This window comes from Pirellulales bacterium (assembly GCA_019636345.1).
In the GTDB taxonomy this organism is placed as follows: Bacteria; Planctomycetota; Planctomycetia; order Pirellulales; family Lacipirellulaceae.
Genome location: JAHBXQ010000001.1, coordinates 519,043 through 980,415, shown reverse-complemented (window position 1 = coordinate 980,415; position 461,373 = coordinate 519,043). Strand labels below are relative to the sequence as shown.

General features: G+C 66.2%; 364 protein-coding genes and 4 tRNA genes (1 of these 368 only partly in view). 194 read left to right on the top strand and 174 right to left on the bottom strand.

The annotated features are described in order from the left end of the window. Positions 1–209: 209 nt before the first annotated feature. The gene (locus KF688_03780; protein MBX3424780.1) at positions 210–2,414 is read right to left on the bottom strand and encodes an FdhF/YdeP family oxidoreductase; all 2,205 of its coding nucleotides are present in this window, start codon (positions 2,412–2,414) and stop codon (positions 210–212) included. A gap of 370 nt (positions 2,415–2,784) precedes the next feature. Here KF688_03780 and aroA point away from each other — a divergent pair, with 370 nt between their 5' ends. Further along, positions 2,785–4,104, top strand: a complete 1,320-nt coding sequence (aroA, locus tag KF688_03775) for a 3-phosphoshikimate 1-carboxyvinyltransferase (GenBank protein ID MBX3424779.1) — start codon at positions 2,785–2,787, stop codon at positions 4,102–4,104. A gap of 59 nt (positions 4,105–4,163) precedes the next feature. Here aroA and KF688_03770 read toward each other — a convergent pair whose 3' ends face one another. Then, complete coding sequence (locus tag KF688_03770; protein ID MBX3424778.1) at positions 4,164–4,409, bottom strand: response regulator; 246 nt, start codon at positions 4,407–4,409, stop codon at positions 4,164–4,166. A gap of 460 nt (positions 4,410–4,869) precedes the next feature. Here KF688_03770 and KF688_03765 point away from each other — a divergent pair, with 460 nt between their 5' ends. The 4 genes from KF688_03765 to KF688_03750 all read left to right on the top strand — a co-directional run bounded on the left by KF688_03765 (position 4,870) and on the right by KF688_03750 (position 9,961). After that, a complete protein-coding gene (locus KF688_03765; GenBank protein ID MBX3424777.1) occupies positions 4,870–5,889 on the top strand; it encodes a hypothetical protein in 1,020 nt (339 codons plus the stop codon). A gap of 56 nt (positions 5,890–5,945) precedes the next feature. Next, entirely contained in the window at positions 5,946–6,704 is a 759-nt protein-coding gene (locus KF688_03760; protein MBX3424776.1) for an ABC transporter ATP-binding protein, read from the top strand. Positions 6,705–6,828: 124 nt separating this feature from the next. Continuing rightward, the gene (locus KF688_03755) at positions 6,829–8,643 is read left to right on the top strand and encodes a hypothetical protein (protein MBX3424775.1); all 1,815 of its coding nucleotides are present in this window, start codon (positions 6,829–6,831) and stop codon (positions 8,641–8,643) included. A gap of 193 nt (positions 8,644–8,836) precedes the next feature. Continuing rightward, on the top strand, positions 8,837–9,961 hold the full coding sequence (locus KF688_03750; protein ID MBX3424774.1) for a tRNA-dihydrouridine synthase: 1,125 nt from the start codon (positions 8,837–8,839) through the stop codon (positions 9,959–9,961). Here KF688_03750 and KF688_03745 read toward each other — a convergent pair. The 5 genes from KF688_03745 to KF688_03725 form a co-directional block, all read right to left on the bottom strand. Continuing rightward, entirely contained in the window at positions 9,939–13,733 is a 3,795-nt protein-coding gene (locus KF688_03745) for a hypothetical protein (protein ID MBX3424773.1), read from the bottom strand. The two genes, KF688_03750 and KF688_03745, sit on opposite strands and share 23 nt — an antisense overlap. A 395-nt stretch (positions 13,734–14,128) precedes the next feature. Next, positions 14,129–15,334 carry a hypothetical protein gene (locus tag KF688_03740; GenBank protein MBX3424772.1) on the bottom strand — a complete coding sequence of 402 codons (1,206 nt, stop codon included), beginning with the start codon at positions 15,332–15,334 and terminating at the stop codon, positions 14,129–14,131. Between the two features lie 255 nt (positions 15,335–15,589). Continuing rightward, entirely contained in the window at positions 15,590–16,393 is an 804-nt protein-coding gene (locus KF688_03735) for a WecB/TagA/CpsF family glycosyltransferase (GenBank protein MBX3424771.1), read from the bottom strand. 101 nt (positions 16,394–16,494) lie between these two features. Continuing rightward, the gene (locus KF688_03730; protein ID MBX3424770.1) at positions 16,495–17,913 is read right to left on the bottom strand and encodes an O-antigen ligase family protein; all 1,419 of its coding nucleotides are present in this window, start codon (positions 17,911–17,913) and stop codon (positions 16,495–16,497) included. A 37-nt stretch (positions 17,914–17,950) separates the two neighbouring features. Next, positions 17,951–19,825 (bottom strand): hypothetical protein, encoded by a 1,875-nt coding sequence (locus tag KF688_03725; protein ID MBX3424769.1) that lies wholly within the window; start codon positions 19,823–19,825, stop codon positions 17,951–17,953. A gap of 416 nt (positions 19,826–20,241) precedes the next feature. Between KF688_03725 and KF688_03720 the strand changes: the two genes are divergently transcribed. The 6 genes from KF688_03720 (at position 20,242) to KF688_03695 (ending at position 26,958) form a co-directional block, all read left to right on the top strand. After that, positions 20,242–21,363 carry a GNAT family N-acetyltransferase gene (locus tag KF688_03720; protein ID MBX3424768.1) on the top strand — a complete coding sequence of 374 codons (1,122 nt, stop codon included), beginning with the start codon at positions 20,242–20,244 and terminating at the stop codon, positions 21,361–21,363. A gap of 96 nt (positions 21,364–21,459) precedes the next feature. Further along, a complete protein-coding gene (locus KF688_03715; GenBank protein ID MBX3424767.1) occupies positions 21,460–22,314 on the top strand; it encodes a polysaccharide deacetylase family protein in 855 nt (284 codons plus the stop codon). A 67-nt stretch (positions 22,315–22,381) separates the two neighbouring features. Continuing rightward, positions 22,382–23,938 (top strand): lipopolysaccharide biosynthesis protein, encoded by a 1,557-nt coding sequence (locus KF688_03710; GenBank protein ID MBX3424766.1) that lies wholly within the window; start codon positions 22,382–22,384, stop codon positions 23,936–23,938. Between the two features lie 41 nt (positions 23,939–23,979). Then, positions 23,980–25,167, top strand: a complete 1,188-nt coding sequence (locus tag KF688_03705; protein MBX3424765.1) for a glycosyltransferase — start codon at positions 23,980–23,982, stop codon at positions 25,165–25,167. 220 nt (positions 25,168–25,387) lie between these two features. After that, positions 25,388–25,990, top strand: coding sequence for a 1-acyl-sn-glycerol-3-phosphate acyltransferase (locus KF688_03700; GenBank protein MBX3424764.1), 603 nt, complete (start codon positions 25,388–25,390; stop codon positions 25,988–25,990). A 2-nt stretch (positions 25,991–25,992) separates the two neighbouring features. Next, positions 25,993–26,958: a phosphatidate cytidylyltransferase gene (locus tag KF688_03695; protein MBX3424763.1), complete on the top strand. Its 966-nt coding sequence runs from the start codon at positions 25,993–25,995 to the stop codon at positions 26,956–26,958. A gap of 118 nt (positions 26,959–27,076) precedes the next feature. On the opposite strand, the gene KF688_03690 is transcribed toward KF688_03695, so the two are convergent. Together KF688_03690 and KF688_03685 are read right to left on the bottom strand one after the other, a co-directional pair. Continuing rightward, positions 27,077–28,237 (bottom strand): hypothetical protein, encoded by a 1,161-nt coding sequence (locus KF688_03690; protein MBX3424762.1) that lies wholly within the window; start codon positions 28,235–28,237, stop codon positions 27,077–27,079. Between the two features lie 337 nt (positions 28,238–28,574). Next, the gene (locus KF688_03685; protein MBX3424761.1) at positions 28,575–29,402 is read right to left on the bottom strand and encodes an enoyl-ACP reductase; all 828 of its coding nucleotides are present in this window, start codon (positions 29,400–29,402) and stop codon (positions 28,575–28,577) included. 492 nt (positions 29,403–29,894) lie between these two features. Here KF688_03685 and KF688_03680 point away from each other — a divergent pair, with 492 nt between their 5' ends. The 4 genes from KF688_03680 (at position 29,895) to KF688_03665 (ending at position 35,402) form a co-directional block, all read left to right on the top strand. Further along, positions 29,895–31,775: a sigma-54-dependent Fis family transcriptional regulator gene (locus KF688_03680; GenBank protein ID MBX3424760.1), complete on the top strand. Its 1,881-nt coding sequence runs from the start codon at positions 29,895–29,897 to the stop codon at positions 31,773–31,775. A 294-nt stretch (positions 31,776–32,069) separates the two neighbouring features. Beyond that, entirely contained in the window at positions 32,070–33,995 is a 1,926-nt protein-coding gene (locus KF688_03675) for a sodium/solute symporter (protein ID MBX3424759.1), read from the top strand. Between the two features lie 194 nt (positions 33,996–34,189). Then, positions 34,190–34,846: a DUF1559 domain-containing protein gene (locus tag KF688_03670; protein ID MBX3424758.1), complete on the top strand. Its 657-nt coding sequence runs from the start codon at positions 34,190–34,192 to the stop codon at positions 34,844–34,846. Between the two features lie 25 nt (positions 34,847–34,871). Then, complete coding sequence (locus KF688_03665; protein MBX3424757.1) at positions 34,872–35,402, top strand: hypothetical protein; 531 nt, start codon at positions 34,872–34,874, stop codon at positions 35,400–35,402. 37 nt (positions 35,403–35,439) lie between these two features. Here the strand turns inward: KF688_03665 and larE are convergent, their stop codons facing one another. Both larE and KF688_03655 read right to left on the bottom strand, forming a co-directional pair. Continuing rightward, positions 35,440–36,360, bottom strand: a complete 921-nt coding sequence (gene larE / locus KF688_03660) for an ATP-dependent sacrificial sulfur transferase LarE (GenBank protein MBX3424756.1) — start codon at positions 36,358–36,360, stop codon at positions 35,440–35,442. Positions 36,361–36,455: 95 nt separating this feature from the next. Beyond that, on the bottom strand, positions 36,456–37,541 hold the full coding sequence (locus KF688_03655) for a DUF4912 domain-containing protein (protein ID MBX3424755.1): 1,086 nt from the start codon (positions 37,539–37,541) through the stop codon (positions 36,456–36,458). 736 nt (positions 37,542–38,277) lie between these two features. On the opposite strand from KF688_03655, the gene KF688_03650 reads away from it, so the two are divergent. The 11 genes from KF688_03650 (at position 38,278) to KF688_03600 (ending at position 48,538) form a co-directional block, all read left to right on the top strand. Continuing rightward, the gene (locus tag KF688_03650; GenBank protein ID MBX3424754.1) at positions 38,278–38,604 is read left to right on the top strand and encodes a hypothetical protein; all 327 of its coding nucleotides are present in this window, start codon (positions 38,278–38,280) and stop codon (positions 38,602–38,604) included. Positions 38,605–38,668: 64 nt separating this feature from the next. Continuing rightward, a complete protein-coding gene (locus KF688_03645) occupies positions 38,669–39,094 on the top strand; it encodes a hypothetical protein (GenBank protein ID MBX3424753.1) in 426 nt (141 codons plus the stop codon). A gap of 72 nt (positions 39,095–39,166) precedes the next feature. Then, on the top strand, positions 39,167–40,537 hold the full coding sequence (gene atpB, locus KF688_03640; GenBank protein ID MBX3424752.1) for a F0F1 ATP synthase subunit A: 1,371 nt from the start codon (positions 39,167–39,169) through the stop codon (positions 40,535–40,537). Positions 40,538–40,679: 142 nt separating this feature from the next. Then, positions 40,680–40,946: an ATP synthase F0 subunit C gene (gene atpE, locus KF688_03635; GenBank protein ID MBX3424751.1), complete on the top strand. Its 267-nt coding sequence runs from the start codon at positions 40,680–40,682 to the stop codon at positions 40,944–40,946. A gap of 127 nt (positions 40,947–41,073) precedes the next feature. Next, a complete protein-coding gene (atpF, locus tag KF688_03630) occupies positions 41,074–41,724 on the top strand; it encodes a F0F1 ATP synthase subunit B (GenBank protein ID MBX3424750.1) in 651 nt (216 codons plus the stop codon). A gap of 37 nt (positions 41,725–41,761) precedes the next feature. After that, positions 41,762–42,400: an ATP synthase F1 subunit delta gene (gene atpH, locus KF688_03625; protein ID MBX3424749.1), complete on the top strand. Its 639-nt coding sequence runs from the start codon at positions 41,762–41,764 to the stop codon at positions 42,398–42,400. A 108-nt stretch (positions 42,401–42,508) separates the two neighbouring features. After that, positions 42,509–44,044 carry a F0F1 ATP synthase subunit alpha gene (gene atpA, locus KF688_03620; protein ID MBX3424748.1) on the top strand — a complete coding sequence of 512 codons (1,536 nt, stop codon included), beginning with the start codon at positions 42,509–42,511 and terminating at the stop codon, positions 44,042–44,044. A 69-nt stretch (positions 44,045–44,113) separates the two neighbouring features. Beyond that, positions 44,114–44,986 (top strand): ATP synthase F1 subunit gamma, encoded by an 873-nt coding sequence (gene atpG / locus KF688_03615; GenBank protein MBX3424747.1) that lies wholly within the window; start codon positions 44,114–44,116, stop codon positions 44,984–44,986. Positions 44,987–45,116: 130 nt separating this feature from the next. Next, the gene (gene atpD / locus KF688_03610) at positions 45,117–46,568 is read left to right on the top strand and encodes a F0F1 ATP synthase subunit beta (GenBank protein ID MBX3424746.1); all 1,452 of its coding nucleotides are present in this window, start codon (positions 45,117–45,119) and stop codon (positions 46,566–46,568) included. A gap of 96 nt (positions 46,569–46,664) precedes the next feature. Next, a complete protein-coding gene (gene atpC, locus KF688_03605; protein ID MBX3424745.1) occupies positions 46,665–47,090 on the top strand; it encodes an ATP synthase F1 subunit epsilon in 426 nt (141 codons plus the stop codon). Between the two features lie 167 nt (positions 47,091–47,257). Then, positions 47,258–48,538: a valine--pyruvate transaminase gene (locus tag KF688_03600; GenBank protein ID MBX3424744.1), complete on the top strand. Its 1,281-nt coding sequence runs from the start codon at positions 47,258–47,260 to the stop codon at positions 48,536–48,538. A gap of 108 nt (positions 48,539–48,646) precedes the next feature. Here the strand turns inward: KF688_03600 and KF688_03595 are convergent, their stop codons facing one another. From KF688_03595 to KF688_03585, 3 genes are all read right to left on the bottom strand, one after another. Beyond that, positions 48,647–48,994 (bottom strand): P-II family nitrogen regulator, encoded by a 348-nt coding sequence (locus tag KF688_03595; protein ID MBX3424743.1) that lies wholly within the window; start codon positions 48,992–48,994, stop codon positions 48,647–48,649. A 745-nt stretch (positions 48,995–49,739) separates the two neighbouring features. Then, positions 49,740–51,146: an ammonium transporter gene (gene amt / locus KF688_03590; GenBank protein ID MBX3424742.1), complete on the bottom strand. Its 1,407-nt coding sequence runs from the start codon at positions 51,144–51,146 to the stop codon at positions 49,740–49,742. Between the two features lie 468 nt (positions 51,147–51,614). Beyond that, positions 51,615–52,316 carry a hypothetical protein gene (locus KF688_03585; GenBank protein ID MBX3424741.1) on the bottom strand — a complete coding sequence of 234 codons (702 nt, stop codon included), beginning with the start codon at positions 52,314–52,316 and terminating at the stop codon, positions 51,615–51,617. A gap of 369 nt (positions 52,317–52,685) precedes the next feature. Here KF688_03585 and KF688_03580 point away from each other — a divergent pair, with 369 nt between their 5' ends. Next, positions 52,686–52,925 carry a glutaredoxin family protein gene (locus KF688_03580; protein ID MBX3424740.1) on the top strand — a complete coding sequence of 80 codons (240 nt, stop codon included), beginning with the start codon at positions 52,686–52,688 and terminating at the stop codon, positions 52,923–52,925. Here KF688_03580 and KF688_03575 read toward each other — a convergent pair. Continuing rightward, positions 52,908–53,582: a hypothetical protein gene (locus KF688_03575; protein MBX3424739.1), complete on the bottom strand. Its 675-nt coding sequence runs from the start codon at positions 53,580–53,582 to the stop codon at positions 52,908–52,910. The two genes, KF688_03580 and KF688_03575, sit on opposite strands and share 18 nt — an antisense overlap. A gap of 279 nt (positions 53,583–53,861) precedes the next feature. On the opposite strand from KF688_03575, the gene KF688_03570 reads away from it, so the two are divergent. From KF688_03570 to KF688_03555, 4 genes are all read left to right on the top strand, one after another. Continuing rightward, positions 53,862–55,124, top strand: coding sequence for a DUF2088 domain-containing protein (locus tag KF688_03570; GenBank protein ID MBX3424738.1), 1,263 nt, complete (start codon positions 53,862–53,864; stop codon positions 55,122–55,124). 995 nt (positions 55,125–56,119) lie between these two features. After that, entirely contained in the window at positions 56,120–57,205 is a 1,086-nt protein-coding gene (locus tag KF688_03565) for a serine/threonine protein kinase (GenBank protein MBX3424737.1), read from the top strand. 283 nt (positions 57,206–57,488) lie between these two features. Continuing rightward, positions 57,489–57,866, top strand: a complete 378-nt coding sequence (locus KF688_03560) for a hypothetical protein (GenBank protein MBX3424736.1) — start codon at positions 57,489–57,491, stop codon at positions 57,864–57,866. Between the two features lie 412 nt (positions 57,867–58,278). Next, positions 58,279–60,648, top strand: a complete 2,370-nt coding sequence (locus KF688_03555) for a WD40 repeat domain-containing protein (protein MBX3424735.1) — start codon at positions 58,279–58,281, stop codon at positions 60,646–60,648. A gap of 43 nt (positions 60,649–60,691) precedes the next feature. Here the strand turns inward: KF688_03555 and KF688_03550 are convergent. Further along, positions 60,692–60,765, bottom strand: a tRNA-Arg gene (locus tag KF688_03550). 378 nt (positions 60,766–61,143) lie between these two features. On the opposite strand from KF688_03550, the gene KF688_03545 reads away from it, so the two are divergent. From KF688_03545 to KF688_03535, 3 genes are all read left to right on the top strand, one after another. Continuing rightward, positions 61,144–63,051 carry an ABC transporter ATP-binding protein gene (locus KF688_03545; GenBank protein ID MBX3424734.1) on the top strand — a complete coding sequence of 636 codons (1,908 nt, stop codon included), beginning with the start codon at positions 61,144–61,146 and terminating at the stop codon, positions 63,049–63,051. Between the two features lie 473 nt (positions 63,052–63,524). Further along, positions 63,525–64,193 (top strand): lamin tail domain-containing protein, encoded by a 669-nt coding sequence (locus KF688_03540; GenBank protein ID MBX3424733.1) that lies wholly within the window; start codon positions 63,525–63,527, stop codon positions 64,191–64,193. A gap of 153 nt (positions 64,194–64,346) precedes the next feature. Then, positions 64,347–67,892 carry a chitobiase/beta-hexosaminidase C-terminal domain-containing protein gene (locus tag KF688_03535; GenBank protein MBX3424732.1) on the top strand — a complete coding sequence of 1,182 codons (3,546 nt, stop codon included), beginning with the start codon at positions 64,347–64,349 and terminating at the stop codon, positions 67,890–67,892. Here the strand turns inward: KF688_03535 and KF688_03530 are convergent. The 3 genes from KF688_03530 to KF688_03520 form a co-directional block, all read right to left on the bottom strand. After that, a complete protein-coding gene (locus tag KF688_03530) occupies positions 67,880–69,457 on the bottom strand; it encodes a hypothetical protein (protein ID MBX3424731.1) in 1,578 nt (525 codons plus the stop codon). The two genes, KF688_03535 and KF688_03530, sit on opposite strands and share 13 nt — an antisense overlap. 151 nt (positions 69,458–69,608) lie before the next feature. Further along, the gene (locus KF688_03525; GenBank protein ID MBX3424730.1) at positions 69,609–71,900 is read right to left on the bottom strand and encodes an ABC transporter permease; all 2,292 of its coding nucleotides are present in this window, start codon (positions 71,898–71,900) and stop codon (positions 69,609–69,611) included. After that, positions 71,897–73,033, bottom strand: coding sequence for an HlyD family efflux transporter periplasmic adaptor subunit (locus tag KF688_03520; GenBank protein ID MBX3424729.1), 1,137 nt, complete (start codon positions 73,031–73,033; stop codon positions 71,897–71,899). The genes KF688_03525 and KF688_03520 overlap by 4 nt, the downstream gene beginning before the upstream one ends. A 410-nt stretch (positions 73,034–73,443) precedes the next feature. Between KF688_03520 and KF688_03515 the strand changes: the two genes are divergently transcribed. The 4 genes from KF688_03515 (at position 73,444) to KF688_03500 (ending at position 79,829) form a co-directional block, all read left to right on the top strand. Continuing rightward, on the top strand, positions 73,444–73,929 hold the full coding sequence (locus KF688_03515) for a helix-turn-helix transcriptional regulator (GenBank protein ID MBX3424728.1): 486 nt from the start codon (positions 73,444–73,446) through the stop codon (positions 73,927–73,929). A gap of 185 nt (positions 73,930–74,114) precedes the next feature. Further along, positions 74,115–75,983, top strand: a complete 1,869-nt coding sequence (locus KF688_03510) for an adenylate/guanylate cyclase domain-containing protein (GenBank protein MBX3424727.1) — start codon at positions 74,115–74,117, stop codon at positions 75,981–75,983. A 67-nt stretch (positions 75,984–76,050) separates the two neighbouring features. Continuing rightward, complete coding sequence (locus tag KF688_03505; protein ID MBX3424726.1) at positions 76,051–79,596, top strand: serine/threonine protein kinase; 3,546 nt, start codon at positions 76,051–76,053, stop codon at positions 79,594–79,596. Between the two features lie 159 nt (positions 79,597–79,755). Next, positions 79,756–79,829: transfer RNA gene (locus KF688_03500), tRNA-Asp, on the top strand. Between the two features lie 137 nt (positions 79,830–79,966). Here KF688_03500 and KF688_03495 read toward each other — a convergent pair. Next, positions 79,967–80,857 (bottom strand): glycerophosphodiester phosphodiesterase, encoded by an 891-nt coding sequence (locus KF688_03495; protein MBX3424725.1) that lies wholly within the window; start codon positions 80,855–80,857, stop codon positions 79,967–79,969. A 173-nt stretch (positions 80,858–81,030) separates the two neighbouring features. Between KF688_03495 and KF688_03490 the strand changes: the two genes are divergently transcribed. Further along, entirely contained in the window at positions 81,031–82,494 is a 1,464-nt protein-coding gene (locus KF688_03490) for a glycerol-3-phosphate dehydrogenase/oxidase (GenBank protein ID MBX3424724.1), read from the top strand. 132 nt (positions 82,495–82,626) lie between these two features. Then, positions 82,627–83,613 carry a glycoside hydrolase family 43 protein gene (locus tag KF688_03485; protein MBX3424723.1) on the top strand — a complete coding sequence of 329 codons (987 nt, stop codon included), beginning with the start codon at positions 82,627–82,629 and terminating at the stop codon, positions 83,611–83,613. Positions 83,614–83,691: 78 nt separating this feature from the next. On the opposite strand, the gene KF688_03480 is transcribed toward KF688_03485, so the two are convergent. From KF688_03480 to KF688_03455, 6 genes are all read right to left on the bottom strand, one after another. Next, positions 83,692–85,191 (bottom strand): magnesium chelatase, encoded by a 1,500-nt coding sequence (locus tag KF688_03480; protein ID MBX3424722.1) that lies wholly within the window; start codon positions 85,189–85,191, stop codon positions 83,692–83,694. Positions 85,192–85,285: 94 nt separating this feature from the next. Continuing rightward, positions 85,286–85,516 carry a hypothetical protein gene (locus KF688_03475; protein ID MBX3424721.1) on the bottom strand — a complete coding sequence of 77 codons (231 nt, stop codon included), beginning with the start codon at positions 85,514–85,516 and terminating at the stop codon, positions 85,286–85,288. Between the two features lie 320 nt (positions 85,517–85,836). Next, entirely contained in the window at positions 85,837–86,109 is a 273-nt protein-coding gene (locus tag KF688_03470; protein ID MBX3424720.1) for a type II toxin-antitoxin system HicB family antitoxin, read from the bottom strand. Positions 86,110–86,115: 6 nt separating this feature from the next. After that, positions 86,116–86,304, bottom strand: coding sequence for a type II toxin-antitoxin system HicA family toxin (locus tag KF688_03465; protein MBX3424719.1), 189 nt, complete (start codon positions 86,302–86,304; stop codon positions 86,116–86,118). A gap of 16 nt (positions 86,305–86,320) precedes the next feature. Next, positions 86,321–87,448, bottom strand: a complete 1,128-nt coding sequence (locus KF688_03460; GenBank protein MBX3424718.1) for a hypothetical protein — start codon at positions 87,446–87,448, stop codon at positions 86,321–86,323. Between the two features lie 235 nt (positions 87,449–87,683). After that, positions 87,684–88,145, bottom strand: coding sequence for a hypothetical protein (locus KF688_03455; protein MBX3424717.1), 462 nt, complete (start codon positions 88,143–88,145; stop codon positions 87,684–87,686). Between the two features lie 338 nt (positions 88,146–88,483). Between KF688_03455 and KF688_03450 the strand changes: the two genes are divergently transcribed. After that, entirely contained in the window at positions 88,484–89,059 is a 576-nt protein-coding gene (locus tag KF688_03450; GenBank protein MBX3424716.1) for a hypothetical protein, read from the top strand. Next, a complete protein-coding gene (locus tag KF688_03445) occupies positions 88,953–90,812 on the top strand; it encodes a DEAD/DEAH box helicase (GenBank protein ID MBX3424715.1) in 1,860 nt (619 codons plus the stop codon). Before KF688_03450 ends, KF688_03445 begins: the two co-directional genes overlap by 107 nt. Before the next feature lie 18 nt (positions 90,813–90,830). On the opposite strand, the gene KF688_03440 is transcribed toward KF688_03445, so the two are convergent. Both KF688_03440 and KF688_03435 read right to left on the bottom strand, forming a co-directional pair. Then, the gene (locus KF688_03440) at positions 90,831–91,829 is read right to left on the bottom strand and encodes a magnesium transporter (GenBank protein ID MBX3424714.1); all 999 of its coding nucleotides are present in this window, start codon (positions 91,827–91,829) and stop codon (positions 90,831–90,833) included. A 77-nt stretch (positions 91,830–91,906) separates the two neighbouring features. Beyond that, entirely contained in the window at positions 91,907–92,857 is a 951-nt protein-coding gene (locus KF688_03435; GenBank protein MBX3424713.1) for a hypothetical protein, read from the bottom strand. Between the two features lie 216 nt (positions 92,858–93,073). On the opposite strand from KF688_03435, the gene KF688_03430 reads away from it, so the two are divergent. Then, positions 93,074–93,787, top strand: a complete 714-nt coding sequence (locus tag KF688_03430) for a hypothetical protein (protein MBX3424712.1) — start codon at positions 93,074–93,076, stop codon at positions 93,785–93,787. Between the two features lie 354 nt (positions 93,788–94,141). Here KF688_03430 and KF688_03425 read toward each other — a convergent pair whose 3' ends face one another. After that, positions 94,142–95,599, bottom strand: coding sequence for a tetratricopeptide repeat protein (locus tag KF688_03425; GenBank protein MBX3424711.1), 1,458 nt, complete (start codon positions 95,597–95,599; stop codon positions 94,142–94,144). A gap of 503 nt (positions 95,600–96,102) precedes the next feature. Between KF688_03425 and KF688_03420 the strand changes: the two genes are divergently transcribed. The 3 genes from KF688_03420 to KF688_03410 all read left to right on the top strand — a co-directional run bounded on the left by KF688_03420 (position 96,103) and on the right by KF688_03410 (position 100,328). Continuing rightward, the gene (locus tag KF688_03420) at positions 96,103–97,974 is read left to right on the top strand and encodes a hypothetical protein (GenBank protein ID MBX3424710.1); all 1,872 of its coding nucleotides are present in this window, start codon (positions 96,103–96,105) and stop codon (positions 97,972–97,974) included. A 117-nt stretch (positions 97,975–98,091) separates the two neighbouring features. Beyond that, positions 98,092–99,357 carry a DUF21 domain-containing protein gene (locus KF688_03415; protein ID MBX3424709.1) on the top strand — a complete coding sequence of 422 codons (1,266 nt, stop codon included), beginning with the start codon at positions 98,092–98,094 and terminating at the stop codon, positions 99,355–99,357. Continuing rightward, the gene (locus KF688_03410; protein ID MBX3424708.1) at positions 99,354–100,328 is read left to right on the top strand and encodes a DUF21 domain-containing protein; all 975 of its coding nucleotides are present in this window, start codon (positions 99,354–99,356) and stop codon (positions 100,326–100,328) included. The genes KF688_03415 and KF688_03410 overlap by 4 nt, the downstream gene beginning before the upstream one ends. 27 nt (positions 100,329–100,355) lie before the next feature. On the opposite strand, the gene KF688_03405 is transcribed toward KF688_03410, so the two are convergent. Then, positions 100,356–100,607 (bottom strand): hypothetical protein, encoded by a 252-nt coding sequence (locus KF688_03405; GenBank protein ID MBX3424707.1) that lies wholly within the window; start codon positions 100,605–100,607, stop codon positions 100,356–100,358. 170 nt (positions 100,608–100,777) lie between these two features. After that, a complete protein-coding gene (locus KF688_03400) occupies positions 100,778–101,683 on the bottom strand; it encodes a tetratricopeptide repeat protein (GenBank protein ID MBX3424706.1) in 906 nt (301 codons plus the stop codon). A 318-nt stretch (positions 101,684–102,001) separates the two neighbouring features. Between KF688_03400 and KF688_03395 the strand changes: the two genes are divergently transcribed. Beyond that, complete coding sequence (locus KF688_03395; GenBank protein MBX3424705.1) at positions 102,002–102,430, top strand: hypothetical protein; 429 nt, start codon at positions 102,002–102,004, stop codon at positions 102,428–102,430. Positions 102,431–102,512: 82 nt separating this feature from the next. Beyond that, a complete protein-coding gene (locus KF688_03390) occupies positions 102,513–103,589 on the top strand; it encodes a sodium:calcium antiporter (GenBank protein ID MBX3424704.1) in 1,077 nt (358 codons plus the stop codon). A 92-nt stretch (positions 103,590–103,681) separates the two neighbouring features. On the opposite strand, the gene KF688_03385 is transcribed toward KF688_03390, so the two are convergent. The 6 genes from KF688_03385 to KF688_03360 form a co-directional block, all read right to left on the bottom strand. Further along, positions 103,682–104,620, bottom strand: a complete 939-nt coding sequence (locus KF688_03385) for an SMP-30/gluconolactonase/LRE family protein (GenBank protein MBX3424703.1) — start codon at positions 104,618–104,620, stop codon at positions 103,682–103,684. Positions 104,621–104,817: 197 nt separating this feature from the next. After that, on the bottom strand, positions 104,818–105,042 hold the full coding sequence (locus KF688_03380; GenBank protein MBX3424702.1) for a BON domain-containing protein: 225 nt from the start codon (positions 105,040–105,042) through the stop codon (positions 104,818–104,820). A 315-nt stretch (positions 105,043–105,357) separates the two neighbouring features. Continuing rightward, entirely contained in the window at positions 105,358–106,989 is a 1,632-nt protein-coding gene (gene serA / locus KF688_03375) for a phosphoglycerate dehydrogenase (GenBank protein ID MBX3424701.1), read from the bottom strand. 78 nt (positions 106,990–107,067) lie between these two features. After that, positions 107,068–108,189, bottom strand: coding sequence for a 3-phosphoserine/phosphohydroxythreonine transaminase (serC, locus tag KF688_03370; GenBank protein ID MBX3424700.1), 1,122 nt, complete (start codon positions 108,187–108,189; stop codon positions 107,068–107,070). Between the two features lie 383 nt (positions 108,190–108,572). Further along, the gene (locus KF688_03365; GenBank protein MBX3424699.1) at positions 108,573–109,901 is read right to left on the bottom strand and encodes an ABC transporter permease; all 1,329 of its coding nucleotides are present in this window, start codon (positions 109,899–109,901) and stop codon (positions 108,573–108,575) included. Next, positions 109,898–110,623 carry an ABC transporter ATP-binding protein gene (locus tag KF688_03360; GenBank protein MBX3424698.1) on the bottom strand — a complete coding sequence of 242 codons (726 nt, stop codon included), beginning with the start codon at positions 110,621–110,623 and terminating at the stop codon, positions 109,898–109,900. The genes KF688_03365 and KF688_03360 overlap by 4 nt, the downstream gene beginning before the upstream one ends. A 444-nt stretch (positions 110,624–111,067) precedes the next feature. Between KF688_03360 and KF688_03355 the strand changes: the two genes are divergently transcribed. The 4 genes from KF688_03355 (at position 111,068) to KF688_03340 (ending at position 116,339) form a co-directional block, all read left to right on the top strand. Further along, on the top strand, positions 111,068–112,774 hold the full coding sequence (locus KF688_03355) for a peptidase S10 (protein ID MBX3424697.1): 1,707 nt from the start codon (positions 111,068–111,070) through the stop codon (positions 112,772–112,774). Between the two features lie 239 nt (positions 112,775–113,013). Next, on the top strand, positions 113,014–114,072 hold the full coding sequence (locus KF688_03350; GenBank protein ID MBX3424696.1) for a phosphatase PAP2 family protein: 1,059 nt from the start codon (positions 113,014–113,016) through the stop codon (positions 114,070–114,072). Between the two features lie 712 nt (positions 114,073–114,784). Further along, positions 114,785–115,300, top strand: coding sequence for a class I SAM-dependent methyltransferase (locus KF688_03345; GenBank protein MBX3424695.1), 516 nt, complete (start codon positions 114,785–114,787; stop codon positions 115,298–115,300). Positions 115,301–115,652: 352 nt separating this feature from the next. Beyond that, complete coding sequence (locus KF688_03340) at positions 115,653–116,339, top strand: hypothetical protein (protein MBX3424694.1); 687 nt, start codon at positions 115,653–115,655, stop codon at positions 116,337–116,339. Between the two features lie 22 nt (positions 116,340–116,361). Here the strand turns inward: KF688_03340 and KF688_03335 are convergent, their stop codons facing one another. Next, positions 116,362–117,600 (bottom strand): BBP7 family outer membrane beta-barrel protein, encoded by a 1,239-nt coding sequence (locus KF688_03335; protein MBX3424693.1) that lies wholly within the window; start codon positions 117,598–117,600, stop codon positions 116,362–116,364. 226 nt (positions 117,601–117,826) lie between these two features. Here KF688_03335 and KF688_03330 point away from each other — a divergent pair, with 226 nt between their 5' ends. The 13 genes from KF688_03330 (at position 117,827) to KF688_03270 (ending at position 132,936) form a co-directional block, all read left to right on the top strand. Further along, a complete protein-coding gene (locus KF688_03330) occupies positions 117,827–118,591 on the top strand; it encodes a class I SAM-dependent methyltransferase (GenBank protein ID MBX3424692.1) in 765 nt (254 codons plus the stop codon). Positions 118,592–118,686: 95 nt separating this feature from the next. Beyond that, positions 118,687–119,817, top strand: coding sequence for a glycosyltransferase (locus tag KF688_03325; GenBank protein ID MBX3424691.1), 1,131 nt, complete (start codon positions 118,687–118,689; stop codon positions 119,815–119,817). Between the two features lie 167 nt (positions 119,818–119,984). Further along, positions 119,985–121,403, top strand: coding sequence for an aldehyde dehydrogenase (locus tag KF688_03320; protein MBX3424690.1), 1,419 nt, complete (start codon positions 119,985–119,987; stop codon positions 121,401–121,403). A 75-nt stretch (positions 121,404–121,478) separates the two neighbouring features. Further along, complete coding sequence (locus tag KF688_03315) at positions 121,479–122,636, top strand: iron-containing alcohol dehydrogenase (protein ID MBX3424689.1); 1,158 nt, start codon at positions 121,479–121,481, stop codon at positions 122,634–122,636. A 318-nt stretch (positions 122,637–122,954) separates the two neighbouring features. After that, positions 122,955–124,061 (top strand): PQQ-binding-like beta-propeller repeat protein, encoded by a 1,107-nt coding sequence (locus tag KF688_03310; protein ID MBX3424688.1) that lies wholly within the window; start codon positions 122,955–122,957, stop codon positions 124,059–124,061. Positions 124,062–124,178: 117 nt separating this feature from the next. Continuing rightward, a complete protein-coding gene (locus KF688_03305) occupies positions 124,179–125,483 on the top strand; it encodes a coproporphyrinogen III oxidase family protein (GenBank protein MBX3424687.1) in 1,305 nt (434 codons plus the stop codon). Positions 125,484–125,568: 85 nt separating this feature from the next. Beyond that, positions 125,569–127,356: a PAS domain-containing protein gene (locus KF688_03300; GenBank protein MBX3424686.1), complete on the top strand. Its 1,788-nt coding sequence runs from the start codon at positions 125,569–125,571 to the stop codon at positions 127,354–127,356. Positions 127,357–127,556: 200 nt separating this feature from the next. Beyond that, positions 127,557–128,495, top strand: coding sequence for a PstS family phosphate ABC transporter substrate-binding protein (locus KF688_03295; GenBank protein ID MBX3424685.1), 939 nt, complete (start codon positions 127,557–127,559; stop codon positions 128,493–128,495). Between the two features lie 133 nt (positions 128,496–128,628). Continuing rightward, entirely contained in the window at positions 128,629–129,483 is an 855-nt protein-coding gene (pstC, locus tag KF688_03290) for a phosphate ABC transporter permease subunit PstC (protein MBX3424684.1), read from the top strand. A gap of 128 nt (positions 129,484–129,611) precedes the next feature. After that, the gene (pstA, locus tag KF688_03285) at positions 129,612–130,496 is read left to right on the top strand and encodes a phosphate ABC transporter permease PstA (protein ID MBX3424683.1); all 885 of its coding nucleotides are present in this window, start codon (positions 129,612–129,614) and stop codon (positions 130,494–130,496) included. Positions 130,497–130,644: 148 nt separating this feature from the next. Next, the gene (locus KF688_03280; GenBank protein ID MBX3424682.1) at positions 130,645–131,454 is read left to right on the top strand and encodes a phosphate ABC transporter ATP-binding protein; all 810 of its coding nucleotides are present in this window, start codon (positions 130,645–130,647) and stop codon (positions 131,452–131,454) included. 104 nt (positions 131,455–131,558) lie between these two features. Next, positions 131,559–132,227 (top strand): phosphate signaling complex protein PhoU, encoded by a 669-nt coding sequence (phoU, locus tag KF688_03275; protein ID MBX3424681.1) that lies wholly within the window; start codon positions 131,559–131,561, stop codon positions 132,225–132,227. 4 nt (positions 132,228–132,231) lie between these two features. Beyond that, positions 132,232–132,936 carry a winged helix-turn-helix domain-containing protein gene (locus KF688_03270; GenBank protein MBX3424680.1) on the top strand — a complete coding sequence of 235 codons (705 nt, stop codon included), beginning with the start codon at positions 132,232–132,234 and terminating at the stop codon, positions 132,934–132,936. Here KF688_03270 and KF688_03265 read toward each other — a convergent pair. Beyond that, positions 132,897–133,856, bottom strand: coding sequence for a hypothetical protein (locus KF688_03265; GenBank protein MBX3424679.1), 960 nt, complete (start codon positions 133,854–133,856; stop codon positions 132,897–132,899). The genes KF688_03270 and KF688_03265 overlap by 40 nt on opposite strands. 190 nt (positions 133,857–134,046) lie before the next feature. Continuing rightward, positions 134,047–135,069 (bottom strand): D-cysteine desulfhydrase family protein, encoded by a 1,023-nt coding sequence (locus KF688_03260; GenBank protein ID MBX3424678.1) that lies wholly within the window; start codon positions 135,067–135,069, stop codon positions 134,047–134,049. 149 nt (positions 135,070–135,218) lie between these two features. Between KF688_03260 and KF688_03255 the strand changes: the two genes are divergently transcribed. Further along, a complete protein-coding gene (locus KF688_03255) occupies positions 135,219–136,817 on the top strand; it encodes a PQQ-dependent sugar dehydrogenase (GenBank protein ID MBX3424677.1) in 1,599 nt (532 codons plus the stop codon). Here KF688_03255 and KF688_03250 read toward each other — a convergent pair. The 4 genes from KF688_03250 to KF688_03235 form a co-directional block, all read right to left on the bottom strand. Next, a complete protein-coding gene (locus KF688_03250; GenBank protein MBX3424676.1) occupies positions 136,814–137,326 on the bottom strand; it encodes a gamma carbonic anhydrase family protein in 513 nt (170 codons plus the stop codon). The two genes, KF688_03255 and KF688_03250, sit on opposite strands and share 4 nt — an antisense overlap. Before the next feature lie 221 nt (positions 137,327–137,547). After that, a complete protein-coding gene (locus KF688_03245; GenBank protein ID MBX3424675.1) occupies positions 137,548–138,606 on the bottom strand; it encodes an ROK family protein in 1,059 nt (352 codons plus the stop codon). Positions 138,607–138,844: 238 nt separating this feature from the next. Next, positions 138,845–139,333, bottom strand: coding sequence for a DinB family protein (locus KF688_03240; GenBank protein ID MBX3424674.1), 489 nt, complete (start codon positions 139,331–139,333; stop codon positions 138,845–138,847). A gap of 179 nt (positions 139,334–139,512) precedes the next feature. Next, a complete protein-coding gene (locus tag KF688_03235; protein MBX3424673.1) occupies positions 139,513–141,033 on the bottom strand; it encodes a hypothetical protein in 1,521 nt (506 codons plus the stop codon). A 423-nt stretch (positions 141,034–141,456) separates the two neighbouring features. Here KF688_03235 and KF688_03230 point away from each other — a divergent pair, with 423 nt between their 5' ends. Further along, entirely contained in the window at positions 141,457–141,600 is a 144-nt protein-coding gene (locus KF688_03230) for an integrase core domain-containing protein (protein ID MBX3424672.1), read from the top strand. Between the two features lie 116 nt (positions 141,601–141,716). On the opposite strand, the gene KF688_03225 is transcribed toward KF688_03230, so the two are convergent. Beyond that, positions 141,717–142,934 carry a cell surface protein gene (locus KF688_03225; GenBank protein MBX3424671.1) on the bottom strand — a complete coding sequence of 406 codons (1,218 nt, stop codon included), beginning with the start codon at positions 142,932–142,934 and terminating at the stop codon, positions 141,717–141,719. A 242-nt stretch (positions 142,935–143,176) separates the two neighbouring features. Between KF688_03225 and KF688_03220 the strand changes: the two genes are divergently transcribed. The 6 genes from KF688_03220 to KF688_03195 all read left to right on the top strand — a co-directional run bounded on the left by KF688_03220 (position 143,177) and on the right by KF688_03195 (position 150,677). Further along, on the top strand, positions 143,177–144,199 hold the full coding sequence (locus KF688_03220; GenBank protein ID MBX3424670.1) for a hypothetical protein: 1,023 nt from the start codon (positions 143,177–143,179) through the stop codon (positions 144,197–144,199). A gap of 175 nt (positions 144,200–144,374) precedes the next feature. Further along, positions 144,375–145,889: a hypothetical protein gene (locus KF688_03215; GenBank protein MBX3424669.1), complete on the top strand. Its 1,515-nt coding sequence runs from the start codon at positions 144,375–144,377 to the stop codon at positions 145,887–145,889. Positions 145,890–145,911: 22 nt separating this feature from the next. Next, a complete protein-coding gene (locus KF688_03210; protein ID MBX3424668.1) occupies positions 145,912–147,375 on the top strand; it encodes a zinc-dependent peptidase in 1,464 nt (487 codons plus the stop codon). Positions 147,376–147,614: 239 nt separating this feature from the next. Then, the gene (gene dapB / locus KF688_03205; protein MBX3424667.1) at positions 147,615–148,403 is read left to right on the top strand and encodes a 4-hydroxy-tetrahydrodipicolinate reductase; all 789 of its coding nucleotides are present in this window, start codon (positions 147,615–147,617) and stop codon (positions 148,401–148,403) included. A gap of 146 nt (positions 148,404–148,549) precedes the next feature. Then, positions 148,550–148,930 carry a hypothetical protein gene (locus KF688_03200; protein MBX3424666.1) on the top strand — a complete coding sequence of 127 codons (381 nt, stop codon included), beginning with the start codon at positions 148,550–148,552 and terminating at the stop codon, positions 148,928–148,930. A gap of 226 nt (positions 148,931–149,156) precedes the next feature. Next, a complete protein-coding gene (locus tag KF688_03195) occupies positions 149,157–150,677 on the top strand; it encodes an MFS transporter (protein ID MBX3424665.1) in 1,521 nt (506 codons plus the stop codon). A gap of 9 nt (positions 150,678–150,686) precedes the next feature. Here the strand turns inward: KF688_03195 and KF688_03190 are convergent, their stop codons facing one another. The 3 genes from KF688_03190 to thiC form a co-directional block, all read right to left on the bottom strand. Further along, positions 150,687–150,986 carry a hypothetical protein gene (locus KF688_03190; GenBank protein MBX3424664.1) on the bottom strand — a complete coding sequence of 100 codons (300 nt, stop codon included), beginning with the start codon at positions 150,984–150,986 and terminating at the stop codon, positions 150,687–150,689. 15 nt (positions 150,987–151,001) lie between these two features. Then, complete coding sequence (locus KF688_03185; protein ID MBX3424663.1) at positions 151,002–151,352, bottom strand: heavy-metal-associated domain-containing protein; 351 nt, start codon at positions 151,350–151,352, stop codon at positions 151,002–151,004. A 117-nt stretch (positions 151,353–151,469) separates the two neighbouring features. Further along, on the bottom strand, positions 151,470–152,828 hold the full coding sequence (gene thiC, locus KF688_03180) for a phosphomethylpyrimidine synthase ThiC (protein ID MBX3424662.1): 1,359 nt from the start codon (positions 152,826–152,828) through the stop codon (positions 151,470–151,472). A 292-nt stretch (positions 152,829–153,120) separates the two neighbouring features. On the opposite strand from thiC, the gene KF688_03175 reads away from it, so the two are divergent. Beyond that, positions 153,121–153,828, top strand: a complete 708-nt coding sequence (locus KF688_03175) for a serine/threonine protein phosphatase (protein MBX3424661.1) — start codon at positions 153,121–153,123, stop codon at positions 153,826–153,828. 94 nt (positions 153,829–153,922) lie between these two features. Here the strand turns inward: KF688_03175 and KF688_03170 are convergent, their stop codons facing one another. Further along, positions 153,923–154,939 carry an alpha/beta fold hydrolase gene (locus KF688_03170; protein MBX3424660.1) on the bottom strand — a complete coding sequence of 339 codons (1,017 nt, stop codon included), beginning with the start codon at positions 154,937–154,939 and terminating at the stop codon, positions 153,923–153,925. 252 nt (positions 154,940–155,191) lie between these two features. After that, entirely contained in the window at positions 155,192–156,379 is a 1,188-nt protein-coding gene (gene recA, locus KF688_03165) for a recombinase RecA (GenBank protein ID MBX3424659.1), read from the bottom strand. A gap of 418 nt (positions 156,380–156,797) precedes the next feature. On the opposite strand from recA, the gene KF688_03160 reads away from it, so the two are divergent. Together KF688_03160 and KF688_03155 are read left to right on the top strand one after the other, a co-directional pair. Beyond that, complete coding sequence (locus tag KF688_03160; GenBank protein ID MBX3424658.1) at positions 156,798–157,784, top strand: hypothetical protein; 987 nt, start codon at positions 156,798–156,800, stop codon at positions 157,782–157,784. A 172-nt stretch (positions 157,785–157,956) separates the two neighbouring features. Further along, a complete protein-coding gene (locus tag KF688_03155) occupies positions 157,957–159,669 on the top strand; it encodes an alpha-L-fucosidase (GenBank protein MBX3424657.1) in 1,713 nt (570 codons plus the stop codon). A gap of 56 nt (positions 159,670–159,725) precedes the next feature. On the opposite strand, the gene KF688_03150 is transcribed toward KF688_03155, so the two are convergent. Next, a complete protein-coding gene (locus KF688_03150) occupies positions 159,726–160,931 on the bottom strand; it encodes a 2,3-bisphosphoglycerate-independent phosphoglycerate mutase (GenBank protein ID MBX3424656.1) in 1,206 nt (401 codons plus the stop codon). A 234-nt stretch (positions 160,932–161,165) separates the two neighbouring features. Here KF688_03150 and KF688_03145 point away from each other — a divergent pair, with 234 nt between their 5' ends. The 3 genes from KF688_03145 (at position 161,166) to KF688_03135 (ending at position 164,668) form a co-directional block, all read left to right on the top strand. Continuing rightward, on the top strand, positions 161,166–162,656 hold the full coding sequence (locus KF688_03145; GenBank protein MBX3424655.1) for a glucose-6-phosphate isomerase: 1,491 nt from the start codon (positions 161,166–161,168) through the stop codon (positions 162,654–162,656). Positions 162,657–162,854: 198 nt separating this feature from the next. Next, positions 162,855–163,538, top strand: a complete 684-nt coding sequence (locus KF688_03140; GenBank protein ID MBX3424654.1) for a metal-dependent hydrolase — start codon at positions 162,855–162,857, stop codon at positions 163,536–163,538. Between the two features lie 194 nt (positions 163,539–163,732). Continuing rightward, the gene (locus tag KF688_03135) at positions 163,733–164,668 is read left to right on the top strand and encodes a hypothetical protein (GenBank protein MBX3424653.1); all 936 of its coding nucleotides are present in this window, start codon (positions 163,733–163,735) and stop codon (positions 164,666–164,668) included. A 49-nt stretch (positions 164,669–164,717) separates the two neighbouring features. Here the strand turns inward: KF688_03135 and KF688_03130 are convergent, their stop codons facing one another. Beyond that, entirely contained in the window at positions 164,718–165,047 is a 330-nt protein-coding gene (locus KF688_03130; protein ID MBX3424652.1) for a Rieske (2Fe-2S) protein, read from the bottom strand. Positions 165,048–165,273: 226 nt separating this feature from the next. Here KF688_03130 and KF688_03125 point away from each other — a divergent pair, with 226 nt between their 5' ends. From KF688_03125 to KF688_03050, 16 genes are all read left to right on the top strand, one after another. Further along, on the top strand, positions 165,274–165,591 hold the full coding sequence (locus KF688_03125; protein ID MBX3424651.1) for a nucleotide pyrophosphohydrolase: 318 nt from the start codon (positions 165,274–165,276) through the stop codon (positions 165,589–165,591). After that, a complete protein-coding gene (locus KF688_03120; protein MBX3424650.1) occupies positions 165,591–167,861 on the top strand; it encodes a hypothetical protein in 2,271 nt (756 codons plus the stop codon). Before KF688_03125 ends, KF688_03120 begins: the two co-directional genes overlap by 1 nt. Positions 167,862–167,943: 82 nt before the next feature. After that, the gene (locus tag KF688_03115; GenBank protein MBX3424649.1) at positions 167,944–168,870 is read left to right on the top strand and encodes an ABC transporter ATP-binding protein; all 927 of its coding nucleotides are present in this window, start codon (positions 167,944–167,946) and stop codon (positions 168,868–168,870) included. Positions 168,871–169,111: 241 nt separating this feature from the next. After that, entirely contained in the window at positions 169,112–170,668 is a 1,557-nt protein-coding gene (locus KF688_03110) for a prepilin-type N-terminal cleavage/methylation domain-containing protein (GenBank protein ID MBX3424648.1), read from the top strand. 85 nt (positions 170,669–170,753) lie between these two features. Continuing rightward, positions 170,754–171,089 (top strand): hypothetical protein, encoded by a 336-nt coding sequence (locus tag KF688_03105; protein ID MBX3424647.1) that lies wholly within the window; start codon positions 170,754–170,756, stop codon positions 171,087–171,089. Between the two features lie 55 nt (positions 171,090–171,144). After that, positions 171,145–172,443, top strand: a complete 1,299-nt coding sequence (locus tag KF688_03100) for a DUF1080 domain-containing protein (protein ID MBX3424646.1) — start codon at positions 171,145–171,147, stop codon at positions 172,441–172,443. Between the two features lie 141 nt (positions 172,444–172,584). After that, on the top strand, positions 172,585–173,799 hold the full coding sequence (locus KF688_03095; GenBank protein ID MBX3424645.1) for an argininosuccinate synthase: 1,215 nt from the start codon (positions 172,585–172,587) through the stop codon (positions 173,797–173,799). A 43-nt stretch (positions 173,800–173,842) separates the two neighbouring features. Continuing rightward, complete coding sequence (locus tag KF688_03090) at positions 173,843–174,208, top strand: four helix bundle protein (protein ID MBX3424644.1); 366 nt, start codon at positions 173,843–173,845, stop codon at positions 174,206–174,208. Positions 174,209–174,268: 60 nt separating this feature from the next. Continuing rightward, entirely contained in the window at positions 174,269–175,888 is a 1,620-nt protein-coding gene (locus KF688_03085; GenBank protein MBX3424643.1) for an ABC transporter permease subunit, read from the top strand. Between the two features lie 185 nt (positions 175,889–176,073). After that, positions 176,074–177,336 carry a hypothetical protein gene (locus KF688_03080; GenBank protein ID MBX3424642.1) on the top strand — a complete coding sequence of 421 codons (1,263 nt, stop codon included), beginning with the start codon at positions 176,074–176,076 and terminating at the stop codon, positions 177,334–177,336. A gap of 74 nt (positions 177,337–177,410) precedes the next feature. Then, on the top strand, positions 177,411–178,034 hold the full coding sequence (locus KF688_03075) for an NYN domain-containing protein (protein MBX3424641.1): 624 nt from the start codon (positions 177,411–177,413) through the stop codon (positions 178,032–178,034). Positions 178,035–178,321: 287 nt separating this feature from the next. After that, entirely contained in the window at positions 178,322–181,162 is a 2,841-nt protein-coding gene (locus KF688_03070; GenBank protein MBX3424640.1) for a chemotaxis protein CheW, read from the top strand. 52 nt (positions 181,163–181,214) lie between these two features. Next, positions 181,215–181,691 carry a purine-binding chemotaxis protein CheW gene (locus KF688_03065; protein MBX3424639.1) on the top strand — a complete coding sequence of 159 codons (477 nt, stop codon included), beginning with the start codon at positions 181,215–181,217 and terminating at the stop codon, positions 181,689–181,691. Positions 181,692–181,784: 93 nt separating this feature from the next. Next, the gene (locus tag KF688_03060) at positions 181,785–184,859 is read left to right on the top strand and encodes a PAS domain-containing protein (GenBank protein ID MBX3424638.1); all 3,075 of its coding nucleotides are present in this window, start codon (positions 181,785–181,787) and stop codon (positions 184,857–184,859) included. A gap of 151 nt (positions 184,860–185,010) precedes the next feature. Further along, positions 185,011–186,093, top strand: a complete 1,083-nt coding sequence (locus tag KF688_03055) for a chemotaxis response regulator protein-glutamate methylesterase (GenBank protein MBX3424637.1) — start codon at positions 185,011–185,013, stop codon at positions 186,091–186,093. Then, positions 186,090–186,968, top strand: coding sequence for a protein-glutamate O-methyltransferase CheR (locus KF688_03050; GenBank protein ID MBX3424636.1), 879 nt, complete (start codon positions 186,090–186,092; stop codon positions 186,966–186,968). Before KF688_03055 ends, KF688_03050 begins: the two co-directional genes overlap by 4 nt. A gap of 13 nt (positions 186,969–186,981) precedes the next feature. Here the strand turns inward: KF688_03050 and KF688_03045 are convergent, their stop codons facing one another. The 4 genes from KF688_03045 to mnmG form a co-directional block, all read right to left on the bottom strand. Next, the gene (locus tag KF688_03045) at positions 186,982–187,803 is read right to left on the bottom strand and encodes a hypothetical protein (protein ID MBX3424635.1); all 822 of its coding nucleotides are present in this window, start codon (positions 187,801–187,803) and stop codon (positions 186,982–186,984) included. A 114-nt stretch (positions 187,804–187,917) separates the two neighbouring features. Then, positions 187,918–188,637 (bottom strand): HAMP domain-containing histidine kinase, encoded by a 720-nt coding sequence (locus KF688_03040; GenBank protein ID MBX3424634.1) that lies wholly within the window; start codon positions 188,635–188,637, stop codon positions 187,918–187,920. A gap of 188 nt (positions 188,638–188,825) precedes the next feature. Continuing rightward, the gene (locus KF688_03035; protein ID MBX3424633.1) at positions 188,826–189,407 is read right to left on the bottom strand and encodes a response regulator; all 582 of its coding nucleotides are present in this window, start codon (positions 189,405–189,407) and stop codon (positions 188,826–188,828) included. Between the two features lie 529 nt (positions 189,408–189,936). Further along, positions 189,937–191,817 carry a tRNA uridine-5-carboxymethylaminomethyl(34) synthesis enzyme MnmG gene (gene mnmG / locus KF688_03030; protein ID MBX3424632.1) on the bottom strand — a complete coding sequence of 627 codons (1,881 nt, stop codon included), beginning with the start codon at positions 191,815–191,817 and terminating at the stop codon, positions 189,937–189,939. Between the two features lie 234 nt (positions 191,818–192,051). Here mnmG and KF688_03025 point away from each other — a divergent pair, with 234 nt between their 5' ends. Continuing rightward, entirely contained in the window at positions 192,052–193,056 is a 1,005-nt protein-coding gene (locus tag KF688_03025; GenBank protein MBX3424631.1) for a hypothetical protein, read from the top strand. Positions 193,057–193,156: 100 nt separating this feature from the next. Here the strand turns inward: KF688_03025 and KF688_03020 are convergent, their stop codons facing one another. Beyond that, complete coding sequence (locus KF688_03020) at positions 193,157–194,383, bottom strand: hypothetical protein (GenBank protein MBX3424630.1); 1,227 nt, start codon at positions 194,381–194,383, stop codon at positions 193,157–193,159. Positions 194,384–194,777: 394 nt separating this feature from the next. Here KF688_03020 and KF688_03015 point away from each other — a divergent pair, with 394 nt between their 5' ends. Further along, entirely contained in the window at positions 194,778–195,989 is a 1,212-nt protein-coding gene (locus tag KF688_03015) for a BBP7 family outer membrane beta-barrel protein (protein ID MBX3424629.1), read from the top strand. Between the two features lie 22 nt (positions 195,990–196,011). On the opposite strand, the gene KF688_03010 is transcribed toward KF688_03015, so the two are convergent. The 4 genes from KF688_03010 to hisD all read right to left on the bottom strand — a co-directional run bounded on the left by KF688_03010 (position 196,012) and on the right by hisD (position 201,739). Then, positions 196,012–198,036: a hypothetical protein gene (locus KF688_03010; protein ID MBX3424628.1), complete on the bottom strand. Its 2,025-nt coding sequence runs from the start codon at positions 198,034–198,036 to the stop codon at positions 196,012–196,014. Positions 198,037–198,095: 59 nt separating this feature from the next. Further along, complete coding sequence (locus KF688_03005; GenBank protein MBX3424627.1) at positions 198,096–198,941, bottom strand: TerC family protein; 846 nt, start codon at positions 198,939–198,941, stop codon at positions 198,096–198,098. A gap of 63 nt (positions 198,942–199,004) precedes the next feature. Continuing rightward, complete coding sequence (gene hisC / locus KF688_03000; GenBank protein MBX3424626.1) at positions 199,005–200,036, bottom strand: histidinol-phosphate transaminase; 1,032 nt, start codon at positions 200,034–200,036, stop codon at positions 199,005–199,007. Positions 200,037–200,362: 326 nt separating this feature from the next. Further along, entirely contained in the window at positions 200,363–201,739 is a 1,377-nt protein-coding gene (gene hisD / locus KF688_02995; protein MBX3424625.1) for a histidinol dehydrogenase, read from the bottom strand. 336 nt (positions 201,740–202,075) lie between these two features. On the opposite strand from hisD, the gene KF688_02990 reads away from it, so the two are divergent. After that, entirely contained in the window at positions 202,076–203,110 is a 1,035-nt protein-coding gene (locus KF688_02990; GenBank protein ID MBX3424624.1) for a low specificity L-threonine aldolase, read from the top strand. 843 nt (positions 203,111–203,953) lie between these two features. Here KF688_02990 and KF688_02985 read toward each other — a convergent pair. The 4 genes from KF688_02985 to KF688_02970 all read right to left on the bottom strand — a co-directional run bounded on the left by KF688_02985 (position 203,954) and on the right by KF688_02970 (position 213,372). Beyond that, positions 203,954–205,327: a Gfo/Idh/MocA family oxidoreductase gene (locus KF688_02985; protein MBX3424623.1), complete on the bottom strand. Its 1,374-nt coding sequence runs from the start codon at positions 205,325–205,327 to the stop codon at positions 203,954–203,956. A 667-nt stretch (positions 205,328–205,994) separates the two neighbouring features. Then, entirely contained in the window at positions 205,995–209,819 is a 3,825-nt protein-coding gene (locus tag KF688_02980) for a hypothetical protein (protein MBX3424622.1), read from the bottom strand. A 195-nt stretch (positions 209,820–210,014) separates the two neighbouring features. Beyond that, positions 210,015–211,583 (bottom strand): glycoside hydrolase 43 family protein, encoded by a 1,569-nt coding sequence (locus KF688_02975; protein ID MBX3424621.1) that lies wholly within the window; start codon positions 211,581–211,583, stop codon positions 210,015–210,017. A 556-nt stretch (positions 211,584–212,139) separates the two neighbouring features. Next, positions 212,140–213,372, bottom strand: coding sequence for a glutamate dehydrogenase (locus tag KF688_02970; GenBank protein MBX3424620.1), 1,233 nt, complete (start codon positions 213,370–213,372; stop codon positions 212,140–212,142). A 172-nt stretch (positions 213,373–213,544) separates the two neighbouring features. Here KF688_02970 and nadD point away from each other — a divergent pair, with 172 nt between their 5' ends. Next, on the top strand, positions 213,545–214,156 hold the full coding sequence (gene nadD / locus KF688_02965; protein ID MBX3424619.1) for a nicotinate-nucleotide adenylyltransferase: 612 nt from the start codon (positions 213,545–213,547) through the stop codon (positions 214,154–214,156). Positions 214,157–214,310: 154 nt separating this feature from the next. On the opposite strand, the gene KF688_02960 is transcribed toward nadD, so the two are convergent. Further along, the gene (locus KF688_02960) at positions 214,311–214,574 is read right to left on the bottom strand and encodes a hypothetical protein (GenBank protein ID MBX3424618.1); all 264 of its coding nucleotides are present in this window, start codon (positions 214,572–214,574) and stop codon (positions 214,311–214,313) included. Positions 214,575–214,835: 261 nt separating this feature from the next. Between KF688_02960 and KF688_02955 the strand changes: the two genes are divergently transcribed. Continuing rightward, complete coding sequence (locus tag KF688_02955) at positions 214,836–215,639, top strand: sensor histidine kinase (GenBank protein MBX3424617.1); 804 nt, start codon at positions 214,836–214,838, stop codon at positions 215,637–215,639. Between the two features lie 13 nt (positions 215,640–215,652). Here KF688_02955 and KF688_02950 read toward each other — a convergent pair whose 3' ends face one another. From KF688_02950 to KF688_02935, 4 genes are all read right to left on the bottom strand, one after another. Beyond that, a complete protein-coding gene (locus tag KF688_02950) occupies positions 215,653–216,345 on the bottom strand; it encodes a hypothetical protein (protein ID MBX3424616.1) in 693 nt (230 codons plus the stop codon). Between the two features lie 280 nt (positions 216,346–216,625). Next, positions 216,626–217,321 (bottom strand): hypothetical protein, encoded by a 696-nt coding sequence (locus KF688_02945; protein MBX3424615.1) that lies wholly within the window; start codon positions 217,319–217,321, stop codon positions 216,626–216,628. Between the two features lie 386 nt (positions 217,322–217,707). After that, positions 217,708–219,054: a terpene cyclase/mutase family protein gene (locus KF688_02940; GenBank protein MBX3424614.1), complete on the bottom strand. Its 1,347-nt coding sequence runs from the start codon at positions 219,052–219,054 to the stop codon at positions 217,708–217,710. A 98-nt stretch (positions 219,055–219,152) separates the two neighbouring features. Then, positions 219,153–220,892, bottom strand: a complete 1,740-nt coding sequence (locus KF688_02935) for a hypothetical protein (GenBank protein ID MBX3424613.1) — start codon at positions 220,890–220,892, stop codon at positions 219,153–219,155. A gap of 585 nt (positions 220,893–221,477) precedes the next feature. On the opposite strand from KF688_02935, the gene KF688_02930 reads away from it, so the two are divergent. The 4 genes from KF688_02930 (at position 221,478) to KF688_02915 (ending at position 226,928) form a co-directional block, all read left to right on the top strand. Continuing rightward, positions 221,478–222,020, top strand: a complete 543-nt coding sequence (locus tag KF688_02930) for a cob(I)yrinic acid a,c-diamide adenosyltransferase (protein MBX3424612.1) — start codon at positions 221,478–221,480, stop codon at positions 222,018–222,020. 300 nt (positions 222,021–222,320) lie between these two features. Further along, a complete protein-coding gene (locus KF688_02925; GenBank protein MBX3424611.1) occupies positions 222,321–223,634 on the top strand; it encodes an ammonium transporter in 1,314 nt (437 codons plus the stop codon). A gap of 156 nt (positions 223,635–223,790) precedes the next feature. Continuing rightward, complete coding sequence (locus KF688_02920; GenBank protein ID MBX3424610.1) at positions 223,791–224,129, top strand: P-II family nitrogen regulator; 339 nt, start codon at positions 223,791–223,793, stop codon at positions 224,127–224,129. A gap of 174 nt (positions 224,130–224,303) precedes the next feature. Then, positions 224,304–226,928 (top strand): HD domain-containing protein, encoded by a 2,625-nt coding sequence (locus KF688_02915; protein ID MBX3424609.1) that lies wholly within the window; start codon positions 224,304–224,306, stop codon positions 226,926–226,928. 40 nt (positions 226,929–226,968) lie between these two features. On the opposite strand, the gene KF688_02910 is transcribed toward KF688_02915, so the two are convergent. The 4 genes from KF688_02910 to KF688_02895 form a co-directional block, all read right to left on the bottom strand. Beyond that, positions 226,969–228,525, bottom strand: a complete 1,557-nt coding sequence (locus KF688_02910; protein ID MBX3424608.1) for a beta-lactamase family protein — start codon at positions 228,523–228,525, stop codon at positions 226,969–226,971. 74 nt (positions 228,526–228,599) lie between these two features. After that, positions 228,600–229,688, bottom strand: a complete 1,089-nt coding sequence (locus KF688_02905; GenBank protein ID MBX3424607.1) for a hypothetical protein — start codon at positions 229,686–229,688, stop codon at positions 228,600–228,602. A 101-nt stretch (positions 229,689–229,789) separates the two neighbouring features. Beyond that, the gene (locus tag KF688_02900) at positions 229,790–231,130 is read right to left on the bottom strand and encodes a Gfo/Idh/MocA family oxidoreductase (protein ID MBX3424606.1); all 1,341 of its coding nucleotides are present in this window, start codon (positions 231,128–231,130) and stop codon (positions 229,790–229,792) included. Between the two features lie 142 nt (positions 231,131–231,272). Then, positions 231,273–232,355 (bottom strand): DUF3500 domain-containing protein, encoded by a 1,083-nt coding sequence (locus tag KF688_02895; protein ID MBX3424605.1) that lies wholly within the window; start codon positions 232,353–232,355, stop codon positions 231,273–231,275. A gap of 374 nt (positions 232,356–232,729) precedes the next feature. Here KF688_02895 and KF688_02890 point away from each other — a divergent pair, with 374 nt between their 5' ends. Both KF688_02890 and KF688_02885 read left to right on the top strand, forming a co-directional pair. Then, complete coding sequence (locus KF688_02890) at positions 232,730–233,737, top strand: serine/threonine protein kinase (protein ID MBX3424604.1); 1,008 nt, start codon at positions 232,730–232,732, stop codon at positions 233,735–233,737. 73 nt (positions 233,738–233,810) lie between these two features. Then, the gene (locus KF688_02885; protein MBX3424603.1) at positions 233,811–236,858 is read left to right on the top strand and encodes a hypothetical protein; all 3,048 of its coding nucleotides are present in this window, start codon (positions 233,811–233,813) and stop codon (positions 236,856–236,858) included. Here the strand turns inward: KF688_02885 and mutM are convergent. Then, positions 236,855–237,694 carry a bifunctional DNA-formamidopyrimidine glycosylase/DNA-(apurinic or apyrimidinic site) lyase gene (gene mutM, locus KF688_02880; GenBank protein MBX3424602.1) on the bottom strand — a complete coding sequence of 280 codons (840 nt, stop codon included), beginning with the start codon at positions 237,692–237,694 and terminating at the stop codon, positions 236,855–236,857. The genes KF688_02885 and mutM overlap by 4 nt on opposite strands. 76 nt (positions 237,695–237,770) lie before the next feature. Further along, positions 237,771–239,387, bottom strand: coding sequence for a D-aminoacylase (locus KF688_02875; GenBank protein MBX3424601.1), 1,617 nt, complete (start codon positions 239,385–239,387; stop codon positions 237,771–237,773). 247 nt (positions 239,388–239,634) lie between these two features. Here KF688_02875 and trpB point away from each other — a divergent pair, with 247 nt between their 5' ends. From trpB to coaD, 7 genes are all read left to right on the top strand, one after another. Further along, positions 239,635–240,879 (top strand): tryptophan synthase subunit beta, encoded by a 1,245-nt coding sequence (gene trpB, locus KF688_02870; GenBank protein MBX3424600.1) that lies wholly within the window; start codon positions 239,635–239,637, stop codon positions 240,877–240,879. Between the two features lie 246 nt (positions 240,880–241,125). Continuing rightward, complete coding sequence (gene trpA / locus KF688_02865) at positions 241,126–241,920, top strand: tryptophan synthase subunit alpha (GenBank protein MBX3424599.1); 795 nt, start codon at positions 241,126–241,128, stop codon at positions 241,918–241,920. Between the two features lie 109 nt (positions 241,921–242,029). Then, complete coding sequence (locus KF688_02860; GenBank protein ID MBX3424598.1) at positions 242,030–242,845, top strand: ABC-2 family transporter protein; 816 nt, start codon at positions 242,030–242,032, stop codon at positions 242,843–242,845. Positions 242,846–242,918: 73 nt separating this feature from the next. Then, positions 242,919–243,737 (top strand): ABC-2 family transporter protein, encoded by an 819-nt coding sequence (locus KF688_02855; protein MBX3424597.1) that lies wholly within the window; start codon positions 242,919–242,921, stop codon positions 243,735–243,737. Between the two features lie 65 nt (positions 243,738–243,802). Next, positions 243,803–245,944, top strand: coding sequence for a S9 family peptidase (locus tag KF688_02850; GenBank protein MBX3424596.1), 2,142 nt, complete (start codon positions 243,803–243,805; stop codon positions 245,942–245,944). Positions 245,945–246,001: 57 nt separating this feature from the next. Beyond that, entirely contained in the window at positions 246,002–247,159 is a 1,158-nt protein-coding gene (locus KF688_02845) for an aminotransferase class V-fold PLP-dependent enzyme (GenBank protein ID MBX3424595.1), read from the top strand. Between the two features lie 31 nt (positions 247,160–247,190). Next, complete coding sequence (coaD, locus tag KF688_02840; GenBank protein ID MBX3424594.1) at positions 247,191–247,694, top strand: pantetheine-phosphate adenylyltransferase; 504 nt, start codon at positions 247,191–247,193, stop codon at positions 247,692–247,694. Between the two features lie 48 nt (positions 247,695–247,742). On the opposite strand, the gene KF688_02835 is transcribed toward coaD, so the two are convergent. The 3 genes from KF688_02835 to KF688_02825 form a co-directional block, all read right to left on the bottom strand. Continuing rightward, positions 247,743–248,747 (bottom strand): trypsin-like peptidase domain-containing protein, encoded by a 1,005-nt coding sequence (locus KF688_02835; GenBank protein MBX3424593.1) that lies wholly within the window; start codon positions 248,745–248,747, stop codon positions 247,743–247,745. 108 nt (positions 248,748–248,855) lie between these two features. Next, positions 248,856–249,092 (bottom strand): hypothetical protein, encoded by a 237-nt coding sequence (locus KF688_02830; GenBank protein ID MBX3424592.1) that lies wholly within the window; start codon positions 249,090–249,092, stop codon positions 248,856–248,858. Between the two features lie 6 nt (positions 249,093–249,098). Continuing rightward, on the bottom strand, positions 249,099–249,350 hold the full coding sequence (locus KF688_02825) for a hypothetical protein (protein ID MBX3424591.1): 252 nt from the start codon (positions 249,348–249,350) through the stop codon (positions 249,099–249,101). A 795-nt stretch (positions 249,351–250,145) separates the two neighbouring features. Between KF688_02825 and KF688_02820 the strand changes: the two genes are divergently transcribed. From KF688_02820 to KF688_02810, 3 genes are all read left to right on the top strand, one after another. After that, the gene (locus KF688_02820; GenBank protein ID MBX3424590.1) at positions 250,146–250,463 is read left to right on the top strand and encodes a hypothetical protein; all 318 of its coding nucleotides are present in this window, start codon (positions 250,146–250,148) and stop codon (positions 250,461–250,463) included. 210 nt (positions 250,464–250,673) lie between these two features. Beyond that, positions 250,674–251,117: a hypothetical protein gene (locus KF688_02815; GenBank protein ID MBX3424589.1), complete on the top strand. Its 444-nt coding sequence runs from the start codon at positions 250,674–250,676 to the stop codon at positions 251,115–251,117. Between the two features lie 781 nt (positions 251,118–251,898). Continuing rightward, positions 251,899–252,150 (top strand): hypothetical protein, encoded by a 252-nt coding sequence (locus KF688_02810; GenBank protein MBX3424588.1) that lies wholly within the window; start codon positions 251,899–251,901, stop codon positions 252,148–252,150. A 185-nt stretch (positions 252,151–252,335) separates the two neighbouring features. On the opposite strand, the gene KF688_02805 is transcribed toward KF688_02810, so the two are convergent. The 3 genes from KF688_02805 to cobA form a co-directional block, all read right to left on the bottom strand. Then, the gene (locus KF688_02805; protein ID MBX3424587.1) at positions 252,336–252,641 is read right to left on the bottom strand and encodes a helix-turn-helix transcriptional regulator; all 306 of its coding nucleotides are present in this window, start codon (positions 252,639–252,641) and stop codon (positions 252,336–252,338) included. After that, the gene (locus KF688_02800) at positions 252,628–253,023 is read right to left on the bottom strand and encodes a type II toxin-antitoxin system RelE/ParE family toxin (protein MBX3424586.1); all 396 of its coding nucleotides are present in this window, start codon (positions 253,021–253,023) and stop codon (positions 252,628–252,630) included. Before KF688_02800 ends, KF688_02805 begins: the two co-directional genes overlap by 14 nt. Positions 253,024–253,525: 502 nt before the next feature. After that, positions 253,526–255,055 carry a uroporphyrinogen-III C-methyltransferase gene (cobA, locus tag KF688_02795; GenBank protein MBX3424585.1) on the bottom strand — a complete coding sequence of 510 codons (1,530 nt, stop codon included), beginning with the start codon at positions 255,053–255,055 and terminating at the stop codon, positions 253,526–253,528. Positions 255,056–255,408: 353 nt separating this feature from the next. Between cobA and KF688_02790 the strand changes: the two genes are divergently transcribed. Further along, a complete protein-coding gene (locus KF688_02790; GenBank protein MBX3424584.1) occupies positions 255,409–256,854 on the top strand; it encodes a hypothetical protein in 1,446 nt (481 codons plus the stop codon). Between the two features lie 108 nt (positions 256,855–256,962). Next, the gene (gene rpsT / locus KF688_02785) at positions 256,963–257,232 is read left to right on the top strand and encodes a 30S ribosomal protein S20 (GenBank protein MBX3424583.1); all 270 of its coding nucleotides are present in this window, start codon (positions 256,963–256,965) and stop codon (positions 257,230–257,232) included. A 109-nt stretch (positions 257,233–257,341) separates the two neighbouring features. On the opposite strand, the gene KF688_02780 is transcribed toward rpsT, so the two are convergent. Then, positions 257,342–258,253, bottom strand: coding sequence for a dihydroorotate dehydrogenase electron transfer subunit (locus KF688_02780; GenBank protein MBX3424582.1), 912 nt, complete (start codon positions 258,251–258,253; stop codon positions 257,342–257,344). Continuing rightward, positions 258,250–259,512, bottom strand: coding sequence for an rRNA pseudouridine synthase (locus KF688_02775; protein ID MBX3424581.1), 1,263 nt, complete (start codon positions 259,510–259,512; stop codon positions 258,250–258,252). The genes KF688_02780 and KF688_02775 overlap by 4 nt, the downstream gene beginning before the upstream one ends. A 192-nt stretch (positions 259,513–259,704) precedes the next feature. Between KF688_02775 and KF688_02770 the strand changes: the two genes are divergently transcribed. The 3 genes from KF688_02770 (at position 259,705) to trmB (ending at position 262,794) form a co-directional block, all read left to right on the top strand. Continuing rightward, positions 259,705–261,033: a dihydroorotase gene (locus KF688_02770; protein ID MBX3424580.1), complete on the top strand. Its 1,329-nt coding sequence runs from the start codon at positions 259,705–259,707 to the stop codon at positions 261,031–261,033. 505 nt (positions 261,034–261,538) lie between these two features. Then, positions 261,539–262,048, top strand: coding sequence for a beta-hydroxyacyl-ACP dehydratase (locus tag KF688_02765; protein ID MBX3424579.1), 510 nt, complete (start codon positions 261,539–261,541; stop codon positions 262,046–262,048). 104 nt (positions 262,049–262,152) lie between these two features. After that, positions 262,153–262,794: a tRNA (guanosine(46)-N7)-methyltransferase TrmB gene (trmB, locus tag KF688_02760; protein MBX3424578.1), complete on the top strand. Its 642-nt coding sequence runs from the start codon at positions 262,153–262,155 to the stop codon at positions 262,792–262,794. 50 nt (positions 262,795–262,844) lie between these two features. Here trmB and KF688_02755 read toward each other — a convergent pair whose 3' ends face one another. From KF688_02755 to KF688_02715, 9 genes are all read right to left on the bottom strand, one after another. Continuing rightward, on the bottom strand, positions 262,845–263,453 hold the full coding sequence (locus tag KF688_02755; GenBank protein ID MBX3424577.1) for a hypothetical protein: 609 nt from the start codon (positions 263,451–263,453) through the stop codon (positions 262,845–262,847). Between the two features lie 97 nt (positions 263,454–263,550). Continuing rightward, entirely contained in the window at positions 263,551–265,128 is a 1,578-nt protein-coding gene (locus KF688_02750) for an amidophosphoribosyltransferase (GenBank protein MBX3424576.1), read from the bottom strand. Between the two features lie 288 nt (positions 265,129–265,416). Then, positions 265,417–268,005 carry a c-type cytochrome gene (locus KF688_02745; GenBank protein ID MBX3424575.1) on the bottom strand — a complete coding sequence of 863 codons (2,589 nt, stop codon included), beginning with the start codon at positions 268,003–268,005 and terminating at the stop codon, positions 265,417–265,419. A gap of 115 nt (positions 268,006–268,120) precedes the next feature. Continuing rightward, complete coding sequence (locus KF688_02740; GenBank protein MBX3424574.1) at positions 268,121–268,336, bottom strand: hypothetical protein; 216 nt, start codon at positions 268,334–268,336, stop codon at positions 268,121–268,123. Between the two features lie 27 nt (positions 268,337–268,363). Then, a complete protein-coding gene (locus KF688_02735) occupies positions 268,364–269,254 on the bottom strand; it encodes a serine hydrolase (GenBank protein MBX3424573.1) in 891 nt (296 codons plus the stop codon). A 71-nt stretch (positions 269,255–269,325) separates the two neighbouring features. Next, positions 269,326–270,138, bottom strand: a complete 813-nt coding sequence (locus KF688_02730; protein MBX3424572.1) for a DUF2817 domain-containing protein — start codon at positions 270,136–270,138, stop codon at positions 269,326–269,328. A 43-nt stretch (positions 270,139–270,181) separates the two neighbouring features. Beyond that, entirely contained in the window at positions 270,182–270,559 is a 378-nt protein-coding gene (locus KF688_02725; GenBank protein ID MBX3424571.1) for a DUF2237 domain-containing protein, read from the bottom strand. A 39-nt stretch (positions 270,560–270,598) separates the two neighbouring features. Continuing rightward, positions 270,599–271,411 (bottom strand): hypothetical protein, encoded by an 813-nt coding sequence (locus KF688_02720; protein ID MBX3424570.1) that lies wholly within the window; start codon positions 271,409–271,411, stop codon positions 270,599–270,601. Further along, positions 271,408–271,962: a hypothetical protein gene (locus KF688_02715; GenBank protein MBX3424569.1), complete on the bottom strand. Its 555-nt coding sequence runs from the start codon at positions 271,960–271,962 to the stop codon at positions 271,408–271,410. The genes KF688_02720 and KF688_02715 overlap by 4 nt, the downstream gene beginning before the upstream one ends. Positions 271,963–272,319: 357 nt before the next feature. On the opposite strand from KF688_02715, the gene KF688_02710 reads away from it, so the two are divergent. After that, a tRNA-Glu gene (locus tag KF688_02710) sits at positions 272,320–272,392 on the top strand. Positions 272,393–272,428: 36 nt separating this feature from the next. On the opposite strand, the gene KF688_02705 is transcribed toward KF688_02710, so the two are convergent. Further along, complete coding sequence (locus KF688_02705) at positions 272,429–273,379, bottom strand: DUF1559 domain-containing protein (protein MBX3424568.1); 951 nt, start codon at positions 273,377–273,379, stop codon at positions 272,429–272,431. A 168-nt stretch (positions 273,380–273,547) separates the two neighbouring features. Here KF688_02705 and KF688_02700 point away from each other — a divergent pair, with 168 nt between their 5' ends. The 4 genes from KF688_02700 to KF688_02685 all read left to right on the top strand — a co-directional run bounded on the left by KF688_02700 (position 273,548) and on the right by KF688_02685 (position 277,583). Then, complete coding sequence (locus KF688_02700) at positions 273,548–274,162, top strand: RNA polymerase sigma factor (protein MBX3424567.1); 615 nt, start codon at positions 273,548–273,550, stop codon at positions 274,160–274,162. Then, on the top strand, positions 274,159–274,956 hold the full coding sequence (locus tag KF688_02695) for a hypothetical protein (protein MBX3424566.1): 798 nt from the start codon (positions 274,159–274,161) through the stop codon (positions 274,954–274,956). The genes KF688_02700 and KF688_02695 overlap by 4 nt, the downstream gene beginning before the upstream one ends. Positions 274,957–275,175: 219 nt before the next feature. After that, complete coding sequence (locus KF688_02690; GenBank protein MBX3424565.1) at positions 275,176–276,657, top strand: PQQ-dependent sugar dehydrogenase; 1,482 nt, start codon at positions 275,176–275,178, stop codon at positions 276,655–276,657. Next, entirely contained in the window at positions 276,654–277,583 is a 930-nt protein-coding gene (locus tag KF688_02685) for a hypothetical protein (GenBank protein MBX3424564.1), read from the top strand. The genes KF688_02690 and KF688_02685 overlap by 4 nt, the downstream gene beginning before the upstream one ends. Positions 277,584–277,717: 134 nt before the next feature. On the opposite strand, the gene KF688_02680 is transcribed toward KF688_02685, so the two are convergent. Then, entirely contained in the window at positions 277,718–280,060 is a 2,343-nt protein-coding gene (locus KF688_02680; GenBank protein MBX3424563.1) for a M6 family metalloprotease domain-containing protein, read from the bottom strand. A 494-nt stretch (positions 280,061–280,554) separates the two neighbouring features. Beyond that, positions 280,555–281,799, bottom strand: coding sequence for a PQQ-binding-like beta-propeller repeat protein (locus tag KF688_02675; protein ID MBX3424562.1), 1,245 nt, complete (start codon positions 281,797–281,799; stop codon positions 280,555–280,557). 324 nt (positions 281,800–282,123) lie between these two features. Here KF688_02675 and KF688_02670 point away from each other — a divergent pair, with 324 nt between their 5' ends. From KF688_02670 to KF688_02655, 4 genes are all read left to right on the top strand, one after another. Further along, positions 282,124–283,419, top strand: a complete 1,296-nt coding sequence (locus tag KF688_02670) for a Gfo/Idh/MocA family oxidoreductase (GenBank protein ID MBX3424561.1) — start codon at positions 282,124–282,126, stop codon at positions 283,417–283,419. A gap of 321 nt (positions 283,420–283,740) precedes the next feature. Next, the gene (locus KF688_02665; GenBank protein ID MBX3424560.1) at positions 283,741–283,905 is read left to right on the top strand and encodes a hypothetical protein; all 165 of its coding nucleotides are present in this window, start codon (positions 283,741–283,743) and stop codon (positions 283,903–283,905) included. Between the two features lie 54 nt (positions 283,906–283,959). Further along, positions 283,960–284,892 (top strand): GGDEF domain-containing protein, encoded by a 933-nt coding sequence (locus KF688_02660; protein MBX3424559.1) that lies wholly within the window; start codon positions 283,960–283,962, stop codon positions 284,890–284,892. 309 nt (positions 284,893–285,201) lie between these two features. Next, positions 285,202–285,525, top strand: a complete 324-nt coding sequence (locus KF688_02655; GenBank protein MBX3424558.1) for a hypothetical protein — start codon at positions 285,202–285,204, stop codon at positions 285,523–285,525. 128 nt (positions 285,526–285,653) lie between these two features. Here KF688_02655 and KF688_02650 read toward each other — a convergent pair whose 3' ends face one another. The 4 genes from KF688_02650 to KF688_02635 form a co-directional block, all read right to left on the bottom strand. After that, positions 285,654–286,559 carry a hypothetical protein gene (locus KF688_02650; protein MBX3424557.1) on the bottom strand — a complete coding sequence of 302 codons (906 nt, stop codon included), beginning with the start codon at positions 286,557–286,559 and terminating at the stop codon, positions 285,654–285,656. 342 nt (positions 286,560–286,901) lie between these two features. Then, positions 286,902–287,513, bottom strand: coding sequence for a superoxide dismutase (locus KF688_02645; GenBank protein MBX3424556.1), 612 nt, complete (start codon positions 287,511–287,513; stop codon positions 286,902–286,904). Positions 287,514–287,862: 349 nt separating this feature from the next. Then, entirely contained in the window at positions 287,863–288,162 is a 300-nt protein-coding gene (locus tag KF688_02640) for a hypothetical protein (protein MBX3424555.1), read from the bottom strand. A gap of 34 nt (positions 288,163–288,196) precedes the next feature. Further along, positions 288,197–290,581, bottom strand: a complete 2,385-nt coding sequence (locus KF688_02635) for a diguanylate cyclase (protein ID MBX3424554.1) — start codon at positions 290,579–290,581, stop codon at positions 288,197–288,199. Between the two features lie 304 nt (positions 290,582–290,885). Between KF688_02635 and KF688_02630 the strand changes: the two genes are divergently transcribed. After that, positions 290,886–291,764 (top strand): fumarylacetoacetate hydrolase family protein, encoded by an 879-nt coding sequence (locus KF688_02630; protein ID MBX3424553.1) that lies wholly within the window; start codon positions 290,886–290,888, stop codon positions 291,762–291,764. Between the two features lie 81 nt (positions 291,765–291,845). On the opposite strand, the gene KF688_02625 is transcribed toward KF688_02630, so the two are convergent. Both KF688_02625 and KF688_02620 read right to left on the bottom strand, forming a co-directional pair. After that, positions 291,846–292,319, bottom strand: a complete 474-nt coding sequence (locus KF688_02625; protein MBX3424552.1) for a hypothetical protein — start codon at positions 292,317–292,319, stop codon at positions 291,846–291,848. Positions 292,320–292,534: 215 nt separating this feature from the next. After that, on the bottom strand, positions 292,535–293,080 hold the full coding sequence (locus tag KF688_02620) for a hypothetical protein (GenBank protein MBX3424551.1): 546 nt from the start codon (positions 293,078–293,080) through the stop codon (positions 292,535–292,537). Positions 293,081–293,452: 372 nt separating this feature from the next. On the opposite strand from KF688_02620, the gene KF688_02615 reads away from it, so the two are divergent. After that, on the top strand, positions 293,453–294,448 hold the full coding sequence (locus tag KF688_02615; GenBank protein MBX3424550.1) for a DUF1207 domain-containing protein: 996 nt from the start codon (positions 293,453–293,455) through the stop codon (positions 294,446–294,448). 58 nt (positions 294,449–294,506) lie between these two features. Here KF688_02615 and KF688_02610 read toward each other — a convergent pair whose 3' ends face one another. Then, the gene (locus tag KF688_02610; GenBank protein MBX3424549.1) at positions 294,507–296,918 is read right to left on the bottom strand and encodes a DUF1559 domain-containing protein; all 2,412 of its coding nucleotides are present in this window, start codon (positions 296,916–296,918) and stop codon (positions 294,507–294,509) included. A gap of 273 nt (positions 296,919–297,191) precedes the next feature. Continuing rightward, positions 297,192–297,893, bottom strand: a complete 702-nt coding sequence (locus tag KF688_02605) for a lamin tail domain-containing protein (GenBank protein ID MBX3424548.1) — start codon at positions 297,891–297,893, stop codon at positions 297,192–297,194. Positions 297,894–298,267: 374 nt separating this feature from the next. Here KF688_02605 and KF688_02600 point away from each other — a divergent pair, with 374 nt between their 5' ends. The 3 genes from KF688_02600 to KF688_02590 all read left to right on the top strand — a co-directional run bounded on the left by KF688_02600 (position 298,268) and on the right by KF688_02590 (position 302,367). Beyond that, the gene (locus KF688_02600) at positions 298,268–299,518 is read left to right on the top strand and encodes a hypothetical protein (protein MBX3424547.1); all 1,251 of its coding nucleotides are present in this window, start codon (positions 298,268–298,270) and stop codon (positions 299,516–299,518) included. Between the two features lie 66 nt (positions 299,519–299,584). Beyond that, positions 299,585–300,664 carry a DUF1559 domain-containing protein gene (locus KF688_02595; GenBank protein ID MBX3424546.1) on the top strand — a complete coding sequence of 360 codons (1,080 nt, stop codon included), beginning with the start codon at positions 299,585–299,587 and terminating at the stop codon, positions 300,662–300,664. A gap of 80 nt (positions 300,665–300,744) precedes the next feature. After that, positions 300,745–302,367 (top strand): choice-of-anchor I family protein, encoded by a 1,623-nt coding sequence (locus KF688_02590; protein MBX3424545.1) that lies wholly within the window; start codon positions 300,745–300,747, stop codon positions 302,365–302,367. A 23-nt stretch (positions 302,368–302,390) separates the two neighbouring features. Here the strand turns inward: KF688_02590 and KF688_02585 are convergent, their stop codons facing one another. The 12 genes from KF688_02585 to KF688_02530 all read right to left on the bottom strand — a co-directional run bounded on the left by KF688_02585 (position 302,391) and on the right by KF688_02530 (position 316,806). After that, positions 302,391–303,068 (bottom strand): ABC transporter ATP-binding protein, encoded by a 678-nt coding sequence (locus KF688_02585; GenBank protein ID MBX3424544.1) that lies wholly within the window; start codon positions 303,066–303,068, stop codon positions 302,391–302,393. Positions 303,069–303,086: 18 nt separating this feature from the next. Next, positions 303,087–303,518 (bottom strand): acyl-CoA thioesterase, encoded by a 432-nt coding sequence (locus KF688_02580; protein MBX3424543.1) that lies wholly within the window; start codon positions 303,516–303,518, stop codon positions 303,087–303,089. A gap of 109 nt (positions 303,519–303,627) precedes the next feature. Next, positions 303,628–303,867, bottom strand: a complete 240-nt coding sequence (rpsR, locus tag KF688_02575; GenBank protein MBX3424542.1) for a 30S ribosomal protein S18 — start codon at positions 303,865–303,867, stop codon at positions 303,628–303,630. Between the two features lie 300 nt (positions 303,868–304,167). Then, complete coding sequence (locus KF688_02570; GenBank protein MBX3424541.1) at positions 304,168–304,857, bottom strand: response regulator transcription factor; 690 nt, start codon at positions 304,855–304,857, stop codon at positions 304,168–304,170. 316 nt (positions 304,858–305,173) lie between these two features. Next, positions 305,174–305,791, bottom strand: a complete 618-nt coding sequence (locus tag KF688_02565; GenBank protein ID MBX3424540.1) for a response regulator transcription factor — start codon at positions 305,789–305,791, stop codon at positions 305,174–305,176. Further along, complete coding sequence (locus KF688_02560) at positions 305,788–307,800, bottom strand: PAS domain S-box protein (protein MBX3424539.1); 2,013 nt, start codon at positions 307,798–307,800, stop codon at positions 305,788–305,790. The genes KF688_02565 and KF688_02560 overlap by 4 nt, the downstream gene beginning before the upstream one ends. A gap of 72 nt (positions 307,801–307,872) precedes the next feature. Continuing rightward, complete coding sequence (locus tag KF688_02555) at positions 307,873–309,174, bottom strand: glycosyltransferase family 4 protein (protein MBX3424538.1); 1,302 nt, start codon at positions 309,172–309,174, stop codon at positions 307,873–307,875. Positions 309,175–309,311: 137 nt separating this feature from the next. After that, a complete protein-coding gene (locus tag KF688_02550) occupies positions 309,312–310,616 on the bottom strand; it encodes a tryptophan 7-halogenase (protein MBX3424537.1) in 1,305 nt (434 codons plus the stop codon). Next, positions 310,613–311,134, bottom strand: coding sequence for a hypothetical protein (locus KF688_02545; protein ID MBX3424536.1), 522 nt, complete (start codon positions 311,132–311,134; stop codon positions 310,613–310,615). Before KF688_02545 ends, KF688_02550 begins: the two co-directional genes overlap by 4 nt. Before the next feature lie 75 nt (positions 311,135–311,209). Then, positions 311,210–313,195, bottom strand: coding sequence for a hypothetical protein (locus KF688_02540; GenBank protein ID MBX3424535.1), 1,986 nt, complete (start codon positions 313,193–313,195; stop codon positions 311,210–311,212). Between the two features lie 299 nt (positions 313,196–313,494). Then, entirely contained in the window at positions 313,495–316,350 is a 2,856-nt protein-coding gene (locus KF688_02535) for a hypothetical protein (protein ID MBX3424534.1), read from the bottom strand. A 39-nt stretch (positions 316,351–316,389) separates the two neighbouring features. Then, the gene (locus KF688_02530; GenBank protein ID MBX3424533.1) at positions 316,390–316,806 is read right to left on the bottom strand and encodes a BlaI/MecI/CopY family transcriptional regulator; all 417 of its coding nucleotides are present in this window, start codon (positions 316,804–316,806) and stop codon (positions 316,390–316,392) included. A gap of 193 nt (positions 316,807–316,999) precedes the next feature. Here KF688_02530 and KF688_02525 point away from each other — a divergent pair, with 193 nt between their 5' ends. Then, positions 317,000–317,923, top strand: coding sequence for a cation transporter (locus tag KF688_02525; GenBank protein ID MBX3424532.1), 924 nt, complete (start codon positions 317,000–317,002; stop codon positions 317,921–317,923). Between the two features lie 16 nt (positions 317,924–317,939). Here KF688_02525 and KF688_02520 read toward each other — a convergent pair whose 3' ends face one another. After that, positions 317,940–319,133 (bottom strand): hypothetical protein, encoded by a 1,194-nt coding sequence (locus tag KF688_02520; GenBank protein MBX3424531.1) that lies wholly within the window; start codon positions 319,131–319,133, stop codon positions 317,940–317,942. A gap of 282 nt (positions 319,134–319,415) precedes the next feature. Here KF688_02520 and KF688_02515 point away from each other — a divergent pair, with 282 nt between their 5' ends. Next, on the top strand, positions 319,416–319,643 hold the full coding sequence (locus KF688_02515) for an AbrB/MazE/SpoVT family DNA-binding domain-containing protein (protein MBX3424530.1): 228 nt from the start codon (positions 319,416–319,418) through the stop codon (positions 319,641–319,643). Continuing rightward, positions 319,640–320,050 (top strand): PIN domain-containing protein, encoded by a 411-nt coding sequence (locus tag KF688_02510; protein MBX3424529.1) that lies wholly within the window; start codon positions 319,640–319,642, stop codon positions 320,048–320,050. The genes KF688_02515 and KF688_02510 overlap by 4 nt, the downstream gene beginning before the upstream one ends. 35 nt (positions 320,051–320,085) lie before the next feature. On the opposite strand, the gene KF688_02505 is transcribed toward KF688_02510, so the two are convergent. The 4 genes from KF688_02505 to KF688_02490 form a co-directional block, all read right to left on the bottom strand. Then, positions 320,086–321,879, bottom strand: a complete 1,794-nt coding sequence (locus KF688_02505; protein MBX3424528.1) for a sodium:solute symporter — start codon at positions 321,877–321,879, stop codon at positions 320,086–320,088. 76 nt (positions 321,880–321,955) lie between these two features. Then, complete coding sequence (araA, locus tag KF688_02500) at positions 321,956–323,434, bottom strand: L-arabinose isomerase (protein MBX3424527.1); 1,479 nt, start codon at positions 323,432–323,434, stop codon at positions 321,956–321,958. Positions 323,435–323,556: 122 nt separating this feature from the next. Then, positions 323,557–324,270, bottom strand: coding sequence for an L-ribulose-5-phosphate 4-epimerase AraD (gene araD / locus KF688_02495; GenBank protein ID MBX3424526.1), 714 nt, complete (start codon positions 324,268–324,270; stop codon positions 323,557–323,559). 125 nt (positions 324,271–324,395) lie between these two features. After that, positions 324,396–326,075 carry a ribulokinase gene (locus KF688_02490; protein MBX3424525.1) on the bottom strand — a complete coding sequence of 560 codons (1,680 nt, stop codon included), beginning with the start codon at positions 326,073–326,075 and terminating at the stop codon, positions 324,396–324,398. Between the two features lie 548 nt (positions 326,076–326,623). Between KF688_02490 and KF688_02485 the strand changes: the two genes are divergently transcribed. Continuing rightward, on the top strand, positions 326,624–327,619 hold the full coding sequence (locus tag KF688_02485; GenBank protein MBX3424524.1) for a PmoA family protein: 996 nt from the start codon (positions 326,624–326,626) through the stop codon (positions 327,617–327,619). A 300-nt stretch (positions 327,620–327,919) separates the two neighbouring features. Beyond that, positions 327,920–329,053, top strand: coding sequence for a peptide-methionine (S)-S-oxide reductase MsrA (gene msrA / locus KF688_02480; GenBank protein MBX3424523.1), 1,134 nt, complete (start codon positions 327,920–327,922; stop codon positions 329,051–329,053). Between the two features lie 137 nt (positions 329,054–329,190). Here the strand turns inward: msrA and KF688_02475 are convergent, their stop codons facing one another. Beyond that, the gene (locus KF688_02475; GenBank protein MBX3424522.1) at positions 329,191–329,862 is read right to left on the bottom strand and encodes a hypothetical protein; all 672 of its coding nucleotides are present in this window, start codon (positions 329,860–329,862) and stop codon (positions 329,191–329,193) included. Positions 329,863–330,159: 297 nt separating this feature from the next. Here KF688_02475 and KF688_02470 point away from each other — a divergent pair, with 297 nt between their 5' ends. Next, positions 330,160–330,960 carry a hypothetical protein gene (locus KF688_02470; GenBank protein ID MBX3424521.1) on the top strand — a complete coding sequence of 267 codons (801 nt, stop codon included), beginning with the start codon at positions 330,160–330,162 and terminating at the stop codon, positions 330,958–330,960. A gap of 186 nt (positions 330,961–331,146) precedes the next feature. On the opposite strand, the gene KF688_02465 is transcribed toward KF688_02470, so the two are convergent. The 8 genes from KF688_02465 to KF688_02430 form a co-directional block, all read right to left on the bottom strand. After that, positions 331,147–333,168 carry a hypothetical protein gene (locus tag KF688_02465; GenBank protein MBX3424520.1) on the bottom strand — a complete coding sequence of 674 codons (2,022 nt, stop codon included), beginning with the start codon at positions 333,166–333,168 and terminating at the stop codon, positions 331,147–331,149. A 291-nt stretch (positions 333,169–333,459) separates the two neighbouring features. Beyond that, the gene (gene metH / locus KF688_02460) at positions 333,460–337,179 is read right to left on the bottom strand and encodes a methionine synthase (protein ID MBX3424519.1); all 3,720 of its coding nucleotides are present in this window, start codon (positions 337,177–337,179) and stop codon (positions 333,460–333,462) included. Between the two features lie 763 nt (positions 337,180–337,942). Further along, complete coding sequence (locus tag KF688_02455; GenBank protein ID MBX3424518.1) at positions 337,943–339,046, bottom strand: hypothetical protein; 1,104 nt, start codon at positions 339,044–339,046, stop codon at positions 337,943–337,945. A gap of 467 nt (positions 339,047–339,513) precedes the next feature. Next, on the bottom strand, positions 339,514–340,287 hold the full coding sequence (locus KF688_02450; protein ID MBX3424517.1) for a hypothetical protein: 774 nt from the start codon (positions 340,285–340,287) through the stop codon (positions 339,514–339,516). Between the two features lie 82 nt (positions 340,288–340,369). Next, a complete protein-coding gene (locus tag KF688_02445) occupies positions 340,370–341,266 on the bottom strand; it encodes an aminotransferase class IV (protein ID MBX3424516.1) in 897 nt (298 codons plus the stop codon). Positions 341,267–341,388: 122 nt separating this feature from the next. Further along, positions 341,389–342,138 (bottom strand): hypothetical protein, encoded by a 750-nt coding sequence (locus tag KF688_02440; GenBank protein MBX3424515.1) that lies wholly within the window; start codon positions 342,136–342,138, stop codon positions 341,389–341,391. Between the two features lie 67 nt (positions 342,139–342,205). Continuing rightward, entirely contained in the window at positions 342,206–342,793 is a 588-nt protein-coding gene (locus tag KF688_02435) for a DUF1572 family protein (protein ID MBX3424514.1), read from the bottom strand. Next, positions 342,790–346,020 carry a family 78 glycoside hydrolase catalytic domain gene (locus KF688_02430; protein ID MBX3424513.1) on the bottom strand — a complete coding sequence of 1,077 codons (3,231 nt, stop codon included), beginning with the start codon at positions 346,018–346,020 and terminating at the stop codon, positions 342,790–342,792. Before KF688_02430 ends, KF688_02435 begins: the two co-directional genes overlap by 4 nt. Before the next feature lie 325 nt (positions 346,021–346,345). Between KF688_02430 and KF688_02425 the strand changes: the two genes are divergently transcribed. Further along, a complete protein-coding gene (locus KF688_02425; protein ID MBX3424512.1) occupies positions 346,346–347,173 on the top strand; it encodes a universal stress protein in 828 nt (275 codons plus the stop codon). Between the two features lie 195 nt (positions 347,174–347,368). Then, on the top strand, positions 347,369–348,736 hold the full coding sequence (locus tag KF688_02420; protein ID MBX3424511.1) for an MFS transporter: 1,368 nt from the start codon (positions 347,369–347,371) through the stop codon (positions 348,734–348,736). A 93-nt stretch (positions 348,737–348,829) separates the two neighbouring features. Here KF688_02420 and KF688_02415 read toward each other — a convergent pair. Further along, a tRNA-Cys gene (locus KF688_02415) sits at positions 348,830–348,901 on the bottom strand. Between the two features lie 282 nt (positions 348,902–349,183). Between KF688_02415 and KF688_02410 the strand changes: the two genes are divergently transcribed. After that, positions 349,184–349,546, top strand: a complete 363-nt coding sequence (locus KF688_02410; GenBank protein ID MBX3424510.1) for a hypothetical protein — start codon at positions 349,184–349,186, stop codon at positions 349,544–349,546. Between the two features lie 116 nt (positions 349,547–349,662). Further along, positions 349,663–350,028: a hypothetical protein gene (locus KF688_02405; protein ID MBX3424509.1), complete on the top strand. Its 366-nt coding sequence runs from the start codon at positions 349,663–349,665 to the stop codon at positions 350,026–350,028. Between the two features lie 66 nt (positions 350,029–350,094). Here KF688_02405 and KF688_02400 read toward each other — a convergent pair whose 3' ends face one another. After that, a complete protein-coding gene (locus KF688_02400; protein ID MBX3424508.1) occupies positions 350,095–350,469 on the bottom strand; it encodes a hypothetical protein in 375 nt (124 codons plus the stop codon). A gap of 393 nt (positions 350,470–350,862) precedes the next feature. Here KF688_02400 and KF688_02395 point away from each other — a divergent pair, with 393 nt between their 5' ends. Then, positions 350,863–351,105 (top strand): hypothetical protein, encoded by a 243-nt coding sequence (locus tag KF688_02395; GenBank protein MBX3424507.1) that lies wholly within the window; start codon positions 350,863–350,865, stop codon positions 351,103–351,105. A gap of 139 nt (positions 351,106–351,244) precedes the next feature. On the opposite strand, the gene KF688_02390 is transcribed toward KF688_02395, so the two are convergent. After that, on the bottom strand, positions 351,245–351,406 hold the full coding sequence (locus KF688_02390; protein ID MBX3424506.1) for a hypothetical protein: 162 nt from the start codon (positions 351,404–351,406) through the stop codon (positions 351,245–351,247). Positions 351,407–351,739: 333 nt separating this feature from the next. Between KF688_02390 and rpsU the strand changes: the two genes are divergently transcribed. Then, positions 351,740–351,940 carry a 30S ribosomal protein S21 gene (gene rpsU, locus KF688_02385; protein ID MBX3424505.1) on the top strand — a complete coding sequence of 67 codons (201 nt, stop codon included), beginning with the start codon at positions 351,740–351,742 and terminating at the stop codon, positions 351,938–351,940. 148 nt (positions 351,941–352,088) lie between these two features. On the opposite strand, the gene KF688_02380 is transcribed toward rpsU, so the two are convergent. From KF688_02380 to nadC, 3 genes are all read right to left on the bottom strand, one after another. Further along, positions 352,089–353,306, bottom strand: a complete 1,218-nt coding sequence (locus KF688_02380) for a hypothetical protein (GenBank protein MBX3424504.1) — start codon at positions 353,304–353,306, stop codon at positions 352,089–352,091. Between the two features lie 513 nt (positions 353,307–353,819). Beyond that, positions 353,820–354,656: a hypothetical protein gene (locus KF688_02375; protein MBX3424503.1), complete on the bottom strand. Its 837-nt coding sequence runs from the start codon at positions 354,654–354,656 to the stop codon at positions 353,820–353,822. A 1,105-nt stretch (positions 354,657–355,761) separates the two neighbouring features. Then, complete coding sequence (nadC, locus tag KF688_02370; protein MBX3424502.1) at positions 355,762–356,628, bottom strand: carboxylating nicotinate-nucleotide diphosphorylase; 867 nt, start codon at positions 356,626–356,628, stop codon at positions 355,762–355,764. Positions 356,629–356,818: 190 nt separating this feature from the next. Here nadC and KF688_02365 point away from each other — a divergent pair, with 190 nt between their 5' ends. From KF688_02365 to uvrB, 3 genes are read left to right on the top strand one after another with little or no spacing between them, the layout of a single operon-like run. After that, entirely contained in the window at positions 356,819–357,289 is a 471-nt protein-coding gene (locus KF688_02365) for a helix-hairpin-helix domain-containing protein (GenBank protein ID MBX3424501.1), read from the top strand. 10 nt (positions 357,290–357,299) lie between these two features. Continuing rightward, positions 357,300–357,809 (top strand): hypothetical protein, encoded by a 510-nt coding sequence (locus KF688_02360; GenBank protein MBX3424500.1) that lies wholly within the window; start codon positions 357,300–357,302, stop codon positions 357,807–357,809. Positions 357,810–357,816: 7 nt separating this feature from the next. Next, the gene (uvrB, locus tag KF688_02355; protein MBX3424499.1) at positions 357,817–359,877 is read left to right on the top strand and encodes an excinuclease ABC subunit UvrB; all 2,061 of its coding nucleotides are present in this window, start codon (positions 357,817–357,819) and stop codon (positions 359,875–359,877) included. Positions 359,878–359,960: 83 nt separating this feature from the next. Here uvrB and KF688_02350 read toward each other — a convergent pair whose 3' ends face one another. Further along, positions 359,961–361,028, bottom strand: coding sequence for a tetratricopeptide repeat protein (locus tag KF688_02350; protein ID MBX3424498.1), 1,068 nt, complete (start codon positions 361,026–361,028; stop codon positions 359,961–359,963). A gap of 165 nt (positions 361,029–361,193) precedes the next feature. Between KF688_02350 and KF688_02345 the strand changes: the two genes are divergently transcribed. Beyond that, positions 361,194–361,574 carry a UvrB/UvrC motif-containing protein gene (locus tag KF688_02345; GenBank protein ID MBX3424497.1) on the top strand — a complete coding sequence of 127 codons (381 nt, stop codon included), beginning with the start codon at positions 361,194–361,196 and terminating at the stop codon, positions 361,572–361,574. Positions 361,575–361,710: 136 nt separating this feature from the next. Here KF688_02345 and KF688_02340 read toward each other — a convergent pair whose 3' ends face one another. Both KF688_02340 and KF688_02335 read right to left on the bottom strand, forming a co-directional pair. Then, positions 361,711–361,872 carry a hypothetical protein gene (locus tag KF688_02340; GenBank protein MBX3424496.1) on the bottom strand — a complete coding sequence of 54 codons (162 nt, stop codon included), beginning with the start codon at positions 361,870–361,872 and terminating at the stop codon, positions 361,711–361,713. 249 nt (positions 361,873–362,121) lie between these two features. After that, entirely contained in the window at positions 362,122–364,002 is a 1,881-nt protein-coding gene (locus tag KF688_02335) for a peroxidase (protein ID MBX3424495.1), read from the bottom strand. 362 nt (positions 364,003–364,364) lie between these two features. Between KF688_02335 and KF688_02330 the strand changes: the two genes are divergently transcribed. Then, positions 364,365–365,135 carry a hypothetical protein gene (locus KF688_02330; GenBank protein ID MBX3424494.1) on the top strand — a complete coding sequence of 257 codons (771 nt, stop codon included), beginning with the start codon at positions 364,365–364,367 and terminating at the stop codon, positions 365,133–365,135. Positions 365,136–365,158: 23 nt separating this feature from the next. Here the strand turns inward: KF688_02330 and KF688_02325 are convergent, their stop codons facing one another. After that, on the bottom strand, positions 365,159–366,937 hold the full coding sequence (locus KF688_02325; protein MBX3424493.1) for an FHA domain-containing protein: 1,779 nt from the start codon (positions 366,935–366,937) through the stop codon (positions 365,159–365,161). Positions 366,938–367,404: 467 nt separating this feature from the next. On the opposite strand from KF688_02325, the gene KF688_02320 reads away from it, so the two are divergent. After that, the gene (locus tag KF688_02320) at positions 367,405–368,277 is read left to right on the top strand and encodes a hypothetical protein (protein ID MBX3424492.1); all 873 of its coding nucleotides are present in this window, start codon (positions 367,405–367,407) and stop codon (positions 368,275–368,277) included. Next, complete coding sequence (locus tag KF688_02315) at positions 368,274–369,257, top strand: DUF1559 domain-containing protein (protein MBX3424491.1); 984 nt, start codon at positions 368,274–368,276, stop codon at positions 369,255–369,257. Before KF688_02320 ends, KF688_02315 begins: the two co-directional genes overlap by 4 nt. 127 nt (positions 369,258–369,384) lie before the next feature. On the opposite strand, the gene KF688_02310 is transcribed toward KF688_02315, so the two are convergent. The 4 genes from KF688_02310 to bioB form a co-directional block, all read right to left on the bottom strand. Beyond that, positions 369,385–371,058, bottom strand: coding sequence for an AarF/ABC1/UbiB kinase family protein (locus KF688_02310; protein MBX3424490.1), 1,674 nt, complete (start codon positions 371,056–371,058; stop codon positions 369,385–369,387). Between the two features lie 223 nt (positions 371,059–371,281). Further along, the gene (locus KF688_02305) at positions 371,282–371,776 is read right to left on the bottom strand and encodes a HEAT repeat domain-containing protein (GenBank protein MBX3424489.1); all 495 of its coding nucleotides are present in this window, start codon (positions 371,774–371,776) and stop codon (positions 371,282–371,284) included. 42 nt (positions 371,777–371,818) lie between these two features. Then, positions 371,819–374,281 carry a hypothetical protein gene (locus KF688_02300; GenBank protein ID MBX3424488.1) on the bottom strand — a complete coding sequence of 821 codons (2,463 nt, stop codon included), beginning with the start codon at positions 374,279–374,281 and terminating at the stop codon, positions 371,819–371,821. A 377-nt stretch (positions 374,282–374,658) separates the two neighbouring features. Further along, positions 374,659–375,708, bottom strand: coding sequence for a biotin synthase BioB (gene bioB, locus KF688_02295; protein MBX3424487.1), 1,050 nt, complete (start codon positions 375,706–375,708; stop codon positions 374,659–374,661). Positions 375,709–375,977: 269 nt separating this feature from the next. On the opposite strand from bioB, the gene KF688_02290 reads away from it, so the two are divergent. Beyond that, on the top strand, positions 375,978–376,538 hold the full coding sequence (locus tag KF688_02290; GenBank protein MBX3424486.1) for a hypothetical protein: 561 nt from the start codon (positions 375,978–375,980) through the stop codon (positions 376,536–376,538). A 49-nt stretch (positions 376,539–376,587) separates the two neighbouring features. Beyond that, entirely contained in the window at positions 376,588–377,001 is a 414-nt protein-coding gene (locus KF688_02285) for a dual specificity protein phosphatase family protein (protein MBX3424485.1), read from the top strand. A gap of 73 nt (positions 377,002–377,074) precedes the next feature. On the opposite strand, the gene KF688_02280 is transcribed toward KF688_02285, so the two are convergent. The 6 genes from KF688_02280 to KF688_02255 all read right to left on the bottom strand — a co-directional run bounded on the left by KF688_02280 (position 377,075) and on the right by KF688_02255 (position 383,994). Then, positions 377,075–377,395 (bottom strand): hypothetical protein, encoded by a 321-nt coding sequence (locus tag KF688_02280; GenBank protein ID MBX3424484.1) that lies wholly within the window; start codon positions 377,393–377,395, stop codon positions 377,075–377,077. Continuing rightward, positions 377,392–378,459, bottom strand: a complete 1,068-nt coding sequence (locus KF688_02275) for a hypothetical protein (GenBank protein ID MBX3424483.1) — start codon at positions 378,457–378,459, stop codon at positions 377,392–377,394. Before KF688_02275 ends, KF688_02280 begins: the two co-directional genes overlap by 4 nt. A gap of 99 nt (positions 378,460–378,558) precedes the next feature. Further along, positions 378,559–379,149, bottom strand: a complete 591-nt coding sequence (gene leuD / locus KF688_02270; GenBank protein ID MBX3424482.1) for a 3-isopropylmalate dehydratase small subunit — start codon at positions 379,147–379,149, stop codon at positions 378,559–378,561. A 57-nt stretch (positions 379,150–379,206) separates the two neighbouring features. Continuing rightward, positions 379,207–380,616, bottom strand: a complete 1,410-nt coding sequence (leuC, locus tag KF688_02265) for a 3-isopropylmalate dehydratase large subunit (GenBank protein MBX3424481.1) — start codon at positions 380,614–380,616, stop codon at positions 379,207–379,209. Between the two features lie 170 nt (positions 380,617–380,786). Then, positions 380,787–382,541, bottom strand: a complete 1,755-nt coding sequence (locus KF688_02260; protein MBX3424480.1) for a serine/threonine protein kinase — start codon at positions 382,539–382,541, stop codon at positions 380,787–380,789. A 241-nt stretch (positions 382,542–382,782) separates the two neighbouring features. Next, on the bottom strand, positions 382,783–383,994 hold the full coding sequence (locus tag KF688_02255) for a 1-acyl-sn-glycerol-3-phosphate acyltransferase (GenBank protein ID MBX3424479.1): 1,212 nt from the start codon (positions 383,992–383,994) through the stop codon (positions 382,783–382,785). 251 nt (positions 383,995–384,245) lie between these two features. Between KF688_02255 and xerD the strand changes: the two genes are divergently transcribed. Continuing rightward, positions 384,246–385,190 carry a site-specific tyrosine recombinase XerD gene (gene xerD / locus KF688_02250; GenBank protein ID MBX3424478.1) on the top strand — a complete coding sequence of 315 codons (945 nt, stop codon included), beginning with the start codon at positions 384,246–384,248 and terminating at the stop codon, positions 385,188–385,190. Positions 385,191–385,259: 69 nt separating this feature from the next. Here the strand turns inward: xerD and KF688_02245 are convergent, their stop codons facing one another. From KF688_02245 to KF688_02225, 5 genes are all read right to left on the bottom strand, one after another. Next, positions 385,260–385,742 (bottom strand): biopolymer transporter ExbD, encoded by a 483-nt coding sequence (locus KF688_02245; protein MBX3424477.1) that lies wholly within the window; start codon positions 385,740–385,742, stop codon positions 385,260–385,262. Positions 385,743–385,887: 145 nt separating this feature from the next. Continuing rightward, complete coding sequence (locus tag KF688_02240) at positions 385,888–386,352, bottom strand: biopolymer transporter ExbD (protein ID MBX3424476.1); 465 nt, start codon at positions 386,350–386,352, stop codon at positions 385,888–385,890. Positions 386,353–386,420: 68 nt separating this feature from the next. Continuing rightward, complete coding sequence (locus KF688_02235) at positions 386,421–387,254, bottom strand: MotA/TolQ/ExbB proton channel family protein (protein ID MBX3424475.1); 834 nt, start codon at positions 387,252–387,254, stop codon at positions 386,421–386,423. A gap of 136 nt (positions 387,255–387,390) precedes the next feature. Then, a complete protein-coding gene (locus tag KF688_02230; GenBank protein MBX3424474.1) occupies positions 387,391–388,455 on the bottom strand; it encodes a hypothetical protein in 1,065 nt (354 codons plus the stop codon). A gap of 241 nt (positions 388,456–388,696) precedes the next feature. Beyond that, positions 388,697–391,747: a hypothetical protein gene (locus KF688_02225; GenBank protein ID MBX3424473.1), complete on the bottom strand. Its 3,051-nt coding sequence runs from the start codon at positions 391,745–391,747 to the stop codon at positions 388,697–388,699. A 485-nt stretch (positions 391,748–392,232) separates the two neighbouring features. On the opposite strand from KF688_02225, the gene KF688_02220 reads away from it, so the two are divergent. From KF688_02220 to KF688_02180, 9 genes are all read left to right on the top strand, one after another. Next, positions 392,233–392,646 carry a hypothetical protein gene (locus tag KF688_02220; GenBank protein MBX3424472.1) on the top strand — a complete coding sequence of 138 codons (414 nt, stop codon included), beginning with the start codon at positions 392,233–392,235 and terminating at the stop codon, positions 392,644–392,646. A gap of 178 nt (positions 392,647–392,824) precedes the next feature. After that, positions 392,825–393,553 carry a DUF1559 domain-containing protein gene (locus KF688_02215; protein MBX3424471.1) on the top strand — a complete coding sequence of 243 codons (729 nt, stop codon included), beginning with the start codon at positions 392,825–392,827 and terminating at the stop codon, positions 393,551–393,553. 215 nt (positions 393,554–393,768) lie between these two features. Further along, positions 393,769–394,656, top strand: a complete 888-nt coding sequence (locus KF688_02210) for a hypothetical protein (protein ID MBX3424470.1) — start codon at positions 393,769–393,771, stop codon at positions 394,654–394,656. Positions 394,657–394,717: 61 nt separating this feature from the next. Next, positions 394,718–395,821 carry a hypothetical protein gene (locus KF688_02205; protein MBX3424469.1) on the top strand — a complete coding sequence of 368 codons (1,104 nt, stop codon included), beginning with the start codon at positions 394,718–394,720 and terminating at the stop codon, positions 395,819–395,821. Between the two features lie 222 nt (positions 395,822–396,043). Beyond that, on the top strand, positions 396,044–396,625 hold the full coding sequence (locus KF688_02200) for a RimK/LysX family protein (GenBank protein MBX3424468.1): 582 nt from the start codon (positions 396,044–396,046) through the stop codon (positions 396,623–396,625). A 276-nt stretch (positions 396,626–396,901) separates the two neighbouring features. Next, a complete protein-coding gene (locus KF688_02195) occupies positions 396,902–397,459 on the top strand; it encodes a RimK/LysX family protein (GenBank protein MBX3424467.1) in 558 nt (185 codons plus the stop codon). Positions 397,460–397,664: 205 nt separating this feature from the next. Next, the gene (locus tag KF688_02190; protein MBX3424466.1) at positions 397,665–399,200 is read left to right on the top strand and encodes an HlyD family efflux transporter periplasmic adaptor subunit; all 1,536 of its coding nucleotides are present in this window, start codon (positions 397,665–397,667) and stop codon (positions 399,198–399,200) included. Positions 399,201–399,299: 99 nt separating this feature from the next. After that, positions 399,300–400,019 (top strand): ABC transporter ATP-binding protein, encoded by a 720-nt coding sequence (locus KF688_02185; protein MBX3424465.1) that lies wholly within the window; start codon positions 399,300–399,302, stop codon positions 400,017–400,019. Between the two features lie 90 nt (positions 400,020–400,109). Next, positions 400,110–401,420 carry an ABC transporter permease gene (locus tag KF688_02180; GenBank protein ID MBX3424464.1) on the top strand — a complete coding sequence of 437 codons (1,311 nt, stop codon included), beginning with the start codon at positions 400,110–400,112 and terminating at the stop codon, positions 401,418–401,420. A gap of 70 nt (positions 401,421–401,490) precedes the next feature. Here the strand turns inward: KF688_02180 and KF688_02175 are convergent, their stop codons facing one another. The 6 genes from KF688_02175 to KF688_02150 form a co-directional block, all read right to left on the bottom strand. Beyond that, positions 401,491–402,933 (bottom strand): hypothetical protein, encoded by a 1,443-nt coding sequence (locus tag KF688_02175; GenBank protein ID MBX3424463.1) that lies wholly within the window; start codon positions 402,931–402,933, stop codon positions 401,491–401,493. Between the two features lie 229 nt (positions 402,934–403,162). Then, positions 403,163–404,254 carry a hypothetical protein gene (locus KF688_02170; GenBank protein ID MBX3424462.1) on the bottom strand — a complete coding sequence of 364 codons (1,092 nt, stop codon included), beginning with the start codon at positions 404,252–404,254 and terminating at the stop codon, positions 403,163–403,165. 180 nt (positions 404,255–404,434) lie between these two features. Further along, positions 404,435–406,297, bottom strand: a complete 1,863-nt coding sequence (locus KF688_02165; protein MBX3424461.1) for a polysaccharide biosynthesis protein — start codon at positions 406,295–406,297, stop codon at positions 404,435–404,437. A 63-nt stretch (positions 406,298–406,360) separates the two neighbouring features. Continuing rightward, positions 406,361–409,105 carry an O-antigen ligase family protein gene (locus KF688_02160; GenBank protein MBX3424460.1) on the bottom strand — a complete coding sequence of 915 codons (2,745 nt, stop codon included), beginning with the start codon at positions 409,103–409,105 and terminating at the stop codon, positions 406,361–406,363. A gap of 27 nt (positions 409,106–409,132) precedes the next feature. Then, a complete protein-coding gene (locus tag KF688_02155) occupies positions 409,133–411,481 on the bottom strand; it encodes a polysaccharide biosynthesis tyrosine autokinase (GenBank protein MBX3424459.1) in 2,349 nt (782 codons plus the stop codon). A gap of 60 nt (positions 411,482–411,541) precedes the next feature. Next, a complete protein-coding gene (locus tag KF688_02150; GenBank protein MBX3424458.1) occupies positions 411,542–412,666 on the bottom strand; it encodes an SLBB domain-containing protein in 1,125 nt (374 codons plus the stop codon). Between the two features lie 294 nt (positions 412,667–412,960). Here KF688_02150 and KF688_02145 point away from each other — a divergent pair, with 294 nt between their 5' ends. The 9 genes from KF688_02145 (at position 412,961) to KF688_02105 (ending at position 423,123) form a co-directional block, all read left to right on the top strand. Next, a complete protein-coding gene (locus KF688_02145; protein MBX3424457.1) occupies positions 412,961–413,899 on the top strand; it encodes an SDR family oxidoreductase in 939 nt (312 codons plus the stop codon). A gap of 270 nt (positions 413,900–414,169) precedes the next feature. Beyond that, positions 414,170–415,216 carry a polysaccharide biosynthesis protein gene (locus KF688_02140; GenBank protein ID MBX3424456.1) on the top strand — a complete coding sequence of 349 codons (1,047 nt, stop codon included), beginning with the start codon at positions 414,170–414,172 and terminating at the stop codon, positions 415,214–415,216. Continuing rightward, positions 415,213–416,370 carry an NAD-dependent epimerase/dehydratase family protein gene (locus tag KF688_02135; GenBank protein MBX3424455.1) on the top strand — a complete coding sequence of 386 codons (1,158 nt, stop codon included), beginning with the start codon at positions 415,213–415,215 and terminating at the stop codon, positions 416,368–416,370. Before KF688_02140 ends, KF688_02135 begins: the two co-directional genes overlap by 4 nt. A 173-nt stretch (positions 416,371–416,543) precedes the next feature. Further along, on the top strand, positions 416,544–417,680 hold the full coding sequence (gene wecB, locus KF688_02130; GenBank protein MBX3424454.1) for a UDP-N-acetylglucosamine 2-epimerase (non-hydrolyzing): 1,137 nt from the start codon (positions 416,544–416,546) through the stop codon (positions 417,678–417,680). A 4-nt stretch (positions 417,681–417,684) separates the two neighbouring features. Beyond that, positions 417,685–418,956, top strand: coding sequence for a glycosyltransferase family 4 protein (locus KF688_02125; GenBank protein ID MBX3424453.1), 1,272 nt, complete (start codon positions 417,685–417,687; stop codon positions 418,954–418,956). A gap of 32 nt (positions 418,957–418,988) precedes the next feature. Next, entirely contained in the window at positions 418,989–420,167 is a 1,179-nt protein-coding gene (locus KF688_02120; protein MBX3424452.1) for a DegT/DnrJ/EryC1/StrS aminotransferase family protein, read from the top strand. A gap of 162 nt (positions 420,168–420,329) precedes the next feature. Next, positions 420,330–421,004, top strand: coding sequence for an RHS repeat-associated core domain-containing protein (locus KF688_02115; protein MBX3424451.1), 675 nt, complete (start codon positions 420,330–420,332; stop codon positions 421,002–421,004). Between the two features lie 1,533 nt (positions 421,005–422,537). Then, positions 422,538–422,687 carry a hypothetical protein gene (locus KF688_02110; GenBank protein ID MBX3424450.1) on the top strand — a complete coding sequence of 50 codons (150 nt, stop codon included), beginning with the start codon at positions 422,538–422,540 and terminating at the stop codon, positions 422,685–422,687. A gap of 79 nt (positions 422,688–422,766) precedes the next feature. Next, positions 422,767–423,123: a hypothetical protein gene (locus KF688_02105; protein ID MBX3424449.1), complete on the top strand. Its 357-nt coding sequence runs from the start codon at positions 422,767–422,769 to the stop codon at positions 423,121–423,123. A 1,090-nt stretch (positions 423,124–424,213) separates the two neighbouring features. Here KF688_02105 and KF688_02100 read toward each other — a convergent pair. The 3 genes from KF688_02100 to KF688_02090 form a co-directional block, all read right to left on the bottom strand. Beyond that, the gene (locus KF688_02100) at positions 424,214–425,332 is read right to left on the bottom strand and encodes a GNAT family N-acetyltransferase (GenBank protein ID MBX3424448.1); all 1,119 of its coding nucleotides are present in this window, start codon (positions 425,330–425,332) and stop codon (positions 424,214–424,216) included. Beyond that, positions 425,301–426,956 carry a sugar transferase gene (locus tag KF688_02095; protein MBX3424447.1) on the bottom strand — a complete coding sequence of 552 codons (1,656 nt, stop codon included), beginning with the start codon at positions 426,954–426,956 and terminating at the stop codon, positions 425,301–425,303. The genes KF688_02100 and KF688_02095 overlap by 32 nt, the downstream gene beginning before the upstream one ends. 105 nt (positions 426,957–427,061) lie before the next feature. Beyond that, positions 427,062–427,208, bottom strand: a complete 147-nt coding sequence (locus tag KF688_02090) for a hypothetical protein (GenBank protein MBX3424446.1) — start codon at positions 427,206–427,208, stop codon at positions 427,062–427,064. A gap of 71 nt (positions 427,209–427,279) precedes the next feature. On the opposite strand from KF688_02090, the gene KF688_02085 reads away from it, so the two are divergent. Genes KF688_02085 through KF688_02070 form a run of 4 tightly spaced genes read left to right on the top strand, consistent with a single transcriptional unit; the run spans position 427,280 to position 432,225 of the window. Next, positions 427,280–428,941: a hypothetical protein gene (locus tag KF688_02085; protein MBX3424445.1), complete on the top strand. Its 1,662-nt coding sequence runs from the start codon at positions 427,280–427,282 to the stop codon at positions 428,939–428,941. A gap of 22 nt (positions 428,942–428,963) precedes the next feature. Then, positions 428,964–429,716, top strand: coding sequence for a class I SAM-dependent methyltransferase (locus KF688_02080; GenBank protein ID MBX3424444.1), 753 nt, complete (start codon positions 428,964–428,966; stop codon positions 429,714–429,716). An 18-nt stretch (positions 429,717–429,734) separates the two neighbouring features. Then, positions 429,735–431,144, top strand: a complete 1,410-nt coding sequence (locus tag KF688_02075; GenBank protein ID MBX3424443.1) for a hypothetical protein — start codon at positions 429,735–429,737, stop codon at positions 431,142–431,144. A gap of 22 nt (positions 431,145–431,166) precedes the next feature. After that, positions 431,167–432,225 (top strand): glycosyltransferase, encoded by a 1,059-nt coding sequence (locus KF688_02070; protein ID MBX3424442.1) that lies wholly within the window; start codon positions 431,167–431,169, stop codon positions 432,223–432,225. A 19-nt stretch (positions 432,226–432,244) separates the two neighbouring features. On the opposite strand, the gene KF688_02065 is transcribed toward KF688_02070, so the two are convergent. Next, positions 432,245–435,721, bottom strand: a complete 3,477-nt coding sequence (locus KF688_02065; protein ID MBX3424441.1) for a S8 family serine peptidase — start codon at positions 435,719–435,721, stop codon at positions 432,245–432,247. A 566-nt stretch (positions 435,722–436,287) separates the two neighbouring features. Here KF688_02065 and KF688_02060 point away from each other — a divergent pair. From KF688_02060 to KF688_02050, 3 genes are all read left to right on the top strand, one after another. Beyond that, positions 436,288–436,941 (top strand): DUF2238 domain-containing protein, encoded by a 654-nt coding sequence (locus KF688_02060; GenBank protein MBX3424440.1) that lies wholly within the window; start codon positions 436,288–436,290, stop codon positions 436,939–436,941. A gap of 30 nt (positions 436,942–436,971) precedes the next feature. Further along, entirely contained in the window at positions 436,972–437,451 is a 480-nt protein-coding gene (locus KF688_02055; GenBank protein MBX3424439.1) for a tryptophan-rich sensory protein, read from the top strand. 163 nt (positions 437,452–437,614) lie between these two features. Beyond that, positions 437,615–439,306: a glutamine--tRNA ligase/YqeY domain fusion protein gene (locus KF688_02050; GenBank protein ID MBX3424438.1), complete on the top strand. Its 1,692-nt coding sequence runs from the start codon at positions 437,615–437,617 to the stop codon at positions 439,304–439,306. A gap of 62 nt (positions 439,307–439,368) precedes the next feature. Here the strand turns inward: KF688_02050 and KF688_02045 are convergent, their stop codons facing one another. The 4 genes from KF688_02045 to KF688_02030 form a co-directional block, all read right to left on the bottom strand. Next, entirely contained in the window at positions 439,369–440,202 is an 834-nt protein-coding gene (locus KF688_02045) for a 1-acyl-sn-glycerol-3-phosphate acyltransferase (GenBank protein MBX3424437.1), read from the bottom strand. 137 nt (positions 440,203–440,339) lie between these two features. Next, a complete protein-coding gene (locus KF688_02040; protein ID MBX3424436.1) occupies positions 440,340–441,707 on the bottom strand; it encodes a lipopolysaccharide biosynthesis protein in 1,368 nt (455 codons plus the stop codon). Positions 441,708–441,821: 114 nt separating this feature from the next. Next, entirely contained in the window at positions 441,822–443,666 is a 1,845-nt protein-coding gene (locus tag KF688_02035) for an AAA family ATPase (GenBank protein ID MBX3424435.1), read from the bottom strand. A 15-nt stretch (positions 443,667–443,681) separates the two neighbouring features. Beyond that, on the bottom strand, positions 443,682–444,317 hold the full coding sequence (locus KF688_02030) for a response regulator transcription factor (GenBank protein MBX3424434.1): 636 nt from the start codon (positions 444,315–444,317) through the stop codon (positions 443,682–443,684). A 381-nt stretch (positions 444,318–444,698) separates the two neighbouring features. Here KF688_02030 and KF688_02025 point away from each other — a divergent pair, with 381 nt between their 5' ends. From KF688_02025 to KF688_02005, 5 genes are all read left to right on the top strand, one after another. Further along, the gene (locus KF688_02025; protein ID MBX3424433.1) at positions 444,699–445,508 is read left to right on the top strand and encodes a sugar phosphate isomerase/epimerase; all 810 of its coding nucleotides are present in this window, start codon (positions 444,699–444,701) and stop codon (positions 445,506–445,508) included. Positions 445,509–445,592: 84 nt separating this feature from the next. Then, the gene (arfB, locus tag KF688_02020) at positions 445,593–446,024 is read left to right on the top strand and encodes an aminoacyl-tRNA hydrolase (protein ID MBX3424432.1); all 432 of its coding nucleotides are present in this window, start codon (positions 445,593–445,595) and stop codon (positions 446,022–446,024) included. A gap of 269 nt (positions 446,025–446,293) precedes the next feature. Further along, a complete protein-coding gene (locus KF688_02015) occupies positions 446,294–446,764 on the top strand; it encodes a hemerythrin domain-containing protein (GenBank protein ID MBX3424431.1) in 471 nt (156 codons plus the stop codon). A gap of 149 nt (positions 446,765–446,913) precedes the next feature. After that, positions 446,914–447,657 carry a UvrB/UvrC motif-containing protein gene (locus KF688_02010; GenBank protein MBX3424430.1) on the top strand — a complete coding sequence of 248 codons (744 nt, stop codon included), beginning with the start codon at positions 446,914–446,916 and terminating at the stop codon, positions 447,655–447,657. A gap of 252 nt (positions 447,658–447,909) precedes the next feature. Beyond that, positions 447,910–448,275 carry a carbon storage regulator gene (locus tag KF688_02005; GenBank protein MBX3424429.1) on the top strand — a complete coding sequence of 122 codons (366 nt, stop codon included), beginning with the start codon at positions 447,910–447,912 and terminating at the stop codon, positions 448,273–448,275. A 44-nt stretch (positions 448,276–448,319) separates the two neighbouring features. Here the strand turns inward: KF688_02005 and KF688_02000 are convergent, their stop codons facing one another. Continuing rightward, complete coding sequence (locus KF688_02000) at positions 448,320–450,452, bottom strand: alpha/beta fold hydrolase (protein ID MBX3424428.1); 2,133 nt, start codon at positions 450,450–450,452, stop codon at positions 448,320–448,322. Between the two features lie 347 nt (positions 450,453–450,799). Further along, positions 450,800–451,066, bottom strand: a complete 267-nt coding sequence (locus KF688_01995) for a carbon storage regulator (protein MBX3424427.1) — start codon at positions 451,064–451,066, stop codon at positions 450,800–450,802. A 443-nt stretch (positions 451,067–451,509) separates the two neighbouring features. On the opposite strand from KF688_01995, the gene KF688_01990 reads away from it, so the two are divergent. The 6 genes from KF688_01990 (at position 451,510) to KF688_01965 (ending at position 457,175) form a co-directional block, all read left to right on the top strand. After that, complete coding sequence (locus KF688_01990; protein MBX3424426.1) at positions 451,510–452,625, top strand: aminopeptidase P family protein; 1,116 nt, start codon at positions 451,510–451,512, stop codon at positions 452,623–452,625. A 187-nt stretch (positions 452,626–452,812) separates the two neighbouring features. Next, the gene (locus tag KF688_01985; protein MBX3424425.1) at positions 452,813–453,631 is read left to right on the top strand and encodes a hypothetical protein; all 819 of its coding nucleotides are present in this window, start codon (positions 452,813–452,815) and stop codon (positions 453,629–453,631) included. After that, a complete protein-coding gene (locus KF688_01980; GenBank protein ID MBX3424424.1) occupies positions 453,631–454,428 on the top strand; it encodes a hypothetical protein in 798 nt (265 codons plus the stop codon). The genes KF688_01985 and KF688_01980 overlap by 1 nt, the downstream gene beginning before the upstream one ends. 273 nt (positions 454,429–454,701) lie before the next feature. Then, positions 454,702–455,214 carry a carboxypeptidase regulatory-like domain-containing protein gene (locus tag KF688_01975; GenBank protein MBX3424423.1) on the top strand — a complete coding sequence of 171 codons (513 nt, stop codon included), beginning with the start codon at positions 454,702–454,704 and terminating at the stop codon, positions 455,212–455,214. A 258-nt stretch (positions 455,215–455,472) separates the two neighbouring features. Then, positions 455,473–456,051 carry a carboxypeptidase regulatory-like domain-containing protein gene (locus tag KF688_01970; protein MBX3424422.1) on the top strand — a complete coding sequence of 193 codons (579 nt, stop codon included), beginning with the start codon at positions 455,473–455,475 and terminating at the stop codon, positions 456,049–456,051. A 221-nt stretch (positions 456,052–456,272) separates the two neighbouring features. Beyond that, positions 456,273–457,175, top strand: a complete 903-nt coding sequence (locus KF688_01965) for a sugar kinase (protein MBX3424421.1) — start codon at positions 456,273–456,275, stop codon at positions 457,173–457,175. A 467-nt stretch (positions 457,176–457,642) separates the two neighbouring features. On the opposite strand, the gene KF688_01960 is transcribed toward KF688_01965, so the two are convergent. Both KF688_01960 and KF688_01955 read right to left on the bottom strand, forming a co-directional pair. Then, the gene (locus KF688_01960) at positions 457,643–458,029 is read right to left on the bottom strand and encodes a sulfite exporter TauE/SafE family protein (GenBank protein ID MBX3424420.1); all 387 of its coding nucleotides are present in this window, start codon (positions 458,027–458,029) and stop codon (positions 457,643–457,645) included. A gap of 189 nt (positions 458,030–458,218) precedes the next feature. Next, positions 458,219–459,082, bottom strand: a complete 864-nt coding sequence (locus KF688_01955) for a hypothetical protein (protein ID MBX3424419.1) — start codon at positions 459,080–459,082, stop codon at positions 458,219–458,221. Between the two features lie 612 nt (positions 459,083–459,694). On the opposite strand from KF688_01955, the gene thpR reads away from it, so the two are divergent. After that, positions 459,695–460,267 (top strand): RNA 2',3'-cyclic phosphodiesterase, encoded by a 573-nt coding sequence (gene thpR, locus KF688_01950; protein MBX3424418.1) that lies wholly within the window; start codon positions 459,695–459,697, stop codon positions 460,265–460,267. A gap of 25 nt (positions 460,268–460,292) precedes the next feature. Here the strand turns inward: thpR and KF688_01945 are convergent, their stop codons facing one another. Continuing rightward, on the bottom strand, positions 460,293–461,373 hold the 3' portion of the coding sequence (locus KF688_01945; GenBank protein ID MBX3424417.1) for a hypothetical protein. It continues 812 nt past the right edge of the window; the window shows 1,081 of its 1,893 coding nt (coding positions 813–1,893); its start codon lies off the right edge, out of view; its stop codon occupies positions 460,293–460,295.

Below are 461,373 nucleotides of genomic sequence, written 5' to 3'. Positions count from 1 at the left end.
CGACGGGATGTCGTATTGGCAGGGGCGCTTTGCATGACGAGGCCTTGCCAGGACTGGTGATTTTGAGGGATTGAAGCGAAGGGTTCATTCCCATTGATTGCGGGCAGCAGAGGGAGCTTACCGCAGAAGTCGGGGATTCGCGAGCGGCCGGTTGTCGACGTTACGGAGGGGCAGGACGCAGGTCGCCCCCGTTTGTCGGAGAACGTCCGCTACGTCGGTTCCCGTTCCACGCGGACCACGACGCATTTGAACGCCGGGGTTTTGCTTTGGGGGTCGACGCGACGGCTGACCAGGACGTTGGCCTCGGGGTAGTACATGGCCGCGTTGCCCGGGCGGATGTCGGGGTAGGGGACGACGCACATCCCCGGCATGCTGCCGGCCGGGCCGTGGACGGCGACGGTCGCAGCGCCGGCGAGGCCGAGCCGCGCGAGGTCGTCGGGGTGGATCAGGATGACGTCGCGGCGGTCGACGCCGCGGTAGAGGTCGTAGTCCTCGTAGACGACCGTGTTGAACTGGCCTTCGCTGCGGATCGTCATCAGCCGCAGCTCGCCCTGGCCGGCGCCGGCCAGGGGGGGGAGCTTGTGGACGTGCAGGTTGGCCCGGCCGTCGGGCGTGGGGAACCGCGGTTCGTGGAACGTGCGGCCTTCGATCTGGAACTCTTGTTTCGTGCGGTCGATCGCGGCGATTTGTTCGAACCCCGGAATGATCGCCGCGATCGCCGTGCGGATGCTGGCCGTGTCGCGCATGGCGCGCCAGTCGACGGCTTGCAGTTCGGGGGTCGGGCGGGCGGCGGCGACGCGCTGGGCAAGCGCGGCGACGACGGCCACTTCGCTGCGCGGCCCCGCGTGCCGGCGGGGACCGCCGTCGCTGAGGCGGACGAAGTTGAACATCGACTCTTGCGTGGTCGGCTGCGGCTCCTCGTCCCGGGCGAGGACCGGCAAGACGATCGTTTCGCGGGCCAGTGCGTGGGCGTGCCCCGTGTTGAGGGTCGTGCTGAGAGAGACGAGCATGTCGAGCCGCTCGAGGGCTCGTTTGGCGAACGCGGCGTCGGGGTTCGAGCCGTAGAGGTTGCCGCCGAGACAGAAGCCGAACTTGAGCGAGCCGTCGGCGGCGCCCTCGATGCAGGCCATGGTGTCGCGTCCCGGGGCGGTCGGCAGCGTGACGCCGTAGCGGGCCTGGAGCCGCTCGAGCACGGCGTCCTTGAGCTGCGGCGTGACGCCGACCGAGCCGATGCCCTGGACGTTCGAATGGCCGCGGATGGGCATGAGCCCGGCGCCCGGTTTGCCGACCATGCCGCGGAGCAGGGCCAGATTGCAGATCGCCTGCACGTTTTCGACGCCGTGGGCGTGATGGGTGATTCCCATCGTCCAACTGAACACGGCCGAGCGGCAGCGGGCATAGGCGGCGGCGAGCGCGTCGATTTGCTCGCGGGGGACGCCGCTGATCGCGACGATCTCGTCCCACGACGCGGCGGCGAGAGTCGCCTGGAGCTCGGGCCAGCCGTTGCAGGACGCGGCGAGAAAGTTCTCGTCGTGGGCGCCGATCTCGACGATGCGCTTGGCAACGCCGGTGAGCAGCGCCAGGTCGCCGCCGATGTGGGGCTGGACGTACTGCGTGGCGATCTTGGTTCCCCACAGCAGGCTGCGCCAGTCGCTGGGGACGCTAAACCGGACCAAGCCCGTTTCGCGCACGGGGTTGACGACCACGACCTCGCCGCCGCGGCGACGGAGGTTCTTGAGCGTCGTCATCAGCCGCGGGTGGTTGCTGGCCGGGTTGCCGCCGATGACGAACACGAGGTCGGCTTGGTCGAGATCTTCGAGCGTGATCGTGGCCGTGCCGCTGCCGGTGACGCTGGCCAACCCCACGCCGCTGGCCTGATGGCAGTAGTAGCTGCAGTTGTTGACGTTGTTCGTGCCGTACAGCCGGGCGAACACCTGGAGCAGGAACCCGGCTTCGTTGCTGCTGCGGCCGCTGAAGTACCAGAAGGTTTGCTCGGGCGCGAGCTCGGCGAGCTTCGCGACGATCCGCGCGAGCGCCTCGTCCCAGCCGATCGGTTGATAGCGGCGCAGGTCGGGGGTGTAGAGGAGGGGCTGGGCGAGGCGGCCGGAGGATTCGAGTTCGCGGGGGGAGAGTCGCTGCAGGTCGGCCGCGCCGTAGCGTCCCCAGAACTCGGGGGGGATGGCGCCCTGCATGTCGGCGACCATGGCTTGGAGCGACTTTTTGCAGACCTCGGGGAAGTGGCCCGCCTCGTTGACCATGCCGCCGCGCTGGCCTCCCATGCCCAGGGCGCAGGTCTTGCAGGCGTTCTTGGTGCGCATCGCCTTCCACAGCTTCCACACGCCGCCCGCCTCGCGCCCTTTTCGAAGCGTGTAGAGCAGGGCGGGCCACCCGCCGCCAGAGTTGACTTTTCGCATGGCAAGAACGGCGCAAAACGAGCAAGGGGACCGAGACGCGGACTCGCCGCGGCAGGCGAGCGCCCCATGATAGCCTGCCGCGGTCTTGCGACCGATGGCGCAGGCCCGCGCATTTCGAGGCGCGATCGGCGGCGGCGCCGGGTCATGATGCCATTGCCAAATTGATGGGCGCCTGGGGTCGCAGCGCAGCGGAGCCCCCAGGAAATCCGCTGGGGGCTCACTTCGTTCGACCCCAGGCGCCCTTGCAAGGGCGCCAGTGGGGTCACGACACGGCGCCGGGCGCCCTCGAACTCTCGCCGTCAGCAGTTACACTGGTCGGTTCCGCGTTTGCCGCGGGGATCCGCTCCCTCCGTACGCCGCTTCGCCGACCATGTTCGCTGCGATCGAAATCACGCCTGTCGCCGGACCGCTGGACGCCCGCGTTCGCCCGCCGGGGTCGAAGAGCATCACCAACCGGGCGCTGCCGTGCGCGGCGCTGGCCGCGGGGACTAGCACGCTCGTCGGGGCGCTTGACAGCGAAGACACGCGGGTGATGATCGCGGCCTTGCGGCAGTTGGGGTGCGCGATCAAGGTCGACGAGGCCGGGCGACGACTTGTCGTCCCCGGCTGGGGGGGGCCTCCGCCGGGCGGCACGCAGGCCTTTCTGAACGTCGCCAATAGCGGCACGACGATGAGGTTTCTCGCCGCCGTGGTCGCAACTGCCGCTGGGGGCGAGTTCCATCTCGACGGAATCGCGCGGATGCGCGAGCGACCCATCGGCGACTTGGTCGACGCGCTGGAACAGCTCGGGGCGAAGATCGTTTGCCGCGGCCCCGGCGGATGTCCGCCCGTGACGGTCCTTGCCGCAGGACTGCGCGGCGGGACGGCGCGGATTCGGGGCGCGATTTCGAGCCAGTTTCTCAGCGGGCTGCTGATGGCGGCGCCGGTGGCCGACGCGCCGGTGCGGATCGAAGTGGCGGGCGAACTGGTCAGCAAGCCGTATGTCGCGATGACGCTGCGGGTGATGGAGTCGTTCGGCGTGCGCGCCGCGGCGACCGGCGACTTTGCCGCGATTGATGTTCCGGCCCCGCAGAAGTACGCGGCCTGCGAGTACGCGATCGAACCGGACGCGTCGGCGGCGAGTTACTACTTCGCCGCCGCGGCCGCGGCGGGGGGGACGGTCGTCGTCGAGGGGCTGTCGCGCGACAGCCTGCAGGGAGACGTGGCCCTGTGCGACTGCCTGGAACAGATGGGCTGCCGCGTCGAGTACCGCGCGGACTCGATCGCCGTGACGCGCGCGCCGGACGCAGTCCTCCGCGGCATCGACGTCGACATGAACGCGATCAGCGACACGGTGCAAACGCTGGCGGTCATCGCGGCGTTTGCCGAGGGGCCGACGACGATCCGCAACGTCGGCCACATTCGCCACAAGGAAACCGACCGCATCGCCGCCGTGGCGTGCGAACTGCGGAAGCTGGGGGCCGCGGTCGACGAATCGGCCGACGGGCTGGTCGTCCGTCCGCGGCCGCTGCACGGGGCGACGATCGCCACGTACAACGACCACCGGATGGCGATGAGCTTCGCGGCGGCGGGCCTGCGCGTGCCCGGAGTCGTCATCAACGACCCCGGTTGCACGGCGAAGACCTACCCGGAATTTTTCGCGGATTTCGCGAAGGCGACGGGGAGCGAGTTTCGGGAATCCCGCTTGTGACCCGCGCTAAGCCGCAGGCATAGTGGGATCGCTTGAAACGCCAGGGGGCGACTCGGCGGCTAGTACCGCGAGCCGATTTGGCCGAGGCCAATGCCGCTGCGCGTGGCGGCTTCGATAAGTTGCTCGGCCCGGTCCAACAGCGACGAGCCCGACTCCATCGGCTCGAGCGCCGAGGACGGATCGCACGCGGTGAACGTGGCGTTACAGTGTTGGCAGACGACCTGCTTGCCGAGGTATTTCACGCGGACTTGCAGTTTTCGCCCGCAGGTTGGGCATTCTTGGGCATAGTACGTCGAGTGCGACATGAACGACCTCCTAGCCTTGCCCCGTTTGGAATCCGAATTTCCGCCGCTTGAACCAACAGGGTAGCCAGCCGGGCTCGATTTGACAAACAATTTCTTGCGATCGGGGCTTGATGGGCAGTTTGCAACCCTTTGTCTTTTAAGACGTTACGGAATTTGACCGACCCGGACGATTTGCCCGGAGGATTGTCGAAGGGCCGTCGTTTCGAGGACCCGCAAACCACCAATCTGGTTCGACATTTCCGCCGGCGGGCGGCAAAAATCGCGGCTTTCCGCGGGGCGGCTCCGCAAGCGCGAGAGATTCTGCCGCGAAAAACAGTCGCCGATCGCAACTTTCTCACCTAAACTGGGTTAGGCGATTGGGGGCTCGGCGCACGGCTTGCGCGAGCCGCACGCCGAGCGTCGCGAAGGGCGGGGGGACGCTCCGACCAGCTCAAGGGGGGCGAGGGAAGGAGTCACGCGGATGGGCAATCGCATCTTTGTCGCGGCGGTGATCATCCTGTGGGCCGGCAGCATGTCGTGGCTGGTGGTCGACAAGGTGCTGCCGTCGTACTACGGCGGCCCGCCGCCGGCGACCCGGGGCTTTGAGCAGGGCATCCCGGTGGGCTGGGACGTGGAATGGGGGGGCCGCCCGGTCGGGTTCGCTTGCAGCATTCGCAAACCCGGGGCCGCAGGGACCTCGGAGATTCGCAATCGGGTCGTCATGCACGACCTGCCGCTGGCCGAGTTGGCGCCGGCTTGGATGCGGACCGTGGTGGGCAACATCGGCGACCTGCGATTCGACGCGGCCACTCGGCTCGAATTCGACTCGCTGGGCAACTTCGCCTCGTTCAACAGCCACATCAAAATCAACGACATTCCCGACGTGCTTGTGATGTCGGGACGCATGGACGGGGCCTTTTTGGTTCTGAACATTCGTTCGGGCGAGCTCAAGTACCCGGCGAACATCCCCATCGAGAACAACTCGGCCCTCAGCGAGGCGCTGTTTCCTGACGCGAACTTGCCCTACATGTACGTCGGGCGCAAGTGGTACGAGGATCTCTACCACCCGTTCCGGTCTCCCAGCGAGCCGGTCGAGACGATCGAGGTCGAGGTCGTTTCCGAGGAAACGGTCAACCACCTCGACGAAATCGTACGGGTGTTTCGCGTCGAGTATCGCGGCGAAGCGAGCCCCGGCATCCCCGAGGAGGCCCGCCTGCAGGCGATCGCCTGGGTCGAGCCGCAGTCGGGCGACGTCATCCGTCAGGACGTCATCGTCGGTCGCTCGCGGCTGAAGTTTACGCGAGTCGATCAGAAGAAAGCCGAAGGGTACGCCGAGCAATTGATGGAACAGTCGCGGTACCGCTCGAGTCGCGAGCACGACGCCCCGAATGAGCCGATTCACCGGGGGTTCGTCGGCGAGGGGAGGCGGGAGGCATGGCGATACCCGCTCAAGCCGCCGACGGTCGAGGAGCTTCGCGCCGCGCGGCCGAAATACGATTGACCCCAGTCGGGCAACGAGGCGGCGACTTGCTTTCCGCGCATCGGCCCTTCCCCCCATTGAAAACTCTCGTCGGCGGTGGTCTGTTCAGCAGCATGTTGCAGTTCGACCACGTCTCTCGCAGCTACGGCGCTCGGCTGGCCGTCGACGACCTGACTCTCGATCTTGGGCGCGGGGAGTTGTTCGCCCTGCTGGGCCACAACGGCGCCGGCAAGACGACCACGATCAAAATGCTGGTCGGTCTGCTGCGGCCCAGCCGCGGTCGCATTGCCGTGGGAGGCTACGACGCGGCCGCCCATCCCCGCGAGGTCAGCCGGCTGGTCGGCTACGTCCCGGACCAGCCGTTTCTGTATGACAAGCTCTCGGGGCGCGAGTTCCTGCGGTTCGTCGCCGACATGTACGGGCTCAGTTCCGCGTCGGCGGCGGCGGCCGTCAAGCGGGAAATCGAGCGGTTCGATCTCGCGGAGTTCGCCGATCGACTCACCGAGAGCTACTCCCACGGCATGCGGCAGCGAACCGTCTTTGCGGCGGCGCTGATCCACGAGCCGGAGGTGCTGGTGGTCGACGAACCGATGGTGGGTCTCGACCCGCAAAGCATCAAGCTGGTGAAGGACCTGCTGCAAAGTTACGCCGGCGAAGGCCGCACGGTGCTGATGTCGACCCACACGCTCGACGTCGCCGAGCAGATCGCCGACCGCGTGGGGGTGATGAAGAACGGCAAGCTGGTGTTCGACGGCAACGTCGCCCAATTGCGCGAAGTGGTCCAGGGAACAAGCGGTTCGCTGGAGTCGATGTACCTGGCGCTCATGGAGACGTAGCGCGGCGGAAGCCGCGTGACCCGGAGCCAAAGCTCACGGTCCGTGAATTCGCCTGCGGCCGACGGCTCCGCCTGCATCCCGACGTCTTCCTGCCAAGACAACCTTGCACCTCGCTCCGCTTTCCATGACCGACGACGTTCAGCCGCAACCTGAAGCGAGATTTCCGGTCGTCGGCGACCTGCCGTCGCACGAGCGCGAGGGGCAAATCTTCTGGCGGCTGCGGTGGCGGTTGTGCACGTCGCATCTGCGGCGGCTGGCGGCCGAGGCCCGGTTGCGAACCTCGCTGGTGGTAGGGCTGAGCCTGTTCTTTTGGTTCGGCCTGTTCGCGCTGTTCTACGGCGGCTTCGAGTTCGTCGTAAAACAGGTCGATCCTCCCGGGGCGCCGTACCACGCCAAGACGATGGAGTTCGTCTTCTCGCTGTTTTTTTTGTCGCTGTTGGTGATGCTCGTCTTTTCGGCGGGGATCATCGTCTACGGCGGATTGTATCCGTCGAAGGAAACCGAATTTTTGCTGACGTTGCCGACGCGCGACGAGCGGCTTGTCGACTATCGCTTTCAGGAGGCGCTGTTCTTCAGCAACTGGGGTTTCTTCCTGCTCGCCAGCCCGATGATGCTGGCGTACGGGGCGGTCGTCCATGCGCCGTGGTATTACTTCGCCTATTTGCCGTTTTTGCTGGGGGCGTTCGCGTACATCCCCTGCGCCTTGGGAACGCTGTTTTGCCTGGTGCTGATCGATCGGCTGCCGCGGTTGCGGCGGATCGTGCTGGGGGCGGCGGCGCTGTTCGTGATCGCGACGGCGTACCGATCGATTTGGCGAACGCTTGAGATGACCGACCTGGAGGCGCTGGGGCGATCCTGGTTCACCGAGACCTTTCACCGGTTCCGATTCACCCGCGACCAATGGCTCCCCAGCACGTGGCTGAGCCACGCGCTGATCGACGCCGCCCGCCGGTCGAACAACAACCCGCGCGACCTCCCGTGGTTCGACAGCGGCAAATACCTGATCGTGCTGGTCTCGAACGCGCTGCTGTTGCACGTGCTGGTCGGCGCCGCGGGAAAGCGGATGTTCCGCCGCAGTTACTGGGGGCTGCAGTCCCGGCAGGCCCGGAAGCCGAAAGTCGCCTGGGGGTGGATCGATCGGCTGGCCGAGACGGTGCTGTGGGTCTTTCCGCATCCGATGCGAGTGCTGATGATCAAGGACCTGCGGCACTTCCGCCGCGACCCCGTCCAGTGGTCGCAGTTCCTGATCTTCTTCGGGCTGCTCTTGCTGTATTTCGCCAACGTCGATCGCTTCCGGCAGCATCGCTCGAACCCCGACGTTTTGACGTGGGTCAACATCGTCAGCTTCCTGAATCTGGCGGTCGTGGGCCTGATTCTGTCGACTTTCACGACGCGGTTCATCTACCCGCTGGTGAGCCTCGAAGGGCGGCGGTTCTGGATCCTCAGCCGCCTGCCGGTGAAACGCGACACGATTCTGTACAGCAAGTTTCTGTTCGCCGCGGGGGGCTCGTGGATCACCTGCAGCGGGCTGGTGCTGGTGAGCGACCTGATGCTGGCGGTCAGTTGGCTGATCGTCGGTCTGCACCAGCTTATCTGCCTGTTGCTGTGCATCGGTTTGTCCGGCATGGCCGTGGGGCTGGGGGCGATCATGCCGAACTTTCGCGAACAGTCCCCCTCGAAGATCGCCGCCGGGTTCGGCGGGACGCTCAATCTCGTCCTGAGCGCCATCTATATCCTGCTGGTCGTGCTGCTGACCGCCTTGCCGTGCCATTTCTACATGTTCGCCGAGCGGACCGATCTGCCCCCCTGGCCGATCCATCGCGGCAACATGCAATGGTGGCTCATCGCGGGGGTGGCCAGCTCGACGGCTCTGGCCGCGATCGTCACGATCGTGCCTTTGCACCACGGTCTGAAATCGTTTCGCAAGGTCGAAGTCTGACGGCAAGCAGCAGGTAGTGATACCATTTGCCAAATTGATGAGTGGCTGGGGTCGAACGAAGTGAGCCCCCAGCGAATTCCCTGGGGGCTCCGCTGCGCTGCGACCCCAGCCATCCTTCCAAGGGCGCACACGGTATCACTGCCAAGCAGCGGCGGCCGTTGACCGTTGCGGCCCGGCGACGACAATAGGAACGATGAGCCCCGCGCCGCTGAAACCTCTTGCCATCGGGCCGCTTGTGCTCGATTTTCCCGTCGTCCAGGCGGCGCTGTCGGGGTACAGCGACTTGCCGATGCGGGTGATCGCCCGGCGGCTGGGGGCGCCGTACACGCTGTGCGAGGTGATGCTCGACTACTTCGTGCTGCAGGTGCGCGAGCGCCGCAAGACGAGCCACCTGATGGTCGTCGCCGACGAGGAGCACCCGGTGGCGGGGCAGCTGATGGGCGCCGAGCCCGAGCAATTCGGTCCGGCGGCGCGGCGGCTCGTCGAGAAAGGGTTCGACGTGATTGACGTCAACTTCGGTTGCCCCGTGAAAAAGGTGCTCGGGCGCTGCCGGGGGGGCTTTCACCTCAGCCAGCCCGACGTGGCCCTGGAGATCGTCAGCCGCGTCCGCGACGCGGTCCCGCCGCACGTGCCGGTCACGGTGAAAATGCGCCGCGGCATCGACGATTCGCCGGAGAGCCGCGACAACTTCTTCCGAATTTTCGACGGCGCGTACGAGCGCGGCGCCGCGGCGATCACCGTCCACGGTCGCACCGTGCTGCAACGATACGACGGGCCGGCGCGGTGGGAGTTTCTGCGCGAGTTGAAACGCCACGCCGGCGAGCGCACCGTGCTGGGGAGCGGCGATCTGTTCGACGCTCAGGCGTGTCTCGACATGATTCGCATCACGGGGGTCGACGGCGTGACCGCCGCCCGCGGCGCGATCGGCAACCCGTGGATCTTCGCCCAAGCACGGGCCCTGGCGGCGGGGCTGCCGCTGCCCGAGCCGCCCACGCTGCACCAACAGCGGGACGTGATCGCCGAGCATTATCGCCTGTCCGAGGAGACGTACGGCGTCGAACGATGCGTGCCGACGATGCGCAAGTTCGGCATCAAGTACGCTCAGCTTCACCCGCGGCACGCCGAGGTGCGAGCCGCCTTCGCCGCGGTGAAGCGCCCCGGGGCGTGGCGCGAGGTGCTCGACGCGTGGTACGGCGTCGACGGTCCCGGAGTCCATCCGATCGTCGAAGAACCGAATCCGGCCCTCTCAGCGACCTCCCCCGCGGCCGGCGGGGCCGACGGAGCGCACGCGCTCGCTACCGCCACAGCCGAGGCGTGATCTCTTTGACCCGCTCGGCAATTTTGCGGCGGCGCGGTTCCGGGGGGGCGTTGGCGCCGTCCGCGGCGGGTTGTCCTTGGTCCGCGATGCGAACGTCGTCGGTCGGCTGCAGTGCAGCAGGCGCCGTCGCGGGGACATAAGCCAGCAGATGCCGCGGCCAATAGGAGTCGAGCATCCGCCGGCAATCGGCGATCTTTCCCTCGTCGAGCGCAAGCTTCGCGGCGAAGAACCGCTTGGCCAGATCGATCCGCTGCGAGTTGCTGAACCGTACGTCGAACAGTTCGACGTCGTCGATCCACGCCTCGCCAGGGCCGGCGAGATGAAACTGCACCCGCACCGGCGCGCGGTCGAGCGGCAAGTCGTCGACGGTCAACTCGCACGACGCCCACTCGTCGCCGGTCGATTGGACCAGCACCGGCTCGTAGCGCCGCAACCACTGGCCGGCCACCTGATACTCGAACGCGGCGTACAGCTTCGTCTGCGGATGGAAATTCAGGCTGCGGACCTGAGCGGTCAGCGACAATTGCCCTGTCTCCGGCGCAGCGAACGACGGCGACTGCGCCGCGACGCCGATCGCGTCGGCGCCGACCAAGTGGAGCGACCCCGCGCCGGTGCGAGTCCGGGAGCGATCGAGCGAAACGTTCCCCTGCTGACCGACGCGCACCTCCCAATCCGCAACCGCGCCGTCGACCGACGCCTTCTCGAACCCGCCGTTGGCGAGGACTTGGTACTGGCGCTGTTGGGCCAGTCCGCTCATCCGCGACTCAACCTCGGCCAGCCGGCGCCGCAACGTATGCTGCGCAAGCGGATCGGCCGGGATCGACAGCATGCCGACCCGCACTTGGGGCGACTCCCACCGACAGGCGACGACGCCGTACGCGGGGGCATCCACCGTCCAGGTCGAGTCCCCCGCAGGAAGAGTCCCTGCGGCTTGCGCGTCGCCGGGGCCGCTGGAGTCAATCAGGTCGAGCCGGCGCCAAGCCGTCGGCTGGGGGGCGACCACAGGGGCGCTCACGCGGGTCGACCAGGGAGAGTCGTTCACCACCAACACGGTGATCGCTCCGTCGTGCCGGTAGACGCGCATCGTGACGGGCTGCTTGCGTTCGAGCCGCACCTCGCTGCCCACGGCGGGCAAGCCGCGCACGGCGGACAAGGCCGCCGCGAGAGTCGGTTCGCTCCCCCGCGGCCAGACGCGACCGCCGCAGAACACGGCGCGGCAATCGCGCCGCGCCAAGGCGAGCGCCAGCGGGGCGCGAGCCCGAGCCCCCAGCGGAACCGCCGGCCCGTGGACGACGAGCTCGCCCTCTGCGGGCTCGCCGAGTTTCAGGCGAACCGACGGCAGCGGTTGCGATTGGGGCACGTAGACGAGCGCTTCGCCCGTGCCCGCGGCGCCGGCCAAGGCGTCCTCGATTTCGGAAGCCGCGGCCAGGAATTCGTCGAGCGACGAGGAAGGCAAATCGTTCCCCGCGGGCAAGCGTTGGGGGCGCAGCAGCACGGCGCCCTCGATCTCGGCAAGGGCGCGCAGTTCAATCCCTGCCTCGTCGGCGGCCGCGAGCAGCGAGCACTTGCCGGCCAGCGCGCTCCGCAGTCGCTGCTGCGCCGCCGGCCCCGACAGGGCGTCTTCGAGGCATAGGTACGCCCGCACCCCATGGACGCCGGGGGGCGCCTCGGCGACCAGCGATCGGTAGAACGACGCCACCTGCCGATTGCGCCAATTCGTCCAGGCGGAGCGTTGCGGCCCGAGGAGCCAAGCCGACCGGTCCTTGGCATGCGCATTCGCCGCGGCGGGAAGTTCGAGTTGCATCTCGCGCGCAAACCGCGCGACGGTCGCTTCGTCGTGCCCCCACTCCAGCCCCGGCAACACGCCGTAGCCGTCGCCGACCAGTTGCAGGGCGACGCCGCCGAACGATGCGCGTCCCGCGCCGCGGCGGGCAATTTCGCCGACGGCGTCACGCACCGCTTGCTGCACCATCGGGTCGAGCAGATTGTAGACGGGCGGCTTGCCAAGTTCGGCGACGCTTCCCGCGGGCGGCAGGCAGACGACGCTCGCCCCGGCGCCAGTCGGGTCGCGACGACGCAACTCCTCCGCCTGCGGCAGCACGCCGTCAAGTCGCACCGCGGGGATGAGGGCGAGCCCCTCGCGGTCGAAGACGCGCAGGAGCAGTTCGAGCACGTCCTTGCGAATCGGGTCGGCCCCGCCGCCGCAATCGAGCCCGGCGTCGAACGCCGTGGCCCCCCCGGAGAGTTCGACCGGCGCCAAGCTGGCGCCCTCGGCACTGATCGCAATCACTGCGGCGTTGTACCCCGCGGCGCGGATCGATTGGGCCATTCGCTGCGCCGCTTCCAGGTAGGTCGCCCAGGTCTCGCCGAGACGGCCCGACTCGGGGTCGCGTGCCCGATCGACGCCCCACGCATCGACAAACCCCGGGTCAGCAAAGTACGCGGCGACGACGCGCTCGTTGGCGGGTCCGTTTGCCCCGGACGAGGTCGGCGCCGGTTCGACGCCTCGCCTCATCAGTCGCACGGCGCCCAGTTGCAGCGGATCCTCGGGCGACTTGTTCGCCAGCAGCAAGTACGGCGACTTTGTCCGTGGCCAGAACTCGACGCGATGAGTCGTGAAGTCGGCCTCGGGAAGCCCCAGCGGTTCAGCCGTGAAGGCTCCCGAGTCGCGCCCTGTCGACGTGAGCCGTCCCGCTTCGTCGACCTCGATAATGCTGATCGCCAGCGACTGCCGAAGCGCGGAGGGCAATTCCAACTCGATCGCGTGGGGCAGGCCCGGTCGATCGACTTTCAGCGCTACGGCGAGCCACGTCGGCTCGGCGTCCGGCGCCGAGGGGGCCAGTTCCAGCAAATCGCCTGTGGCGACGGACTTCACCGAGGGGCGCCCGTGGGCGTCGAGCACGACCGCTCCGACCCGCGGCAAACCGATGCCGCGGACCCAGGTGGGAAGTCGCTGCGACCAAGTCGGGTTCGCCAGATCGATCGCCGCCTGCTCGACCCACTGATTGGTCAACCGAGGCAGGCGCGCTTGCGGATCGACGACTGCAAATTCCACGTCGCGACCGGCCAGCGGCGGCCGCTTGCGGAACGGATTGACGCGACTGGCGAGGTTCGGCGGCTGCTCGATCGAAAGCCGGACTCGGTACGCCCCTTCGTGCAACGGGGCCGGCACGGCGATCCGCAGCGGCTCGCCCCGTTTGACTTCCTGACTGGACTCCCAAATCGTCTCGCCCCCGCGGCTGGGAACGATGCGGGCGAAGAGCATGGCGCCGGCGGGAATCGTCGCCGTCCGCGGCGTGACGTCGAGTTGCAGTTCCTCGCTCGGCCACAGCACGAGCGACTCGCGCGGCGTCTCGACATGAAGCACATCGCCGGGGGCCCGTTTGACGATCAGTTCGCCCCCGCCGGGGAGCGGCTTCTTGCAGCCGGCAAGAGCCTCGCCGAGCGTGATTTCAACCGGCGCAACTGGTTCATCGGCCGAGGCGCGGAGATTGACGACCAGTTTCATCTGCTGCCCGGCTCGCACCGTCGCTTCGCAGGCGTCGCGGCGACGGGGAACGAGCGGGTCGATCGCCAAGGCGCCCGCTTCCAGCCGCACGGCCACGGCCTCGTCAGGAGCCGAGCCCAGCGGGAGCGCCGACTCGAAGGCGCCGTCCTCGATCCGCACGTCGCCGCGCCACAATTGCGGCTCGGCCCCGCTGGACCAAGCCAGCCGGAGACGAACCGTCTCGGTCGACGCGCCTGAGTCGGCAAGTGCCGTCGCCGTCGGCACGAAGACGGCTGCCGCGGCGCAGACCCAGCCCGCACCGCGGAGAACTCCGCGACGAGTTGTTCGGTGCGGCGTTGAACGAACCGGCGTCCGCATCGACTGGTTCTCGCGCGTCGGGACGACCTCTGCCGGTGCAGGGAACGGCATGAAGAGCACTAGTGCTTTGACAGAACCCCAAAAACACGAGTTGACAAAGCACTCGGGGGGCGGATTCTAGGCGCCGCCCCGGGACGTGACCAGGGCAATCGGCGTCGCTCGAAACGTTTGCCGGACTGGAAGTTAGGCCAATGCCAGCACTCATTTCGGGAGTCCGCGAAGCTCGCGAATCATCGAGAACGACCTTCCCGTCGAGGCGAGAATTCACGCAACTCGCTGGCCAGGAAACCGCCCGGCGTCGATCAGTGCGTCGCCGCAGACTCTTCGGTCAGGCCAAATTGGACCGCCCGGGCCGTGAGTTCTGCGACGACTTCGGGGCACAGAGCGGCGATTTCATTCGCTTCCCACCGATCGTCGGGTTTCAGAAACAGCTCGACCGCGGAAAGCGATTCCGCAGATTCGGCGGGGCGGGGCGCAGCGCGGAGGAGCCAGCGGGGCGTGCGGATGGCATACTCGCCTCCGGCGCCCACCGCGACGACCGCAGGCTCTCCTTCGACCGCTGGCCGAGCTGCCGTCGCGGGGCTGCCGCTCTCGGAGGCGAACCACTCCCCGAGCAGATCATGGAGCCAGTTCGGCTGGAGCAACGCGGCCCGGCGCGGCTGCGGTCCGGCGGTCCCGGCCCGACGAACCAGGCAGGGGACATGGAGCCGCTCGCCGTAGAGGGCGTCGACGGCCGTGCCGACGCGACCATGCTCGCCGAGAGCGAACCCGCGGGCGCCAACGAGTACGATCAAGAGCTCTGCCTCGCCGAGGAGCGACTCCGTCGCCGCGAGCAGCCCTCCCAGGCACTCGTCCAGCACCCCGACTTGCGCCGCATAGGCGACGCGATACCCGTGCAATTCGTCAGGATCGTCGGTCGCGACTTCCTGCGGCGGAAGAACGAACTCCGGCAACGGGGTTTCGTCCTCCTCGTCGAGCAGCGCGGCCCGTAGCGCGCGGGGGGCGTCCCAGGGGCCGGCGAGTCCCTTGGCATGAACCCACCACAGACGATTCCTCGCCGCCTGGCTGGCGTCACCCCCGGCGGCCTCGATTTCCGCGGCCACCGCTGCGATCAGCCGATACGAAGCGGTCTCCTCGACCGTCGCGGCGGACGAGTCGGCGGCAGGCCCCTCGACGAGAATCGCACTGTCGACCGCAGCCACGGGGAGGAACGATTCGCACTGCGGATCGTCGGTGAGCAGCGTGACCCCCGCTCCCGCGTCGCGCAGTTGCACCGGCAGCGGAACTGCGGCCGCGCCTTGCGCCGGCCAAGCGGCGTGGCCCCCCGACCAAACTGCACGGTAGAAGTCGGCAAGCCGCGGCGAATCGCACCACATCCAGTCGCACACGGTCGACTCGGCCGCCAGGGCGTCGATCGCCGGCGTCGGCGAGACGGTGTTGCCGTAGGTTCCCAGGGCCGACGCCCGCAATCCGTCGACGACAATGCAAAGGGCGTGCTTGGGCTTCATCGGCCCCAGTATACGCGGCCGCAGCCGACCGCTGTAGGGAACGTTTGCAGCAAGGGGGGGAGTTCCGTATCACCGCGGAGGTCGCAGCGTACGCTGAGGGGGGGCTTCCGAGGTTCAATGACCAATGACCAAGCTCCAATGACCAATGAGCGCACATTGATCCGGATTGGTTGTTGGGGCTTGAGATTCGCCTTCTCCGCGGTCGCTGCGAACTCTGCGGCGATGCGTCCCGAGCGACTGTCTCCGAGTCGGTCGCTACAGGGTGGTGCGCCAGTCGCGCCACACCAGTCGCGGAAAGATCCAGGCATCGCGGGCGTAGCGGGCGGCCAACCGGCGCGGCTCGGTCGCCAGGCGGTGGAACCATTCGAGCCCCAGTCGCTGCATCCACCGTGGAGCGCGGCGTTTCTCGCCGGCCAGGAAGTCGATCGTGGCGCCGATGCAGAGCGCGGCCTTGACCCGCAAGCGGGGGGCATGCTCGCCAATCCACAGCTCTTGCTTCGGGGCGCCGAGCCCCAGCAGCACGAGGTCCGGCGCCGCCGCGGCGACCGCGGCAAGGATCCGCTCGTTCTCGACCGAGTCGCGTTCAAACCCCAGCGGCGGCGACAACGTGCCGACCACCTCGACGCCCGGCCAGCGAGCCGTGATCCGCGCTGCGGCCCGATCGGCGACTCCCGGCGCCGCACCCAGGAGGAACACGCGCAAAGGAGGGGCGTCGGCGCCGCGAGTCGACTGCGTGGCATGTTCGAAGATCGCCGGCGCCAGGTCGCTCCCGGCAACCCGTTCCGGCAGCGGTCGCCGCAACAGCCGCGACGCCCACACGACCGGCGCCCCGTCGGCCAGCACGAGCGCGGCCCCGGCGTACGCGGTTCGCAGCGCCCCGCTCGTTTGCAGCATGACCGCATGATCGACGTTGGGGGTGACGACGTAGCGACACGCGGAGCTCGCCTCGGCGCGACACCACTGCCAAACCCGTTCGACGGCGGCCGGCATGTCGAGCGCGTCGACGTCCATTCCCAAGAGCCGCACGCGCGGCGAGGTCGGTTGCTGGAGTTCGGTCATGGCCAAACGTCTGGGGTTGTCGGCAAGGGAGGGTGAACGGTTTGACTTCGAGTCATGAACCAGGGGACATCCGGTCTTTGCGGCGGCTGTTCGAGGGGGGCTCACGTCGCCAGGGGCTCCCAGTTGTGGGAGCGCGTCGGCGAGACGCTGGGGGCCCGGTTCGTCGCCGGCGCGCGACTGGCGCTCAGCAATCCCGAGGCGACGCCGCTCGCCAGAAACAACATCCAATGCTCAGTCGGGGAGAGAGTGAGGTCGTGGAAGAGCGCCGACGCCAGATAGGCGATGATCACCCCCAGGGTGAAGACTCCGTGACGCCGCTGCCAAGCCGGGCGCGCCTCGTCGCGCCACAGATCCCATGCCGCACGCGTCCAAGCGACAAGCAGCGTCATGTACAGTCCGAAACCGACAAGCCCCGTTTCGGTCAGGATGCTGAGCAACGTGTTGTGGTGATCGAGCCCGCGAATCGAATCGAGTTCGATCTGCTGGGAACGGTCGCTGATGTAGGGGAGCTTCTTGTCATAGAACCGTCCAAAGCCGTGCCCCCACGCCGGGGCGTCGCGAAACATCCGCATCGAGACGATCACAAACGAAGCCCGTTGGTAGACGGAATGCTCGGCCGCGCCGGCCTCGGCGCCGGCGGCGTCGTGACGTCCCATGTGGGCCACGGTTCCCCCCAGCAAGAGCCCCCCCGCAACGACGGCGATTCCGCATGCCCCGGCCAAGGGGAGCCGCCACCGGCGCGGCGCCTGCAGGATCGGAAGCACGGCCAACCCGCCGGCAAGTCCCAGCCACGTCGAGCGGGTGAACGTGAGGAACACCCCCAGGGCCGTCGCTCCCAGCATCGCCAGCAGCACCGTCCGGCCCCAGCGGCTCGCCGACGGCCACGACAGCCACGCCGCCCAGAAGGCGTAGGTCAGGTACACCCCCAAGCTGGCCGACATGAGGGCCGGGCCACGGGCACGACCGAAGTGCTCGCCGAGCGTCGGATCGGCGATATACCGGGGGAAAACCGCCCACCACTGCTTGGTCACTTCAGCAACGGCCGTGAACGCCAAGTAGGCGCCCAAGGCGATCACCACGCGCACCATTCGCCGCCAATTGATTTCATCGAGCTGCGCCGAGCGCGCGAAAAAGTACAACCCCGCCGGGATCCAGAACGCCGCCAACAGCCGCCACCACGGGCCGACGCTCGATCGCACCGCATCTGGCGCCGGGGTGAGCGCCGTGCGGACCGTGAGATAGGCCAACAAGGCGATCAGTGCGAGGTCGACGCCGGTGAGGGATCGCCACCGCGCTGCGCCCGTGCGCCACTGCCAAACGAACAGCGTCGCGAGTCCGCCGATCAGCAGGCGATCGACCGTGAGCGTCACGGGGCCGACCTTGGGGCTCCACAGCGGGGGTCCCAGGACGTAGCCCAGCGCAATCATCGCGGCGCAGGCAGCCAGCATCGGCAAGCGCCGCCCGAGAGCGACGCCCCACGCGAGGGCGGCAAGCGCCAGGATGGCAAGCACGACTGGCATGGTTTCAACGAACGCGGCGCCCGTCAGGAATCGATGATCAGTGCGACTCGGTCAGAGCGTCGACGAGTTGCTCCAAGGTTTGTCCGGCGAAGGCCCTCGACGCTCCAGAGTCGAGGGTCCCAGGGGGGCTCGGCAACACGGGCGACGGGACCTCTGTCGCGGCCAGGGGCAACGTCGGCGACGGAGTCGGAGGCGGCGTCGGAGGCGCGGGCGCCACGGGACGGCTCTCGACAAACGCCGGCTTCTCGACGGCGGGAGGCGAGGGCCGAGAAGCTTCCTGCACCGCCGGAGTAGGAGAGATCTTGGGATGTTCCCACCACTCCGACTCCGATTCGACCGCGACGACCGGGGGGGCCGACGAGGAACTCGCCTTCGGCTGCTTGGCGGGAGGCTGGAGCGCGACCGCAGCGACGGCGCGCCGAGGCGCTGGACAAGTCGTTTCCTTGAGGGTCGACGCCGGTTCGGGGGGCGTCCCCGCAGGGAAGTGCGCTTGGTTGTTGTGCGAGGTTTGAGACTCGCTCGGCTGCCGCGCCGCTGTCGCGGAGGCCGTCGTGGGGGGAACGCCCAAAGTGGGGCCGATGGCGAGCATGAGCACGCCCAACCCCAGCATGAACCCGCCGATCCAGCCGGCGCCGGCGACCATCGCTCGCCCGGGGCCCTCGGGGTGCGTCCCCGTTTCCGGTTCATCGAGCGGCGTCACCAGACTGGTCGTATGGGCCGAGGCCGCCGTCGCCCGGGCGGAGTTCAGCTTCTGGCGGGCCCGGTTGAGCGTCTCGCGACTGTCGTCCACTGCGGCCACGCGGTTCGAGTAGACGGCCCGCTCCTCGGCCAGCCGGGTGAGGCGTTTCTGCAAGTCCGCCAGTTGCGTCTCGACGTCGGCCTGCCGCTGATTGGCAAGGGCTCGGTCCGCCGCCGCATTTTCAATCGCCGCGGCCAGTTCCTGGCGGAGGTCGCGACGGATGCGGGCCTCGGCCTCGATGGCCGCCTCAACCCGCGGATGATCCTCAGACCGGGTCCCCCGCAAGCGGGCCGTGGCCAACTGGGCGTCGACCAACCCGTCCTTGAGCCGCCGCAACACCGGCTGCGACCCCAGCAGCGAGCTGGGAACGGTCACGAGTTGAGCAGGATTCTGCTGGGCCGCCGTGAGCAATTCCAGAAGTTGCCCTGCGTCGCGGGCCTGGGCCTGATAGCGGCGAGCCTCCCCTTCGAGCGTGACCAGTTGCAGCCGCAAATCGCTCTGCCCGCTGGACGCCGAGTGAAGCAACCGCAGTTCTCCCAGATCGGAACCGACCGAGGTTTCAAATTCCTCGAGCGAGTTGGTCACGACCGCATGACCTTCTTCGGCCAGCAGGACCTGTTGCTCCAGTTCCGCGACGAGGCTGCGGCCGCGTTCCTCGCGCAATTCCTGCAACCGCGAGTCGAGTTGGCGACAGAGCTCGCTGACCAGCAAGACGGCCCGTCGCCGGTCGCGGTCCTTCACGTGGAAGTAAAACACCTCGGTCTTGCCGAACTCGGCGCCGCCGGGGGGGAGCATCTTGAGCCGCTCGCGGAATTCGTCGACGGCTTCGTCGGTCGGCTTCGTGACGGGGGCCTCGGGGCCCATCGCCGCGTCGACCGCGGCGAGGGTCGCCTCGACGACCTGTCGGCTCTTTGCGAGTTCGAGGATCGTTTCCTGCAGGGTGCGCATCTCGTACAGGTCGGCGAACTGCCCAGGCCGACGATCGGCCCCGCCGACCGCTTCTTGCCGTACGACGAGCCCCTGCGAGGCCTGCCAGTACCGCGGCATGACCGCCGCGTAGGCGGTCGCCAGCGCGCCGCACGCGATCGTCGGCGCGAGGACGTACCACTTAAACCGCGCGACGGCGCCTCGTGCCGCCGCGGGGGGCCAAATTGGGGCGAACTCAGCGGACATGGATTGGTCCTTCCGGGCACGAAGTGCGCACCGCCCCCGAAAGCGGGACGGATAACTCGCTACGGGAGCGTAGCTTACGCACCGCCGGGGTGCGGCTCTTCGGGGGATGAGGCGAAAAGGCCACGAGGATCCTCCGGGCGGGCGGCTTGGGCGAATTGCAGCCAGCCCGAATTCGTCGGGCTGGCCAAGCGCTCGTTTGCCGCCCCGAGGCTTCGCTTCGACCCGGGCCACCCTTCCGACCAGCGCATTCGGCGGCGATCCGAACGAACGAAGGGGTCTCGACCGTCCCCCCGCGACGCGGCTGACCTATGGTTGCCACAGAACAAACCGGGACGGACCCGGCGACCGGGGTCGTGCTGCGCACTGCGGCGCGTCGCTCCGAGCCGCCGGTTCCGCCGTCACGACCGATACGATCCATGCGAATCGACTGCTGCGACAACCTGAACGCCTGGCAACGCTGGCAGTCTCAATGGGACGGCTTGGCCGGAGACTGCACGTTCCGCACGTGGCGCTGGCTGTCGACGTGGTGGAAGCACTACGGCGAGCGCGACCCGCGACGTCGCAAGACGCTGCGCGTGCTGCTGGCGATCGACGACGACGGGGTCGGCGAACCGCAGCTCGCGGCGGCGTTGCCTTGCTACGTCGACTCCCATCCCGTCGCCGGACGCACGGTGCGATTGCTCGGCGACGGCGAGGTGTGCAGCGATCACCTCGGATTGCTCGCTCGACCGGGACGCGCACGGGCCGCGGCCGCGGAGTTGGCCTCGCAGTTGATGCATGACGGCGACTGGGATCTGTTGCAGTTCGACGCGATCGACGACGCCGACGAAGCCGTGGCGGCCCTGGCGGTCGCGCTCTCCGAGCGCGGAGCGCTGCTGGAGCGGCGCCCAGGACCGGCGTGCTGGTCGATCGATCTTCCGGGGAATTGGGATTCGTTCTTGGCGCTGCAGTCGAAGTCGCACCGTAAGCAACTCCGGCGACTGGAAACCCGCGTGCTCGATTCGCCCCAAGCCAATTGGCGACTCGTCGAATCGCCGACGGACTTCGACGAAGGGTGGCAGGTGCTGGCGCTCCTGCACCAACGCCGACGACGCTCGCTGGGCGAGCCAGGGTGCTTCTCCTGGCCGCGGTGGGCCGCGTTTCACCGCGACGTCGCCGAGCAGTTGCTCGCCGCCGGGGAGTTGCGATTGTCGTGGCTGGAACTCGCGGGGCGCCCCGCGGCGGCCGAGTACCATTTTTGTCGCGGCGGGGTCGCGTTCGCTTACCAAGGGGGGCTCGATCCTGACGCCGCAGATGCGGAGCCGGGTCGGCTCTCGATGATCGCCACGCTCAAGCGAGCCCTGGCCGAAGGGGTTCGCCGGTTCGATCTCCTCCGCGGCGACGAACCCTACAAAGCCCACTGGCGAGCCGAACCGCACGCCACGCACGAATTGTTTGCCGTGCCGCCGCGGTTTGGGGCGCAAGCGCGCTACCAAGCCCGCCGCGCCGTACGACGGGCGGCGCGCTACGCCCGGCAGGCGACGAGAAGGTTCGGTTGACGGCGACGCTTGCCGCGGGCGGGGACGCCGCGGCTCGCTTGGCCGGGGGCTCATTGTTTACGAATCACTGGTTACGACTGCCACGAGGCTCGACCGATGTTGCCGCAAGCCTGTCGCGACTCGCTCCTGGGGATGTACTACCTGGCGAGCTTGCCCATGCGCCGCCAAGCAGGCGCCCGCCGCGCCGCCGAGGGGCTCGAGCCGGTCATTGCGCTGTTCTACCACCGCGTCGCCGACGAACACCCGACCGACTGGACGATCTCGGTCGAACGATTTCAAAAGCAGATCCGCTGGATCCGCGAACGGTACGAAATCGTCTCGCTCGTCGACGCTCAACAGCGCATCGCCCGCGGCCACAGCAGCGAACCGGTGGTCTGCATCACGTTCGACGACGGCTACGCCGACAACATGCAGGCGGCGATCCCCTGGCTGATCGACCAGCAGGTTCCGTTCGCGTACTTCGTGGCGACGGAGCACGTTCTCACGGGCAAACCGTTCGAGCATGACAAGAACGTGGGGCTGAAACTCGCGCCGAACACTCCCCAGGAAATTCAAGAGCTTGCCCGCGCCGGGGTCGAAATCGGGGCTCACACCCGCTCGCACGCCGACTTGGGGGCGATCGCCGACGAGTCCCGACTCTACGACGAGATCGTCGGCTCGAAGCACGATCTGGAACTGCTGATCGAACGGCCGGTCCGATATTTCGCCTTTCCGTTCGGGCTTCGCGAGAATCTCTCCGAAGCGGCGTTTCGGATTGCGTTCCACGCCGGGTTCTGGGGGGTCTGCTCGGCCTACGGCGGTTACAACCTGCCCGGCGACGACCCCTTTCATCTCCAACGCATTCACGGCGATCCCAGTTGGTCGCAGTTCTGCAACTGGCTGACCGTCGACCCCCGCAAGCTGCGCGGCGTGCAGCGATATCGGGCAGGGGATTATCGAATCGGCTTCTAGCTCGCCCCGCCAAGCTCCCTCGCCCGCGCTCACGCCAACATCGCCGTCCCGCTTACTCGACTCCGCCATGGCGTCTCCCGCCCACAAGCCCGTGAACTCGTCCGCTCCGCACGACGGTCGGCGAACGCTCAAGGCCGACACCTTGGCCGCGAGCGTCGTCATTTTGCTTGCCGTCACCGTGATTCAGCGCTCGGTCGGCTTCGGGCGCGGGATCCTGTTCTGCCGCTGGCTCAGCCCCGAGGTCCTCGGGCAATGGGAGATGGCGTACAGCTTTCTGTTGTTCGCGGCGCCGCTGGCGGTGCTCGGCGTGCCAGGGTCGTTCGGTCGCTATGCCGAGCACTACCGGGCGCGGGGCCACCTGCGGACGTTCCTCCGGCGGGCGACGGCGTGGACGGTCGGTTGCGCGGGAATTGCCATGCTGTTGGCCGCACTGCTCCCCGGACCGCTGGCCGTGTTCGTTTTCGGCGAGGCGGACAACGCCCCCGTGGTGCGCGGCATGAGCCTGTGCTTGGGGGCGATCATCCTTCACCATACCGTCACCTCGGTGCTGACCGCCTTGCGGCTGTACCGCGTCGTTTCGGCGATGAATCTCGTCCAGAGTCTGTTGTTCGCGGTCGTCTCGCTGGCAATGCTGTGGCGCGGGCAATCGGTCAGCGACATCATCACCGCCTACGGCGCCGCGTGCCTGGCGGCCTCGCTGGGGGCGCTCGTCTGGGCTTGGCCCGGGTTTCGCGGCCTTGAGCCCGCCGTCGATGCGCTCCCCCAGCGCGAGTTCTGGCCCAAGCTGCTGCGGTTCGCCTTCTTCCTCTGGGTGACGAATCTGCTGACCCACCTGTTTGCGCTGGTGGACCGGTACATGATCATTCATTGCTCCGGCATGAGCCCCGCGGAAGCGCTGGAGCAGGTGGGCCACTACCACAGCAGCCGCATCGTGCCGCTGCTGCTGGTGTCGGTCGCCGATCTGCTGAGCGGCCTGATCATGCCGCACCTCAGTCACGACTGGGAAGCAGGCCGCCGCGAGTCGGTGTCGTTCCGCATGGCCTTGGCCGTCAAACTGACCTCGCTGGGCATGCTCGCGTGCGGCGGCGCGGTGTTGGCCGCCGGGCCGCTGTTGTTCGGCACGGTGCTGCAGGGGCGCTACGACGAAGGCCTGGCCGTGCTCCCGTGGACCTTGGCCGGGTGCATGTGGTACGCGATCTATTCGGTCTCGCAGAACTATCTGTGGTGCGCCGAACGAACCCGCTTGTCGACCGCCCCGCTGGCGTGCGGATTGGTCGTCAACGTCATCCTCAACTTCATGCTCTTGCCGATGTGGGGGCTGTTGGGAGCCGTCGTGGCCACCGCGATCTCGACCTCCGTCTGCTTGGCGTTGTCGCTCGCGCTCAGTCGCGTGCACGGCATGCAGGTCGATCGCGGCGTGTGGATCGCCGCCGCGACTCCCGCGGCGCTTGTGTTTGGAACCGCGCCGGCGCTGATCGCGACGGCGGCGCTCATCCTGCTGGCTCCCACGACCTCGCTCGTGTTTTCACGCGCCGAGCGCGACAAGCTGAAACAACTCGCCCTCGACGGCCTGGAGAAGATTCGCGCGCTGCTCCCGGCGCGTCGCCTTCCGGCCGGCGTGTGAGCGATCGCCCCCTGTCCTTCCGAATCCGCCGACGACGTGCCATGTCCCCTCGCCCCTTGAACGTGACGTTCCTCGCCACGAGCCTTCCCGTCGGGGGCGCGGAGACGCTGCTCGTGAACCTCGTGCGCGGGCTTGATCGCACGCGGTTCGCCCCGGAGATCGTCTGCCTGAAAGAGCCCGGCCCGCTCGGCGAGCTGCTCGCCGCGGAGCTGCCGGTCCATAGCCGGTTGCTCGCGTCGAAATACGACCTCCGCGTGCTGCCGCGGTTGATCCGGCTGCTCCGTTGTCGCCGAGCCGACGCGGTCGTCACCGTCGGCGCCGGGGACAAGATGTTCTGGGGCCGCATCGCCGCGCGACTTGCGGGCGTGCCGGTCGTCGCGTCGGCGCTCCATAGCACCGGCTGGCCCGACGGGGTCGGGCGGCTTAATCGCATGCTCACCCGCTGGACCGACGCCTTCATCGGGGTGGCCGACGCGCACGCCGACTTCCTGGTCGACTTCGAGGGCTTCCCCCGCGCGAAGGTCCACTGCATTTACAACGGCGTCGATACGGCCCGCTTCGCCCCGCGCGACGCGACCGCCATGCGCGCCTCGCTGGGCATCGCTCCGGAAACGCCGGTCGTGGGAATCCTCGCCGCGCTGCGGCCGGAGAAAAACCACGAGCTGTTCCTCCGCGGCGCCAAGCGGATTCTGGCCGAGCGCCCCGCCGCGCGGTTCCTCGTCGTCGGCGACGGACCTTGCCGCGCGGGGCTGGAGTCGCTGGTCGCGGAGTTGGAGATCGCCCCGTCGGTCAGCTTCCTCGGCTCGCGGAGCGACGTCCCGGAGTTGCTCGCCGCGATCGACGTGCTGGCCCTCACCTCGCACAACGAAGCGAGCCCGGTGTCGATCCTCGAGGCCCTCGCTTGCGGCAAACCGGTCGTCGCCGCGCGGGTCGGCTCGGTCGCCGAGACGGTCGTCGACGGCGCCACGGGGCTGTTGTTTCCTGCGGGGGACGAGTCGGCGTTCGTCGTCGCCACGCTCAAGCTTCTGGCCGACGACCAGTTGCGGGCCAGCCTTGGCGCCGCGGGACGCGAGCTCGTGGAATCGCGATGGTCGCTCGCCGGGATGATCGCCGGTTACCAGCGGCTGATCGAGTCGATCTACGAGTCCAAGGCGCTTCCGCGACGCGAGTCGTCGTCAAACGTCTCGACCTGGCCCTCCGCCACGCTACGAAATATGCACCGGACCTGAACTCCCCCTGGACTTTTGCATACTGAGACCAGAGCAGGACAGCTGGAGTTGAGCGCAGAGAGCCCCTGCGGCGCTCCTTGGGGTGCGCATCGCGACGATCCCAGGGGCCCGTCGTTGCACAATTGGCATGATCCGCCCGGCCGCGGCGAGCCTCCCTTCCCCCCGGCCGGGGAGTTACCATGAAGGTTTGCCCCCCTCGCGACGCGGTCCGCCCCCCTCGATGTTCACCGAAACGCTGCTAACCTGGATCGCCCGCTTCATCAGCGGGGCGAGCGTGCGGTGGGTCGATTCGCAGCCCGACGTCTGCCAACGGGTTTATTTTGCCAACCACACCAGCCATCTCGACGCGATCCTCGTCTGGTCGAGCCTCCCCAACCAGGTGCGGCGGCTCACCCGGCCGGTCGCGGCGAAAGACTACTGGGTCGGAGGGCCGATCCGGCGTAAGCTCGCCAAGGTGTTCAACGCCTTGTTGATCGACCGCACCGAGATCAAGGTTCACCAAAGTCCGGTCGACCTCATGCTCCGCGAGATCGGCCGCACCCACTCGCTGATCCTGTTCCCCGAGGGGGGCCGCGGCGAGGGGAACGAGACGGGCGAATTCAAGAGCGGCCTCTACTACATCGCCAAGAAACGGCCTGATTTGGAACTGATTCCCGTGTACATCAACAACATGAATCGGATTCTCCCGCGGGGCGAGTTTCTGCCGGTTCCGTTGTTGTCGAGCGTGACGTTCGGACCGCCGCTCTGGCTGGAAGCGGGCGAGCCGAAGAACGAGTTCCTCGACCGGGCCCGCGATGCCGTACTGCGGCTGAAGGACGCATAACCATGCTGCAAAGCTGGGGACTCTTGGCGACGATTGCGGCGCTGTTGGGAGCGGCGACCGCGGCGGGCCAATGGCTGCGCCGCAGCGACTCGCCGATGCTCGATCGCCGGGCGATCGAGTCGTTCAACTCTCGGCTGCAAGCCTGGTGGTTCTTCAGCGCCCTGATGGCGGTCTCCTTCATCGCCCCGGGGGTGACCGTGACGATGTTCGGCCTGATCTCGTTTTGGGCCCTGCGCGAGTTCGTCACCCTCACGCCGACCCGCATCGGCGATCATCGGGCGCTGTTCTGGGTCTTCTTCCTGTTCACCCCGATGCAGTTCGTGCTGGTTTACCTGGACAAGTACTTTGAGACTTACGGGTTTTTCAGCGGGCTGATTCCCGTGTACGCGTTCTTGTTCATCGCCGCCCGCAGCGCGTTTGCGGGCGACTCAGACCGATTTCTGGAGCGGATCGCCAAGGTGCAGTGCGCGCTGATGATTTGCGTCTACTGCCTCAGCTTCGCCCCGGCGCTGTTGTTTCTCGATCCGAACCCGCCGCAGGGACAGTCGGCCAACGCCCGGCTGCTGTCGTTCTTCGTGACCGTGGTGCTCGCCTCGGACCTGCTGCAGTGGTTCTGGAGCCGGGCGCTGGGACGGCACATGATCGCCCCGAACATCGACCCCGTGACGTCGTGGGAAGGGGTCGCGGCCGGGGCGGCCAGCACCGCGGTGATCGGCGCCGCGCTCGCCTGGGCGACGCCGTTCCCCCACTGGTGGCAGGGCGCCGCGATGTCGCTGCTGATCGCCGCGATGGCCGCCGCGGGGTCGATCACCATGGCCGCGATCCGCCGCGACCGCGGAGAACTGGCGACCGGCAACTTCGTCGAGGGCCACGGCGGCGTCCTGAGCCGCATCGACTCGCTCTGCTTCGCCGCCCCGGTGTTCTACCACGTCACGCGATTCATCTTGCCCGACGTGCTGTCGCGGTGACAGGGCGCGAGCCGGCGGACCGCGCCGGCGTTCCGACTTGGGCTTTGACCGAGGCGAGCGCCTTGTCAGCTCGAAGATTTCGGGCTTCCAAAGCGCTCGGCGCAAGCGTCGATCGAGATCATCGCCGCATGACGTCGCTTTGACGAATGGCCTCGTACACGCTCGCGTTCTGCGGCGAGGTCGGGGCGGGGCGTTCAGCGGGCCACTCGACGCCCGGGCCGGTCGAACCGAACAACTGCTCCGGAGTCGGCGTCACGGGCGGCTCGGGAGCGGGCTCATAGGGGGCCGTCCCCGACAACCAGGGGTCGTGGGCGTAAGCGCCTCGCGACGGCCGGGGACTGGCGCCGGCCGCGACGCGCGCCGCGGGATCCTGCCCCCGCACGATCGGCTCCTCCGCCACGGCGGAAGCCGTCGCTTCCATCGCTTGCGGCTGAGCCGGCACAGTCGTCGCGGTGGCGTCGCTCTCGGCCGAAGCGAGCAGCACGTCCCCTTGCGGCTTCACCGGCGGACAACCCACGCGGACCCACCCGAGCCAGTCCTCCTGCAGCGCCAGCAGGTTCTGGTATTGGTAATGCTTCTGAATCGCCCGCGGCCAGTGTTCGTCGCTCATGCCGTCGGCCAGAAACTGCATGAACGCCCGCTTGCCGCGCTGGGCGATCAGGTACCGGGCGAGCGAATGCCCCTGGGCGTAGAGCGGCAGCACGTCGCGCGGGTACTCGCGCATCGCAAACATGTTGCTGAACGGAATGCCGCGGCGCGAGGTGAGGAACTCGATCAGCAACTGCTCCTGCTTGTTGATCTCGCTTTCATGCTCGACCGTGGTGCACGCCCCCTCGTCGGCCCAACGGGGCAGGGGACGACGAAAATGCGACGCAAAGATCGTGTGCGTCACCTCGTGCGGGATCACCGAATCGAGCACCCGCTCACGGGAGCCTTGCACCTGCATCCGCCAGCCGAAGACCTCGCCCCCGTCGAAGATGAAACTCGTTTCGCCCCCGGCGCCGAGATGGGGCGCCACGCGCGCCTGAATCGGGCACGGCTGCGACCAGCGCGGCAGTTCCTTGCCGATCCACTCGAGGGCGAGCACGCGGCGGCAGTTCTCCGCGGCGTCGCCGATTTCTTTGGCGAGTTGAGGCGTCGCCGCGTCGACGGTGAAATTCGCCGTGCGATAAGCGGCCGCCGGGGCGCGGGAAGCGTCAGCGGCCAGCGCGAGAGCGGCCAGAGCCAGCGCGAGCCGTCGCGCCACGGGCCCGCAGGCCCGGCGAGTGAGAGCATCCATGCTCGATCCTGTGTAGGTTAGCGGACGAATCCTTGTCCGTTGGCGGCGTACCGCCGCTGGCGTCGCGCGACGCCAGACTCGCAAGTCAACTCAAGCAACCGGCGTGCCGAGGACGGCGGTCGCGACCGCCAAATCCTACGCAGCGCATTTCGACGCGGTTCGCACCGCCAGAAAAACGCCCGCCGTCCCTCGCCGCGACGACCTCCTGCCGCCCGCAAGGTTTGCAGAATTTACCAAGGTTGTCACGAAACGACCTACCCCGGTTTTTCGATCGGGACAAGAAACGAGTCCCGAGACTGGCGGCGCCAGCGGCGGCGCCGCCGCTATCGCTCGCCCCTCACGCCTCCCGAGCGCGATACTTCTCGATCATCCGTCCCGGGGAGCCCATCGCGTTGTATCCGCCGTCGAGGTGGAAGATCTCGGCGGTGACGCCGCTGGCCATGTCGCTCAGCAGGAACGCGCCGCAGTTGCCCGCCTCGTCGTGGGTGATGTTGCGTCCCAGGGGGGCCATCGCCTCGTACAGAGTCAGCATGTCGTCGACCCCGGCCCCACGGCCGGAGATCGTCTGCAACGGACCCGCGGACAGGGCGTTCACGCGAATGCCGCGGGGCCCGAGATCGAACGCCAGATACTTCACGATCGAGTCGAGAGCCGCCTTGCAGACCCCCATCACGTTGTAGCCCGGCACGCACTTCTCGCCGCCGAAGTAGGTCAAGGTCAGCACGCTCGCCCCGTCGGTCAGCACGTCCTTGGCCGCGTTGGTGATCGCCATCAGGCTGAAGGCGCTGATCTCCATGGCGAGCTTGAAGCCGGCCCGACTCGTGGCGACCGTCGGCCCGCGCAGGTCCTCCGGCGGGGCGAAGGCGATCGAGTGGAGCAAGAAATCGAGCTTGCCAAATTCTTCGCCGCACTTCGACATGAGCGCGGCGATGTGCTCGTCGTTGGTGACGTCCATCGGGAACAGGAACTTGACCCCCTCGATCCCCTCGGTGAGCTTCTCGACCCGGTTGAGATTCTTCTTCCGCTCGTCGTCGGGCCTATCCGGCATATAGGAGAAGCCGCATTCGCCCCCCTCGGACAGGATCCGCTCGGCGATGGCCCAGGCGATCGATTGCTTGTTGAAGACCCCGGTGATGAGGCCCTTCTTTCCCGAAAACATGCCCATGGCTGGCTCCTGCGGCCCAGGTGCGACGATCGAACAACCGACTCCACGCGTACCTAAGCGCAGCCGGGGCCCGAAAGATACCACTGTCTCGCATAATGACACAGGGGCCCGGCGTCCCCCCCGCAGGGGAACTGGAAACTCGGAGCAATACCTCCTGCTCTTCGGACGGGAACCGCTACGGACGCCTAACCCGCCAAGAGACAGGACCGGAGAACCGCCGCTGGACGCGGATGGCAGCGAGCTGCTCCGCGTAGTTGAGCGTTCCCTTGCGGATTCTGGCAGCCCCTGGGCAATTTGGGCGATCTTGGGGGTTCCCACGAAGGACGGTCTCTGCCGCGGTTCCTCCCGCTGGGAATAGGGAGAATTGGCGTACTAATCCGTATGATTGGGATCGCTAGTCACTTGAGCTACACTTTCCCAAGGACTGTTGTATAATTGATTCGACTATCTCGAAGTAATCGATCATTTTCGCAGCGCCTGCCCCGTCCGAACATGCCCGAAAAGACTCTCCAACTCGCTGAACTTGCGAAAATCGCCCTCGAATCGACGGCAGAGAGCGACGATTTGCTCCCGTTCCTCAACCGGCTCCTCCCCGAGATGCGGGGCGCGGCCGGGGCCAAGGTCGTCGGGGTCGTCCGGACCAATCCCCCGCAGTGGGAGGCCGTCGCAGCCAGCGGAGCCCCGGCCAAGCTGCTCCCCACCGAAGCCGCCGCCGAGGCGATCGATCTCAATCGGCAGTCCGCCGTTGGCGACTGGCTCGCCGCCCCGCTGGGAGAGGGGTACGCCCTGACCGCCGCCGGAACGACTCCGGCCGTCTTCGCAGAGTTGGCCGACGTCCTCCAACCGGCCCTTCAGACGGTCCACAGCCGGGTCCAGCGGCAACGTCGCATCCGGCGGTTGGAACGGTTGCTCGACATCACCCGTCGCTGGGGCCAGGCTGAGTGCACTGAGTCGCTCCTCAAGGCGATGGCCGAAACGGCCGCCGATCTCTTGGGCGCCGAGCGGGCGAGCATCTTCCTGTGGGACAAGACGAATCGGCAACTCATCGCCCGCCCGGCCCTGGGGGTCAAGGACGACGAGCTGCGAATCCCCGACAACACGGGCGTCGCCGGCCAAGTCGTGCAAACGCTTCAGCCGCGCCGCGTCGGCGGCGGACTGGGCGAGAACGAGATCGACCGGACCGTCGACAAGTCGACCGGCTACACCACGCGCAATCTCATTTGCGTCCCCCTGCTTACCCCCGCCGATCGCTGCCTGGGCGCCTTCGAGGTCCTCAACAAACGCGAGGGGCACTTCAGCGACGAGGACGAGCGCGGCCTCGTCGAGCTGGCCGCCTACGCCGCAGTGGCTCTGGAAAACACGCAACACTTCGAGGAGCTGCTCACCAAACACCAGAAGCTCGTCGAGCAAGCGGCCGAGGGGGTGCAACTCATCGGACACAGCCCGGCGATCGAAGCGGTCCGCTCCACGGTGCGGCGGATTGCCGACACGGACTTGGCGATCCTCATCCTCGGTGAGAACGGCACCGGCAAAGAGGTCGTCGCGCGCTCGATTCATTACCTCAGTCGTCGCCGCGACCAGCCGTTCATCGCCGTCAACTGCGCGGCAATCGCCGAGACGCTCCTCGAGAGCGAACTGTTCGGCCACGAGAAAGGGGCGTTCACCGACGCCCGCGAATCGCGCCCCGGCAAATTCGAACTCGCCTCGGGGGGGACGCTGTTTCTCGACGAGATCGGCGACATGAGCCCGGGAGGCCAAGCGAAGCTGCTGCGGGTGCTTGAGGACAAGATCGTCGTGCGGGTCGGCGGCTCGCGGCCGATCCATACCGAGGTCCGCATCCTGGCCGCCACCAACCAGGATCTCGGGGCGATGGTCCGCCAGAAGCGGTTCCGCGAGGACCTCTTCTTCCGGCTCAACGTGGTCAGCCTCGAACTTCCCGCACTTCGCGAGCGGGGAGAGGACGTGCTGCTGCTGGCCGAGTTCTTCCTGCGGTCGTTCTGCGTTCACATGGGTCGCCGCACGCCGAGCTTCTCGGCCGCGGCTCGGCGGCGCTTGGCTCAGCACGCTTGGCCGGGGAATGTGCGGGAGCTGCGCAACGTGTGCGAGCGGCTGGCGTATCTGTCGAGCGGAGAGGCCGTCGAACTGGACGACCTCGCGTTCCTCGACCCGGGTTTGCAGGAGTCGGGCCCCGCAGTCGATCTCGAAGCGACCCTCGCCGAGGCGACCCGGCAGTTTCAGGACCGGTTCATCCGCCAAACGATCGAAGCCCAACGCGGCAACATGACCACGGCCGCACAGCGCCTCGGCCTGCACCGCTCGAACCTGTATCGCAAGATGCGCCAACTCGGCATGCCGACCGGCGACGAGGAGTAGCCCCCCTCGACCGGATTCGGGCGTCCGACCGCTCCATTGACGCCAGTTCGCGCCGGGCTCTCGGCGGCTTTCTTTGCGCCTTCGCGCCATGGCGCGAGCTCCCTCCGGCGACGCCGCATCGGACTGATCCTGTCGCCCCCCGGCTCGACGGCCCAAAGGCAGTAGCACTGCGCGAAATCGACGTTTATGATGGGCCCTTTCGAGGCTCGTCTGACGGTCGCCGATCGGGCTCGCAAGGCGGTTTGAAATCCGCCGCCGGCGCCGTTTCGCAGGTTCCTTGCAAGGCGCACATTCATGGACGGTATCGACATTCTCGTGTTCGTCGGGTTCGTCGTCACGGTGATCGCCGTGGGACTTCTCAAGAGCCGCGGCGAACAGACGCACAGCGAGCATGGCGCCCAGGACTACTTCCTCGCCGGGCGCGGGCTCACGTGGTGGCTGGTCGGGTTCTCGCTGATCGCCGCCAACATCTCGACCGAGCAGTTTGTCGGAATGAGCGGCGAGGCGGCCGACTGGCTGGGGATGGCGATCGCCAGCTACGAATGGATGGCCGCGATCACGCTGGTGGTCGTCGCGTTCGTGTTCTTGCCCAAGTTCCTTAAGAGCGGCATCTACACGATCCCCGAATTCCTCGAATACCGTTACAACACGTTTGCCCGCACGGTGATGGCGATCGTGTCGATGATCATCCTCGTGGGGGTCCCCACGGCGTCGGTCATTTATTCGGGCGCCAAGGTCATCAGCGTTTTCTTCGCCGACAAAAACTGGCTGGGGCTCGACTGGGGCGACATCACCGTCGGCTGCTGGACGATCGGCATCCTGGCGGCCGCGTACGTGTTCGCGGGGGGGCTGAAGGCGTGTGCCTGGGCCGACCTTATCCAAGGCGCCGCGCTGATCGTCGGCGGCGGGGTGATCGCGTATCTGGCCCTGCAGGCGATCGGCTCGGCCGACCCGGCGGAATTGATCAAGTCGGCCCGCGACCCGAAGAACGTCACCGTCGAGCAACTTGCCGAGGCGAGCAACTTCGAGCGATTCAAGCTCCTCAACCAGGGCGATCTTCCCGAGGGGAAGCTCCACATGGTCCGCCCGCGATCCGACAAGAAGATCCCCTGGACGGCGCTGGTGGTCGGGCTGTGGATCCCCAACTTCTTCTACTGGGGCCTCAACCAGTACATCACCCAACGCACCTTGGGTTCGAAGTCGCTCGCCGAGGGGCAGAAGGGGATCGTCTTTGCAGCGTTTTTGAAGCTGCTGATCCCGTTCGTCGTCGTCATCCCCGGCATTCTGGCGTTTAATCTTTACAACTCGGAATTGCGCGACCTGGGACAGAAGAAGAACCAGAAGATCCTCGCATCAATTGTCGAAGGGCTGGACGACACGGTCGAAATCCACAGCGGCTTCGCCCAGTTCTACCCCGACGAAGTCGCCAAGGTCGTCGCCAACAACGCCCGGCTTGCGGAGACCGAGACGCCCGACCTGGGCGGGAAGTCGCCTGACGAACTAGCTGCGCTGAACGCCGACCTCGTCGCGACCGCCGCACAGAAGGGCGCCAAGGAAGGCGGCACGCTCGTCGGCTACGACTTCGACGCGGCGTTCCCGACGTTGCTGAAGAACCTGCTCAAGCCAGGCAGCGGCGTGCTGGGATTCGTCTTGGCGTCCATCTTCGGAGCGGTCGTCAGTTCGTTGGCGTCGATGCTGAACTCGGCGTCGACGATCTTCACGATGGACATCTACCACCGCCTCCGCAAAGGAGCTTCGCAGTTTGAGTTGGTGAGCGTCGGTCGCGTCGCCACGGTCGTGTTCGTGCTGATCGCGCTGCTGATCGCCCCGAACCTGGGCAAGCCCGTGTTCGGCAACATCTTCAACTACATCCAGGAGTTCCAGGGCTTCATCTCGCCGGGCGTGCTGGCGATTTTCCTGTTCGGCTTGTTGGTCCACCGCGCCCCCCGCAGCGCCGGCACGGTGGGATTGGTCATCAACCCGCTGATGTACGGCGGGCTGAAGTACGCCATGCCGGACATGGCGTTTCTCGACCGCATGGCAATTTGCTTCTTCGCCGTGATCGCGGTGCTGACGGCGATGACCGTGCTGAATCCGCTCGCGAAACCGGTCGACTTGCCGGTGAACGAGAAGATGAACGTCGAAGGCTCGCCCGGGGCGAAGGCCTGCGGCGTGGTGGTCGTCCTCCTGACGCTGGCGTTGTACGCCGTGTTCTGGTAGCCGTCGGCCGTCTCCCAAGTCTGCTTGCGGGAAAGGTTTGCGCGCACCTGAAGCGGCTGCTCGCGGTTTTCGGACTTTCTCCGATCGAGGCTTCTTGCGAAACTTGGGGAGTCCTCGCGGGTTAATGCCTATCATCGGGTCAGGACGTGCCGGACGGGGGACTTGGTGCGCAGCAAGTCCCCGGGGAGGGGGCAATGCGAATCTCGTGCAGAACTTGCTTCTTCAACCCGACGCAGCAGGCCGGCGCCTGCGGCAAGGGCAGGGCGACCGCCTTTACGCTTGTCGAGTTGATCGTCGTGATCGCGATCATCGGAGTCCTGCTGGGCCTGCTGCTGCCGGCAGTACAATCGGTGCGGCGATCCGCTCGCAGCACGCAGTGCAAGAACAACCTGCGCCAGGTGGGATTGGCGCTGACTCAGTATCTCGACCGCCAGGGGGAACGAGGCAAGTTTCCAAAAACCGCCCGGTTGCCTCGGACGGCGAATTCCGAGGGGTTGCCGTCGATCTTCGACGTGCTGGCGCCCTTCTGCGAGAACAATCGCGAGTTGTTCCATTGTCCGGGCGACTACTACACCCCGTCGGAGGCCGAAGCCGCGGACCCCGCCGCGGTGCAATACGAAACGTGGTTTGAGCGCGAGGGGTTGAGCTACGAGTACCCGTCGCTGCTGTTCGAGGGGAAGACCCGCCCGCAGGTGCTCGCCAGTCCGTTCGTCACGGGAGGAAGCGGCACGGTGTGGATCGTCTACGACTTCGCGGCATTTCACGGCCCCCCCGGCGAGGACGGGGCCCGCAATTACGCCTATCTCGACGGGCATGTCGACGCGGTCGTCGTCCCGGCGCCGGTCGAGTAGGGCAATCCGGAGGGAGCAATCGGCAATGACGCGCAAACAATCCCTGGGGAGCGGCGCCGGTGCGCTCGTCGTGGCACTGCTGCTGGCTTGGCAGCTCGGTTGGTTCTCGTCGGAAGACAAGTTCGTCGCCGAACTCAAGACCCTCGCCGCGGCCCCGCCGTCGGACGACACTCGCAACGCGATGCGCGACCTGATGCGGTCGCGGTTCGAAGGGACGACCCCCGAACAGCGGCAAGCGATGTTCGAGCAGATGGCTCCGGTGTTCATGCCGATGATGTTTCAGCGGTTCGAGTCGGAGTACGACCGCTTCATGGCGATGTCGCCGCAGGAACGGAACAAGGAACTGGATCGCCGGATCGACGAGATGGAGAAACGCAACCCGGGGGGGCGGGGCGCCCCGTTCGGCGGCAACGCCTCGCCCGCTCAGGTGGATTCCTTCCGCAAGAAAATGCTCGACTGGACCACCCCGGACCAGCGCGCCAAGTTCGAGGACGGCATGCGGATGATGAACGACCGACGCAAACAGCGCGGTCTGCAGCCGATGATGGGTCCCTAGCGACCGACCGCCGTTGAGCGGCTTGCGCAACCTCTGCTCACCGCGGGACCTCGGCGCCGTCCGCCTCGGGTACGGCGAACTTCTCCAGCACCGCCGCGGGAACGAGGGTCTTGAAGCTCCCCGTGCGGAACCCCTCGAGGTCGAGCGTGACGAAATTGAATCCCGCTTCGCGCAGGACACGAACCAACTGCTCGCGGACCTCCGGAGTCGCCAGCCGCGGCAGTTCGGCGGCGCTTACCTCGACACGTGCCAAGTCGTTCTCGTGGCACCGGACTCGCACCTGCGAAAAGCCAAGCCGCCGCAAGTGCTGCTCGGCATTGTCGATGCGCGCCAGCCGCTCGGGCGTGACGCTGACCCCGTAGGCGACGCGGCTGGACAAACACGGCGTCGCCGGCTTGTCCCACGCGGCCAACCCCCAATAGGCCGCCAGTCGGCGGACGGCCCGCTTGTCCAGGCCTAGCTCGGCCAGAGGACTGCGAATCGCGTGCTCCGCCGCCGCCTGCAGCCCTGGGCGAAACTCGTGCAAGTCGTCGGCGTTGGCGCCGTTGACGATCGTCCGCGCCGAACCGATCGCCGGCGAAGCGCGGAGCACCGTGTACAGCTCGGTCTTGCAGTGAAAGCACCGGTCGGGACCGTTGCTGAGATAGCCGTCGCGGGCGAACTCGTCGGTGGCGATCGCGACGTGGCGAATGCCGATCTCTGCGGCGAGTTGGGCGGCGGCGTCAAGCTCGCCGCTGGCGAGACTGGGGCTGACCCCCGTGGCAGCCAGGGCTTGGTCCCCAAGCGCCGCTGCGGCCGCCTTGGCCACGACCGCGCTGTCGACCCCGCCGGAATAAGCGACCACGCACGGACCGATTTCCGTCAACGCTGCGACCAGTCGCTCGGCGAGGGCTGCAAGCTCGTCGGCCAAGCCGTCGCCGGGCGACGCTAACAGCGATAGGGGCAAGGGATCCGTCATGCGCCGCTGCCTGCGATGATGGCCGCAAAGGGGGGGAAGACGCGCGGCGTCAGCTTACGATCTCCCAGCCCCGGCGACCAGCGGGATACCCGCAACTAGGCGTCGGTCAAATCGCGAACCATCGGTTCCATGACCTTCGTGTTGCGTTCCACGGCGAGGATAATCGTCCGCTGCTCGACTCCGTCCGCCGAACTGGCGACGACCGGAATCACCTGGCGGCGATCTGGCAGCGGGAGTCGCACGGCGAAGGTGCCGTCGTCGCGAAGCGGCGCCGGTTCGCCCTGCAAGGTCACGTGCGCCCCGCGCGAGGCGGCGCCGTACACGATCACCTCGGCGTCGACCGCAAACTGCAAATCGTCGCGGAATCGCCCGGCGCCATGGCCGTAGCGAGTCTTCATGGGCGACCCCAGCGGCCGCTGGAGGCGTTCCTCCATCAATTCCTGAAGCTCGCGGCTGGCGCCCTGAGGGGTGTAGCCGCCGCTCATCGCGTAAATGCGATCAGCGTTTTCAGCGACGTCGACCCAGTTGCCGTCGACCGACTCAGTCGCCGATCCGGCCGCGGGCGTCGCCACCGAGTTGCTGCGCGCGAGACAGTAAAACGACCCGTCGGCGGCCGTGTAGCCGATCTCCATGCGATATTGCGAGGGGGGATTTTGAACGTCGACGTACCAGTTGCGCACTCCGCCGTGAATCGAGATCTCTCGCTCGATCTTTCCCGCCCCGTCGTCGCCCAGTCGAATGACGCGCAGCACAGGTTTGGCCGAGTGCCAACGCTGCCCGAGGGCCGCTTGGGCGCGATCGATGCTCCGCTGGTTCAATTCCCAATAGGCGTGCAACCAATACGGATCGCGCACCATGACGACCAGTTTGTCAGTCGTTTCGGCGCCTGCCGACGGGACGACCCCAATGCCGGCGGCCAAGTTCTTGGCGTGAGCCAGATGCGAGCGCAGCTTTTCAATCTCGCGGTTGCGAGCGAGGGAGGCGGCGCCGTTGGTGCGCGATTTGCCGTTGGAGGGCGCCGATTCGGGGCGGTTGTTCGCGGAGGCGCGTCGCCGCGCGACCTGCACCAGGGCCCGAATGAGCTCTTCCTTCCTCATGGAGTGCCAGCCGGTCACCCCCCGCTCACGCGCCATCTGGGCGAGATCTTTGGCGGTGTAGGCCCGCAATGTTGCCGTCGTCATCGATCGCTGGAACCTTGCGTTAGGGACGATTCGCAACGGCCGCGCTCGCGGGGAACATTCCCTGCGGAACATCGCGGTACGTGGTCGTCGTCCCTGACGAAGGAGGCGCCAGCCGCGAACGCGACTGTACGGTCGAAGGCTGCCCGCGGCGAGAATCGCTCGTGCGGCCTAGCACGGTCTCCAGGATCGCGTCGCCGTGACGCTGGTGAAGAGACCGCACCGCCACCGATTCTCCCGCCACCATCTAGATTATACGAAAAACCGCAAGAATGCAACTCTTCGGCGAACTTAACACATTCCAATCCTTTGTTACGAAAGGACTTACGTCGTCTAATGGGCGGCTGGCGAGCGCCAGCTGAGACGTGGCGCGCAAAGTGGGACAAATTGAGGAATCACGTCATTTTTGCGCAAGGACCTCTCGCCCAACTGCCTAGCAGTAACCTATTGCAGGTTCAACACTTGCGGCATGAAAAGCGACTTTGTGAAAAAAAGCACGAATTCCAATCCGGGCCCGTTGACCTTGCCCAATGCCAGCACTAGATTGGGCCCTCGAACCGCGTGATTGAGATCGCGAACAGGCTTGAGGACCGGACCGACTGCACCGCCCGCCGCTGGATCGTGCCCCTGGTCTTTTTCGTAAGCATCTGCAGCGATTGACGTTACGCACCAGCCCGGACGCCAAACGGGGCGACCAATGCGGACCCGTTCGCATGGGGTGCTCTAGGAGCGACGACCGGTGGACGAGCGAAGCGCTCAGGCGATGGCGGTCGCCATGTCGTGGGTGGCGAAGATCTTCGCCACTGCCGTGGTCATGGCCGTGCCCGCGATCGCAGGGAGCTACCTCGATCGCTGGTGGGGAGTCGGCTTCCTCTCCCCCGCGGGAGTCGTCTTCGGCGCCGTCGCCGGGTTCGCTTACTTGATTGCGATCACGCGCACCGCGCCCGGCTCGGACGCATCGACCGTGAACGCACCGAGGACTCCCCGGTCGCAGGGTCCGCCGCAACCTGCGGCTCCCTCGCCGCCCGACGGCGTCCCGAATGACGTCCCGAACCGCGACAGTTGACCCGACCGTTCCGCTTCCCGAACCTTCCACGTACGGTCCCCGCGGCCCACGCCGCACGCCTGCCGTGTTACCAGCGCTCAAGTCGATTGGACTGTTGGGTCTGCTCCTGGCCGTTTCGGCCGGCGTTGCGGGCTCGATTGCGGCGCGCACGCTCGGGCCTCAGGCGTACGCCGCCAGCGCGCTGGCGGCCGGCGCGGTGTTTGCGACCGGCGCCGCGGCCATCGTGTTGATCCTGGTCCCGCGGACCCCGGCCGGTCGCGTCAACGGCGCCCTGGGGGCCGTATTGGCGCGGACCGGTTTGTTGCTCGCGGCGCTCGCGGTTTGCTCGCAGCGGCCCCACCCGATGGTCGACGCGGGGTTGGTCGGTTTGCTGCTTTCGCACTACCTGGTCGCCCTGGTCGCCGAAACGCTGCTGTGCGTGCGGTTGTTGCGAAGTCCCCCGTCCGCCGCCGCTTCGTCGCCCCTGGCGCCGCTTCCGCAGTCCGTTTAAGCATCGCCAAATCACGCGGTTTCGCCCCGAAAATCTCCCTCACGCGACGCGCACCGCCCTCGAAACACTCGCATGTCCGACATCCTGCACATCAAGGACGCCTACTACTTCGAGATCCCGAAGGCGTTGTGGCGTTCGCAGCGCGAGACGCGGGAAGAGTTCCCCGAGCACTACGTGCGGCTCGATCCCGACTATCAGGACTGGGAAGCGGCCCGGCAGTACGACGGGCTGGCGAAGCTGGAAGGCCTGAACAACGTCCCCCCCAAGGGCGAGTTGCTGGCCAAGTACCATGCGTGGCGCAACGCCCACGAGAACTTCGCCAAGCCGTTCGACCGGTTCCTGGAAGAAGCTCCCAGCCAGGGATGGTTCCAGCGCCAGTTGGGGCTGGGCAACTATCCGGACAAGCTCCTGGCCGAACTTGAGGCCAAGCACCTCGCTCAGGTCCCCCCTCTGAAAGCCGCCGGCAAGCTCGCCGCGAAGGAGCATGCCGAAGCCGTCAAGCAAGCCCGCGCCGACGCGCGGGCCGAATGGGCGGGGCTCATGGACAAGGCCGGGTCCTATCGCAAGGCGTGGGACGGGGTGAAGGCCCAGGCCGAGGACCTCGACGCCTACATGCTGGAAACCCCGGCGTGGCCCGCGGCGAAGATCGAACAGTACAACCAGTTCCTCGACGGCAAGATTCTCATCCCTCAGCCGTTCGGGAAGCTAAAGAACAACTACGAGGCGGAATCGGGCTTCTGCATCTCGAAGTTCATGGTGCTGCAGTTGGTCGTCGCGGGGCTGCTGCTGTTGGTCTTCCGGCGGCTGGCGGCCCGGTCGACCGGCGCCCGGCCGGTGCGCGGCAAGCTGTGGAACCTCTTCGAGATGTTCCTGATGTTCATCCGCGACCAGATCGCCCGTCCGGCGATCGGCGAGCACGACGCCGACCGCTACGTGCCGCTGTTGTGGACGATGTTCATGTTCGTCCTCACGTGCAACCTGTTCGGCATGCTGCCGTGGGTCGGGGCGCCGACGGGCAGCTTCAGCGTGACGGTGGCGCTGGCCTTGGTGACGTTCGCCACCGTCGTGATCGGCGGCTCGAAAAAGTATGGCGTGGTCGGCTTCTGGACCGGACAGGTGCCCCACATGGACTTGCCGTTCGTCCTGGCGATCTTCATCAAGCCGATGCTGTTTGTGATTGAAGTTGTCGGCCTGCTGATTAAGCACTTGGTGCTCGGCATCCGGCTTCTGGCCAACATGGTCGCGGGGCACTTGGTGCTGTTGGCGATCATGGGGATCGCCGTGAAAGCCGCGGCCACCAGCATGTGGCCAGCGGCGGCGGGGGTGTCGGTCGCCGGTTCAGCCCTGTTCAGTTTGTTGGAGTTGTTCGTCGCCTTCCTGCAGGCGTATGTGTTTACGTTCCTTTCGGCCCTGTTCATCGGCGCCTCGATTCACCAACACTAAGGTGCGGGGCGAGGCCCCGACTCGACGCCGGCCGCTTGGCCTGCACTCGGTTTCACATTCATAAGGAGCTGGATTCGTGTTGCGATTTGTCAATCTACTTGCGTTGGGATTCGTGGCCCTCTGCTTGCTGGCAAGCCCGGCTATGGCTCAGGAAGAAGGCGCCGAGGGCGATGCCGCCGCGGTTGCCGCGGCCCCCGGGTCGGCGATCAGTTTTTCGGGCGCCTTCGGCGTCGCGTTGACCGTGATCGGCGCCGCGTACGGCATCGGCAAGCTCGCCTCGGCCGCGCTGGAGAGCATGGCTCGTCAGCCGGAAGTCGCGGGCAGCATTCAGACCGCGATGATCATCGCCGCGGCCCTGATCGAAGGTTTCACCTTCTACGCATTGTTTATCTGCTCGACGAAGCCGTAGGCGTTCGGGCTGCAACAGCCCGATCGCGCATCGCCCGACGGCCGGAGCGAAGACCCGGCCCCGGGCGGGCACGGACCCGTCGTTCCCTTTGCCCGTTATGCATTCCTCGAACTTGAAGCTGTCACCGATGCTCACGCGAATGGGAATGGTGTTGCAAGCGTTCCTGGCGGCGGCCGCGCTGGTCGTCGGCGGGGCCGCGCCGGCCGTTGCGGCCTCCGATCACGGCGGACACGCCGAGGCTCATGACCCGGGGCACGGCAACGCCGGCGCTTCGCTCGAAAGCCCTGCCGAGTTCAAGACGGATCTGGCCGTTTACACCTTCGCGGTGTTCGTGCTGCTGCTGTTGATCCTCTCGGCCACCGCTTGGCCGAAGATCTCGGCGGCGATGCTCGAGCGCGAGAATCGGATCGCCGCCGACTTGGCCGCCGCGGCCGAAAAGCACGAGGAGGCCAAGCGCCTGCTCGCCGCCCACGAGGCGAAGCTGGCCAGCTCGGCCGACGAGGTTCGGGAGATGCTCGAAGAGGCCCGCCGCGACGCCGAGACGACCAAGACCCAGATCGTCGAGGAAGCCCGAGCCGCGGCCGAGCAGGAGCGCAACCGCGCGATCCGCGACATCGACGTCGCCAAGGATCAGGCTCTCAAGACGCTCGCCGAGCGGAGCGCCAATCAGGCGATCGAGTTGGCGGGCAAGGTGATCGGCCAGGCGATCACCCCCGACCGTCACGCGGCGCTGATCCGCGAAGGACTCGCTCAGTTGGGCAAGTCGAGTTCCAACTGAGCCCCGCGGCGCAAGTTCCCCCAGCAGCAAGTGCACCATGACGAAGGCCGCTTCCCAAGGCGAACCGCACCACGACACCGTGTTCGACGTCGATCTCGAGCGTCTTGCGGGCGTTTACGCCCACGCGGCGCTCGATGCGGCGGGCGATCTTGCGGGGCAGGGGGCGTTGGTCGAGGAATTGCAAAGCCTGCTGGTCGACGTGCTCGATCGGCAACCGCAGTTCGAGGAGTTGTTCCGCTCGGGGCTCGTCTCCGAGGACGAAAAGACCGCGATGATCGACCGCGTGTTCCGCGGCCGCGGATCGCAAACCCTGCTCAGCATGCTCAAGGTCATGGCGGCCCACGGGCGGCTGGGGATCCTGCGCAACGTGATCAAGGCGGCCCGGGACCTGTGGCACGTCCGCTCGGGCCGACTGCGGGTCGAACTGACGACCGCCTCGCCGGTCGAATCGAGCCTGGAATCGGAACTGTTGGGCTCGCTTCGGGCGCTGTTGGGCGCCGAGCCGGAGGTGACCCGCCGCGTGAATCCCGACCTGTTGGCCGGGTTCGTCGTGCGGGTCGGCGACCGCGTGTACGACGCCTCGGCCCGCAATCGGCTGGAACTGGCCCGTCAGGACATGATCGACCGCGCCGTCGAGGCGATCCACACCCGCCCGCAGACGTTCGTCTCGCCGTAATCGCCGAGCGACCGCCGCACACAACCGAATTCAGCCCGGCGCAGCACGCTTCCGCGTCACGCGAGCCGGGCCCCCTTTCAAAACGAATTAGCAAGCCGGAGAGCTTCGATGAAGTTCAACAGCGACGAAATCGCCTCAGTCATTCAAAAAGAGATTGAGCAGTACGCCGCGCAGATCGACGTCCGCGAAGTGGGCCGCGTCCTGGAAGTGGGCGACGGCATCGCCCAGGTCTACGGACTGTCGGGGGTCATGGCGGGCGAAATGGTCGAGTTCGCCAACGGCACGATCGGGTTGGCGTTCAACCTGGAAGAGAACTCGGTCGGCATCATCATCCTGGGCGACTACCTGCAGATCAACGAAGGGGAAGAGGTCCGCAGCACCGGCAAGCTGCTCAGCGTGCCGGTCGGCGACGCACTGCTCGGCCGGGTCGTCGATCCGCTGGGCAACCCGCTCGACGGCAAGGGGCCGATCGTCACCGCCGATCGCCGCGACGTCGAGGTGATCGCCACCGGGGTCGCCGAACGCCAACCGGTGTGCGAACCGCTGCAGACCGGCATCAAGGCGATCGACGCGATGACCCCCATCGGCCGCGGCCAGCGCGAGCTGATCATCGGCGACCGCAAGACCGGCAAGACGGCCATCGCGCTCGACGCGATCATCAATCAGAAGTCCTCGGGCGTGAAGTGCTTCTACGTCGCGGTCGGGCAGAAGGAGTCGACGGTCGCCGCGGTCGTCGAAAAGCTGCGCGAGTCGGGGGCGATGGATTACACGACCGTCATCGTCTCGGGCGCCAGCGCCCCGGCCCCGCTGCAGTACGTGGCCCCGTACGCCGGCACGGCCATGGCCGAGCACTACATGTTCAACGGCGGGCACGCCCTGATCGTGTACGACGATCTCAGCAAGCAAGCCGTGGCTTACCGGCAGTTGTCGCTGCTCATGCGTCGTCCTCCGGGTCGCGAGGCGTTCCCCGGCGACGTGTTCTACTGCCACAGCCGGTTGCTCGAGCGTTCGGCCAAGCTCAGCGACGCTCTCGGCGGCGGTTCGCTCACCTCGCTGCCGGTGATCGAGACCCTGGAAGGGGAAGTTTCGGCCTACATTCCCACGAACGTCATTTCGATCACGGACGGTCAGATTTATCTGCAGCCGGACTTGTTCTTCGCGGGCATCAAGCCGGCGATGAACGTCGGCATCTCGGTCTCGCGGGTGGGCGGCGCCGCCCAGATCAAGGCGATGAAGAAGGTCGCCGGCGGTTTGCGGCTCGACCTCGCCGCGTTCCGCGAACTCGAGGCGTTCGCCCAACTCGGAACGGAGCTTGACCCCGCGACGCAGGCTCGGCTTGACCGCGGTTATCGCATGGTCGAACTGTTGAAGCAGGGCCAGTACCGCCCGATGAACGTCATCGACCAGGTGTTGATGATCTATGCGGGAACCCGCGGGTTCCTCGACAAGGTGGCGATCGATCGGGTGCAGGAGTGGGAGGAGAAATTCCTGCAATTCATGCACGACCAGAAGTCGGAGGTCGTCAAGGAGATCGCCGACAAGAAGGATCTGAGCGACGACCTGATCGAATCGATCAAGAAGTCGATCGAGGAGTTCAACAAGCAGCACGACTTCCTTCCGCAGGAAGCCGCCGTCGGCGCGTAGCGCCGTTCCGCCGGCGAGGCAGCGGCCTCGCGGCTAGTTCACCGCCCCCTCACCTTTGACCTCTCGACCATGGCCAACCCTCGGGCGCTCGACAAGCGGCGCAAGTCCATCAAGAACATCCGCAAGATCACGCGGACGATGGAATTGATCGCCACTGCGCGGTTCAAGAAGGCGATGGACCGCGCCAGCGCGGCTACGGCGTACACGAACCGCATCACGCAGTTGGTGCGCGATTTGGCGACGACGGGGCTGGAGGTCTCGCACCCGCTGCTTGAGTCGCGCGACGAACCCAAGAACGCCACGATGCTGCTGCTCACGGCCAATCGCGGTCTGTGCGGCGGGTTCAACGGCAACCTGATCCGGGCCGGGCTGCGAGCGTGGGCTGACTTGCAGGCCGGCGTTCCCAACTGCCGGCTGGAAATCGCCGGCAAGCGGGGCATCGCCGGTTTCCGCTTCCGCGGCAACGTTCCCGACGAGGAATTCACCCACTTCCACGATCGGCCCGCGTTCGACGAGGTCGACGTCATCGCCGAGCGCTACCTGCAAAATTACGTCGCCGGCCGACTCGACAAGCTGGTCGTCGTGTACATGAAGTTCGAGTCGATCTCGCGGCAGTCGGTCGCGATCGAAACGCTGCTTCCGTTGGGGTCGCTCGCCGGGGAAACGAGCGAGTCGGCCGGCGCCTCGCAGTACGAGTTTCTGCCCTCGCCGGCGAGCATTTTGGAAGAGGTCGTGCCGACCAGCTTCAAGGTGAAGCTGTTCAAGTGCTTCCTCGATTCGGCCGTAAGCGAACAGATCGCCCGCATGACGGCGATGAAGAGCGCGACCGAAAACGCCGACGAGTTGATCAAGCACCTCAGCATGCAATACAACCGCGCCCGCCAAGGCCGGATCACGTCCGAACTGATGGACCTGATCGGCGGCGTCGAGGCGCTGAATTAGGATGTGCGACGTTTGACGCGTGATTGCCGATGCGCCGATCGCAGATCTGATCGTCGACCATCAACCGTCAAACGTCTCACATAAAACCAAAACCACCACTCATCGCAGTTCGCGAGCACGGTCTGACGCCATGTCTACTGCCACTCTCTCCGGAAACATCGGCCGCATCACCCAGGTCATCGGGTCGACGTTCGACGTCGAGTTCGACGAGGCGCATCTGCCGGCGATCTACAACGCCGTGCGGATCCAAAGCGAGCACAAGGGAGTGAAGGTCGACCTCGTCGGCGAGGTGCAGCAGCAGCTTGGCGGCGGCCGAGTGCGGTGCGTCGCCCTGGGCGCCACCGACGGCTTGATCCGCGGACAAGACTGCGTCGACACCGGCGCCCCGGTCACCGTCCCCGTAGGCGAAGCGACCCTGGGCCGGGTGTTCAACGTCCTCGGCGAGCCGGTCGACGGCCGCGGCCCGGTCAACGCCGCTGAAATGTGGCCCATCCACCGCGAGGCGCCCGGCTTCTCGGAACTGTCGACCAAGACCGAACTATTCGAGACCGGCATCAAGGTCATCGACCTGTTGACCCCGTTCGTCCGCGGCGGCAAGGCTGGGTTGTTCGGCGGGGCCGGGCTGGGCAAGACGGTCATCCTGACCGAGCTCATCGCCCGCATCGCCTCCGCCCACGGCGGTTACTCGGTGTTCGCCGGCGTCGGCGAACGGACCCGCGAGGGGACCGACCTGTGGCTCGAAATGCAGGAAGCCAAGATCGGCGACACCGGCAAGAGCGTCATCGACCAGACCTGCATGGTTTTCGGCCAGATGAACGAGCCGCCGGGGTCGCGGCTTCGCGTCGCGCTGTCGGCCCTGACCATGGCCGAGTACTTCCGCGACAAGACCGGCGCCGACACGCTGCTGTTCGTCGACAACATCTTCCGCTTCTCGCAAGCCGGTTCCGAGGTGTCCGCGTTGCTGGGCCGGATGCCCTCGGCGGTCGGTTACCAGCCCACCCTGGCCAGCGAAATGGGCGCCCTGCAGGAACGAATCGCGTCGACCACCAACGGGGCCATCACCTCGGTGCAGGCCGTGTACGTGCCGGCAGACGATCCGACCGATCCCGCCCCGGCCACGGCGTTCGGCCAGCTTGACGCGTTCATCTATCTCGAACGGTCGATTTCCGAGAAGGGCATCTACCCGGCGGTCGACCCGCTGGCCTCCTCCAGCCGTATTCTCGACCCGCAGTACGTCGGTCAGCGGCACTACAACTGTGCTCGGCGCGTTCAGACCACGCTGCAGCGGTACCGCGAACTGCAGGACATCATCGCGATCCTCGGCGTCGACGAACTAAGCGAAGAGGACAAGTTGATCGTTCACCGAGCCCGCCGCATCGAGCGGTTCCTGTCGCAGCCGTTCCTGGTGGCCGAAGTCTTCACCGGCAAACCGGGCGAGATCACCCCGCTGGCCGACACGATCCGCAGCTTCGAGGAGATCTGCGACGGCAAGTGGGATCACCTCTCCGAGAGCTCGTTCATGTACGTCGGCGGCATCGAGCAGGCCGAGGAGCAGTGGAAGAAGGAACAGAAGAAGGGCTAACCCCCGCGGCTGCCGCAGCTTGAACTTGCGGCCGCGTCCGCCGGGCGCTTCGCTCTTGCCCCCCGAACCTCGCCCCCAGCCCCCGACCTCCGTCCCATGGCCGACAACGCACCCATCACCGCCTCCGGATCGACTCTTCGGTGCATCGTCGTCACCCCCGAGGAGACGGTGGTCGACCGTGACGCCAATTTCGTGGCCCTGCCGCTGTTCGACGGCGAGTTGGGGGTGGCGCTCTACCATGCCCCGATGATCGGCCGGTTGGGCTTCGGCGAGTTGCGGGTGCGGACCGGGACGACCGAAGAGCGGTTCTACGTCGACGGCGGCTTCGTGCAGGTGGCCGACAACGTCGTGTCGGTGCTGACCAATCGATCGATCCCGGCCAAGAAACTCGATGCCGCGACGATCGACCAGCAAGTCCGCGAGGTCGGCTCCTCGGTCGTCGCCGGCGAAACGGCTCTCGCCCTCCGCGAACGGCAGCTCAAGCAATTGCGGGCCCAGTCGCGCGTGGCGGGCAAAGGCTGAGCAAGCTGGAATCGGAGCAGGCGCCCCTCCGAGCGACTCCGCGGACGCCTGCTTTCATCCTCTCTGACGCCCGCACTTCTGCGCGACCCCCTCGGCGTTTCAGAACCGTCGCGACGGCCGCCGCTCCAGTCGCGGAGCGACTCGCGCCGTGGTACGATTCGGCGACTATGGAGCACTGCATCAGCCAAATCGGCGAGGCCCTGTCCGGTCCCAGCGGCATCGTCGAGCTGATGGCCGACCTCGGCGCCGCGCTCGCCGAGGGAGACGGCGCCTCGATGCGGATGTTGGGCGGCGGCAACCCGGCCCACATCCCCGAAATGCAAGAGGTCTGGCGCCGCCGCTTGCGCGAGATCGTCGCCGACGAACCGCTCTGCGATCGGATGCTCGCAAACTACGACGGCCCGGCCGGCAACCCGCGGTTTCTCGACGCCGTGGCCGAATGCCTGCGGACCGAGTTCGGGTGGCCCGTCGGGCCGGAGAATGTCGCGGTCACCTGCGGAGGGCAGACGGCGTTCTTCTTCCTGTTCACGCTTCTGGCCGGCGAGATGGCCGACAGGACCCGTCGGCGCATCCTGCTGCCGATCGTCCCCGAGTACATCGGTTACGCCGACCAGGGACTGACGCCTGATTTGTTTCGCAGCTTCCGGCCGCGGGTCGAACTGCTGGAGGACCGGCAGTTCAAGTACCGCATCGACTTCGACGCCCTGACAATCGGCGACGACGTCGGCGCCATTTGCGTCAGTCGGCCCACTAACCCGACCGGCAACGTCCTCACCGACGACGAGATCGCCAGGCTAGCCGACCTAGCCCAAGCGCGCGGGATCCCGCTGTTGGTCGACAACGCCTACGGCGAGCCGTTTCCCGGGGCCGTGTTCGAGCCGATTCGCCCGACCTGGCGCTCGGGGATGGTGATGACCTTCAGCCTCTCGAAATTGGGGCTCCCCGGCACGCGCACCGGCATCGTGCTGGCCGACGAATCGCTCGTGCGCCGCATCCGCTCGATGACGGGAATCGTGGGGCTGGCCAACGGCAACCTGGGGCAGACGCTCGTCGAACCGCTCCTCCGCGAGGGGCAGCTCATCGAGCTCTGCCGCAACCACATTCGGCCCTTTTACGAAGCCAAGTCCCAAGCGGCCCAGCAGCTCGTCGCCGAGCACTTCGGCGACGCCTTCCCCTGGCGGGTCCATCGCAGCGAGGGGGCGTTCTTCCTGTGGCTCTGGTTCCCCGAACTGCCGATCGGGTCGCGCGACCTGTACGAGCGGCTCAAACGCCGCGGCGTGCTGGTGGTGCCCGGGGAGCACTTTTTCTTCGGTCTGCCGCCGGGGGACGACTGGGCCCATCGCCGCCAGTGCATTCGGCTCACGTTCTCGCAGTCGGAACGGACGGTTCGCGAAGGGATCGCCATCCTGGCCGACGAACTGCGGTCCGTGCATGGCGCCAGCCGCTGAGTCGAACGGGCGGGCCTTGGAAGCCGAGCTCGCGCAAAGGCGCGAATCCCCTTGCGGCTTCGAGCCTTTGCGAGTTCCCGTTCACGGCGATCAGCCGCCAGGACGCGGTCAAATCGCCTCGGCGCCCCGTTCGCCGGTACGGATGCGAATGCAATCTTCCAGCGGCAGCACGAAGATTTTGCCGTCGCCGATCTGGCCTGCCTCGCCCGTGCGGCCCCCTTTGATGATCGCGCTGATCGTCGGCTCGACGAACGCCTCGTTCACGGCGATCTGCAATTGCACCTTGCGGAGCAGGTTGACGTTCATCTCGCGACCGCGGTAGGTCTCGGTTTGGCCCTTCTGTCGGCCGAAGCCCTGGACGTCCATAATCGTCAGCCGGACGACCTCGACCTCCTGGAGGGCCGCCTTCACGTCCTCAAGCTTGTTGGGCTGAATAATCGCGATGATGAGCTTCATGGGACCGAAAAGTCGCGTCTGGCGGAAATCAAGGACGAACCGCGACGTCCCCGCCCGCGGCGAAGACGGAGTTGCCGTACCGAAACCACCATCGTAGGCGAATCAACGCAGGGAGAGAACCCTGATGACGCCGCCGGCAAACTCAGGAGAGTCGCGACGACGGGGGATTGAATAGCGACGCAACCGGCTGGTCCTTGCCGACTCCCGACATCTCCCTCTCAACAATAAGATGCCCCGGCTTGAGCGCACCTAGGCGGAGAGGCACGCCCAAGCCATTGGGGCATCCTTCTGGACGAGAGGCGGTCGCGCAGGCCGGGTCGCAGGAGAGCGAGCCGAGCGGACTGGCGCCGCGAGAGCCGCGGCCCTTGTTCCAGCCGGGCCCCGGGCGCCGAGAGGCGGCGCGGATGGCGCCCGGGGCTTGGGCTGGAAGGGTGGTTTGTTGAGCGTCTGTTCCCGACCGCCGGCGGACTCGCTGCGGAGTCCGCGAACGCCTCGCTGTTCGTGCTTATGAAAACCGACGTCCCGGCTCGGCGGCGTGTAGGCGGCGGAACGCCGCCGAGCCCTGTGGGACATCGTTCGACCCAGGCAAGAGTCGCTGCCTCAAATCTCGAAAGACTCCTGGTGAATCGCTCAGTCGCATCCACTTTGACCGGTCCCCGGCAGGTTGTCCCTGTCGAAGATCGGCCGCGGCGAAGCTCGGGGCGGCGACCGTCAGCAGGCCGCCGCCCCGTTCGCTACGCACTCATCAACCCATCGACGGGGCGCCGCCGTAGGCTTGCATGCCGTGCTCGCTGATATCGAGCCCGACCTGCTCCTCATGGGCGCCGACCCGCAAGATCCCCATCGCCTTCATCACGGCGAACAGGGCCAACATCGTGACGAACGACCACCCGATGATCGAAAACGTGCCGATCGCTTGGGTGACGAACGACGTATCGCCGTTCTTCAGATAATCGTTGGGCAGAATCCCAATCGCCATGCAGCCCCAGATTCCGCACAGGCCGTGCACCGGGAAGGCCCCGACCGGGTCGTCGATCTGCAGCTTGTCCAGCAGCAGCACCCCGGCGATGACCAACACAGCGGAAACCGGTCCAATGATCGCGGCAGCCTGGAGAGTCGACATGCAGTCGCAGCAGGCGGTGATGCCGACCAGCCCGCCGAGGATGCCGTTGAGGCCCATCGACAGGTCAGGCTTTCCGAACATAATCCAGCTCAACAGTGTGGCGACCAACCCGCCGGCGCCGGCGGCCAGGGTCGTGGTGACGGCACAGTGCATTGTGCCGTCGATATCTCCAGTCCCCTGGAAAGCCAACATGCTGCCTGGGTTGAACCCGTACCAGCCGAACCACAGGATGAAGACCCCCAAGCAGGCCAGCGGCAAGCTGTGGCCTGGCATGGGAACGCTCTTGCCGTTCACATAGCGGCCAATCCGCGGGCCAAGCAGGATGGCGCCGGCCAATCCGGCGAAACCGCCGACGCCATGCACCACGGCCGACCCGGCGAAATCTTGGAAGCCCTTCTCAGCAAGCCAGCCGCCGCCCCACTTCCACATGCCGCTGATCGGATAGACCAAACCGGTAAGAACAGCGCTGTAAATCAGATACGCGCCGACTTTCATGCGACCGGCGACGGCGCCGGAGACGATCGTCGCGGCGGTCGCCGCAAACATCGCCTGAAAAAACCAGTCGGTTCCGGGGCTGAAGGTGCGGTCGGCAGCCGACTCATAGCCTTCCAGGCCGAAGCCGCCGAACGAGATGAACTTGCTTTCATAGCCCTCCACTCCGTAGCATCCCGGGTACATGAGCCCGAACCCGAAGGCGAAGAACAACAATACGCCGACGCAGATGTCCATCGAGTTCTTGAACAGGATGTTGACCGCGTTCTTCTGCGAGTTGAAGCCCGCCTCGACCATCGCGAAGCCTGCCTGCATCAAGAACACGAGTGCAGCGCAAATGAACAACATGATGTTGTCCAGCGCGTAGCCGACGCCGAGATCCTCGGCCGCTTCTTCTTCGGCCTCGTCCGCAGTTGCTGCGGTCTCGGCCCCCTCGTCCTGGGCGTAGCAAGTCGTGGGGAGCGCCGCGGCAGCCAGGGTCGCGACGACCGCCAGCACCAGCGCGAACCATCCCCGATGTGACCATTCGGTAGTCATTCGAGAGTCCTCAGTGCGTTGTCAGAAGGATTTCAGCCGAGGCCGCCGGAGCGCTAGAAAGAATTCCGCCTTTCTGGCCTCGGAGCGACAGGGAACTGCCGCTTACGGTAGGGTGGCCGGCCAAGTTGCGATCCCTGCAACCTGACCCTGCCGACGGACTAGTCGACGATCTCGCGACGCAACCAGCGTGCCAGCAAGACCCGCAAGCGGCCGAGGGAACCTCGAAAAGAATCGTAAGAGGTTGTCCGCACAACCACTTACAACGACTCCGCTGCCGCGAATTCAGCCCCGGGGCGTGCGGCAACCGGCGTCGATGCCTAAGGATCGCCCACGACGTGATGCGCCGTTAGGCAAGTCGTGAGAGCGGCTGGGGGCTGCCCATGGCCCCCTCGCCCATGCGAAAAGTGAAGCGGCCCGACCCCAGGGCCGCCACGAACGACTCGAATCGGCAACGGGCGAAGCCGTCGGCTACTTCACATGGTGCCGGCGCTGCCGCCGGGACGGTTTGCGGCGGCTGTCGCCGCCGCCACTGGCACGGTAGCCAAACTCAATCGCGAACCACTCGGCATACCGCTCGCGGTCGAGGTAGTTCGAGTTGCGATCGTCGACCAGGTGGCCCAGTTCGTGGATCAGGATGTTGTTGAGATAGAAGTCGCGAATCGTCGCCTCGGTCCACCGCAAGCGCCACCATCCCGGCGAGGGTTCGTCCCAGCGGCCGCCGTACATGCGGGACTCGGTGTAGACCTCGGGGCGGGGCGGGGCGGAGAAATGCTCCTCCAGCGATTCCTCGATGGGGTACAAATACAGCGTGGCGCCCCACTGCATGCCGTAGCAGGGGAAGCTTTGCTTCTTGCGCGTCATGCGGCTGAGCTGCACCACCTCGAGCCCGCGCAGGAACGCTTGAGGCGCTTCGGCGAGTCGGGCCGCGACCTCGGCCGGCGTGACGACATGACGGTAGCCGGCGCCCGGATCGCGCACCACGATGCGATAGGCTCCGCCGCTCTCTTTGGGTTCGTGCCAATCCTCAGGAGGAGAGAACGGTTCATGAAGATTTCGCGTTCCCAACAGCGTTCGTCGCGCTTGTCGTGCGATGCGTCCCGCCGTGCTCGCGCGGGTCGTCTTCTTCGGCTGGCGAAGTCCCGAGTTCTGAGTCATGTGATGCTTGGACATGATGCGCAACTTTCGCGTGACTAAAGACTTGCTACGACACGACGGGGCAATTCGGCGGCAGCGGAGGCAAGCTGGGAGAGGGCGTTCGCGGGGTCCCTCGGCCGCCGTATCCATCCTAGGCTGCGGGGAAAAGGGCCGGCAAACAGATGCCCTAAGCCCTTGCCGGGGCAGGGTTTGGCAAAGCGGCCCAACCCCCTCTACAGAGGGGTTAAGCGGTAATTTGGGGACGCTGGCGCCGGGGACCGGTCGCCGCCCGACAAGACGCTTCGCACGCCTCCGTGAACTCAATCAAGCTTGTCGTGAAGGCCCGCGCCGTGCGGGCCACGCCATCCGCGCGCTCCATGACTGCAGAAGATGAGGAGAACCGCCGTGAGCCATTCCCGACACGTCGTCCTCTATACGCGCGACGGTTGCCATCTGTGCGACGAGGCGCTGGCGATTCTGCAGGCGCAGGGTCTTGAGCCGGAACTGGTCGACGTCGACGCCGACCCCGTGCTTCGCGACCAGTTCCACGAGTGCGTGCCGGTCGTCGAGATCGACGGAACGATCCGCTTTCGGGGGCGCATCGAGCCGCGGTTGCTGACGCGGCTGCTACGCGGGCGGGGTTGAGGAGGTTGTCTGCCGCTGGCGGGCGGACGCCCGCTTTCGCTCGACGTCGCGGGCATGATCCGCGTTAGCGTGCCGCCAAGCGGTGCGTGAGATGGCCGCGAAGCTGGTTCCGATCCAGGCGATCCATGCCCCGAGGACGGCCGTCGAGACGGCCCCGATGAGGACCGCCGGCAGCCCCAACCGGCCGCCCCAGGCCAGGAAGATCCCCAACGCGCCGAGGACGAACCCTGTCGCGGCCCCGACGGCCAGGGCTTGCCGGTCGCGGTAAGGGGCCTCGTGCCGCTGGGCCAGAGTCGTGGGCTGCGGAGGAGCTTCGACCCTCGATACGCCGCTCAAAAACGCCCGGCGCGGACCCTCGGGCGCCGCGCCCCCCTGGGATTCGCGCCAATGCTCGACGGCCTGCGACGTGTCACGGAGCCGGGCGCCGACGACCGTGCCGAACACGTGGGCGGCAATTAAGGCCGCCGTCGAGCCGATCACCAGCGGCCAGGCCCCGGTCGTGGCGGCCATCGCCCCGGCCAGCAGGGTGACGATCGTCGCCAGCCCGAGCAACTGCCTCAGCTTGAATCGAAACAGATGGGGCTCGGGCCGTTTCGGGTCGGCCAGACCGGCAGGCTGCCCGGCGACGGGACCAGAGGTGACAGGGGTTGATTCCACAATTGCGATTATCCGAAGGCAACTCGCAGCGGACAAGCAATCCCGCGAGTCTCTCGACCCATCGACCGCGGAACAGCGGGCTGGGGTCGAACGAAGTGAGCCCCCCAGCGGATCCCCTGGGGGCTTCGCTGCGCTGCGACCCCAGCCACTCTTCTAAGGGCGCACATGGCGTCACTGCTCGGCGGCGACGGCACGTGGCACGGCGGGCGGCAAGAGTTAGAATCACAGTGGTCGACCGACACGTACTTGCCCAGCTTGCTCTGACCCCGCTTCTCGTCCATGGCCGTTTACTTCGCCGCCGGTTCGCCGACGACCGTTTTGTCCGACGCGGATTTGCGTGCGGCTCTCGCCGACACGTTCGCTCAATTGGGGCCGCGCCGGCGGGTGGCGTTGGTTCCCCCCGACTACTCACGCTACGCCAGCCAAGCCGGCAAGCTGGCCTGCATGTGCTGCGACCTGCTTGGCGAGGCAATCCGCGACGTCATCCCCGCTGTGGGGACGCATGAGCCGATGTCGGCCAGCCAGCTTGACAAGATGATGCCCGCCGTCCCCCGCGAGCTGATCCGCACTCACAACTGGCGGACCGACGTGGCGACTCTCGGCGAAGTGCCCGCCGACGCGGTCGCCGAGTTCACCGAAGGAATCTACCGCGAGCCGTGGCCGGCCCAACTCAACAAGCGGCTCGCCGCGGGGGAGCATGATCTGATCTTCTCGCTCGGACAAGTCGTGCCGCACGAGGTGATCGGCATGGCCAACTACAACAAGAACCTGTTCGTCGGCGTCGGCGGCGTGCGGGGGATCAACGAAAGCCACTACATCGGCGCCGTGTACGGCATGGAACGGGTCATGGGGATCGCCGACAACCCGTTGCGGCGGATCCTCAACGACGCCCAGGACCGGTTTTGCCGCGACATGCCGCTGTTGTTCGCGTTGACCGTCATCGGGGCCGACGACGCAGGTCGATCGGTGGTGCGCGGGCTATACATCGGCGACGATCACGAGTGCTTCTGGCAGGCGGCCGAGCTGTCGACCGCAGTGAACATCACCCACCTGCCGCGGCGGCTCGACCGGGTGGTCGTCTACCTCCACCCCGACAAGTTCCCGAGCACTTGGCTGGGGAACAAGGCAATCTACCGCACTCGGATGGCGATCGCCGACGGCGGAGAACTGATCATCCTCGCCCCCGGGGTGCGGACCTTTGGCGAAGACCCGGCGATCGATCAACTGATCCGCAAATACGGCTACCGAACAACCCCGGAGGTGCTGGACTTCGTGGCCGAGAACGCCGATCTGCGCGAAAATCTCTCGGCCGCGGCCCACTTGATCCACGGCTCGTCGGAGAACCGGTTCCGGGTCACGTACTGCCCGGGACACTTGTCCGCCGAAGAAGTGCGGAGCGTCGGCTACGAATTCGGAGATTTGGCCAAGCACCTCGCCATGTACGACCCCGATCAGTTGTCCGTCGGGCCGAACGTCGCCCCCCAAGGGGGCGAGTTCTACTTCATCCGCGACCCGTCGCTAGGACTATGGCGCGAGGGATAATCCCGAGACCACGACGGGAATCACCGGGGCTGGGGAAGCAGGCGTGCCGAACCGATCGAGCCCGCGACCCGCCTCAGCGGCCGGAGTTGCCGGCAACGAGCCGACGACAGGAACCGCTGCATCGACCGCCAACGACATGGCGTGGACCACGCCGAAATCGACTCTAGCAGATTCGGCAGGCCAGTTGCTTTGGTCAGGAGAGAGCTTCAGCGGCGCCCCAGCGCGGTCGGCGCCGCGACGTGTCGGCGGGAGAACGCTCCCCTCCCTCCCGGCGGTCAAGGCCGCGGCGAGATGCCATTGCGTCGTGAATTCGGCAGCCTGCGCAGGCAATGACGGCCGCGACGACTTCGCGGCGACGATGATCGCCCCCGAACTGCCGGGAAACTGGACTCCCGCTGTCATTCCAAGGCTGCCGGCCAGGGTTGAGCCGGCAGCGACAGGGTTGCTGCTCAGGAAATCCCCGTCCGGAGGCGCGGAGCAAGCGAACGGCCCCGCAACAGCGATCAGGCCAAAGCAAGCGGCCCTTGCCGCATGCCTCAGCGAACCGGCGTAGGCAACCGCCAACCGTCGCCACGATCTTGCCGCACTCACGGCTGACGTCAGCCATCGCCACCCGGCGACGAGCGCCGCACCCATCCCAATCGAAACCATCTTCCCAAGCTCCTGACATCAACGCCGCCTACAACGGTCCGTTGTGAGATCGCAAATCGCAGGCCAATTGGCTGGCAACTCGGGCACGGCTCGCAATCCCCCCGTGTTCGCGGCGGCATTGCGGTTCGGATGCGGCGTCCGCCCGCTCCATGCCGGATCGCAGGCGGGCGGAAGCGGGTTCGCTGCCCACAAAATCGGCTCTCGTTGCACAATCGGTACGCTAAGCGAGCGGGGCCGCCCCCCAATCGCCAAGGGCGGAGCTGCCCGACGGATTTCGGCCGCGGCCGAGCTAGGGTTGTGAACTCGGAGGAAATTCGCCCCCTCAGCCCGGCCCGGCGAGTCCCATGCGATCCGTCTCTGTCGCCGCGCCGACCTTGCCGACGTACTGCGCCCTGGAAGCGCCGCTTCCGGCTCAGCCCTTTCCGCTCGTCGAGCGGTATCGCGATTTTCGGCTGCTCGGCTCCGGGGCGAAGGCCGAGGTTTGGGAATGCCGCGACGACTTCACCGGTCGACGGGTCGCGTCCAAGAGTCTGCACGCTCGTTTGGCGGGCGACGCCGAAGAGCAGCGGCTCTTGATTCGCGAGGCGCGCATCCTCGCCGGGCTGGACCACGCGGGGATCCCCCCGCTGCTCGACCTGGGCCGCAACGGCCGCGGGCAGCCTTTCTTTACGATGCCGATCATTCCTGGCCCGACGCTGCGCAAGATTCTCGACATGCTGCGGACCCAGCTAAGATCGACTGAGTTGACCAGCACGGATCAACGGTCACGTGCGCAAGGCCAGTGGCCGCTGGAGCGACTCCTCGGGCTAATTGTCGCTGCGGCCGACGCCTTGGCCCACGCCCATGACCGCGGGGTCGTCCACTGCGACGTCAAGCCGGAAAACCTGCTGATCGGCAGGGACGACAGCCTCCATCTCGTCGACTGGGGCATCGCCCAGGTGCCCGGGGAGGTGGAGTCGGCCAAGGATTCGCCGACCGCGTCGGCACGGACGGAGCGACCCCTTCGCCGCGGCTCGCCGCTGTACATGTCGCCCGAACAGGCATTGAACATGAAGGTCGACCCGAGGACCGACGTCTACGCCCTGGGCGCCGTGTTGTACGAATGCCTGACGCTGCGCCCCGCGGTTCGGGGGAGGTCGGTGGCGGAGATCATGAGGAACATCCTCCAGCAGGATCCCGTCCCCCCCCGCCTGGCGGCGCCCGAGCGAGGGATCTCGCGCGAGTTGGAGGCCGCCAGCTTGCGTGCGCTTGCCAGATCCCCGGCCGACCGACACCAGACGATGGACGAATTGCGGCAAGAACTGCGGGAGTGTCGTCTCGACCTGCTGGTGAACTTCGAGCGAACGGCGCCGCCTTGGGTTCGCTCGCCCCTCGAGGCCCCCCCTGCCGATTGGTGGGACCTGCAGGCGACCGACGCCGCGGCATGCTGAAGCGGCCAGGGACGGCGAGGCGTTCGCGACGTTTGCCAGCGGCGCCTGCACAACGAGGACAACCCGCGAATCAGTCATTTTCGCTGCAGTCGCTCCCTGCGTGCGGGTCGATAACGCATGAGGATGCCCGCACTGCCGTTGCCGGGCGTCGCGCGAACGCGCCAGCTTCGAGGACTTGCGAGCCCCGACCCCGCAGTCGGCAGGCGGACGCGACTCGATCTGCCCCGACGGCCCGGTCCCAGCCCCGCCGAACCCCCGACTCCCGCATTCGCAGAGGGTAGCCATGCAACTGAAAATCTACGTCCCGCGTTCGATCGAGATCCCCACGGAATACTTGCCGGCGCTCGCGAAGCGGGCGCTCGATGCGCTCGGCGCCGCCGGGGCCGAGACCCAGGCGACCCGCGGCCACTTGGTTCGTCAGGCGGTCGTCGACGGCCTGCTCCGCGAGTTGGACGAGCTGCGGCTCACCGACGGCAGCATCGACGTGTTCTGCGATCCCGAGGGCGAAGCCCCGCTGGAGATCGACAATCGTTCGCTGACCTTGCCGGAGTTGATCGAGGCGTTGCAAACGTCCAAGGTCGCCGGCGGCAAGCGGAGTGAAGTCGCCGAGCGGATGCGCGGGAAAGACGAGCGGATCCTGCCGATGCGGCGGAGCGCCTAGCCGACTCGCTCTGAGACGGCGGCGCGCCTGAGCCTCCCGCGGTCCAACCGCCCCGGCGTGCGCAAGCGTGCGCGCCGTCGCAGTCCCATGGCCCGAGAGCCCATCGCTGTGCGCGGTCGGGGCTCGACGGGCCTTCGACGCTGCGCTTGCGCGGCTTCTGACGGGGCGCTTCAAGACTGCCTGCCGGCACAAGCTCGGCAAGGTCGCCGTCCACGGTTTGCCGCGACGACCGGCCAGTCGTAGCGGACGCAACGAACGCGCCGGTTGTGCCGGCGCCACGCAATTTGGGGAGGACTCCGGCAATAACGGGCCGATCAACCCTACGAGCGCGATCGTGCCGTTTGTAGCGTGCGTCGAGCGCCGCCGTCCCCCGCTTCGACCCGTCCCACCGGGGTCCGCCATGGATTCAAGCATGTCCGGCTTGGACGAGAACTCCGCCGCAGGCGATGCGGCTGCGGTCCGGTTGGCGTCGGCGCCGTGCCCGTTATGCCGGGCGGCGATCGAAGTCGTCGAGTCGCATGAGCCGCAGGCGGTCGTTTGCTCGTCGTGCGGACTGAGTTGCACCGTGTCGGCGCCCCCCCCGCCGCCGGCGCCGATCGTCGAGGAACCGGTCGCGGAAAACCCGCTGGCTTGGTTGGAGCAGTCCCCCCGCTCCGCTCGGGCGCAACGCGCCGAAGCCTCGCTGGCACTCGCGAGCTCAGCTCCGCACAACGAAGCGCTGAGCGGGTGGACGACAGCGGTCGCCGCGGCGCTGGCCGGCGTGCTGGTCGTCGGCGGATTCGCTTGGTTCGGCGGTCGAAACGCCATACCCCCGGCCACGGCGAGCCGGCCGGCCGGAGCCGACGCGCATGACGAGCTCGAATCGCTGGCAGCCCACGCGGCGAAAGAGACAGAAGCCCGCGCCGCCGCCGAACGCGAGGTTCGACTCGTATCGGCCAAGTACATGGCGATGCAGGCTTCCGAGCTCCTGCCGTCCGAGCCGTGGCGGTCGCTCCACTTGGCAGTCGAGGCAGTCGAGGCGACGACCCGCCACGGCGAACCGGCGGTCGTGGAAGCCCACCAGAGCCTGCGCGACGCGCTGCAGCAGTGTCGCCCCGCGCGGGAATTCGACGGCTGCCTGCTCTGCGGGCATGAGGGCGCCGTGCGGGCGCTCGCCGTGAGCCCCGACAATCGCTGGCTCGCCACAGGGGGCGCCGACCGCACTGTTCGCCTGTGGGACGTCACCGGCGCGAGCCCCGGCGCGTTCTCGATCATCCTGGGGCAACATCAAGCCGAAGTGAGCGTCCTTGCCTTTAGCTGCGACGGGCGCTGGCTGGCCTCGGGGGGGCTCGACTCGTGCGTCTGCTTGTGGAGCCCCGGCAGCCCGCGCTCGGAACCGATCGTGTTGCCTGGGCTCGCCGCCGGGGTCCGCGAAGTCGTGACGAGCCCCAACGGCCGCTGGCTGGCGGCGGTCTACGCCGGAACCGGGGAGCAGCCCGACTCGGCTCGCCTGTGGGATCTGCAAGAGGGAGTCAAGAAACCGAAGTCGCTCGACCTGCGCGGCCATGGCGGGCGAATCCAGGCGGTCGCAATCAGCCCCGACAACCGCTGGCTGGCAATGTGCGTCGACGAGACGACGCGCCTGTGGGATCTCAACCAACGCGCACCGGGCAGCACTTCGCTCTCGCTGCAAAGCGGCCACGGCGCCGCGACGCACGCGCTGTTTACGGCTGACAATCGCTGGCTTATCGCCTGCGGCCAAGCGACCGCGGGAGATCGCGGCGGGGTGTGCGCGTGGGATCTGAGCTCCGCGGATCTGTCGACCCCGCTCGCGCTGGGCGAGGACCAAGCGACCGTCCGGGCCTTGGCCGCCAGCGTCGACAGCCGACGGCTCGCCGCCGCGGGGACCGACGGCCGAGTGCGGTTGTGGTCGCTCGCCGCCGGCGAACAGCCGGCAGTGCAGGGGATCCTCGCCGGCGGAACCACGGTCTCTGCAGCCGCCATGAGCGGCAACGGCGATTGGCTGGCCGTCGCCGACGCGACAGGCACGATCCGCTTGTGGGATCTGTCGACCTCGACTGAGTCGCCCGTCACCGTCAACGGGAACGAAGGCGCCGTCTCGGCGATCTGCTTCACCCCCGACGGTCGTTGGCTGACCGCCGCTGGCGCCGACGGGATCGTGCGATTGTGGAATCTCGATCTGGCCAATCTGACGACGCAAGCCAAAGCCCTCGCCCGCGGGCGGCTTCGGCCGCAGCTTGGTCAATCGCCCTGGGCGATCGTCTCGACTATCGCCGCGGGACGGCAGTATTGGCTCGACGCAGCCCGACGACAGGCGAGCGCGATGTCGGGTCCATGGACCTTGCTGGCCGAGCGGACCCGCGTTCTGCACGCCGCTGGTCCTAAACAACTTGCCGGGAGCCGCGGCGCCATCGGCGCCGCGCCGCGACCATCCAAGCAACTTGTCGACGTCGAGATGCCCTCGACGGCGCCAGACGAAGCGGCAGCCGAACCCAGCGCGCTAGCGGCCAATGCTGGCCCGACGGAGATCGATTCGGTCGTCGCAGCGGCGCCACACGGCACTCAATCCGCGTCGGCGCCCTGGGTGCGCAACCCCGCGACCCGTTCGATTCTGCTCCGCAACGCCCCCGCGCAGCCGGACTCCTCGGCAGTGAGCCAAGCGACGACTCCGACGACGCCCACCACGCCGGATCCGGCCGAGGACGTCGCCGACGCCTTGCGCGAGGGCGTCCGGGTCGCCACGCCGCCGAGGGCGAATCCGTTGCGAACGATGATACGCTAACGGCGAGCGAGCGAAGAGCGCCGGGTTGGCCGCAGCCGGCCAGCACGCCCGGGAGGACTCGAACCTCCGACCGGCGGATTAGAAATCCGCTGCTCTATCCGGCTGAGCTACGGGCGCTTGTCATTCGTCATTGCGACGCCTCGTCCTGCCCCCCTGGCTGGAACGAGGTCTTCCGGCGCAATCTCGCGCTTTGAGACAGGCTAGATTTCGGGTTGGCGACGACGCAACGTCTCTCTCCGTCAACAGGTTGCGCCTCGCCAGCCCGAAATCGTCGAGCCGACAAAGCACTAGGTTATACGCTGCCCGGGCAGGGGAGGACAGACGGCCAGCGCGGGGCGATCCTCGTCTGCGGGATCCGGGACGATTCCGGCCTGCAGGAGCTTCTCCGTCGGCGCTCTTGTCCGCGTGGTTGCGACTGCAACACTGTATCGTTGTTCCGCGGCATGCGTCGTCCGCGGGCCGCACGGCTTGGATGCTTGCTTTGGGCCCTTCGCGTTGTATCACCACCAGTCTTCCCGTCGCCGGTTCGAACGCTTTCGCCAAGCCTACCGCGAGAAGCGGACCGAGCAATTCGCCGCCGAGGAGTACGGCCCCTCCGGCGACAGCAGCGACCGGGCCGAGCGGCCCGAGCGGCGGCGCTACATGCGGCAGTACGCCGCGTGGCTGCGCCCCCATCGTCGCGACGCGGCGTTATTGACCGGTTTGGCAGTGGCGGTCGCCGTGCTCGACATGGCTCAGCCGCTGTTCATGCGGCAGATCGTCGACGGGGTGCTGACTCGCGACGACCTGCCGCGCGATGACAAATACCGCCTGCTGACCATGCTGGGGGGCGGGTTCCTGGCGTTCATCGTCCTGGCCAAAGGGGTCGAAGCGACGCGGAACATGCGCCAGCGACTGCTCAACGTACGGGTCGTTCAGTCGCTCCGCCGAGCGTTGTACGAGCGGCTGTTGCGGTTGCCGCTCGAGCAGATAACGACCATGAAGACCGGCGGCATCATCAGCCGCTTGACCGGCGACATCGACCGCACTTCGGGGCTGTTGCAGTTGGCGATCATCTCGCCCGCGGTGTCGTTGTTGCGGCTGACCGTGGCCGTGGGGATTCTGCTGGCGATCAATTGGCGGCTGGCGCTGACGGCCATCTGCATCCTGCCGCCGGCGGTGATCCTGAGCACGATCATCGCCGGACGGGTGCGGCCGATCTACCGCTCGATGCGCAAGGAAAACGCGGCGATCGACGCCCGGGTGAGCGAAACGTTCGGCGGGATCCGCGTGGTCCGGTCGTTCCAGCGGGAAGTGCGCGAGAAGGCCGGCTATCTCGCCGGTCGGCACACGATCGCCCGCAAGGAGATGTTCGCCCACCGGCGCGAGTTGGCGTTGTGGTCGTGCTGGGGGCTGCTGCTGGCGGGCATGAACGTGGTGATCGTGTGGATGGGGGGCTGGATGATGATCGCCGGCGACGCGACGATCGGCGACATCTGGGCCTTTCAGTGGTACACGATGCTGCTGCTGGAGCCGGTGTGGCAAATCGTCAACTCGTTCAGCGAAATGCAGCGCTCGCTCGCGGGGATGGAGCGGGTGTTCGAGGTCCTCGAATCGCCGGCCGAGAAGCCCGATCGCCCTGACGCGCTCCCCGCCCCGCGGCGGGTCGAAGAACTCCGCTTCGAACACGTCGATTTCGAGTACGAGCCAGGCTCGCCGGTCGTGCGCGATCTCAATCTCACGGTCCCGGGGGGAAGCGTCGTCGCCCTGGTCGGACGGAGCGGGGCCGGCAAGACGACCGTCACCGATCTCATCGCCCGGTTTCACGACCCGACCTCGGGACGAATCCTGCTCAACGGCGTCGATGTGCGCGATCTGCGACTGGCGTCGTACCGACAACTGCTAGGCGTCGTTCAGCAGGACACGTTCTTGTTCGACGGCTCGATCCGCGAGAACATCGCCTACGGTCGTCCCCGGGCGACGCTCGACGAGGTGGTCGAGGCGGCCGTACGGGCGAACGCCCACGAATTCATCGCCGAGTTGGCCGACGGATACGACGCCGTGATCGGCGAGCGGGGCGTCCGGTTGAGCGGCGGACAAGCCCAGCGGCTGTCGATCGCGCGGGCCTTGCTCGCCGATCCGCAGATCCTGATCCTCGACGAGGCGACCAGCAATCTCGACACGGCCAGCGAGCAGCTCATCCAACAGTCGCTGGACGAGTTGATGCACACCCGCACCACGTTCGTCATCGCCCATCGGCTGAGCACGGTCGCGGCGGCGGACCTCATCCTGGTGTTCGACGCGGGCCGGGTCGTCGAGCAAGGGTCCCACACGGATCTGCTGGCCCGCGGCGGGGCGTACGCCGACATGGTCGCCCGGCAGCGCGACGCGATGGCGAGCGATTTCGCAGAGCTGGGATCGTAGCGCGACGATCGGCCTCGCTCCTGAACCGCCAGAAACGCGAAGGGTGCACTGCCGCAGGGGGTTTGCGAACATCGCGGCGGAGTGAGCGAATTTGCGCGCGGGGACGATTCTTCGCGATTGACGCGGGGCTCCCTCCTGCTCTACCCGCTCGACTCCAGACGACGACCCGGCATCGCCTGATCAGACGTCCCGGTAGTGATGCCGTATGCCAAAGTGATGGATGGCTGGGGTCGAACGAAGTGAGCCCCCAGCGGATTCCCTGGGGGCTCCGCTGCGCTGCGACCCCAGCCACCCTTCCAAGGGCGCAAATGGTATTACTATCGCCGTCCCCCGCCGTTTGTGGTGCATTTGCACGGCTGCTACAATGAGAAGCGCACGGCGAGCCTTTTTTGGCTCTTTTTGCGCTGCTTGTCCACGCGACTTCATCTGTTCTTCATCTTGTGGTTTTCGTCTCGTGAACCGGAGGCTCGGCAATGATCCGTTCTTTTCTCCAGCGAACTCGTCTCGCGGCAATCGTCGCCCTTGGCATTTTCTCGGCGGCGCCCTCGGCTTCGGCGGCCATGCGAATCACCGAGTGGATGTACAACGGCCGAGCAACGGGCAGCATCGGCGAGTTTGTCGAGCTGACGAACCTCGGAGGCTCGCCGATCGACATGACCGGCTGGAGCTTTGACGACGACAGCGACAACGCCGGTACGATTTCGTTAAGCGATTTCGGCGTGGTGGCGCCGGGCGAATCAGTGATTTTGACCGACGACACGGCGGAGAACTTCGCCACGGCGTGGGGACTGCCCCCGTCGGTGAAGATCATCGGCGGCAACACGGCCAATCTGGGGCGCAACGACGAAATCAACATCTACGACGCGGCGATGACGCTCGTCGATCGGCTCACCTACGGCGACCAGGATTTTGCCGGCACGATTCGCACCAACGGCGTCAGCGGCAATCCGCTCTCGCCGGCGGCGTTGGGCGCCAACGACCCGGCCTTGTGGTCCTTGTCGGTCGTCGGCGACGCCTGGGGTTCGATTGCAAACCCGGCAGGCGACATCGGCAACCCGGGCCGCTATGTCATCCCCGAGCCATCGACCTGGGCATTGCTCGCGACCGGATGCCTCGTCGGATGGGTGCGGCGTCGTCGGTAGTACTTCTTCCTGACGCGAGAGCGCAAGAATCTGCCGAACTTGCTAAGTTCAGGCTGGGACTGCGGAGTCTCGCGTGCCTGTGCGCCCCCCTCCTCTTTTTTCTCTTTACCAGCAGCAGGCGTCGACCGCCTCGCACCCCAGGCAAGGCCCTCGATGAAGACGACTTCGCGCACTGGTCGGGACCGGCGGTTGGGCATGGAAGCTCTCGAGCCGCGGATCGCGCTGGACGCCTCGCTGCTGCGGATCACCGAGTTCGTCGCCTCGAACGACGACAGCCTCGACGACTACGACGGCGACTCGTCCGACTGGCTGGAAATCTACAACCCGGGGGTCGACTCGGTCGACCTCGGCGGGCTCCATCTCACCGACAACGCCAACAACCTCGTGAAGTGGACGTTCCCCGCGGGGACGGTCCTGCCGGGGGGCGGGTATCGGATCGTCTTCGCGTCGAACAAGAACACCGTCAAGCCGAACGGCGAAGTGCATACGAACTTCGCCCTGTCCGCGGGGGGCGAGTACTTGGCCCTTGTCGCGGCCGACGGCACGACGATCATCGACCAGTTCGCGCCGCAGTTTCCCTCCCAATTCGAGGACATTTCCTACGGCCGGGCGATGGCACTCGACGGGGCGACCACGACGGTGGTCGCCTCCGGCGCCCAGGCCAAAGTCTGGATCCCCACCAGCAACATGTTCGACGCGACCTGGAAGGGGGTCGACTTCAACGACGCGGCGTTCACGATCGTCGGCCCGACCGGCGTCGGCTATGAAGACAGCCCCGGCGACTCGGTCAACTTCGTCAACGAGATCGGCACGACAGTGCCGTCCGGAACCGCGTCGGCCTACATCCGGATTCCTTTCGAACTGACGACGCTGGGAGGAATCGGACGGCTGCAGTTGCGGATGAAGTACGACGACGGGTTCGTCGCATACGTCAACGGCGTGAAAGTGGCCGAGGCGTTTGCTCCCGAGACTGTCCAGTGGAACTCGCAGGCGTCGGGCGGCCGAGCCGACTCGGAGGCCAAGATTTTTCGCGACTTCGACGTCAGTTTCGCGATTCCGCAGTTGCGGATTGGTCAGAACGTGCTGGCGATCCACGGGCTGAATTTCCCCGCGGGGAGCGACATGTTGATCCTGCCGGAGCTCGTGGCCCAGAGCGCCTCGATCGTCGTTCCGGAGGACCTTGGCTATTTCTATCAGGCGACGCCGGGGTACGCCAACGCGGGGACGAACGTCGCGGGGTTCGCCGAGCAGGTCGCCTTCAGCGTCCCGCACGGGCTGTACGACTCGACGCAAATCGTTTCGCTGTCGACCCCCACGCCCGGAGCGATCATCGTTTACACGACGGACGGCTCGACCCCGGCGGCGAGCGCGAATCTGACCGTAACCAACGGCCAGCTCTACACGCAGCCGATCATCGTCTCGGGGACGACCACGCTGCGGGCGACGGCGTTCAAGTTGGATTACACCCCTTCGTTCGTGTCGGCCAGTACGTATCTGTTTCTCGACGACGTCATCACCCAATCGCCCAACGGCGAAACCCCGGCGGGCTGGGCGCCCGACGGACTGAACGGCCAGCGGATGGACTACGGCATCGACCCCAACATTATCAGCTTGTACGGGGCCCAGGCGGTTAAGGATTCGCTGGCGTCGATCCCGTCGCTCTCGATCACGACCGATCTGGCGAATTTGTTTCACCCGGCGACCGGCATCTACGTGAACGCGACCTACCGCGGTCGCGACTGGGAACGTGCGGCGAGCGTCGAGCTGATCAATCCCGACGGCTCCGACGGTTTCATGGTGAACGCCGGGTTGCGAATCCGCGGCGGGTACAGCCGCAACGATTTCAACCCGAAGCACGCGTTCCGACTCTACTTTCGTGGCGAGTACGGGGATTCGCGGCTTCGCTATCCGCTCTTCGGCGACGAGGGGGTCGACGTCTTCGACGTCATTGATCTCCGCACGGCGCAGAATTACTCTTGGTCGTCCGAGGGAAACCTGCAGAACACGTTCACGCGCGAGGAGTTCAGTCGCGATTTGCAGCGCGACCTGGACCAACCCTACACCCGCAGCCGGTACTATCACCTGTATCTGGACGGGGTCTATTGGGGACTGTTCGAGACGCAGGAGCGCGTCGAGAAATTCTACGGCGAGTCCTACTTCGGCGGGGACGAGTCGGACTACGACGTCGTCAAGCACGGACTGGGGGACGTCGGCGGCACCGAGTTGGCCGACGGCAACGATCTTGCCTGGCGACAACTGTTCGACTACGGCGAGCTGCTTGCCGCCAATCCCACGGCCAACGCCGACGTGTACTGGACGATGCAGGGGCTCAATCCCGACGGCACGCGCAATCCGAATTTGCCTGTGCTGCTCGACGTCGAGAATCTCATCGACTTCATGATGGTGATCATCTACACCGGGGGATACGACTCGGGCATCTCGCAGTTTTTGGGCAACAACAAGGCGAACAATTGGTTCGGCATCTACAACCGAACCGCCGCCGATCGCGGTTTCCAGTTCTTCGTGCACGACAACGAACATTCGCTGGGGGCGGCCGGCACGCTGCACGGGTCGGCGTCGATCGATCGGACCGGACCGTTCAATTTCGGCAATGAAAGCGAATACGCCCAGTTCAACCCGCAGTACCTGCACCAGGACTTGCTGGGCCACCTCGAGTACCGCCAGAAGTTCATCGACAAGACGCAAGAGTATTTCTTCAACGGCGGCCCGCTCACTGTGGCCAACAACGTCGCCCGGATGATGGAGCGGGTGGTCCAGGTCGAGCCGGCGATCATCGCCGAGGCCGCCCGCTGGGGCGACGCCCAGGTTGAACCGCCCCGCAACAAGACCACTTGGCAGAACGAGATCAACTGGCTGCTGAACACTTACTTTCCGGCCCGCGGCACGATCGTGCTCAATCAGCTTCGCGGCGACGGGTTGTTCACGACGTTCGCCGCGCCGGTGTTCAATCAGCACGGAGGGGACGTACCGGCCAATTTCGCCCTGACGATGTCGGGCATCGGCGGAACAATTTACTACACGCTCGACGGCGTCACCGATCCGCGGACAATCGGCGGCGGGGTCAATCCCTCGTCGGCGGTGCAGGTCTACACCGGGGCCGTGGCGCTCGGCTCGAACACGACCGTGAAGGCTCGACTGCGAACTTCGGGCGGGTTATGGTCGGGGCTGGTCGAAGCGAGCTTCCAAGTGCCGGCGACCCCCGGCGACTACAACGGCGATCAGACCGTCGACGGCTCCGACTTCCTCGCCTGGCAGCGGCAGTTCGGCTCCCCCGCCGTCCCCGCCGGGCACGGGGCCGACGGCAATCAAAACGGGGTCGTCGACGCGGGCGATCTGGGGCTATGGCAGGAGTACTTCGGCGCGGCGCCGACGACAGTCGCGGCCGCAGCCCTGTCGGCCGACGATCTGGTCGCTTTGGCCGCGTGGTCCGTGGCTGAACGCCCTGCCGAGGCGGACGCGAACGAGGCGCCTCTTGTCGACGAGGCGCTCGCGGTCGGTCGCTTTCCAAGTCGAGCGTTCGACCCCGACGAGGACGGAAACTGGCTGCGTCGTCGGGCCGAGGGGGATCAAGCCCCCTGGCGAAGCTCACGGCGAGCGAACGATCGCTTCGTCGCCGAATGGTCGGCCGCGGACGATGCATTTGCGCACTGGAGCCGCGGCGATCGTCACCTGCTGTAGCGTCGCGAGCGAATCGCCCGCCGGCCAAGGAGCCAGCCGATCGCCAGCAGGAATGTCGTCCCCGGTTCGGGAACGATGCTCGCGTTGGCGCTGCCGACGGGAGAGCCGAGTTGCCGCTGCCAAGCGAGGAAGTCGGCCCCGTCGACGATCCCCTCGCCCGTGGCGTCTCCCTGATAATGGGCGGCCCCGGCTGAGATTCCGAAGCCGGCCTGCCACGCCGCCAAGTCCGCCGCGTCCACTTCGCCGTCCTCGTCGAAGTCCCCGGCCAACGGTTCGCCGACCTGGACCCACGCTTGGTACATCGCCAGTCCCCAGTTCTTGCCGAGATCGTGATAGTACGACGAGGGGCGGCTGATGGCGAACTGGTTCTCGAACGTGACGTCGAGATCGGCGTAGAGGTAATTCTGGGAGAACCCGATCGTCGTGTTGCTCCCCCCGCCGGAGGTGACCTGCAACACGTTGGGCTGAAGCGTGCGGAAGTTGACCCACACCGGGTTGAGATGGTCCCCTTGGCCCGTCTTGATGTATCCCCAATCGTCGCGCCCGCTGGTCCCTTCGCCGTTCGGCCCGATGATTTCGTAGTCGGGCACCGACGAGTGAAAATCGATCGCCACGTCGAGCCGGTTGGTCGGCGAGGGCTGCAGGTCCGCCAGCATCGCCTCGCCGTGGATTCGCTGCTCGATGCGGTTCGTCCACAACGACGGGTTCCAATAGCCGTTGCTGTCGGTGTTGGGATGCTGAAGCATCGCCCGAGTGAGGCCCGCGTAGCGCCCCGAAGCGTTCAACATCGGGTAGACGAAGAACTCGGCCCGATCGCGCAAAGCCGCCGCCCGCGGGTCCTCGGAGACGAGCCAATCGACGAGGCCCTCGAGCGTCCGGATGCCGAGCGTCTCGGCCGCGTGCTGACCGGTCGCGAGCAAGGCTCGCCGCTTGGTCGTCGAGCCGTCCGTGGCGGGATTGGTGATGCGATAGGCGTACAGTTCGAGCGCAGGGATGCTCCGCCCCAGGTCGTCGACTCCTGCGGGCGACTGTCCGATAACGCCGTTCGCGTCGCCCGACAGGGTCGGCTGGGCCCAGGGGGTCGCCAGCACTTGCTGGGCGTGAGCGACGGACTGGCCGTAAGAGTAGGGGAGGGCGTAGGCGACGTAGACTTCGTTCTGCGTGAACGCCTGGGCGTTGGAGAATACGTAATTGACCGAGCCAAGGGTGTTGTTGTTGAAGTACGACCAATTGACGCCGTCGTAGGAGTAGACCATCTGGTGGTCGGTCAACTCGTGCGGCCCGGGGGTCAAGTCGCCCGCGAAATTGCGGCTAATGGAAAACGTGGGAAGGACGTTCTCCACGCCGGTAGCCTTGAAATACAACCACCGCCACTTGCCGCTGCCGAGATTGTTGCCGCTGCCGGCGAAGGTGTCGCGCCCGACGAGCGAAATCGTATTGCCGGAGACCGAGTAGCTCTTGAGCGAGCCGGAATCAAAGTTCGCGTCGAGCGTGATCGCGGCCTGGGCGAAGCAGGGGAGGGCGAGGCAGGCCCCGACGAGTCCGTGAGTCAAGCGGCGATGCATCGAGCGGCGACCTCGGCGACGAACGGGCGACTTCCGGCATTCATTCTACTAGCGGTACGCGCCGCGGGAGGATTCGTTTTGCGCAGGGAACCCTCGCAAACGCACGTCGCTTTCGCCGCGCCGCAGCGCCGACCAGGCCGTCGGCGACAGTTCACTCCAACTGCTTGCGGAACCGAGCGACGCTCAGCCCCAGCACAACCGTTCCGCAGACGATCAGCCCGACGACTGACGGAGCCAGTTCGCGCAACCCCGCGGCCCGCAGAATGATCCCGCGAAGGATCTCGATGAAGTACGTGGCGGGGATGCCGAACGTCGCCAGATAGATCGGCCAGGGCATCTGACTGCGGGGAAACACGAAGCCCGAGAGCAGCACTGAAGGAAGCATGATAATGAACGCGAACTGCACCGCCTCGACCTGCGTCTTGGCGAGAGTCGACACCAAGAGCCCCAGCCCCAGCGAACAAATCATGAACAGCATCGCCAGCGACAAGAGCAGCCCGACGTCGCCCCGAACGGGGACCCCGAAGACGTAGATCATGACGGTCAAGACGATGAGCGTCTCGACGAAGCCGACCGCCGCGTAGGGAATCAGTTTGCCAAGCAGCAGGCCCTGCCGGCCGACAGGGGTGACGAACAATTGCTCCAGCGTGCCAAGCTCTCGCTCGCGGACGATCGCGAACGAGGTGAGAAACAGCGTCACGAGTTGCAGGATGATCCCGACCAGCCCCGGGACGAAGAAGTGGGCGCTTTTCAGATCGGGATTGAACAATAACCGCGGACGCACGTCGATCGGCAGCTCGGCGCCCCCCGCGGGACCGCGCGCCGGTGCGAGTTGCGCCGCCTCGGCCTTGCGCCGCGACAGCTTGATCGACAGGTTAAGCCCCAAAAGCTGCGACGTGTTGAGCGCCGTCGTGGCGACCTGCGAGTCGCTGCCGTCGATGAGCATTTGCACGGTCGCTTGTTCGCCGCGGACGAGTTGGTCGGTGTAGTTCGGGGGGATGCGCAGCCCCGCCTTGGCGTCGCCCGCAACGAGCGCCCGCTCGAACGACTCGTCGTCGTAGACGCGCCGCACCACATCGAAGCGATTCGTGTTGACGAACGCCTCGACGAGTTCGCGGCTGTGAAGCCGACCGTCCATGTCGAACACCGCCAGCGGGATATGCTCGACCTGCGTGTCGATCGCGTAGCCGAAGATGATCGTCTGCATGACCGGCACGACGAGCATGAAGAAAATCGTCGCTGGCTGGCGGCGGATGTGGACGAACTCCTTGACGAGCACCGCCCAGAGGCCGTCGGCGGCGCGACCCGGAGTTCGCCCTCGTCGCGACGGAGCCGGGGGTTCGCCGCGGGAACCGGATTCGGCTGCTGGTCCGTTCGCGTTCATGCCCGGCTTGTCGAGGTCCCGCTCCGGCGTCGGCCCGGTGACGCCCGAGTTCGCCCGCGGCCGCCCCGAGTCGCGGGGCTGGTCGTCGGGCGGGCGGAGATCCGCTTCGCGAGTGAGGGCGACGAACACGTCCTCCAAGGTCGGCGTCGCGGGTCGAGCCGTCGCCTGGCCGGCCGGGACTCGAAGTTGAGCGATCAGTTGCTCGGGGGATACGCTCTCGTCGACCATCACGTGGACCGTCTCGCCGAACAAGGTCGCGTCGCGCACGCCGGCGAGGGCGCGCAGCTCAGGCAATCGCTCGGCGGGCCGCGGGAGCCGCAATTCGTACCGGGCCGCGCCTGGCGGGGTGACTTGGGGCAGCAGCTTCAGCTCGTCCGGCTTCCCCAGCACGAGCAGCCGCGAGAGATAGATGTACCCCACGTGCGTACAGCGTTCGGCTTCGTCCATGTAGTGGGTGGTCACGAACAGCGTGACGCCTTGGCCGGACAGCTCGAACAACAGATCCCACAACTGCCGCCGTGCCACCGGATCGATCCCCGCAGTCGGTTCGTCGAGAAAGAGGATCTCGGGCTCATGGATCAGCGCACACGCGAGTGCGAGTCGCTGCTTCCAGCCTCCCGAGAGCGTTCCGGCCAACTGCGCGGTCCGATCGCCCAACCCCGTGAGCTCGAGCACCGCGGCGCGCCGCTCCGCCAGCCGCGCGGGGCTTAGCCCGTAGATTCGGCCGTAAAAATTGAGGTTCTCGGCCACCGACAGGTCCGCATACAGACTGAACTGTTGCGACATGTAGCCGATGCGACGTTTCACGAGTTCGGCGTCGTGCCGGGCGTCGAGCCCCAAGACAGTCGCGGCGCCGGAACTGGGGGAGAGGATCCCCAGCAGCATTCGAATGATCGTACTCTTGCCGCTGCCGTTAGGCCCTAGCAGGCCGAAGATCTCGCCGCGGCGAACCTGAAATCTCACGTCGCTGACGGCGACGATCTCGCCGAATCGGCGCGTGAGCCCGCGGACGTCAATGGCCGGCGCCTCCGCACCGATGTCCGGCTGAGCGAGATTCATGGGGCTCGGCCTGCTGGCGACAACCACACGTCGGCCGGCATCCCGGGCCGCAAGCGGTCGAGCCCTTCGAGCAACGTGGCCTTAATTCGGAAGGTTTGCTTCACGCGCTCTTCGGGAGTCTGAACATTGCTAGGGGTAAACTCAGCCTGCCGGGAGATGAAAGTGATGGTTGCCGCGAAACGCTCGCCGGGAGCGCTGTCGACCCCGACCTCGACTCGCAACCCATCGACCAGATCGAGCCGCGATTCCGGCACGTAGGCCCGGACCCACAGTCGGCTGTCGTCAACCAAGGCCAGCACGGGCCCCCCCGCCACGGCCAGATCGCCCTTGCGAACGTCGAGCGACTCGACGACCCCGGCCAGCGGCGCTCGGATCGCAAGCTCCTCAAGCCGGGCTTTAATGGCCGAAACCTGGGCGGCTGCTGCGTCGCGGCTGGCTGCTGCCGCTTCGACGTCTTCCTGGCGATACCCTTTCTCCGTCAATTCGGCGGCGAACTTCGCCTCGGCGACCATTGCCTCGGCCTCGCGAATCTCCTCCTCGCGAGTTCCCGCTTCCAAGAGGCTGAGCTCTTCGAGGCGAGCTTGCAGTTCCCCCTCGGCCGCCTGGAGCACGGCCTGGGCTTGGTCGAGGTCCTGGGGCGACGCCGCGTTGGACGCCCGCGACGCCTGCACTCGCGCGAAACTGTCGGCCGCATACCGCTGCTGAGATCGGGCGACTGCCAGCCGCGCTCGAGCGACGTCGATTTCTTGCTGCCGCGGCCCGGCGCGAAGACCGTCGAGCCGGGCCTGGAGTTGGTCGTAGCGCGCGGCGGCCTGTCCGATCTCCTCGGCCCGAAAGCCCGCCTCCATTCGCCGCAGATCGGCGTCCCGCGCCGCGTAACTCGCCTCGGCCTCGGCGAGTTGATCGCGCAGGTCGAACGGTTCCAGTTCAATGAGCAACTGCCCCGCTTCGACGCGATCCCCTTCCTCGACCAGAACGTGTTGCACTCGACCGCCGACCCGCGACCCGATTCGAATCTCGTCGGCTTCGATGATGCCGGACACGCGATCCGCAATCGGACGAACCTGGCTATAGACGATTAAGCCGCCCAAGAGCCCCACGACCAGCACAATCCCCGCGGCGCGAGCAAACATGACGACGCCTTGCCTTGATCGGGCCCAGCCGCGGGCCGAAAAGTCGACCACGCGGTATCACCCCTGCTATGCGTGATCGTACCGAATTCCTCGACTGTCCGCGCGGCAAGCTGCCGACGCGGTTGTCTTCGGTATTCTACGGGGAGGAAGAATCCGAGTCGGCTGCCGTGGGTCTCACTGGATCGATCAAATCTTAGCTGCCGCATTGTTCGCAAGAAAGAGCGTTCGGTGCGCAGGAACACAAAAACTATCAATTTGATGGCATTTATATTTTCTCGCCCAACTGAAATAGTGATCAAATGCACAATCACGGGGCGCGAGAGGGCGCCCCTTGTCGAATTCGCTTCGTCGAGTAGAGTAAGGTGGATACATGTTTGCAACTATCACGCCCACTATAGAGATCCCCATCGATGCCGAACCTAGTCGTCGCCCTCAAGGATGAAATTCGCCGTCTTGCACGCAAGGAAGTCAAGTCGATGACCGGCGCGACCGCCCAGTCGGTCGCTCGGTTTCGCCGCGAGATTGCGACGCTTAAGCGCGAGATCAACGCGGCTCAGAAGAAAATCGTCTTTCTGGAAGGACAAGAGCGCAAGCGGATTTCCTCTCCGAATGCCGCCGTGGTAAGCGGCGACGGCAACGACGTCCGCTTCTCGGCGCGCTCGGTGAAAGCCCAGCGTCGCCGCACGGGGCTCTCGGCCGCCGATTACGCCAAACTTGTCGGCGTGACCCCGCTGACGATTTATAACTGGGAAAACGGCAAGTCGCGCCCGCGACTGGCTCAGTTGGAGACCCTGGTGGCGCTCCGCGGCATCGGCAAACGCGAGGCGCTCGCAAAGCTCGAGATCGTCAAGAACAGCGAAGCCCCGAAGCGGAAGACGAAGCGCACCCCCAAGTAGGGTCCTGACCGCCTCGCTGGCGAGTCATGGGAGCGCTCGGCGGTTGCCTCAGGGGCGGCACGTACGCGGTCGAGGGCCGGTTGGGCGGGGACTGCTCCGCACAGGCTCGACTTTGAGCCGGGGCCGTCGGCGGCTACCATGGACGAATCGCGTCCGCATGCCTGCCCTCGCTCGTCGTCCGGCCCATGACCTCCTCCGGAGCTGAACCCGAGTCTGTCGAAGCTCCGCCGTTCCCGGTCCTGTTCTACCACCAACGGCGGCGGGTCTTCGCGACGACGCTGGACGCCCCCCTGGAAATAGGCCGCCAGCGGGAAGGGGAGCCCGATCCCGCGGCCAGACTTGATCAGTCCAGCCGCGGGCGGGTCATCGTCGCCCCGCTGGCCGACGTCGAGGTCTCGCGCGCCCACATCGGCCTGGAGTTGGCCGAGAAAGGTCGCGTGCGGGTCGCGAATCTCAGCGCGTCGCAACCGGTCAAGATCTCGCCGCAAGAGCTCCTGGCGCCGGGCGAATCGGCGCTGTTGGAACCGCCGTTTTTGCTGCAGTTCGGCGATTACGCGGCGCGTGTCGATCCCCCCGTCGAGGACGACGACCTGCAACTCGAGGGACTCCCCGAACGGACAGTCCCGCCCGGCCATGGGCAGGTCGAGCCGGCTTCGCTGGCCCGCATGGGGCGCGAATCGTTCACCGAAGCGTCGCTCTTGCAGTGGCTGGAAACGGTGCTGCACGTCTTCGAGAGCGCCGCCAACTCGCACGATTTCCCTGAGCAAGCCGCCCGGGCGGTCGTCAAGATCGTCGGGCTCGACGCGGCAGCGATGCTCAATCGACAGCCGACGGGACGTTGGCAGGTCGAAGCGGTCCATGGGCCCGATCCGACCGCCGAAGGACAGGCGTGGGATCCCAGCTATACGCTGCTCGACGCCGTGGCGAACGAACGCCGCACGTTTCGCCACGTGCCGGTCTTCGCCGGGGTCACGCCGAAGAGCCTGCAGAACGTCGCAGCGCTCGTCGCGGCGCCCATTCTCGACGGAACCGGCGAAGTGATCGGCGCCCTGTACGGCGACCGGCGCAGCGGCGGGTCGCAAGCCGGGTCGCCGCAGATCAGCGAGTTCGAAGCGAAGCTCGTCGAGCTGTTGGCCAACGGCGTCGCCGCGGGCCTGGCGCGGGTGAAGGAGGAACAAGCCGCCGCAGCCGCGCGCGTGCAGTTCGAGCAATTCTTCACCCCGCAACTGGCGGCGCAACTGCAGCGCGATCCGCAGTTGCTCGAGGGTCGGGACGCCCGGGTGACCGTTCTCTTCGCTGACATCCGCGGGTTCAGTCACGTCAGCGAGCGACTCGGCCCCGAGGGGACGATGACCTGGATTCACGACACGATGAGCACGCTCAGCGAGTGCGTGCTGCAGCACGACGGCGTGCTGGTCGACTTCATTGGCGACGAGCTGATGGCGATGTGGGGCGCCCCGCTGGCACAAGCCGACCACGCCCGGCTCGCCTGCCTCGCCGCCGGCGACATGCTGGCGGCCCTCCCGGCGATCAACGCCCGGTGGCGCGACGTCCTGGGAAGTTCCGTGCGGCTGGGGATCGGGCTCAACTCGGGGGTGGCGCGGGTCGGCAACACGGGCTCGCGACAGAAGTTCAAGTACGGCCCGTTGGGAGACGCGGTCAACGTCGCCAGTCGCGTTCAGGGGGCGACCAAATACCTCGGCGCCGAGTGCCTCATCACCGGCGACACGCTCGCCGCCCTCCCCGCAAGCGTCGTGACGCGCCGCTTGGCCCGCGTGCGGGTGGTCAACATCGAGCAGCCGATCGACCTGTTCGAGATCGTCGTTGCGCCACCGGCGAATTGGGAACGTCGGTGCACGCGGTACAATGAAGCCCTCGAGGCGCTGGAGCGAGAAGAGATCGACCGGGCGGTCGAGTGCGCCGAACGGCTGGCGGCCGACTTCATCGACGACGCGGCCTCGGCGGCGCTCGCACGGCGCGCTCGCGACGCCCAGGCTCAACGCCAATCCGACGCCACGAGCGACACCAGCGTCTGGCGATTGCCCGGCAAGTAATCCTGCTTCCTCCGGCCGAACCGACGGCGCCTCGTCCCCCCCGCGAATTGCAAATCAAGTCGCCCGTATGTCTCCCGCCGTCGCCGACCAAAACCTGCTCTTCGGCATCCTGGCGGTGCAGATGGATTTTGCGACGCCGACGCAACTCGTCGCCGCGATGAACGCATGGGTGCTGGCCAAAGACAAGCCGCTTGGCAAGCATCTTGTCGAGGCGGGGGCGCTGAGCGACGCAACATGCGAACTGCTGACGGCGCTGGTCGCCAAGCATATCGAGCAGCACGGGGGGCGGGTCGAACAGAGCCTGGCCGCCATCAGTTCCACCGGGGGACTGCGGGACGATTTGGCCCGCGTCGCCGACCGCGATTTGCAGACGAGCCTCGCGAGAATCCCCGCGGCGGCGCCGCATTCGCCGGACCGCCACGCGACGGTTGCGACCCCCCGGCCGCGCGCCGAGGAAGAGGCCCGCTTCACGATCCTGCGACCCCATGCCAGCGGCGGCTTGGGGCGCGTGTCGGTGGCTCGCGACGGGGAGCTCAACCGCGAGGTGGCGCTCAAGGAACTGCTCGACTCGCACGCCGACGACCCCGACAGCCGCGCCCGGTTTCTCCAGGAAGCGGAGATCACCGGCGGGCTCGAGCATCCCGGGGTCGTCCCGATCTACGGCTTGGGGCAGTACTCCGACGGCCGTCCGTTTTACGCCATGCGGTTCATCCGCGGCGACAGCCTACGAGACGCCATCGAACGATTTCACCGCGACGCCGATCCCCGCTGGCGCGACGCGGCGTCGCAGATTCAGCTCCGGCGGTTGCTGGGTCGGATGATCGACGTGTGCAATGCGATCGAGTACGCCCACAGCCGCGGCGTGCTGCACCGCGACCTCAAGCCCGGCAACATCATGCTGGGGCAGTACGGCGAGACGCTGGTCGTCGATTGGGGACTCGCCAAAGCGACCGGCTCGGCGGGGGCGACGATCCGCATGCGTCCTGCTCAGCCCGAATCGACGGTCCGCGTCGTCCCCGAGCCGCTCCTCACGCCATCGGGTTCGGCGGGCAGTGCGCCGACGCAGATGGGGTCGGCCGTGGGGACCCCGGCGTTCATGAGCCCCGAGCAAGCCGCCGGGCGACTCGACGAACTCGGCCCGGCGAGCGACGTCTACAGTCTCGGCGCCACGTTGTACGTGCTGCTCACCGGTCGGGCGCCGCAGGAGGACAACGACCTGGGGGTCGTGCTGCAGCGGGTCCAACGGGGAGAGTTTCCGCCGCCGCGGAGCGTGAAACCGGTTATCCCGCGCGCGTTGGAGGCGATCTGCTTGAAGGCAATGGCCGTCCGCCCGGCGGATCGGTACTCCTCGCCGCAGGCGATGGCCGACGACCTGGAAGCGTGGCTGGCCGACGAGCCGGTGGCGGCGATGCCGGAGCCGCTGGCCACGCGCACCCGGCGGTGGATCAAAAAGCATCGGGCGCTGGTCAGCACGCTGGCCGGAGTGACGCTTGCATCGCTCGCCGCAGCCCTGCTGGGAGTGGCCGTGCTGACCGCAGCCAACCAGCGCGAACGCGAGGCCAAAGAAACGGCCGTAGCCGCCAAGGCCGAGGCCGACCATCAGGCCCAGCGAAACGCGGAACTGCTCGAACTCGCGCGCGAGTCGCTCGACAAGTACGAGTCGCTCAGCAAACGCGAAGAGCTGCAGCGCTACGGCATGGAGGAGCTGCGCGGCAGCTTGCTCGAAGCGGCGCTCGATTTCTACGAAACGTTGGCCAAGCAAGCGGGAGAATCGGAGCAAGCCCGGGCCGACCGGGGCGAGGCCCTGTATCGCGTCGGAAGCACGTACTGGATGCTGGGCCGCGTCGACGACGGGATCGCCGCGTTCGAAAAGGCGCGCGACGTGTTCGAGGGCCTCAAACGCGACTTCCCCGACAATCTGCGGTACCGCCGAGGCGCCGCCGTCAACAGCGCGGCGATCGGCGAGTTGCTGACGACCACTCAGCGGACCGCCGAGGCCGGGCCCCATTTGGCCGCTTCGCGGCAGGGGCTGCAGTCGGTGGTCGACGCCAGCCCCGAGGATCTCGACACCACGGCCGTGCTGGCCTACGGGTGGGGGCTTGAAGGGGAGCGGCTGCGGCAGGAGGGAGATTTCCCAGGAGCGAACCAGTGCCGCGGCCGCGAGGTCGACCTCCTGCGAACCGCACTTGCCAAGACAACCGACGCTGACGCCCGGCACAACTACCGCCAACGGTTGGCCCGCGCTCTGAACTGCCGCGCCAAGATCGCCTCGGAAGGGCTCTGGCAGTTCGAGCCGGCCCGTGCGGATCACGCCGAAGCCCGCGCCGTCTACGACGAGCTCTGTCGCGAGTTTCCCGAGAACGACGACATCGCGTTCAGCCGAGCGCAAACGATTCGCTATCAAGCGGAACTGCTGGGGCGGCATAATCAGGCCGCCGAGTCGCGCGCTGCATTCGTCGAAGCGGTTGAAGCGCTGACGCGACTCGACCAGCGGCAACCCAACGCGCCCCACTATCGTCAGGAGCTCGCCGAGGCGTGCTTCCTGCTCGGTTCGATGCCGCCGGCGGACGACAGCGAGGCCGCCGGCGAGGTGCAACTCGCCCTAATCCGCCGTGCGGTCGCGCTCGTCGGCGAGCTCGCGGCTCGCGCCCCGGCGCGCACGGATCTGAAACTGGCCCTCGCACGCTATCGCGGCAATCTGGGGGTCGAGTTGAGCGGACGCGGGCTGGACGACGAGGCGCAGGCCGAATTCGACGCTGCGCTGGAATTGCTCGGCGCATTGGCCGTGCATGCCGATCGCAATCTCGACAACCGCTTGGCGGTGGCGCACCTGACTTATCGGATTGCATCGCAACAGGCCGAGTCGGGACGCCCCGAGGACGCGCTCGTTCTGTACGATCAGGCGCAGGGACAATTTGAATCAATTCGCGCAATCGCCCCCGAGTTCAGCCAAGCGCTGCTGCAAATCTGCTCGCTCCATCTCGACCGGGCGTCGATTTATTTGGATCAGACCCGGCCGGCCGACGTGATGCGCGAACTCGACGCGGTGGCGAAGATCTCGGACGACCTCAAAGACAAGTCGGACGCCCTGCTGCTGCAGGCCGGGTTCCGGACGATCGTCCTCGGGGCTGCGACCATGCGGCAATTGCTGTCCGTGTCGATCGGCGAGGGAGGGCTCCGCGAGCTGGCCGACAGCGGGCGGTTCGACCATCTGGCCGAACAGGCGGTCGCCTGGGGCAAGTACGGCGGCGCGCCCCGGAACCACTTCGTCGCCGCCGACGCCCTGGCCTACGCCGCTTCCGTCGCCGCCCAGTCGCCGGACGTGGCCGAGGCCGATCGCGGGCCGCTGATCGAACGACTCGCCCAGCAAGCTGTTGCCGAACTGGAAGCCGCCCGCCAGGGAGGGTATATCCGTCGCCGTTCGAGTTTTGGCAGCCTGTTCTCGTCTCGCCCGACGGCCGACGACCTGGAGACGGACGAGCCTTGGGCCCCCTTGAAGGACCGTGAAGACTTCCAGGAGTTGCTCCGGCAAATTCGCTCCGAGGGATCGCCGCCGACTCCGCCGGCGCCGGCAGATTCGCAAGAACCGGCCGACGCCCCGGCCCCGCAGTAAGCCGCAAATTTCGCGGCCCGGCCCCCCGCTTGTCCCCCGGGACGACTCCGACTATATTTCGAGACCCGGTGAGACCGATCCAGTCGGGTACTCGCCGTCCCCAAGCAATGCCCCGCCCGCAGGCCGGCCCCACGGCCGCCTTGATGGCGATCCAGGCACGGCGCCGTAGCTCAATTGGTTAGAGTACTGGACTGTCGATCCAGTGGTTGCGGGTTCGAGTCCCGTCGGCGTCGCTCTCTTTAAGCTCCTTGGCTGACTGATGTTATGCGCCGATTGGGGCGCCAAGGCCCTCTTCCAGGGGCGCACGATCTAACCGGTCACGCGCACCTGACCGTGACGACTCTACTCGGCTTTCTCAGCCGCGAGCTTTTCAGCGGGTCGGGGTTCCGACCGAGAGCGACGTTTCAGTTGAGACCGTTTCCAGCTCGAGCGCCCGGCGCAGTTTGGCCGGCAGGTTCGTGGTGATCGAGTCGACCCCCAGCGCCTGAAGTTGCCGCGCGCGGGCCGGATCGTCGACTGTCCACGTATGCACGCTAAGTCCCGCATCGCGGCAGCGGGCGACGAACGGGGCGTCGAGCATCTCGGGGGTCGCCTGCAGGTCGACGCCGTCGGCGCCGATCCGACTGGCCGTGGCTACGACGCGATCGACGCCGGGACCCCACGCGCCGGTTTGTTCGTTCTGCTTGAACCCGACAAGCCAGTACGCCTGGTACTTCGGCAGCCGCTTCTTGACGGCCGCGATCACGTCGTCCTGAAACGAAATGACGACCGCCTGCTCGGGCGGCACGTCGAGCCGGCTCAACGTCCGCTCCAGCGCCGGGACGATCTCCGGACCGCACTTGATTTCGATGAAAATCTTCTTGTCAGTCGGCACGAGCTCGAGCACCTGCGTCAACGTGAGGATCTTCTCGCCAGCGAAGCGCGGGGACTTCCAGGCGCCGACGTCGAGCTGCTGCAACTCGGCGAGAGTCGCTTCAGCGACCGTCAGGTTGACCCCTGCTGTGCGTTCGGTCGTGCGGTCGTGCATGCACACGATCTCGCCGTCGCGGCTTAAATAGAAGTCCCCTTCGATCGCGTCGGCCCCCTGCCGCCAAGCCAACTTGAACGCCGCGCCGGTGTTCTCCGGCGCCTCGCCCGAGGCCCCGCGGTGGGCCACGATCAGTTGAGCGCTGGCCGAGGCGACGCAGCGGACGAACAGTGTTGACGAGAGTGCGACGCACAACGCGGCGCGAACGAGGATTCCGGCAGAGACGAAATGCATCATGATCTCTCCGCGGAGAACGCAAGCGGACGGTTGCGGCTGCCGAGCAGCTTGACCTTGAAAACGCCGTCCCAATATACTCGCAATTGTGAACATTTCGCGAGGAGCAAGCGACGCTCGCAGCGGCGCATTCAATCCGCTCCTTGCTTGGCGCTCATCTCAGCCGGCGCGACATGCCCGAGGCTTCCGCCGTCGACATTGCGAAACCGGCCGAGGCTCTGCAAGCCGGGCTCTGGGACCTGCTGGTTGTCGGCGGGGGAATTGTCGGCGCGGGGGTTGCCCGCGACGCGGCGCTCCGAGGCTTGCGCGTGGCGCTCGTTGAGCAGCGCGACTTCGCGTTCGGCACGAGCGGGCGCTCGAGCCGGCTGCTGCACGGCGGGATTCGCTATCTCGCCCAGGGTCGCATCGGATTGGTCCGCGAAGCCAGCCGTGAGAAGAAGGTGCTCCACCGGATCGCGCCTCACTTGGCCGAGCCGTTGGCGTTCGTCTTTCCCACGCGGCGCCGCTCGGGTTGGCCGCGCTGGAAGCTGGGACTGGGCGTCAAGCTCTACGACCTGCTCTGCGGAGGGCGAAACCTGGGCCGCAGCCGCGTGCTTGATTCACGGCGGACTTGCGAGCTGGCCCCGGGGTTGTCGCCCGCCGGCCTCACCGGTTCGGTGCGGTACTACGACGCGCTGACCAACGACGCCCGGCTGACGATCGACACGCTCCGTTCGGCACGAGCCGGCGGTGCACTGGTCGCCAACTACGCCCGGTTCGACAATGCGGAGTTCGAGTCCGGCGTTTGGCGGTGCCGACTTCGCTGCCTGCGAAGCGAGGCGACCTTCGACGTCGCGGCGCGGTGCGTCGTCAACGCGACGGGCCCCTGGTCCGATCGCCTGCCGAACTCGCTCACCGAGCTGCGGCTGACCAAGGGAGTCCACTTGGTCGTTGATCGCAGTCGGCTGCCGATCGCCGACGCCGTCGTCATGGCCGAGGGAGAGCGGATTCTGTTCGCGATTCCCTGGGGCGAACGTGTGATACTCGGGACGACCGACACCGACTATTCGGGACCGCTCGACGCCCCGACGTGCGACGACTCGGACATGCAGTACGTGCTCGACGTCGTCAACGAGTCGTTTCCCGCGGTCGGGCTCGGCGCCGGCGACGTCATCTCGACCTGGGCGGGATTGCGCCCGCTCGTGGCCGATCGACGAGGGAACCCGTCGGACATCTCGCGGCGGCACGAGGTCGCGATGAATCATCCGGGCTGGTGGGACGTGACCGGCGGCAAGCTGACGACGTACCGCCTGATGGCCCAGGAGACGCTCGACGACGTGTCGCGATATCTTGGCGATGGGCAGGGCAAGTGTCGCACGGCGGAGTTGCCGCTCGCGGGAGACGGCGCGCCGCCGCTCGCAAGCGGGATCCTGCCGCCCCCCGTCGAGCAAGAGGTCGTCGCGGATTGCTGCCGGCGCGAGTGGGCGGTCCGCTTGGACGACGTTATGATCCGCCGCACGAGTTGGCGGTACTACCACCCCGATCATCACGAGGTCGCCCGCCGGGCAGCCGGCTGGATGCAAGCGGAACTCGGCTGGAGCGACGAGCGTCGCGAACAGGAACTCGCCGATTACCTCGTTGCAACCAGCGGGACTTGATCACGTCCGCGCTGCGGGGAATCGAGGGCGAGCGGGGGATATCGGGCTCGTGGCGCGGCCCGGGCAAGCGTGTACAATCGGTGTCTTGCACGCTTTGCCGCTCTCCACGACCTATATGAAAGACTTCGACCTATGTTCTGCCGATTGACGGTTTGTCACTGTGCCGCGTTGTTTGCGACAATCGCTTGCGTCGGCAGGGCGACCGCAGACCATTCGACGCTGAACGCCGATGGCGAGTTGTTGTTCTCCTATTTCGTGGGCAACGGCGAGGACGGGCTCCACTTTCTGCACAGTTCGGACGGCTACCAGTGGGAGCCGATCGCGGGGGGGCGATCGCTGCTGACCCCGACGGCGGGCGGGGACAAACTGATGCGCGACCCCTGCATCGTCCGCGGGCCCGACGGGCGATTTCACATGGTGTGGACCGTCAGTTGGAACGAACGGGGAATCGGTTACGCCTCGTCCGACGACCTGCTGAATTGGTCGCCCCAGCGATTCCTGCCCGTCATGGAACACGAACCGACGGCCCGCAACTGCTGGGCGCCGGAGGTGTTCTACGACCCCGCCACGAGGCGATTCCTCGTCTTCTGGGCCACCACGATCCCCGGCAAATACCCCGAGACGGACGGCCAGATCAAACGCGACCAGAACGATCCTGGTTGGGACCACCGAATTTACTGCACCAGCACGGCCGACTTCGAGGCGTTCGCACCGACCGAGTCGTTCTACGAACCCGGCTTCAACGTGATCGACTCGACGCTCGTCCAGTTCGGAGATCGGTACGCCATGATCCTCAAGGACGAGACCGACCGGCCGCGACCGGCGGAAAAGAACTTGCGTGTCGCCTGGGCCGACAAGGCCGCGGGTCCCTACGGCAAGGCAAGTCCGCCAATCACCGGCAAATACTGGGCGGAGGGCCCGACCGCAGTTCGCATCGGCGACAAGTGGTTCGTCTACTTCGACAAGTATACTGAACACAAGTACGGGGTCGTCACGTCGCCGGACCTTGAGCAATGGTCCGACGAGTCGGACAAGCTGCAAATGCCCGCCGGCGTACGGCACGGCACGGCGTTTTGGGCGCCGAGGGACGTCGTCGAGAAACTCAAGCGACTTCCGTAACCTGCGACGCGCTCGAGGACTCGCGAGGCTCGACTTCTGTCATTGCGGCTCGCACTCTTGCCTCGCAAGAATCAAGTCTCAAGTGTCGTAGACGATCCGCCCGTGCTTCTGGCTGCGGCTGATGCGGTCGGTCGCGTAGAGGCCGGCAAGCACGAATTCGATGCAGCTGGCCCGAACGGCCGGATCCTGACTGGCATTGACTTCGAACGCCTTGTCCCAAATCGGCGGGACGCGCTGCACGAGCTCGGCGTAGTGACTCGAAGGCAGCATGTCGCCGACCTCGATCTTCACTCCCTCGCTGAAGATCTGCGCGATCTCCGCCAAGCCGTGCTTGTCGACGTACTCGGCGAACACGGTGGCGATCGCCTCAGCCACGACCGCGTCGAGGACCTGCCGCTCGCTCATCTGATGCGTCCCCATCAGATCAAGCTCCAGCTTGCCGAGCGACGAGGCGTACAGGTGCCCGAGGTCGCTGATCCGCGGCACGGCCGGGGTCTCGCCGAGCACGGCCGCCCGTTGCCGAGCCGAGGCGATCATCGTGCGGTAATTGGCCAGCGACAGCCGGGCGCTCACTCCCGACTCGTGATCGATGAACTTGCTGAGGCGAGCGGCACGGCTGATCTCCTCGATCAGTTCCTTCATGAAGTAGGGGACGACGACAGGCAATGACGACGGAGGACAAGCGGAAGGGGGAGGATCGGGTGCATCCGACGTCGACGATTCCTTCTCCGCCGTCCCTCTTGCCTTTTCCGCCTTCTCGTCCACTTCCTGCTCAAGAATCCGCACCCCGATCTCGCGTTCCCGCGGGTAGTGCGTGTGGATGACCGAACCGATCCGGTCCTTGAGTTGGGGGATAACCTTGCCGCTGCGGTTGTAGGTCGCCGGGTTCGCGCTGAAGAGGATCACCGCGTCAATGTCGAACTTGATCGGGTAGCCGCGGATCTGCACGTCGCGCTCTTCAAGAATGTTGAACAGCCCCACCTGGACCAACTCGTCCAACTCCGGCAGTTCGTTCATCGCGAAGATGCCGCGGTGCATTCGCGGGATGAGGCCGAAGTGGAGTGCCTCCTCCGCCCCCATGCTGACCCCCGCGGCCAGTTTGGCCGGATCGATTTCGCCGATGACGTCGGCAAACTTGGTGCCGGGGGCCAGCCGCTCAGCATACCGATCTTCGCGCGACCACCACGCGATCGGCACGTCGGCCGGCGGGGTCGTCGCGACGATCATTAGCCCGCGTCGCGTGATCGGCCGGTAAGGGTCGTCGTGAACCGGGATCTTCGGGTCGTCGATGTAGGGGGTCCACTCGTCGAGAAAGGTGGAGATCAGCCGCATGAGCCGGCTCTTCGCCTGGCCCTTCTCGCCGAGAAACAGCATGTCGTGCTGTGCAAGCAAGGCGATGTTCAACTCCGGCAGCACCGTGTCGTCGTAGCCGATAATGCCCGGGTACAGCTCTTCGCCGGCCTGCAGCTTGGCGAGGAAGTTGTCGTACAGTTCCTGCTTGACCGTGCGACTGCGCCAACCGCTGTCGCGGAGTTCGGCGAGTGTGCGCGGGCGGGGCGTCGCTAAGTCGATAGACATTTTTGAGCAGCCGCGGATCAGCGCGGTAAAAGGAATCAAAGGAACCGCGGATGGACGCGGATGAACGCAGATATGACCGCTGAGAATCCGATATTCACGTAGTAGGATTCTTCTTGCCCGACTCTTCTGAAATCCTATCTGATTTGTCTTCGCTGTTTCGGCGAGCAATCATCCAGATCGCTAGGTATTGCCACGCATTGGCGACAACGAGGACACAAGCGATGCCAAGAATCGGCGCGATAAAGTGATGGCCTGCGCGATCGAATTGCTCAGCCCCCAGCCAAATCCCGATGCTCGAACAGGCAATTGCAAATCCGACGACCATCCCCACTCCGCACGCAATGGACCATGTCACTCTGCGTTCTAGCCTGTTGCGATGAAGCCTGAGGCCAAAACTGCGATTCTATGACCAGAGCGGCAAACAATGTGTGAACGCCAGGAATACCGCTGGTAAAACGCCGGCTCGCCAACTCGCACCCCAAAGGCCATTCGCCGAGTACAGCCCGCCAAACACGGTAAGCGCCAAGCCTGCGAAGATTCTCGCATAGCACGCAGCCAGCGGTCGCCACACAGGTATTCGCCGTGGTGCGGGGCTTGTGCGATCGAGTCTAGCCATGAGAACCTGCTCTCAGACTCAGCATTGGGCTAAATGGTCGCGCTGCGCACTTCGACTTCGACCTCCACCCATGTGCACAGTTCCTCGGCCGCGTCGGCATCGATGGCGAATTGCAGGCTGGACGACGGCGTTGGAATCTCCTCCCCTGCCTGCCGCATGAGCTCGAGGTGCATCTCGATCGCCTCGGCGATCATCTGCCGCGCTTGTTCGACGTTGGTCGCCGTCGCGACGCACCCCGGCAAATCCGGCACGTCGACGCTGTAGCCAGTGCTCGTACGGCGAATGATGACCAGGAATCGCATGGATCTTCAACTGCGCAGGCCGGCCTGCTTCAGAATGGACGCGGCGGTTTTAGGGTGCAATTCGTCGCCCGGCTTGCCGGCAACAGTGACCGTTCCCGACTTGCTCTTGTGCTGAAACTGCCGATGGCTGCCGCGTTGACGCACGAGGTTCCAGCCATCGTCGGCGAGCAAACGCAGGATTTCCCGGACTTTCATCGGGCAACGTTCCCCTTCAGTATACCCCCACCGTCGTCGCGTCGGCCAGTTTGTGGAAGGGGCGCACGCCGCTCACGCCGTCCCAGGGGTAGCGGGCGTACGGGGGTTCACGTTCGCCTTCATCACGCTCCAAGAAGCCGGGTACGAAGAACTCGTGGGTGAGCGTCGTCAGCTTGACGCGGCCCGTTTGGCCGTAGTCGACCACGCGGTCGTTGTCGTCGAAATCGACGACCTCGACCATGGCGCGCGGCTGCGGGGCGTGGTAAGTGATCTTGTAACCGTTGGCCGCGGTGACCGGTTCGCTGCAGGCCAGCCCCATCAGCGTGTTGCCGTACGTGGGGGTCATGTAAATGCCGCTCGTCTCGGGGGGCCCGCCGAAGAGTTCTTCGACGCAAAACCGGGTCCACTGGGGCGTGAACTCGGTGCCGCCGGAAAAGATTCCGGTGATGCCCGTCTCGGCGAGGCTCGTGCCGCGGTTCTCCAACTCCAGGCACAGCGCCTCAATGAGCTTGGGTGTGCCGAACATGCACTTCACGTCGTGCCCGGCGCCGAGGATGGTGATCGCCTGTTCGATGCAATGAAGCTTGTACGCGTTAAGGTGCTCCATCCACCCGTTCTTGATGAGCTTGATCACCCACCGGGGGTCGAGGTCGATGCAGAAACAGATTCCGCCTCGATGTTGAGCGAGATGCTCGACCGCCAGCCGCAGTCGCCGCGGGCCGCTGGGGCCGAGCATGAGCCAGTTCGCTCCTGGGGGGAAATACTCGTCGGGCAGCGTCTCGCTGAAGTTCGAGTAGTCGGTGCGGAAGTCCTCCATCGCGATCCGGCTCTTGGGGACCCCGGTCGTGCCGCCGGTCTCGAACACGTAGACCGGTTTGTGGGCCAGCCCCTGAGGAACCCATCGCCGCACCGGCCCGCCGCGGAGCCACTCGTCCTCGAACGGAGGAAACTTCTTGAGATCGTCGTAGCACTTGACCTCGGTCAGCGGGTCGAACTTCAGCTCCCGCTTCTTTTCGAGCCAAAACGGACAGCCGGTCGAATCGTTGAAGTGCCAAGCCATCATCTCGACAGTCTGGGCGTCGAGGGCCTCCCGGGCCGCGGCGAGAGCGTCATCGGTCGGAGGGGTATGCGGAGGAGGATACATGGCAAGTGAGAATCGCGGAGGAACGTGCGTACCTGGGCGCAGCAGCAGACGGGGCCCGTCTGGTGACGATACCGCAGGAAGCTCGCGGCAACAACACGCCGGCGCAGCAGAGCAGGATCGCCAACGTGGGGCAACCTACCGATCCGCCTCGCTGGCGAACTGGCGAGCAAGAAGAAATCGCCGAACTGCTGCGTCGGGCGTCGAACGAGAACTCAATCCCGCCGGCGAATCCGCTCTAGGAATTGGCGTTCGCCTGGGCGCTGCTCAACTGAGCGAGCACTTGGATCATGCCGTTGAGATGAGCCAACCGCGGGCCGAAGCGGTCGACGAACTCGTTCATCAGAAACTCGCCGCAGACCATGTCGTCGGCCGAGTCCTGGATTTCCTCAGTGATCCGTTCGAGGTAATCGACCTGCACGCGGCTGAGAGCCTCGGCGGCGTCGCGGCACGAGGCGGCCAACTCTGGGTTGGCGTTCTTCCACTGGTGCAGTTCTTGCGAGCGCTGTTTGTGCGCCGCGGCCATCACGCTCACCAACTCTTCCAACAGCTCGTTCGTGCGATCCTGAGCCGTCAGCATCTCGCGTAGCAACTCGGTCTGCTCGCCCGCTGCGTGCACCAACAACTGCGGGTTGGTCGGAGCGGCCGTGACGTCGACTTGGGAATACATGCTCAGCGAAGGCTGATGAGTATGCGACATAGAGGGGCGGTGTCCTTTCTCGACAAGTTCGATCGGCCTCGTGCAGCCGTTGCCAAATTCGCGCGGGCCGGACAGCAAGATTCGGCGGGCCGGCGGGCTTCGGAAACGCGGTTCCGCGCCAGCACTGCTCGCATCGATCGAGACGGCATCGTTCCGACCTCGATCGATTCGTTCAGTCTAATCGAACTTGAGGTTTTTTCTAGTCGTTGGCAAAGCCCTCCATGAAGTCTGCGAGGTTAAAGTCCGGGAGGACCGTGTCCCGATTTTGGACTTGCTTCGCGGCGTCGCTTCGTCGCACCTGTTCGTCCCGCACACGCCTGATTTAGGCCGCCGAAGGCATGGACGCCGACGCGACTCAACCCCTGACCGCTTACGGGTTTCTGACTGCGGTCGAGCAGCCCGGGGGCGGATTCTACGGGGGTTACCTGGTGCTATCGCCGCAGGGCCGGCCGCTGGAATTCCGCTGTACGACCCCCGTACGGCCCAGCCGGGCTCAGGAAATCCTGTACGGGGCTTCCCTGCGGCCTTACCTGCTGGGCGAGCTCTTGGGGGGGACGCTGTTGGCCGACGCGACTTTGCCGGTTGTCGCGGTTTTGACTGATCTGCCCGACATGGCCCAAGTCGCAACAATCCGCCGCGAACCTGTGTTCGTCGTCGCGGCCGAGGGGGTCGCGGCTTGCTCGCCTCTGGCGCCGACGCCTCAAGCCGCAAGTCCCAACGAGTTGCCGCCTATTTCCACGAAGATCGAGCGCCCCGGAACGACGGCCGAGGCGTGCGTCCCGGCGGTTCTGGCCCCGTTGGCTGCACATGTGGCGCTCGCCGAACCGTTTGAGCGAATCCGCGCCGCGCTCCGCGAGGCCCACGACGTGGCCCAGGAAACGACGGAACTGCATGGCGAATCCCGCGCTGCATGAACCCGAAGCGACAAGCGTCGTTCCGCGGACTTGCGCGCCGTGGAAAGACGCCCTGCTGCGCATCGCAACAACGTCACTCGACGCGGCGGCGCTTCCGCTGACGGTCGCGTCGCAGCGGCGGTTCGACGACAAGACCATCGCGATCCCGCAGGTCGCCGGGGCGATCTTGCCCGGGTTCGAGGTCCGCTGCACCGGCCGGAAGTTCCTCGCAGCGGGAGCCGGGTGCGGGCCGCAAATCGACTGGTTCGCACGCCGACGACCCGCTGCGCAAACCGACTCCGCGTGCCCCGACTCCGCCCACGCGGTGCGGGTCCTCCCGATGCGCAGCACGCGGATTACGCCGCCGCGCAACATCGTCAAGTTCGCCGACCGGCTGCAGTACCTGCTGCAACCGCCGCTCGAACAGTTGCTCGCCTCGGCGTCGCTCCCCTTGCCGCAGACGCCGTTTCCCTATCAGTGGGAAGGGATCGCATACCTGCTGCCGCGCGACGAGGCCGTGCTGGCCGACGAGATGGGCCTGGGCAAGACCATGCAAGCGGCAGTCGCGATGCGCGCGCTCGCATTTCAGGGGCAACTTCGCCGAGCGCTGCTCGTGTCGCCCAAACCGCTGGTGACCAACTGGCTCCGGGAACTGGCCCACTGGGCGCCGGAACTGCCCGTGACGATCGTCGAGGGGGACCAAGCCGCGCGCGAGTGGCTCTGGCGACGCGCCGAGCAAGGGGTGCTGGTGGTTAATTACGAGCTGGCGGTGCGCGACCGGCAGCTCGCCGCCGCCGGAGAGTCGTTCGATTTGGTGCTGATCGACGAGGCGCAGCGGATCAAGAACCCCGGCAGCGCCACGAACCAGGCGATCTGCTCCCTGCCGCGACGCCGCAGTTGGGCTCTCACCGGGACCCCCATCGAAAACAGCGTCGACGATCTGGCCGGGATCTTCGCATTCGTTTCGCCGGGGCGCGTGAGGCAGCAAATGCGAACCGCCGACGTGCGCACGGCCGTCGAGGACCACGTGCTGCGCCGCACCAAAGACGCGGTGCTTGCCGACTTGCCGCCCAAGATGATCCGCGACGCCGAGTTGCCGCTGACCGACGAGCAATTTGCGAGCTATCGCCGAGCCGAAGAGGACGGCGTCGTGCGTCTGTCCGAGATGGGGACCGAACTGACGATCCAGCACGTGTTCGAGCTTGTGCTGCGACTCAAGCAAATCTGCAATTTCGACCCCGCGACGGGCGCCAGCGCGAAGTTCGAGCAGCTTGCCGCCGATCTCGACGAGTGCGCCGCCAGCGGTCGCAAGGCGATCGTGTTCAGCCAATGGGTCGAAACGATCGGAGAGCTTGCCAAGCGTTTGGAGCGATACAACCCGCTCGAGTTTCACGGCCGCGTCCCCTCGGCCCGCCGGGACGGGGTGATTCAGGAGTTCAAGACGAACCCCGACCGACACGTCCTGTTGATGAGCTACGGCGCGGGCAGCGTGGGGCTGAACCTGCAGTTCGCCGAGTACGTGTTCCTGTTCGACCGGTGGTGGAACCCGGCAGTCGAGGATCAAGCGATCAATCGGGCCCATCGCATCGGCGTCGCCGGGCCGGTGACCGTGACGCGATTCTTGTCGGTCGGCACGATCGAGGAGCGGATCCATCGCGTGCTCGAGGAAAAGCGCGAGCTGTTCGACGCCGTCTTCGGCGGGCCTGACGAACGCGGCAAGCGCGGGCTGAGCCGCAACGAAGTGTTCGGGCTGTTCAATTTGCCCGCGGCGTAGCGCAGTCGCGCGTCGCGCTCAACTCAGCGCCCAGCGGGCGAGCGTGAAGTAAATCAGCAACGTGGCCATGTCGGTCGCAGCGAGCGCGATCGGCCCGGCCGCGACTTGCGGTTCGCGATTGAGTCGGCGGAGGATGCTCGGCATGGCGACGCCGATCAGCGCAGCGCACGTCACCCCGCCGGCGATTCCGCCCAGCAGGCAAAGCGTCACCCTCCACTCGCGCAACCAGACAGTGGCGACAAGTCCGACGCTCAGCGCGCTGGCCGCACCCAGCATGAGGCCGGTCATCGATTCCCGACGCAGCATCGAGACGATGCTCTGCCAGGTCGGCCGCCGGCCGCGGAGCGATTGCAGCGACAAGCTGACGGATTGAATGCTGACGCTTTCCGCCAACGCCAGCACGACGGGGATGAACAGGGCCAGGGCCACCGTCTGTTGCAACTCCGCCTTGAAGACTCCCGACAAGAAAGCGGCCAGGATCCCCCCCGCGATGTTGGCCCAGAGCCACGGAAACCGGCTCTGAAACGCCGCCACCGACGACGCCTGTTGCGACTCGGTGACGTGGACGCCGATCAATTGGAACAGATCGTCGTTGCCTTCGCGGCGATCCAGGTCGGAGAGCTCGCTCGTGTAGAGTTCGACGTCGACGATCCCCAAGAGCCGCCGGTCGGAGTCGACGACGGGAAACGCCAGCAACCGGTGCAGCAGGAAGAACTCGCAAGCCTCGAGCACGGTTGCGGACGCGGGGATCGCGATCACGCTGGCGACCATGATCTCCTTGATCGAAGTGGCGTCCGCGTTGAGGAGCAATCGCCGAGTGGGGACGACGCCTTGCAGGCGGTTGTCTTCGTCGACGACGTAGAAATAGATGATCCGCCCCTCCGGCGGTCGCTCGCGGATCGCGGCTAGAGCCAGCTTCACCGTGTGATTGCTTTGAAGCCGCGCGAAGTCGGTCCGCATGTGCTTTGTCACGGGATCGTTGAGATTCGTTCCCAGGGAACCTGCTTCGACCATCATCTGACCGCTCTCCCGCTCGTTGTGCTGACTCGCCGCCCGCTGCTTGACTGGTCTCGAATGATGACAACCCCGTGCATTCATGCCAACCCGGAAACCGTGGGACGCTTTTGCTCAGGCGGTCGGCTCCGCTCAAATCGGCGGAGGAGCGTGTCGAGGGTTTCGTTCGCATCCGGCGGCGGCGCAACCGCCGGCGCGTCGGGCGAAACTGCCGACGGCGAATCCGGATCCGCCGCGACGAACCCGCGCCAGCTCAGCCTCACCGGCCAACGGGCCAGCCGCGCCGTTTCGTTCACCCGGTGCTGAATGCGCAAGCCCCACGACAACCCGAAGGCGTCGCGGAAGGCGAGCCACCGCAGTGCAGGATCGGCGTGATTGCCGTCGGACGCCGCAAAGCCGGGACCAACGACGCGGCCCCGGCGGAAGGCCGCGACGATTGCGGCGAACAGCAATCCGGCTCCCAACGCCGTCCACTGGTCGTCGCTCCAGAGGACGGCTTGTCCCCGCCGCGTCGCCGGAGCAAGCAGCGCTCCCTGGGCGGCCAGGAGCAGCGTCGCGGGGAAGGCGAATCGCGTCGGGCCGTAGTTGAGGGCCGTGCTGTACACGGCCAGCACCAGCAGAAACGCGGCCCACAGCCCCCCCAGTTCCACGCGTTCCCCGGCGCGGGTGACAATGCCCTGCAGTGCCGGGAGCGCCAGAACCAACCACAACGCGGCGACAATCCACTGCCACCCGCGGTCTTGCGGACGCTTGGCGCCTAGCACGGCCATGGGGCCGCAGAACGTCCCTGCAGCCGCCACGTAGCGGGCGACCGACGCGGCAAGCGACCGGTCCGCGAGCGCACCCGCAGCCAGAAGCGTCTCGACCGCCGCAACGGTCCCGGCTCCGACCGCTCCCCAGACGACCGGGGCGGCGAAGGTGGTCCCCCTGAACCGCCGCAGCGCGCTCCAACAAGCCAGCGCGGTCGCCGCGGCAGCAAGTGCGGCAAACCAGCGGAACAGGGCAGGGGAGGCCGCGAGGATGCCTGCCATGCTGCCCAAAGTCCTATGGGGACGGAGTGACGGAGAACGCCCCAGGCGGGGCCGGCGGCCGATCGCGCCGGACACGCCGATTGTAGCGAAGCGGGAAACTCTCGGGACGGGGGAAGTCTTGCCTATAAGGTTGCCGGGCGTGCGGTTGCGTTCCATGCTTACGCAGCGGAAAACTCCCCTCCCTGCCGGCTTCGGCGCTCCCCGCCCGCTCAGTCCATGAAACCACGCCTTGCCATCGCCGTCGCGGTGCTGCCGCTGGCTCTCGCGCCCGCGGCCAGCCACGCTCGGCTCTTCCTGCAGACCTACGGGGCGACCAGCGCCGCCGACGGGGGTTGCGTCTGGAACGCGAACCAGGACTACTTCGTGCCGCGGCACTGCGATTCGTGCCGGTACGACCTGTGGAGCACGTGCAAGAGCTCGCGGACGACCTCGGCCGCCTGCCGGAACATCCATCCGCTCTATGATGGATACTGCTCGCCCTACGGCGCCTGCCGGTACCGGTGGCGAGACCATGCGTACAAGTCGCACTGCGGTTGCTCGCCATTGCAGTTGCAGAAGGGCCAGGGTTGCCTGAAACACGGATGTCGCCACGGCGGGTGCGGCCGCGATTGCGACCACGCCGGCCCGTGGGACCAGGGGCATGGCTGCCTGACGGCCCGCTGGACAGAAGGATGTCAGGACTGCCCGGCTTGCGAATTGCCGAACGTGGAGCCCGCCGGAGGGATCGTCCTGGGGCAAATGCCGGCGACGAGCTTCGCCTCGTCGTTCATGGGGATGGCCGGCGGCGGACAAATGCCTGGTTTGGCCCCGTTCGGAGGCGGCGGGGGGATGGCGCCGGCGCCGGGAATGCCGGCCGGCATATCGCTGCCCGCGCTGCCCGCCCCGCAGGTTCAACCCCTGCCGACGACGTTGCCCGGCTACGGATTTTAGAGGCTGCGGCGACTGCAGCGACCCCAGTCGCTGACAAACCACTTGCGGCAGGGCCAACTGGGGAGTGAGGCCCTGTCGCGCTGATGGGCGGGTGGACTTCGGTTGAAGTCCACCCGCCTGATTTTATTGAGCCCGCCGCCACTGCCGAGAGAGCCCGCCCGCGCTTGTCAGGCGGGCAGAATTCCCGAAATCGCCTGGAGGCCGTCGCTCCGTGCAGCCGATACACCTACTACAACGATAACGGGAGGGCGAAGCACTTGTCGTGTTTTGCTTCAGGATAGAGGTCGTGGCAAGACGACGGATCGGCTTGCCACGACCTTTTTTTGCGCCCTTGCGATCCCTTGCCGGCGGCGATCAGCCGGCGCTCCCTTCGAGTTGCTTCAGCAGCTTCTGGGCCTCGGAACGGTACAGGAACGGCCCCGAGTTGGCCTGCTCGAGCAGTTGCTTGAGCGTGGTGAGAGCTTGCTCCTTTTGGTTTTGCTTCAGCATGATCCGGGCCACGAGATACGCCGAGTCGGCGTTAAGCTGCCCCCCCGAGGCCTGGGCGCCCTGTTGCAGGGCCTGATTCCCCTCGTTCGCCCGATCAAGCTGATACAGCACCCAGGCCAGCGTGATGTTCGCCTGCGCGTTGTTCTGGAATCGCTGGGCGTTCATCTCGGCGTAGCGCAAGGCCTTCTCGCGATCCGAGGCTTTGTCGCTCTCGATCAGCACCAAGGCCAACATGTCCGTCGCCCGCGCGTTCGAGGGGTCGATCGTCAGCACCTTGGTGAACGCTTCCTCAGCCTGCTTCGGCTGCTTGCGGAGCTTGGCGATAATGCCGTCAAGCAGCAGAGCGCCGACCGACTCGGGGTTCCCCTTGCGGAGGGCCGAGGCGACTTTTTGTGCGGTTTCCAGATCGTCCTGGGTGACGAGCCACTCGGCGTACGACGCCGCGGTGTTCGCGTTGTTGGACTCAGCCTTGTAGGCCTTCTCAAAGTTCTCGCGGGCCTGCTTGGCGTCGCCGGTTTGGTTGAACAACTGACCCAAGAAGACGTAGGGGTGATTCGCGTCGGGGTTCAAGTCACGGACCTTGGTGAACTCCTTCACGGCGTCTGCGACCCGCTCCAGCCGAAACAGCACGACCCCCAACCGCTGACGGGCCGGGGCGCTGTCGGGATCGATCTCGCTCCACTTCTGCAAGAGCGCCAGGGCCGCGTCCCACTTCTGACGACGCTCGAGCACGGCGCTCTTGCCGGCCAGCACGCGGATTTCAAAGTCGCGTTTGCGTTTTGCATTTGCGTCGAACTTGGCGACCAACGTCTCGGCCTTCTCGAACAACGCCTCAGATTCGGCCGTGCGACCAGCGCCAAACGCCTGATCCGCCAGCAACAGGTACGCTTCGGGATCGTCGGGATGGAGCATCGCGGCCAATTCGAGCGCCTGCGCGGCGAGAGCCCCGTTGCGAGCCAGCAGATGCATCTTCGAGAGGATCACCTCGGCCGGCGGCAGCTTGGGAGATTTCTCGACGGCCATCTTGAGATAGTCGTAGGCGCCCTCGCCGTCGCCGTTGCGATAGCGCTTGATCGCGCTTTCGACGTCGGGGTACTTCTGGTTCGAGAGCGACACGGCGTTGCCGACCAAATTCTCGACCGTCAGCGGGTTGTTCGGTTCGTCGCCGGCGTTGGCGATTGAAGACGGCGTCTCCGCCGTCGTAGCCCCGTCGGTGGAGGCCTGAGCGCCGGCCCGCGACGCTGCGAGCGTCCAGCCAGTCGCGCAAACCAACAACAGCAGCCGCCCGGCGGGCTGGCGAGCGATATTCCAAGAGCAGTTCATGGGAACCCCGATGTGGTAGGTCGTTGACAGATGTGCGAGTCGCCGCCGCCGCGGGAGCAGGCTCGGAACAAGCCGAAGAGGTCGCCGCGACTCAGCAGGCCTGAGATTGTTGATTGTAGTCGGGACCCCCGAATGCTGCCCAGCGGCCGCCGCCGACTTCCCGCAAACACGACGCCTGGACCCGGTCGATCGGGCCGACTTTTCGGTTCGAGACGGTTAATCGGCCGCCGCCCCGGCGACCTGGAAAGCCGCGTCCGCGGGAGGAACGCCCCCGCCAAAGGCGAGCGGGGAGCGCACGCCCTCAGCACACGACCCCGCCCATCCGTCCGACAGGCAGGTTCTCGTCCCGCGCACGCCCCGACCGGCCCTGACTGAACGCGGGGGTTTCTCGACGCCAAGGGGCGGGGCGTCTATATTTGCAGAGGTTAGCAAGAGCGCCGGGGTCGCACGGTCGCCCCCCGCGCTCGCCGCCGTTTCTTGCAGGTCGAATTGAAGGACTCATTTTGCTCGTAGGGCCGGTCTTCACCCGCGAAGTCACCACGACCCCGCGCAGCTGGCGACTCTACTTCTCGCGAGCCCTCTATGTGGCTGCGCTGTTCGGGCTGGTCCTGACGGCATGGCTGATCCTGATCGGCTCGCAGCCGGTCCGCACGCTCGACGCCCTGGCCCGGTTCGGCGCCGCCGCGTTCTCGCTCGTCGCCCCGGTGCAGTTGGCGATCGCGATGGGATTCTCGGCCCTCTTGACCGCCGCGGCCGTGGCCCAGGAAAAGGACCGAAAGACGCTCGACCTGCTGCTGATGACGAATCTGAACAACAGCGAGTTGGTGCTCGGCAAACTGCTGGCAGCCATGCTCTCGGTGATCGTCATGGCGCTCGCCGGGATCCCCCTGTTGATGCTGCTGACGATGTTGGGAGGGGTGTCCTACGCCCAAGTTGCCCGCGTGGTCGGCGTGACCGCGTGCGCCGCAATCGCCGCGGGCAGCCTCGGTTCGATGGTCGCCCTCTGGCGCGAGAAGACGTTTCAGACGCTGGCCCTCACGACGCTGGCCCTGGTGATCTGGCTGCTCGCCGGAGAGGCGATCGGAGCGGGGTTTTTCGGCGCGGCACTGCGAGGCGTGCGTTGCGAACATTGGGCCGACGCCGTGAGCCCGCTGCGAGCAATCCTGGCGGCAAGTCGTCCCACGCTGGACGGGACCGTCCCCTGGCCCCAGTGGGGCGAGTTCGGGACGGCTCCGGTCCTGTTCATGGCGCTTGCCGGCGGATTGGCGACGGCGCTCAACCTGACGGCGATCGCACTGGTGCGGGTCTGGAACCCCTCGCGCGAAGCCCGGCCCGCGACTCCCGACGAGCAGGAACATCGCGTCGGTCACCGGGACCCGCGGGCCCTGAAGGCCCCCGGCGCCGCACGGAGCGATTCTCCCGGAGAGGCCGCGGCGATCGTCGGCGTCGCGCAAGGCCAAGACGTGCGCGTCCACGCCGACCCCGCCAAGACGCGCCAGGTGTGGGACAACCCGATCCTGTGGCGCGAAATCTGCACCTGGGCCTACGGCAAAAAGATCTTGTTCGTCCGCGCAATGTATCTGGCGATCGCGCTGGCGTGCGGCGCCGCGGCGATGGGATGGCTGGGAAACGGGGGCGGCAGCGGCCGCCCCGTCGACGCCGGCGGGTTTCTCGCCGCGCTCGCCCCCTTGGGCGCCTTGGGACTGGTCCTCGTCAACGCCCTGGCGGTCACCTCGCTGACCAACGAACGAGACGGCCGAGCCCTGGATCTGCTGCTTGTCACCGATCTATCGCCCAAGGAAATCATCTACGGCAAGCTCGGCGGCGTGTTCTACAACGCGAAGGAAATGATCCTCTTGCCGCTAGGGGTCGGGGCGGCCCTGTGGTGGCGCGGGGATTTGAGCGGCGAAAACTTCGCATTCCTGTCGATCGGACTGCTTACGCTGACCGCTTTCGCCGCGATGCTCGGGATCCACTCCGGCATGATTTACGCCAATAGCCGCTCGGCGGTCGCCGTGAGTCTGGGGACGGTCCTGTTTCTGCTGTTGGGGATCGCCGTCTGCATGCGGATGATGGTCGCGTTTCAGACGTCGTTCCAGAACCAGTTCCAGGCGTTCGCGGCGTTCATGGTCGGCGGGGGGATCGGATTGTACTGCGCCCTGGGCGCTCGGCGCGAGTCGCCGGCAATCGCCTGGGCTTCGGGCCTTGCGCCGATTGCCACGTTTTTCAGCATCACCAGCGTCCTCAAGGGAGACTTTGGCGCCGCGTTCCTCGTCGCCGCCGGGACCTACGGTTTCGCCACCGCGGCGCTCTTGATTCCCGCGATCTACGAGTTCGACGTCACGACCGGCCGGACGACGGCGCACGACTTGTAGTCGCCGGCGCTTGCCGCCCCGCCGACTCGACCGATCCGGACTCCGCCGGCCGACACGCGAAGCGCGACTTCGCGTCTCGAATTCCCCCCCTCGCTCATTCGCAAAGCTGGTCCTCTGGTGACCGTCATTATCGAATTCGCGCCGATCTTCGCCGCCATGGCGGCCTTGGCCGGGGCGTCGGCGTTTTTTTCATGCGCCGAGGCGGCGTTGTTCTCGCTGCAGCCCGAGGACCGCCGCGAACTGGCCAAAGGAAACGCCGCTCAGCGCACCGCGGTCGACCTGCTCGTCCGCCCGGAGCGGCTTCTGACGGCGATCCTGTTCTTCAATCTCCTAGTCAATCTGGCGTTCTTCGCGTTGTCGTCGATCGTCAGCATCCAACTGCAACGGTCGGGGCGCTCGGCCGAGGCTGCGGGGACGGCCTTCGCCTCGCTGCTGCTGTTGATCATCGTCTCGGAGATGACCCCGAAGACCTTGGGGGTCCAGTTTCCGCGAATTCTCGCCGGGGTGCTCGCGTTGCCGCTGTCAGCGACGGTCCGGGCCAGCGACGCCGTCGTCCCGTTGCTGACGCAAATCAATCGCTTGACGCAGCGGCTTCTGGTTCCCAACTTCCGGCGCGAACCGTATCTCGAGCTGCAGGACCTGGACAAGGCCCTGGCCCTGTCGGGCGGATCGCAGCAACTGGCCGACGCCGAGCGGAGTGCGCTGCAGAACATCGTGTCGCTGTCGGAACTGCAAGCCGACGAGTTGATGCAACCGCGTCCGTTGTACGAGTGCTATCAGCCTCCGGTCCACTTGGCGGATCTGAGCCCCGAAATCGCCCGCACCGGATACGTACTCGTCTCGGAGCCCGATTCCGAGGAGGTGGCCGCGGCGATCCCGCTGAAGCTGCTCCCCACGGCCCCGAAATCGCACTTGGAGCACTACGCTCAGCCGGTCGTGTATATGCCGTGGTGCGCCACCGGCGCCGTGGTGCTGCAGGAGCTTCACCGCCAACAGCGCGAGGTGGCGGCGATCGTCAACGAATTCGGCGAGACGGTGGGCATCGTCACGCTCGAAGACCTGCTGGCGACGATCTTCGAGGAGCAGTCGTCGCGGAGCGCGCGGCTGCTGGCGACCGCGTCGATCGCCCCTCGCGGCGAGGGGTTGTGGGAAGTCACCGGCATGACGGGCCTGCGACGGCTGGAACGGCACTTTTCGATCGAACTGCAGCCGACCCACCACGCGACTGTCGCCGGCGTGTTGCACGAACAGCTTCATCGGCTGCCCGAACCGGAAGACGAGGTCGCATGGAGCGGGCTCCGCTTTCGCGTCTTGGAACGACGCGACGACGGCGCCCTGCGAGTCGAGCTCTCGCAGGAGCCCCAGGAGGGTCCGTTCGCATGATTCCGATCCTCCTGTTGTTCGCCGTGGGGTTGGCGATGAGCGCCTTCTTCAGCGGCTCGGAGACGGGCTTCTACCGGCTGACGCGGCTGCGGCTGGTCATGGACGCCCTCAGCGGCGACAAGCCGTCTCAACTGCTGTTGAAACTGGTCAATCAGCCGTCGCTGTTCGTCGCCACGGCGCTGGTGGGCAATAACGTGGCCAACTACCTAGTTTCGCTCGCCGTGGTGATGGGGGTGTACCGCCTGTTTCCCGATTCCGGCGTGACCGGCGAACTGCTCGGGCCCGTGGCGCTGGCGCCGGTGCTGTTCATCTTCGGCGAGCTGCTCCCCAAGAACTTGTTTTTCGGCGCTCCCCACCGGTTGATGCGCCGCTGGGCGCCGGTCGTGGCGACCTGCGTCGTGCTGTTCGCGCCGGTGACGTTGACGTTGTGGCTGGTGAACCAGTTGGCCCGAATCGTCACCCGGCGCACTCCGCAAGAGGCGCGGGTTTCGCTCGCCCGCCGCGAGATCGCGGAATTGCTGGACGAAGGTCACGAAGCGGGCATCCTGCTGCCCGTCCAGCGCACGCTGACGCAGCGGATGCTGGCGGCCGCCAGCCAGCCGGTGCGCAACTTCGCGTCGCCCGCCGGACGAGTGGTGCGCGTCACGACCGAGATGTCCAAGAGCGAGATGCTGCGGATCGCCCAGCGGCACGGCCGGACCTTGCTGCCGCTGGAAGACGCCCGGCAGCAGCGCAAACTCGTCGGCTACGTGCGAACCATCGACTTGGCCCTGCACGAGGGGGACGGACTGCCGCCGACGAGGCCGCTGACGACGATCCGCGACGGCGAAACGTTTCTTGCCGCGCTCAACAAGCTGGCGCAGACCGAAGACGCGCTCGGGCACGTTGTCTCGCCGGCAGGGAAGACGATCGGATTCGTCACGACGCGCGAACTGCGGATGGCGTTGTTCCGCACCGAGGCGATTGCCTGACGAACGCCCGCCGGCAATCGCCGGGGGCTATTTGCGGTAGCCCAGCCCCTTGACGACCCCCAGCAGTTCGTCGCAGTTGATGAACCGCCGGCGATGCTGCAGCTTGTAGCCGTCGATCGCCCGGGCGAGCTCCGCCCCTTCCGGCGACAAGTCGTCGTACTCGTTGGCGAATTGACGGCGCTCGATCACCGCGGCTTCGCCTCCCCGGTTCGGGGCGCGCCGATCGACGAACGGTTCGGGCTGCACAGGAACGGGATGCGGTGCGACGGCGGCGTTCATCTGTAACCTGCTGGGCGAAAGGGGGATGGCGCGGCGGCGCGTGATTCCGCCTCGAAAAGATACCTCGCAAACCCCCGAGCCGACGGGGTTTGACGCCCCCCGCGCCCCGCCCCCCGGCAAGTCGCCGAGCGGACGATGCCGGTCGTGACGGTTGCGACGATCGGAACGGGTCACCGGCGGATCACGCCGTCGCTTGCCCCCGGGCGGTCGACGAGTTCGGCCAGCAGCAACCGACATTCGGGGTGGTTGGCGTCGATCTCAAGCGCCCGTCGCACCGTGCTCGCCGCCGCGACGGGTCTTCCGGCGGCCGCCTCGGCTTTGGCCAATTGCACGAGCAGATCGGCGTTGGCGGGCCCCCGAGCCGTGGCGGCGTAAAGACTCGCCGCGGCGTCCGCAGGGCGGTCGACCGCCGCGTAGGCCAGTCCTTCGAGCCACAGCGCCCGCTGCGGCTCGTCGCCGGGGCCGTAGGAATCCAGCAAATGGTGCACTGTCGCCAGGCAGCGTTGGGGGCGACCAAGTTGGTACTGCAACTCGGCCACGGCCAGGAGCGTCGGCACGTCGTGAGGGCTGTAGCGGAGAGCCTGGTGGAAATCGGCCAAGGCTCGCTCGGGTTGCGAGTGCCGGCGATATGCCGCCCCGCGCAGGGCCCAGGCTCCGCCCAGCGACCGATCAATCGCGATCGCTGCATCGGCCCGGGCGATCGCCTCGTCGACGGCGCCCGTGTGGAGCAACATCTCCCCGGCGCGAATCTGCGTGGGGGCGTGCTCGGCGTCCATGCGGACCGCCGATTCGATCATGTTCACCGCCGCCGCGTGGTTCCCTTGACGCCACAGCGCCTCGGCCAACTGGCGACGAGCGTCGACGTCGGCCGGATTTGTCCGCACGGCGTTGTTCAGCAAGTCGCAGGCGGCGCCGCAATCCCCCCGTTCCATCGCCGCCACCCCTTCGCGCGACAAGGTGCGACAGGTGGCCAGCGCCTCGGGGGCCTCTTTGTATTTGCGCAGCGACGCACAGCCGCCCGCCGTCGCAAGGACGGAGGCGAGAATGATCGACAGCGTGAGGCCGGTCCGTGTCATTCGCTCGCAGTCGAGGTCGCTCTTCACAGGGCTTGATGTTCGCCGATGCGGGCCGAGATTGGCTTGTGCATTGTGCGAAATCGACGCCCGGGGGCCGCGGCGCTCGCGGAAAGTGGCGAGAATCGGGGCGGGATCGTAGCAGGCGCCGGCGCCGGCGGGCAACGCCGGCCGCAAGGGCTGCTAGCTGGCGGTAGGCCGCGTTCGGAAACCGTGGTAGGCTACCAGTCTCGGCTTCGGCGAAGTACGGACAATTCGGGGGAAACCGCGCTCGCCCTTGCTAGCTTGCTCCGACTCAGAACTCCAGGGAGAGCTGCCGCGATGCCAGCCGTCTGCCAACTGCGAGACGCCTTATTCGAGTACCCCGAAAACTGGGATATCGACGACGACGCGACCGGCGAAGACGGCCACGCCGTCGTAGTCAGTCCCGGCACTGGGGTTTGGCAGGTGAGCCAATATCCGGTCGACGCCGATATCGAGTCGCTCTTCGACGAGGCCCTCTCCGCCTTGAGAAAAGAGTACCGCGGCATGGAGGTCTCCCCGGCGACCGACATGATCGACGGCCGACCGCTCGACGGATTCGACGTCACCTTCATCTACCTCGACCTGATCGTGACGGTGTGGCTCCGCGGATATCGCTCGCCGCAGTCGTTGTTTCTGATCATGTGCCAAGGCGAGGATCGGGAGTTGGAACAACTCGGCCCCGTGTTCCACGCCATCTCGGCCAGCCTGATGCGTTCCGCAAAGTAACGCATTTCCTCGCCAAGATCGAGCGAACCGACGTTGCCCCGCGGCGCGTCAGGCCCGCTCTTGCCCGGAGTCGCTTGCCGCCATGATCGACGCTCTGACTTCCGTGCTTGGCGAGGAAGCCCTTCACGACTTCTATCAGGCGCGAGGCGCGGCGGCGCTGGCGGGTCTGTTGGCGGGACTGCTCTTTCTGCTGGGCAAGGCGGCCGACAAGCTGGTCGGCGAGGCCGTCGTCGTGTCCGAACGCTCCGGGCTGCCCAAGGTGGTCATCGGAGCGACGATCGTCAGTCTCGGCACCACTTCGCCCGAGGCGGCCGTGTCGGTGCTGGCCGCACTGCAGGGGGACCCCGGCTTGGCGCTGGGCAACGCCGTCGGGTCGATCATTTGCGATACGGGGCTGATCCTGGGGATCGCCTGCCTCGTGGCGCCCCCCGTGTTGCCGCGGCGGATCGTGAACCGACAAGGTTGGCTGCAGTTTGGCGCGGCGCTGCTCTTGGTGGCGCTCTGCTGGCCGATCGGCGGCAGCCCGCTGGTCGACGGCGGACGCCTGTCGCAGCGCGCCGGGTTCCTGCTCGTGGGGCTGCTCGTCGGTTACTTGTGGCTCAATGTTCGCTGGGCCCGGCAGAGCGACCCCGAGGAAATCGCGGCCAAACTTGAAGCGATCGAGCAGGAATCGGGCGATCTGGCCTCCCCGCTGCCGGCGGTCGTCGCCAAGTTGCTGGCGGCGGTCGGGATGGTCGTGCTGGCGAGCCACCTGCTGATCCCGGCGATCAGCGTCGCCGCTGAGCGGCTAGGGGTCCCCAAGGCGATCGTTGCGGCGTCGCTCGTGGCGTTCGGCACGTCGCTGCCGGAACTCGTCACCGCAATCACTGCGTCGCTGCGCGGGCACGGCGATCTGGCGGTCGGCAACGTCATCGGCGCCGACATCCTCAACGTGCTGTTCGTCGCGGGGCTGGCAGCGGCCGCGACCCCCGCGGGGCTGGTCGCGACGCCGGAATTCTTCCGCGTGCTGTTCCCCGCGATGATCGGGCTGCTGGTCGTCTTCCGCGTCGGCGTGTTGACGTCCGGAGAACGGCTCAAGCGGGGATTCGGCTTGGTGTTGCTGCTCGCGTACGTCGGGGCGATGATCGCGAGCTACGCGACAATCGCCCCCGGAGAGTAGCGCCAAGCAGAGAGTTCCCCTTGCAAGGCGCCGAAGAGCAAGCTTGGCATTGCTCGCGGTTCGCGCCGCTCGGCTCAGGCACGCGACATCGCCTATTTGGCGGCGTCCGCGTGCCGGCTCCCCCGCACTCGCATCGGCACGGCGTAGACGCTCGTGCGGGCGGTGGCGTAGAGGACGTCGCCCCGTTCGCCCCCGAAGGTGCAGTTGGCCGGCTGCTCGGGGAATTCGATCAGCCCCAACCACTCGCCCGCCGGACTGACGACCTGCACGCCCAACGAGGTGGTGACGTACAGATTGCCGCGCTCGTCGAGCGTGCAGCCGTCGCACCCGGCGATCGCCTCGCCGGTTTTCGTCCTCAGCTTGGCATGCACCCGCTCGGCGCCGATCCGACCTGGAGACTCGACCGGATAGGCGCGGATCGAATCCGATTCGGTGGGGGCGACGTACAGGGTGCGTCCGTCGATCGACAACATGATTCCGTTGGGAGCCGGCAGGTTCTCGACGACGCGCGTCACCGCGCCGTCGGCCGCCAAGTAGTAGACGCCGCGCGTCTCCTGCGGCAGCGGCCGGGGAGCGTTGTAGTGAGGATCGGTGAAGTAGAGCCCGCCGTGCGCGTCGAGCGTCAAGTCATTGGGGGCGTTCAGCCGCTTGCCGTCATGAACGGCGGCAAGGACGCGGCGCGTTTTGGTCGCCACGTCCCACTCGGCGACCGCTCCGTCGTCGGCCTCGCAAGCGACGAGCTTGCCCCCCCGCGTGAACATCAGGCCGTTGGCGCTGCGGGACTCGTCGGTGAACAAGCTGAGTTTTCCCGCGGGGTCGAGCACGTGAATCCGTTTGTTCGGAATATCCGTGAAATAGACGTTGCCGCGTCCGTCGGCGGCGGGGCCTTCGGTGAAGCCGAAGGCCGTGGCGACGCGAACGATCTCCCCCGCGGGACCAATCTCGTCCAAGCCGTCGGCGCGAGCAGCGGCGGGCACGAGCAGTCCTCCGACGATTGCCGTCGAGGCGAGTTTCCGAAGATCGACAAACATTCCGACAAACCGGGAGCACGAAGCGAACATGCGGTGAAACCCTCAGCGAGAAGACGATCGACCGCGCCGCCGACGGCGCGAGACGAGACGCTGAGTGTATCGCAGGAGGGAGAAGCCTGCCAAGAAACGACGCGAAGGCCTGCCGCGAACGCTCGTCGGCGGCACGCCGGCCAGCGGAGTGCTGCGAGAATTGACTGCTACCAGTTCACTTGCAGCAGGTTCTCAATTCGCTGGACGCCGTCGACGCGGCGAAGCATCTCCTGGGCCATCTGCTTCTGGAAAAAGCTCTTGACCGTGCCGTGCAACCGCACGGCCCCGTCGGCGGCGACGACTTCGAGGTCGCGGGGGGCCAGATGGGGGCTCTGGGTGAGCAGTCCGTGAACACGATCGACCAATGCGCAGGGGGGGACGACGGCTTCCATGGCTTGTAACGACCGGGAGGGTGGCGAGGGCGAGATGGAGAGCCGATTGCACTGGCGAGCGCCGCGACGGCCTGAGGAATTATCGGCCAAGGTTGCGCACGCGGCGTGGCCTGCGCGGCGTGCCGAATAGGAAAAATACGAGGCAGAATTCGGACCGTGCCGCCTGTACCGCCTCTGCGGGGGAATGGCCGCAACTTCGCCGCGAGGGCGCGAAGCCGACCGCTTGCCGACGGGCGCAAGAGACCGCCGTCCGTGACGCAACGTGCCGAAATCCGCCGCGATCGTGATCGCAATCGTCCTTATTCGGACGGTGCGCTACGCCCCCATCCAAGCCGGGCGCGTCCCCGGCGGGGGGAGATGGATCACCGTGGCGCCGGTGATCGCGGGAAGGGCCCGCATCGCGTCGAGCGCCTCGGCCGACGGTTCGCCGTCGAGATTGAGGATGCCCACGGCGTCCCCCCCCGGCTGATCGCCGGCGCGGCCGACCGCCATCTGACCGATGTTCACGCCGTGCTGACCGAAGATCGTCCCGACGGCGCCGATGATCCCCGGAACGTCCTTGTGCGAGAAGATCAGGATGCACCCGTCGAGATACGCTTCGAGTCGGTAGCCGTCGATCGCCACAAGCCGCGGCATCGACTGCCCGAACACGGCCCCTGTGGCCGAATGGCGCTTGCCGTCGGCTAGGTCGACGTCGACCTTCATCGACGAGCGGAACGCCCCCATGTCGCCGCAGCTTTGCACGGCGAGCTCGATCCCCCGCTCGGCGAGCAGGACGGCGGCGTTGACCAGATTGACCTCCTGATCGAGGGCGCCCTCGAGCAACCCCGAGGCGAACGCGGCGGTGAGGACCTTCGTGTCGCGGGAGGCGATCTCGCCGCGGTAGTTGAGCCGGATCGTGTTCAGCCCCCGCGACTGCAGTCCTGCGACCAGTCGGCCCAGCCGGTACGCCACGTCCAGATAACCGCCCAACGAGGCGATCGTCGCCGGGTCGAGCGGCGATACGTTGACCGCATTGCGAATCTGCCCGTGCAGCAGATAGTCGGTCAGCAGCCCGACCGCCTCGACGGCCACTTGCGTTTGGGCTTCCTCGGTGCTCGCTCCCAGATGAGGCGTACAGACCACGCCCGGCATGCCGAAAAGCGGGCTGTCGGTGCACGGCTCGCTGGCGTAGACGTCGAGAGCGACCCCTGCGATCCGCCCGCTCTTGAGCCCCTCGATCAGCGCAGCCTCATTGTAGATCCCGCCGCGAGCCGCATTCACCAGCCGCACGCCCGGCTTGATCCGCTCAAGCTGCGGCATGTCGATCAGGTTCCGCGTCTCGTCGGTCAGCGGGGTGTGGACTGTCAGATAGTCGATCTTGGGAAGCATCTCGTCAACCGTGTCGACCAGTTCGATCCCCAGATCGCGGGCCCGATCCTTGGACATGAACGGATCGAACCCGAGCACCTTCATCTCGAACGCCAGGGCGCGCTTGGCGACGGCCAGCCCGATGCGTCCCAGACCGACGACCCCCAGCGTCTTGCCTGAGACCTGGGCGCCCATGTACTTGTTGCGATCCCAGCGATGCTCGACGAGCCCCTGGTACGCCGGGGCGATATTGCGCGACAGAGCCAAGAGCAGCGCGAACGCATGCTCGGCCGTGCTGATCGTGTTCCCCGCGGGGGTGTTCATCACGACAACGCCGGCGCGGGTGGCGGCGGCGCTGTCGATGTTGTCGGTCCCGACGCCGGCCCGCACAATCGCCTTGAGCCGGCGGTTGCCTTCGAGCGACTCGGCAGTGATCTTCACCCCGCTGCGGCAGATCGCCCCGTCGAACTGGGCGAGCGCCTCGCGCAATTCAGCCCCCTTCAGTCCCGTGCGAACCTCGTAGGTGATCCCCTCGGCCGCGTCGAGCAGCGCGAGACCTTCGGGCGAGAGCGTATCCAGGACGATTACGGAGGGCATGGCAGGGGCGAAATGCGAGGGGTGAGGGAATCGACATGAGCCGCGAGTTCAAACTCGCCGGCGACGCCACGCGAATTGTCACTTCGCCGCTACGGCTTGGCGGGCCGAACCGACGTTCGCGTCGCGGAACTCGGTCATGAAGTCGCGCAACCGCTCGACTCCCTCCAGCGGCATCGCGTTGTAGATCGACGCCCGAATGCCGCCGACGCTGCGATGGCCTTTGAGATCGGTGAGCCCGCGAGACTTCGCCTCGGCGACGAACTTGTCAGTCAGTTCGTCGCTGGGGAGCCGGAAGGTGACGTTCATCTGCGAGCGAACCTCCGGCCGGGCGTGCCCCTGGTAGAACTCGGGGCTCTGGTCGAGCACGTCGTAGAGCAGCGTCGCCTTCTCGCGGTTCAGCTTTTCAATCCCCGCCAACCCGCCGCAGTCCTCGATGAGCCACTGCGTCACAAGCCCCAGCACGTAGACGGCAAAAGTGGGAGGCGTGTTCCACATCGAGTCGTTCTGCGCGTGGACGTCGTAATTGAGATACCCGGGCAGCTTGGGATCGCTTCGCTTGAGGAGATCCTTACGGATAATCACCGCAGTGACGCCTGAGACGCCGGCGTTCTTCTGAGCACAGGCGTACAGCAGGCCGTACTTGCGCAAGTCGAGAGGCCGGCTCAGGAAGTCGCTCGACGCGTCGCAGACCAGCGGCACGTCGCCGACCTGGGGCTCGCTGGCGAACTGCACCCCTTGGATCGTCTCGTTCGAGGTGTAATGGCAGTACGCCGCTTGCGGCTCGAGCTTCAGGTCGCCGCGCTCAGGGAGGCGATCGTAGCGAGTCGCTTTGCCGTCCCAGGCGACGTTGGTCTGGCCGACCTTCCTGGCCTCGTCCAAAGCGTACTTGCCCCACGACCCGGTGAGGACGTAGTCGGCGATCTGCCCCGGCCCCAACAAGTTCATGGGGATCATCGAGAACTGCAACCGGCTCCCCCCTTGGACGAACAGCACGGCGTAGTCGTCGCCGATGCCAAGCAACGTGCGGAGGTTCTTCTCCGCCTGCTCGGCGATCGCGATGAACGTGCCGCTGCGGTGGCTGATCTCCATGACCGAGGCGCCGACTCCGGGCAGGGCGAGCATCTCGCGTTGAATCTGCTCGAGCACTTTGACCGGCATGACGGCCGGCCCGGCGGAAAAATTGAAGACCCGTTGGGCCATGGCAGTCGCACTCCTAAGCGGTTCTCGGCACGTCGTCCCCGCAGGGACCAGGGGCGGGGCAGGGGAGTTCGCTCTGACTCGCCCCGTGGCAGGAAAACCGAGCATTTTAGTGGATCGCCGACGCCTTGGCGATGGGCGGTCGCGGGGGCGAATCCCGGACGGATTGCCGGCTGCGGCTCCCGATCGGCCCCGGGGCGTGACTGCACAGGGTCCTCAAAGCCTGGGATTTCGCCGCACAGTCCGCCGAAGACTCTCGGAGCATCCTGGCGGACCTCCGTAATCGCCGTGCCCCGCATGCCTCTCTGTTCAAGGCTTGCTCGCCAAGACGGAGAGCAAGACACTCCCCAGGCCGCCCCGACGCGCAAGCGGCGACGTAGCCTCGTTCAACCGCGCCGGAGCGCTTCGATCGGCTCGACTCGTGCTGCTCGCGAGGCGGGGTACAGCCCGCTGACGACGCTCACCGCCAGCGAGAACGCGAGCCCTCCCCCCAGCAGCCACCAGGGGAAGAAAAAGGCATCGACCTCCCGGTCTACGCCCTGATTGGCCAGATACGCGGTCAGCCCCCACTGCAGCCCCCAGCAAACGACCCCCGCAAGGGCCAACCCCATGAGCCCGCCGACAAGTCCGAGAACGGCCGCCTCGGACAGAAACAGAAATCGGACGTCGCCGTCGGTGGCGCCGATCGCTTTGTACAGGCCGATCTCTTCGTACCGTTCAAGCACCGTCATCAACAGCGTGTTAGCGATCCCCAGCCCGGCGATCACCATCGCCACCGAACCGACGAGCGTCAGCAGCGACTTGAGGAACAGAAACGCCGTGCGCGCGTCCTGCAGCCGGCTGACCATGGTGCGAACGCGGAACCCCTGCTCTTCGATCGCTTCGGCGATGCGCTGCACGTCGGCGGGACTTTCGGCGCGGACGACGACCTGACGGTACCCTGCGGCCGACGCGTTGCCCGAGTTCCGCATCATTTCCAACTGCGACTCGACGAGCCCCGGCAAGTGCTGCATCAGATCGACGGGAATCAGCGCCGCCCCGCCGCGGCGGTCCGCGGCGAAGGGTCCGAACCCCGTCGTTCCGAAGACGCCGATGACGCGGACCTCGACCTGCTTGCTCTCGAACTCGAACTTCCCGGCGTCCTTCTGGGCCGACAATCCTGCGGCGGAGACGACCACGGTGCGCCCGATCGCGTCGGTCGGGTCCTTAAAACCGAGGAGGCGAACCAACTCCTCGCTAAGGATGATCTGCGGCGAGTCGTCGAGCGAAAAGAACTCGCCCCTGACGAGCAGCGAACGCATCTCTTCCGAAAACCCCGCCTCGCGGGGAGCCGCGAGCGCCAACACCGACTCTTTGCGTCCTTCGTACTCGACGCCGACGCTGGTCATCCGCAAGTCCGGATAGGCGTACTTCACGCCGGGAAGTCTGCGAAAGCCCTCCAGCGCCTCCTCGTTCAGTCGACGGGACTCGGCAGCCTGCGACTCGTCGACGGCGGAGTTCGGCGATTCGCCGCGGGAGACGCTCACGCGGATCTCGTTGAGAAGCCCCAGCTTCTTGAACGGCAACTCGATCTGCTGCTGCAATCCCAACGCGAACGCCACCATCGTGACCAGGGCGCCGCAGCCGATGGCAATCCCTGCGGCCGTGAGCGTCGACCGCAGCCGTGCCCGCGTCGCGCCGATCATCGCCTGGCGGAACAGCTCCCAGACCCTCATGGCGCGTTCTCTCCGCCGGGCTCGAGGCGCCCGTCAGCCATTGCGACGGTCCGCGTGCAATAGCGCTGGGCGAGCGCCTGGTCGTGCGTGACCATCACAACGGTCGTACCGAGCCCTTCCCGAAGCTCCGCCAGCATGTCCATCAGGTGAATCGCGTTGGTCCGATCGAGATTGGCCGTCGGCTCGTCGGCAAGCAGCAGCGGAGGCCGATGCAGCAAGGCCCGCGCCACCGCGACCCGTTGCTGCTGCCCGACGCTGAGTTGTCCCGGGCGATGCTCGGCCCGATCGGCCAGCCCGACGCGCTCGAGCGCCGCCCAGGCCAGTTCGTCGCGCGACTTGCCGTAGACTCCTTGCAGCGTGAGCGCCAACTTCAAATTGCCCAGCGCCGACAACGCGGGGATCAAGTAAAACGATTGAAAGACGAACCCGACCGTATTGCGGCGATACATCGATCGCCCCTTGCGAGACATTGCCCCGAGCGCGGCTCCGGCCACGGTCACGTCGCCGGAAGTCGGCGCGTCAAGCCCGCCAATCACGTGCAACAGCGTGCTCTTGCCCGAACCGCTCACGCCGACGACTCCCAGAAACTCGCCCGGCAGGACGTCGAGATCGACGCTGCGCAGGGCGTGGACGACCGACTCGCCGACTTGGTACGAGCGGGTGAGTCCCCGGGCGCGGACGATCGCGTCTCCGAGTTCGACGGGCAGATCGACAGTTGCCATGGCGCGGGAAAGCGAACATCGAAGTGACCGAAACAGCGTTCGCGAAGCGCGGACGCACTGTTCAGCGTGCCGGACGAATTCCAGACCAGCATGATGGCATGGAGAGAACCGCGCCGACCAGCCCTGGCGTCGAACGTTTTCGCTCGGCAAGCTTTCGGCGGGGCGGCGTGCATGGAACGGGGCGCCGGTGCGATGCGACGATTCGCCTTTGTGCGGCGGCTCGCACTTCAGTCCGATTCTGGCGAGTCGCTGGCCCAGTTTTGCCCCCCGCAACGTCTCGGATCTTGACGTATAATTAGTCCTCTGCCGGATCCAGCCGAGAGTCGGCGTAAATGGGTGTTGCCTGCTTGCGCAGAGGGTGTCTGGAATCGTTGCCGCGCGCCCCCTCAGCCGCATCAAACTCGCAAACGTTGGCAGCAAAGACGAACCGACGTCGAACATCAGATGACGAGGACGACCGTGACCCAATCGATCAGCCCCGCGGCAGCGTCGCCGCTCCGCACGAATACGACTTGCTGGGCGGCAAGCTTGGCGCTCTTGCTTGGGCTCTCGGCAAGCGCCGCTCCGCCCGTGTCGGCCGCCGAACAGGCAGATCAGCCCGCAGCGAAAGCGGACAAAGCCGACGACGCCACCAAAGCCTCCAGGCAGAAATCCGCCAAAGACGACGACAAATCTGTCAAGGACGCCGGCAAACCGGCCGTGACGTCCCACACGGTCGAAATCGACGGCCAGTCGATCGCCGTCACCGCCACCGCAGGCAAGCTGCTGCTGAAATCCGAAGACGGCAAGCCCAAGGCCCGCGTCTTCTTCGTCGCGTACACGAAGGAGGGCGCCAAGCCGGGCGAGCGGCCAATCACGTTTTGCTTCAACGGCGGTCCCGGAAGTTCGTCGGTGTGGCTTCACCTGGGGATGCTCGGCCCCAAGCGGGTGAAGCTTGACAGCGACGCCAAGCCCCAGCGGCCCCCGGGCGAGTTGATCGACAATCCCTACTCGCTGCTCGACGTCACGGACCTCGTGTTCGTCGATCCGGTGAGCACGGGATTCAGCCGGCCCGCCGACGGCGAGGACAAGTCGCAGTTCCACGGCTACCGCGAGGATCTTCACAGCGTCGGCCAGTTCATTCACGACTTCACGACCAAGTACGGCCGGTGGGGCTCGCCCAAATTCGTGCTGGGCGAGAGCTACGGCGGCCTGCGGGCCGCGGGACTCGCCGGACATTTGCAGCAGCGTTATCGCATGGATCTCAACGGGGTCGTGCTCGTCTCGGCAGTCGTCGACTTCCGCACGATCGCGTTCGGCGGCGGGAACGATCTGGCGAACGTGTTGTTTTTGCCTAGCTACGCCGCGACGGCTTGGTATCACGGGGCGCTCGACGACAAGTGGCTCGACAGGCCGGTCGAAGACGTCTTCGCAGCGGCGCGCCGATTCGCCCGCGGCCCTTACCTGCGGGCGCTTGCCGCGGGCGCCGACCTGCCGGCCGAGCAGCACGAGAACGTCGTCGCCCGCATGGCCGAGCTCACAGGTCTCTCGCCCGAGTACATTGAAGGCGCCAACCTGCGGGTCGTCATGTGGCAGTTCGGCAAGGAACTGCTCCGCAAGCGCGGTCAGGTCGTCGGCCGGTTCGACGGCCGGTACCTCGGCGTCGACCCCGATCACATCGGCGAAACGACCGAGTGCGACCCGAGCGCCGACGCCGTGTTCGGCCTGTTCACCTCGGCGATCAACCAGTACCTGCGCGACGACCTGAAGGTCGAGGACGAAGGGGTGTACGAGATCCTGACCGACCGCGTGCAACCCTGGAACTACGACCGGTTCGTCAACAATTACGTCAGCAGCGAGGACGCGCTCCGCACCGCGATGGCGGCCAATCCGTACCTCAAGGTCTTCGCCGCGTGCGGATACTACGATCTCGCCACGCCGGCGTTCGCCATGGAATACACGCGCGACCACCTGAGACTCCCCGCGGAGCTGCGCGCCAATTTCACGACCGCCTACTACGAGGGGGGGCACATGATGTACGCTCACGAACCCTCGTTGGCCAAGTTGCGATCCGATCTCATTAAGTTCTACGACGACGCGCTCGGCCGAGAGCGCGAGGTCGAGACGCCTGAGGACACCCCAGCCGACGAGGCGAAGAACAAGGCTGCGTAGCGAGTGCGTCCGCAAGTCGTCGACGGCGGCTCGACTCTCTTGAGCCGCCGTTGCTGGCGCCGAGATCTTGCGACTGGACTTGCAGCCTGCGTGCGGGATGCCTATATCCCCGCGCGCCTCGGGAGCCTTCCTGCTCATCGGCGGGAAGGGATCCCGCGGAACCGTTGGCGACCCTCTGTCGCCCGGCGCCAATTCGAGCGCACGTCCGACTCCTGCAGGTCATCTTCGCGCTGTTGATGATGAATCGTTCGAATTCTTCGGAAATTCTCGGCTGCGGCGGATGGCGACGAGACCTCGTCGAAGCCCCGACGATTCGCCGCAGCAGGAGATTGGCGTGCGTTGCGACCGCGTTTGCTCTGTTGATCGCGCCTGCCGTCGCGACGACGCCCGTCGACTTTGCCGTGGCGCCGCTGCTCGAGGGCGACCCCGATTCCGAGGGCGATTTTCACCTTACATTTTCGCAAGATTGGTGTGCGGACTGCGAGTTCGACTCTTCGCCCTCCGATCGGCTGGAATCAATCGAGTTCGCGCCGTACGCGCCCGGCGATCGGCTGGAGCTTCGCGACCTGCCGACTGGTTCGCCCAGCCTGTGGGAGAGGGTCGTCGCCGATCATCGCCGGTACTATTCCGTCGACAATCTCGGCTGGCTAGCGCTCGGCGCCGGCGTCACGGCGGGGTTGGCGAATTCGCGGGCCGACGACTGGATCGGCAACGATTGGTATCAAGAGTCGATTCGGAACGCACGAACGGATGAATTCTACGAAGGCATTCACTCGATGAAGGTCTTCGGCGAAGGAACGTACGCCCTGCCAATCTACGCCGCCGCGATCGCCGGCGGGTGGTGGACCGACGGCGAAGGAGCGGCGGGCGAGATCGGGGAGTGGGGCGAGCGATCGTTTCGCGCCGTGCTCGTCGGCGCGCCGCCAATGCTGGCGATGCAGCGTCTCATCGGCGCCTCGCGCCCGCACGAGAGTTCGTCCGGATCGCATTGGCAGCCATTCCAAGACGACAACGGCGTCAGCGGCCATTCGTTCATGGGCGCCGTCCCGTTTCTCACCGCCGCGCAGCTGACCGAGAACCGATGGCTGAGGTCCGGACTCTACGCCGGCTCAACGCTCGCCGGGCTCTCGCGCGTGAACGACAACCACCATTACGCTTCGCAGGTGATCATGGGGTGGTGGATGGCGTATTTGGCGACGCGCTCGGTGGCGTTCGTCGACCTGGACTTTGCCGTTCAGCCCGTGCTCCAAACCTCCCCTGAAGGCTTCACCGGACTGTCGTTCGAGAAGCGGTGGTAGCGGTCCGCGACGGTCGTTCCTCAGCACGCCGGTGCTCTATCACGCCTGTCCATGCAGGGGACGCCGGAGCCCGTGCTGGCTGCAAGACCCGGAATCGCTTATCATGCCGATCGAAGTCGTGAAGGAGTCCGATTGTCTCCCTCGGTCAGGCTGTCGGCCCTTTCGCTGCCGCAGAGCAACTCGATTTCACAATGGAGATTTAGCCGAACGCATTGAACGGCCCTGAGTTGAAGAATACGGCGCGCTTGGGTTGAACTGGGCTTGCATACGAACCGCTTCAATCCCAGGAGCACGCCAGCCATGGCCGCGGCTGCCGCCGAGTCGATTGCATTTCCAGGCACGTCGCGGAACGCGCTGTCCGAAAGTCCTGAGCTATCGCAAATTGTCGTCGCCCAACCATGCACGACTTCGCCGAAGCCGTCGCTGGTGAGAATACCGACCGACGCGCGTAGAGTCGCCGTTCGCTCGCGGCTTGGCGAGTGTCCACAAGAAAGCAATCGACTACGCCCTCAAGCCGCGCGGCGTTCGTACCTCTTGAGCACGCCGCCGAGTTCCTCGATGCAGACGATCTGCTCGCCGGCCGCGAGCGGCTCGGCGACAGTCAAGAAGCTGGATTCATTGAAGAACCAAGCCGATGAAGATACGCGACAGCGGGATGCCAGAGGAAGCGTATTGGGAATCGCTCTTCGACGTCCCCCTGATTCTTGACCGATTGAACATCGACACGTATCGCGACGTGATCGAACTCGGATGCGGCTACGGCACGTTCTCGATTCCCGTGGCATCGGCAATCTCTGGGACTCTTCACACTTTCGACGTCGACCCCGAGATGGTTGCACGAACCGCTGAGCGGGCCGCGGGTCTGCCTATCGTGTGCAGTGTGCGCGATGTCGTCGAACTTGGATTCGGCGTCCGAGCCGACGCTGTGCTTCTTTTCAACATCCTGCATTGCGAGCAGCCCGTCGCCCTGCTTCGGCACGCTGCGGAATCGCTGAATGCCGACGGTCGCGTGCTGGCAATTCACTGGCGACACGACAAAACGCCGCGCGGACCGAACCTCGACATTCGACCGCGTCCGGAGCAAGTCGTCCTTTGGGCGGCCAAAGCGGGCCTGAGACCAGTCGGAGCTGTGATCGATCTCCCACCATGGCATTACGGGCTTGCGTTCGCGTCTGAGCAGCCTGCCAACGTCCTCGGAGCGTCGCTTCACACCGATTCGTTGGCATAGCCTCCAAATCGAGCTCCAAAGAAACGACCTTCCTTCGGCTCGCCTGAGCCTCGCCCCCCCGGGGTCGGTTGTAAGGGTGCTGCGGGGCGGGAATCTCAACACTTTTCGGCCTTTCTTCCCGCGGGGCGAGTTTCTCTTGATTCGGCCGGACGCCCAATTAGGGTGAAATTAGGGCCGGCGGCGCATGCCGACGGCTTACTCCCCTCCCCGCGCCTCCATCGGACGAGGCGCTTGACGTCCTCGGCCGGGCGACCATGGCGGTCCGCTCGCGCCGCGTCATCGCAGGCGAGCGCTCGCTCACAGGATTGCGCGCGATACGCCTGTTTCGCTTTTCGCAACAGGATCGGCAACTATGCGGCTCTCACGAGTGGCGCGCCTGTGCGCGCCGGGCAGAATTTCTGCGCTCTTGGCTTGCGTGGCGCTGGCGGCGTCGGTCGCCCGCGCGCAGAACGTCACGCTCTCGGGCTACGTCTACATCGACCGCAACAACGACGGATTGCTGGCGTTCAACGACCAGTTGCATCCCGAGCTGATTATTCCCGGGGTGACGATCCAACTGTTCGCCGGAGCGGTCGCCGGGGCGCCGCTCGACACCGCCGTCACCGACGCGATGGGGATGTACTCGTTCGCGAACCTCGCCCCGGGGACCTACTCGCTTCGGCAGGTGCAGCCGGTCGAGTACGTCAACGGCTTGGCGTCGCTCGGCCAAATTCGCGACGCGATCACGATGAATCTCGATCCCGTCGGCTCCTCGATCGGCACGACGGCCGTCGACTCGGTCGGCGACATCTTCACGAACATCCTGCTGCCGGCGAACTCGCGGGGCGATTTGTACAACTTCGGCGAGTTGGGACTCGCCCCCGCGTACGTCTCGAAGCGGCAGCTTATGGGCACGGCCAACCCGCCGAGCTTTACGCCGACGCCGACGTTCACGCCAGCCGACGTCCCCGAGCCGACCGGGGCGGCGTTGGCCGTCGCGGCGCTGGCCGGCTGGCGATCGTTGGCAGGTCGCCGAAAATCGAGCGCCAAGCGAAGCTGACGCTCGATCGCGACCATCGGGCTCAGTAATCGAACTGCAAGCCCACATCCGCCCCATGGGCGACGAACGTGTCGCCCACGATCCCCGGAAACGCCGGGTCAGGCCCGCCGCCCGCGGTGACCGGGGGCCAGTTGCGCGGATCGGTGCGCAAGCCCGGCGGCAACGCGTTGGCGCCTTGGACGACGTCGTCCCAGATGATGACGTTGTAGCCGACTCGCACGCTCAGCCGCTCCGTGAGTTGGCACCCGGCGCCCAATCGGAACCGCGGAATGACGGCGGCCTGCGAGTCGCTGTAAGCGCCGATGTTCGTCTCGGTCGACGTGAGGATGCCGCCGCTGGACGACGACGAGCCGACGTTGGGAACCGTGACGTCGGTGCTGCCGTCGACGACGACCCGGCGACGATGGCCGCCGACGGCCAGCATTGCGGCGCCGTCGATCCAGAACTCGGCCCGCTGCATGCGGCCTTGCAGGCCGATCTCGCCGCCGTGGAACTCATTCCGAGCGGCGAAGCGGTCCATGACGGCAATGTTCGTCCCCGGGATGTACGGGGTCGTCGTGTTGGTCAGCGCGGTCAGGTTCTCGTTGATCGCCAACTCGGAGTCGTGGCGGTAATAGCGATAACCGCCGAGAAAGGCGATCTCAGTCGTTCGGCAGCAATCGCCGCACGACCACAAGCAACTCTGCAAAGCGGCGCCGGCGCCGCGGAAGTCGCTGTAGTTTCGCACCGACACGGTCCCGGACACGTCGTCGGGGACGTTCACCAGCTGCGCGTCAGGCTGGTCTTCCTCGGCGTTGTAGAACGGCCGGGCGTAGATGACGCTCGTGCTCGGGCCGTACACGGCGCTGTAGCCGTCGCGGCCGGCGTCGAAGTAATCGGCCACGATCGCGGTACAACCGCAGTCGTCGAGCCAGTAACCGCCGCTGACCATGAACCCGCTGCGGTAACGATCGCCCACCTGCTCGTTGCCTACGAGAACGGCGGTCGTCGACTGGCCGAGAACGCCGGCCGTGGCGTTGGGGGTTCCGCCAGGGCTGGAGGTCACCAGCGCAGGCAAGTCTGTGCCGCTGAGCTGCCAAGCCAAGTAATCGGCCCGCAACCAGAAGCGGCTCCCCGGGCTCGACACGCAGGCGCCGCAGCCGAACTCTTCGGCGCACTCAGCGCGAGCGCAGCGATCCCCCGTGACGACAAGCGAGCAACAAATCGCGGCCGCGACGCCCGACAGGCGCCAGCAGCGCGTACGGCGATCATGCCGTTCCATGATTCCCCCCTCAAAGAAACTGGATCGGTGACGCGCGAGTTTGGCGAAACTGCGGGTTGTGCCACGTGCGTCAATCTGGCTTATCGGTCGGCGGCTGCGGTGTGCGTGAGATTTCCCGGCTCGGCGAGTCGCCTTGACGCCCCGCGAGGCGATTCCTATCCTCCCCGCCCGGCCCCGTTTCCGCGGATGGACGATGCGGGCGAGGGCTGTCCGGGGACCCAGGCTCATGGCTAGCACGACAGAAACCGCTTCCTCGTTCCGCATCGAGGCGTGCGTGACCGAGACGCTTCCGCTGTTGGCCTCTGTGGAGGGCTGGCTAAGCGATCGCGAAGCGGCGTTCTTGCTGCAAGCCGCTGCGCTGCCGACCGCCGAGGGCGAGATCCTGGAATTGGGATCCTATCAAGGCAAGTCGGCGATCGCGCTGGCCCGCGGGGCGGCGCTGTCGGACGAGGCGCGCGTGACGACCGTCGACATCGAGGGGTCCTCGGCCCTGCAAGCCAATCTGCTCCGGGCCGGCGTCGCCGGTCGGGTGCGGACGCTCACGATGCCGTCGACTCAGGCGCTTGCGGTCTGGAACGCCCCGCTGAGGCTCTTCTGGCACGACGGCGCCAACGACACGGCCACAGTTGCCGACGACGTCGCCCGGGCGCGACGCTGGCTGGCCGACGGGGCGATTGTCGCGTTTCACGACGTGCTGAATCTCTCGGGCGAGCGGGTGTTCGTGTTCACCGAAGGGATCCTTGGCGACGAGAACTTCGGCGCCTGCGGCATGGTCGGTTCGATCGGTTGGGCCCAGTTCCACAGCCACGCCGCCGACGCGCGGGTCTTCGCCGAACGCAAGCAACGCCTGCAACGCCAGCTGCGCCGTTTGCAGCAGTTCCACAGCGAGCTGCAGCCGACTTGGCTGCGAAAAATGCACTATCGGATGCTCCGGTCGATGGTTCCACATCAACGGATCGACTCGGAGACTTGGCAGCGTCAGGTCGCGTGACCACTTTGCCTGCAAGTTCCGCTCCCCTGGGCGCCGAAGATAGCAGAGCGGTTTGATTCACGCCTTGCATCCCCAGGGACGGGGACGAAACAGCTATGGCCGGCGCCCCTGAGATTGCAGTGATCGTTTCGACGTTCCAGCGCCCGGGGCATCTCCGGAGGTCGCTTGCTTCGCTCGCCGCGCAGCGCGGCGTCGAAGGACGGTTCGAGGCGATCGTCGTCGACGACGGCTCGCGCGACGAGACCCCGCAAGTCGTCGCGGAGTTCGCCGCCTCGGCGCCGTTTCGCGTTGAGTTCGCCACCCATCCGCACGCAGGTTTCCAGCTTGCCAAGTGCCGGAACGCGGGCATTCGGCTCGCGCGAGCTCCCTACTTGCTGTTCACCGACGGCGACTGCATCTTTCCCGCCGAGCACCTGCAACGGCATCTCGCCGCGGCACGCCCGGGCGTGGTCCGCGCCGGGGACTGCGTGCGGCTCGAGGAAGCCGTCAGCGCCGCGATCGGCCCCGAGCAAATCGCCGACGGTTCGTTCGTGCGTCTGAGTCGCGAGGCTGAGGATTGGTCGCGGATCCGTTCGGCCCGCTGGCGGGCGCCGTTCTATCAACTCATCCGACACCCCGTGCGGCCGAAGCTCGTCGGTTGCAATATTGCTGCGTGGAAGTCGCAACTGGAAGCGATCAACGGCTTCGACGAACGGTTCGTCGGCTGGGGCTGCGAGGACGACGACCTCGCTGCGCGGTTGCGTCGCAGCGGAGCACGGATTGCCTCGATTCTGCATCGCACGGTTGCGTATCACCTGTGGCACGCACCGCACAGCACGACCCCCGCGGTGTGGAGCGACGGCGCCAATGTGGCGTACTATCAGCGTCCCGCGCGTTTGACTCGCTGCCTGTCGGGGCTCGCCGAGCGCGATCTGGCCGACGTGCCCATGGCGGTCACTGCCGGCTCGCCGAATTTGCAGTTGCGAGCCGCGGCTCTCGCCGGCCTCTTGCCTGCGGGCGACGAACCCGAGGTCGAGTTGCTGCTGGGGTCGAGCGGCGCGTTCTGTCATCCGCGGGCCAGTCGCCTGCTCATCGCCGGCCCCGACGAGCGCATTCCAGGCCGGCTGAAGCGCGCCGCCGACGCGGTGATTCGTAGCGACCTGGACGACTTCGAGTCGATTCTCGCCGAACTCGACCGCGTCCTCACCGGCGACGCGCCTGCCGTCGAGCAGCGCCGCGCCGCTTGACTCTTGCCGGCCTCGGTGACCTGCGCTACACCCTGCGCGGCGCAGGACGACAGGCTCTGGTCGCGGTCCCTGCGCGCAAGCGCGGTTCTTGTTACAATTCGGAGCCGCCGCTCGGTTGGCTCGGACGCTTCGTCGCTGGCTTTCCTCTTGCATCCCCGCCGCTTGCCATGATCGAACTGCCCGCCATCCGTTGGGGCGAACCGTACGAATCGCTCGAAGTCGACGAGGTGAAACACTTTATGACCGGCGAGCCGGTTGCGCGCATCCACTCCGTCGGCTCCGGACTGATCAACCGCGACGCCAAGAAGGCGGTCCTCGCCCGCCGGGCGCTGCAAGCGCTCTCGCCCGCCGAACTCATCGCTCGTTGCAAAACAGCGGGCGAGGCGTTCGAATCCGGCACGTTGTCGGTGGGCAGCGCGCAGCAATCGCCCCGCGACTTCATCGAGCTGCAATCGGCGACCACCGGCATGCCGCTCGCCATGTGCGCGGCGAATGTGACGAAGAATGCGTTCGTCCTGAAGAACATCGACAGGATCCTTGATGCGCTCACGCGCGGACTCGACCTGAACATCCTCGCCCGCGGCTACGGCGAAGAAGGCCGCGGAGTGACCGTCAGTTATCAGGCACAATGCGACGCGCTCGGCGCCGTGCTGCCGTCGAACTCGCCGGGGGTTCACACGCTGTGGCTGCCGGTGATCGCGCTGCAAATCGGGCTGGTGTTGAAGCCGGGGAGCAGTGAGCCGTGGACTCCCTACCGCGTGTTTTCCGCGATGACTGAAGCGGGCATTCCACGCGAAGCGTTTTGCCTGTACCCCGGCGCCGGGGGGGACATCGGCGGGGCGATCCTGGGCGCCTGCCGTCGCAGCATGATCTTCGGCGGCCCGCAAACCGTCCGGCAGTACGCCGGCAACCCCGGCGTGCAGGTGCACGGCCCCGGATTCAGCAAGATCCTGTTCGGCGACGACTGCGTCGATCGCTGGGAAGATCATCTCGATCTGATGGTCGACAGCGTCTCCCGCAACGGCGGGCGAAGTTGCATCAACGCCAGCAGCATCTACGCGTCGCGGCACACGCGCGAAATTGCTGCAGCGCTCGCCGAGCGACTCGGTCCGATCGACGTCCTCCCTCCCGACGATCCCGACGCGGGACTCGCCGCGTTCACGATGGAAGGAGCCGCTGCCGCAATCTGGAAAGCGCTGGAACGGGATTTCGCCGACCCGCAAACGACGCATATGACCGAGACGTTCGGCCCGCGACTCGTGGAGCGACCGCCGGTGGCTTATCTGCGGCCGGTGGTGCTCCATTGCCAAAGCCCTGGGGCCCCTGCGGCGAACAAGGAATACATGTTCCCTGCGGTCAGCGTCGTCGAGTGCTCCCAGGCGAAGATGCTCGGGGCGATCGGCCCGACGCTGGTCGCCACGGCAATCACGGAGGACGAATCGTTTCGCCGCGACCTGATCGCCTCGACCGACATCGACCGCTTGAACCTGGGCCCGATCCCGACCCCGCAACTCGACTGGCTGCAGCCGCACGAAGGGAACCTCATTGAGTTTCTGTATCGGAGCCGAGCGCTGCAAACGGGGTGAGGCAAGGGAACGCAGAGAGCGGGTTGCGCGACACATCAGATCGAATTCAGAGGCGAATCGGCAAAGGCAGTCCCATTGAATTCCTTCAACTTCCACCTCCCCACGAGAATCGTCTTCGGCCCCGGCCGGTTGCCGGAGTTGGGAGAGCTTGCGCGTTCGCTGGGGGACGTATCGCGCGTGCTCGTGGTGAGCGATCCCGGGGTCGTCGCCACGGGGCATGCTCAGCGCGGGATCGACGCGCTCGAGCGGGCCGGGATGCAGACGCGGCTGTTCGAGGGCTTACGCGAGAATCCGACCACGGACCATGTCGACGCGGGGCTTGCCGTCGCGCACGACTTTCGGCCGCAAGCGATCGTCCCCGTCGGCGGCGGCAGCAGCATGGATTGCGCCAAAGGGATCAACTTTCTGTATAGCTGCGGCGGGCGGATGGAGGACTACTGGGGCGTCGGCAAAGCGACCGGGCCGATGCTGCCGATGATCGCCGTCCCCACGACCGCCGGCACGGGGAGCGAGACGCAATCGTTCGCCCTAATCTCCGACGCCGCCACGCACCGAAAGATGGCCTGCGGCGACAAACGAGCCGCGTTTCGCGTGGCGCTGCTTGACCCGGAGCTCACGCTGACTCAACCGCGGCGCGTCACGGCGCTCACGGGAATCGACGCCGTCGCGCACGCATTGGAAACGTTGGTCACGACCGCTCGAACCCCGATGTCCGCAGCGTTCACCCGCGAAGCGTGGCGGTTGCTGTCGCAGGGGTTCCCGCGGGTGTTGGCGCGGCCCGACGACCTCGCGGCCCGGTCGTGGATGCAGTTGGGGGCGTGCTACGCGGGGCTGGCGATCGAGTGCTCGATGCTGGGCGCCGCTCACGCCCTGGCCAACCCGCTGACGGCCGCCTTCGGAGTCCCCCATGGCGAAGCGGTCGGGCTGATGTTGCCCCACGTCCTCCGCAAGAACGCCGCAGCCGACGGGGCGGCGCTGGCCTATCAGGAAGCGGACGCAATGATTAGCTATCCGCGCGGCCGCGAACCGGCCGAGTCGGTTGAGCATCTGGCAGCGTTCGTGAGCGAATTGCTGTCCGAGGCGGGCCTAGCCGTGCGATTGCGTGACGTCGAGATCCCGCGCGACCAACTCTCCGCCTTGGCCGTCGACGCGACGAAGCAGTGGACCGGTACGTTCAACCCGCTGCCGCTGGCCGAATCTGATTTCCTGGAGCTGTACGAATTGGCGTTTTAGTACGACGGCGCAAAGGGAGACCTACGAATCACACGGATATCGGAAGCGATGCCGGATGCCCCAGTCGTGCGTGGCTGGGATCGAACATTGCGAGCCCTCCGCTGAAGACCTGGGGGCTTCGCTGCGCGACGAGCCCAGGCGCCCTGCCGTGACGCATGCTTTGCTTCACGATCAAGAGTCTTGCGGTTCGTGAATGCTCGGAATTCGAGCAAGCACCGACGCACGCACAGGCAGATTCTGAACCGAAACTCCTGATCAGTCCCTCGCATTTCCTGCCAAATGTGTTCCGAAATTCTCCATTGCCGTTCGCTCCGGCGAGTGCTCGCAACAACTGCTGCTGCAGCGATCGTGTGGGGGTTCGCCGGACCGTGTCAAGCTGACTGGCCGCTGGTTCGCGGCGACGCTCACGCCACGGGCGCCGTCGCCGCCGGACTCGGCGACATCGAGAATCTTGACGTGCTGTGGACCTTTTCCGTGAAGAACTCCGGCTTCGAGGCGACTGCGTCGATCGTCGACGGGGTCGTCTACGTCGGCGACATCGACGGGACGTTCTACGCGCTGAACCTGAGCGACGGTACGGAGGTCTGGAGGCAAGCCTTCCCCGACACAGGATTCGTCGCCGGTTCGGCGGTCGTCGACGGAGCGCTCCTGGTCGTCGACTACAACGGCGTCCTGCGCCGGCTCGACGCGGCGACGGGCCGGGAAGCCTGGCGATTTGAGGCCCAGAGCGAGCTGTATGCGCCACCCAACGTCCACGGGGGCCTTGTCCTTGTGACGACCGACGGAGGACGGCTGTTCGCGCTTGAGCTGGAAACGGGCAACGAACGTTGGCAGTTCAAAATCGAGGAGCCGCTCCGCTGCTGGCCGACCGTCGCCGAGGGGCGAGCCTGGATCACCGGTTGCGACAGCAAGCTCCATGCCATCGACCTCGCAACCGGAAACGAAGTCTCGGTCGTCGACTTCGGCGACCGTCCCGACTCGGTCCCGTCCTTTCTCGACGGGCGGCTCTACTTCAGCACGGCCGGCGGCTCGTTTCTGGCGATCGACGCCAAGACGCTTGAGGAACGGTGGCGCCATCGCACGCCGGGGCAAGGTCAAGAGTTGCACGCCCCCGCGATCGCGCAGGGGCTGGTCGTCTACGCCACGCACCAAAAGCAGGTGGTCGCCCTTGACGTGAAGTCAGGCGAACCGCGGTGGGAGTTCGCCGCCCGGAGTCGGGCCACGAGCTCGCCGACGATCGCCGGCGACGCGGCGCTGTTCGGCACCAATCGAGGCCGGCTCTACGCCGTGAACCTCGCCGACGGGGAGGAGCTGTGGCAATACGACGCCGGCGGCAGCTTCATCGCGTGGCCCGCCGTCAGCGACGGTCGGTTGGTCGTCGGCAACACCGATGGTACGCTGTACTGCATCGGCGTCCCTGAGTAGCGCTCGCATGACGCCGCGACGGCTCTAGCTCGTCGGTTATCTAAAAGACAGGCTAGATTTCGGGCTGACAAGGCGCTAGTTCGTTGCGATTCCCTCCAGAAAGATCGGCAAACGACCGTGCCCGAGACCTCGACCAAGACTGAAGTCGGCAGCTACTTCATCAGCAACTATCCTCCGTTTTCGCGATGGTCGGCGGACGGTACGGACGATGCTCGAGCGGCGCTCGCCGCGCCTCCGGCCGACGTACCGCTGGGTCTTTACTTGCACATTCCGTTCTGCCGCAAACGGTGCAAGTTCTGTTACTTCAAAGTCTTCACCGACAAGAACGCCCCCGAGGTCGAGCGCTACTTGGCCGCGTTGTCGCGGGAGATTGAACTGGTGAGCCGGCTTCCCGTCATGGGGGATCGGCCGTTCCGATTCGTCTACTTTGGCGGGGGGACGCCGTCCTTTCTCAGCGAGAAGCAACTGCGCCGGCTGGTCGAACGGCTCGAAGCGAACATCCGCTGGGATAAGGCCGAGGAAGTCACGTTCGAGTGCGAGCCTGGCACGCTCAGCGAGCCGAAGGTCCACGCCCTGCGGGACCTGGGCGTGACGCGGCTGAGCCTGGGGGTCGAACATTTCGACGACGAAGTGCTCCGCGACAACGGTCGGGCCCACGAGTCGGGCGAGATCGACCGCGCGTGGCCTTGGATCAAGGCCGCTGGATTTCCTAACGTGAACATCGACCTCATCTCGGGCATGGTCGGCGAGACCGAAGCCAAGTGGCGTCACACGGTCCGCCGGGCCCTGGAACTGCAGCCCGACAGCGTCACGATCTACCAGATGGAGCTGCCGTTCAACACGGTCTACTCGCAGGACATCCTGGGCAACAAGATCGAGACGCCGGTCGCCGATTGGCCGCAGAAGCGGGCCTGGGTCGACTACGCCTTCGACCAATTCGCCGCCGCGGGGTACGGCGTCTCGAGCGCATATACGATGGTCCGCGACACGCACAAAGTGAACTTCAGCTACCGCGACAACCTGTGGCGGGGGAGCGACCTGCTGGCCACCGGGATCGCCAGTTTCGGCCATGCGTCGGGGGTCCACTATCAAAACTTGCCGGAGTGGCAGCAGTACTGCGAATCGCTGGAGTCGGGCGAGCTGCCGCTGGGCCGGGCGCTGCGGATAACCCCCCATCAGGCCCTCGTCCGGGAACTGATCCTGCAACTCAAACGGGGATATCTGGAGCCGGACTATTTCCGCCAAAAATTCGGCGTCGACGTCCTTGCCGAATGGCGCGAGACATGGGACGAATATGCAGCCGCCGGCTACGCGACGATCTCGCCGGAGCGGATCGAACTGACCCGCGCCGGCCTGCTGCAAGTCGATGGCCTGCTTCCCGCGTTCTTCGAACCGGAGCATCGCGGCGTGCGGTACACCTGAACTCGCGGCGATGACTGCGAACGGCTCGTGCGGCGCGAAGCGAGGACATTGGCAGCGCCCGCCCCGCTGAAAGGACTCGACCTTCATGCCACGCATCGCCATGCTGCATCGCCTCGTGTTGCCCGCGGTGCTGCTGTCGGCGATTGCGCTGGCATTGCTGACGGGCTGGTTCGCCCAGAGGCAGGGAGAAGCGGCACGGGACGCCTGGGACGAACGGCTTGACGCGGCAGCCGACGGGGCGGCGGCGTTGCTGCTGAATTCCTGGCCCCGAGAACTCGACGCCGCGTCCCAGGATCTCGCCGTCACGATCGACAAGTTCGCCGACTTGCGGGCGACCCTGGTCGACTCCGCAGGGCGCGTCGTGGGCGAATCGCAGCTTCGGTCGCTGGAATCGGTCCGGAAGCTGGAAAACCACCGAAATCGCGTCGAATTGGTCGAGGCCCGCCGCAGCGGCGCCGCCTTTGCCACGCGAGTCAGTTCCACCTTCGGCCAGCGCTTCCGCTACCGGGCCGTGCGGATCAACCGGGGCAAGGAGATCGTCGGCTTCGTCCGCCTAGCCGCCCTGGCAGAACATATCGATGACGACGCCGACCAGCGGCGCCTCGCAGCGTGGAAGCTGGGCGGGATCGCCACAGCGGCGTTCTCTGCGGGGCTGCTGTTGATCCTCGCCCGAACCACTCGGCCCCTGCGCGACCTGGCGCAATCCGCCCGCGCCATGGCGGGGGGGGACTACGACCAGCGAATCGTCGTGTCAAATCGGGTGAACGACGACCTTGCCTCGCTCAGCCAGTCGCTGGCCGAAATCGGCAAGCGACTCGCCAAGCGCGAGTACCAACTCCACCGCAACTGGCAGACCCAAGCGACGGTGCTCGAAGGAATGGCCGAGGGGGTCGTCGCCGTCGACGCGAACGAACGGATCCTGTTCGCCAATCGCTCGGCGGGAACGGCGTTAGGCTTCAACGCTCAGGCGGTCGAGGGGCGCACGTTGCTTGAGGCGGTCCGCAGTCACGAGCTCCGCGAGGCGTGCCAACACGCGATGCGAACCGGGGAGTTCCAGGAGCGCGAACTGGTGTGGCGCGCCGGCAAGCCGCGGACGTTCGAGGCGGGAGCCTCGCCGCTGCCCGGCGACCCGTGCCCCGGCGCCGTCTTGGTGATTCGCGACATCTCGGAACTCAAACGTCTGGAAGGCCTGCGGCAACAGTTCATCGCCAACGTGTCGCACGAGTTGAAGACCCCGCTCAGCTCGATCAAAGCCTACGCCGAGACGTTGCTGGGAGGCGCGCTGCACGATCCCGACAACGCCGAGCGATTCTTGCGCCGCATCGACGAACAGAGCGATCGGCTGAATCAACTGGTGCGCGACATGTTGAGCCTCGCTCGGATCGAGTCGGGGCAGACGACGCTCGAACTCACGACGGTCTCCGTGGCTAAGGTCGCTGAGCGGTGCGTCCTGGATTACGAAACGCAGGCCAAGTCCAAATCGGTCGCCCTCGTCAACGACGCCGGGGATCGGGAACTGAATGTGCGCGCCGACGAGGAAGCGCTTTGGCAGATCCTCAGCAACCTCGTCGACAACGCAGTGAAATATTCCCCCGAGGGGGGGCGAGTCGGCATCGCCGCTCGCCGCGAGGGCGAGATGGCCGTGATCGAAGTCTCCGACACGGGTCCTGGCATACCCCCGGAACACCACGCCCGCGTGTTTGAACGCTTCTACCGGGTCGACAAGGCCCGCTCACGAGAGCTTGGGGGAACCGGACTGGGACTGGCCATTGTGAAGCACCTCAGCCAGATCATGGGGGGGAGCGTCGCCGTGACGAGCGTCCCGGGCAAAGGGGCCCTGTTTTCCGTAAAGCTGCCGCTGGTCGATGGTTAGGCCGATCGACAGGCGACGCTCCGGCCGCCGACTCCATGCCGATTCAGGCAAAATGGTCGCTCGTGCCGGTTGGACAGATGGTGGACAAGCCCCACGTTTCTTAACATTTTCTTCACAGAAGCCTGCTAGCCTCTGGGCACGGCGGCCGCAGGCGGCCGCCGACGGCCAACTGCCCCAGCATCCTATTCCAGCAGAAATTCATGTCTCCTTCCCACGCCGGTCGCGACCTTCGGGCTCTGGCTGGACTTGTGACCGTCGTCGCGACAATCGCAGGCTGCTCCGGCGGCGAGTTCAGCGGCACGATTCAGATCGCCGGTTCCAGCACCGTGGCGCCGATCACCGAGGTCGCGGGCGAAGAGTTCAGCAATGAAAACGAAGGGGTCAGCGCGTCGATCGCCATCACCGGCACCGGCGCTGGGATGAGTCGCTTTCTGCAGAAGGAAATCGACGTCTGCAATGCTTCGCGTCCGATCACAGAGGCTGAAGAACAAGAGGCTGCCGCCGCGGGCATTGAGTACGTCGAGTTCACGATCGGCTACGACGGCTTGGCGGTGACGGCGAACGTGGCGAACGACTGGTGCGATTCGCTTACAGTCGAGCAGCTCAAGGCGATCTGGCGTCCCGAGGCCGAGGGGACCGTCACGAATTGGAACCAAATTAGCGAAGGCTGGCCCGACGAACCGCTCAAGCTGTACGGCGCCGGCACCGCGTCGGGGACCTTCGACTACTTCACCGAGGTTATCAACGGCAAAGCGAAGCAGAGCCGCTCCGACTACACGATGAGCGAGAACGACAACATGCTCGTTCGCGGTGTTGTGGGCGAGAAGGGAAGCCTGGGATACTTCGGCTACGCGTACTACATCGAGTACAAGGATCAGCTCAAGCTGATCGCGATCGACAACGGCAACGGCCCCGTCAAACCCTCGACCGAGACCGTGGTCGACGGCTCCTACGCCCCGCTGTCTCGCCCGCTGTTCATCTACGTGAACAAAGAGTCGCTCAAGCGCCCCGAAGCGGCCGCCTTCGTCAAATTCTTCGTCGAGAACTGCGGCGACTTCGCCAAGGCGCGGGGCTACGTCCAGCCTCCGGACGACGTGCAACAGCAGAACTTGGCAACGCTCAAAGCGTCGCTCCCGTAACAGGCCTGTTCGAATCAAGACCTCCGCCTGCGAACCTCGCGTGTCCGCCGAGTCGCCGATCATGTCGTCCGCCGCGCCTACGCTCGAGTCTCCCGTCGCCGACGCCCCGCGCCGGCGGTGGTTCGAGTCGTTCATGCACGTCGTGCTGGCGACCTGCGCCGCAGCGTCCGTGGCGACGACCGCGGGGATCGTGCTGGTGCTGCTCAGCCAGTCGATCCCGTTCTTCCGCGAGGTCTCGCTGACGGAGTTCCTCACGGGGACCCGGTGGTCGCCGCTGTTCTCTCCGCCGCAGTACGGAATTCTCCCGTTGGTCTGCGGCACGGCGCTGGTGTCGGGAGGAGCGGCGCTGATCGCCATCCCGCTGGGCCTGGGCACGGCAATCTACCTCAGCGAGTATGCAAGCCCCGGGGTGCGGCACGTCGTCAAGCCGCTCTTGGAGATCCTGGCCGGCATCCCGTCGGTCGTATTCGGCTACGTGGCGGTCGTGTTCGTCTCGCCGCTGATTCGCCGGGCGTTCCCCGAGGCCGACTTTTTCAACGCTCTCAACGCGTCGATCGTCGTCGGGGTGATGATCCTGCCGATGATCACCTCTCTGAGCGAGGACGTGCTGCGATCGGTGCCTCGCTCGCTGCGCGAGGGAGCGTTCGCCCTGGGGGCGACCAAACTCGACGTCACGATGGGCGTGGTCGTTCCCGCGGCGTTGTCGGGAATCATGGCGTCGTTCCTGCTGGCGATCGCCCGGGCGATCGGCGAGACGATGGCCGTCACCCTTGCCGCCGGAGCCACGCCTCAGTTGACGCTCAATCCGCTCAAGAGCATCCAGACGATGACAGCCTACATCGTCGAGGTCAGCCAAGGCGACGCGGCGGCCGGCACGCCCGAACATCGCTCGATCTTCGCCGTCGGCATGGCGTTGTTCCTGATCACGCTGCTGTTGAACGTCGTGGCCCAGTGGATCCTCTCCCGAATGCGGGAAAAGTATGAATGACGCGGGAGAGGGAGAGGGCGGGCGTCAGAGGTCAAGAGCCGGAACTGACGACGCCTGAGTCCCCTCCAGCAACAACGCTCCCCCTCGCCCCTCAAGTCTCAGTCCTTACGCCTCAAGCCTTCCACCCGATGCCCCGACCTCTCGCCTACGAAGCCCCCGGCCGGCCGTACGCTCCGCTGTTGTCGCGGATGTTCGCGATTGCGTGCGGCACGTGCATGACGATTTGCCTGTTGATGCTGGCGGCGATTCTGTGGAAGACGTTCCAGTTCGGCTGGGACCGTTTGGACTGGTCGTTTCTGCAACGCAAACCTTCCTACGCGGCCGCGCGGACCGGCATCCTCGTGCCGCTGGTCGGCAGCCTCTACTTGATTGGGCTGACCGCGCTGATCGCCGTGCCGGCCGGCATCGGGGCCGCCATTTATCTTGAAGAGTATGCTCCCCCCAGCCGGATGCGGACGATCATTCAGACGAACATCGCCAACTTGGCCGGCGTGCCGTCGATCGTCTACGGCATCCTCGGCCTGGGGCTGTTCGTGCGACAACTGAACCTCGGCCGCAGCGTTCTCGCGGGGGCCCTCACGATGAGCCTCGTCGTGCTGCCGATCGTGATCCTGTCGGCCCAGGAAGCGTTGCGGGCAGTCCCCAACACCATTCGGCAGGCCTCGTACGCCTTGGGGGCGACGCGATGGCAGACCATCTGGCGGCAATTGTTGCCCGCGGCCCTGCCGGGAATGCTGACCGGGGTCATTTTGTCGCTGTCGCGAGCCCTGGGCGAGGCGGCTCCGCTGGTCGCCATCGGGGCCGCGACGATCGTCCGCAAGGTCCCCCAGAACCTCGCCAAGGACGAATTCACCGCCCTGCCGATGCAAATCTACTACTGGACCGACATGCCCGACGAGGCGTTTCACGAGGTCGCCGCCGCGGCGATCATCGTCCTGCTGACGGTGCTGATCGTGATGAACGCGCTTGCGGTCTACTTGCGTTACAAGTTCGGGAAGCGTGTCCAATGGTAGCCGCTCGTCCCGAGCCCGGATTGAACGAACCCCTATGGCGACAGTCTTTCCACCCGCCGATTCGGCGCCAGCGAGCCAGGAGTCGGCCCTCCGCGGCCGATCCGACATGAGCGAAACGATGTCGAGCCAGCCCCCGCTACGCCCGCCGATGATGCGCACCGACTCCAATGTCGCCCCGCCGACCGCGGCGGAAATCAAGAAGCTCCCCAAGAAAGTGACCGCCGAGCGGGTCAACTTCTACTACGGCGAGCATCAGGCGCTGCACGGCATCACCCTGGCGGTCCCCGAGCGACACGTCACGGCCCTCATCGGCCCCTCGGGGTGCGGCAAGAGCACCTTCCTGCGGTGTCTCAATCGCATGAACGACATGATCGAGGGGACCCGCGTCGAGGGCTCCATCCTGCTGGACGATCAGGACATCTACCGCCCGCGGACCGACGTCGTCGAGCTCCGCAAGCGCGTCGGCATGGTCTTTCAGAAGTCGAACCCCTTCCCCAAGACGATCTACGAAAACGTGGCCTATGGCCCGCGGGTGGCGGGAATTCGCCGCCGCGAGGTGCTGGACGAAATCGTCGAACGCTGCTTGCAGCAGGCAGCGCTGTTCGACGAGGTGAAGGACCGACTCGATACGTCGGCGCTGCAACTCTCCGGCGGCCAGCAGCAACGGCTGTGCATCGCCCGGGCGCTGGCCACCAGCCCCGACGTGCTGCTGATGGACGAACCCGCCTCGGCGCTCGATCCCAAAAGCACCGCTCGCGTCGAAGATCTCATTTTTGAACTCAAGGACAACTACACGATCGTCATCGTGACGCACAACATGCAGCAGGCGGCTCGGGTCTCCGACCAAACAGCCTTCTTCTACGAAGGCCGCCTCATCGAAGCCGGGCCGACCAACGAAATCTTTACGAAGCCCAAAGAGAAGCAAACCGAGGAGTATATCACGGGGCGGTTCGGTTGATCTCGCTCAGCCGGCGTTCGAGCCTCGCACTCCCCGCGTGCATCCTGGATTCCGCCTCCCCCCGAACTGTCCTCCAAGAACCGCATCGTCCCTGACTCCGCCATATGTCAAAGCACCTGCAACGCGACCTGAAAGATTTGGAGCAAAGCCTCCTCGACCAGTCGGCGGTCGTCGAGCAGATGGTTTACCGCGCATGCGAGGCGCTGCGAGAACTGAACACCGACGGGCTCCGCGAAGTGATGGCCGACGAGGAACAGGTCAATCGCCGCGAGGTGCAGATCGAGGAAGACTGCCTGAAGATCCTCGCGCTCCACCAGCCGGTCGCGGTCGACCTGCGCCGCGTCGCGATGGTGATGAAGATCAACACAGACCTGGAACGGATCGCCGACCTCGCCGTCAACATCGGCGAACGGGCCCGCAGCTTGGTGATGCACCCCGAGTTCGACCCCCCCGCCAACCTCGACCAAATGGCCGAGATCGCGATCTCGATGGTCCGAGACGCGTTGGACGCCTTCGTGCGTCTCGACGTCGAGGCGGCCCGCGAGGTCTGTCTCCGCGACGATGAAGTCGACGGGCTCAATCGGCAGGTCATTGCGGACATGTACGACCTGATCGCCGCGAACCCGTCGGAGGTCGAGCCGGCGCTCCACTTCTACTCGGCCTCACGGCACGTCGAACGGATCGGCGATCATGCCACGAACATTGCGGAGGACGTCATCTATTTGGTCGAAGGCGAAATCGCCCGCCACCGAGGCGACAACGTCGCGATTTGAAGACATGCCAAAAGCCCGCATTCTGATTATCGAGGACGACGCCTCGCTGTCCGAGGTCCTCGACTACAACCTGCGCCAAGAAGGGTACGAGACCCAGGTCGCCCGCGACGGGCAGTCGGGGCTGCGCGAAGCGCGCTTGCGCGTACCGGAGCTGGTCCTCCTGGACCTCATGTTGCCGATGATCGACGGCTTGGAGGTCTGCCGTCAGATCCGCGCCGACCTCGCCCTGCAGGACGTGTTGGTGCTCATGCTCACCGCCCGCAGCGAGGAAACCGACGAACTCGTCGGATTCTCCGTCGGCGCCGACGACTACGTCACCAAGCCGTTCAGCGTCAAGGTGCTGCTGCAGCGCATCCAGGCGCTGCTGCGTCGAAAAGAGCAGGGGAGCGGCGACCGAGACGTGCTGGTCAGCCAAGGCATCATGATCGATCGCCGCCGACACCGCGTCACGGTGGGCGACAACCCGCTGGATCTCACCCCCAGCGAATTCGGCCTGCTGGCGGCGCTGTTGCGGCAGCCGGGCCGGGTCTTCTCGCGAGCCGAGCTTATCGACGTCGCGCTGGGGGACGATGCGATCGTGCTCGAGCGGACAATCGACGTCCACATCCGCGCCCTGCGGAAGAAGCTCGACTCCCACGCCGATCTCATCCAGACGGTCCGGGGCGTCGGCTATCGCTTCCGAGACCCGGCCGACGTCGCCGCGGTGTAAACGGGGGAATCCGCTGCGGCGCGGCGCTCGTCGTCGACGGCCCCCGCCTTGTCCTGCACGGCAAGTTCGCCGGCCTCGGACGGTTCTGCTTGGTCCTCGGCGTACTCGCCGCGCCAGGCCCGAGATCCGCAGCAGCCGATGAACACGCTGTTCTGGAATCCGCACTTCATCTGCGGGCAGCGCATCGTCTCGTAATACCAGCGCATCACGTAGACGTGGTTCGAGATGCTCAGGTCGACGATCCCGCGGACGGGCGTCGTGCCGCGCACCACGAAGTTCTGCACCCCGGGGCGGCTCACATGGTCGCCGTAGCCGCTCACCCCGGGCGACCAGTAGTTCTCGACGCACCGCGCGTGTCCGGTGGCGCACAGCTTGTCGAAGATCTCCTCATGCAACTGCTTCGGAGGATCGAGCAGCGTCAACTGCGCAACTCGGGCTCCCGTGGAATGGGCGAGACAAACGGCAGCCTGGGTTGCGGCGAGCGTCCCCAAGCTGTGGGCGATGATCTGCGTGCGGCCCGGGTCGACCCCGCGACTCATCAGCGCCGCGGCCATCATCCGACCCTGCTCGCGGCCGATGCGCACCGGCTCGTTGTTCAGGGCCTTGACCCGCACGCCGTTCCAGTCCCAACTGAGAATGTTGTAGCTGTCTCCGCAGCGACAGCGGAGGGCCCGGGCGCCTGACTCGGCAAAGGTCGTATGGATTCGGTTGGGAAGCGGGTTCCACCCGTGCGTAATGACGATCGTGGGCTTGGCTGGGTCGATCGGGTCGCAGACCCCGGCGCCGCAGGAGTAGTTCAACAGCACGCCTTGGCGGCCGTTGCCCCCTTTTTGGATGACCGCCGTGTTGAGCCCGCATCCTGACGCCAAGGCGCAACAGCCGACCAACAAAAACGGCGCGTAGCGTCGGGCAGTTCCCATCCGTGGGCTCCGCGAGGGTTCATGAATGCAAGCAAGCGCATCCAGTGCGCCACATCGCCAGTATCGGGCGTCAAGCCCGTACGAGGCGCACATCGTGCAAATTGGCCCGATGACGCCAGTTAGGCAAAGTTGAACGGCTGGCCAAGCGCGGCAGGCGGCCGACAACCGGCGCCGCGTACGAAGCGGGCGATCACGCCAAGTCGGCCGCGTAGGCGTGCAGCGCCGACTCGTCCCCCGTGTGCCAGAATACCACTGCCTCGTCTTCCGCGAACGCGCCGCGGCGCGCCATGTCCAACAGCGCCCCGAACGCCCGCCCCGAATAGACCGGCCCGACGAGGACCCCTTCGCGTCGCGCCAGCAGCCGAATCGCCTTGCGTTCCAGGTCGCCGACGACGCCGTAACCGGCGCCGAGATAGTCGTAATTCGTCGCGAAATCATCGGCCGTCAGCACAGACGGAACGCCCAGCAGCGCCGCCGCTTGGTTCGCCACTGTGGCGACATGAGCCAGGAAGCGTTCCTCGGCTCGCTCGTCGGGAACATGCTCGTCGGGAATCTGGTCGACGCTGATCGCGGTGATGCGTCCCGCGAATCCCGCGAGCTTGGCCCCCAACACGATCCCCGCCTGCGTCCCGCCGGAGCTCGTCGGAAACACGAGGTGCGGCGCTCTCGACCCGCAAGCCGGAAGCTGCTCGACCAACTCGGCCATCGCGGCGACGTAACCCAGCGCCCCGCGGGCGTTGGAACCGCCGACCGGAATGACGTCGGGACAGCGCCCGACGCGGATCAACTCGGCGGCAAGCTCCTCCATTCGCGCTGTTCGTCGCTCGCGGGGAGTCCAGTGGATCGTCGCTCCCAGCAACTCGTCGAGCAGCAGATTGCCGACCCGCGGTTGCGGTTCGCCCCCGAGGACGAGATGGCACTCGAGCCCCGCGATCGCCGCCGCCGCGGCGGTTTGCCGGCAGTGGTTCGATTGCGGCCCCCCGGCGGTGATCAGACAGTCGCACCCGCGCCGGACTGCGTCGGCGACGAGAAACTCAAGTTTGCGGGTCTTGTTTCCTCCGGTCGCCAAGCCGGTCAGATCGTCCCGCTTGATCCCCAGCGGCGGCCCGCCGTATTCGGCGGCGATCCGAGGCAAATCCACTAGCGGCGTCGGCAAATTGCCGAGTCGGATTCGCGGGATCTCTGCAAGTTTATTGCGCAAATCAGCAATCATGCGTTCAGCGAGTGAATGTGAAGCGAAACGACGAGCAGAAAGGTTTGGCGCCCCGCGCGACATGGCGTTATCTTGGAGGGACCGGTCGCGACGCCGCCACGATTGCTCGCGACCTGTCGCCGCACGTTGTCACCGGAACAGAGAGAATCATGGCCGCTTGCTTTCGAATCTGCAACCTGCCGGGTTGCCGCGGACTCCTCCGCTCCTTCTGCTTTCTGATCGCCCTTGCCGCCGCCCCGCTGTTTGTCGCCGTGCCGACCGGGCAGGCCGCCATCGTCGGCGCCGAGCGAATGGCGACGGGCCTCGCGCAACCGGTCTACGTCACGCACGCCCCCGGCGATCGCGACCGATTGTTCGTCCTCACCAAGGGGGGACAGATTCGCATCATTGACGTCGCGACGAAGACGCTGTTGCCGACCCCGTTTTTGTCCATTTCGGGAACCGACGCCGTAGGCGAAGGGGGGCTCCTGGGGCTCGCCTTCCACCCTGACTTTGCCGACAACGGCAAATTCTACGTCAACGTCACGATCGACAACGGCGGAATCAACCTCGGCGGAGCCGTCTCCCCCTTTAGCAACGAGATCCGCGAGTACCAAGTCACGGCCAACCCGAATGTCGCCGGGACGAGCTTCAATCGAGTTCTCAGCTACGTCCAGCCTCAGGACAATCACAACGGCGGTTGGATCGGGTTCAGCCCGGTCAACAACTATCTCTACATCATGTCGGGCGACGGCGGGGGATCGAACGATATCGGCAACGGCCACACGTCCGGCACAGGCAACTCGCAGGACATCACCAACAATCTCTTGGGCAAAGCCCTGCGGATCGACGTGAACGGCGACGACTTTCCCGACGACGCGAATCGCAACTATGCGATTCCTGCCGACAACCCCTTCGTGGGGATCACGGGGGACGACGAGATCTTCGACTACGGCCTGCGGAACCCCTGGCGGTCCAGTTTCGACCGAGCGACCGGCGATCTCTGGATTGGCGACGTCGGTCAAACCGCCCGGGAGGAGATCAACGTTCACCCGGCCGGCGCGCCCGGGGGAATCAACTACGGCTGGCGATTGCGCGAAGGGACGATCGCCACCCCGTCCGGCGGAGTCGGCGGTTCCGCGCCCGGCGCCACCGATCCGGTCTACGAGTACCCGCGCACCGGCTCCGATTTCGCCGGCACCTCGGTCACGGGGGGGTACATCTACCGCGGCCCCGACCCGACCTTGCGCGGCAAGTACATCTTCGGCGACTACGGCTCGGGACGCTATTGGATGTTCGATCCGGCCGACCCGATCGGGACCCGACAGATCATCAGCGGCATGCTCATTCCCGACGTCGGCTCGCTGACGTCGCCCGTGTCATTCGGCGAGGACGCCGTGGGGAATCTCTACATCGTCAACTTCGGCTCCTTCAGCTCGGCCACGGGCAGCATCTATCGCATAAGGACGAATGCGCTCGTCCCGGGCGACTTCGACGCCGATGCGAGCGTCGACGACGACGATTTGGCGATCTGGCTCGCCGGCTTCGGGACCAGCGGCGGCGCCTCGGCGGGCAACGGCGACGCCAACGGAGACGGCGACGTCGATGGCCGCGACTTCCTGCTCTGGCAGCGAAACTACGGCGACAGCGCGCTCAATCTCCCCCTGACCGCCTCCTCCAATGCCGTCCCCGAGCCGACCGCAGTCGCCCTGCTCTTGGGCGGTCTTTGCGTCGCTGGTCGCCGCGCGGGCAGAACGAGAACCCGCTAAACGACCGACTCGAACTCGCCCGCCTCGAACCGCGCGCACAGGTCGACGTACCGTCGGCTGAGCCAACGCAGGTACTCGTGCTCCTTGGCATTGACGGAGCGCACGATCTTGCCCGGCACGCCGACGACCAGGGACCGGTCCGGCACGATGAGCCCCGGCGGGACGACCGCCCCGGCGGCGATCAGGCACTCCTCGCCGATCTCCGTGCGTCCCAACAAGACGGCCCCCATCCCCACCAGCGAGCCGCGCCCCACCCGCACCCCGTGGACGACCGCCCGATGGCCGATGGCGACGTCGTCCTCGATGCGATTGGGAATTCCCGTGTCGCAGTGGACCACGGCCCCGTCCTGAATGTTGACCCGCTCGCCGATGGTGACCGGCGCCACGTCGCCGCGGACGACCGCCGAGAACCAGACGCTTGCCCCGGCGCCGAGCACGACGTCCCCCAACACGGTCGCCGTGTTGGCGATGTAGGCTCCGGAAGCCGTCTTGCGAAAGAAATTGGTCATGCGATGTCGAACTGGGAAGCGACGTGACTTGTTACGCAAACAAGCGCGAGGGCACGACGGCGCTAAGCTGCAGTGGGCGTCACCGTGAATGCCCGCACTGTCATTGTAAAGCCTTCGGCAATCCCGGAATAGCAACGGCAGGCGGAACACGGCGCGGCGACTTGGCGCCTTCTGGCGCCTTTGCGTGAGAGCGTCAGCGCGAACCACGGCGCGCACGGGCGTCACACGGCCCCGCTGATCGCCCACTCCAGCGCCCCAATCACCGGCGCCTCGTCGCGGCAGACCGAGAACTCCAGCCGATCCAAATTGCGGAAGCCGTCGAGCGCATGGCGACGGTACTCTTCCTCGGCCAGCCGCTGGTAGCGCTCGCGGACCGCCGGGGCCAAGTCGCACACGCCCCCGCCGATGACCAACCGGTCGAAATCGCCGAGGTAATTCGCGGACAACATCGCAATTCCCAACGCTCGGGCCTGATCGTCGAACAACTGGCACGCCAGCGCGTCCCCCGCCGCGGCCAGTTCGCGCAACTGCTTCGCCTTCTCGCGAACCGTTCCGTCGGTCTTGTTGAGCGGATGGTCGGCCCACTCGGGCAGCGTCAGCCGATGCTCGAGTTGGTGCGCCAGCCCGCTCAGCGAAATCGCCGACTCGGCCGTCGCATAGGCGTTCCCTTTGAGCAATTGCCGATCGTGCTCGTGCCGAAACGCGTATGCCGGCAACAGGATGTGGCCGACATGCCCGGCCCGACCCTGGCTCCCCTGGATCGGCTTGCCGTCGCGAACGAAGCCGCCCCCCAGTCCCGTGCCGACGATGACCATGAACAGCGAGTGGAACGTCTCGTCGGGAAGCGACTCGGCCGGCACGCGGTCCCACTGGAGCGCGCGGCTGCGGATCGCGTACTCGCCCAAGGCCGCCGCCTGCCCGTCGCCGATGTAGCGCACGACGATCGCCGCATTGTGCCTCTTGAGGGCCTGCTCCAACATCGCGCGGATCGGGCAGTTGTCCCACAACGCGCGGTTGAGATTCGGGGTCGACAGCAGCACCCCGTCCATCGTCGCCGGACCGGGGGTGGCGAGCCCCACCGTCCGCACGTCGGCCAGCGACGAGCCGACCTCCTCCATCGCCGCAATCGCCGCGGCCTCGATCGCCGCGACCGACGACTGCGGCCCAAGATCGGGCGTGGTGGGAAACTGCTGCGAGACGTGAACCACCCGCCGCCGGCCATCGCCGACCGAAAGCGTGCTAGTGGTCCCGCCGACGTCGACGCCGATATAGTGAGGCACAGTGCAAACGGGGGGCTTGGGGCGAGGGACTTGCAGGCAAGCGACTTGAGCCGGGAGGGGCCAAGCCGGGATCGATCCGCTGCGAACGAGCGGCTTCAATCTACCCGAGCAGCGGGAATCAGGCGAGAGTCGTCCGTGGGTCCTCTGCGACCTCCGCGCCACTGCGCGAGGTCTTCTTCCCGGCCCTCCGCAGGCAATCCGTCCCTCTCGTCCTGCCAAGCGCTCGCCGCACGTCGGGTCAAGCGCCGAACACCGGCGGCACGTCGACCCCGCACAGCCGCAGGTACGTGGCGAGGATCGCCCGATGGTGGATCGTGTGGTTCATCACCCACGTCCGCAGGCACGCCCCCTTGGGCATCGTGAACAACGGTTGCCCCCCCATCAGCAGCGACCAACTCTCGGCCAGCACCGCGTCGCTCGCCCCGGCCAGCGCCTCGCGCGCCGCGGCGACATGCGCATCGAAGGCGGCCAACACCTTGGCCGGATCGCGCTCGTCGGGGGTCTCGTACCGCGGTCCGCCGACCGGAGCAACGTCGAACGAATCGCTGGCGACGATCCCGGCCGTCCAGCCGACGATCTCGGCGAGATGATTGGCGTTCCACGCCACGGACCGCATCTCCGGCTTGGCCTGCCACCCCATCTGTTCGGCGGGAATCACCGCCAGAACCTTGCGCGTGCGGACCATCTCTTCGTCAAATTCGGGAAGCAGCAGTTCGGAGAGGGTCATGTGAAACGTTCCTTATGTCGCTTCTTGTTGGTCGTTGTCCGAGAGTCGCAAGTTATCGCAGTCCCACTGGCCTGCCCCCAAAACCTGTACCACATGCTATGAGAGTACGGTTTGAGTGAATCCGCTGATCCGAATCCGCCAGATGGATCTGAACTTCCTTATTCGGACAAGTCACTGGGTCACTTCAGACGGGTTACGATCGCCAGCAGCATAGCGATCAACGCGATGGTGCTTGGCTCTGGTATGACTGCAATCGCTAATCCCTCGCGACCATCGTCAAGCCCAAACCTAAATGCAATATCACCCCCGTTGCTCAGGCCGGTGAAGCCATTGCGACGAGCCCCGACGCCGCTGTTGAAGCCTAGGTCAATTAGACGGCCACCCAAGAATTCATCGCCAAGGCGCACGACCTCGACTAGACCCTTATTATCATTGAAGAGGTAGATGCCGACAGAAACTTCGCCGCTTGAAGCATGCGTGACTTGACCGGCAAATGCGACTTGCCCAGCATCATTCAATGCAGGTTCCCCGATAAAATTGGCGAAGAGCCAGTCTCCACCAAGAATCGACTGACCGGTTCGTGCAATCTGAATCGGGGCGCCGGACCCGTCAGCACGATAAACTCCGACGCCGTCGATATGGCCGGTAGCTGTGCTACGCAACCTGCTGCGAAACGCAACTTGCCCTGCTTCGTTCAACGCCGGGTTCTCAAAATCGATGAAGTAGCTCATGCCATCCGGCGCGACTTGTTCCTCGCGAACAATCTGGACAAGCCCGATCGGCCCATCGTTTCGGAATATCCCGAGGTTCCTCGTACGAAACGCCACTTGGCCCGCGTTGTTTACGGACGGCCCGAGAATTTCCCCGATTCTGTTAACCCCATCGGGGGCCTGTTGTCCCTCGCGAACAACCAACTCTGGTCCCGACGCCGGGGAAAACAAGAAAAGCCCGTGATCGTCGAAGCTACCGCCATGTGTTCCCTGCAGGCCTGCGCTGTACAAGACTTGCCCCGAATCGTTCAGGCCAATGGCCGAAAAGCTACTGTAGGCGCCATTGCCATCGGAGGCGGGCTGGCCTTTTCGCGCAACTTGCACAAGGCTTGCCGAGCCGTCTCCAAGGTAGATTGCCGCGTCGTTCGGCGTGCCGGAAAGATCACTGGAAAATGCCACCTGCCCGGCGTTATTGAGCGTTTGCTCGTTAAACCCGAAGAACACGCCATCGCCGCCCGGCACGGTTGCGCCGGTCCTCGCGATCTGCACCGTTAGAGTCGCTCCGTCTCCTCGAAAAACCCCCAACTCGTCGCTTGACCCGCCGCTTGTGTCGTCGAGCAACGCCAGAAATGAAACCGCGCCGTTGTCATTCAGAGACGGCACAAAGAAGCTGTCGAAATTGCCATTGCCGTCAGGCGCAATGTCGCCAGACCTGACGATCTGCGCTAGTCCGTCGAGCTCATGGCCGCGAAATATCCCGAATGAAGAACGAAAACCCGGCTCGATCACACTGGCGGTGAATGCGCCATCGCCAGCATTATTGAACAAGGGATCGCGCGAATCGAAACTACTAAGGGTGCCGCTACTACCCAGCAGTGGCGCGCCCTCCAGAGCGACGACTCTAATAAGACCTCCTGCGCCGGCGGTTCGGCAGTTGCTGGCGAGTGAGAGAATCAGCAAGCTCAGTAGAGTGGCCTGTTTGAGCAACATTCACCGTGTGTCCTACTTGAACTCTTGTCGAACCGCCGGACTCGCAGTCGTCGCGCAGTCCATTACGAGGTAAGAGAAGTGATTCTCAGAGCATTGCTACACGGCTGGGAATTGTCACGATGCTAGCCAGTCGGTCCCGTCTCGTTAGTGAAGCGTTGAGTAGTAGTTACGTCGTCACAGAGAATGGAAGGGCTGCCCGTCGAAGTCACCGAACAGTCGTAGTTTAGTCAAGGGGATGGCAACCTGCAAAGAACCCCCCGCAGAATCGGATTGGCCCGATGGGCTACTCCGCGTCCCTAGCGCACAAGCAGCGGCGATCAGAGGGGACCAAGCGCGGAGCGCAGAAGCGTGACCAACCTGGGATGCACTTGAGAGCCGTGAATCTGCGTCGGTTGCATCGCTCCCCAGCCCTGAGAATCAGTCTTGAACGCAGCGATGGTCGCCACGCCGGCGGCCAGAACGCTAGCCCGCGCCTGGCGAGAGGATTACAACCACCACCGACCGCACAGATCGCTCGGGTACGTCATCCCCGCCGAGTTCGCGGCTCGCTGCCCCACCGATCCGTAAGCACGATGACTGGCAATGGCTCAGCGACAGCGTATCGCAAGTTGGCTGGAAAGTTGGTCTGTCCTGACGATATCTATTCTAGCCAATCCGTGTCTTCCGCGTCCCTCGACGTGACGCTATTCCCCCCGCGCAAACTTCTCCAGCGTCTCTTGATACCGCTTCTTCCCCGCCTCGACGACGCGGCGAATTTCCTTGGCGTTGTGTTCGCTCTCTTTGCGCAGTTCGGCGATCATCTGCAGCGACTCGACTTGGTAGTCGCTGATTGCCGTGACAAGTTTCTCGAGCGACTCGGGGCTGATCGTCGAACCGTAGCCCGCCTTGAGCGCGGCCCGTTCCAGCTCGCGCCCCAAGTCGGCGACGTCCTCGAGCGATTTGTTCACCCCCGCCTTGAGCGCCTCGGTGCTTTGGGTCGCCTCGTTGAGTCCCTGCTGCGAGGTGTAGACCGTCCCCAGGATCGTGAAGACGTGTTCGTTGGTCGTGAAGAAGGTCACCGCCCGACGATAGACTTGGTCTTTCACGTCGTGAGTCTGCTTGAGCTTCGTGACGAGCGTCTCGCCCACGTCGTAGCCGATCGACAGGTTCTCGGCGATGTCCTTGAGAAGCTGGTACGTGCGGTCTTCCTTGAGAAGCTTCGTGTTCGCCTCGTCGCGGGCCAGTTCCAGTCGCGACTGCTGGCTCGCGTCTCCCCCCTGATACTGGTCGACCGCCTGCTGGGCGTCGGCCAGGGCCTGCTTCGCCTTGTCCAGATGGGGCATCTGGGCTTCCAAGAGCTCGCGCCCCAAGATCTCCGCCTCCTTGAGCGCGAAGCGAAAGTCGATGTACGCATCCATGATCGTCTGCTCGCGCTCGAGCTGGTCCTTGGTGTCTTTGCAGACGTCCTTGTACACGTCGACGATCTTGTCGAACCGCGCCGCAGGGGACCCGCGGCGAATCCGCATCCACAGGTTGGCGATCTTCTCGGTGACGCCGATCTTGCCGTCGTCGAGCTGGTGGATGAGGTTCTTCGAGTCGTCGCGGATGGAATCGAACATCTGGCTGATCTCCAGATAGCGATTCCCCACGTTGATGTTCTCGACGTTGTCGCGCACCAACTGGTTGAAGGTGCTCATGTATTTGATCGTGTTGGCGATCGCCAGGGCGCGCGCCTCGTCGACGTGCCGCACTTCCTCCAGCAAGCGGATCAACTCCGCGGGGGGGGCCTCGGCGTCTTTCAGCCCGAACTTCTCAAGCACGTCGACCGCCTTGTCGAGATACCCCTTGGCCTTCTTGGCGTGGGTCGACTGCTGATCGTATGCGGGACGAGCGGGTTGAGACTGGACGGCTTCGGCGGCCATGGTCGGGGCTCCCGGTAGTGAGGGACTTGCCGCGCACTCCCCGCGGGACGGCGGCCGGCTGTATTGCAGAAGGGCGTGTGATAAACTGGGCGTCCGCACCACGCCGGACGCCGCGTCGAATCGCTCGACGAAGCGGCGGGCATGGGCGGAGTCACTCAGCTTACCACGCTTCGCGGCCGTGCCAACACTGGCGGTCCGGCCGCTCGTGTCGTCCGAACTCGCCCCTCTTGGCGCCAATCGCCATGTCCGCTCAGCAAATTCAAACCGCTCCGCCCGACGAGGCCGACCTGCGGACCGTCCAGGAACTGCTTGCCGAACTCCCCGAAGCGGACAAGCTGAGCCTGGAGGAGATGTCGCGGATCATGGACGTGGCGACGACGTTCCGCAAGGAACGGGCGCTGGTCGAGCAGCAACTGAACATCCACGAGATCAAGGCGAAGCTGCGCGAACGGCTGCTGGAGGCGGCCCGGGTGAGCGGCGATCCCGTCACTGAGGCCGAGGTGGACGCGGCGGTCGAACAGTATTACGACCGGCTCCATGAATTCGCCGAGCCGAAGCAGGGCTGGCGGACCTGGGTCGCCCACGTGTGGGTTCGGCGGCGGACGATCTTTCGACTTGCAGCCGCGGCGGCGATCGGGGCCGCGATTCTGTGGAGCATGTTCTGGGGCGGCCTGCTGCCGGGCGCCCGCCGCGATGCGATGATCGCCGGAGAGCGGCTGTCGGCCGTCGAGAAGGCGGTCGCCGCGGTCGACGCCGTCGCCCTCGACGCCGCGGCCAAGGAAAAGGCCGCCGCCGCGCTCGCCACGGCGAAAGCGGCGGCCGAGAGCCGCGACTTCAACCAGATCGAGAAGGTGCTGGCCGAGGTCGACGCCCTGGCGGCGACGCTCATGCAGGACTACACGCTCCGCATCGTGTCGGGCGAGGGGGAACCGTCGGCGGTCGAACGCGTCTTCACCGACGAAACCGGCAGTCGCACGTCGGGATACTACGTGTTCGTCGAGGCCCGCGACGCCCGGGGCGCCCTGGTTCGCGTGCCGGTTCTCAACCGCGAAACAGGCAAGCCCGTGCTCGCCAGCCGCTGGGCCGAGCAGGTTCCCGAAGACGTTTTCGAGCGACTTCGCCAAGACAAGCAAGCCGACGGCGTGTTGGACGAAACCCTGTTCGGGACGAAGGCGCGCGGCGCCCAGGACCTGCAAATCGAACTTCCCGGAGCGAACGGCCAGCCCATGCCGCGGATGGGACAAATCACGTCCTGGGAAAACTGACTTTGACCGCCGCTGCTTGCTGGCATCCCCCCTCGCACCGGGCTGACGAAACCGTGACCGACCATCAACCCGGGAGATCCGCCTTGACGACAAGGGTGCGCCGCCCCTTCCTGCCGTTGCGCGCTGCGGCGCGATCCGCAAGCTGCCCCGGCAAGCCCCGGCCGGAGGCGCAGCGATGAACGTCCAATCGGGCGCCGCCGTCGGGATTTCGCTGCAGCGAGCCGTCGACCAGATCCGTCGCCAGGTCGACGGCCATGTCACGAGCATGCGCGAGCTCGACGCCAAGTTGAACGAGTTCGTCGATCGCCGGGGGGAAGCCCTCGTCGACCTCGCCAAGCACTACCTGCCCGACATGTCTCTCGGGTCGATCCAAGGGACCTTTCATGACGTCCGCGACCAATTGCTCGAGGTCTTCGCCCGCAAACAACGCCGTCAGCAGGAGTTGCACGACTTGGCTGCGGGGTGTGAACGCGAGGTCGAGCACCGCGAGGCGGAACTGAAGCGCGTCACCGACGAACTCGACGAGATCGTCGCCGAGCGCGATCGGCTGGAATCCCTGCTGGCCGACCGCCTGCACGGCAGCGAGGAATTCGCGACCCTCTCGGCTCGCGCAATCGAGGCCGAAAAGGAACTGGAGCGCAACGAGGCCCGCGTCGCTGAGATCAACGCCGAAGCCGCGAAGAAGCTCCCGTCGTACGACGGCAGCAAACTGTTCAAGTACCTCTACGACGCGGGGTACGGCGCCCCGGCGTACAAGGGGGAGGGCATCGCCAAGCGAATGGACCGCTGGGTCGCCAAACTGATCGACTTCCCCGCTGCGCGCCGCAGTTATCTCTTCCTGCAGACGACCCCCAAGCTGATCGCAAAAGAGGTCGAAGGCCGCCGCGACCAGTTCAATCAACTGATGGAGCAGGTCGAAGCGATCGAGGACAAGGTCAGCGACGAGATCGGTCTGACCGAAGTGATGCGCACCGGCCAGGAACTGGGAAGCCAACGCGACGATCTCGTCAAGGCGATCGCCGACCAGCAAGATCGGTTGCTGAAGCACCAGGAAGAGCTCCTGCGGCTCGACGGAACCCAGAACGAGTTCTACGGCGAGGCGCTCCAGCGTTTGAAAGACTTTCTGTGCAACATGCACTCGTCGCGGCTCAAACGCGAGTCGATGGCCACGGTCGATCGCAAGGACGACGCGATCGTCGCGGAATTGACCTGGCTGAACGACCAATTGGACGACGTCCAGGGTCGCGGACGCACCCTGGCCCAGGAGCGACAGTTGTGGGACGCCAAGCTGACGGGGCTGCAGTCGGTGCTGCAGGAGTTTCGGCGCAACGAGTTCGACTCGCAAAGGTCGTCGTTCGACTCCCGCTTCGACGCCCCGGGGCACGTGCAGGCGTTTCTCGACGGGCGGCTTTCGGCCGAGCAACTGTGGGGCGCCATCCGCCAGCATCAGCGGTTCGCCCCCTTGTGGCACGAGCAGCCGCCGCGCAACACCGGGGGCATCGGCGACATCTTCAACAGCGACATGTCGCACGTGCTGTTCCGCGTCCTCGTGGACGTCGCGGGCGAGGCGATGCGGCAGTCGGCCCGCCGCGGCATGGAACGCCGCGAGCCGATCCGGCATCGCCAGCGCGAATCCGCCGGTCGGCCGACCTTCCGCAAGGGGGGGTTCACCAACGGCCGCGGTTTTTGACGAACCGAGGAGGCGGAGCGGCATGTTCGGCGGATGGCTGACTTCGCGACGGCGACGGCGACTGCTTGCGGCGCCCGTTCCCCAGCAATGGGAAGCGACGCTCCGCGCCATGGTGCGGCAGTACGTCCATTTGCCAAGCGAACTGCAGAAGCGCGTACGCCAGATCGCCGCGGTGTTCGTCGCCGAGAAGGACTGGGCCGGGGCCGGGATCGAGATCACCGACGACATGAAGCTCGCCGTCGCCGGACATGCAGGACTCCTCGCCTGCGGGCAGAGCGAGCCGTTCTTCTACGACCGTCTGGCGACGATCGTCGTTTACCCACGAACCATTCGCTTCTCGCCCGAGCAAACGACGCGCTATTCGGCGCTCCCCGACTTCCCGGCCGAGGGGGTCGCCTTTCAGCACGGCCCGGTGCTGCTGTCGTGGGCCACGGTTCGGCGCGAGCTCGCCGGCCGGTCGCCGGGACGCAACGTCGTTCTGCATGAACTGGCGCATCACGTCGACGGACTCGTCGACGCCATGGACGGGGCGCCGGGAGTCGGCGATCGCCCGCGTGTCGAGCGCTGGAACGAAGTCACCGAATCCGAGTTCCTGCGACTCGCCGGCAGCGCCCGTCGCAGAGAACCGACGCTGCTAGATCACTACGGCGCCTCGAACCGGGCCGAGTTCTTCGCCGTGTCGACCGAGTGCTTTTTCGAGCTGCCGCATGCGCTGCGACGCCGACATGCCGAGTTGTACGAAGTGCTGGCCGACTTCTACCGACTCGACCCTGCTGCGTGGCTCCCCTCGGTGCAGGAATCGCACGTGACTGACGAGACGCCGCGGCGGGTTCATCGCCGTCCGCACGTCTCCGGTCAGCCGCAACCGGGCGAAACGCACGACGCAGAGTTGATCGCCCAGCGTCATGCCGAGCGCCGACAGGCGATGGATCGCGCCCGGCTTCGCGCGCTTGAGTCGATGTCCAACGCAGACGCACTCTACACCTTGGCGCTCGGACACCTGCAGGCCCGACCTCCCCGGGCCGCGGACGCCGAGCGTATTCTGACCGCTCTTTTGGCCGCCGATCCGTACGATGAAGAGGCGCTCGCCCATCGGGCCTTGGCGCGACTGCTCCAGGACGACCAAAGGGGCGCCGAGGCCGATTGCGCGGCGGCGCTCGCGATCGATCCCGCCGACCCCGATGCATTGGAAGTTCGGGCGGAGCTCCATTGCCTGGCGGGCCGTTGGCACGAAGCGATCGCCGACGTTTCGGCCGCACTCGAGGAATTTGCCAGCGACGTCGGCTTGCTGACCCTGCGGGGAGACGCTTATTCAGGCGCCCGCCAGTGGTCCAAAGCGATCGCCGACTACAGCGACGCCCTGGCGATCGATCCGCTCGACGCCGACGCCCTCCTCGGCCGGGCCGATGCGTGGGAGGCGATCGGCAAATCTGCGAATGCCGACCGCGACCGGCGCCGAGCCCAGTCGCTCGGCGCCACGCGATGACGCTCGCGCCCTGATCGCCGCCCCTCGGCTGGCGAAGGGGGCGCTTTTCGCCGAGCGTCCTGCCACAGTCGCGAGTGCAAGGTCTGCCAAGCTCCGCGTTACGGGCCCGACAGAACCTTGCACGCCCGTTTCGCGGGCGAGTGTTCGACTCGCCGCGTGCGCGATAGAATGCCAAGCAGAGACATTGCCGCTGACGATCGGTTCCTCCCCCGCCGCGAAGACACAAGGAGCATGAAGCCATGAAACTCGCGATCCACGGTGCAGCAGGGCGAATGGGCCAGCGCGTCACCGCTCTGGCGGCCTTGGACGCCGAGGTGCAGATCGTCGCCGCGCTCGAATCGGCCACGCATCCGCGATTGGGACAGGACGCGGGGTTCCTCGCGGGGATCGGCGACATCGGCGTGCCGCTGTCGGTCGTCGGCGAGAGCGACGCCGACGTCGTGATCGACTTCTCGGTCCCCGACGCCGCGGTCGCGGTCGTCGCCCACTGTCTGGAGTTCAAGAAGCCGCTCATCATGGCGACGACCGGCTTCGAGCCGGACCAACGACGCTACGTCGAGCAGGCGGCTGACACGATTCCGCTGGTCTACGCCCCCAGCTTCAGCCCCGCCGTAAATCTGGTCATGAAACTGACCGAAATCGCCGGCGGGGCGCTAAAGTCGCTCCCCGCAGGGGTCGACGTCGAGATCATCGAGCGGCATCACCGCTTCAAAGAGGACGCCCCCAGCGGGACGGCCCTGAAATTCGGCGAGATCGCCGCTCAGGCGATGGGGCTGACCTCGCACGTCCACGGCCGCGAGGGTCGTCCGGGGGTCCGCTCCCGCGGCGAAATCGGCTACCACGCCGTACGCGTCGGCGACAACCCCGGCGAGCACACGATCGTATTCGGCATGCTGGGAGAGACGATCGAGCTCAAGGTCGCCGCCAGCAACCGCGACTGCTACGCCGCCGGCGCCATCCTGGCCGCCAAGTGGCTCGTCGGCAAGCCGCCCGGCATGTACGGCATGGCGGACGTGCTGGGCTTGTAACAATTCGGTCGCTCGCCGCAACTCTCGACCTCCTGTCAGCGGACGTAGCCTTTAGCAACGCACGTCATCAACCGGAGCGACGCCCGTCCGGCAAGGGCGACGCACGGCTGTTAGAAGTCAAGACAACCGACCATCACGCGCCCTCTATGGCCAAGTGCGACGAAGGCTATCTCTGCGAGGTCTGCGGCGAGGACGTCGCCGAGTTGGTCGACAGCGATCTGTACATGCGGTACGTCATCGGCCAGCTCGATCCCGAGGTGCTCCACACCACGGCCGAGCGCCACCTGCGCTGCAACCCGACGCTGGCGCAGTACGTCGTCGACCCCGACTTTGCGGCAGTCGTCGTGGAAGGTCCCTTCGACAAACGAACCCTCGACCCCGCATTCGTCCGCGACCGCGAACAGTTGGTCACCCGCGGCTGGCGCCGACTCAAAGAGCTTGCCAAGCTCGACCTTCCGATCATCGAATACCCGCTGCCTGAGGTGAGGGCCCGCTTGGCTGAAAAGGGACCAAATCCTCCCGGGTAATTCAAGGCCGGCCGGCAATCGCACAAGACCGCTCTCGTCCGCATCAACGCTCTCGTCAGCGGAACGACCAGCGCCTTGCAGCCGATCGCCTGAACTCGGTCTCAATCAGAGTTTCGCCGATCGCCGTTGCTATGCGACTTGGCGCCGCGGTTCGCGGTTTCTTCGCCTCGGCAGCCAAGGAAGATTTCTCTTGTGGACATGCCGGGCGCCGCGGATAATCCCCCGCATGAGCAGCCCCGAAATCGCCGCCGAGCCGATCGCCGATCCCCCTCCCGGCCCGGCCGACCATGCAAGATTCGCCTCGCTGCCGCCGCTTGCGCGAGACTCGGCGTTTTGGGGGATGACCGTCACCCAGTTCCTGGGCGCGTTCAACGACAACCTGTTCAAGCAGCTTGTGTTGCTGTTGTCGATCGTCCCAGTGGCCCTTGCCCATTTGGGCGAAGCGGCGCCGATGACGGCCATGTGGTTGTTGAGCGGCCCGCTCGTGCTCACCGCCGTCTCCCCCGCGGCCGCCCCGTACGCGCTGCTCTTGACCCTGGGGGCGTTCGACCCGGGCAAGCTGACCGACAAGCAGGGGCTGGCAAACGTCGTCTTTGCGCTGCCCTTTATTCTGACGACCGGTTACGCGGGCTACCTCTCCGATCGCTACGGCAAGCGCGGCATCGTCGTGTTGTGCAAAGTCGCCGAGATCGCCGTTATGGCCGCCGGCGCCGTGGGGTTTTGGCTCTACTCGCGCGACAGCAGTCTGATGTTCCTGTACGTCGTGCTGTTTTTCATGGGCGCCCAAAGCGGCTTCTTCGGTCCCGCCAAGTACGGCATTCTGCCCGAGATGCTCCGCCCCGGCGACCTGCCCCGGGCGAACGGCATCATGCTGACCACGACCTTTATGGCGATCATCCTGGGCCAGTTCCTTGCCGGCGTCCTCATCGAAGACTTCGGCGATCGGCTCTGGGTCGGCTCGACGGCATGCGTCGCGATCGCCGTCTTGGGGACGATCTCCTCGCTCTGGGTTCGCAAACTGCCGATCGCGAATCCGACGCTCAAGTTCGAACTCTCGGCCCTGACCGTGCCGACTGACATGCGTCGGTTGCTGGCTCGCGACCGGCCGCTGCTCGCCGCGGTGGTCGTGTCCAGCCTGTTCTGGATGCTCGCCGGCATGGTCCCCGCGGCCGTAAACGCCCTGGGCATCATCGAACTGTACGTCGGTCCCAAAGACACCAGTTACTTGCTGGCGGTCGTCAGCGTCGGCATCGCTTTGGGAGGAGGGCTGGGGGGAATCGTCTCCGGCGACGCAGTCAACTTCCGCGTGCTGCGCATTGGCGCCGTCGGCATGTTGGCCTGCCTGACGGTCCTGGCGATACCGTCGACCGGCGGCGGTACGGGCGAAATCACCTTCGCCGATTTCGTCACCCGACCCGGCGTCGGACAAACGCGGCAGTGGCTCGGCTACTACGGCAGCGGGAGCATGTTGATCGCCCTCGGGGTCTTCACCGGCATGTTCGCCGTGCCGTTGCAAGTCTTCATGCAGTCCCGCCCCCCGGAGAACTGCAAAGGGCGGATGATCGCCGTCATGAATCTCGCCAACTGGGTCGGCATCGTCCTGTCGGGCGTCCTCTACGCCCAACTCGCGACGCTCATCGAAGCCCGCGGCTGGCCCCGCTGCACGATGTTCGCGTTCATCGCCCTGCTGACGTTGCCGATCGCGGTGTTCTATCACCCGAAGAGCGAGGCGCTCGCGGAGCTATGACGCGGGCGATCAATCGCCCCCTCGCCGAAGCGCGAGCAGTCCAAGAGTTGTCGCCGCGCTGATCTGGAGCAATCCGGCGACGTAGAAGGGAATGACCCAGCGGATCATGCCGCCGGGATTCGACAAGAGCGTTCCGCCGTCAGGAAGCCGGACGACGTTCTCAAGGCCCAGCACCTGCTCTTCGCCGACGTAGAACATCGCCAAGCTGGCCAACTGTTCCGATTGCCAGAGGGTTGCCCCGCCCAGCGCCAGCAATAGCCCCGCCAGCACCGCCGGCAAGCGCGAGACGAAGCGATTCGACTGCAACATGCCGGCGCACCTGAGTCAGTTGGTCGGAGGCGCCAGCTTCGGCGCCGAGTCGGCGACCTTCGTCTCCTCGAACCCCTGATCAAGCAGATCCGCCACCGCGGCGTCGGCGTCAAATTGCCCCGCCTCGATCGCCACGGTCGCGGTCTTCGTTGCGAGGTCGACGCGGACCTCTTTCACGCCCGGGCGGCCGGCGAGCGACTCGCGCACCGTCGGCACGCATGACTTCTCGCACATCATCCCCGGGACGCTGATCTCGACCGTCGGCAGCCCCGCCGCGTTGAACTCGGGCGTCGACTCCTCGGCGCACCCGACCGTCGCCGCAACGACGACGATGCCGACAACAGTCCGCAACTTCTTCAACTTCATGACAAACATCTCTCGCCTCGCTATTTCTTGGCCGCGACAGACTCGAAGCACGTTTTGAATTTCCGTGTCCTCCGTGCCTCCGTGGCAATCCTCTCTCGGCACAACGGCAGGGGGGCGTTACTTGGCGCCGGCCCCGTCGAGTCGCACCAACTCGCCGCTGGCCGCCATCTCTCGGATGTCCTGGGTGATCTTCATCGAGCAGTACTTCGGACCGCACATGCTGCAAAAGTGGGCGCTCTTGAACGTATCCTGAGGCAGCGTTTCGTCGTGATACCGGCGCGCCGTCTCCGGGTCGAGCGCCAGCCGGAACTGCTCGTTCCAGTCGAACTCGAACCGCGCCTTGGACAGGGCGTCGTCCCGATCGCGGGCGCCTTTGCGCTTGCGGGCGATGTCGGCCGCGTGCGCGGCGATCTTGTAGGCGATCATCCCCTGCTTCACGTCCTCTCGCTCAGGGAGCCCAAGATGCTCCTTGGGAGTCACGTAGCACAGCATGGCCGCCCCGGCCCAGCCGGCCAGCGCCGCCCCGATGCAACTGGTGATATGGTCGTACCCCGGAGCGAAGTCGGTCACCAGCGGCCCCAAGACGTAAAACGGGGCCCCGTCGCAAACCTCGATCTGCCGCTCGACGTTCATCGCCACTTCGTTCATCGGGATGTGGCCCGGTCCCTCGACCATGACCTGCGTGCCGCGAGCCCAGCCGCGCCGAGTCAGTTCGCCCAGCACGTCGAGTTCGGCAAACTGGGCCTCGTCGCTCGCGTCAGCCAACGAGCCCGGCCGCAGTCCGTCCCCTAGCGACCACGTGACGTCGTACTGCCGCATGATGTCGCACAGATCGTCGAAGTGGTCGTAGAGCGGATTCTGCTTGCGGTGAGCCATCATCCATTTGGCGATCAACGAGCCGCCGCGGCTGACGATCCCCGTGACGCGATTGGTCGTCAGGTGCAAGTGCTCGTACTTGACCCCGCAGTGGATCGTCATGTAGTCGACCCCCTGCTTGGCCTGATGCTCGACCATGTCCAGGAAGTGCTGCGGCTGCATCTCCTCGATCTCGCCGCCCAGCTCCTCGAGCATCTGGTAGATCGGCACGGTGCCGATCGGCACCGGCGAGGCCTCGATGATCGCCTTGCGAATCGCGTCAATGTTCTTTCCGGTCGACAGGTCCATCACGGTGTCGGCGCCAAAGTGGACAGCCGTGTGGAGCTTCTCCAGTTCGCCGCCGATGTCGCTGGTGACGGCCGAGTTGCCGATGTTGGCGTTCACTTTGCAGCGAGCCGCGATGCCGATTGCCATCGGCTCGAGCCGCCCGGCCGCGTGCACCGTGTTGGCCGGGATGACCATCCGCCCGGCGGCCACCTCTTCGCGCACCGTGTCGACCGGCAGGTCCTCGCGTTTTGACACGTACTCCATCTCGGGGGTGACGTGACCGGCGCGGGCGTGCTCAAGCTGCGTGATCGGCTGGGGGGCGGAACTGGCCATCGTCGTCTGGCGACCTCCTGCAAACGGGGCGTTGCGAGATGTCCCGCCGACGCCGCCAAAGTTGTTGGAACCTCAAGCGGCCCTTGCACTTGGGTGGACGCAGGCCGCTCTGGTCGTTCATCCTATCGCCGCAGGGGGGAATGTCAATTCGCCCCCGGACGGCGACTTGCTCAACCGCGACTCGCAAGAAACAATCAACCGCCGCGGCCTCCCGTGGCGGCGACTCCCGCGATCGCCGACTCGTCGACCGTTCCGCATTCATCGCTTGTCTTCGCCCTGGCTTCAGCCCGCCGTGCCTTCCCCCGCTGCCGACTCCCCCGCACGTACGATCGCCGTCGGCGACGTTCATGGCTGCGCGACGGCGTTGGCCGCCTTGGTGGAAATGGTTCACCCCGAACCGGCCGACACGCTTGTCATGCTAGGCGACACGATCGATCGCGGCCCCGACAGCCGCGGCGTGATCGAGCAACTGCTCGCCTTGCGCAAGCGATGCCGGCTCGTGTGCATTTTGGGAAACCACGAGCAGATGTTGCTCGACGCGCTCGAAGGGCTGATGCCGGTTCAAGAATGGTTGCGATACGGCGGGGCCGAGACGCTCGACTCCTACGGCAAGGGGGCCGGCGTCAACGCCGTCAACGACGCTCACGTCGCTTTCATCCGCACCTGGAGAGACGTGCACGAAACGGAGGACGAGTTCTACTGCCACGGCAATTACGTCGAACGCATGCCGCTGAACAGTCAGTATTGGCCCGATCTGCGGTGGCAATCGCTGAAGTGGCACACGCCCGGTCGGCACCGCTCGGGCAAGATGGCCGTCGTCGGCCACACGGCCAACAAACAGGGCCGTATTCTGAACCTCGGCCATCTGGTGTGCATCGACACCTACTGCCACGGCGGAGGCTGGCTGACTGCGTTCGAGCCCCAGACAGGCCGCGTGTGGCAAACCAGCGAGGAAGGAGAACGTCGCGAGTCGATGCTTCCGGATCCCAGCCGAGCGTAGCGGCGCCGTCGCTGCGGCGGCGAGCAAGGTTCGCGAACTCACTCGAAGCTCGGAACCAGTCGACCCTTGGGAGCGGACGCCTGCGTCTCGGTCGCTACTGCACGCGCGCCAGCACCTCGCGGCGGACGCAGTCGCCGTCTTCGCACTCGCCCCCTGTGCAGGTCAGGTGGCCGAAGACGAGCACCGTGACGTCGTCGACCCCTTCCAGTCGCCCCCGTTTGACGGCCACGACGCCGTCTCCCTTGCCCTCAACCAGTTCGTCCATATCGGCAAGCAATTGTTCCAGCTTTCCCGTGGCGGTTCGCAGTCCGGGCATCCGTCCGCCGGTTTTGGAAACCGCCGTTCTGAGCCAGTCCATTTCTCCCTCGCTCACTGTGGCGGCCGTTCCCAGGAGAATCGAATAGCTCACTTGCGGGTTCCGCGGTCGGGCGTTGAGAGCGGTCAAGAACTGCGAACCGGGCACGAGATCGTCCGCCGCCTCGCCCAGGCCGTCGACGACCGAGTCGCGCCACCGTGTCCAGGCCCCGCCCGCATTGCGCCCCAACCAGTGCTCCCACACGTCGGTCGCCACGGCCGCGTGAGCCAGCAGCGTGCCGTGCGTGGGCGGAGCAATCTGAATCAGCCGCGAGACGTTGCCGGGGTCGAGCGCAGGGTCCTCGACGCAAGCCCGGGCGACAAGTCCCCCCATCGAGTGCGTCACCAGGACAACCCGCCGTTCGGCGTTCATCGCGGCGAGGTCTTTGAGCGCCCGGGAAAGCCGCGCGGCCGACTCGCCCAGCGAGTGGTCGTTCGGATAGGAAAATCCCGCGCAAGGGAAACCGGCCTCCCGGATCGGCTCAAGAACGGCGTCGTTGCGCTGCGGGGTCGAGTTGAACCCATGGACGAGCACGACGATCGGCAACGCCGAGTCGCGCTTCTGCCAACCCTCGTCCAAGGTCAGGCCGAACCGCTCGTCGTCAGCCGGTCGTAAGACCCGCTGACGCACCCAATTTCGCCAGCCGTACTCGGCCGCTTCGCGAACCAAGGACTCGCCCAGCCCGACGTGGGCGGGCTCGTCCGCCTCGTCGGCAACCGCTGCCGACGGCAGGACGCAAGCAAGTGCGATCAACATTCCCAGCAGTACCATCTGCCGAGTGCGCAGTCCGTCCCCTCGATGGCAACAAGCGTGCGGCATTGCGGACGACTCCAACGGCCCAGTAGTCCAAGACAGCTACCATGCCAAGCGCACCGGCGGCGCACATGATACGCACGTCGAGGATATTACGCACAGAGTCGACCAGCGGTTCGCAGGGGACGCCCTGGGAAATGAGGGGGCGGCGCGGCTCCGGTCCCTGACAGGGGTTGGATCAGGGACGCCGTGATCCTAAAAGTCGTCCCCTTCGGCAGCATCGTCCTCGCCGTCTTCCCCTCCGACGGGGCCTTTGACGGTCATCAAGTCGTCGAGCCCGCCCGATTCGAAGATCTTTTGCTTGATCTCCTCGGCAATCGCGGGATTCTCCTTGAGGAACAGCCGGGCCTTCTCCTTGCCTTGCCCCAGTTGCATCTCGCCGTAGCGGAACCACGCGCCGGTTCGGCCGACGACCTTTTTCTCCATTCCCAGATCCAGGACGTCCCCTTCGTAACTGATGCCGTCGGTGTGCATCATGTCGAACTCGGCGACGCGGAAGGGGGGAGCGACCTTGTTCTTGACGACCTTCGTGCGGACCCGTTGGCCGACGACTTCCTCGCCGTCTTTGAGTTGCCCGATCCGGCGGACGTCGATCCGGCAGGAACAGTAGAACTTCAGCGCTCGGCCCCCGGGGGTCGTCTCAGGGCTGCCGAACATCACGCCGATCTTCTCGCGAATCTGGTTGATGAAGATGACGCTCGTCTTGCTCTTGGCGATGGCTCCGGTCAGCTTGCGCATCGACTGGCTCATGAGCCGGGCCTGGAGCCCGACGTGGGAATCGCCGATCTCGCCGTCGAGTTCCTTCTTAGGAACCAGGGCGGCGACCGAGTCGATCACGATCACGTCGACGGCGTTCGACTTGATGAGCATCTCGGTGATGTGCATCGCCTCTTCGCCGTTGTTCGGCTGGCTCACCAGGAGCGTCTCCAAGTCGACCCCCAACTTCTTGGCCCAACTGGGATCGAGGGCGTGCTCAGCGTCGATGAACGCGGCGATTCCCCCCTCCTTCTGCGATTGGGCGATCACATGGAGCGCAAGGGTCGTCTTGCCGCTTGATTCCGGGCCGAAGATCTCGATGATCCGCCCCTTGGGGATCCCTTGCCCCCCCAGGGCGATGTCGAGCGAGAGGCTCCCCGTGGAAATCCCCTCGATCCGCCGCACCTTGTCGGCGCCAAGGGGCATGATCGACCCCTCGCCAAACTGCTTTTCGATCGCCGCGACGGTGTTTTTCAGTTCGGGGCTCGCTTCGAGCATCCTGTCGGCCGGCGTGGCGGGGCCGGCCTTTTTCCCGGCCCCCCCCTTGGCGCCCTCGGCCCCCTTGCGGCCCGTGCTCTTGTCCTTCTTTGCCATCCCGTTTCTCGCAGCGGCGGTGGAGGTAACCATCGGTGAGCCCCTGGTTGTAGCAGAAAAACAGACGGGGAAACATCGGCCGGCCCCGCGGCTCAGCCGCAGCGAATACTGTACACCTGAGTACTATATCGACGTACAGTACCAAGAGCAAGAGTGTTTCTGGCCGGACCTCCCTTTTTTTCGGAGCGAGACGTTTCCCCACGAACCTGCCCAGCGGGCCGCCAGGGATTCGTGACACGAACAGCGGCTTCGCGGAGAATACCAGCGACCCGGACGGCGGCATGCGTCGCAAAGGCCTCCGGCAGGAGTAGTCCGTGGCAAGTTCCGCGGGCTTACGCCTCGCGATTCGAGAGGGCTTGCCCTGTCAACTCGGGCGGCGCAGGCCTGGTCAGACTGGTTGTCAGCGAACTGTTCTTGCGACCGAACGTCTTGTCTGGAGGAGATATCTCCGATGCCGCCTGACGCTACCTCGACCGACGGCGAAGCCGCGACTCCCGTCGACGCGGCGGTCGGCCCCAGCGGGCGCTGGCCGGGCACGTCCGTGCTCGTGTGGGGATTCGCCTCGACCGTGGCGACGCTTGGGGCGATTCGCTGGCTGCAGGGTCGGTTCGAGGGGTTCGAACCGATGGGGTTCTACGTCAACCTCGTCATCCCCGCCGGGGCGATCGCCGTCGGCCTGCTGGCAGGGAGCGGGTACGGGATTGGCTCCTGGCGTTCCGGCGCCAAGGCGGGAAAAGCGCTCATCGCAATCATCCTCGTCATGCAAACCATGGCGTACTGGGCCGCTCAGCGTCAGGAATATCGCGCCGCGATTCGACTCGTCGAGCAGTTGCCGGCCGGGTTCATCCGGCCTCCGACCTTCTTCGAGTACTATGACCAAGCGACGCGCAGCATGGCGAGGCAGGACGGCAAAGGGGGCTTCGGCAAGCCGTTCGGGGCGTGGGGCTACGGGATCCGCGCTCTGGAGATCCTGGGCTTCGTCGGCGGGGCGATTCTCATCCCGCTCATCCTGCGGACGTTGCACTACTGCGAAAACTGCGCCGTATACACTCGGCGAAAGTCCCTGGGCGTGCTCCCCGCAGGGGTCCCGGTGCAGAAGACCAAACGCATGGCCCCCCTGGAACGGATGGAGTACGAAAAGTCGATCGAGACGGAGTTCACCAACGCACAGAAGCTCGTGGAGGAGTTGCGCACCGCCAGCGAAGCGGGGGACGGGACCCGCGCGGCAGAGTTGCTCAAGACGCACGGCACGACCGAGAAGCTGGGATACAAGCTGACGGCTCGCTGCGCGGTCACGCTCCACCGATGCCCCCGCTGCCGGGCAGGCGAGGTCGAAGTCATCCTCAGTTCCGGTCAAGCGGACCAGATGCATACCCTGGGAAAAGAAGCCTGGGCGATCACCGCGGAGACGGCGGCGGCAATGACGGGGGAAGGATAGGGGACAAGAAATTTTCAGCCGGAAGAACGCCGCCGGCCGGCCCCCCTAGCCGAACCGCCACGCGGTCCGGAAAATCCCAATGCCTTCCCTTCAGCGATCCTCGATCACGCCCTCGACACCGGCGCAAACAACCACGACGACCACCTACGACTGAAGACACTTGGAGACTCGCGTGACCATTCACTCCCTGCAACGGCAAGCCCTCGTCGTCATCTCAGCTTTTTCAGTCACTGGCCTGGCCGCATGGCAGCCGTCGCGGGCGGAGCAAGCCGACGTCGAACCGCCGCATCGCGTCTCGACGGAATCGGAACCGATGGCGTCCGGTCCGTTCAGCCCGTCCTGGTCGTCGCTGGCCGCATACGAAGCTCCCGATTGGTTTCGCGACGCCAAGTTCGGCATCTGGGCCCATTGGGGGCCGCAGTGCGCGCCCGAGGCGGGAGACTGGTACGCCCGGCACATGTATTCGCAGGGACACTGGCAGTATGAGTCGCACCTCAAGAACTACGGTCATCCCAGCGAATTCGGATTCAAGGACGTCATCCGCTCGTGGAAGGCCGAACGCTGGAACCCCGAGGAATTGGTCGCGCTCTACAAGCGGGCCGGCGCCATGTATTTCGTCGCAATGGCGAACCACCATGACAACTTCGATCTGTGGGACAGCAAGCACCAGCCGTGGAACTCGGTCGCGTTGGGGCCGAAGCAGGACCTCGTCGGCCGCTGGGCCCGGGCGGCGCGGGATCAGGGCTTGCGATTCGGGGTCACGGTCCACGCGGCCCACGCTTGGTTGTGGTACGAGACGGCGCAAGGCGCCGATGCAACCGGCTCCAAGGCGGGCGTCCCGTACGACGGCCGATTGCGCAAGTCCGACGGCCAGGGAACGTGGTGGGACGGACTCGATCCGCAAGACCTGTACGAACAAGCTCACGAACCGAGCCGCGACTTCGCCGATCTCAACAAGATTCACGGTCGCTGGAATTGGACCGGCGACGGCAGCGTCCCTGACGCCGCGTACTGCCAGCGTTTCTACAATCGCACGGTCGATCTGATCAATCAGCACGATCCCGACCTGCTGTACTTCGACGATACGGCGCTCCCCCTCTGGCCGGCGAGCGACGCGGGACTGACGATCGCCGCGCATTTCTACAATCGCAACATGGCCCGCCGCGAAGGCCGCTTGCAAGCGGTCCTGTGCGGCAAGATCCTCGATCAGCAGCAGCGGCAATGCATGATTTGGGACATCGAACGGGGCCACAGCAACCGCATCGAGCCGTTCCCGTGGCAGACTGACACCTGCATCGGCGACTGGCACTACAATCGCGACGTTTACAATCGCCGCCGCTACAAATCGGCGCATTCAGTCGTGCACATGCTGATCGACATCGTCAGCAAGAACGGCAATCTGCTGCTGAACGTCCCCGTGCGTTCCGACGGAACGATCGACGACCAGGAGCGGGCGATCGTCGAAGAAATCGCCGAGTGGACGGCCGTCAACGGCAAAGCGATTTACGGCACCCGGCCGTGGATCGTGTTCGGCGAGGGTCCCGCGATGGACGAGACCGCCGAGTTGAGCGCCCAAGGATTCAACGAAGGGAAGGGGAAGCCGCTCACGGCGGCCGATTATCGGTTCGTCGCCCGCGGCGATTCGGTCTTCGCGTTCGCGATGGGTCGTCCCGGCGAGACGGCGACGATCGCCTCGCTGGGTAACAAAGCGGGGCTCTTGCAGCGCAAAATCGTCAAGGTCCGTCTGGCGGGCGGCGACGAACCGCTCGACTGGTCGCAGGAGAACGACGCGCTCGTAATCAAGGTCCCGACCGCGTCGCTGCCTGCACGCAGCGAGTTTGCGACGTGCTTCGAGATCATCCTGACCGCCGCGACGGATCCTTGAGCCTGTCGGAGCAGCGGATCAGCGAGCTCGCCCCGCACAATCGCAGCGCGCGGTCGTTACGCTCCGTACTTCCCCAGTCGTCCGGCATTGGCCAGGGCGAGCGTCATCAGGTGCTTCGCCTCGAACTGCCCCAAGCCGCCGCGCAGGCATTCCGCCTCGCCGAAGCTCTCGCAGCGGTCGGTGCGACAGTGCTTCGCCCACAGCAAGGTCGGCACCGGGTGCCAGCTGTGGCTCGCCAGCATGCTGGGGGTGCTGTGGTCGCCGGTGGCGATGAACACGTCGGGCTTCAGCGCCATGATCCGCGGCACGGCGGCGTCGTACTCCTCGGTCCGCCGGACCTTGAGATCAAAGTTGCCGTCCTCGCCGCTGGAGTCGGTGTACTTGAAGTGGATGAAGAAGAAGTCGTACTTCGCCCAGTTCGCTTCGAGTACGTCCATCTGCTCGTCGAGCGTGTGCGCGTCGCCGACGACGTCCATTCCCACAAGCTGCGCGAGCCCCTTGTACATCGGGTACACGGCGATCGCGGCCGCTCTTAGGCCGTAGACCTCTTCGTAGCTCGGCAGGTCGGGCTTGCCGGCGACGCCCCGCAGCGTGCAGCAGTTCGCCTTGGTCTCGCCGGCCAACAGCTTGCGAGCCTGATTCATGAACTCCTTGAGTACGTCGGCGGTCTTTTGGCTGCCGGCGTCGGCGGCCACGGGGTCGAGCGGCGGGACGCCGGTCGCTTGCGGGTCGGTGTCGTGAACGTTCCCTTGCAGCCCCGGCCCTCGAAGCACGATCACAAAGCGGTGCTCCTTGACCGGCTCGACGAAGACCTCGTAGCCGGGGATCTTGACCTCGCGCAACCGGATGGCCAGCGGGGCGCTCTCTTCGCTGGGGATTCGCCCCGCGCGGCGGTCCGTGATGTTTCCCGCAGCGTCGATCGTGCAGAAATTGGCCCGGATGGCCACGTCCCCCGGCTCCAGCTTGAACCCGATGCCGGTCGCTTCGAGGGCGCCACGACCGATGAGGTACGTCACCGGATCGTAGCCAAACAGCCCCAAGTGCCCGGGCCCGCTCCCCGGGGCAATCCCCGGAGCCACGGGGATGCTGCTGCCGCAGACCCCCTCGCGGGCCAACGCGTCGAGGTTCGGCGTCTGGGCCGTCTCCAGTTCGGTGAGCCCCCCCGGCTGCTGCGGCAGCCCCCCCAGCCCGTCGCCGACGTACATGACGATCTTCGAATCGTTCTTGGTGAACAGTTGGCGAGTGAGGGAGTGAATGTCCATGGCTGCGGAAGGAAAGCGGGGAAGGGGAGGGATCGGAGAAAATTCAGGGTCGCCCCACAAGCCGCGACCTCCCAGGTCGCCGGGGCGGCGGCGCAGGGCCGCGACGGGGCCCGTCATCCTAACCCGATCTCACCCCGCTCGGCAGGGGCTGCCGCCGAACGACGCGCCCCGACGCCTGCGACATTCGCCCCTTGCGGCCCAAGCGATCTCGGGGAGGATTGAGGGCGCGGCGGAATGGGCTCGCTCCCGACGCATCGGGAGCATGGCAAGAACACTTCGCACACACGACTGAGGACCGCGACCGTGACTCACGAGCTCATTTCCTACGACCCCGCCGGGGTGTTTCTGCCTGAACACGGAATCACGCCGGCCGACATCGGCCGGATCGCCGCCCGGCTGGACGAGGCCCGCGACGAGGTCCTCGCCGACGCCCAGATCTGGGCCGACGGCGTCGAACCTCCCCCGGCCAAGCAGCCGCTCGACGCGGGGTTCCACGAACTCCCCGAACGGCTGCTGAACGACTATCGCACCAACGGCGCCGCGAGCGAGGTCGGCCGGATCAAGGCGACGGCCGATCGGCTGGCCGCGACGGTCGACCGCGCGATCGTTTTGGGGATTGGCGGCAGCTACATGGGCGCGCGGGCGCTGTTGGAAGCATGCTGCCACCCGTACTACAACGAGCTGCCGCGGGCGGCACGGGGCGGCAGACCGCGGATTTCGTTCGAGGGAAACAACGTCGACAACGACGCCCTGCAAGGGCTGCTCGACCTCGTGGGCCGCGGCGCTCAGGCGACCGGCGTCGACGACCGCTGGGGAATCGTCGTCATCAGCAAGAGCGGCGGCACGCTGGAAACGGCCGCCGCGTTTCGCGTGCTCGTGCGAACTTTGCGCGACTCGTGCGGCGGCGACGGCAAGAAGCTCGCCGAGTTGGTCGTCCCTGTGACCGGCACGAGCGGCAAGCTGTTCGATCTGGCCCAGGCGCTCGGCTGCCCGGGCGACGAGATCTACGAAGTTCCCGACGGGGTGGGGGGGCGGTTCTCCGTCCTCAGCGCGGTGGGGCTGTTGCCCGCGGCGGTCATGGGGCTCGACGTGGTGAAACTCCTCGAAGGCGCCGTGGCGATGAACGAACACTTCCGCAATTGCGGCCCCGAGTCGAACGTCGTGCTGCAGTACGTCGGGGTGTGCCATCTCATGGAGACCATGCGCGGCTGCGACGTCCGTCTGTTGTCGACCTGGGGCAAGCGGCTCGAAGCGGTCGGGCTCTGGTACGACCAACTCCTGTCCGAAAGCCTCGGCAAGCAGGAGCAAGGGGCGATGCCGCTGACCGTGGTCAACACCCGCGATCTCCACAGCCGAGGCCAGCAACACCAAGAGGGCAAACGCGACAAACTGATCACCAACGTCATCGTCAAGCGGGGAACGCGCGAGCCGTTGGCGATCGGCGCCAGCGACCTTGACCAGGACAAGCTCAACCAACTGGCCGGCAAGACGATCCCCGACGTGCTCGACGCGGCCACGAAGGGGACGAATCAGGCCTACCGCGACGACAATCGCCCGACCGCCGACCTGCACCTGCCGCGGCTTGATGAACACGCCCTCGGGCAATTGTTCCAGATGCTCATGCTCGCCACGGTGGTCGAAGGCCGCCTGATCGGCGTCAACCCCTACGGTCAACCCGGGGTCGAGGCCTACAAGAACAACATGAATGCAATCCTCCGAGCGTAGGACAAGTGGCAATCACGAAGGCGCAAAGGGCGGAAAGCGACGGTCAAGGCATGTGGTGCTGATCGAAACGTCTCGCAACTCTGGTCGATTGTCCCTTTGTCCCGCAGTCCCCTTGCCTAGCGCCCCCGCGCCGCTCGCTGCTTGAATTCCTCGCCTCAGTAATCGATCCGCTTGAAACGAATCGCCGGAGAGTCCGCTATGAAACTCACCTGGTACGGCCATTCTTGCTTCTCGTTGGAGACCGGCGAGCATGTCCTGTTGGTCGACCCGTTTCTCGACGACAACCCCGCGGCGCCGGTGAAGGCGGCGGACGTCGCGGCCGATTTCATCCTGCTCACGCACGCCCACTTCGACCACGTCGCCGACGCGGCGGCGATCGCCCGCCGGACCGGGGCGACGACGCTCGCCAACTTTGAAATCGGGCAGTGGCTCGTCAAGCAGGGGGTCTCCGACGCCAAGGTCGTCGGCATGAACATCGGCGGAGGAGTCGATCTGCCGTTCGGCCGGGCCAAAATGACGATCGCCCACCACAGCTCGAGCCTCCCCGACGGCAGTTACGGCGGCTCGGCCGGGGGCTATGTGCTGGAGACCGGCGACAAGCGGCTCTACTTCGCCGGCGATACGGCGCCGTTTCTCGAGATGAAGCTGATCGGCATGGGGGGGCTCGACCTCGCCGTGCTGCCGATCGGCGACTTGTTCACGATGGGCCCCGGCGATTCGCTCGAAGCGATCAAACTTCTGGGGGCCAAGCGCGTCGTCCCTTGCCACTACGACACCTGGCCCCCTATCGCCCAGGACGGGGCCAAATGGGCCGAGCGGGTGCGGCAGCAGACCGCCGCCGATCCGGTCGTGCTCGCCCCCGGCGAGAGCGTCGCGATCTGAGCATCCCGTCCGGCGAATGTCGCGGCCCCGCCGCCGGGCAAAGGGCCGAAAATGCCCGCGCCGGCGGCGCATACGCTTTTCCCGACCCGGGCGAAGCGCGCATAATGCAGGGCGCTGCGGCTCTGCGCACCATTCGACTCCTGCGCCCCGGGACGGGCGCACTTCCGAACATCACCGCCGTCAAGGATTCGATCATGTTCAGTTCTCGCCACTTCCGCGGCCCCGTCGCCATCTGCAGCGGAGCGACTCTCGCGGCGTGCCTCGTCCTGGTCTCGACGGCCCGCGCCGCCGAACCGCTCGTCTGGAAGTTCGCTGCGGGAGACGTGCATCACTACCAGATGCTTCAGAACATGACGATGACGATCAACATGGGCGCCGGAGATCAGGTCAGCACGATCGCGCAAGACATCGACATGACCTGGGCGGTCGATTCGCTCAAGGCCGACGGCGCCGCGGTCGTCACGCAGCGCATCAATCGCATGCAGATGAAGATCAACTCCGCGGGTCAGGAGATGAAGTTCGACTCGGCGGCCGAGACCCCGATGCCCGGCCCGCAGGGGGCGTTGTTGGAACCGATCTTCAAAGCCCTCACCTCCTCGGAATTCGAGGTGACGATGACCCCCCGTGGCGAGATCACCGACGTGGAGGTCCCCGAGGAGCTCATCCAGGCCCTGCAAACGGCGCCCGGCGCGAACAAGCTCCTCGGCGATCTCGGGACCAAAGAAGGGTTCAAGAACCTCGTGCGGCAAGGGTCGCTCGCCTTGCCGGCCAAGCTCGAGGACGGCGAAATCTGGACCACCAAAGTCGAGATGGCCAACCCCGCCATCGGCAAGCAGTCGGTCGAAACGACCTACCGCTACAAAGGCCCCCGCGAGGTCGAGGGGGACACGCTCGAAGTGTTCATCCCCTCGATGGAAATGGAATTCGGCGATGGGGGCGAGTCGGGCACGATCGAGATCGTGAAGCAAGACTCCGCAGGCGAGATCCTCTTCAACCGCAAAGCGGGCCGGATGCAGAGCTCCGTCATCAGCCAAAACCTCGACATGAAAGTCACCGAAGCCGGGCAACAGGCGTCGCTCAAGCTCAATCACAAGGTTGAGTTGAAGTGGGTCGATCCTGAGAAAAAGTAAGGACCGCGACGATTGGCGAGAGCCGTCCCGCGACAGGCGATCGGCGACTCTAGCTCTCCGATCGCGCTTGCTTTGGGCCGACCTGGATCTGGTCGTCCACGACCCGGACCTCGAAGGCGTCGATCTTGATCCGCGGGTTGTCGCACCACGTGCCGTCGGTCACCGCAAACCGCCACGCATGCCAGGGACAAACCACCGCGCCGTGCTCGTCGACGCATCCCGCCCCCAACGACGCCCCCATGTGGGGACACAGATCGTCGATCGCGTGATATTCTCCGTTCCACAGGAAGACGGCCACGAGGCGATTCCCCACTTTGAACGTCCCCCCCGTGTTCTCCGGGATCGACCCGACCTTGGCCACTGTGACGAACTCGGACATTGCTGCGAACTGGCATGGGGAGGGGGGGAATGCGCTTCTGCGGCGACGCGACTATTGGACGATAGGACGTCGGGACGAGCAACCCGTGACCCGCGTCCTCAAGAGTTGGGAAAACCCTCGACTCCCCACCGTGTTCTCCTGATCTCCGTGGTTACAATGATCGGACCCCGGCGAGTCGACCGGTCGTCGAGTTCCTCTATCGCGCCCCAGGGTGTCGTCCTCGCTGATGTCGTCCGAAGCTGATATTTCGCTCCGCGAGTTGCAGGCCCTCATCCGGGGCATGTATCACGACAAGGACGTCGCCCGCGGGGTCGACGGCACCTTCATGTGGCTGATGGAGGAAGTCGGCGAACTGGCCGCGGCCCTCCGCGAGGGGACCCCCGAAGAATTGGCCGCCGAGTTCGCCGACGTCATCGCCTGGCTCACCACAATCGCCAACGTAGCCGATGTCGACCTCGCCGCGGCTGTCTGCCGGAAATACGGCGGCGGCTGCCCAGGGTGCGGTCGGCTGGCATGCATCTGCGACGACGCCGAGAAACCGTAATGACGCCGCACCGCGCCAATCCGCAAGCGACGCGCCGTCCTCGATGGCTGTGCCAGGCGCTGGTTGGGGCGCTGCTGGGGATCGCCTGGTGCAGCGGGTCGGCGATTGCAGCGGATCCGCAGGCCCCCGAAATCGAGACGCTCGAACTGGGGATCGGCGGCGTTTTCAAGCTCGGCTGCTGGACCCAAGCGACGGTCGCGATCCGCGGCGGCGACGAAAAGCTGGTCGGCGTCGTCGAGGCGACGGTCGAGGACGCCGACGCCGTCCCGGCGGCGACGGTGACTCCCCCCAGTCGCGCGGTCGGCGTGGAGCCGGGGCAAGTGACCGTGGCTCGGGTGTTCGTTCGGCCCGGCCAATCGGGGGGCTCAGTCACGGTGCGCTTCCTGGTCGACGGGAAGGAGCGCGCCAAGACCTCGTTCCGCCCAAGTTACGAAGCCGGCCCCGGGCGGTTCCGCTACGGCCGGCCCGCGGCGAGTCGCATCGTCGTCCTGGCTGGTCCCGAGGGGGGCGTCGCCGAGTTGGTTCGATCTGACGGCGGCGGCAGCAGCGGCGACGAGTACGACGCAGCCGCGATCTCCGCCCGCATCGAGCGAATCGACCAACTGCCGATCGAGTGGTACGGCTACGAAGGAATCGACGAGCTGGTGCTGACCACCTCCCGGCCCGAATTCTACCGCCCGCTGGCCCAGAACCGCGCGCGCGTCGATGCGCTCGTCGCTTGGATCGCACGGGGGGGGCGCGCCACGGTGTTCTGCGGCGCCAGCGCCGAGGAGTTGTTCGGCGAGAAGGGACCGCTGGCGCCCCTCGCCCCTGGCAAACTCTCCGGCATGGCCCCGCTTCGCGACTCGCAGCCGCTCGAATCCTTCAGCGAGTCCGAGGACCTGCTCGACAGCCGGCTGCTCGATCTGCGCGTGCCGTTGTGGGAAGAGGTCGCGGGGCGCGTGCTCGCCTACGGCCGGCGCAACCCGCCGGGCCTGCCGCTGGTGGTCCGCAGCCGGCAGGGCTTCGGCGAGATCACGTTCGTCGGGCTCGATCCCGAGTCTCCCCCGCTGTCGAACTGGAAGGGCCGCGGCGCGTTCCTCCGCCGGGCGCTGGGCTGGCCCTCCCGTACCGCCGCCGACGAACAACTTGCCGCCAACGCGCATTCGGGCGCCGGGTACGAGGACCTTTCCAACCAATTGCGCAGCGCCCTCGATCAGAAATTCGCCGACGTCGAGACCGCCCCGTTCGGGCTCGTCGCCCTGTTGGTCGTGGCTTATATCGCGCTGATCGGCCCCGGCGACTACTTCCTGGTAAAGCACGTGCTCAAGCGGATGGAGCTGACCTGGATCACCTTCCCGCTGATTGTCGTCGGCACGTCGCTGGCCGCGTACTTTCTCGCCAACGCCTACAAGGGGGACAAACTGCGGGTCAACCAGGTCGAAATCGTCGACGTCGACGTCGCCGCCGGCGAGGCGCGGGGCACGGTGTGGACTCACTTCTTCAATCCCCGCGTGCAGCGGTACGACCTGACGTTGGCGCCTCGGTTCGCCGGGGCGCAGGTCGAGGGGGCGGACCGTCTGGCCGGCTGGCTCGGACTAGCCGGCGCGGGGATGGGGGGGATGCAGGGCTCGGGAAGCGCTCTGCCCGAGCTTCGTCCCAGTTACGCCTTCGCCGCGGGACTCGACGCGATCTCGGGCGCCCCCGTGCAGGAGTGGTCGACCAAGTCGATCACCGCCCGGTGGTACGGCGTCGTCGAGCCGGGGATCGACGCCCAGCTCGGGCTTCTCGACGAGGAGCTCCTCACCGGCTCGATCGCCAATCGCACCTCGCTCGACTGGTCCGACGTCCTGCTGATGCACGACCGCTGGGCCTATCGGCTCTCGCGAATCCCCGCCGGGGGCTCGGCCGCGATCGACGAGAACCAGAAAAACTCGACGGTGAAACTCCGCCTCACCGCGGCGACCGCCGGGGACGAAGCCGCCGCGACCGCCGCCGGCGACGGCACCGTGCCGTTTGATCCCTACGGAACCGACGTGGCCCGACTGGCGAAACTCATGATGTTTTACGACGCCGTCGGAGGGCCGGCCTACGCGACGGCCCTCAACCGGTACCAAGGCTTCGTCGACCTCAGCCGCCTGCTGGCCGGCGATCAGGCGATCCTCCTGGTCCGCGTCGCCGACGACGCCGGCAGCGGCTGGAGCCGCGGCGACAGTCCCCTGGCCAGCGACAAAGACCGCCGCTGGGTCTATTACCGCTACGTCATCCCGGTCGAAAGGACGACGGATTGAGCGGCCGGACAAGCCAGTCCCATGTCGCCGGTCCCAAGTCGCCAATCACTAATCACCAGTCACCACTTCCCCCCGTCCCGCCGTGATCGAAGTCCACGACCTGACCAAGAAATACGGCGAATTGTTCGCCATCCGCTCGATCGAATTGAAGCTCGACCGCGGGGACGTGTTCGGTTTCATCGGCCCCAACGGCGCCGGCAAGACGACCACGATGCGAATCCTCGCCACGCTGCTCAACCCCACCTGGGGCGAAGCGTACGTCGGCGGCCACTCGATCTACACCAAGCCGAAGGAGATCCGGCGGATCATCGGCTACATGCCCGACTTCTTCGGCGTGTACGACAACATGAAGGTGATCGAGTACCTCGAGTTCTTCGCCGCGGCCTACCGCATCAAAGGCGAGAAACGCCGCAAGATCTGCGACGAGGTGCTCGAGCTGGTCGACCTGGGGTACAAACGCGAGGCGCTGGTCACCAGCCTCTCGCGCGGCATGACGCAGCGACTGGGTCTCGCGCGGGTGCTCTTGCACGATCCGCAGGTGCTGCTGTTGGACGAGCCGGCCAGCGGGCTGGACCCCCGGGCGCGCATCGAGATTCGCGGGCTGCTCAAGGAACTGCGAAACATGGGCAAGACGATCATGGTCTCCAGCCACATCCTCCCCGAGCTCGCCGACATCTGCAACAAGATCGGCATCATCGAACGGGGCGAACTGATCGTCAACGCCGACGTCAACGAGGTCATGAAGCAGGTTCGCCAGCAGACGGTCATGCTGGTCGAGGTGGCGAACGACTCCGACGCAGCGGCCAAGCTGCTCGAAGGGTCGCCGATCGTCGAGTCGGTCGAGACCGGCCCCAAAGGGATTCGCCTCACCCTGACCGCCGGCGACCACGACGTCAGCCAGCTTGCCAAGCTGCTGCTGGACCACGGCCACGGCCTCAAGAAGTTCGCCGAAGAGGAAATCAACCTCGAAACGGCGTTTATGGCCCTGACGCAGGGGATCACGTCGTAGGGGGGAGAGGTCCGAAATCAGGAGTCAGAGCCGCTCGGCGCCGGTCCCTGATCTCCGACCTCCCGACCTGTCCTCTGTCGTCTCTTCCTTGACTTCCCCCGTCCGGCGCGGTGCAATAGAGGTTCACGCACGGGGGTCGCATTCAGGGGCGCGACCGCCGCCGTACTGTTCCTGGCCGCGCATGATTGTCTCGTCGCTTCGCCGCCCGCTCGCACCGTCGTCTCCGGCGACTCTCTCGCGCATGTCCTCGCGGCAACGGTTCCGCGGGCTGACGCTCGTGGAAATGCTGATCGCTCTGGCGATCACGCTGTTGATGATGGGCGCCGTGGTCAACGTCTTCGCCAACCTCAGCGGCGGGGTGCGCGACCGCCGGGCGATGATCGAGCTGGGGTCCCAGCTTCGCCAAGCCCGCGAGTTGCTCAACCGCGATCTCCGCGGCGCCACCTGCAACGGCCTCACTTGGCAGCGTCCCGACGAGGGCCGAGGCTATCTTGAAATCGTCGAGGGGGTGCGATCCGACTACGACCCGACGGACCTCTTTCCGCTCCCCCCCGATTCGCTCGTCCCGAGCAGTCAAATGGTCGTCGACGCCAGCGGCGATCCGCTCCCCACCGACGGCATGGCCCTGGGCGACTGGGACGACGTCCTGGCCCTTACCGTGCGCAGCCTCGCCGAGCCGTACCGCGGTCGCGGGCCAGGGCAGAGCACAGTCGAATCGAACCTCGCCGAGATCGTCTGGTTCGCGGTCGAGCAGGACGGCTCGAACGCGGGCGACGAGCCGGGCATGCGCCGCGTCTACCGTCGCGTCCTGGTGATCGCCCCGTGGGTCGATCTCTCGAACGTCGGCGCCATGAGCGCCCCCGACTATTACCAGCGGTACGACGTGTCGGCCCATTGGGACGCCGTCGCCGGCCGCTGGGTCCCCAACACGCTGGGGGATCTCACGAAGCGCGAGAACCGCTACTTCCACGACGCCACGAATTACCTCGCGAGCTCCAATCCGCTCGTGCCCGAACGGCGTCTGTTCCCGCACCACATGCTGCGACCGGAGCCGCTGGCGAGCTTCCCCGCCGGATCGCACGCCGTTTATCCCGACGTCGATCCCGGCAGCGTCGCCCAAGGGCAGGATCTGGTGCTGAACGACGCTCTGGCGTTCGACGTCCGCGTCTACGATCCCGGGGCGCCGCTGATTCAGGGTTCCGGCGCCACGCTGCAACCGGGCGACGCGGGGTTTTATCTGGCCGTTCACTCTAATCTTGTTCCGGTGGGTTATGGCGCTTACGTCGATCTCTATTGGAACAGTCCTTGGAACGGCTATCGGTCGGTTCCGAACAGTTTCGTCGTTTCGCAAGCCTGGAATGCTCAAGTCGGAGCCCCCAATATCCTGTTTGCCGGCGTCATCGACGCAACCAGGAACATCTCCGCCGTCATGCATCCCAAGTCGCAATTGGACTGGCTCCTGACGGTCAACCCGCGGCAAACGGCCACGCCCCTGCGCACGCCCGACGGAACCGACGTCGCCGCCCCCGCGGTCGTGTACGACACATGGTCCTTCCACTACGAACACGACGGTTTGAATCAAAACGGCAACTCCGACGTCAACGGAAATCCGCTCGTCGACGAAGGGACCAACGGCTTCGACGACGACAACCAGAACGGCGTCGACGACATGGGCGAGCGCGAAACGTCTCCCCCGTTCGACGTCCCGCTGCGCGGGATTCAGGTCCGCCTCAGGGCGTATGAACGCGACGCCCGACAGGTGCGCGAGGCGACCGCGGTTCGCAGCTTCGTCCCCTGACGCTCGTTCGCGCGGGCCGTCAGTTCCGCCAGCGACGGGCGCTCTCAGAGAGCTGCCTCGCGATCGACCGATCGGAATTCCTGCGATGCCCGTCGTCTACGCCTTCCGCCTTCGCGATCCGTGGCAGTGCGAGCCCGATCCGGAGGGAGTGCGGTGGTCGCGGCTGTTTCGCACCCCGCCGAACCTCGAGCCGGGGGAATCGCTCCAGCTTGCCGTCGTCGGGCTCCCCCCCGAGGCCCGCGTCGCCGTCAACGACGTCCCCCTTGTGCGGACCGCCGGTGAGAACGGCGCCGCGACCTTCGCGATTCCCGCGGCGCCCGCCGACCGCTCGAACCGGATCGCCGTCGACCTGCCCGCAACCGCGGCCGACGGCAGCCGACTCCCCTTCTCAGTCGAACTGCAAATTGTCACGACTGCCTGAGCGGCTTATCCTGTCTCTTCCCCCGTCCCTCGCCCTCATCAGCCGAGAATCGTCGATGCCCCGCCTCAGCAAGTATCTGGCGGTCTTCGCTCTTATCGCCACGACGACGGCGACGACCGCGCAGGCCGAGCCGGAACAATCCGCGCCCGAGTCCCCTGCGCGGCTCTCGCGTGATCAGCTTGCCGCGGGGTGGATCCAGCTCTTCGACGGCGAGACGCTGTTCGGTTGGCGCGCCACCAGCGACGCGAACTGGCGGGTCGAACACGGCGCAATCCGCGTCGACGCCGGCGAGCCGGGCTGGCTGATGACGACCGTCGACTGGGCCGACTACCAACTGCACGTCGAGTTCAAGGCCCCGCCGGAGACCAACAGCGGCGTGTTTCTCCGCTCGACCTCGAACCCGACCGACCCGGCGCGCGATTGCATCGAGGTGAACATCGCCCCCCGCGAGAATCCGTTCCCGACCGCGTCGCTGGTCGGCCGGATGCGAGTGAGTACGACGCCGCAGCCGCTGATTGACGGCTACGCCGCGATCCACGAAGGCGAAATCCGCACGATCGGCCCCCCGCCTCAAGAGATCGATGCCTGGGACGGACGGTGGCACTCGTTTGACATCGAAGCGAAAGGAGACAAACTTCGCCTCAAGCTGGACGGTCGTCCGCTCGAAACGCAATCGCTCGACGTTGTCGACGACGCGTCCGCGACACCTCGGCGCGGACGCATCGGCTTGCAGTTCCGCGAAGGCGCGGTCGCGTTCCGCAATGTTCGCCTGCGGCCGCTGCGGCTCGAACCCGTGTTCAACGGCCGCGACCTTTCGGGATGGAACACCGACCACGCCGAGGCGAGCGAGTTCTCCGTCACCCCCGAGGGCGAGTTGCACATTGTCAACGGTCGCGGGCAGATCGAGAGCGACGCCAGCTACGGCGACTTCGTTCTGCAGTTGGAGTGCTTCGTCAACGGCGAAGGGCTGAACTCGGGAGTCTTCTTCCGCAGCATCCCCCGCGAGTTCACCAACGGCTACGAGAGCCAGATCAACAACGTGGTCGTCGACGGCGATCCGACCAAGCCTGCCGACTGCGGCACCGGCGGAATCTATCGCCGCGTGAGCGCGCGGGTGGTCAACGCTCGCGACCGCGCGTGGTTCGCCAAGACGATCGTCGCCACGGGGCCGGACATCGCCGTATGGGTCGACGGCCTGCAGGCGACGGCCTGGACCGACGACCGCCCGCCGCACGACAACCCCCGAAACGGACTCCGCACCGCTCCCGGAACCTTAAGCCTGCAAGGCCACGACCCTACGACCGACATCCGGTTCCGCAATCTGCGCATCGCCGAGTTGCCGCCTGCGAAGTAATCAAACCGCACCGACGAACCGCGGCCCCTCGAATTGCGCCGCTTGCCAGCCCCCTGGCGGCGAACCACAATGGGCCGATCCGCGTCCCTGTCGCGGCGGCGGTTGGTCCTGTTGTTCCCCAGTTGCGAGCGGTTTTCTCCCATGTCCAGTTGCGTGTTGGCCTATTCCGGCGGTCTTGATACTTCGGTCATCCTCGGCTGGCTGCAGGACGAGGGGTACGACGTTCACGCCGTGTACGTCGACCTGGGCCAACCGTGCGAGGACCGCGAGGCGATCCTCCAAAAAGCCCGCGACAACGGCGCCAAATCGTCGCGACTGGTCGACGCCCGCGAGGAGTTGTGCCGCGACTTTGCGTTCCCGGTGCTGCAGTGGCAGGCAAAGTACGAGGGGATCTATCTGCTGGGGACCTCGATCGCCCGGCCGCTGATCTCGAAGGTCTGCTTGCAGGTCGCCCGCGAGGTCGGGGCCGTGGCGTACGCCCACGGGGCCACCGGCAAGGGGAACGACCAGTGTCGGTTCCAACTGGCCGCCGAGGCGCTCGACCCGAACGTCGCCATCATTGCTCCCTGGCGAATGAAGAAATTCCGCGACCTGTTCCCGGGCCGGACCGAGATGATCGAGTACTGCGCGAAGAAGAACATTCCCGTCAAGGCGTCGATCGCCAAACCGTACTCGAGCGACGAAAACTGTCTGCATATCAGCTACGAAGCGGGCGAGCTCGAAGACCCGGCGATCAACGGCGCAGCGATCGTCGACTTCGGCATGACGGTTTCGCCCCAAGAGGCCCCGGACAAGGTCGAAGAAGTCACGATCGGCTTCGAGCACGGCGTGCCGGTCTCGATCGACGGCGAGAAAAAATCGCCGCTGGCCATGGTCGAGACGATGAACCGCATCGCCGGCCGCAACGGCGTGGGACGGATCGACATCGTCGAAAACCGCTTCGTCGGCATGAAGAGCCGCGGCGTCTACGAATCGCCCGGCATGACCGCGTTGTATGCAGCTCACCTCGCCCTGGAGCAGCTTACCGTCGACCGCGAAACGATCCACCTCCGCGACCGGATCAGCCCCGAAGTGGCCGAGATGGTTTACTACGGCTTCTGGTTCGTGCCGAAGATGGACGCCCTCATGGCGTTCATCCGCGAGGTGCAGTCCCCCGTCACGGGCGAAGTCGCCCTGGGATTTTACAAAGGCAACGTCGCCGTCCACGGCCGCACGAGCCCCAACAGCCTCTACGACGCGGCGATCGCCAGCATGGAAGGGGGCGGCAGCTACGACCAAACCGACGCCGAAGGCTTCCTGCGGATTCAGGGATTGCCGAGCCGCGTGCTGGGAACGGTGAGGCCGAGGAAGTATTGAGGGAGGCGCGAGCTTTGGGCTGCGAGGCGCGAGAGGAACTGAGATGGCTGGTTACCAAAACCTGAAAGTCTGGCAGTTGAGCATCGAGCTTGTTCTGCAGACTTATCGTGTCACTCAACCATTTCCCCGCGAGGAACTGTTTGGACTGACTAGCCAGATGCGCCGCGCAGCAGTATCGATTCCCTCGAATATCGCCGAGAGGCACGCTCGTAAAACTCCTCGCGAGTTTTCACGCTTCTTGAACATTGCCAAAGGATCGCTAGCAGAACTGGAAACGCAACTCGTCATAGCGCGGGAACTGCACCTTTGCAGTGCCCGAATTGCGGATGAAATCACCGTATTGACCTCTCAGATCAGCCGCATGCTTAGCGGTCTGTTAAGGCGAATCAACGAGGCGGCTAACGACTGAATCCCGTTCCGTCCGGCGGGGCCGCTCGGGCTCGCCTCGCGCCTCGCAACTCGAAACTCGATGCTGTTCCTCGAAAACCCCGTCCTCCAGCGCGAGCTCGTCATTAACCTGCGGATGCTCCGCGGGTTTTTGTTGTTGTTCGCGTATGTGGCGCTGCTGGGGCTGATGGTGTACTCGGCGTGGCCGGCGGAGCAGAAGCTCGATCTCGTGCAGCCGGTGAAGGCCCGGGAGCTGGTGAACCTGTTCTTTCTCGGCCAGTACCTGCTGATGTCGCTCATGACGCCGTCGTTCGCGGCCGGGGCGATCACCGGCGAAAAGGAGCGAAGCAGTTTCGAGATGCTGCTGGCCAGCCCGCTGCGGCCCGCGGCGATCGTGCTGGGCAAGCTGCTGGCGTCGCTGGTCCCCTTGGGCGAGCTGATGATCTGCTCGCTGCCGATCGTCATGCTCTGCCTGCCGCTGGGGGGCGTGTCGCCGCTGGAAGTCTTCGCGGCGTACTTCGCAATGATCTGTTCGGTGATTCTGTCCGGCATGATCAGCCTGTGGTGCAGCAGCTTCTTCACCCGCACCAGCGCATCGCTGGTCGTGTCGTACCTGCTCATTTTGCCGCTCGCATTGGTCGGCGTGCTCGTGTGGCGGGCGCTCGAGCAACTTGGCGGCGCGCGGTTGGCGGTCGTCATGACGGTGGTTCCCGCGGTCTGCGGTTCGGTCGGGGCCCTGTTGTGGTACGACATCTGCCGACGACTGCTCCACCCGCCCGACCTCGGGAGCGAAGGCAAGCAAGTGATCGATCTGGAAACCGAGGCCGAGCAGGCCGTGGGGCTGTACATCAACCGCGACGAATGGCCCGACAAGCTGTTCGCCCCGCCGAAACGCACGACGTTCCTCGAAGACGACGCCAACCCGATCTACGACAAGGAGATCCGCAGCGAAATTTTCAGCCAAGGCACGCTCATGCTGCGGCTGGTGATCCAGATCAGCATGATCGTCGCGTTTTTCGTGATGGCGTACTGCCTGTTCATCGCCCCGCAACACGCGGCGTGGTACGTGGCGTACGTGCTGCTGTTCAACCTGCTGGTCGGTCCCGTCTTCTCGGCCGGCAGCGTCACCAGCGAACGCGAACGCGAAACGCTCGACCTGCTGCTGGTGACGCTGATCACCCCCTGGCAAATGCTGTGGGGCAAGCTGCTGTCGGGGTTGCGCGTCTCCAGCGTGCTGACCGCGTTTCTCGTGTGGCCCATGGTGCTGGCGTGCCTGATGCCGCTCGACTTCTGGAGCAACTTGCCGACGATGGCGGGGTACTTTCTCATCGTGGGGGTGACCGCCGTGACGACGTCGCTGGCGGCGCTGGCCTGTTCGACGTTGTTCCGCAAATCGTCGACGGCGCTGGTGGCGACCTATCTGACCGTCGGAACCGTGTTCTTCGCCCCCGTCGCCGCGTTGGCGTTCGTTCGGACGTTCGTCCCCGACTCGCCCGCCGCGGGCGCGGTGGAAGCGATCCAGGCGCTGAGCCCCTTCTCGGCAGCGTTCAGCCTGCCGCTGGAGACGAGCAAGGGCTCGAACCTCGCGACGGCCGACGCACGGGTCTTCTTCGGGTTCATGGCCTTCGGGCTGCTGTTGAACGGAACCCTGCTGGCGGCGGTCACCTGGCTGTTCAAGGCCCGGTGGCGCGTTTCCGAGTGACGCGCGTCATTCGCCGCAACGGGCGTCGCGTCAACTTGACGCCCGAAACGGCGATGTGCGATAACCAGTGCGCTCAAGGGGACAGAAGTCGTTTCGTCGCCGACGTCCGCGTCCGTCGAGAAATCGCTTCCAGGCCAGCAACGACCTCCCGTTCCCGTTTCCCGTCGCTCGCCCCGCGATCCGCCATGTCCCCCGCGTCTCTCGCCGACTCCGCCCCGACCCAGGACGAGCGCGATCTCGCTCAGTACGAGTCGCGCATCGACCGCCCCCCGCAGCTCAAGGTGGCTGAATTCAGCCGCGAAGGGCGGCTGCGGCACGTGATCTTCAGCGGGCAGTTCCCGGTCGATCTGCTCGAGGACCTCGCCGACACGGCCGACAAGATTCGGCTGTTGTCCAAGTCGCGCACCGGGCAAGACTTCCTGCTCAACCTGCTCCGTCACAAGCGGGCGATGCTGTACTTTACGCAGCCGTCGACCCGCACCTTTCTGTCGTTCATGGCGGCGTGCCAGATCCTGGGGATGACCTGCAACGAGGTCCGCGACCCGACCACCTCGTCGGAGACGAAGGGGGAGACGCGGTTCGACTCGATCCGGATGTTTTCCAGCTATTTCGATCTGGTGATCATGCGGTCCCCCATCGCCCGGTTGGCCGAGGCGTGCGCGTACCTGATGAACGATCTGGAACGCACGGCGGCCCGCAGCGTGCCGATCGTCAACGCCGGCTCGGGGGCTGACGAGCACCCCACGCAGGCGCTGTTGGACGTCTACACGCTGCAGCGCACCTTTCAGTTCGCCGCGCCCCAGGACTCGCCCGCCGCGTCGCGGCTCGACGCCTTGCGGCGAGATTATCCCGCCCTCCGGACCGGATTGACGGGAAAGGTCTACGGCTTCTGCGGCGACATCGGCCGGGGGCGAACCGTGCGATCGTTGGCGGCGCTGTTGGCGCAATACGAGGGAGTGACGCTCGCCTTCGTGGCGCCGGGGCATCCCGCCTTGTGCCTCTCCGACGACTTGCGCCGCCGGCTCGAGCAGCGCGGCGTGCGCGTCGTGGAACTTGAATCGCTCGAATCCTCGCTCGACGGCGCCCCGGCCGTCGAGCAGTTCGACGCCCTCTACATGACGCGAATCCAGAAGGAGCACAACCTCGAAACGGACGCTGCCGAGTTCGCCCGGATCGATTTTTCGCAGTACAAGCTCTCGCTCGACCAGGTCCGGCGGATGAAGCCGTACGCTCCGATTCTTCACCCGTTTCCGCGCGACCAGCACTTCGGCGAAATCCCGCCGGAAATCGACAACGACCCCCGCGCGATGTACTTCCGTCAGGCCCGCAACGGCATGTGGGTCCGGGCGGCGCTGCTGGCTCACGTGTTCAACGTCGACCATCAGGTGGCCCGGTTCTATCACGAGCAGTACGGCGACTGGACCGCAACCCGCAGGATCGAGTCCTGACGCTCCGATTCGCGGCGCGTCCACGGCGCGAGACTCGAGCGCCCCTTTCGTCCTCGCCACCCTCGAGCCGCCCGATGGCCTTGCTGATCGACGGCTACAACCTGCTGCATGCCGCGGGGATCTTCGGTCGAGGAAAGGGGGGAGCGAGCCTGCACCGCTCGCGCGAGGCGATGCTGCGATTTCTCGCCGCGACGATCGACGACGCCGAGCGCCCGCGCACGACGGTCGTCTTCGACGCCTCCGACGCCCCCCCGGGACTCCCCCGGCGAACGACGCACGCGGAGATGACCGTCCACTACGCGTCGGACTATCGTGACGCCGACGAGCTGATCGAGCAGTTGATCGCGCTCGACGACGCGCCGCGGTCGCTGGTGGTGGTGTCGAGCGACCGCCGCATCCAACGCGCCGCCCGCCGGCGTCGCTGTTCGTCGATCGACAGCGATCAATGGTACGCGATGCAAGTCCGACGACGGCTGCACGCCGGTCGATCTGCTCCCGACGTTCTCAAGCGCGTCGGCGAGCCGACCGAAGCGGAGGTCGCGTACTGGGTCCGGCGATTCGCGGCAGATCTCAACGAGCCGCCCGAAAAGTCGCCCGGGTCGGCCCCCTCTTCCCCCGCAGGCGGTCCTCCGGCCGCCAACCCGCTCGACCCGTTTCCGCCCGGATACGGCGACGACCTGTTCAATTCGCCCGAGTAGTTTCGCGCCGGGGGCGAAGCGCGGCAGGGCGCGGCTCCGATCGCACCGTCGGCGCCGGTTGTGCCGTGTGCGAAGTGCGCGAATCCGCTCGTTCTTGCCGATTCCCGTCGGCATCCAGGCCGAACGTTCTGAGCAATCTCGGCTTTTCGCCGACATTTGGCGGCCCGCCGACAAACGATTGCTCACGCGTGACCTAGTGTTTCCCGAGCATGAGAACGGCCTTGCCGGCCGAACTCAGGCGTCGACGTTCCCAAGCGTCAGCACACCGTCTGCAGGAAAACACGACGATGTCTTTTGAAGATGATCTGCTCGGCGAATTCGTCATCGAGGCCAACGAGCACCTGGCCGACGTTGAGAACCAGTTCCTCGCCATTGAGGAAATGGGCGCAAGCGTCGACGTGAATCTGGTGAACGAGGTGTTCCGCGCGATCCACTCGATCAAGGGCGCCGCCGGGTTCCTGGGCATGACCAAGATCAATGATCTGGCTCACAGCCTGGAAAACGTGCTCAACATGATGCGCAATCACGAGCTGGCTCCCAACTCGCAGATCGTCGACGTCATGCTGAAGTCCGCCGACAAGCTGCAAGGCCTGATTAACGACATTCAGAATTCCAACGACGCCGACGTCAGCGACCACGTGACGAAGCTCGACGCGATCGCCGCCGGTCAAGTCGTCGAGGCGCCGGCACCTGCGGCGAAGAAGTCGCCCGGCAAGAAGGGCGCCCCCGCGAAAAAGGCCGCCCCCGCTCCGAAGAAACCCCGCGGCGGCAAGGCCAAGGCCGCGCCGGAACCGAGCGTCGAAGACGAACTGGACTTGGACGCCCAAATCGAGGCCGCCCTCGGCGCCGCGCATGCCGCCCGCGAAGCTGCTTCCGCAGCCGAGTTGCAGGGCGTCGCTCCAGCGAGCGACCCCGCTCCGACGCCTCCTACGGCCGTCGAACCGCTCGCTTCCCCCGCGACAGCGGCTGCTCCCGCTTCCGCCGAGGGGGACAAGAAACCCGCCTCGCCGGTCGCGGAAACGAACATCCGCGTCTCGGTCGGGCTGCTCGACAAGCTCATGAATTTGGCCGGCGAGCTCGTGCTGAGCCGCAACCAGCTCATGCAGGCGATCAGCGCCGCCGACAACGGCGGACTGGAAGGGATCGCCGCCCGGCTCGACCAAGTGACCAGCGAACTGCAAGAGTCGATCATGCAGACCCGCATGCAGCAGATCGGCACCGTCTTCGGCCGCTTCCCCCGCGTCGTCCGCGACCTGGGCGCCAAGCTGAACAAAGAGTGCGAACTGACGATCGAGGGCAAGGAGGTCGAAGTCGACAAGACGATCGTCGAGGCGATCGGCGACCCGCTGACGCACCTCATCCGCAACTCGATGGACCACGGCATCGAAACGCCGGAACGGCGAATCGCGGCCGGCAAGTCGCCCCAAGGAACCCTTCACCTGCGGGCGTTCTACCAAGCCGGCAAGGTGCGGCTGGAGATTCAGGACGACGGCGCCGGGATCGACCCCCGCAAGCTCCGCGAGAAGGCCGCCGCGAAGGGAATCATCACCCCCGAACAAGCCGAGCAGATGAGCGACCGCGACGCGGTGCGGCTGATCTTCCATCCCGGCTTCTCGATGGCGGCCCAGGTGACCGACGTCAGCGGTCGCGGCGTCGGCATGGACGTCGTTCGCACGAACATCGCCAAGCTCGGCGGCACCGTCGACGTCGAATCGGTCGTCGGCAAAGGCACCAGCGTGGTCGTCACGTTGCCGCTGACGCTCGCCATCATTCCTTCGCTGATCGTCCAGTCGGGCTCCGATCGCTTCGCGATTCCGCAAGTCAACATTGCCGAACTGGTGCGCATTCGCCCCCATGAAATGAACGAGCGGCTCGGCCGAGTCAAGGACGCCGAGGTCCTTCGTTTGCGGGGCTCGTTGCTGCCGATCGTCCGGCTCGGTTCCGCGTTGGGAACGCCGCTCGCTGAGAACGAGCGCGCCGACGAACGTCACGCCGAACCCGCCGCCACGAACATCATCGTCGTCGAGTCGGGGCGACAACGCTTCGGGATCGTCGTCGACGGGCTGCACGACTCGGAAGAAATCGTGGTCAAACCGCTCGGTCGGCACATCAAGGGCTGCATCAGTCTCTCCGGGGCCACCATCCTGGGCGACGGGCATGTGGCGCTGATCCTCGACGTCGCCGGACTGGCGGTCAAGCAGGCGATCGGCTCCTGCGACGGCAAACCCGAGGACAAGGACGAAGCGACTCGCGTCCAACAGTCCGAAGACCTGCAATCGGTCCTGCTGTTCACCAACGATCCGAACGAACATTTCGCCGTCTGCATGGACGTCGTCTCGCGGATCGAACGCGTGCGAGTCGACCAAATCGACAGCGTCGGCGGCAAGGAGCTGGTCCAATACCGCAACTCGACGATGCCGCTCGTGCGGCTTGAAAACACCGTCACCGCCAAGCCGGGCCCCGCGGGGAATCAGGTGTACGTCGTCGTGTTCGAGGCGGCGGGGAAGGAAGTCGCGCTCATCGCCCCCGAACTCGAAGACATCCGCGACGTCCCCGTCGACTTCGACACCGTCACCTTCCGCGAGCCGGGGGTGCCGGGATCGATGGTCATCAACGGCCGGGCGACGCGCTTGGTCGATCTCCATGCACTGGCCGAGATCGCCTATCCCGAATGGTTCCAAGACCAACCGGTCGCCGCCAGCGACGAAGGCCTGCCGGCCTTGATCCTGCTGGCCGAGGACTCGGGCTTCTTCCGCAAGCAGGTCGCCGGGCTGTTCGTCGAGAAGGGCTACCGCGTCGTCGAGGCCGAGGACGGTCTCGAAGCGTGGCAAATCCTGCAGAGCGGCGAGCACGCGTTCGACGTCATCGTCACCGACATCGAAATGCCCAACATGAACGGGTTCGAGTTGTGCCGCAACATCAAGCAATCGGCTCAGTTCGGCCACCTGCCGGTGATCGCGCTGACCTCGCTCGGCGGGGCGGCGGACGTTCAGCACGGCCTGGAAGTCGGCATCGACGACTACCAGATCAAGATGGATCGCGACCGGCTCATGAACGCGGTCCACAACTTCGCCGGCCAGAAGACCGGCAACAACAGCCCCAAGGTCCGCCAACTGGCGCACGCCTAACGGCCAATCGCCGCTCGCCCAACACCACAATCATCACACGCCACACGCCCCCATGTCCACCGTGCAAGCCCCCTCGAAACGCGAGCGTCGCACCAGCGAAGTCCAGTTCGCCACGTTCTACGTGGGGGACATTCTGCTGGGAATCGACATTCGCTACGTCCAAGAAATCAATCGGCAGTTGGCCGTCACGCGCGTGCCGCACGCCCCGCCCGAGGTCCGCGGCGTGATCAATCTCCGCGGCGACGTCGCCACGGTGATCGACCTGCGGCGGGTCTTGGACCTGCCCCCCGCCGAGCTGACCCGCGACAGCCGCAACCTGATCGTCAATTTCGACGGCGAGTCGATCGGCCTGCTGGTCGACCGCATCTCCGACATTCTCACGATCAGCGAAGACCAGATCGAACCGCCCCCGGCCAACGTCAGCGGCCTCGACGGCCGACTGCTCGCCGGCGTCCACACGATGAAATCGTCGATCGTCGTGCTGCTGGACATTGAACAAGCCCTGTCCGATTCCCATTTGATGAGTTGACGTTCGTCCTCGACCAGCGACTCTTTCGCCCGCGTTTCACGTCAGACGACGAACCCTTACCAGCCTTCATTTTCCCTGTCTTGGAGTTCTGCAATGCGAGTACCGCGACTGTCCAACCTGAACTTTCGCACAAAGCTGATTCTGGCGTGCTGCGGCTTTGCGCTGGCGCCGTTGGCCGTGCTCACCTACATCACGTGGGGCGCGGGCAACCAAATCGCCGCGAACATCGGCTCCGAGTTTGCCGGAATTGCCGAATCGATCGCCGACCGCATCGACCGCAACCTGTTCGAGCGTTACGGCGACGTCCAAGCGTTCGGCGCCAACGACGCCGTTCGCAACCAGGACAACTGGGGCAAGTCGCCCGAAGAGAACCCGATCGTCGCGGCGATGAATCGCTACGTCGATCTGTACGACATTTACTACCTGACGATCCTCGTCGATCTCGACGGCAAGGTCATTGCCGTAAACAACGCCGACGCCGACGGCAAGCCGATCGACACGACTTGGCTGTACGATCAGAAGTTCGCTCAGGCTAACTGGTTCAAAGACGCCATCGACGGACGATTTTACCGGACTGACGACAGCCTGGCCGACGGCACCGTCGTCGAACACTTGTACGTCGACGAATTTGCGAAGCGCGCGTACAACGACGAAGCCCTTGCGCTAGGCTTCACTGCTCCTGTCTATGATTCTGAAGGAAAGGTTATCGCCGTCTGGAAGAACGTCGCGAAGTTCAGCCTCGTCGAGGAAATCTTCCTGGCCAGCTACCAAAACCTCAAAACCCGAAGCATGGCCAGCGCCGAGTTGACGTTACTTGACAAGGACGGCAACGTCATCGTCGACTACGATCCGAAAACCGCCGGCAGCGAGGACGTCAAACGCGACATGACGATCATCGGCAAGTTCAATCTTGCCGAGAAGGGGGTCGAATCCGCCCAACGGGTCGTCGCCGGCGAAGCCGGCGGGATCGCCAAATCGTTCCACGCTCGCAAGGGAATCTATCAAACGGCCGGCTTCGCTCCGCTCCGCGGCGCCCTCGGCTTTCCCGGCATGAAGTGGAACGTGATGGTCCGCGTCGCGTGCGACGAAGCCCTTGCGACCAGCAACGCCCTGAAGAACACCTGCCTGCTGACCGTGCTGGGCGCCTTGGCGATCATCCCGATCGGCGCTTGGTTCGTCGCCCAGTCGATGAGCCGCATCATTGTGCAAGCAACCGACTCGCTCAACGCCGCTACGAACCGCGATTACACGCACAAGGTGATCACGACGACCGGCGGCGACCTCGGTCAGATGGCCGGCAGCCTCAACACGCTGCTTGACGAATTGACCACCTTCACCGAAAAGGCGGCCGATTACGAAGGCAAGATCTCGGCGATCGACAAGTCGCAGGCCGCCATCGAGTTCACGCCAGACGGAACGATCGTCACGGCCAATGACAACTTCCTGAACGCTTTGGGTTACACGCTCGACGAAATCAAGGGACGGCATCACCGCATGTTCTGCGAGCCGGAATACGTCAACTCCTCGGCCTACTCCGCTTTCTGGGCGAAGCTGAGCCGCGGAGAATTTGACGCCGGGGAATACCGTCGCTTCGGCAAGGGAGGCAAAGAGATCTGGATCCAGGCGTCCTACAACCCCGTGTTTGATGCAAGCGGAAAAGTCACGAAGGTCGTCAAGTACGCCAGCGATATCACGCAGACTGTCTTCGCCAGAAACGCCGCCCTCAAGCTGCAGGCGGTCGTCGACGACTCCGATTCGGCGTACATGATGATCGACCGCGATTTCACGGTGACCTATCTCAACAAAGCGACCGAGCAATTGCTCAAGAGTCATCAGGACGTGTTCCGCTCGATCTGGTCGTGGTTCGATCCGCAAAAGGTCCTGGGCGCCAACATCGACCAGTTCCACGAGAACCCCAGCCACCAGCGCAAGCTGCTCTCCGATCCGAGCAATTTGCCCTATCGGACCGACATCCAGGTCGGCCCCTTGACCTTCGACTTGAACGTCGCCGCCCAACTCGATTCCGCCGGCAACTACGTCGGCAACACCCTGGTGTGGTCCGACGTCACTGAAGCACGGAAGCGGCAGATTCGCGAGCAGAAGGTCGGCGAGTTCCAAGCCTCCGAAGTGGTCAAGCTGTCGACCGTGCTGGGCGACATCGCCCAGGGCCGCTTGAACGTCAGCTACGACGTCACCGCTCCGGAAGACGACACTCGCGAGGTCTTCAGCACCTTCAGCAAGATCGCCGAGGCGGTCAACGCGATGGGCGCCAACCTCCGCGACGTCATGACCAAGCTCGCCGCGAACGCCGGCCGGCTGGCCAGCACGTCGACGCAACTGTCGGCCACCGCGGTGCAGCTCTCGAGCGGAGCCGACGAAACCACCACGCAGTCGGCCACCGTGGCCGCCGCGGCGGAGGAGATGTCGGCGAACATGCGGACCATGGCCGCCTCGACCGAGGAAATGTCGAGCAACGTCCGCACGGTGGCCGCCTCGACTGAGCAGATGACCGCCACCATCAACGAGATCGCCAAGAACGCCGAACAGTCGGCCGCGGTCGCCAGCGAGGCCGCTCGCCTGGCCGCCGTCAGCAACGACAAGGTCGGCGGGCTGGGCATCGCGGCGGACGAGATCGGCAAGGTCATCGAGGTGATTCAGGACATCGCCGAGCAGACGAACCTGCTGGCCCTGAACGCCACGATCGAGGCCGCGCGGGCCGGCGAAGCGGGCAAGGGCTTCGCGGTCGTCGCGACCGAGGTCAAGGAACTGGCCAAACAGACCGCCACCGCCACCGACGACATCCGCCGCCGGATCGAGGGGATTCAAGGGTCGACCAGCGAGGCCGTCTCCGCGATCCGCGAGATCACCGAGGTCATCAACAACGTCAACGAGGTCAGCCGGACGATTGCCGCCGCGGTCGAGGAGCAAAGCGCCACGACCAAGCAGATCGCCGTCAGCGTCTCGGAAACCGCCAGCGCGGCCGACACCGTGTCGCGCGGCGTCAACGAGAGCGCCTCGGCCAGCCAGGAGATCACGGTGAACATCACCGGGGTCGACCAGGGGGCCAAGCAAACCTCGGAGGCCGCCTTGCAGACCAAGGAAGCCGGAACCGTGCTCAGCACGCTCGCCGAGGAACTGCAGACCTTGGTCGGTCAGTTCCAGGTCTGAGTCGGAACGTCTCTGCGGCACGCCGGCGGAGACGTGACGTGAATCGAGCCGGCGTGCGGCGCCCAAGCGTCGCACGCCGGCTGTTTTTCATCGACGCGATCGCTTCGCCGGGGATGATCCTCTTGAATACGCCTCTCCCTGATCGACTCCCATGACGCCCCCTGAACAACCCTTGAAAGCCCTCGTCGTCGACGACTCGGCCCTGTTCCGCAAGATCGTCCGCGAGGTGCTGCAACAGATTCCCGGAGTCGAGGTCGTCGGGACCGCGGCCAACGGTCGCGCCGCATTGGAACGGATCGTCGACGATCGCCCCGATTTCATCACGCTCGACCTCGAGATGCCGGAACTCGACGGTCTCGGGCTCCTGCGCGAGCTGGCCGTTCGCGACCTGGACGTCAAAGCCGTCATGATCAGCTCGCAGACCTCGACCGGCGCTCAGGCCACCAGCGCCGCATTGCAGTTGGGGGCCTTCGACTTCGTGCTGAAACCGCATGCCGCACAACCGGCGGCCAACGCCGAACAACTGCGACGTCAATTGGAGCCGAAGGTCGCGGCGATCGCCTCGACGATCGGCCACCGCCGGGTGCGCATCGAACCGCCCCAGCCGGCGCCCCCGCCGAGACCCGCCGAGCGCGCAGGCAAGTTCGCGACTCCCAAGATCGTCGGCATCGGCGTCTCGACCGGCGGCCCTGCCGCGCTGAGCCGCATCTTGCCGCGCATCCCGGGGGATTTTCCCTGCCCGATCGTCATCGTGCAGCACATGCCCCCGATGTTCACCAAGAGCCTGGCCGAAGACCTGAATCGGTCATGCCGGCTCGAAGTGCTGGAGGCGTACGACGGCTGCGTAGCCGAGCCCGGCAAGATCTTCATCGCTCCGGGCGGGAAGCAAATGAGGGTCTCGATGCTCACCGGGCGCCCCGTCATTCAGATCACCGACGATCCGCCTGAACGTCACTGCAAGCCCTCGGTCGACTACTTGTTCCGTTCGCTCGCCTCCCACTTCGGACCCGAAGCGCTGGGAGTCATTCTGACCGGCATGGGCGACGACGGAACCATCGGCTGCCGGCACTTGCGCGAGCGCGGCGCCCGCATCATCGCCCAGGACCAGGCGACCTGCGTCGTCTACGGCATGCCCAAGAGCGTGTTCGAGGCCGGACTGGTCGACCAGGTCGAGCCCCTCGATCGCATTGTTCCTAGCCTCGTCTCCGCGGCGACCGTGGAGGCCGCAGTATGAGCAACGTGACCCCCGAGGACATCGACGCCGTTTGCGGACTGGTCGACGATTTGTGCGGAATTTACTGGGACGCCTCGAAGGCCTACCTCATCGAGTCGCGGCTGTCGCAACTGGTTCGCAAAACCTCTTGCGCCAACTACGCCGATCTGGTGCGCAAGGTCCGCGCCGCGGCGCTGCCGGGGCTGCGCGAGGAAGTGATCAACGCGGTCACGACCAACGAAACGCTCTGGTTCCGCGATACGTCCCCCTTCGAAGCCCTGCGCCATAAGGTGATCCCGCACGTCATCGACGGCAAGGCGAAGAGCCTGAATCCCCGCCGACTGCGCATCTGGTCCGCGGCCTCCAGCACCGGACAGGAGGCGTACAGCATCGCCATGGCGTTCGCCGACGTCGTGTACGATTACCAGAATTGGGACTTCAAAGTCTTCGGCACCGACATCTCTCCCGCGGCCGTCGCCCAGGCCAGTCGCGGGGTCTACAACAAGCTGGAAATCAGCCGCGGGCTCGACGTCGCCTACCGCGACAAATACTTCATCGACCAGGGGGACTCCTGGCTGGTTCGCGACTCGATTCGCTCGATGTGCTCGTTCGCGGTGCGCAACCTGCACGAACCGTTCACGGGGCTGGGGCCGTTCGACGTGGTTTTTTGCCGCAACGTGGCGATCTATTTCAATGCCGAAGACCGGGCAAAACTGTTCGAGAAACTGGCCGCGACGCTGACGCCCGAGGGCTGGCTGTTCGCCGGTTCGTCGGAGTCGCTGAGCGACCTGGGCGCCCGCTGGGCCCCGCAGCAGCACTGCCGCGCAACGTGCTACCAGCCGAACCTCGCCCAGGCCTACCAACCGGCGCGAGCGGCGACGGGGCGCGATTGGTAAACGGCGCCGGGCCCTATCGCCCGTCGCGCAGCGCCCGCAGCGTGAACTCGCCGGTCGAACGGAGTTCGAGCTCGTATTCGCCCCCCTCCTTGAGCCGGATCGACGGGGCGTCGGCGTGTGCGGCGCGGACGCCTAGCTCCGCCGCCTGCTGCGGGTCGTTCTCCAACAGGGCGAAGTCCCGCCAGATTCGCTTCTCGAACTCCGAGGCCTCCCCCCCGCGGGCGTACGACGTGGGGCTCGTCCGCGACGCCTCGATCTTGAACCCCTGCTGCGGCTCCTGATATTCGCCGAAGATCCGCTGAAACAGGCAGATCGCCGTCCCGCGATCGAGGTCTTTCTCCTCGACGTACTTGTCGTCGAACTTGGCGACGAGGCACTCGACGTACACCCGATCCCCTTCGAGGGTGAACTCTTGTCGATGCTCGTCGACCGGGGCCCCGTCGTCGTTGACCTCGAAAAACTCGATCCTCGTCCGCGGCCGCTCAGACGAGTCGTTCTGGATCTGCTCGATCACTTTGATCCGGGCGATGCGGCTCCGCATCTTCAGCAGGCGATTCGACGTCTCGAGCTTGGCGACCTGTGCGGCCTTGGCGGCGACGTCGGCTTCGAGCGTTTCGATCGCCGTGCGCTGGCTGGCCACCGTCGACTCGGCGCCGGCGAGCTTCGCTTGGATCGAGTCGAGTTCGCGCTGCTTCTCAGCCAGCTTCTCCTGCGGCTCGTTGTAGAGCGAATACCCCTTCCACCCCGCGAATCCCGCCCCGAGCAACAGCGCCGCGAACAGCAGCGTCCGTACGGCGCTGTTGACGGTGCGAATGGTTTCGTTGACTTTGCCCATGGCGGAGGAAGAGCGATTGGCGGTTAGTGATCGGCGAGGGGGGGAAAGGGGGGTACGACGAACGTCCGACGGACAGGGGCGACGTCTCGCCGGTCGCCCCCCTCAATCTGTCCCTCAGCCGCAAGGAAGCCTCAGCGTCGCCGCCACGCCGCCGGTCGGCGCCGCGGCGAGGGCGACGTCGCCGCCGTGAGCCGTCACGATACGCCAACACTTGGGCAATCCAAAGCCCAATCCGCGGCCCGCCTCGCGCCCCGAGAAAAACGGGTCGAACGCGTGCACAAGTTCCCGCGGCGAGAGTCCGCGCCCCTGGTCGGCGACCTCGATCCGCGCCACAGCCGTCCCGCAGCTTTCGCTGGCCTCCAGAGTCACGGTCGCCGTGATTCGCCCGTCGGGGCTGCTCGCCTCGAGCGCGTTTACCAGCAGGGCCCGCACCGCCTCGGCGAGTTGTTCGGGATCGCCGTCGACGACCAGCCCCTCCGCGGGAAGGTCGAGGTCGAGCCGCACCCCGCGACGCCGACACTCCCCCAGCAGTTCCCCCCCCAGCCGGCGCACCAGCGAGGCCAGACAGACCGGCTCGAGCGCCAACGCCGGCGGCCGGGCGAACAGCATGAGATCTGAAATCATCTCATGCGCCCGCAGCGCCTGCTGCTGGATTGATTCCAGCGTTCGCCGCCGCTCGGGATCCGGCTCGTCGCGCAAGAGCGCCTGCGCGCGGGCCGAGATGTTCGCCAGCGGATTGTTGATCTCGTGGCTCGCGCCGTAGGCCAACTCACGCAGCGCGGCCAACCGCTCGGCATCGACGCTCGCCGCAGCGGGAGCTACTTGGTCGCTCATGGCAGTCGCGTCGTCGAAGGAACCGCAGACAGAAGGGACTCCGCCGCCGAGGACGGGAAGAAATGCCCCGAGACGCGCCTGAGCCGAACGCACCGACGCTCGACGAGACGCCGTCGCATGAGCCTTCGGCGACTCGCGGTCCCTGTGCCCTCTGCGGTGAATGAAGCGTCAAACTCCCCGAGCCGGCGTTACTTCATCGGGGCGCTTTCCAGCTCCAAGAGCTGGCACATGCGGTCGATGAGATGATCGACGTCGAACGGCTTCTGCATGAAGTCGTTGGCCCCCGCGTCGCGCAGGGCCTGCACCTTGTCGGCCTCGACCATGCCCGAGATGCAGATGATCCGCACGTCGTCCATGGTGCTGTCGCTGCGGACCAGCGTGCAGACTTCCTTGCCGTTGATGTCCGGCAGCATGACGTCGAGCACGACCATGTCAGGCCGAAACTCCTTGATCAACATCCCGGCGCCGAAGCCGTTGTTGACGCTCCGGACGTCGAATCGCCCGTCGCGTTCCAGGGCGTCGCAGATCAACTCGACGAGATCCTCGTCGTCGTCGACGACCAGCACCTTGCGCTTGCCGCTGTCCAGGGCGTCGGTCGGGATCCCGTTGTCCCGCATGAAGGTGTACAACTGGTCGCGGGGGATGCGGCGAAACCGGCTGCCGGGGACGCGAAACCCCTTGAGTTGCCCCGAATCGAAACAGCGAATAATCGTTTGCTGGCTGACCTTGCAGATCTTCGCCGCTTCGCCGGTGGTGAATACGGTCTTCATGGTGAAACCACCTCTCTCCTTAGCCGATGGTTGGGGCGCGGGTGTGCACCGGTCTGGCGTGGGATCCGCCGGGGGGGAACGCGAACTCGCTCTCACGCCGACTGACGCCGGCACGATCCCTGCCGCGAAGGCGGACCGGCGAGCGGCGGTTGCCGCAACCAGGTCAAGAACCAACAAGTTCCGAACCCAAAAAGACAGCGGTCGTCCCTGCCGACTGCGAGAAAACGCCCCCAGGGGACCTGGGATGCGTAAACTCCGGAAATCACGCCCGACACCGCAAAGGTGCAAAGCTGTTCAGACGGCAACGTCCTCCGTGTCTTCCAGGTTTTCCTGGCTTGCCAACTGCGGGAATTATAACGGCGCCGGCAATCGAGTCAACATCGCTTGATTCGACCTAACACGTTGATCCAATTAAACTTACGCCAATTCCAGGGGAGCGAACATCGATTTTTTTGCCGCGCCGAAGCCCGTTGTCGGCGATGCCCGTTGCGGTCTTCCTCCCGCCCTGAACTGCCGAAAACGCCCTAACTCACGAACTCGCCGCCGGCGACTTGGCGTCAAGGTGGACCATCACCAGGGCGATGTCCGCGGGGGTGATCCCGCTGATGCGACTCGCTTGGGCGAGATCGACCGGGCGGACCCGCTCGAACTTCTCCCGCGCCTCGGCCCGCAACTGCGCGAGCCGCCGATAGTCGAAGCTCGCGGGAATTCGCTTGAAGGCCAGGCGACGCTGCCGCTCGACGTCGACCTCCTGCCGAACGATGTAGCCGGCGTACTTGGCGTCCCACACCGCCTGATCAATTGCGGCGGGGGAAAACTCGGCAGCACGGGGGACATAGGGCGCCACGTCCTCCCACGTCGACTCCGGACGACGCAGGATCTTGTCGAGCGTCGCCCCGTCGCGCCGCGTGGTCTGCAGCAGCGCGGCAAGCTGGTCAATCTGCTGCGTCTTCTCGCGCCACCGGACGATCCGCTCCGGCTCGGCCAGCCCCAACTCCGCCGCCAACGGGGTCAGCCGCCGATCGGCGTTGTCCTGCCGCAGCAGCAGTCGATATTCGGCCCGGCTGGTGAACATGCGGTACGGCTCGTCGACCCCTGCGGTCACGAGGTCGTCGATCAGCACGCCGATGTACGCCTGCTCGCGCGACAGCACCAGGGGATCGCGTCCCGCGACGGCCAGCGCCGCGTTGGCCCCGGCGAGCAGACCCTGGGCTCCCGCCTCCTCGTAGCCGGTCGTGCCGTTGATCTGCCCGGCGAAGAACAAGCCCTCGATGCGCTTCGATTCCAGATTGGTCCGCAACTGATCCGGCGGGGCGTAGTCGTACTCGACCGCGTAGCCGTACCGCATGATCTCGGCCCGCTCGAGCCCCGGGATCAATCGCATCATCGCATCCTGCACGTCGCGCGGCAGGCTCGTCGAGACGCCGTTGACGTACGCCTCGCGGGTGTCGCGCCCCTCGGGCTCCAGGAACAACTGATGCTGCGTCTTGTCGGCAAAGCGAACGATTTTGTCTTCGATCGACGGGCAGTAGCGCGGACCGCTCGACTTGACCTGCCCGCTGTACATCGGCGCCCGCGACAGGTTTGCGCGGATCAGTTCGTGGACCGCTTCGTTCGTGTACGTGACGTGGCAGGGAAGCTGCTCGACCTCGAGCCGATCGGTGAGAAACGAAAACGGCTGCGGGACGTCGTCCCCCGGCTGCAGCTCGGTGCGATCGTAGTCAATCGTGCGGCCGTTGAGCCGCGGCGGAGTGCCGGTCTTGAACCGTGCGAGCCGTATTCCTTCGCGGGCTAGCGCGGCGCTGATGCCGCCGGTGGTCCCCTCGCCGGCGCGGCCGCCGGGGGTCTGCGCTTCGCCCGTGTGCATCAGCGCCTGCAGGAACGTGCCGGTGGTCAGGACGACGGCCCGGGCGCGATAGCTCGCATCGCCGCGCACGCGCACCCCGACGATCCGGCGCACGCACGCTCCCGGATCGACGTCCGCGCCCTCTCGCGCAGTCGAAGCCGCCGTCGATTCGACGAGCAGGTCCTCGACGATCTCCTGCTTCAAGGTCAGCCCGGGCTGCTCCTCGACGATCCGCTTCACCTCGGCTTGATACCGCTTCTTGTCGGCCTGAGCCCGAGGGCCGTGCATCGCAGGCCCCTTGCGCCGGTTGAGCATCCGAAATTGGATGCCGGTCGCGTCGATCGCTCGCCCCATGGCGCCCCCCAGGGCGTCGATCTCGCGGACAATCTGCCCCTTGCCGACCCCGCCGATCGCGGGGTTGCAGCTCATCTGGCCGACAGTGTCGCAATTGGCGGTCAACAGGACCGTTCGGGCGCCCAGCCGCGCCGCAGCCAGCGCCGCCTCGGCCCCGGCATGGCCGGCGCCGATCACGATCACGTCGAACTCGTAAGTGCTGGCGTTCATAGTGGTTAGCGTAACTTGAGCAAGCGACCTCGCCAATCGTCGGAGCCGCTTTCCCGAGAGTCGAAGACAATATTGTCACATCTCGATAGTGCCGACGCTTCGTGCCTTTCGGGCGTCGCGCTTTGAACCGGGAAGGCCGCTTGCCCGTATCGAGGTTGCGCTGGGCCCCGGCAGCCGCTAGAATTCGAGACGGGCGCCTCCCCTCTCCGGCAAGATTTCTGCCAGAAAGCTGCCATGACTCGCTTCCGAATCGCTGCCTGGTGCTTGTGGATCGCAAGCGTCGCCGGCGCCGCTCAAGCGGCCCGGGCCGACGGCCCTCTCGCCGGGCTCCTCAAGAGCGGCGCCCCCACCGCCGGCAGCGGGTTCGTGTGGTCCACCGAGGTCGCCTTTCACGACTACCGCATCGAAAAACACGCCCTGATCGGCCACTATCGGCTGATCCAACTGACGACCGGCCGGCCGCGGATCACCTTCGGGTCGTTTGACGCCTGTCTGGCGAAGCTCGCGGAGATCAAGCGCGAGCAGAACCTCGGCCCCATGCCCGAGCATGTGGTGATCGTGCTCCACGGTCTGGGCGCCGGACCGGGCTACATGCAGGGGCTGGCCGATTACCTCGAAGAGCAGGGGGGATACCCCGTCGTCAACTTCGGCTACCCCTCGACCATGGGCAAGATCGAGGAATTCGCGGCGTCGCTCGACAGCGTCGTCCGCCATCTCGAAGGGACCAAACGGATCAGCTTCGTCGCCCACAGCATGGGCAACATCGTCGTGCGTCGGTACTTGTACGACATGTCGCGATTGACCCCGGCCATGCGTCCCGAGGTCTCGTACGAGCGGATGGTGATGATCTCGCCCCCCAACCACGGCGCCGAGATCGCCGACCGGATCGGCGACATGAAGATCGTGCAGATGGCCGCGGGAGAACCGGTCGACGAACTCGCTCCGACCAAGGGCTGGCCCGAATTGGAAAAGCGCTTGGCAACGCCCGACTTCGAGTTCGGGGTCATCGTCGGCGGCCGCGGCGACGACCAAGGCTACCTCCCCGGCGTCCCCGGCGACGACGACGGTTTGCTGACGATCGAAACCTCGAAGCTCGCCGGCGCCAGCGACTTCGTCCAAGTCGGCGGCATCCACCAGCTTATGGCCCGTTACAAGGAAGTCCGTACCGCGACGCTCAGCTTCCTTACCAACGGCTATTTCACGACGATCGACGCCCGCCAGCCGATTGCGGCGCAGTAGCTCGGTTCCGCAAAAAAAGCGGAGCCCCGGGGTCGCCGGGGCTCCGCATTCGGTTCAACTTGTCGTTAGCGATCCGACGCCCGCAATCGGCGTCAGACCACTATCGCCCGCGGCGGAACAGCCCCCCCAGCGGTCCGTCGACGCCTGCGTAGGCCTCGTCGATCGCCAGCTCGCGTCCCTCTCTGTTGCCCGCCGCGAATTCGCCGGGCATGCGAGGAACTTGGTCGTCGTCCGCCGCGTCGGCGGCCAACGGGGCTTCGCCGGCCTCTTTCTTCGCCAGGGCGCAGGCCGTGCACTCGGGGAAGGTGAAGCAGCAAAGCAGATTCACCAGCCGCCGGCTGCTGAGGTGGGGCTCGATGTAGTGGCTGCGGCCCACGTCGCGGGTCATCGTGATTTGGCACAGCTTCGATGCGTGCTCGCCAAGCAAGTTCGCGTTGATCCCCGTGACCCCGATCGCACGCCGGCCGCGGAACGACACCTTCGGCCAGTTGTCGAGCGTTTTGTCCGTGCTGTTGCGGGTGTTGAGGACCTTCTCGGCGGCGATGAACGCCTGGCCGTAGCGGCCGTCGAGATTCATCGCGTCGTTGTCGAACGCCCCCGAGATGTTGGCGATGCGGAAATTAGGATGCAGCGTCGGCGAGCCCCCGGCCAGAGTGAGCCCCCGAAGGCTGCCGCCGCCGAGATAATGCCCTGCCGCCGCGGCGATGATGCCGCCGTAGCTGTGCCCGCCGACGGTCACCCGCTGCGAGTAACTCATGCGCTCCAGGAACTTGGCCATGTAGTACCCCTGATACTCGGAGTACACGAACTTGATCCGCAGGTTCTTGAGCACCAATTCTCGAGGCCGCAGGATCGGTCGCTTGTAAACGACCTGAGCCGGCCACGACCAGAACACCAGCCGCTTCTGCCCCGGGCAGCAGCGCATCTTGTTGTACACCTGCCAACACTGCTCCATCGCTCCCTTGTGCTTCAGCGTGTTGCCGTGGGCGAAAAACAGCGTCGGCATCGACGCCTCTTGGGCAATGAACGAATCGACCGTCTCGTCGACGAACCGCCGGCACGAAGGGTCCCAGCGCTTGATCGAAATCCGCTCAAACGCCTGATCGAGATTGCTGCATCGCGGCAGGCAGCGGGTGTTGACCAGCCACAGCTCGGGGGCCTCGTGGCAGCAGTCCAGGCGCATGTCGCAGAGACTGCATTCGTCGCATTGGTCGGGGGTGCAGTACTGGGCCGAGGCGGCGGCAGCCACGCAGACGGCCAACATGGCCGCCGCAGCCAAGCGCCAAATGGCCCACGCGGCGGCGTCACGTACGAGGGGCATGTTCATCGCAAGGTCCCTGGGGAGGTCGGCCCGCGATTGGGGTTTGGCCCTCGCCGCGAGAAGTTCGCGCGATCAGGCAAGATATGCGGACCTGCGAAACATTACCCCGCGTTGCGGAAACGCAACGTCCGTCCCAGGCGACAAACAGGGCGATTTCTCGCTCCGCCGCCGGCGCCAACCCCGCAACCGGCGCAACCGGAACGCCCCGACAGGCAATCGCTCATTTCCCAGCCATCCTGAGGACGAGAATCTGGGGCGACTTTGCCGGCCTGGGCCTTCCTGCTGACGCACCCCCGCAGAGCAGGCCGATCTTTCCGCAAGAGCCGCGCAATCGCGCTCACCCGGCAGCCCCGTACAATCCGTCGCCCCACGCCGCATCCGCTCCCGGAGAACCGGTCGCATGACGAAATCGCTGGTTCTCGCCGCCGCCATCGCGAGCAGCCTCTGGCCGAACGCCGCGGGGCGGGCTCAATCGACGATCACGGGCGACTCCTCCGCCGTCACGGCCGAGGAGTACTTCCCGGGGACGGCGCCGGCGTACGAGTCGACCCCGTACGGCGGACTCGTCGCCGCGCCCGAGGTCTTCGCCCCCTACGACCCGTACCCGGCAAGCGGTTCCGCGTGCAGCAGTTGCGGCGGAGGAGGAGCAGCGGGCTTCTTCAATCGGTGCGGCTGCAACACCGCGCTCTTTCCGTACATCGAAGGCCCGGGCCGATGCGACAACTGGTGCGTCGGGCCCCACCTGCAGGTCGAACTGGACGGGATCGTGCTCACCCGCGATCGCAACGACTGGGCTCCGTTCACGGCGCTGGCCGGCGTGGCGCCCGACTTCACCGACACCTTCGACGTCGCCGCCGGGGCCCGCCTCTTCGTCACCGGGTACAATTGCCACGGCTACGGGCTGCAGGTCGGTTACGAAGGGGTGAACGACTTCACCGGCTACGCCAGCTACTCCGTTGCCGGCGATACGCGCACCTTCGATTACGAATCCAATTACAACTCGCTGGAGATCAACTTCATCCCCGCCACGCAAACCGCGTGGCGCGTGTTCGGCGGGGTGCGGTACGTCGAGATCGACGAGAACCTGGAAGACCGGCTGACCGTGGCCAAGGCCCTCTCGCCCCCCGTCTCGGGCCCCAGCACGAGCGGTCCGTTCATCGACGAAATCGACACGAGGATGATCGACAACCGCCTCATCGGGTTCCAGATCGGCACGTTCCGCGACGCGTGGAATCTTAACCGCTGGCTCTCCTTCGAGGCCTTCGCCAACACGGGCGTCTATCTCAACAACCAGCGGGTCCGTACGCGCTTCACCACGTTCACGACCGTCTACACAATCGACGACATCGACACGCCTGAGAACGAATTCTCAGAGGCAAGCACCTCCGTCACGACCGGGACGAAGCGCAACTTCACCGACACCGCCTTCACGGGCGAGGCGGGCGCCGCCCTCGCACTGCGGCTCAATCCCTGCTTCGCGCTCCGCGCCGGATACCAAGTGCTCGTGGTCGACCGCGTCGGGCTCGCGGCGAACGCGTTTCCGATCCCCGACTACAACGGCGAAACGCTCCTCTACCACGGCCTGCAGTTCGGCATGGAGTATCGCCGCTAAGCCGCACGCGGTTGGCGCCGACTCACTCGAGCCGCAATACGGTCAGCGACGAGGCCGGCGCCTCGTACCCGAACGACGGTCCGACGGCGATGTCCGTCGTCGTCGGCTTGAGATCCTCGGCCGGGTCGCTGCCGTTGACCGCATCGGGCGAACCGGCCAACACCGTGCACGTCGCCCGGCCTGCGGCGAGCGCCGCTCCGCGAACGACCAGCGACCGCGACTCGACGGCCCGATTGACGATCTTCAACACGATCGCCCCCGTGGACGAGTCCTGAACGCTCGAAACCGCCACGTCCGCCGACTCGGCGCCCTCGACCGTCGTCGCCAGCCAGCGATCTCCCGCATTCACGCCGAACAGCTTCTGCACCTCGAAGTTGATCGTCGGTCGAACCGACGTGTTCGAAAAGTAGATGAGGTCGGGCCGCCACTGGGTGCGTCCCTCCTTCGCCAACAGCGGGGCGTACGAGGCGAGCCGCACGACGTCGCCGTTCCGCTCCAGGTGAGTCAAGTACGCCGCCTCGGCCAAAGCCGAACGCAGCGTCGACCGGCGGCCTTCATCGTGAGCCGCGTACTCGCCGAGGTAGACGGCCGACTTCGCTCGATCGTATTTGTCGTATCGCTGCAAGTTCTCGACGAACCACCGCGGCGACTCGTAATAGTGCTCGTCGACCATCGGCAACTTGAGCGCGTTCGCGATTCGCCATCCCTCGTCGTAATCCCGGCCCGAGTGAGTCGGTCCGACCGTGCCGATCAGGACAATCTCGGGGTGTTTCTCGCGAACGACTTTCTCAATCGCTCGAAACCGCTCCTCGAACGCCGGGGTGATGTGCTCCTCGTTGCCGACCCCCAGGTACTCGAGCCCGAACGGGTCGGGATGCCCCGCGGCGGCCCGCTTGGCGCCCCACTCCGACGTCGCGGGGCCGTTGGCCCACTCGATCAGGTCGAGCACTTCCTGGAGATACGCGGCCATTTCGGCCATCGGCAAACCCTCCTGCCCGCGGCCGGCCGTGTACCCCGAGTTCTGGCAACTCACCCCGGCCGGCACGACAGGCAACGGCTTGGCGCCGACGTCCTCGCAAAACTGAAAGTACTCGAAGTACCCCAGCCCGAGCGTCTGGTGATAGCCCCACAGGTTTGGCTGCTCGCGCCGCTCGTGAATCGGGCCGATCGAGTCCTTCCAGCGATACATGTTCGGCAGCCCGTTGCCGTGCACCAGACACCCGCCGGGAAACCGCACGAACTTCGGCGCCAGCGCCGCGATCGTCTCGGCCAGATCCTTCCGCAATCCGTTGGCGCGTCCGCGAAACGTCTCGCGCGGAAAGAGCGACACGACGTCGATCGCTGCGCCCCCCTGCGTCGAGAACAGCACGACCAACCGCGCGGCGTCGCAATCGGCGTCGGCGACGATTTCGCCGGCGACCCGCTGCCAGTCCGTCCCCGAGTAACTCAGCGTGGTCTGGCCCAGGACGGCGCCGGCGGCGTCTTCAAGCTGCGCCGTCAGCGAGAACGCGTCGTCGGCCCCGAACGGCGGACCTCCCCAGCGTCGCTCGACGTACAACTGCCGTACGAACAGCGACAGATCGTACGCGGCCCCCTTGCGGACCACGATGCCGTCGAAGCCTGGGTTGCTGACGCCGACCCCGCCGCCGACGTGCTGCACGTCGACGACCGCGTAGTGGGGATTGTTCGGATGGAGCGGTCGCCCGGCGTCGACGTGCAGCGCCCCCCGCCCCCCGCCGCGCTGGACGAGCTCCCACGAAGTCAGCGGATTCCAACCCCGTTGTTCCGTCGGACGGTACTCGAACGAACGGTTCTGAACCAACTCGGCGTACAGTCCGCCGTCGGCCGCGTAGTTGATGTCCTCGAAGAAGATGCCGAACAGGTCGGGGCTGATCGGCTTGGCCGCCGCCGCGTCGACCTGAATCACGACCGGCTCCGTCGCCCAGGCCGGCGGAATCGCAGCCCCCAGGACGCCCGCCGCAACCAGCGACAGCGACCTCGCTCGACGCCGCATCCAACGAACCGGCACGCACAGCCGCGTCGACATGACAACCTCCGCTCCAGACGAGTCAGGGTGAGACGCACCGCGCCGGCGGCGCCGGGAAATCAGGCGGGCGTCCCGTGCGTCGCCTGCCTGGCCCGCGCCGCAGCGGCTCGCAGATTCAGCGTCTCCACCAACAGCGAGAACCCCATCGCAAAGTACACGTATCCCCGCGGCACGTGCGTGTGCAGCGCCTCGGCAACCAACACCATCCCGATCAAAATCAGAAACGCCAAAGCGAGCATCTTGACGCTGGGATGATTGTTCACAAACTGCGAAATCGGGCCGCTGAACGCCAGCATGACCGCGATCGAAGCCAAGACCGCGGCGATCATGATCGACAGCGGAATCCACCGCGCCGAGTAATCCTCCGGTCGCACCATGCCGACGGCCGTCAGGACCGAATCGAGCGAAAACACCATGTCGATCGCCACGATCTGCGCAAGCGCCGCCCCGAACGACGCCGCCGCCTTGCCTCCGTTCGTCCCGTGGTCGGAGTCCATCTGGTGTCCGATCTCCCAGGTCGCCTTGGCCAACAGAAACATCCCTCCCAGCAACAACACGAGGTCCTTGGCGGTGATCGGCGTCATCCCCGGCCGATCGATCGCGACGCCGTCCTCGGAATGCTCGGCCGGCGCCGCGCTGCCGTGCCCGCCGCTCGGCATGTCGAACGGCAACTCGAACAGCACCGACTTGTCGAGCGTGATGACCCACGAGATCGCGAACAACAGCGCAATCCGCCCCGCGGCCGCCAGGGCCAGCCCCGTCGTTCGCGCTTTCGGCTGCTGGTGCTCCGGCAGCTTGCCGGTCAGGATCGCCAGGAACACGACGTTGTCGATCCCCAGCACGATCTCCATAATCGCCAGCGTCGCAAACGCCACGAGCGAGCCGACCGTGAACAACTCAGCCATAAACCACTTCACGCGATGAGGGTGCGCGGAGCGAACCGCAAGATGCGAGTCGGCGTGACGCCGCTAAATCAACTCGTCGAGCTTCGCCAGCAGCACGTCGATCTGGGCGTCGGTTCCCACGGTCACGCGGAGCCCGTCCCCCCAGTCGCCGTACGGCATGTAGCGAACCAAGATATTCGCCCGCTTGAGCGATTCATAGAGCCCCCGAGGCGATCCCCCGGGGGGACGACACCAGACGAAGTTCGCCTGCGAGTCGACGCACGCAAACCCCCGGCGACGCAACTCGGCGAGCAGCCGCTCGCGGGTCGCCAGAACGGCGGCCCGGGTCCGATCGAACCACGGGCGGTCGCGCAGCGCCGCGGTCGCCCCGGCGATCGCCAGCGCATCGCAGTTGTACGAGTCCTTCACCTTGACCAACTCTGCGATCACCTGCGGCTGGGCAATCGCAAACCCGAACCGCAGCCCGGCCAGGGCGTAGCTCTTGCTCAGCGTGCGGGTCACGATCACCCGCGGGTTCTCCGCGACCAACCGCAGGCAGTTTTCCTCCGCGAAGTCGGCGTACGCTTCGTCGACGATCAAGGGGCAGGGGAGGGCGGCGGCGATTCGCCCGACCTCGGCCGGCGCCAACACGGTGCCCGACGGGCTGTTGGGATTCGGCAAGTACGCCAGCCGCAGCTTGTCGCAAGGCGTCACGAACCGCGGACCGAGCGTCCAATCCGGCTCGAAATCGACCACGTCGCACTTCGCCCCCTGAATCGCCGCCAGCGTGTCGTACAGCACGTAGCTGGGCCGCGGGAACCGCACATGATCTCCCGCCCCGACGCACGCCCGGGTGACGATCGTCAGCAAATCGTCGCTGCCGTTGCCGCACACGATCCACTCCGGCGTGATCCCCGGCACGTCGGCGGCGAACAACTCGGCGGCCGCTGCGCGAAACTCGGTCGCCGCCGGGTCGGGGTACTTCTGCAGCCCGGCCTGACACACCCGCCCGATCGCCGCCTTCACCGTCGGCGAACACGGATACGGGTTCTCGTTCGTGTTGAGCTTGACCACGTCCCCCTCGCGCGGCTGTTCGCCGGGGACGTAGCCGCTCATCGCTGTGACGTGGGGAAGGAACATAGGGGGAATGCGATTGGTGATTGACGTTTCGTGATGAACGTTTAACGTTTGGCGCCCGCTTGCCAGCCGTTCGATCGTCGCAAGCTGCAAAACATGATTGCTATCGAGCCTTGGACAGCCACTAGGCCCGGAGGGCCGACAGACTGTAGCCAGGGGCGCAAGCCCCTGGAAAGTCAGCGAAGCTTCGTTCGTAGCCCCGGAGGGGCGACAGGAATCCAAACCCCGCAACCTCGATAGCGTTGCCAGTCGGCCACGGCGGCAGCCTCACACGGTCCGTCATACGTCCTCTGGCCGCGCACGAATCAATCGCCTCGTCCTCCTTCCCCTTTCTCCATCCGCAACCGCACGCTCTCCGCGTGTCCGGTAAGCCCTTCCTTCGCGGCCATCAACAGCACGTCGGCGGCGATGTCCGCCAGCCCGCTGCGCGACAGGTCGATCACGCTGTTGGACCGCAGAAAATCGTTCGCCGACAACCCGCTCGCCCACCGGGCAGTCGCCCCCGTGGGCAACACGTGCGACGGCCCCGCCGCGTAGTCCCCGACCGGCACCGGGCTGTTGGAACCCACGAAGATCGCCCCCGCGTAACGAATCCGCGGCAGCAGTTCCTGCGTCGTCGGCCCGGCCAAATGCAGGTGCTCGGTCGCCAGTTCGTTGGCCAGCTCGACCGCTTCGTCGGCGTCGCGAACCAGCACCAGCGCCCCGAACGACTCGAGCGCCTGCCGCGTCAGCTCGCCCCGCTCCAACCGCGCAAGTTGCGACTCCAACTCCGCCGCCACCGCGTCGATCAGCGGCCCGTGCCATGTGATCAGCGTCGCCGATCCCGGCGAGTGCTCGGCCTGCGCGATCAAGTCGGCCGCCGTGAAGTCCGCGCGCGTGAACGCGTCGGCAATGACGATCACCTCGCTGGGCCCGGCGATCGAATCGATGTCGACCGTGCCGAACACCTGCTTCTTCGCCAGCGCGACGAACAGGTTCCCCGGTCCGACGATCTTGTCGACCGCCGGCAGCCCCTCGATCCCGTACGCCAGCGCCGCCACGGCTTGGGCGCCCCCGATCCGGTACACCTCGCCGATCCCCAGCTCGTGGCACGTCGCCAACAGGTCCTGGTTGTACGAGCCGAACGGCGTCGGCGGCGCCACGACCGCCAGCTCCTCGACCCCCGCGGCCTGCGCCGGCACGGCCGTCATCAACACCGTCGACGGATACGCCGCCGCCCCCCCGGGGACGCAAATCCCCGCCCGCCTCAGCGGCAAGTAACGCTGCATCAGGTAACTGCCGTGGTCGATCGGCACGGTGACGTCGCGATGCAGGATCGCCGTCTGGAACCGCAGGATCCGCTCCCGAATCCGCCGCACCGTCGCCAGGAACTCCGGCTCGGCCGCCGCGTGGGCCGCGGCCAACTCGTCCGCCGTCACCCGCAACTCGCTCGCCGCGAGCCGTTTGCCGTCGAGCGCCGCCGTGTACCGCAACACGGCCTCGATCCCCTGCGCGCGCACGTCACGGCAGATCCGCTCGACGACCTGCACCGGGGCGAGCGGCTCGCCGAAGACCTCGATCGTCTTGGCGCGTCCCGCCTCGCTGACGACGTTCCCCTCGGGCGCCAGCTTCGCCCGCAACGCCGCAATCTGCCCCGCCGCAGCGGGGTCGCGCGTATCAATCCTGGCAATCGCAAGCGTCATAGTTCCCACAACAACCGAACCCGCCGTCGTCCCGCGCCCTCAGTGGCGCTACCCCCCGGCGAACAACCAACCCCAATCGCCTCAATCCCCGGTAGTGATCCCATTTGCCAAATTGATGGGTGGCTGGGGTCGCAGCGCAGCGGAGCCCCCAGGGGATCCTCTGGGGGCTCACTTCGTTCGACCCCAGCCACCCATCCATGGGCGCAAATGGTATCACTCCCCAATCTCCGTCACGCTTTCCGCCCCGCCCCGATCGACTACAATCGGCCCGAAGCGCCCCCAGCCTACCCCCTCCGGGCCGAACCCTCCAGCCTCCGCCCCGCGCGACGTCTCGCCATGATCGATCTCCGCAGCGACACCGTCACCCGTCCCGCTCCCGCCATGCGCCAAGCCATGGCCGCCGCCGAGGTCGGGGACGACGTCTTCGGCGAGGACGCCACCGTCAACCGCCTGGAACGAACCGTCGCCGAGCTATTGGGCATGGAGGCCGCCCTGTTCGTCCCCTCGGGGACCATGAGCAACCAAATCGGCCTGCGGATGCACTGCAACCCCGGCGACGAATTCCTCATCGAGGCCGAGTCGCACGTCCTCCGCTACGAGCAGGTCGCCTACGCCCAGTTCTTCGGACTGTCGGCCTGGCCGGTGACGACCCCCGACCAGGTCCTCGCCCCCGAACTGCTCGCCCCCCACGTCCGGCCGCCGGGAATCCACACCCCCTGCACGCGGCTGGTGTCCCTCGAACAGACCCACAACCGGGGCGGCGGTTCGGTCATGCCGTACGACGCCCTCGAGCGCGTCTGCCGCTGGGCGGCCGAGCAGGGGCTCAAGCGGCATCTCGACGGCGCCCGGCTGTGGAACGCGGTCGTCGCCACCGGCGTCGAGGCGCGCGACTGGGCCCGGCACTTCGACACCGTCAGCGTCTGCTTCAGCAAAGGCCTCGGCGCCCCCGTCGGCTCGGCCCTCTGCGGCGACGCCCAGACGATCGCCCGCGCCCGCCGCGTTCGCAAAGCCCTGGGGGGCGGCATGCGCCAAGCCGGCATCCTCGCCGCGGGCGCCCTCTACGCCCTCGAACATCACGTCGAGCGCCTCGCCGAGGACCACGCCCACGCCCAACGGCTCGCCCAAGCCATCGCCGACACGCCGGGCCTCGAGCTCGCCACGCCGCGCGTCGACACCAACCTCGTCATCTTCCGCATCGACGAATCCCGCGGCACGGCCGCCGACCTCAGCGCCCGCCTCGCCGCCGCGGGAGTCCTGATCAACGCGATCGCCCCGCAAAAACTCCGCGCCGTGACGCACCTCGACGTCTCAAGCCCCCAAATCGACCAAGCCTGCCGCACGATCCAACAGATTGCATCGGCCCAGGCTTAACCCCCCCAACGACGAGCGACGGACGACAGCCCCCGGCAAACGACCAACCCCCGCTGCCTCGAACCCCGTCACGCGCAACGCCGCCGGCAAGCGCCCTCCGCTCAAAATCCCCCGTCTCAAGGCCCGCTGGGCCAACATGCTTCTCACGGCCCGCTGCGCCGATACTTTTCTCAAGGCCCGCTGCTGCGATACGTTCCTCAATGCCCACTGGGCCGACATGTTTCTCTCAAGGCCCGGAGGGCCGCCGTGCTGTAGCCAGGGCCGGAAGGCCCTGGAACTCCAAGGACCTTGAACCGCAGCCCCGGAGGGGCGAAAGGAATCCCAAACTCACCTCTGCCCCGCCGTCGGGGCTGCCGTGATTCAAGTGGCGATAGAATGTCGGCCCCACCGGGCCCGAGGAGAGCCCCAAAGGTCAAGCCACGTCGCGTAAGTTCGGGTAGCCCAGGTTGTCCTCAACCTGGGCGGCGCAGTCGCAGGAAGCATCCCATCGCCACGCGACGCTCCGGTTTGGGGCCACGGTTGGCGGAAGGCTTCTTGCTTACGCACTCCCTTGAGGACAACCGGCGCTGCCCGCTGCGGATCCGTGCGAGTCATTGAGAACCAATCCCTACGAGGAAACCTCTTGGCCCGCCCTGCTCAAGCCGTCCGCGACGCGAGGTCGGATGGTGCCCCGACTTCTTGATGCAAATCCTTACCGGGTACGGAAGTGAGTGTGCGCTGGCCCTGGTGTTTAACCGTTGAGTGACATTCTGTCAGACGCCAGTCGGCGGATTTCTGCGGGGCTTTGGCGCTTGAGGGCGACCAACGGCAGTCACACGCGGTCATGCCCGGCGCGGCCGGCGGCTAAACGATGTCGGGAACGACCCAGGGCGCGCGGTACTCACGCTTCAGCATGGCGTTGGCTTCCGAGTCACCCTTGAACGACTCGGTGGACCATTCCACTTCAAGCTTGCGCCCGCCAAGACGATAGCTGATGTTAGCCGCCTGACAGAGGAACGTGCTTCGATGTCCTTCCTCGATGTCGGCATTCGGCAGGGTTCGATTTCGAACAGAATCGCAGAAGTTCTGGAAGTGCTCAAGATCCGGGAAGGGCCCGTTCCCCTGACTCGCCACGACCGGATTGCGACTCCTGGGGCGATCGTAGACTTGCCACCCGCCCCCGTGTCGACCAAACACCATCAACCCCTTGCTGCCGTACAATTCAACCCGTTCCGCGTTCTGCATCCAATACGGATACATCGTCTCGCTGTCGCGCAGCTCCTGATCGCTCTTGATCATGTAGGGAGTGTCAAGCGTCAGGTCAAACGTCATCACCATGTCGTCGTACTGAAAGACCGCAACCTGGGTGTCGGGCGTTTCGAAGGCGCCTTCCTTGCCGTAGCGTCCTCCTGTCGAGTAGACGGTCTCGGGGTACGGCTTGCCGATCAGATAGCGCGCAGCGTCCATTTGATGGACGGCGTCATTGGCGATGTCCCCGCCAGAAAATCTCCAGAAGTGAGTCCAAGAGCGGTGCAGATTCTCGTTGTACGCCGCCATGGGAGCGGGGCCGGTCCACATGTCCCAGCTCAAACCGGCGGGCGCCTCGGTGCTGGGAACGACGGCCGGGTTGAGCCATTCCTTCTGATTGACGACTCGCACGAGGTACAGTTTCCCCAACTCCCCGCTCTCGATGTAGGCCTTGGCTTGCTTCGTGTACTCGCCGCTGCGGGTCTGCAGTCCGACCTGCACGATGCGGTCGTACCTTCGCGCGGCCTCCACCATCTTTCTTCCTTCCCAAGGAGAGTGACTGACCGGCTTCTCGCAATACACATCCTTGCCGGCTTGGCATCCCCAAATGGTCGCTAATGCGTGCCAATGATCCGGCGTCGCAACGATGATGGCGTCGATGGACTTGTCATCGAGGGCATGACGAAAATCCTTGATCGTCTTGGGCTTGATGCCCTGCGATTTCTCGACGGCGTCGATGCGATTCGGAAACAATGATTCGTCAACGTCGCAGAGATACACGACCTCGCAGTCCGGTCGAGAGGCGAATTGCTGTGCAAGGTAGCCGCCACGACCGCGAATGCCGACAACAGCCAGGCGCAACCGGTCGCTAGGCGCTACGACAGCGGCCCGACTCCGCGCCGCGGCAAGACCGGCGAGAGCAGCGCCAGTCCCGACGTGCCCCAGCGTGCTCATGAAAGTTCGCCTCGTCGTTGGATAGGAATTGCTCATGCTCGGTTACTCTGTTCATGGGGAAGAGCGGTCGGAATGGCAAGAGGGGCCGCAGCTCGAATGGCACTTAAACTTTCGCAAGTCGTTCCCGCGGCGTCCAGAGCCTGGGTTCGTTCAACTTCGTCGCCTTCGTTGAGGACGACTTCAAAGACTTGGTCCAGGCCGTCGAAACCCGTCACGCGCAACGCCGCCGGCAAGCGCCCTCCGCTCAAAATCCCCGTCTCAAGGCCCGCTGGGCCGACATGTTTCTCTCAAGGCCCGGAGGGCCGCCGTGCTGTAGCCAGGGCCGGAAGGCCCTGGAACTCCAAGGACCTTGAACCGCAGCCCCGGAGGGGCGAAAGGAATCCCAAACTCGTCTCTCCCCCCCGTCGCGGCTGCCGTGATTCAAGTGGCGACAGAATATCGGCCCCCCACGGGGCCCGAGGAGGGTCCCAAAGGTCAAGCCAAGACGCGTAACTTCGGGTACCCCAGGTTGTCCTCAACCTGGGCGGCGCAGCCGCAAGGGCGCCCATTGCTATGCGGTGCTCCAGTATGGAGCAACCGTTGGGGGGGGAATGCTTCTTGCTTACGCACCGGTTTGGGGCGACGGCGTGAAAAATCCTTCTTGCTGACACACTCCCTTGAGGACAACCGGTGCTGCCCGCTGCGTCCCCGTTTCCTTCCCCGCTTACTCAAATCGCTCGTCTCGTTCACTGACCCGCGCATCCTCCCACTCCCTCCATTGACGAATCTCCTCTTCCAATTTAGGGCGAGTATCGGCGACCAACTTCTCTATAGCCGGGTTAATCAATTGATCAAGGCTATCCAACAGTCCTAACCTCGATTCGAGAATGGCGGCAAGCGAACCAGACCAGCTATTTGATCGAAACTGCCCTATGAAGGCTTCAAGAACAGCGAGTTGATCTGGTGCCCGCTCTAGCATCTCCATCGCTACCGTGGTCCACTCCACTCCTCCTTCGGGCCTCGACTTATCGAACGAAATTAGCATCGCAACTATCGGGTAGCGCACGGCGGGATCATGATCGCACCAGCGGAATAATTCATCGCTTGGAACTCTGTCTAACGGACTCCTCCGAGCACCACGCTGCAACCAGTCGAAAACAACCCTAACAGAACCGCGGCTATCGGCCGATGACTCGCTCCCGAGAAATGCGCCCAAGGCAATTCTCGGCTGAAGTTCAAAGACAGAATGCAGTAGTTGCTCGAAATCGTAGTCTTGAATCGAGCGATTGGACAACTCCTGGTTGATTCGCTCACAAAGCCCTTGTGCTGCAGTCGATCCGTCAGGCCCTCGCAAACAAACATTCGCAATAGATTGCAGGTAGTAATCACGAGTCTTGTCGAGGGCTGATACATCTGGGGACGATAGCAGCGCGCGACCTAAGTCAATCAGTTCCGACGGATGTTCCTTGTACTTGTCGGCACCCGGATGAAAACGATCTGCAAGCATGTCGATTGCGACCGCGTAGCCAAGTTTCTGTTTGGCAAGAGTCTCGATAATAACACGCAGATCCCCCGCGCTGACGGACTCCGCAGTCCGCTCCCATGAGAGAAACCGGAAGCTGTCAGGCTGTGCTATTCCGAGCTTTGCGGCACGAATCAGGCGATCCACACCTGCTGGAGTAATGGCGATCGAGGATTGCAAGCGTGGAAACCACACGCCGAAGGTTTGATCGGTCAGGGCTTCATCCAATAGAGCTTCGCAAAGGGGCAGATCAATCGTAGCGAGCCCGTTGAGAAAACCGTCAAGGGCACACAGATTGCGTTGATTCTCCTCCGTGTTCGCCACGGCGGCAGTAAGCTGCCCCCATACTCTACGAATATCGTCGCAGCCCAACGCCAACCCTCTTCCGAAAGGAAACAAGCGTTTTCCGCTACCGCTCACAAGGTCAGGCAATAGCTCCGTAAGCAGCGCCAAGTCGCCGCCTACGGTCTTGCCGAGTTTCTCGGCGACTACATATGCCCTTTCGTGCAGATCCTTGAGCCTGTTTGCATCATCGATTTCGTCAACTGACTCATCATAGTCAATCATGAGACGACGACCCGCTAAGACGACGGCCCGAACTTGTTCTCTAACGTTCAAGGGACGGAGACGCCGCTCAAATTCCTTAAGACGTGCCACACCAGAAATATCTTCCTTTTCCTTGTCAGAAAGACGAGAGAGCTTATACCGAACCACTATCCATCCGTCTTCCCAGTAGCTATTGGTAGCTACCTCTACTGCGAATGCCTCAAACTGCGCCTGTAACATGCCCCCCAGGAACCAAAGGTCCCAAATTGAATCCGCCACCATTGCCCGAATGACCGAAACGTCATGACCGCCTATCGAGACGAATCGCCGAGTCATTTGAAGTGTTGTCGTGAACCAATGCTCGTGCTCGTCGGGCGTTGTTGGCGCATATCCGTAGTCCCGAGCCCTTGCGCCGAATTCATATCGTTGAGACCGCGGGATGCGATCACATCTAAGAAGTGCTTCCAGTAGCTGAAGCCCCAGCCCTCGTCGCTCAGGTAGCTTTGATCCGAGGAGACCTTCTACGATTTGAGTCCGCTGCTCGATGGTGGCATGCGTTCCCGACAGAACAACGTGAAATAGTGATTTGATCGCATCGCGCAGAGGGTGTGATCGGTCGTCTGACTTTTCGGCAAGCGCAAGTGGTATCAGCACTGCAACGCATCGGTCGAACAACGATTCGTCATAGGCTATCGATTGCAGTATGTATCCAATCCGTTCACGCTGTTCTTGTGCAGTGAGCAATTCGACGGCTCGCGGCCCGGACCAAGCACGCTCAATTGCGATAAGCGTTGATTCCGGAGAAACGGGAGCTATGTTTTCGAACATCGCAAGGCCAAGTTTGGACAAATGACCAACGCAATCAAGGAATCCACCATTCGCCAACCATCTCTGGGCAATGCGAACCGCATCTTCACTGTCATGCAAATACCCAAGCCTGCGACTAAATGACTTCATCAGACGCTCTGTATTAAACGCCGTTTCGATTTTTACAAGCGGAGTCTCGCGGAGTGCCATTCGCGCAAGCCTGCCCGCAACTGCATGCGGCAGTATGGCGCGCCACACGCTGCGGCGCTGTACGAGGTCGCGTTGCCTTAGCACCGAAATATTCGCGAACAACTGCTGAGCATCCATTCCTGCAAGCGCTGCAATCTTGGGCAACTCCGCTTCTTCGCCACTGAGGGCCTCGCCTTGAAAAGAGTAGAGGAGTGCGCAGGCCTGTGCTGCCTGAAGCAGGCTTTTATCAGGGGTTTGTCGCTGGTGAAAAAGCCGTCTGAATAACTCTTCGTCTTGAAGGCCCGCAACAGATTCGTGACGCTCCAAGGTGTTGGCGATTGCCAATGCAACGCGTGCATTACCGCCAGAGAATTCCGCGATTCGCTTGACGTCAGGCTCTGTCATCGCTGGGTAGCGGCGGGCGAGGAGTCTTTCCACTAGTTCGCCCGACGACGGCTTGAAGCAAAACACGTCTGTTCCTTCCGGCTCGTCGTCCTGTACGTCGTATTCGATCGTAATGACGCTGAGAAGACTTTCCGGCCCCCTAGAAATTTCCGTGATGCGGCGATGCAGATCAGGTGCACAGTTATCTATCACGACTACAGCACGTATCCGCGAAGCAACTAGGTCCGAGACCATGGCAGTCGGCTGCGGCGATGGATTGTCGTTCATGTCGGCATAGACCGCCCTTGCTGATGCAAGCGGATTGCTGCCCACGCGCGCATCGAAGAGCGCCTGCACAAGACGAGTCTTTCCAACACCCGAAAGTCCTGCGAGGCGAACAACACTTCGGGGCGTGGCCAAAATGCCACGGAGCTGATTGATGCCCTGCGTGACGTCGACGCCCTTCTCGTCAGTCATACCGGCATGCAAGCGAGCCTTGTCGTCTAGCAGATACTCATCGTCCACGCCATCCGGCGATACAGCCCATGAGCCATATGGCTGCCACCCAGGTATGCTGTAGCCGATGTGCTGCCGAACCCATAAAACGATGCCGGGATGGCGTCGGGTCCATGTAGCTAGCCGATTGCGATCGTAGAAATCGAGATGCAAGTCACCATGGTCTGGGTGATCAGCCACGGCCGCTCTCATGGCATCGATACGATCAGTCAAAGCGGAGTCGGACGCATTTGTGCCCGAACTCGCGATAATGTAGGCTCCAGCTAATTCTATTAGGCCCTCAATTGACTTTCGCAAACCTCCCTTGGGGCGCATTTCTGGACCGATTGACGCAGGAGTGAAGTCACTCTTCTTCACCTGAAAGCCGATATAATTCCTAGGGATGAACCCGCCCGGAGGTTGTCCCTCTTCACTCTTGACGCGTACATCGATCCCGCCATCAATAGCGTTTTGATTTCCGCCCCACGTAACGGCAGCAGATGGAAGCCCGTGCTCGAGCAATTCTGCTTCGCAAAGCAGTCCTACTAGACTTCGCAAATCTGCGTCATCCAGTACTGCGATGTTGTCGCCAGTCATTTCAAGCATGGCCCAGAACTCGCTTCGATGCCGCTTGGATTAGTAGAGACAAAGGCCGCAGTTCATTTCGTGACGGTTGGAGACGGTCCGGTTCGTCAGTCGGCAGGCCACGCCCTGCTCGCTGCGCTCCCGGGTGAATGGTTGCGATCGCCCACGACTCTCGGGCAGTGACGTCGGACAACTCCGCCGCCTGCCGCACGTTCCTCACCACCCAATCTCCCCGCGCACCCGAAACCAATCGAACTCCGCGCTCCCGCCCGCTTCCTCCGTCGCATAGTGGAATAGCCCGAAGCGGTAGCCCATGAAGTGGGGGAGCGTGTAGCTCATCTTCAACGGCGTTCCCAGCGGCGTCCACGTGTCGCCGTCCAGGCTGTACAAGAACTTCGCAACGTCGGCCCGGTCCGTGAAGTCGCAATCCGCCCGCAGGTAGACGACCGGCTGATCGAGCGGGATCGACTCCGCCTCGATCGGCTCGCCCGTCGAGGCGTTGAGCATCACAATCCGCTTCGTCGCGCCGTCGCACCGCACGCCCGCGAAGCCGTAGTTCTTTTGCAGCAGGATCAGCCCGGCGACGTCTCCCTGGGTCATGTGCGTCGTGTCGAGGGCCGTCGTCCCTGAGCAGGTCGGTCCGAACGTTCGCTGCGTCAGCATGTTGCGGCAGGCGAGGACCTCCGCGTCGATGCGCCCCGTCGTCAGCCGCAGGAACCCGGGCCGCTGGTCGAGCGACCACAGCTCGTCGACCGGGTTGTGGTTCCACTGCCACACGAGCGGCAACGGCCGCGCGCCGGGGCGGCGGTCGAACTCGTCCGAGTCGACGATCCCCGGCGCCAGCCCCCGGCTCGCCGGCAGCGGCAAGGTCATCGGCGCCTTCCCCTCGTCGCCCAGCACGGGCCACCCGTCGACCCACGTCACGGGAACCAGGTACGGAATCCGCCCCACCGCGCCGCAATCCTGAAACAAATAGGCGTACCAGTCTCCCGCGGGGGTGTCGATCAGCCCCCCCTGGGCGATCCCGCGATCCGCCAGCGCGACCCGGCCCTCGTACGGCCCGGCGATCGTGTCGGCCCGGTGAACAAGCACGGTCCGCATCCCCCCGCGCGGCCAAGTGATGTTGAACAAGTAATACTTGCCGTCGACCTTGAACAACTGGCTCCCCTCGGCCGGCAGCCCGACGTTGCTGCCGGCGACGAGACCGGCGTTCTTGACGACGACCTGGTTCACGCCCCCCGGCTTGATCCCCGAGAGATCGGCCTCGAGCTCGACCAACCGCAGGTCCCCGGCGCCGTACAGCATGTACGCCCGCCCGTCGTCGTCGAACAGCAGCGAGTGGTCGTGCAGCGACGGCCGAAACGAGCGGGCGCGCCACGGCCCCTTCTCGATGTCCTCGGTCGTGTAGACGTAGGTCTTGCCGGTGGTCCCCGAGAAGGTCGTCGCGTAGTACGTGCCGTCGTGATAGCGCAAGCTGCTGGCCCACGAGCCGCCGCCGTAGCTCGTCTTGCCGTGTTCAAGATTGAGCGCGTCGACGTCGTCGAGCTTGTCGTAGGCGTAGCCGACGAGCCGCCAGTTGACGAGGTCCCGGGACGTCATGATCGGCAGCCCGGGACTCATGTGCATCGTCGTGCTCGACATGTAGTACGTCTCGCCGACGCGAATGATCGCCATGTCCGGCACGTCGGCATGAATGATCGGATTCTCGGCGCCCGGCGCGCATTCCTGACAAGCCGCGACAAGACCTGTCGCACCGACGACAACCAGCACCCGTAAGAACCGCATTGTTCGCCTCCCGGAGTGAGAACAGGTCGCGTGCAAACGCCCGTCGAGCAGGACGAGTTTCCGCCGCCCACCCCCTCTTCCGCAATCCGATATCTTTCTGATTTTCGGACGAAATTGGGCCACGCTCTCTGCGATAATGTCGCTCGTTCGACCTCGGAGTTCGGCGTGCTTGTTCGCGGCGGGCCGGAGTCGGCGGATCGCGCGGCCGTGCACGCCTGTCGTTGCCATTGCTTGCAACCGGCAGGTTCTAGAAACCGCGTCCCGCCGCCGACGGCGATCGCATGAGGCGAACCTCGCCCGCTCCCGGGGCGCATCCCCGTGCTGACGTCCCTTCCGGCCACGCCGGCAATACGCTCCAGACGCTCTCGATGCGCGCGAATGTTGGGATCCCAACTTTTTTTCATCCGCCGTAGGGAACCGTTCACCCCGTCCGACGTCGCCCCGTCCGCTGCCGAGCCGCCGCGAATGACGCGGCTGGCTCGGACAGGGATTCAAGCCTCCCGTCTTGCGCCGCTTATGCCATTTTATTCGGTCGTTCCCAACCAATGCCTTCGCACTACACGATCCCCGCCAACACCGACGCCTGAGCGACGCGCTGAATCCCCAACAGGAACGCCGCGGTGCGCAGGCTCACGTTCCGTTCCTTGCTGAGGTCCCACACCGCCTCGAACGCCTGCGACAACACGCGGTCAAGCTCTTGCCTTACCCGGTCGAGGTTCCAGCGGTAGTATTGGCGATTCTGCGCCCACTCGAAATAACTGACCGTCACGCCCCCCGCGTTCGCCAGAATGTCGGGGACGATCACCACACCCCGCTCAGCGAGCAGGTCGTCCGCCTCGGGCCGGATCGGCTCGTTGGCCGCTTCCACGATAATCGGCGCCCTCACTTTGGCCGCGTTCTCGGCATGGATGACTCCCCCCAAGGCCGCCGGAATCAGCACGTCGACGTCGAGTTCCAGAAGCTGCTCGTTGGTGATCGTCTCGGCGTCGGGATAGCCGGCCAGCGACTTGTTCTTGGTCCAGTAGCGCATCGCGGCCAGCACGTCGAGCCCCTTGGGATTGTAGTACCCGCCGCTGACGTCGCTGATCGCCACGACTCGGCACTCGGCGTCGCGCAGGAACTTGGCCGTGTGCGACCCCACGTTGCCGAACCCCTGAACGGCGAACGTCGACTCGTGCGGTTTGCGGTTCAACCGACCGAGCGTCTTGATCGTGACGATCCCCACGCCGCGGCCGGTCGCTTCCTCGCGCCCGGGGATGCCGTACAACTCGACCGGCTTGCCGGTGACGACCCCAGGGTTGAAACCGTGGTACTTGCCGAACTGGTTCATGATCCACGCCATGCACTCGGCGTCCGAGCCCATGTCGGGGGCCGGGATGTCGACGTCGGGGCCGATGATGTCGTGAATCGCGTCGACGAACTTGCGGGTGAGCCGCTCGAGTTCGCGCCGGCTGAGATCGCGCACCTTGACGGCGATCCCCCCCTTGGCGCCCCCGTAGGGAATGTTGACCACCGCCGTCTTGAGCGTCATCAACATCGCCAAGCTGCGGACCTCGTCGAGATCGACCTCATGGTGGAACCGCAGCCCCCCCTTCATCGGCCCGCGGGCGTTGTTGTGCTGCACCCGATAGCCGATGAAGGTCTCGATCCGGCCGTTGTCGCGCTCGATGGGGACTTGCACCTGGACCTCGCGCTTCGCGGTCAGCGCAAGCGTGCGCATGTTGTCGGCCATGTCGAGCAGGTCGGCCGCCCGGTGGAAATATCGCTGGGTCGCTTCAAACGCCTTCATGGGGTCCTCAGGCAAGCGGGGCGGCAAGGGGGGCGACGGAACAGCGGCGCCGACCGCACGGATCGCAAGTCGGCACGAGCGCCCACGGCAAGAACGCTCTGGCCGCCGCCCGGCAGAGTTGGATAATACGAAAGTCGCCCTCAGGAAGACAGCCGCCAGGAGCGAGCAAGACATGCGATTGGGAATCTTCGGCGGCAGCTTCGACCCCGTCCACCACGGCCATCTGCGGCTGGCGGCGTGCTGCGCCGATCAGGGGCGGCTCGATCGCGTGCTGTTCGTCCCCGTCGCGGCCCAGCCGCTCAAACCGATCGGCCCCGTCGCTTCGGCCGCCGAGCGCGCCGCGATGGTCGCGACGGCCATCGCCGTCGACCCGCGGTTCGAATTGTCGACCCTGGAGATCGAGCGCGGCGGGGCAAGCTACACGATCGACACGTTGGCGACGCTCGCCGACCGACTCCCCGACGCCGAGTTGTTCCTGCTGATGGGCGCCGACGCGTTGGCCGATCTCCCCCGGTGGCGCGATCCTGTTCGGCTTTGCGAACTCGCGACGCCGCTGGTCGTCGCGCGCGCCGGGGAGCCGCCGGTCGACTTCTCGGTCGTCGCACCCTACGTCGGGTCGAAGCGCCTCGCCGAGATCAAACGGGCGCTGGTGGAGATGCCCCCCGCACCGATCGCCAGTCGCGAGATTCGGCGCCGCATCGCCGCGGGCGAATCGTGGCGCGAGACCGTCCCCGACTCCGTCGCCGAGTACATCGCCGAGCGCGGCCTCTACGGAGCCGTTTAGCGTCGCTCCCCGCGGCTCGGTCGTGGTACGATTTGCCAAATTGAAGGGCGCCTGGGGTCGAACGAAGTGAGCCCCCAGCAAACCCCTGGGGGCTCCGCTGCGCTGCGACCCCAGCCACCCTTCCAAGAATGCAAATGGCGACGCTCCCCGCGCCTCACGCCGCTTGCGTCAATTGCACCCTGCTGGCGAGTTGCGGCGAGACGGGATGCTTCCACAGTTGAATCTCGCCGCGGAGCGCATCGACGACGTCGGCCAGTTGCTCCTCGTCCGACTGCGTGACGTCGAGCAGCAACAGTTTGCGCATCGAGAGGATGCAATGCCCCCCCCCGGCGCCGTCGAGCAACTCGTGGCGAACGGTGAAGCCGAGCTTCTCGGCAAGATCGATCGCTTCTGCTAGCAAGGAACTGAGGCTGTTCATCGGAGCCGTCCGTGGGGTCGAGGTCGTCGACGTGGAATTGCGCCGACCGAAGCGGGCGGCGCGGGGCGAGATTGTAACGCGATCGGTTCGAGTCGCCCACCGCGGTTCGACGATAGTGAAACAGGTCGGCGGCCTCGCGCGGCAACTGCCGCGTTAACTCTCAACGGCCAGCGAAGATAGGGCGCCTGCGACCTCGCGGCTTGGCCAACCTGGGCGAGCGGCGGCGACCTGAACAAGCTAGCAGTGGAGTCGAACCCGACGATGCCCGAAGCCGCACCCAGCCTGCCCGAGCAAATCGCCCAGCTCAAGCAGCAGCTCATGCACGCCCAGCGACTCGCCGCGCTGGGAGAGCTCGTCGGCACCACCACCCACGAGTTCAACAACGTGCTGACCACGATCGTCAACTACGCCAAGCTCGGCCTGCGGCACAAGGACGAACCGACGCGCGACAAGGCGCTCGACAAAATCCTCAAAGCGGCCCAACGCGCCGAGCGGATCACCAACGGCGTCCTGGGAATGGCCCGCAACCGCAAGGAAGAGTTCGGCCCGACCGATCTCGCGGCGCTCGTCGAGGAGTCGCTGGTGCTCCTGGAACGCGAGATGATGAAATACCGCGTCGCCGTGAACAAGGACTTCGCCGAGGTTCCTCCGGTCCGCGCGATCGGCAATCAGATCCAGCAGGTCCTGTTGAACCTGATGACCAACGCCCGGCAAGCCATGTCCGGCGGCGGCGAACTGACGCTGCGAATCTCCGTCGACGAACCGGCCGGGCTGGTCGATCTCGTGGTGCGCGACACCGGCGCCGGGATCCCGCGCGAGCAGCTTCCCAAGATCTTCGACCGCTATTACACGACCAAGAGCGGCCCCGACGCCACCGGCAAGGGGGGGACGGGCGTCGGTCTCTCGACCTGCCGCGACATCATCGAAGCTCATCAGGGGCGCATCCGCGTCGAGAGCGCGGTCGGCAAGGGAACCTCGTTCACGATCCGGCTCCCCGTCTATCGCGCCGCCGAGTCCGACGCCGAAGCGGCGCCGATCGTCAAACTCGGCGTGCCGACGACGTAACGCGCCAGAGCCGTCACGGCGCAGGCGACGTGAGTCGCTCTTGGATCTCGGACAGAATTCGCTGCTCGAGCGCCGGATCGCGTCCCAGCGGGATCCAGTAGGGAGACAACCGCGTGCGGCTGACCGTCTCGTCACGGGGGCTGGAGAGCGAGTCGTCGTTGCGGAACGACGCCATCCCCGCAGAGGCGCTCTCCGGCTGGGGCAAATCTTCCAACTCCTTGTCGACCGTGACGTCGACGAGATACCCGGTCTGGTCAGGAATGACGCGCAACGTCGCCCGGCGGCGAATCGTCTGGAACGTGCTTTCCCAGCGATTGTAGCGTCCCACGGAATCGCGCCGGTGAGGCTCGACGATCGTGGCGCCGACCTGCGGATACGTGTCGATCCGGCCCTCGGCGAGCACTTGGCCGATGAGTTGCACTTGCCGCTCTTGCTCGATGCGGAAGTAGTCGTCGACCACGTCGACGATCTGCTCCCAGGCCCAGTCGCGATCGACCACGGGGACGTGAATGACGCTTGCCGCGGCGACGCCCGGGTCGCCGAGCGTCGCGACGGGGGTCGCCTCCAACCCGGTCGCAATCGTCCCCGGGGGAGGAGGCGCGGAATAGACCGGCGGCGCCTGCGGACCCAGCGCAGGCTGTTGGCACCCCGCGACTAGCGCGCACCAAGCCGCGACCGACAGGCGACGACGACAAGTGGTCGGCAAGACAATCACGCGCAAACGCCGCGGGGCTGAGCTGATGCCGCGGAAACGCGCCTCAAGGCGAGGGCGCCGCGGGACAAAGGCCGCGGATCATCCCGAATTCGCCGCTAGCGGACAAGGCCGGGTGGGCGTCGCAACGCCGGCGCCGCTAGCAAGCCCGGCCTCGCCGTCGGCGACGCCCGGCGCAAAAAGTCAGGCCGGCGATTCGTCCGAATCGCCGGCCTGGCGGTTGCAAGCCGCAGCCAAGTGGCAGGTGCGGCAGTTTGATTCGATCGGGGGCGGATCAGTACCCGGCGTCCATGCCCAGCCGCATCTTCAACGCCTCAAACTGCTCGATGTACTCTTCCGTCGTCGAGTGGACGTGCTCGGCCTCGGTGATGAACCGCATCTCCTCGCGACAATACAGGCCGCCGTCGATCAGCGCTCGTTCGTACTCGGTCAGGTCGGCGCCGTAGACGATCAGCAACTTGTGCTCGTCGAACTGCACTTCTTGAGGCCGGCTCGGATTGAGCACCGCGATCCCCGTGCAGCCGTCGTTGACCAGCAAGTCCTCGAAGTCGTAGAGGATGCTCTGCAAGATCGGCATATCGATGTGTTCGCGGTAGCTCTCCTGGCGGCCGGAGCGTCCGTAGTCGTGGCTCGATTCGAGCACCACGTCCACCTCAGGCCCCAACGGCGCGAGCAACTCCATGAACACGTCGAACAACTCGTCGCGCGAAGCCGCGGCCATCAGCACGGGAACGTCCCGCTTCGACGATTCGTCGCGGTAGACGTCGTGGCGGAACCCGGCCGAGGGGACGACTTCCAGCCCGTACGAGGGTCGCACGGCGTCGGTCAACACGAAGCTGCCGTACCGCGAGACTCCCAGGTGCCCTTCGAGTTCGGCTTCGGTAAGCAGTTCGAAACTGCTGTCCGGAGCGACGACTCCCGGCGACTCTTCCTGGAAGACGTTGCTAAAGAACTGTTTGAGAAAGCCCATCGGCGTACTCGTTGCTGCAAGCGAGCATTCGTGATGCGGGGTCAGTCTTGGGAGGCGTGCCGGGAGCTTGCGTCGGGAGCATGAAGCCGGGGGGGCGGCCAGGGGAGCGTCGTCTGTGCAAGTCGGAACCGCGAACCAGGAGGGCTGGCACGCAATCCGCGAACGCAAGTCGCCGTGCAACTTGCGTCCACAAGAAAACGTAGGTCGCGAACCGCAGTCCGGGTGTGGGGCGAAGACAAGGCCCGGAGCAATCGCGGCGAAGCGGGCTGAACAACCCGCAGAATCGGCCAAGCCGGAGAAGTCGTGCGATCGAGCGCCCGACATGCAGGAAATCCGCTTGAGGATCGCCCGCATCTAGCGCCGACGGCTCGGGTCGAGCACAGCGCCTAACCCGCCGACGGCGCGTCGCCTGTCGCGGACTGCGTTTCATTTGCAGCGTCGCCCGGCAAACATCGCACGAGCGACGAGACCGCCATCGCGGTGCCCCAGGTCTGGTGGTAGTTGTAGAGCGGGTAATCCCACCAACTGCCGTCGGCTTCCTGCAACGGGAGCAGAAGGCGGGCGAGATGACCTTGGTGATAGGGGCGCTCGCTCGCCGGCAGTTCGGCGATGCACAGCGCCGCGTAGAAATGGCCGTAGTAGTAGAAATACCCTGCAACGCCGAAGTGCGATTCGTGCGGCACGGGAAACTTGCGGCCAATGCTCAGCCAGCCGTTGCGGGCGTAGAGCCGATCGAGCCAGTTCTTGAGCACCTCGTCGGTCTCGTGCTCGTCGCCCCACAACCGCAGCGCCAGGTTGCACGCCTGCGACCGGCCCAAGCTTCCCGGCGGCGTGTTGATGCCCATCCGCGGGCGCATCCGCAGGTACTCGCCGTAGGCGAAGCTGAAGTCGGGATACCGCTGCCGCAGGAGCGACTCGACCGCCTTCTTGGCAAGTTCCTGCGGGAACTCGACCCCGAGCTTCTCGGCGTCTTTGAGCGCCACCAGGACCGTGGCCGTGGTGAAGCTCATGGGGCTGCTGCTGGGACGCTGAGTGCGACCGTCGAAGTCGTAGTAGCTCCAACCGCCGTTGATGAACTCGTAGCGTCGGAGCTTGTCGACCTGCCCGCGGCAAAGCTCGACCAGTTTTGCTTGTCGCTCGGCGTCGCCGGCTGCGTCCTGATGGAGCCGCTGGGCCGCGTGGATGGCGTAGGCATGGCCCCAGACGTTGTACAGGGCGTCGGTCTCGGCGCGGCGCAGACGCTCTCCGCTTGCCAGCAGCCACGGTTCGGCCTTGGCCAACGCGGCGTCGACTCGCTCGTGCAACTCGGCCGGCAGGCCGGGGCGCGCCTCGCAGAGCGCGACGATCGCCAACGCGGTCACCCCCTGGCGAAACGCCTGGTGCGAACCGGGGACGGGGGCGTAGATGTTCAGCGACTTGGTCTTCCGAGCGCTGCCCCACGAACCGTCGGGGTTTTGGGACTCGACGAGAAACGCGACGCCGCGTTCGATCGACCCGTTGATCGACTCCCGCGTCGGGGGCGTAATCGGCAGGGGGGCGGGACCTTCCAGGGCCAGCGGGTAGGGGAACTTCGGGGCGGTCGCGTTATCGGTCGAGTCGACCGGGGCTTCGGCGACCGAGGCGCCTGATTCTTCGGCCCGCAACCCGCACGCCCCGATCGACCAGACCGTCGCCCACGACGCGACGACGGCCCCTGCGAGACGACGAACGGCGGCGAAGCTTAGTCTGAACATGGCGGTCGTCCGTGAAACCGTGGCTGTACGACGAAGAACGAGACCCGGCGACCAAGGCGGCATGACCATGCCGATCGACGCCCCGGACTAGGCGGCAATTAATCTTTCTTCGGGGGCTCCTTAGAAATCAAATCCCCCGCCTTGAGCCCCTTGAGCACTTCGACCTCCTTGCCCTTGGTCTTGCCCAGCTTGATCTCGCGACGGACCGGCTTGTCCTCGTCGTCCTCGGACTTTTCGACGACCATCACGTACTTCAGTTTGGGATTGTCGTCGTCGGTGCGAACCAGATCGGCCGGGATGACGATCGCGTCCTCGGCGACATAGGTCGTGAACTTCGCCTTGCACGACATGCCGGGCAGCAGCCACTCGGGCGACTTGTCGCAGTCCAGTTCCAGTTCGACGGCAAACTTGTTCCCCGCGCCGGGCGCCGCCTCGACGGATCGGACCTTGGCGGGCAGCTCGACCTCGGGATCAGCCACCGGCGAGGCGGTTCCCGACTGCCCGACGGAGATCGACGGAAAGTCCTTCTCGCCGATCGACGTCAGCATGTACAGCGAATCGGGCGAGACGATCGTGAACGGCACCGAGTTGGGGCTCGCCGTGCCGTGAGGCTGCAGCTTGGACTTGTAGCTGCCGATCTCGGCCCACCGCCCGTCGACGCAGCGACCGTAGTACACGATGCCGTCGACCGGGGCCCGCAACGTCATGAGATCGCGATCGGACAGCAGCTTGGCGTGCTCGGCGACGCTCTTGGCTCGCGCCTCGCGCAGTTGTTCCAACTTGTATCGCTCTCGGGGAAGCGAGACCGACTTGATCGTCTTGGCATGATCGAACGAGAGGGTCGCCTCCTCGAGCCCGAGTTCGAGCGCTTCCTGCCGCCGCGGGATTGCGACGTTCATCGTGTAGTCGTGGTTGATCCGCGAGTACTCGACGTAAAATTTGGCGTACTCGACCTCGAACTCCTGCCGCTTGAGCACGATTTCCTCGGTCTCCTCAGTCAACTCGTCGGCCTCGTACATTTGGCGCAGTTGCTTGAGCTCCTCCTCGGCGTTCTGGAGATACTGCTCGGCCGATTTGAGATTGTACTTGGCCATCTTCTCGGACAAGGGGCGCATCGTTTCCTTGAACCGCTTGAACTCCTCGACGAACTGGTCGTAGTTGCGCTTCGCTTGGGTGAAATTCAGATCGACCGCCTTCTCGAGCCGGGGAAATTGCTCCTCGGTCTCCATCATCGTGAGCTCGCCGAGCCGCTGATCGAGCGACGCGTCGGCGATCGCCTTCTCCAGATCCTCGTCGTCGAATTTGACGAGCACGTCCCCTTTGCGAACCTTGACGCCGTGGGGCTTCGCCTCGACGATCTCGAACTTGCTCCACTTCTTCGGTCGGAGCGGGACCTCGGTCATCTCGCTGGCGACGAACGCCCCCTCGACCTCCATCTCGATCGTGAGCTTTTTCGTCTCGACCTTGTGGGGCTCGGGCTTCTTGGCCTCGGGCTTTTCCTCCTTGGCAGGCGCCTTGTCTTCTTTCGGTTTGTCGGCCTTCTCATCGCCGGCGGCGCTCGACTTCTTGTCAGACTCTTCCTCCGACTTCTTGTCGTCGGACGATTCCTTTGCCTCCTTCGCCTCGCCTGCTTCCTTCGAGTCGGCGGGCTTCTCAGCTTCGGCGACGAGCGCCGGGGGCTCCGCTGGGACGGCGTCGACGGGAGGGGCGTCGGTCGCTTGGGCTGTGCGGGCCGGTCCGGGGCCCGAGGCGTCGTTGACGCCGGCCGGGGCGGCCAGGATCCGTTCGGCCGACCAGCAACCCCAGGCAAGGACGACGACAAGAATCACGCGAACCATCGAGGGCTCCTTCTTCGCGACGATTGGAGGCGAAACCAGGACCGCCAGCGGCGGCGGTCGGCTGTTCATTACGGGTGTTTGAACGACTGAAACAGACAGGGACGGCGTCAGCGGAGCGCCGCAGCCGTCGTGTCCTCCCTGGCCCGAGGCGCCGCGGGAGCGGCTCGCATCGGGCGAGGCACGGTAAGCCTACATTGTCGTCATCGCCCCAGCGACGGGCAACTCGCAAAACTCCCCGGATTGCCTAATCCGCAAACCCGCCGACGGGCCAAGCGGGACCCCTCAACGCGGGGCGTGCGTCGTTTTCCCACTGATGACTTGGCTTTCGACGCCGGGAACGCCGACAAAGACTCCCCGTTCCCTCATGCGCCTCCCCGTGACGAGCCCTCCATCCCCCCCGTGGCACGGATCCCGCAGAACTGCGACCCTCGCCCTCAGCCGTACGATCGTTACATTTGGAACGACCGATCACTGGGCAAGGGGAGTCGTCGTTTGTCCTCAGCTTGCCTGGAGCGCGGGACAGGGAAGCACGACTCCCTGTCCCCCTTTGATCGCCGCGCTTTCGCATTCCTGTGAGAATCCCCGATGAAGATCTACACGCGCCAGGGCGACACGGGCGAGACCTCGCTGTTCGGCGGGCGAAAGGTCCGCAAGTGCGACCCGCGACTCGAGGCCTACGGCACGCTCGACGAGCTGAACGCCTTTCTCGGCGTGGCCCGAGCGGCGACGTTGCCGGCGCCCCTCGACGCGGCGGTCGAGCGGCTGCAGCACGAACTGTTCTGTCTCGGCTCGGAACTGGCCGCTCCCGACGCAACGGGTTTGCCGCTGTTGGGCGAAGAGGTCGTCGCGCGAATCGAGCGCGAGATCGACGAGTTCGAGTCGGGGCTCGCCCCGCTGAAGACCTTCATCCTGCCGGGAGGAACTCCCCAAGCAGCCGCTCTTCACGCGGCCCGGTGCGTCTGCCGGCGGGCCGAGCGAGGGGTCGTTGCGCTCGCCGCCGAGGCTCCCGTCCGACCCCTGACGGTTCAATACTTGAACCGCATCAGCGATTATCTGTTCGTTCTCGCCCGTGCGGCCAACGCCGCAGACGGGACCCCTGACGTGCCGTGGGCGAAGCCGACCCCCTGAGCAGGCGACTCGACGGGCCCTGCGCCGCCTGGGCGGGACGCTTGCCCGGCGAACGGCTCATAACTTCTCCTTTACGCCGCGCAGTTGCATTTCTATCCTACACCCAGTCGCGGACCGGGCGTTCCCGGATTGGGATCAACACTACAGCAAGGCGGTCATGTCATGTCGACTCTCCTTACGCGCGCCGTTGCCGCGACTGTCGCCGGCATCGCGGTCACGTTCCTCGCCCCGACGGCTTTCGGACAAGAGGGCGAACCGGTCGTCGATCTCGCTGCGGTCGCCGAGACCGCCGACGCCGCCTTGCTGGCCGGCAACACGGCCTGGATGCTCACCAGCAGTGCGCTGGTGCTGTTTATGACGGCGCCGGGCTTGGCCATGTTCTACGGCGGCTTGGTCCGAAAGAAGAACGTGTTGAGCGTCATGATGCAGTGCCTGTTCCTCATGGGCCTGATGACCGTGCTGTGGGCCTTGTACGGCTACTCCCTCGCGTTCGGCGGCGACGAACCCTACGTCGGCAACGGCGAATACCTGTTTATGAAGGGGGTTGAGCGGACCTGGGACGAATCGGCGGGCGAACCGAAGGAACCGACGTACGACGTGGACGGGACTCCGATCCCGATGTACTGCCACATGCTGTTCCAGGGGATGTTCTTCATCATCACGCCCGCCTTGATCTGCGGGGCGTTCGCCGAGCGGATGAAGTTCAAAGCGATGGTGCTGTTCAGCATCCTGTGGGGGACGATCGTCTACTGCCCGCTGTGCCACTGGGTGTGGGACGGGGGAATTCTGGCGTTCGACACGACCGCCGCCATCGAAGCCGGCGAAGGAAACTCCTGGGCCGGGGGGGCCCTCGATTTCGCCGGGGGGACGGTCGTTCACATCAGTTCGGGAATCTCGGCCTTGCTGTGCGCCCTGATCATCGGACGCCGCGGCGGGTTCGGGCACGAGGACATGCGGCCCCATAATCTCACCTACACCGTGCTGGGCGCGGGAATGCTGTGGGTCGGATGGTTCGGATTCAACGCGGGAAGCGAACTGCTCAGCGATCATCTCGCGTCGAGCGCGTTCGCCGTGACCCATTTCTCGGCCGCGGCCGGCGTGCTGGGATGGTCGGCGTACGAGTGGCTCCACAACGGCAAGCCGAGCGTGCTGGGCGCCGCGTCGGGCGCCGTCGCGGGATTGGTGTGCATCACGCCGGCAGCGGGGTTCGTCAACCCGATGCCCGCGCTCGCCATGGGATTCGCCGCCGGAGCGATCTGCGCCCTGGCGTGCGGCAAGCTCAAGGGGCGGTTCGGCTACGACGACGCGCTGGACGCCTTCGGCGTGCACGGCGTCGGCGGGACGTTGGGGGCGATCCTCACCGGCGTCTTCGCCACGCGCGCCTGCTGGGACATCGACGCCGGCAACAAGCTGGGGCTGGTCGAGGGGGGCGGGACGCGGCTGTTGATCGGCCAAGTCGTGGCCGTGGGCGTAACGATCGTCTTCAGTCTCGTGGCGACGTTCGTCATTCTCAAACTTGTCGACGCAATGGTCGGCCTGCGGGTAAGCGAGCAGGACGAACGCCGCGGGCTCGACCTCATCGAGCACGGCGAGGAAGGCTACATTTATGCGTGAGGGAAGCCTGACAGGGCGACGCGGGGGCGCTCCGCTCCCCCGGTCCCCTCGTCGCTCCACTAGCCGCCGCGACGCCGGCCCGGTAACTTGACGTTCAGCGGAGGCGCTCCCGGCGGCGCCATGGCGTTCGGTCATTATCCCGAGGAATTGATTGTCATGAAAAAAATCGAAGCCATCGTCCGCCACTACAAGCTTGAAGACGTCAAGAACGCCCTCAGCGAAGCCGGCGTCGCGGGGATGACGATCACCGAAGTCCGCGGCTTCGGGCGCCAGAAGGGGCACACCGAGACTTACCGCGGCACCGAATACGCGGTCGACTTCGTCCCCAAGGTGAAGCTCGAGGTCGCCGTCAGCGAGGATCGCCTGCAGGCGGTCATCGACACGATCATCAAGAACGCCCAGACGGGTCAGATCGGCGACGGCAAGATCTTCGTTTCCGATCTGGTCGACACGATTCGCATCCGCACCGGAGAGACGGGGAACGAGGCGTTGTAGGGGATGAGACAGAGCCCGGGAAACGGGTTGGCGAAACGCTGCCGCCCTGACGTTATGTCTCGTTCAGGCGACGTGTGGTCCTCCTGCCTGGGATCGGCCGAACCGCACCGCCTGCGTGCTCCGTGCTTCGTGATCGTCTTCTCGCAAGCCGCTTCGTGATTGACAGCTCGCATCATGTCCGCCGCTGATTCCTCACGAGCCGAGCTTATCCAGTCGGCTCGCGAGGAACTGGTCGCGGGGCGGCAACGGATCGCCGAGTTGCACGATCGGGGGCTCGACTCGATTCAGGTGTGCGCCCGGCTTGCGTCGCTCATCGACGGGGTGCTGCAGAAGCTCTTTCTCGCGGCCGTCGACTCGTTCGAGACGCAGTACGGCGAGGTCCGCACGCGGGTGGCCCTCGTGGAACTCGGCAGCCACGGTCGGCGACAGGCGGCGCCCTATTCCGACGTCGATCTTATGGTGCTGCACTCCCCCGGGGGCGTCCCGCTCGCGCCGCTGGTGCGCGAGTTCACTCAGGCGATTTACGACACGGGACTCCAACTGGGGCACAGCGTGCGCACCCCGGCCGAAGCGGTGCAGATGGCTCGCGAGGATGCGGTCGTTTGTTCGTCGCTGATCGACGCGCGGCTCCTCTCGGGCAACCAACCGCTGTTCGACCAGTTTCGCGAAACGTTCTCCCGGATGGTTCGCCGACGGGCCAAGGCCGTCGCCCGGTCCCTCGAAGCGGCGCGGAACGCCGAGCGCGATCAGTACGGGGAAAGCGTCTACCAGCTCGAGCCCCACGTGAAACGCTCGCGGGGAGGGCTGCGCGATCTCCATCTCGTCCGCTGGTTCGGTTTCATCGACAGCGGCGAGTCGGACCCCGACCGGCTGTTCATGATGGGGGCCCTCTCGAAGCTGGAACATCGCCGGTACCAGTCGGCTCAATCGCTGCTGCTGCGGCTGCGGAACGAGATGCACTTTCACGCCGGCACGGCCAAGGACCTGCTCGACCGGGCCGAGCAACTGCGGATCGCGGAGAAGTTCGGCTACCGCGGGGGCGAGGGGCTGCTGCCGGTCGAGCAGTTCATGCGCGATTACTTTCGCCACACGAACCACTTGTGGCAGCTCGTGCGGCGACGCGTGGCCGCGGCGACCGCGTCGACGGTCTCGCGCGTGCTCGACCCCGTGCTGGGCCGGACCGTCGCGGGGGACGTCAAGGTCGGGGTGTCGTCGATCTCCGCGACCCCCGCGGGGTTGTCGCGGATCCGCGGCAATCTCGACGCGGCGATTGAACTGGTCGAGTTGTCGGTCCGCGAGAAGAAGCCGTTCGATCAGGGCGTGTGGAGCGCCCTGCTGCTGGGCGCCCCCGAGTGCAGCGAGGATCTGTCCTCCGCGGCGGCGCAGCGGTTCTTGGCGATCTTGCCCGACCCGGCGCTCGTCGGGGACGTGCTCGCGCGGCTGCACGAACTTGGTTATCTGGAGCGGATCATCCCGGCGATGAAGCACGCGCGGTGCCTGCTGCAGTTCAACCAGTATCACAAGTACACGGTCGACGAGCACTGCCTGCTGGCGGTGCGGCGCGCGGCGGAGTTCGCCAATCAGCCCGGCCCGTTGGGGGACGCCTACCGCGCAATCAAGAACAAACGCATTCTCCATCTCGCGCTGCTGCTGCATGATCTGGGCAAGGGGCGCGAAGGGGATCACAGCGAGATCGGCGGACAGCTTGCCCGCGAGACCGGCGTCCGGTTGGGGCTCCTCGCAGCCGACGTCGACGACCTGGAGTTTCTCGTGCTGCGGCACTTGGCGATGTCCCACTTGGCGTTTCGTCGCGATACGAGCGACGCCAAGCTTCTTGCCGAGTTCGCCGACTTGGTGCGAACAAGCCAACGCGCGCGGATGCTGTTCGTGCTCACCTGCGCCGACCTTGCGGCCGTGGGACCCGATGTGCTCACCGATTGGAAGGTCGAAGTGCTGGTCGGGCTCTATCACCGTACGCTCGCGGAGTTGGGCATCGGGGTGACCGGCACCGACCACGTCGGCCTTGCCGAGCGCCGCCGGCAAGTTCTGCGCAGCTTGACCGACGCCGAGCGGAACGACCCGTGGTACGCCCACCAAGCCGACTCCCTGCCGCAGGGGCTGTTGGCCGCGTGCGAACCGCGGGCGCTGGCCGACGCGTTGCGTCGGTTTCGGCAACTGGCGGCCCGCGGCGCGGTCGCCTGGGGGGCGAATCAGCCCGGGACGAAGACGGTCGAGTTCCTCGCGGGGGTCGACCAAGGGCCGGGGCGAGGCGCCTTCTCGGGCATGGCCGGCGCGTTGTCGAGCCGCGGGCTGCAGATCCTTGCCGCCGACAGCGAAACGCTGCCGGGCGAACTCTTGGTCTTGAGGTACGTGGCGACCGATCCCGATTACCCCGACGGCACGCCCTTGGAGCGGCTCGACGAGATCGCCCGCCTGATGGCCGGCTCGGTCGACCGACACGAGCCTCCCAAGTTTCGCCAAGTGTGGGGCCGCGATCGAGCCGAGCAGACCGCCAAGCTCACGCAGTTGCCGTCGCAAGTTCGAATCGACACGACCACCTCGGCCGAGTGCACGATCGTCGAGGTCTTCACCTTCGACCGGCTGGGCCTGCTTTACGATCTGGCGCGCAAGCTGCACGACCTTGACTTGACGATCCGCCACGCCAAGATCGGCACCTATCTGGATCAAGTGGTCGACGTGTTCTACGTGACCGACCGCGAGGAACGGAAGGCGACCGACGCGGACCAATTGGGCCGCATCAAGGAGGAACTGCTCGGCGTGATCACCAGCGCACAGTGACTCGTCGTTCGATCGCCTGCGTCGCGAACAGCCCGGCGAATCACTCGATCTTGCCGACGAGCGTCGTCGGTTTGTTCTCCCAGAACGCCACGTTGTCGGCCATCGTCAGCACGACTTCGCCGGCCAGGAATTCGCCGGCCAGGAATTCGCAGCGCAGCGTCTGGTAGTACGGCGTTTCGTACTGCACGATCTTGGCGAAGTAGACGTTCGGGCTCGTCCACGCGCCGGCGCCCGCGGCCGGAGAGTCTTCGCTGGAACCGCGGAGGTCGACGGCCAGTCGCGGCCACACGGCGCTCTCGCCCCACGTGTCGCCCGCGCAGGCGATCGCATAGTCGCGCCCCTTGGCCCGCAGAGCGATCGTCGACCCCGCTTCAGCGAAGTTGAAGCGAATCGATTCGACTTGCCGCACGTTCGGGGCGAACTTGAAGGTCTTGCCGGCGAATTCCTCAGCCCGCGGCGAGGTCGGCTCGCCGTCAGGCGTCGGGACGACAAGTCCGGCGAGCCGCTCGGCAAGACGGCGCCCGGCGTCTTCGTCGGCGGGGAGCGGCTCTGCAGCGGACAACGCCGGCGCCAGGGTTCGCCAAACGACGTTCATGACGCCCTGCATGTCGCCCGTGCCGCCGGTCATCGCGAGCACGGCGTCCTGCTCGGGCATGACGATGCAGTACTGCCCGAACGCCCCGTCGCCGCGGTAAACGCCCCGCGGCTGACAGCGCCAGAACTGATAACCGTACCCTTGATCCCAATCGCTCGCCGGGTTGCTGCCGTTGGAGGTCTGTCGGCTGGTCGCCAGGTCGATCCACTCGGCCGGGACGATTTGCCGAGCGTCGTCTCCCTCTCCCCACCGCCCGCGCTGCAGCAGCAACTGGCCGAACTTGGCGATGTCCTCGGTCTTGAGATGGAGCCCGAACCCGCCCTGGCTGACCCCCTCGGCCGTGCTTTCCCACCGGGGGCGCTCGATCCCCAACGGTTCGTAGAGCCGAGTCTGCAGATACTCGTTCACTGACTGCCCGGTCGCGCGATTCACGATCGCCGAGCAGACGTACGAAGCGGGCGTGTTGTACACGAAGTGGGTCCCCGGCTTGTGGGGGACCGGCAGATTCAAAAACGCCTTCACCTGCGACTCCTTAAGGTCGAATCGGATCGTCGCGACGTCCTCGGCATGCTGGCCGGCGTTCATGTTGAGCAAGTCGCGGACCCGCATCGCTTTGAGATTGTCGCTCGGCCGCGCGGGTCCCCAGCCGGGGAAGAAGTCGAGCACCGGGTCGTCAAGCGAAAGCTCTCCCTCGGCGATCGCCAGACCGACGGCGGTCGAGGTGAAGCTCTTCGACAGCGAGTAGAGCGTGTGCGGATGCTGCGGTTCGTACGGCCTCCACCACCCCTCGGCGACGACGCGACCGTGCCGCAGCAACATCAGGCTGTTGAGTTGGTCGAACTTGTCGAGTTCCTCGACGAACTCCAGGATCGCCGCGCCGGCGATCCCTTGCTCCTCGGGCGTCGAGCGGGGGAGCTGCTCCGCCCGGGCCGGAGTCGCGGCGCCGAGAGGCAACACGCAGAGGCAGATGAGTGCCAACCGACGACGGGAACGACGTGTCATGCGTCAGCTCGATGCGAGAATACTTGACGAGAGCGTGGAAACGCGGCCGGTCGGAGCCCCGCTCCGCGCGGCGTTCACTTCTTCTTGATCTGCACGACCGAGTGCTTGCCGAGATCGAGGAACTCGACCAGCAACGGGTCGCCCGTCGCCGGGGTCGCCAGCCACGAGATCTTGCTCGACTCGTCATCCTTCTCGCTCGGAGCGGGCTTCACGGGTTCCAGCTCGTACCCCGCCGCGGCGAGGCGCTCGTGGTAGAACGACTCAATCTCCGGGGGATCCTGCGGGCAATAGTAGTACAAGTACGGCGGATCGTCCGCGAACTGCACCAGCCGGGCGTCGGGAATGATCGGCAGTTCGATCTTCACGACCGTCGCCTGGGCGAACACGCGGGTCTCCGCCGCGGCGTCGGCGGGGTCGGGGGGAAAGTAGTTCATCGTCAGCCGACTGCTTCGCTTGAGAAACGACTGGCTCCGCTCGACGACCGCAGGGGGGAGTTCGACCCCCGGGACTTCTTTGTATTCGCACTCGGTCCAGCCGAGTGCAGCCAGCTCGCGCGCGTAGAACTCGCGAAGCTGCTTCAGGTCGATCTTGGTCGTATACAAGACCATCGACGGGAGAGCCGACTGCTCGGACCGCGGCTCGGGGCGGGGAAGATCGCGGGCGTCGACGCAGCCGACGAGCAACAGCGTCGCGTTGAGCTCGTCGCCGTCGGCAGCGCCGCGACTGACTCCGACGCTGGTTTGCAGGATCACCCCGCGCTTGGCCGAGAACAACTGGCATCCCCAGTCGCCGACCACGGGGTCGCTCGCGGGAAGTTCCTTCCACCCGGCGGCGGCAAGCTGGGCTCGCAAATCGGCGACGATCGCCTGTGTCTGCTCAGCACCTTGCGAGGCGATGCTGAAGAAGGCCGAGGTCGCGCGGGTCTCGGTGCGCGTCGCCTCCGCGGGGAACTTGAACTTGGCGAAGTCGACGCTCGCCAGCACCTCGGCAAGCGGCAGCGGTTCGCCCGCGGCGGTCGATTGGGCCGCTTCCGCCGACTCGGTCGTCGCTGCGGCGCTCGACGAGAGTTTCTCGGGCGAATCTCCTCCGCCGGCAGAATCCTTCCCCGAACATCCCGCGGCCAACAGCAAACACAACCCCGCACTCGCAGTTCGCAATAACATCGTCGGCACATTTCTCCCGGGCTTGGCAGGGCAGCGATCTGGCGGTCACTGCCGAATCAACTCTTTGACGGACGCTGTGGCATGCGTCGCGCAATTCACGTTCACATGTCGTAATCGTACGGCTTGCGCATCTCGCGCACGAGCATGCCCGAGGCTTCTTTGTCGCCGACGAAGTCCTCGGCCACGGGATCCCACTGCAGCTTGCGGCCCAGTCGGATCGCGATTGTTCCCAAGTGGCACAGCGACACCGAGCGATGGCCGACCTCCGCGGGGCAGATCGGCTGCTTGCGCGTGGCGACGCACTCGAAGAAGTTCGCCATGTGATCGTCGCTCGCGTAAAGTCGCACAGCGTCGGACGGGAGCGGGGCGACGAGCAGCTCGGGATCGCTCGCTTCGAGCTTGCCGTCGCGGGTGACGAAGAGCCAGCCGTCGGCGCCCTCGAACATGACCCCGTGGTAGCGTTCGCCCTCCTTCGGTTTGCCGACGACCGCCCCGCCCCAACTGTTGGCGGAGGTCGACTGGCAGATGTGCTCGACGCCGTCGTCGTAGGCGTAGCGAATGCGGTAGGCGTTGGGCGCCGTGTAGCCGCCGGGGACGGTCTCGACGAGTCCTTGTCCTTCGACGGCGGACGGCCCGCTGCCGTCGCGGCCCAGGCCCCAGAGGGCGATGTCGTTGTGATGGGCGCCCCAATCGGTGACGGTCCCCCCCGAGTAATCCCACCAGTACCGGAACGTGCGATGGCATCGCTCGGGGACGTACGAGCGGGCCGCGGTCTGGCCCTGCCAGAAGTCCCAGTTGAGCTCCTGCGGCGCCGGTCGCTCGACGAACGGCCCGCCGCGCAAGCCTTCGGGGAGCCAGGTCTGCACTCGCGTGATTTTGCCCAGCCGACCGTTGCGGACCAACTCGCACGCGAAGCGGAAGTTGCGGTCGCTGCGCTGCTGGCTGCCGGTCTGCAGGATGCGGTCGCCGGCCTTGACCGCCGCGACAAGCCGTTTGCCTTCGTCGATGGTCAGCGTGAGCGGCTTCTCGGCGTACACGTCCTTGCCGGCCGCGAGCGCCCGCAGGTTGACGAGCGTATGCCAATGGTCGGGAGTGCCGTTGACGATGACGTCGATCTTGGGGGACTCGCAGACCTTGCGAAAGTCGTAGAAGACCTCGGCGGAATTGAACTTCGCGCGGGCTTCGGCGGCGCGACCCGCGTCGACGTCGCAGACCGCGACAATGTCGCCGAACCTCTGGGCAAGGGTCGCGTCATACGACCCCATCCCGCCGCAACCGATCAGCGCGACCCGCGGCCGCGCGTTGGGGCTTTTCACGGGCGCCGCTTCCTGAGCCACGGCGCCTTCAAGAAACCACGCGGGGAGCGACGTCGCCGCCGCGGTCGCGGCAGCGGAACGGAGGAGCGAACGACGAGACAACGACGCAGGGTACGGCACGGGCATGGCGAGGATTCCGCTGCATAACGGCGATGTGGAAAACGCCCATCATACTTGCGGCGTTGGCCGACGACGAGATCCTGCCGGGCTTTCTGTTGAGGCGGGGCGACTTGCTTCGCGGGCGGAACGGCGCCGGGGCCTCACCGCCTCACGCGTTGAGTTCCACCCCCGGATCGTCCGCCACGTTCACCCAGACGTGGACGTGCGGGGCGCCGCGGTAGTGCCAGACGAAGCTGGGGCCTTCGAGGCGCCAGATGTCCCAGACGCCGTCGTCGCCGATGTCGTCTTCCTTGTAGAAGGCAAGATGGCACGCCGCGAGACCCCCTTGCTTCTTGAGGCATGCGATCGCTTCGTCGCGATCGCTCTGCCGATACGGTTCGACGAGTTTCTGCAGAACCTGCTGGACGTGCGCCTGCTGGTCGCCCGACAGTTCGGAGATCGGAATGCCGTCGAAGCCCCGCTTGTCGCCGCGGAATTCGACGGCTCCCTCGTAGGGCGCCGTCGTGACGAGCGCCAGTTTGCGCTGCTTGCCGTCGAGCATCTCGTACAGCTTGTTCGCCTCCTTCGCCTGCGGCCAGAAGACGTTGCCCGGGTGGTCGGGCTTCTCGTCGAAGCCGTCGGCCGCGTGGCCGTAAAAGATCGGCCCGCCGAAGGCGACGTGGTCGGCCGAGTCGCCGTCGCAACGAAGCGTGGTGTGGCGACCGCTGAGGACGAACTCGAACTTGCCGGAGCCCGGCGTGCCGAAGACGGCGATCGCGGCGTCGTTGCCGAACTTGCCGCTGTCGTCGCGTTGCTGTTTGTGGAAATTGTCGAGCCAGCCCGGGTCGTGCAGCCCCTCGGCGATGGCGCGGATGAGGGCCCGTTGGTCGAGCGTGTAGAAGTCGCCGTTGATCTCCTGGTCGGTGATCATCCAGTTGGGATTCACGTAGGTCCGCAGCAGCGCGCGCTGGTCGTCCTCGTGGTCCCAAGCGAAACAGACTTGTTCCTTTTGGCCGGGGGTGAGCGATTCGTAGAGGATTTTGACGAGCGACTCGGCTGACGGGGCCTTGGCGACCGGGGACTGAGGAGCGACGGCAGGCCCCGCGGCGGCTGAGGTCGCCTCGGCCGCGTAGAGCGCCTGCGGTCCAACGGCCAGCGCCGCTCCGATCCCCGCGACCTTGCGCCCGGCTTGGGTCAGAAACTCCCGTCGCGGCACACAACACGCGGGCGTCACGATGCGGCGATCGTTCATGATCTCAAGCTCCTGCAAGGAAAGTTGGGGCAAGCCCGTTCGACGAGATCGATAATTCGCCGCGGAGGCCGCAACGAGCGCAAGAATTCCGTCGCGAGCAACCTGCCTGGATCTCGGCGGTCGCACGCCGAGGTTGGGCGACCGCGACTCATTCTCCTCTGCGCCCGCTGCGGTCGACTTCGACGCGCAACCGAGGCGACAGCATGGCCCGTGAATTAGACCGGTTTCGCCGCGGCGCGGCAAACTTTCTCTCGGCTCGGCGGCGCGGCGCCGTTGGCTTTTTCGTGGGCTGCCGTACACTTAACTCCAAAGCGACCCCGCCGCACGCCTCTGCTCGAAGCGTCCCCGGCGCCGATTCTTCCGAGACCGCCGCGATGCCCGACTTTCAGGACGACGATCCGCCCGTCACCGGAACGGACACCTATCCTCACATCTACGTGAAGGACACCGACGCGCAGCTCCCGAAGTACCAGACGACGGGGTTCGGGCGCTACTCGGACTTCAAGCCCCTTGCCAAAGGGGGCTCGGCGATCTTGCGCACGTGCCGCGACAACAGTCTGGGACGCACGGTCGTCATGAAGACGCTCCACCCCCACTTGGCCGACAACGAGTACATGCAAAGCCGGTTTCTGCGCGAGGCCCGCGTGACCGCGCAGATCCAGCATCCTTCGACGGTGCCGGTGTACGATCTGGGGCGCGATCTCGAGTCGCGACTGTACTTCACGATGAAGAAAGTGCAGGGAGAGAACCTTCGCCAGATCGTCGAGCGGCAAGACGCCGGCGACGCCAAGGCCCTTGAGACCTACGACCTGGAACGGATGCTGGGGGTTTTGGTCCAAGTATGCAACGGCCTGGCGTACGCCCACGCCCACGGCGTGGTCCACCGCGACATCAAGCCGGAGAACATCCTGATCGGCTCGTTCGGCGAAGTGATTATTCTCGACTGGGGGGTCGCCAAGGTGTGGGCGATGGGCGCCAAGGACCCGGCCAACAAACACATGGAGCACGAAGTGCTGACCGACGTCAGCCAGCGCCCGGGCACGCCGCTGTACATGGCGCCTGAGCAGGTGCGGGGAGGCGGGGACCAGATCGACGAGCGGACCGACGTCTATGCCGTCGGGGCGCTGCTGTACGAGATTCTGACCCTGCGCGAGCCGCTGCGGGGGAAAAAGGTCAGCGACACGTTCAATCTTATCGTCAGCGAGACGCCCCTTGAGCCGCGCGAGCGAGCCCCGGAGCGCAACATCCCGCCGGCGCTGGCGGCGATCGCGATGAAGGCCCTCGAGAAGGACCGGGCAAAGCGGTTCCAGACGATGCCCGACATGATCGCCGCACTGCGCGACTTCCGCGGCCGGGCGCTGCAGTCGCTTACGGGACTGTAGCGGCGAACTGGTTGCGGCGGCAGCGGCGAGACAGTACGGTGGCAGCTTAATCTCGTCTGCGGAGGATGCGCCGATGTCGGGCTCTCGCGCGCCGTTCTGGTTGATCATGTCGTGGCTGGTCGGGATCTGCGGTCCCGTCCTGGCTCAAACCGACGTCTACTGGCAACAGCCGGTTGACGGCTCGTGGCATGACGCCGCGAGTTGGACCCCGGGGATCGTGCCGCAAAACGACTCTCCCGCGCCGGGGAACGCCTACCACGCCCGGCTCGTCGCCCTGGGGGCCGAACACCAGGTCGTCGTCGACGGCAACGTGACGGTCGACAGGATCACGCTCGACTCGGACGACGTGACGCTGCTCTTGAACGGCGGCCGACTGACCGCGCTGGACGGGATTCATGCGGCGCAGGGGAAGCTGTTGCTTCGCAACGGGACAGTGGCGAACACGCGGCTCGAGGGGCCGGCCGGCGCGTTCGTGAACTTCGCCGGCGCTTCGGATTCATTGACCTTGGAAAACGTCACGCTGGCGACGACCTTGCACGCCTCGTCCGCCTCGTCTTTCCGAATCATCGATCTGCCGACGGACCTCGCGTTCGACGGCGGCGTGATCGAGGCGAGCGACACGATCTACCTCCGCACCAACGGCCATCGGCAAATCCACGGCAACGGAACGATCGTCGTGCGTCCTGATCAGTCCTCATGCTGCAGTCCGGACGCACGAATCTCCATCCACGGCGATTCCCCCCAGTTGACGATCGGCGACGGCATGACGATTCGCGCCGAGCAGGGGGGATGGTTTATGCTCGATGATTGGTACGCCCACACGGGCGCCGTGAGCGCGACGAACCACGGAACAATCGAAGCGATCGGCCCCGTCAGCCAGGTGACGATCGACAACGACATGCAGTTCACGAACAAGGGAACGCTGCGGGTCGCCGAGGGAGGTCGACTGTTCATCAACAGCTTCAAGCCGGGAGCGACGGTCGGCCAGTTGGACATCGGTCCCGGCAGCCAGGCGCACCTCTACAGCTTCTACTACGACGGCTCCCTGGGATACGGGTACCGCTTCGATCAGCCGGTGACGATTCCCGCCGGCGCCGTCATGAGCCTCACCGGTTGGTGGAACGCGACGGGAACGAACATGACCGTCGACGGCGGCACGTTGCGCGTTCGAACCAATTTGGCGACGACCGGGAATTGGACGTGGCTCAACGGCGCGACGATCTCGCTGGACGCGAACGTCTTCTATTCTCGCCTGGCTGCATTCGCCCCGACGAGCGACACTCACATCAGGTTTCACAGTTCCTCGGCCTATCTGGCGCTCGAAGGGGCGGCGCGCAACCTCAACGACATCCCCGGGATTTGGCGTCTCTCCAATGCGCGGCTCGTCTCCGGGACGATTACGGGGCTGCCCAACGGCAATACGATCAAGGCCGGCGACAATCTCACTCTGGAAAACGTCCAGTTGGCCGCGCCGACGACGGTCGCCGACGGAGGACAGCTGCGACTCACGAAAACCTCGTCGATTGACGCGCCGCTGTCGGTCACAGGCGGAACGGTCGACCTGCGCGATCAGTGGACGAACGCCGCGGGCGTTTCCGTGTCCGGCGGACGACTCACGCTCACGACGCAGCCGGCGTCGCTAGGGGCGATCAGCGTTTCAGGAGGGGCGCTCGAGCTGTTCGGAATTCCCGCGCAGCCCGACTCGATCGCCATGACCGGAGGCGTCCTGGAACAGGCGTTTAGCGCCACCCTCGCCCAGATTCGCGCCCTCTCCTGGACTCCGGACGCGATCCTCGTGAAATTTTCGACCCTCGATCTCGCAGGAGCCTCGCTCGACGCCGACGACGACAACTGGACCTGGGATCTCGCCACGTCCGGCTCCACGATCAGCAACGGCACATTAACGGACTCGCTTGGCCAAGGCTGGTCCTTCAGCTGGGGCGTTCTGCGCGACCTCTTGCTGCAATCGGACGTCGCGACAAGCAACCAACTCGCCCTCGACGGCACCATGGTCGTCGATCACAGCAAGCTGTCCGGCAACTGGAGCGTCAGAACAACCGCGTCGGTCACGCTGCAGGGGACGACTCTCGACGGAACTTTTTCATTGGGAACCGAGTACTCGCCGGCGCCGCCGGTCAACATCGTCGACGGGTTGGAGTTTAACGGGACAATGTCCCTGGGCGTTCGGCGGCTGCTGTTCCAGGGGGCGCAGTCCGTGTCCGGTACGGGGATCGCGACGACGAGAGGCATCCGAGGCGGCAAGGGAGGCGGGTTCGAAGCGACCGGCGATTTGACGCTCGGGCCGGGCGTCACGTTTGTCAGTCAGCGGCGCGGAAGCGTCTTGCTTGCGCCAGGGCATACTTTGACGAACCTGGGGACGATTGTCGGCGGCAAGGACCTCGGCGGCTACGACCTCGCCCTCCCGATTCTGACTGTGCAAGCGGAATTGCTTGAACAACGGGGACGCCTCGAAGCGACAACCGGCAGTCGAATCGAGGTCGACGTTCCGCTCGCCGCAAACGAAGGCACGTTGGCCCTGCTCGGCGGCGAAATCGAATTCCGCGGCGACCTCGCGCTGTCGTCGGCGTCAGTCGTCGAATTGCAGGTCGGCCCCGGAGCTTCCGGGAACGGTTCCGGGTTGCTCACAGTGGACGGCAACCTCGATTTGTCCGGGGAACTTGTCGTGACGCTGGCGGCTCCTTTCACGCCGACCTACGGGATGCAATGGTCGCTGATGGAATCAGCGCACCAGATCACGGGCGCTTTCACTCAAACGATGTTCCCCGAGGCGCCGACTGGACTGCAGTGGATCATCGACCAAGACATGCAGACCGTGACTTTGCGGGTCGGCTACGCCCCGCTGGCGAGCGACTACGACCACGACGGCCAAATTGCCGCCGGCGATCTCGCCCAGTGGCAACTCGACTTCGGCACGTCGGCAGGCAGCGACCACAACGGCGACGGCATCGCCGACGGGTTCGATTTTCTGGCGTGGCAGCGTCAGATGGGGGGAACGGCGCCCGTCGCGGCCGTGGCGGAGCCGCAGTCCCTCCCGCTGGCGGCACTTGCCGCGAGCGTCGGCTTGGCAGTCAGCTTTGCCGCGCGCCGCCGCCGCCGCTAACGGCGTCGCTGGCACCCGGGGCAGAAGAACGTCGCCCGTTGGGCCTGCACGATCCGCTCGATCGCGCGGCCGCAGCGGGGGCAAGGCTGGCCCGTTTTGTCGTAGACGCGGTGGGCGTTCTGGTAGGCCCCCTGTTTGTTGAGGGCGTTGCGATACGTGCCGTCGCCGAGCGTGGAGCCCTCGTAGCGGATCGCCTCGGCGAGGACCTCGGCCGTCGCGTCGGCGATCGCACGCCACTGCGCGGTCGTCAGTTTCGTGCACTCTCGTTCCGGGTGAACGCCCGCAACGTGGAGGATCTCCGCAGCGTAGAGATTGCCGATCCCAGCGACGGCCTTCTGGTCCAACAACGCCACTTTGATCGCGCGGCGCGAGGCGCCGAGTCGCTCGCACAACAGCGACGCGGTCATCGTCAAAGCGTCGGGGCCCAGCACGTCGGCGCCGTAACGTTGGTTGAACTCCGCGGCAGCGACGAAGTGCACGTTCCCCAGCCCGCGGCGATCCCAGTAGAGAATCTGCTGCAGCCGGCCGCGCCCGCTGAGGGCCAGCCGCACCCGGCAGTAGAGTCGGTCCGGAGGCTCGTCGAGCAACAACAACCCCGTCATGCGCGGCTCGAAGACGATCGCGTCGGCGCCATCGAGCCGCAACACGACTCGCTTGCCGATGCGCTCGGCCGCCGCGATGCGACGCCCTTCGACGCGGCGCCGGAAGGCCGGCAGCGTCGGCGTGATCGCAATCGGCTTTCGCGGGCAGGGGAGCCGCTCGAACCGTTCGATCCGCGCCCCGACCGCCGGCTCGACGCCGCGCCGCATCGTCTCGACTTCCGGCAGTTCGGGCATAGCGGAAGGGGGGAGGGGGGAGGGGAGGAAAATCGTGAGGCGCCGACGCCAGTCCGCCTTGCGCCGCGCGGGCTCGTCACTTGCCGGAGTTCGTCTTCACTTCGGCCTCGGCCAGTTGCGACGCGTGCCGCAGCGCTCGACCCGCCTTCGCCCCGGTCGGCTCGCCCTTCTCGACCGCGACGACACCGTTGACCAGCACCCAGGGAATCCCTTGCGGCAGCTCGTACGGCTTGTCGTAGGTGGCGCCGTCGATGATCTTCTGCGGGTCGAACGCCGCCACGTCGGCGATTGCTCCCACGCGCACGTAGCCGCGGTCGTCCATCCCCAGCACGTCGGCCGGCAAGCCGCTGCAGGAACGGATCGCTTGCTCGAGCGGCAGGACGTTCTCGCGCACGCTGTAGTACCCCACCTTGCGCGGAAACGTGCCGTAACTGCGGGGGTGCACCGCCGCGTCGGAGGGCGCCTTCACCGAGCCGTCCGAGGCGGTCGCCACCCACGGCAACTGCATGACGAATCGCACGTCCGCCTCGTCGAGGGCGAAGTTGACCGCCGACGGGTCCTCTTCGGCAAGAAACTCGAGGACGAACTCGACCACGTCGAGCCCCGCCGCGGCGGCCAGTTCGCGCACTTCGCGGCCGGCGTACTCGGGATGCGTCCGGCAGGCGACGATATGGATCTTCGGCCGCTCGGAGAGAGCCTGTTCGATCTCGCGCCGCAATTGCGGCTGCTGTTCGGGGTCGCGCAGGCGGGCGGCAACTTCGTCGCGGCTCCCCTCGCGGGCCCAACTGGGAAGCATCATCGCCCCCAATGAAGTCGACGTGGCGAGGTACGGGTACTGGTCGGCCGTAACCGTCATCCCGGCGGCGCGGGCCTGCTCGATCATGCGGGCCGCGGTGCGGACCGTTCCCCAATAAGGCTTGCCGCAGACCTTGAAGTGCGACACGTGGACCGGCGCCCCCGAGCGGCGACCGATCTCAAGGGCTTCGTCGACGGCCTCCAGAAACGCATTGTCCTCGCTGCGAATGTGACTGGCGTAAATGCCCCCATGAGCCGCGACGCGGGCCGACATCGCGGCGAGCTCGTCGACGGAGCCGTAGGAGCTGGGGACGTAGATCAACCCGGTCGACATCCCCCACGCCCCGGCCAGCATGCCGCGGTCGACGCGGGAGCACAGGTCGGCGAGCTGCTCGGGGGTCGGGTCGACGCGGCGATTGCCGAGGACCTGACGACGGACCGCTCCGTGAGGAATGAGCTGGGCGACGTTGACGCCGACGCCCCCCTCCTCGAGATCGCGATAGTACGCCTCGACGTCGGCCGCCCCGCCGCCGCAGTTGCCGGTGACGAGCGTCGTGCAGCCTTGCAGCAGGAAGTTGGCGCCGACGCGGTTCCCCGGCGCCAGGAGCGAATCCTCGGCGTCGCTGTGGTTGTGCAGATCAATGAACCCGGGGGCGATCGCCAGCCCTCGGCAATCAATCGTGCGGGCCGCCTCGCCCACGGCGAACTCGCCGACTGCGACGATCCGATCGCCGCGAATTGCGACGCTGCCGGGCCGCGGGGGCGCGCCCGTGCCGTCGTAGATCGTCCCGCCGGCCAGCAGCAGGTCGGCGTCGACGGGGGCCGAACTCTCCGCGGCGATCGCTTGTCCGGTGAGGAACAAGGTGAGCAAGAGGGTGCGCACTGCGGTTAACGACATGGCAGTTCGATCCTGGCTCTTGGGGTTGTGGACGACAGCGCTCAGCCAATGACTGTCCAGAACGGAACGGAACGCGGAAAAACGCCGATGAGCTCGGATCGACGTTGATTCCGGCACAATTCAAGCTGTCGGGGTTCGGCGGTCGCTCCTTGAGGTTTGCGCTTGAAGGAATCCGCCGGCCGGTCGACAATTGACGTTCTCGGCCGTCGGCCGGCTCCATCGCAGGGGATCCATCGTGAGTATCAACATCCCTCGGACGACCGCAACTACCGCCTCCGCGACGGGCCCGCTCGCTTCTGCGCAGGTTCCCGACCGCCAGGGGCGGTTCGGCACCTTCGGCGGGCGGTACGTTCCCGAGACGCTGGTCTACGCCCTCGACCAGCTCGAGGCCGAGTACGCCCAGGCCCGGGCCGATGCAGCGTTTCAGGCCGAGCTTGACGACCTGCTCGCCAACTTCGTCGGCCGGCCGTCGCCGTTGTACCACGCGCGCCGGCTCAGCGAGCAGGTCGGCGGAGCGCAGATCTGGCTGAAGCGCGAGGACCTCAACCACACGGGCGCCCACAAAATCAACAACACGCTGGGCCAGGCGCTGCTCACGCTGCGGATGGGCAAGACGCGGGTCATCGCAGAGACCGGCGCCGGCCAGCACGGCGTGGCGACTGCAACCGCGTGCGCGCACTTCGGGCTCCCCTGCGTCGTCTACATGGGCGAGGAGGACATCCGCCGGCAGTCGCCCAACGTGTTCGCGATGAAGCTGCTGGGCGCCGAGGTGCGCCCCGTGACCAGCGGCAGCCGCACGCTTCGCGACGCGATCAACGAGGCGATGCGCGACTGGATGGCTTCGGTCGGAGACACGCATTACATCCTCGGCTCGGTCGTCGGGCCGCATCCGTTTCCGATGATCGTCCGCGATTTCCAGTCGGTCATCGGCCGCGAGACGATCGACCAAAGCCGCATACGGATCGGGCGCCTGCCCGACACGGTGGTCGCGTGCGTCGGCGGCGGCAGCAACGCGGCCGGCATGTTCTACCCCTTCATCCCGCACGGCGAGGTCGAGTTGGTCGGCGTCGAAGCGGGCGGCCGCGGCAAGGCGCCGGGGGATCACGCTTCGCCGTTGACCTACGGCAGCCCTGGCGTGCTTCATGGAAGTTTTAGTTACGTGATGCAGGACGAGGACGGCCAGACGAGCCCGGTCCACTCGATGTCGGCAGGCCTCGACTACCCCGGCGTCGGCCCCGAGCACAGCTACTGGAAAGACGCCGGCAGGGTGTCATACGCCAGTTGCGACGACGACGACGCAATGCGGGCATTCGACGCCTGCGCCGCGGCCGAGGGGATCATGCCCGCCTTGGAAAGCTCGCACGCGATCGCCAAGGCGATGGAGTTGGCCCGCGGGCGGAAGAACGACGAGGCGATCGTGGTGTGCCTCAGCGGGCGGGGGGACAAGGACGCGCGGGAGATTGCGCGGCTGAAGGGGGTGGAGTTCGGGTGAGGCGCGCAGTATTCGAAGGCCCGGAGGGCCGGCGGCATGTCGCCAGGGGCGAAAGCCCCTGGTCACGCAGGCCAAGGAATTCGTAGCCCCGGAGGGGCGGCAGTCGGGCCTTTGCCTGCCGCCCCTTCGGGGCTACGACAACATTCGTCGATCACCTACCAGGGGCTGGCGCCCCTGGCGACATGACTTCGGCCCTCCGGGCCGCATAACACTCGGCTGACAACGGGCATTGGCCCACTATCGCATATGCCTGCCATCGACCAACTCTTTGCCGGTCTCCGCGCCGCGAAGCGCAAGGCCCTGATGCCGTTCGTCACTGCGGGGGATCCCGACGTGGCATTTACCGCCGCGGTGCTTCGGGAGCTCGTCGCCCGCGGGGCGAGCATGTGCGAGGTGGGGATTCCCTACAGCGACCCGATCGCCGACGGGCCGGTCATTCAGGCCTCTTACACCCGGGCGCTCGATCGCGGGGTGAAGCTGTGCGACATCCTGGGGATGCTCGCCGAGACGGCTCCGCAGCTTGCCGCCCCCGTGGTGACGATGGTCAGCTATGCGATCGTCTACCGTCACGGGATCGAAAAGTATTGCGACGAGGTCCGCGCCGCCGGGGTCGCGGGGCTGATCGTGCCGGACTTGCCGGTCGAGGAATCGCCGGCGCTCGCCCAGGTGTGCGCCGAGCGCCAGCTGTCGCTGATCCAGTTGGTGACGCCGCTGACGCCGCGCGACCGGGCGCTGCGGATCTGCGAAACCTCCAGCGGGTTCGTCTACTACGTGTCCGTCGCCGGGATCACGGGGGAGCGGACCGCGCTCCCCCCGGAGTTGATCGACAACGTCGGCTGGCTTCGCGAGCAGACGGCTCTGCCGATTTGCATCGGGTTCGGCGTGAGCACCCCGGACCACGTGCGGCTGTTGGCCCCCGCGGCCGACGGGCTGATCGTCGGCTCGGCGATCGTGCGGCGCATCGCCGCGGAGGCGCCTCGCGAGAAGGTGCTGCGCGACGTCGGCGAGTACGTGGCCAGCTTGCTGTCGGCGCTGTCGTAGCGGCGGTTTGTCGCTTCCCGTCCGCGGCGACCGGTGATAGGCTTGCCCCCGGCGACCAGGGAGGTCGCGGCCGTTGTTGAATTCCGGTGGGTCGCTTCCGGCCCGTGCCATGCTTGCTCGCGCTCAAACCTGGTGGACGATCTTTCGGATCTGCGTCGAGGAGCGCCTCGTTTACCGCGGCGACTTCGCGCTCGGGACCTTGATGAGGTTCCTGCCGATCGTTACGCAAATCTTTCTGTGGACGGCCGTATTCGCCGGGGCGGGGCGGGGGACGATCGTCGGCTACACGCGGCAGGACGTGATTGCGTATTACCTGCTGACGACGATCACGCGGGCGTTTTCGAGCATGCCGGGTCTGGCGTCGGGGCTCGCCCGACAGGTTCGCGACGGCGAGATCAAGAAATTCATGATCCAGCCGATCGACGTGATCGGCTTTCTGCTGCTGGCCCGGGTGGCCCACAAGATCGTCTACTACGCGGTGGCCTTGGGTCCCTTTGCCCTGGTGTTCTTCTTGTGCCGGGGCTACTTCCCCGGCTGGCCCGAGCCGCAGGTGTTTGCGGCTTATTTGGCGTCTCTGGTGATGGCGTTTCTGTTGGGGTTCTTCCTGGAAGCGACAATCGGGATGCTGTCGTTTTGGTTCCTGGAAGTGTCGTCGCTGCTGTTCGTGTACATGTTGTTCAACTTCTTCTGCAGCGGGCACATGTTCCCGCTGGAGATCCTGCCGCAACCGTGGCAGGGACTGGTGGACATGCTGCCCTTGAAGTACTTGGCGTATTACCCGGCGGCGATCTTTTTGGGAAAGATCCCCCCGGACGAGTTGGCCCGCGGACTCGTGATCCAGGCATTGTGGGTCGTGTTTTTCATCGTCGCCAGTCGCGGGGCGCTGAACGCCGGGTATCGGCGGTACAGCGGTTACGGCGGCTAAGCCGCAAGCGTACGGCGTTGCGCCGTTTTATTGGTTGTCGCCCCTCGCCATCACGCCTCGTCCCCAATCCCCCATGGCTTACATCGCGGTCTTCCTGACGTTCGCACGGAACAGTCTCATCCGGGACATGACGTTTCGGGCGAACTTCATCATCGAACTGATTTCGTCGACCACCTGGATGGCGATGAACCTGGGTTTCTACGCGCTGGTGTTCAACTACACCCATGACATCGCCGGATGGGACAAATACGAGTTCTTCGTGTTCATCGCGACGACGATGTTCGTCAACAGCCTCGTGCAAGCGTTTTTCATGCCCAACGCCGAGGAGCTGAGCGAGATGGTCCGCACCGGGGGGCTCGATTTTGCGCTGCTCAAGCCGATCGACACGCAGTTCTTGGTGTCGCTGCAGCGGGTCAACTGGTCGTCGCTGGGGAATTTTATCGTGGCGATCGGGCTCATGGCGTACGCGCTGCCTCATATCGCGGGACGGCAGTTGACGCTCGCGGCGGTCGCGCTGTACCCGGTGTTCGTCGTCGCGGGGGTGCTGATTCTGTACAGCATCATGATCGCGCTGGCGGCGACCAGCATTTGGCTGGGGCGAAACCAGTCGCTGTACGACTTTTGGTTCTACATCACCAATTTTTCGCGCTACCCGATGGAGATTTACGACGGCCCGTACGGTCGGCCGTTGCGGTGGGCGTTCACCTTCGTAATCCCGATTTTGGTGGTGATCAACGTCCCCGCGGGGTTGATGGCGAAGCCGTTTTCGGCGGACAATTCGTACCGTATGCAACTGGCGGGTTTCGCCGTCGTCGCGACGATCGCCGCGCTGGCGTTCAGTCGTTGGGTGTTCCAACGGGCGCTGGTCAGTTACCGCAGCGCGAGCAGTTGAGTTCCCGCCGCGGCCCAGCCGTTTCGGCGGGAGCGAGCGGAGTATTCGTTCTCAGGAGGCCCGTCGTGCGTTTCGTATTCGCTCTGCTAGTCGTCGGCATCGTCGTCGGAGTCGTCCACGGCAAGGAGGCCTCGTTGAGTTATCCCCCCGCGCGTCGCGTCGAGCAGTTCGACGACTTCCACGGCACGAAGGTCGCCGACCCGTATCGCTGGCTCGAAGCTGACGTCCGCGAATCGCCTGAAGTGGCCGCGTGGGTCGCCGCGCAGAACGACGTGGCCCGGGCGTTTCTCGACGCGATCCCCGCGCGCGAGTCGATCCGCCGACGGCTCACCGATCTGTGGAACTACCCCCGCTACTCGGCCCCGTGGAAGGAAGGCGATCGGTACTTCTTTCACAAGAACGACGGCCTGCAGGATCAAGCGGTGCTGTACTGGTCCGACGCGTACGACGGCGAAGAGCGCGTCCTGATCGATCCGAACGAGCACGCCGAGGACGGCTCGTTCTCGCTGGGGCAAACCGCGGTCAGCGAGGACGGCTCGCTGTTGGCGTATTGCGTGAAAGAAGCGGGGAGCGACTGGTCGATCATCGAGGTGAAACGCATTGCCGACGGCGCGAAGCTGCCTGATCGGCTGTTGTGGGTCCGCTGGGGGAATATCGTGTGGAACGCCGAGGGGTCCGGGTTCTACTATTCCCGCTACCCCGAGCCCCCCGAGGGCGCCCAGTTCCAAGCGGCGACGATCAATCAGAAAATCTGCTTCCATCGCCTCGGCGACCCGCAGGAGGCCGACGAGTTGGTGTACGAGTTCCCCGAGGAACCGACGCGGAGCTTTTGGATCTCGCGGTCCGACGACGACCGACATCTCGTACTGTCGATCGCGCGCAGCACCGATCCGCAAAACAAGGTCTACGTCCGTTCGGTCGGCTCGGCTCCCGACGCGTGGGTGCGCTTGATCGACGACTTTGACAACCAGTTCAGCTTCATCGGCAACGTCGGAGACAAGCTGTACTTCATCACCGACCTCGACGCCCCCACGAAGCGCATCGTCGCCCTGCCCGCCGACAAGCCTGGACGGGAGCGCCTCGAGGAAATCGTCGGCGCCGTCGAGGCGACGCTCGACGGGGCGAGCCTGCTGGACGGCAAGCTGGTGTGCCAGTACCTGCAGGACGTCGCCGCGCGGGTCGAGCTCTTCACGGCCGAGGGGGACCCGCTGGGGGACGTGACGCTGCCGGGGATCGGCACGGTCGCCGGGTTCGACGGGCGCCAGTCGGCGACCGAAACCTTCTTCATGTTCACGGGGTACGTCGCCCCGCCGGCGATCTATCGCTACGACCTCCGCTCGGGCGAGTCGCAACTGGTCCGGGCGCCGCAGGTGAAGTTCGATCCCGCGCAATACGAATCGCGCCAGGCGTTCTACCGCAGCCAGGACGGCACGCGGATCCCCCTGATCATCTCGCACACGAAGGGGCTCGCCCGCGACGGCGACAATCCGACGCTGCTGTACGGCTACGGCGGGTTCAACATCTCGATCACCCCCGCGTTTTCGGTCGAGTACGCCGTGTGGATGGACATGGGGGGCGTGCTGGCCGTGCCGAATTTGCGCGGCGGGGGCGAGTACGGCGAACAATGGCATCAAGCGGGCAAGCAGCTTGACAAGCAAAACGTGTTCGACGACTTCATCGCCGCCGCCGAGTGGTTGATCGCCGAGAAGTACACGCGACCGGCGAAACTGGCGGTGATGGGCGGAAGCAACGGGGGGCTGTTGGTCGGCGCGGTCGAGACGCAGCGTCCGGAGCTGTTCGGCGCCTGCCTCCCCGCGGTCGGGGTGATGGACATGTTGCGTTACCACCAGTTCACCGCCGGGCACTTCTGGCGCGACGAGTTCGGGGCGCCCGAGGATCCCGAATCGTTTCGGGCGTTGTTCGCCTACTCGCCCTACCACAACATCCGCGCGGGGACGAGCTATCCGCCCACGATGATCACCACGGCCGACACCGACGACCGGGTCGTGCCGATGCACAGCTTCAAGTACGCCGCGGCCATGCAGGCCGCCCAGGGGGGCGAGGCCCCCATCCTGCTGCGGGTCGAAACCCGCGCCGGCCACGGCGCCGGCACGCCCACCTCGAAACGCATCGACCAAGCCGCCGACCGCTGGGCGTTCCTGTGGAAGACGCTCGACATGGGCGAGCAGCCTGCCGGGGAGCAATAGCGACGGTCGGCCGGCGCGAGACTCAGCCTGCTCGTTCAACCCCTTGGTCCCTGCCACGTGAACGCCTCGATTCAAGCCACCCGCGAGCGGTTCCGGGCGTTGATGCCGGTGACGCGGAAGTGGGCGTACTTCGACCATGCCGCCGTGTCGCCGATGCCGCTGCCGGTGCGCGAGGCGCTCGCCACGTGGCTCGACGAGGCGGGCGGCGACGGGGCGCCGGCGTGGATCGGATGGGCCAAGCGCCTCGAGCAGACCCGCCGCACCTCGGCCGCGCTCGTGGGGGTCGATCCCGCTGAGATCGTCTTCACCCCCCACACGACCGGGGGGATCAGCCTCGTCGCCCGCGGGTTGCCGTGGCGTAATGGGGACAACGTCGTCACGCTCGACGACGAATTCCCCGCGAACGCCTACCCCTGGATGCAACTGGCCGACCTGGGCGTGGAAACGCGGTTCGTGCCGACGGACCAGGGGCGCGTCGACCCGACCGCCGTGGCCGCGGCGTGCGACGATCGAACGCGCGTCGTGAGCGTCAGTTGGATCGCCTACGCCAGCGGCTGCCGCCGCGACCTCGCCCCGTTCGCCGAGATCGCCGCCGCCCGCGGCGCCTGGTTCGTGGTCGACGCCATCCAGGGGGTCGGCGCCTTTCCGTTCGACGCCCGGGCCGTGCCGATCGATCTCGTCGCGGTCAACGGTCAGAAGTGGCAGATGGCGCCCGAGGGAGCCGCATTCGCCGCAATCCGGCGCGAACGGCTCGCCGAGCTCGACCCGGGGCGCGTCGGCATTGGCTGGAACAGCATGACCGACCCGTTCGACTTCCTGCGGCGCGAGATCCGCCTCCGCGACGACGCGGCCCGGTTCGAGACCGCGACGCGGAACACCAGCGGCCTGATCGCGCTCGGGGCGAGCCAGGCGATGCTGCTCGAGTTGGGGATCGACGACATCGCCGCGGCTGTGCTCGATCTCACGGACGAAGCCTGCTCCCGCTTGGTCGCGGCCGGGGCGAACATCCTCTCGCCCCGCGACGGGGACCGCCGCTCGGGAATCGTGCTGTTCGAACTCCCCGGCGCCGACGCCGACGCGGTGCGAACCCACTGCCTGCGGCACGGGGTCGTCCTGGCGAGCCGCGGGGGTCGGTTGCGAATCAGCCCGCACGGGTACAATACCACGGACGACCTCGACCGCCTGCTGTCGGCGCTCGCGACCTTTTCCCCCTGACCGCTCGGACTCTGTTCGAGGAACCGAATCTATGACCCGCCGCGCCGTGTACACCGGTTCGTTCGACCCCATCACGCTCGGACACCTCAACGTCATCGAACGCAGCGCCGGGCTCGTCGATGAGCTCGTGGTCGGCGTCGGCATCAATATCGACAAGCAGCCGCTCTTCACCGCCGAGGAACGGATCGAGCTCGTCCGCGAGGCGACCCGCCCGATCGGCAACGTCCGGGTCGAGACCTTCACCGGGCTCGCCGTCCGGTTCGTGCGCGAGATCGGCGCGCGGGTGATCGTCCGCGGCGTGCGGACGCTGGGAGACATCGAGGCCGAGTTCACGATGACGCTGGCCAACCGAAAACTCGACCCGGGGATCGAGACGGTGTTCCTGATGGCCGACGAGGAGTACTCGCACGTGTCGAGCTCGCTGATCAAGCAGATCGCGCCCTTGGCGACCGACGAGGAACTGGCGCGGTTTGTCCCCGTGGCGATCGTGCCGCTCCTCCGCGAGCGCCTCGCCGGAGCGAATCGCGCCTCGTAGGACTGCCGTTCAAACTGTCGCGGCAGCGCGGCAAGTCGCCCGCAGCCCTCACCGCACCAGCTTCAGCGCCTGCGCCGCGAGCGCCACGACGCCGATCGCGGCCAAGGCGGTTTTGAGCGTGTCGAGCCACGCGCCGCTCGCGGCCGAACCCGGGGCCGCGGCGCTGGCTCTCGAGCTCGCCTCCCCCCATGGATTGAACGCGTCAGGCGCGGACGCGCCCGGGGTCGTCGGCGGCTGCAGGGTCGAGGTCCCCATGACCAGGGCCGGCGCGGGCGCAGGCCCCGGCGCCCACGGCGAAGCCTGCTCGCCGCCTCGCACGGTCGCGGTCGCCGGCCGCGGCGCGCCTTGCGGCTCGGCAGAGGTCATCGTCGAAGCCAGCGCGAACTCCGGGCGTCGCACCGGCGGGGCCTCGCCGGAGCCGCGGCCAATGTCGGGCGCCAGCGACGCGAGAAAGTTGCCCACCCGCCCCCCGAAGCTTCCCAGCGTGGTCCCTTCGCCGGCGCCGAACAGCACCCCCGCCAGCTCGCCCCGCTCGTTGAAGATCGGGCCCCCCGAATCTCCCTGCCGGGCTTCGACGTTCAACTCGACCATGTGCTGCGGCAGGTCGACCCGCGGCGAATAGTACTGCGTGCAGCGGCCCGTGGCCGAGCGGTAGATCCCCGGCCCGTACCCGCAGATCGTGAGCTGCTCGCCCGGTTGCGGCGCCCGGGGGGCGATCTCCACGGGGGCCGCGGGGGGCCGCCAGATCACCAGCGCCGCCAGATCCCAATCGGAGTCGACCTTCAGCGGCCGGGCCTTCGAGGTGAAGCCCCCCGGCAGGATCACCTCGACCGTCCCCGCCGCGTCGCGCACGACGTGCCAGTTGGTGATCACCAGTCCGAAGTCGTCGCGGACGTCGACCAGCACGCCGCTGCCGTACGAGGTGGCGCCGTTCTCGGGCACCACGATCCGCGCGACGGCCGGATGCGGCACGTCCGACCGCAGGTGAGCTTGCAGCGGATAGACGTTGGCGCCCGCGCGGGCCGGCGCCGCGATCAGCAGCGCGAGCGTCAACCCGCCGCTCGCCAGCGCGCAGCGCCCGGCGCAACGACGCCAGGCGCGTCGCCCGAAAGACGGTCGATGCGAAGTAAGCGGCAGGCTCACGAACACGGTCGTCCCGACTTAGCGGGCGGTTTGCTGTTGGTCTTGGCGGCGCAGTTTTTCGTTGGCGACGATCATTTTCAGCAACTGCCGGCGCAACTCGGCAGCCGACGGCGCGGCGGCCGAGTCGGCGGCGCGGACGTCGCTCGAGGGGGACGCCGACTTGTCGGTCGGTTGGTCGATTCGCTGGGTGAACGCGACCGCTTGCGACCAGGCGGTCGAGGGGCTCGGGACGACGGGCGATCCGGCAGGGGGCATGACGGTTTACGCGGCGATCGGCCGGCCCCCGCGCAAGTCCTCGTCCCGGGGCGGGAATTCGCGCCCCTGGTTGTACAGCGTCTTGAGTCGCGCCAACTCCGCCCGCAAGGCGTTCTCGGCCAGCTTCGTGAGCGTCAGCCGCGCCGGGTTGCCGGCCAAGTGGACGGCGGCGTTGCGAGCCTCGTCCAACAGGTCGGCGGGCAGGTAGAGCGTGGCGCGAATCTTGGGGGCAGGTCGCTTCGGGGCAGGGCGGCTCATACCCTGCTCATCGACCCCCGCCCAGCCACGACTGCAAACGTCGGACGTTTGCCGGCAAAGTTTGCCCAGTCGGGCGCGGCGCACGACACTGCCAATGGCAACATCAGCCCCCGGCTCTGCCGGAGGGTCGATTACCGTTGGAGCAAGCGTTGCGCCTCCGGTACGCAACCCCCGGCCAGAGGCCGGGGCTGCAGGGATCCGAGCAACGCTCGGCGTGGGGGCCACGGTTGGGGTGAATGCTTCTTGCTCACGCACTCCCTTGCGGGCAACCGGTGTTATCCGCTTCAGGCCCGGTAGGGCCGGCATGGTGTTGCCAGGGCCGAAGGCCCTGGTTTCAGCTCGCGCCCTCGCACGCGGAGCCCCGGCAGGGGCAGCAGGAAATCGGCCCCGCCAGTCGCCCCTCCCGGGGCTGCGATGCGCGGCGCATCACGCGACCAGGGCCTTCGGCCCTGGCAACATCATGTCGGCCCCGCTGGGGCCTGAGGAGAGTCCCGAAGATCAGGCACGCAGTGCGGGATAGCCCAGGCTGTCCCCAACCGGTGCTAACCGGTAGATTGCAGTTTGCGGGTCATGGCGGAGCTTCCGTTCCGAGGGAGTGATTGAGAACCAAGCCCAACGAGGAAACCGTCTTGGCCCGCCCTGTTCAAGCCGCTTGGTGTTCGCACGCCGCGTTGGTGCGAGGCTTCGCTCGGCTCGCTGCGCTCGCCGTCGCTACGCCCCGCACCAACGCGGCCCCTGCAGGGACTTTTACAGAACAGAGGGTACACTAACCTCTGCTTCAAAGGACAGCTATTGATGAGCGCAGATGTCGTAAAATCTATTTTGTGGAAGTGTCTTCGTTCTACTCGCTTTCCATGGGGGCTGGCATTGTCAGCCATCCTATTTACGTTACTGATTTATTTTGCCGAGCTGTTTTCCATTCAGCACCCGTTGAAAGGTAATCTTGAGTTTATATTAGGTTTGGCGGAACTCTTTGGATGGCTTTTTGTTTTTGGTGACAACGGCACACGACTTCAACTTTTTACTGCTGGATTGCCATTTTCTTTAGTTTTCAACGGTACTATATGTTGGTTGTTTGGCTACATAATCAGGAAGTGGGCAACCAAAATGTAGTCGGCCATTGAATCGACAAAGCAACCACTCTTGGGAGGGAAAAGGGGACAGGTCCAGATTAACACAGCGGACAGGCGTCGGTGGCTTTTCGAACATTCCCCCGCCCCGCACGGGCTGAGGAAGAGGAAGATGGAGTGGAGGAAATGGACCTGTCCCCTTTTCTTCCCCACGGATTCGACGTTGGTCAACATGGGTTTAAGGAGCCACAGGATGGAAGCAGTACAGACGGATCAGGTGTATCGATACGTCGAGTTTTCAGGGGAGCTTCGATTTGACGGGCGAAACAAGATCCCCAAAGACCTCTCGTTACTTTACGAATTACTGGACGCCAAGTGCTTCTTTACGGCATTGCTCCCGTATGTGTCCGGAGGAGACCTAGATCGTGTACGCATTTCCACACGATCGGAGCTAGATGCCTACTTGAAAGATCCAGTGGCGTTTGCAGCAAAAGTGTGTGGCGTGACTCGCGACGAATATGAAACGTGGCTTCATTCTGAGGGTTTTGTTCAATGCAGCGGCAGAACAACGTCCGGACGGCAATGTCGTAATGCCGTTGTCGGCTACAAGCCATACCACTTCGACGAATGGTTATCCGTCTTCCGAAGCGGCGGGTATTGTGCGGTGCACGGCGAAGATCAGCGAGGTCGCCAGTAGCTAGGTTCGGTAGTCCTCGACATGCGGATTTCACTTGCTTGATACTTTCAATCTTCGTCTTCTCTTCTGTCGCCGATTGTGGAGAAGCTACGATAGCTCACGACTTTCGCACAGCAGCGGGTCTTTCAGTGACGCCGCCTCGATTGGGGCGCACTCGGCTTCGAACTGATCTGGGCTTTTGTAGCCGAGCGCCCGGCGACAAGGCCGGGATCGTCCCCTCAATTTCCCGCAGGATTCCGCTAGAAGATGGGCCGCCGCATCGCGTAGAACAGATGCTGCCAGCCGCGCGCTTTGTCCGTGCTTGCGACCCAAGCGCTCGCCGGGCGCGAACCGCGACGTGTCGCGAGTTTTGCTCGCCCGCCGCGAGTTTTGCTAGCAAAACCGGTCGCCCCGCGATCGGCGTTCCGGCGCGCAAGACGTTGGCCTCCAACACGTTCGGCGAAGGCTCCGCCGTGCCGCAGGCCGGGGTTTTGCCCCAACCAGAGTTGGGACGACCGTCGTCAACAAGATTGGCGATCTGACCGGTGCTGAACGAGCAGCACTCAAGAACATCTTTGACGGCGGCCCAAGAGCACAGTTGCCGCTGAAAACCCGCCAAGCTCTGGCCGACTACTTCTCGGGAGTCGCCAAGAAGAACCCGGCTGGATCAGAACAGTCGGCCTTCAACCAAGCTCGTGCGGATTACCTGCTCGGACGCGGGCCGAACCCCGGCAGGTCTGTCAACGATTTCGCTGAGCGTATGGGGATACCGAAGTTCAAACGAGAATGATGCGGAGCAGTCGTGCTAAGAATCGAATTCAGCAACTCGAAGGATAAGCCTGTCTTTGTCCAGGTTGATCCCTGGGCGTGCCTCTACAAGCTTGAGAAAGGCGAACGTATCGAGTTTGCCGTGGAAGCCACGTCGGACGAACCGTTCTTTAGCATCGACGATTACGATGAAGAGAATCGCATCCTGACTTTGGATAGCGAAGAGTTTTTCATCGTGAGGGATGGCCAGCGGGTTCACTGGGAAGAGTATCAGACAAACGTCTGACAACCCAACAACCCCTGATCCCCGGCGGCCCCGTCAACCCGCCGAACCGCTACCCCATCCGAATCACAGCACGCTCTCGGTCGATAGGGCCTTACATACCCCATTGACCGGGCCTGCTCATCACCGGTCGGTTCAGCCCCTCCCCCGGTTCAGTGGAGTAGTGAGTGTTGGAGGTAACGAGGTAGTCAGCCCGCGTGCTTGGTCGGCACGAACTGCACAATCAGTTCCCGATGCAGGGCGTCGGCGATGCGGCGTAGCATGGCCAGCGAGTGCCCTTCGTAGTCGGCGTCTTCCAGTTGCGAGATTGTCTGCTGGTTGGAGCCGATCAACTCCGCCAGGGCCTGCTGGCTCAACTCGGCCTCCATCCGGGCATCGTAAATCATTTGGGCGATATCGGCGTTAGTCTTCGCTTCGCGGATCAAGTCGCGTAGCTCCTGATCGTCGCCGATCATGCCGTTGATGATCGCCACAGCGTTTTTAGTCTTGGCCATCGTTCTCTTCTCCACTGAACGTGTGCTTGTCAGGATCGTTTTCCAGCTTCCGCTTTCGCTCAATCGCCCGCTGAATGTCCACGTCGGGAACCTGCTTCTCTTTCACCAGCCCGTGAGCCAACACCGCCACGTTCTGGCCGTGGAAGAAATACAGGATGCGGTAGTTGACCCGCTTGTGCCGAACCCGCAGTTCGTAAATCCCGTCGCGGAGCATGTCGGCGTGCGGACGACGTAGTTCGTGGCCAAACTCTGCCAGCCGCTCAATGGCCTGAACGCACTTGGCGAACGCTGGCCGGTTCCGCTGCTGCAACTCGGCGAGCCAGTCCCGCACCGGCACGCTGCCTTCGTCCTCCTGGTAGAACTGGACTTCCGTCTCGGGCATCGAACAGCCTTCACAATAAAATAATTGTACAACAATCTTCGTGTGAAGGCCAGCGTAGGGGATGACGCCCGTTGCGTCCAGGGGAGCCGTTGCCAGCCGCACAATCGTTGCGACAGCGACGATACGAAGCCGCTGGGGGATAAAAGGGGACAGGTCCATATTAACACAGCGGGCAGGCGTCGGTAGCTTTTCGAACAATCCCCCGCCCCGCGCGGGCTGAGGAAGTGGAAGATGGAGTGGAGGAAATGGACCAGTCCTCCTTTTCCAGTCCTCGCGACGTGTCGCGAGTTTTGCTCGCCCGCCGCGAGTTTTGCTAGCAAAACCAGCCGCCCCGCGATCGGCGTTCCGGTGCGCAAGACGTTGGCCCCCAACACGTTCGGCGAAGGCTCCGCCGTGCCGCAGGCCGGGGTTTTGCACGAGATCATGATGGAGTTTTGCTCGCCGGCACAAGGAGATCGCTAGGGGGACGACGCCCGATGCTTGCGCCGGCGCGACTGGACGCTTACGCGAACGGGTGGTCCGCGAGCATCGCCGCGACGAGTCCTTCGCTCGTAGACTCCGTCGCGACGACGCGCGCCGCGTGGTGCGATTCAGCGAGGGCGGCGGCGGTCAGGGGGCTGATCGCGGCGAGTTTGGCTCGGGCCAAGTCGTCGCCGAACAGGGCGGCCAGCGAACGGGCGATCGCCGAGCTGGTGACGGTGATCCAGTCGATGTGACCCGCGCTGAGTTGCTCGGCCACCTGCGAGTCGGGGGTCGTCACGTCGCGGCTTTCGTAAACGACGACTTGCTCGACGGCGCCCGGTCCGGGGCTGGCGGCGGCAAGTTGTTCGGCCAGGACCTCGCGGCCGCGGCTGGCCCGGACGAGCAGGAACCGCTCGCCCCGCGCGGCCGCGGCGGCAAGCGCCTCGGCGAGCGCTTCGGCGCGGTACTCGGCCGGTTGGACGTCGGCGATCAAACCGTGGGCGGCTAAGGCCGCCGTTGTGGCGGGGCCGATCGCGGCGAGCTTGAGCCCGCCCAGCGCGCGGAGGTCGCGCCCGCCGGCGCGGAGCGCGGCCAGGAAGCGCTCGACGCCGTTGACGCTGGAAAACGCCAGCCACTGGAACTCCCCGAGCCGGGCGAGCGTCGCCGCGACGGCCGCCGGGTCGGGCGCGGGGCCGATCGTGATCGCCGGCTGCCGCAGCACCCGGGCGCCCAGCGCTTCCAGCCGCTCGGCCAGCGCGTCGGCCTGATGCGCCGGACGGGTGACGAGTACGGTCTGGCCGAAGAGGGGACGCGTGGAGAACCAGCTAGCCGCGGTCCGCGCGGCGACCGCTTCGCCCACGATCACCACGATCGGGGGGCGGAAGCGACTCGGGACGAGCGCCGCGGGCAACTCGCCGAGGGTCGTGATCTCGACCCGCTGCTGCGGCAGGCTGGCGTGCCGGACGATCGCCGCGGGGGTGTCGGGCGACTTGCCATGGGCGACGAGCCCCGTCGCCCACGCGGGCGCCGTGGTCACTCCCATGTAGATGACGAGCGTCCCCGGAAACTGTGCAAGCGCGGCAAGGTCGAGCAAATCGCCCTGTTTGTCGCGACACTCCTTGCCGGTGATAAAGGCGACGCAGGAGGCGGCCTCGCGATGGGTGAGCGGGATCCCCGCGTAGGCCGTCGCGGCCGAGGCGGCGGTGACGCCGGGGACGACCTCGTAAGGGACGCGGGCGGCCTCGAGCGCGGCGATCTCCTCGGCCAAGCGACCGAAGATCGCCGGGTCGCCCCCCTTGAGCCGAGCGACCGTCCGACCCGCGCGGGCCGCGGCGACCAGGGCGGCGTTGATTTCGTCCTGCGTCAGAAGCCGGCCGTGTCCATGTCGACCGAGGCAAATCTGCTCGGCGTCGGGTCGAGCGTGGACGAGCACCCGGGGGTCGACGAGGTAGTCGTAACAGACCACGTCCGCCCGGGCCAAGAGCTCGCAGCCCCGCAACGTCAGCAACCCCGGGTCGCCGGGACCGGCGCCGATGAGGTACACTGAAGCTGTCGGGGAGGGGGGCGTCATGGGGCGGACCGCAAGGGCGAGAAACCTCGCTCGCCCGACGGGGTTAAGGAACGATTGTCGGCTGCAAGCGACGACGGCGGATTGCCTGGGCCGACTGAGGGATAGTGCATTTGGCAAATTGATGGGTGGCTGGGGTCGAACGAAGTGAGCCCCCAGCAGATCCCCTGGGGGCTCCGCTGCGCTGCGACCCCAGGCGCCCTTCCAAGGGGGTCAGGACAGACTGAGGGCGTTCGTGGCGTCGCCGGGGGCTGAACCCTAGAATAACGGAGCGTCGGGGGCGTGCGTAGGCGCGACCGGCGGCTTCCGAAAGCGGAACTCGGCGATCAGGCGAGGGTGGAAGGAAGAGGCTTCTCATGGCTATCGATCGCGCGTCCGCGGCGCCGCGCGGCTTGCCGCCGCTGACCGCCGCCGTGCGTCAACGACTGCAAAAGGTCTTTGACCACGCCCAGCGGTCTCTCGACAAGCAGGATTTCGACTACGCGATCCAGTTGCTGGGCCAGTGCGTCGCCGAGGATCCGGGCAATCTCATTTATTTGCAGACGTTTCTGGGGACGCTGGAAAAGAAGCAGGGCGGCGTCAAGCGCCCGTCGACGATCGCTTCGCTGAAGGTGAAGAGTCACCGCTCGGCGCTCGTCAAAGCGGCCGAGAAGGGGGATTGGGACGCTGCGTTCCAGGCCGGGTGCGCGGCGCTTGCCGTGAGCCCCTGGGACGCGACGACCCTGATGGCCCTGTCCGACGCGTGCCAGGAACTCGGCTGCCATGAGCCGCAGTTGTACTATCTGCGGTGGGCGCTCAAGGCCGCGCCGAAGGACGCCGTGCTCAACCGGGCCGCGGCCTTGGCGCTGCAGCGGATGGGGCAGTTCGATCAGGCGATCGCCTGTTGGCACCGGGTCGAACAGGCCAAGCCGCACGACGAAGAGGCCCAGAACGCGATCTCGCGGCTGAGCGTCGAAAAGACGATCCACGACGGCGGCTACGATCCCGAACTGCTCGGCTCCGGCCGGAAGGAGCCCCTGGCGCATCTGCCGGCCAAGGTCACGGGCGAGGGCGCCGAGGAGACCGAGGCCCCCAGCGAGCAATCGGCCGAAGAGCGGATCGAGGCCGCGATCGCCGCCAACCCAGGGGACGCGACGCCGTACCTGCAACTGGCCGACTTCTACGCCCACCGCCGCGACCTGGACGGGGTCGAACGGGCGCTCGATCGCGCGAACCAGGCGACCGGCGGGGGGAACCTTGCCGTACGAGATCGGATCGAAGATTTGCACATCGCGCAGGCGTATCGGCAAGTTCAGATCGCCGAACAGCACCACGCCCACGAGAAGACCCCCGAGTCGGAGGCCGTGCTCTCCCAGGCCCGGACGCACGCATCCCAGGTCGAGCTGGAGGTCTTCACGGCCCGGGCCGATCGGGACCCGCAGAATCCGCGGCTGAAGTTCGAGCTGGGGATGCGGCTGCGGCGCGTCGGCAAGTGGAAAGAGGCGATCACCGCCCTCCAGGCAGCCCGCGGGGACGTCAAGCGCAAGGCCCTGGTGCTGCTGGAGTTGGGGGAGTGCTTCCAGAAGATCGAGCAGTACAAGCTGGCCCTGTCCAATTACGAGGGAGCAATTGAGGCGGCCGCGGAGAACCCCGAGGCGGACGTCCACAAACTGGCCCTGTACCGGGCCGGGGTCCTGGCGACGGGGCTGCGGGAGCTCGACCTGGCCGAGCGGCGGCTGACGACCCTGGCGGGGCTCGATTTTGGGTATCGGGACGTGGCGGAGCGGCTGGACAAGATCAACAAACTTCGCGATAGTGGGTGATTCGCCGCGTGCCGCTGCTGGCTAACCCAGCAGTTGTGAGCCTGCCCGCGGCGCCGCCGTCGGCCGAGCCGACAGCGGCCACCCCACGGAAGTCTCGTTCAGCGAACCATGCCCAATTCAGCCAGCGCCAAGAAACGCCTCCGTCAAAGCCTCGACCGTCGCGATCGCAATCGGGCCGCCCGCTCGGCCTTGCGGACCCAGCTTCGCAAGTACCGCACCGTGCTCGAAGGGGGCGACCTCGCCGCGAGCCAAGCCGCGTTCAAGACGACGGCCAAGGCGCTCGACCAAGCGGCTTCCAAGGGGATCATCCACAAGAACGCCGCCGCGCGGACGAAGTCGCGGTTGAACAAAGTGCTCAAGTCCCTGGCCGGGAAGTAAGCGGCGGGGTGCGCCGGCACTTGCCGAAGGCGTCGAAGTCTTCGGCTGCCGCCGCCGTCCGTTCATGGCGGCATTGCTCGAATCTGTACGAGCTCGGCTTTCTTGCGGCTCAGCGCCACTCGATCCGCGCGGCTTCGAAGACCGGGCCTTCGACGCAGGTCCGTTTGTAGTCCCAGTCTCCCTCCGGCTGTCGGACCTTCACGACGCAACTGAAGCAGGCGCCGATGCCGCAGGCCATCGGAGTTTCAAGCGAAACTTCGCACGGCACGCCGCGCGTGATCGCCAGTTCGGCGACGGCCTCCATCATCGGCTCGGGGCCGCAGCAGGCGATGCGGACCGATTCTCCAGCTATAGCGGCTTCTGCGAGGACCGCTTCCAGTTCGGCCGTGACAAAGCCCCGCCGCCCCAGCGAGCCATCGTTGCTGGCAAGCCGGACGGCGACTCCCGCCGCGAGGAAGTCGTCGACTCCCGCGGCGTAGGCGGCGGTGCGCACGCCGTAGCAGAGCGTGACTCGACGGGCTGCCGTCACGCGGCGTTCGCTCGGTTCGCCGTACCGTCGACCGCCGACGAACTCGCGGCCCAGGGCCAGAAACGGCGTCTGGCCAATGCCGCCGGCAGCCATGACGAGGTGATCGACGGGCGCCGGCGAGAATCCGTTCCCCAGCGGTCCCCACACGGCCAGTTCGTCGCCGGGGCGAAGCGTCGCCAGCCGCGCGGTCATCTTGCCGACGACGAGGTAGGCGACGTCGACGCCGATCGGCGCCCCCGCGGCTTCCAGCACCGTGTCGTAGAGCGCCAGCGGCCGACCCAACAGCGGGTCGTTTCCCCCAGGGAGCCGGAGCATGAGGAACTGCCCGGGAACGATCCGGCGGGCGATCTCCGGGCAGGCGAGCCTGAGACGCCACGTGTCGCGGGCGAGCGGAATGTTCTCGACCACCGGGACGCGGCGTTCGATTGCCCCGTCGGCGTAGTACGAGGCGGCAAGGTCGCCGGGCCCCGCGAGGCGCCTGCCCGAACTCATCGGTTCCCCTTCCCCGGGGCGCCCCCGCGCTTGCCGGGATAACCGCCCCCTTTACCTCCCCCGGGCTTCACGGGGCCTTTGCCCGACTTGCCTTTGCCGCCGACGAACCGCTCGGTCGGCTTCTTGGGGAATTTGCCCCCCGGCGTGCCGGAGGACTTGGCCGAGCGGGGCGCCGAGCGGGGCGGGGTCGCCTGTTTCTTCGCCGGGGTTTCCGGGGGAGCGTCGACGGCGCCGATGACGGCGCGGGAGGGCGCATCGAGAGTCTTCATGTCGGACTTCCTGGATTTGGATTTCTGGCCCGTCGTCGACCGACCGGATCCTGTCGAACGAGGCCGGGTCGGCTTGGCGGTTCCGGCGCGGCGCGGCGGGCGGGCGTCGCCGGAGCCTCCTTCGTCCGCCGCTTTTTGCAGCTTCGCCAGCTCCTCGCGGCTGAGCGCACGCACCGATCCGACCGGCATTTCGCCCAGCCGGACGGGTCCGACCGCGATCCGCACGAGCTTCTGCACCTTGTGCCCCACCTTGGCCAGCAAGCGGCGAATCTCGCGGTTGCGACCTTCGTCGAGCACCATCTCGAGCACCGTCGACTTTTTCACGTGCGCCTTGGTTCGCACGTCGACCGGCCGGACGTATCCCTCGGCCAAGTAGGCGCCCTGGCGAAGCTGTTCGAGCACGTCCTTCTCAACGATCCCGGCGACCTGGACGTGGTAAATCTTTTCGACCCCGTGCCGCGGGTGGGTGAGCTTGTTGGCCAGTTCGCCGTCGTTGGTGGCGAGGATGAGCCCCTCGCTCTCCATGTCGAGTCGGCCGACGTTGAACACCCGCCCGGCGTCGAGCGGCAACAGGTCGATCACCCGCGTCCGGCCGGCCGGATCGCGGAGCGTCGAGACGACGCCGCGGGGCTTGTTGATCGCGTAGTAGACCTTGCGGGTGCGGCGGAGCGGCTCGCCGTCGAGACGGATTTCCTGCTTGGCGGGATCGACGCGCACGCCAAGCTCGCTGACGACTTGGCCGTCGACCTCGACGCGGCCCTCGGTGATGAGGATCTCGCACTCGCGCCGGCTGGCGATCCCCGCGGCCGCGAGGACTTTTTGGAGGCGTTCGCCGGATTGCGACGACGGGGCGGCGGCCGAAGCGGGGGAGGCTGCGCGGCGGGGGCTCCGGGGACTGACGCCCCCGGCTCGGGAGCGGGGTTTGCCGCCATGGCCGGCGGGACGCGGAGATTTGGGAGCGGGTTTCTTTTTCCGCGGCGAGGGGGGCATGGCACGCTTATTTGGTTGGAGTGTTCGGAACACCTATCGTAGCTGCGCGGCCGGCGGAAACCCAGATACGATCGGCGATCCAAGCGCTCAATGGGAGGCTTCGCGCCCCCGGCCGCCGGTTTCTGGCTGGGAAGCGGCGTGATACAACAAACTCGCGTCCCAGATCGCCTGCTCACTCAATCATCCCGCCGCATGAAAACGCTCATCAAAAACGCGCAGGTCGTGCTCCCCGGCGAGACGCTGCGGACGGCCGTGCTGGTGGACGGGGCCGCCATCGCGGCGATCGACCCGGCGGTCCAGACGCGCGCCGACGAAACGGTCGACGCGGCCGGGCTGCACCTCATCCCCGGAGTGATCGACGATCAGGTCCACTTCCGCGAGCCGGGGCTGACCCACAAGGAGGATCTGCGGACAGCCAGCCGGGCGTGCGCCAAGGGGGGGGTCACGACGTTCCTGGAGATGCCCAACACGGTCCCCAACGCGACGACCCAAGAGCGGGTCGAGGAAAAGCTCGCGTTGGCTGCAGCGAAGTCGCTGGTCAACTACGGGTTCTACATCGGGGCCACCCCGGGCAATCTGGCCGAGCTGAAGGCGGCTCGGCGCACGCCGGGGATCAAAATCTTCATCGGCTCGAGCACCGGGGACCTGCTGGTCGACGACCAGGACGCTCTGGAAGCGATTTTCGCCGAGACGACCCTGCCGATCTGCGCCCACTGCGAGGACGAATCCACGGTGCGGGCCAACGCCCGGCGGCTGAGCGGCTCGACCGACGTCGCCGACCACTCGCGGGTCCGCGACGTCGCCGCAGCGGTCATCGCCACCCGGCGCGCCGTCGACCTGGCGAAGCGGCATCGGCATCGGTTTCACGTGCTCCACATGTCGACCGGCGAAGAGACGCAGTTGCTCGCCGATCCCGGGGGGCTGGTGACCGCCGAGGCGTGTCCGCACCACCTGCTGCTGTCGGTCGACGACTACCCGCGGCTGGGGACGCTCGCGCAGATGAACCCGTCGCTCAAGACCCGCGCGGACGCCGACGAGTTGTGGCGAGCGCTGGCCGACGGGCGGATCCAGGTGATCGCCACCGACCATGCTCCCCACACGCTTGCCGAGAAGCAGGTCGCGTACCCGGGCTCCCCCTCGGGGATGCCGAACGTCGAGAACTCGCTGGCGCTGATGCTCGATCAGGTCCGCCGCGGCCGGTGCACGCTCCAACAGGTCGTGCACTGGATGTGCGACGCCCCGGCGCGGGTCTGGGATCTGGTCGGCAAGGGACGGATCGAGATCGGCTACGACGCCGACCTCGTGCTCGTGGACCTCGAGAAGACCGCCGCGGTTCGCAACGCCGAGCAACTGACCAAGTGCGGCTGGAGCGCCTGGGACGGGGCGACGCTCACCGGGTGGCCGGTCCGAACGTGGGTCCGGGGACGAACGGCGTTCGTCGACGGAGCGGTCCAGGACGACTGCCGCGGGGCCGAGGCCCAATACGATCACGCTCGGGGCGGCTACTGGGCGACGACGTGAGGGAGCGGGAGCGATGCCGCTGACCGACTCCCCGCCCGCTCCCAACGGCGGCCCACGGACGTCGGAGGACTGCCGGCGCGGCTCGCCCGGCAGCGCAGCGGAGCCCCCAGGGGATTCGCTGGGGGCTCACTTCGTTCGACCCCAGCCACCCGCCACCCGCCACCCGCCGACGACGAGCGGGCATTTTCGGGGGACTGGCGCCGGAGGGCCCGACTTTTCGCCGCGGGGGGGAACTGCTAGAATTCGGGACTTGCCCCGCGGCGCCAGCGTTGCGCCCTTGCGGGGCGTCTCCGCACACTCCCGAGTCAGGAACCCGATCCATGGCCAAGCCCGGTCGCAAAGTCAAGAAAGCCAACCACGGCAAACGCCCCGCGTGCAGCCGCCCCCGCAAGAACCGCCGCCAGCGCGTGAAGACCTGAGCCGACGAACTTCCGTCGTCGAACGCCTCGTTTGGTTTGCGCCCGGCCGCAGGTCGGCGCTGGGACCGTAGCAGGACAAGGTTGCCGTGGCTGCTCGAGAGTGGATTGTCGATCCCGGCGTGTTGGACTTCGACCACGTGGTCGCCGACATCGAGGCGATCCGCGCGGTGATCCCGCAGCGTCACCACATGGAGGCGCTCACGGCCATCGTCTACGACGACGTCGAGCGGCATGTGTGCGTCGGCTACCGTGACATCACCGACCACGAGTTCTGGGTGAGCGGCCACATGCCGGGTCTGCCGCTCATGCCGGGCGTGATCATGTGCGAGGCGGCCGCCCAGGTGCTGTCGTACCACGTGCAGGCCCACGACTTGGCCGGCGCCAAGGTGGTCGGCTTCGGCGGGCTCGACAAGGTGCGGTTCCGCGGCATCGTGAAGCCGGGGGACCGGCTGGTCATCTCGACAAAAGTGCTCAAGCATCGCCCGGGGCGACTGGTGATCTGCAAGTTCGAGGAGTTCGTCGGCACGAACATCGTCTGCGAGGGCGAGATCACCGGCATCCCGCTGCCGGTCGACGAGCTGGCGAAGGCGATGTGACGCTCCGCGAATGCCCCATGACCAAGTCCCAATGACCGCTGGGACGCGGAGGCGCCGGTCATTGGTCATTGCGATTTGGTCATTGGCCGTTTCCCGAGACAACCATGGGCCGCCGCGCACTTCCTAAGATCGACCCCGCGCTCGATCTGTCGCGGCACCACGCCACGCTGGAGACGCTGCCCCAGCCGTGGAGCGCCGCCGAGTTGTTCGGCCGCGTCGCGCCGCTGGAGATCGAAGTTGGCAGCGGCAAGGGGCTGTTTCTGCAGAACGCGGCGATCGCCGTTCCCGACCATGATTTCCTGGGGATCGAAGTCGGCACGAAGTACGCCCGGTTCATCGCCGCCCGGCTCGCCAAGCGGGGGCTCGCCAACGCGAAGATTGTTCACGGCGACGGCCTGCGACTGTTCCGCGAGTTCCTCCCCGACGCCACGCTCGCCGCGGTGCACGTGTACTTTCCCGACCCGTGGTGGAAAGCGCGACACAAGAAGCGGCGGGTGATGAACGAGGAGTTCCTGACCGACGTCGCCCGCACGCTCGTCCCGGGGGGGCGGCTCCATTTCTGGACCGACGTCGAGGAATACTTCCGGACGACGCTGGAACTGATCGCCGAGAAGACGCCGCTCGTCGGTCCGCTGCCAGTCCCGGAGCGCGACCCCGAGCACGACCTCGATTATCTGACGCACTTCGAACGCCGCAAACGCCAAGCGGGGCTGCCGATCTATCGGTCGGAGTTCGAGAAGGCGTAGAGTGCGTGGAGCGGAGCAAAACGCGCCCCGATTGCAGTGTGATCGTGCTGCTAGAGCGAGGCCGCAGCGAATAGAAAGCTCATCGTCATGATCACCCCCCAAATCGCCACGGCGCAGCCGATGACGAATGGCTGCCACTTACCCTGGAACGCCCAGGACGAATAGAACGTTGCCGCGGTCAGCATACCGGCAAACCACAGCAGCAGACCGGAAGAGCGAATTTCAACGAGGATTTCCATTCCTTCAGCAAGTGGCAAATACCGTTCTTTCGCGTCATGCTCAACAAATGCAAGCCCCATATCATAGATCAAGTACATTCCCAGGTTGATGATCGCGACGACAGCTCCAGTTAGGACAAGGCGTGGCTTTGCGTCTTGTTTGCGCCGAGAAAACCAGCCGCCAATGAAGCCGAGTGAGAAGAGCGCGTAGCACAATACCGATATGCCAATGTCCCAGCTCCTCATGCGGTCGACTAGGTAGGAAACGCCGGCCAGGAGGCGATCTCCTGTATGAACCCAGGCGAGGCAGCAAATCGCGCAGAGAGTCATTCCCACCAGGAGATCACTTACCTTGAAGCGAAGTTTTTTTGGCTGCATCTCGAAACCGCTGAGCTCAAAGAATCGGAGTTCAAACTCCGCCAATCCCTTCAAGCGACGCATCGACCAATAGCCGCGAGGTCCTACCTCGCCGGCGGCGCTGCAACAGGGTTCTGCCGGCGAGGCGGGGCCTCGCGGCTGTTGGGCAAGCGTCTGAGGGCTACACGCCCGCCGCTTCGTACGTCCGGCCTTCGGGGGCGTCGTCGCTGCGGTACTGATCGAGCGCGACTTGGTACAGTTTCTGCCCCCAGGGGCTTGGGTAGTCCCCGGTGATGCACGCTCGGCAAAGCTCGTCGGCGGGCTTGCCGATCGACCGGGCGATCGCCTCGACCGGGAGGTAACGCAGCGAGTCGGCGCCCAGCGCGGCGGCCATCGCGGCAAAGGTCTCGGCGGTCGCTTCCCCCTCGCCCAGAAAGGGGGGGGCGAACAACTCGCCGATCGTCGACATGTCGATCCCGTAGAAGCAGGGCGCCAGGATCGGCGGGCAGGCGACCCGGACGTGGATTTCCTTGGCACCGCCGACCTCGCGAATCTTCTTGATCAGCACCCGCATCGTGGTCGAGCGGACGATCGAGTCCTCGACCAACAGCACCCGCTTGCCGGAGAGGACCTCGGGGAGCGGCGTGTACTTGGCGGCCGCTTTCGCCTCGCGACCGGCGCCCCCCTCGATGAAGGTCCGGCCCGAGTAGCGATTGCGGATCAACCCTTCGAGACACGGCACCCCCAGGCGGTACGCCATGGCGTCGGCCGCCGCTTTGCTGGTGTCGGGCACCGGAACGACGATCAGATCGTCGTCCTTGGAAAGCGTCTCGACCCGGGCCAGTTCCTCGCCCAGCGTCTTGCGAGCGAGGTAAACGCTGCGGTCGTCCATCGTGCTGGCGACGTTGGCGAAGTAGATCCATTCGAAGAAACAATGGGCCCGGCGCGAGACCTCGCTGAACCGATCGATCGAAATCCGATTGTCGACGACGGTGATCGCAACGCCGGGGTCGAGCGACTTGATCGAGTCCTTGCGGAAGCCGAGGTTCAGCAGGGCGACGCTTTCGCTGGCCGCTGCCAGCAGCGGGCCCTCGATCGCGTAACACATCGGCTTGACCCCCAGCGGGTCGCGGGCGATCAACATTTCGCCCTGGGCGTTCAGCAGCGCCAGACTGTACGCCCCGTCGAACCGGGGGGCGAGGTTCCGCATCACCTCGATCAGCGGCATCCGGCGATCCCCGCTCAGCTCGCGGCTGATCTCGTGCATGATGATTTCGGTGTCGGTCGTGCGCGCCAGATGATGATCGTCCTCGGCCAGCAGCTTGTCGCGGAGCGCGGCGTAATTGGCCAACTGCCCGTTGAAGGCGAAGCTGAACCACTTGTGCTTCTGCAGATGGTGCCGCTCGAACGGCTGGGCGTAGCTGCGGTCCTCGCCGCCGCACGTGGCGTAGCGCACATGGCCGATCGCCGCCCGGCCGGCGTACTCGCGCATCAGCGACTCGCATTTGCCGCGATGATTGAGGCGGAAGACTTCGCTGACCGTTCCCAGTTTGCGGTAATTGTCGATCAGTTGGTTGCGGTCGGGGTTGTACGTGGTCATCCCCGCCGAGAGCTGGCCGCGATTCTGGATGTCCAGCAGCATCCGCGGCATGAGCCGCGAGGTTTCCGCAGGCCCCTGCGGCGGGCAGAGCGGGCTGTGCGAGCTCCCGGCCAAGTGGTAGATGGCCGCGACGCCGCACTCGTGATGGAGTTCGCTCATGGAGGAGAGGTCGGAGGCGGGGATCGGAGGGGGGAGGGGGAGAGCGAGCCGCTCACGACGGCCCGTGCGAGCCGCGGCGTCCTCGCCCGCGGCGCGACCGCAGCGTTAAGCACGATTCTACGCCCACGGCGTCGATCCCTCAATCGGCGGAGTCCCTCGCTTTGGAGACCCGCCGAGCCCGACAATCGTGAAACGGGGAAAGGTGCAGGATCGCTCGCAACATGCCGGCTGCTGTCGGAGGACATGGCGGCATTGGTCCGCGAGCCTGTCCTCTTTCTCGTCATCCTGCTACGGAGTCGCGTCGACCCCGCTCTCGGGATCGCTCATGAGAAACGCGACGAGGTCGCGTAGGTCGGCAATCGACATCGTTTGCTGCAGCCCCGACGGCATGATCGACTCGGTGCTCGGGCTGCGGAGCTCGATCTGGTCGCTGGAGAGGGTGAACGTCCGGCCGCTGGGATCGGCATAGCTTTCCTGACCGTTGTCGCCGCCTTGCGGGAGTTTGAGTCCCAGCCGCGACTTGCCGTCGTCCGTGAGCAGCGTCCACGCCTGATACTGCGGAGCGACCTCGCGGTCGGGCCGCAGGATCGACGCAATGATCCGCTCGCGCGATTGCTGCCGGCCGATGCGCGCCAAGTCGGGGCCGACGCGCCCGCCGCGGCCGCCGTGCTGGTGACAAGCCGCACATTGAGGGCCCGCGGGTGTGAAGAACAGCCGCTCGCCGGCATCGGCGTCGCCACCCGCGGCGAGCAGTTCGTTCCAGGCGGCCAAGTCCTCGGCGGCCGGCTTCTCCTCCGCGGGGGCGGGACGCAGACCGGCGAGTCGCAGCACGCGCGCCGCCTCGGCGGCCGTTTGCGGGGGGCCGCTCGCAGCGAGCTCCGCGAGCAACGGTTGCCTCCCGGCGGCCTCGGCCGCCAGCCCCGTGACGGCGATGGCCCGCTGCTTGTCCGAACGTGCGACGTCGGTCGCGATCTCGCTCAACGCCGTGAAGCGATCGGGATTGCTTTGCCGCGCGAGCGTGCGGATCGCCTCGATCTGCAGCACAAGCGACGGCGATTCGAGGTACGTGCGCAGCGCCGCGAGCGTGAGCTGCTTGTGATCGGGCGAAATAAGCCGCAGTGCGAGCGCGTGCAACTCGGGCGAGCGGCGCCGATTGCGCAGCTCGCGCGCCAACAGCCCGTCGCCAATGCCGCTGTGCCGCGGCGCGCCGTCGCCGTCGAGCCAGTCGAGGGCGCTCAGGACGGCGAGGAAGTAACGCTCGTCAGGAATCGGACCGTCGAGCAACGCGGCGACCGCGTCGCGTAGGTTGCGGAGTTCCTCCCGATGGCGAGCGACGAGCCGAACGGCATAGAGCCGCACGTCAGGATCCGGATCGGCGAGGCCTTTGAGGGCGAGCGTTTGGAGCCACGTCCCGCTGAACTCCGTGCTCGCTTGCCGACCGATGTTCCACGCGGCCTGCTGGAGTTCGGCGAGTCGGCCGCGGGGCGAAAGCTCGCGCTGGCGCCCGTGAGCAAACCGGTCGCGTTCGGCTCCCACGTTCCACGCCAACTGCCGGTCGAAGGGATCGTCGGAATTGAGGAGTCGCTCGATTCCCTCTCCGACGTCTTGACGACGATTCACGGGACGCGACAAACGACCGTTGCCAGGGGGCGGAGTCAGCGACTCCGCGAGTCGGCGGACCGTCGTTTCCGTCTCGTTCTCCGGCAAGTCCGGAGCGTCTGCCTCAGCGGGGAGCGTGAGCCGCCAGAGCCGCCCCTTGCCGTGGACGGCGTAACTGCGGTCGACCCAGTCGGCGAACCACAGCGAGCCGTCGGGAGCGACGGCCATGCCTGTGGGACGAAAGTCGGCGTCCCCCTGGACGACGACCTCGCGGTCGGCTCCGAAACTTGCGCCGCGAGGCGTCAGCCGATACCGCTCGATCCGGTAATCCCCCCAACTCGTGACCCACAGCCAGCCGCGATGCGCGAGCACGGCCGTCGGAGCCTCGCCCGTGCCGCAAACCATGGGGAGCGTCCCCGGCAACTCGCCGTCCCACGCCTGAAGCGGGTGGACGCCGGCGCGGCCGTATTCCCAGCGGTGGCCGTAGTCGCCGGCGTGGACGACATGCACCAGCCGGCAGGGGGGGCTCGCGTCGGGGTCGTTGTCGACGGTGAACACGCGTCCGTGCGGCGCGAGGCACACGGAAAACGGGTTCCAGAACCCCTCGGCATAGCGTGCCAGTCCGGCGCCGTCCTGCCGACTGACGAAGATGCACCCCACGCCGCCGCGACCGCTGACGCTCTTGCCGTCGGAGCCGACGAGTTGATACGGGAAGCCAAAGTTCTCGCCGAGTCCGAGAAACATTCCCCCGCCGGCCGGGTTTGAACCGGCGTCCCCGAACTGCGGCGCGAGTGCAATCCCCGCCAGTCCGTTGTGCGGGTACTCGGCTTCGGTCTCCAGGCGGATGATCGTTTCGTCGCTGTCGGCGACGCCGTCGCCATCGGCGTCGCGCAAGACATGCACGTCACGACGAGTGACCACGTACACGGCGCCGTCCTGGGCGACTGCCGCGTTCATCGCCTGCTGGAACCCCTCGGCAAAGGTGCTCCAGCGGTCGAGTCGGCCGTCGCCGTCGGAGTCGCTGTACAGCCGCAGGCGATCCCCCGCGGGACCGGGGTAGTCGTCGGGCCGCTGGTGGGTGTGCGATTCGACGACAAGCAGCCGGCCTAGCGAATCGAACGCGACGCCGATCGGCGTGACCAGGTCCGGCTCCGCCGCGACTTGTTCCAACTGCACGCCCTCGACGAGCACGCGCGGCGGCGCCGCGAGCAACCCGCCGTCGCGACAGACGAGCAGCAGCGCGAGGGGCACGACGACGAAGCAATCCGTGCGAGACATGGCAAACGAGGGAGCGGGGCGAGTTGCGGCGGCGTCGCCGTCGGCGACCACGTTTGGTCGCGTCCAGGGGAACGGTGATGCGCAGGGAGGACGGCGTCGCGACGGTGAAGCGCGATCAGTACAGCCCGTCGCTGGGAGCGACTTGCTCGAGGCGTCGTTCGATTTCGGCGCGCATCTCGCGATTGAGCCGGAGACGTTGCCAGAAAGGCGCGCCGCGGAGCCGCTCGGCAAACTCAGCCTCGACCTCGGCGGCGATGCGGGGCGCGTGTTCCGCAACAGCCCGTTCACGCCCGCCAAAGACGATCCGGCTCAGGTTTTCGGTGTCGCTCATCGTCACATTCCTCCTCGCGTCCCCCGCTCACGGAGGCGTCGAATAACTGCCGTACGGCGTCGCGACGGCGATGCGGCGGAAGAAGTCGTACGCCACGGCGCCGACGTCCCGGAGCGATCCCTCAAGTTCCGCGTCATTGCCGAAGTTGCCCATCACGGCGACGATGTAGGGCCGGTTCTTGAGTTCCACGAGCGCCCACTCGGTCGCCACGCCGGGGATCGCCCCCGGTTTGAACGCGACGGCGATCTCGGCGGGGAGGCTCGCCCCCACGGCGCCACGCTTGGGTTTTCGCAGGATCGCCAGGGCCCGGTCGCACAACCCGCGGTCGATGAACTTGCCCTCGGCCAAGAGGCGCATGATCCGCGCCGCCTCGGCCGGGCTCGACGTATTTTCTTCGCCGCGATCGGCAGCGGCCGTGTCCATCATCCGGCGGCGGAGCCGGGTCTGCTCCAGCCCCAGGGAGGCCATGGTCGCGTTCACGGCGTCCATGCCGACCGCGTCGATCAGCAGGTTCGTGGCCGTGTTGTCGCTGAGGACAATCATCACCACGGCAAGGTCCGCGAGCGACAATTCGCTGCCGCCGTCGGACAGTTCGAACAACACGCCGCTCCCCGGGGTCTTGCTCGCCGCGTCGATCGTCAGGCGAGTTTCCAGGTCAAGCTTGCCGACGTGCGCCTGCCGGAGCAACTCCATGAGGATCGGGATCTTGATGGCGCTGGCCTGCGGGAAGACGCCGTTCTCGTTCACCGCGAATCGATGCTCGCCGCGGAGGTCCTCGACGACCACCCCGAAGTCGCCGCGCACCGAGGCGGCGATCGCTTCCAACTTGGCCTGCGTCTTGGCGTGGGCGGCGTGCATCGCATCCGTCTCGGCGATCGCGAAGCGGGGGAAGACAAACGCGGCCGCGACGACTGCCATCGTCGGGGCAGGGTGTAACGCAAAACGCGCCGCACGAGCGCCCGAGGAACGGCGGCGCTTCGACGCGGCGGTCATGGGGCGTCCTGCGCCGGGTTCGCGGCGTCGCGTCCCGCTTCGTCGGCCGGCGCCTCGTACCGCAACGCCGCGACAAGCGCCTCGCCGTAGGTCTTCCATAGCGCAGGACCGTCGTGCGGGGCGTCTTTGGGAAGTTCGAGCGTCACGATCGGCCGCCGCAGGGTCTCGCCGACGAACGACCCCAGCGACCCAGGCAGGCCGCCGAGCTTTTCCAGTTTGAGGGGGCACGCCGCAGCCATCGCTTGGGCAAGTCCTTCGGCCGGGCCGTCGTAGTCGACGCAGTCGAGCGGCTGATGAATGCTGACGACCCGATCGGGGAAGAACTGGCACAGGGCCCGCATCACGGCCCGCGACTCGGGCTCCGACAGCGGCGTGTCGCCGTGCGGTTTCACGTCGGCGGCGCCCCAGTTGCCGGCGGGGAAGTTGCGATTCAGGTCGACCCCGTTGTCGTTAAACCGAACGTTTTTCGCCATCCCGTCGGGGTTGGCTACGGACATGATCGCCACGGTGCGGCCGGCGAGCTCCTGCGGATGAGCCCGCAGCCACTTGGCGAACTCGGCGACCAGCGGGGTACCCGCCGATTCGTTGCCGTGAATCGTGGCGATCACCAACAGCACGTCGTCGCCGTCCCCGTAGAGGTCGCAGCGAATCGGCTCGCCCCCCAACGAGCGACCGATCGTCTCGCTGCGAACGGCCAGTTCCGCTCCGCCCGCCGACGCCGCGACGCACCACGCCGCGACGAGCGTCAGACTCCAAGTCGAGAACCAGGTCGGACGGCGCATGGGCGTTGTCTCGGCTGGAATGCACATACGTTGCTCGCCGTTGCGAAGTTCTGCCAGCGCCGGCGTCCGCTCAGGTCGAGCGGGCGTCGATCGCGTGCGTTTCCAAGTCTTCCAGGTCGATGAACTCGAGCGCCGAGATGTGCGTCGAGGCGAGCACGACCGGCGGCGCAACTCCGGCCAACAGCGCCTCCTGCCAGCGCTGAGCGCACAGGCACCACCGATCGCCGGGGACGAGGCCCGGGAACTGGTACATGGGGTTGGGAGTCGAGAGATCGTTCCCCCGCGCTTGCGAGAAGACGAGAAACTCCGCGGTCATTTCGGCGCACACGACATGCACGCCGACGTCTCCCGAGCCGGTGCGACAACAGCCGTCGCGATAGTACCCGGTGACCGGATCGTGCGAGCAGGGCGTCAGCGGTTCACCCAACACGTTTTTGGCCGTCGACATGACACGCCCTTGTGGTTGGTCCCGCTGTGCAGGCGACATCTACGAAACAATCGCGGTTTCATCGACCGCGGCCGGACGCCGCTCGTCGGAGCGGGCGTTCACGGCCAGTGCAGCGGCGAGTCGGCGAACCGCCTCGGCGTCGACGCGTCCGGCGCGATCCCCGCCGCACGCGGCGCCTCGCACCCCGATCAGGTCGACGTCCCTGGGGAGTCGCCCGAAATCATCGAGTCGGAGCCGGCCCGCAACCGCGGTTCGCACGCCCTGAGCATGACACGCGGCGAGCAACTTCGCAAGTTTCGGCGGGGGGAGGCGCTCGCCGAGCGCCGGCCCGGACTTGTCCCAAGTGTCGATCAGCAGCCACGACAGCCGAAGCCGCCGCACGAGTTGCAGCACGACCTCCGGCGACGGAGCCCGGGCCGCGGCTGCGTCGGCGTACGCGGTCAGCACGAGTCGCTTTCCCGTCGAGCGAAACTCGTCGCGAATCATCGCGAGTCGGCAGGCCAGATCGTCGAGCGCGGCGGTCGAGAACGGGGCGGCCGCGCGTGCCGCTTCGTCCCGCGGGTCGCAATCGGCAAGGCCGAGCTTCATCCATTCGATCCGAGAGACGGCGCGCAACGGGCGAGCCGCCCCGGCCAAGGCATCGCACAACTCACCCCCGGCCGCGGACAACGGTGTGCCTGCGGGCATGATCTGCGCGACGCTGCGGGCCGTTGCGACGTCGACCGGGCCGAGCGGGCCCCGGGCCGGTTCCTTGAGATCGATCCAATCGGCGCCCCCGGCGAGCGCGGCGAGCGCTTCGGCCGCGTCGCGCACGCTCACCAGCAACTGCGGGCCGGTCGGGGACTCGTTCACGACGCCGCTCCTGCGGGGGCGGCCTGTCGGGCCGCGTCGTGGATTTCGCGCAGCCGGCGGTTGAGTCGGCGAATCAGTTCGCCGTCAAGCTGCTCGCACCAGGGTCCGCTGATGGTGACGTAGTGCTCGCACCACCGCCCCAGCGCGGGCTTCACGAGCACGTGTTCCCACTCGGGGAACTTCTGCGAGATGCGCGCCACGAGGTTCGTCGACTCGAGTCGCTCGCCGCGGTTCCCCGGCAGATGGGCCGGCCCCTGTCCCAGGAAGAACGCCTCGATGGCGGCGACCGGCACTTCAATCGGCGCCCCGGGTCGCAAGTAGAACAGCACAAGCCCGTCGCGGTAGGCGACGCGAGGACGAATGTACTGCGCCGCGAGCCCGGCCAGCATGATCGCTCCGATCCCCGCGAACGCCCAGCCGATCGTTTGCGTCAACGGCCCGTCGGCCGCGGCGACGATGCCTACGCCGGTCGCGGCGAGCGCCGCCGGCGGCGCCATGGCGAACCCCAGAACGCGGCGGTTTGAGCTGACCCAGACTTCCTTGGCGGCCATGAATCGAGGGCGGAGGGGGGAGGGGGGAGGGGGGAGGGGAGCGAAGGGAAGAGCGCGAGTCCGTATCCGGGGGTCAGTCTAGCGATTTGAACAAATCGCCGACAGCGGCGCGCAGCGCCCAAGCCATCGAACCCTCGCAGTTCCCCGCTAGCCGGCGCGAGGGTTTCGGTAGTGATCCCATTTGCCAAATTGAGGGGTGGCTGGGGTCGAACGAAGTGAGCCCCCAGGGGATTCTCTGGGGGCTCCGCTGCGCTGCGACCCCAGCCACCCTTCCAAGGCCGCAAACGGTATCACGACCCGGGTTTCGCCCCGGTTGACAACCTGTCGTCGAGGCAGAAAATGAGGGATTCCACCAGCGCCCCCATCGTCTAGTGGCCTAGGACGCCGCCCTCTCACGGCGGTAACGCGGGTTCGACTCCCGCTGGGGGTACTTCTTCCGTGGTCGGCTCCCCTCAGCGGGAGTCGCCTACCGCTCCCGGCCGGAAAACGGTTCTCCGCCGGCGATCGTCGACATCGCCCGATAGGCTTCCAGATCGACGCCGTCGGTGATGAACGCGACGTGCCCGTCGGCGAAGGCGAAGTTCGCCCCGCCGGGATGGCGACTGCCGAACGCCCCGTTGCGACGCGAGACGACCGTCCCCGCCCCCGGGTGCGTGTTCAGAGGATTCCGCGTGTTTCGCAGGCAGTCGGCGTTGGCAAGGGCGTACGACCACGTGTTCGACGACTCCCATGCGTCGGCGAGCACTGTCTCGCCAAGCGCCAGCGTCGTCGAGAGTCCGTCGGTCGCCTCCCGCTGCCGCCGTCGGGTGACGTAGACGAACAGGCCGTCGTTGAAGTACCGCACGTTCGACGCCGACGATCCTGGGCCGTGCGAACCCTGGCACAGCGCAAAGCTGCACGTCGCAGCGACGACCGGATCGTACACGTCACTCAACGATTGCGATTCGTCGCTCGGGCAGCGGAAGATCGGCAGGTCGTGCTGGACGCCCAGACGCTTCCCCTCGTCGGCGTACCAATACAGGTCGTCGACGTTGCGGTTCCAGAGCCCGCCGTCGTCGACGGCGAGTTGGTCGTGCAAGGCTCGTTGCTCCAAATACGGCAGCAACGACACCAGCCCGCTGGCGGCCGTCTTCTTGGAGGCCGGGAGTCCCGGGGGACACGCCGGGATCAACAGCGATTCGCCCAAATCGTCGCAGCCGACGCGACCGGCGGGATACGCGCGGTTCGCCCCCTCGTAGTCAAGCGCCGCCTGGGCGACCTGCTTCTGGCGGCTGAGACACGTCGCCCGCCGCGCCGCCTCGCGAGCCGCCTGCACCGCGGGCAGCAGCAAGGCGACCAACACGCCGATGATCGCAATCACGACGAGCAGCTCGACCAGCGTGAAACCGTGTCGGGGCCGACGGGGGCGGTGCGACAAGCGACGACTCCCAAACAGGGCCGAGTCGGTCGGCGAACAGGGCGCAGCAAGCCGGTTCGTCCTGCCGCCGCTAACCGATGATACCGCACTTCGGGGACGAAAGTCGCCTCACGGCCCGAATGTTTGCAATCGACAGTGACCTGGGCAACATAGTTATACTAGCCGCCCATGGGTCTTCCGCCACAGCGTTCGCCTGTCCCGCCGCCGGCGTCGGCCCCGGTCGACGAACCCGACGATTTTGCTGCGCGCTTCGCAGAGGCGTATTCCAAACTGACGCTGATCGCGACGGGCATCACGGGCGATCGCACTGGCGCCGAGGACGTCGTGCAGGACGCGGCCCTGATCGCCGTGGAAAAACGGACCCAACTCCACCCGGGCGCCAGCTTTGCAGGCTGGTTGGCCTCGATCGTGCGAAATTGCGCGCTCAATTCCCGTCGCAAGGTGCGTCGCCGCCGGACGTTCGCCGCCGATCCCCGGGAGTTTCGCGATCTGCCCCAGCAGGCCTCGGCGCCCGTCGCCCCCGCGGGCGCGTCGAGCCTGGGGCGCGTCGACGCCGAGGCCTTCGACGATCAGGTCCTCGCTGCGCTTGACGAGTTGTCTGACGAGGCGCGGTGCTGCTTGTTGTTGCGTACCGTGGAGGATCTCCCGTACAGCGAAATCGCCGCCCTGATGGGTATTCCTGAAGGGACGGCGATGAGCCATGTCTATCGCGCCAAGACGACGCTCCGCCGGCGACTGGCCAGCCGCATGCCCGCCGGGTCCGCCCCCGCCGAAGATCCATGAACGAAATTCCTTCCGAATACGACGAACAGTTCGAACGGCAGGTCGAGCGCCTGGTGCGTGAGGAGCTGCGCGCGGGTCGGACGGCCGACAACGCCCCGCCGAGCGACGCTGCGGCGCACGAGTTCCTTGCGGAGGCGAGAGATGCGGCCCGATTGCAGGCTCGCGTCGACGACTCGCTGCGGCGGCTCTTTCCTCGCCGCGAAGCGCCGGGCGAATTGCTCGCCGCGCTGCGCGGGGGCGCGGGGCCCGCGATCGCCGGCCGCGTCGCCGACGACGCAATGCAGATCGGGCGCGAGCCGATCGCTCGGCTCGGGGCCGCAGCTGCGGTGCTGCTGATCGCCGGTTTCGCGTGGCACTGGTTCGCCGGAGGCCGGCCGAGCGACGAACCGTACTTCGCCCCGACTCCGCTGACGACGCTGTATCGTCAGGAAATCGACGCGGGATTCGAGCCGTACTACGAGTGCCACGACCCGGAGCGGTTCGCTGCGGCGTTTCAGAAGCAGTTGGGCTTGCCCCTGCAGTTGGCCGCCATGCCCGCGGGGACGCGGATGCTGGGGCTGAGCTACTCAGGCGGGCTGTCGCGGCAGACAACCTCGATGCTGTGCGAGGTCGACGGCCGGGAGGTGATCGTGTTCGTCGACCTCGTCGGCCGCGATCAGCCGCAGATGGCCGACGACGACGGCTCGCTGCGCGTCTTTCGTGCGGTGCGCGACGGGCTCGTGTTCTACGAGGTCACGCCGCTCGTCGAGCCGCGCGTGACCGAATACCTGCAACTCGCTTCTGCGGCAGGTTGAGCGTTTCGATTCGCGCGCCGGCGGATGTTCTCGCGCCGCCGCAGGCAATCGCCGCTGATTCTCGGTTTGGTGCAAGACTCTCCGGCGACGCCGACATTGTGAATGTGGAGTTCGCTCGTACGCCGCCCGTTCGCGGCGACTCGGCGCCGCAGGGCGACTGATCTTCAGAGCGTCCCACGACCGCATTGTCATGCGCGTCGAACAGCGAGGAAACGCATCATGCACCGAGGACTTCGTTCGCGATTGGCGGTGCGCGGGGGGTGGTCGTCCCTGGCGGCGATCGTTCTTGTCGCCGCGACGAACCGCCCCGCCGGCGGCGCCTTTCCGCAGATCAAGCTCGAGCCGGTCACGCAAGGCGCGATCGTGGCGCCAGTCGCCATCGCCCACGCGGGGGACGGCTCGAACCGGCTGTTCGTCGCTGACCAGCGCGGCACAATTCACGTCATCGCCGGCGGAGCGCTGCTGCCCGCTCCGCTGTTGGACCTGGGGTCGAAGCTCGTCGCCGAACGCCCGGGCTTCGACGAACGAGGGCTGTTGGGCCTCGCATTTCACCCGCAGTTCGGTCAAGCCGGTCAGCCGGGGGCCGACAAGTTCTACGTGTACTACAGCGCTCCAAGGCCGGGAGGCGATCCCAACGACGCGGTCAACCCGATCGACCATCAGAGCATCGTCGCCGAGTACGCCGTCGCCGGCCTTGGAGCCAATACGGCTCTTCCCGCTTCGGAGCGGATCCTGATGTCGTTCGATCAGCCGCAGTTCAACCACAACGGCGGCTCGCTGAACTTCGGCCCCGACGGCATGTTGTACGTCACGACCGGCGACGGCGGCGGGGCGAACGACAATCGCGCCGGTCACACCGGCGGCATGAACGGCAATCCAATCGTCTCGGGGTCGCTTGGCAACTCTCAGGACCGCACCAAGCTGCTGGGCAAAGTGCTGCGAATCGACGTCGACGGCACGAACGGCCCGACGGGCCAATACGGCATCCCCGCGGACAATCCCTTCGTCGGCGTCGGCGGAGGGGTCCGGGAGGAGATCTTCGCCTACGGTTTGCGCAATCCGTGGCGCGCCGCGTTCGACGACGGCCCGGGGGGCGACCATCGGTTCTATGTCGCCGACGTCGGTCAGGGCGCCGTCGAGGAGGTGAACATCGTCCAAGCGGGGGGCAACTACGGCTGGCGGATCAAAGAAGGCAGCTTCGATTTCGACCCGACCGTGGCGCCGACGCCGGTCGTGCCGCTTGTCGATCCGATCGCCCAGTACACGCGCGCAGGCATCGTCAACGGCCTGCCGCAAATCGGGATCTCCGTGACGGGGGGCGTCGTGCATCGCGGCGCCGCGCCGGCGCTGAACGGCAAATACCTGTTCGGCGATTTCAGCACCGCGTTCGCGCCGGCCAACGGCACGCTGTTGGGGCTGGAAGAGACGAGCCCGGGGACGTTCGCCCTGTCGGTGCTTGACGTCGTCGGAGGCAACCCGATCGGCGAGTACGTGCTCGCGTTCGGCCTGGACGAACTCGGCGAGGCGTACGTCGCCACCCGCACGACGTTGTCGGCCAGCGGGCTCGATCCCGTAACGAATCTCCCCACGGGTTCAATCTATCGCATCGTCGCCATCGCCGAACCGACGGCGAGCATTCTCGCCGCGACGACGCTCGCGTTGTCCGCACCCCTGGTCCGCCGCAGATTCCCGCGCCGATGAAAGCACCATGGTTCGTTGCCGTCGTCGGCGGCCTGCTGGTCGGCGGGCTCTCGCCTGGGGGGGATCTGCGCGCGGCCAGTTTGCACAGCGATTCGTTCACGGCGCCCGGAACCGCGGGCTGGTCGGGAGGCTTGTTCGGCTCCGGGCTGCCGACGCGACAGTCCAGCGGCGGACCGGCGGGCGACGGCGACGCCTACTTGCGGGTCCTCGCGTCGGGGACGAATCTGGCGACTTACAACGACTCGGCCGCGTGGCAGGGCTCCTACGCGGCGATCGGCGCCTCGCGAATTCGCGTCGACATGCAGAACGCGCCTGGCTCCGATCCCCTGTGGATGCGCGCCGTGCTCTTCGCCCCGGGCAGCGTCGCCGAACGCTGGACCTCGGCTGAACCGCAGTTGGTCCCCGCCGACGGAACGTGGCGGAGCTACGAGTTCTCGCTTGCCGAGAGCGACCTCGCGCACGTTGCGGGCACGGCGACCTACGCCGCGGCCATGGAGAACGTGGTGCGCGTCATGCTGCGTCACGATCCCGGCACGCCGTCGCCGGTGGGCGAGGCGGTCTCGGCGGTCTTGGGACTCGACAACATCGAGCTGGCGGGGCCGGCCGGGCCCGCGTTCGCGGCCGACTTCACCAACGATGGCCGCGTCGACGGCGAAGACTTGGCCGCGTGGGCCGCCGACTACGGCTCGCTCGGCGGGGCCGACGCGGACGGAGACGGCGCCACGACCGGCGCCGACTTCCTCGTCTGGCAGCGCGAGTTCGGATCGGGCCCCGTTGCGTCGGCAAGCGCTGCCGTCGTCCCGGAACTAGCCTCGGCGCGGCTCGCGGGCGTTGTCTTCGTCGCGTCGGTTCTCTTTCGCCGGCAGGCAATCCTCCGCTGCGATCTCGCCAGACTCCCGTCGTGCGCCGTTGCCGGCGCTCGTTGAGCTCGGCGTCGTTTGGAAAAAGCAACGGCGCACGACGGGGCGTTGGCGCGATCACGGTGCGTCACGGGTTCTCACCGCACGAGCGCCCCGCTCGGCCGTTGCGTTGCACGAATTGCTCCCAGCGGGCGCAACCGTCAATCCCCCGTCTCCGCGGGCTGCAAATCGTGAATCGCCCCGGACTGCTCTAGCTTCTGGAAAAAGATCGCACGAATCTCCTGTTGTGCAGGGCTATTCGCGCTCGGGTCCTGCAGATTCAGGAGCGTGTTGCGGCACTTGACGATCTCGCGAATCGCGGCTTCCTTCTCCAATTCGCCGGCCATGGACTGCAGCAGCTTCTTGTCGAAGCCGGTCAACTCGCGGGCCTGCTCGATTCCCTCGATGGCGCCCCACAGCTCCGGCATGCGGTCGAGCTTGTCGAGCGACTTGATCGCTTCCTGAGGCTGATTGAGCGCTTGCCATTTGTAGATCGCTTGGGCGAACGCCTCGCCGGCGGCGAGATTGTCTTCGGTGCGGATCGACTCGCTCTTCGCGTCGAGATACCACGCCGCCGCAAGGGCCGGCTGGTTGGCCGCCCAAGCTTCGAGCACGCGCGGATACGCCTCCTGCAGCAGTTCAAGATCAGACAGCTTCAGCGCCGCCTCGACCGCTGCCTGCCCGTCGGCGCGACCCCACCTTGCCAACAACAATTGGGCCTCGACCTGCTGCTGGCGCGAGAGGGCGCCGGGCTTGAGTCGGGCCTGGTAATCTTGCCACGCGGCGGCCAACTCGTCCGCCGTCAGTTCGCTGATCTTGGCCGAGAACTTCTCGACCGCCCCGACGTCGACGTACTCGCCCTCGGCAGGGCCTGCGAAACCGACTCCCCCCGGTGCGCCGGGGCCGGATTCGTCGTATCCCGCCGGAACGACGCCCTCTGCGACGTTCGACGCGGCCACCGCGGCGGCCGGGGCGACGCCCGGCAAGAAACCAATCCTTGCCGTCGCGGCCGGGTTGCCGAGAACGATGTCGCTGACCGCGACCTGGGTCGGATTCCCCGCGTGGTCATTGGAAGGCGGAACCGAGGTCGGCGTGAATTCGCGCCCGGCGACGAAATAGTCGGCGGCCGTGGCGTGCTCGCCGTGGTTGAAATCGTTCGGGTTGTCGGCCCGCATGAGTCGGATCAGCTTGCGATCGGTGTACGAATTGTCGTAGGCGAAGCCGTTGTTCGCCGCGTTCGGGGTCGCGTCGACGTGCCAGATGAGCAAGCCGTTGCCGGGCATTTTGGCGTCGTTGCCGACGCGAGCCCGGTTTTCGACAATGAACATCTCGCCGCCGGGGGCGGCGCTGGTTGCCAGGTTGGGAAAGATCGCGACCGCCTTGTTTTGGGCGCCGGGAGTCCCCGAGGCCGTCAAGTTATTCACCTGCGGAGCACCGCTGCCGACGATCTGCGGCTGGATCCAATCCAAGAGCCACCGGCTGAACGCATTGTGATTGCCTTGGTTGGCGTCCATGATATCGAGCCCGCCGACTCCCCCTGGAGGCCCGACTTGGGGATTGGGATCGTAATCGTAGTAGTCGGGCAGTCCGAACGCGTGCCCCATTTCGTGCACAAGGGTTCGGGGGTTGAAGTCCGCGCCGCCGTTGCGCGTGTCGACGAACTGAAAGACGAATTGGTTGAGTCGTTTGCCGTCGAACGTGACCTGCGAGGCTTCGGGGACGAAGAACTCCCAGCGGTAGGCCCACCAGAACGATCCCCAGCCGGAATTCGGCCCGGCGTACATGATCGTCAGCAGGTCGATATCGCCGTCGTTGTCGTTGTCGTACTGCGCAAAGTCGTGGGCGGCGTCGAGGGCTTGCAGCGCTTCGGTCGCCAGTTTGAACAGGGCGCGGTTTTCGGAGACGGCCCCCGCCGAGGCCGGCTGGTACTCGCCGCGGTTCTTGGCGAAAGAATGCCACCCCAGCACGGAGCCCTGGAGGTCGACCTTGCCCTCCGAGGCCCGTTTGTAATAGGCGTTCACGCTCTCGAACGGTGCGTCCGACGCGGCCTGCGAGGAGCCGGGGCCGTAGATATTCTGGCGGATCCGGTCGGCGGTCAGCCCGGGAAGCACGTTCGCTGCGCGATAGTCCTTGAAATCGACGAGCAGCGTCAGCGTGCTCGGCGAGCCGATCGACTTGAGCTCCGGCGCGGCGGAGTAGGGGAACGCCATCGCCCGGCCGCCGAAAAGTTCCCAGGAGATTTGCTGCGGCGTCAGTCCGGCCGCCTGCAAGCTCGCCTTGCGCAGTTCATACGTGGCGCGTTCGCCGAGACCGGGGGCGATTTTTTCTAACTGCAATCGCTTGACGCGCTCGACCCGCTCGTCGTAACCGTCGATCCCCTCGGCTTTCTTCCACGTCTCGACGTCTTCAGACGTCGGTTGCTCGTGGGCCGCGGCGCGAGGGTCGCAGGGAAACGCCAGAACTGAAGCGATGACCGCACAAAACCCGACGAATCGGCGAGACATGACGACCTCCCGTGATATGGGTGACGTGATCTACGCGAATCGAGCAAGGAGTTCGGGTTGCATCCTCGAGATGAAGGAAAATCATGACGCAAGGAAACAGCGTCAGCGAGCGCCGAGCCTGCGACCACATGCCGCCTCGCGACGGCGACTGATCGGACCTCGACTACCCGAGCGACGGCGTCACGGCTCCATGCCAGAGACGGGCTGTCGACGCCCGAGCCGAACCTCCGCGGCACGGAGGTCCGCTGCGCTTTTGCCTGACGAGCGACGTCAGTTCCAAGGTGCGGCAAGCGCCGGCGGCTGCCGTTCGACCGACTTCAGCGAGAAAGGACGTTAAGAATTGCGCCGGTCAACATACGCCTTGAAACGCCGATTGCAATCCTCTTCACGGCCGATTGGGCGAAATTCGGCCCCGACGCAGAAAGCGAGGAAAGACGGGGGGTTCGCGATGGGGGGTAAACCTTCCCGCAACTCGCTGAACGAGTCCGCGGAAGCTACTCGCCGATCGCCGCGAGGAACTCCTGTCGCCGGCCGTCGACGTCCTTGGCGTAGCGGTGGTAGAGTCGGCCGTCGGCGGGGGCGGGCGTAGCGAACGCCGAGTTGCCGAGTCGATTCTCGGCGAGCAGGTCGCACTTCTCCGGCGAGGCGGCGAAGACGAACGTCGTCCCCGCTTCGTTGGTGGCGTAGATGCGATCCCCCACGAGCACGGGCGAGGCGCTGAACGGGCCCGAAAGCCGCCGCTTCCACTGCTCGTCGCCGTCGCTGGCGCGCCAGCAGAACGCCACCCCGTTGTCAGCCGTGGCGTACAGATACTCGCCCGCCAGCAGCAGCGACTGTTCGTAGCTCTTGACCGTGTTCTCCCAGACGACGGCGTGATCGCCGTCAAGTTTGACCGCCAGGGTGAACGAACCGGGAAACCCGCCGCTGGCAAACGCCAATCCGCGGCGCGTGTCGCCGACCATCGTGCCGCAGGTGGCGAAAGTCGAGCCGGAGACGCTCCACGCCTCCGCGCCGGTCGCGGCGTCGTAGGCGGCAAGCTGGCGATTGCCGCTCATGACGATCAGCGTCCGTCCGTCGACCGTCAGCGGTACGGGGGTCGAGTAGGAAAGCCCCTGCGGCCGGGAGGCTCGCCACCGTTGCTTGCCGGTCGCGGCGTCGAGGGCGTAGACGCCGCTTTCGGGGCCGTCGTACTCAGTGGCGACGATTACGACGTCGTCGACGACCATCGGCGAGGATCCGAAGCCGAACTCGAATTGCCGGGGCTCGAACTTGCCCGCGGGCTCCTGCCACAGTTGCTCGCCCTCCAGGGTGAAGGCCGTCACCCACGGAGCCCCGCGATTGCAGAACAGGGCGAAGACCCGCTGGCCGTCGCTGGCCACGGTGGAACTGGCGTGCGAATTGTTGGGGTGAATCTTGTCGGGCAAGCCCCCTTCGTGGACGACGACCGTTCGCAACAGCTTGCCGCTGGCGCGTTCGAAGACGAGCAGCGATTGGGTCTGGGCGTCGGCGTCGGCGGTTGTGAGGTAGATTCGCGGGCCGACGAGCGTCGGCGACGAATGCCCGCGCCCCGGGACGGGGACGTTCCAAGCGAGCCCCTCGTCTTCGCTCCACGCGACGGGGGCCGTGGCGCCGGCGGGGGCGCAGTTGTCGGCCGTGGGGCCGCGCCATTGGGGCCAATCTTCGGCACGAACCGAAGCGGCGACAAGCACGAGACACGCGGCGACGAGGCGACCAGCCATGCAAAGCTCCTGGCGGGGTGAATTCCGGTGCGCCAGCGGTTGCGCAGGCGGCGAGATAAGAGTGGACGATCCGCGGCTCGGGGTCAATCGCCGGAGCGACGCGGCCGACAGCAAGCCGCGTCGATTGTAGGCGGCGACACGTTCGGGCCGGAATCGAGGGATCTTTTGTTCCTATTCGCGAAATCTGGTCGGTTTTATAATTTCGGGCGTGAAATCCGCATCGAGTGGCGCGTAGTTTCATAGCGGCCGTTCCGGCTGCCGGCTGCGTCCTGGCAACATCCCAGACGCCGCGTCTCGTTTCTTCGTTCCCGGGGCTTGATCACGATGAGCACTTGCGATCGTCGCACGTTCCTGCAAACCGGCGGCGCCGTTGCCGCCACCGCTTTGGCCAGCCGCGTCGCTCGGGCCGACGCCAACAGCCGCGTCGGGATTGCCGTCATCGGCGTCAACGCCCGCGGCCGCGAGCACCTGGGCGAGTTGTTCAAGTTGCAGGACGTCGAGGTGGTCGCCTTGTGCGACGTCGACGCCAAGGTGCTCGCCGAGCGAGGCGACTGGGTCGAACAGCAGACCGGCAAGCGGCCGGCGCTGGTCGGCGACATACGCGAGCTGCTCCAACGGTCCGACGTCGACGCGGTGACGATCGCCATGCCGAATCACTGGCACGCGCTCGCGGCGATCTGGGCTTGTCAGCACGGCAAGGACGTGTACGTCGAGAAGCCGGGGACCCACAACCTGTTCGAGGGTCGGCAACTTGTCGCCGCGGCCAAAAAGTACGACCGCATTGTGCAGCACGGCGTGCAGTTGCGCAGCTCGCCCGCGATTCGCGAGGCGGTCGAGCACCTGCGCAACGGGACCATCGGCGACGTCTACATGGCGCGCGGGCTGGTGTATCGCTGGCGGCCCTCGATCGGCAAGGCGCCCGACTCAGTGGCGCCGACTCATCTCGACTGGGACCAGTGGCAAGGGCCTGCGGCGGAACGGCCGTTCTCGAGGCGGTTCGTCCACTACAACTGGCACTGGCATTGGGACTACGGCAACGGCGACGTGGGGAACCAAGGGGTCCACGAGACCGACATGTGTTTGTGGGGATTGGGGGCAGGACTGCCGTCGCGGGTCAACGCGATGGGGGGCCGGTTCCTGTGGGACGACGACAAAGAGACCCCCGAATTATTGACCACGAACTATTACTACCCCGAAACCAACCAGATGGTGCAGTTCGAAGTCCGCCCCTGGATCACCAACTCCGAAGCGGGCGCGACGGTCGGCAACATCTTCTACGGGTCCGAGGGGTACATGGTGATCAAGGGGTACGGCTCGTACGAAATCTTCCTCGGGCGCGACAACAAGCCGGGGCCGAAGCGTTCCGCGGGGGGGGAGCTCACCGCCCACTTCCGCAACTGGGTCGACGCGATCCGCAGCCGCGACGCTGCGTCGCTCAACGGGCCGGTCGAGTCGGCGCACCTGTCGTCGGGGCTCGCCCACTTGGGGAACATCGCCTTCCGGGTCGGCCGGCAATTGGAGTTCGACCCCGCGAGCGAAACCTTTCCCGGCGACGACGAGGCGAACCAGTACCTGACGCGCGAATATCGGGCGCCCTACGTCGTTCCGGCCGAGGTCTAACCGTCGGCTTCCGCCCCAGAGTCAGCCATGAGCGGCATGGGCGAGCCCCCGACGAGCAAGGCATGCTTTGTCGAGGCGTATCGCGCGCTGCGCCGGCGGCCCAAGATTCCAATTGGCCCCCGAGCCGTTCGGTCGGCACGACCTCTGCAACTCCGAGCGCCGCGGCGGCCGGTTGTGCGGGTTGTTGCGGTCGCTCCTTCGCTGAGCTTGGTCGCGGAAGTCGCGACCGGGGTGCAGCCGTCTGCCGGTGCGACCTATTCTTGCGAGGAAGACGTCCCGCGCGGGCGTCGCGCACGGTTCTCGCTCGGTGCAGGTCCGACCATGAGCTACTTCGATGCGATCGGCCTTTGGATCCGCGAGTTCTTCCTCCGGGCCTGGGGCTGGGTCAGCAGTCTGAACTACCAGGAGTGGTTTCTCCTCCTGGCGGCGACGACCCTGTGCGGATTCATGTGCATGCGCGGTTTCGGGTCCCGGGCGAACTACTAGCCGCTGTTCGAGATCGCTCACGCGCCGGTCACCGAACTGAACGAGAGCTACGGCATGCAAGGCTTGCTGCTCGACACCACGGCGATCGCGTCGATCGCACTGATCGGCTACATGTTCGGCCGGCGCGTCGGTTCGCGGGCCGGGCAGGTCAAGTCGGACCTTGCGGCCGAGTTCGATCACGCCGTCGACATCGCCGACGAACTGCAGCGAGTCGTCGGCGGCTTGCGCCGGGAAATCGCTCGGCACCAGGGCGACGTGGCGAGCTTTCGCAAGCGGGTTCGCGCCCTTCCCGGCGCCGGCGATTCGGCGGCGTGGCGTGCGCTCGGCGAGCAAGCCGAACGGTTGCTCGCTCCCACGTTGCGGCTGGCGTCGCTGCTCTCCACGGCGTACGACGACGTCCGCAAACAGTCGGCCCAGTTGATGGCGTTCGCCGACACGCGGTTCGACGCCAGCACCGGCGTCTACAACCGGCGGGCGATGGACGAGCAATTGGCGGTCCTCATGTCGCAGAACCCGGCGCTGCCCGGGCAACACTTCTGCGTCGCCGTGATCTCGGCCACGGCGCACGGCGAGGAGGCCGACGAGGGAGACGAGTCCGCGCTGGCCAAGCTGGCTCGGCTGCTGAAGAGCTGTGCCCGGGACACCGATTTTGTCGCTCGTTACAGCGGCGACGAGTTGGCCGTGCTGATGCCGCGCACGTCGCTCTCCGGGGCGACCGTGTTTTGCGAGCGGGTGCTGCGTCGCACGCAGGAGGAGTTGGGGCTCTCGGTCTGGTTGGGAACAGCCTCGGCTCAGCCCGGCGACGAAGCGGGCGAGAAACTCCTCTCCCGAGCCGAGTCCTCGCTGTACAGCGCCCGCACTGTCCCCGAGGCCTGCATCTTCAAGCACGACGGCAAAGTCATCCGCCGCCACGCCGCGACCGCGGCAAACGCCGTCCCGCAGAGCGTCTTCGAGTCCGATCCGGCCGACTCCGCGACCACGGCGTAGCGACCTCGCAACCAACAACTCCGCCGGCGGCTCAGCCGCCCAAGCGTCCCGCATGGTTCGCCGTCGCCGCCCATTCTTCCCAGCCGGCTGGGCGGCAAAAACCGCTCAACTGCGTGCGGTTCTGCCCCCTGTCCGAACAACGCGAATTCCGCGGGTTTTTGCCGCTCGTTGACCCGTTTTGGCGGCATAATCTACATTGGAGTTGGTCAAGGACGGCAAAGGTCGGTCGTCCGTCGCGGGCGCGCCATTTGCCGATGTATCCGGCTCGGTTTCGCGTCTTCTCAGAGACTTGCACGAAAGGAGCTTGCCATGCCGTTGTTCGAGGTGGAAACAGACAGTCACATCATCATCACCTGGGCCAAAGATAGCGACGATGCGTCGTCGGTGGTTACCGACTCGTACCCTCACGATACGGTCCTGCGGCTCACAAAGCGGCCGCGCGACACCTGGGTGATCTCCAAGGGAGCTTTGGGTTTGGCCGGTTCGCTCGACCCCTGTCACACGGCCCGCGAATGCTTGGCTAAGTCGGGCGGCGACAAGCTGCACGCCATTCGGCTCTACATGCACGAAACGGGCGCCGACCTCGAACAATCGCAAAAGGCGATCGAATCCAACATGGTCATGGGCTGGTAACTGCGCCGCAGCCTCACTCCGCTGCGGAACCAGCCGACACATACGCAACAAGACCTCGCCGCCCCCTAGGGCGACGAGGTCTTGGCGTTGGCTGAAGGACGTTGACGCGCCGCAACGGCGGAGGCGTATCAGCGGTACTGCGTCGACGGATACGGCGAGGCGATCGACGAGGGGTTCGTCGTCGTTCCCACCGAGGGATAAGTACTCGTGCCGCCGGGTCGGTAACCGCCGGCTGTCGCGACCGTGGCTCCATTGGCAGTCGACGGGGCCGAGGATGCGGCGGCGCCGCTCGCCCCGTCGTAACTCGCCGGGGCGTCGTAGCTGGCCGCGGCATAGCGTCCGCCGCCGACGCCTGCCGTCGTGGCGACGCTGTCCGCGACGGCCGACAAATCGGGAAGCCCCGGTTCGGCGGTCGGCGACGTCGCGTAACGGCTGCCGTACGCCGAGGCCGACGACGCAGCGGCCGTCTGTGCGGACGCCAGCGGGTCGGCATAGCTTGAATCGGTCGGAGTCGTCGAGCCGTAGACCCCGCCGTAACGCGACGGAGCCGTCTCCGCCGCCGCCGTGGTCGCCGCTGCTGCGGGAACCCCTGCGGGAACGGCGTCGGGATTGTACGGCCCCGGAACGGCGCCCAGGTTCGAGCTGGCTGCCGACTGCCGAGCGACCTGGCTCGTCGCCTCAATCGCCCCGCCGCCCGCCGCGTAATTCGCTGCGCCGGTTGTGGGATAGCTGCCGGGCGTCGTGCCGGCGACCGAATCGGAAGATGCTTGATAGGCGCTCGGCATCGAGCCGCCGGCGGTGGTCGGATCAAACGCCGGGGGAAGGTTGCTCGACGCAACTTGCGTGGACGCTTGGGCCGCATCGGACGGCAACTGCGGCGCCGAGTGGGCGACCGCGGTCGATTCAGCGGCTTTGTCCGACTTCCACCACGCCATCTTCGGCGTCGACTTGCACCCAGGCGCCGCGCCCAGCATGAGCAGTCCGGCGACCAACGCCGATCGGCGCAGACGGCGATTCAAGGCAGCGTGTTTCATGACATCCATGCCCTTGTCTCAACGCGCTTCGCCGTCCATGGCGAAACAGTATTCTCAACGACCCGGGCGCCGAGGCGCCCCTCCATAAGCGGAGCGACCACTCGCGCAGGGTCGTTCTGTGGCCTTCGCTTAGGCCTCTTCGGCCGGCAGCGACAGTTCCGATCAGCCAAATCCCCCTACCGGGCGGATTTGTGCCGATAATTCCGCGCACGAGGCGCCAGCACGGGAACTGCGCGGGCGGCAGAGTACAAATCCCCGCGGCGCAGGTCAAGCCAAGTCGCGCGACGCTAGCATGCGCAGGCGACACGTTTGACCGGGAGAATCCGCCGGAGTCGGGGCTGATCAGCCCTTCGCCTGCGCATACCGCTCGCCGACGGCGTTCCAGTCGATCACGTTGAAAAACGCCGTGATATAGTCGGGCCGTCGGTTCTGGTACTTCAGATAGTACGCGTGCTCCCAGACGTCGAGCCCCAGGATCGGCGTGTTGCCGGTCATGTAGGGGTTGTCTTGGTTCGGCGTGCTCTCGACGACCAGCTTGCCCGCAGGGGTGACGCTGAGCCAGGACCAGCCGCTTCCGAAGCGGCCGACCGCTGCGTCGCTGAAGGCCTTCTTGAAGGCCTCGAATCCGCCTAACTCGGCTTCGATCGCCGCAGCCAGAGCGCCGCTCGGGGTTCCGCCGCCGCTGCCGCTCATGATCGTCCAAAACAGCGAATGGTTCGCATGCCCGCCGCCATTGTTACGCACGGCGCCGCGGATGTTCTCGGGGACCGACTCGATGTTGCGGCACAGGTCCTCGATCGACTGCTCGGCGACTCCCGCGCCAGCCAGCGCATCGTTCAGCTTCGTCACATACGTGTTGTGATGCTTGCCGTGATGGATTTCCATCGTCTGGGCGTCGATGTGCGGCTCAAGGGCGTCAAAGGCGTAAGGGAGGGGGGGGAGCGCGTAGGCCATGACAGGACTCCGTCGTGTTCGTGAAACGGCCCGCGCAGCGGCGGCGCGGGCGTCAGGTTGGCAAGTGTTCCGACCCGTTCAAGATATCGCCGGGAAGGCAAAGTGACAATCGGCGCCCCCAGGAGCGGAGCTTGCCGCCAATGGCATGCCCGGAGCGGACGTGATGCGGCGCAACGCAGCGAAGCCGCGAGGGTTCCGCAGAGGGACCGGCGACAGTCCCGCCGGAGGCGCCGAATAGAAGTGCGCCGCAAAGTGCGATGCGCAACGTGCGCACAACGCGAAAACCGACCGCCATACGGCTCGCTCCCGACCGCCGGGGTCCTGCCGCAGACGCTCTGGCGCCGGGACGTCAGGCGCCCGGCGCGTGGCGTTCGACGCGGGCCAGCAGCTTGCGAATCTGCTGCTGGTGCGACTCGAGGGCCGTCAATTGGTCTCGCAACGCGCCGAGGAAACCGTCCGACGGCTCGCTCGCCGCGGCGGCGACCGGCGCCACGACTGAGTCAATCGCCGCGGGGTCGGCGAACACCGCATCGACCGCCGAGGGATCGAGATCGTGACCGTCCTCCTCGCGCGGGCGGACGAGCTCTTCGGCGCTCCCCCCCATGCGGACGGCGCGTCTGAGCGAGGTTTGAAAGTGTCGGGCGTTCATGGCATTGAGTCCAGTACGGCGTTCGCTTAAGGGGTTACGAGGAGGACGCCTCGTCGGCGGAGTCGCCTTCGCTTTCGGCGGCCATCAGGTATCCCTTGAGGCTTTGCAGAATCAGTCGGGCGCGGTCGGCCATCTCCAACTGGCGTCGATTGCGATTGCGTTTCGATCGAATCGTGATCGCGAGCACGCACTGCAAGTACGATCCTCTGGCGAGGCCGACGCCGTTGGTGCGCTCGCGGCGAGTCTCCGAGACGTCGATTTGCACGCGAAACAACGCCGGACGATCGTCTCCGCGACGATTGCGGCCGACCTTGTCGCTGGAGACTTCGATTTCAAGCTGGTCCTCGCGGCTCCAGACGATGCGGGCCTGCATGTCGGTGATGAATCCGCGCAGCATCTCCAGCGCGACGTTCTTCGGCACTTCGCACGTGAGCTTGGTCGTGATCAACGGCGCGGGGCGAAACGAACCGAAACTCCACCATCGGCGCTTGGTCGGCGTTTCTTCCATACCGTCCCCCATTTTGACGACTTGATTGCGGCCCTTCTCTTTGGCCGTGTAGAGCGCCAGGTCGGCCCGGCGGAGCATCGCCTCGGGCGTGTCGCCCGGTTGTTGTTGCGTGACGCCGAAGCTCGCCGTAAGGCGCCGGTTGCCGAGGAACGACAACGGCGTTTCGGACAATTTGCGGCGGATTTGATCCGCCCGACGGGCGGCGTCGTCCATCGTGCAGTCGGCGCACAGGACGGCGAATTCTTCGCCCCCGTAGCGCGCCACCAGATCGCCCGAGCGGCACATCTCCTTCAGCAGATTGGCGATCGCGATGATCGCTTCGTCTCCCGATTGATGACCGTAGGTGTCGTTTATGCTCTTGAAGTGGTCGATGTCGGTCATGATCAGGCTGCACGGCTGGTCGGCCTGCTCGTGCGCCTCCATGAACAACAGTTGCATGCGGTCGAATTCAGCCCGATTGGCGACCTTGGTCATCGGGTCCTTGGTCGCCTTGGCGTGCAGGGCTTGGCACTTCTCCTCGAGCGTCGCCTCGGGCTGAGCGTCGTGCAGCAGCACCGTGGCGCCGATCAGCGAGTGGTCCTTCCCCAGCACCGGGATCGCGTGCAGATCGATCGCCACGTGCTTGCCGCCGCGACCGAGAATCTGCATCCGCTGCCGGATTTGCGAATTCGAATTGATCGCCCGTGCGACGGGACACGCGTCGTCGGTCACGCGCCGGCCGCCGCTGTTGCACATGTCGAGCAGGCTGGGAACGAACCGTCGACTCGCCGCGGCGCCGGCGCTGACGCCGGTGAGGCGTTCCGAACCCTTGCTCCACAGGATGATCCGCCGCTGGGCGTCGACGAACACGACGCCGTCGTGCATCGCGTCGATCAGTTTTTGCTCGAACATCGACGGTCCGGCCAGCATCGCGGGGGCGGGTTCGGCCGTCGTGCCGGTCGGCTTTTCGCAGTCGACGTGCCAGGGGTACGCCGTCGCCGTGCTGAGCCAGCGGGCGACCACCTCGTCGGTCAGGTTGGCCGACCCCTGCGTCAACACGTCGCTGAACTGAGTCACCAGGATCGGGTCGAGCTGCATTCCGCCCCGGCGGGTCAACTCGGCAAGCGCCTCGTCGCGCGACAGCGACCCGTTGTGTGCGCTCGCCGTCAATGCGTCGTACGCGTCGACGACCGCAATCATGCGGGCCTCGAGCGGGATGCCGTCCCCCGAAGCGTGCAAGTCGCCGTTGTCGCTGTTGAAAGCGGCGTCGACGTGGCGGATGACGTCGATCACGCGCGCCGGGCAAGCGCAGCCGGCCAGAATTTCGGCCGCCGTCGCCCGCCGCAGCGCGGCCCGTTGAGCAAGGTCGGCAGGCGTCGTCGCCAGATGAGCGGAGAGCAACGAGTCGGGGAGCCCGATCGACCCCACGTCGTGCAGCAGCGCAGCGAGTTCCAGAACGTCGCGGGTTTGCGCGTCCAACTGTTTGTACGACGCCCATGCGCTGCAACCCAACGCGACGCGCAGGCTGTGGTCGGCGGTCGCCGCGTGGCGGTGGCGCAAGGCAGTGAACAAGCTGCTCGCCAGTCCCAACCGGCCCAAGACGAGCTTGTTCTCGGGAGACGTGAACGTCATCCCGGCCGCGTGAGTCGGCGACGGGACTTCGGCGACGGGGGGAGCCGCCGCTGGCAGCGGATTCAAGACCGGCGGCGCCGCCGATTCGACTGAGGCCTGCTCGCTCGCCTGCTTGGTCGCGGCGAGAGTCGCCTGCTCCAGCGCGCTGAGCAGCGAGCTGATCTCTTCCACGCGCGATTCGGCGGCCCGACGACGGCGTTCCGTTTCGTCGTGGACCGGCGAGGCCGGCGGCGCGGAAGCGCCCTCGGCAAGCGGATGAACGGGGAGCTGCTGGCTCATGGCGGCAATGCGGAGCGACACGCGGGGTCCGACGGCGCCCCGGGGGGGCCGAGAAAGTTCCGCACAACCGTAGGTCACGCTCGCGAGGGCCGCAAATCTGCCGTCGTCGTTCTAAGCCGATTGGGACGAATCCGCCGCGCGCGGCGCCGCCGGTCGGTACGATCGCTGCGACCGGAACGCGCCGTACCCCAAGTCGGAAGCCCGAGGTTCCCGGATTGGTCAGAGCCTGGGCCTTTCCGTCTCGGGCAACCGCTTGGGCCGGCGGGGGCGAATCGGTAGATTGGGACGCGACTCGCTCGATACCTGCCCTCAACCGACGACTGCCATGCGATTTGTTCATCACTACGCCGCCGACGACTGCCGGGCCGCGGGAATTGTCGCTCGCGACGGCGTGGAAATGCTCGTCGACCTCTCCGCGGCTGATCCCGCGCTCCCCGCGACGATTGACGAGCTGCTCTGCCGTGGCGACGAAGGCATGGCTGCGGCGGCCCGCGCCATCCAGCAGTATCGTGGCCCCGCAGCGCCCCTGGCCGACGCTCGGCTCGGCCCCCCCGTGGTCGCTCCGCAAAAGATTCTGTGCGTAGGACTCAACTACGCCGATCACGCCGCCGAGACGGGCGCCAAGGTGGGCGACGAACCGGTGATCTTCAACAAGCTGCCGACGACGCTCCGCGGTCCGGGCGATCCGATCGAGCTGCCCCCCGAATCGTCGGAGGTCGACTACGAAGCGGAACTGGTCGTGGTGATCGGCCGTCCTTGCCGGCGCGTTGCGCAGGTCGAGGCGATGAACCATGTCGCCGGGTACGCCTGCGGGCACGACGTTTCGGCTCGTGATTGGCAGAAAGGGAAGCCGGGCAAGCAGTGGCTGCTCGGCAAGTCGTTCGACAGCTTCGCTCCCCTGGGCCCCTGGCTGGCGACGAGGGACGAAATCCCCAACCCGGGCGAACTGCCGATCCAGATGCGACTGAACGGCCAAGTGATGCAGGACTCGAACACGCGGCAACTGATCTTTCCGATCGATTACCTCGTGTCATACCTGTCGCACGTTTGCACGCTGCTGCCTGGCGACCTGATCTACACGGGGACCCCGCCGGGAGTCGGCATGGCTCGGACCCCGCCGGTCTTCCTGCAACCGGGCGACGTCGCCGAAGTGGACATCGCCGGCCTCGGCGTCCTGAAGAACCCGGTCGTCGCGGCTCACTGAGGAAACGAGGGATCCGTCGCGGAGGATGCCCGAGGAAAAGCCGTGCGGAAAAGGCTTCGTGTGGCGATTGCCAGTCACTCCTCACCGTTCGCCAATTCCCCCCTCCAACGTCTCCGCGTAACGCTCCAACGTCTGCCGGGGGTCGAGATTGAACACCGTCCGACCATCGGTCGTCCATCGCCCGTTGCGGTAGACGAACACGGCTGTGGCGGAGCGGACGTTTCCGACCGCTTCGACGTCCTCCATGGCGCCGCCGGCGACCGCCTCAAAGCGGATCTCGACGGCGGCCAAGCCGAACAGCTCGCGGGTCGTCCGCTCGAGCGCCACGAGCCGCGGCTGGCGCAGTTCGACCGCTTTCCAGAGGAGCCCGCGCGGCATGCCGGTGGCCGCGGCGGCGGCACGGAAGGTCTCGGCCAGCTCGGCCCCCGCCTCGGCCAATTCGAGCCGCGCCAATTTCGCGCGGGCCCGCAACTGCGCCGCCCGGGCCTTTCGCCACGCCGCCCCCGCTGCGACGGCGACAATCACCCCGCCGGCGATCACCAGTGCCAAATGCAAAACGATTCCCCCCTGAGCCAAGCGACCGGCGAATTGCCTGCCATGGATTGCTCTGCGGGAATTCTCGCGCAAAGACGCTAGGGCGCAAAGGGGCGCCGCGACGTCCGCCAAGCCGGTTGGTGCGGCAGGAGACAGGCAAGCCGGTCAGGAAAAGCGCCCCTGGGCGAGCGGGACGCATGTCCAGCCGAGCGGTTTCCCCTCACAGCGCGTACGCGTCACCAGGCGCGCATCCATGCAGAGCGGTCGCTTGGCAGGGGGAGCGGCTCGGGGCGCGGAGCGGGCGTCGCGCGCGGGTTCGGCAACGTCGGCTGCATGGCCGGGGGAGCCAAGTGCGGACGGTCCAGGGGCGGCGCCCCCAAGGACATGCCCGCCTCTTCGGGCATCGTCAGAGAGGGGCCGTCGTCATAGCGGACGCCCTCGCCGTACCCGCCCCCGTACGAGCTCCCTTGGTACGTCATGCCGTAACCGCCGCAGCCTGCGGGACCGCAGCCGCGAATGTCGCGGTAGGGTTCGGTGCAGAACGCCGACTCGCATCCCGGCACGACGACCGTGCGCGGAGCCGGGGGAACGGGATAGCCCCGCGCCACGACGATCGGCGCGTGGTGCCCCGGACCGTAGCAAAACCCCGACGCCTGGGCCAGCGTACTGGGAAGCCGCCAGCGGCCGATGCTCTGGGCCTCGGCCGACGTCGCGGCAAGAGCCACGATCGCCCCCAGCGCGGCGATGGTTCGATATGAATAGTAATAGTGACGTTGCTGCACGGCGGCCGGCCTCCCAAGACGCGAGTCCTCTCGCGGGCGCATCGGCCCGTCCTCGTGGGGATCGACCGAGCCGCGCTGTCGGCAATACGCGGAGCGCGCGAGAACCAGTCGGAACCGGCGCGAGGCGCGAGGCTCGTCCCGTTGCGACCCGCGCGTTCCGCAGGCCTTCCGCGGACGGCGCCCTCTGCCGAGGCGGATCATTTTGCCATCCACGGCTGCAATTTCGCCGACGCGGGCGGGGTCGGAATGTTCCGGCCGTGGGGGTCCTGCCGATGATCGTGCTTGTACCGCCTTCCGTGCCGTCCGGACGCTCTCCCCCCGCAAGCGATCTGTCCCAGGCGTCCGCCCCCACGCGCATCTGCCGAGCGACCCATGCGCCTGACCTTCCCCCGGCTCCTGCTAGCCACGCTGGCGCTGGCGCCCGCGTGCTGCATCGCGACGACGGCGGCGGCCCAGACGGAGGCGCTTGCGTCGCCGCGCTCAGCCGAGTCGATCGCCGAGGGCATTCAACTGGGCCCCCTCGACGCCGAATCGGCGTCGATCGATTCCAGCGTCGTCACGACCGGGGCGTTGTTCGCCCTGCGCGACGACGTGCCGCTGTCAGTCGGCGGCCCGCACCTGCAGCTCTTGCCGCAGGGCTTGATCTACCGCACGTACCTGGCCGGCGTGAAGGAATCGCGGTTCGGCGGGGTGTGGAACTACGACAACGGCAACGGGCGGATCTTGGACGTCACCCTTGGCGGGCAGGCCCCGCTCTTGCGGTACGGCTCCCTGAGCGGCACGCGCCCCGAGGGATGGCAAATCGGCCTGGAGGGCGCCGGCCAGGTGCGGCTCGACCGCGACGAGGAGTCCGACGTCGAGGCGACCGACTACCGCTTCGGCGTGCCGATCACCTGGGGCGACGCGATCCACCAGACGAAGTTCGCGTTCTACCACCTCAGCTCCCACCTGGGGGACGAGTTCCTGCTGAAGCAGCCGACCTTCCCGCGGCTCAACTACAGCCAGAACGTGCTCGTCTACGGGCATTCGCTGTACCCGGTCGACAATTGGCGCGTCTACGGCGAAGTCGGCTTCGGGGTCGCGGACGAGATCGCCAAGCCGTGGCAGTTTCAGTTCGGGCTGGAGTGGGCGCCCGAGCACATGACCGGCTTCCGCGGGGCGCCGTTCTTCGCGGCGAACGCCCACCTGCGCGAGGAAGTCGACTTCGGCGGCAGCCTCACCGCTCAAACCGGTTGGGCGTGGCGCAGCAGCGAAGCGTCGGGCCTGCTGCGCCTCGGGCTGCAGTACTACACCGGCAAGAACGAGCAGTTCTCGCTGTACGACGACAGCGAACAGAAGGCCGGCTTCGGCATCTGGTACGACTACTGATCTCCGCGACCGAACGCGGGCCGGCAACCGGCGGTGCGCCCGTAGCCGCCGTGCGGGGTCATGGCGAGGGGATTGAATCCCACTCGATCAACTCGCCCCCGGCGCGAGTCGACAGTTTGACCAATACCTCGTCGGCAATCGTGGCCGCAACCCTACGCACGCTGCCGTCGCACCACGCGGCGGCAAACCCGCGGGGGTCGCTGAGACCGCGCTTCGGCTGCGCGGGGTCGAAAGGCAGGTCAGCCGGTTTGGCCCACTCGATCGCCGCCCCCGGTTCGACCTGGACGAACGCCACGGTTTGCGACGTGCCGTCGCGAATGCCCGCGAACGTGAGCTTCCTCGCCCCCTCGAAAATTGTCCCCGGCCCCTTGAGCCCCAAGAACCGCGTCGTGCCGGGGGGCGACGGGTCACTGTTCGACTGATACACCGCCGGCGTCCCCGCCGCCGCCAGGACCTGGGCGTTGTGAGGGCTGTTCCACGGCTCGTCGCGGCGCAGTTGCTCGTAAAGCGCCTGCTCCTCCACGAACGGCAAGATCGCGACCCGCCAACTCAACAGCGGCGTGCCGTCTTCGGCGACAATGTCCTGCGGCATTGTCCTGAAAGCTGACTCGTAGTTAAGAATTCCCAGGCTGATCTGCTTCATGTTGTTCAGGTCGGCCTGCCAGCGAGCGGCGTCGCGGGCCGCTTGCACCGCCGGCAACAACAGGCCGGTTCCAAATCCTACGGCGGCCGGCCCGCCCCCTGTGGGCAGCGAACCCCGCGCGACCGAGCGGAACCCGTCGCCGTCGAACGACCACGTCGACACGCTCGGCCGCATATGCCGGGCGATGACGTCCATCGTCGGCACGATCGAGGGATCGATCTCGATCCCCTCCTTGCGCAGTTGCCCGGCGGCCATCTGGGCGAACGCCTGCAGCCAGGGGTAGAACGATTGCACCAATCGTTGCGTGTCCTGATAGCCCAGCACGGCCGCCCCCCCCTCGGCGGACAAGGCCGCGGCTACGCTCGGGGCCGCGGCAAGCGACTCGGCCGGCTGCCGCTCGACCACCGAACGGACCGCCTGCGGCAGGAGCCCCGCCACGAACCACTCGTCGCTGACGCACCACGCCGGAGAGATCGGCGCCGGGTTGCGCAAGAATTGCACCGTGTACAGGGTGTGATTGCCGACGCGGCTCTCGACGAGCGCCGCTTCGTCCTCGGGAACGGCGGTACGTGCCATGACGCACAGCTTGGTCATCGCCCGATCAAGCCGCTGGGGATCTTTCACCCGCACCGCAACCGCGGCGTTCAGCCACGACGACATCAGATCTCCGCCGGGGAGATAGACGATCCAGGCGTCGCCGAGCGAATCGACGATGTCCTTCCGCACGTCGATCCCCACGCGGTTCTTCACGTCCATCAACCCGCGGTCCGCTTCCGCCTCGGCCTCGGGGTGAAACTGAACCACCATTCCCATGACGTCGTCCCACAGTTGGCTCGGATTGAGCCGGACGGCCATGGCCAGCAGCGCATCGCGCGGCACGGGGGCAAGGTCCTGTTCCTGGAGCGGCTCGTGCGGCATCAGCGCCAGAACTCCCGGGCGCTGACCGCCGGTGTTCAGCAGCGTCGAGGAAATGCATCCCGAACCGTCGTAGCCGTTGCGAGCCGTAAGCTCGCGAATGCTGGTCAGTCCCAGGCGTTCGGCGATCGGCCACGCTTCAGGATTCTGCTGGGCGACGATCGGCTGCACCCGGTTGAGAATCCCGGCCACGTCGAGACGCATGAACGACAACTCGCGCTCGACTTCGCGATGGGCGGCGCGCCCCTTGTCGAGCCACTGAGGGGCGTCGCCCTCCATCCGCTCGACGAGCTTCGCGGGAGTTTGCGGGCCGACGGCCAGCAACAGGTAATTCCCCTTCCACGCCCACCGCAGCGGGGGCGCTTGGGGGGGCAGGGCGGCGCGACGCCATGTGAGCCCGGCGAGGCTCTCCTCGACGAACTGCGGCGCCTGCGGCCCTGCGGCCGCCAGTAGATTGGCGACGGCCTTCTCGACCGCCGCGCGCTGGTCGCCCGCGCTGATCACGACCCCCGCTTCGACCGTCACCCCGCCAGGCGCCGGGCTGACCTCCTCGACGTAGAGCGCCGACGGTCGAGTCACCAGCAACGTCAACAACGGAGGCAGGTTCTGCAGCAACGCCTGCTGCTGCGGGGCCGGACCGACGTTCTTGCGCACGGCCTTCATGACCTGCGACTCAACCTCGGCGAAGAACCGCTGCACTTGCGGCTCGGCGAACAACTGCTCGGTTTGGTTCGAGCTCTCGGCGCTGGCGGCTTGCTGCCCGGCGTACGCGGCGTACAGTAGGCACTCTTCCGGGGCGATCGCCGAGAGCACGGGATCGGCCGGCAACGGCGATCCCCCCATCGGCACTGCGCCGGCGCCGCTCAGCAGAAACAGCCAAATCCAACTCAGGGCGAAGCTCGAGGCGGCCATGGACGTCATCCTTCCGGTAAAGCGGGATCAATCTTCCCGCCGGGGCAGGGCTGTGACAGAGTCGATCGAAGCGGACAAGCGCCGGGCCGACAAGCGGCCGCGGCTCCCCGCAACTATCGTGCGTACTGGGCGTAAAGTCAACCTGCACGGCGACTTGCGAGAGCGCTTGCGGCCGACGAGTGACGCGTAGCGCAACAAAAAACGGCCTACCGCGATTCGCTCGCGGCAGGCCGTCGGATCTGCTTTGCCCGTCTTCAAAGCCCGTCGAGAAGCCTACTTACGGCGACGCAGCGCGGCGAACGCCAGGGCGCCGAGTCCCGCCAGAGCGAACGACGCCGGCTCGGGAATGACCCCGCCGATAGTCCCGGGGGAGCCGACCTCATTGGCGACGTGAAAGGCGCCGTTGACGCCGACGGCACTGAGCTGGCTGATGGCGCCGTTGATCCCGGCGGCGTTGTCAAAGGTGAATCCGCTGGTCGAGGCGCCAAAGCTGACGCGGGTCACTTCGACGTCGCTGGCGTCGAAGATCACGACGCCGTCGCCCCCCGTGCCGAGCCCGGTCCCCGAGCCGCCGTAGGCGCCAATGGCGAAGCCGGCCGGGGCGCTGCCGCCGAACCAGAAGTCGATGAAGTCGCCTTGAACGACAGCGTCGATGAGCGCCGCCGTCGGGTCCGAGGCGGCCACGCTTTCGACGAATACGGCCGACTGGCCGGGCGCCAGAGAGGCGACCCCGCGCAGGCCCACCGCGTTGGCAATGTTGAACGAGTTGTCGTCCATCTTCCAACCGGTGATGTCCACCGCGGCGGCGCCGGTGTTGGTCAGTTCAAACCAGTCGGCCTGATAAGGACTGTTGCCGCTCGACCAGGGGCTGACTTCCGAGATGATCACCGCCGCCCGAGCCGTGCCGGCGAGAGCGACCAGCGCGCTCGCCGCCACGGCGGTCAGCGCGATCCAAGACTTGCGCGATTGAGACATTAGCTTGTTCCTCAATAGGAGAGTGGCTGCCCGCCGAGCCGCCACGGCTCGCCGGAGTTCAACAGTCGTTCTGCGGCCACACGGTAACGGGGGAGTATTAATGAACTGTTAAGGTCGAGCGAATTCTCTGCGCGCGTGCGCGCCTCCAACTGCCCGCCGCGCGCCACGCGAAATTGTTAAGACTGCGTGAAGGCCGCATTCAGGATTTGTGAAGCCATCGTGAAGCTTCTGTGATTCTCGCTTGCGCACGCGTTGCGATCATTGGCCGGTTTGACGCTCAGCGATATCATCGCCGGCGATTCGCGTCCCGCGTCGCGGCGGCGCGTTCGAGCGCGACCCTCGAACCGATTTCCGAACACCCCATCGGCAGAATGATGAATCGAATGTTTCGCGGCGGCCGTCTTGCTGTTCGACGTTCTTTCGCGGCGGCAACCTGGGCGGCGCTGCTTGCTTGCTGTTTCTCGTCGCCCGCGTCCGCCGAGTTTTGGATTAACGAGATTTACTTCGATCCCCCCGGATCAGCCGGCGATCTGGTGTACGAATACGTCGAGCTTCGCGGGACCCCCGGGGCCTCGCTCGCCGACATGTACTTGATCTTTTTGGAGAACGAGAACAGCGATACGGCAAATCCCGGATTGGTCGAATTCATCTTCGATCTTGGCGCCCTCAGTCCGCCGACGATGGGTTCCAACGGCTTTTTGCTGCTCCGGCAAGCCGGCAACGTCTATTCGAACGTGGCGCCGGGAACGGCCGATTTCGTCAACACAGGCACCGCCTTCGGCTGGGGCAGCGGTCCGACCAGCACGGTCGGGGCCACCGTGGAAGGAGGAAACGGGCGAATCGAGAACAGCGGTTTCACGGCGATGCTGCTCAAGAACCTTGGAGACGCCGGCAACGCCCCGGTGCTCGGACTCGACTTGGACGCGGACGACGACGCCATGCTCGACGTCGCCACAGGTCGTCCCGACTGGGTGATTTACGACTCGGTCGGCGTGAATTCCGAATCAGGCGAAGAAGACGGCTTTCTTTACGCCCCGATCAACTTCGGCGTGTCGACGCCGGCCGGTGGGCCCAACATCCCCCCCGGGGCGATCTACGTCGAAACCGGCTTCGAGATCGAATACGTCGGCCGCTGGGGCGACAGCACCGGGTCGACCGAAAAGGACTGGCACGCCTCGAACCTGACGAACGACTCGCGCGCCGGATACACGGGTCCTGCGGATCTTCGGCAGGCGGGCGAACCGCACGGCTTCGGCGCCGTGGGGCAGTTCGTCGAGACCTCGCAGGGGGTCCCCTACGGCATGAACCTCGTCGACACGCTCGGGTCGTCGAACCTGTTCATCCAGGACGGCGACTTCGTGATCGACGGGCTCGTCGACGGCAGCGACTTCCTCCGTTGGCAGCGGAACTACGGCTTCGGCTCGGGCCAGTACGCGACGCGCGAACACGGCGACGCCGATCTCGACGGCACGGTCGGGGACGGGGACTTGGTGCTGTGGGCCGTCAATTACGGCTACGGCTACGACTCCGCGGCCGCTGCGGCCGCGACGCAGGCCGTCCCCGAGCCGACAACGGCGGTCCTGGCGTTGCTCGCCTTCGCAGGTCTCGCCCGTCGCCGCTTCTAATCGGTCCGTTTCGACTTGCCCTTGCCGCCGCTCAGGAACTCTCCCGCTTACAAGGACGCCCAACCCATGTGTTGCCGTTACTCGCGACTTCGCGCCCGCTGGAACCTTGCTCAGCGCGGCTTTACGCTTGTGGAGTTGTTGGTCGTGATCGCGATCATCGGGGTGCTGATTGCGCTGCTTCTGCCGGCGATCCAAGCGGCTCGCGAAGCCGCCCGCAGGTCGCAGTGCGTCAACAACATGAAGCAGATCGGCCTGGGGTTTCTGAACTACGAAAGCACGCGGCGGCACTTTCCCCCTGGGGTCCATAAGCCCGCCGGCGTGAAGAGCGACAAGGGCGCCTTGTCGTGGACCGTGTGGCATCTGCCGTACATCGAACAGCAAGCCGTTTATGATCGGATCGACTTTAAGTTCGACGTCCGCGAGGCGCCGAACAACATGCTCGACCAAACGGGCCCGACCAACGCGATCATCAACACGTATCTGTGCCCAAGCACGGCTCGTCGGCAGCAATTTCGCGGGGAAGACAATCGAATCTACGGCCTGAGCCCCAGCCCCGGCGACGGCATGGCGTGCATCGATTACATGGGGATCCGCGGCCCGGACTGGGACGTTATCAACCCCGTCTCGGGCGTCTCGTACGGCACCGAGGGGAGCAACGGGCTGAGCTCTCTGAAGCTTGATCGCGGAGTCCTGCAATATCTCGAATCGGGCGGTCTGTGCCTCTTCCCCCACCAGTCGTGTTCGTCTGCGAAAGTGAGTTTTCGCGAAATCACGGACGGTTCGAGCAATACGATGATCGTCGCTGAATCGACAGGCAAGGGAACCGAGGAAGAATTCGGCGGCGCCGACAAGCCAAACCGCATCAAGAAGGACGAGTTGTCCGGCGCCTGGGCGAGCCCCAAGAACCTAAGCCGGATTCAGATCGACCCCACGCGCCCCATCGCTGGCCAGCGGTACTCGGCGATCAATCCCCCGGAGAATATCCAATTCTCTTACGAAGAAATGTTCTCCGACCACCCGGGGGGCGTCAACGCGCTCATGTGCGACGGGTCGGTCCATTTCCTGAGCAACGACACCGATCACTACGTGTACTATGCCCTCTCCTCGCGCGACGGCGGCGAGATCATCGACGCCGGGGCGTTCTAGGCTTGGTCTCATACATCGAAGTGAGCCGAGAACGCCAGACCCGGGCGTCACTGCGCACGCGACGACGAGAACGACTCAACGTGAATCGAACAACGTTCCGGTCCAGGTCGCTGCCCCTGTTCTTGCTCGCCGCGGCTCTGGCCCCGCCCCCGGAATTCGCACGCGGCCAGACAGGGCTCTCGGCTGCGCTCGCGTGGCGAACTCGCGTCCCGGGAGGGTCGGCTGAGATCGGCGCCGTCGACGGGGTTCACGCGAGGCTGTTCGTCACCGGCGCGACGGCGGTCGAAGTCCTCGATCTGACCGACGGCCGACCGCTCGCCGAGATTCCTTACCCTGCGGGTTATTCGGCAACCAGCGTCGCGTGTTTCGGCGGGGTCGCAGCCTTCGCCCTGGCCGCCGACGACCGGAGCGCTGCGGGGACGATTGAGTTTTACGACGGCCAATCGCTCGAACGGCTCGCGTCGTTCCCAGCCGGCTTCAATCCCGATATGGTCGTCTTCGCCGCCAGCGGGCGTCGACTCGTATGCGCCGACGAAGGAGAGCCGACCGACGACTACGCCGTCGACCCCGAGGGGAGCGTCACCGTGATCGACCTGCCGACCGACGCCTCGGCCGACGACTGGGCTCGCGGGGTCGTACGACGCATGGGCTTCGAGCAGTTCAACGACCAGCGTGACCAGCTGCGCCGCCGCGGGGTGCGAATCTTCGGCCCAAGCCACGTGCATGCCGACGGCCAGGCCACGGTCGCCGAGGACCTGGAGCCGGAATTCATCGCGCTGAATCGCGACGGGACGCGCGCCTGGGCGACGCTGCAAGAGAACAACGCGATCGCGGAAATCGATCTCGACGCGGGGCGCGTCACGGCGATCCATCCGCTGGGCTTGAAGCCGTTCGCGGCGCCGACGGACGAGGAGTCCTCGGGGCTGTTCGGACTCGACGCCAGCGATTTGGACGGAGGACTTCGCATTCGCTCGCTGCCTGTGGCGGGGATGTATCAGCCCGACTCGATCGCCGTCGTCGAGACAGCCGACGCAACCTACCTGATTACGGCAAACGAGGGGGACCCGCGGCGTTACGGCGGCTTCGACGAGCGCTGCACCGTCGACGAACTCCCCGGACGGGGCGTCGCGCTCGATCCGCGGCTAACGAAGCGCCTGGCTTCCGTCGAGACCGGCGGGCTTGATCGGCTCGTCGTCTCGATCGCCGCGGGCGACGAGGACGGCGACTGCGATCTCGACCAGTTGTGCTGCTTTGGCGGACGGTCGCTGGCCGTCTGGCGGATCGAGCCCGATGGTGAGCTGCGGCAAGTGTTTGACAGCGGCTGCGACTTCGAGCGAATCCTCGGCGCCGAGACTCCCGAGCGATATCGTCCCGACGGATCCGGCGAGCGTCTCGACTTGCGAAGTCCGCACAGCGGACCCGAACCGGAGGGATTGGTGCTGGCCGCGGTCGGAAGGCGCCGGTTCGCCTGCGTCGGACTCGAGCGGGCCGGGGGAGTGATGATCTACGAGGCAACCGACCCCGAACGTCCGACGTTCAGCCAGTACCTGCCGCCGCAAGGGAATGGGGAAGAAGGGTACGACGTCGCCCCGGAAGGTCTCGCCTTCATCGACGCTGCGAACAGCCCGTGCGGCGCCCCGCTGCTGCTGGTTTGCAACGAGGTCAGCGGGACTGTGACGGCGTACAGGCTTGCCGTCGAGTGATCGTCGGCCGGGGGCTGTGCCGCTCACGCCTCGCTCAATCGCCCGGCGCGGAGCTCGCAACGGCGATCGAGTTTTGCGGCCAGATCGGCGCTGTGCGTGACGACGATCAACATCGCCTGCTGCTCGCGCTGCAGCGACACGAGCAGTTCCGCGACGCGCTCGGCGGTCGCGCCGTCGAGGTTGCCGGTCGGCTCGTCGGCGAGCACCAGCAGCGGCCTGCGCACCAAGGCGCGGGCGATCGCTGCCCGTTGACGCTCGCCCCCCGAGAGTTGTGCCGGTCGGTGGGCGATACGCTCGCCCAGGCCGACCTGGACGAGCAGTTCGCGGGCCCGCTCGACGTCGGCCGGCCCGGCGACGCCGTCGGCCAACAGCGGCACGAGCACGTTCTCCAGCACCGAGCATTGAGGCAGCAGGTGGTGGTCCTGGAACACGAATCCGATCGAGCGGCTGCGAAACCGGGCCAACTCCGGCTCGGCGAGCGCGAAGGGACGCTCATCCCCCAAGCGGTACTCCCCCGCATCGGGGCGATCGAGGGTCCCCAGCAGCGAAAGCAGCGTGCTCTTCCCCGACCCGCTGGGGCCGGTGACGGCCAGGGACTCGCCGCGGGAGAGCGTCAGCGACGCGTCGGCCAGCACGTCGAGCGCGACCCCCTCGGCAGCGGCAAACGACTTCTTCAGGTGCTCGGCGACGAGATCGGCCATGCGATCATTGTGCGGGATTCACGCGTCGCCGGAAACCACGAAGGCCGCCAGTTTCTCGACGACGTCCGCCGGGATCGGCATCGATTGGGGCCGATGCCCGGGCCGCATGAAGCAGCAGACGCTCGTCATCGCCCCCTCGGCCACCACGCGGTCGCCGTGGGTGAAGCGAAACGAGTAGGTCACGCTGCGCGTGCCGAGTCGTTGCACGCCGACCTCGACGTCGAGGATCTCCTCGCAGTGGGCGGGCGAGCGGTACTCGCACGAGGCCGCAACCCGGGGAAAGCTGACCGGGGCCCCCTCGAACATCGAATTGACTGAGAGGCCCAAGGAGCGGAGCAACTCGTGCTCAGCCGACTCCATGTAGCAGAAGAACGACGCAAAGTGCATGATCCCCGCCATGTCGGTGTCATGGAACTCAACCATCCGCGTCGTTCGGAAGGGTTGGTTCATGGCGGGGAGGCTCGATCGCAAGGCGACGCCGGCCTGGAGCACGCGGGACGAACGCGAAGACTCGCGACTCTGCCGCAGCCGACGCCGGGGCAGGGGGGAGGCGTCCGGCTCAGGCGCCGACGTACGGCAGCAGGGCCATGAAGCGAGCCCGCTTGATCGCCTTGGCGACCGCATGCTGGCTGGCAGCCTGGCAACCGGTCTTGCGCCGGCTGACGATCCGCCCGTGGCGATTGGTCAGCTTGCTGAGCAAATCGAGGTCCTTGTAATCGACGAACATCGGCCGGGGCCGGACGCCGTCGACGCACAACGGGTCTTTCTTAATCGCTCGGCTGACTTTTCTGCGCGACATATCAACTTCACTGCTAACGGGGACAAATAAGGGGCTCGGGGGCGTCCTGCTCAGCCGAGCCCCTTATTTTACGGCGATTCGGACGCCCTGCAAGCCCCCCCGACTCCCGGGTGGTGATACCATTTGCGCCCTTGGAAGGGTGGCTGGGGTCGTAGCGCAGCGGAGCCCCCAGGGGATTCGCTGGGGGCTCACTTCGTTCGACCCCAGCCACCCTTCAATTTGGCAAATGGCAACACGACCGACTCCCGGGCCGAGACGCCCTTCCGTCGCCCGGCAGCGTCGCTGGGGGGCATCCGGGCTTCAGCCCGCGACCCGCTCGTACGGCAGGCTCAGCCAGGCTTCGGACGGGCTGCTCGCCGGGACCACCCCGTACTCGTACTCGACGATGAGCCGCGTCAGCTTGGCGACCGAATCGGCTTGCATCACGTCGAACACGCGACGGCGGCGGTTTTCGACCGTCCGCAGGCTCACGTTCAACTTCGTGGCGATGCTGCGGTTCTTGGTCCCGGCGAGCATCAGATTCAGCACCTCGCGGTCCTGGGGACCCAATTGCCGCAGTCGGCTTTCCACCGTCTGCTGGAACTTCGCTCGGCGAAGCAACTTACGGCTCTTGTCGATCGCCTCCTGGATCGCTCGCCACAGTTCGTCCTCGCGGTAGGGCTTGTCGATGACCGAGACGGCGCCTTGCTGCAGCGAGCGAACCGTCGAAGGGGTGTCGGCATAGCCCGTGAGGATCACGACCGGCGAGACGAGCCCCCGCTCGACAATCTGCTGGTGGAGTTCCATCCCGTTGACCTCGGGCATCCTGAGATCGAGCACGACGCACCCTGGGCGATCCTGCTTGACGTCCGAGAGAAAGTCCCTGGCCGCTTGATATGTCTTGACTTGCAGACCGAAGGTTTGCACCAATTCGGCCACAGCGCGGCAAGCCGCCGGATCGTCGTCGACGATCGATACGATGGGTTCGAGATCCCGATCATATTCTTGCATATTCGCCTCTCATGCTGTCGAAAACCTAGTCGAGCGAGCGGGGCGCGGCGGCCCTGGCGGCTCGACCAAATTGCTCGGAACGACCGAGACGACGCCCGGATTCACGGGACGGTCTGTCCGACCAGCCGACCCGCACAGTTATCCTAGCGGGAGAAGATGCGGGGATTATCCGCACTTGCCGCGGCTTGCATGTGGAAACCCACACGCGCCGCCCGTTGCGAGCGGTGCTGCAACGGTCGCAACGAACCGGAGAACCGCGGCCCGGCGCGCTGCCGGCAAGCGACCGCTCACCCCCCCGGGCGAGGCCAAGAAGCGATCACGACTCGCCCGGCTCGGCCAGCAGCACCAGCCGCACCAGTTCGGCGACGGAGTCGACCCCCATCTTTTCGAACACTTTCCGCCGGTGGTTCTCGACGGTGCGGACGCTGACGTCAAGCTTGCGGGCCGTCACCTTGTTGGCGTCCCCGGCAATCATGCAGTCGAGCACTTGCCGCTCCTTCTCGGACATCAAGCGGAGTCGCGCCTGCGTGTCGATCCGCTGCAGTTCCAATTGCCATGCCTCGCGATCAGCGGCCAGGGAGTCGCGGATCGCCTCCCACAGTTCGTTTTCGTTGCACGGCTTTTCGAGCAGGGTGACGGCCCCGTTTCGCATGGCGCGCACCGTCAACTGCGTCGACGCATAGGCCGTCATCACGATCACAGGGATCGCGACTCCGCGCCGGTGCAACTCCTCCTGCAACTCGACGCCGCTCATCCCCAGCATTCGCACGTCGGTGACGATCACCGCGGGGCGGCGCCCCTGATAGGCGGACAGAAACTCCTCGGCCGAACTGAAACCGACGGCCTCGACCCCCAGCGCGCCGACGAGCGCCGTAACGGCCTTGCGCGAGGCCGCATCGTCGTCGATGGCGTAAACTACAGCGTGATCTGTCACGACACTCGACGGAGAGCAAGAGGTACGAAGAAGTGAAACGTGCAGCCCGGTTCCGGGGCGTTCGATTCGAACCGCAGGCGGGCCTGATGCGCCGCGGCGATCGTTCGACACAGCGACAACCCCATCCCCATGCCTCCTTCTTTGGTCGTAAAGAAGGCGTCGAACACGCGTTCCCGCGCGTTGTGCGGTATTCCCGGACCGGCGTCGCGAAACGCGACGTCGATCCCGTCGGCCTCGGCCGTGGTCGTGATCGTCAGAGTGCGCTCCTCGACCGGCGTCGACTCCATCGCTTCGCAGGCGTTCAACAGCAAATTGACGAAGACCTGCTGCAGTTGGATCCGATCCCCCTCGATCGGCGCCAATCCGGGGGCCAGAGCGACGACCTGACGAACCTTGGCCCGGCGCGTTTCGAACGCCATCGCTTCGAGCGACTCGACGAGCACCTCGTTCAGATCGAGCCGCTCCATCTTCACCGGTTGCGATTTGGTGAAGTTTCGCATGCGCCGGATGATGCTGGCCGTGCGACTGATGCAGGCCTCGACCTCGCGCGTGCACTCGACGGCGGCGGCGTGCGATTCGGGCTTCCCGATCGCCAAGTGGCGACGAGCCGCCTCGGCGAACGTGCGGGCGGCATGAAGCGGCTGGTGCACTTCGTGAGCGATCCCCGCGACCAGTTCCCCCATCGTCGCCAGCCGCGAGACGTGAGCCAACTGCAGTTCCTGCTCGTGAAGCTGCTCGGCGGCGCGACGCAGTTCCGTCACGTCGCGCCCCACCGATTGGTACTCGATCGGTCGTCCGTCGGCGTCGAAAAACGCGCGATCCGACCACTGAATGCAACCGATCGAACCGTCGGGGCGATAGACGTGCTGGTCGTAAGCGATCGACGACTGCGCCGGCGTCAGCGACTCCGTCGAGCGAAGAAACGTCTCTCGTTCCGCCTCGACGATAAATTCCAAGAAGTTCCGACCGAGCAATTGATCGCGCGTCCGCTGAAAATATCGACAATACGCCTCGTTGACGAACGTCCGCGTGCCGTCGGGACGCCATCGAGTGATGAATTCCTCCTGCGTCTCGACGACGTTGCGATACCGGGCCTCGCTGCGCCGCATCTCGCAGATCGCGTCGGACAACTCCGCCGTACGCGCGGCGACGCGCTGTTCAAGCTCCTCTTTCAGAGCCTGCAACTCGTGCGCGGTGCGAGTCGCTTCGGTCACGTCCTTGGCGATCCCCTCCATCGCCAGATACCGGCCGTCGAAGCCGAAGATGGGGCGCTCCTGAATCTCCAACAGTCGGGGCGAGCCGTTGTGATGACGGATTTCGACGACCAGTTTGTACAGCGACTTGCGACCCTCGACGTCGCGCTTGGAGCGATCCGCCGCGGCCCGGCCGTAATTGTCGGGCCCGATAAAGTCGCGCCAATTTTTGCCGACGACCTCCTCGACGGGGAACCCGAGCACTTCGCGAACCGAGGGGCTGACGTAGGTGATCACTCCCTCGGCGGTATGGGAGTAGATGACGTAGTCGCCCCCTTTGAGCCCTTCCACCAACCGGCGGTACTTGCGTTCGCTTTGCCGGAGCGACAATTCGGCGTTGACGCGGGCCGTCTCGTCTTGGGCCATCGCCTCGACGCCGATCTGCCGACCCCGCTGGTCCGCGACAGGCCGCTCCCGCAGGGCCAAGAACGCGAGACTTCCGTCCTGGCGGCGGGCGACGCAGCGTCTCAGCCCCGTCAGGGCCCCGGCGAGCAATCGATCGGACAAATCCTGCAATTGGGCGTGGAGCGGATGGTCCAGGTCCATGAAGTCCCGGTAATTGCAGCCGAGCATCTCCTTCGGCTCGTAGCCGAGGATGCGCCGCACCGAGGGGGAGACGAACTGGATCCGCTGCTGGTCGTCGAGGCGGTAGAACAGATAGTCGTTCTGCCACGTCGCCAGCCAGGGCTGGAGATTGAAGATGCCCGATTCGCCGGTTGCGGCGAGGGCATGGTCGGTCCCGGATTCAGCATCCATGGCATGCGCCCGCCGAGGATGAGAACAGTGGAAAAGCCGATGCGCCGGAAATGAACGCTCCGAAAGGTCCCGTCAGACTCCTCTTTCACGCACGAGCGTTTTGTACAACGCCAATGTTCGGTCCGCCATCTGCCAGTCATTGTAGCTGTTTTCCATCGCTTGGCGAGCGCGTTTCCCCATTTCTGCAGCACGGACAGGATCGTCGAGAAACACGAGCAGTTTGTCCGCAAGGTCCTTGGCGTCATGCGGCTCGTGCATGACGCCCCCTTCCGTCGCGGCGCACATTTCGGGGAACGCACCGTGCGCCGGCAACACGGTCGGCCGCGCACAGGCCCAGGCCTCTAAAACGGGCAATCCTTTGCTTTCGCGATAGACGGTCGGCGTGCTCATGACGCGCAGCGAGCGTAGAAACGCCAGCTTCTCCGCTCGACTGACCTCGCCGTGATAGCGGAACCGAGTTCGCAACGGCCCCGCCGTGATCCGCCGCTTGAGCTCCGCAAAGTACTTGCGATCGCCGGCGCCCAGGTAACCGGCGACGTGCAGTTCAAACGCCCGACTCGGGCGGCGATCTGCCAGCAGTTCGCATGCCTCGACCAGCACATGGAGCCCCTTGTCCGCGCAGATGCGAGCGAGATAGCCGATGCGGGGCGGTCCGTCGGTCGGCGGGGGGGCCGTGCCGTCCGCCTCGGCCAAGTTCAGGCCGTGGGGGATGACATGAATGCGGTCTCGCGGGACGGCGAGGTAATCGGCCATGTAATCGGCGAAATAGCCGTTGAGGGCCGTGAAGGCGTCGACGTCGGCGGCTCGCTCGCGAAGCAACTCTCGGGCCGACTCGTAGTGGGGCGGGACGAGCTTTTCCAGGAAAATGTCCTCTCCCGACAGCGCGCAAATGACCGGCGGCCCGCAGCGGCGGGAGATCATCCGGGCCAGTCCCAGCATCATCGAGTTCGACAGGTGGACGACGTCGGGCCGCACCTCGGTCAGCAGCCAGTCGACGAGCTTCGCCAGTTCCTTGGTCTGGTTCCCCTCCTCGCCGCGAAGCATCGAGACGGTCATGTCGCCCAGCTTCGCCGGATCGACGCTGCTGCCGCGAGACGCGACCAGCCGCAACACGGCCGGGTGATCAAGCCAGCCGTCGAGCCACCGCGGGGTGCGGCGAAACAGCGGAAACTTCTGCTGGAGGAAGGCGTTGATCCCGCCGAAGAAGACGCGCCGCTCGCTGACGTCGCGCTCGTCGGTGCGGATTGGCGTGTAAATGGGGGCGAGCACCACGTCCTCGCCCCGCGCCATCAGCGCAGCCGCCAGGGCGTTGTCGTGCAGACAACTCCCGCAGTACATGCCTGCGGCGCCGGCGGCGAGATAGGCGATTCGCATGCCGATCAGTTAGACCATGGAGGCGACAGGATTGCGAGGCGAGACCGGGTACAGCCGCTCGGCGAACTTGCGGGACTTCCGATTCGGACAGGCGGAACCAGCACGATGCCGTAAGCATTCGCCCCGGCGCTTCCGCACTACGCCATCGCCGGGACGTTGGCGTCGTCGCCGGTCGCGGCATCGTTGTCGAACTCGCCGGCCAGCGCGCGGTCGAGCCACGGTTCCAGATCCTCGAAAATCGCCCCTTTATCCGGTCCGAAGACGCGGCCGATCAGCAGGTCGACCAGCTCGGAGTTGTGCTGCGGATACTCCATGAGGAACTTGCCGACGCGGAACTGGCCCGAGTAGAAGGCGTGCACCAATTTTCGGACGAGCGTCGTCCTCTCGCCGAAATGGGGGAGCCACTTGCCGAGCTGCGCCCCGCTGACGTCGCCGGTGCGAAGCCCCTCGATAACGCAATCGGCCGCGAGTTCCGCCGACTTGAGCGCGAAGTAAACGCCGCTGGAGTAGACCGGGTCGATAAATCCCCAGGCGTCGCCGACGAGGACCCAGCCCTCCCCGGCCGAGCGATCGGTGACGTAGGAGAATTCCTTGGCGACGCTGATCTCGTCGACGGGCAGGGCGTCGGCGAGCCGTTGCTTCAGCCCCGGGCACTTGGCGACCTCTTCGGCGAACACCTCCGCCGGCGTGCCGCGGCCTTTGAACAGGTACTCGCTGTCGCCGACGACCCCGACGCTCACGACGTCGTCGGCCTGAGGGATGTACCAGAACCACGACTTGCCTTGGTCGGTGTGCATGACGAGCGTCTTGACCCCGCCCCCTTCCTCGTCGCGCGAGGCGCCGCGGAAGTGTCGCCAAACGGCCGCCTTCTTGAGCTTGGGATTGATCTTTCGCAGCCCCAATCTCGAAGACAGGATCGCGCTCTGCCCCGTGGCGTCGACGACCACGCGGGCGGCGACGTCGATCGTTTCGGTCACGCCGTCGTCGTTGACGACTTGCAGTTTGACTCCGCGAGCCTTGTCGCCGTCCAGGAGCACTTCCAGTGCGCGCGAGCCGTCGCGGCAGTCGGCGCCCTTTTCAGCCGCGTGGTCGAACAGCAGCTTGTCGAAGTGGGCCCGATCGACGTGCCAGGTTTCGCTTGAGACTCGATCGTCGTGCGAGCGAAAAAAGAACGGCGCCGACTCGCGCCCCGTGTTGTTCACGAACTGGACGCCGACCTTCTTGGCGTAGCCGGCGGCCTCGATTTTGTCGAGCACGCCCAACCGCTCGAAGACCCAGTAGGTCTCGGGCATCAGCGACTCGCCGATGTGCTCGCGGGGCATCCGCTCGCGCTCGACCAGCAGCGTCTTGAAGCCCGCCTCGGCCACGAGACCCGCGCAGGTCGAGCCCGCCGGCCCGCCGCCCAGCACCACGCAATCGTACTCCGGAGCAAACGCCGTCATAGTCGCACGATCTCCAAGAGATCCACCGCGGGGACGCTGTCGAACCAAATCCCCGCGGACCGGCCGTAAACGCACTCGTTGGGATCCAGGTCCCAATGTAACCGAAGCTGGGGCCCGGGGTTCACCCGCCATAATCGCCGCAGTTCCACGTGCCGGAGCACGTTGTGACGCAACAGGACCCGCCCCAGCGGGGTTCGGCCCGAGGCAATCTCCGCCTGCACGGCGCCCGGCAGGTCCGGCAAGCGAATCCGCATGATCCCGAACTGGACGATCTCGTCGTCCGTCTGCCGGACCAACAGACTTGTGCGGGCGTAGAAATCCTCCTCCTCGACCACCTTCAAGGGGAGCACGTTGACAAGCGAACCGTGGAACGCCTCGATCGTCACCGTCATGTGGTCGTCGTGGGCCAGAAGCACGGCGTAGTCGACCGGCATCTCGCTCGGGCCGACGGGGATCAACTCTCCGACCTCGGCCAGCGAATCGAAAAACAACTCAGCGAGCTCAGCGGCAAGTTCCACGATCGGCGCAAGGCAAGAGGCGCGACGGACGACGGCTCGACGAGCCGCAACGATCGCCGGGGGCGGAGACGGGCCCTACCGGGCGGGAATCGTCTCGGCGGCTGCAGGTCCCGCGGACGTCACCCGGCCCAAAGCCGCGACGGCAGCCACCGGAGCCGCCAGAGAGTCATGGTACCACAACCGCGACCAAGCCAGCGACATGGTCGCCGGCGCGCACCGTGCGTCGGCTAACATTGCCTCGGCCAGCCATTCGGCGCCCACGGCGAGGGCCTTCTCGCACAGCGAATCGGCCGCAAATGGCGCCAGCGCGGCGATCGCGGCGGCGGTTTCCTCGATCGTGCAGCGCGCCGCCTCGGCCTCGGCTTGCACGGCGTCGCGTTTGCGAGCGTAGCTGCCCGATTGCCGCGGCGCCGGGCCCCACCCCCCGCACGCATGCTGCGCTCCGGCCAACCAGCGGGCCGCGCGCAACACGGGCTCCTGCTCGACCAGCCCCAACTCGGCGCAGGCTTGCAGCGCGGCGGCGGTCGAGGCGACGGCGTGACTGGCTTGCTCGATGGACCCGGTCCGACGACCGTCGGCGCTCCATGAACCGTCTTCGCGCTGGGCCGCGATGAGCTGTTTCACGCCCCACGACATGGCCTTCTGCAAGCGCGTATCGAACGAACCGGCCGTATCGCGATGGATCAACTGCCGCCACTGGAACATGGCCCGCAAGGCCTGCGCCGTCGCGGCCACGTCGAGCTTGAAGAGGCGACTGCGCGCCCCGAACAGCGGCCAAAGCGAAAGCCCCGAGTAGCGCGCGGTCGAGAGGACCGCGCCGATCAGCCAATCCAATCCCGCGAACGCCGCTTGGCGTACCTCGGCCGGCAACGCATTGGGCCAGCGCCGCCGCCAACTTGCCAGAGCCATCAGCGCCCCGGCGGTGTCGTAGACGCTCGACTCGCCGTCGGGGCGGCAGGTGGACGCCCAGCCGAGTCGCTTGCGACCGCCGCGCACGCGGGTCGACGTCCGCTGGGCGTCAAGCAACCACCGCATGGTCCGCTCCGCCTCGACCGACGGGCCGTGCGACTCGGCCGCGGCGACGTCGCTCAGTTCATTGCGAGGCGCGAACAGTTGGTCATGCCACTGACTGCCGGCCAAGGCCGCCGTGGTGTCGCGCACGGCCGTGTCGACGCAAGCGGGCCAACTGCCGTCGCCGCGCACGGTGGAGAGCAGAAACTCGACCGCTTGCCGCACGAGCGCCGCGTCGGCCAGCCCCGCGCTCGCCAGCGCGCCGGCGACCAGGGCCGTGATGGCGGGGGAATCGAGGAAGCCCCCCGCGGACGATTGTTTCGATTGAAGGAACGCCAGGGCGTGCGATCGCGCCGCGCCGCTCACGGCGCCGCGCAGGGGATGGAACCGCTGAAGGTTCGCCCCCCGCGCGACCGCGACGGCGGTGCGCAGAATTTCGTCGGCCACGGAGCCCGCGGTGTCGCGGCTTCGCCGCCCCGCGCCGAACAGCACGAGCGTCGCCCAGCGACAGGGGGTTTTGCTCCACGGGGTCAAACTGGCAGCGGCATGCAGGGCGAGCACGCCCGCGGCCACAGTGCGGCGCGGGCCGCGATGATCGCGCAGCGCCGCCGCGCCCCCCTCCTCGGCGATGAACGCCCGGGCGCGCTCCATCATGTTCGCACACTTGGCCGGAACGCCAGTCAGGTGAAACGCCGCCTCGACCGCCATCGTCGTGACGAGGTTCGACCGCCCCGGCTTCGCGTCGGCCCAGCCGCCGTCGGGATTCTGCTGGTCGGCGAGCCACCGCAATCCGCTGCCGACCAGTTCGTTCAACTCGGTCCGCATGAGGACCCCGCCGAGCCAACTGTCGTGCAGGGGATCGAGCCCGTCGGGCGCCGAGTCGACGTTCCGCTCGGCGAGGGCCAGCGCACTGATCGCAGCGGCCGTGGCCAGCGGACTGCTGGACAGAACGCCAGCCCAACAACCGCGCACGTCGCGGGCGCGGGCCAACTGCTCAAGGGCGGCACGATGAGCGGCGGCAAGCCGGTCGTGCGAGAACGTCGACAACATGCGAGCCAGACGGCTCCGGGGTGGGCGGGGGCGAGCGAACAGACACCGATGCGGCCGTCGCTCGTAGGAGTCCATTTTATTCGCCGACTTCCCCCCCTGTCGAGACTCCCCCAAAATGGCAATATCGCCCCGGAAACCGCAATCGGCGCGGAGAAGTTTGCCCAGGTTGCGCAGGCGGGCCGTTCGCATCCCGCCTCAGACGACGGCCGCGGAGTGCGACAAAGCCCGCATCCTCGCTCGCTGCCGCTGGCATGTCCGGATCTGTTCGTCCTCCTCCGGCTCGGCAGTCCTCGGCCCAGTCACTTCGAGCCGTCGTTCGGCGGGTCGCCCGAGTGGAGATCGAGAGTCGGCGTTAAGGCGCCAATCGCGGCTTGCGAGATTTCTTCGCGACGCATCCGCAATTCGATCTCGTGCGTCTGGCCCTCGACGACGTCGATCGTCGGCTGCTCGTCGATGGGTTGCCCCGCGACGATCGAAGTGAGTTGCGGCCAAGGAGTCGGACCGTCGCTCGGCAACGCGGCGAACACAAAGTACCTGCCGGGCGCGAGCCTCCGCCGCCCGACTCCGGCGGAGGTGAACTCCACGACGCCGTTGGTCAGCGGCAGCACCCGACCGTCGCGGGCAGTGGCGTGGAGCCACCCCTGGCGCGGCTTGGCAAACGTCAGCGGCTCCCCCGTGTCGGCGTCGACGAGTTGCACGCGCACGATTCCCCCCTTGCTCAGTCGTACGTCGGGCGCGGCAGTTGAAACGCCAGCCTTGACGACGATCCCGTCAAGTCCGGCCGCGACCCAGTCGTCGCCGCCGTCGACGGCGACGACGTACTCCCCGGCCGCCAACGAGTCGACGCGATAGATCCCCGCAACGTCGGTCGTGTTCACGCTCAGTGGAACGAGCTCAATCCGAGCGACGGCTGCGGCCGAACCAAGCCCGGCGGCAGGAGGCTTCGGCTTCGGCTGCACATAAACGACGCACCCCGCGGCTGGCTCGTCTCCCGCGGCGCCGGGCCGAACGACGCGCCCCGTGATCGTCCCCCCCGGCGACAGAGTCGCCTCGACCTCGCCGGGGACCCTCGCAACGGTCGCGACCGCGGGGACGTAACGCGGGTGGCTCACGTAGACTTGCAACGGCTGGAACTGCGGTCCGCCGCCGGGTTGCACCGGGAGATAAATCTCCCCTGCCTGCGTCGACTCCAGCCGTTGGAAATCGTCGGGCGGCAGCTGGGCACGCAACGTTGCAACCCAGTCGGCGAACTTCTTCCGCTCGGCTTCTTGGTCATACGGCTCGATCTCCTGAATCTCGAACCGCCCCTGGTCGTCGGTCGTCGCAGCCGCCAGCGAAACGCCGGGGATGCGCAGGAAGCGATTCGTCGTGACCCCGGCGCCAGCGATCGGTCGGCCCGCCTGATCGACGATCCGCCCGCGCAGCGTCGCCGCGGGGCGCATCGTCGTGACGCGCAAGTGGCCCTGATTAAGAATCTCGACGGCGGCTTGGCTGTCCCACGCCGTCGCCCGCCCCGGCTTACGGGCGAGCATGGCCGTTAGCTTGATCGGCGGCGTCTGCAAGTGCTCGGGCGGGACTCCGTCGGGATAGACGGTCGCCGCGTCAATCACCCGCTCGAACCGATACCGCCCGTCGGCGCCGGTCGTTGCAGCGGCGATTCGTTGCGACGGCCCCTCGTCGACGCCCCCGACGGTTGCCGAGTACAGGTAAAGCGAAACCTCCACGCCCGCGACCGGTCGTCCCGCGTCGTCGATGCACAGCCCCGCGACGACGTTCGGTTCGCGGCGACTCGCGTGATAGAAGTCGCTGGCAACCGCTTGGAGCGGATCGGCGAGTTCGGCGGTCGACGTCGGAACCTCTTGAACGTCGTCTGTCGAGTTCATCTCGCCAGCTTCTTGAACGCTTCCGCCGGAAACCGACGCGTCGTCCCGCTCGGCGATCCCGACTCCCATGTACGGCGAGGGCGAAAGGGACGAAGCCCCGAGGTCCGCCGTCGAGTTGGAGGCGTCTGCGTCGTTTCGTCCCACTTGGTAAACGGCGTTTTCAGCGGCGCCTGGTTCCAGAGTCATCGTCGACAACCCGATCGCACCGATCGCCGCCGCCACGCGCCAGGACAACCTCCACCGCCGCGAGCACTCGCGAAGGACCGCGAATTGTTCGTCGAGCAACAGCGACACGCGGCGTTTAAGTTGCGATGGTCGTTCCCACAGTCCGGCTGCCGCCGCCAGACGCGGGGAACCCGGGGCTGTCGCCGCGCGACGTGCCCAGGCGACCAGTCGTTCGGCGTAGTCGGTTCGGCTCGTGCGGTCGGCGGCCGCGGCGTCGGCGAGCGTCTCCTGATCGAGCCGCACCAACCGCCGCAACAACCAGAACAACGGCTGCGGCCACGCCAGGGCCAGCAACCAGCGGCTCGCCGCCAGCGTGCGGAGGTCGCCGTTGTGAACGTGGGCCCATTCGTGGGCAAGCACCGCGGCGAGGTCGCGCGGATCGGTTGGCGCCTCGCCGTCGTCGCCCAACATCGCTCTCGGAATGAGGACCGTGGGCCGCCGGACGCCGACGGCGGCCGCGACGGCGATCTCGCGCGAGATCAGCAGCCGCGGAGCGACAGCGGGGGCGACCATTGACTCCAAGAGCTTGATCAACTCCGCCGGAGCCGGCGAAGCGCGGCGGACGATCGATCGCGTCTGCCAACCGCCCGCCGTCTGCCACAACAACACGCCGAGCGAACCAAGCGCAAACGCACCGGCGACGAGCGACGCCCAACCCGGGAGGCGATCGCGCGCAACGCCGAAATGGGCAGTCGGAGCCAAGTCCGTCATAGCGGCTTGCGCCGGCGGTGCAAACTGGGGCGAGTTCGCGCGAAGCGCGAGCGGCGGACCCGGCGGCGGGGCGAGCTCGGCCGTTGGCGGCGGGGCCGGCAGCGCGACGACCGCAAGCGCCGGCGGCTCGGTCCGCAGATGAATGAGCGACCATCCGGGGACGGCGCTCAACACGCCAAGCGCAGCCAACCCGACGAGCGTCGGACGCAGCACGGCGAGCCGCCGCGCCGGCTGCCGCAGCAGCATGGCCAACGGAACCGTCGCGGAAAGCAGCCCGCAGGCAAGGACCTGAACGTCAACGACCCAACCGACCAGCGCGGACCAGAAGGAGAGCATGGGAGGCCTGAGAAGCGAGGGACGAGGAGATTGTGAGAACTACTTGCTGTTTCGGCCGCGGGGTTTTCGTTTGGCTTTGGTCGTGCGGACTTTCGCGGCGGCGATCATCGTTTCGAGTTCGTCCAACTCGATCGCCGACAACTTGCGCGACTCGAGGGCGTGGACGAGATACTCGCCGACCGCCCCGTCGAAGACGCGATCAAGGAACCCCCCCGCGAGCTCGCGGAACGTGCGGTCGCGTTCGACGAGCGGCGAGTAGACGTACGCCTTGCCGTCGCGGCGATGGGCGACGAGCCCTTTTTGCTCCATCACTTGCAGCAGGCTGAGGACGGTCGTGTACGCCAGATCGGCGCCGCGCTCGTTGAGAGCGTCGCAGAGGTCGCGTACAGTCGCCTCGCCGCGGTCCCAGAGGACTTTGAGGGCTTCCAGTTCGCGGTCGGTGGGGAAGTCGGGCATCAGGAGTTGGCGATGGGAGGTCAGGGGGCTCGTCGGCGAGAGCGATTGGCTGCGACGACCTACTGGGCGAGCAGTAGATTAACCCACGTTCTACTGGTCAGCCAGTAGATGTCAACCTTGTTCTTTCGGGCGTGGCAACAGACGCTCCGCACTCGGCCACGACGCCGTGGATGACGACGGTTATGATACGGCGATGTCCGACAACGCCGACAAAGGGATCCGGGCCGCTCAGGCGGGGGTGCTCACCAATACTCTGCTGGCCCTCGCCAAGCTCTTGGCCGGGCTGGTCGGCAATTCCTACGCCCTAATCGCCGACGCGGTCGAGTCGGGCGCCGACGTGTTCTCCTCGCTGGTCGTCATGAGCGGGCTGAAGATTGCCCGCCGCGAGGCGACCGCCGACTTCCCTTACGGCTACGGCCGGGCCGAGACCCTGGCGACGGCCGTGGTCGGGCTAATGCTGCTGGGGGCGGCGATCGGGATCGCGATCGAGGCGATCCGCGAGATCGTCACCCCGCATCACGCCCCGGCGCCGTGGACGTTGCTGGTGCTGGTCGCGGTGATTGCGGTCAAGTGGCTCGTCTCGCGGCGGGTGCATGCCGTGGGGGTCGAGATCGGCAGCAACGCGGTCGCGGCCGACGCGTGGCATCACCTGAGCGACGCGCTCACGTCCGCGGCGGCGTTCGTGGGGATCTCGCTCGCGCTGTGGGGCGGGCCCGGCTGGGAGCCGGCCGACGACTGGGCGGCGCTCGCGGCGACGTGCATCATCGCCTTCAACGGCGCCAAGATCCTGCGCTCGGCGCTGGTCGACCTGATGGACGCGGCCCCCCGGGGAGACGTCCTCGACGAGATTCGCGCCGTCGCCGCGGCCGTGCCCGGCGTGCTGGCGATCGAAAAGCTGCTGGTTCGCCGCGCCGGCATGGAGTACCACGCGGCGATCCACGTCCAGGCGGCGCCGACGATGTCGCTCGACGAGGCCCACGCCCTGGGAGGGCGGGTGAAGGCGGCGATTCAACGGCAATTGCCGCAGGTCGCCGACGTGCTGGTGCATATGGAGCCGTTCCATGAGTCGCGCCACGACCCCGTCGCCGTCGTCGCCGCAACCGGCGATCAGCCGTGACGGCGATCGCCGCGAATCACTCCGCGGCCGGCGTCTCGGCGGGCTCCGCGGCGGAAGTCGCTTCCGCGCCCGGGGCCGGCTGGTCGAGCGCCGCGATCTCGGCCTCGATCGTTGCGAGCTGCTCGGCCGCGGCGTCGCGAGCCGTTTTGGCGGCTTCGAGTCGTTTCTGCAGCTCGTCGACCTGGGTCGTCGCTTCGGCGACCGTCGCCTTGAGCCGCTCGACGTCGCCGGCGAGCCGTTCGCGGACGACGCGGGGGTGGTTCCACCCCATGTCGACCGCTAACTGCGGATTGCCTGCGCGCAGCCCCATGGCGCCGTCGTACGACACCTGAGTGTTCCACAAGAACAACCGCCGCAGCCGGGGGAGCGAAGCAAGCGTCGGCAAGGCGTCGTCGCCGAGCGGGGCGTCGTAGAGGTTGAGGTACGCAAGATGCCGCTTGCCCGCCAGGTGAGCGAGCCCCGCGGCGTCGATGTTGGACCGTTCCAGGTGGAGCCGCTCGAGGTGCGTCAGCTTCGCGAGCGGCGCCAGCCCCGCGGCGGTCGCTTGGGCGCCGGCCAAGTTGAGCGACGCGACTTGGTCGGCGATCCCGGCGAGCGCGGCAATCGCTTCGTCGCCTGGGGGCGACCCGGCCTGCGCAAAGCTCACGTCCAACAGCGGGCTCCCCGCGAACAACGGCAGCACCGTCCCCCCCGCTTCTGTCACCGCGGCGATCGCCTCGGCCGAGGCGGGCTGCACCGCGGCGAGTTCCGCGGCCAACTCGGCGGCCAACTTGGCTTCCTCGGCCGCGGCGGCGGCCGCTTGTTCGTCCGTTTGCCGGGGCTCCGGCTCCGCGGGCGCCAGGGCGGGGACGTCGACGCCCGTGAACTTCGCCCCCTCGGCGATCCACTGTTTCAAGAGTTCAATCGTCTCGGCCGGCAGCGGGTCGGCGCCTTTGGGCATCCGCTTCTTGTCGTCGGCGGGAAGCGTGATCCGCTCGAACAACTCGCTCGCCTCGGGTTTTCCGGCAACGAGCAAATCGTCGTGCGGCGACGCGGCGATCGCCTCGGCCGTGTGAAGCCGCAGCTTGCCGAGCCCTTTTTCTTCGCCATGGCACTGGGCGCAGTGCTTGACGAGAATCGGCTGCACCTGCGAGGCGAAGTCGACGGCAGAGGCGGGAGCGGCGAGGGCGAACAGGACGAACGCGGCAAGCGGGGAAGCGAAATGCGGCATCGTCGAGAGTTCTCCGTGGGAGAAGATTCGGGGGAGGTCCTTTCGCACCCTGTCCAGGATAGTCGATGATCGGCGCCCTCGCCCGCCCCAGGGCGGCGGTTTCCGAATCGCTGCCGGCCCCATGCTCGGACGCCTCGACCGTAAGGTCTCGCACCGCGACGCCAAGGCGCGAAGAGGGCCGCAACCCTGCCTTTCCGTGGCGCATTTGCGCCCGTACGCGAGACTTCTCAGGGGAGGGCCTCGAAGTTGACGATCGCCAAGTAAGATGCTATCTTACCCATCATGCGAACCACGCTCTCCAGCAAAGGCCAGATCGTGCTCCCGGCGGAGTTGCGCGCCGCGGATCGGCTGGAACCGGGGCAGGTCTTTGAGATCGAGCGGATCGAATCCGGGGACTACCGCCTGCGGAAAGCGACCGGACGCTCGTTCGGGGTCGCCGCTTGGCTGGAGGCTTGCCCTGAGAAGGATTGGTTCCAGCCGGTCCCCGCTGAATCGACCGACTCGCTGTGAAGTACCTCGTCGACGCCGACGTGTTGAGCGAGCCGACCAAGCCGGCCCCGACCCCCGCGATCATGGCGTGGCTGCGGCGGCACGACGCCGAATTGGCCGTGAGCCCCGTCGTGCTGGGCGAGTTGCAGTACGGAATTCTCCTGCTCTCGCCCGGCAAGAAGCGCGAGCGGCTGCTTGAGTGGTTTGCCGCGGGATCCGAGCGACTGAACGTACTTGACTTCGACGCAGCGACGGCCGCGCACTGGGCGCAGCTCCTCGCCCGGCTGCGCCGCAAGGGGCGGGCCATGCCGATCAAGGACAGCCTTGTCGCTGCGACCGCCTTGCAGCACGGCCTGACGGTCGTCACGCACAACGTCGCCGACTACCGCCATGCGGGAGTCAAACTCGTCGACCCGCTTGCAGGCTGATCGCCGAATGCGTGCCCCCCGCAAGCGGCAACGCGTCAACCGGTGAAGTACAGGTACGCCCCCACGATCAGGGCGATCACCAGCACCGACGCCGCGACGTCGCGACCATCCCAGCTTGCGCGGGTGACGCGCTTCTGCTCGTCGCTCACGGCGCCGTAGGTCAGGCCGCTGAACTTCCCGTAATCGGGCTCGGCGGTCAGATAGCTCACGACGATCATCACGGCCGAGCACACGAGAAAGATCAGCAGACTGAAGTATTGGAAGTAGATCTTGTTGACGACCCACAGGAACGATCCCTCGGCGTAGGCGTAGTCGCTCCAGATCTTCGCGGGGGTGTCGACCCCCAGACGGAACAAGCCCATCAGGAACCCGACGACCAGCGCCGCCAAGCAGCCCTGGGCGTTGAGCCGCTTCCAAAACACGCCGAGGAAGAACACGACGAAGATCGGCGGGGCGAGATACCCCTGCACGCTTTGCAGGTAGTCGTACAGCCCCTTCGACCCCTGGATGACGGGAATCCAAGCCAGCCCGATCAGCACCATGACGAGCGTCGCGGTGCGGCCGACCTTGACGAGCTTCTTTTCCTCGGCGTGGGGGTTGAACAGCTTGTACAGGTCCATCGTGAAGAGGGTCGAGCAGGCGTTGAAGACGCCGGCCAGCGAGCTCATGAGCGCCGACAAGAGCCCCGCGACGACGATCCCCCGGATGCCCGCGGGGAGCACCTCGCGAACCATCAGCGGAAAGGCCATGCCGCTCTCTTTGATCTTGTTCGGCTGGTCTTTGACGAGCATCTCGCTGAAGTTGAGCCCCTCGACTTCGCCGCCGGAGGACTTGAGCACGAGCCCCCAGCAGATCATCCCCGGGACGATGAAGATGAACACCGGCAGCAGTTTCAAGAACGCCGCGAAGATGCTGCCGCGGCGGGCCTCGGTCTCGTTGTGGGCGCCCAGGGCCCGCTGGACGATGTACTGGTCGGTGCACCAGTACCACAGGCCGATGATCGGGGCGCAGAACAGCATCCCCAGCCACGGATAGTTGCCGTTGAAGTACCACGCCTGGCGGACGATTTCGCCGGCGTCGTTCTTCTGCTCGACGGGCGACCACTCGAACGGCAACGGCTGGCCGTCGGGGCCGAGCGCGGTCAGCGGCTTCCACAGGTTGAAGCGCTCGGCGCCGATGGTCTCGCGCAGTTCGCTCCACCCGCCGATCTTCTCCAAGCCGTAGTACGTGACCATGGCCGAGCCGACGATGAGGATCACGGTTTGCAGCGCCTCGGTGTAGGCCACGGCGCGGAAGCCCCCCAAGGTCGTGTAGAGCCCCGTGAACACCAGCACCAGGATTGAACCGATCCAGAAGCTGTCGAGCGATCCGATCCGCAGTTCCGGCAGCAGCACCGAGAAGACCACCCCGCCGGCGAAGATCCCCACGGCAATCTTCGTCACGACGTAGGCCACCAACGAAATGACCGATAGCACGTACCGCGAAGCGGGGGAGAACCGCCGCTCGAGGAACTGCGGCATCGTGAAAACGTTCGACCGGGCGTAAAACGGCACGAGCACCCAGGCGAGCACCAGCAGGCACCACGCGTGCAGTTCGTAGTGAGCCATCGCGACGCCGTCGCTCGCCCCCGAGCCGGCGAGACCGACCAAATGCTCGCTGCCGATGTTCGAGGCGAAGATCGAGGCCCCGACGATGAACCACCCCAAGCTATGCCCGGCGAGGAAGTAATCGGCCGACGTCTCCTTGCTCTGCCGAATGACCCACGTCGCCAGCCCCGCCAAGACCGCGAAATAACAGGCGATCACTGCCCAGTCGATTGTTTCCATCAAGGTATCCGGAGAGAGGAGGTGGGGAAGGCGACCACGTCGTCACGAACAGCACGAAGCGAAAGCGATGAGAGTCCGCTCAACCGCGCAGTTGCCGACGGAGGTCGCGCAACCGGGTCTCGGCGTCGATGACGATCAGTTCGGCGTCAATCATCTCGGCGAAGTCCTCGAAGTGCTCCGTCGCAAGCGCCTGGCTGAACGTCGGGTGATGCGATCCGCCGGCGTAGATCCACGCCGCGGCGGCGGTCGCCAGATCGGGCAGCGGGCGCCACACGGCCCGGGCCACGGGAAGCTTCGGCAGCGGCTCAGGAGGGGCGATCACCTCGACCTCGTTCAGGACCAGCCGGAACCGGTCCCCCAGGTCGACGATCGTCGCATTCACCGCGGGCCCCGCGGGGGCGTCGAACACGAGACGCACCGGGTCCTCCTTGCCGCCGATCCCCAACGGGTGGATCTCGCAGGAAGGCGTGCCGGCGGCGATCGAGGGGCAAATCTCGAGCATGTGGGCGCCGAGGCACGCCATCGGCGAGGAGGCCATGTCGTAGGTGTAGTCTTCCATGAAGCTCGTGCCGCCGGGCAGGCCCTCGGCCATAACCTTGGCGGCCCGGGTCATGACGGCAGCCTTCCAGTCCCCCTCGGCGCCGAAGCCGTACCCGTCGGCCATGAGCCGTTGGACCGGCAACCCCGGCAACTGCCGCAAACCGTGCAAGTTCTCGAAGGTGTCGGTAAAGCCCACGAACCCGCCGCTCTCCAGGAACGACCGCAGCCCCAGTTCGATTCGGGCCGCCTCGCGAAGCGACTCCCGCCGGGCGCCGCCGGAGCGCAGCTCGGGGGCCATCTGGTACTGCTCGTCGTACTGGCCGCAGAGCCGGTCGATGGCCGCGTCGCTCGCCCCGTCGACGTGCTTGACGAGATCGCCCAGGCCGTAGCCGTTGATCGACGCCCCCAGGACGATCTGGGCCGAGACCTTGTCCCCCTCGGTGACGGCCACTTCGCGCATGTTGTCGCCGAGGCGGGCGATCTTTGCCGAGCGCAGGTCGTGCCGGGCCGCGGCGGCGCGGATCCAGGCGCCGACTTGAGCCACGACCGCCTCGTTCTGCCAGTGGCCGACGACCACCTTGCGAGCGATCCCCAGCCGGGCGCAGATGTGCCCGAACTCGCGTCCCCCGTGGGCCGACTGGTTCAGGTTCATGAAGTCCATATCGATCGTCGCCCACGGCAAGGGAGCCGCGTATTGCGTATGGAGGTGCAACAGCGGCTTGTCGAGCGCCGTAAGCCCGCCGATCCACATCTTGGCGGGAGAAAAGGTGTGCATCCACGCAATCACGCCGATGCAGTTCGGATCGGCGTTCGCCGCGAGGATCGTCGCGCGGATCTCGTCCGGCCCGGTAAGCACCGGCAGGCACTTGACCTTCGCGGGAATCGCCGGCGAGGCGTCCAGCGAAGCCGCGACCTCGCGAGCATGCTCGGCCACCTTCTCCAAAGCGGCGGGGCCGTACAGGTGCTGGCTGCCGACGAGGAACCAGACTTCAGCGGGGCGGGAGTGGACGAGGGGCATGGGGGAGGATGGTGATTGGTGGCTGTTGACAGGTGATTCTGGGGAGGCCGATGGCGAGTCCGACCCGGCGGCACAAACCTCTGCCGCCGCGGTCCGTCACCGTTGCCGGAACCGGCGGAGCGTCACTTCTTTTCCGCGGGTTGACCGTAATAGGCGCCGGCGCCGTGTTTGCGCGTGTAGTGTTTTTCGAGCACGTAGGGTTCCAGCGAGCGGACGTTGGGTTCGATCGTGAGCGTGTCGAGCGCCATCTGGGCGACCGCCTCGAGGGCGACGGCGTTCTCGACCGCCGAGGCGGCGCTCTTGCCCCACGCGAACGGGGCGTGCCCGGCGACCAGCACGGCCGGCATCGCCAGCGGGTCGAGATCGGCGAACCGTTCGATAATGACGTCCCCCGTATGAGCCTCGTAGCCGTCCTCGACCTCCTTGCCCGACAGGGGCCGCGTCAACGGCACGGGGCCGTGGAAGTGGTCGGCGTGAGTCGTCCCCAGGCAGGGGATCTCGCGCCGCGCCTGGGCGAACGCAGTCGCACACCGGCTGTGGGTGTGGACAATCCCCCCCACGCCGCGGAACTTCTCGTACAGCAGGCGATGGGTCGGCGTGTCGGACGAGGGACGCAGTTCGCCGTCGACGATCTCGCCGGTGGAGACGGCCACGACGACCATCTGCTCAGGCTCCATCTCGGCGTAGGGGACGCCGCTGGGCTTGATCGCAAAGTACAGGCCGTCGTCGCTCAGGCCGCTGACGTTCCCCCACGTGAGAGTCACCAACCCGTGCCCCGCCAAATCGAGGTTCGCCCGACAGACCCGCTCGCGGAGCTTCTTGAATTCTTTGGACATAAACTAAGGACAAAGGGCGAGGGGTAAGGAAAGGACTGGCGATGACGACAGTATGCCGAACTTAAGCGACGAGCGACAATCTTTCACGCCTCGGGGCTCACAGCGTGGGCCTGTTGCCCGAGGCCTCACCCCTTCCGCACCTCTTCGCGGATGGAAATCAGTTGTTTCATGACGGTTCCGATCCCTTCGCCTGCCGAGACCCCGCCGAAGGCGTCGTGCAGGACGCGGTACAGTTCGTACAGTCGGGCGTAAGCGCGGGCCGCGTTCGGGTCGGGTTGGTACTCGGTCGGTTTGAGCCCGGTCATCGCGGTTTGGGCCTCTTCGACCGACTCGTACGCTCCCGCGGCGACGGCGCCGAAGATTGCCGCCCCCAACGCGCAGGTCTGAGCCGAGCGGCTGATCCGCATCGGCCGGTTGCAGACGTCGGCGTAGATCTGCATGACCACGGGGTTCTTCTCGGCGATGCCGCCGCAGTTGATCACTTGCTCGACGGGGACGCCGTACTCCTCCAGGCGGTTGATGATCGTCAGGGCGCCGAACGCGGTCGCCTCGACCAGGGCCCGGTAGACCTCGGGGGCGGTCGTGTGGAGCGTCTGTCCGACCAACAACCCGCTCAGCCGGTGATCGACCAGCACGGTGCGGTTGCCGTTGTTCCAGTCGAGGGCCAACAGACCGCTTTCGCCCGGCTTGAGCTTGGCGGCCGCGGCGGTCAGCTTCTCGTGGGCCGCGGCGTCGTTGCCGAACTCGGCGGGCGAGAGGTAGCGGACGAACCAGTTGAAGATGTCGCCGACGGCGCTTTGGCCCGCTTCCAATCCGTACATGCCGGGGAGGACCGACTCGGCGACGATGCCGCACAGCCCCGGGACGTCGGGAAGCTGCTGCTCGAGCGGGGCGACCATGCAGTCGCAGGTGCTCGTGCCCATGATCTTCACCAGGGCCCCCTTGCCGCAGCCGGCGCCCACCGCCCCCATGTGGGCGTCGAACGCCCCTACGGCCACGGTCACGCCCGGTTGCAGGCCGACTTTCTCGGCCATCTCGGGAGTCAGGAGTCCGGCGCGGCGATTGGCTGGCAACGCGGTGGTCGTGTATCGGAACCGCGATAACCCGGGGTCGAGCGCATCAAGGAACTCGCACGCGGGGAGCCCGCCCCACTCCTCGCAGTACAGCGCCTTGTGCCCCGCGGCGCAGACGCTGCGCGCGATCCGCTCGGGAGTGAGCGTGCCGGTGACGTACGCGGGGACGAAGTCGCACAACTCGACCCAGGAATGGGCCGCCGCGGCCACTTCGGGGGCGGTGCGCAGGCAGTGGAGGATCTTCGCCCAGTACCACTCCGACGAGTATGTGCCGCCGCACTTGGCAAGATAGGGGCGCCCCTGCCGACGGGCGACCGCGGAGATCTCCTCCGCCTCGGCGTGCGAGGTATGGTCCTTCCACAACCACGCCTGGGCCGCAAGATTCCCCTCAAACTGCGGCAACAGCGCCAGCGGCGTACCGTGAGCGTCGACGGGCAGGGGAGTCGAGCCGGTCGTGTCGACGCCGATCCCGACGACCAACTCGGGGGCGAATCCCGGCGTCGCGGCGGCTTTCTTCACGGCTCCCGCCACCGCGTGCTCGAACCCGACGATGTAGTCCCCCGGATGTTGCCGCGCGACGTGCGGATCGCTGGGGTCGAGCATGATCCCGGCGTCGCCGCTGGGATAGTTGAACACCTCGGTCCCGATCTCGGCGCCGGTCGCCACGTCGACGACCAGCGCACGCACGCTGTTGGTGCCGTAGTCGACGCCGATTGCGTATTGGTTGGCCATCGGGGAATCCTGCGAAGCTGGGGGGCGACGGGCGACGAGGGCGTCCAAGACGAGGCGTCGCAAGCCGCACGGCGGTGAGGACTGGCGAAGGTGCCGCTCTTTGCGCCCCGCGACGATTTTCAGCTAGCGAATTGTCGAGTGTATCTGCCCCGCAGCGGTTCGCCAACGCCCGGGAAGCGTCCTGCAAGGGGCGTCTCGAAACGCGAATTGCGGGGTTGGCGAGTTTGTCGCGATTCCCCCCGAAACCGACCGAACTTGAGACTTTGCGCAACCGCGATTTAGGTATTTTTTTGCGCTCGAATTGCCCCGCAACTGGATTCCGTGACCCGCGACCGGGACAATTCGCCAGCCGACGCGCCCATCCGACGTGAGCCGCGACGGAGTTCAATTCCAGCCGCGGAGGACTCGGAGTGCTCGACGGAAGGAGATCGCCGCAAAGTCAGCGTTATCCGCGGGCCCCTTGACCTCGCTCGGCGCCGAGGACTAGCCTCGCCCACTTGCTTCGACTTGCGTTCTTGCACTGCCCTGGTACGGAAAGGCGGCTTCTCATGCTTGGCTTGTCGGTTCCCTGGCGACGCGTTGGCGTCGTCTCGATCGCTTGGCTGGCCTTGCTCGGCGGCGAGGCGATCCGGGCGGAGCAGTTCGCCGTCAAGGAGACGCCCGACGGGGCGGTCGTGACGATCGACGGCAAGCCGTTCGCCGAGTATCGCAAGGAATCGGGGCACCAGCCGATCGTCTGGCCGATCTACGACGCCCACGGACGCGCGATGACGCGCAGCTACCCGCAAGGCCCGCAGCTGCCGCACGAGCAGGTCGACCATCCGCATCATCGCTCGCTGTGGTTCGCTCATGGCGACGTCAACGGGCGCGACTTCTGGCTCGAACCCGACAAGCAGCACCGCGGCCAGGACGACGACGCCAACCGCATCGTCCACCGCGAGTACGTCCGTTTGGCGGCGACGCCGCCGGGGGCGATCATTGCGACCCGCAACGACTGGCTGGCCGGCGAACGGCGCGTGCTGTCCGACGTGCGAACGATGCGGTTCGGCGTCCGGGACGAACTCCGTTGGATCGACCTCGAGTACAAGCTGCAAGCGAGCGACGGCCAAGTCGTGTTCGGCGACACCAAGGAAGGGTGCTTCTCGCTGCGCGTGCCAGGGTCGATGGACGTGACGGCCAAGCTGGGGGGCCGGCTGGAGAACGACCGCGGCCAGGTCGACGACGACGCCTGGGGCCGGTGCGCCGCATGGGTGAATTACGCCGGGCCCGTTGAAGGCAAGCCCGCGGGGATCGCCGTCTTCATCCATCCCCGCTGCACGCGCAGCCCCCATCGCTGGCACGTGCGAACCTACGGCCTGTTCGCAGCCAACCCGTTCGCTCGCCGCGAGTTCCCCCAGGACGACCAAGAACCCCAGGGGGGGCCGCTGACGATCGCCCCGGGCGAGTCGGCGACGTTCCGCTATCTGGTGCTGCTGCACGACGGCGATCTGACGCCCGACCAACTTGCCGATTGGCAGCAGCGCTACGCGGCCGACCGGTTGTAGCAAATCTGTCGGACCGACGTCGCTCGGGTCGTTGCTGGAACCTTGTGCGAACGCGCCCATTCCGTGGCTGGGGTCGAGCAGAGCTAGCCCCCAGAGCCGTGCAAGATTCCGTTCCCGGGGCAAAAACTCCGTAGGGTTGCGGAGAAGCGGGCGACTCACTTGCGGTTCCAATCGCCGGCCGGCCGCGACGCATCGCACAGTTCACGGCTTGCCGGCGCGGGTAGAATAGGGCTGCCGGCCCTGAGAGCCTCGCCGGCGAACGTGCTTCCCGTCGCAGCCGCTTGTGGAGGGATTGTTTTCATGTCCGCTCGTTACCGTATTGCCGCCGTCGTGACGACGGCCGTCGCTCTTGGAGGTTATCTCATGGCCGCTGAACCCTCGACCACGCCGGCTCCGCAGGCCGATGACGCTCCGGTTGCCGCTCCCGCCGAGCCGAAGCTCGAACTGGCCACGTTCGGCGGCGGCTGTTTCTGGTGCATCGAGACGGTGTTCGAGATGCTGGCCGGCGTCCACGCGGTCGAGTCGGGCTACAGCGGCGGCCGTAAACCCAATCCCAGTTACGAGGACGTCAGCAGCGGACTCACCGGCCATGCCGAGGTGATTCAAATCGCCTACGACCCGCGGGTCGTCACGTACGCCGAGTTGCTCGAGGTGTTCTGGAAGGTCCACGACCCGACGACCCTCAATCGCCAGGGTCCCGACCGGGGAACGCAGTACCGGTCGGTCGTCTTCTATCACAATGACGAGCAGCGCAAGCTGGCCGAGAAGTACAAGACGAAACTCGACGAATCGGGCGCCTACCCCGACCCGATCGTCACCGAGATCGCCAAGTTCGAGAAGTACTATCCGGCCGAGGAGTATCACCAGGACTACTTCCGCAAGAATCCGTCGAACGCGTACTGCCGGATCAACACGCTGCCGAAGCTGGAGAAGCTGAAGAAGGCGTTCGCCGACAAGCTCAAGGGGACCAAGCCGCAGCCGAACTCCGAGGACCCGAGCGACGCTAAGGAGCGGGCCGAGGCCGATTGGCGCAAGGTGAACTGGCGGGCGAAACTCTCCCCCGAGCAGTACCGCGTGACGCGGCAAGCGGGGACTGAGCCGCCGTTTCGGAACGAGTTTTTCGACAACCACGGCGACGGCACGTACTCGTGCGTCTGCTGCGGAACGCCGTTGTTCTCCAGCGAAGGAAAGTACGACAGCGGCTGCGGCTGGCCGAGCTTCTTCCAGGCGCTCGACGACAAGCGGATCGTGCAGCTCGAGGACCGCAGCCTGGGGACGGTCCGCACCGAAATCCGCTGCGCCACGTGCGACGCTCACCTGGGCCACATCTTCGATGACGGCCCCTGGCCGACCGGCCAGCGGTACTGCATGAACTCGGCCGCGATGAAGTTCAAGGACGCGAAGACCGGCGAGGTGGTCGAAGGGGGGAAGTAGGCGTTCAGCCAGAACGCCATGCTTCGCGACATCTCGGACAATGCCGAAGGCGCCGGAGCATTCGCCCAGCGGCGCTGCTGAGGGCTTCGCTGCGCACGGGCTCCCGGCGCCCTTCGTGACGGCGCCCGCGGAGTCAGTCAACTCGCCCCGCTCGCCAGCAGCCGCCGTCCGTAGTGGAGCGCCAAATCAAGCCCCGTCTTCAGCAACACCAGCAGCACGACCGCCGCTTTGTCGCTTCCCGCTTCCAGCGACGCAAACGCCCCCAGCACCACGACGACGTGCAGGATGATCAGCCGCGGGTACGGGGTGAACGCAATTGCCGCGGGGTCCTTGTCGCGCCCGCGCCCGGCGAGGAGAAACTCGGCGACGAACTCGTACAGGCGGCTGGCGGCCATCCCCCCCAGGGTCAGCCCCAGCCACAGCGGGTTGATCTTCTCCGGCGCCTTGGCGATCGCCGCGCCCCCCTCGTCGCCGACCAGCTTCACCAACATCAGCAGCCCCACCGCATGCCCGACAGCGAAGGCGCCGTAGTGGACCGCGAAAAACGCCGCGACTCCTAGCCGACTGGGCCAGGTCGGGTTGCCGCCGCGGCAGGTGAAGATCTTCAGAACAGTGACCAAACCGATCACGACGTTCTCGGCCCAGTACAGCGCGAGCACCCAGCCGGTGCTCCAGTCGAGCCACAGCACGCCGATCAGCGGCACGAGATTGGCCAGCACCAGAGCAAGCGCGGATTGCTTGACTGCGGGATCGGCGCCTTGGGACGAGTCGGCGGACGGCGGGACGAACGAGGCGGCGGGGCGTTGCATGCGTCTATTGTGCGTCGAGCGCCTGGCGACGAGCAACGCCAACCTGGCGCAAAGGCTCCAACCAATCCCGCGACTCGCCTTGCCCGTTTTGGCGAGACGGACCTACAGTAGACCGCTCTGGCCAAGCACGCAGAAGACCGCCCAGCCGTCGCCGCAACCTCCGAATTCCCCAGTGTCGCGAAGTTGCGGAGACGACGACCGGGATCGAGCGTAACGAGCCCGCAAGGACGCATGCCTGGGGGCTTCGCTCCGGCCCCAGCCACCTCCTTGCGTCCCAAACGCCAATCGCCGCTTCCCATGAAAATTTACGTCCGCGAAAACTCCCCCCGCCGGCTGACGATCGTGCTCAAACCCGCCGGTTGGATCTACTGGCTGGCGGGGCTGGTCTTCGTCGCGTTGGGCGTCGGCGCCGCGTGGCTGTTGGCGAACCGCACGACGCTGTCGGTCGCCGAGGGGGCGGTCCGCTACGAGAAACGGCTGTTGGGCCTCGTGGTCGTCGACGAGTGGACCGCGACGGCCTCCGACGAGCCCGTCGCCGAAACCGCGATCCGCGTGACGCTCGGCCCCACCATGGAGACGACCGTCCGCACCCGCGACGGGGTGAAGTGGACCAGCTTCGCCGCCGCCGACGGCGACGCCAAGGAGCAAATGGTCGCGGCGATCAACCAAGCGCTCGCCCTGCCGGACGGGACGTACCAATACGCAGAGGACAAGATTCTCCCCGGGGCGGCGCTGGCGGCGGTCTGCCTCGTCGGCGGTCTGATCTGCTGGCTGGCGATCCAGACCGTGGTGCTCGACGCCGACCGCGGCTCGGGAACGCTGGCCGTCGAGCGCCGGCTGCGACTCGTTCCGATCGGCGATCGCCGGGAGTGGCCGCTCGACCGCTTTGCGGGGGCCGCAGCGCAAGCCTCGACCCTGTCCACGGGAAAGCACCGCGTGACCAGTTACCAGGTGGTGCTGGTCGACGTCGACGGCGACGAAATGGGACTGGCCCGCGGTCCAATGTTCACCGCAGCCTCGGCCAACGAAGTGGTCGCCCTGCTGACCCCCTGGGCGAAAGGCGCCCCGCGCACCGGAAACAAGCGCAAAGGCCGCTGACCTCGGCGAGAGTAACGTGGCAAGCCAGCGGCCGCATCCCGGCAGCGATGGACGCGGATTGAGGGCGACGAGCGCGGAGCCGAGAGCACAGAAATCTCAGCACGCTTTCAGCTTTTTGTCGCGATTTGCGGGGATTGCCAGCGGGCAGTGTGCGTCCAAAGGCGTCGCCCAACCCTTCGGCGCTGTTCAGGCAGCTTCGCTTCGAGATGCCGCCGGACGCCCCCTGTTCCCCGTTCGCCGTAGAACGAGCATAAGTCCCGCAGGAATAGCCAAGCCCACTCGGCTCGGTTCAGGGACGACAGCCAGTGGCGAGATTGCGGCGCTAGCGCGACGCTGCCAATGAAGAAAATCCGAACCGTCGACGTCAGAATCTCCGTCCGCGTCGCCTTGCCGCCCGACGATTGAATCGTTGGCTCCGAAACGTTGCGACCATATCGCCAAATCGACGCCGTTCACGACCTCGTCGCCGTCAAAATCGCCGACGGCTTTGTTGGGAACCAATGCGAGCTGCAAGGCATTTTCAGTTCGTCGTAACGTGAGAATGTCGCCGAAGTGGAAGTTGGTCATTGTCATCCTCAATTGCGGTGACAAATCCACACTCTGCGCGGGTCCGCCGCTCTCGAAAGACACCGAATGTTGTAACGCGGGGAATTCGAACGCGCTTGCCTCGGCGATCGTGTATAGAGCAGGCTCAGTCAGCGAGACGTCGACCGATCGCACGACATTTACCGTCATTGACTCTGCGAGCAATTCGCCCGTGACCTGCAACCGCGTCCGGTGTGCGTCCGTGTCACTTGGACCTCGAATGTAAACGCCGAGCACGCCTTTCGCGTTCGGCAAATAGCGGACATCTCCTTCGATCAAGAGCGATCCGGCGGCATATGTAGAGTCGTAGGCCCCGGGGCGGATCTCTCGACCGGCAGGGACGACGACTTGGCCTTCGATCGTACCGCGACCGCGGAGAGCGACGAGAGTCGAGCTTCCGCCAAGAAATCCTAAATTGAATCCGCCTGGAAACTGCGGCAGTTCGAGCCGTCCCCCCGTATCGACTGTCAGCAATCTGCTCGTCGGGATCGACGTGAGAACCGCCGTGCCGTTCCGGACCGCAAGTTCCCCGGTTCCGAGTTGATGATTCTGAAATACCACCGTTCCGGAGCCGGAGGTTACGACCTTTCCGACGCCGTAGACGTTCTGCGAGTACTCGACGGTATCCGCGCGATCAAATTCCAGCGTGGAAGAGGCCTGAGGCAGTATGACGGCTCCGCCAAGGCTCCCGGAACTGGCGCCATCGCCGATGATGACGCGACCGTTGATCGTAGTCGGCCCGCCGGGATTGTTGTCGTTCGCAAGTCGGACCGAGCCGACGACGGACACGTCGCCGGGACCGGTGATCTGACCGGAATAGTTCATCGTGCCGGACAGCGTCAGCAAGGCGCTGTTGATGAAGTCGCCGGAGACGGTCCCGGCGGTCGTGCCGACGGTCAATCCTCCCTCGTTGACGTACGTTCCCCCCGAATGACGCAACGAATCGCCGTTCACGGCGACATGGCCTAAGCCGGTCTTGCTCACACGCCCAGGCCCGACGGTAGCTTCGTTGAAGACCCGAGGCTGGGTCGGGTGATAGAACGGGAGGTACTCAAGCGTCAGATCGCCGTCGAGCAGAAACTGATGCGTCGGCAACCCGATGACTCCGGCGTTGGAATTCCACGCCAAGGCCAGTTTCAGCTCCCCCTCGGCGACGACGACGTCGCCTGAGAAACTGTGGGAGAACGCTTGGTCGCCGAGCGTCAGAGTTCCAGATCCTGTCTTTCGCAGGCCGACCGACGACTGAAACCTCCCCCCGACGACGGCGTCGAAGTCGGTTCGGAATTCCCCCGGCGCCAGCGAGTTGGGCCCCCCGTCCACCAACGGGATCACGGTCCACAGGTCCTGCGGAGCGATATGAAATCCAGGCGCCTCAAAGCGCATTCCATGGAGGGGACTTGTATTCCCGCCTGTCCCGTTCGACCAGGCGAGGTAGGGGACTCCCCCTTCCTGGAACACGGCGACGTCGCCCGCTTGCCACGACGTCGGATTGGTCCAATTGCCCGCACCCGACCAGTGAGCGCTAGCCGCTCCCGTCCAGACGTTGTCGGCCCCGCGCACGGAACCCGCCGCGACAAGCAGCCCGATGGCCGCCGACACCATCCTTCCGGCGATCGCACGCATATCTGTCTCAAGCGAGGGAAAGTGAGATCGTTCCGCGAAGTTCCCAGTATAGGCGTGCCAGATCGTCGTCAACGAAAAACGATCGCTCTTAACAGGAATTTGTCCGCTGGCCGTCGAAACGCTTTCTGCCTGGGCGACGGGCCCCGATTTTGCCGAGCGCCGAAAACAGCTTCGCGACCGCCTGAGTCGCGCACGACGAGCCTTGCATAGAGTTTATCCCCCCATCCTGCCCGCCCGCTAGAGAAATGCGGCTCAGTCGGGTGCTGCTGTCCGCGACGGCTCCCGCACGCCTTAACCCGGCTCGTACCCCAGGTTCGGCGCCAGCCAGCGTTCCGCCTCCGTCAGCGGCATCCCCTTGCGGCGGGCGTAGTCCTCGGCTTGGTCGCGGCCGACGCGGTCGACGGCGAAGTACCGCGACTGCGGATGGGCGAAGTACAGCCCGCATACGCTTGCCGCGGGGTGCATCGCCAGCGACTCGGTGAGCCGGATCCCCGTGCGGCTCTCGGCCTCCAACAGCGAAAACAGGGTCCGCTTCTCGGTGTGGTCGGGCTGAGCAGGGTAGCCCGGCGCCGGGCGGATGCCGCGGTACTTTTCGGCGATGAGCTCCTCGTTCGACAGCCCCTCGTCGGCGCCGTACCCCCACTCCCGCCGCACCCGGGCGTGCAGGCACTCGGCGAACGCCTCGGCCAGCCGATCGGCCAGGGCCTTGGCAAGGATGCTGTTGTAGTCGTCGTGGTCGGCGTCGAACCGCGCGGCCAGATCGTCGCACCCCAACCCTGCGGTCACGGCGAACGCCCCGACGAAGTCCTCGACCGGCCGGCCCGCCGCGTCGAGCGCCCCCAGCGGGGCGACGAAGTCGCCCAGCGCGTAGAACGTCTCCTGCCCCTTGCGGCGCCACTGCTGCCGCAGGCCGTGCAACCGGGCCAGCTCGACGTGCCGCCGCTCGTCGGCGAACAATACGACGTCGTCCCCGTCGCTCGCCGCGGGCCAGAAACCGTAAACCCCGCGAGCCGCCAGCAGTCCCTCGGCGACGATCCTGTCGAGCAGCTCGTTCGCATCGTCGAACAATCGCTTGGCTTCTTCGCCGACGGCGGGGTCGGCGAAGATCTTGGGGTATTTGCCCTTCAGCTCCCACGTCTGAAAGAACGGCGACCAGTCGATGTAGTCGCGCAACTCGGCCAGCGGGAAGTCGGTCAGCTCGCGCACCCCCGTGAACTCGGGGCGGCGGACGTCGGCCTCGTCCGCGTTCCAGGCGAACCGCTTCGCGCGCGCCTCGGCCAGCGGCGCCAACTCGACCGCTTGCCGACGGGCGTACGACGCGGCCAGCTCCGCTTGCAGCCGGGAGTTGTCGGCGACGAACTCGTCCCGCCGCTCGGCGCTGAGCAGCTTCTCGACGACTCCCACCGAGCGCGACGCGTCGAGCACATGGGCGACGCACCCCTGGTACGCGGGGGCGATCTTCACCGCCGTGTGCTTGGCGCTGGTCGTCGCCCCGCCGATCAACAGCGGCATCGTCATGCCGGCCCGCTGCATCTCGCGAGCGACGTGCACCATTTCGTCGAGACTGGGGGTGATGAGCCCCGACAGGCCGATCATGTCGACCCCGTGCGCGCGGGCCGCTTCGAGGATCTTCTCGCAACTGACCATCACGCCCAGATCGACGACCTCGAAGCTGTTGCAGCCCAGCACGACCCCGACGATGTTCTTGCCGATGTCGTGGACGTCGCCCTTGACGGTGGCCAGCAGCAGCTTGCCGCGGGCCTGCCCGACGGTGCCGGCGGCGATCTTCTCCTCCTCCATGAACGGGGTCAGGTGCGCCACCGCCTTCTTCATCACCCGGGCGCTCTTGACCACCTGGGGCAAAAACATCTTCCCGGCGCCGAACAGGTCGCCGACCACGCTCATGCCGTCCATGAGCGGTCCCTCGATGATCGCCAGACAGCTTGGGTACTTCAGCCGGGCCTCCTCGACGTCCTCGTCGACGTACTTGACGATCCCCTTGAGCAGGGCGTGCTTGAGCCGCTCCTCGAGCGGGCCCTGCCGCCAGGCGTCGTCGACCTCGGCCGTCTTGCCCGCCTGGCCCTTGAACGACTCGGCGTAGTCGACCAGCCGCTCGGTCGCGTCGGGGCGACGGTTGAGCAGCACGTCCTCGACCAGTTCCTTCAGCCGCGGCTCGATCTCGTCGTAGACCTCGAGCTGCCCCGCGTTGACGATCCCCATGTCGAGCCCGGCGTGGATCGCGTGGTACAGAAACGCCGAGTGCATCGCCTCGCGCACGACGTCGTTGCCGCGGAAGCTGAAGCTGATGTTCGACACCCCCCCCGAAACGTGCACTCCCGGACAGGTCCGCTTGATCTCGCGCGTCGCGTTGATGAAGTCGACCGCGTAGTTGTTGTGCTCCTCGATTCCCGTCGCCACGGTCAGAATGTTCGGGTCGAACACGATGTCCTGCGGCGGAAAGCCGATCCGCTCGGTCAGCAGTTTGTACGCCCGTCGGCAGATCCGCACCTTCTCGCTCTCGGTGGCCGCTTGGCCCTGCTCGTCGAACGCCATGACGACCGCCGCGGCGCCGTATTGCCGGCACAGCTTGGCCCGACGGAGGAACTCCTCCTCGCCGTCTTTGAGGCTGATCGAGTTGACGATCGCTTTGCCCTGCACGTTCTGCAGCCCCGCTTCAAGCACGCTCCACTTGCTCGAGTCGATCATCACGGGGACCGCCGCGACGTCGGTCTCGCCGGCCGCCAGACGGAGGAACTTGGTCATCGCCGCTTCGCCGTCCAGCAGCCCCTCGTCCATGTTGACGTCGACGACGTTGGCGCCCCCCTCGACCTGGCCGCGGGCCACCTCGAGGGCTTCCTCCCAGTTCTCGGTCTTGACGAGCCGCTCGAACTTCTTCGACCCGGTGACGTTCGTCCGCTCGCCGACCATCACGAAGTTGCTCTCGGGGCGCAGCGTGAACGGCTGCGTGCCGCTGAGCCGCAGCCACGGTTCCGGCGACGGCGGCACATGGGGCTTCGCGCGGCGGACCCGCTCGGCGATCGCCCGGATGTGGTCGGGGCTCGTCCCGCAGCACCCCCCGACGATGTTCACCCAGCCGTTGTCGGCGTACTCGCCCACCATCTCGGCCATGGCCGCCGGGCCGAGGTCGAACGCGCCCATCTCGTTGGGGAGCCCCGCGTTGGGATGACAACTGATCGGCACGCCGGCCACCTGCGACAGCAGCTCGATGTGCGGTCGCATCACGTCCGGCCCCAGCGCGCAGTTCATCCCCGCCGACAACATCGGGAAGTGGGCGATCGAGTTCCAGAACGCCTCGATCTGTTGGCCCGAGACGAACGTGGCGCCCCCCTTGTCGAACGTGGCGCTGACCATCACCGGGACGCGGTTGCCGGTCTCGTCAAAGTACCGCTGAATGGCGAACAGGCACGCCTTGAGGTTGAGCGTGTCGATGACCGTCTCGGGAAGCAAGAGGTCGACCCCCGCCTCGACCAGCGCCGCGACCTGGGCGTAGTACGACCCCTCCATCTCCAGGAAGGTCGTCCCGCGATACGCCGGGTCGTCGACCTGGGTGCTGATCGCCGTCTGCTTGGTCGTCGGCCCGATCGACCCTGCGACGAACCGCGGCCGCGCGGGGTCTCGGTCCATCGCTTGGTCGCACGCCTTGCGGGCGCAGTCGACCGCCGCGGCGTTCAGCTCGGGGATCAACTCCGCCGGCAGGGCGAACTCCTCCATCCCCACCGGGCTGGCCCCGAACGAGTTCGTCTCGACGATGTCGGCCCCCGCGTCGAGATACCGGCGATGGATCGCCGTGATATCGTCGGGCCGGGTGAGGCAGAGCACGTCGGCGAAGTTCTTGAGGTCCTTCGTATGCCGGGCGAACCGCTCCCCCCGGACGGCCGCCTCGTCGAGCCCCAACAACTGGATCTGCGTCCCCATCGCCCCGTCGAGGATGAGAATCCGCTCGGCCATGAGCGATTCGAGCAGGGCGGTTTTGTCACCGACGTAGGGCATGGGGCGGGGGTTCCGTTGCTGCAGGGCGAGTAGGGGGACCGACGGGCGCGAAGCCACCCATGATATACTGTGCGCCCGGCAAGACGAATGGCCCCTGGATCAGGACACTTGCAGCCCGCAGGACGTTCAGCCGGACCCGCGGGGCTCCTTTTCGCTGCTCGCTCAGCGCTTGCCAGGAGGGCCTGGCTTGCCTTCTCCCAAGCTCATTTGGACCAAGACGCTGCACGACCTCAAGGGGCATCTTGCCTGCGCCAAGGTCACCGGCAACCTGGCCCAGCGGAGCACGGCGCCGACTTCGCTTGCTCAATCACAACCGGCAACTTCGCCTGGAACGCCGCCTGCGCCCCCGACGAGGCCGAGCAAGCCGGGACAAACGAATCGCCCCCAACTGGCGCACGATCAAGGTGGGCGGTGTGTTCATCCCGAAGGACCCCAGCGGGATTGATAACTTACGAGCGCGGTCAGAAGCGCAGAGCCGTCGCGTCGTGCGGCGCGAGAAGCGCTTCTTTGTCGCGGACAGATGAGACGCGACTCTGAAACGTGAGCGGCGTTCCAAGCAGGTTGGTTGACAGTCCGCCCGCAACCCAACGAAATTGCATCGATAGCATTCTACGGAACTTCGTGGGGGTGAATCTTCACAACAAACTCTTCAAAGGCGCCGAAGGCAACCGGGGCAAGCTTGAGGAGGCCTCGTTTGCGGAAGGTTTCATCGAAGGACTTGCGAAATCTCGTAGCGAGCCAAGAATCCCATGAGCCGCAGGCGTCATCGGTTCCGGTCGACTGCCTCGAAGGAGGCTGCGATAACCAACAAGTCATCGCGTGCCAAATCAGAGACAATCTCAACCCAAGTTCCATCTTGCTTGAAGACAAGGATACTCAGGGCCCCGTCAACCTCGGGGTCCGACAGCTGAAATAAACGCCCAGCGAACTCGATCTCTTCCCACTCCAGTCGATCATGAGCTTCAGGGTCAAGTTCCGCGCGCAGGTGAAACCAAAACCGATTCGAGGCTCCCCGATAGTTGATGCCGAGACTCTCCGGCAGCTTCCCCCGCGCCGGCTCGTAGTGAACATCGCATTCTCCAAACTCGGGTCTCATTTTTGGAAGCACAACCGTGAAGGGAACCATGCCAATTGCCGCCTCTATCGTCGTTCGCTGAACAACAGGCACGGCATCCCGCATTTGCTTGCCAGACAGCGGCTGCACGTCGAAAACGCTGTCGTCTATCGTTCCGTTGAAAGCCACTTGAACAACTTCAAACGTCTCGAAAGAATGGCCCTCTAAGTTCGCCCGAATTGACAAGAGTGACGGGAACTCCAAATCAGCCGCGAACTCAAATTCGTCCGCCTGAGTTGGGAGCCAATGAGGCCAAATCTTGTCGGCTGAAATCGGCACGGCACGGATTCGCACGCAATCGCGTCCGGCAATCTGGCACTCTCCCGTATGCTCCAGCGTCAGCGATGCAAACAACCGGCGAATGAGACGACGGTCAAAGTGGCGACGGAAATCAATCGGCAATGAGTCGCCGTCGCGATTGCCGCGTCTCGGTTCCTCGGCAATTTCGACGCTGCCGTCTGCAACACGCTTGAGCCGTTGATTGCCTATTGAAACTTCAACCGTTGATTCTGTTGTGCCGTCTTCGACTCGTGTCTGATCCTCCCGGACCATATCTGGCATCCTTGCCCAGAACTTCAAGTCAAAATGCGATTTGGACTCTGTGGTTCGCCGCTTCTCTCGACCAATGGGACGCCGCCGCGACAATTTGCCAGTGTTCGTTTTGAGCCGCTCGCGTCGGACTTGGGCCCAAATGGTTTGGGGTAGGCTACCGCTGCCGTAGAACGATTCGAGAAACTCGCCGAGAAGCGACATTGAAATTCCCCTCGTGTTGGAAGTCGGGTTGCCAGCGGACCGGAACCCAACCTACGAAACTGGAGTCGTCCAGAAGCGAGCGCCGCTTGCACGGAATGCGATCTCGAACGGTGACCAACGTACACCTGCTTCGCACTGCTGGGCAAAGCCAGAACTGGCACGCTTTCATAGCGTGTCCTCAAACCACCGCCGTCCCGCTCGTCGCCGTCAACTCCGCGAACAGTTTCGTCAACTGCTCATACCGCGGCCGCTTCTCGCCGCCGATCGGCCGGCCGTCGATCTCGAAGATCGGGGCCGGTTCGGATCAGCCAACTTCGAACTAGGCTTTGTCCCAAAATCATGAGCGGACGGCGCTAGCCGCCGGTGAACTGCCGCCAAGGCCTCGATCGAGCTTCATCGGGGGTTAGCGCCCGCCGCTCATCTTTGAGTTTCGGGACAAAGCCTAGTATCGGGCGACCCTTCGCAGCTTACGTCTTGGAAGGATGTGACCAAGTGAGTATCACTTCGTTTGAATTTCGACTGAATACCCAGATGCATTCGAAGGGGCCGCTTCCTTCAGAGTCGATCAGATTGGAGAACTCTTTTTGCCAAAGACCGACTATTCCAGCGGCGTGGCTGTACGTCCACACTACTAGATGAATTGGAAGCGTCGTCTCATAGGTCTTCTTTATCTTGTCTCGAATGCGAGGCACCACAGCTATTCCAACTGGGCAATAATTTGAATTGACATGAAACATGGGGCCTTTGTAGGCGCCTTGAGTGGGAAATGGTTCGCAAAGAATTGAAACGACCTGCGACTTCTTCAATGAATGACTGCCGGTACCATGCTGATTCAAGGTTGATAGTATGTCAGATATTGCTCTGCTGCATGTTTTCTTCGTCGCGGTGTCTTTGAATCGTATTGTTATTGAGTGGTAAAAGAACCGCTCTGGATTGCAAATCTCACCATCCTTCACTCCCTGGACAAAAGCTCTTTCTATCGCACACGCAAGCGTGTGGTTCTTCATGACAACGCTGTTATACGCAATTGACTTACCTGGTTTGGCTTTGTCGTCTGTCTCATCATCCGCTTCCACCAACTCGAATGCAATCGTTCCATCACCAATGGTGTCGCAACGGATGTCGGGTTCCGGTGGTTTCCGATTTTCCGCCGTATCAACCTTCAAGTTCAGCGGACAAGCGGCTGCGAATTCGCGAAACGCATTTAATTCCACCTCCTCCTTGCGTATTCGGTCGTTCATCTCAAGCGAACTCCAACTAACAAAGGCTTCCGAGGGCACGACTGGCTAGCCCGGAAACGCAGACTGCATCAGTATTCCAATTTCAAACCACCGCCGTCCCGCTCGTCGCCGTCAACTCCGCGAACAGTTTCGTCAACTGCTCATACCGCGGCCGTTTCGCGCCGCCGATCGGCCGGCCGTCGATCTCGGCGATCGGGGCCAACTCGCCCATTGTGCCGGAGCACCACGCCTCCTCGGCGGTGTAGAAGTCGACGAGTCCCAGGTCGGTTTCCGCGTGGGGAATGCCGTGCTCGCGGCACAGGTCCAGCACCGTCGAGCGCGTGATCCCCTCGGGGCACGCGACGGTCCGCGGCGTGAGGACCCTTCCCCCCGCGACCATGAACAGGTGGGTCGCGTTCGTTTCGGCGACGAACCCTCGCTCGTCGAGCAGCACCGCGTCGTCGGCCCCCGCGGCGTTTGCCTGGATCTTTGCCAGGATCGACACCAGCAGGTTGTTGCTGTGGATCCGCTGGTCGAGCACGTCGCAACTCGGCCGGCGGATCGCGCTGGCGACCAACCGCAGCCCGGTCTTGTCGTACACGGGTCGTTTGAACTCGGCGAGCACAATGAGCGTCGGCCCGGCCTGATTGAGCCGCGGGTCCATGCCGCTGGTGATCTTCACCCCGCGGGTCAGCGTGAGCCGGATGTGCACCTCGTCGCGCATGCCGTTGGCGGCCAGCGTGCGGCGAATCTGCTCGGTGATCTCCTCGTGCGCGGGGATCGCCGCGAACGCCAGCGCCTGGGCCGATCGCCGGAGCCGGTCGAGATGCTCGGCAAGCTTAAAGATCCGCCCGTCGTACAGCCGCAACCCCTCCCACACCGCGTCCCCCCCTTGCACCACCGAGTCGAAGGGGCTCACCCCCGCCTCGTCGCGATGCACGAGCCGGCCGTTGACGTTGACGATGAGATTGCGATTACGCTCGTCGAATTTCTGGAGCATGAAACTTTGCAAAGTTGAACACAAAGAAATGGAACGCGGATGAACGCAAGCTCGGGCGGATCGACGTGAAGCGGACGCGAATCAACTCCGCGGTCGTCCGCTCCATCCGGGCGACCCGAGTCCTAATCCCCTGGCGCCAGAGTCATCCGCTGGCCGTGCAGTTCGGCGTACAGCGATTCGCAGTCGCGCAGCACCGGCAGCAGACGCTCAGGAACTTCGTCCCCCTTCGGCCGGTACGAGCCGAACGTCGTCGTCCGGTACACCTTGTCATACCAAAACGGCGCCCACGCGCCGTCGGTGTCGCGCTGCCCCGGGGGCCACTGGAGCATCTCCTCGTAGAACGGCAGCCCCAGCCGCGTGCAGAGCGCCGCGAGCATCCCCGCCGGGTCGTCGAGCACGTCGCGGGCGTCGAGGATCGGCGGGTCGACGCCCAGGTCGCGCCGCAACTGCGCGAGCAACTCGACCTGCTGCGGCAAGCCCGTGTCCTCGGGACGCGGGTCGGGCAGGAACTCCAACAGCGAGGTGAGCATCTCGCGCGGCTCGCGGATCAGGAGCACGTTCGCCAGCCGGTCGATCCACTCCCGACCCACGCCTGGCAGCAGGTGGTGGGCCATCTGCTTCTGGTAGAACACCGTCTTTCCCTCGGGGATCGGCCCCGTGAGCCAATCGACGACCTTGGCCCAGTCGGTTTCGTGGGCCGCGACCGTCTCGGCGAAGCCCGGGTGATGCCGGGCGTCGGTCGCGACGAGATAGTGGGCGTACAGCGGCTCGTCGCACACGAACGCGTCGGGCCGAGCCCCCCAGGAGCGCATCATCGCCGTGGAAATATTCCGCGGCCCCGACCACATCGCCACGCGTACGCCTACTGCCATCAACAAAACTCCTGCTTGCTCGCAAACGACTGCGCGGGCGGTTTGCGGAGAAAATCGCCCAAGGAAATCACTGCTGTTGCTGACGTTGCTGATCGCCGGGAATCGTGCCGTAGGCGCGTGCGCCCCAGGCTTGTTGGTTGAATTGGCTTGACCGGCCGCGAGGGATCGTCAGCGTCTCCCACTCGTCGCCGGCCCAGTGGCGGGCGAGCTGCACGATTTGCCCGACATGGTACGCCGTGTGAGCAAGCGACCGGGCGAGCGCCGCCGGCACGCTGAACCCCTCGCCGCGAATGGTCACGGTCCGCCCCAAGTCCTCCGGCGCCAGCGCGGCGAGCGTATCGTGCAGGGCGCCCCACCCCCGTTCCCAATCGGCCAACAGCTCGTCCCGACTCGCATAGTCGTCGACAAACTCCCCGTCGCGATCGCGGTCCGGCTTCTCGCCGTCGCTCGCCAGGAAATCGGTCCACCGCGAGCGCAAGTTCCCCGCAACGTGCTTCATGACGACCGCGATCGAGTTCGTGTTCGCGTCGAGGGCTTGCCGAAGGGCGTCGTCGGGCAACTGGGCGACCGCCCGATCGGCGAGCAGCTTGTGATACGCAAACGCCGCGGCCGCCGCGTCGAGCGTCTCCGTCGCCAAGTCCAGGGCCTCGCTCATTTGCCGTTCCGAATTTGAAAGCGGTGCTCCCCCGCGGGAAGCTCGACGCTGAGCGTCCCTAGAGTCGGGACGGGAATCTGTTCGAGTCCGCTCTCCGCCAGCGGCTTGCCGTCGACGACGACGTCCCTTTCCGGCGAGAGATCGGCAAGCGTCAGATACGCCGTCGTATTGGCCGGGACGACGCATCGCAATTCGATCCCGCCGCCGCTTCGCCGCCACTCGGTCTCCACGGCGCCGCGAATGCCGTCGTAGCGAACGCGACAATGATCGAGCGCCGGATCGAACACCGGCGCGATCCGCATCCGTCGCTGCCCCGGCAGGACCGTTTGGAAGCCCCCCAGATTCTCCGCCATCCAGCCGTACACGGCGCCGAACGAGTAATGGGCGAACGAGTTCATCCCCGCGCTTTGGAATCCGCTCTCGGGAGTCCACCCGTCCCATCGCTCCCAAATGCTCGTCGCGCCGTGGTTGATCGAGAACTTCCACCCCGGAAACTCCTCCTGATGGAGCAGCCGCAGCGCCACGTCGGTCCGGCCGATCTCCGACAAGGCGAGCATAAGGTCCTTCGTCCCCACGAAGCCGGTCGAGAGGCGGTTGCCCCGCGCCTCGATATTCGCGACCAACCGGCGCGCCGCCTGCTCGCGCATCGGGCCGTCGACCAGCTTGCCGACGATCGCCAGGACGTAGCAGCACTGCGTGTCGCCGCGGATGAGTCCGTCCTCGGCGACGTACTCCTTGTTGAACGCCCCTTTGATTCGCTCGAACAGTTCGCCGTACCGTTTCGCGTCGTCGTGCTTGCCCAGCACCCGCGCGGCGCGCCGCAGCAGGTCGACGCTCCGCGCATAGTACGCTGCGTAAATCACTTCCTTGGGCGTATCGGCGTTGATGCTCAGCCAATCGCCGAAGCAGTGAAAATTGTCCGGCGGCAACACGCCCTCCTTCGAGCGGTTGCGGCAGAACTCCACGAACCGCGCCATCGACGGGTACTGCCGCTCCAACAGCGTCCGATCCTCGTACGCCAAGTACATTTCCCACGGGCAAATGACCCCCGCGTCGGCCCAGGCCGGGCCGCCGTCGTCGCCGGCGACGATCAGCGGGGCGACCATCGGCAACTGCCCGTCGGCCCGCTGGGAGTCGGCCAAGTCGACCAGCCACTTGCGAAAAAACGCCTGCACGTCCGCGTTCAGGCACGCCGTGCGGGCGTACACTTGGGCGTCTCCCGTCCAGCCGAGCCGTTCGTCCCGCTGCGGGCAGTCGGTCGGCACGTCGATGAAGTTCGCGCGTTGGGTCCACTTCACGTTCTCGTACAGCCGGTTGAGCTTCGGGTCGCTGCACTCGAACTCGCTCGCCCAGGGGGTGTCGCTCGACAGGGCGATCCCCGTCACCGCGTCGGCCGCAGGCGGCTCGTCGACGCCGGTCAGCTCGACGTATTGGAACCCGTGAAAGGTCTGCCGCGGCTGCCAGGTTTCCTCCCCTTCGCCGCGACACGTGTAGCGGTCGACGCACCGAGCGTAACGAAGATTGGTCGTGTACAGCGTGCCGTCGTCGTTCAGTCGCTCAGCGAAGCGAAGCTGCACCTGCTGCCCGCGGCGGCCGCGAACCTTGAGCCGCGCCACGCCGGCGAAATTCTGCCCCAGGTCGAACACGTAGACCCCGGGGGCCGGTTCCGTGACGCTTTGCGCGGCAAACTCGCCCACGACGACGACCGGCGGTCCCGGATGCCGCTCGATCGCGGGGGAGACCTCGGCGCCGACGTCGACCGGAGCGCTTCGCTCAGCGGCGAAGCCCGGTTCGTTCCACCCCGGCGCCTCGGCGGTGGCGTCGTACTCCTCGCCGACGAGGATGTCGGCGACCCGAGTCGGGCCTTCCATCGCCGTCCACGACTCGTCGGTCGCGAACGTGGCGCTCGAGCCGTCGTCGTACTCGACCCGCAGCATGGCCCGCACGCGCGGCGCTCTGCCGTAATGATCGCGGTCCGAGTCCCAGCCGATTCGCCCGCTGTACCAACCGTCGGCCAGAAGGGCGCCCCAGGCGTTTTCGCCTTGCCGAACCAGTTCGCCCACTTCGTACGCCCGGTAGTAAACTCGTTTGCGATAGTCGGTCCACCCCGACGAGAAGTAGTCGGCGTTCACCGGCCGGCCGTTGAGCGACAGATCGGCCCACCCCAAGGCGGCCAGATAAACAGTCGCCCGCTTCACCGGTTTGGCGATCTCGAACGTCCCCCGCAGGTACGCCGGGGGAGCGGTCACGTCGCTCCGCACGACGAGCTCGCCCCAGGGTTGGCTGCCGAACGGCGCGAGCACCCGCACTGGCTTCGCGTCGTCCAAGGGCAACGCATGCCACGGCGAACCGCCGGGGGCGGCGCTTGTCCACGTGTCGTCGGTCGTCAGCACAAGCTCCTGCATGTCGGCCGTCGCCACGACCAACCGGGCGCAGATCCCCGCTGGCCCCCCTTGGTTGTGACAGGCGACGCGAATGTCGTTCTGGCCGGCCCGCAAGTAGGGCCGCACGTCGACGACCAGCGGCTGCTTGAGCGAGCGGGTCAGCGCCACCTGACGGCCGTTCACGTGGACGTCGCCCGTATCGTCCGCCGCGATCGTCAGCTCGGCCCGAGCGATCCGCACGTCGGCGGGCAACTCCCAAATGCGGCGATAGATGCGCCGCGCCGCGGGAGCCTGCTCCGGGTCGTCGGCTGCATGGCCGATCCACTGGGCGCCCGCCAACTCCGCAACCGGCGGCTTGCCGTTCGCGGCGCGCGGGGCATCGTAGCCGATCCACGCGCCGACCCACTCCTGCTGATCCAACAGGCCGACCGTCCACAACGCGGGCTCGCTCCACGGCCCGCTGTCGTCGTCGCCGTCCCAAGCCATCACCTTCCAATGACACGCCTGGTGCGATTTGAGCGCCGCCCCTGCGTACGCGACGCCGAACGTGGCGCCGCTTGCCGCCTTGCCCGAGTCCCACAGGTCCCCTTCGTCGGCGGCAAGCTTCTCCGGGGTCGATGCCACGAGCACGCGATACGCGCTCTGCACGGCGCCCCGCGCGGGCGACGTGACGATCCAACTCAATTCGGGTCGGGGCGCGTCGATTCCGAGCGGCTCGACGAGGTACTCGCAACGCAGCCGCTCCGCAGCCAGGCTCCCCGACGATTCGGCCGCAAGGGCGCATGCGGCCGCCCCCGACAGCCATCCGGCCAGCAGCAAAATCCCCGCGGTTCGTACGGCCAAGCCAGCCCCTTGAGAATCCCGCAGAATCGCCCGCATTCGTCCGCCTCCGCTATGAAAATCGACCCACTTTGGTTGCACGCCATGGTAGCCGGCAGATCGTCCCGCCGCGAGTCGCGCCAGCCTGCGAGCAAGGGAACGAATTTTGCTCATTTGTTCCGTCGCGGGACGAACGCGTCGGCGCTGGGGCTGCCCGTGGAGGGCCCCCGCGGCTCGCCGTGCGCTTGAACCCGCTGGCGCAAACGCCGCTGGGTGATAAGATTTGGGATCTGCGACGACTTGCGGCGAGGTTCCGCCGTCGCGGCGTCCATGGGCAGGAGCGGCGAACATGATCAAGCGCATCCTCGTCGGTCTGGGCGAACTCGCCCACTCGCGTTCCGCGGCGGCCAAGGGAGTCGAATTGGCCCGGGCCCACGGCGCCGAGTTGACCGGAGTCACCCTGTTCGATCCCGACCGGCTCGACGACTCCGGCCCGGTGCCGATCGGCGGCGGGGCGTATGCCAAGGAACTCGAAGAGTCGCGCCTCAAGGCCGCCGCCGAGGGAATCGCCGTCGCGACCGAAGCCTTTCTCTCCTGCTGCGAAAAGGCCGGACTCGCCAGCCGAGTCATCCACGAGAAGGGAGACCCCCTCACCCAACTCGCCGCCCATGCCCGCTACCACGACCTGATCGTCTGCGGCCTGCACGGGTTGTTCGAACACGGAGTGATTAACGAACCGTCCGATCTGATCGCCAAGATCGTCCAGGCGGGAATTCGCCCGATCGTGGCCGTCACCGCCGAGGACCGCCCCGTCAAGCGGGTGCTGATCGCTTACAGCGGCTCGATGGAATCGGCGAAAACGATGAAGCGTTTCGCCCAATTGGGCCTGTGGCGCGACGCCTCGCTGCGGATCGTCACGTTCAACGACGACCCGGTGTTGGGAAACGAACACTTGGCCGACGCGGCCGAGTACTTCCACGCCCACGGACTGCGCCCCAAGGTCGAGTGCGTCCACGCCGACCCGCAGGACCACCTCATGGAATACGCGGGCCAAGTCGGCGCCGACCTGATCGTCATGGGCAACAGCGCCAAGAGCCTCATTCTGCGGCGAATCTTCGGCGAAACGGCGCTCCACGTCATGCGCAACACGAACGTGCCGCTGTTTCTGGCCCAGTAAAGGGCAAGACGGTCCGGACTGCCGCGCCGTACGGGATTCGCCGCACGAGCATGCCGCGTGTCGCGAGCCGGAACGTCGCGGGCCTCAGGCTTCCGTCGCTCGCGACGGCGGATTACACTCAGGCCTCGCTTGGTCGTCGTGCTCGCCTCGGCGCAGCAATTCTGCTCACCGCGTTCGCTTTTCGGGAGTCTCGCCTTGGGTTCCGTCCGCACGCGTCTGTCGCTGATGATGTTCCTCCAGTTTTTCATTTGGGGAGCATGGTACGTCACAGCCGCGAAGTTTCTCGGCCTGATCGGATTTCAGGGAGACGACATCGGGTGGACCTACGCGGTCGGGCCGATCGCCGGGATGATCTCGCCGTTCTTCGTCGGGTTCGTCGCCGACCGCTTCTTCTCCACAGAACGAGTTCTGGGCGTCATGCACCTCGCGGGAGGAGCCGTCATGCTGGCCGCGACCGGCATGATGCGCGGCGAGTCCCCGTCTCCCGGACAGATCAACCTGATGCTGTTCGCGTACATGCTGACCTATTACCCGACGCTCGCGCTGACGAATTCGCTGGCGCTCCATACGATGCATGATCCGGAAAAGGAGTTTCCGCTGATCCGCGTCTTCGGCACGATCGGCTGGATCGTCGCGGGGATCGCGCTGTCGGTCCTGAATTGGGGCAACACGATCAACATGTTCTATCTGGCCGGGGGCGCCGCGCTCGCCATGGGGCTGTACAGCTTCACATTGCCCCACACCCCGCCCCCGGCCAAAGGGGAAGCAATCTCCGCAAGCAAAATCCTGGGCCTCGATGCGCTGGTGCTCCTGAAGAACCGCAGCTACTTGGTCTTCATGATCAGTTCGTTCCTGATCTGCATTCCGCTGGCCTTCTACTACCAACTGGCCGAGCGGACGGTGACGCAGGCCGACATTGCCAATCCTGCGTTCAAGATGACCTTCGGGCAAATGTCCGAAATCTTTTTCATGCTCGTCATGCCGATGTTCTTCGTGCGGCTGGGAGTCAAGTGGATGTTGGCCGTCGGTATGCTCGCCTGGGTCGTGCGTTACGTGCTGTTCGCCTTCGGCGCCCCGGACAGCGTCCAGTGGATGGTGCTCTTGGGCGTCGCCTTGCATGGCATTTGTTACGACTTTTTCTTTGTCACCGGTCAGATTTACACCGACAAAGTCGCCCCGGCGGGCATTCGCTCCCAAGCCCAAGGGATGCTCGTTCTGTTCACCCTGGGCCTCGGGATGTTCATCGGGGCCAAGGTGGCGGGCCGCATCGAGCAGAACTACACCCCCGCGACATACAAGGCCCTCAACGAGGAAGCGCTCGCGGCGTCTGTGAAAGCTGAAGAACTCGCCGGCAAGCTGGCCAAGGCATCGGGCGCCGACCGCACCGCCCTGCAAGCCGATTGGGATGCCGCGAAGGAATTGGCGAACGACAAAAACGTCGCTGCCCTCAAGACGCTCGACTGGAAGATGATCTGGGGCATCCCGGCCGCCTTGGCCGGGATGATCATGCTGGCGTTCATCGCCGTGTTCAAAGCCGATAAACAGCCCGCCGCGGCGACGTAGTTCAGCCGCGTCTGGAACCGTCCCGACAAACGCAACGAGCCGCGAATCGCCCCAGGGCGATTCGCGGCTCGTGCTGTTGCAGGCCGTCGGAAGAGGCGCCGCCCGGATTCGAACCGGGGATGTCGGATTTGCAATCCGATGCCTTAGCCACTTGGCTACGGCGCCGCGTCGGTCTGTGAAAATTACGGAATCGCACCGAGCGGGTCAAGTGCACGTGTTGTATCGGTTAGGGGTCCCGGGCAACTTGAGGCCCGTTTGCCGCCGGCGCCGGTCGACCGCTCTGGTCGCCGCATGCTGCAGACGCCGATAGCAGCGGTTCGATCTTAAGCAACGACAAGCCGCCGAGCGTTGCGCCCGCGTCGGCCCCCAGTTCCCCAGACGCCGAGTTCACCCCCCGAAGTTCGGCCGTCCGCCGCGCACTACGCCCCGTTAACGGAGAACCCCGTCATGGTCGACGCCATCCTCTCGTTCCTGCAGGGCAATCTGCAGCGCCGCCTGGAAGCCATCGTGCGCCAGGTGGCTGACCTGAGCATCGAGGGGGTCGTCGACGCGGTCGAGGGACGAACTGCCGGCATGTCGCTGTGCGAGCTGCGCGGCTACATCCGCGCCCGGGCCGGCGGCGAGATCCGTCGCCAAGCACGACTCGTATTGTCGCGACACCCGGGAGCCGATACCGCGTGGGAAGCCGAGGTCGTCGCCCGCGCCGCCGATCGCGTCGCCCCGCTGGCGATCCGGCGCTTGGCGAGCGTCGCGTACCGCAAGCCCGCGCTGCCGTTCGAGCCGGGCTTCACGCCCGCCCGCGCCGCCTGACCGCAACGGAACGAGGGGGACCGACAGGCCACGCGCCGCCTGGGCGACGCACGGCTCCGGTCGCGAACAAAAACCGCCCCTCACTCCGCCGGAAACTTGCTTGCGAGAGCGCGCCGATGAACTCCGCCGAATACCCTTCGCTGCCGTCGTTGGCCGGTTGCCACGCGCAGTTGGCCGCTGACGCCATGCGGGTCGAGCAACTGGTCGACGCCCATCTCGACGAAGTCGAGCGGCTGTTCCGCGCCGCGACCGCAGGGGATTGGGATGCCGTCGCCAAGCTCGCCCGGCAGTTGGCCGCGCGTCCGGCCGACCCGGAGCAAGCCGAGGTGGTCGTCGCCGCCAAGGCCCTGGCCCGCGACTTCCGTCGCGATCGCCCGACCCGGGCCGCCGAAGCGCACCTCAATCAACTGCTGCAAGCCTGCCGCTCGCTGAAGGAGCGCCAACGGGGCGAGCGAAGAGGCCCCTCGGGAGTCGCCGGCTGAACTGCGACGCGGAGTCCCCGAACAGTTCTCCGCCCGCGACTCTTCTCGCCCGCGACCGTTCGCCGCTCACCTCCGATAGATCACGATCGGCCGCGAGGCGGCATGCCACGCGAACGGCCGGCCGCCGGGCGATTGCCACGCGGGGCTGTACATCGTCGTGAAGGCCATCCCCGTGGCGGTCGGGCGAGCCCCCGAGAAACCGTACCACTTCATGGACGCCAAGCGCGCCATCCGTTGCTCGGCCCGGGCCATCGCCTTCTGATGGGCGATCGAAGGTTGCTGTCCGCGCGCGGGAGCGGCCTCATAAGCGTACTCGTCCTCGGACGAGGCCGCATCGACCGACCGGCCGAAGTCAAACGCGTCCTCGGCGCCGTGCGCCGTGCGGCAGGCGAAACCCGCCACGACCGTACAGATCAGGACGGAAGGCAGAAAACGTTTCATGGGTCGACGACTCCAGGCAAGAACGCCATCGCGGCGGCGAATACCCCAGGGAGACCGGTCGCCGCGAGCGCAGGCTCCCCCCGGACGCGGGCTGCGGGACCCCGGCGCCAATACGGTCATCGGCTTCCTGCCCGGGCTGCGCTGAGCGTGATCGTCGCAGGAATCGCAGAACCTTGGACGCTGGCGGCGACTCGGCAAAATGCGAAAACTGTGCCGGCCGAACCGGTTGTTGAGCCCGATCTCGCCACTTCCCGGCAAGCTCCGTACTGCGGCGGTTTGCCACAGCCCGGCGAGGGTGATAGGCTTAGACTTAACGACAACGGCGTCTCGTCTTCGTCGACGGTCGCCCAGGCGGAATTCCCAACGGCGTGAAACTTAGGAGATCGAAAGATCATGAAAAAAATCGGTTCGATGACATTGGCGTTGGCCCTGGGGTTGGGCCTGATCGGCGGCGCCGGCTGCCAGCAGAGCGAAGTCGACAAGGCGAAGGACGCCGTGCAAGACGCGGCTGACGCCGCTAACGAAGCCGCCGACAAGGCGAAGGCCGCGGGCGACGAAGCCGCTGAAGCGGCGAAAGACGCTGCGGCGGACATCAAGCAGGGCGCCGAAGACGCGGTCAAGGCCGTCACCGAGTAATCGGGCTTCGGAACTGCAGACGACATGACGCTTGCGGAGCGGTCCCACGGACCGCTCCGCATTTTCTTTGCGCTCGCGGCAACGGCATTGCAGCATTATGGTCGTCCCGTCTCCCGACGGGGCTGCCGCCTGCAAGGCGCTACGCCGCGGCGTCGGCAAGCGCGCCGTTCCTGGCGACGGCAGCCGCCGCCAGCGCAGACTCGATGAGGGCGTTGAGCTGGTCCAACTGCTCCAAGAGATCGTCTTGCCGCTGCCCCAGCGCTTGGAGCAGTTCCTGACTACTGAGGGGAGCGGGGTTCATGGCGTCGACGACGGCGTGGTGCAGGACAGGGCTCGCAGGGGGTTCGAGCCGCCAACTCGCCCTTACGAATCGGCCGTCTCCGACGCCGGTCGGAACATGGATCGGGCCCGACCCCCTTGCGATTTTGCCGGGCGATTCCGCAAGCGCCGGTTGCGCAAGCTGCTCCGGCGGCAGGCCCCAAACTCACCCCAGGCAGGGATTTGCGCCGCCCGATCTGGACGCCTGGCCCGGACGGTGCTATCTTAAGCGATTCGTGACGCCGATATGCGCCCTCGCCCCTGGCGAAGCGCCCGCGGCCCCCAACCTCGACTGAAGCGTGGAAAGGAACTCGGTGTGGTTAAGCTGACGCTACGTGAGAAGGAGACGGCCCAGGAAGCGGTTCGCCGTTTCCGCAAGCTGGTCGAGCGGAGCGGGATCAAGAAGGAGATCCGCATTCGCGAATTCTACGAGAAGCCCAGCGAGACCAAGCGCCGTGCCCGCTTGCGGGCTCAACGCCGTTCGCGCCGCGATCGGATGGTCGGTCCGACCCGGTAGCCGCGCTCCGCGGGCGACAAGCCAAGCGCTGCGAGAACGCCGCCTGAGCTTGTGCTCGATCCAAAACAAAATAACAGGGCCCGTCGCACTGACTGCGACGGGCCCTGTTTCGTTTTCGGGTCGGATTCGGAGGCGTGTTGCGCCCGGCTTAGAACAACACTTCGCCGCGGACGAACAGTCCGTCGAAGCCCAGGATGTTCGCATCGTCGTAGTGCGACATCTGGAAGTTGCCCCAGGCGTACTCTTCACGCATGCCCAGGTCGTGCCAGGCCGACCAGAAGTAACCGGCCGTGATGTTGGCGTGGCAGCCCAAGTGGACCGTGCCGCCCAGTTCGATCTCGGTGACCGGGACGATGATGTCGCCGCTGGTGCGATGGAACGCCGTGCCAGCCTGGTTGGTGACCAGCGTTTCCAGATTGATCTCGCCGCTCAACAGCGACCAGTCCCCCTTGGCGTACAGGCTGAACAACCCGCGCTTGCCGAGGTACCGGCGACCCGCCAACCCGACGCGACCGCCGAAGCCTTCGAAGTCCATGCGGGTCGTGTAGCTGTCGATGAACACCGGCGCCGTCCCGAAGGTGGTCGCCGTGGCGCCGCGGCCCCAATTGACGTCGGCGAAGCGAATGCCGCCGCTCCAGGTGATGTCCCACGCCGGGCAACCGCAGCCGCCCCCCTGGCAGCAACCGCCGCCCCCGCCGCAACATGCGTCGTCGCAGCACGAGTCTTCGCAGCAGTCGTCGCAACAGCCGCACAACGGTCCGCCCAGCGGAATCGTCTTCGCAAAGCTCAGGTCGTACGACTTGAGATCGACGTCGGCGAACCCGGTGATGTTGCCGTCGATTTCAAACGGTCCGAAGATGGCCGTTTGCGTCGGAGTCGTCTGAGCCGGCACGTTCGCCGCCGCAAAGCTGGCGTCGCTCGTGAAACGGTTGAAGTTGAAGATCAACGACCCGCCGCAGTCGCACATGTAAATCCCGCCGTAGAAGCCGTACGACGAGTTGTAGTTGAAGTCGTAGTTGACCCAGGTTTCGCCGCCGTTGACCAGGTCCTGCTCGACGTAAGCGAGGGCTTGGCTGAAGTTCGCCCGGGCGTAGATGTACTGGGCGCCGGCCACGACCTGGATCGGCCGGTCCATGATGCTCGGAATCCCGCCGATGTAGCCGCCCCCTCTGGGTCCCGGACCGACGCTCGCCGAGACGGCGGTCTGGTACGAGGCCAAGTCAACGCCGTCGTCCCAACCGCTCGATTGCTCAGCGTCCTGGAATTCGACGCTTCGAACCCCCTTCGATTGAGCGCGCCCCGCGGCGGCTCCGGCTGTCAGCACGCAGAACGCGAGCGCAGCGCAGCTCCATACTCGAAGTTTCATCCTTAGGTTCCCCCCTAATGTGCGCGGTTGCGGGCCGCACGGTCCCAGCAGGACGTCGTCCTGCGTCTCAGTTCGATCAAGTCCGCCTCATGCGGTCTCGCAAGTCGCGGCAGAACAGGACTGCCAGTCGACTCACTCGGAGGTATCGGAACCCCTGCGATCGGCACTTTCAGAAAATCGGGAGAAACCCGCAGAATCAGAGCCTTGCAAACGTTCGGAGCAACCGGAACAGACGGCCAGTCGACTTAACCCGCAAAGTCTGCCACGGCTCAGCGACTGGCCGCCGCCCAGCGAGCAGCTAGCACGGTTCACTGCCGCGCGCTCGGTGTCGTTCGGACGCCGCGCGAAGCCCGCCCAAGCGTCGTCGCCCGAAGCGCCTGAGTCGCTCGCCCGACGGCAAAAAAACAGGACGCCAACGACCCCTGCGATCGTTGGCGTCCGTAAGCAAGCTCTGTTTGGCGGCAGACGGAATTGCCCGAAGCAAGCCGCCTAAAAGCCAGGAACGACGCCCGATCAGGCGACTTCCCGACGATGACGGGCGGCGAGCAGCCCGGCGCCGACGACAATCACCGCGAGAGCGGCCGAGGTCGGTTCGGGGATTTCGTAAGTTCCCGGCGTCTCGAGGATCTGCATCTTGTCCATGACGCTGTAGGGGCGGATGTTCTGGTTCGAGAAGGCCGGCGCAGAATCCTCTTGAGTCAGCTCGCCCACGATCGGCAAGGACTCGGTCGCGCTGGCGAACATGGCGGCGAACGACGCCGGCAGCGTCTGCGGGGCGCCGGCGAACATCGGCGCGCCGTGCAAAACGTGGCGGAAGTCCGGATACATGAACATGTTCGGATCGTTTTCCGCATCCAAGTCGACGTTGAACAGCACCTTCTTGCCCGCGGTCAAGCCGCTGAAATTAAGCGTCAGCGTCTTCTTGTCGGCCGACAACACGTTGCTCAGGATCGACACGCCCGGCGAGGTGTACATCGACTCCATGATGTACTGCGTGTAGTTGTCCATGCTGCCGCCGTCGCCGTCGCCGAAGATGTAGTTCGCTTGGTTGATCTTGAGATCGAAACTCACGAGCCCCACGTTGGCGTCGAGCGTGCTGTCGACGACCAACATGACCACCGGCTTGTTGTTCGCACGGATGCGCAGGTGGGGATTGTCGCACGACTCTTCGTACCACACGCTGTAGAACTCGGGCGTGCCGATCGAATCCAACAACCGGGCGCTGGGGCCCGTGTAAATCGTCAGACCGGCCCCGTTGATGACCGCCTGCGCCGGCGCCGCGCCGGCGACCAGCATGACCGCAGCCGACAGAATCGAGAACTTGCCAAAACCGTTGAGTGCGTTCTTCATAGTTCGGTTCGCTTTCCTTGTTCGACCGCAGAGCAGTGCATGCACCTGGCTTGCCGCGGCGGCTGCCAGACCCGCGTCGAGGCGGGAGCCGGAGGCCGAAGGCCACGGCACGTACCAGCGGTTGAAGACTCTCCAGTGACGATGTCACAGTGACGATGTCCAAGTCGCGAACCTCGCGAACGCTCCGCACGCGTTCGTACGCGCGGAGTGCATTCCACCGGCACTCATGCCAGAGTCGGGGCAGGCGCACGCTGGGCGCTTGCCGCCCGCCGCATTCGGCGAGCTGCATGAAAGACGAGCGAACGTGAGAACGAATCGCTGCGAACCGAGAAGGACGGAGCAACGCCCCGACGAGCAGGCGAACCGCCAACCCGAGTGTCGCGCCCAGGGGAGCAAACCGCGGGGACCGAATCAGACGGTCGTCGGCAGCTTGTCGGAAGAGGGTGTTGCGGCCTCGGGCGATTCAGTCGCCCAGGTTCGGTCAGCGATCGAGCCCCGTTGGCTCGCCGCCGGTCGAATGCTCATGAGGTCCACAACCCAATCAAAAAGGATGAATTTCAGCCTATCCAAAGCTCGTGCGGATACTCGCACCGCTTCAATCTAGACACGGCGAAACGAAATGTCAAAAGGATTGCCGAAGAATTTCCAGGATTGCCGGTCGTGCCGATCAGCCCGCTCGGAAAGGCCCGGGAACCGCGCCCCGCCCCCCTTCACGGGGCGACCGACGTCCCCACGTCCCGGTGCATTCACCCCTCAGCCCTCCGCCGCGGCGGCCGGCGGCGAAGAGGCCGCCAAAGCGGGCCGGCAAGCGCAAAAAATAACGCGACGGGTCCCCTCTCGCTCCCAGCGCGACCCGTCGCGTCGTGGTCCTTCGCCCCTCCCCCGAGGCGTCGGATCGCTCAACAGTAGGCCGGCATCGGGCCATGTCAAACCGCCAGCCTTCCACGCCAGTCCGGACTGGCTCCCAAAACGGTTTCGGGCGAGACGGACTCCCAGGCGGTCGCCCGCAATCGCAGGTCAGCCGACCGCCGAACCGATGCAACCGGGCCTCGTCACGCGCCTGGCCGAACTCGGCGGGCGACCACGTTGCGAAAACACCACGCCGTCAACCCGTGCGCCAATCCAACGCCACGTCCAAAGCAACGGCTGAGTGGGTTAGTCCGCCGACGCTGATTCGATCGACCCCGGTCGCTGCGATTTCGCGCACCGTATCCAATCGGACGCCTCCCGAGGCTTCCAACTCAACGCCGGGGGCCGCTTCGTTCCGCAACCGCACCGCGTCGCAAAGTTCCTCCAGCGACATGTTGTCCAGCAGCACAATGTCTGGCCCCGCGGGGAGCGCCTTGCGCAGTTGCTCCAGCGAATCGACCTCGACTTCGACGATCGCCTCAGCCGGGGCCCCGGCATTGGCCCCCATGACGCCTTGCAAGAACTCACGGGCTTGCCGGACGGCGTCGCCGGGGCCAAACCGCCCCTTGGTCGCCTCGGCCGCGAGCGCAAGGTGGTTGTCCTTGATCAGCACCGCATCGTAGAGCCCGAGCCGGTGGTTGAACCCTCCTCCGCACCGTACGGCGTACTTTTCCAACCGCCGCCACCCCGGGGTCGTCTTGCGCGTGTCGTACAGCCGCGCCTTGGTCCCCGCGATCTCCGCAACGAACAAGCCGGTGCGCGTCGCCACCCCCATCATGCGCCCGAGCAGGTTGAGAATCGTCCGCTCGGCGGTCAGGATTTCGGCCGCCAAGCCGCGGATCGTTGCGAGAATCGCCCCCCCCTCGACGACGTCGCCGTCGTGCACGAAGTGTTCGATCGACAAACCGAACCCGGCCTCGGCGACGACAATCGGCAACAGCGGCATCCCGGCGACGATCCCGGGCTCGCGAGCCACGACGTCGGCGGCGCCGCGGCGCTCGGCCGGCGTCAAGGCCGCGGTCGTCAGATCTCGCTGGCCGGCCAGATCCTCCTCCAGCGCCATCCGCACCAACCGCCGACAATCAGCCGCAACCGCGTCGTTCCAATCCAACTGCTCGAAATCGCGATTCACGGCGTGGCTCCTCCGGTATAATCCTCGGGTTGTGCGGCGAGGGAACGCCAGCGTCAATGATCGCCGGGAAGGCGCCCCTCTCCAAGCCCAAAGGCCCGGAGCCGATTCGTCGCACCCGCCGATGCCGCGTCTCCCGTTTCGCCTTGATCCCGCCGACTGGCTGCGGCCGCGCGATCAACAGTCGCTGGCGGCTGCCGCTGCGTGCGCGCTGTTGGCGATGGCTGGATGGTGGTGGGCCCGCGGGGGAGGGCGGGGGGAGTTGATCGACGTCGACCGCGCGGCGCCGCTCGTGGCCAAGTTTCAAGTCGACGTCAACCGCGCCGACTGGCCCGAGCTGATCATGCTTCCCGGCGTCGGCCCGATCCTCGCCGAAAAGCTGATCGCCGACCGCCTGCAGAACGGCCCGTTCAACGGCCTCGACGACCTGCGCCGCGTCGACGGCGTCGGCCCGCGCACCCTCCAGCGAATCCGCCCGTACCTATTGCCGCTCCCCAACGACCGCGAATGGGCCGCAGGGGACAATCGCGGTACAATCAATCGTTCGCCCCGCAATTCGCCCGCCGGAGAGGATCGTTCCGGCCGCGGAACCTGACCGCCGTCCCATGGATTCGCCGACCCCCGCCATGCCGCTGGAGACCCGCCCCGCCGCCGGCCGCAGCGCAATACGCGGCAACGCCCTCGGGGAAGGTTCGTCGCGCTACGCCGACTGGCTGTTGACGCTCCTCCGCTGGGACGGTTTGCTGCCGGCGTTCATGGCCGCGACGCCGCGAGTCGCCAAGCTCCTCTGCGACGGCTGGCCGATCGTGCAAGTCCTCGTCGGCGTGTTCCTGCCGATCGGCGTGTTCTTTGTCCGCGCTGGGCACGGCGCCATGCAACTGCGCGACGGCCGGCATGCACCGTGGCAGGCGGCTGCGTTCTACTTGGCGCTGTTGATTCTGTTGCTGTTCGACGCGCTCGTGGCGATCTTCATCATGATCCCCGGCGGCATCACCCGCCGCGACTGGCAGATCGCGGGAACGATGTTCGGCGCGTATTTCGTGCTGGCCGCAGCGGCGTTCTTTCCCCTTCGTCCCGCCCCCCTGATTCACGCCTCCTCGGCCGCGCAAGACTGAACCCGCCATGCAGTTTGAACTTCACAGCGATTTCCAACCCGCCGGCGACCAGCCCGCCGCGATCGAGCAGCTCGTCCAGGGCCTCCGCGAAGGCCGCCGCGAGCAGGTCCTCATGGGGGTCACCGGCAGCGGCAAGACCTTCACCATGGCCAACGTCATTCAGGCCGTGCAGCGCCCCACGCTCGTGCTCTCGCACAACAAGACCCTCGCCGCCCAGCTCTACGGCGAGTTCAAGGAGTTCTTCCCCAAGAACGCCGTCAGCTACTTCGTCAGCTACTACGACTACTACCAGCCCGAGGCCTACATCCCCCAGCGCGACATCTACATCGAGAAGGACGCCTCGATCAACGAAGAGATCGACCGCATGCGGCTCGCCACGACCTCGAGCCTCGTCAGCCGCAGCGACGTCATCGTCGTGGCCAGCGTGTCGTGCATCTACGGCCTGGGCTCGCCCGAGGATTACAAGGCGATGATGGTCGGTCTGCGCATCGGCCAGACGATCGATCGCGACGAAGTGCTCGCCAAGCTGGTCGACGTGCAGTACGACCGCAACGACACGGACCCGCAGCGCGGCAAGTTCCGGGTGCGCGGCGATTGCGTCGAGGTGTGGCCCAGCTACGAGGAATTCGCCTACCGCATCGAGTTCTGGGGGGACGAGGTCGAACGGCTGTCGATCATCGACCCCGTCTCCGGCGCCACGATCGACGCGCTGCAGCAAATGTACATCTACCCGGCCAAGCACTTCGTCATGCCGGAGGAACGGATCCAAAACGCCGTCGACCGCATCCGCAAGGAGCTCGCCCAGCGGCTCGAACTGTTCCGCGAGCAGGGCAAGCTGCTCGAAGCCCAACGGCTCAACGCCCGCACCCGGTTCGACGTCGAAATGATGATGGAGGCCGGCTACTGCCCGGGGATCGAGAACTACAGCCGCCACCTCGCCGGCAAGGCCGAGGGCGAGCCCCCCAACACGCTGTTCGATTTCTTCCCCCCCGACTTCCTCCTGTTCGTCGACGAGTCGCACGCCACGGTCCCCCAAATCGGCGCCATGTACGCCGGCGACCGCAGCCGCAAAAGCACCCTCGTCGAGCACGGCTTCCGGCTCCCCAGCGCCATGGACAACCGGCCGATGAAGTTCGAGGAGTGGCGCGAGCGGGCCCGCACCGTCGTCTACGTCTCGGCCACCCCCGGCAACTACGAGCTCGGCCAAACCGGCGGCGAGGTCGTCGAGCAGGTCGTCCGCCCCACCGGCCTGTTGGACCCGATCATCGAGGTCGTCCCGGCCCGCGGCCAAGTGCCCCACTTGTTGGAGGAAATCCGCCTCCGCGCCGCCGCCGGCGAACGGACCCTGGTGACCACGCTCACCAAACGGCTCGCCGAGGACCTGGCCGCCTATTTCACCGACGAGGGGGTCCAGTGCAAGTGGCTTCATAGCGAACTCGACGCCTTCGAGCGCGTCGAACTGCTGCGCGACCTCCGGGCCGGTCGGTTCGAGGCGCTGGTGGGGGTGAACCTGTTGCGCGAGGGGCTCGATCTGCCCGAGGTCTCGCTCGTAGCGATCCTCGACGCCGACAAAGAGGGCTTTCTGCGGAGCGAAACGTCGCTGATGCAAACCATCGGCCGCGCGGCCCGCAATGTGAACGCCAAGGTCATCCTGTACGCCGACCGCGTCACCGACAGCATGCAACGCGCGATCGACGAAACCGAGCGCCGCCGCAAGCTGCAACACCAGTACAACGCCGCCCACGGCATCACCCCCGAGACGGTCAAGAAGGCGATCCGCCGCGGCATCGAATCCGACGCCCAAGCCCACGCCAACGCAAACGCCGCGGTCGGCCGCACCGACGAGACGGTCTACGTCACCGAGGAGTACATCGCCGAGTTGGAAGCCGAAATGCTCGCCGCGGCCGAGGCCCTGGAGTTTGAACGAGCCGCCGCGATCCGCGACCGCATCGAACGCATGCGCGACAACATCGGCGAACCAGTCGATGCAGTGAAGAGAAGCGACGGCCCCAAACGCGGCAAAGGCCGCAACAAAGCCCGCGTGCCGCGACCGAAGAAGGGGCCATAACCCCCAGGCAACCTAGTCGGTTCAAGACAGCGCGCCGCTGTCGGAAAGTTGTTGGCGATCGCAGGTACGCCGTCGTCACGAACCTACTGCTTAGAAAAGTAGTTGGCGAATCGATATCGCCACAGTCGGCCATAGATAGTAAGCCGTTCTCGCCAGCTCGTTGCTGCCCCCAACTCAATTGCCTTTTGAAACCACTTTTTTGATGATCGAAAATCGGGTCGCCTACTAGAACTTCTTGACAGTTCTAAGTTTCCCATTGACATGCAGGCCTTGGCAACACAGTCTGTAGCTCCACGCTCTTCATGAGCTTGCATCGCTTCTCGATACCAACTCAGCGCAGCCTCATAGTCGCACAGCCTTGCCGCAAGAGCCCCTAAATACTGGTAGCTGTACGCCTTGTACTCAAGATCGCCAGACCTATTCGCAGTCTCGGCTGCTGTTCGGTACGCAATCTCAGCATCCTTCCAATCGCTGTAATGCTCGGCACTCTTGCCCAATGCAAGAATGGCATTGACATCTCCTTTCTCCTGAAAAATATGCAACGCCTTCTCAAACCAGCCGCTGACTTCCTTGTCGCCGGTTAGGCCTTGTGACCGCGCAATCGTAACGAGATTCCCATAGTTACACGCCACACCCGCCTCGTTTCCCGATTTCAGATTTATCTCGATCGCCTTGAAATATAGCTCCCTAGCTGCTTCGACATCACCGCGACGGCTTTCAACAATGCCAAGCTGATGCAAGCTCCTAGCTACTCCAAGATTGTCGCCGTGATCTTCCTTGATCGTGATTGATTTCCGCAAGTAGACCTCTGCAGCAGCATAGTCTTTGCGAGCGCAGGCGACTGCTCCTAGATTGTTGAGCGTCTTGGCAGCGCCAATGGCATCTCCGCATTCTTCGTCTTTCTCCAGCGCTCTCTGATACCAGTCTTCAGCAGCACCGTACTCGTGCTTGGCGTACGCAATCATCCCCAATTGGTGATATGCTTTGGAAACGTGCTTGCTGCCACTTGCTTCCCATAGCTCTGCCGCTTTGCGGCAATAGCTTGCGGAATCTTCTAATTTGTGTCTTGCCCCAGCCTCTACGGACTGCTGAAAAAAGCGTGATGCCAACCTGTCACTATCGTCAGACTGTGCTAAATCATTCATTTCCATGCGACAAGTTGAAGGGACTGAAAGACATTAACCCTAGGCAGCGTTGAAAGATGATTGTGAGATACTACCGAATCTTGCGGCCGGGTATGAGTTGAAGAAGCCGGCGCGCTTGGTTTCCTTTGGGTTTGCTTGAGGTGGCCCGTGCTTCCCAGGAGCACGCCAGCCATGGCCGAGGTTACCACCGAATCGTTGCCGTTTCCAGGCTCGTCCCGGGACGCGCTCTCGGAGATTCTCAAGCAGGGGGCTCAGCGGATGTTGGCCTGCGCGATCGAGGCGGAGGTCGGGGAGTGGATCGACGGCCGGGCCGACGAGACGGTCTACGTCACCGAGGAGTACATCGCCGAGTTGGAAGCCGAAATGCTCGCCGCGGCCGAGGCCCTGGAGTTTGAACGAGCCGCCGCGATCCGCGACCGCATCGAACGCATGCGCGACAACATCGGCAAACCGGTCGACGCGGTGAAGAGAAGCGACGGCCCCCAACGAGGCCCCCGCAACCGCGGCAAAAAGCAAACCCGCCGCGTCCCCCGCCCCAAAAATGGCCCATAATCCCTCCGCCGAGCCGCGACCTCCCAGGTCGCCGGGGGCGCCGATTCGCAATGCCACGCCACCCAAATGAGCCCCGGTTATGCGGGCTCCGGCTCGCTCGCGTCGTTAGTGACAAACACCCGGGCGGTGCAGTCGATTAATTGAGCCGAGTAGGCCGGCGGATCCGCATCGCCAGCAGCACGCTGCTGCGATTTTTGTAGAAATGGGGCCGCCCCTTCGTGTAGAACGAAGTCGCCCCGCCAAGGCCGCGCCGGGCGGACAGGCCGACGTCGGCGAGCGAGCGGCTTCGACAACGCACAAGGCTCGTCGACTTCGGCGTCGGTTTCCGCGAGGATTTTGGCGAGGGTGACGGGGGCGGGACGAGGAGTTTTGCTCGCCCCCCCGGAGTTTTGCTGGCAAAACTCAGCCGCGGCCCTCGGCGGTCCCGCGCCGAAGTCGTTGGCAAGCCGGCGGTTAGGACCGAAGTCGACCGCCTTGCACGCGAAGTTTTGCTGCGAGATTTTGATCGTTTTGCACGCGAGCAAAATCGAGCAACTTGTCGCGGCGCTCAGCGCGGAGCGCGGCGACGACGCAGCGCGACGGCGACCGCGGCGACGACGGCCAATAGCGCCGCCGACGGTTCGGGCACGGCGGCGATGGCGCCGGTCGCGGCCCCGACCCCGACATTCCGTTGCCACGTCAACAGATCGGACCCCGTGAGCGTCCCGGCGGCGAACCCCGCCTTCCACGCCGTCAGGTCGGCGCCGTCGACGACCCCGTCGTTGTTGAAGTCGCCCGCCAGCGGCGCCGACGGAGCCGGCGCTTGGGCGAAGAACAGGTTGTCGGAGATGTTCGTCAGGCCCGTGTTCATCGTAATGAGGTCGGCCAGCTTGATCGTGTCGAGATTGACGATCGACGCAATGTCGGACTTCAGCACCCCGCCCGCGTACAACCCGTTGTAATCCCCCGTGTAGAAGAACCGATCGCCGTCACGCGAACGCGTGAACTGGTTGCCGATGATCGCCGTCAGCAACGGGCCGAGGCTCGACCCCGGCAGATGCGTCTCGGCCAACGCTCCGACGAAGGCGTCGACGTTGTTGACGTTGTTGCCGTACAGCGATTGGATGGCCGCGCGAGTCGCGGCGTCGGTCGGCATTTGGCTGAAATTGGCGAGCGTCGAAAGGTTGTAGGCGCCTCGCAGTTCGTTGTAATCGACGATGCCGTGATCGCGCCCGCGTTGCACGTCGATCGCCATGAGATCGGTCCCGCCGGCCCCCGGCGGACCGAACATGACGTTTCGCAAGGAATTCGAGATCTGCAGATCGACCTCCTGCGACTTCTGCAGCGAGGCGCCCATGAGAACCTTGTCGATCATGGTCGGGTCGTTGGCGATCAGCGCCGGATTGAAAAACGAGTTGCCGAACGTCAAGCTGCCGACCGCCTGGCTGCCGTCGTTGGCCAAGAGCAGCGACTCGCCGACGATGCTGTGGCCGAAGCGAAACGCCATGTGAGCGAATGCGTTGGTGACCGAACCGTCGATCGCCGGACTGAACGCGAAGGCTTGCACCGTCGGCGCGTTGGCGCCCATCAACGCGGGCAAGAACTCCTTGTACGTGATCGCCTGCAGCTCGGCGATGACCAGTTTACGGGCCAGATTGTATTGTTCTTGGGCGTTGAGGCTCGGCTTCTGTACGGCGATGACGTCGACCAGTCGATTGTGCTCGCGGACGAACACAGTCTGCAGCGACGTGAGCAGCGAGTTCTCGTTGGCCCGGACGTCGCCGGCGAGGAACAACTGATTGGCGGGCAGCGGCCCGTTGTTCTGGTTCGCCAAGCCGGCGGTGTTGTAGGGGAGCAGATTGCCGGCGCTCGTCAGCAGCTTGGCCCCCGTCCCGCCGCCGGTTCGCAAGGCGGCCGCGCGGGCCGTGCTCGAACCGTAGATCTGCGAACCGTCGATCCAGGAGGTGACTTCGTTGATCTGCTGCCGGAAACCGTCGAAGACGAAGTTCGAACGCGTGAACCCGATCGGATTCGGACCCAGAGGATCGTTGGGATCGGTGATCGTGATCGCCGCCGAACCGTTGACGCCGGCGCCGTTGCTCGTGGTCGAGAGCCCCATGTCGTGGTCGAGAAACTGCGCCCAACCGAACGCAAAGTTGCTCAGCCCGCGGACGCTCTCCTTGCTCGACGATTGCGCGGAGAGGGTGTTCGAGATCGTCCGCGCATTGGGACGCGTCGGCGGCAGGATCATGGCGCCCTGACTGTTGGCGTAGTCGACCAGGTAGTTGACTCGAATCAACTGCTGCCCCGCCGCGCCGCGATTGACGATCGTGGGGTGCGTGTACGTGCCGTCGAGGGTCCGATCGTAGGCGGTCGCCGACCTCGTCGACAGGACAAGCAGCGCAACGAAAAGTGCGGGCGCAAGGCGCCCTGGGCTGTGGTGCAACACGCGTCGGTTCCGCTTCAAAGGTGCAAACGTCGTCGGTGGAGCGGTCGCCGAGACCCCGGCTGAGCGGGCGAAATGCGCGTCAAACGAGCATGCGGCGGCCAGATTTCAGTCTAATTGCCTCGTCCGATCGCACCATGTTTTTGTCCGCCCCGTCGGACGGGACGAGAACCGGCGCTGCGGATTGCGCCGCCAATCCGGTTGGCAACGGCCCTCGATCGCCCGCGACGCCATAAGCGTTTCTCCCCAACCCCTCGGACCCGCCCATTGCCTCCGCCGGCGCGGGGCCAAGCACGCGACCTGGGGCTCGGTTACAATGCCTCGCCGTACCGCTTGCATCCCCCCAGTTTCGCTTCCGTCCGTCGATGGCCAAGAATCGCAAATCGCCGTTGGTTCCGTCCGCTCCCGCGCCTCCGCGGGACGAGACTGAGCGGATGCTCGTCAACAAGCTGTCGGTCGACGACGCCCGGCGAATGCTGCGGAACGAAGGGGGCGAGATGAGTCCCTTCGATCTGGTCGTCCAGGGGCTGACGATTGTCGGCATCGCCGGGCTCATGGCTTGGGCGATCCGCGCGGGGGAAGCGACCGCTTGGCACCTGTTCCTGCCGATGCTGGCCCAGTACGTCGCGCTGCTCGTCGTGCTGCCGGGGATTTACCTCGTGCTGCGACACCCGGATCTGAAGCGCGACACGTGGCTGGCCGTCGGATGGGTCGGCGCGGGGCTGCTGGCGTGGGGGATCGCCGCCGCCGTGCGCGGCGCCAACAGCGGCCTGCCCGCGACCGCGGTCCTCGCCCAAGACGCACTGGCGTCGTACCGCTCGGTCGTCGACACGCACATGCAGTGGCCGATGCTGGCCGCGGTCGCAAGCTGTCTGGCGGGCCTGCCGCGGCGAGTGCGCAACCTGTACGACTACGGCCCGCCGTTCGTGGCAGCCGGCATGGGGTGCGCGGCGCGAGTCGTCGTGCCGCTGCTGGGATGCTTCCTGTTGCCGGCGATCGCCGCCCACCCCGAGCACATGGCGTGGTACGTGTGGGGGATGATCGTCGGCGGCGAATGCATTGCCCTGTGGATGACGTGGGACGTGCAGAGCCGCCTGCGCAAGTACGACGCCGCCCAGGGAGTCGCCCGCCGTTGAGCCCGTCCTGACCGGCGGCCCGTTCAGCGTCCGAGCGAGAACGCCCCGTCCCAGTCGGCCGGGGGGGCGCCGTCGTGACGGCAGATTTCGACCCGCAGGAAATTGCTGGGGCCGTCTTGGGCCGGCATCCGTTTCAGCAAGTCACGGGCGCGGGGCCAATCGCCGGCAATCACGGCGTCGACCGCTTCGTCGTACGTTCGCAATTCCGCGGCGGAGAGCCCCTCGTCTCCCGCATGGTGCGGCACGAGAGCGTGCACGTCGACCGGCGTGTCGATGCCCGCGGGACGCAGCCGAGCGATCCGTCGGCACCGCTCGGCGCCCTCCGGCAGGCCCTTGGCGAGCGCCGCCGCCGTCGTCCCGTCGACCAGGATCGCGACGCCGATCTGCTTGGTGAGATTCTGCAACCGGGAGGCGAGATTCACCACGGGGCCGAACACGCCGACCTTGATCTGCTCCTGCGAACCAATCTGCCCTGCGATCGCATCGCCGAAACCGACGCCGATGCCGATGCGGAACCCGTACAAGGCGTGGGCCGGATCCTGATTCGCCTCGCGGAACTTGCGCTCGATCAAGAGCGCCGCCCGGCAGGCGGACATGGCCGCATCCTCGACGTGACTGGGCCAACCCCAGAAAGCGAGCGCGGCGTCCCCCTGGAAGTCGGCGATCACCCCTTCGTACTTCATGATGCTGCCGGTCATCACGCCCAGCGCGTCGCTCACCTGCGTAAGCAGGGGCCGCAAATCGTCCTTCCACTGCTCGACCTTGCGCGAAAAGCCGCGGACGTCGCAGAACAAGACGCTCACCGGGCCTTGCCGCGGCTCGAGCGCGGCCCCGGCGCCGGCCCCTTGCAGCGTCTCGACGACCGCGGGCGAAAAGAACCGCCGCATTGCCACCTGCTGCTGTTCCAGCGAACGGACCTGCCGCACGGCGCCGATGAACCGGGCCATCAATTCGGCCAGGCGCAGCTCGGCCATCAGGTCGTCCGGGTGCTGGATTTCCTGCAACCCGGCGAACTGGCGCTTGCCAGACACGTACAGACACCAGCGTTCGTTGTCGGCGGTGGGAATGGGCGTGCAAAACGCCCAATCGAGATCGCACGACATCGTGAAGTTCGAGTTGCGTCCGTCCTGGTCGGTCCACAGATGAACGACGCTTTGCCGGCGCTCCAGGGCCTGCGTGATCAGTCGCCGACTGGGACGGAACCGACCGACCGACTCGCCTCGGGTGTTCCAGCGCAGCAGCGTCGGCTCGCTCTGGACAAGCCCCTCGTCGTCGTCCGCGTCGACCTGGATCACGGCGGCCGCCAGCGCACCGCGCAGCGACGCCAGCAACATGTCAGTCAGCTTCGTCGCAAAGTCGACGTCGCTCCGCGACTCGGCGATCAGCCCCGGCAACTGACACAAGGTTTCGAGGCACTCGTGGGCGTTCTCGAACCGCCCCGACTTCAGCGGCGACGTCCCCAGCGCGTGCTCGACGATCGTGTCGGATCCCGCCGCCTCGGCCGAAGCCCCGACGAACTGAAAGGTCGTCTCGCCGATGCGAAACTCCCCCCCGGCGACGACCTCGAACGTGGCGCTCGGCTTGCCGTCGAAGAAAATCGGGTTCCGAGCCGTCTTGAGCTCTTCGACGAACAGTCGGTCCCCTTCGAGCCGCAGTTGAGCGTGCTCGCGCGAGATCAGCCGATCCCACGGCACGCTCCACCCGTTGCGCGGCGCGCGGCCGAGAACGATCGATTCGCCTTGGGGAATGGACTGCCAACAGCGTTGGCGATTGTCCTTGCCGAAGGCTTTCAATTCAGGCATCGCTCGCAAGCTCCCTGCGTTGCCGTGGTCGCGGCTCGCTCGACCCGATCGCAAAAGCGTTTTACGGCGCCGCCTTGCGAGCATCCATCTTAAGGTCAACCTGTGCGGAAAACCACTGGGGCATGGCAATCGCAGATGCTTCGGGGAGAACGCCCATGGCTTGACGCGGGCGGCCCCGGCGCCCTGCCGCAGGAGTCTGCACTGAGGGACGACTGGAGTCCTGCCTGGACTGAAAGGGACGGGCGGACTGGCTTGCGAGTGCAAGACGAACAAACCCAGAAATGGGCCCTCCGTGAGCGCAACTGTCCATTTTTTCAACAGGCTGCCAGGGGCGCAACAGAGCGAATCTGGCGCGGACTTGCAGGCCCCCCGCCGAGCCCCCCGCGTGGCGTCGGGTTGCCGCAGCCCAGGGGAGGCCCTATAAGGGGGGAGGGCAGGGCCGCGGTTTCTCTCGCGAATTCTCGCAGATGCATCTCTTGCACTTGATGTTGTGGTCGGCAGTCGTCGTGTGCGCGCTTCTGTGCGCTACGGGAGTCGGGGCCACGTACAGCGAGTATCTGTCGGGCGATATGTCCGACGATCCCGCGGCTCCCACCCTGCTGCCGTTTCAGCCCGGCTCGAATCTGCTCGTGGCTGAGACGTACGGCGTCGATTTGGCATGGTTCACCGTTCCGGCCGGGCATGTCCTCTCTTCCATCAAGATCGCCTTTCACGATCATTCTTATTCTCGCGTCTTCACCGGCATTCAAGCCGGCGCCGTCTGGACCGCCGGCATCGGCGAGGAGATCGACCCGGCCCCGATGCTCGGCTGGCTCGACTTTCCGATCAACTTGGACGGCGACCATTCGGGAATCGAACTCTTGCCAGACATCGGCCAAGCTCCGGGAGCGATAGGATTCGTTCCGCCCCTCCCGAGCGGCGCCTACACGATGTTGTTCCAAACGTCGATCGAGCCGATTCGGCACTCGCTCGAGTTCTATTTCACCCCGACCGGCGCCTTGGCGGCCGACTTCAACAGTGACGGTTTCGTCAACGGCGGCGATCTCGCCGTATGGCGACAGGCTTTCGGTACGACCGCTGCGGCCGACGCGAACAATGACGGCAAGTCCGCAGGGGACGATCTGCTGATCTGGCAAAGAGAGTACGGCGCCGCGGCGGCCGTTGGCCCGCTGGCCGTCGTTCCCGAACCCGCGGCGCTCGCGCTCAGCCTTCTCGGCGCGTGGGGGGTGCGACGCTGGCTCCGCCCCTGCCGCATTCGAGCTTCCGCAATTGTCGAACGCCTGAAACGTCGTCCGCGAACGACGCCCCTGCTTCCACTCGCTGAAGGAGCCCTTTCGTGACGACGCTGCAAACGAAAGACTGCCGCTCGCCCCGGCGCGGCGACGGTTTTACTTTGATCGAACTGCTCGTCGTGATCGCCGTCTTGGGGGCGCTCATGGGACTGGTGATCCCCTCGACCCAAGCAGCCCGCGAAAGGGCGCGGCGGCAAGCTTGCGGAAACAATCTCAAGCAGTCGGGGCTGGCGCTTCAATCGCACATTTCCGCCCACAAAAAGTATCCCGCAGGATACGTCTCGGCGCTCAAGGCGAACGGCGATGACGCGGGCCCCGGCTGGGCGTGGGGCGTGCAGTTGCTCCCCTACATGGAACAAACCGCCCTGTACGATCGGATCGATCAGAAGGCGAACGTCGAATCCCCGGCCATGGCGGAGATTCGAATGCAGTCGCTCCCAGCTTGGATCTGTCCCTCCGACGGGGGCTTTCAACAGCAGATCGACGTGAGGCTGAACGCCTTGTTCAAACCCGTCTGCCAAATGGCGGCAGCCAGCTACGTGGCCAGCGTCGGCACGGTGCGGCCCACCTGCATTGTGTGTCGAGACAATTTCGACGGAGTCTTTGGCCGCAACAACGCATTACGGCCCGAAGAGATCACAGACGGTACGTCGAAAACCTTGGCAACCGGCGAACGCTCGGTCCGCTGGTCCAATGCGGTCATGTGGGGAGTCGTCGCGGGGTCGCGATTGTTCGACAACCAGAACCCGGGCGAGTTCGCCGGCGGACCCGGGTTCGTCCTCGGAACGACTTTCAAGGACGGCTTCAACATCTGCCTCACCGGCGGCCTCGATCGGAACGCCACGCTGAGCTACGCCGAGTCGTTCGGCAGCGACCACCCGGGGGGATCTCACTTCAGCTTCTGCGACGGCGGAGTGCGGTTCGTGTTCGACTCAGTCGACCCGGCGGTGATGAACGCCATGGCAACGCGGGCCTCGATTTCCAAAGAGGGCAAGGAAGACCCCGTTATTCACGAGAGCCCGTACTGAGGTCTGTCCGAAAACACGGCCGGGCAGCGCCGGCTGCGAGCGGATGCAACGGTTCGCTAGCCCGCGTCGATCGGCGCGGCGTTGCGCGAACAAGGCAGAGATCATGCGCATGATCTTGCCGGGCCTCTTACCCGCGCCGGTCGAGATGCCCGCTCTTGCTGATGGCCCGCCACAGCCGCAGGCCGAACATCAGGCTCACCCCCAACCCGGCGAGCCCCGGGGCCGAGACGTCTTTCACGGGCCAAAACCACAGCGGCCACACGTGGTTGACGACCATCAGCACCGATCCCAGGAACAACGCGCTGGTGATCAGCCCCGCGACGAGCCGATTGACGCTCGGCTCCAATCCACGGTGATCGAGGTGCACGTCGAAGCGCCCGGTTTGCACCTGCTGCAGGATGTCGCGAATCCGACGCGGGAAGACCTCGGCCAGTTGCTCCATCTCGTACGCGATGCGGCGCGCCTTGCGAAACTGCCGCATCGGCGACATCCTCCGCTTGAGCATTTGCTTGCGATACGGCCGCAGCACGTCCATCAGGCTGAAGCGGGGCGAGAGCCGGCGCCCGGCCCCTTCGAGCATCACCAGCACCTTCAGCAGCATCGTCGCGGCCGTGGGGAGCACGATTTGGTGACGACGCATCACGTCGAGCATCTCGGTGAGCGCCGCGGCCAACTCGAATTTGTCGGCCTGCTGGTGGGCGTAGTGAGCCACGAAGTCGGCCAAGTCGATCCCCAGCGCCGACTCGTTGAGCCCCGGCGGCGTCGCGGCGATGCGCATGACGACCGCCGTTAGCTGCTGGCTGTCTTGTTCAACGACCGCTGCGAGCAGGTCCTCGATGTCCTCGCGGAGCGCGTCGTCGATCCGTCCCACCATGCCGAAGTCAAGCAAACCCAATACGCCCCCCGGCAGCGCCACGAGATTCCCCGGGTGAGGGTCGGCATGATAGAACCCGTGCCGAAAGATCATCTCGAGATACAGTTCGGCCCCGTGGCGCGCCAGCGCGGCGAGCTCGTCGGGGTCCCTGGGGAGCCGCTCGACATTCGCGAGCGTCGGCCCTTCCAGCCACTCCATCACCAGCACGCGCTCCGTCGAATACTCGGCGAACGGGCGCGGGATGCGAATCGTCGGGTTCTCCGCGAGGTTGCGCCGCAATTCTTCGACATGTCGGCGCTCGCGCTCGAAATCGAGCTCCCGCCGCAGCGATCGGCGGAACTCCGCGACCACCGCGCAGGGGCGGTAAGGATGGAGCTCCGGCAAACGCTCGGCAAGTTGCGCCAGTCCGGCGAGGATGTCGAGATCGACTCGCACGCGGCGATGCAGATCGGCGTGCTGCACCTTGACCGCCACCTCCTCGCCGGTGGCCAGCCGAGCCCGATGGACCTGACCGATCGACGCCGAAGCGACCGCCTCGGGACAGAATTCGGAAAAGACCTCCGTCACCGACTGCCCCAGTTCATCCTCGAGCAGCGCGACGACCGCCTCGGGGGGATCGGCCGGAACGGCGATTTGCAGTTTTTCGAGTTCGCTCGCCAGTTCGATGCCGACCACGTCGGGACGCGTGCTGAGAACTTGCCCCAGCTTGATAAAGGTCGGCCCCAGCTCTTCGATCGCCAGCCGCATGCGGGTCGAGCGCGACTCGTCGGCCAACGGCTGCCCGCTGCGGTTCTTCAGCAGAGATCGCAGCGGCAAGTAGTCGTACCGACTGAGCCAATCGGCAAGCCCGTACTTGCTGAGAATCGCCAGGATCTCGCGCCAGCGTCCCACATTGCGATAGATCTGCGGGATCGTGCTGATGCGCATGGCGAGGACGCGGGTGCGGCGTACAGGTCGGGCGAAGGCTCCGCCCGCATCCCTTCGATTGTAATCCCCTGCCGCACGGCCCGCCAAACGAGGCGGGCTTCCGCTTGGGGCCCCCCCGTCGTGCACTCGCCCACCGAGCCGGCGGCTCACAGTCGCCGGAAAGCAACGGCGCACAACGTCCTGCGCGCTTCGGCAGGAAGTGCGCCGCCAGCCGGATGCGGGGTCAGGAGGCGTCGATTCGCTTGAGTGCCGCGTGGGCATGGGCGGCCAGCGGACCCGAGCCGGCAGCCGCGGCCTGCAGCGCCGCGACAATCTGGGGATCGGATTGTCCAATCTCCCCCAGCGCCCAGGCGGCTCGTTGTTGGACATGCGGCGTCGCCGCGTCACCGAGCCGCTCGATCAGCACGCTCGCGGCGCCGGCGGCCTGCGAGCCGGCGCGCCCCAAGAGCGTCACGGCCCAATAGGCAATCGAACCGTCAGGGTCCTGGGCGTGCCGTTGCAATTCGCCGATCTGACTCGCCGCCGGGGGGCCGACCTCCTCGAGCGTCGCCACGGCCCATTGCTGCAGCTCTTCGTCGGTCGAGCTCGCCAACGGCACCAGCGTCGGAATCGCGGCTTGCGCTGCAGACCCTTCGCGCGACAACGCCTCGGCCGCAGCGATCTGCTCGGCCAGTTCGCCTTGCTGCAGTCGGTCGATCAGCGCGTCGATGTTCGCCATCGGAGTCTCGTCGTGATTTCCAGTCTCAGCCGCCCGCAGCCGCTAGCGCCGCGTCGACGGTTCGGAGCCGTACGCCGTGGCGGCGCTGTCCCAGGGGTTCTCTTCCTGGATAAACCGCGTCATCTCCTCGGCCGAGAGCTTTACTTCCAGATCCTGGCAGACGACCTCGGCCCGGAAGACGTGAGTCCCTTGATCGTGGGCCTTGGCCTGGATCTTCAGCACGATCTCCTCGCCCGCCGGCAGGCTTTCGATTTGCTGGAAGGCGACCCGCCCGTCGCGCACCGTGTGCCGCCCGCCGTCGACCGCCACGGGATCGATCCCCGCGGAGAACAGCCCCGTGACGTTCACCCCGCGGGCGGCGATCGAACCTCGGTTGCGAACGCGGATTTCATACACGACCGGCTCGCCCACCGGCACGGGCCCCTTGGGATCGGCCACCTCAAGCTTGAGATCGGCCACGGCGATCACGTTGGTCGAGGCCGCTTTGACGTCACGGAGCCCCGCGGCGGTCAGAGCTCGCAAGTTGATCTGGTTGGGGCCCGGCTTGTTGAGCGCGAGCTGCACCTGGATGAACCGCTCCTCGCCCGGCGCCAGCGGCGTGCCGTGCCAGGCGAGCATTCGGTCGTCGTCGCTGGTCGTGTAGCCGTTGGTGGCCGAAACGAGCTTTGCCCCTTCCGGAAGCGCCAGGTCCACGGTCACCGCGTCGGTCGCCGCCTCGCCCGGGTTGCGCACCCGCAGAAAGTACGTCGCGACCGATCCGCTGTATTTCTCTTCAGGGCCGCGCCAATCGATCTCCAACTCCGGCTTCACGCACCGCACCTTCTTGCTCGCGGAAGCGGTCAGCCCGCCGGACGCGACTGCGCCGGCTTCCATGACGAGGTCGCCGGAGTTGCGGGCGGTCAGTTCAAGTTCGATTTCGCGCGTCTCGCCGGGGGCGAGCGAACCGACGATGTGGTGAATCTTGGCCGATTCGTCCCCGCCCGGGGGCAACAGGTCGAGTTCCACGTTCTCGGCCGAGCCCGTGCCGGGGTTGCTGATTGCCAGCTTGAACCTCTGCGGCGATCCGAATTGCACCTCGCTCGGTCCGGACAAAGTCATCGCGAGCATCGGCTCTTGCACCTTGACGACCGCGTCGGAACCGATCGGGGCGTGGCTGAATCGCACTCCCAGGGCCATGTCGGCGCCGCTGCGAGGCGTGAGCTGCAAATCCATCGTCTTCGTCTCGCCCGCGGCAAGCTCCGGCATCTGCCAATGAACCGCCTGCGAACCGGTGACGGCGGGGGCCTGCTCGATCGCCCCGGCCGTCGCCGTCGCGTCGATCAACTCGGCCGAATCAGGGACTGTGACCAGAGCCAGCACTTCGTGAGCGGCCACGTCGCCGATGTTCTCCAGCGTGATACGGTACGTCGCGGGTCGACCGACGACCAGTTGCCGCGGCCCTTCCACGCGCGAGGTGATCACCGGCTGCCGCGAAGTGAACAGGACCTTGGCCGAGCCGGAACCGCTCGGGGACTTGGCAGCCGTGAGCGGCGCCTTGGCCGGGGCCGGCGTCGGCTCGTCGGCAAGTTCCGGAATCGGCGAGGCTGCAGGCGCAGTCCCAGTGGGCGTGCGTCCGATGGCGGCGCTGCGCGTCTCGCCGGCCGCGGGATCGGGGAAGGCCCCCAGGACGTCGGCCGCGGCAGGCGAAGGCTCGGCCGACGTCGGCGCGGACTTCGCGGCCGCGGTGCGACTCTTCGACAACGCGGCGCCGAAATCGGCGACCGAGTCGGGCGAGTTCGACGGCGTCGAGGCTGCCCCTTTGCGCCCCGCAGGCCCCTGCGCGGCTGTGCGCGGCGCCAGGGTCTCGTCCAAGTCTTTCAGGTAGTCGGGAATGACCTCCTCGTCCCCGGCGGCCGACTTGGCAGAGCTTGCCCCCTCGTTCTGCAGGCTGGCCAGGGCTTCGTCAAGTTCTCGCTGGCTGCGGGCAATGCTCGTCTTGGGCGAGGTGCGCGGTTTGCCGGGCGAGGCGGCGCTGGTTCGCTCGGGCGACGACGCCACACGTGACTGCGTCGGCGACTGTCGCGGCGTCGAGGCGACCGGCGTCGGCTGCGACCGTTGGTGTTGCGGCTGTTGGGCATTCTGCTGCCAACGGTTGGCCGACTCTTGGGTCTGAGGACGCGACGACTTGGCGTCGTAGGGCATCGGGTGATTCTGTTCGTCGTTCGTCCCCGATTCGCGCGGCTCGCTTTGCAGCAACCGGCGCAGGCTGAATCCGCCTAAGCCGCGGCCGGAATTGCCCGCGGTCGAGCGACCGGAGTTCTGCTTCACTTCTCGGGGAGAGCGAGGGCTCGACGACTCCGCCGCGGCCGTGCGGACGGCCGTCTCGGGCTGGTCTTCGCCGCGCCGCTGCGAAGTGGTGAAGTACCCCAGGCGCTCGGCGAGCGTCGCGCCCGACGTCTGCCCGAAAACGGGCGCATGGCCAAGGCTGGCTGCAACGACGATGCCCAGAATCAAACGTGCCCGCATTTCAGCATCTCCGCGAGATGAGCAGTGGTCCGCGACGTCGCCCGTCGGCGCGCAGACGCCACGACGGCCGGGTACGGAATCCCGTTGTGGGGATTTATCGGCCGTGCCGCTTGCGAAGAATGAATCAATCCCGAGAAGAATTCCGGTCGCAGAACACAGGCAAGATGGCGAGTATGGGAATCGCGACATTTCGCGACAGCACCGCCGGCGCCGCCTTATGCTGGCGCCGGAAGGACGTCCGCCTCGGCCAGAAGCAGAGACCGGCAAACGACCAGTCGCCAATCACCGACTCCCACGAGCTCGGCTCGCTTGGCCGTTGGCGATACTCCCGGTCTCCTCGCGCCCTTCATCTCAGCGCGGTCGCCTTCGAGCGAATCTCAATGGGCGCCCTTGGGCGAGCCGACTTCGGTCGTCATCGTCACCTCGAACCCGAGGTCGCGAATCATCTCGTAGTCGGCCTGCGGGGCTTGGCCCTTGGTCGTCAGGTAGTCGCCCACGAAGATCGAGTTGGCCGCGAAGAGCCCCAACGGCTGCAAGCTGCGGAGCCGCAGCTCGCGCCCGCCGGCGATCCGCAGTTCGCGATCCGGGTTCACCAGCCGGAACATCGCCAGCACCTTGAGGCAGTAGTTGGCCGTCAGTTCCGACTGCCCCTCCAGCGGCGTTCCTTCGATGGGGTTGAGGAAGTTCACGGGGATCGACTCGACCCCGAGATCGCGCAGTTCCAGCGCCATGTCAACCACGTCCTGGGGCTGTTCGCCCATGCCGATGATCCCCCCCGAGCAGAGCTCCATCCCCGCGGCGCGAACCGCCTTGAGAGTTTCCACGCGGTCGGCGTAGGTGTGGGTCGAGCAAATCTTCTCGTAGTGGGCTTCGCCCGTGTTGAGATTATGGTTCACGCGATTGACCCCGCACGCGGCCAACCGTTGCGCTTGGTCGGGGGTCAGCAACCCGAGACACGCGCAGATGTCGAGCCCGTACTTCGACTTGATCTCGGGGACGATCGATTCGATCGCGGCGATCTCACGCTCGTTGGGCCCGCGGGCCGAAATGACGATGCAGTACGTCTTGGCCTGCCGCTCGGCCGCAGCCTCGGCGCCGGCCAGCAATTGCTCGCGGTTGAGCAGGTTGTAACGCGGGATTTCCGCTTCAGAGACCTTCGACTGCGAACAGTATCCGCAGTCTTCGGGGCAGAGCCCGCTTTTGGCGTTCATCAGGAAATACAACTGCACCGTTCGGCCGAAGTGTCGCCGCCGCACCCGGTACGCCGCCGCCAGCAGCTCGAGCACCTCCTCGTCCGGTGCTGCCAGGATCGCCCGCGCGTCGGCGGCGTCGAGTTGTTCTCCCGCCAGGACGCGGTCGGCGAGCAGGTTCCAATCGGTTGCGGAGGACTGGGCGAGGGAGCCGGCGGGGGAGGCGAGTTGCGTCATGTCGGAGGGATCGCTCAACAAGGAAGTCGGAAAGAGTTGACGACGTACCACGGCCGCCGGCACGACCGCGAGGACGTATTGTCGCACAGCGCCCGACCGGCGACAACTCACCCTCGCCAGGGAAGGCTGGCAGGGCGCCTGCGCTCGCCCCCAGCGATCCGCCTCTCCGATCTTCCGACGGCGTTGGCATCCTCGCGGCGACCTGTCACAATCCAAGGGCCGGCACGACACGTCCTGACACGCACCACCACGGCGATTGCCGCCGCCCCATGGGTTATCACCTCGTACGCTACGGAGTCCTGGGCGCCCTCGGCCGATTCTCGGCCGCGGGGGCGGTGCGCTATCCGCGCCGGTCCCGGGTCGTGGTCCGCAGTTCGCGCGGCCTGGAACTGGGCGAGATCGTCGCCGAGCCCGAGTCGCACGACGAGGCTGCGGACGCCGAAGGCCAGATCTTGCGCCGCATGACCGTCGAGGACGACCTGCTGCAGGCGCGGCTCGAAAAACATCGCCACGAGGCGTTCGCCGCCTGCGAGCAACTGCTGGCCGAGCACAACGTCCCGGCGGCGCTCGTGGACGTCGAGCACCTGTTCGACGGGCAGGGGCTCTACTTCTATTTCCTTGGCGACCCGCCGGCCGAGGCCGCGGCGATCACGGCGCAACTGGCCGAGACCTACGAAGCGGCCGTCGAATTCCGCCGCTTCGCCGACACGCTCACCGAAGGCTGCGGCCCAGGATGCGGCACCGATGAAGCGAAAGGGCAGGGGGGCTGCAGCACCTGCACCAGCTGCGCCGTCGCCAGCGCGTGCGCAACGGCGAAAGCGAATCGTTGAGCGGGAAGCTCAGGCAAAGACGCTGAGCACGCGGAGGAGACGCCGAGTCATGCAGGAGATCGTGAACCGCAAGCTGTGGATCGGCAATGCACGGGACGCGCGAGACGTGGCATTGCTGAATCGACACGGCATGACAACAGTCGTTGATCTGGCGGCTGAAGAGCCGCCGGCCGTGCTGCCGAGGTCGATGTGTTACTTGCGCTTCCCGCTGCACGATGACGGCAACAATCCCACTGAAGCACTGAATTGCGTGGTGCAGTGCATTTTGGAACTGCTGCGACCAGCGGAGTCTCGCACGCTCGTCGCGTGCAGCGCCGGCATGAGTCGCTCACCGGCTATCACGGCGGTCGTCTTGCACCGCCATGGCGGCGGTCGACTCGACGATTGGCTGCCCTACCTTGATGGCAAAGTTGCCTGTGATATCTCACCGGCGCTGTGGCGATCACTTGCCGCTTTGCCGTAGCGACGCGTGCTGCTTGCCGCCGTCTCTGAGTCTTCCTCAGTTCCCTCCGCGCCTCCGCACGAGAGTCCTCCGCTCACTCGCCGAGTTCTCCCAGCGACGCGAGAAACTCGCTCATCTCGCCGGCGGCGTGGGCGTTGCCTTGGGCGCGGGCCGCTTCGATGCCGTTGCGCAAGATTGTCCGGGCTTCGGCAACGCGGCCCAGACGCGTCAGCTGCTGCCCCGCCATGAAGTACGCCGGGACGTAGGGGGGCTCGTCGCGCATCAGTTCGTCGAGCCGGACAAGGCTCGCCTCGTTGTCTCCCTCCTTGTCCAACTCCATCGCCAAGCTGTACCGCAGGAAGACGTCATGCGGTTCGTCGGCGAGCATCGCTTCGATTTTTTCACGCCGTGTCATAGTTCCCCCGCGATCCGAAGCAGTCGGCCCTCGTTCTCCTCGGAGCCCCACGCAGCCGCGTAGAGGACGCCGTCGGGGCCGAACGCCAACGACATCGGCCGCAGGAGCGAAGCAATCTTCACGGGCCGGCACGCTTGCCTGCCAGCGACCATCGCGGCGTCGATGCGGTACACGCCCCCCGCGGTCGGGTCGGCCCACGACGCATCGGCCGCATAGAGCTGTCCGCCGGGACTGTACGCCAGCGCGACGACGTCGCGCAGCCCGCACGGCAACGCGAGCGCCTTGGCGCCAGTGCGCGGACTGAGAAACGCGATCTCGCTGTCGGCCTGCGGCCCCGGCTCGCCGGCCGTACCCGCCACCACGTACGGCGAGTCGGGAGAGAAGTTGATCGCGAGCGCCGTCGGCGCGCTCGCCTGCGGCAGCTTGGCGAGTGGAACGAACTGCTGCAAATCGGTCAATTGGTTGGCGGCGAGCGAGGCTTTCAGGACGAGCGACGGCGTCGCTCCCGGCGCTTCAGGCCCCGCGGCGAACAGCGCCTTGTCCTCCAAAAGGGCGAGCGAGAACAATCCGGTCCCGGCCGGCGAACCGCGCACCGGGCCTGCCGCGTGGTCAGGCGCGCCGTACTCCGCTGGTGCGACCTCGTCGATCGAGTAGACGCGAATCGCCCCCGAGCCGGCCTCGGCGACGGCAAGCTTCGCCCTGGTCAGAAACGCGGTCCCCAACGGCCCGAGGTTCGCCCCGCCAAGGGACGGCACGGTGCGCGTCGGAAACCCGATGATTGCCGGGATCGGCGCCGGGGAGTCGTCGAGGTCGACGCGCACGACGCGGCCCGCCCCCGCTTCGGAGAAGTAAAGCACGGCCGGAACGCCTTCCGGGGCTCCCGGCCGGAACGCCAACCCGCACGGCCGGGCGAGTCCGGCGACGACTGGTTCCGCATGGAACTGTTCGGTTTCGTCAGCCGGGTCGGCGAACGACTCCCAAGGGGTCTTGGTCTCCGCGGAGCGAGACGACGTAGCCGACGCGACAACCGACAGCAAACAACTCACAAGCAGGAACCGGATCATCGAGTTCGCTCACAAAAAACCAGCGCCGAGGCCTCGGCACGCAAGCGGTTGGCATGGACGCGAGCCGCGGCGCGTCCGCTCGCGGAGCCCCGCTCGCTCTCACCCGGCATGGGCCGCTTCGTACGCCGTAATCTTGTCTTCGAGCTGGAGCGTGAGCCCGATGTCGTCGAGCCCGTTCAGCAGACAATGCCGGCGAAACGGCTCGACCTCGAACGCGGCCGAAAAGCCGTGCTCGTCGCTCAGCGTGCACGACTCAAGATCGGCGGTCAGTTTGTAGGGGGCATGCCTTGCGGCCCGTTGGAACAAGTCCTCGACCTGCGCTTCGCTGAGCTTGATCGGCAACATGCCGTTCTTGAAGCAGTTGTTGTAAAAGATGTCGGCGAACGATGGCGCCACGATCACACGGAAGCCGTAATCCTCGAGCGCCCAGGGGGCATGCTCGCGGCTCGACCCGCAGCCAAAGTTGCGACGGGCCAAGAGCACGCTCGCGCCCGTCGCCTCCGGCTTGTTCAGTTCGAAGTCCGGATTCGGCGATTCGTCGTCGAGCCGGGCCCAGTCCCAAAACAGGAACTCGCCGAACCCGGTCCGCTCGATCCGCTTGAGAAACTGCTTGGGAATGATCTGATCGGTGTCGACGTTGGCCCGATCGAGGGCGACGACGAGGCCGGAGTGGGTGGTGAAAGGTTTCATAGCGAATGACTACAGGATTGACGGATTGTGCAGCAGATTGGTACGACGCGGAGCTTGCTACCACTCCCGCACGTCGACAAAGCGCCCCGCGACCGCGGCGGCGGCGGCCATCGCGGGGCTCACCAGATGGGTGCGTCCCCCCTTGCCCTGGCGGCCCTCGAAGTTGCGGTTGCTCGTGGACGCGCACCGCTCGCCCGGAGCAAGTTTGTCGGGGTTCATCGCCAGGCACATGCTGCAGCCCGCCTCGCGCCAGTCGAAGCCCGCCTCGCGAAAGATCTTGTCGAGCCCTTCGGCTTCGGCTTGCTGCTTCACCAGCCCGCTCCCCGGGACGACCATCGCGTGGACGGTCGAGGCGACTTGGCGCCCCTTGGCCACCGCAGCGGCGGCTCGCAGGTCCTCGATCCGGGCGTTCGTGCAACTGCCGATGAAAACGCGGTCGAGCGTCAGATCGGTGATCGGCTCGCCTCCCTTGAGCCCCATGTACTCAAGCGACTGGGCGGTCGTCTTCTGGTCGGTCGCGTCAGAGAAGTCGGCCGGCGTCGGCACTGTCGCCGTCACCGAGGCGACCTGGCCGGGGTTGGTCCCCCAGGTGACCTGCGGTGCGATGTCGGCCGCTGCGAACGACAGCGACTTGTCGTATTTGGCGCCCGGGTCGGTGGGAAGCAGCCGCCATGCGGCGAGCGCCTGCTCCCACTTGGCCCCGGCGGGGGCGAAGGGGCGACCCTTCAGGTACGCAAACGTCGTCTCGTCGGGGGCGATCATCCCGGCCCGGGCGCCCGCCTCGATCGACATGTTGCAGACCGTCATCCGGTTTTCCATTGTCAGGCTGCGGACCGCCTCGCCTGTGTACTCGATGCAGTACCCGGTGCCGCCGTCGGTGGTGATCTGACCGATCAGGTACAGCACCAGGTCCTTGGCGGTCACGCCGCGGCCCAGGGCGCCGTCGACGCGCAGTTCGAGCGTCTTGGGCTTGTACGCAAGCAGCGTCTGCGTCGCCAGCACGTGCTCGACCTCGCTGGTGCCGATGCCGAAGGCCAATGCCCCGAACGCGCCGTGGGTCGAGGTGTGGCTGTCGCCGCAGACGATCGTCATCCCCGGCTGCGTGTAGCCCAGTTCGGGTCCCATGACGTGGACAATCCCTTGCCGGGCGTCTCCCAAGTCGTAGTGGGTGATGCCGAACTCGCGACAGTTGTCGCGCAGCGTGTCGATTTGCTGCTTGGAAATCGGATCGGCGATCGGCAAGCTGCGGTCGGTCGTCGGCACGTTGTGATCGGCGGTGGCGACGGTCCGCTCCGGCCGGCGGACTTTGCGCCCTGAGAGCCGCAACCCCTCGAACGCCTGGGGACTGGTCACCTCGTGCACCAACTGCAGGTCGATGTACAGCATGGTCTGCCGACCCTCCTCGGCATGGACGACATGGTTGTCCCAGATCTTCTCAAACAGCGTTCGCGGGGCGGGGAAGGGCATGGGTCCAGATTCTCTCGGGGATGGCGATCGCATACAGGCGGCCGCGTCCGGGTCGCGGCAAGCCCTTCATCTTAAAGCAGGCGGCGGGCCGAACAAGGCAACACGCCGCCGCAGGCGGGTTTCCGCGAAACTCGCCGGGCGCCGGAGGGAAAAACCGCCTCCGGAAAGCCTCACACCGCGGCCATTTCGGCAGCTTCTTCGGCCAGGGCCTTGCGCTGCGGGCAGCCAAAGTCGCGCCACCACTGGCAGGCGATCTGGCTCGACCAGGTCTCGTCGGTCTCAATCGCCTCAAGGGCCGCGCGGAGCTCTCCGGCGCTTTGAAACCGATCGTCGGGGCGCTTCTCCAGGCAGCGGAGAATCGCCTCCTCCAGGGCCGGGGGCAACTCGGGCCGCAACATCCGCGGCGGCTCGGGGTCCTCGGCCGCGTGGGCCACCAGCACCTTGATCGCCGACGCATGAGCGAACGGAGGCCGGCCGGTCGCCATGAAGTACATCACCGCGCCCAGCGAGTAAACGTCGCTGCGGGCGTCGATTGCATCGCCGCCCGTCGCTTGTTCAGGCGACATGTACAGCGGCGAACCCGTGATGGCGCCCTCCTGGGTCAGCCCCGAGTCGGTCGTGTCGGCGATCGGCTTGGCGAGCCCGAAGTCGAGCAGCTTCGCCACGTCGAAGAGCCCGCCCCGATAGGCGCAGTAGATGTTCGCCGGCTTGATGTCGCGATGGATCAGCCCCTGCTCGTGAGCCTCGGCCAGCGCGTCGCACACCTGCCGCATCAGGTGAATGATCCGCGCCGCCGGCAGAGGCCCGTGGGCGTTGACCAGCTCGCCGATGTTGTGCCCAGGCAGGAATTCCATGACGTAGTAGAACGTGCCGTCCTCGGTCCGGCCGTAATCGTAAATGTCAATCGAGTTCCAATGGGACAGCTTGGCGGTGGCCCGCACCTCGCGTTCGAACCGCGCCAGCACCTTGGGATCGCCCGCCTTCTCAGGGCGGATGATCTTGATCGCGCAGGGACGCTTCATCATCTGGTGCTCGGCCAAGTAGACCTCGCCCATCCCGCCGGAGCCGAGCATTCGCTTCAGACGATACTGACCAAGCTGCTTCGCGACGAACGCCTCGCGTCGCAGCGAGTTGATCGAATGGACCCCGACCACGCCCACGACGACCGACAGGGCCATCATCAGAAAATGCTCAGTGAAGCTGCCGCGAAACTCGGGAAGCGTCACCAACTCGGCGAACTGCGGCAAGCGGAAATAGGCGACCGCCATGACGATGATCGGAGCCGCCCCCATGGCGCCTAGCACGATCGCCGCGCGCCGCCACCGGTTGGGAACCAGCAAGGCGTAGCAAAAGATCAGCAGGGTCCACGCCCCCACGACGTTGGGGATGTGCGAATGACCGTCGGTGAGGCTCGAGCACAGCGACAGCTTCTGATAGTTCAGGACGATGAAGAACGCGGCCGGCACGCCGAATACGATCGCCTCGGCCACCCGGAGCGCGGTCATCGACAGGTCGCACTTCGCGCACAGTTTACGCGCCGCGAGGGCCAAGATCCCGGTCACGGCGATGTGTGCGACGAAGATCGTCAGCCGCTTGTCGCTGACATGCTCGGCCAACGGGTAAGCGAACAGCGACCAAACCAGAAACGTCGCGAACCCGCCGAGCAGCAGGCAGGCGACGATCCGCAACCGGCGGCGCAGCAGGGTTCGCGTCTCGCTGCTCATGTGAGGGGTCGAGCCCTCGACCAGCGCCACGCGCCGGTGGGCCGACTGTCTCAGTCGGCCGGTGCTCCCCAGCGTGCCGTCCGAACTGCCGCCGTCGAACAAACGCCGGCGGCGCGAGGTCTGCCCTGCGATTCGTTCCAAGGCGTCGGGCGAGGCCTCGATCGTCTCGGCATTGGCCAATTCGGGTTCCGAGTCGTCCACGACCGGGTCCTTATCCCAAGGGCGCCCGCCGGCAAGCCGGGCGCGGCGGGCGGGGCGCCGCGGGTCCCGGGGGAGCGCGATTTGTCCATCTTACGCACTTCAGACCCTGCGGGGCAGGGCGGAGTTCGCCCCGATTGTGACCGGTCGCGCAAACCTTCCCGGGAAGGCCGATCTGACGGCTGGGAGCACGCGTCCGCGGCCACCTGCCTCCTGAGCCGCAATCCCTCGAGGTTCCCCCGCGTCAAACCCGCGGCGATTCCTCGGCCAGTTTGTGCAACATCGCCGTCAGTTGGGTGCGGACTTCCTCCATGATCGGGTCAGGTTCGCCTTTCGGCGCCCGCTCCGCCGGCACGGGAATCGCATCCCCCGCTTGCACGATTGCATGCAGGGGGCCGTGCACGGTCAGCCGGGAGGTGAAATCCTCCTCGAACCGCTCGACCGTCTCGAGGATGTGCTCGGGAACGTTCTTCTGCGACATCCGCACGTAGTTCCGCGGATAGTGCGACATCTGCTGGACGTAGAAGCAGGCGGCCAACTCCTTGCGCCGTTCGTGCTTCTCGGCTTCCGTGAGATTGCCGTTGATCAGCCCCGGCAGGATCGCCGTACGGAGGTTCTTGACTCGCGCGACGACTCCCGATTCTCGTTCACGGATGCCCCACTTCTGCTCCAAATTGGCAAGCACGTCCTCGATCAGGTTGTCGACCCGCTCGTAGAAGTCGCCCGTGCGGGCGTAGCCGAAGTACTCGATCTCCTTTAGCGACAACAGCGCCTGGGCGATTTGGCGGATTCGCTCGATCAGCGTCTTGTCCTTTTGCGGATGCCAGGCGAAGTGGGATTCGATTTCCTCCAAGACCGGCGTGACCGACTTCTCGAGATCGCCGCGGAAGAAGTACCGAATCGCCACGGGATGGATGACGACGCTGCCGCGGTGGTCCGCCTTCTCGCGGCGCTTCGCCGCGGTGCGCGCGATGAACGACACGCCGTCCATGAACGGCATCAGGACGTCGTTGTGCCGCGAGACGGCGCCCTCGGCGAACACGACCAGCGGTCGCTGGGCCCGCACCAGGATGTCGATCGCCGTTTCCAGGGCCTGCCGATCCGCGCCCTCGCGATACAGGCTGAACGCCCCGATCCGCCGCAGCATGAACCGGCTCAGCCAGTCCTTCTTGAACAAATGCCAGGACGCCATCGCGTGCATATGCCGCCCCGTCTCGCGCACCAGTCCCGTGAAATTCAGCGGGTCGGACAGCCGGCTATGGTTCGGCGCCACCAGCACGCCGTGCCCCGCGTCGAGCGACGCCTTCATCTTGAAGGCGTCCCGAGTCTCGACCGAGTGAACCCCGTAGGTCTTGCGGATGAACCCCGGCACGAGCAAGGCGACCGCCTTCGGCCAGAAACTGCTGTAGACCGGCGGGATGAACTGATAAGGTTCCTCGACAATCACGTCCGGCATGAAAGTGCTCGCGGCAATCGGCGAATCAGGCGATGAAACGTCTCCGAGCCGGCGGCAGTCGGCACGAACTCGGCCCAGGCCGCAAGGACGACCTTATCCGCAAAGATAATCAACCCTGGGCCCGACTGCCCAGACCGGCCTCGCGGCAGCCGATAATCAAAAGGCTTCTGCAATGGGGGCGAGCGGGGGGTACGCCCTTCGTCCGCCCCGGCGGAAGCGATTTTGAACAGCTTCCGCAGAAAACGCCCCGCATGGCTGGCAAACCGCTCAAGAAGAAGCTCGTCCCCCGTCGCGAAAGCGCCGTCGCCGACGCTGCCCGGTGGCAGGAGTCGTTCGCGGACTATCTGCGGACCGAGTGTCATCTGGCCGGCAACACCGTGGCGGCCTACGCCCGCGACTTGCGACGGTTTTACGAATGGCTCGCCGGGCGACGGCTAACCAAGCTCGCGGTGAGCGAACTGGCCGGCTACTCGGGCTGGTTGACGGAACAGGGGCTCGCCGCGGGGAGCGTCGCCCGGCATGTCGCGTCGCTGAAGGTGTTTTTCCGTTACCTGCAGCTCGAAGGGGCGATCGTCGACAACCAAGCCGAACTGCTGAACTCCCCCAAGCTTTGGCAGCGGGTGCCGCACGTCATGTCGGTCGGCCAGGTCGACCGCTTGTTGACCGCCCCGCGCAAGGCCGACCCCGGTTGGCGTCGCGATCGGGCCCTGCTCGAGGTGCTCTACGCCACCGGCTGCCGGATCTCGGAAGTCACGAATCTCGAGATCCGCGATCTTCACCTTCGCGAGCGCAACCTCCTCTGCCGAGGCAAAGGGGACAAGCAGCGGATCGCCCACCTGGGGGACCGCGCCGTCGCGGCGATCGAGGTCTATCTCGCTGAACAGCGGCCTGCGGCGGCGGCTAAGCGCACCCCCCCGTCGGAACGACTGTTCCTCTCCGCCCGCGGCGGTCCGTTGCGTCGCGAACGGGCGTGGGAACTGGTCAAGCGGTACGCGGCCCGGGTCGGCGCCCCGCCGGAGATCAGCCCCCACTCGCTGCGGCACAGCTTCGCCACCCACCTGCTGGCCGGCGGCGCCGACCTTCGCCGCGTCCAGGAGATGCTCGGCCATGCGAGCATCGCGACGACGCAAATCTACACCCACGTCGACCATACGCGGCTGAAACGAGTCCACGAGCAGTTTCACCCGCGGGGGTAGGGAAGGCGACAGGGGTCGAAGGGCAAACTCGCGGCGGCGTCGCCTCGCCGATCCTCGCCCTCTCTTTCGTCACTTCCCCGTCGGGGCGAAGCGGACCCGTTCGATCAGCTTGATCGGTTCCTTCTGTCCCGGCTCAAAATAGCCGCTGATCGCGGTGATCGCGTTGATGACGTAGCGATACTTGAGGTCATAGTCGCAATCGAGCTCGACCTCCTGGTCGGTCGACCCCGGCCCCGCCGAGTCGTCGATCATCGCCCGAATCCGGGCCTGGAGTTGGCCGAAGGGGTTTTCGCCGGTGATCGCGGCGTCCCCAAGTTCGACCCCGGCCAGTTCGCGGTTCTCGCCGGCCCGCAATCGGACGCGGATCACCGGCGTCTCGCTCGGCTGGGCCGACTCCCCCGCCGCCGCCGGCATGCGAATGTTGAAATCCCCCTCGGGCAGCACGATCTTGAACGTGAACACGAAGAACACCAGCAGCTGAAACACGATGTCGATCATCGGCGTCATCTGCAGCACGATGTGCTCGCGGCGATCGGCGTGGCGAATCTTCATGCGTCGCTCTGATTAACCACGAGGGCAAGAAGGACAATGGACCGCTGATTTGTCGCGAGCAGCCCCGAGCAGGCCGGCACGGCCACGACCGGATCTCTCAATCGTGCTTGTGATCGGGCGCCTTTGCGGTTGCCTGGAGAGAATGTCATTGCGCCCGGATTGTCGGCGCCTGGGCGCTCTTGCCGCGCAGAGCGAAACGTTCGAACTGCAGTTCCTGACACTCCTGGATCACTTCCTGCACCAGCCCCGTGCGAGCGTTTTCGTCGGCGCGAATGATGATCGTCGCGTCGCCGATTTTCTTCGAGGTGTGCCGCTGAATGATCTGCGTCTCGCGCAGCAGCGCCGCCCGCAAATCCTCCATCGACGGCAACAGCGCCCCGCCGAAGATAAAGTCTCCTCGTTCGGTCAGATGGATCGTGAGCGGCTCCTCGTACGGCGCCTTGGGCGGATTGGCCAATTCGCTCTCGGGAAGATGGATCCGCTGGTCCTGCTCGGTGTCCGAGAAATTGATCACGAGCATAAAGAACGCGATCAACTGAAACGCCATGTCGATCATCGGGGTCATGTCCCCCTCGACGACCTCGGCGGAATGGCGTTTGGCGAGACGCATGTGCAGGAAAACGGGGGAGAGGTCCGAGAAGGAGACGGGAAGCGACCGCTAGCCGGCGGCGACCGCGTTTATTTCTCAGGCGGCTTCTGGAAGCGGCTCATCAGACCTTCGCTGACGATGCCTGTCTCCAGCACCAGTCGGGCGACCTTGTTGCGGAGGATGTTGTAGGCCGCGAGCGCGGGGATGGCCAGCGCCAACCCCACCAGCGTCGTGAACAAGGCCGTCGACACCCCCTCGGCCAATTCCTGCGGATTAGGCGTGCCTGTGGCCGTATTGGCGATCGTTCGGAACGACGAAATCATGCCGCTCACCGTCCCCAGCAACCCGACCATCGGGCTCAGCGAACCGATCAGGGCGAGGTAGCTCAAGCGGTGCTCCATCCGCATGTTTTCCTCCTCGCCGACTTCTTGCATCCCCTCGAGCGCGTGATCGTACCCTTGCGACACGCGGGCCAGCCCAGCGGACAGGACGTGCCCCAGCAGCGATTCGTCGGCCTTGGCCAAGTCGTACGCCTCCTGATACTGCTTGGCGTTCAGATGCTGTTCGAACGCGCTGACGAGTTCCGTCGGCAAGACGTTCTCGCGCCGCGCGGCCAGCAGATTCATCACGAACAACGCCACCAGACTGAACGACAACCCCAGAAAGACGATCGCGTAAAACCAGCCCAGCGAGCGGAACGACCATTGCAGGTAGCTCACGTCCCCCCCGCGGCTCGTCGCGCCGGCTCCGACGGCGTCCTGCTCGGCCGTAACCGCCGGGGCCCCCCCTTCCTCCTGGGCCTGTGCCGGCGGCGCGCCGGTCGCGACGAGCAGGACGGCGACCGCCCCCGCGGCCAAGGCGAGACGCCCTGCGGACAGGATCAACCCACCCCGACACCAACTGGCAACTGCGCGTGAATTCATAGTCAAGTCAGACGGGGTTGAAGGGAACGCAGACGAACGGCTCGCACCGGCGAGCCCGGTCCGACGACCGTGGCGCCGCCGGCAAGCGATCAATCTAATGTCGAGGCCCGCCATGGCCAACCGCGAGTTGGCCGAATCACTTCTCCCCCGCCCAGCGGCTGTCGGGGTAGCTCTTGGCCAACCGATCGGCAGCGTCGCGGCCGCGCGACTCCTGCCCCGCGGTCTTCCACAGCTTGGCCAACTGCGACAAGGCCCGGGCGTGCTCGTCGCCGCTGGTCGCGAACAGCAGGTCGACGTGCAAATAAGCGAACAGGGCGCCCTGGGCGTCGCCGCTCCGCTGATAGGCGTCCCCCAATGCGTTGTACGCGCGGGCCAACACCTGCTCGTCCTCGTCGCCGGCCGCGGAGATGATCTTGCCGATCGTTGCGGCGGCCTGCTTCGGATCCCCCGCGGCCGCCTGGCTCACGGCCCGGTCGAGCGTCGCGGCCAGCCGAATCGGCGCTCCCAGTTGCCCCGGGGGCGCCCCGGCCAAAGCTTGGTCGTACTCGGTCAGGGCCTTGGTCGCGTCTCCCTCGGCCTGCCACGCCCGACCGACCAAATGATGCGACTTGGCCGCATAGTACTCGTTCTTCGCTTTGGCGAGTTTGGCGTACTCGTCCCGGGCGGCCGCGTACTGACCGTCGCGCAACAGCAGATCGCCGTAGAGCTCGATCGCCGCAGGAATCCGGTAGCTCGAACGATGCTGGGCAAGGAAGCCCCGCACCGCTGCGACCGCCTCGGGAAGTTCCTCTTGCCCCGCCAGGGCGAGCGCCGCTTGGCTCGCCGCGGCAAGGAACTGGGCTTCGGCCAGCACCTCGGCCCGGCGCGGGTTGGTCTTCGCCGCAGCAACGGCCGCGCCGTACGCATCGCGATACCGCCCCGCGGCCAAAGCGGTGCGGGCCGTGTTCAGTTCGGTCGGCTCGCCGGCGAAGCGGATCGACCGGATCTCCTCGGCGGGGACCGTCGACTCGACGCCGCTCTTGGAGATCGTCACCCCCAGCGGCGTGACGGCAGTGATCTCGCCCGTGTCGCTGCCGTTGCGGCGCTGGATCCGGTCGGCCGTCGACTGGGCCGACGCCTGTCCGACGACGCCCATGAGCGCAACCCACGCCCCCCCTGCGGCGACCATCCGCATCCGCGCTGACCTATGAATTCGCTGCATCAGTTTTCAATTCCTCCGTCGCCCGCGCTGGCGCGAATCCGAGCGATTGAACTCGATTATGTTCTCGTCGAACCTGGGATTGGTTGGAATCGCGAACGGCGCAAAAAACCGCGACTCTGCCGCAAGCGACGGCTTGCCTTCTCACGCTCTCACGTGCGACAGGCAACCCGATTTTCGCGCCCTTCTGCACGTCTCGCGGTTCCCAAGAACTGCCAATAACCGCGCAGGGTTCGTCAGTCGTTCACTTTCCCGCCGCTTCTTTCGCCAACTCCGCAAACGCCGCGTTCCACTTCGTGCCGCCGAGGTCGGGGTAGAGGTTCTTCATCGCTTCGACGCTCTGCCGAACGGTGGCCAATTGTTTGGCCCGTTCATCGCCCGCGGCAAGCATGGCCGCTTCGAGCCGCGCCCGGGCGGCGTTGTAGCGGGCGTCGAAAAACACGTCGGCAAGCTGCGCCGCGCGAGGGGAGTCGGCGCCTTTGGTGCGCAGCTCAAGCCGGCGCGCCCCCTCGACCGTCTTGGCCAGCTTGAGCCACCCCCAGACGAGGTTCGTCCCTTGTGCTTGCGGCTGGTCGCCGTGGATCGACCGCTCAAGCGGCCCCGCGTTCCCCTCGGCGATCCCCTGTTCCATGAGCGTCCGCGCCGCCGCCTGTTGCACGTCGAGTTGGCTCGTCCGCTCGGCAAGCACTTGGCCGTAGGCGGTCATCGCCTCGTCGAACTTCCCCTGGCCGCGCAGGCAATCGCCCAAAAGTTTCTGGAACTTGATCAGCTCGCCGACCGGCGGGGCGTCCGCGCCCCCCTTGTCCGCCGCCGCGAGCAACGCCCGGTACGCCGCCTCGGCCTGGGCGAAGTAAGGCGCCGCGTCCTTGCCGGTGAGCCCCTCGCCGAGCTGCTGGCTGGTTTGCGCCAGCCAGAGCTGCGTTTGCCAGTTCGCCGAGTCGGCGCCTTCGCTCGCGCGCTTGAGCAACTCCTCGAACGCCCCGGCGAGCGTACGCGCCCGATCGGCGAATCCCGCGGCCTGCAAATCCTTGAGCCGCCGCTGCAACTGCACCCCCAGCCCGACGTACAACCGCGTCAACTTCGCTCGGGCTTCGGGACCGTCGCCGTTCGCCTCATCGAGCGCAGCCATCATCGCCAAGGCCTGCTCGCGTTGCGGAGGCTCGACGAACAGGTACGCGCTGAGGGCCGTCTTGTACGCCTCCTCGACAAAGCGGGGATTCGCCGCGGCGTCGGCCCTCGCGGCGATCAGCGCAAGCGCGCCGAATTGCTTGTTCTCCAACACGTCGAGCGCCCCCCGCGCATCCCCGGCGACTTGCCGCAACTGGGCGAGCGACAACAGCGCGGCCGCCGTCGCGGGGGTCGGGGAGTGATTCGACCCCAGCGCTTTGAAGCCGTTTTGCAGCATCGTTTCGGCCCGCTCCCGAAGCGCGGCCGTCTCGGGCGCCGCGGCGTTCGGGCCCGCGGCCGCGCCGCAGTACTTGGCCCACAGCGACGCTCCCAGGCTCAGCTCGGCGGCGGCGCGACTCGCCTCGGGAAGCCGCGCCAGCAGGTTCTCCGCGGCCTCAAGGTCTTCGCCCCGCAGCGCCTGGGCGACCAACATCGTCGTCGCCGCCGCAGCATCGTCCGATTGCGGCCACTTGGCAGCAATCAACTCGGCGAGTTGCGTCAACTCCGCGGCCAGGAACTCGCTCGGCTGTTCGCCGGCGGCAGCTTGGGCGTTTTGCAGTTTCTCAAACGCTCGCAGCGCCACGCCCGCCCCGCCCGCGGCGTATTGGCTGTCGGGATGCATCCGCGCCAGATTCGACCCCAGCACGGCCGCGTCGTGCCACTGCCCCTCTTCCCAGTAGAGCCAGCAGAGGTAGTAGCGAGCCGCGTTGACGTCGTCGATCGGCGTCGCCCGATCGGCCAGCCCGAGCGCCTGTTGCAGGTACTCCAAGGCCGCCTGTTGATGCTCGGCGGCTTGCTCCTGGAGCTCGCCGACCGCCTCGGGATTGTTCTGCTCGGCGAGCTTGGCCGCGAGATTCGACGAATTCATCTGTTCCACCGCCTCGCGCCCCGCGGCAAGCGCCTCGGCGAACGTGCGAACCTCTTGCCGCTTCGGTGCGCGGTCCCCCAGCGAGGCCATGAGCATCCGCGCCGGGCGCTGCATCGGGCCTGCAGCGCGTATGATCTCGGTCAGCCCGGAGCGCGCCTCGGTCTTCAGCCGCTTCGCCTCGTTGTCCTTGTCGCCGAGCTCCTCGGCCTTCGCGAGCCGGGCGCGGCTGAGCTCGTACGCAACTCCCTGCCACTCGGGCCGCGTGCGCTCCCCCGCTTGCGCTCGCTGCAGCCAGTCGGCCGCGTCGAGGATCGCCGTGTCGTACTTCCCGACGGCAACGAGGCACTCGGTGCGGTACTGGTGCGCGCGGGCTTGCCACCTTCGCCACTCAGGGTTTTGCGTCGGCAAGCCGACGACCGCCTCGTACGCTCCCAGGGCCTTGTCGAAATCCCCCCCCAACTGGTGGCAACGTCCCTGGTAGTACTGGCTGGAAAACCCGACCGTGCTCGATCGATATTCCTCGGCCAACTCGCGGAAGGTCTTCAGCGCCGAGGCGATCGCAGCCGTCGCGGGACGCGATTTGGGGGTCTCAAACCGCGCGGATTCGAACTGGGCGAGCCCGACGAGGAATCGTCCCTCGGCCAGTCGGGCGGTCAGCGTAGCGCGAAGTTCGCTCGCCTCGGACCCCACCGCCGCGGCGGCCGCCTTGGGGAGGTCCGCCAACCGGCGCGAACATGCGTCGACCAGTTCACGGGCCGCGTCCCCGCAAGCTTCGTACGCCTGGCGCGCGGCGGTTGCGGCCAGGGCGTTTGCCGTGGGCGATCTCGATTTCTCCGCATCTGCCCCGATCGCCTGGGCCTGATCGAATCGCAAGTACGCCAACTGCCTTAGCGCGTCGATCGCCTGCTCGGCCTGCGGCCGGGCTGCGGCGAACGCGGCCAGATCCTCGGCCGCCCGCTGAAGGGCCGCGTCGCGCTGGCTCCGCGACACGCTCTGCCGCGACTGGGCGACCAGGGCCGTCGCGCGGAAATAGGGAGTTAGCGAGAGAAAATCCCGCGAAACCGTGGGTTGCTGGGCCGCCCAATCGAGATACGCGACCGCCGTGTCGTCCCACCCCCGCTTGTTGAGCGCCTCGACGAACCGGGCGTCGACATCGGCTCCGATAGCCGGGTGCGGCGCCGCGGCGACCGTGGCGAAGAGGGCCGACGCCAGGACGAGGCCCAAAATCTCCCCCCGGCAGCGGATCGACAGCTTAGTCACAGGGCGCATCCAGGCGTGACAGGAAAGCGGACAGGGAGCGGGCTCGCGACGATCGACGGACGGCGACGCCCCGAGACGCCGGCGCACACGGGGATCGCCCCCCTGCGTGGGCGCGCCACGGCACGAGAAGATGCTTCGCTGTTCCAGGCCCATTCTAACGCCTGCTGGCGCCGGGACCAACAATCGCTCCGCGGTCGCGGCCCCCTGCCGCGGCCGAACCAGGGCGACCTGGGCGGCTCTTGCCGGTTAGGCAAGTCGCCGAGCGAACGTTCCCGACGGGCGTCCCAGCGGGAGGCTCGGCGACCCCTGCGCCTCTCCGAGAGACATCGGGAGTCGACAGCATGCAGCGACTTTGCGGATTTCCTGGATCCTCTGGGCGAACGCCGCAAGAGCCTTGTCCTAAAATCGCCCCGAGACTAGCATATCGGTGTTCAGGTCCGCCTGGATCGCAAGCGTCCCTGCGACCGTCTTGTTCGAGTTCTCCGATGTTCCGCTCGTATTGTCGCCCTGTCGTCGCCTCCGCCGTGGCGGCGTATGCGCTGGCGGCGATCGCGGGGTTGGAACTCCACTCGCTCACCCACCGCCACGCCGGCTCGGCCGGCGTCGCCGAGGCGACGCACGATTGCGGGTGCGGCCACTGTCACGCCCAGCCCGCGCCCCAGGCCGCTCCTGCCGAGAGCGGCTCGGCGGCTGCTAGTTCCCCCGCACCAGGGGCCGACTCCTGCGAGGGACACTGCGCCGTTTGCGCCGGGCTTCACTCGCTGCGGCTCGGCCGCACGCTCGCGGCGCCCCTTGAAATCGCGACCGCCGGCTCTGCTCCGGCTTTTCTCGTCGCCGATGTATTCGACGTGCCTCACGTCGTCGTCGCCACCGACGCGCGCGGCCCTCCGGTCTGCTGAGAGCGCGCTGCGTCTGTCGATTCTTCCCCCTGCGCATGCGCGGCGGGCGTTGGTCGGCGTTCTTTCCGCCCCCGAGCGAGACTTATTCTGTCGTCGGCGACGCGCACGCGTCCCGATCCTGACGTCACGCTCAGCAGCGGACATCCTACGTGGTCGGTTCGGCGAGGAGCTTGCGCCCATGCGCACGCGATCGGCGTTTACGCTTGTGGAACTGTTGGTGGTGATCGCCGTCATCGGCGTGCTCATCGGTCTGCTCCTCCCCGCGGTGCAGGCGGCGCGGTCCGCTGCGCGGCGCATGGAGTGCAGCAACAACATGCGGCAGATCGGGCTGGCGATTCACCAGTACGCCGACACGCACCGCGGGCGGTTTCCGCACTTCGCCCACGACCACGACAAGAGCGAGTCGTGGATCTACTCGCTCGCCCCCTGGATGGAGAACGTCGACGACATCCGGCTTTGCCCCGAGGATTACGAGCGCCTGGAGCGCGCCCAAGATCCGTTGTACCCGGGGACAAGCTACGCGATGAACGCCTTCCTCGCCGAGCCGGAGCCCCCGGTCACGCTCCCCAACGGGCGCGTGGTCGAGGTCTCGCCGCCGGGAATGATCGCCAGCCTGTACGACCTCCCTTCGACCCACCAGACGATCGTCATGTTCGAGGTCCGCACCAGCGTCGCGGACGTCACCTTCGACCATGTCGAATCGACCGACTGGTTCAAGGAGGAGCACCTCCGCAACAACGCGACGCGGGCCGTCTACAACCGGGTGAAACAGGACCTCGCCCTGGATCGGCATCACGGCACGGCGGCCAACTATCTCTATGCCGACGGCCATGTCGGGGCGATCGACTCGAGTCAGATCGCCGGTTGGTGCGACGAGGGCTTCGACTTCGCCAAGCCGCCGCAATAAGCGGCGGCGGATCGTCGCGGCGATCCGCGCGAAAGGTCGTTTCTGACGCAAGCGCGCATTACGGCGTCGGTATGCACCGGCCGCTTTCGGGCGGCTGTGCGCCGGGGCCGCGCCGGTCGGTTCCTGCGCCTCCGCGACACGGGAACCGGCGCAACCCCCTCGCACCCCGGACGACTACGTTCATCACCTGTTCTTCAACTGGAGTCGATCTCACAATGAACTCACGCTTCCTTTTTTCGTACGCTCCTCGGTCCGCCTCCCGCTTCGCCGGCATTTTCGTCGCCCTCGCGGCGGCGCTTGTCGCCGGCTCGGCGTCCGCTCATAGCGATGTGCTGCTGGTCAACGTCGGCGGCAAGGCGACGATCGGCGCCGCGGAAGACATCGGCGGCCCCGGTCAATCGTTCGACCTCGACGCAAAGGTGTTCGAGGGGATCCTCCTGGCCGGCGGTTTGCTGCCCCCGCATCTGGCGAAGGATTTCGAAGGGGACGAACCCGGGTTCTTCGCTCTCGACGCCGTCGCCGGGGGGGCCGACCTGTCGACCCTGGGGGCGGCGGCCCTCCCCGCGGGCGCCGGCGTCAGTATCAGCCTCACGAGCTTCTCGCTCGGCGGCGGAGCCGGGGAGGTCCTCTACTGGAGCGGCGTCGGCGCACCTGCGTTCGAGCCGGTCGCCGCCGGGATCACGTTCGGGTTCGAGCCGGCGCTGAACTTCGGCACGACCGGCGCCGGGGGCTCGCTCGACGCTCATCCCATCTATCAGCTCGACGACGGCGTCGCCGGCAAACCGACTGACGGCGTCTACGTGATCGCCCCGTCGATCAGCGTGGCCGGGCTCGGGTCCTCGGATCCGTTCTATCTGGTTCTGCTGGTCGATCAGTTGATTGTGAGCGAAGACGACGCCGAAGAGCTTGAGGAGGCGCTCGAAGCGTACCACGAAGGACTCGCTCCCGACGCCATGTTCGGCGGCAAGAACTTCGCCTTTTACGAGGAAGCGGTCGAATTCGTCGAGGAAGCCGTCGACGTCCCCGAACCTGCCGCTCTGGCCCTGGCCGCAACGGCTCTCGCCTGGGGCGCAATCGGCCTCCGCGGGCGCCGCCAGGACTGAGCGACGATCGGCTCAAGCGCCGGGCGAGACGCCATGCGTCTCGCCCGGCAGGGGCCCTGGCATGTCAACGATCCTCAAGCTTCCACTCGACTCGCCCCGCACGACGACCATCATGACCAGCAATTTTCGACGACGAATCCGACCGCGCTTGTTTCACCGCTTGCTGACGTCGATCGGGATTCTGGCGGCAGGCTCCGCGTGGGCTGCCTCCGACATGAACGTCCAATCGATCGACGGAAGACTCGCGACAGGCGAAGGCGAGTTTGACGCCGGCCCCTGGGCCGGTCCGGCGCGGGCGTTCAGCGCGTTTCTGTCGAGCCAGTACTTCACGACCGACCCAGGTTGGAACGCCCTCGGGGCCGGGTCGCCTGCCTTGCCGGCGGGGATCGACCCCCTGGCCCCGCAGACCGATCTCTCCTGGGACTACCTGCCGGGAAAAATCGGCGGCGTCGCAGCGAACATCTTCTACTGGGACGGACAGGGTCCCGTTGCGTTCGGCCTCCCTCCTGGAGGGCTCCCGTATCAAATCTCGCTTCAAGCGCGCACGGGCGATTTCATCTCGACAACCGCGACTCCAGGGCTCGTCCCCGGGGGAGCGGTCGTCCGCACCAACAGCCAGGGCGGCGTCCATTCCCACCGCACCTGGGCCCTCGACGACAACGACGGCTCGCTGGAGACCGACCCTGCCGACGGGATCTATTTGGCCGCCGTCCGGTTGCGGATGGAGGGGTTCGACCGCTCGGCCCCCGCCTTCGTGCTGTTCGCTACGCCTGCCGTCTCGCTGGCCGCCGTGGGCGACGCGGTCGTCTGGACCCATACGAACGCCGAGTCGCTTGTCCCCGACTTTGCGGCGGACTTCAACGGCGACCTCGCGGTCGACGGCTTTGACTTGGCCGTCTGGCAAAGCGGCTACGGACTGGCCGGCGCCGCCGCGCTGCAGGTCGCCGGGGACGGCACGTTCGACGCGACCGTTGACGGGGCCGACTTCCTCGCCTGGCAGAGGCAGCACGGCTCGACCCTGGAGACGTTCGCCGGTGCGCCGGTTGCGCCGGCCGTCGCCATCGTTCCCGAGCCCTCGGCCGGGCCAATGTTCTTCGGTTTGGCGACTTTTCTGGTCTTCCTCGCCAGGGCGATCTCGGGACCACACCGAATCGCTGCCGAGTGACGATTCCGGGGCGTTTTTCGCACGAACGCCGTTGCAGTCGGCAGCTCTCAGCCGGTGCTAGCGGGGTCGCATTGGGGTTGCCTCGCCGCCGGCGATCCGGTCGAATACGCCCGAATTGGGACCACCCCCCTCACCCCGCCGCCGTCCCACGCCCGACACGTGACCCCATAAGGAACGATCAGGATGATTCGTTCTCTGGCATCAAGCTGGAATGACCGCAGGATGCGAACGTTTGCTTGGACGACATGGGTCGTCTTGACTCTGCCCGGTCGGCTCGTCGCGGCTGAACCCGCGGCCCCTCCGGCCGAAGCCCCCGACGTCTCAGCAGCCCTCGAGCCCGCCGAAAAGCAGATCATCGGCGCCACCGCGGCGATCAAGGTCGTCGACGGGGGGCTCACCTTCCCGGCCCGGGTCGACACGGGCGCCACAACCACTTCGCTCCATGTCGAGGAGTGGTCGATCGAAGACCCCTCGGAGACCATGGCCGAGAACGTCGGCAAGGTCATTCGGTTCTGCATCAAGAACCACGAGGGGCAAATTGAGTGGCTCGAGCGCAAAATCGTCGAGTTATCGACGATTAAGACCTCGGTTCAGGAGGAGCAACGGTACAAGGTGAACATCACCCTGTCGTACCGCGGGGTCGAGAAGAAGGTCCTCGTGTCGCTCAAAGACCGCTCGCACATGGAGTACCCGCTGCTGCTGGGTCGCAACTTTCTGGAAGGGAACTTCGTGGTCGACGTCGCGAAGAGCCCCCGACTCGACCCGCGCAAGCTGCGAAAGTCCAAAGGCCAACAGCGCAGCTAATTCGCCGGCGAAATCCCCCGAAAACCGCTCCGGGAAGGGCGCCCAGGTCCGTGCGGGGGTTGCTCGCCAATCGCCAGGAATCGCCGTAACCGATTGCCAGGAAATGCCTTGCAACGATCTTACTGCGTTGCGCATCGGGCGGTCGCCCGCAGCGGGGCGAATACAGGGGGAAAAGGACCGGTTTCTTCGGCTACAATGTCCCGGCGGCGGCTGCCCGCCCCGGGTTACCCTCGTGGCGGCGCGGCGATGGTCCGTCCCACCCCGAGATTCTGACGCATGGCGATTCTTGCCCGCCCGCTGCCGACTGACGATTCCCCTGCCGCTTCCCGTCGCTCTCCCCTCCGCTGGGCGATTTGGGGCGTCGTCCTCACGCTGGCCGTCGCGGTTTACGCGGTGCGGCAGATGCCGAACTTGCTAGGCGATCGGCCGGTCCGCGTCCTGGGCGCCACGGAGGTCGTCGAGCAGGTCGACGAACAGCTCTCGTTCACCGCCCGGGTCGATACGGGGGCGAACACCTGCTCGGTCCACGCCAGCGAGTGGTCGATCCAGGACGAGGCCGAGGCGATGGTCGACAACGTGGGCAAGATCATCCGGTTCTGCATCGACAACGGGGAAGGGGGGATCCGGTGGGTCGAGCGGCAAATTGTCGAGTTGGCGACGGTCAAGACCTCCGTCGGGGAGGAGCCCCGGTACAAGGTCTACATGACCCTCCGCTGCCAGGGGGTCGAGAAACGCGTGCTCGTGTCGCTCAACGATCGGTCGCAGATGCAATACCCGCTGCTCATCGGGCGCAACTTCCTGGCGGGCGACTTCCTGGTCGACGTCGGCTGGTAGGAGCCGAGTTTCGGAACCCGTCGGCGCGACCCGCTCAAGCGGACTGCGCCGGAACTGCGGTCCTCTGTATCGCACGGCACACGAAGCGCCGTGAAGCGACCTGCGACCCGCGAATCGGCCCGGCTATAATGGGGTTAACTCCGATGAGGCCCGGCTCCTCGTCGACGGCTTCGTGCTCGTCCCCGTTCCCTCCTTTGCCCCTTCCATGAACGCCACCCGCTCCTCCCGCGCCGGATCGCCTTCGCGCTCCGGGTTCGTGCTCTACCTCATGATCGCGCTGCTTGCGCTCGTGGCGGCTGTCGGCGGGGTGTGGACCCTCTCAGGAACGAAGGCGAAGGACTACTCGGGCGTCATTCGGCATGTCGTCGGTCGAAGCGATTTTCTGCTGTCGGTCACCGAGCGGGGCGAGCTCGAATCGGGCGGCGTCACCGAGATCCGCTCCGAAGTGAAATCCAAGAACGCCGCCGGGTTCGCGATCCTGCGGCTGGTCCCCGAGGGGACGGACGTGGAACCGGGCGACTTCCTGGTGCAACTCGATTCGTCCTCGCTCGAGGAAGAACGAACCACTCAGAAGATCGCGGTCAACAACGCCAAGGCGCTCGTCGTCGAAGCCCACAACGTTTACGAGACGGCGGTCATCGCCGAGAAGGAATACTTGCAGGGGACCTACATCCAGGAACGGCAGACGATCCAAAGCGAGGTCTTCGTCGCCGAGGAAAACCTCAACCGGGCGAAGGAATACGTCGCCTACAGTTCGCGGCTGGCGGCCAAGGGCTACGTGAACGACCTGCAACTGCAGGCCGACAAGTTCGCCGTCGAGAAATCTCAGAAGGAACTCGACGCCGCCCACACGAAGCTCCGGGTGCTCGACGAGTTCACCAAGGAGAAGATGGTCAAGCAATTTGAAAGCGACATCATCATCGCCAAGGCTAAGTGGGAAGCGGAGCAGAACAGCTTCGAGCTGGAAACGCAGAAACTCAAGGACATCGAGGACCAGATCGCCAAGTGCACGATCACCGCCCCCAAAGCGGGAGTCGTGACGTACGCCCACAAACGCGAGGGCTTCGGCAACAACAGCGAATTCATCGTCCAGGAAGGCGCCGAGGTTCGCGAGCGGCAGGTCCTCATTCGGCTCCCCGACCCCACGTCGATGCGAGTGTCGTTCCTGGTCAACGAATCGCTGGTGAAGTACGTCGGCAAAGGGATGCCCGCGGCAGTCTCCCCCGTCGGACTCGACAAGAAGTACAAAGGCAAGGTCGCCAGCGTCAACCAGTACGCCGAGCCGACCGGCTGGCGAAAAGCGAACGTCAAGGAATACCGCGCTTACGTGGCGATCGACGATCCGGGGCCCGAATTGCTCTCCGGGATGACGGCGTCGGTCACGGTGCGGTGCGAATCGATTGACGACGCGCTGCAGGCGCCCGTGCAGGCGGTCTTTCCGCACGGGCCCGACATGTTCTGCCTCGTGCTCCGCGGCAACGAGTGGGACCTCCGCAAGGTGAAGACCGGTCCGACGAACGACAAGTTCTTCGTCGTCGAGGACGGGCTCGCCGAGGGACAGCAGATCGTGATGAACCCGCGGCAGTACTTGAACGAAGTGACGTTGCCCCCGCTGCCGCAGGAATTGAAGCGCCCCGGCCCCCCGGGGATGCCCGAGGCGCCGGGGCTCGCGGAACCAAGCTCGTCCGAAGCGCCGCAAAGCCCGGTCGGCCGACCGGCTGAGGGGAGCGCCGCAGCTTGACCGCCCGCGGCCGTCAAGTTTTGGCCGTCACGCGAACGTCCGCCGGCGCCGCGAACGTTCGCCGTTCTTGATTCTCACGCCCGACCACGCCGCGCGCTCATGCCCGCTCTCGCCGCCAGTATTCGCGACCTCCACAAGGACTACGTCCTGAGCGGCGAGACGGTCCACGCGCTCCGCGGGGTGTCGTTCGACGTCCCCGAGGGGGATTACATCTCGATTATGGGCCCGTCGGGGTCGGGCAAAAGCACGCTGTTGAATCTGCTGGGGTGCCTCGACCGGCCGACGCGCGGCAACTTCCTGTTGGGGGACGACGACGTCGCCCAGATGAGCGACGATCAACTCGCCGACACTCGGGCGACGCGGATCGGGTTCGTGTTCCAATCGTACAACTTGCTGCCGGCGCTGACGGTCGTCGAAAACATCGAGGTGCCGCTCTACTACAGCGGTCGGCTCTCGCGTGAGTCGCGCCAGAAGTGCATTGATCTGGCAAAGCTCGTTGGGCTCGGTTCCCGGCTCGATCACCGGCCAAGCCAACTTTCCGGCGGTCAGCAACAGCGCGTCGCGATCGCCCGCAGCCTGGTCAACGACCCCCGATTCATGCTCGCCGACGAACCGACGGGGAACCTCGACTCGACGACCACGAACGAAATCCTCGACCTTCTCGCCTCGCTGAACGCCGAGGGACGGACCATCATCCTCGTGACCCACGAAAACGAGGTCGCCCACCGCACCGCCCGCACGATCTGGCTGCGCGACGGCAAAATCCTCACGGACGAACGCCGCCAGGAAGACTCTCGACTGTCGGCCGTCGGCGGCTGACGGGGACGGGAGTCGACCTCCCGCTGGTCCGCTGCCTCAATCGACCCTCTCCAGATCAAGACAACTCCCGACTCGTTCAATCTCTCCGCGATGACCCGCTGGTGGCGTACATTCCGACTGAGCGTCAAGAGCTTGCTCTTGCATCCGCTGCGCTCCGCGCTGACGGTGCTGGGCATCTTCATCGGGGTGTGCGGCGTCATCTGGCTGCTGGCAATCGGCGAAGGGATCGGCCGCGCGGCCGAGGAACAGATCGCCGACCTGGGCGCCCGCAACATCATCGTCCGCACCGTGAAGCCCTCGGCAGACGAGTCGGTCGACTCCGGCTACGGGCTCACGCGGGCCGACTACGAGCGGCTCAGGGAGACCGTGCCGACGATCAAGCGGGCGCTCCCCATCCGCACGATCACCTGCGAACTCCGGAACCGCACCCGCAAGCGCGAGGGCCGACTGGTCGGCTGCACCCCTGACTACGCCGAAGTGACCCGGCTGGTCGTCGCCGAGGGTCGCTTCCTGACCGAATCCGACGGCATCGAGGAACGCAACTACTGCGTCCTGTCGGCCGAGAACGCCCAGGCGTTGTTTCCCGTCGGCAATCCGATCGGGCAGCAAATGATGATCGAGGAGGAGTTCTACACCGTCGTCGGCGTGATGAAGCCGCGAATGGCCTCGGCGGGGATCGGCGGATCGTTCGCCGCGGAGGACTTCTCCGGCGACGTGTACATCCCGATCGAGACGTTTTGGCGGCGGATCGGCGACATGATCGTCGTCACCAAACCGGGCTCGTTCCAGCGCGACATCGTCGAAGTCTCGCAGATCACGCTAGAAATCGCGGAACGCGATCAGGTGATCCCCACGCGCGACATCGTCACCAATACGATCGAGCCCTACCACACGCTGCCCGACTTCCGCGTCACCGCGCCGCTGGAACTGCTGCAACAGGCCCAGACGACGCGGTTGATGTTCATGCTGTTTCTGGGCCTCATCGCCGCGGTGTCGCTGGTGGTCGGAGGGATCGGCATCATGAACATCATGCTGGCGACCGTCACCGAACGGACCCGTGAGATCGGCATCCGCCGGGCCCTGGGCGCCAAGCGCCGCGACATCACCCAGCAGTTCCTCGCCGAAGCGGTCGTCCTGTCGGTCGTCGGCGGGCTGTTGGGGGTGCTGGGAGGATTGCTCTGCCGGCCGATCACGGCGCTGGCCCGCAACCGGCTCGAAGCTTGGTTCCCCGAGCAGATGTCGACTTTGCCCGACTTGGTGCGCAAGGTCGAGCCGCTGCTGGTCCCCTGGTCGTTCCCGCTGGCGTTCGCGATCTCGGCCATTGTCGGCGTGATGTTCGGCGTCTACCCGGCCATCCGCGCGGCGAGGCTCGACCCGATCGAGGCCCTGAGACACGAGTAGCGGAGGACGACGGGACGGGCGCCGTGGCGCCGTTGGCCTCGTCCGCTGGTCCCGCAGGCCCCCCGGCGGGCTACTTCTCCACGATCTCGAACGCCAGATCCGCCTGCCCGATCTTATTGCTCAGGTGATCGGTGATGATGATCTGCAGCGAGTACGGGCCGGGGTAAATGCGGGTCGGCAGTTCCATTTCGTACTGCATGTGGAAGTCGTGGCGACGGCTTTGGCAGACGTCCTGCACGTCCGGAAACTGCGCCCCGTCGACCCGGCGCCCCGACTCGTCGACCACTTGGTAGCTGGTGCCGAGCATGGACTCGTGCCCGGAGGCCGTCGAGCGGCTGCGAAAGTTGTCGATCTCGGCGTAGACCACGATCGACGCTCCGGGGGCGAATTTCGCATCTTTCGCGGCCTCGTACAGCCCGAAGCCGTCGACGCGGGTCACGAACGTCGCGTTCCTGACCTGCAGCGGGGCAAGCTCCGACAACCGATCGCGAGCTTCGTTCAAGTGGGCCAGCGTTGCAGCGGCGCGGGTCTTCTCGTCGCCCGGACCTTGGGCGTCGAGGTACGCCGACATCGCGAACAGTTGCTTGGACCAGAACTCCTGCTGCCCCGAACTGGCGCCCGGGATCGGCGCGAGCGCCTGCTCTTGCCGCCCGGCGAGCAACTGCAGCGTGCGAAGTCGCATGTGGTCCTGCACCTCGTCGACCGAGCGGGGAGTCGCCGCAACGTTCTGTTGGAGCTGGCGAATCGTCGCGTCGAGATCGGCCCGCCAATCGCCGCTCGGCGGAGTCGCCGAATCGGCGATCGCATAGTGAGTCGCCTGCACGACCGGGGTCGCGTGCGGCCCGTTCGGGCGGGCGGATTGGGGAAGCGTCTGCGGCGGAGGGGGGAGCGATTCGATGCGAGCGCCGGCCCCATGCTGCGACGCGGCCAACTCCAGCGCCGCGGCCTGGAGCACGCGCACGGCCGCCTCGGGCGACATGGGATCGCCCTGGTCGCTGGCGAGCGTCACGCTCGGGTCCGCGTGAAGCGCCGCGGGGCGCACCTGAGCGGTTGCTTGAGGTGCGCTGCGACCCGTCCGAGCGGTTTGGTTCGCCCGCATCCCGGCGGTTTGAACGAGCCGCTGCTCCGCGTCTTCCTGCCGCTGCTTGAGCGCCCGCTGCGAGTCGCGCTCGGCGAGTTGCTTGCGATAGGCGAGCGCCGCACGGTACTGCTCGACGATCAACCGATAATGCTCCGGCTTAGCCGATTTCAGCGATGCAAGAACCTCCTGCTCGGCCTCGGGATCGAGCTGGCCGATTTCGCGCAGCTCCTCCAACACGCCCGCGAATGCGGCGTCGGCAGAGATCGGCTCGGAGGCCGCTTGGGCCTTGGCAAGCCCCGCGCTGGCGATTCCCGCCGCGGGGGTCTGGCTTTCGTCGGCGGTCAGCGCGATCGACTCGGCCTGCCGCGACCCGGCTACGAAGGTCGGCCTCCACGAGGTCGTGCAACCCCCGACTCCTGTCAGGAGCGCCACGAGAGCGACAATGGAACGGGATGTGCGCAACGCGAGCGGTCCGGCGAGTGAGAACGATGCGAACGCAAGAGCGGAGAACGAGCCCCCCTTGCGCGGCGGAAAAGTAGCGAAATTGCAAGCGGGAAGCAAGTTCAAGCGAGGCGCGGGGGACCGCTTGCGCGAGGCGTCCCTCGTCAGCGGCAAGCCCCGACGATGCGCTTCAGGCCGTGAGTTGACGGCCGACAGGCCGCTAGCGTGCCGGCGCTGCGGCTTGCGAGAGTTCGACGATCAGCGTCTCGATCACCCGCCGAGCCGCATCCTTGCCCGAGTTGTGACCCTTGAGGGCCAGATCGGCCGCCAGCAGCTTGCGCAGCAGCCCTGCGGCCCGCGGTCGGCCGATCTGCCGCAATTGCTGCTCCGCGTCAGCCAGCTTGAATTTGAGCACGCCGGCCTGCTCCAGCGCGTACCGCAGCGACGGGCGCTGTCCGCGGCGCTCGGCCTCGTCGTACGACAACACCGCCAGCGCAAATCGCCGCAACGTCGAGGCCATCTGCGGCAAGATTGCATGGGCCTCCTCCCCGGCCGCTAGCAGCCGGTCGAGTTGTGCAAGGGCGTCTGCTGCGCGCCCCGCGGCGACGGCGTCGATCATGTCCCAAGTCTTGCGAGCGCGCCACCCGCCGACATGCTCGCGGACGACCGCCCCGTCGATGACGGCCCTGCCCGCGGAGTTCTTAGGCGCAAGCAGCGACAACCGACCCGTTTCCTGGTAAAGCAGGCCCGCCTCGGGGGGAAGCTGCTCAAGCAGCGCGTCGGCGGCGCCGCGGGCCAGCTCGGCGCCGAACTCGCGCTCGGCGACCACGGCCAGCCACTCCTTGAGGCCCTTGTCGAACGCCCCGGCGGCGGCGCCCTTGTCGGGCCGCTGGCAGAGGACCGTAAGTCCCCGCTCGGCAACCGCCTTGGCCAGCCGGGTGTTCGCCGGCCAGGTTTGCACTTCGAGGATCAACGCCGAGTCGGTCGGCAGACGATCGACGAGATCCTCAAGTTGTTCGCGATAGGCCTTCACGAACGGATCGGCGTCTTCGAGGACGACCACATTGCCGCCGTCGGCGAACAGCGACCGCTCGCACAACAGATCGTGCACGTCGCGGTACTCGGCCGTGCGACCGTCGCGAACGTCGGCGCCCCACGACTCGCCGGCCGTGGCCGCGGCAAGGGTGCGGCGCGTTTCATGCACGAGAAACCCGTCGTCGCCGACGATCGCGCACATCCCCGTCACCCGCGGCGGCTCCGTCGCAGCGAGCACCTCGAACGCAGTCAATTGCCGAGCGGTCGTCTTGGCCATGCCCGGCATTCTAGGGCTTGCCGGCGAGAACGCGAAGGCGCCTGACTCGACGGGCCCACGGACGGCGGAGTGCCATCCGTGTCGCGACCCCCAAGAATCAAGAACCCGCCAAGGGAGAGAGCGACAGGAACCGCCGAGGCACGCGGTTCGGAAGGCATGCCCGCCGCTGCGTCATTCTGTCTACGCAGCCCGAGCAATTCGCACTGGCAGAGCGGCGCTGGATTGGATCGGCACGACGGCGTTCAGTTCGCGCAACACCTGGTCGCATCCCTCGTCGGCCACCGCATGCAGCTGCGAAATGTTCTGGTACGCCTGCAGCAAACTCAGCGGCTGACTGGCGGCGACCATGATCTTGGGATGGGCCGTCGGCTGGTTCGCTTCTTCCTGGCCGTAAAGCTCCTCGTACAGCTTCTCGCCGGGGCGCAGGCCCGTGAACTCAATCTCGACGTCCTCGCCGACCCGCAGGCCCGAGAGCCGGATCATATCGGTCGCCAAGTCGAGAATTCGTACCGGTTCGCCCATGTCGAGGACGAAGATCTCGCCCCCGGCGCCCATGCCGCCCGCCTGGATCACCAGTTGGGCCGCTTCGGGGATCAGCATGAAGTAACGAACCATGTCGGGATGCGTGACGGTCACGGGGCCGCCGGCGGCGATCTGCTCGCGGAACACGGGGACCACGCTTCCCGCCGAGTCGAGCACGTTGCCGAACCGCACGGTGACGAACCGACATTGGCTCCCCGCGGCGCGGGCCTGCACGTACTGCTCGGCCACGCGTTTGCACGCCCCCATGACGCTCGTGGGATTGACCGCCTTGTCCGTCGAGATCATGACGAACGCCTCGGCGCCGATCTCGTCGGCCAGATCCACCAGCAGTCGCGTCGCCACGGCGATGTTTTTCACCGCCTCGCCGGGCTGGGCTTCCATGAGCGGCACGTGCTTGTACGCCGCGGCGTGAAAAATGACGTCGGGACGATGTTCGCCAAACACGGCCCGCAAACGCTCGCCGTCGGTGACGTCGGCCAGGCAAGCGTGCAGTTCGGCCTCGGGGGACTGACGAGCCAACTCCCGCTCCAGGAAGAATTGCCCCGTTTCCGAACGGTCCACGAGCACCAGCTTCGCGACCCCGAGTTGCAAGAGTTGACGACAAATCTCCGAGCCGATGCTGCCGGCCGATCCGGTGACCATGACCGTCTTGTCCACGAGCCACTCGCGCAGGCCGTCGACCTCGAGCGCCACCGAGGGGCGGCGCAGCAAGTCGGCGATCGCCACCGGCCGAGGCTGGACGGCGACGTTGTCGTTGAGCAGTTGTTCGTAACTGGGGAGAACCCGCACGCGAAAGTTCCCTTGGGCGGCGGCGTCCATCAGTTCGCGGACCTGCTTGCCGGGGAGGACGCCCGAGGTGATCAGCACCTCCTCGACGCCGTGCTGATCGATGATCGCCGGCAGGGCGTCGAATCCCCCCAGCACCGGCACGCCGGCGATGAGAGCGCCGCGGTGGCGCGACTGAGGATCGACGAAACCGACCGGCTCGTAAAGCAAATTCGGGTTGCGGCGAATGCCGCGCAGCAAGGCCTCGCCGGCGTCGTCGGCGCCGACGATCACAGCACGGATCGCGCCCGGGCCCGTCGAACGGAGCAGCTTCGCGTCGCGCCACACGCGCGGCAGCCCGCGCCACGCGCCCAACAACACGAGCGAAGTCCCCCAATCGAGGATCACGACGCTCCGCGGCAAAGTGACGTGCACGGCGAACATCGAGTCGCACAGCATGAGCCCGATCGACGCCGCGGTGGTCGCTTTGGCCAGCAGCACCAAGTCATGAAGCGTGACGTATCGGGTCGCCGTCTGGTGCAGACGGAACCACCCTGCGGAGGCGACCTTCACGACGACCGCAAACAGCAGCGTGTCGGCCAGGACCTGCTCGGCAACCTCGTTCAAGGCGCCCGCAAAACGCAACAGAAAAGCCGCTATGTACGCGCACCCGCCCAGCGTTGCAAACGCGGCAAGACGCATCAGCGGCAAGTAACGATGAGAGCGAGCGTCCATGGACGAAACAGATCGAGAATCGCTGAAGTCGTGTGTGACGGGATAAGTCGTGTCGGGGCCGCACTATCGCAGCAGCGAGGCTCGGCGTTGGTCGGCCGTCTCGGCGAGACGCAGCTTGCGGATCGTCGTCAGTTGGCGCTGCACGCCGCCGTCGTTTGGGTTGCGGCCGTAGCACCACGACAGGTGCTGCTCCGCCTCGGGCAATCGCTGCAAATCGGCGAGCACGAACCCCAGCATCCGCCGGGTCGGAACGTCGTTGGGGTTCGCCGCGATCGCTTGCTCGAGAGTCGCCGCGGCGGCTTCCGGCAGGCCCGCGGTGAGTTGCATTTCGGCCAGCGTGCGGCGGGCGCGGGTCGCGAACGGAGGCGTGCTCTCCGACAGGTCGCTCTCCAGCCGCGCTTGGCCGTAGGCGAGGATCGCCGCCCGCTGCTGGTCGTCGATCCGATCGCACGCCGTGCTCCAAAACACCGGCAGCGAGTCCCACTCCGGCTGCAACCACTCGAGCCATGCCTCGGGGGGCATGTTGCCGGCCACCAGCCGGGCGATCCGCAGGCGATGACTGCCGCGGATCGCGAAGCTTCGCCGCCACAGTTCGAAGGCCTCGGCGGAATCGCCGCGCACCGCGGCCTCGGTCCCCACGGCCAGCAGAAGGTCGCCGTCGTACGGGCGAACTCGCAAGGCTTGGTTCATCGCGGCCTGGACCGTCTCGGCGCCGCGCCCGTGCAAGAACGCCAGATCGGCGACCTGCACGATCGCGTCCCCTTCCAACGGGCAACACGACGCGGCGGCTCGGGCGTGAGCGTCGGCCTGCAGCAACAGCCCGATCGGCTGGCCGAACGCCGCCCGCAGCCACTCCAACAGTTCCGCCGACGACGAAAACTGCGAGGCGATCGCCGCGGCCCGAATCTCGGACACCGGCATCGGATTGTCGGCCTGTTGCTGAACGTGCTCGAACAGTTGCACGCTGCGATTGGCGAGTTGGCGGTGCGCATCGGCGAACTCCGGTCGCAGGGAAACGACCTGGGACAGCTCGTCCAACATCGAGACGAGGGACGCCTGCTGACTGAGCCGGATCGCGTGCAGCTTGCCTTCCTCCTCGGGAACGCCCGCAACGAGAAGCGCCGAGGAGGCGATCCGATGCGACCGCGAGATGCGCAAGTAGCTGTCCCAATGGGGCGCCGCCCGCGCGGGGCCCAACAGCGCCGCGACCGCCACGGCCGAAGCCGTCGCCGTCAGCGGCGTCAACAACCCGCCGAAGAAGCCGGGGACGGACGACTCGGCGGGGCGGAATTCACGCTTCTGGACTTCGTCGGACAATTGATGCAATCGCATCAAGCACGCCCCATGCATGAGCGTGATCGACAGACAACTGGGAATGTACCAGACGAAGTCGACGACCGAGTGCGCGAGACTGGCAATCAAGCACGCTGCGCACGCCGCCGCGGCGAGAAACGAGGGATGGTCCGGCGACAGCCGATAGGCTCGCCAGCACCACCCCAAGACGAGCAGCACTCCGGTGACGAGCAACGCTCCCCCGGCCCGTCCCGTCTCGGTCAGCACCTGCAGATAGCCGTTCTCGGCGTGCGTGTACTCAGAGAGGGGCGGATCGGGCAGATAGGTCCGATACACGTCGGCATGGGCCCCCGCGCCGGCGCCGAGCCAGCCGTTGCGTTGGATGACTTCCCAATTGGCTTGCCAAATGCTGCGACGCCCGGCGTTGTGATCGATCTCTTCGAGCTCGCCGCTGGCAAGCGTTGCGATTCGCGTCGTGGCGTCGTCGGGGATCAGCAGGATCGCCGCGAGCGCCCCGGCCGTCACCAACCCCGCGGCCGAGCCGAAGCCCGCGGTGCGGCTCCGCTCCGCGCGAATCGCCGCAGGCAGAAACGCCGCCGCGGCGGCGAACAAGGCGACGGCCGCCCCGCGTGACGCGCTAAGCAAGGCGCCCGCGATGACCGCCGCGAGCAGCGTCGCCGGCAGCCCGCGCTCGATCCGTTCATGCCAACTGACGTGGGAGCTTGCCGCAGCGCGCCGAGCGCCGGGCCGCTTGGGAGGCGCCTTCGCGGCGTGCAGCGAGGTCATCGCCCACGCCGCCAGGGCAGGGGCGCCGAGCACCAGGAAATGACCGAAATGGTTCCGATTGGCGAACGGCCCGCAGGCCCCCGCCCCTGGGCTGCGCGACGGATGTTCGTAGATCCACAAAAACTTGCCGTTGGGGAGCGCCCACTGCAAGAGGCCGATCGCCGCCATCGCGCCGGCCGACAGACCGATCCACCGCTGCAGACGCCGAACGTCGGCGGCGTCTTGCAGTCGCTGGGCGACGGTCATGAACAACACGCCGTACGCCAACCACATGGCGAGCGACAGCCGCGTCGCTTCGGGATTGAGCGAGGCGGTCGGGCGCGGGGCGATCCCCAGCGAATGGGCCGTGTCGAGCCACGGGGCGATCAACTCGATCTGCAGCGGCGCCAGCAGCGGAATCCACTCTGCCGGCAGAGGAGTCAGTTGCAGCCCCAACAGCAGCGCGCCGCCGCAGAACAGCCAGTTCGCGGGACTCCGTCGCCACGCGTTCGTCTTGAGGGCCAGTTGCCGCACGCCCCAGGACATCGCCGCCACGGCGATGCACGCCGCCAGCACGAACCGGCCCACGTCGTGGCGCCCGCCGTGGAACAACGGCGCCACGAAGACGACGCCGGCCAACCCCGCGTCGGTCACGGCCAGGGCCCGCTCAGCCAGCCGATCGCCCGCGAGCGCGGCGGGGCGACCGCGACGCGAAGTCGGCTTTCGAGATGACGGGGCGCCAAAGGCCATGGGTCGCTGACTCTTGCCAAGCAGGGTTCACGCCGCGCGTCGCGGCCGCACCGGCCCTGGAGGGGCGAGCCCGGCGGCGGGGCGGGGGGGGGCCTCGTAGGGATACGCAATCGTCGCCGCCGGGGCGTCTTGGTCCTCGGTCGATTCGTCGTCCTCGTCGTGGCCGTACCCGTATCCGTAACCGTATCCGTAACCGTAGTCGCCGTCCTCGTCAGTGATGCCGTTGGCCACCACGCCGAAGATGTGGCACCCGGCGCTGCCGAAGTTCTCGACGGCGCGGATGACCATCCGCCGGTGGTTCTTCTCAGGCCGCACGACAATCACGGCGCCGTCGACCAAGCGACCGACAATCTGGGCGTCGCTGACCGCCAGCACGGGGGGACAGTCGACGAGCACCTGATCGTAGTTCGATTCGGCCCATGCCAACAATTCGGCGAAGCGGACGCTCCCCAGCAATTCGGCGGGGTTCTGACGCCGTAATCCTGTGGGCATCACGTCGAGCCCCTCGATCTCGGTGCGGTGCAGATGCTCCTGGGCCGCCGCGTCGATCGGTTCCTCGGAGAGGAGCACGTCGGCCACGCCCGGTTCGCGTTTCAAGCCCAGTCGCGTCGTCAGCCCCGGCTTGCGGAGGTCGGCGTCGATCACGAGCGTCCGCCGTCCGGCCTGGGCGAACGCCACCGCCAGGTTCGAGGCGATCGTCGTCTTGCCGTCCCCCGGCTCCGAACTCGTGACCAACAGGCGATTGCTCGGCTGCGGGCTTAGCGTGAGCCCCGTGCGCAGCGTGCGGAACGCTTCGGTCTCGGGCTTGTTGGGGGCGACGTGCGTATGGACGACGTCGAGCCCCGCGCCCGTAAGCGGCTCGAGTTCGCCGACCACCGCCAGCACCGGCACGCCCAATTGCGAGGACAACTCCTCCGGCGAGGCGAACCGATCGTCCAGCACGTCCTGGAAGTAAATGATGAGGCACGCCAGGATCAGCCCCAGACCCGCCGAGCCGACGACCACCGACTTCAGTCGGGGCGACACGGGCCGTTCGTCAGGGAGGGGTTCGCGAACCACGGTCGCTTGGATCGGCGCCTGACCTTGGCGGAAATCCAAGGTTGCGATGCGATCGAGGATCGAATCGCGAAGCTTCTTCGTCCACTCGATCTGGCTCTCGAGCCGCTGCATCTCGACAATCTGGGTGCTATGGTTCGACGCGACCGATCGAGCCTCGGTGAACGTCGCGGCAAGCTGCTCCTCGCGGCGTTGGGCTTCGGTCAGCGACTGCGACAGCATCTGCTGGGTGGCTCGGCCCAGTTCTTGCGACTGGTCGCCGCCGAACCGGCGACCCAAATTGCCGCGATAGTCGCGAATGTACGCCTCGATCGACGCCGCCTGTTGCTGAAGCTCGCCGATCCGCGGGTGGTTGGGGCCATAGTAGGTTGACGCGTCGCGAAGCTCCTTTTGCGTCTCCAGAAGCTTCGCTTCCTGGTCGGCCAGGAGCGACAGGTCGTGCTCGCTTACCCCCAGGGTCATTTGCAGCACTTGCCGGTCGACCGATTCTTCGAGCCCGCCGAGATGTTGAAATACGTCGGCCCCGCGGGCGACGGCCTCTTGCACGGCGGCCAGGGTGGTTTCCAGTCGCAGCCGGCGTTGGGTCGCCTCCATGTACGCTTCGTTGGCCCGCAACGCCCGCTGGACGATCGGGTCGACCACGCCCGACTCGGACGACACCGCCAGGTGTCCTGACCGTCGCCGCAGGTCGCTCAACTCCGCCTCGATGCGGGTCAGATCGTCCTCGCGTTTGGCAAGCTCGTCGGTCAGCATCTCCTTCATCTCGCCCGCGGCGCCTTGGTGCTTCTCGCGAACCCATTCGAGATAGGCGTCGATGATCGCCCGCACGACCGCCGCGGCCGAGTCGGGTCGCTTCGAGCGAAACCGTACGTCGATCAGGTTCGTGCGCCGCGTGTTCGTCGCCGAGGCAAGTTCCGCGACTGTCTCGACCCAGTTGTGGGGGGGGACGTCGACCAGATCGATCCGATCCTGAGGGGCGAGCTGGTCGATCGCACGCTTGAGCACGACCGGGCTCACAACGATCTCGCGCTGGGTGGCCATCGTCGTTTCGGAACCGTCGGCGTCTCCCACCGAGGCGAGCTGATCGCTTTTTTGCTCGATGATCAGCAACTTGGCGGTCGACGAGTAGTACCGCGGCGCCGTGATGTAGTACGCCGCCCCGATCGCGCCGCAAACGGCGAGGCAGGCGACGACCACGTTCGACCGGCGCATCACCAGCCGCGCAAAGCGCATCACTCCTGGGACCAAGTCGCCGGTCGAGGCGAAGTCGGCGGAGGACGACGGCGGACGCTGCGGGTCGCTCAGCATTCGACGAGGCAATTTCGGGCGGCGGGGACGGACGAGCGCGGGGACGGTCGCCAGGGACAATTCGCGAGGACGTTAGAAAAACGAGGCGTTGCGCGTAAGGCCAAACGACATCCGGAAGATGTTGCGGAACACGTCGACCACCGCCGTGGCGGCCGTTTGCTCGATGCTGATCGCATCCCCCGGCGCCAGCACCAGATTCTCCGAACCTTGGCGTTTGGCGGCCGCGATGCTGCAGCGGATCGGCACGGGGTCAGGCCGGCCCGGGACGTTCCGCACCACGAGCACTTGGTCGGCGACCGGCGAGTCGAGCCCCCCGGCCAGCGCCACCGCGTCGAGCAGGCGCAGCTCGCGATCCTCCGGCATTTCAAACTGACCGGGTTGTTTGACGATCCCCGCGACGTAAATCATGTCCTTGTCGCGCGGTTTGACGACCACGACGTCGCGATCGCCGAGCACGCAACCGGGGACCGCCGCAGGGTTCGACAGATTGATTCGCTGCGTCCGCGGGGCCGTGGCGAGTCCGGCCGCGCCGCCGGCGCGGTAACTCGCCTGTTGGATCCCCTCGTCCTGCAGGCCGGCGTCGGCATGCAATGCGGGCTCCCCGGCGATCAGCTTCGGTTGCCGTACGATCTCGACGATCGTACCGGCATCTTCGTTGAGCCCTCCCGCCGCGGCGATCGCGGCGACGAGATTGCAGTTGGTTCGCGAGATCTCATGCACGCCGGGGGTCGTTACCGCGCCCAGCACCGTCACATGGTTGACCGATTTCGATTTCAGTTCGACCGCCACGTGCGGGCGGCGATAGATGCCGCGGTCGACCGCGGCTTGCCCGACCGCCAGTTCGGCCATCGCGGCTTCAAGACCCGCCACCGGCACGAGCCCCACGAGCGGCACGTCGACTCGGCCGTCGTCGCCGACGCGAGCGAGCGTCGGCTGCGGTTGCTCGCCGTCGCGGCCGCTAGTGATCGTGAGCTCCAGCAAATCGCCGGGGGCGATGTTCGAATCGGCGACGCCCGGCGTCGCCACGCTCGCCAGATTGATCGTCGCCCGCGAGTTCCGCGGCGCTGCGAGCAACTCGGGCGGAAGGCTCGCGGGACGAATCCCCGGCGCTCCGCAACCGGCCCAGACCGCCACGAGCGCCGCGAATTGCCATGCGCTGCCCCCGTTTCGATGACAAATGCGGGGAGAACTCGGCATGGCCGGAAACTGAGCGTTCTGGGTGTGCATTTTCTGCGCAGCGACTCCCGCGCGGGCCGGGTTACTACCAATTAACGCCGCCCACCGACAAGGCCGATTGCCCCGACGGCGGCCCCGCCCCCCGCCAGCAGGGCGAGAAAACGGCCGCCTCGAGGCCCGTTGGGCGGGCTATGCCGGCGCTGCCAGCACGCGCGCGGAGACCAACTTTGACCTAGACTTAAGGATTCGCAATCACCACAGTCGGCGGGTCTGCTCGCCTGACTTCGCCCCTCAAGCACTCTCGCCTCCAGCAACATGACTCGTTACCTCGTCACCGGCGGCGCCGGGTTCATCGGTTCGCATATCGTCGCCGCGCTGGCCGAGGCGGGGAGCGAAGTGCGGGTGCTCGACAATCTCAGCACCGGCAAACGAGGCAACGTCCCCGCCTCGCCGCGCGTGACGCTGATTGAAGGGGACGTCCTCGACCCGCTGGCCCTCGCCCGGGCGATCGACGGGGTCGACGTCGTCTTTCATCAGGCCGCGATGGCCTCGGTCCCGAACAGCGTCGCCAACCCGCTCGACTGCCACGCGGCGTGCGCCACCTCGACGGTCGCAGTGCTCGACGCCGCTCGTCGGGGCGGGGTGAAGCGCGTCGTCTACGCCGGTTCCTCGAGCGCCTACGGCAATCAGCCTTACTCGGCCAAGCGCGAAACCGACACGCTGTCGCCGCTGTCGCCGTACGCCGCCGCCAAACTGGCGGGCGAAGCGTACTGCCAAGCGTTCTACGCCACCTACGGTCTCGAAACGACCGTCCTCCGGTACTTCAACGTCTTCGGTCCTCGGCAAGATCCCGCCAGCGAATACTCGGCAGTCATCCCGAAGTTCGTTGCGAGAATGCTCCAGGGAAAGCGCCCCATCGTGTTCGGCGACGGTCGGCAGTCGCGCGACTTCACCTATGTCGACAACGTGGCGGCCGGCAATCTCGCCGCGGCCGCGGCCCCGGCGGCGGCCGTCGCGGGGCGAGTGTTCAACGTCGCTTGCGGCCGGCAGTTCAGCTTGCTCGATCTCATCGCTAGCATCAATCGCGTCTTGGGGACGAACCTTGAGCCCGAGTTCGCCCCGCCGCGAGCCGGCGACGTTCGCGAAAGCCTCGCCGACGTCTCGATGGCCCGTGAGGCCCTGGGCTACGAGCCGACGGTCGATTTCGACGAAGGCCTGCGGCGGTCGATCGAGTACTACCAGTCGATCATGTAGGCGCCCGGCGGCGAACCGCACCGGCAACCTCGGCCCGTCGCGGGGGGGAACCAGAGCCGGCCTCTCCGAACCGCCAAATCTCGCGCGTCCATGCGGACTTGCCGGCTCCCGGGCACGCTGACAAGCAGGGGCCGCGACGGATTGCCAGGAGTCCGGTTGGGGTTGTTGCCCGTCGCGTGCTTGCGCTACAATCCCCGCCGGTCGGCGCACGCGCGCGCCGGGCCTCTGTCCGCGGCAAGGATTCGCTGCGCACTTGCAAAGGAAACACGGATGTTTCGCGACCGCACGCTCTTCGTCACCGGCGGCACCGGTTCGTTCGGCCACGACTTCGTCAGCCTCGTGCTCCGCGAGCACCAGCCCCGGCAAGTCGTCGTCTTTAGCCGAGACGAGAAGAAGCAGCACGACATGCGGCTCGAGTTCGACGACCCGCGGTTGTCGTTCGTCATCGGCGACGTCCGCGACCGCGACCAACTGATTATGGCGATGCGCGGGGCCGACTACGTTTTTCACGCCGCGGCGCTCAAGCAGGTCCCCTCCTGCGAATTCTTTCCGCTCGAAGCGGTCTACACGAACGTCATCGGCACGAACAACGTCCTCGACGCAGCCGAGCTGAACGGCGTCGAGAAGCTGGTCGTCCTCAGCACCGACAAGGCGGTTTACCCGATCAACGCCATGGGCCAGACCAAGGCCCTCATGGAAAAGCTGATGCTCGCCCGGGCCAAGACGCCGCAGACCAAGACGGTGTTCTGCGGCGTGCGGTACGGCAACGTCATGTATTCGCGGGGCTCGGTGATTCCGCTGTTCGTCAAGCAGATCGCCGAGGAAAAGCCGCTCACGGTGACCCATCCCGACATGACCCGGCTGCTGTTGCCGTTGGCCGACGCAGTGACGCTGGTCACGTTCGCAATGGAGCACGGCCGGCCTGGCGACCTGTTTGTTCGCAAGGCGACCGCCGCGACGGTCGAGACGCTCGCCGAGGCGATGCGCCGCTTGTTCCAGGCCGACAATCCGATCGACGTCGTCGGCGTGCGGGCCGGCGAGAAGATGCATGAAGTGCTGGTCAGCGCCGAAGAGCTGACCCGCGCCGAAGACTGCGGCGAGTACTACCGCGTTTGCTGCCACGGTCGGCGCGACTACGACGAGTACTTCACCCGCGGCCACGTCTCCGAGGAGATGCTCCGCGACGGCTACACGTCGGAGAACGCCCCGCAACTGTCGATCGGCGAGGTGGAGAATCTGCTGTTGCGGCTCCCGGAGATTCGCCGCGACTTGGATCAACGAGGCGTGAAGATCGGACCGCGGAGGGCCGCCGCGTGACTTTCACGGCTGGAGTGACCGGCGCCGGCGGATTCGTCGGCCAGTACGTCGTCCGACGACTGACGCAGCGCGCCGATGCGCGGGTCGTCGTCTGCCCGCGCGAGGCTTGGAACAGTCCGACCCGGCTCGCGGCGTTCCTTGCCCCGTGCGACGTAATCGTTCACCTGGCCGGGCTCAATCGCGGCAGCGAAGACGAAGTCTACCGCCGCAACGTCGAACTCGTCGAACGTCTCGTCGCGGCGGTCGAACGGGCGCCCCGCTCGCCGGGGATCGTCTTCGCCTCCTCGACGCAACGCTCGCGGCACAACGCCTACGGGCGGTCGAAACGGCGGGGAGAGGACCTGATCGAGGCGTGGAGCGCCCGAGGGGGGAACGCCATCGCGATGGAAATTCCCAACGTCTTCGGCCCCGGTTGCCGACCCCACTACAACTCGGTCGTCGCCACGTTCTGCGATCAACTGGCCCGGGGCGAGTCGCCGCGGATCGTCAGCGACGCGGAGATCGAGTTCGTCTGGGTCGGCGACTTGGCGGCGGCGATCGACGCCGAGGTCGGCGAACTGGCCGCCGGTCGCAGCCGGGGCTACCGACTCCGCCGCGTCCCCGGCCGGCAACCGCTGTTGGTCTCCGAGCTGCTCGCCAAGCTCCGCGGATTTCTCGACAGCGAAGACGAGCGCGGGATCGTCCCCGATCTGACCGATCCGTTCGACGCCCAATTGTACGCGACGCTGCGGTCGTACCTGCCGCTCGCGGCCCACGTGAAGCGCCCCTCGCTGCACGCCGACCCGCGCGGCGAATTGTGCGAAGTCATCAAACTGGCCGGCGCCGGACAGGTGTTCTTCTCGACGACTCGCCCCGGCGTCACCCGCGGCAATCACTACCACACCCGCAAGAGCGAGTGGTTCTGCGTGCTGCAGGGCGAGGCCGTCATCCGCCTCCGCCGAATCGGCAGCGATGTTGTGGAAGAAATCCGCGTGCGCGGCGATTCGCCGACGTTCGTCTCGATCCCCGTGCTGCACGCCCACCACATCGAGAACACGGGCCCCGACGACCTGCTGACGATGTTCTGGACGAACGAAATCTTCGACCCCGCCGATCCCGACACGTTCGCCGAAGCGGTGCTCGCCGCCCCGCAAAAGCAAGCGACCGCCGCCTGACAAACCGCGCGACCAGTCCCGCATCGACTCGCCGTACAAAACCGCAACAGGACCGCCTGACGTTGACGTGAGAATGCGTTCCGTCCACTCGGCCTGAGCCGTCGCTGCAAGGGTTTTGTGATACGCGTTCAGTGCCATTTTTCGGCCACCCCCTCTAGCAGTTCGTGACGGATATGACCGCTCCGCTTAAAGTGATGACGATCCTCGGCACCCGGCCCGAGATCATCCGCCTGTCGCGGGTGATGGCGCTGTTGGATCAGCATGTGAAGCACGTCCTGGTGCACACGGGGCAGAATTCCGACTTCGAACTGAACGAAGTCTTCTTCCGCGACCTGGCTCTGCGGGCGCCCGATCACTATCTCGGCGTCAGCCGCGCGTCGCTGGGGACGATCCTCGGCGAGGTGATGATGAAGTCCGAAACCGTGCTCGCCGCCGAGCGGCCCGACGCGGTGCTGATCCTGGGCGACACGAACAGCGCGTTCGCGGCGATCATGGCCCGGCGGATGCGGATCCCCGTCTATCACATGGAGGCGGGCAACCGTTGCTTCGATTTCAACGTCCCCGAGGAGATCAACCGCCGACTGATCGACCACGTGAGCGACTTCAACCTCGCCTACACCGAACACGCGCGGCGAAACCTGCTGGCCGAGGGAATCCATCCGCGGCGCATTTACTTGACCGGGTCGCCAATGCGCGAGGTGCTCGACGCCAACCGCCCGGGGATCGAGGCGTCCGATGTCGTCGAGCGCCTGGGACTTCAGCCCGGCAAGTTCTTCGTGGCGAGCATGCATCGCGCGGAAAACGTCGACGTCGCCGCCCACTTCGACCAGTTGCTCGACGCGCTCCGCCGCCTGGCCGCCACGTACGACCTGCCCGTGGTCGTCAGCACGCATCCCCGCACCAAGCAACGACTCGAGGCCCGCTCGGGAGCGGTCGATCCTCGCGTGCAGTTCCTGCCCCCCTTCGGATACCACGACTACGTCAAGCTGCAACTTGCGGCCCGCTGCACCCTGTCCGACAGCGGCACGATCAGCGAAGAAAGCTCCATCCTCGGCTTCCCCGCCGTGACGATGCGCACGGCGATGGAACGCCCCGAGGCGATGGACTCGGGGCATATCATCCTCGCCGGGCGCGAGCCCGAGACGATCCTCAACGCGGTCGCCCTGGCTGTCCACAACCACGACCTCGACCGTCGCCAGCCGATCGCCGAGGAATACCAGGTGACGAACGCCTCGTCGCGCGTCGTGAAGCTCATCCTGGGCACGGCTTTGCTGGGGCGGCAGTGGGACGGAATCGTTCAGGCGGCGTGACGCTATGCGGATCCTACTGCTGACCCAGTACTACGCGCCCGAGCCGGCGTTCAAGTTCGCCGACCTCGCCCGGGGACTCGTCGCCCGCGGGCACGAGGTGCAGGTGCTCACCGGCTTCCCCTGCTACCCCCACGGCAAGACGTACCCGGGTTACCGCCAGCGGCTCCATCACAGCGAAGTCATGGACGGCGTGCTCGTAACGCGCGTTCCTCAGTGGCCCGACCACAGCTCCTCGGTGCTGCGGCGGGTGCTGTACTACGCGACGTTCGCTCTCAGCGCGGCGACGATCGGCTGGCGGAAGGCTCGCCGGGCCGACGTGATCTTGGCGTATCAATCGGCGCTGCCGGTCGGCTTGACCGCCCGGTGGTTGAGCTTCGCAACCCGCACCCCGTACGTCCTCGACGTGGCCGATCTGTGGCCCGAGAGTCTCGCCGCGACCGGCATGATCGCCAACCGCACGGCGCTGAGCGTGGTCGCGCGGGTGATGAAGTTCATCTACCGCGGCGCGCGGCGGATCAACGTGATCACGACCGGGTATCGCGACAATCTTCTGCAGCGAGGCGTCCCGGCCAAGAAACTGTCGGTCATCGAGACTTGGCCTGCCGCGGGGCTGTTCGATCCGCTGCCGGTCGACGCACAGCTGGCTGCAAGCCACGGGATGACGCGCCCCGTCGAGATCCTGTACGCCGGGGCGATGGGTCCCAGCCAAGGGCTCGAGGTCGTGCTGGACGCCGCCGCGAATCTGGCCGACCGCCCCGAGATTCGCTTCACGCTCGTCGGCGACGGACTCCGCCGCGCCAGTCTGGAAGCCGCGGCGCGCAGCCGGGGCCTGGCCAATGTTCAATTCGTCGGTCGGTTGGATCCGAGCGAACTGCGCCGGCTCTACCCTTCGGCCTCCGCGCTGCTCGTGCACCTGACGCCGAACGACATGTCGCGGGCGTCCATTCCGTCCAAGACGTTTGCCTACATGTGCAGCGGCCGGCCGCTGTTGATGGGATGCGAAGGGGTCGCGACCGAGTTGGTCCGGCGCCACGCATGCGGGCTCTGCTTCACGCCGGGCGACGCCGAGTCCCTTGCCGCGGCCGTGACGGAGTTGGCCGACATGGCGCAAGCCGAGCAAGACCGCCTCGCCGCGAACGCCCGCAGCGCGTACTTGCAGTTCTATCAATCAAGCCGGCAGATCGATCGCTACGTCGCCTTCCTATCCGAAGCGATCGGAGCCCCGGTCCCTGCCGCGACCCCGACGCCGACCCCACGACGCCAAGCGGCAGCTTAGGCGAGCGGATCACCATGCAGGAAGCAACGCCAATGTCGCCCGCCCCCGTTCGCTCGCGTTGGCCGGAGTTCGACGACGAGCAGCGCGCCGTCGTCGACCAAGTGCTCCGCTCGGGGAAGGTCAACTACTGGACCGGCGAGCAAGGGCGCGCGTTTGAGCAGGAGTTCGCCCAGTTCGTCGGGGTGCGGCACGCCGTCGCCCTGGCCAACGGCACGTTGGCATTGGAACTGGCCCTGGCCGCGCTGGACGTCGGCCCCGGCGACGAGGTCGTCGTCCCGGCCCGGACGTTTATCGCCTCGGCCAGTTGCGTCGTCGCCCGCGGGGCTCGCCCCGTGGTGGTCGACGTCGACCCCGTATCGCAGACCCTCTCGGCCGACACGATCGCGGCGGGGCTCACCGAGCGGACCAAGGCGATCGTCTGCGTCCATCTGGCGGGGCGGCCGTGCGATATGGATCCCATCCTCGAGCTTGCCCGGCGACGGAACTTGCGCGTCATCGAGGACTGCGCCCAAGCCCACGGCGCCGAATACCGCGGGCGCCGCGTCGGTTCGCTCGGCGACGCGGCGGCCTTCTCGTTCTGCCAGGACAAGATCATGACCACGGGCGGCGAAGGGGGGATGCTCGTGACCGATTGCGAACATGCCTGGCGTCGGGCGTGGAGCTACAAGGATCACGGCAAGGACTACGACGCGGTTCACCATGCCGATCACCCCCCCGGGTTCCGCTGGCTGCATCACTCGTTCGGTTCCAACTGGCGGATGACGGAGATGCAAGCCGCGCTAGGCCGCGTGCAACTGCGCCGCTTGCCCGAGTGGCTCGCGGCGCGGCGGCGCAACGCCGGCTTGCTCGCGCGCCACTGTCGCGAGCTCCCGGCGTTGGAGGTCGAAACGCTCCCCGCCGACATTCATCACGCCTACTACCGGTTCTACGCCTTCGTGAAGCCCGAGGCGCTTTCCCACGGCGGATCGCGCGACGACGTGATGGCGGAATTGACGGCTCGCGGCGTACCGTGCTCGGTGGGAAGTTGCGGCGAAATTCATCGCGAGCAAGCGTTCGCGTCGCTGGGCCCCCAATCGACGCTGCCCAGCGCCCGTCGTCTCGCCGACCGAAGCCTCGCCTTTCTGGTCGACCACACGCTCACGGCCGCAGATATGGACTTCGTCGGCGCGGCCCTCCGCACGACGCTGTCCCCAGCTCGCGCCGCCGCTTAGCGCTCGCTCCGACCTGGGGCCGACCCGACGCAGGGGTCCGAACTGAAGTGGGACGCCTGGAACCGGCTCATCGAGATCCATGACGGGACGAACACGGTTCAGAAGAACGAGTTCGACGGCAACAATCATCGCATCGTTCGCGAGAGCTATGCGGGCGGTTCTTTGACCGAAACGCGGCATTACTACTACAATGACCGGTGGCAAATCGTCGAAGAGCGCGTCGGGACGACCCCGAGCACGGCGCGGATCGACCAGCAGTACGTCTACCACCCCGAGTACGTCGACGCGGTCGCGCTCCGCTGGCGGGACAGCGACCACCAGTCCGAGGGGCCGGACACGTACCACTACTACCTGCAAGACGCGAACTACAACGTCACGGCTTTGGTCAACGGCGACAGCGGCAGCGGCGACCTCGGCAAAGTCGTCGAGCGGTACGCCTACACGCCCTACAGAGAATGCACGGTCCTCAACGGCGCCGCCGATCCCAACTCCGAAGGGAGCGACTGGTCGGACGACGCCAACGGCACCGACGTCGCCAACGTCGTCCGGTACACCGGCAGGGAGCTTGATCTGGGGACGGGGTTGCAGTTGAACCGGAATCGGTTCTATGCGAGTCACCTCGGGAGGTGGACGGGAAGAGATCCCATTGAGTACGATGGATTATTATGGAATCTATACAACTATGTCGACTCAAATCCAATAGTGCAATTAGACCCAGATGGCACAGTTGGGCAATACTGTGATTGTTTGCGTCATAATGCGCTACAGCTCAAGATATGCCTCGGAGCATCAGGTGGAGTCTGGTTGGCATGCATGAAAACATGTCTGTTAGCGTGAGGTTGGTGGCCAATACCCTATTGTAAAGTCGGTTGCCTTGCGTTGTGTACTACTGGGGCGTTAGTAATTGCTGCTTGTTGCTTGGATAGTGCATTGGGCGGACGGGACGATTGCAGAGAAGACTTTCAACGCCGTAATCCAGGCAAGCCATTTCCAAAATGCCCCTAGTCCAACGTCATTGTGCAGGAAGGAACTAATCAGTGCGTTTTTTCTGGAATCTGGCATCGATACCTGAGTTGCGTGATTTGGCGCCGCAAGACCGGCTTCAGTTGTGGCGACGCCATCAGCCAATAATTAGGGCATTACCTCAGATTCGTAGGATGCGGTTCGTTTTCTGGAGTTTAATTTTTTTAATATGTCTCGACTTGTTCAAGTCAATACTCATTCTATCGGTCACTGATATTGATCAATTGTCGAGCGCATCTGATGCATTCACCTTCGGGTGGATCCCTTGGTTGTCTGTTTTGCTATGGTGTGGAGCGCTAGCGTCTGCGATTGCTGAGAGTCGAGCAGAGATCCAGTACTTTAAGGCGCTCTTTCGGCGCACTGCCTCTTCGTTGTGACCGGATAGAGCAACCCCTTTTCTGTAAAAGCCGCGGGTCGTAGGGCGCAAAAAGTCGTCGCCGACCAAAACCCCAGAAAACCAGCCGCCAATCCAAGACCAACCAGCCGACAGCAGCGACTGAAATTGTCGCTTTGAACCTTCGATGATCGCCGTCAACCAGCCACCACGACCGATTTTCCGCCCGCCGCGCAGCGGCGAACAGGAATCGTCCGTGGGGTACAAATAATCGCGCCGCCAAGAACCCCCGCCAATTCCAGCCTGAAACCAGCTTCAACCACCCCGGACCAGCCCTCTCAATTGTCGCCGCCCACCCACCGATGACGCCGCCCACGCCCGCCCCGTAGCGAGAATCCAGCGAGGAGCGCCCGGCGACAAGGCCGGAATCGTCCGCTCAATTTCCCACGGGATTTCGGTAGAAAATGGGCCGCCGCATCGCGTAGAACAGATGCTGCCAGCCGCGCGCTTCGCCCGCGCTTGCGACGCAATCGCGCATCGGACGCGACCGAGGCCGGGTCGCGAGTTTTGCTCGCCCGCCGCGAGTTTTGCTGGCAAAACCAGCCGCCCCGCGATCGGCGACCCGACGCGCAAGACGATGGCCCCCAACACGTTCGGCAAACCCTCCCCCGCCCCGCAGCCCGGAGTTTTGCACGAGACAATGATGGAGTTTTGCTCGCCGGCAAAATGACGACACACGTTCTCCGCCCCCGGCCTGTCAGGCGAGGAGTCAAAACTACGCCCGAAACTGAGTCCGCATCAGCCCGCCGACTACGTCGGCCCGGAGGTGCGGCGGACGATGGAGACGGCGGCCGGCGAGTACGGTTACTGGGATCGATTCGGGAGAACGACAACCAGCCGGTGGGAGGATTACACGTCGACCGTCGTGGAGGTAAGAAAGGGGACAGGTCCATATTAGCACAGCGGGCAGGCGTCGGTAGCTTTTCGAACATTCCCCCGCCCCGCGCGGGGTCGTGCACGATTACGAGTACACTTCCCTGGGACAACTCGCCCGCGTCGCGTCGTACGCCGACTCGAACGGCACGGGGGTCCTCAACGACGTCTCCTACCAGTACGCCAACGCGGCCCCTGCAGGGACTTTTACAGAACAGAGGGTACACTAACTCTTGTTCTGCCCGAGGGTCCCAGATCCGATTGATCTGGGAAAGTGAATGTGGCGTTTAGTGGTATAGCATTCTATGTATGTTACTGCAGAAAGGCACTGCACTTATGCACGACAAACCAATCGAGCTATCTGACAGCAACCGCGTCGTACGAATACGTATTGGCATGTACGATAGTGACTGTCCTTTTCTGTCGCTTTCTGACAAAGATGGTCACGAAAGAGTGATTCTCAATCTCGCCGAAAGTGGACATGGATCGCTCAGCTTCTACACGGGAGAAGGCCAGCCTGTATTGTCGATAGGAATGACCTCTGATACTGATGCCGGAATGGCTATTCTCGATCCGGTCAACGATGCGATTGTCTCGATTGATTTATTGGCTGGCGTGGGCAAGATTCGGCTACGTTCAAATGGAAGCAACTATTCCTGGCCTTAGCTCTTGTGTCCTGCCTCAGTCGGAAGTGGAATTCTCCTTGACAGTCGTTAGCATGACGCACGAAGGAGACCCTTGCGATGTCAAGCGATTCTCGGCGTGAGGTACAAAAAGTCGCGTCGCCACCAACCCCCGCCAATTCCAGCCTGACACCAGCTTCAACAACCCCGGACCAGCCCTCTCAATTGTCGCCGCCCACCCAGCAATGACGCCGCCCACGCCCGCATCGAAGCGAGAATCCAGCGAGGTGTGACCGCCATTCCAAAAACGTAGCGCCCGGCAGGAGGGCTGGCGCCCGGATTCCGTAGCGCACAACCGTGCATTGTTTCGAATTTGCGACACTAGGATCATCGTGGCAGGCGGCCGCAGGCCGGTTTCCGTTGCTGATGCCCGAGTGCTCGTGAAGCGAGGCGTGCCAGGAGTGCTACGTCATATGGAGAAGTGGACCGAGATCCGACGACGCGTGCTGACCGGCGAGTTGAGCCGGCGGCAAGCGTGTCGGGTGTACAAGTTGCACTGGGAGACGATTCAGAAGGTGCTGGCGCACGTCGAGCCGCCCGGCTATCGGAGGGCGAAGGCGCGTTCGCGGCCGAAGATGGAGCGGTTCCTGCCGCTGATCGCCGAGATTTTGGTGAGCGACGCGAAGGCGCCGAAGAAGCAGCGGCATACGGCTAAGCGGATCTTCGCCCGAGCGACTGCGAGCCGTGGCGGGAGATCATCCAGGCCAAAGAGGCGCAGAGCTGTCGGCCCGGCGGATCCACCAGGATCTGGTCTCCGAGCACGGCGCGACGGTCGGCTACGACAGCGTCCGTCGCTTCCTCAAGCGGATCGGTTGGACGCGGCCATTGCCGTTCCGCCGGCTGGAATGCGCAGCCGGCCAGGAGGCGCAAGTCGACTTCGGAACCGGCGCCCCGGTCGTCGACCCCGATGGCCGTGAGCGCACGGTGAACTGCATCTTGACGGCCGCGGTAGGTTGGAGGCTTTCAGTCTTTTGCCTTCGGAGGTCGCGTGATGGCGAGCAGGAAACGTTCCGCGGAGAAGGAGTCGTATTGGCGGCTGGCGTTGGAGGAGTTCCGCGCGAGTTGGCGAAGCGCTAGGCCGCCTTTCGGTACGCCGGAAAGTACGTCTCGGTCCGGTTCGGCGAGTACTCGGTCTGATCTGCGCCCGGCGAGCGCGCCGTCAGGCGGCGGTACGCCTCGGGGCGCGGCACGCGCCAACCGACGCGGTAGTCGACGACCCCTTGCGGGGCAAACGACTCCTTGTAGCGATAGATGCCGTCGTCGGGGCTGCGACCGCCCCCCAACACGTATTGCCGCAAACCCTGGGACCGAGCCCACAGGATTATTTCGTACTTCAACAGATCGTTCGGGCGCATCTCGAAGTGCCGCTCGTCGGTTCCCCCCAGGAACGAGTAGGCGTTCTCTGCCCCGAACAGGACCAGTTCGCTGGAGACGACCTGCCCGCCGTGCACTGCGTGCAGAAACGCGAAGTTGCCCGGCAGCGAGCGGCAAAGTCGTGCAAAATACTCGGCCCCTTGCGCGTCCTGCGACGCGACGCTTCGTCGCCCCATCGTTCCGTCATAGACGGCGAGGAACTCGTCCAGCCGGTCTCCGCACGGGTCGATCTCGACGGTCACCCCCTCTGAGCGGGCCCGCTTCACGTTCTTGCGGACTTTGTGCCGGACGTCCTTCCACAGTTCGGGTTCATCAAGCTCGAGCGAGCGGACGATGTTCCGTTTGGTCGCCTGCTCGCCCGGGTAGGGGAGCAATTGGTCGGCGTCGATCGACATTCGCACGAACTCCGAGACGACGCCGGTTGCGGCCGACCACGCGTCGAACCGCTGCCAGAACCGTGCGGCCAGATCGTCCTCGCCTAGTTCGCTGGTGCGAAAGGCGCCGACGTAACCGTTGGTCGTGACGTCGTACGCGGGGCCGACGTCCGGGCCCCAGCAGGGCAGGGGAGCGAGGTCCTGCAGCAAAAACGGAAACAGCACGGACCCTGAGTCGGTCGTCAGGGACGCGCACATCGCCCGGGTCGTTCCCCCCGCCGACAGCTCTTGATAGCCTGGGTGGGCGAACACGTCGCGCCGAACCCAGGCGTTCCAGGCCGCGAGCCAGGCGGCGCGATCCGCCGGTTCGGCCGCGTCCCACACGGTGAACACGTCGTTGGCGCCGGCCGTTTCAAGCTGCCGCGGAAGTGCGCATCCGGTCATCGAATCGTCCTTGCTGGAAGGCGGCCACAGCGGCTGCGACGCGAGCCCGCCGGCCGGCGTCCGGCTCCGGCCGCGCAACCGCCGCGAGGGCGTCGGGGGGGGGCGAGGTGCGATACACGGGGCAGCCCAACGAGTCCAAACGCACGGCGACGGCGTCAACCAGCTCCGCCGGGTTCCGGCAGAGCTGGTCGTAATTGACTTCGATCAGGTTGCGGGAATCGACGAGCCCGGCTTGGCGCTCGATCGCCTGCTCGACGAAGCGGACTTGGCCGGCCGTTTGCACCTCGGGCGATTCGTGCCGCAGCCATTCGTACTGGCGGGGACGCATCGAAATCCAGGCGTCGGCCGAGCCCAACTGCTTCTCCCGGGCCCGCAGCAGCGACAAGGCGTTCTCGACCGGATCGCGCCGCACCCACACGAACAGCGAGTCGGGCATTTCCCGAACGGTGCGCTGCAGGTGCCACGCCAGCAAGAACGACTTGAACACCATCGGCTTGCCGCAGGCGTCGGTCATGTTGGCGAACAGCCGGCGAATGCGGGCCCAGTCGATCGAGTCCTCGAACTCGCTCGGCTGTTCTTGCATGTCGCGATAACCCAGCACATCGGCCCAGAAGTAGCCGAACTCATGCGGCTCGCGAATGCCCCGCGTTCGTCCGAAGTCCGACGCGAACGTCGTCGGCCCGCCCGGCCCCAGGACTTTCTGCGACAACCGCAGGCCGAACACCGGCGCCCGCCAGAACGAGGCGACCAGATTGTTGACGTATCCCACGTCGAGCGATGCAGCCAAAAGCTGCGTCGTCACGGTCGTCCCCGAACGCGGGGCGCCGATGACGTGGACCGTCGGCAGCGGTCGGCACTCGTCGCCAAGTTGACGGTCGTGAATCTCCGCCAAGGCGTCGTTGAGCGTCTTGAGAAACTGCTCGTCCCGCAAGTCTTTGCGATAGGGCCCCACGAGCTTCGGCTCCGCGCGGCCTGAGATTGCGGACAGGGCCGCTGTCTCGTCGGCGCCGTGCGGCAGGTCGTCCATTTGCTCCGTGTTGCGATCCATGACGACTCCCGTTCCAAGAAGGACGGCTCCCACCGTACGCGCCGCGATCTTCAAATCGAGCCACAACGAGTAGTGATCCACGTACTGCAGATCCAACTCGATCCGCCGAGACCAGGGGATCGTATTGCGGCCGCTCACCTGAGCCAGCCCCGTGACCCCTGGCCGGACCGCCGTGCGTCGCTTCTGCCGGTCGTCGTACCGGCGCCAATGGTCGGCCTGCGTCGGCCGGGGACCGATGAACGACATCTCCCCGCGCAGGATGTTGAACAACTGCGGCAGCTCGTCGAGGCTGGTGCGCCGGAGCCACTTGCCGACGCGCGTGACCCGCGCTCCCTGGACGCGGCCCTGCTCGTCGAGCAGCCGGTCGGCGTCCTCGACCATCGTGCGGAACTTGAACACGCGAAAGAGCGAACCGTGCCGACCGACCCGCTCCTGCGTGAACAGCGCAGGCCCCGGGCTGTCGAGCTTCACCGCCAGAGCGATCGCCGCTAGCAACGGCGCCATCGCGACTGCCAGGGCCGCCGCCGCGATGCGATCGATCGCCGCTTTGACGGCCGACTGCCAGGTAGGCTGCATGTTCGCGCTTCTGTGATCGTTTGTTCGTTTGAAGCTGATATCGGAACCGCGGAAGGAGCGCGGATGGTACGGGTTGCGGACCCGCGTCACAACCTCACCCGCCCCTCACTGGGCGCCAGCGGGCGCCAGCATGTTCCGTGACAGCGGGCTCGTGTTGACATGGTCGGGGCGATTGCCGACCATCCCCCCCGCCTTCGTTGCAGCCGCGGTCGCCTCGTGCGCATGACGCGACGAGAACTGTTGCGAAATCACAGCGGCGCCATCAGGTTGCGACGACACGTCGCCGACGCCCCGAGCCCCCCCGAGCGACCGCCAAGACGACGATGTCGACGACCTCCCTCACCGTCGCTCACGACCACCCAGGCCGCGGGGCCGACCGGTCGCTTGCGCCGACTCGCTCCGCGGTGAACGCCCCCGAGCGCACGCAACCGCCGGCGGGGAGCGCCGTCCGCAGCGCGCTGCTTGCCAACGCGCTGTACGTCTTCAACACGCTCCTGCGCAGCGGCATGACGCTGCTGTTGATGCCGGTTCTCGTCGGCCTGCTCGGCCGCGAGCAGTTCGCGCTGTGGGTCGCGGTGAACACGATCACCATGTACCTCAGCCTGTCGGAAGCAGGCCTCGGGCAAAGCGTCGTCAATGCGATCGGCGCCGCCTACGCCCGCAACGATCTCCGCCGCATCGGCGAGATCATGTCCACGGCCCACGTGCTGTACTGGCTGCTTGTCGTGCCGACCGCGCTGGCGGCGTTGGCCTGCTACGCTTGGCTGCCGGTCGGCAAGTGGCTGCTGGCCGAGCGAGATTTACACAATGCGCCGCTCTTGACGACGTGCCTCGCCGCGGCAACGGTGTTCGCGTTGGCGAGGATTCCGCTATTGGTGTTCACCGGCATGCTGTCGGGAATCTGCCGCCTGCCCCTGCGACTGGCCTGCGAGTCGGCCGCCACGGCGGCCTGTGCCTGTGCGACCGTGGCGACCGCTTGGCTGGGGGTCGGTTTGTTGGGAGTCACCGTCGCTGCGAACGCCGCCCTGCTGGCGGCCGCCCTCGTCGTCGCAGGAGTCGCCAGTTACGGCCGGCCTTGGGCCCGACTCGGTCGCGACTTGATTCGCCGCGAGTTGGCGTGGCCGCTGGCGAAGAACTCGTCCTGCTTCTTTGTCATTAACGCTTCGACGGTGCTCGATCGCAGCGTGCTGACGCTGATGGCCGCCAAAATGGGGGGGCTGGCCTTGGCTCCGCCGGTCTTTTTTCTGCTCAACGTCTTCCGTGTCGCCGCGTGGTCGTTCATCACCGCCGGATCGCGCGCAATCCAGCCCTACGTCCTCATCTGGCACGCTCGCGGAGAAGGCGAGAAAACCGCCGCCGTCACGGCGCTGATGATCAAGACGACGAGCGTCGCCGCAGCGATTTTCGCCGTGCTGTTCGTCCCGTTGGTCGAACCGATCCTCGCCGTCTGGCTCGGGCCCGACTCGTATCCCGGCGCCGGCTGCGTCGCCTTGATCGCCGGGGCGTTTCTGCTCGACGCGGCGTTTGCGGCGCCCACGAGCTTACTGGTCGTCATGAACAATCATCGTCGACTCGCCGCAGCGACCGCGCTCAAGGCGACGCTGGTCGTCGCGCTGTCGGCTGCCGGGGGCGTGCTCTATGCCGATCCGCTCATCGGACTGTCGTCGGGCCTGCTCTTGGCGACGATGCTGGGAAACATCCCTTTCATCCCGCTGGCCGCACGCATGACGGGAATCACGACCGCCGGTTTCGTCCGGAAGCTGCTCGTCCCGCCAACGGCATTGTCAGCCGTCGCCTTGGCCGCCGGCACGCTGCTGACGAACTGGCCCCAACCGCTTGCCCGAGCGGCCGCCGCCCTGGCGATCAGCCTGGGACTCGTCGCCGTGGCATGGCTGCAGCTTTTCGACGACAACGAGCGGCAGCTCTGCCGCTACGCCCTTGAACGACTCGTCGGTCGACGCCCGCTCGCCCCGACGATGACCTGAAATTCGCACGGAGGTTCGACCCATGTTCAGCGCCGCCACCGACCGGGCCTGGAAATCCTTCGGAAAGACGGATCCGTACTTCGGCGTGCTCGTCGAGGAACGATTCCGCAGCACGCAACTCACCGACCAGTCGCTCAGCGACTTCTTCCTCAGCGGCGAGCAGTACGTCGAGGCGATGACCGAGCGAATCGGCCGACGATTCAATCGCCCGACTCGGTTCCGCCGCGCTCTCGATTTCGGCTGCGGGGTAGGCCGCTTGCTGATTCCGCTGGCTCGACTCTCCGATGAGGCGGTCGGGGTCGACGTCTCGCCGGGGATGCTCGCCGAAGCCGCCGACAACTGCCGGCGCCGCGGCCTCGACAACGTCGCGCTCGCCGCCAGCGACGATCGCCTTGCGGCGGTCCAAGGGACGTTCGACCTGGTTCACACCTACATCGTACTGCAGCACATCCCCGTGCGACGGGGAATGAGAGTGATCGCGGCGCTGCTCGATCGGCTCGATCCCGGCGGCGTCGGGGTCTTGCACATGACCTACGCCAAGGCCCATTGGAAGTGGCGGGCGATCGGGCTGGTCAAGAAGTACGTCCCGCTGGCTCATCGCCTGACCAACCTGCGGCGAGGACGCCCCTGGAGCGCCCCGCGAATGCAAATGAACGACTACGATCTGAATCGCGTGCTGGGACTGCTGCAACGCGCCGGCGTGCACGACGTCGACGTTCAGTTCACCGATCACGGCGGATTCTGGGGCGCCGCGTTGTTCTTCCAAAAGCCGTAGCCGGTCCCTGATCGCCGCATGAACCTGACGTTCCACTACATCCTGGCATTCGCCGCCGTGGCGGTCGCGGGCCTCGTCGCCCGGGCTCTTCCGGTCCGCAAACATGCGCTGTTCTTGTTCGTGCTGGCCCAGGCGGTGGTCTACTGCTTCGCGGCGCCGACCCTCAACTTGTCGTATCTGTCGGTCGACGACCCGATTCTCGAGGGCTGGTATCTCAAGCTGCAATTCGCCTGCCTCGTGCTGTTCATCCCCGTGCTGGTCGCCAGCTACGTCGCCTCGGTGCGGCGGCTCGCCCCGGTCCGCGGGGGCCCGTCGTTGACGCTCAATCGGGGGATGGTCTCGTTTCTGGCGATCTTCTCGCTGGTCTCCTCGCTGTCGTGCCTGGCGACGCTAGTCCATTATCGCCTGCTGTTCCGCAGCATCGGCCATAGCGCCCTGGCGGCCGAGTATCTCAATCTGCCGACCTTCGTATTCTTGTTCATCCGCGGTTACGACCGCTTGCTGTTGCCGCTGGTGGTGACGACGTACTTGGCTTTGCTCCGCAGCTCGCCTGGCCCCGAACGGAACGCTTGTCGCATCGCTTTCGGTTCGACCTTTCTCGTGCAGTTCGTCATCGCCGCGCTCAACAGCCGGCTGTTGCTGGCAACCACGATCTTGCTGTTGGGATCGATCCGGTTGCTGATTCGCGAAGACCAACCGCGAGTCTCCAGTCGGACGCTGGCGTGGCGTGCCGTCCTGGGGGGCGCGGTCGTGCTGGTCGGCGTCAACTTTACGATCAATCTCCGTCACAACTGGCGCGGGACGCTGTGGGACTCCCTCGACGTCTCGCTGCTGACGGCCAACTCGCTGGCGACCGAGTCGACTCACGTCGTCGGCGACATCGCGGCGCGACTCGACGGCATCGATCTCATGGCGCTCATGGCGCCCGAACTCCGCCACCGCGGCTTCTCGTGGGGCGAGTCGTGGGTCCCCGGCATCCTCGCGACCGCAGGCTACCTGTGGGATCCCGGCCGGGCCGAGGCGATCAAGGCCGACCTCGCGACGACGCCCAAGTATTACCTGATGTACGACTACGCCGGCATCGACAAGGCGGACTATCCCAGTTGCATCCTCACCGACGCCTACGGCAACTTCGGGCTTGTCGGCGTCGTCGCCGCCGCCGGCGTCTTGGGATTCATCTGCGCATTGGCTCGGCAGTACGTCGCCAATCCTCCGACGCGTTTCGCGTTCGCCGCCGGCATCGTCGCCATGCAAGTCGCGGCGCACTTCGAGGGCTCCTTCCTGTTCCATGTCTTCCTGGGCTGGCTGCAATACGCCCCGGCGGCGGCCGTGCTGGTGGTCGTGCTGCCGTTCAGATCGGCTCGCCGACCGCAGATGGCGCCCGCCTATTCCCCGCAACTGATCTCGGCCCCCTGCGTATGCCGCTGATCGCCTGTCGCGAGACCCCGCCATGAAAATCGCCTTCTTCGTCTACCGCGTCGCCCGCGACCGCCTGCACACGACCGAGTTCTACCGCCAGGATCTCGAAATCCTGGAGTCGCTGGGGCACGAGGTGACGATCGCCACCCGTTTGCGCGAGGTCCCGCGGGACGCCGACCTAGTGTTCCTGTGGTGGTGGAACTGGCTGTGGCTTGTGGGACCAGTCTTCAAGCTGCGGGGACTGCCGATCTGCGTCACCGGGTCGCTCGAGCCGGAGATCTACGAACGACGCCGCTGGCACTACCGATTTCTGGTCCGGCACGGGCTGCGGTTCGCCGATCGCAGCGTGTTCGTAAGCCGCTACATGATCGCCAGACTGGCGGCGATGTTCCCGCTGAAAAACGCCGAGTACTGCCCCCACATCGTGCTCGACGAGTACCGCCCGGCGAGCCTCGACAACCGACGCTCGGAGCCCGACGTGATCTTCAACGTCACCTGGAAAAAGGCCGCGAACATGCGGCGCAAAATGCTGCCGGAGCTGATCGACGCGTTCGCGATCGTCAAGCGAACCCGGCCGCAAGCCCGGCTCGTGCTGGCGGGCGAACCGATGGAAGGCCAGGCCGAACTCGAACGCCAAGCCGGCGCGTTGGGCGTCTCGGACTCGATCGAGTTCCTCGGCAAAATCAGCAAGGAAGAAAAGATCGATTGGATGCAGCGCTGCGGCGCGTACTACCAATGCTCGCGGCACGAGGGGTTCGGCTTGGCGATCGCCGAAGCCATGGCCTGCGGTGCGCCAGTCGTCGTCAATCGCCGCACGGCCATCCCCGAAGTAGTGGGAGATTGCGGCTACTACGTCGACGACGACTCCCCGGCTGCGATCGCGGCGAAGCTCTCCGAAGCCCTCTCGCAACCAGACGCGGCGCAAGAGATCGGTCTGAAAGCCGCAAGGAGAATCGACGAGGAGTTCCGGTTCGAACGGCGGCGCAAGTTCTTCGCCCAGTTGCTGCCGACCCTCGTGGCCGATCATCCTCGCGCGTCCGAACCGAGCGACCTTGGCGCCGCGCAATCGCGCCGAACTGCCGCCGCCTGACCCGCGACTTCAGCCGTCCTCACGCCCAGTTGCCGACCGAGCTGAACAGCCAATCGACTGCCGCGACGTCGGTCGTGTCGAGCCCGCCGCTGAGCGACGAGGCGGTGACTCCCTTGAACCCGCGCAGTTCAATCCGCTTGCCGCCGCCGAACAGCAGGCTCACGCCCCAATCCCGCACGGTCAACGCGTCGTTGCCGGTCGAGTCGTACAGCCAAGCGAGGTCGTTGCCGGTCGAAGCGTAGACGGTCGTCGTTCGGAACCCTTGCGCGCGGTTGTAGTACTGGTTCGACTCCCCGTGCATGAGGGCGTAGTCGGCCGCGCCGTAGAACCGGTCGTTCCCGGCGCCGTCGTACATCAAGGCCGTGTCGTTCCCGCCGGCGGTCGAGTAACCGAAGACCCGATCGAACCCGCTGGCGTAGTTGTAGAACTCGGCGCCGACGCTTCGCATCAGCCCGAAGTCAGGACGCGCGACGAAGATGTCGTCGGTCGCCCCGTCGTACAACGTCGCCGTGTCGAACCCGGTCGAAGCGTAGGCGTGCACGCGATCGAATCCGCCCGCGTAGTTGTAGAACCGGGCGTCGACGCTTCGAAGCAGTCCGAAGTCAGGACGCGCGACGAACAGGTCGTCGCCGGAACTGTCGTACAAGTACGCCAAGTCGTTGCCCGTCGAGGCGTACGCGAAGACGCGCTCGAACCCGGACGAGTAGTTGTAGTACTGGTCGTTGACGCTCCGCATCAGCGCAAAGTCGGGCCGAGCGATGAACAGGTCGTCCCCTGCGCTGTCGTAGAAGTAGGAGAGGTCGTTCCCCCCCGCAGTCGCGTAGGCGTAAACCCGCTCGAACCCTGCGATGTAGTTGTAGTACGCATTGGTGTTCGCGCTCCGCATGAGCGAGTAGTCGGGCCGCGAAATCATGAAGTCGTCGGCGGCCGAGTCGTACATGTAAGCTTGGTCGAGCCCGCCCGCCGTTCCGTACGCGTACACGCGGTCAAATCCGGTCGCCTGATTGTTGAACTGATTGTTGGCGCCCCGCAATTGCGCGTAGTCGGGCCGGGCCACCAAGATGTCGTTCGTTACGCCGTCGTACAGGTAAGCGAGGTCGAGCCCGCCGGCGGTCGACGTCGCTTCGACCCGGTCGAAGCCCCGGGCCATCAGCGAGTAGTCGTTCGCAGCCCCGCGCAACTGTCCCCAGTCAGGTCGTGCGACGAACACGTCGTCGCCGGCGCTGTCGGCCAACAGCGCGGCGTCGTTCCCGAGGGTCGCAAACGCCTCGATCCGCGCGAACTGTTGCGCGGAATGGCTGTACCCGCTCCCGGTCATCGTCCCGTTGTACGGGCTAGCCGTGAACTGGTCGTCGCCCGCCGTGTCGTAGAAGTTGGCCAGATCGTTCCCGCCGCCGCCGTACGCCGTCACGTTCTCGTAGTTCACGGCGACGACGCTGTAGTTGGTCCCCGTCATCTGGGTCTGGCCAAGCCGGAGATTGACCGTCTCGGCGCCGCTCGATCCGAACAGGGAGAGCGAGTCGACCCCGCCGCCGCCGTCGAACTGAAACTGCGAAACCGCGCCGGCCGAAAACCCGTAGCCGATCCCGTTGACCGTGACGTAGTAGCTGCTGCCGGCGCTGAAGGCGACCGCGTCGGCCCCGGCCGTGCCGGTCACGCTCACGGTCGACCCGACTTGCCGCACCAGATTCGCCAGCGTGAAATCGACGTCGCTGTTCGTTCCGACAGCCCGCAGCAGGAACTGCTGGCCCGCGGTCGCGTTCACGTCGACGCGGGCGGTCGTCCCCGCCGTCGTGCCCGTGGCGATCAGTTGTTGGTTCGTATCGTAGAACTGCAGCGTCACGTCGCCGCCGTTCGGAGCGAACGCGGCCTGAGCGGTGAGCAGCCCCGCCCGACTGGCGGTGACGCGATACCACGACTCGCCCGAGACGGTCTGGTCCGCGTTCTGGTTGAACGAAACGACGCCCCAGTCGATTGGGTTGAACGTCGCCTGGGCGGTGACGTTGAAATTGTAATAACCCAGTCCCCCCGACGACGACAGGCCGACGGTGTACTGCTGCCCCGCGACGACCTGGAACGTCGCCGACGACGAGCTGGCGCTCAGCAGCGTGGCCCCCTGCGCGTTGTACGCGTTCCACAGCGGGGACATGTCGTGGGTGGTCGAGGTCGCGTTGAACGTGACCGTCCCCGTGGCCCCGGCGGTGAACCTGAAGTAATCGACGTCCGACAGCGTGCTGATCACGCCGTTCATCGTCATCGACCCCGCGACCGTCCCCAGGCCGTACGCCGTGCCCATCGTCGAACCGAAATCGTCGGTCGGCATCAGCGCATCGATCGCCCGGCTCAGGTTCAGACGCTTGAAGGTCGCCCCGGTCGCCGAGTCGACGAACGAATCGGCGGTGGCCATGATGTGGTCGTAGATCATGTCCTGCGTGATGCCGGTCATGCCGACGAACTGCATCGCTTGCCGCACCAGCGTGCTGGCGCCTGCCACGTACGGGGCGGCCATGCTCGTGCCGCTCATCGTTTTGAAGTCGTCGGCGACGCCGTTGTTGTTGCCGGCGTAGTCGGGCACGGTGCTGATGATCGACCGCCCCGGCGCCGCGATCGCCCGCGTGCTGCGCTGGCTGTAGTACGACAGCAGCCCCGAGTCGTCGGTCGACATCACCGGCACCACGTACTGGCTGGCCGCAGGATAACTCAGCCCGGTCGTGTTGTAGCTGGTGAAGCTGTTTCCTGCCGAGACGGCGACGAAGATGCCGACCGACTCCAACTGGGCGAACTCGTCTTCCAGATTGGCCCACGCGGGAATCGACTCGGCGTTCCAACTCGACACGCCCAGCGACAAATTCACGGCCGTGATCGGATTGGCGAACGAATTCCGGTTGGCGTAGACCCACCGCAAAGCGTTTTCGACCCAACTGAAGTACCCCGCCCCCACGTCGTTGAACACCCGCAGGGCGACCAGATCGACCCCCGGCGCGACGCCGCGGTGAGTCGCGTCGGTGCTGCCGATGATCCCCGCGACGTGCGTGCCGTGCGAGCCCGATGCGCCGTCGTCGTAGGGGTTGGCGTCGTTCTCCTCGGTAAAGTCCCATCCGCCGACGACGCGGTAATTGCTGCCCAGCCCGCCCCCCAAGGCGTAGTGGTCGTACGCAATGCCGCTGTCGATCACCGCGACGGTCTGCCCGCTGCCCGTGAAACCGTAGTTCGCTTGAACCGTATTCCAACCCGTCTGCTGGTGAGCTTGCACCAGCATTTGCTCGATGCCGTCGAACGAGGACTCGAGCAGGGCCCGGTCCTCGGCGGTAATCCAGAAGTCGGGGATCGACCCTTCGACGTGCTGCACCAACGACGGCGCCTCGTCGTCGATGGCATGATGCACGACGCCGCCGCCAAGCAGATCCGCCAGCGGATCGGCGGACATGACGACGCGCGGCTCGAGCGACTCGATTCGCCCCTGCCGAGAAGTCTTCCGTGTTGATTTTCTGCGCATCAGTGCTGACCGTCCTGCTTCGCGCGGAGGTCGTCGATTCGCCGGCGCAAGGCCGCAGCGCGAGAGACGACGAACGCGAAGTACGTTGCCAATCGAGAAGTATGCAGGCGTACAGTCCCGTGAGGAACCCGTGGGCCGTGAATTTCCGACAAGAGCCGCTGAGGAGATCGCACCCCAAAAAACGCGAGGCGCGGTGCGACGTTGAAACCCTAGTTCAAGGATCGCCGGCGCGCCGGGGGTTCGATCCTCGCCAGGGAAAACGTTCGTCGCCCCAAGTCGGAACAGGCGGCGCGCGTTGGCAAACCTCAACTTTGCCGAGAAAACGCGCTGTCGGGCGGCGACGTCGTGTTGCCGAATGGCAACAATGGATACGCGGGCGGAGACGATCGGTTCGTCCGCCGCCGACGAACTCGCCGATTGCCGCCGCCGTGCTAGCAGCCGCAAAGTCCCCGCGAAACCCCGGCAACTCCGAGACTTCCTGACCCCGAACTCCTCCGCAGGTTCTCGACCGAACACGGCGATTTCGCCTCGGTCGTCGCCGAACCGATATTTGACTCGCCCCGCCAGTGAACTCGCCTGCTCCGCGCCCGCGCCTGCAACTCTCGCTCGTCGCCGCCACGGCGGCGCTAATCGCCGTCACGCTCGTGAAGCCGTTGTTCCCGCGCGAACAATGGCTGCAGCACGCGGCGACGGCGCCAGCGCTTGTGCTGGCCGCGATCGCGGCGCAGCGCCGCTGGCTCTCCGACGGCGCATTGATTTGCGCACTGGCGTTTCTCGCGCTCCACGCCGTCGCCGCCCGGTGGATCTACTCGTACGTCCCCTACGAAGACTGGTTTCAGGCCGCGCTGGGGAGCGGTCCCGATGAGTGGTTCGGCTGGCGCCGCAACCACTGCGATCGGTTCGTTCACTTCGCCTTCGGCGCGCTGGCGATCCCGCTCCTCTCCGAAGCGGCGGTCCACGCGGGGCTCGCTCGTCGCGCTGCGCCGTGGGTCGCCGTCGCCGGGGCGACGACTTGCGGAGCTCTCTACGAAATCTTCGAATGGCTGCTCGCGATCACCGCGGCGCCGGAGACGGCCGACCGCTACAACGGGCAGCAAGGCGACATGTGGGACGCACAGAAAGATCTGGCGTGGGCGCTGGCGGGGAGCATCGTCGTCGCCCTGTGGATCGCATGGCGACGTCCGCGGTCCGCCGCCGACCGCAAGCCTCAGGAAAGTTAAGAGTCCTCAGCCAAGTTAAGGGAATCGACGATGGAATCGAAACGCCCTTCCTCGCTTGCGCAGCGGGGGTCGCCGCTCCTCTTCGCCGGACTCTGCCTGCTGGCGGCGAGCGCGGGCGCCGCGGCAGGACCGGGGCCCTGGTACGACCAGCTCGCCAAGCCCCGGTGGACGCCGCCCGACTGGGTGTTCCCCGTCGTCTGGACTCCGCTGTATGCGATGATCGCCCTGGCAGGCTGGCTGATCCAACGCAGCGGGGGCTGGCGGAGCCCCGCAACGGCCATGTGGCTGGTGCAGCTCGCTCTGAACGCCGGCTGGACATGGCTCTTCTTCGGGCTCCAGCGCCCCGGCTGGGCGCTGGTCGACATTTTGCTTTTGGCTGCGGCGATCACGGCGACCATCGTCTTGGCGCGGCGCACCAGCCGCACGGCGGCGCTGCTGCTGGCGCCGTATCTGGCCTGGGTTCTTTTCGCGGCGACGCTCAACGGAGCCATCTGGCGGATGAACCTGTAACCTCGCTCGGGACCGCTCATCCGACGGCGAACCGCTCGGCCCGTGCGAACGTCTCTTGATCGAAACGCCTCGCTCGGCGAACATGCCGCATCCGGTCGTGCTTGCGGCCGGGCCCCGCCTTCCGGCGTCCCCCGCGGCGCCTTCGCCCTGCGAGCCCCCTGCTATGCCCGCCCCCGAGAGCGACCGCCCCGACAACGCCAAAACCGGCCGCGCCACATCGCGCAACTTCATTCAGCAGATAATCGACGCCGATCGGGTCGCCGGCAAGAACGGCGGCCGCGTCCACACGCGGTTTCCTCCCGAGCCCAACGGCTATCTCCACATCGGCCACGCCAAAAGCATCTGTCTGAACTTCGGCCTCGCGCGCGAGTACGCCGGCAAGTTCAACCTGCGGTTCGACGACACGAACCCCGTCAAGGAAGAGCAGGAATACGTCGACGCGATCATCGACGACGTCCGCTGGCTGGGGGGCGAGTGGGAAGACCGACTGTTCTACGCCTCGGACTATTTCGAGCAGCTTTACCAGTGGGCGGTCCTGCTCGTCAAAGCGGGCAAGGCCTACGTCTGCGACCTTACGAGCGAGGAGGTGCGAGCCCATCGCGGCACGCTCACCGAACCGGGCGTCGACAGTCCCTGCCGCACGCGCCCCGTCGCCGAAAATCTCGATCTCTTGGCCCGGATGCGCGCCGGCGAATTCCCCGACGGCAGCCGCACCCTGCGGGCGAAGATCGACATGGCCTCGCCCAATCTCAACCTCCGCGACCCGGTGATGTACCGCATCAAGCACGCCCGTCACCAGCGCACGGGGGACGCTTGGTGCATCTACCCGTCGTACGACTACACCCACGGTCAAAGCGACTCGATCGAAGGGATCACCCACTCGATCTGCACGTTGGAGTTCGAGAACCATCGCCCGTTGTACGACTGGTTCTGTCGCGAGTTGGGGATTCATCACCCGCAGCAGATCGAATTCGCCCGGCTGAATCTCACCTACACGGTGATGAGCAAACGGAAATTGCTCGAGCTGGTGCGCGACAAGCACGTCGCCGGCTGGGACGATCCGCGCATGCCGACGATCCGCGGGCTGCGCCGCCGCGGCTACACCTCCGAGGCGATCCGCGCGTTTTGCGAGCGGATCGGCGTCGCCAAGTTCAACAGCACGATCGACATGGGGTGGCTCGAGGACGCGGTCCGCGAGGATCTTAACGAGCGAGCCCCCCGGGCGATGGCGGTGCTCCGCCCGCTGAAGGTCGTCCTGACCAACGTGTCGGCCGGCGAAACGATCGCCTGCGAGGCGCCCAATCACCCCCAGAAACCGGAACTGGGGTCGCGGACCGTCCCGCTCACCCGCGAGATCTACATCGAGCAAGACGATTTCATGGAAGACGCCCCGAAGAAGTTCTTCCGCCTCAAGCCGGGGGGCGAGGTGCGGCTCCGTTCGGCGGGGATCATCGCTTGCGATGAAGTGATCAAGGACGCCGCGGGCGTCGTGACCGAGTTGCGGTGCACGTTCGACCCCGACCACAGCCGCAAGGTCAAGGGGACGATTCACTGGGTCAGCGCCGAAAAGGCTCTGACCGCCGAGGTGCGGCTGTACGACCGGCTGTTCGCCGTCGAGAACCCCGACGACGCCCCCGAGGGGGGGACGTTTCTCGATCACATCAACCCCGGCTCGGTCGAGGTGCTCCGCGATGCGAAGCTTGAGCCGTCGCTCGCCGCCGCGAAACCGGGGGCGCGCTTCCAGTTCGAGCGGATCGGCTACTTCTACGTCGACCCGCTCGACAGCGATCCAGGGGCCCCGGTCTTCAATCGCGTCGTCACGCTCCGCGATTCGTGGACGCCGCTGCCCGCTTGAGCAAACCGGAGCGTGCAGCCGCGTGCTTTGTTCGCTTGAGTTCTTTAGGCTGTGCCAAAGCGCTAATTGTACGTGGCGCGGAAGACCTGCGACTCGGTCTGAGCGGTCTGCCCCAAGCGCGACCGGGCTCGACCCACCAGTCTCGTCACCGCGGCGTGAACTTCGTCTTTGACCTCGTTCGGATCGCGATCGCGGGCTTGAACTGGCTCGCCCACCTCGACCGCGGCGAGGATGTGCTTCATCCCCGCCACCCGCTTCAGGTGGCCCATAAACGATTCGTCGACGTAACAAGCGTCGGCGTGATCGTACGCAATGCCGATCGGCACGATCTCGGCGCCGGCCCGCTGGGCCGCTTTGAACGCCCCCGGGCGGAACGGCCGCACGTCGTCGCCGGCGAACGCGGTCCCCTCGGGGAACATCGCCACCCCTTCGCCGCGGGCCAGCGACGCGTCGACTTCTTTGAGCACCTCGGCCCCGCTCTTGCGCTCAGCCCGATTGACGAACAAGGTGCCGATCCGCCGGGCCCCGGGCCCGATGAGCGGCCAATTCGCCACGTCATGCCGGCTGATGACATGCGCCTCGGTCGTCGTCATCGCCACCGCGATGTCCAGCGCGCTGCGATGATTGAGCACGAAAATCCGCCCTACGCCGTCGGTCGCCGCGCCTGGGTACAGCCCGCGAGGAAACGCTTCCAACCCGCGGACCGCGGTCTTCACCCCAAACACCCGCAGCAAGCTTCCCGCCCACCGCGGGACCCAGCAATTGACGACGCTCAGCTTCGTCCGCTTGCCGCGCGTGGCGAACGCCAATTCCATTCCGGTCCAACAAGCGATCGTCACCAGCACGAACGCGACGATCCGGGCGCCGATGCGCAGTTTCTGCAGAAGACGACGCATAAGCGGGCGAAGGAGACGAGCGAGGTGCGGCAGCGCCGACCAACGTCGGCGACGAGGCGGCAAGCTACCACATTCGCCCGGGGCTGCCCATCCGAGCCAAGCAAGATTCGCCCAGTTGAGCGACTGCGCGGTCCGCGTCAGGCCGATGGCTGCGGCAGACGCCGCAGATCGCCCGCCAGCGCCGCGCCCATGTAGACCAGACTCGCCGCCACCCCTGCGAGCAGCGACCACGCGGCGCCCGTCACTCCGAATGCGTGCACCAACGGCACGGCCGTGGCCAGCGTGACGACCATCGTGATCATCTCGCCCCAGAACTGGCTCCGCGTGTCATGCACCGCAGACAAGGCGTTCGAGACGGTCATCCCCACGGCCGTGATCGCCGACCCCAGCCCCAGCACCGCCAGGGCGGGCCCCGCCACGGCGTACTCCGGCTTGAACACGGTCGCCAACAGCCAGCCGCCGACGAACCACAACGCGACGGCGATCGTCCCCAGCGTGACGACGAACAGCCCGATCCCTTGCCACATGACCCGCAACATCGGCCCCGCGCCCCCGTGGGCGTACGCCCCGATTGTCAGCGGCCGCAGGTAATTCGTCACTCCGCGAATGAACAACCACGAGATTCCTACCAGTGTGCTGCAAACCGACAACTGGCTGACCGTCGCCACGTCGGCCAACCAGACGACGATCCACGGCATGGCGAAGCGGCTGAAGTTGCCGGCCAACCGCCCCGCAACCAACCAGCGCGAATAGCCCCAATGCTCGTGCCAGTCGGCCGCAAGACGGCCGCGATCCAACGCCACCGGCAACGGCTTGGCGACCGCCCAGGCGACGCAGCTCGCCGCAGTCGCCAATCCCATCCACGCGAACACGGCCGGCACGTCGAGCAGCCCCGTCCAAGCCAACGTCGCCAGGGCCCCGATCTGGATCACGAACACGATCGCGTCCCCCGTCAGGGCCGAGATCATCTGCATGTGCGCAAACGCCACCGAGCGCAGAAAATCCCGCAGCAAAAACGAGGGAGCCGCGACGGTCAGCACGAGCACCGCCTGGGCCATCTCGGGTCGGGCGCCGCGCGCCGCCAACCAACCGGCATAGCCCGCCAGCGCGACGCACGCCGCCAACGTGGTCAGCCCCAGATGAACAAGCGTGCTCCCCAAGAACCGCCCCCGTTCGTCCGGGAGCTTGTTGTGGATGAACACCATGTACGAGGTCGCCAGGCACCGGTCCTGCAGCACGCTGACGAACACGACGATCGAAATGCACAACGCGTAGATGCCCGGCGACTCCTCGCCGCAGTACCGTCCGATGAGCACCATCGTCAGAAAGTTCGTCGCGCTGGCGACCGCCTGGTCGACCAGGGCGAGCCCCCCCCGCCGCGCCCCGGGCGAAGCAGCCGCGCGACGCAGCCGAGAAGTCGCGGGCGCGTCGGCCGCAGCATCCTCCGCGCTTGCAGAACTTGCCGTCGCAATCGGCGCAGGACTTGGCGACGCCGGAATGGCCATAGGGCAGGGTGAAGCAGTGCAGGGGCGGGTTGAGCAAGGCGGGAACCGCCCCGCGGGGCGACCAGTTCATCCTAATTGAGGCCCCCGGAATCGCCAAATGCCCGCGACCGCGGCTCAGATCTCGCTCGCCGCGGCATTGTCGCCCGGCTCCGCGACGGTTTCCTCCGTGGCGCATCCGAGGTGCTTTTGCCCGTCGTCGGCGCGGACCGCCTCGCCCCATTCGGCGATGAACTGGTTCTCGCACTTGGGGCACTTCACCGACTGTCCCAGGAACTTCAGCGGCACGTCCTTGCCGTGCTCGCACTTGCCGCACGACAGGTGGAACCGCAACGACGGATCGTCAAGCCGGGCGAACTCCTCCGCCGGCACGCGTTCGAACTGGAGATCAGCCGGTTCGAGCGTCGACAGTTGCTCGACCGACAGGTCGGTGATCTCCGCGATCCGGTTCGCCTGCCGGCGGATTGCGTCCTCGAACAGATTGCGCACCGTCCGCCCGTTGCCGAAGTGGCGATCCCGCCGCTCAAACATCCAGGTGAACCCCAGCATCGCCTTGCCGCGGGTGCGGTCGCAAAGTTGGTACAGGTTTTTGCCGCACATGAGCCCGAAGATCGACGCCAGTTCCAATGGCGTGTAGTCCTTGAAGTCGAGATGCCGACTGAATCGCGACGAAAGCCCCGGGTTCGAACGCAACAACAGCGCCATCTCCACCGGATATCCCGCCAGGATCACGACCAGCCGTTCGCGGTCGTCCTCCATCCGCTTCAGCAGCGTCTGCACCGCCTCGTGCCCGAAGGGATCCTCCCCCTCGCTGGCGATCAACGTGTACGCCTCGTCGATGAACAGCACGCCGTCGAGCGCCTCGTCGATCTTCTTGTTGCTCTTGGGCCCGGTCTGGCCGGCGTACTCGGCGACCAGACCGCTGCGATCGGTCTCGACGAGGTGCCCTTTCTTGAGCACCCCCATCGCGCCGAAGATGTTGCCGACGATCCGGGCCACGGTGGTCTTGCCCGTGCCCGGATTGCCGCCGAAGACCATGTGCAGGCTGAGATTCGTATTGGGAAGCCCCGCCTCGGCTCGCTTCTGCTGCACCTTGAGGAAGTTGGCCAGCGTACGGACTTCCTCCTTGATGTTGTCCAGCCCGATCAGCTTGTCGAGTTCCGCGAGCGAGTCGGCGAGTCGCTCCGCAGGGGGCTTCTCGGCAGTCGTCTCGGCGACGGATTCGCTCGGGGCGATCTTGCCGCCCGGCTTCGCCCCGATCCCGCCCCGATTCTTCTCGCGCTCCTTGCGAACCGCAGGCAGCGCGTCCCCGGTCGAAAAGATCTTCTCAATCGCCTGCGCCCCGGCCCGCTCCGCCTCGGCGTGCTCGCTCGGCTCGTCGATCGGAATCTGCCGCAAGTGCAATTCCAACTCCTCCTGGATCGACTTCACCCGCGCCGCTTCGGGAGGTTTGATCGGGCCGTCGGCCCGGGCGACGATGTTCGCCAAGCGAATGACGATCGCCTCGACGTCGGCGATCCGGTTCCGCAGCGGGGCGATCTGGTCGAACGGTCGCACCAGGGCGTACCATTTGAGCCCCATCGCCTGGGTCGACATCGCCTGCAGGGCTTCTTTGATCTGCTCCTCCGACAGCCACTGGCTCCAAAGGTGGAAGATCAGCACCTCGGCCAGGAACTGTTCGTTCTTGCTCCACCGCCGGTCGGCCTCGCAGACGGCGACGAACACCTTCACCACCAGCGCCTGGTGGAGGTCGTCCATCAGTTGGACGAACTTGTCTCCCGACTCGGGAAGCAAATGGGCGTGCTCTCGCGCCGCCAGCTCTCCGCTGGAAACGTACAGCTCGCGACACGTGCCCAGAAGCTGGCGAAACTGCGACGGCAGGTCGGGAATCTCGAACGTCGACATGCGGCCCATTATCCGCACGCCGCGCCCCGTGGCAAGCGAGCGACGTTTCGTCGGCATCGCCGCAGCGGACCGCTACACGATCCCTTTGCGAACGGCCCACACCGCCGCCTGCGTCCGGTCGGCGACGCCGATCTTGCGGAGGATGTGCTGCACGTGCTCTTTGACGGTCTCGTAGCTGATGTCCAGGGCCTGGGCGATCTCGCGATTGCTCAGACCGTTGGCCAGTTGCCGCAGCACTTCGCTTTCGCGCCGGGTGAGCGGGGCCTCCAACTCCGAAGCGAGACGCGGGGCGGTCAGGGCGCCTGTCACCTTGCGCAACCCCTCGGTCGACCACAGCGACTCGCCGCGGGCGGCCTGGCGCACCGCGCCGAGCAACTGCTCGCTCGTCAGCGTTTTGTCGAGATACCCCGCCGCCCCCAACGCAGCGGCCCGCGCGAGATACGTCGGATTGTCGTACCCGCTGAAGATCACCACGACCGTTTCGGGCAACTCGCCCCGCAGCCGCGACAACACGGCCAATCCGTCGGCGCGCGGCATCCTGACGTCGAGCAGCACCAGATCGGGGCGATGCCGCCGAGCCTGCTCGATGCATTGCAGCCCGTCGCCCGCCTCGGCGACGACCTCGAAATCGCTTTGCGTCTCAAACAGGGCGCACAGGCCCGCGCGAACGACCTCGTGGTCGTCAGCAATCAACAATCGAATCGGCATGTCGGGCATCGCCTCGGCGGGGGGTGCTATCATCCGCGGCGCCAGCGGCAAGGTCCCAATACAGCGTTCGTCACGCTAAATTACAACCCGCCTGATAGCATTTTTTTCGAATTATGCGACGGGGTCGCTCTTCCGATTGTTATCAACCGAAGCCGCTGCAAGTAATACCTCACAATGCGCGAACGGTTCTGCACCATCGCGCAATTGCATACGGAAAAAAACTTGCGTTTACAGTCCCGAGCCGTTTGAGGATACTCGACGCCGGCTCGAACGGCGCTGCGCTCCTCTCGCGGCGTCCTTCGGCTCTTGCCCGACGCTCCTCGACGGTTCTCGAGATTGATTCACTTCTGCGGAGAATCTCCTGCGATGCCGACCTTGTCGATGAACCAAATAACGACTTATCGTTGGTCGTTCGAGGAAGACGTCCGGCGGTATCGTGAAGCTGGTTACGAAACGATCGGCGTCTGGCGACAAAAACTCGGCGACTTCGGCGAGGACCAGGCCATCGACCTCGTCGCCGAATCCGGGCTGAAAGTCTCACATCTGAGTTGGGCCGGCGGGTTCACCGGCAGCGACGGCCGCGGACTCTACGACGCCCTCGACGATGCGGCCGGGGCCGTTCAACTCGCCGGGGCCCTGCAGGCCGGCTGCCTCGTCGTCTACCCGGGCGGACGCAACAACCATACCTTTCGGCATGCCGAACGCCTCCTCCGCAGCGCGATTGACGAACTGCTCGATTACGCCGTCGCCGCCGACGTGGTGTTGGCGATCGAGCCGGTCCACGTCTCGTGCGCAGGGCCCTGGACGTTTCACACCGAACTGCAAGAAGCGATCGCTTTCATCGAGACCTTCCAATCGCCCTACCTGAAGCTGGCCATGGATGCCTACCACTTCGGCGACGACCCGGGCGTGCTCGCCAACTTAGGCGAGTTGGCGCCGCATCTCGCACTGGTCCACTTGGCGGATCGCCCCCGTCCGCACGGCGTCGACCAGGATCGGCGCCCCCTGGGAGAGGGGACCCTGCCGTTGGCCGAGATGGTCTCCGGCCTGCTCGACGCCGGCTACGCCGGAGATTTTGACGTGAAGCTGTTCGGTCCCGAGATTACGCCCGACGCTTACGAATCGATCCTTCGCAACTCGCTGACCGCCTGGGACCAGTGGCTGGTTCCCATGCGAACTCGGTCCGCCTGAGTTCCCGCGACGAGCGGGCGGCGCACCGGTCGTCGCGATCTCCCTTTCCCCCTGTCCCCCGACACGGCGTCGCGGGTCGCCGTCATGCCCCGCCCGTTGGTGATCAACGACGAATTGGTCGTCCCCGGCGAACGGCTGCGGCTGTCGTTCGCACGCAGCAGCGGACCCGGCGGTCAAAACGTCAACAAGGTCAACAGCAAGGCGATCCTCCGCTGGACGGTCGTCGACGCCGATTTGCCCGCCGACGTGCTGCTGCGATTCCGCGCAAAGTACGGCAATCGCATCACTCAGGACGGCGAGGTCGTCATCGCCGCCGACGAAAGCCGCGACCAAGGCGCCAACGTCCGATCGGCGTACGCCCGTTTGCGCCAGATGCTGCTTGCCGTGGCGGCCCCGCCGCGCCCGCGCAAGAAATCCAAACCGTCGCGGGGGTCGATCGAGCGCCGGCTGAACCAGAAGCGACAAGCGTCGGAAAAAAAGCAAAATCGCCGACGTCCCCCCGATTCCGGCGAGTGAGACAAGCGCCCGTCGGCGGACGACCGACAAACCCCGCGCAGCTTGCCCGCCTTTCGAACCGGCTGCAATCCCGGAAAAATCGCCCCGCGCTAGTTCGCGGGACGACTCGGCGAGTATACTGGGCGCTCGGCTGCGGAGCCGCTCGCGGCGCCAGTCGGCTCGGGGGGGTCGACGACCGCGACTCGATGCGGCAGAGTCCCTGTGCCCGCTTCGCCGCCGCCTTGTCACCGCACTCTGCGCGCACCATGCATTCGAAGGAGGACCTGACCATGCTGTCCGCCAAATCCAACGCCGCCGCTGAAATCCGCGCCTCCTGGATGGAGCACCAGATCCTCGACCACGTCAAGCAGGCGCTGCGGGTCACGCTCGACTGGAAGACCCCGGCCATCGGCCTTCCGCGCAAGGCGTCCAGTCTGCAATTCACGCTCAACTCGTTCCAACGCCACCTCGCTCGGCTGATGGATTTCGAGGAACGGGACGGGTACATGGTCGTCGTCGCCGAGACGAACCCGAATCTGGAACTGCGCATCAAGAGCCTCGAAGAAGATCACGACGTCTTCCGCCGCAAGCTGGAAGAGATGCAGCCGGCGATCGCCGAGCTCGCCACCTGCTGCGGCGAGCGGTTCGAGGAGATCTGCGACGAGGTGGCCCAATTGCTCGACGCCGTGGATCTTCACGACGCCGAGGAGATCGACCTGATCCAGGAAGCGATCATGCACGACACCGGCGGCGAAGGCTGACCCCCCGCTGCAGATCCGCTGTTCGCCCGCAAACGGGGGGAGCGCAAGCCCCCGGAACCCGCACCGCTGCCGCCCCATGGCCCGCGATCGCGCAGTAGAATAGGATTAAGGAGCCGTCTCCAAGATCCAATGTCCCGCTCCGCGATTCCATGCCTCGCCGCCCCGCGCAACACATCGACCGCGTCCTGGCCGACTGGGCCTTCGAGCCCGGCCAGCCGCAGGTCCGTCGCGTCGTCGGCGCCGACGGGCGCGAGTTGCTCCAGCTTCGCGTCGACATGGGCGTGCTGCAAATCGAAACCTCCGGTCGACCCGACGGCGACCGGCCCCACGGCTTTCCCAGCTACTACGACTACCTCGTTGCGGCCGCCTTCGAGGAGGGAGAGCGATTCGCTCTCGACGAACAGCGTTGCCTGCAGGTCGATCGCGAGTTTTACCAGTTCTATCACCGTCGCATTTGCTGGCTCGCGCTCCATGAATACGGTCGAGCCGCGGACGACGCCGAGCATACGCTCAAGCTCATGGACTTCACCTCGGCCAACGCCCCGGCCGAAGAGTGGGCCCTGATGCACGAACAGTATCGCCCCTTCGTGATGTTCCACCGCATTCAGGCGACGGCGCTCGTCCAGTTGGAACGCGAGAATCCCGAGGCGGCCGTGCAAGCGATCGACTGCGGCATTGAGCAATTGGAGTCGGTCCTCGCCGATCTCGACGCGGCGGAAGCTGAGGACGGCAGCTTCATCGAAAAGCTGCAAGAGATGCGCGTCTCGATCTCCACGCACTACGAACTGGGCCCGTCGCTGGCCGAGCAACTCGCCCGCGCAATCGCTGCGGAGCAGTACGAACGCGCCGCCGAACTCCGCGATCGGATCGCCCGCCGTGCTGACGGGGCATGAGCAAGCCGCCGTCCCCCGACGATCTCCCGCCTGCCGCGAACTGCAAAAATTGCACGCGGCGCGGTCGACTCTGCCAAATCTGGCATGCGAGCCCGCCAGCGCCTGCACCGCTAGCGTCGTCGTAACTGCTTGTCTCGGCACGAGCTTGCCGTTTTCTCCCTCGGCCGATGATCCCCCGGCACGCCGCGTGCGTAGTACGTGCATCGTCGCGGGCGGTTGGACGCCCTGTCTCATCTACCAAAGGAGTGACGCATGTTGGTTCTCACACGGAAGCAAAACGAGAAGATTCAGATCGGCGACTCGATCACAATCACCGTCGTCCGAACCAAAGGGAAAACCGTCCGGCTGGGAATCGACGCCCCGGCCGAAATGGCCGTGCTCCGCGGCGAGTTGGTCTTCGAACTCGACGCCGACGAAGCGCCGGCAGATGCGACGGAAGAAGCCGAGGCCCCCCGGCGCTCCCAGCGAAGTCGCGCCGCGACGACCTGCACGACCCGCGACAACGGCTGGTCGACCGATGCCGGCGAAACGGTCGTGCGTCCGGCCGGGGCTCGCACGGTCGCACTGGACTCGACGAACCACGCCCCGTTGCGATCGCAGGTGGCCGCCCGGAAGTAACGCAGGCGTTTGGTCGGCCGCCGAGTCTGCGCAGCGATTGATCGTTATCGCAAGACCGCCGGCGCCGGGCCGTAGACTTCGCCCCCCGTCGAGGAACCGACGTACGGCCTTGCCGCCGGGACCGCGACGGGAACGCCCTGCCAAGGCGATCCCGCCTCAGGCAAGCCGGTCTCCGAATTCGCCTCGCCCGACGAGGCGAAGCGCACCCCGGTTCCGGAGGGATGTTTCCGCAGGTCGTCGAGGTGCTCGAGCAAGACGCGGCGGACTTCCAGGATGCTTTGCGGGTGTCGGTGGACGCTTTGGTGATCCGCCGGCACCACGATCTGCGAAGCGGCTGATTCCACTTCGCCGCTGACCAGCGAGACCACCCCGTCTCCTTCGCCGGCGATCCACATCGAAACCTTGTTGGTCAGTCCGTCGCGAGGCGCCTGGCCCACCACGTTGTGGTATCGCACCCACGGTCCCGGATCGGCCGCCAACAGCACGGGCAGAATCGGCGACGAGGGAGAGAGCGAATCGATGCTCGTGTTGATCTTAAGCGCCGACTCGTTGCGGAAGTAGCCCGGATTGCGGGCGAACAGTTCGTTCCGTCCCTGCAGCATCTGCGCGGGGATCCGGATCAGCTTCTGGCTCAGCCAGCGAGTCAGATCGTTCGAAAACTCGCTGCCGCGGTGGGGCGTGCCGATCGTGACGACCCGCCGCACGCTCGGATTGGGATCAAAGAAAAACGCATTGGCCAGCTCTTTGCGTTGCGCCTCCTCGGCCTGCAACTCGGCGAACGGCTTCTCGCTGACCGTCTTCCAGAACGCATCGCGGCTGTCGACCGTTTGCAGCTTCGAGACAAGCCCTCCCATGCTGTGGCCCACCAGCACCATCTGGTCGAGCGCCGGCTCCCGTCTGGCGGGGTCGAGCGTTTGCCGCATGACCGCCAGATCCTCGCGCATTCTGCCCGCGCTGTACCAGAACGGCTGACCCGTCGGGTACAGGTAAAACCAGAACTGGTAGTAATCCCGCAAGTACGGATCGCTCCGCAGATCGTTGAACATCTCCATCCAGGTCACCGGGCTCGACCACAGCCCGTGGACCATCACGACCGGGATCTTGTCGGGACGATACGGCTCGAGCATGTACAGCCCGGTGAGCTGCGCCACTTTTTCCGGCTTGAGCAGCCCCAGGGTCGACACCCGGTCGTCGTCGAGCGCCGGCTGGCTGAGGAAGTGGGCCAACGGCGTGCTCAAGTCGGTTTCGAGCGGCACCTTCGCTTCCGCCACGGCCACCGACGTCGCTTCGAGCGGATCGTACAGTTCCAGCACGGCCCGCGTCACCGGCTGCGGCAGCTTGGTCGTCGCCGTCGCCGCAAGGGAAGGCCCCTGGACCGGAGGACGTTCGCGCAACGCGTCCGACTCGATCCGCAGGAACGCCGTCACCGGGAACGACAAGTCGGGCGGGTAGAACGCTTCGTCCGGGTCGGCGCCCTCGTGGTGCCGACGCACCGCGATCAGCGGCACCCCCAAACCGAAATTGTGATAGTGGTTCCGCAGGCCGTGGACTTCGTAGTCGCTGACGAATTCGATGTGGTCGATGTCGTCCGCATGCCACCCGTTGCTGCGCAGCACGACTTCGATCTGGCAGTCGCCGTCGGCGGCATGCAGCATGTGCGTCGTTCCCGGGCTCAGCTTGCCGCCCGCGCGAACAATGCGCAACGTCCCCTCAAGCGCACCGTTATACAGATCGCACGCCCGGCGAAACTGCGGATCGTACGGGTTGCTCGTCGCCGCGTAGCCGTCGGCGAACAGATAGCGATAGGCGTGCAGCACCGAGGCCCCGTACAGTTTGAGCGCCTCGTCGGTCTTCATCGCCGTTTCGGCCTTCTTGGCCCCGACGTACGCCAGCTCGGCCTGGGCGTAGGCGTGTTCGCGATTCGGCTCGCGACGATCGATCGCCTCGATCTCAGCCAACAGTGCGGCGCGGTCTCCCTGCAGTCGACCGACCATGTCGTACCGACGCAACAACTGCATCGTCCGCTCGGTCGGCTTCGGCCCTTGACGCGTCACGAGCCCCAAGGTGTCGGTGAGCGGATTGCGCGGGGTCGTCCGCAGCGAGACCCACCGATTTGACGAGGTGCTGCACCCCCCCAGCGTCGCAGCCAAACACGCCGCCGCCAGCGCATGCAACACGACGCCCCGCAAGTGCGGGCCACGTGCGCAACTTGTCCTGCATCCCTGCATGACGAGCCTGTCAACGGCCGAGAATGTTCGCAACCCCGCGGGCGTCGTGACCCCGGGCGCGAGGGCCGAGAGAGTAGGGCGCCGCGGCAAACCGCGTCAACGCCGCCGGCGCGTGCTAGCGAATGCGAGCGGGCGAAACGCCAGTCACGGCCTCACGGCCAGCGGCAACTAGCCCGCAAGCGACAAAAAAAGAGCCGAATGCGCCCGCCTCGGACGACGCATGCTGCCTCGTGCATACGTCAAATCCGCGGCGAGCGCACTCGGCCCTGCTTCCATCGGCAATCGCGTCGCGCCGGTTACGCCACCGTATGCGAGGAAACGGAAAGCCCGAGATCGCCATGACCGAGAACGACCGGCGAACTCGCCGTCTCTTCGTCGTCCGGGACTGCCTGTTCGCCCTCGAACGACGTGGCGGCCTCGAACAGCTCGCCGCGAAGGATTCGCATGTCTCGGGGCGCCTCGACGGCTATCGTCACCCGATTGCCGGCGACTCGACGAACCTCCACGACAATGCCGTTGCCGACGTGAATTCGTTCACCAACTTTACGACTGAGTACGAGCATCCTACTGGTCCTCTCGGGAAAAGAGTTCAAGGCAGGCGGTCCAGCCTGACTCGCTCAAGCGGCTTGCCCCTTAGTGATATGTCCTCTAACCGCACTCGGCGTGCCAAGTCTCTGCAGAACTGGCTGAGATCAATCACAAACAGCGCAACCATTTGCTGCAAATGGACTTACATTCACATCAGCCCGACTGATCAGCCACCGTCCCAAGGGGCTGAGAAGCCTGAATCCGTCCCAACCCGGGACGAATGTCCCGATATGAGACAGGAATCGAGCCCTCGGGCGCCAGGAGCCTTTGCACTAGACGATCGCGTCCCCTCGACCCGGAACCGCACGTCGACCGATTGCTAAACCCGGGGGGCTGCCATTAGGGTAGCTGACCCCGGTCCGACGAGACGAACTCCCCCAGCTCGCCGTCGCCCCGCCGCTATGCCAGCGAGAAACCGATGCCCGAACATCACCCCTACGCCCCCGATTTGGCCGCTTGCCGGCGGCGCCAGCAACGACTGCTGGCCGAGATGGAACGACACGGCTGGAGCCGTGTTCTGCTGACTCGCGGAGAATCGATCCAGTGGCTCACCGGAGTCCATCTCGGGCCGCTGTGGACTCCTTGCGCGGCGCTCGACGCCGATGGCCGGCTGACGTTGGCCCTTCCCGATCGCAAACTGGGAACCCCGGCCGCCGCGGACGAAACGGCAGGCTACGCGGCCAAGCGGTTCTCCACCTTCCGCGACGACCAGGCGGCCGCCAGCGCCGCCGCGCTCGTGGCGGCGCTTCAGCCGACGACCGGGACGACCGCGGGTGAGTGGTCTCACTGGCGCCCGGCGCTGCAAGCGGCCGCCGCGAGCCCCGTCGTTGACGCCGAACCGACGCTGTTCGCCCTCCGCCGCCGCAAGGACGCCGACGAACTGCGAATGATGCGCCGGGCCAACGAGGCGAACGCCGCGATGTACGCCCGCGCCCGGCAAATCATCCGCCCCGGGCTGTCGGAGCTGGACCTGTACTGCGAGCTTCACACGGTCGCCGTGACGACGCTCGGAGAACCGCTGACCTACCTGGGGCAAGACTTCCAAAGCTGCTCCCGCGGAGGTCCCCCGCGCGACCGGCTGGCCCAAGCCGGCGAGCTGTGGATCCTCGATTTGGGGGTCGGCTTCCGCGGCTACTACAGCGACAACGCCCGCACAATTGCCGTCGGGGGTGATCCCACGCCCGAGCAACTGCGGGCCTGGAAGGCCGTGCAGGAGCTCTTCGCCTGGATCGAATCGACCGTCCGCCCCGGCGTCAGTTGCCGCGAGCTGCACCTCGACGCCCAGCAGCGGCTCGATCTGCAATCCCCCTGGGCGTTCAACCACCATTTGGGGCACGGCGTCGGCCTCGCCCCGCACGAAGGGCCCCATCTCAACCCCGAATGGGACGACCATTTCGCTGTCGGCGATTTCTTCACCGCCGAGCCGGGACTCTATCATCGCGACCTGCGCACGGGCCTGCGACTCGAACAAAACTACGTCGTTACCGACTCGGGGGTCGAGTTGCTGACTCCCTGGCCGCTCGAGCTAGCCTGAACGGCGTCAGGTACGGCCAGGTTCGCGCCCGGGGACAATTCGACGCCAAACGCCCCTGGCGAGCTCGCTAGCGAGACGCCCGACTCGGCATTGACCGGTCCGGGACGCTCGGTACACTCCCGCCCCGATTCGCCCCGTCCGACATCGATCGGACCGGTGCGCACCGTAGTGCCAGGGACGTGCGACCATGACTGCCGGCTTCACCGATATCCACTGCCACCTGCTGCCGGGCGTCGACGACGGCGCCGCCGATCTTGCCGCGTCGCTGGCCATGGCCGGCTTGGCCGTCGCCGACGGGACCCGCACGATCGTCGTCACGCCTCACCAACTCGGCAACTTCGCCCACAACCACGGCGACGACATTCGCCGCTGGACCGGCGAACTGCAAGCCGCACTGGACGACGCCGGCCTCGCACTCGAAATCCTCCCCGGCGCCGACGTGCGGATCGACGATGGCATGGTGCACAAGCTCCTGTCAGGCGAAGTCCTCACCCTCGGCGATCACGGTCGCCATGTCCTGTTGGAACTGCCGCACGAAACGTACCTGCCGCTCGAAGGCCTGCTCGCCGAACTCAAACGCCACGGCATCACCGGCATCCTCTCGCATCCCGAACGCAATCGCGGCTTGCTCAACGAGCCCGAACTGCTCCCCGATCTGGTCGAGGCCGGCTGTCTCATGCAGGTGACCGCCGGCAGCCTCGTCGGCACGTTCGGCGCCGACAGCCAACGCCTCAGCGAGTGGATGTTGCGACAGGGTCTGATCCACGTCCTGGCGAGCGACGGGCACAGCCCCCGTTCCCGCCGCCCGCTGCTGCGACGCTCGTTCGACCGCGCCGCCGAAATCGTCGGCCGCGACGTCGCCGAGACGATCTGCTCAATCAATCCGGCGCTCGTGGCCGCGGGACGAGACGTCTCCGCGGGCCGACTGCAGCCGGCCCGCCGCATGACCTCCGCCGCTCCTCGCGGATGGCGCAGCTTGTTCTCCTCGCGACGAAAGGCCGCCTGATGCATCGCTACACGCGGCGTGAACTGCTCGGCGTCGGCGTGGGCCTCGCCGCGGCCTGCGGGTGGCGCATCGCCGCAGCCGCTGCGCCCGCATGGGTCGATCGCCGCGCCTACGGACCCTTCCAAGTCGCCGCCGCGTTTCCCCTGGCAAGCCTCGACGCCGAACTGGCCGGCCTCGGCAGCCTGCAGGCCGAGCTCCAGCGCACCTTGGCCGTGGCCCCGGCGCAGCAAACGATCGACGTCTACCTTGCGGCCGACGAACGCTCGCACCGCGAGTTGCTGCGCACCCAGTTCCCGCGCGTCCCCTACCGCCGCGCCCTGTACGTCCAGTCGGGAGGCCGCGGGGCGGTCTACGCATTTCAGCACCGCGAACTGCCGGTCGACCTGCGGCACGAATGCACGCATGCGCTGCTCCATGCCGATCTGGCGATGGTCCCGCTGTGGCTCGACGAGGGACTGGCCGAGTACTTCGAGGTCCCCGCCTCGGACCGCGCATTTCGCCACGAGCATCTCCGCACGCTCCGCTGGAATTTGCGGCTGGGAATGATGCAGACCGTCGCGTCGCTCGAGTCGCGCCACACGCTCGCCGACATGGGCGCCGCGGAGTACCGGTTCGCCTGGGCGTGGGTTCACTTCATGCTGCACGGACCGGTGGCGGCGCACCGCACGCTTGTGGCGTTCCTGGCGGACGTCCGGCGCGGCAACCCTCCCGGGCAACTCTCGACGCGACTCGCCGCCGCGATCCCAAGCGTCGACGAGCAACTCGTCCGGCACTTCAAACACTGGCGCGCCGCATAACGTATGCCCGCAACCACGAGCGCCGACTACGTCGGTCGAATGCTCGCACTGACTTCAGCCTCTTCCAGCGGTACAGGCAACTCGTCGCAGACCGCAAAGTTGGCGCAGATTCGTGATTGTGGTGAAGATCAAGCGCGACGCGAGCCGATACCCCAGCTAGCGGTGCAATATCGTCGGCATTCGTCGGCAAGCGCTGTGTTACGAACCGCCTCTCGCACGGCAACAGGACGCTGTGCGACGACTCGTAAACCACCGAGACCGGGAGTGAATGGCATGATGCTTCGACGACTCCAATCCGCTGCGGCCACGGCCGCATGTTTCTGCATGCTGGCGGCGCCGGCGCTGGCCGCGCCTCCGGCTCCGCAACGTCTCGCCCCGACCGACGTCGCGCTCCGCGACGGCGGCGTGCTGGTCGGCCAACTGGTCGACGGCCAAGGCGCCCCGCTGCCCTCCGCCATGATTTCGATCCAATCGCAAGGCCGTCCGGTCGCGGAAGCCAAGACCAACGACCAGGGCGAATTCGCCGTCAACGGCCTCAAGGGGGGCGTCTACGAGATCGCCGCCCCCGGCCATCAGGGAGCCTACCGCGTCTGGGCCCCTCGGACCGCTCCGCCGGCCGCCTCGAACGGCGTGCTGCTGGTGTCCGACGCCGACGTCGTGCGCGGCGCCAATCCGTTCAGCGCCGTCGGCGGCTGGATGGTGAAGCATCCGCTGATGACCGCGGGCATCGTCGCCGCCGCCATCGCGATTCCGATCGCCCTGGACGACGACGATCCGTCCAGCTGATCCGCCTCTCCAACGTCTGAGTTCACTCCGCAAGCCGCGCTCGACCGATGAGCGCGGCTTGCGGCTTTAGCGACCGGCGCCGCGCTCGCTGGCAAGCGCCGAACTTGTTCGCGGTTCGCCGAGGCGAACCGACCTTTTCCCACGAGCACTTCATTGCTACAGTCCCTCGCGGCGCTCATGCGCCGCTGGCTTCGCCGCGTTCCCGCCGGTTCGCGCCGATACGTTCGTCCAACCACGGGGGGCGACAGGAAACACGCCATGACCAAGAACTCTCGATTCTCGCGTGCGGCCGCCATCGCGGCCGTCGCAGCGATGACGCTGCAGCCTGCGACCGTGGTCGCCCAGACGCCCGTCGAACGGCAAGCCGCTCCGGCGAAAGTCGCGCCGCCCCCGGCGCCCCGCGTCGTCGACGTCAAGCTCGACGCCCGCGGCGCCTTGGCCGGCGTCGTCACGACTCCGCAAGGGGTCCCCGTGGCCGGCCAGACGGTCGTCGTCGCCGACGCCAAGCCGGTCGTCGGCGCCACCACCGATCAGCAGGGTCGCTTCCGGATTGAAGGAGTCCGCGGCGGCGTCCATCAGGTGCAGGTTGGCGGTCAGGTGCAAATGTGTCGCGCCTGGACCCCAGCCGCCGCACCTCCCAGTGCCGCGCCGCAACTGTTGGTCGTCGAGAACGCGGATCTCGCCCTCGCTCAAAACTGCGGCAGCCCGGTGGCGGCCGGCATGGCCGGCTGCAAGGAAGCCCTCGCCAATCCGCTGGTCGTCGGCGGGCTGATCGCCGCGGCGATCGCAATCCCCATCGCCATCCACAACTCGCGCGACGACGATCCGTCGAGTTGATCTCTCGCTCGGCAGCCAGACTCAACACGCCCCGCAGGCCGCGGACGCCCAGTCGTCCGCGGCCTGCGAGCGTTTGGCGACGGAAACCTATCGGCGTCGGCGGTCATTCGCGTGATACGCGGGCCCTTCTTGCCCGACTGGCGCCTTGCGACCCGCGCACCGCCCGGGCCATAATCAGCCCTTTTCCGCACTTCCCCCCTCCCTGCCAGAAGCCTCGCACCATGTCGCTTGTCGTCGTCGGATCGGTCGCCATCGACCATGTCGAAACCCCCACGGAGCGCCGCAACGACCTGCTGGGAGGCTCGGCGACTCACTTTTCCGTGGCCGCCAGTTTCTTCACCTCCGTGCGGCTCGTGGGGGTCGTCGGCGCCGACTGGCCCGAGGAGCATACCCAGATGCTCGCCGACCGCGGCATCGACACCAGCGGGCTGCACGTCGTCGCGGGGGGCAAGACCTTCACCTGGACCGGCCGCTACCTCCCCAACATGAACGACCGCGAGACGCTCGACGTCCAGTTGAACGTCTTCGGCGAATTCGACCCCGTGCTCCCCGAAAGTTACCGCCGCGCGAAGTACGTCTTCCTCGCCAACGGCGTGCCGGGAGTGCAGATGAAGGTCCTCGACCAGGTCCCGGGCCGCCGGCTGGCCGTCGCCGACACAATGGACCTGTGGATCAACACCCAACGCTCCGACCTCGACCGCCTGCTGGGACAACTCGACGGGCTGGTGCTCAACGACGGCGAGGCGAAGCTGTTGACCGGGACCGAGAACCTCGTCGCCGCCGGCAAGGCCGTGCAGGCGATGGGCCCCAAGTTCGTCATCATCAAGAAGGGCGAGCACGGAGCCATGTTCTTCGGCGAGCATGAGACGTACGTCATGCCCGCGTTCCCCACCCCCGACGTCATCGACCCCACCGGCGCCGGCGACAGCTTCGCGGGGGGCATGATGGGCTACCTCGCCGAGCAAGACGCCTTCGACGCCGAAACGCTCAAAACGGCGATGGCCTACGGCGTGATCGTCGCCAGCTTCAACGTCGAAGACTTCGGCCTCGAGCGAATGCACGACATCACCCGCGAAGACATCGACAAGCGGATGACCGCGTTCCGCAAGATGCTGAGCTTCTAAACGCGCGCAGCCAGCGCCTCAAGCCGCAGCCCGGCAATTCCAGGGGCGTCGCCAAACCCCGAGCCGCGCGGCGTCAGCCCGCGGAGCGCCCCGCTCGCCAAAGTGGCCCAAAACTGCGCCTCGCAATCGCCCGTCGCGCTTGCGATAATCCCGCTGTTCGACGACGGACCATCGGCGCGTCTCCGCGGCGAGCCGGCGTCGGCGGCGAGACGCTCTGGAATTCAACCGTCGGCGCGCGTGCCGGCGGTCCCCGGGCAGAGCCGAACGCCGCCGTCGCCGCAGCATCGCAAACGCGGCGCGGCGAACCGTCGAAACGCCAAGCCACGTGCTGACGTCACTTCCGCGTTCCCGCGGCAATACGCTCCAGACGACCGGCCGGGCACGAATGTTGGGATCCCAACTGTTTTTCGAGATCACCGCATGACTCGCCCGCAACGTGCCGGCTCGCCCCCGGCTGCCGGCGACTGCTACGCGATCCACCCCAGTTTCCGACAGGCCCCGTAGATCATGTAGATCCCCGCCAGCACGATGAACACGCCGAACGCCAGCCGCAGGTGCGGGCCCTTCAACTGGTTGGCGCCGTAAGCGCCGACCCAACTCCCCGCGAAGACCCCGGCGGCGATGATCGCAGCGGCGCGCAGGTCGACGTTCCCCCGGCGGTAGAACTCGAGCGTCGCCGCCAGCCCGATCGGCGGCAACAGCACGGCAAGGCTCGTGCCCGTGGCCCTGTGCTGCGAGAACTCGAAGAAATAGATCAGCGCGGGAACGATGATCAGCCCCCCGCCGATCCCGAACATCCCCGACGCGACCCCGGCCAGCAGCCCCAGCAGGGCTAGTCCCCATCCGCTTGTCATCTCGGCTCCTCCCCGCTCGAACGGAAAGGGGGTATTGTGAGACGAGACCGAACTTCTCGCAATGCGAGCGACCGACGAAGCGCCTCCTTGATCCCCGCGAGATCGCAAAACAGCGCAAAGAAAAAACCCGCAGCCGCACGGGGCGACTGCGAGTCTTGGCGTCGATCAAAGCTTGCGTGTCGGACTGAGCTATCTTGGGGACGAGCCGGCACGACGCCGACGGACGTAACCCGCCCCGGCGGCGATGCACGCGACGCTGCCGAAAAGCATCGCTGACGCCTCGGGAACGGCAACCAAGGGATTCGTCAGGACCTCGCCGGAGGCAAAGAAGATATTGTCAATCCACAACTCGGACCCGGCCCCGCCGGCAGACATAAAACCAATCGCATTGAGATCTTGGTTGATCCCCATTCCGGGTTCGCCCGTATTTCGCCAAATCGCGTTGGTCGCCACCAGCGACGGTGCGTTCGTGCCCGAAGAGTAGTACAAATCGTAGGTCGGGGCCGTCGCATTGTTGTCGACGACGACCCACACGTTGTACCACTCGTTGGCGTTCATCGGCGCCCACCAGGGCGTCGTCGGGGCCTGAGCGTTGATGAAGGGAGTTGACGCGGCGTTGTTCACAAACGGCATGACGTTGAAGTCCCGCCAAGCGTCGGCCGTGTCAATGCGAGCAACGCTCGGCGAGAGACCCATCATGAAGTCATAGCCGCCGCCCGTACTCGTCGCCCGGACTTGCCAAAAAAGGGTTTGAATCTCTCCCACGAGCACAGCGGCGCCAGAACCGGTGAGATTGCGCTCGGCTCCCCGCCACGCCGCGCCGCCGTAGGTCGCCAGCGATTTGCCTTGATCCGTATTGATGACGTGCGAGTTGTTCGTACCGACGAATTCCGCGCTCCAGACGCCGCCTGTCGCGTCAGTCGTCCTAGTTTGCACCGAGTTGTCGTAGCCGTCGAAATTGTCCAATAGCGTCCACAAGGTCGCCGAAGCGGGCGTAGTCGCCCAGCCCACGAGCGCCACGGCCGCCAAGCCTGCCCAAGAGAGTCTCGTCATTGGTGCCTCCTGCCTCGAGCGCCTGGCGCCCAAGGAAGATACCGAGGGTGTGAAAAGTGAATGAGAAAAGTTCGCGGGACCGCAACTCAGCAGCCGAATTCCCGCGCCGCTCCGAAACTGCCGCAGCGGCGACCGTCACGAGTGGCTGACAAGTGATCCTGTCCGATGCAGCCGCCGCCGGGCCTCCATCCGGCTCAACTCTAACTACCCGATCGCCCGTTGCAAGCTCCCGGACGTTCGTTGCAATGAAATTGCGGGGATTCAAAACATCTGGTGCGCAACATCAAAAAACGGCGGCTAAAGAGCCGCTCCCGGAGCCAAGCCGGAAGACCGGGCCGACAGGCCATTGCGGACCGCAGCGCGGAATCCGCCGAGTTGGTTCAGCCATTTTTCCCGGCTGGTCCGCAAGGGAACGGCATTGCTCGGAGGAGGAGATTACTGACACGATCGAGCGAGACGCTCGTGTGTCCCCGCTCGCCTAGCGGAGTCCTCATCGGCCTGACTACGACCCGACTTGCCTGTGCCGAGTCGCTCTCCCCCTGTCGGCGACCGCCAGCGGCGTTACTCTGAATGCAGTTCGCACCCGGAATCAGCCCGCCCTCAATCGCCCCCATGTCCAAGACCCGCACCTTCATTGCCGTCGCCGCCGTCGACGCGGTCCATGCCGCGGCGGTCCTGGCGATCGAGCGTCTCGCTTCGGCCGCCGAGAACGTCAAGTGGGTCGAGCCGGACAATCTCCACTGGACGCTGAAGTTCCTCGGCGATCTGGACGACCAGGAGATGGCGACCGTCTGCCTGCGCGTCGCGCGGGCCGTGGCCGACGTGCCGGCGTTCACGCTCGAAGCCCGCGGCGTCGGGGCGTTCCCGTCGATCCAGCGGCCGCGCACATTGTGGCTCGGGGCGGGGGAGGGGAGCGAGCGGATGTGCAAACTCCAGGGTGTCGTCGAGCAAGCGATCGCTTCGATGGGCTTTCACAACGAGAACCGCCAATTCGTCCCGCACCTCACCCTCGGCCGCGCCAGCCGAGGCGGCAACCCCGGGCCGGTGCTCAGCGACCGTCTTGCCAAGCTGGCCGACGATCCTGGCGGCACGATGGGAGTCGACGAGGTGATCGTCTACGCCAGCGAACTCTCCCGCGACGGCCCGCGCTACCACGTGCTCGCCACCGCGCCCTTGGGCGACTGACCGGAGAACTCCTGGTGCACTCCCGCTACGGGCGCGTGAGACGTTCCTGATCCACAAACGTTCGCAGTTCCGGCAACTGCTGCTGCAACTCGCCCAGCACCAGGGCCGCCAGACGTCGCGCCCCGGTCGGGTTGAAGTGCGTCCGATCCCCGGGGACCTGCAACGCGTCGCTCGTCGCGGCGCCCAGGTTGTTGAACAGATCGGTCGACAACCGAGCCAAGTCGACCAGCGGGCACTCCGCCTCGGCCGCCACGGCCCGCGCGGCCTCGGCGTACGCGGCGTTCGCATCCGCGGCAATCCGCCCCGACTCGTCGAAGTGGCGTCGCGCCGGCGGCGTCAACAGCACGGGCGTCGCCCCCGCCGCACGAGCCTCGTCGACGTACCGCCGCAGGTTCGCGCGAAAGTCGCCCCCTTCGGCCGGATCGGTCTCGCGCTCAGGCCCCTTGCCGGGATTGTCGTTGTGACCGAACTGAATCAGGACGAGGTCCGGGTTCGAGCGACGCGCCGTGTCCCACAGTCCCTCGGCGCGAAAGCTCTTTGAGCTGCGCCCGTTCTTGGCTCCGTTGACGACCGTGACGCGCTCGTCGACGAACCGCCGCAGCCCCCAGCCCCATCCTTGCAGGGGACTGTTCTCGGCGTAGTCGGCGACCGTCGAGTCGCCCACCGTCAGCAGCGTGAGCGATTTCAGCGGCCCCCCCGGCGGCAGGTCTTGCTCCGTAACGTATCGCATGGCGAGCGTCGCCGTCGCGCCGTACGCCGCGTCGGCAGCGGCCGGTACGAAGCGATGCGGAGGCGACCCCTCGGCGCCGCCGACGAACGTCGCCCGCCGCGTCCCGCTCCCTCGGGCATACTCGGCCCGCGAACCGTCGCCCCGCGCAATCGCGGCCCCGGCCAGCCCCGCGACCGGTTCGCTGAACTGCACCACAATCTCCCCGCCGTCGGCGACTTCGACGCTCTCGACCCCCGGCGCCGCGTCTCTCTCGGGATCCCAGCGACCGTCGAAGGTCCACGCAGCGGTGATCTCCGCGGGCGTCGGCGCCCCCGCGGCGGCCTGCAAGTTGTCGGCATGCCAGGCGAAGTCGCCCCCCTCGCGATGACAGTTGAAG

Bases quoted from the DNA above. Each gene is read 5' to 3' on its own strand.
- KF688_03780 (MBX3424780.1), bottom strand. From the start codon at position 2,414: ATGCGAAAAGTCAACTCTGGCGGCGGGTGGCCCGCCCTGCTCTACACG.
- aroA (MBX3424779.1), top strand. From the start codon at position 2,785: ATGTTCGCTGCGATCGAAATCACGCCTGTCGCCGGACCGCTGGACGCC.
- KF688_03770 (MBX3424778.1), bottom strand. From the start codon at position 4,409: ATGTCGCACTCGACGTACTATGCCCAAGAATGCCCAACCTGCGGGCGA.
- KF688_03765 (MBX3424777.1), top strand. From the start codon at position 4,870: ATGGGCAATCGCATCTTTGTCGCGGCGGTGATCATCCTGTGGGCCGGC.
- KF688_03755 (MBX3424775.1), top strand. From the start codon at position 6,829: ATGACCGACGACGTTCAGCCGCAACCTGAAGCGAGATTTCCGGTCGTC.
- KF688_03750 (MBX3424774.1), top strand. From the start codon at position 8,837: ATGAGCCCCGCGCCGCTGAAACCTCTTGCCATCGGGCCGCTTGTGCTC.
- KF688_03740 (MBX3424772.1), bottom strand. From the start codon at position 15,334: ATGAAGCCCAAGCACGCCCTTTGCATTGTCGTCGACGGATTGCGGGCG.
- KF688_03735 (MBX3424771.1), bottom strand. From the start codon at position 16,393: ATGACCGAACTCCAGCAACCGACCTCGCCGCGCGTGCGGCTCTTGGGA.
- KF688_03730 (MBX3424770.1), bottom strand. From the start codon at position 17,913: ATGCCAGTCGTGCTTGCCATCCTGGCGCTTGCCGCCCTCGCGTGGGGC.
- KF688_03725 (MBX3424769.1), bottom strand. From the start codon at position 19,825: ATGTCCGCTGAGTTCGCCCCAATTTGGCCCCCCGCGGCGGCACGAGGC.
- KF688_03720 (MBX3424768.1), top strand. From the start codon at position 20,242: ATGCGAATCGACTGCTGCGACAACCTGAACGCCTGGCAACGCTGGCAG.
- KF688_03715 (MBX3424767.1), top strand. From the start codon at position 21,460: ATGTTGCCGCAAGCCTGTCGCGACTCGCTCCTGGGGATGTACTACCTG.
- KF688_03710 (MBX3424766.1), top strand. From the start codon at position 22,382: ATGGCGTCTCCCGCCCACAAGCCCGTGAACTCGTCCGCTCCGCACGAC.
- KF688_03705 (MBX3424765.1), top strand. From the start codon at position 23,980: ATGTCCCCTCGCCCCTTGAACGTGACGTTCCTCGCCACGAGCCTTCCC.
- KF688_03700 (MBX3424764.1), top strand. From the start codon at position 25,388: ATGTTCACCGAAACGCTGCTAACCTGGATCGCCCGCTTCATCAGCGGG.
- KF688_03695 (MBX3424763.1), top strand. From the start codon at position 25,993: ATGCTGCAAAGCTGGGGACTCTTGGCGACGATTGCGGCGCTGTTGGGA.
- KF688_03690 (MBX3424762.1), bottom strand. From the start codon at position 28,237: ATGGATGCTCTCACTCGCCGGGCCTGCGGGCCCGTGGCGCGACGGCTC.
- KF688_03685 (MBX3424761.1), bottom strand. From the start codon at position 29,402: ATGGGCATGTTTTCGGGAAAGAAGGGCCTCATCACCGGGGTCTTCAAC.
- KF688_03680 (MBX3424760.1), top strand. From the start codon at position 29,895: ATGCCCGAAAAGACTCTCCAACTCGCTGAACTTGCGAAAATCGCCCTC.
- KF688_03675 (MBX3424759.1), top strand. From the start codon at position 32,070: ATGGACGGTATCGACATTCTCGTGTTCGTCGGGTTCGTCGTCACGGTG.
- KF688_03670 (MBX3424758.1), top strand. From the start codon at position 34,190: ATGCGAATCTCGTGCAGAACTTGCTTCTTCAACCCGACGCAGCAGGCC.
- KF688_03665 (MBX3424757.1), top strand. From the start codon at position 34,872: ATGACGCGCAAACAATCCCTGGGGAGCGGCGCCGGTGCGCTCGTCGTG.
- larE (MBX3424756.1), bottom strand. From the start codon at position 36,360: ATGACGGATCCCTTGCCCCTATCGCTGTTAGCGTCGCCCGGCGACGGC.
- KF688_03655 (MBX3424755.1), bottom strand. From the start codon at position 37,541: ATGACGACGGCAACATTGCGGGCCTACACCGCCAAAGATCTCGCCCAG.
- atpB (MBX3424752.1), top strand. From the start codon at position 39,167: ATGTCCGACATCCTGCACATCAAGGACGCCTACTACTTCGAGATCCCG.
- atpE (MBX3424751.1), top strand. From the start codon at position 40,680: ATGGCTCAGGAAGAAGGCGCCGAGGGCGATGCCGCCGCGGTTGCCGCG.
- atpF (MBX3424750.1), top strand. From the start codon at position 41,074: ATGCTCACGCGAATGGGAATGGTGTTGCAAGCGTTCCTGGCGGCGGCC.
- atpH (MBX3424749.1), top strand. From the start codon at position 41,762: ATGACGAAGGCCGCTTCCCAAGGCGAACCGCACCACGACACCGTGTTC.
- atpA (MBX3424748.1), top strand. From the start codon at position 42,509: ATGAAGTTCAACAGCGACGAAATCGCCTCAGTCATTCAAAAAGAGATT.
- atpG (MBX3424747.1), top strand. From the start codon at position 44,114: ATGGCCAACCCTCGGGCGCTCGACAAGCGGCGCAAGTCCATCAAGAAC.
- atpD (MBX3424746.1), top strand. From the start codon at position 45,117: ATGTCTACTGCCACTCTCTCCGGAAACATCGGCCGCATCACCCAGGTC.
- atpC (MBX3424745.1), top strand. From the start codon at position 46,665: ATGGCCGACAACGCACCCATCACCGCCTCCGGATCGACTCTTCGGTGC.
- KF688_03600 (MBX3424744.1), top strand. From the start codon at position 47,258: ATGGAGCACTGCATCAGCCAAATCGGCGAGGCCCTGTCCGGTCCCAGC.
- KF688_03595 (MBX3424743.1), bottom strand. From the start codon at position 48,994: ATGAAGCTCATCATCGCGATTATTCAGCCCAACAAGCTTGAGGACGTG.
- amt (MBX3424742.1), bottom strand. From the start codon at position 51,146: ATGACTACCGAATGGTCACATCGGGGATGGTTCGCGCTGGTGCTGGCG.
- KF688_03585 (MBX3424741.1), bottom strand. From the start codon at position 52,316: ATGTCCAAGCATCACATGACTCAGAACTCGGGACTTCGCCAGCCGAAG.
- KF688_03570 (MBX3424738.1), top strand. From the start codon at position 53,862: ATGGCCGTTTACTTCGCCGCCGGTTCGCCGACGACCGTTTTGTCCGAC.
- KF688_03565 (MBX3424737.1), top strand. From the start codon at position 56,120: ATGCGATCCGTCTCTGTCGCCGCGCCGACCTTGCCGACGTACTGCGCC.
- KF688_03560 (MBX3424736.1), top strand. From the start codon at position 57,489: ATGCAACTGAAAATCTACGTCCCGCGTTCGATCGAGATCCCCACGGAA.
- KF688_03555 (MBX3424735.1), top strand. From the start codon at position 58,279: ATGTCCGGCTTGGACGAGAACTCCGCCGCAGGCGATGCGGCTGCGGTC.
- KF688_03540 (MBX3424733.1), top strand. From the start codon at position 63,525: ATGATCCGTTCTTTTCTCCAGCGAACTCGTCTCGCGGCAATCGTCGCC.
- KF688_03535 (MBX3424732.1), top strand. From the start codon at position 64,347: ATGAAGACGACTTCGCGCACTGGTCGGGACCGGCGGTTGGGCATGGAA.
- KF688_03530 (MBX3424731.1), bottom strand. From the start codon at position 69,457: ATGCATCGCCGCTTGACTCACGGACTCGTCGGGGCCTGCCTCGCCCTC.
- KF688_03525 (MBX3424730.1), bottom strand. From the start codon at position 71,900: ATGAATCTCGCTCAGCCGGACATCGGTGCGGAGGCGCCGGCCATTGAC.
- KF688_03520 (MBX3424729.1), bottom strand. From the start codon at position 73,033: ATGTTTGCTCGCGCCGCGGGGATTGTGCTGGTCGTGGGGCTCTTGGGC.
- KF688_03515 (MBX3424728.1), top strand. From the start codon at position 73,444: ATGCCGAACCTAGTCGTCGCCCTCAAGGATGAAATTCGCCGTCTTGCA.
- KF688_03510 (MBX3424727.1), top strand. From the start codon at position 74,115: ATGACCTCCTCCGGAGCTGAACCCGAGTCTGTCGAAGCTCCGCCGTTC.
- KF688_03505 (MBX3424726.1), top strand. From the start codon at position 76,051: ATGTCTCCCGCCGTCGCCGACCAAAACCTGCTCTTCGGCATCCTGGCG.
- KF688_03495 (MBX3424725.1), bottom strand. From the start codon at position 80,857: ATGCATTTCGTCTCTGCCGGAATCCTCGTTCGCGCCGCGTTGTGCGTC.
- KF688_03490 (MBX3424724.1), top strand. From the start codon at position 81,031: ATGCCCGAGGCTTCCGCCGTCGACATTGCGAAACCGGCCGAGGCTCTG.
- KF688_03485 (MBX3424723.1), top strand. From the start codon at position 82,627: ATGTTCTGCCGATTGACGGTTTGTCACTGTGCCGCGTTGTTTGCGACA.
- KF688_03480 (MBX3424722.1), bottom strand. From the start codon at position 85,191: ATGTCTATCGACTTAGCGACGCCCCGCCCGCGCACACTCGCCGAACTC.
- KF688_03475 (MBX3424721.1), bottom strand. From the start codon at position 85,516: ATGGTCGTCGGATTTGCAATTGCCTGTTCGAGCATCGGGATTTGGCTG.
- KF688_03470 (MBX3424720.1), bottom strand. From the start codon at position 86,109: ATGCGATTCCTGGTCATCATTCGCCGTACGAGCACTGGCTACAGCGTC.
- KF688_03465 (MBX3424719.1), bottom strand. From the start codon at position 86,304: ATGAAAGTCCGGGAAATCCTGCGTTTGCTCGCCGACGATGGCTGGAAC.
- KF688_03460 (MBX3424718.1), bottom strand. From the start codon at position 87,448: ATGTATCCTCCTCCGCATACCCCTCCGACCGATGACGCTCTCGCCGCG.
- KF688_03455 (MBX3424717.1), bottom strand. From the start codon at position 88,145: ATGTCGCATACTCATCAGCCTTCGCTGAGCATGTATTCCCAAGTCGAC.
- KF688_03450 (MBX3424716.1), top strand. From the start codon at position 88,484: ATGGACGCCGACGCGACTCAACCCCTGACCGCTTACGGGTTTCTGACT.
- KF688_03445 (MBX3424715.1), top strand. From the start codon at position 88,953: ATGTGGCGCTCGCCGAACCGTTTGAGCGAATCCGCGCCGCGCTCCGCG.
- KF688_03440 (MBX3424714.1), bottom strand. From the start codon at position 91,829: ATGATGGTCGAAGCAGGTTCCCTGGGAACGAATCTCAACGATCCCGTG.
- KF688_03435 (MBX3424713.1), bottom strand. From the start codon at position 92,857: ATGGCAGGCATCCTCGCGGCCTCCCCTGCCCTGTTCCGCTGGTTTGCC.
- KF688_03430 (MBX3424712.1), top strand. From the start codon at position 93,074: ATGAAACCACGCCTTGCCATCGCCGTCGCGGTGCTGCCGCTGGCTCTC.
- KF688_03425 (MBX3424711.1), bottom strand. From the start codon at position 95,599: ATGAACTGCTCTTGGAATATCGCTCGCCAGCCCGCCGGGCGGCTGCTG.
- KF688_03410 (MBX3424708.1), top strand. From the start codon at position 99,354: ATGATTCCGATCCTCCTGTTGTTCGCCGTGGGGTTGGCGATGAGCGCC.
- KF688_03405 (MBX3424707.1), bottom strand. From the start codon at position 100,607: ATGAACGCCGCCGTCGCACCGCATCCCGTTCCTGTGCAGCCCGAACCG.
- KF688_03400 (MBX3424706.1), bottom strand. From the start codon at position 101,683: ATGACACGGACCGGCCTCACGCTGTCGATCATTCTCGCCTCCGTCCTT.
- KF688_03395 (MBX3424705.1), top strand. From the start codon at position 102,002: ATGCCAGCCGTCTGCCAACTGCGAGACGCCTTATTCGAGTACCCCGAA.
- KF688_03390 (MBX3424704.1), top strand. From the start codon at position 102,513: ATGATCGACGCTCTGACTTCCGTGCTTGGCGAGGAAGCCCTTCACGAC.
- KF688_03385 (MBX3424703.1), bottom strand. From the start codon at position 104,620: ATGTTTGTCGATCTTCGGAAACTCGCCTCGACGGCAATCGTCGGAGGA.
- KF688_03380 (MBX3424702.1), bottom strand. From the start codon at position 105,042: ATGGAAGCCGTCGTCCCCCCCTGCGCATTGGTCGATCGTGTTCACGGA.
- serA (MBX3424701.1), bottom strand. From the start codon at position 106,989: ATGCCCTCCGTAATCGTCCTGGATACGCTCTCGCCCGAAGGTCTCGCG.
- serC (MBX3424700.1), bottom strand. From the start codon at position 108,189: ATGGCCCAACGGGTCTTCAATTTTTCCGCCGGGCCGGCCGTCATGCCG.
- KF688_03365 (MBX3424699.1), bottom strand. From the start codon at position 109,901: ATGAGGGTCTGGGAGCTGTTCCGCCAGGCGATGATCGGCGCGACGCGG.
- KF688_03360 (MBX3424698.1), bottom strand. From the start codon at position 110,623: ATGGCAACTGTCGATCTGCCCGTCGAACTCGGAGACGCGATCGTCCGC.
- KF688_03355 (MBX3424697.1), top strand. From the start codon at position 111,068: ATGACGAGGACGACCGTGACCCAATCGATCAGCCCCGCGGCAGCGTCG.
- KF688_03350 (MBX3424696.1), top strand. From the start codon at position 113,014: ATGAATCGTTCGAATTCTTCGGAAATTCTCGGCTGCGGCGGATGGCGA.
- KF688_03340 (MBX3424694.1), top strand. From the start codon at position 115,653: ATGCGGCTCTCACGAGTGGCGCGCCTGTGCGCGCCGGGCAGAATTTCT.
- KF688_03335 (MBX3424693.1), bottom strand. From the start codon at position 117,600: ATGGAACGGCATGATCGCCGTACGCGCTGCTGGCGCCTGTCGGGCGTC.
- KF688_03330 (MBX3424692.1), top strand. From the start codon at position 117,827: ATGGCTAGCACGACAGAAACCGCTTCCTCGTTCCGCATCGAGGCGTGC.
- KF688_03325 (MBX3424691.1), top strand. From the start codon at position 118,687: ATGGCCGGCGCCCCTGAGATTGCAGTGATCGTTTCGACGTTCCAGCGC.
- KF688_03320 (MBX3424690.1), top strand. From the start codon at position 119,985: ATGATCGAACTGCCCGCCATCCGTTGGGGCGAACCGTACGAATCGCTC.
- KF688_03300 (MBX3424686.1), top strand. From the start codon at position 125,569: ATGCCACGCATCGCCATGCTGCATCGCCTCGTGTTGCCCGCGGTGCTG.
- KF688_03295 (MBX3424685.1), top strand. From the start codon at position 127,557: ATGTCTCCTTCCCACGCCGGTCGCGACCTTCGGGCTCTGGCTGGACTT.
- pstC (MBX3424684.1), top strand. From the start codon at position 128,629: ATGCACGTCGTGCTGGCGACCTGCGCCGCAGCGTCCGTGGCGACGACC.
- pstA (MBX3424683.1), top strand. From the start codon at position 129,612: ATGCCCCGACCTCTCGCCTACGAAGCCCCCGGCCGGCCGTACGCTCCG.
- KF688_03280 (MBX3424682.1), top strand. From the start codon at position 130,645: ATGATGCGCACCGACTCCAATGTCGCCCCGCCGACCGCGGCGGAAATC.
- phoU (MBX3424681.1), top strand. From the start codon at position 131,559: ATGTCAAAGCACCTGCAACGCGACCTGAAAGATTTGGAGCAAAGCCTC.
- KF688_03270 (MBX3424680.1), top strand. From the start codon at position 132,232: ATGCCAAAAGCCCGCATTCTGATTATCGAGGACGACGCCTCGCTGTCC.
- KF688_03265 (MBX3424679.1), bottom strand. From the start codon at position 133,856: ATGGGAACTGCCCGACGCTACGCGCCGTTTTTGTTGGTCGGCTGTTGC.
- KF688_03260 (MBX3424678.1), bottom strand. From the start codon at position 135,069: ATGATTGCTGATTTGCGCAATAAACTTGCAGAGATCCCGCGAATCCGA.
- KF688_03255 (MBX3424677.1), top strand. From the start codon at position 135,219: ATGGCCGCTTGCTTTCGAATCTGCAACCTGCCGGGTTGCCGCGGACTC.
- KF688_03250 (MBX3424676.1), bottom strand. From the start codon at position 137,326: ATGACCAATTTCTTTCGCAAGACGGCTTCCGGAGCCTACATCGCCAAC.
- KF688_03240 (MBX3424674.1), bottom strand. From the start codon at position 139,333: ATGACCCTCTCCGAACTGCTGCTTCCCGAATTTGACGAAGAGATGGTC.
- KF688_03235 (MBX3424673.1), bottom strand. From the start codon at position 141,033: ATGTTGCTCAAACAGGCCACTCTACTGAGCTTGCTGATTCTCTCACTC.
- KF688_03225 (MBX3424671.1), bottom strand. From the start codon at position 142,934: ATGGCCGCCGAAGCCGTCCAGTCTCAACCCGCTCGTCCCGCATACGAT.
- KF688_03220 (MBX3424670.1), top strand. From the start codon at position 143,177: ATGTCCGCTCAGCAAATTCAAACCGCTCCGCCCGACGAGGCCGACCTG.
- KF688_03215 (MBX3424669.1), top strand. From the start codon at position 144,375: ATGAACGTCCAATCGGGCGCCGCCGTCGGGATTTCGCTGCAGCGAGCC.
- KF688_03210 (MBX3424668.1), top strand. From the start codon at position 145,912: ATGTTCGGCGGATGGCTGACTTCGCGACGGCGACGGCGACTGCTTGCG.
- dapB (MBX3424667.1), top strand. From the start codon at position 147,615: ATGAAACTCGCGATCCACGGTGCAGCAGGGCGAATGGGCCAGCGCGTC.
- KF688_03200 (MBX3424666.1), top strand. From the start codon at position 148,550: ATGGCCAAGTGCGACGAAGGCTATCTCTGCGAGGTCTGCGGCGAGGAC.
- KF688_03195 (MBX3424665.1), top strand. From the start codon at position 149,157: ATGAGCAGCCCCGAAATCGCCGCCGAGCCGATCGCCGATCCCCCTCCC.
- KF688_03190 (MBX3424664.1), bottom strand. From the start codon at position 150,986: ATGTTGCAGTCGAATCGCTTCGTCTCGCGCTTGCCGGCGGTGCTGGCG.
- KF688_03185 (MBX3424663.1), bottom strand. From the start codon at position 151,352: ATGAAGTTGAAGAAGTTGCGGACTGTTGTCGGCATCGTCGTCGTTGCG.
- thiC (MBX3424662.1), bottom strand. From the start codon at position 152,828: ATGGCCAGTTCCGCCCCCCAGCCGATCACGCAGCTTGAGCACGCCCGC.
- KF688_03170 (MBX3424660.1), bottom strand. From the start codon at position 154,939: ATGTTGATCGCACTTGCTTGCGTCCTGCCGTCGGCAGCGGTTGCCGAC.
- recA (MBX3424659.1), bottom strand. From the start codon at position 156,379: ATGGTTACCTCCACCGCCGCTGCGAGAAACGGGATGGCAAAGAAGGAC.
- KF688_03160 (MBX3424658.1), top strand. From the start codon at position 156,798: ATGCCGCCTGACGCTACCTCGACCGACGGCGAAGCCGCGACTCCCGTC.
- KF688_03150 (MBX3424656.1), bottom strand. From the start codon at position 160,931: ATGGACATTCACTCCCTCACTCGCCAACTGTTCACCAAGAACGATTCG.
- KF688_03145 (MBX3424655.1), top strand. From the start codon at position 161,166: ATGGGCTCGCTCCCGACGCATCGGGAGCATGGCAAGAACACTTCGCAC.
- KF688_03140 (MBX3424654.1), top strand. From the start codon at position 162,855: ATGAAACTCACCTGGTACGGCCATTCTTGCTTCTCGTTGGAGACCGGC.
- KF688_03135 (MBX3424653.1), top strand. From the start codon at position 163,733: ATGTTCAGTTCTCGCCACTTCCGCGGCCCCGTCGCCATCTGCAGCGGA.
- KF688_03130 (MBX3424652.1), bottom strand. From the start codon at position 165,047: ATGTCCGAGTTCGTCACAGTGGCCAAGGTCGGGTCGATCCCGGAGAAC.
- KF688_03125 (MBX3424651.1), top strand. From the start codon at position 165,274: ATGTCGTCCGAAGCTGATATTTCGCTCCGCGAGTTGCAGGCCCTCATC.
- KF688_03120 (MBX3424650.1), top strand. From the start codon at position 165,591: ATGACGCCGCACCGCGCCAATCCGCAAGCGACGCGCCGTCCTCGATGG.
- KF688_03110 (MBX3424648.1), top strand. From the start codon at position 169,112: ATGTCCTCGCGGCAACGGTTCCGCGGGCTGACGCTCGTGGAAATGCTG.
- KF688_03105 (MBX3424647.1), top strand. From the start codon at position 170,754: ATGCCCGTCGTCTACGCCTTCCGCCTTCGCGATCCGTGGCAGTGCGAG.
- KF688_03100 (MBX3424646.1), top strand. From the start codon at position 171,145: ATGCCCCGCCTCAGCAAGTATCTGGCGGTCTTCGCTCTTATCGCCACG.
- KF688_03095 (MBX3424645.1), top strand. From the start codon at position 172,585: ATGTCCAGTTGCGTGTTGGCCTATTCCGGCGGTCTTGATACTTCGGTC.
- KF688_03090 (MBX3424644.1), top strand. From the start codon at position 173,843: ATGGCTGGTTACCAAAACCTGAAAGTCTGGCAGTTGAGCATCGAGCTT.
- KF688_03085 (MBX3424643.1), top strand. From the start codon at position 174,269: ATGCTGTTCCTCGAAAACCCCGTCCTCCAGCGCGAGCTCGTCATTAAC.
- KF688_03080 (MBX3424642.1), top strand. From the start codon at position 176,074: ATGTCCCCCGCGTCTCTCGCCGACTCCGCCCCGACCCAGGACGAGCGC.
- KF688_03075 (MBX3424641.1), top strand. From the start codon at position 177,411: ATGGCCTTGCTGATCGACGGCTACAACCTGCTGCATGCCGCGGGGATC.
- KF688_03070 (MBX3424640.1), top strand. From the start codon at position 178,322: ATGTCTTTTGAAGATGATCTGCTCGGCGAATTCGTCATCGAGGCCAAC.
- KF688_03065 (MBX3424639.1), top strand. From the start codon at position 181,215: ATGTCCACCGTGCAAGCCCCCTCGAAACGCGAGCGTCGCACCAGCGAA.
- KF688_03060 (MBX3424638.1), top strand. From the start codon at position 181,785: ATGCGAGTACCGCGACTGTCCAACCTGAACTTTCGCACAAAGCTGATT.
- KF688_03055 (MBX3424637.1), top strand. From the start codon at position 185,011: ATGACGCCCCCTGAACAACCCTTGAAAGCCCTCGTCGTCGACGACTCG.
- KF688_03050 (MBX3424636.1), top strand. From the start codon at position 186,090: ATGAGCAACGTGACCCCCGAGGACATCGACGCCGTTTGCGGACTGGTC.
- KF688_03045 (MBX3424635.1), bottom strand. From the start codon at position 187,803: ATGGGCAAAGTCAACGAAACCATTCGCACCGTCAACAGCGCCGTACGG.
- KF688_03040 (MBX3424634.1), bottom strand. From the start codon at position 188,637: ATGAGCGACCAAGTAGCTCCCGCTGCGGCGAGCGTCGATGCCGAGCGG.
- KF688_03035 (MBX3424633.1), bottom strand. From the start codon at position 189,407: ATGAAGACCGTATTCACCACCGGCGAAGCGGCGAAGATCTGCAAGGTC.
- mnmG (MBX3424632.1), bottom strand. From the start codon at position 191,817: ATGAACGCCAGCACTTACGAGTTCGACGTGATCGTGATCGGCGCCGGC.
- KF688_03025 (MBX3424631.1), top strand. From the start codon at position 192,052: ATGACTCGCTTCCGAATCGCTGCCTGGTGCTTGTGGATCGCAAGCGTC.
- KF688_03020 (MBX3424630.1), bottom strand. From the start codon at position 194,383: ATGAACATGCCCCTCGTACGTGACGCCGCCGCGTGGGCCATTTGGCGC.
- KF688_03015 (MBX3424629.1), top strand. From the start codon at position 194,778: ATGACGAAATCGCTGGTTCTCGCCGCCGCCATCGCGAGCAGCCTCTGG.
- KF688_03010 (MBX3424628.1), bottom strand. From the start codon at position 198,036: ATGTCGACGCGGCTGTGCGTGCCGGTTCGTTGGATGCGGCGTCGAGCG.
- KF688_03005 (MBX3424627.1), bottom strand. From the start codon at position 198,941: ATGGCTGAGTTGTTCACGGTCGGCTCGCTCGTGGCGTTTGCGACGCTG.
- hisC (MBX3424626.1), bottom strand. From the start codon at position 200,036: ATGAGCGGCTACGTCCCCGGCGAACAGCCGCGCGAGGGGGACGTGGTC.
- hisD (MBX3424625.1), bottom strand. From the start codon at position 201,739: ATGACGCTTGCGATTGCCAGGATTGATACGCGCGACCCCGCTGCGGCG.
- KF688_02990 (MBX3424624.1), top strand. From the start codon at position 202,076: ATGATCGATCTCCGCAGCGACACCGTCACCCGTCCCGCTCCCGCCATG.
- KF688_02985 (MBX3424623.1), bottom strand. From the start codon at position 205,327: ATGAGCAATTCCTATCCAACGACGAGGCGAACTTTCATGAGCACGCTG.
- KF688_02980 (MBX3424622.1), bottom strand. From the start codon at position 209,819: ATGCTTGAAATGACTGGCGACAACATCGCAGTACTGGATGACGCAGAT.
- KF688_02975 (MBX3424621.1), bottom strand. From the start codon at position 211,583: ATGCGGTTCTTACGGGTGCTGGTTGTCGTCGGTGCGACAGGTCTTGTC.
- KF688_02970 (MBX3424620.1), bottom strand. From the start codon at position 213,372: ATGAAGGCGTTTGAAGCGACCCAGCGATATTTCCACCGGGCGGCCGAC.
- nadD (MBX3424619.1), top strand. From the start codon at position 213,545: ATGCGATTGGGAATCTTCGGCGGCAGCTTCGACCCCGTCCACCACGGC.
- KF688_02960 (MBX3424618.1), bottom strand. From the start codon at position 214,574: ATGAACAGCCTCAGTTCCTTGCTAGCAGAAGCGATCGATCTTGCCGAG.
- KF688_02955 (MBX3424617.1), top strand. From the start codon at position 214,836: ATGCCCGAAGCCGCACCCAGCCTGCCCGAGCAAATCGCCCAGCTCAAG.
- KF688_02945 (MBX3424615.1), bottom strand. From the start codon at position 217,321: ATGGGCTTTCTCAAACAGTTCTTTAGCAACGTCTTCCAGGAAGAGTCG.
- KF688_02940 (MBX3424614.1), bottom strand. From the start codon at position 219,054: ATGTTCAGACTAAGCTTCGCCGCCGTTCGTCGTCTCGCAGGGGCCGTC.
- KF688_02935 (MBX3424613.1), bottom strand. From the start codon at position 220,892: ATGGTTCGCGTGATTCTTGTCGTCGTCCTTGCCTGGGGTTGCTGGTCG.
- KF688_02930 (MBX3424612.1), top strand. From the start codon at position 221,478: ATGAAGATCTACACGCGCCAGGGCGACACGGGCGAGACCTCGCTGTTC.
- KF688_02920 (MBX3424610.1), top strand. From the start codon at position 223,791: ATGAAAAAAATCGAAGCCATCGTCCGCCACTACAAGCTTGAAGACGTC.
- KF688_02915 (MBX3424609.1), top strand. From the start codon at position 224,304: ATGTCCGCCGCTGATTCCTCACGAGCCGAGCTTATCCAGTCGGCTCGC.
- KF688_02910 (MBX3424608.1), bottom strand. From the start codon at position 228,525: ATGACACGTCGTTCCCGTCGTCGGTTGGCACTCATCTGCCTCTGCGTG.
- KF688_02905 (MBX3424607.1), bottom strand. From the start codon at position 229,688: ATGTTATTGCGAACTGCGAGTGCGGGGTTGTGTTTGCTGTTGGCCGCG.
- KF688_02900 (MBX3424606.1), bottom strand. From the start codon at position 231,130: ATGCCCGTGCCGTACCCTGCGTCGTTGTCTCGTCGTTCGCTCCTCCGT.
- KF688_02895 (MBX3424605.1), bottom strand. From the start codon at position 232,355: ATGAACGATCGCCGCATCGTGACGCCCGCGTGTTGTGTGCCGCGACGG.
- KF688_02890 (MBX3424604.1), top strand. From the start codon at position 232,730: ATGCCCGACTTTCAGGACGACGATCCGCCCGTCACCGGAACGGACACC.
- KF688_02885 (MBX3424603.1), top strand. From the start codon at position 233,811: ATGTCGGGCTCTCGCGCGCCGTTCTGGTTGATCATGTCGTGGCTGGTC.
- mutM (MBX3424602.1), bottom strand. From the start codon at position 237,694: ATGCCCGAACTGCCGGAAGTCGAGACGATGCGGCGCGGCGTCGAGCCG.
- KF688_02875 (MBX3424601.1), bottom strand. From the start codon at position 239,387: ATGTCGTTAACCGCAGTGCGCACCCTCTTGCTCACCTTGTTCCTCACC.
- trpA (MBX3424599.1), top strand. From the start codon at position 241,126: ATGCCTGCCATCGACCAACTCTTTGCCGGTCTCCGCGCCGCGAAGCGC.
- KF688_02860 (MBX3424598.1), top strand. From the start codon at position 242,030: ATGCTTGCTCGCGCTCAAACCTGGTGGACGATCTTTCGGATCTGCGTC.
- KF688_02855 (MBX3424597.1), top strand. From the start codon at position 242,919: ATGGCTTACATCGCGGTCTTCCTGACGTTCGCACGGAACAGTCTCATC.
- coaD (MBX3424594.1), top strand. From the start codon at position 247,191: ATGACCCGCCGCGCCGTGTACACCGGTTCGTTCGACCCCATCACGCTC.
- KF688_02830 (MBX3424592.1), bottom strand. From the start codon at position 249,092: ATGCCCCCTGCCGGATCGCCCGTCGTCCCGAGCCCCTCGACCGCCTGG.
- KF688_02825 (MBX3424591.1), bottom strand. From the start codon at position 249,350: ATGAGCCGCCCTGCCCCGAAGCGACCTGCCCCCAAGATTCGCGCCACG.
- KF688_02820 (MBX3424590.1), top strand. From the start codon at position 250,146: ATGAGCGCAGATGTCGTAAAATCTATTTTGTGGAAGTGTCTTCGTTCT.
- KF688_02815 (MBX3424589.1), top strand. From the start codon at position 250,674: ATGGAAGCAGTACAGACGGATCAGGTGTATCGATACGTCGAGTTTTCA.
- KF688_02805 (MBX3424587.1), bottom strand. From the start codon at position 252,641: ATGGCCAAGACTAAAAACGCTGTGGCGATCATCAACGGCATGATCGGC.
- KF688_02800 (MBX3424586.1), bottom strand. From the start codon at position 253,023: ATGCCCGAGACGGAAGTCCAGTTCTACCAGGAGGACGAAGGCAGCGTG.
- cobA (MBX3424585.1), bottom strand. From the start codon at position 255,055: ATGACGCCCCCCTCCCCGACAGCTTCAGTGTACCTCATCGGCGCCGGT.
- KF688_02790 (MBX3424584.1), top strand. From the start codon at position 255,409: ATGGCTATCGATCGCGCGTCCGCGGCGCCGCGCGGCTTGCCGCCGCTG.
- rpsT (MBX3424583.1), top strand. From the start codon at position 256,963: ATGCCCAATTCAGCCAGCGCCAAGAAACGCCTCCGTCAAAGCCTCGAC.
- KF688_02780 (MBX3424582.1), bottom strand. From the start codon at position 258,253: ATGAGTTCGGGCAGGCGCCTCGCGGGGCCCGGCGACCTTGCCGCCTCG.
- KF688_02775 (MBX3424581.1), bottom strand. From the start codon at position 259,512: ATGCCCCCCTCGCCGCGGAAAAAGAAACCCGCTCCCAAATCTCCGCGT.
- KF688_02770 (MBX3424580.1), top strand. From the start codon at position 259,705: ATGAAAACGCTCATCAAAAACGCGCAGGTCGTGCTCCCCGGCGAGACG.
- trmB (MBX3424578.1), top strand. From the start codon at position 262,153: ATGGGCCGCCGCGCACTTCCTAAGATCGACCCCGCGCTCGATCTGTCG.
- KF688_02755 (MBX3424577.1), bottom strand. From the start codon at position 263,453: ATGCGTCGCTTGAAGGGATTGGCGGAGTTTGAACTCCGATTCTTTGAG.
- KF688_02750 (MBX3424576.1), bottom strand. From the start codon at position 265,128: ATGAGCGAACTCCATCACGAGTGCGGCGTCGCGGCCATCTACCACTTG.
- KF688_02745 (MBX3424575.1), bottom strand. From the start codon at position 268,005: ATGTCTCGCACGGATTGCTTCGTCGTCGTGCCCCTCGCGCTGCTGCTC.
- KF688_02740 (MBX3424574.1), bottom strand. From the start codon at position 268,336: ATGAGCGACACCGAAAACCTGAGCCGGATCGTCTTTGGCGGGCGTGAA.
- KF688_02735 (MBX3424573.1), bottom strand. From the start codon at position 269,254: ATGGCAGTCGTCGCGGCCGCGTTTGTCTTCCCCCGCTTCGCGATCGCC.
- KF688_02730 (MBX3424572.1), bottom strand. From the start codon at position 270,138: ATGTGCATTCCAGCCGAGACAACGCCCATGCGCCGTCCGACCTGGTTC.
- KF688_02725 (MBX3424571.1), bottom strand. From the start codon at position 270,559: ATGTCGACGGCCAAAAACGTGTTGGGTGAACCGCTGACGCCCTGCTCG.
- KF688_02715 (MBX3424569.1), bottom strand. From the start codon at position 271,962: ATGGCCGCCAAGGAAGTCTGGGTCAGCTCAAACCGCCGCGTTCTGGGG.
- KF688_02700 (MBX3424567.1), top strand. From the start codon at position 273,548: ATGGGTCTTCCGCCACAGCGTTCGCCTGTCCCGCCGCCGGCGTCGGCC.
- KF688_02695 (MBX3424566.1), top strand. From the start codon at position 274,159: ATGAACGAAATTCCTTCCGAATACGACGAACAGTTCGAACGGCAGGTC.
- KF688_02690 (MBX3424565.1), top strand. From the start codon at position 275,176: ATGCACCGAGGACTTCGTTCGCGATTGGCGGTGCGCGGGGGGTGGTCG.
- KF688_02685 (MBX3424564.1), top strand. From the start codon at position 276,654: ATGAAAGCACCATGGTTCGTTGCCGTCGTCGGCGGCCTGCTGGTCGGC.
- KF688_02680 (MBX3424563.1), bottom strand. From the start codon at position 280,060: ATGTCTCGCCGATTCGTCGGGTTTTGTGCGGTCATCGCTTCAGTTCTG.
- KF688_02675 (MBX3424562.1), bottom strand. From the start codon at position 281,799: ATGGCTGGTCGCCTCGTCGCCGCGTGTCTCGTGCTTGTCGCCGCTTCG.
- KF688_02670 (MBX3424561.1), top strand. From the start codon at position 282,124: ATGAGCACTTGCGATCGTCGCACGTTCCTGCAAACCGGCGGCGCCGTT.
- KF688_02665 (MBX3424560.1), top strand. From the start codon at position 283,741: ATGAGCTACTTCGATGCGATCGGCCTTTGGATCCGCGAGTTCTTCCTC.
- KF688_02660 (MBX3424559.1), top strand. From the start codon at position 283,960: ATGCAAGGCTTGCTGCTCGACACCACGGCGATCGCGTCGATCGCACTG.
- KF688_02655 (MBX3424558.1), top strand. From the start codon at position 285,202: ATGCCGTTGTTCGAGGTGGAAACAGACAGTCACATCATCATCACCTGG.
- KF688_02650 (MBX3424557.1), bottom strand. From the start codon at position 286,559: ATGAAACACGCTGCCTTGAATCGCCGTCTGCGCCGATCGGCGTTGGTC.
- KF688_02645 (MBX3424556.1), bottom strand. From the start codon at position 287,513: ATGGCCTACGCGCTCCCCCCCCTCCCTTACGCCTTTGACGCCCTTGAG.
- KF688_02640 (MBX3424555.1), bottom strand. From the start codon at position 288,162: ATGAACGCCCGACACTTTCAAACCTCGCTCAGACGCGCCGTCCGCATG.
- KF688_02630 (MBX3424553.1), top strand. From the start codon at position 290,886: ATGCGATTTGTTCATCACTACGCCGCCGACGACTGCCGGGCCGCGGGA.
- KF688_02615 (MBX3424550.1), top strand. From the start codon at position 293,453: ATGCGCCTGACCTTCCCCCGGCTCCTGCTAGCCACGCTGGCGCTGGCG.
- KF688_02610 (MBX3424549.1), bottom strand. From the start codon at position 296,918: ATGGCCGCCTCGAGCTTCGCCCTGAGTTGGATTTGGCTGTTTCTGCTG.
- KF688_02605 (MBX3424548.1), bottom strand. From the start codon at position 297,893: ATGTCTCAATCGCGCAAGTCTTGGATCGCGCTGACCGCCGTGGCGGCG.
- KF688_02600 (MBX3424547.1), top strand. From the start codon at position 298,268: ATGAATCGAATGTTTCGCGGCGGCCGTCTTGCTGTTCGACGTTCTTTC.
- KF688_02595 (MBX3424546.1), top strand. From the start codon at position 299,585: ATGTGTTGCCGTTACTCGCGACTTCGCGCCCGCTGGAACCTTGCTCAG.
- KF688_02585 (MBX3424544.1), bottom strand. From the start codon at position 303,068: ATGGCCGATCTCGTCGCCGAGCACCTGAAGAAGTCGTTTGCCGCTGCC.
- KF688_02580 (MBX3424543.1), bottom strand. From the start codon at position 303,518: ATGAACCAACCCTTCCGAACGACGCGGATGGTTGAGTTCCATGACACC.
- rpsR (MBX3424542.1), bottom strand. From the start codon at position 303,867: ATGTCGCGCAGAAAAGTCAGCCGAGCGATTAAGAAAGACCCGTTGTGC.
- KF688_02570 (MBX3424541.1), bottom strand. From the start codon at position 304,857: ATGCAAGAATATGATCGGGATCTCGAACCCATCGTATCGATCGTCGAC.
- KF688_02560 (MBX3424539.1), bottom strand. From the start codon at position 307,800: ATGGATGCTGAATCCGGGACCGACCATGCCCTCGCCGCAACCGGCGAA.
- KF688_02555 (MBX3424538.1), bottom strand. From the start codon at position 309,174: ATGCGAATCGCCTATCTCGCCGCCGGCGCCGCAGGCATGTACTGCGGG.
- KF688_02550 (MBX3424537.1), bottom strand. From the start codon at position 310,616: ATGACGGCGTTTGCTCCGGAGTACGATTGCGTGGTGCTGGGCGGCGGG.
- KF688_02540 (MBX3424535.1), bottom strand. From the start codon at position 313,195: ATGTTGTCGACGTTCTCGCACGACCGGCTTGCCGCCGCTCATCGTGCC.
- KF688_02535 (MBX3424534.1), bottom strand. From the start codon at position 316,350: ATGCTCTCCTTCTGGTCCGCGCTGGTCGGTTGGGTCGTTGACGTTCAG.
- KF688_02530 (MBX3424533.1), bottom strand. From the start codon at position 316,806: ATGCCCGACTTCCCCACCGACCGCGAACTGGAAGCCCTCAAAGTCCTC.
- KF688_02525 (MBX3424532.1), top strand. From the start codon at position 317,000: ATGTCCGACAACGCCGACAAAGGGATCCGGGCCGCTCAGGCGGGGGTG.
- KF688_02520 (MBX3424531.1), bottom strand. From the start codon at position 319,133: ATGCCGCATTTCGCTTCCCCGCTTGCCGCGTTCGTCCTGTTCGCCCTC.
- KF688_02515 (MBX3424530.1), top strand. From the start codon at position 319,416: ATGCGAACCACGCTCTCCAGCAAAGGCCAGATCGTGCTCCCGGCGGAG.
- araA (MBX3424527.1), bottom strand. From the start codon at position 323,434: ATGCCCCTCGTCCACTCCCGCCCCGCTGAAGTCTGGTTCCTCGTCGGC.
- araD (MBX3424526.1), bottom strand. From the start codon at position 324,270: ATGTCCAAAGAATTCAAGAAGCTCCGCGAGCGGGTCTGTCGGGCGAAC.
- KF688_02490 (MBX3424525.1), bottom strand. From the start codon at position 326,075: ATGGCCAACCAATACGCAATCGGCGTCGACTACGGCACCAACAGCGTG.
- KF688_02485 (MBX3424524.1), top strand. From the start codon at position 326,624: ATGCTTGGCTTGTCGGTTCCCTGGCGACGCGTTGGCGTCGTCTCGATC.
- msrA (MBX3424523.1), top strand. From the start codon at position 327,920: ATGTCCGCTCGTTACCGTATTGCCGCCGTCGTGACGACGGCCGTCGCT.
- KF688_02475 (MBX3424522.1), bottom strand. From the start codon at position 329,862: ATGCAACGCCCCGCCGCCTCGTTCGTCCCGCCGTCCGCCGACTCGTCC.
- KF688_02470 (MBX3424521.1), top strand. From the start codon at position 330,160: ATGAAAATTTACGTCCGCGAAAACTCCCCCCGCCGGCTGACGATCGTG.
- KF688_02465 (MBX3424520.1), bottom strand. From the start codon at position 333,168: ATGCGTGCGATCGCCGGAAGGATGGTGTCGGCGGCCATCGGGCTGCTT.
- metH (MBX3424519.1), bottom strand. From the start codon at position 337,179: ATGCCCTACGTCGGTGACAAAACCGCCCTGCTCGAATCGCTCATGGCC.
- KF688_02455 (MBX3424518.1), bottom strand. From the start codon at position 339,046: ATGTCGCTTCTCGGCGAGTTTCTCGAATCGTTCTACGGCAGCGGTAGC.
- KF688_02450 (MBX3424517.1), bottom strand. From the start codon at position 340,287: ATGAACGACCGAATACGCAAGGAGGAGGTGGAATTAAATGCGTTTCGC.
- KF688_02445 (MBX3424516.1), bottom strand. From the start codon at position 341,266: ATGCTCCAGAAATTCGACGAGCGTAATCGCAATCTCATCGTCAACGTC.
- KF688_02440 (MBX3424515.1), bottom strand. From the start codon at position 342,138: ATGGCAGTAGGCGTACGCGTGGCGATGTGGTCGGGGCCGCGGAATATT.
- KF688_02435 (MBX3424514.1), bottom strand. From the start codon at position 342,793: ATGAGCGAGGCCCTGGACTTGGCGACGGAGACGCTCGACGCGGCGGCC.
- KF688_02425 (MBX3424512.1), top strand. From the start codon at position 346,346: ATGATCAAGCGCATCCTCGTCGGTCTGGGCGAACTCGCCCACTCGCGT.
- KF688_02410 (MBX3424510.1), top strand. From the start codon at position 349,184: ATGGTCGACGCCATCCTCTCGTTCCTGCAGGGCAATCTGCAGCGCCGC.
- KF688_02405 (MBX3424509.1), top strand. From the start codon at position 349,663: ATGAACTCCGCCGAATACCCTTCGCTGCCGTCGTTGGCCGGTTGCCAC.
- KF688_02400 (MBX3424508.1), bottom strand. From the start codon at position 350,469: ATGAAACGTTTTCTGCCTTCCGTCCTGATCTGTACGGTCGTGGCGGGT.
- KF688_02395 (MBX3424507.1), top strand. From the start codon at position 350,863: ATGAAAAAAATCGGTTCGATGACATTGGCGTTGGCCCTGGGGTTGGGC.
- KF688_02390 (MBX3424506.1), bottom strand. From the start codon at position 351,406: ATGAACCCCGCTCCCCTCAGTAGTCAGGAACTGCTCCAAGCGCTGGGG.
- KF688_02380 (MBX3424504.1), bottom strand. From the start codon at position 353,306: ATGAAACTTCGAGTATGGAGCTGCGCTGCGCTCGCGTTCTGCGTGCTG.
- KF688_02375 (MBX3424503.1), bottom strand. From the start codon at position 354,656: ATGAAGAACGCACTCAACGGTTTTGGCAAGTTCTCGATTCTGTCGGCT.
- nadC (MBX3424502.1), bottom strand. From the start codon at position 356,628: ATGGCGCTGGAGGAGGATCTGGCCGGCCAGCGAGATCTGACGACCGCG.
- KF688_02365 (MBX3424501.1), top strand. From the start codon at position 356,819: ATGCCGCGTCTCCCGTTTCGCCTTGATCCCGCCGACTGGCTGCGGCCG.
- KF688_02360 (MBX3424500.1), top strand. From the start codon at position 357,300: ATGGATTCGCCGACCCCCGCCATGCCGCTGGAGACCCGCCCCGCCGCC.
- uvrB (MBX3424499.1), top strand. From the start codon at position 357,817: ATGCAGTTTGAACTTCACAGCGATTTCCAACCCGCCGGCGACCAGCCC.
- KF688_02350 (MBX3424498.1), bottom strand. From the start codon at position 361,028: ATGGAAATGAATGATTTAGCACAGTCTGACGATAGTGACAGGTTGGCA.
- KF688_02345 (MBX3424497.1), top strand. From the start codon at position 361,194: ATGGCCGAGGTTACCACCGAATCGTTGCCGTTTCCAGGCTCGTCCCGG.
- KF688_02330 (MBX3424494.1), top strand. From the start codon at position 364,365: ATGGCCAAGAATCGCAAATCGCCGTTGGTTCCGTCCGCTCCCGCGCCT.
- KF688_02325 (MBX3424493.1), bottom strand. From the start codon at position 366,937: ATGCCTGAATTGAAAGCCTTCGGCAAGGACAATCGCCAACGCTGTTGG.
- KF688_02320 (MBX3424492.1), top strand. From the start codon at position 367,405: ATGCATCTCTTGCACTTGATGTTGTGGTCGGCAGTCGTCGTGTGCGCG.
- KF688_02310 (MBX3424490.1), bottom strand. From the start codon at position 371,058: ATGCGCATCAGCACGATCCCGCAGATCTATCGCAATGTGGGACGCTGG.
- KF688_02305 (MBX3424489.1), bottom strand. From the start codon at position 371,776: ATGGCGAACATCGACGCGCTGATCGACCGACTGCAGCAAGGCGAACTG.
- KF688_02300 (MBX3424488.1), bottom strand. From the start codon at position 374,281: ATGCGGGCACGTTTGATTCTGGGCATCGTCGTTGCAGCCAGCCTTGGC.
- bioB (MBX3424487.1), bottom strand. From the start codon at position 375,708: ATGACGCAACTCGCCTCCCCCGCCGGCTCCCTCGCCCAGTCCTCCGCA.
- KF688_02290 (MBX3424486.1), top strand. From the start codon at position 375,978: ATGGGTTATCACCTCGTACGCTACGGAGTCCTGGGCGCCCTCGGCCGA.
- KF688_02285 (MBX3424485.1), top strand. From the start codon at position 376,588: ATGCAGGAGATCGTGAACCGCAAGCTGTGGATCGGCAATGCACGGGAC.
- KF688_02280 (MBX3424484.1), bottom strand. From the start codon at position 377,395: ATGACACGGCGTGAAAAAATCGAAGCGATGCTCGCCGACGAACCGCAT.
- KF688_02275 (MBX3424483.1), bottom strand. From the start codon at position 378,459: ATGATCCGGTTCCTGCTTGTGAGTTGTTTGCTGTCGGTTGTCGCGTCG.
- leuD (MBX3424482.1), bottom strand. From the start codon at position 379,149: ATGAAACCTTTCACCACCCACTCCGGCCTCGTCGTCGCCCTCGATCGG.
- leuC (MBX3424481.1), bottom strand. From the start codon at position 380,616: ATGCCCTTCCCCGCCCCGCGAACGCTGTTTGAGAAGATCTGGGACAAC.
- KF688_02255 (MBX3424479.1), bottom strand. From the start codon at position 383,994: ATGCCGGACGTGATTGTCGAGGAACCTTATCAGTTCATCCCGCCGGTC.
- xerD (MBX3424478.1), top strand. From the start codon at position 384,246: ATGGCTGGCAAACCGCTCAAGAAGAAGCTCGTCCCCCGTCGCGAAAGC.
- KF688_02245 (MBX3424477.1), bottom strand. From the start codon at position 385,742: ATGAAGATTCGCCACGCCGATCGCCGCGAGCACATCGTGCTGCAGATG.
- KF688_02240 (MBX3424476.1), bottom strand. From the start codon at position 386,352: ATGCGTCTCGCCAAACGCCATTCCGCCGAGGTCGTCGAGGGGGACATG.
- KF688_02235 (MBX3424475.1), bottom strand. From the start codon at position 387,254: ATGAATTCACGCGCAGTTGCCAGTTGGTGTCGGGGTGGGTTGATCCTG.
- KF688_02230 (MBX3424474.1), bottom strand. From the start codon at position 388,455: ATGCAGCGAATTCATAGGTCAGCGCGGATGCGGATGGTCGCCGCAGGG.
- KF688_02220 (MBX3424472.1), top strand. From the start codon at position 392,233: ATGTTCCGCTCGTATTGTCGCCCTGTCGTCGCCTCCGCCGTGGCGGCG.
- KF688_02215 (MBX3424471.1), top strand. From the start codon at position 392,825: ATGCGCACGCGATCGGCGTTTACGCTTGTGGAACTGTTGGTGGTGATC.
- KF688_02210 (MBX3424470.1), top strand. From the start codon at position 393,769: ATGAACTCACGCTTCCTTTTTTCGTACGCTCCTCGGTCCGCCTCCCGC.
- KF688_02205 (MBX3424469.1), top strand. From the start codon at position 394,718: ATGTCAACGATCCTCAAGCTTCCACTCGACTCGCCCCGCACGACGACC.
- KF688_02200 (MBX3424468.1), top strand. From the start codon at position 396,044: ATGCGAACGTTTGCTTGGACGACATGGGTCGTCTTGACTCTGCCCGGT.
- KF688_02195 (MBX3424467.1), top strand. From the start codon at position 396,902: ATGGCGATTCTTGCCCGCCCGCTGCCGACTGACGATTCCCCTGCCGCT.
- KF688_02190 (MBX3424466.1), top strand. From the start codon at position 397,665: ATGAACGCCACCCGCTCCTCCCGCGCCGGATCGCCTTCGCGCTCCGGG.
- KF688_02185 (MBX3424465.1), top strand. From the start codon at position 399,300: ATGCCCGCTCTCGCCGCCAGTATTCGCGACCTCCACAAGGACTACGTC.
- KF688_02180 (MBX3424464.1), top strand. From the start codon at position 400,110: ATGACCCGCTGGTGGCGTACATTCCGACTGAGCGTCAAGAGCTTGCTC.
- KF688_02170 (MBX3424462.1), bottom strand. From the start codon at position 404,254: ATGGCCAAGACGACCGCTCGGCAATTGACTGCGTTCGAGGTGCTCGCT.
- KF688_02165 (MBX3424461.1), bottom strand. From the start codon at position 406,297: ATGGACGCTCGCTCTCATCGTTACTTGCCGCTGATGCGTCTTGCCGCG.
- KF688_02160 (MBX3424460.1), bottom strand. From the start codon at position 409,105: ATGGCCTTTGGCGCCCCGTCATCTCGAAAGCCGACTTCGCGTCGCGGT.
- KF688_02150 (MBX3424458.1), bottom strand. From the start codon at position 412,666: ATGCCGAGTTCTCCCCGCATTTGTCATCGAAACGGGGGCAGCGCATGG.
- KF688_02145 (MBX3424457.1), top strand. From the start codon at position 412,961: ATGACTCGTTACCTCGTCACCGGCGGCGCCGGGTTCATCGGTTCGCAT.
- KF688_02140 (MBX3424456.1), top strand. From the start codon at position 414,170: ATGTTTCGCGACCGCACGCTCTTCGTCACCGGCGGCACCGGTTCGTTC.
- wecB (MBX3424454.1), top strand. From the start codon at position 416,544: ATGACCGCTCCGCTTAAAGTGATGACGATCCTCGGCACCCGGCCCGAG.
- KF688_02125 (MBX3424453.1), top strand. From the start codon at position 417,685: ATGCGGATCCTACTGCTGACCCAGTACTACGCGCCCGAGCCGGCGTTC.
- KF688_02120 (MBX3424452.1), top strand. From the start codon at position 418,989: ATGTCGCCCGCCCCCGTTCGCTCGCGTTGGCCGGAGTTCGACGACGAG.
- KF688_02105 (MBX3424449.1), top strand. From the start codon at position 422,767: ATGTTACTGCAGAAAGGCACTGCACTTATGCACGACAAACCAATCGAG.
- KF688_02100 (MBX3424448.1), bottom strand. From the start codon at position 425,332: ATGACCGGATGCGCACTTCCGCGGCAGCTTGAAACGGCCGGCGCCAAC.
- KF688_02095 (MBX3424447.1), bottom strand. From the start codon at position 426,956: ATGCAGCCTACCTGGCAGTCGGCCGTCAAAGCGGCGATCGATCGCATC.
- KF688_02085 (MBX3424445.1), top strand. From the start codon at position 427,280: ATGTCGACGACCTCCCTCACCGTCGCTCACGACCACCCAGGCCGCGGG.
- KF688_02080 (MBX3424444.1), top strand. From the start codon at position 428,964: ATGTTCAGCGCCGCCACCGACCGGGCCTGGAAATCCTTCGGAAAGACG.
- KF688_02075 (MBX3424443.1), top strand. From the start codon at position 429,735: ATGAACCTGACGTTCCACTACATCCTGGCATTCGCCGCCGTGGCGGTC.
- KF688_02070 (MBX3424442.1), top strand. From the start codon at position 431,167: ATGAAAATCGCCTTCTTCGTCTACCGCGTCGCCCGCGACCGCCTGCAC.
- KF688_02065 (MBX3424441.1), bottom strand. From the start codon at position 435,721: ATGCGCAGAAAATCAACACGGAAGACTTCTCGGCAGGGGCGAATCGAG.
- KF688_02055 (MBX3424439.1), top strand. From the start codon at position 436,972: ATGGAATCGAAACGCCCTTCCTCGCTTGCGCAGCGGGGGTCGCCGCTC.
- KF688_02050 (MBX3424438.1), top strand. From the start codon at position 437,615: ATGCCCGCCCCCGAGAGCGACCGCCCCGACAACGCCAAAACCGGCCGC.
- KF688_02045 (MBX3424437.1), bottom strand. From the start codon at position 440,202: ATGCGTCGTCTTCTGCAGAAACTGCGCATCGGCGCCCGGATCGTCGCG.
- KF688_02040 (MBX3424436.1), bottom strand. From the start codon at position 441,707: ATGGCCATTCCGGCGTCGCCAAGTCCTGCGCCGATTGCGACGGCAAGT.
- KF688_02035 (MBX3424435.1), bottom strand. From the start codon at position 443,666: ATGCCGACGAAACGTCGCTCGCTTGCCACGGGGCGCGGCGTGCGGATA.
- KF688_02030 (MBX3424434.1), bottom strand. From the start codon at position 444,317: ATGCCGATTCGATTGTTGATTGCTGACGACCACGAGGTCGTTCGCGCG.
- KF688_02025 (MBX3424433.1), top strand. From the start codon at position 444,699: ATGAACCAAATAACGACTTATCGTTGGTCGTTCGAGGAAGACGTCCGG.
- arfB (MBX3424432.1), top strand. From the start codon at position 445,593: ATGCCCCGCCCGTTGGTGATCAACGACGAATTGGTCGTCCCCGGCGAA.
- KF688_02015 (MBX3424431.1), top strand. From the start codon at position 446,294: ATGCTGTCCGCCAAATCCAACGCCGCCGCTGAAATCCGCGCCTCCTGG.
- KF688_02010 (MBX3424430.1), top strand. From the start codon at position 446,914: ATGCCTCGCCGCCCCGCGCAACACATCGACCGCGTCCTGGCCGACTGG.
- KF688_02005 (MBX3424429.1), top strand. From the start codon at position 447,910: ATGTTGGTTCTCACACGGAAGCAAAACGAGAAGATTCAGATCGGCGAC.
- KF688_01995 (MBX3424427.1), bottom strand. From the start codon at position 451,066: ATGCTCGTACTCAGTCGTAAAGTTGGTGAACGAATTCACGTCGGCAAC.
- KF688_01990 (MBX3424426.1), top strand. From the start codon at position 451,510: ATGCCCGAACATCACCCCTACGCCCCCGATTTGGCCGCTTGCCGGCGG.
- KF688_01985 (MBX3424425.1), top strand. From the start codon at position 452,813: ATGACTGCCGGCTTCACCGATATCCACTGCCACCTGCTGCCGGGCGTC.
- KF688_01980 (MBX3424424.1), top strand. From the start codon at position 453,631: ATGCATCGCTACACGCGGCGTGAACTGCTCGGCGTCGGCGTGGGCCTC.
- KF688_01975 (MBX3424423.1), top strand. From the start codon at position 454,702: ATGATGCTTCGACGACTCCAATCCGCTGCGGCCACGGCCGCATGTTTC.
- KF688_01970 (MBX3424422.1), top strand. From the start codon at position 455,473: ATGACCAAGAACTCTCGATTCTCGCGTGCGGCCGCCATCGCGGCCGTC.
- KF688_01965 (MBX3424421.1), top strand. From the start codon at position 456,273: ATGTCGCTTGTCGTCGTCGGATCGGTCGCCATCGACCATGTCGAAACC.
- KF688_01960 (MBX3424420.1), bottom strand. From the start codon at position 458,029: ATGACAAGCGGATGGGGACTAGCCCTGCTGGGGCTGCTGGCCGGGGTC.
- KF688_01955 (MBX3424419.1), bottom strand. From the start codon at position 459,082: ATGACGAGACTCTCTTGGGCAGGCTTGGCGGCCGTGGCGCTCGTGGGC.
- thpR (MBX3424418.1), top strand. From the start codon at position 459,695: ATGTCCAAGACCCGCACCTTCATTGCCGTCGCCGCCGTCGACGCGGTC.